This window comes from Paracoccus aminovorans (genome assembly GCF_900005615.1).
Taxonomy (GTDB): domain Bacteria; phylum Pseudomonadota; class Alphaproteobacteria; order Rhodobacterales; family Rhodobacteraceae; genus Paracoccus; species Paracoccus aminovorans.
This window is the reverse complement of sequence record NZ_LN832559.1, coordinates 1,706,450-2,147,506: the sequence shown is the minus strand read 5'-3', so window position 1 is coordinate 2,147,506 and position 441,057 is coordinate 1,706,450. Positions and strand designations below refer to the sequence as shown.

Annotated in this window: 411 protein-coding genes, 8 tRNA genes, 1 other RNA gene, 12 pseudogenes and 1 riboswitch (2 of these 433 only partly in view); of the genes and pseudogenes, 217 read left to right on the top strand and 215 right to left on the bottom strand. The window is 68.1% G+C overall.

Translation table 11 applies throughout. The features are described 5' to 3' along the window. The 3 genes in view from JCM7685_RS10680 to lpxB are tightly spaced (each overlapping or abutting the next) and all read left to right on the top strand, a layout consistent with a single transcriptional unit that may run on beyond the window. Positions 1-179 carry the final stretch of an LpxI family protein gene (locus tag JCM7685_RS10680; RefSeq protein WP_074966349.1) on the top strand. The gene continues 619 nt to the left of window position 1, outside the view, so 179 of the gene's 798 nt are visible here — the last part of the coding sequence; its start codon lies off the left edge, out of view; its stop codon occupies positions 177-179. Next, positions 180-347, top strand: coding sequence for a hypothetical protein (locus JCM7685_RS19885; RefSeq protein ID WP_170848893.1), 168 nt, complete (start codon positions 180-182; stop codon positions 345-347). Further along, positions 344-1,507 (top strand): lipid-A-disaccharide synthase, encoded by a 1,164-nt coding sequence (lpxB, locus tag JCM7685_RS10675; RefSeq protein ID WP_074966348.1) that lies wholly within the window; start codon positions 344-346, stop codon positions 1,505-1,507. Before JCM7685_RS19885 ends, lpxB begins: the two co-directional genes overlap by 4 nt. Here the strand turns inward: lpxB and JCM7685_RS10670 are convergent. The 4 genes from JCM7685_RS10670 to JCM7685_RS10660 all read right to left on the bottom strand — a co-directional run bounded on the left by JCM7685_RS10670 (position 1,482) and on the right by JCM7685_RS10660 (position 4,904). After that, positions 1,482-1,832, bottom strand: a complete 351-nt coding sequence (locus tag JCM7685_RS10670) for a RidA family protein (RefSeq protein WP_074966347.1) — start codon at positions 1,830-1,832, stop codon at positions 1,482-1,484. The genes lpxB and JCM7685_RS10670 overlap by 26 nt on opposite strands. Positions 1,833-2,158: 326 nt before the next feature. Continuing rightward, positions 2,159-2,329: a hypothetical protein gene (locus JCM7685_RS19880; RefSeq protein ID WP_170848891.1), complete on the bottom strand. Its 171-nt coding sequence runs from the start codon at positions 2,327-2,329 to the stop codon at positions 2,159-2,161. Between the two features lie 134 nt (positions 2,330-2,463). Beyond that, positions 2,464-3,540, bottom strand: coding sequence for an ABC transporter substrate-binding protein (locus JCM7685_RS10665; RefSeq protein ID WP_074966346.1), 1,077 nt, complete (start codon positions 3,538-3,540; stop codon positions 2,464-2,466). A 131-nt stretch (positions 3,541-3,671) separates the two neighbouring features. Beyond that, entirely contained in the window at positions 3,672-4,904 is a 1,233-nt protein-coding gene (locus JCM7685_RS10660) for an aminopeptidase P family protein (protein ID WP_074966345.1), read from the bottom strand. A 104-nt stretch (positions 4,905-5,008) separates the two neighbouring features. Here JCM7685_RS10660 and JCM7685_RS10655 point away from each other — a divergent pair, with 104 nt between their 5' ends. Then, positions 5,009-5,914: a LysR substrate-binding domain-containing protein gene (locus tag JCM7685_RS10655; protein WP_074966344.1), complete on the top strand. Its 906-nt coding sequence runs from the start codon at positions 5,009-5,011 to the stop codon at positions 5,912-5,914. 80 nt (positions 5,915-5,994) lie between these two features. On the opposite strand, the pseudogene JCM7685_RS10650 reads toward JCM7685_RS10655, so the two are convergent. From JCM7685_RS10650 to JCM7685_RS10640, 4 genes and pseudogenes are all read right to left on the bottom strand, one after another. Continuing rightward, positions 5,995-6,159: pseudogene (locus JCM7685_RS10650) on the bottom strand (transposase); the annotation flags it as partial. An 85-nt stretch (positions 6,160-6,244) separates the two neighbouring features. After that, a complete protein-coding gene (locus tag JCM7685_RS19585) occupies positions 6,245-6,448 on the bottom strand; it encodes a hypothetical protein (RefSeq protein ID WP_139218063.1) in 204 nt (67 codons plus the stop codon). Then, a complete protein-coding gene (locus tag JCM7685_RS10645) occupies positions 6,445-6,936 on the bottom strand; it encodes a hypothetical protein (protein ID WP_074966342.1) in 492 nt (163 codons plus the stop codon). The genes JCM7685_RS19585 and JCM7685_RS10645 overlap by 4 nt, the downstream gene beginning before the upstream one ends. A gap of 167 nt (positions 6,937-7,103) precedes the next feature. Beyond that, positions 7,104-7,178, bottom strand: a tRNA-Thr gene (locus tag JCM7685_RS10640). 146 nt (positions 7,179-7,324) lie between these two features. Between JCM7685_RS10640 and JCM7685_RS10635 the strand changes: the two genes are divergently transcribed. From JCM7685_RS10635 to JCM7685_RS10605, 7 genes are all read left to right on the top strand, one after another. Further along, positions 7,325-7,504 (top strand): hypothetical protein, encoded by a 180-nt coding sequence (locus tag JCM7685_RS10635; protein WP_074966341.1) that lies wholly within the window; start codon positions 7,325-7,327, stop codon positions 7,502-7,504. Continuing rightward, entirely contained in the window at positions 7,505-8,788 is a 1,284-nt protein-coding gene (gene murA, locus JCM7685_RS10630; RefSeq protein ID WP_074966340.1) for a UDP-N-acetylglucosamine 1-carboxyvinyltransferase, read from the top strand. After that, complete coding sequence (locus tag JCM7685_RS10625; protein WP_074966339.1) at positions 8,781-9,260, top strand: DUF2948 family protein; 480 nt, start codon at positions 8,781-8,783, stop codon at positions 9,258-9,260. The genes murA and JCM7685_RS10625 overlap by 8 nt, the downstream gene beginning before the upstream one ends. Positions 9,261-9,485: 225 nt before the next feature. Continuing rightward, positions 9,486-10,796, top strand: coding sequence for a histidinol dehydrogenase (hisD, locus tag JCM7685_RS10620; RefSeq protein ID WP_074966338.1), 1,311 nt, complete (start codon positions 9,486-9,488; stop codon positions 10,794-10,796). Beyond that, positions 10,793-11,284, top strand: coding sequence for a UPF0262 family protein (locus tag JCM7685_RS10615; protein ID WP_074966337.1), 492 nt, complete (start codon positions 10,793-10,795; stop codon positions 11,282-11,284). Before hisD ends, JCM7685_RS10615 begins: the two co-directional genes overlap by 4 nt. Before the next feature lie 3 nt (positions 11,285-11,287). Next, positions 11,288-11,746: an arsenate-mycothiol transferase ArsC gene (locus tag JCM7685_RS10610; protein WP_074966336.1), complete on the top strand. Its 459-nt coding sequence runs from the start codon at positions 11,288-11,290 to the stop codon at positions 11,744-11,746. Positions 11,747-11,823: 77 nt separating this feature from the next. After that, positions 11,824-12,363 (top strand): PAS domain-containing protein, encoded by a 540-nt coding sequence (locus tag JCM7685_RS10605; protein ID WP_074966393.1) that lies wholly within the window; start codon positions 11,824-11,826, stop codon positions 12,361-12,363. A gap of 35 nt (positions 12,364-12,398) precedes the next feature. Here the strand turns inward: JCM7685_RS10605 and edd are convergent, their stop codons facing one another. Further along, positions 12,399-14,201: a phosphogluconate dehydratase gene (gene edd / locus JCM7685_RS10600; protein ID WP_074966335.1), complete on the bottom strand. Its 1,803-nt coding sequence runs from the start codon at positions 14,199-14,201 to the stop codon at positions 12,399-12,401. A gap of 116 nt (positions 14,202-14,317) precedes the next feature. Here edd and JCM7685_RS10595 point away from each other — a divergent pair, with 116 nt between their 5' ends. The 5 genes from JCM7685_RS10595 to pgi all read left to right on the top strand — a co-directional run bounded on the left by JCM7685_RS10595 (position 14,318) and on the right by pgi (position 19,899). Then, entirely contained in the window at positions 14,318-15,514 is a 1,197-nt protein-coding gene (locus tag JCM7685_RS10595; RefSeq protein WP_074966334.1) for an RSP_2647 family RNA methyltransferase, read from the top strand. Continuing rightward, positions 15,511-16,095 carry an RSP_2648 family PIN domain-containing protein gene (locus JCM7685_RS10590; RefSeq protein WP_074966333.1) on the top strand — a complete coding sequence of 195 codons (585 nt, stop codon included), beginning with the start codon at positions 15,511-15,513 and terminating at the stop codon, positions 16,093-16,095. The genes JCM7685_RS10595 and JCM7685_RS10590 overlap by 4 nt, the downstream gene beginning before the upstream one ends. A gap of 75 nt (positions 16,096-16,170) precedes the next feature. After that, the gene (zwf, locus tag JCM7685_RS10585) at positions 16,171-17,622 is read left to right on the top strand and encodes a glucose-6-phosphate dehydrogenase (protein ID WP_074966332.1); all 1,452 of its coding nucleotides are present in this window, start codon (positions 16,171-16,173) and stop codon (positions 17,620-17,622) included. Further along, complete coding sequence (gene pgl / locus JCM7685_RS10580) at positions 17,619-18,293, top strand: 6-phosphogluconolactonase (RefSeq protein ID WP_074966331.1); 675 nt, start codon at positions 17,619-17,621, stop codon at positions 18,291-18,293. Before zwf ends, pgl begins: the two co-directional genes overlap by 4 nt. Position 18,294: 1 nt before the next feature. After that, positions 18,295-19,899 carry a glucose-6-phosphate isomerase gene (gene pgi / locus JCM7685_RS10575; RefSeq protein WP_074966330.1) on the top strand — a complete coding sequence of 535 codons (1,605 nt, stop codon included), beginning with the start codon at positions 18,295-18,297 and terminating at the stop codon, positions 19,897-19,899. A gap of 59 nt (positions 19,900-19,958) precedes the next feature. Here the strand turns inward: pgi and JCM7685_RS10570 are convergent, their stop codons facing one another. Beyond that, positions 19,959-21,008 carry an alkane 1-monooxygenase gene (locus JCM7685_RS10570; protein WP_074966329.1) on the bottom strand — a complete coding sequence of 350 codons (1,050 nt, stop codon included), beginning with the start codon at positions 21,006-21,008 and terminating at the stop codon, positions 19,959-19,961. 124 nt (positions 21,009-21,132) lie between these two features. Between JCM7685_RS10570 and JCM7685_RS10565 the strand changes: the two genes are divergently transcribed. Beyond that, the gene (locus JCM7685_RS10565; protein WP_074966328.1) at positions 21,133-22,422 is read left to right on the top strand and encodes a PQQ-dependent sugar dehydrogenase; all 1,290 of its coding nucleotides are present in this window, start codon (positions 21,133-21,135) and stop codon (positions 22,420-22,422) included. Here the strand turns inward: JCM7685_RS10565 and JCM7685_RS10560 are convergent. The 3 genes from JCM7685_RS10560 to JCM7685_RS10550 are packed head-to-tail and all read right to left on the bottom strand — an operon-like array spanning position 22,419 to position 25,218. Next, positions 22,419-23,726 (bottom strand): anti-phage deoxyguanosine triphosphatase, encoded by a 1,308-nt coding sequence (locus JCM7685_RS10560; protein ID WP_074966327.1) that lies wholly within the window; start codon positions 23,724-23,726, stop codon positions 22,419-22,421. The two genes, JCM7685_RS10565 and JCM7685_RS10560, sit on opposite strands and share 4 nt — an antisense overlap. Beyond that, entirely contained in the window at positions 23,717-24,592 is an 876-nt protein-coding gene (locus tag JCM7685_RS10555; RefSeq protein WP_074966326.1) for a glycosyltransferase family 2 protein, read from the bottom strand. The genes JCM7685_RS10560 and JCM7685_RS10555 overlap by 10 nt, the downstream gene beginning before the upstream one ends. Continuing rightward, on the bottom strand, positions 24,589-25,218 hold the full coding sequence (locus tag JCM7685_RS10550; RefSeq protein ID WP_074966325.1) for a hypothetical protein: 630 nt from the start codon (positions 25,216-25,218) through the stop codon (positions 24,589-24,591). Before JCM7685_RS10550 ends, JCM7685_RS10555 begins: the two co-directional genes overlap by 4 nt. Before the next feature lie 36 nt (positions 25,219-25,254). On the opposite strand from JCM7685_RS10550, the gene infC reads away from it, so the two are divergent. From infC to JCM7685_RS10520, 6 genes are all read left to right on the top strand, one after another. Further along, complete coding sequence (infC, locus tag JCM7685_RS10545; RefSeq protein WP_425287317.1) at positions 25,255-25,986, top strand: translation initiation factor IF-3; 732 nt, start codon at positions 25,255-25,257, stop codon at positions 25,984-25,986. 10 nt (positions 25,987-25,996) lie between these two features. Next, positions 25,997-26,458, top strand: a complete 462-nt coding sequence (gene dut, locus JCM7685_RS10540; RefSeq protein ID WP_074966323.1) for a dUTP diphosphatase — start codon at positions 25,997-25,999, stop codon at positions 26,456-26,458. A gap of 13 nt (positions 26,459-26,471) precedes the next feature. Beyond that, positions 26,472-27,614, top strand: a complete 1,143-nt coding sequence (locus JCM7685_RS10535; RefSeq protein WP_074966322.1) for a HesA/MoeB/ThiF family protein — start codon at positions 26,472-26,474, stop codon at positions 27,612-27,614. Between the two features lie 30 nt (positions 27,615-27,644). After that, positions 27,645-29,681: a M3 family metallopeptidase gene (locus JCM7685_RS10530; RefSeq protein ID WP_074966321.1), complete on the top strand. Its 2,037-nt coding sequence runs from the start codon at positions 27,645-27,647 to the stop codon at positions 29,679-29,681. Between the two features lie 17 nt (positions 29,682-29,698). Then, positions 29,699-30,133, top strand: a complete 435-nt coding sequence (locus JCM7685_RS10525; RefSeq protein ID WP_231964619.1) for a hypothetical protein — start codon at positions 29,699-29,701, stop codon at positions 30,131-30,133. 205 nt (positions 30,134-30,338) lie between these two features. Next, positions 30,339-31,133, top strand: coding sequence for a class I SAM-dependent methyltransferase (locus JCM7685_RS10520; RefSeq protein WP_074966319.1), 795 nt, complete (start codon positions 30,339-30,341; stop codon positions 31,131-31,133). On the opposite strand, the gene JCM7685_RS10515 is transcribed toward JCM7685_RS10520, so the two are convergent. Further along, a complete protein-coding gene (locus JCM7685_RS10515) occupies positions 31,130-31,732 on the bottom strand; it encodes an SH3 domain-containing protein (RefSeq protein ID WP_074966392.1) in 603 nt (200 codons plus the stop codon). The two genes, JCM7685_RS10520 and JCM7685_RS10515, sit on opposite strands and share 4 nt — an antisense overlap. 91 nt (positions 31,733-31,823) lie before the next feature. Here JCM7685_RS10515 and JCM7685_RS10510 point away from each other — a divergent pair, with 91 nt between their 5' ends. Together JCM7685_RS10510 and JCM7685_RS10505 are read left to right on the top strand one after the other, a co-directional pair. Next, complete coding sequence (locus tag JCM7685_RS10510; RefSeq protein ID WP_074966318.1) at positions 31,824-32,834, top strand: 2-hydroxyacid dehydrogenase; 1,011 nt, start codon at positions 31,824-31,826, stop codon at positions 32,832-32,834. A gap of 572 nt (positions 32,835-33,406) precedes the next feature. Next, on the top strand, positions 33,407-33,940 hold the full coding sequence (locus tag JCM7685_RS10505) for a hypothetical protein (RefSeq protein ID WP_074966317.1): 534 nt from the start codon (positions 33,407-33,409) through the stop codon (positions 33,938-33,940). Between the two features lie 303 nt (positions 33,941-34,243). Here JCM7685_RS10505 and JCM7685_RS10500 read toward each other — a convergent pair whose 3' ends face one another. The 4 genes from JCM7685_RS10500 to lipB form a co-directional block, all read right to left on the bottom strand. Further along, positions 34,244-34,738 (bottom strand): DUF2244 domain-containing protein, encoded by a 495-nt coding sequence (locus JCM7685_RS10500; protein ID WP_074966316.1) that lies wholly within the window; start codon positions 34,736-34,738, stop codon positions 34,244-34,246. A gap of 3 nt (positions 34,739-34,741) precedes the next feature. Next, positions 34,742-36,418 (bottom strand): cytochrome c oxidase subunit I, encoded by a 1,677-nt coding sequence (gene ctaD, locus JCM7685_RS10495; RefSeq protein ID WP_074966315.1) that lies wholly within the window; start codon positions 36,416-36,418, stop codon positions 34,742-34,744. A gap of 169 nt (positions 36,419-36,587) precedes the next feature. After that, complete coding sequence (locus JCM7685_RS10490) at positions 36,588-37,076, bottom strand: c-type cytochrome (RefSeq protein ID WP_074966314.1); 489 nt, start codon at positions 37,074-37,076, stop codon at positions 36,588-36,590. A gap of 142 nt (positions 37,077-37,218) precedes the next feature. Continuing rightward, complete coding sequence (gene lipB / locus JCM7685_RS10485; RefSeq protein ID WP_408634309.1) at positions 37,219-37,971, bottom strand: lipoyl(octanoyl) transferase LipB; 753 nt, start codon at positions 37,969-37,971, stop codon at positions 37,219-37,221. A gap of 129 nt (positions 37,972-38,100) precedes the next feature. On the opposite strand from lipB, the gene metH reads away from it, so the two are divergent. The 3 genes from metH to JCM7685_RS10470 all read left to right on the top strand — a co-directional run bounded on the left by metH (position 38,101) and on the right by JCM7685_RS10470 (position 43,611). Beyond that, a complete protein-coding gene (gene metH, locus JCM7685_RS10480) occupies positions 38,101-41,862 on the top strand; it encodes a methionine synthase (protein WP_074966312.1) in 3,762 nt (1,253 codons plus the stop codon). A gap of 77 nt (positions 41,863-41,939) precedes the next feature. Then, positions 41,940-42,026: transfer RNA gene (locus tag JCM7685_RS10475), tRNA-Leu, on the top strand. A gap of 298 nt (positions 42,027-42,324) precedes the next feature. Further along, a complete protein-coding gene (locus JCM7685_RS10470; protein WP_074966311.1) occupies positions 42,325-43,611 on the top strand; it encodes an O-acetylhomoserine aminocarboxypropyltransferase/cysteine synthase family protein in 1,287 nt (428 codons plus the stop codon). Positions 43,612-43,652: 41 nt separating this feature from the next. Here the strand turns inward: JCM7685_RS10470 and JCM7685_RS10465 are convergent, their stop codons facing one another. Then, positions 43,653-44,519, bottom strand: a complete 867-nt coding sequence (locus JCM7685_RS10465) for an SIMPL domain-containing protein (protein WP_074966310.1) — start codon at positions 44,517-44,519, stop codon at positions 43,653-43,655. A 288-nt stretch (positions 44,520-44,807) separates the two neighbouring features. Here JCM7685_RS10465 and JCM7685_RS19875 point away from each other — a divergent pair, with 288 nt between their 5' ends. The 3 genes from JCM7685_RS19875 (at position 44,808) to gatB (ending at position 51,633) form a co-directional block, all read left to right on the top strand. Then, positions 44,808-47,951, top strand: a complete 3,144-nt coding sequence (locus JCM7685_RS19875) for a hypothetical protein (protein ID WP_172413069.1) — start codon at positions 44,808-44,810, stop codon at positions 47,949-47,951. Continuing rightward, a complete protein-coding gene (locus JCM7685_RS10455) occupies positions 47,951-49,861 on the top strand; it encodes a monovalent cation:proton antiporter-2 (CPA2) family protein (protein WP_074966308.1) in 1,911 nt (636 codons plus the stop codon). The genes JCM7685_RS19875 and JCM7685_RS10455 overlap by 1 nt, the downstream gene beginning before the upstream one ends. A gap of 257 nt (positions 49,862-50,118) precedes the next feature. Further along, positions 50,119-51,633 carry an Asp-tRNA(Asn)/Glu-tRNA(Gln) amidotransferase subunit GatB gene (gene gatB / locus JCM7685_RS10450; protein WP_074966307.1) on the top strand — a complete coding sequence of 505 codons (1,515 nt, stop codon included), beginning with the start codon at positions 50,119-50,121 and terminating at the stop codon, positions 51,631-51,633. A gap of 655 nt (positions 51,634-52,288) precedes the next feature. Here gatB and JCM7685_RS10445 read toward each other — a convergent pair. Further along, positions 52,289-52,711 (bottom strand): DUF1489 family protein, encoded by a 423-nt coding sequence (locus JCM7685_RS10445; protein WP_074966306.1) that lies wholly within the window; start codon positions 52,709-52,711, stop codon positions 52,289-52,291. 97 nt (positions 52,712-52,808) lie between these two features. On the opposite strand from JCM7685_RS10445, the gene JCM7685_RS10440 reads away from it, so the two are divergent. Beyond that, the gene (locus tag JCM7685_RS10440) at positions 52,809-54,023 is read left to right on the top strand and encodes a multidrug effflux MFS transporter (RefSeq protein ID WP_074966305.1); all 1,215 of its coding nucleotides are present in this window, start codon (positions 52,809-52,811) and stop codon (positions 54,021-54,023) included. Positions 54,024-54,283: 260 nt separating this feature from the next. Here JCM7685_RS10440 and JCM7685_RS10435 read toward each other — a convergent pair. The 4 genes from JCM7685_RS10435 to JCM7685_RS10420 form a co-directional block, all read right to left on the bottom strand. Beyond that, a tRNA-Glu gene (locus JCM7685_RS10435) sits at positions 54,284-54,358 on the bottom strand. A gap of 113 nt (positions 54,359-54,471) precedes the next feature. After that, entirely contained in the window at positions 54,472-56,241 is a 1,770-nt protein-coding gene (gene recJ / locus JCM7685_RS10430; protein ID WP_074966304.1) for a single-stranded-DNA-specific exonuclease RecJ, read from the bottom strand. 47 nt (positions 56,242-56,288) lie between these two features. After that, complete coding sequence (glpX, locus tag JCM7685_RS10425; RefSeq protein WP_074966303.1) at positions 56,289-57,254, bottom strand: class II fructose-bisphosphatase; 966 nt, start codon at positions 57,252-57,254, stop codon at positions 56,289-56,291. 80 nt (positions 57,255-57,334) lie between these two features. Beyond that, positions 57,335-57,586 carry a BolA family protein gene (locus JCM7685_RS10420; protein ID WP_074966302.1) on the bottom strand — a complete coding sequence of 84 codons (252 nt, stop codon included), beginning with the start codon at positions 57,584-57,586 and terminating at the stop codon, positions 57,335-57,337. A gap of 69 nt (positions 57,587-57,655) precedes the next feature. On the opposite strand from JCM7685_RS10420, the gene JCM7685_RS10415 reads away from it, so the two are divergent. Beyond that, positions 57,656-58,282 carry a J domain-containing protein gene (locus JCM7685_RS10415; RefSeq protein ID WP_074966301.1) on the top strand — a complete coding sequence of 209 codons (627 nt, stop codon included), beginning with the start codon at positions 57,656-57,658 and terminating at the stop codon, positions 58,280-58,282. 172 nt (positions 58,283-58,454) lie between these two features. Here the strand turns inward: JCM7685_RS10415 and metK are convergent, their stop codons facing one another. The 3 genes from metK to JCM7685_RS10400 form a co-directional block, all read right to left on the bottom strand. Next, complete coding sequence (gene metK, locus JCM7685_RS10410; protein ID WP_074966300.1) at positions 58,455-59,621, bottom strand: methionine adenosyltransferase; 1,167 nt, start codon at positions 59,619-59,621, stop codon at positions 58,455-58,457. Positions 59,622-59,626: 5 nt separating this feature from the next. Then, a riboswitch (SAM-SAH riboswitch) is annotated at positions 59,627-59,674 on the bottom strand. Between the two features lie 32 nt (positions 59,675-59,706). Further along, on the bottom strand, positions 59,707-61,248 hold the full coding sequence (gene lnt, locus JCM7685_RS10405) for an apolipoprotein N-acyltransferase (RefSeq protein ID WP_231964618.1): 1,542 nt from the start codon (positions 61,246-61,248) through the stop codon (positions 59,707-59,709). A gap of 8 nt (positions 61,249-61,256) precedes the next feature. Continuing rightward, positions 61,257-63,347: a DEAD/DEAH box helicase gene (locus JCM7685_RS10400; RefSeq protein ID WP_074966299.1), complete on the bottom strand. Its 2,091-nt coding sequence runs from the start codon at positions 63,345-63,347 to the stop codon at positions 61,257-61,259. 284 nt (positions 63,348-63,631) lie between these two features. Between JCM7685_RS10400 and argS the strand changes: the two genes are divergently transcribed. The 6 genes from argS to JCM7685_RS10370 all read left to right on the top strand — a co-directional run bounded on the left by argS (position 63,632) and on the right by JCM7685_RS10370 (position 69,297). Next, positions 63,632-65,377, top strand: a complete 1,746-nt coding sequence (gene argS / locus JCM7685_RS10395; RefSeq protein ID WP_074966390.1) for an arginine--tRNA ligase — start codon at positions 63,632-63,634, stop codon at positions 65,375-65,377. Positions 65,378-65,445: 68 nt separating this feature from the next. Next, positions 65,446-66,576, top strand: coding sequence for an SPOR domain-containing protein (locus JCM7685_RS10390; protein WP_083412566.1), 1,131 nt, complete (start codon positions 65,446-65,448; stop codon positions 66,574-66,576). Continuing rightward, entirely contained in the window at positions 66,576-67,562 is a 987-nt protein-coding gene (gene nagZ, locus JCM7685_RS10385) for a beta-N-acetylhexosaminidase (protein ID WP_074966298.1), read from the top strand. The genes JCM7685_RS10390 and nagZ overlap by 1 nt, the downstream gene beginning before the upstream one ends. Positions 67,563-67,601: 39 nt before the next feature. Beyond that, the gene (locus tag JCM7685_RS10380) at positions 67,602-68,429 is read left to right on the top strand and encodes a segregation and condensation protein A (RefSeq protein ID WP_083412565.1); all 828 of its coding nucleotides are present in this window, start codon (positions 67,602-67,604) and stop codon (positions 68,427-68,429) included. Then, the gene (scpB, locus tag JCM7685_RS10375) at positions 68,426-69,085 is read left to right on the top strand and encodes an SMC-Scp complex subunit ScpB (RefSeq protein WP_074966297.1); all 660 of its coding nucleotides are present in this window, start codon (positions 68,426-68,428) and stop codon (positions 69,083-69,085) included. The genes JCM7685_RS10380 and scpB overlap by 4 nt, the downstream gene beginning before the upstream one ends. A 17-nt stretch (positions 69,086-69,102) precedes the next feature. After that, complete coding sequence (locus tag JCM7685_RS10370; protein ID WP_074966296.1) at positions 69,103-69,297, top strand: hypothetical protein; 195 nt, start codon at positions 69,103-69,105, stop codon at positions 69,295-69,297. A 139-nt stretch (positions 69,298-69,436) separates the two neighbouring features. Here JCM7685_RS10370 and JCM7685_RS10365 read toward each other — a convergent pair whose 3' ends face one another. The 6 genes from JCM7685_RS10365 to JCM7685_RS10340 all read right to left on the bottom strand — a co-directional run bounded on the left by JCM7685_RS10365 (position 69,437) and on the right by JCM7685_RS10340 (position 73,022). Then, a complete protein-coding gene (locus JCM7685_RS10365) occupies positions 69,437-69,907 on the bottom strand; it encodes a phage virion morphogenesis protein (protein WP_100526026.1) in 471 nt (156 codons plus the stop codon). Between the two features lie 3 nt (positions 69,908-69,910). Continuing rightward, the gene (locus JCM7685_RS10360; RefSeq protein WP_197701050.1) at positions 69,911-70,309 is read right to left on the bottom strand and encodes a helix-turn-helix domain-containing protein; all 399 of its coding nucleotides are present in this window, start codon (positions 70,307-70,309) and stop codon (positions 69,911-69,913) included. After that, positions 70,306-70,551 (bottom strand): hypothetical protein, encoded by a 246-nt coding sequence (locus tag JCM7685_RS10355; protein WP_074971291.1) that lies wholly within the window; start codon positions 70,549-70,551, stop codon positions 70,306-70,308. Before JCM7685_RS10355 ends, JCM7685_RS10360 begins: the two co-directional genes overlap by 4 nt. 126 nt (positions 70,552-70,677) lie before the next feature. Then, a complete protein-coding gene (locus tag JCM7685_RS10350) occupies positions 70,678-71,715 on the bottom strand; it encodes a phage protease (protein WP_074971289.1) in 1,038 nt (345 codons plus the stop codon). Then, positions 71,712-72,146, bottom strand: coding sequence for a hypothetical protein (locus tag JCM7685_RS10345; RefSeq protein ID WP_074971287.1), 435 nt, complete (start codon positions 72,144-72,146; stop codon positions 71,712-71,714). Before JCM7685_RS10345 ends, JCM7685_RS10350 begins: the two co-directional genes overlap by 4 nt. An 18-nt stretch (positions 72,147-72,164) precedes the next feature. Continuing rightward, positions 72,165-73,022, bottom strand: coding sequence for a Mu-like prophage major head subunit gpT family protein (locus JCM7685_RS10340; RefSeq protein ID WP_231964617.1), 858 nt, complete (start codon positions 73,020-73,022; stop codon positions 72,165-72,167). A gap of 58 nt (positions 73,023-73,080) precedes the next feature. Between JCM7685_RS10340 and JCM7685_RS10335 the strand changes: the two genes are divergently transcribed. Beyond that, positions 73,081-74,013: an IS5 family transposase gene (locus tag JCM7685_RS10335; protein WP_100526042.1), complete on the top strand. Its 933-nt coding sequence runs from the start codon at positions 73,081-73,083 to the stop codon at positions 74,011-74,013. On the opposite strand, the gene JCM7685_RS10330 is transcribed toward JCM7685_RS10335, so the two are convergent. Further along, entirely contained in the window at positions 73,994-75,298 is a 1,305-nt protein-coding gene (locus JCM7685_RS10330; protein WP_083412717.1) for a DNA-binding domain-containing protein, read from the bottom strand. The genes JCM7685_RS10335 and JCM7685_RS10330 overlap by 20 nt on opposite strands. A gap of 172 nt (positions 75,299-75,470) precedes the next feature. Between JCM7685_RS10330 and JCM7685_RS19870 the strand changes: the two genes are divergently transcribed. Then, positions 75,471-75,986, top strand: coding sequence for a helix-turn-helix domain-containing protein (locus JCM7685_RS19870; RefSeq protein WP_074967685.1), 516 nt, complete (start codon positions 75,471-75,473; stop codon positions 75,984-75,986). Positions 75,987-76,234: 248 nt separating this feature from the next. On the opposite strand, the gene JCM7685_RS10320 is transcribed toward JCM7685_RS19870, so the two are convergent. The 4 genes from JCM7685_RS10320 to ihfA all read right to left on the bottom strand — a co-directional run bounded on the left by JCM7685_RS10320 (position 76,235) and on the right by ihfA (position 78,443). Beyond that, the gene (locus JCM7685_RS10320) at positions 76,235-77,299 is read right to left on the bottom strand and encodes a 2'-deoxycytidine 5'-triphosphate deaminase (protein WP_074967687.1); all 1,065 of its coding nucleotides are present in this window, start codon (positions 77,297-77,299) and stop codon (positions 76,235-76,237) included. 60 nt (positions 77,300-77,359) lie between these two features. Next, positions 77,360-77,437 (bottom strand) — tRNA-Pro (locus tag JCM7685_RS10315). Positions 77,438-77,559: 122 nt separating this feature from the next. Then, complete coding sequence (locus JCM7685_RS10310) at positions 77,560-78,135, bottom strand: MerR family transcriptional regulator (RefSeq protein ID WP_074967689.1); 576 nt, start codon at positions 78,133-78,135, stop codon at positions 77,560-77,562. Next, entirely contained in the window at positions 78,132-78,443 is a 312-nt protein-coding gene (gene ihfA / locus JCM7685_RS10305) for an integration host factor subunit alpha (protein WP_074967691.1), read from the bottom strand. Before ihfA ends, JCM7685_RS10310 begins: the two co-directional genes overlap by 4 nt. A 211-nt stretch (positions 78,444-78,654) precedes the next feature. Between ihfA and JCM7685_RS10300 the strand changes: the two genes are divergently transcribed. Then, entirely contained in the window at positions 78,655-78,930 is a 276-nt protein-coding gene (locus JCM7685_RS10300; RefSeq protein ID WP_074967693.1) for a DksA/TraR family C4-type zinc finger protein, read from the top strand. 353 nt (positions 78,931-79,283) lie between these two features. Here the strand turns inward: JCM7685_RS10300 and JCM7685_RS10295 are convergent, their stop codons facing one another. The 4 genes from JCM7685_RS10295 to JCM7685_RS10280 form a co-directional block, all read right to left on the bottom strand. Next, positions 79,284-80,255 carry a beta-ketoacyl-ACP synthase III gene (locus tag JCM7685_RS10295; protein WP_074967695.1) on the bottom strand — a complete coding sequence of 324 codons (972 nt, stop codon included), beginning with the start codon at positions 80,253-80,255 and terminating at the stop codon, positions 79,284-79,286. Beyond that, entirely contained in the window at positions 80,255-81,364 is a 1,110-nt protein-coding gene (plsX, locus tag JCM7685_RS10290) for a phosphate acyltransferase PlsX (RefSeq protein WP_074967697.1), read from the bottom strand. Before plsX ends, JCM7685_RS10295 begins: the two co-directional genes overlap by 1 nt. A 17-nt stretch (positions 81,365-81,381) precedes the next feature. Further along, positions 81,382-81,588 (bottom strand): 50S ribosomal protein L32, encoded by a 207-nt coding sequence (gene rpmF, locus JCM7685_RS10285; RefSeq protein ID WP_074967699.1) that lies wholly within the window; start codon positions 81,586-81,588, stop codon positions 81,382-81,384. A gap of 315 nt (positions 81,589-81,903) precedes the next feature. Beyond that, positions 81,904-82,722 (bottom strand): sulfotransferase family protein, encoded by an 819-nt coding sequence (locus tag JCM7685_RS10280; RefSeq protein WP_074967701.1) that lies wholly within the window; start codon positions 82,720-82,722, stop codon positions 81,904-81,906. Between the two features lie 161 nt (positions 82,723-82,883). On the opposite strand from JCM7685_RS10280, the gene JCM7685_RS10275 reads away from it, so the two are divergent. Both JCM7685_RS10275 and JCM7685_RS10270 read left to right on the top strand, forming a co-directional pair. Then, a complete protein-coding gene (locus JCM7685_RS10275) occupies positions 82,884-84,461 on the top strand; it encodes a DUF5928 domain-containing protein (protein ID WP_074967703.1) in 1,578 nt (525 codons plus the stop codon). 12 nt (positions 84,462-84,473) lie between these two features. Further along, positions 84,474-84,848: a histidine triad nucleotide-binding protein gene (locus tag JCM7685_RS10270; RefSeq protein ID WP_074967705.1), complete on the top strand. Its 375-nt coding sequence runs from the start codon at positions 84,474-84,476 to the stop codon at positions 84,846-84,848. On the opposite strand, the gene JCM7685_RS10265 is transcribed toward JCM7685_RS10270, so the two are convergent. Beyond that, on the bottom strand, positions 84,836-85,795 hold the full coding sequence (locus JCM7685_RS10265; RefSeq protein ID WP_074967707.1) for an ABC transporter ATP-binding protein: 960 nt from the start codon (positions 85,793-85,795) through the stop codon (positions 84,836-84,838). The genes JCM7685_RS10270 and JCM7685_RS10265 overlap by 13 nt on opposite strands. 69 nt (positions 85,796-85,864) lie before the next feature. Here JCM7685_RS10265 and JCM7685_RS10260 point away from each other — a divergent pair, with 69 nt between their 5' ends. After that, a complete protein-coding gene (locus JCM7685_RS10260; protein ID WP_074967709.1) occupies positions 85,865-86,053 on the top strand; it encodes a zinc-finger domain-containing protein in 189 nt (62 codons plus the stop codon). Positions 86,054-86,195: 142 nt separating this feature from the next. Then, a complete protein-coding gene (polA, locus tag JCM7685_RS10255; protein ID WP_074967710.1) occupies positions 86,196-89,000 on the top strand; it encodes a DNA polymerase I in 2,805 nt (934 codons plus the stop codon). Between the two features lie 61 nt (positions 89,001-89,061). On the opposite strand, the gene hemN is transcribed toward polA, so the two are convergent. Further along, positions 89,062-90,417: an oxygen-independent coproporphyrinogen III oxidase gene (hemN, locus tag JCM7685_RS10250; RefSeq protein WP_074967817.1), complete on the bottom strand. Its 1,356-nt coding sequence runs from the start codon at positions 90,415-90,417 to the stop codon at positions 89,062-89,064. Between the two features lie 48 nt (positions 90,418-90,465). Between hemN and fnrL the strand changes: the two genes are divergently transcribed. Continuing rightward, positions 90,466-91,215 (top strand): transcriptional regulator FnrL, encoded by a 750-nt coding sequence (gene fnrL, locus JCM7685_RS10245; RefSeq protein ID WP_074967712.1) that lies wholly within the window; start codon positions 90,466-90,468, stop codon positions 91,213-91,215. A 124-nt stretch (positions 91,216-91,339) separates the two neighbouring features. Here fnrL and JCM7685_RS10240 read toward each other — a convergent pair whose 3' ends face one another. Beyond that, on the bottom strand, positions 91,340-92,173 hold the full coding sequence (locus tag JCM7685_RS10240; protein WP_074967714.1) for a universal stress protein: 834 nt from the start codon (positions 92,171-92,173) through the stop codon (positions 91,340-91,342). Positions 92,174-92,425: 252 nt separating this feature from the next. Here JCM7685_RS10240 and ccoN point away from each other — a divergent pair, with 252 nt between their 5' ends. The 8 genes from ccoN (at position 92,426) to ccoS (ending at position 100,601) form a co-directional block, all read left to right on the top strand. Further along, positions 92,426-94,045, top strand: a complete 1,620-nt coding sequence (gene ccoN, locus JCM7685_RS10235) for a cytochrome-c oxidase, cbb3-type subunit I (protein ID WP_074967716.1) — start codon at positions 92,426-92,428, stop codon at positions 94,043-94,045. 9 nt (positions 94,046-94,054) lie between these two features. Next, on the top strand, positions 94,055-94,780 hold the full coding sequence (gene ccoO / locus JCM7685_RS10230; RefSeq protein WP_074967718.1) for a cytochrome-c oxidase, cbb3-type subunit II: 726 nt from the start codon (positions 94,055-94,057) through the stop codon (positions 94,778-94,780). Positions 94,781-94,788: 8 nt separating this feature from the next. Further along, positions 94,789-94,977: a CcoQ/FixQ family Cbb3-type cytochrome c oxidase assembly chaperone gene (locus tag JCM7685_RS10225; protein ID WP_074967719.1), complete on the top strand. Its 189-nt coding sequence runs from the start codon at positions 94,789-94,791 to the stop codon at positions 94,975-94,977. Further along, a complete protein-coding gene (gene ccoP / locus JCM7685_RS10220) occupies positions 94,977-96,014 on the top strand; it encodes a cytochrome-c oxidase, cbb3-type subunit III (protein WP_231964616.1) in 1,038 nt (345 codons plus the stop codon). Before JCM7685_RS10225 ends, ccoP begins: the two co-directional genes overlap by 1 nt. 291 nt (positions 96,015-96,305) lie before the next feature. Continuing rightward, entirely contained in the window at positions 96,306-97,763 is a 1,458-nt protein-coding gene (ccoG, locus tag JCM7685_RS10215; RefSeq protein WP_074967721.1) for a cytochrome c oxidase accessory protein CcoG, read from the top strand. Continuing rightward, on the top strand, positions 97,763-98,227 hold the full coding sequence (locus tag JCM7685_RS10210; protein ID WP_074967723.1) for a FixH family protein: 465 nt from the start codon (positions 97,763-97,765) through the stop codon (positions 98,225-98,227). The genes ccoG and JCM7685_RS10210 overlap by 1 nt, the downstream gene beginning before the upstream one ends. Position 98,228: 1 nt before the next feature. Further along, complete coding sequence (locus JCM7685_RS10205) at positions 98,229-100,430, top strand: heavy metal translocating P-type ATPase (protein ID WP_074967725.1); 2,202 nt, start codon at positions 98,229-98,231, stop codon at positions 100,428-100,430. Between the two features lie 12 nt (positions 100,431-100,442). Then, on the top strand, positions 100,443-100,601 hold the full coding sequence (gene ccoS / locus JCM7685_RS10200) for a cbb3-type cytochrome oxidase assembly protein CcoS (protein ID WP_074967727.1): 159 nt from the start codon (positions 100,443-100,445) through the stop codon (positions 100,599-100,601). Between the two features lie 390 nt (positions 100,602-100,991). Here ccoS and JCM7685_RS10195 read toward each other — a convergent pair whose 3' ends face one another. Beyond that, on the bottom strand, positions 100,992-102,617 hold the full coding sequence (locus JCM7685_RS10195; protein ID WP_074967821.1) for a D-alanyl-D-alanine carboxypeptidase family protein: 1,626 nt from the start codon (positions 102,615-102,617) through the stop codon (positions 100,992-100,994). A gap of 304 nt (positions 102,618-102,921) precedes the next feature. Between JCM7685_RS10195 and clpS the strand changes: the two genes are divergently transcribed. From clpS to JCM7685_RS10180, 3 genes are read left to right on the top strand one after another with little or no spacing between them, the layout of a single operon-like run. Then, on the top strand, positions 102,922-103,239 hold the full coding sequence (clpS, locus tag JCM7685_RS10190; protein WP_074967823.1) for an ATP-dependent Clp protease adapter ClpS: 318 nt from the start codon (positions 102,922-102,924) through the stop codon (positions 103,237-103,239). 3 nt (positions 103,240-103,242) lie between these two features. Continuing rightward, a complete protein-coding gene (locus JCM7685_RS10185; RefSeq protein ID WP_074967729.1) occupies positions 103,243-104,265 on the top strand; it encodes a class I SAM-dependent methyltransferase in 1,023 nt (340 codons plus the stop codon). Beyond that, positions 104,262-105,071 (top strand): SDR family NAD(P)-dependent oxidoreductase, encoded by an 810-nt coding sequence (locus tag JCM7685_RS10180; protein WP_074967731.1) that lies wholly within the window; start codon positions 104,262-104,264, stop codon positions 105,069-105,071. The genes JCM7685_RS10185 and JCM7685_RS10180 overlap by 4 nt, the downstream gene beginning before the upstream one ends. Here JCM7685_RS10180 and JCM7685_RS10175 read toward each other — a convergent pair. Next, positions 105,068-105,484: a hypothetical protein gene (locus JCM7685_RS10175; RefSeq protein ID WP_074967825.1), complete on the bottom strand. Its 417-nt coding sequence runs from the start codon at positions 105,482-105,484 to the stop codon at positions 105,068-105,070. The genes JCM7685_RS10180 and JCM7685_RS10175 overlap by 4 nt on opposite strands. A gap of 80 nt (positions 105,485-105,564) precedes the next feature. Between JCM7685_RS10175 and hemF the strand changes: the two genes are divergently transcribed. Next, positions 105,565-106,425 carry an oxygen-dependent coproporphyrinogen oxidase gene (hemF, locus tag JCM7685_RS10170; protein ID WP_074967733.1) on the top strand — a complete coding sequence of 287 codons (861 nt, stop codon included), beginning with the start codon at positions 105,565-105,567 and terminating at the stop codon, positions 106,423-106,425. Continuing rightward, positions 106,416-106,991 (top strand): histidine phosphatase family protein, encoded by a 576-nt coding sequence (locus tag JCM7685_RS10165; protein ID WP_074967735.1) that lies wholly within the window; start codon positions 106,416-106,418, stop codon positions 106,989-106,991. Before hemF ends, JCM7685_RS10165 begins: the two co-directional genes overlap by 10 nt. Before the next feature lie 10 nt (positions 106,992-107,001). On the opposite strand, the gene JCM7685_RS10160 is transcribed toward JCM7685_RS10165, so the two are convergent. From JCM7685_RS10160 to JCM7685_RS10145, 4 genes are all read right to left on the bottom strand, one after another. Then, on the bottom strand, positions 107,002-107,550 hold the full coding sequence (locus JCM7685_RS10160) for a sugar O-acetyltransferase (protein ID WP_231964615.1): 549 nt from the start codon (positions 107,548-107,550) through the stop codon (positions 107,002-107,004). Then, positions 107,547-107,906 carry an SUF system Fe-S cluster assembly protein gene (locus JCM7685_RS10155; protein ID WP_074967739.1) on the bottom strand — a complete coding sequence of 120 codons (360 nt, stop codon included), beginning with the start codon at positions 107,904-107,906 and terminating at the stop codon, positions 107,547-107,549. Before JCM7685_RS10155 ends, JCM7685_RS10160 begins: the two co-directional genes overlap by 4 nt. A 67-nt stretch (positions 107,907-107,973) precedes the next feature. Next, positions 107,974-108,708 carry a MipA/OmpV family protein gene (locus JCM7685_RS10150; protein ID WP_074967741.1) on the bottom strand — a complete coding sequence of 245 codons (735 nt, stop codon included), beginning with the start codon at positions 108,706-108,708 and terminating at the stop codon, positions 107,974-107,976. A 102-nt stretch (positions 108,709-108,810) separates the two neighbouring features. After that, positions 108,811-110,658, bottom strand: coding sequence for an ABC-F family ATP-binding cassette domain-containing protein (locus JCM7685_RS10145; RefSeq protein WP_074967742.1), 1,848 nt, complete (start codon positions 110,656-110,658; stop codon positions 108,811-108,813). 162 nt (positions 110,659-110,820) lie between these two features. Here JCM7685_RS10145 and ndk point away from each other — a divergent pair, with 162 nt between their 5' ends. Then, entirely contained in the window at positions 110,821-111,243 is a 423-nt protein-coding gene (gene ndk, locus JCM7685_RS10140; protein WP_074967744.1) for a nucleoside-diphosphate kinase, read from the top strand. A gap of 65 nt (positions 111,244-111,308) precedes the next feature. Here ndk and JCM7685_RS10135 read toward each other — a convergent pair whose 3' ends face one another. The 5 genes from JCM7685_RS10135 to JCM7685_RS10115 all read right to left on the bottom strand — a co-directional run bounded on the left by JCM7685_RS10135 (position 111,309) and on the right by JCM7685_RS10115 (position 115,506). Then, positions 111,309-112,505 carry a cytochrome b/b6 domain-containing protein gene (locus JCM7685_RS10135; RefSeq protein ID WP_074967746.1) on the bottom strand — a complete coding sequence of 399 codons (1,197 nt, stop codon included), beginning with the start codon at positions 112,503-112,505 and terminating at the stop codon, positions 111,309-111,311. Beyond that, positions 112,505-113,080, bottom strand: a complete 576-nt coding sequence (locus JCM7685_RS10130; RefSeq protein WP_074967748.1) for a thymidine kinase — start codon at positions 113,078-113,080, stop codon at positions 112,505-112,507. Before JCM7685_RS10130 ends, JCM7685_RS10135 begins: the two co-directional genes overlap by 1 nt. A gap of 73 nt (positions 113,081-113,153) precedes the next feature. Further along, positions 113,154-114,647: a DEAD/DEAH box helicase gene (locus tag JCM7685_RS10125; RefSeq protein ID WP_074967750.1), complete on the bottom strand. Its 1,494-nt coding sequence runs from the start codon at positions 114,645-114,647 to the stop codon at positions 113,154-113,156. Between the two features lie 180 nt (positions 114,648-114,827). After that, on the bottom strand, positions 114,828-115,277 hold the full coding sequence (gene dtd, locus JCM7685_RS10120; protein WP_074967752.1) for a D-aminoacyl-tRNA deacylase: 450 nt from the start codon (positions 115,275-115,277) through the stop codon (positions 114,828-114,830). 1 nt (position 115,278) lies between these two features. Next, on the bottom strand, positions 115,279-115,506 hold the full coding sequence (locus tag JCM7685_RS10115; protein WP_083412720.1) for a hypothetical protein: 228 nt from the start codon (positions 115,504-115,506) through the stop codon (positions 115,279-115,281). Positions 115,507-115,598: 92 nt separating this feature from the next. Between JCM7685_RS10115 and JCM7685_RS10110 the strand changes: the two genes are divergently transcribed. Next, positions 115,599-115,850, top strand: coding sequence for a DUF2312 domain-containing protein (locus JCM7685_RS10110; RefSeq protein WP_074967754.1), 252 nt, complete (start codon positions 115,599-115,601; stop codon positions 115,848-115,850). Between the two features lie 64 nt (positions 115,851-115,914). Here the strand turns inward: JCM7685_RS10110 and JCM7685_RS10105 are convergent, their stop codons facing one another. Further along, positions 115,915-116,790: a hypothetical protein gene (locus tag JCM7685_RS10105; protein ID WP_074967756.1), complete on the bottom strand. Its 876-nt coding sequence runs from the start codon at positions 116,788-116,790 to the stop codon at positions 115,915-115,917. Between the two features lie 277 nt (positions 116,791-117,067). Between JCM7685_RS10105 and JCM7685_RS10100 the strand changes: the two genes are divergently transcribed. After that, positions 117,068-117,958, top strand: coding sequence for a helix-turn-helix transcriptional regulator (locus tag JCM7685_RS10100; RefSeq protein WP_231964613.1), 891 nt, complete (start codon positions 117,068-117,070; stop codon positions 117,956-117,958). Between the two features lie 83 nt (positions 117,959-118,041). Here the strand turns inward: JCM7685_RS10100 and tsf are convergent, their stop codons facing one another. Both tsf and rpsB read right to left on the bottom strand, forming a co-directional pair. Further along, entirely contained in the window at positions 118,042-118,953 is a 912-nt protein-coding gene (tsf, locus tag JCM7685_RS10095) for a translation elongation factor Ts (protein ID WP_074967760.1), read from the bottom strand. Positions 118,954-119,055: 102 nt separating this feature from the next. Further along, complete coding sequence (gene rpsB / locus JCM7685_RS10090) at positions 119,056-119,835, bottom strand: 30S ribosomal protein S2 (protein WP_074967762.1); 780 nt, start codon at positions 119,833-119,835, stop codon at positions 119,056-119,058. Positions 119,836-120,168: 333 nt separating this feature from the next. Between rpsB and JCM7685_RS10085 the strand changes: the two genes are divergently transcribed. From JCM7685_RS10085 to JCM7685_RS10035, 11 genes are all read left to right on the top strand, one after another. Then, positions 120,169-120,534 (top strand): response regulator, encoded by a 366-nt coding sequence (locus JCM7685_RS10085; RefSeq protein WP_074967764.1) that lies wholly within the window; start codon positions 120,169-120,171, stop codon positions 120,532-120,534. A gap of 152 nt (positions 120,535-120,686) precedes the next feature. After that, positions 120,687-120,762, top strand: a tRNA-Thr gene (locus tag JCM7685_RS10080). A 109-nt stretch (positions 120,763-120,871) separates the two neighbouring features. Then, positions 120,872-121,456: a (d)CMP kinase gene (locus JCM7685_RS10075; RefSeq protein WP_074967766.1), complete on the top strand. Its 585-nt coding sequence runs from the start codon at positions 120,872-120,874 to the stop codon at positions 121,454-121,456. Then, positions 121,453-122,496 (top strand): NAD(P)H-dependent flavin oxidoreductase, encoded by a 1,044-nt coding sequence (locus JCM7685_RS10070; RefSeq protein ID WP_074967768.1) that lies wholly within the window; start codon positions 121,453-121,455, stop codon positions 122,494-122,496. The genes JCM7685_RS10075 and JCM7685_RS10070 overlap by 4 nt, the downstream gene beginning before the upstream one ends. Positions 122,497-122,684: 188 nt before the next feature. Further along, a complete protein-coding gene (gene rpsA / locus JCM7685_RS10065; protein WP_074967770.1) occupies positions 122,685-124,364 on the top strand; it encodes a 30S ribosomal protein S1 in 1,680 nt (559 codons plus the stop codon). A gap of 201 nt (positions 124,365-124,565) precedes the next feature. Continuing rightward, positions 124,566-124,853 (top strand): integration host factor subunit beta, encoded by a 288-nt coding sequence (gene ihfB / locus JCM7685_RS10060; protein WP_074967772.1) that lies wholly within the window; start codon positions 124,566-124,568, stop codon positions 124,851-124,853. A 36-nt stretch (positions 124,854-124,889) separates the two neighbouring features. Next, on the top strand, positions 124,890-125,300 hold the full coding sequence (locus JCM7685_RS10055) for a LapA family protein (protein ID WP_074967774.1): 411 nt from the start codon (positions 124,890-124,892) through the stop codon (positions 125,298-125,300). Positions 125,301-125,304: 4 nt separating this feature from the next. Next, the gene (locus tag JCM7685_RS10050; protein ID WP_074967776.1) at positions 125,305-125,952 is read left to right on the top strand and encodes a phosphoribosylanthranilate isomerase; all 648 of its coding nucleotides are present in this window, start codon (positions 125,305-125,307) and stop codon (positions 125,950-125,952) included. Then, on the top strand, positions 125,949-126,401 hold the full coding sequence (locus JCM7685_RS10045; RefSeq protein ID WP_074967778.1) for a GNAT family N-acetyltransferase: 453 nt from the start codon (positions 125,949-125,951) through the stop codon (positions 126,399-126,401). The genes JCM7685_RS10050 and JCM7685_RS10045 overlap by 4 nt, the downstream gene beginning before the upstream one ends. A gap of 51 nt (positions 126,402-126,452) precedes the next feature. Then, positions 126,453-127,685 carry a tryptophan synthase subunit beta gene (gene trpB / locus JCM7685_RS10040; RefSeq protein ID WP_074967780.1) on the top strand — a complete coding sequence of 411 codons (1,233 nt, stop codon included), beginning with the start codon at positions 126,453-126,455 and terminating at the stop codon, positions 127,683-127,685. Positions 127,686-127,786: 101 nt separating this feature from the next. Beyond that, a complete protein-coding gene (locus JCM7685_RS10035) occupies positions 127,787-128,128 on the top strand; it encodes a hypothetical protein (protein WP_074967782.1) in 342 nt (113 codons plus the stop codon). A 49-nt stretch (positions 128,129-128,177) separates the two neighbouring features. On the opposite strand, the gene JCM7685_RS10030 is transcribed toward JCM7685_RS10035, so the two are convergent. Then, on the bottom strand, positions 128,178-128,795 hold the full coding sequence (locus JCM7685_RS10030; protein WP_074967784.1) for a DsbA family protein: 618 nt from the start codon (positions 128,793-128,795) through the stop codon (positions 128,178-128,180). An 88-nt stretch (positions 128,796-128,883) separates the two neighbouring features. Between JCM7685_RS10030 and alkB the strand changes: the two genes are divergently transcribed. Further along, on the top strand, positions 128,884-129,513 hold the full coding sequence (alkB, locus tag JCM7685_RS10025) for a DNA oxidative demethylase AlkB (protein WP_074967786.1): 630 nt from the start codon (positions 128,884-128,886) through the stop codon (positions 129,511-129,513). 51 nt (positions 129,514-129,564) lie between these two features. Here the strand turns inward: alkB and JCM7685_RS10020 are convergent, their stop codons facing one another. Together JCM7685_RS10020 and puuE are read right to left on the bottom strand one after the other, a co-directional pair. Beyond that, entirely contained in the window at positions 129,565-130,392 is an 828-nt protein-coding gene (locus JCM7685_RS10020; RefSeq protein WP_074967788.1) for a bifunctional allantoicase/(S)-ureidoglycine aminohydrolase, read from the bottom strand. Between the two features lie 102 nt (positions 130,393-130,494). Next, positions 130,495-131,901 (bottom strand): allantoinase PuuE, encoded by a 1,407-nt coding sequence (gene puuE / locus JCM7685_RS10015; RefSeq protein WP_074967790.1) that lies wholly within the window; start codon positions 131,899-131,901, stop codon positions 130,495-130,497. A 219-nt stretch (positions 131,902-132,120) separates the two neighbouring features. Between puuE and JCM7685_RS10010 the strand changes: the two genes are divergently transcribed. Next, a complete protein-coding gene (locus JCM7685_RS10010) occupies positions 132,121-133,422 on the top strand; it encodes an NCS2 family permease (protein WP_074967792.1) in 1,302 nt (433 codons plus the stop codon). Positions 133,423-133,701: 279 nt separating this feature from the next. Here the strand turns inward: JCM7685_RS10010 and JCM7685_RS10005 are convergent, their stop codons facing one another. Together JCM7685_RS10005 and JCM7685_RS10000 are read right to left on the bottom strand one after the other, a co-directional pair. Further along, positions 133,702-134,895, bottom strand: coding sequence for a Hint domain-containing protein (locus JCM7685_RS10005; RefSeq protein WP_083412722.1), 1,194 nt, complete (start codon positions 134,893-134,895; stop codon positions 133,702-133,704). A 410-nt stretch (positions 134,896-135,305) separates the two neighbouring features. Continuing rightward, on the bottom strand, positions 135,306-135,953 hold the full coding sequence (locus tag JCM7685_RS10000) for an adenosylcobinamide amidohydrolase (RefSeq protein ID WP_074967794.1): 648 nt from the start codon (positions 135,951-135,953) through the stop codon (positions 135,306-135,308). 317 nt (positions 135,954-136,270) lie between these two features. On the opposite strand from JCM7685_RS10000, the gene JCM7685_RS09995 reads away from it, so the two are divergent. The 8 genes from JCM7685_RS09995 (at position 136,271) to rpmG (ending at position 144,553) form a co-directional block, all read left to right on the top strand. Further along, positions 136,271-137,386, top strand: coding sequence for a DUF1223 domain-containing protein (locus JCM7685_RS09995; protein WP_231964612.1), 1,116 nt, complete (start codon positions 136,271-136,273; stop codon positions 137,384-137,386). A 51-nt stretch (positions 137,387-137,437) separates the two neighbouring features. Next, positions 137,438-138,040 (top strand): inner membrane-spanning protein YciB, encoded by a 603-nt coding sequence (locus JCM7685_RS09990; RefSeq protein WP_074967796.1) that lies wholly within the window; start codon positions 137,438-137,440, stop codon positions 138,038-138,040. A 58-nt stretch (positions 138,041-138,098) separates the two neighbouring features. Further along, positions 138,099-139,271 (top strand): O-succinylhomoserine sulfhydrylase, encoded by a 1,173-nt coding sequence (metZ, locus tag JCM7685_RS09985; RefSeq protein ID WP_074967798.1) that lies wholly within the window; start codon positions 138,099-138,101, stop codon positions 139,269-139,271. Beyond that, entirely contained in the window at positions 139,228-140,346 is a 1,119-nt protein-coding gene (folE2, locus tag JCM7685_RS09980; protein ID WP_408634307.1) for a GTP cyclohydrolase FolE2, read from the top strand. The genes metZ and folE2 overlap by 44 nt, the downstream gene beginning before the upstream one ends. Continuing rightward, positions 140,347-140,649: a hypothetical protein gene (locus JCM7685_RS19580; protein WP_139218086.1), complete on the top strand. Its 303-nt coding sequence runs from the start codon at positions 140,347-140,349 to the stop codon at positions 140,647-140,649. Between the two features lie 55 nt (positions 140,650-140,704). Then, on the top strand, positions 140,705-143,089 hold the full coding sequence (locus tag JCM7685_RS09975) for an ATP-dependent helicase (RefSeq protein ID WP_074967801.1): 2,385 nt from the start codon (positions 140,705-140,707) through the stop codon (positions 143,087-143,089). A gap of 786 nt (positions 143,090-143,875) precedes the next feature. Next, positions 143,876-144,245, top strand: an RNA gene (gene rnpB, locus JCM7685_RS09970) — RNase P RNA component class A. A gap of 140 nt (positions 144,246-144,385) precedes the next feature. Continuing rightward, complete coding sequence (rpmG, locus tag JCM7685_RS09965) at positions 144,386-144,553, top strand: 50S ribosomal protein L33 (RefSeq protein ID WP_017999830.1); 168 nt, start codon at positions 144,386-144,388, stop codon at positions 144,551-144,553. 478 nt (positions 144,554-145,031) lie between these two features. Here the strand turns inward: rpmG and JCM7685_RS09960 are convergent, their stop codons facing one another. After that, positions 145,032-145,922 carry a LysR family transcriptional regulator gene (locus JCM7685_RS09960; protein WP_074967803.1) on the bottom strand — a complete coding sequence of 297 codons (891 nt, stop codon included), beginning with the start codon at positions 145,920-145,922 and terminating at the stop codon, positions 145,032-145,034. Between the two features lie 87 nt (positions 145,923-146,009). Here JCM7685_RS09960 and JCM7685_RS09955 point away from each other — a divergent pair, with 87 nt between their 5' ends. From JCM7685_RS09955 to tnpC, 9 genes and pseudogenes are all read left to right on the top strand, one after another. Next, the gene (locus tag JCM7685_RS09955; RefSeq protein ID WP_074967805.1) at positions 146,010-147,089 is read left to right on the top strand and encodes a 4-oxalomesaconate tautomerase; all 1,080 of its coding nucleotides are present in this window, start codon (positions 146,010-146,012) and stop codon (positions 147,087-147,089) included. Positions 147,090-147,113: 24 nt separating this feature from the next. Continuing rightward, entirely contained in the window at positions 147,114-148,112 is a 999-nt protein-coding gene (locus JCM7685_RS09950; protein ID WP_074967806.1) for an ABC transporter substrate-binding protein, read from the top strand. Next, positions 148,109-148,939: an ABC transporter ATP-binding protein gene (locus JCM7685_RS09945; RefSeq protein WP_074967809.1), complete on the top strand. Its 831-nt coding sequence runs from the start codon at positions 148,109-148,111 to the stop codon at positions 148,937-148,939. The genes JCM7685_RS09950 and JCM7685_RS09945 overlap by 4 nt, the downstream gene beginning before the upstream one ends. Continuing rightward, entirely contained in the window at positions 148,923-149,696 is a 774-nt protein-coding gene (locus JCM7685_RS09940; protein ID WP_074967811.1) for an ABC transporter permease, read from the top strand. The genes JCM7685_RS09945 and JCM7685_RS09940 overlap by 17 nt, the downstream gene beginning before the upstream one ends. A gap of 328 nt (positions 149,697-150,024) precedes the next feature. Next, a complete protein-coding gene (locus JCM7685_RS09935; RefSeq protein ID WP_074967813.1) occupies positions 150,025-150,942 on the top strand; it encodes a LysR family transcriptional regulator in 918 nt (305 codons plus the stop codon). A 283-nt stretch (positions 150,943-151,225) separates the two neighbouring features. Continuing rightward, positions 151,226-152,428 (top strand): NAD-dependent formate dehydrogenase, encoded by a 1,203-nt coding sequence (locus JCM7685_RS09930; protein ID WP_074967815.1) that lies wholly within the window; start codon positions 151,226-151,228, stop codon positions 152,426-152,428. Between the two features lie 60 nt (positions 152,429-152,488). After that, positions 152,489-153,004 carry an HPP family protein gene (locus tag JCM7685_RS09925; RefSeq protein ID WP_231964611.1) on the top strand — a complete coding sequence of 172 codons (516 nt, stop codon included), beginning with the start codon at positions 152,489-152,491 and terminating at the stop codon, positions 153,002-153,004. Between the two features lie 37 nt (positions 153,005-153,041). After that, positions 153,042-153,455: pseudogene (locus JCM7685_RS09920) on the top strand (IS3 family transposase); the annotation flags it as partial. Between the two features lie 40 nt (positions 153,456-153,495). After that, positions 153,496-154,473: pseudogene (gene tnpC / locus JCM7685_RS09915) on the top strand (IS66 family transposase); the annotation flags it as partial. Here tnpC and JCM7685_RS09910 read toward each other — a convergent pair. Then, a complete protein-coding gene (locus JCM7685_RS09910; protein ID WP_100526118.1) occupies positions 154,422-154,682 on the bottom strand; it encodes an Arm DNA-binding domain-containing protein in 261 nt (86 codons plus the stop codon). The pseudogene tnpC and the gene JCM7685_RS09910 overlap by 52 nt on opposite strands. 132 nt (positions 154,683-154,814) lie before the next feature. Between JCM7685_RS09910 and istA (JCM7685_RS09905) the strand changes: the two genes are divergently transcribed. Together istA (JCM7685_RS09905) and istB (JCM7685_RS09900) are read left to right on the top strand one after the other, a co-directional pair. Beyond that, entirely contained in the window at positions 154,815-156,314 is a 1,500-nt protein-coding gene (istA, locus tag JCM7685_RS09905; protein ID WP_090271472.1) for an IS21 family transposase, read from the top strand. Next, positions 156,314-157,042 (top strand): IS21-like element helper ATPase IstB, encoded by a 729-nt coding sequence (gene istB, locus JCM7685_RS09900; protein ID WP_028030902.1) that lies wholly within the window; start codon positions 156,314-156,316, stop codon positions 157,040-157,042. The genes istA (JCM7685_RS09905) and istB (JCM7685_RS09900) overlap by 1 nt, the downstream gene beginning before the upstream one ends. A gap of 702 nt (positions 157,043-157,744) precedes the next feature. Here istB (JCM7685_RS09900) and JCM7685_RS09895 read toward each other — a convergent pair. From JCM7685_RS09895 to JCM7685_RS09885, 3 genes are all read right to left on the bottom strand, one after another. Continuing rightward, positions 157,745-158,275, bottom strand: a complete 531-nt coding sequence (locus JCM7685_RS09895) for a GNAT family N-acetyltransferase (RefSeq protein ID WP_074971306.1) — start codon at positions 158,273-158,275, stop codon at positions 157,745-157,747. Then, a complete protein-coding gene (locus JCM7685_RS09890) occupies positions 158,263-158,505 on the bottom strand; it encodes a type II toxin-antitoxin system TacA family antitoxin (RefSeq protein WP_197701048.1) in 243 nt (80 codons plus the stop codon). The genes JCM7685_RS09895 and JCM7685_RS09890 overlap by 13 nt, the downstream gene beginning before the upstream one ends. 613 nt (positions 158,506-159,118) lie before the next feature. Next, entirely contained in the window at positions 159,119-160,051 is a 933-nt protein-coding gene (locus JCM7685_RS09885) for an IS5 family transposase (RefSeq protein ID WP_100526019.1), read from the bottom strand. Positions 160,052-160,121: 70 nt separating this feature from the next. Here JCM7685_RS09885 and JCM7685_RS20045 point away from each other — a divergent pair. Then, positions 160,122-160,247 (top strand): annotated as a pseudogene (locus JCM7685_RS20045) (IS3 family transposase); the annotation flags it as partial. 680 nt (positions 160,248-160,927) lie between these two features. On the opposite strand, the gene JCM7685_RS09880 reads toward JCM7685_RS20045, so the two are convergent. From JCM7685_RS09880 to thyX, 5 genes and pseudogenes are all read right to left on the bottom strand, one after another. After that, positions 160,928-164,170, bottom strand: a complete 3,243-nt coding sequence (locus tag JCM7685_RS09880) for an error-prone DNA polymerase (protein WP_074967975.1) — start codon at positions 164,168-164,170, stop codon at positions 160,928-160,930. Next, on the bottom strand, positions 164,170-165,690 hold the full coding sequence (locus JCM7685_RS09875; protein WP_074967977.1) for a Y-family DNA polymerase: 1,521 nt from the start codon (positions 165,688-165,690) through the stop codon (positions 164,170-164,172). The genes JCM7685_RS09880 and JCM7685_RS09875 overlap by 1 nt, the downstream gene beginning before the upstream one ends. Next, entirely contained in the window at positions 165,596-166,273 is a 678-nt protein-coding gene (locus tag JCM7685_RS09870; protein ID WP_074967979.1) for a hypothetical protein, read from the bottom strand. Before JCM7685_RS09870 ends, JCM7685_RS09875 begins: the two co-directional genes overlap by 95 nt. Before the next feature lie 352 nt (positions 166,274-166,625). Further along, positions 166,626-166,800, bottom strand: a pseudogene (locus JCM7685_RS20270) (transcription termination/antitermination NusG family protein); the annotation flags it as partial. Between the two features lie 306 nt (positions 166,801-167,106). Beyond that, positions 167,107-168,012 (bottom strand): FAD-dependent thymidylate synthase, encoded by a 906-nt coding sequence (thyX, locus tag JCM7685_RS09860; protein ID WP_074967981.1) that lies wholly within the window; start codon positions 168,010-168,012, stop codon positions 167,107-167,109. 154 nt (positions 168,013-168,166) lie between these two features. Here thyX and JCM7685_RS09855 point away from each other — a divergent pair, with 154 nt between their 5' ends. Continuing rightward, positions 168,167-168,595, top strand: coding sequence for a VOC family protein (locus JCM7685_RS09855; RefSeq protein WP_074967983.1), 429 nt, complete (start codon positions 168,167-168,169; stop codon positions 168,593-168,595). A 636-nt stretch (positions 168,596-169,231) separates the two neighbouring features. Here JCM7685_RS09855 and JCM7685_RS09850 read toward each other — a convergent pair. Continuing rightward, on the bottom strand, positions 169,232-169,747 hold the full coding sequence (locus JCM7685_RS09850) for a MarR family winged helix-turn-helix transcriptional regulator (RefSeq protein WP_170848927.1): 516 nt from the start codon (positions 169,745-169,747) through the stop codon (positions 169,232-169,234). 91 nt (positions 169,748-169,838) lie between these two features. After that, positions 169,839-170,120, bottom strand: coding sequence for an FAD assembly factor SdhE (locus JCM7685_RS09845; RefSeq protein WP_074967984.1), 282 nt, complete (start codon positions 170,118-170,120; stop codon positions 169,839-169,841). A gap of 85 nt (positions 170,121-170,205) precedes the next feature. On the opposite strand from JCM7685_RS09845, the gene JCM7685_RS09840 reads away from it, so the two are divergent. Continuing rightward, on the top strand, positions 170,206-171,408 hold the full coding sequence (locus JCM7685_RS09840; protein WP_074968074.1) for a pyridoxal phosphate-dependent aminotransferase: 1,203 nt from the start codon (positions 170,206-170,208) through the stop codon (positions 171,406-171,408). 178 nt (positions 171,409-171,586) lie between these two features. Here the strand turns inward: JCM7685_RS09840 and JCM7685_RS09835 are convergent, their stop codons facing one another. The 29 genes from JCM7685_RS09835 to ssb all read right to left on the bottom strand — a co-directional run bounded on the left by JCM7685_RS09835 (position 171,587) and on the right by ssb (position 208,309). Then, positions 171,587-174,445, bottom strand: coding sequence for a DUF6519 domain-containing protein (locus JCM7685_RS09835; protein WP_074967986.1), 2,859 nt, complete (start codon positions 174,443-174,445; stop codon positions 171,587-171,589). 24 nt (positions 174,446-174,469) lie between these two features. Further along, positions 174,470-176,539, bottom strand: coding sequence for a hypothetical protein (locus JCM7685_RS09830; RefSeq protein ID WP_074967988.1), 2,070 nt, complete (start codon positions 176,537-176,539; stop codon positions 174,470-174,472). Continuing rightward, complete coding sequence (locus JCM7685_RS09825; protein ID WP_074967990.1) at positions 176,536-179,193, bottom strand: putative baseplate assembly protein; 2,658 nt, start codon at positions 179,191-179,193, stop codon at positions 176,536-176,538. The genes JCM7685_RS09830 and JCM7685_RS09825 overlap by 4 nt, the downstream gene beginning before the upstream one ends. Then, on the bottom strand, positions 179,190-181,691 hold the full coding sequence (locus JCM7685_RS09820) for a putative baseplate assembly protein (RefSeq protein WP_074967992.1): 2,502 nt from the start codon (positions 181,689-181,691) through the stop codon (positions 179,190-179,192). The genes JCM7685_RS09825 and JCM7685_RS09820 overlap by 4 nt, the downstream gene beginning before the upstream one ends. 3 nt (positions 181,692-181,694) lie before the next feature. Further along, on the bottom strand, positions 181,695-182,057 hold the full coding sequence (locus JCM7685_RS09815; protein WP_074967994.1) for a GPW/gp25 family protein: 363 nt from the start codon (positions 182,055-182,057) through the stop codon (positions 181,695-181,697). After that, positions 182,054-182,377 (bottom strand): hypothetical protein, encoded by a 324-nt coding sequence (locus JCM7685_RS09810; protein WP_074967996.1) that lies wholly within the window; start codon positions 182,375-182,377, stop codon positions 182,054-182,056. Before JCM7685_RS09810 ends, JCM7685_RS09815 begins: the two co-directional genes overlap by 4 nt. Next, entirely contained in the window at positions 182,377-182,874 is a 498-nt protein-coding gene (locus tag JCM7685_RS09805) for a phage baseplate assembly protein V (RefSeq protein WP_074967998.1), read from the bottom strand. Before JCM7685_RS09805 ends, JCM7685_RS09810 begins: the two co-directional genes overlap by 1 nt. Beyond that, positions 182,871-184,013: a hypothetical protein gene (locus tag JCM7685_RS09800; RefSeq protein WP_074968000.1), complete on the bottom strand. Its 1,143-nt coding sequence runs from the start codon at positions 184,011-184,013 to the stop codon at positions 182,871-182,873. The genes JCM7685_RS09805 and JCM7685_RS09800 overlap by 4 nt, the downstream gene beginning before the upstream one ends. 1 nt (position 184,014) lies before the next feature. Beyond that, the gene (locus JCM7685_RS09795; RefSeq protein ID WP_074968002.1) at positions 184,015-184,302 is read right to left on the bottom strand and encodes a tail protein X; all 288 of its coding nucleotides are present in this window, start codon (positions 184,300-184,302) and stop codon (positions 184,015-184,017) included. A gap of 7 nt (positions 184,303-184,309) precedes the next feature. After that, positions 184,310-184,954: a hypothetical protein gene (locus JCM7685_RS09790; RefSeq protein ID WP_074968004.1), complete on the bottom strand. Its 645-nt coding sequence runs from the start codon at positions 184,952-184,954 to the stop codon at positions 184,310-184,312. Further along, the gene (locus JCM7685_RS09785; RefSeq protein WP_074968007.1) at positions 184,955-190,060 is read right to left on the bottom strand and encodes an eCIS core domain-containing protein; all 5,106 of its coding nucleotides are present in this window, start codon (positions 190,058-190,060) and stop codon (positions 184,955-184,957) included. After that, complete coding sequence (locus JCM7685_RS09780) at positions 190,057-190,305, bottom strand: hypothetical protein (RefSeq protein WP_074968009.1); 249 nt, start codon at positions 190,303-190,305, stop codon at positions 190,057-190,059. The genes JCM7685_RS09785 and JCM7685_RS09780 overlap by 4 nt, the downstream gene beginning before the upstream one ends. Beyond that, positions 190,302-192,107 (bottom strand): ATP-binding protein, encoded by a 1,806-nt coding sequence (locus JCM7685_RS09775; RefSeq protein ID WP_074968011.1) that lies wholly within the window; start codon positions 192,105-192,107, stop codon positions 190,302-190,304. The genes JCM7685_RS09780 and JCM7685_RS09775 overlap by 4 nt, the downstream gene beginning before the upstream one ends. Then, positions 192,104-193,411, bottom strand: a complete 1,308-nt coding sequence (locus tag JCM7685_RS09770; RefSeq protein WP_074968013.1) for a DUF4255 domain-containing protein — start codon at positions 193,409-193,411, stop codon at positions 192,104-192,106. Before JCM7685_RS09770 ends, JCM7685_RS09775 begins: the two co-directional genes overlap by 4 nt. 3 nt (positions 193,412-193,414) lie before the next feature. Further along, positions 193,415-194,158: a hypothetical protein gene (locus JCM7685_RS09765; protein WP_074968015.1), complete on the bottom strand. Its 744-nt coding sequence runs from the start codon at positions 194,156-194,158 to the stop codon at positions 193,415-193,417. Beyond that, entirely contained in the window at positions 194,155-194,802 is a 648-nt protein-coding gene (locus JCM7685_RS09760; RefSeq protein WP_074968017.1) for a hypothetical protein, read from the bottom strand. The genes JCM7685_RS09765 and JCM7685_RS09760 overlap by 4 nt, the downstream gene beginning before the upstream one ends. A 33-nt stretch (positions 194,803-194,835) precedes the next feature. Next, positions 194,836-195,363: a phage tail protein gene (locus tag JCM7685_RS09755; protein WP_074968019.1), complete on the bottom strand. Its 528-nt coding sequence runs from the start codon at positions 195,361-195,363 to the stop codon at positions 194,836-194,838. 9 nt (positions 195,364-195,372) lie between these two features. Further along, on the bottom strand, positions 195,373-196,941 hold the full coding sequence (locus JCM7685_RS09750) for a phage tail sheath family protein (protein WP_074968021.1): 1,569 nt from the start codon (positions 196,939-196,941) through the stop codon (positions 195,373-195,375). 341 nt (positions 196,942-197,282) lie between these two features. Beyond that, positions 197,283-198,689: an aspartate ammonia-lyase gene (gene aspA / locus JCM7685_RS09745; protein ID WP_074968023.1), complete on the bottom strand. Its 1,407-nt coding sequence runs from the start codon at positions 198,687-198,689 to the stop codon at positions 197,283-197,285. A 250-nt stretch (positions 198,690-198,939) separates the two neighbouring features. Continuing rightward, positions 198,940-200,754: an FG-GAP-like repeat-containing protein gene (locus JCM7685_RS09740; RefSeq protein WP_074968025.1), complete on the bottom strand. Its 1,815-nt coding sequence runs from the start codon at positions 200,752-200,754 to the stop codon at positions 198,940-198,942. A 340-nt stretch (positions 200,755-201,094) separates the two neighbouring features. Beyond that, complete coding sequence (locus tag JCM7685_RS09735) at positions 201,095-201,919, bottom strand: alpha/beta fold hydrolase (RefSeq protein WP_074968027.1); 825 nt, start codon at positions 201,917-201,919, stop codon at positions 201,095-201,097. After that, entirely contained in the window at positions 201,919-202,707 is a 789-nt protein-coding gene (locus JCM7685_RS09730; RefSeq protein ID WP_074968029.1) for an enoyl-ACP reductase FabI, read from the bottom strand. The genes JCM7685_RS09735 and JCM7685_RS09730 overlap by 1 nt, the downstream gene beginning before the upstream one ends. 19 nt (positions 202,708-202,726) lie before the next feature. After that, positions 202,727-203,956, bottom strand: a complete 1,230-nt coding sequence (fabB, locus tag JCM7685_RS09725) for a beta-ketoacyl-ACP synthase I (protein ID WP_074968076.1) — start codon at positions 203,954-203,956, stop codon at positions 202,727-202,729. Positions 203,957-203,977: 21 nt separating this feature from the next. Further along, on the bottom strand, positions 203,978-204,487 hold the full coding sequence (gene fabA, locus JCM7685_RS09720; protein WP_074968031.1) for a bifunctional 3-hydroxydecanoyl-ACP dehydratase/trans-2-decenoyl-ACP isomerase: 510 nt from the start codon (positions 204,485-204,487) through the stop codon (positions 203,978-203,980). A gap of 232 nt (positions 204,488-204,719) precedes the next feature. After that, positions 204,720-205,178, bottom strand: a complete 459-nt coding sequence (locus JCM7685_RS20040) for a hypothetical protein (protein ID WP_197701047.1) — start codon at positions 205,176-205,178, stop codon at positions 204,720-204,722. 95 nt (positions 205,179-205,273) lie between these two features. Then, the gene (locus JCM7685_RS20035; protein ID WP_197701046.1) at positions 205,274-205,414 is read right to left on the bottom strand and encodes a hypothetical protein; all 141 of its coding nucleotides are present in this window, start codon (positions 205,412-205,414) and stop codon (positions 205,274-205,276) included. A 352-nt stretch (positions 205,415-205,766) separates the two neighbouring features. Further along, the gene (locus JCM7685_RS20030; RefSeq protein ID WP_197701045.1) at positions 205,767-206,039 is read right to left on the bottom strand and encodes a hypothetical protein; all 273 of its coding nucleotides are present in this window, start codon (positions 206,037-206,039) and stop codon (positions 205,767-205,769) included. Positions 206,040-206,246: 207 nt separating this feature from the next. Further along, on the bottom strand, positions 206,247-207,626 hold the full coding sequence (gene tpa / locus JCM7685_RS09710; RefSeq protein WP_074968033.1) for a hypotaurine--pyruvate aminotransferase Tpa: 1,380 nt from the start codon (positions 207,624-207,626) through the stop codon (positions 206,247-206,249). 170 nt (positions 207,627-207,796) lie between these two features. After that, on the bottom strand, positions 207,797-208,309 hold the full coding sequence (gene ssb / locus JCM7685_RS09705; RefSeq protein WP_074968035.1) for a single-stranded DNA-binding protein: 513 nt from the start codon (positions 208,307-208,309) through the stop codon (positions 207,797-207,799). A 210-nt stretch (positions 208,310-208,519) separates the two neighbouring features. On the opposite strand from ssb, the gene JCM7685_RS09700 reads away from it, so the two are divergent. Beyond that, positions 208,520-209,167 (top strand): lytic transglycosylase domain-containing protein, encoded by a 648-nt coding sequence (locus JCM7685_RS09700; RefSeq protein ID WP_074968037.1) that lies wholly within the window; start codon positions 208,520-208,522, stop codon positions 209,165-209,167. 72 nt (positions 209,168-209,239) lie between these two features. Here the strand turns inward: JCM7685_RS09700 and JCM7685_RS09695 are convergent, their stop codons facing one another. Together JCM7685_RS09695 and hemB are read right to left on the bottom strand one after the other, a co-directional pair. After that, positions 209,240-209,812, bottom strand: a complete 573-nt coding sequence (locus JCM7685_RS09695; protein WP_074968039.1) for a lipid-binding SYLF domain-containing protein — start codon at positions 209,810-209,812, stop codon at positions 209,240-209,242. Positions 209,813-209,882: 70 nt separating this feature from the next. Continuing rightward, positions 209,883-210,881 (bottom strand): porphobilinogen synthase, encoded by a 999-nt coding sequence (gene hemB, locus JCM7685_RS09690; RefSeq protein WP_074968041.1) that lies wholly within the window; start codon positions 210,879-210,881, stop codon positions 209,883-209,885. A 211-nt stretch (positions 210,882-211,092) separates the two neighbouring features. Here hemB and JCM7685_RS09685 point away from each other — a divergent pair, with 211 nt between their 5' ends. After that, the gene (locus JCM7685_RS09685) at positions 211,093-211,659 is read left to right on the top strand and encodes a hypothetical protein (RefSeq protein ID WP_074968078.1); all 567 of its coding nucleotides are present in this window, start codon (positions 211,093-211,095) and stop codon (positions 211,657-211,659) included. A 41-nt stretch (positions 211,660-211,700) separates the two neighbouring features. After that, positions 211,701-215,165: a transcription-repair coupling factor gene (gene mfd, locus JCM7685_RS09680; protein WP_074968043.1), complete on the top strand. Its 3,465-nt coding sequence runs from the start codon at positions 211,701-211,703 to the stop codon at positions 215,163-215,165. Between the two features lie 109 nt (positions 215,166-215,274). Here the strand turns inward: mfd and clpA are convergent, their stop codons facing one another. Next, a complete protein-coding gene (clpA, locus tag JCM7685_RS09675; protein ID WP_074968045.1) occupies positions 215,275-217,593 on the bottom strand; it encodes an ATP-dependent Clp protease ATP-binding subunit ClpA in 2,319 nt (772 codons plus the stop codon). 253 nt (positions 217,594-217,846) lie between these two features. Further along, a complete protein-coding gene (gene gloB / locus JCM7685_RS09670; RefSeq protein WP_074968047.1) occupies positions 217,847-218,593 on the bottom strand; it encodes a hydroxyacylglutathione hydrolase in 747 nt (248 codons plus the stop codon). Between the two features lie 51 nt (positions 218,594-218,644). On the opposite strand from gloB, the gene JCM7685_RS09665 reads away from it, so the two are divergent. The 7 genes from JCM7685_RS09665 (at position 218,645) to JCM7685_RS09635 (ending at position 225,085) form a co-directional block, all read left to right on the top strand. Next, complete coding sequence (locus JCM7685_RS09665; protein WP_074968049.1) at positions 218,645-219,427, top strand: methyltransferase domain-containing protein; 783 nt, start codon at positions 218,645-218,647, stop codon at positions 219,425-219,427. A 309-nt stretch (positions 219,428-219,736) separates the two neighbouring features. Then, positions 219,737-220,303 (top strand): F0F1 ATP synthase subunit delta, encoded by a 567-nt coding sequence (locus JCM7685_RS09660; protein WP_074968051.1) that lies wholly within the window; start codon positions 219,737-219,739, stop codon positions 220,301-220,303. After that, complete coding sequence (gene atpA, locus JCM7685_RS09655; RefSeq protein ID WP_074968053.1) at positions 220,303-221,838, top strand: F0F1 ATP synthase subunit alpha; 1,536 nt, start codon at positions 220,303-220,305, stop codon at positions 221,836-221,838. Before JCM7685_RS09660 ends, atpA begins: the two co-directional genes overlap by 1 nt. Positions 221,839-221,850: 12 nt before the next feature. Next, positions 221,851-222,726 (top strand): F0F1 ATP synthase subunit gamma, encoded by an 876-nt coding sequence (locus JCM7685_RS09650; protein WP_074968055.1) that lies wholly within the window; start codon positions 221,851-221,853, stop codon positions 222,724-222,726. Positions 222,727-222,744: 18 nt separating this feature from the next. Next, on the top strand, positions 222,745-224,169 hold the full coding sequence (atpD, locus tag JCM7685_RS09645; protein WP_074968057.1) for a F0F1 ATP synthase subunit beta: 1,425 nt from the start codon (positions 222,745-222,747) through the stop codon (positions 224,167-224,169). A 9-nt stretch (positions 224,170-224,178) separates the two neighbouring features. Beyond that, entirely contained in the window at positions 224,179-224,625 is a 447-nt protein-coding gene (locus JCM7685_RS09640; protein ID WP_074968059.1) for a F0F1 ATP synthase subunit epsilon, read from the top strand. A 109-nt stretch (positions 224,626-224,734) separates the two neighbouring features. Next, complete coding sequence (locus tag JCM7685_RS09635; RefSeq protein WP_074968061.1) at positions 224,735-225,085, top strand: H-type lectin domain-containing protein; 351 nt, start codon at positions 224,735-224,737, stop codon at positions 225,083-225,085. A 142-nt stretch (positions 225,086-225,227) separates the two neighbouring features. Here JCM7685_RS09635 and JCM7685_RS09630 read toward each other — a convergent pair whose 3' ends face one another. Continuing rightward, positions 225,228-225,998 carry an alpha/beta fold hydrolase gene (locus JCM7685_RS09630; protein WP_074968063.1) on the bottom strand — a complete coding sequence of 257 codons (771 nt, stop codon included), beginning with the start codon at positions 225,996-225,998 and terminating at the stop codon, positions 225,228-225,230. Next, complete coding sequence (locus JCM7685_RS09625) at positions 225,995-226,594, bottom strand: 2-hydroxychromene-2-carboxylate isomerase (protein ID WP_074968065.1); 600 nt, start codon at positions 226,592-226,594, stop codon at positions 225,995-225,997. The genes JCM7685_RS09630 and JCM7685_RS09625 overlap by 4 nt, the downstream gene beginning before the upstream one ends. Before the next feature lie 84 nt (positions 226,595-226,678). Between JCM7685_RS09625 and JCM7685_RS09620 the strand changes: the two genes are divergently transcribed. After that, positions 226,679-227,698 (top strand): ribose-phosphate pyrophosphokinase, encoded by a 1,020-nt coding sequence (locus JCM7685_RS09620; protein WP_074968067.1) that lies wholly within the window; start codon positions 226,679-226,681, stop codon positions 227,696-227,698. Positions 227,699-227,760: 62 nt separating this feature from the next. On the opposite strand, the gene JCM7685_RS09615 is transcribed toward JCM7685_RS09620, so the two are convergent. The 3 genes from JCM7685_RS09615 to rlmB all read right to left on the bottom strand — a co-directional run bounded on the left by JCM7685_RS09615 (position 227,761) and on the right by rlmB (position 229,711). Then, positions 227,761-228,213: a CoA-binding protein gene (locus JCM7685_RS09615; protein WP_074968069.1), complete on the bottom strand. Its 453-nt coding sequence runs from the start codon at positions 228,211-228,213 to the stop codon at positions 227,761-227,763. Positions 228,214-228,397: 184 nt separating this feature from the next. Next, positions 228,398-228,811, bottom strand: a complete 414-nt coding sequence (locus JCM7685_RS09610; RefSeq protein WP_074968080.1) for a YHS domain-containing (seleno)protein — start codon at positions 228,809-228,811, stop codon at positions 228,398-228,400. 102 nt (positions 228,812-228,913) lie between these two features. Continuing rightward, the gene (gene rlmB, locus JCM7685_RS09605) at positions 228,914-229,711 is read right to left on the bottom strand and encodes a 23S rRNA (guanosine(2251)-2'-O)-methyltransferase RlmB (RefSeq protein WP_074968071.1); all 798 of its coding nucleotides are present in this window, start codon (positions 229,709-229,711) and stop codon (positions 228,914-228,916) included. Between the two features lie 162 nt (positions 229,712-229,873). On the opposite strand from rlmB, the gene JCM7685_RS09600 reads away from it, so the two are divergent. From JCM7685_RS09600 to istB (JCM7685_RS09580), 5 genes are all read left to right on the top strand, one after another. Then, positions 229,874-229,957, top strand: a tRNA-Tyr gene (locus JCM7685_RS09600). 230 nt (positions 229,958-230,187) lie between these two features. Then, complete coding sequence (locus JCM7685_RS09595) at positions 230,188-231,045, top strand: hypothetical protein (RefSeq protein WP_074968072.1); 858 nt, start codon at positions 230,188-230,190, stop codon at positions 231,043-231,045. Continuing rightward, positions 231,038-231,562, top strand: a complete 525-nt coding sequence (locus tag JCM7685_RS09590) for a plasmid recombination protein (RefSeq protein ID WP_231964609.1) — start codon at positions 231,038-231,040, stop codon at positions 231,560-231,562. The genes JCM7685_RS09595 and JCM7685_RS09590 overlap by 8 nt, the downstream gene beginning before the upstream one ends. Before the next feature lie 112 nt (positions 231,563-231,674). Then, entirely contained in the window at positions 231,675-233,174 is a 1,500-nt protein-coding gene (gene istA / locus JCM7685_RS09585; protein WP_090271472.1) for an IS21 family transposase, read from the top strand. Continuing rightward, on the top strand, positions 233,174-233,902 hold the full coding sequence (gene istB, locus JCM7685_RS09580) for an IS21-like element helper ATPase IstB (RefSeq protein WP_028030902.1): 729 nt from the start codon (positions 233,174-233,176) through the stop codon (positions 233,900-233,902). The genes istA (JCM7685_RS09585) and istB (JCM7685_RS09580) overlap by 1 nt, the downstream gene beginning before the upstream one ends. Positions 233,903-234,041: 139 nt before the next feature. Here the strand turns inward: istB (JCM7685_RS09580) and istA (JCM7685_RS09575) are convergent. From istA (JCM7685_RS09575) to JCM7685_RS09545, 7 genes and pseudogenes are all read right to left on the bottom strand, one after another. Continuing rightward, positions 234,042-235,466: pseudogene (gene istA, locus JCM7685_RS09575) on the bottom strand (IS21 family transposase); the annotation flags it as partial. A 322-nt stretch (positions 235,467-235,788) separates the two neighbouring features. Further along, positions 235,789-236,082, bottom strand: a complete 294-nt coding sequence (locus JCM7685_RS09570; protein ID WP_074966514.1) for a transposase — start codon at positions 236,080-236,082, stop codon at positions 235,789-235,791. 410 nt (positions 236,083-236,492) lie between these two features. After that, a complete protein-coding gene (locus tag JCM7685_RS09565) occupies positions 236,493-236,792 on the bottom strand; it encodes an HU family DNA-binding protein (RefSeq protein ID WP_074971217.1) in 300 nt (99 codons plus the stop codon). Between the two features lie 66 nt (positions 236,793-236,858). Further along, a complete protein-coding gene (gene lon / locus JCM7685_RS09560; protein ID WP_074971215.1) occupies positions 236,859-239,270 on the bottom strand; it encodes an endopeptidase La in 2,412 nt (803 codons plus the stop codon). Positions 239,271-239,461: 191 nt separating this feature from the next. Beyond that, on the bottom strand, positions 239,462-239,662 hold the full coding sequence (locus JCM7685_RS09555; RefSeq protein WP_074971213.1) for a CsbD family protein: 201 nt from the start codon (positions 239,660-239,662) through the stop codon (positions 239,462-239,464). A gap of 111 nt (positions 239,663-239,773) precedes the next feature. Beyond that, on the bottom strand, positions 239,774-240,610 hold the full coding sequence (locus JCM7685_RS09550) for a glycosyltransferase (RefSeq protein ID WP_074971211.1): 837 nt from the start codon (positions 240,608-240,610) through the stop codon (positions 239,774-239,776). Positions 240,611-240,743: 133 nt separating this feature from the next. After that, positions 240,744-240,827 (bottom strand) — tRNA-Leu (locus tag JCM7685_RS09545). A gap of 196 nt (positions 240,828-241,023) precedes the next feature. On the opposite strand from JCM7685_RS09545, the pseudogene JCM7685_RS09540 reads away from it, so the two are divergent. Then, positions 241,024-241,611 (top strand): annotated as a pseudogene (locus JCM7685_RS09540) (transposase); the annotation flags it as partial. Positions 241,612-241,644: 33 nt separating this feature from the next. Here JCM7685_RS09540 and JCM7685_RS09535 read toward each other — a convergent pair. Together JCM7685_RS09535 and JCM7685_RS20915 are read right to left on the bottom strand one after the other, a co-directional pair. Beyond that, positions 241,645-242,569, bottom strand: a pseudogene (locus JCM7685_RS09535) (IS5 family transposase). A gap of 85 nt (positions 242,570-242,654) precedes the next feature. Further along, positions 242,655-243,794, bottom strand: a complete 1,140-nt coding sequence (locus JCM7685_RS20915; protein WP_074969168.1) for an HK97 family phage prohead protease — start codon at positions 243,792-243,794, stop codon at positions 242,655-242,657. A gap of 513 nt (positions 243,795-244,307) precedes the next feature. On the opposite strand from JCM7685_RS20915, the pseudogene rplU reads away from it, so the two are divergent. The 3 genes and pseudogenes from rplU to JCM7685_RS09515 all read left to right on the top strand — a co-directional run. Further along, positions 244,308-244,649, top strand: a pseudogene (gene rplU, locus JCM7685_RS09525) (50S ribosomal protein L21); the annotation flags it as partial. Between the two features lie 39 nt (positions 244,650-244,688). Further along, positions 244,689-244,961, top strand: a complete 273-nt coding sequence (gene rpmA / locus JCM7685_RS09520) for a 50S ribosomal protein L27 (RefSeq protein ID WP_074969164.1) — start codon at positions 244,689-244,691, stop codon at positions 244,959-244,961. A gap of 113 nt (positions 244,962-245,074) precedes the next feature. Next, a complete protein-coding gene (locus tag JCM7685_RS09515) occupies positions 245,075-245,620 on the top strand; it encodes a GNAT family N-acetyltransferase (RefSeq protein ID WP_074969162.1) in 546 nt (181 codons plus the stop codon). A gap of 254 nt (positions 245,621-245,874) precedes the next feature. On the opposite strand, the gene JCM7685_RS09510 is transcribed toward JCM7685_RS09515, so the two are convergent. Continuing rightward, a complete protein-coding gene (locus JCM7685_RS09510) occupies positions 245,875-246,381 on the bottom strand; it encodes a hypothetical protein (RefSeq protein WP_074969160.1) in 507 nt (168 codons plus the stop codon). Positions 246,382-246,522: 141 nt separating this feature from the next. Between JCM7685_RS09510 and JCM7685_RS09505 the strand changes: the two genes are divergently transcribed. Further along, on the top strand, positions 246,523-246,930 hold the full coding sequence (locus JCM7685_RS09505) for a SufE family protein (RefSeq protein WP_074969158.1): 408 nt from the start codon (positions 246,523-246,525) through the stop codon (positions 246,928-246,930). On the opposite strand, the gene mnmA is transcribed toward JCM7685_RS09505, so the two are convergent. Continuing rightward, on the bottom strand, positions 246,927-248,096 hold the full coding sequence (gene mnmA, locus JCM7685_RS09500) for a tRNA 2-thiouridine(34) synthase MnmA (protein ID WP_074969156.1): 1,170 nt from the start codon (positions 248,094-248,096) through the stop codon (positions 246,927-246,929). The two genes, JCM7685_RS09505 and mnmA, sit on opposite strands and share 4 nt — an antisense overlap. A 168-nt stretch (positions 248,097-248,264) precedes the next feature. Between mnmA and sciP the strand changes: the two genes are divergently transcribed. The 4 genes from sciP (at position 248,265) to recG (ending at position 253,960) form a co-directional block, all read left to right on the top strand. Continuing rightward, a complete protein-coding gene (gene sciP, locus JCM7685_RS09495; protein WP_074969154.1) occupies positions 248,265-248,549 on the top strand; it encodes a CtrA inhibitor SciP in 285 nt (94 codons plus the stop codon). 83 nt (positions 248,550-248,632) lie between these two features. Continuing rightward, on the top strand, positions 248,633-249,349 hold the full coding sequence (ctrA, locus tag JCM7685_RS09490; protein WP_074969152.1) for a response regulator transcription factor CtrA: 717 nt from the start codon (positions 248,633-248,635) through the stop codon (positions 249,347-249,349). Between the two features lie 100 nt (positions 249,350-249,449). Continuing rightward, entirely contained in the window at positions 249,450-251,870 is a 2,421-nt protein-coding gene (ligA, locus tag JCM7685_RS09485) for an NAD-dependent DNA ligase LigA (protein WP_074969150.1), read from the top strand. Then, a complete protein-coding gene (gene recG, locus JCM7685_RS09480) occupies positions 251,846-253,960 on the top strand; it encodes an ATP-dependent DNA helicase RecG (protein WP_074969148.1) in 2,115 nt (704 codons plus the stop codon). Before ligA ends, recG begins: the two co-directional genes overlap by 25 nt. Before the next feature lie 350 nt (positions 253,961-254,310). Here recG and JCM7685_RS09475 read toward each other — a convergent pair whose 3' ends face one another. Then, positions 254,311-254,748, bottom strand: a complete 438-nt coding sequence (locus JCM7685_RS09475; protein ID WP_074969146.1) for an iron-sulfur cluster assembly scaffold protein — start codon at positions 254,746-254,748, stop codon at positions 254,311-254,313. A gap of 60 nt (positions 254,749-254,808) precedes the next feature. Between JCM7685_RS09475 and hisI the strand changes: the two genes are divergently transcribed. Further along, positions 254,809-255,168, top strand: a complete 360-nt coding sequence (gene hisI, locus JCM7685_RS09470) for a phosphoribosyl-AMP cyclohydrolase (protein WP_074969144.1) — start codon at positions 254,809-254,811, stop codon at positions 255,166-255,168. On the opposite strand, the gene gluQRS is transcribed toward hisI, so the two are convergent. The 3 genes from gluQRS to JCM7685_RS09455 all read right to left on the bottom strand — a co-directional run bounded on the left by gluQRS (position 255,157) and on the right by JCM7685_RS09455 (position 258,073). Beyond that, entirely contained in the window at positions 255,157-256,017 is an 861-nt protein-coding gene (gene gluQRS / locus JCM7685_RS09465) for a tRNA glutamyl-Q(34) synthetase GluQRS (RefSeq protein WP_074969142.1), read from the bottom strand. The two genes, hisI and gluQRS, sit on opposite strands and share 12 nt — an antisense overlap. Then, positions 255,996-257,336 carry a methylenetetrahydrofolate--tRNA-(uracil(54)-C(5))-methyltransferase (FADH(2)-oxidizing) TrmFO gene (gene trmFO, locus JCM7685_RS09460; RefSeq protein ID WP_074969140.1) on the bottom strand — a complete coding sequence of 447 codons (1,341 nt, stop codon included), beginning with the start codon at positions 257,334-257,336 and terminating at the stop codon, positions 255,996-255,998. The genes gluQRS and trmFO overlap by 22 nt, the downstream gene beginning before the upstream one ends. 113 nt (positions 257,337-257,449) lie before the next feature. Continuing rightward, a complete protein-coding gene (locus tag JCM7685_RS09455) occupies positions 257,450-258,073 on the bottom strand; it encodes a 50S ribosomal protein L25/general stress protein Ctc (protein WP_074969138.1) in 624 nt (207 codons plus the stop codon). Positions 258,074-258,255: 182 nt separating this feature from the next. On the opposite strand from JCM7685_RS09455, the gene JCM7685_RS09450 reads away from it, so the two are divergent. Then, positions 258,256-259,254: an acyltransferase family protein gene (locus JCM7685_RS09450; RefSeq protein ID WP_074969136.1), complete on the top strand. Its 999-nt coding sequence runs from the start codon at positions 258,256-258,258 to the stop codon at positions 259,252-259,254. A 12-nt stretch (positions 259,255-259,266) separates the two neighbouring features. On the opposite strand, the gene JCM7685_RS09445 is transcribed toward JCM7685_RS09450, so the two are convergent. Continuing rightward, complete coding sequence (locus JCM7685_RS09445; RefSeq protein WP_074969134.1) at positions 259,267-260,430, bottom strand: alpha-hydroxy acid oxidase; 1,164 nt, start codon at positions 260,428-260,430, stop codon at positions 259,267-259,269. A gap of 9 nt (positions 260,431-260,439) precedes the next feature. Beyond that, the gene (locus tag JCM7685_RS09440) at positions 260,440-260,784 is read right to left on the bottom strand and encodes a hypothetical protein (RefSeq protein WP_074969132.1); all 345 of its coding nucleotides are present in this window, start codon (positions 260,782-260,784) and stop codon (positions 260,440-260,442) included. Between the two features lie 98 nt (positions 260,785-260,882). Here JCM7685_RS09440 and JCM7685_RS09435 point away from each other — a divergent pair, with 98 nt between their 5' ends. The 4 genes from JCM7685_RS09435 (at position 260,883) to JCM7685_RS09420 (ending at position 266,101) form a co-directional block, all read left to right on the top strand. Beyond that, the gene (locus JCM7685_RS09435) at positions 260,883-261,467 is read left to right on the top strand and encodes a TetR/AcrR family transcriptional regulator (RefSeq protein WP_074969130.1); all 585 of its coding nucleotides are present in this window, start codon (positions 260,883-260,885) and stop codon (positions 261,465-261,467) included. A gap of 154 nt (positions 261,468-261,621) precedes the next feature. Beyond that, positions 261,622-263,556: a DNA primase gene (dnaG, locus tag JCM7685_RS09430; RefSeq protein WP_074969128.1), complete on the top strand. Its 1,935-nt coding sequence runs from the start codon at positions 261,622-261,624 to the stop codon at positions 263,554-263,556. Between the two features lie 141 nt (positions 263,557-263,697). Then, complete coding sequence (gene rpoD / locus JCM7685_RS09425; protein ID WP_074969126.1) at positions 263,698-265,689, top strand: RNA polymerase sigma factor RpoD; 1,992 nt, start codon at positions 263,698-263,700, stop codon at positions 265,687-265,689. A gap of 1 nt (position 265,690) precedes the next feature. Beyond that, entirely contained in the window at positions 265,691-266,101 is a 411-nt protein-coding gene (locus JCM7685_RS09420) for a BLUF domain-containing protein (RefSeq protein WP_074969124.1), read from the top strand. Between the two features lie 47 nt (positions 266,102-266,148). Here the strand turns inward: JCM7685_RS09420 and JCM7685_RS09415 are convergent, their stop codons facing one another. Beyond that, positions 266,149-266,697: an NADPH-dependent FMN reductase gene (locus JCM7685_RS09415; RefSeq protein WP_074969121.1), complete on the bottom strand. Its 549-nt coding sequence runs from the start codon at positions 266,695-266,697 to the stop codon at positions 266,149-266,151. A gap of 141 nt (positions 266,698-266,838) precedes the next feature. Between JCM7685_RS09415 and rmuC the strand changes: the two genes are divergently transcribed. The 7 genes from rmuC (at position 266,839) to JCM7685_RS09380 (ending at position 272,668) form a co-directional block, all read left to right on the top strand. Next, on the top strand, positions 266,839-268,299 hold the full coding sequence (gene rmuC, locus JCM7685_RS09410; protein WP_074969120.1) for a DNA recombination protein RmuC: 1,461 nt from the start codon (positions 266,839-266,841) through the stop codon (positions 268,297-268,299). A gap of 74 nt (positions 268,300-268,373) precedes the next feature. Next, positions 268,374-268,766, top strand: coding sequence for a hypothetical protein (locus JCM7685_RS09405; protein ID WP_139218106.1), 393 nt, complete (start codon positions 268,374-268,376; stop codon positions 268,764-268,766). A 4-nt stretch (positions 268,767-268,770) separates the two neighbouring features. After that, positions 268,771-269,193 (top strand): secondary thiamine-phosphate synthase enzyme YjbQ, encoded by a 423-nt coding sequence (locus JCM7685_RS09400; protein WP_074969116.1) that lies wholly within the window; start codon positions 268,771-268,773, stop codon positions 269,191-269,193. Positions 269,194-269,285: 92 nt separating this feature from the next. Continuing rightward, on the top strand, positions 269,286-270,155 hold the full coding sequence (locus tag JCM7685_RS09395) for an ABC transporter permease (protein WP_074969114.1): 870 nt from the start codon (positions 269,286-269,288) through the stop codon (positions 270,153-270,155). Continuing rightward, on the top strand, positions 270,152-270,958 hold the full coding sequence (locus JCM7685_RS09390) for an ABC transporter permease (RefSeq protein WP_074969112.1): 807 nt from the start codon (positions 270,152-270,154) through the stop codon (positions 270,956-270,958). The genes JCM7685_RS09395 and JCM7685_RS09390 overlap by 4 nt, the downstream gene beginning before the upstream one ends. Before the next feature lie 38 nt (positions 270,959-270,996). Further along, entirely contained in the window at positions 270,997-272,094 is a 1,098-nt protein-coding gene (locus JCM7685_RS09385) for an ABC transporter ATP-binding protein (protein ID WP_074969178.1), read from the top strand. A 97-nt stretch (positions 272,095-272,191) separates the two neighbouring features. Further along, entirely contained in the window at positions 272,192-272,668 is a 477-nt protein-coding gene (locus tag JCM7685_RS09380; protein ID WP_083412826.1) for a pore-forming ESAT-6 family protein, read from the top strand. Between the two features lie 82 nt (positions 272,669-272,750). On the opposite strand, the gene JCM7685_RS09375 is transcribed toward JCM7685_RS09380, so the two are convergent. Beyond that, entirely contained in the window at positions 272,751-273,092 is a 342-nt protein-coding gene (locus JCM7685_RS09375) for an MmcQ/YjbR family DNA-binding protein (protein WP_074969110.1), read from the bottom strand. 155 nt (positions 273,093-273,247) lie between these two features. Between JCM7685_RS09375 and cysS the strand changes: the two genes are divergently transcribed. From cysS to JCM7685_RS09360, 3 genes are all read left to right on the top strand, one after another. After that, positions 273,248-274,678: a cysteine--tRNA ligase gene (cysS, locus tag JCM7685_RS09370; protein ID WP_074969108.1), complete on the top strand. Its 1,431-nt coding sequence runs from the start codon at positions 273,248-273,250 to the stop codon at positions 274,676-274,678. 65 nt (positions 274,679-274,743) lie between these two features. Further along, positions 274,744-276,357, top strand: coding sequence for a citramalate synthase (cimA, locus tag JCM7685_RS09365; protein WP_074969174.1), 1,614 nt, complete (start codon positions 274,744-274,746; stop codon positions 276,355-276,357). Further along, complete coding sequence (locus tag JCM7685_RS09360) at positions 276,354-277,235, top strand: squalene/phytoene synthase family protein (RefSeq protein ID WP_074969106.1); 882 nt, start codon at positions 276,354-276,356, stop codon at positions 277,233-277,235. The genes cimA and JCM7685_RS09360 overlap by 4 nt, the downstream gene beginning before the upstream one ends. Positions 277,236-277,281: 46 nt before the next feature. Here JCM7685_RS09360 and eno read toward each other — a convergent pair whose 3' ends face one another. The 4 genes from eno to JCM7685_RS09340 form a co-directional block, all read right to left on the bottom strand. Continuing rightward, positions 277,282-278,559, bottom strand: a complete 1,278-nt coding sequence (gene eno / locus JCM7685_RS09355) for a phosphopyruvate hydratase (protein ID WP_074969104.1) — start codon at positions 278,557-278,559, stop codon at positions 277,282-277,284. Positions 278,560-278,623: 64 nt separating this feature from the next. Beyond that, on the bottom strand, positions 278,624-279,406 hold the full coding sequence (locus JCM7685_RS09350) for an endonuclease/exonuclease/phosphatase family protein (protein WP_074969102.1): 783 nt from the start codon (positions 279,404-279,406) through the stop codon (positions 278,624-278,626). 18 nt (positions 279,407-279,424) lie between these two features. Next, on the bottom strand, positions 279,425-280,840 hold the full coding sequence (locus JCM7685_RS09345; RefSeq protein WP_074969100.1) for a protein adenylyltransferase SelO: 1,416 nt from the start codon (positions 280,838-280,840) through the stop codon (positions 279,425-279,427). Positions 280,841-280,898: 58 nt separating this feature from the next. Beyond that, positions 280,899-281,237 (bottom strand): DMT family transporter, encoded by a 339-nt coding sequence (locus JCM7685_RS09340; protein ID WP_074969098.1) that lies wholly within the window; start codon positions 281,235-281,237, stop codon positions 280,899-280,901. Positions 281,238-281,357: 120 nt separating this feature from the next. Here JCM7685_RS09340 and obgE point away from each other — a divergent pair, with 120 nt between their 5' ends. Together obgE and proB are read left to right on the top strand one after the other, a co-directional pair. Further along, entirely contained in the window at positions 281,358-282,389 is a 1,032-nt protein-coding gene (obgE, locus tag JCM7685_RS09335) for a GTPase ObgE (RefSeq protein WP_074969172.1), read from the top strand. Continuing rightward, positions 282,377-283,489 (top strand): glutamate 5-kinase, encoded by a 1,113-nt coding sequence (gene proB / locus JCM7685_RS09330; RefSeq protein ID WP_074969096.1) that lies wholly within the window; start codon positions 282,377-282,379, stop codon positions 283,487-283,489. Before obgE ends, proB begins: the two co-directional genes overlap by 13 nt. A gap of 304 nt (positions 283,490-283,793) precedes the next feature. Here the strand turns inward: proB and JCM7685_RS09325 are convergent, their stop codons facing one another. Continuing rightward, positions 283,794-284,699 carry a 1-acyl-sn-glycerol-3-phosphate acyltransferase gene (locus JCM7685_RS09325; protein ID WP_074969170.1) on the bottom strand — a complete coding sequence of 302 codons (906 nt, stop codon included), beginning with the start codon at positions 284,697-284,699 and terminating at the stop codon, positions 283,794-283,796. Between the two features lie 53 nt (positions 284,700-284,752). Then, entirely contained in the window at positions 284,753-287,302 is a 2,550-nt protein-coding gene (gene pepN / locus JCM7685_RS09320; RefSeq protein WP_074969094.1) for an aminopeptidase N, read from the bottom strand. 167 nt (positions 287,303-287,469) lie between these two features. Here pepN and JCM7685_RS09315 point away from each other — a divergent pair, with 167 nt between their 5' ends. The 5 genes from JCM7685_RS09315 (at position 287,470) to JCM7685_RS09295 (ending at position 294,319) form a co-directional block, all read left to right on the top strand. Continuing rightward, positions 287,470-288,111, top strand: coding sequence for a hypothetical protein (locus JCM7685_RS09315; protein ID WP_074969092.1), 642 nt, complete (start codon positions 287,470-287,472; stop codon positions 288,109-288,111). Positions 288,112-288,282: 171 nt separating this feature from the next. Next, complete coding sequence (locus JCM7685_RS09310) at positions 288,283-290,412, top strand: malate synthase G (RefSeq protein ID WP_074969091.1); 2,130 nt, start codon at positions 288,283-288,285, stop codon at positions 290,410-290,412. Positions 290,413-290,505: 93 nt separating this feature from the next. Next, positions 290,506-291,171: a D-lyxose/D-mannose family sugar isomerase gene (locus tag JCM7685_RS09305; RefSeq protein WP_074969089.1), complete on the top strand. Its 666-nt coding sequence runs from the start codon at positions 290,506-290,508 to the stop codon at positions 291,169-291,171. 126 nt (positions 291,172-291,297) lie between these two features. Then, positions 291,298-292,872: a Re/Si-specific NAD(P)(+) transhydrogenase subunit alpha gene (locus JCM7685_RS09300; protein ID WP_074969087.1), complete on the top strand. Its 1,575-nt coding sequence runs from the start codon at positions 291,298-291,300 to the stop codon at positions 292,870-292,872. Positions 292,873-292,885: 13 nt separating this feature from the next. Then, positions 292,886-294,319 (top strand): NAD(P)(+) transhydrogenase (Re/Si-specific) subunit beta, encoded by a 1,434-nt coding sequence (locus JCM7685_RS09295; RefSeq protein WP_100526063.1) that lies wholly within the window; start codon positions 292,886-292,888, stop codon positions 294,317-294,319. Between the two features lie 62 nt (positions 294,320-294,381). Here the strand turns inward: JCM7685_RS09295 and JCM7685_RS09290 are convergent, their stop codons facing one another. Further along, the gene (locus JCM7685_RS09290; protein WP_074966815.1) at positions 294,382-294,651 is read right to left on the bottom strand and encodes a hypothetical protein; all 270 of its coding nucleotides are present in this window, start codon (positions 294,649-294,651) and stop codon (positions 294,382-294,384) included. 150 nt (positions 294,652-294,801) lie between these two features. Next, entirely contained in the window at positions 294,802-295,311 is a 510-nt protein-coding gene (locus JCM7685_RS09285) for a L,D-transpeptidase family protein (RefSeq protein WP_074966814.1), read from the bottom strand. A gap of 181 nt (positions 295,312-295,492) precedes the next feature. Between JCM7685_RS09285 and JCM7685_RS09280 the strand changes: the two genes are divergently transcribed. Together JCM7685_RS09280 and JCM7685_RS09275 are read left to right on the top strand one after the other, a co-directional pair. Continuing rightward, positions 295,493-296,788: a DUF3422 family protein gene (locus tag JCM7685_RS09280; RefSeq protein WP_074966813.1), complete on the top strand. Its 1,296-nt coding sequence runs from the start codon at positions 295,493-295,495 to the stop codon at positions 296,786-296,788. Positions 296,789-296,883: 95 nt separating this feature from the next. Continuing rightward, positions 296,884-297,228 (top strand): arsenate reductase family protein, encoded by a 345-nt coding sequence (locus tag JCM7685_RS09275; protein WP_083412628.1) that lies wholly within the window; start codon positions 296,884-296,886, stop codon positions 297,226-297,228. A 111-nt stretch (positions 297,229-297,339) separates the two neighbouring features. On the opposite strand, the gene JCM7685_RS09270 is transcribed toward JCM7685_RS09275, so the two are convergent. From JCM7685_RS09270 to JCM7685_RS09235, 8 genes are all read right to left on the bottom strand, one after another. Next, the gene (locus JCM7685_RS09270; protein WP_074966811.1) at positions 297,340-298,338 is read right to left on the bottom strand and encodes an ABC transporter substrate-binding protein; all 999 of its coding nucleotides are present in this window, start codon (positions 298,336-298,338) and stop codon (positions 297,340-297,342) included. A 76-nt stretch (positions 298,339-298,414) separates the two neighbouring features. After that, positions 298,415-299,836, bottom strand: a complete 1,422-nt coding sequence (locus JCM7685_RS09265; protein ID WP_074966822.1) for a mannose-1-phosphate guanylyltransferase/mannose-6-phosphate isomerase — start codon at positions 299,834-299,836, stop codon at positions 298,415-298,417. 73 nt (positions 299,837-299,909) lie between these two features. Continuing rightward, the gene (locus tag JCM7685_RS09260; RefSeq protein WP_074966810.1) at positions 299,910-300,830 is read right to left on the bottom strand and encodes a 2-hydroxyacid dehydrogenase; all 921 of its coding nucleotides are present in this window, start codon (positions 300,828-300,830) and stop codon (positions 299,910-299,912) included. A 12-nt stretch (positions 300,831-300,842) separates the two neighbouring features. Then, positions 300,843-301,985, bottom strand: coding sequence for a rod shape-determining protein RodA (gene rodA, locus JCM7685_RS09255; protein WP_074966809.1), 1,143 nt, complete (start codon positions 301,983-301,985; stop codon positions 300,843-300,845). A gap of 3 nt (positions 301,986-301,988) precedes the next feature. Then, positions 301,989-303,935, bottom strand: a complete 1,947-nt coding sequence (gene mrdA / locus JCM7685_RS09250) for a penicillin-binding protein 2 (protein ID WP_074966808.1) — start codon at positions 303,933-303,935, stop codon at positions 301,989-301,991. A 3-nt stretch (positions 303,936-303,938) separates the two neighbouring features. Continuing rightward, positions 303,939-304,469 (bottom strand): rod shape-determining protein MreD, encoded by a 531-nt coding sequence (locus tag JCM7685_RS09245; protein ID WP_074966807.1) that lies wholly within the window; start codon positions 304,467-304,469, stop codon positions 303,939-303,941. Further along, on the bottom strand, positions 304,462-305,445 hold the full coding sequence (mreC, locus tag JCM7685_RS09240) for a rod shape-determining protein MreC (protein ID WP_074966806.1): 984 nt from the start codon (positions 305,443-305,445) through the stop codon (positions 304,462-304,464). The genes JCM7685_RS09245 and mreC overlap by 8 nt, the downstream gene beginning before the upstream one ends. Before the next feature lie 10 nt (positions 305,446-305,455). Then, positions 305,456-306,490 (bottom strand): rod shape-determining protein, encoded by a 1,035-nt coding sequence (locus JCM7685_RS09235; protein WP_074966805.1) that lies wholly within the window; start codon positions 306,488-306,490, stop codon positions 305,456-305,458. A 257-nt stretch (positions 306,491-306,747) separates the two neighbouring features. On the opposite strand from JCM7685_RS09235, the gene JCM7685_RS09230 reads away from it, so the two are divergent. Further along, entirely contained in the window at positions 306,748-307,587 is an 840-nt protein-coding gene (locus tag JCM7685_RS09230; protein WP_074966804.1) for a putative rhamnosyl transferase, read from the top strand. 34 nt (positions 307,588-307,621) lie between these two features. On the opposite strand, the gene JCM7685_RS09225 is transcribed toward JCM7685_RS09230, so the two are convergent. Continuing rightward, complete coding sequence (locus tag JCM7685_RS09225; protein WP_074966803.1) at positions 307,622-309,184, bottom strand: 2-isopropylmalate synthase; 1,563 nt, start codon at positions 309,182-309,184, stop codon at positions 307,622-307,624. A gap of 362 nt (positions 309,185-309,546) precedes the next feature. Further along, positions 309,547-310,809, bottom strand: coding sequence for a phosphoribosylamine--glycine ligase (gene purD / locus JCM7685_RS09220; protein WP_074966802.1), 1,263 nt, complete (start codon positions 310,807-310,809; stop codon positions 309,547-309,549). Positions 310,810-310,902: 93 nt separating this feature from the next. On the opposite strand from purD, the gene xseA reads away from it, so the two are divergent. After that, complete coding sequence (gene xseA / locus JCM7685_RS09215) at positions 310,903-312,450, top strand: exodeoxyribonuclease VII large subunit (RefSeq protein WP_074966801.1); 1,548 nt, start codon at positions 310,903-310,905, stop codon at positions 312,448-312,450. Positions 312,451-312,535: 85 nt separating this feature from the next. On the opposite strand, the gene JCM7685_RS09210 is transcribed toward xseA, so the two are convergent. The 4 genes from JCM7685_RS09210 to JCM7685_RS09195 all read right to left on the bottom strand — a co-directional run bounded on the left by JCM7685_RS09210 (position 312,536) and on the right by JCM7685_RS09195 (position 316,467). Further along, on the bottom strand, positions 312,536-313,765 hold the full coding sequence (locus JCM7685_RS09210) for an MFS transporter (protein WP_074966800.1): 1,230 nt from the start codon (positions 313,763-313,765) through the stop codon (positions 312,536-312,538). Between the two features lie 7 nt (positions 313,766-313,772). Then, the gene (locus tag JCM7685_RS09205; protein ID WP_074966799.1) at positions 313,773-314,411 is read right to left on the bottom strand and encodes a bifunctional 4-hydroxy-2-oxoglutarate aldolase/2-dehydro-3-deoxy-phosphogluconate aldolase; all 639 of its coding nucleotides are present in this window, start codon (positions 314,409-314,411) and stop codon (positions 313,773-313,775) included. Positions 314,412-314,595: 184 nt separating this feature from the next. Then, positions 314,596-315,240, bottom strand: coding sequence for a DUF1190 domain-containing protein (locus tag JCM7685_RS09200; protein WP_074966798.1), 645 nt, complete (start codon positions 315,238-315,240; stop codon positions 314,596-314,598). Positions 315,241-315,243: 3 nt separating this feature from the next. Next, a complete protein-coding gene (locus JCM7685_RS09195; RefSeq protein WP_074966797.1) occupies positions 315,244-316,467 on the bottom strand; it encodes a glutathionylspermidine synthase family protein in 1,224 nt (407 codons plus the stop codon). Between the two features lie 206 nt (positions 316,468-316,673). Here JCM7685_RS09195 and JCM7685_RS09190 point away from each other — a divergent pair, with 206 nt between their 5' ends. The 5 genes from JCM7685_RS09190 (at position 316,674) to JCM7685_RS09170 (ending at position 321,946) form a co-directional block, all read left to right on the top strand. Next, positions 316,674-318,275 (top strand): ABC transporter substrate-binding protein, encoded by a 1,602-nt coding sequence (locus JCM7685_RS09190; protein WP_074966796.1) that lies wholly within the window; start codon positions 316,674-316,676, stop codon positions 318,273-318,275. Between the two features lie 96 nt (positions 318,276-318,371). Then, positions 318,372-319,385, top strand: coding sequence for an ABC transporter permease (locus tag JCM7685_RS09185; RefSeq protein ID WP_074966821.1), 1,014 nt, complete (start codon positions 318,372-318,374; stop codon positions 319,383-319,385). Next, positions 319,382-320,287 (top strand): nickel transporter permease, encoded by a 906-nt coding sequence (gene nikC, locus JCM7685_RS09180; RefSeq protein ID WP_074966795.1) that lies wholly within the window; start codon positions 319,382-319,384, stop codon positions 320,285-320,287. Before JCM7685_RS09185 ends, nikC begins: the two co-directional genes overlap by 4 nt. Further along, the gene (locus JCM7685_RS09175) at positions 320,284-321,150 is read left to right on the top strand and encodes an ABC transporter ATP-binding protein (protein WP_074966794.1); all 867 of its coding nucleotides are present in this window, start codon (positions 320,284-320,286) and stop codon (positions 321,148-321,150) included. The genes nikC and JCM7685_RS09175 overlap by 4 nt, the downstream gene beginning before the upstream one ends. A 43-nt stretch (positions 321,151-321,193) precedes the next feature. Continuing rightward, entirely contained in the window at positions 321,194-321,946 is a 753-nt protein-coding gene (locus JCM7685_RS09170; RefSeq protein WP_074966793.1) for an ABC transporter ATP-binding protein, read from the top strand. On the opposite strand, the gene JCM7685_RS09165 is transcribed toward JCM7685_RS09170, so the two are convergent. Further along, entirely contained in the window at positions 321,943-322,653 is a 711-nt protein-coding gene (locus tag JCM7685_RS09165; protein ID WP_074966820.1) for a VIT1/CCC1 transporter family protein, read from the bottom strand. The two genes, JCM7685_RS09170 and JCM7685_RS09165, sit on opposite strands and share 4 nt — an antisense overlap. A gap of 227 nt (positions 322,654-322,880) precedes the next feature. On the opposite strand from JCM7685_RS09165, the gene JCM7685_RS09160 reads away from it, so the two are divergent. Both JCM7685_RS09160 and JCM7685_RS09155 read left to right on the top strand, forming a co-directional pair. Beyond that, a complete protein-coding gene (locus tag JCM7685_RS09160) occupies positions 322,881-323,303 on the top strand; it encodes a Fur family transcriptional regulator (protein ID WP_074966819.1) in 423 nt (140 codons plus the stop codon). Then, positions 323,300-323,659, top strand: coding sequence for a YigZ family protein (locus tag JCM7685_RS09155; RefSeq protein WP_074966792.1), 360 nt, complete (start codon positions 323,300-323,302; stop codon positions 323,657-323,659). The genes JCM7685_RS09160 and JCM7685_RS09155 overlap by 4 nt, the downstream gene beginning before the upstream one ends. Here JCM7685_RS09155 and JCM7685_RS09150 read toward each other — a convergent pair. Genes JCM7685_RS09150 through pth form a run of 3 tightly spaced genes read right to left on the bottom strand, consistent with a single transcriptional unit; the run spans position 323,656 to position 325,785 of the window. Next, on the bottom strand, positions 323,656-324,024 hold the full coding sequence (locus JCM7685_RS09150) for a DUF2237 family protein (protein WP_074966791.1): 369 nt from the start codon (positions 324,022-324,024) through the stop codon (positions 323,656-323,658). The two genes, JCM7685_RS09155 and JCM7685_RS09150, sit on opposite strands and share 4 nt — an antisense overlap. A gap of 1 nt (position 324,025) precedes the next feature. Next, positions 324,026-325,075 (bottom strand): DUF2332 domain-containing protein, encoded by a 1,050-nt coding sequence (locus JCM7685_RS09145; RefSeq protein WP_074966790.1) that lies wholly within the window; start codon positions 325,073-325,075, stop codon positions 324,026-324,028. Then, positions 325,075-325,785, bottom strand: a complete 711-nt coding sequence (pth, locus tag JCM7685_RS09140; protein ID WP_074966789.1) for an aminoacyl-tRNA hydrolase — start codon at positions 325,783-325,785, stop codon at positions 325,075-325,077. The genes JCM7685_RS09145 and pth overlap by 1 nt, the downstream gene beginning before the upstream one ends. Before the next feature lie 195 nt (positions 325,786-325,980). On the opposite strand from pth, the gene JCM7685_RS09135 reads away from it, so the two are divergent. The 5 genes from JCM7685_RS09135 to JCM7685_RS09115 all read left to right on the top strand — a co-directional run bounded on the left by JCM7685_RS09135 (position 325,981) and on the right by JCM7685_RS09115 (position 329,575). After that, positions 325,981-326,610: an ATP-dependent Clp protease proteolytic subunit gene (locus JCM7685_RS09135; protein ID WP_074966788.1), complete on the top strand. Its 630-nt coding sequence runs from the start codon at positions 325,981-325,983 to the stop codon at positions 326,608-326,610. A gap of 163 nt (positions 326,611-326,773) precedes the next feature. After that, a complete protein-coding gene (gene clpX, locus JCM7685_RS09130; protein WP_074966787.1) occupies positions 326,774-328,039 on the top strand; it encodes an ATP-dependent Clp protease ATP-binding subunit ClpX in 1,266 nt (421 codons plus the stop codon). Between the two features lie 195 nt (positions 328,040-328,234). After that, entirely contained in the window at positions 328,235-328,609 is a 375-nt protein-coding gene (locus JCM7685_RS09125) for an NADH:ubiquinone oxidoreductase subunit NDUFA12 (RefSeq protein ID WP_074966786.1), read from the top strand. 4 nt (positions 328,610-328,613) lie between these two features. Then, positions 328,614-329,081, top strand: coding sequence for an outer membrane lipid asymmetry maintenance protein MlaD (gene mlaD / locus JCM7685_RS09120; RefSeq protein WP_074966785.1), 468 nt, complete (start codon positions 328,614-328,616; stop codon positions 329,079-329,081). After that, positions 329,078-329,575 carry a DUF2155 domain-containing protein gene (locus JCM7685_RS09115; protein ID WP_083412626.1) on the top strand — a complete coding sequence of 166 codons (498 nt, stop codon included), beginning with the start codon at positions 329,078-329,080 and terminating at the stop codon, positions 329,573-329,575. Before mlaD ends, JCM7685_RS09115 begins: the two co-directional genes overlap by 4 nt. Here JCM7685_RS09115 and aat read toward each other — a convergent pair. The 6 genes from aat to tkt all read right to left on the bottom strand — a co-directional run bounded on the left by aat (position 329,539) and on the right by tkt (position 336,223). Then, positions 329,539-330,177 (bottom strand): leucyl/phenylalanyl-tRNA--protein transferase, encoded by a 639-nt coding sequence (gene aat / locus JCM7685_RS09110; RefSeq protein WP_074966784.1) that lies wholly within the window; start codon positions 330,175-330,177, stop codon positions 329,539-329,541. The genes JCM7685_RS09115 and aat overlap by 37 nt on opposite strands. A gap of 34 nt (positions 330,178-330,211) precedes the next feature. After that, positions 330,212-331,561: an acetyl-CoA carboxylase biotin carboxylase subunit gene (gene accC / locus JCM7685_RS09105; protein WP_074966783.1), complete on the bottom strand. Its 1,350-nt coding sequence runs from the start codon at positions 331,559-331,561 to the stop codon at positions 330,212-330,214. Positions 331,562-331,568: 7 nt separating this feature from the next. Next, a complete protein-coding gene (gene accB, locus JCM7685_RS09100) occupies positions 331,569-332,084 on the bottom strand; it encodes an acetyl-CoA carboxylase biotin carboxyl carrier protein (RefSeq protein WP_074966782.1) in 516 nt (171 codons plus the stop codon). A gap of 97 nt (positions 332,085-332,181) precedes the next feature. Further along, the gene (locus tag JCM7685_RS09095) at positions 332,182-333,072 is read right to left on the bottom strand and encodes a lysophospholipid acyltransferase family protein (RefSeq protein ID WP_074966781.1); all 891 of its coding nucleotides are present in this window, start codon (positions 333,070-333,072) and stop codon (positions 332,182-332,184) included. An 11-nt stretch (positions 333,073-333,083) separates the two neighbouring features. Continuing rightward, complete coding sequence (locus JCM7685_RS09090; protein ID WP_074966780.1) at positions 333,084-334,010, bottom strand: DMT family transporter; 927 nt, start codon at positions 334,008-334,010, stop codon at positions 333,084-333,086. Between the two features lie 191 nt (positions 334,011-334,201). Further along, the gene (gene tkt, locus JCM7685_RS09085; protein WP_074966779.1) at positions 334,202-336,223 is read right to left on the bottom strand and encodes a transketolase; all 2,022 of its coding nucleotides are present in this window, start codon (positions 336,221-336,223) and stop codon (positions 334,202-334,204) included. A gap of 94 nt (positions 336,224-336,317) precedes the next feature. Here tkt and JCM7685_RS09080 point away from each other — a divergent pair, with 94 nt between their 5' ends. After that, entirely contained in the window at positions 336,318-338,234 is a 1,917-nt protein-coding gene (locus tag JCM7685_RS09080) for a hypothetical protein (protein ID WP_074966778.1), read from the top strand. Positions 338,235-338,257: 23 nt separating this feature from the next. On the opposite strand, the gene JCM7685_RS09075 is transcribed toward JCM7685_RS09080, so the two are convergent. Then, positions 338,258-338,812 (bottom strand): LabA-like NYN domain-containing protein, encoded by a 555-nt coding sequence (locus tag JCM7685_RS09075; RefSeq protein ID WP_074966777.1) that lies wholly within the window; start codon positions 338,810-338,812, stop codon positions 338,258-338,260. Positions 338,813-338,824: 12 nt separating this feature from the next. On the opposite strand from JCM7685_RS09075, the gene folK reads away from it, so the two are divergent. The 4 genes from folK to JCM7685_RS09055 all read left to right on the top strand — a co-directional run bounded on the left by folK (position 338,825) and on the right by JCM7685_RS09055 (position 342,727). After that, the gene (gene folK / locus JCM7685_RS09070; protein ID WP_074966776.1) at positions 338,825-339,418 is read left to right on the top strand and encodes a 2-amino-4-hydroxy-6-hydroxymethyldihydropteridine diphosphokinase; all 594 of its coding nucleotides are present in this window, start codon (positions 338,825-338,827) and stop codon (positions 339,416-339,418) included. A 69-nt stretch (positions 339,419-339,487) separates the two neighbouring features. Further along, a complete protein-coding gene (gene rpoZ / locus JCM7685_RS09065) occupies positions 339,488-339,844 on the top strand; it encodes a DNA-directed RNA polymerase subunit omega (protein WP_074966775.1) in 357 nt (118 codons plus the stop codon). Positions 339,845-339,865: 21 nt separating this feature from the next. After that, positions 339,866-341,983: a RelA/SpoT family protein gene (locus JCM7685_RS09060; RefSeq protein ID WP_074966774.1), complete on the top strand. Its 2,118-nt coding sequence runs from the start codon at positions 339,866-339,868 to the stop codon at positions 341,981-341,983. A 6-nt stretch (positions 341,984-341,989) separates the two neighbouring features. Then, on the top strand, positions 341,990-342,727 hold the full coding sequence (locus tag JCM7685_RS09055) for a DUF2062 domain-containing protein (protein ID WP_231964608.1): 738 nt from the start codon (positions 341,990-341,992) through the stop codon (positions 342,725-342,727). On the opposite strand, the gene JCM7685_RS09050 is transcribed toward JCM7685_RS09055, so the two are convergent. The 3 genes from JCM7685_RS09050 to JCM7685_RS09040 all read right to left on the bottom strand — a co-directional run bounded on the left by JCM7685_RS09050 (position 342,635) and on the right by JCM7685_RS09040 (position 346,071). Further along, entirely contained in the window at positions 342,635-343,942 is a 1,308-nt protein-coding gene (locus JCM7685_RS09050) for an NAD(P)/FAD-dependent oxidoreductase (protein ID WP_074966773.1), read from the bottom strand. The genes JCM7685_RS09055 and JCM7685_RS09050 overlap by 93 nt on opposite strands. Before the next feature lie 69 nt (positions 343,943-344,011). Further along, complete coding sequence (locus JCM7685_RS09045; protein WP_074966772.1) at positions 344,012-345,370, bottom strand: glutamine synthetase family protein; 1,359 nt, start codon at positions 345,368-345,370, stop codon at positions 344,012-344,014. Next, positions 345,367-346,071 (bottom strand): type 1 glutamine amidotransferase, encoded by a 705-nt coding sequence (locus tag JCM7685_RS09040; protein WP_074966771.1) that lies wholly within the window; start codon positions 346,069-346,071, stop codon positions 345,367-345,369. The genes JCM7685_RS09045 and JCM7685_RS09040 overlap by 4 nt, the downstream gene beginning before the upstream one ends. Before the next feature lie 138 nt (positions 346,072-346,209). Between JCM7685_RS09040 and JCM7685_RS09035 the strand changes: the two genes are divergently transcribed. The 3 genes from JCM7685_RS09035 (at position 346,210) to JCM7685_RS09025 (ending at position 348,546) form a co-directional block, all read left to right on the top strand. Then, on the top strand, positions 346,210-347,337 hold the full coding sequence (locus tag JCM7685_RS09035; RefSeq protein ID WP_074966770.1) for an aminotransferase class V-fold PLP-dependent enzyme: 1,128 nt from the start codon (positions 346,210-346,212) through the stop codon (positions 347,335-347,337). Between the two features lie 97 nt (positions 347,338-347,434). Beyond that, positions 347,435-347,863 (top strand): DUF883 family protein, encoded by a 429-nt coding sequence (locus tag JCM7685_RS09030; protein ID WP_074966769.1) that lies wholly within the window; start codon positions 347,435-347,437, stop codon positions 347,861-347,863. A gap of 8 nt (positions 347,864-347,871) precedes the next feature. Then, entirely contained in the window at positions 347,872-348,546 is a 675-nt protein-coding gene (locus JCM7685_RS09025; RefSeq protein WP_074966768.1) for a phage holin family protein, read from the top strand. 51 nt (positions 348,547-348,597) lie between these two features. Here the strand turns inward: JCM7685_RS09025 and grxD are convergent, their stop codons facing one another. The 3 genes from grxD to JCM7685_RS09010 form a co-directional block, all read right to left on the bottom strand. Further along, positions 348,598-348,960, bottom strand: coding sequence for a Grx4 family monothiol glutaredoxin (gene grxD / locus JCM7685_RS09020; protein WP_074966767.1), 363 nt, complete (start codon positions 348,958-348,960; stop codon positions 348,598-348,600). Positions 348,961-348,999: 39 nt separating this feature from the next. Further along, positions 349,000-349,242, bottom strand: a complete 243-nt coding sequence (locus JCM7685_RS09015; protein WP_074966766.1) for a BolA/IbaG family iron-sulfur metabolism protein — start codon at positions 349,240-349,242, stop codon at positions 349,000-349,002. A 656-nt stretch (positions 349,243-349,898) separates the two neighbouring features. Next, on the bottom strand, positions 349,899-350,735 hold the full coding sequence (locus JCM7685_RS09010) for a glycosyltransferase (RefSeq protein WP_074966765.1): 837 nt from the start codon (positions 350,733-350,735) through the stop codon (positions 349,899-349,901). Positions 350,736-351,163: 428 nt separating this feature from the next. Between JCM7685_RS09010 and dusA the strand changes: the two genes are divergently transcribed. After that, positions 351,164-352,171 (top strand): tRNA dihydrouridine(20/20a) synthase DusA, encoded by a 1,008-nt coding sequence (gene dusA / locus JCM7685_RS09005; protein WP_074966764.1) that lies wholly within the window; start codon positions 351,164-351,166, stop codon positions 352,169-352,171. A gap of 2 nt (positions 352,172-352,173) precedes the next feature. Here the strand turns inward: dusA and mazG are convergent, their stop codons facing one another. Beyond that, positions 352,174-353,016: a nucleoside triphosphate pyrophosphohydrolase gene (mazG, locus tag JCM7685_RS09000; RefSeq protein WP_074966763.1), complete on the bottom strand. Its 843-nt coding sequence runs from the start codon at positions 353,014-353,016 to the stop codon at positions 352,174-352,176. Between the two features lie 352 nt (positions 353,017-353,368). Here mazG and yajC point away from each other — a divergent pair, with 352 nt between their 5' ends. From yajC to JCM7685_RS08945, 11 genes are all read left to right on the top strand, one after another. Further along, positions 353,369-353,701, top strand: coding sequence for a preprotein translocase subunit YajC (gene yajC, locus JCM7685_RS08995; protein ID WP_074966762.1), 333 nt, complete (start codon positions 353,369-353,371; stop codon positions 353,699-353,701). A gap of 17 nt (positions 353,702-353,718) precedes the next feature. Next, a complete protein-coding gene (gene secD, locus JCM7685_RS08990) occupies positions 353,719-355,383 on the top strand; it encodes a protein translocase subunit SecD (protein ID WP_074966761.1) in 1,665 nt (554 codons plus the stop codon). 12 nt (positions 355,384-355,395) lie between these two features. Then, on the top strand, positions 355,396-356,391 hold the full coding sequence (gene secF / locus JCM7685_RS08985; RefSeq protein WP_074966760.1) for a protein translocase subunit SecF: 996 nt from the start codon (positions 355,396-355,398) through the stop codon (positions 356,389-356,391). Further along, positions 356,391-356,747: an Mth938-like domain-containing protein gene (locus JCM7685_RS08980; RefSeq protein WP_074966759.1), complete on the top strand. Its 357-nt coding sequence runs from the start codon at positions 356,391-356,393 to the stop codon at positions 356,745-356,747. The genes secF and JCM7685_RS08980 overlap by 1 nt, the downstream gene beginning before the upstream one ends. Further along, positions 356,744-357,376, top strand: coding sequence for a heme ABC exporter ATP-binding protein CcmA (ccmA, locus tag JCM7685_RS08975; RefSeq protein WP_074966758.1), 633 nt, complete (start codon positions 356,744-356,746; stop codon positions 357,374-357,376). Before JCM7685_RS08980 ends, ccmA begins: the two co-directional genes overlap by 4 nt. Beyond that, the gene (gene ccmB, locus JCM7685_RS08970; protein WP_074966757.1) at positions 357,373-358,029 is read left to right on the top strand and encodes a heme exporter protein CcmB; all 657 of its coding nucleotides are present in this window, start codon (positions 357,373-357,375) and stop codon (positions 358,027-358,029) included. Before ccmA ends, ccmB begins: the two co-directional genes overlap by 4 nt. Before the next feature lie 52 nt (positions 358,030-358,081). Then, the gene (locus JCM7685_RS08965; RefSeq protein ID WP_074966756.1) at positions 358,082-358,807 is read left to right on the top strand and encodes a heme ABC transporter permease; all 726 of its coding nucleotides are present in this window, start codon (positions 358,082-358,084) and stop codon (positions 358,805-358,807) included. Beyond that, positions 358,804-358,947: a heme exporter protein CcmD gene (ccmD, locus tag JCM7685_RS08960; protein WP_074966755.1), complete on the top strand. Its 144-nt coding sequence runs from the start codon at positions 358,804-358,806 to the stop codon at positions 358,945-358,947. The genes JCM7685_RS08965 and ccmD overlap by 4 nt, the downstream gene beginning before the upstream one ends. A 13-nt stretch (positions 358,948-358,960) precedes the next feature. Further along, complete coding sequence (locus JCM7685_RS08955; protein ID WP_074966754.1) at positions 358,961-359,479, top strand: DsbE family thiol:disulfide interchange protein; 519 nt, start codon at positions 358,961-358,963, stop codon at positions 359,477-359,479. Between the two features lie 104 nt (positions 359,480-359,583). Beyond that, on the top strand, positions 359,584-360,687 hold the full coding sequence (gene hisC, locus JCM7685_RS08950) for a histidinol-phosphate transaminase (RefSeq protein WP_074966753.1): 1,104 nt from the start codon (positions 359,584-359,586) through the stop codon (positions 360,685-360,687). Beyond that, on the top strand, positions 360,687-361,616 hold the full coding sequence (locus tag JCM7685_RS08945; RefSeq protein WP_074966752.1) for a prephenate/arogenate dehydrogenase family protein: 930 nt from the start codon (positions 360,687-360,689) through the stop codon (positions 361,614-361,616). The genes hisC and JCM7685_RS08945 overlap by 1 nt, the downstream gene beginning before the upstream one ends. On the opposite strand, the gene JCM7685_RS08940 is transcribed toward JCM7685_RS08945, so the two are convergent. Beyond that, the gene (locus JCM7685_RS08940; RefSeq protein ID WP_231964607.1) at positions 361,613-362,593 is read right to left on the bottom strand and encodes a DUF2125 domain-containing protein; all 981 of its coding nucleotides are present in this window, start codon (positions 362,591-362,593) and stop codon (positions 361,613-361,615) included. The genes JCM7685_RS08945 and JCM7685_RS08940 overlap by 4 nt on opposite strands. Positions 362,594-362,685: 92 nt before the next feature. Between JCM7685_RS08940 and JCM7685_RS08935 the strand changes: the two genes are divergently transcribed. The 3 genes from JCM7685_RS08935 to JCM7685_RS08925 all read left to right on the top strand — a co-directional run bounded on the left by JCM7685_RS08935 (position 362,686) and on the right by JCM7685_RS08925 (position 366,315). After that, entirely contained in the window at positions 362,686-363,240 is a 555-nt protein-coding gene (locus JCM7685_RS08935) for a gamma-glutamylcyclotransferase (protein WP_074966750.1), read from the top strand. Between the two features lie 80 nt (positions 363,241-363,320). After that, positions 363,321-364,955: a hypothetical protein gene (locus tag JCM7685_RS20750; protein WP_074966749.1), complete on the top strand. Its 1,635-nt coding sequence runs from the start codon at positions 363,321-363,323 to the stop codon at positions 364,953-364,955. Next, the gene (locus JCM7685_RS08925) at positions 364,945-366,315 is read left to right on the top strand and encodes a peptidoglycan -binding protein (RefSeq protein ID WP_074966748.1); all 1,371 of its coding nucleotides are present in this window, start codon (positions 364,945-364,947) and stop codon (positions 366,313-366,315) included. The genes JCM7685_RS20750 and JCM7685_RS08925 overlap by 11 nt, the downstream gene beginning before the upstream one ends. A 317-nt stretch (positions 366,316-366,632) precedes the next feature. On the opposite strand, the gene JCM7685_RS08920 is transcribed toward JCM7685_RS08925, so the two are convergent. Genes JCM7685_RS08920 through JCM7685_RS08905 form a run of 4 tightly spaced genes read right to left on the bottom strand, consistent with a single transcriptional unit; the run spans position 366,633 to position 370,791 of the window. Continuing rightward, entirely contained in the window at positions 366,633-367,964 is a 1,332-nt protein-coding gene (locus tag JCM7685_RS08920) for an HlyC/CorC family transporter (RefSeq protein WP_074966747.1), read from the bottom strand. Continuing rightward, positions 367,961-368,938, bottom strand: a complete 978-nt coding sequence (locus JCM7685_RS08915) for a tyrosine recombinase (RefSeq protein WP_074966746.1) — start codon at positions 368,936-368,938, stop codon at positions 367,961-367,963. Before JCM7685_RS08915 ends, JCM7685_RS08920 begins: the two co-directional genes overlap by 4 nt. A gap of 4 nt (positions 368,939-368,942) precedes the next feature. After that, positions 368,943-370,565, bottom strand: a complete 1,623-nt coding sequence (locus JCM7685_RS08910; protein ID WP_074966745.1) for a hypothetical protein — start codon at positions 370,563-370,565, stop codon at positions 368,943-368,945. After that, positions 370,552-370,791, bottom strand: a complete 240-nt coding sequence (locus JCM7685_RS08905; RefSeq protein WP_074966744.1) for a hypothetical protein — start codon at positions 370,789-370,791, stop codon at positions 370,552-370,554. Before JCM7685_RS08905 ends, JCM7685_RS08910 begins: the two co-directional genes overlap by 14 nt. Positions 370,792-370,918: 127 nt before the next feature. Between JCM7685_RS08905 and JCM7685_RS08900 the strand changes: the two genes are divergently transcribed. Further along, entirely contained in the window at positions 370,919-371,455 is a 537-nt protein-coding gene (locus JCM7685_RS08900) for a shikimate kinase (RefSeq protein ID WP_074966743.1), read from the top strand. Next, the gene (aroB, locus tag JCM7685_RS08895; RefSeq protein ID WP_074966742.1) at positions 371,452-372,558 is read left to right on the top strand and encodes a 3-dehydroquinate synthase; all 1,107 of its coding nucleotides are present in this window, start codon (positions 371,452-371,454) and stop codon (positions 372,556-372,558) included. Before JCM7685_RS08900 ends, aroB begins: the two co-directional genes overlap by 4 nt. On the opposite strand, the gene mnhG is transcribed toward aroB, so the two are convergent. The 16 genes from mnhG to proS form a co-directional block, all read right to left on the bottom strand. Further along, a complete protein-coding gene (mnhG, locus tag JCM7685_RS08890; protein WP_074966741.1) occupies positions 372,555-373,025 on the bottom strand; it encodes a monovalent cation/H(+) antiporter subunit G in 471 nt (156 codons plus the stop codon). The two genes, aroB and mnhG, sit on opposite strands and share 4 nt — an antisense overlap. Next, on the bottom strand, positions 373,022-373,303 hold the full coding sequence (locus JCM7685_RS08885; RefSeq protein WP_074966740.1) for a K+/H+ antiporter subunit F: 282 nt from the start codon (positions 373,301-373,303) through the stop codon (positions 373,022-373,024). Before JCM7685_RS08885 ends, mnhG begins: the two co-directional genes overlap by 4 nt. Then, positions 373,300-373,788 carry a Na+/H+ antiporter subunit E gene (locus tag JCM7685_RS08880; RefSeq protein WP_074966739.1) on the bottom strand — a complete coding sequence of 163 codons (489 nt, stop codon included), beginning with the start codon at positions 373,786-373,788 and terminating at the stop codon, positions 373,300-373,302. Before JCM7685_RS08880 ends, JCM7685_RS08885 begins: the two co-directional genes overlap by 4 nt. Continuing rightward, on the bottom strand, positions 373,785-375,545 hold the full coding sequence (locus JCM7685_RS08875; protein ID WP_231964606.1) for a monovalent cation/H+ antiporter subunit D: 1,761 nt from the start codon (positions 375,543-375,545) through the stop codon (positions 373,785-373,787). Before JCM7685_RS08875 ends, JCM7685_RS08880 begins: the two co-directional genes overlap by 4 nt. Then, complete coding sequence (locus JCM7685_RS08870; RefSeq protein WP_074966738.1) at positions 375,542-375,886, bottom strand: Na+/H+ antiporter subunit C; 345 nt, start codon at positions 375,884-375,886, stop codon at positions 375,542-375,544. The genes JCM7685_RS08875 and JCM7685_RS08870 overlap by 4 nt, the downstream gene beginning before the upstream one ends. Continuing rightward, entirely contained in the window at positions 375,886-378,777 is a 2,892-nt protein-coding gene (locus JCM7685_RS08865; RefSeq protein ID WP_074966737.1) for a monovalent cation/H+ antiporter subunit A, read from the bottom strand. The genes JCM7685_RS08870 and JCM7685_RS08865 overlap by 1 nt, the downstream gene beginning before the upstream one ends. A 159-nt stretch (positions 378,778-378,936) precedes the next feature. Next, positions 378,937-380,175 (bottom strand): type III PLP-dependent enzyme, encoded by a 1,239-nt coding sequence (locus tag JCM7685_RS08860; RefSeq protein ID WP_231964605.1) that lies wholly within the window; start codon positions 380,173-380,175, stop codon positions 378,937-378,939. Continuing rightward, positions 380,168-380,404: an acyl carrier protein gene (locus JCM7685_RS08855; protein WP_074966735.1), complete on the bottom strand. Its 237-nt coding sequence runs from the start codon at positions 380,402-380,404 to the stop codon at positions 380,168-380,170. The genes JCM7685_RS08860 and JCM7685_RS08855 overlap by 8 nt, the downstream gene beginning before the upstream one ends. Before the next feature lie 4 nt (positions 380,405-380,408). Then, positions 380,409-381,992 (bottom strand): AMP-binding protein, encoded by a 1,584-nt coding sequence (locus tag JCM7685_RS08850; protein ID WP_074966734.1) that lies wholly within the window; start codon positions 381,990-381,992, stop codon positions 380,409-380,411. Beyond that, entirely contained in the window at positions 381,982-382,560 is a 579-nt protein-coding gene (locus JCM7685_RS08845) for a serine O-acetyltransferase (RefSeq protein ID WP_231964604.1), read from the bottom strand. Before JCM7685_RS08845 ends, JCM7685_RS08850 begins: the two co-directional genes overlap by 11 nt. A gap of 97 nt (positions 382,561-382,657) precedes the next feature. Further along, positions 382,658-383,716 (bottom strand): glycosyltransferase family 61 protein, encoded by a 1,059-nt coding sequence (locus JCM7685_RS08840; RefSeq protein WP_074966732.1) that lies wholly within the window; start codon positions 383,714-383,716, stop codon positions 382,658-382,660. A 62-nt stretch (positions 383,717-383,778) separates the two neighbouring features. Next, the gene (locus tag JCM7685_RS08835; RefSeq protein ID WP_074966731.1) at positions 383,779-384,954 is read right to left on the bottom strand and encodes an SGNH/GDSL hydrolase family protein; all 1,176 of its coding nucleotides are present in this window, start codon (positions 384,952-384,954) and stop codon (positions 383,779-383,781) included. A gap of 60 nt (positions 384,955-385,014) precedes the next feature. Beyond that, on the bottom strand, positions 385,015-386,178 hold the full coding sequence (locus JCM7685_RS08830) for a DegT/DnrJ/EryC1/StrS family aminotransferase (protein ID WP_074966730.1): 1,164 nt from the start codon (positions 386,176-386,178) through the stop codon (positions 385,015-385,017). Continuing rightward, complete coding sequence (locus JCM7685_RS08825; RefSeq protein WP_074966729.1) at positions 386,175-387,098, bottom strand: GDP-L-fucose synthase family protein; 924 nt, start codon at positions 387,096-387,098, stop codon at positions 386,175-386,177. Before JCM7685_RS08825 ends, JCM7685_RS08830 begins: the two co-directional genes overlap by 4 nt. Continuing rightward, on the bottom strand, positions 387,098-388,219 hold the full coding sequence (gmd, locus tag JCM7685_RS08820; protein WP_074966728.1) for a GDP-mannose 4,6-dehydratase: 1,122 nt from the start codon (positions 388,217-388,219) through the stop codon (positions 387,098-387,100). The genes JCM7685_RS08825 and gmd overlap by 1 nt, the downstream gene beginning before the upstream one ends. A gap of 195 nt (positions 388,220-388,414) precedes the next feature. After that, positions 388,415-389,767: a proline--tRNA ligase gene (gene proS / locus JCM7685_RS08815; RefSeq protein WP_074966816.1), complete on the bottom strand. Its 1,353-nt coding sequence runs from the start codon at positions 389,765-389,767 to the stop codon at positions 388,415-388,417. Positions 389,768-389,888: 121 nt separating this feature from the next. Between proS and JCM7685_RS08810 the strand changes: the two genes are divergently transcribed. From JCM7685_RS08810 to JCM7685_RS08795, 4 genes are all read left to right on the top strand, one after another. Continuing rightward, positions 389,889-391,217 carry an AI-2E family transporter gene (locus JCM7685_RS08810; protein WP_074966727.1) on the top strand — a complete coding sequence of 443 codons (1,329 nt, stop codon included), beginning with the start codon at positions 389,889-389,891 and terminating at the stop codon, positions 391,215-391,217. A 3-nt stretch (positions 391,218-391,220) separates the two neighbouring features. Beyond that, entirely contained in the window at positions 391,221-391,910 is a 690-nt protein-coding gene (locus tag JCM7685_RS08805; RefSeq protein ID WP_074966726.1) for a P-loop NTPase family protein, read from the top strand. A gap of 46 nt (positions 391,911-391,956) precedes the next feature. Next, complete coding sequence (locus JCM7685_RS08800; RefSeq protein ID WP_074966725.1) at positions 391,957-394,122, top strand: RNA degradosome polyphosphate kinase; 2,166 nt, start codon at positions 391,957-391,959, stop codon at positions 394,120-394,122. A gap of 67 nt (positions 394,123-394,189) precedes the next feature. Continuing rightward, a complete protein-coding gene (locus JCM7685_RS08795; protein WP_074966724.1) occupies positions 394,190-395,734 on the top strand; it encodes a Ppx/GppA family phosphatase in 1,545 nt (514 codons plus the stop codon). A gap of 184 nt (positions 395,735-395,918) precedes the next feature. On the opposite strand, the gene JCM7685_RS08790 is transcribed toward JCM7685_RS08795, so the two are convergent. Continuing rightward, the gene (locus tag JCM7685_RS08790) at positions 395,919-396,968 is read right to left on the bottom strand and encodes a dipeptidase (protein WP_074966723.1); all 1,050 of its coding nucleotides are present in this window, start codon (positions 396,966-396,968) and stop codon (positions 395,919-395,921) included. A 236-nt stretch (positions 396,969-397,204) separates the two neighbouring features. On the opposite strand from JCM7685_RS08790, the gene JCM7685_RS08785 reads away from it, so the two are divergent. The 3 genes from JCM7685_RS08785 (at position 397,205) to JCM7685_RS08775 (ending at position 398,689) form a co-directional block, all read left to right on the top strand. Further along, a complete protein-coding gene (locus JCM7685_RS08785) occupies positions 397,205-397,528 on the top strand; it encodes an antibiotic biosynthesis monooxygenase family protein (RefSeq protein WP_074966722.1) in 324 nt (107 codons plus the stop codon). Positions 397,529-397,646: 118 nt separating this feature from the next. Further along, positions 397,647-398,282 (top strand): ParA family partition ATPase, encoded by a 636-nt coding sequence (gene parA, locus JCM7685_RS08780; protein ID WP_074966721.1) that lies wholly within the window; start codon positions 397,647-397,649, stop codon positions 398,280-398,282. A gap of 131 nt (positions 398,283-398,413) precedes the next feature. Beyond that, complete coding sequence (locus JCM7685_RS08775) at positions 398,414-398,689, top strand: I78 family peptidase inhibitor (protein WP_074966720.1); 276 nt, start codon at positions 398,414-398,416, stop codon at positions 398,687-398,689. An 81-nt stretch (positions 398,690-398,770) separates the two neighbouring features. Here the strand turns inward: JCM7685_RS08775 and uvrB are convergent, their stop codons facing one another. Beyond that, entirely contained in the window at positions 398,771-400,957 is a 2,187-nt protein-coding gene (uvrB, locus tag JCM7685_RS08770) for an excinuclease ABC subunit UvrB (RefSeq protein ID WP_074966719.1), read from the bottom strand. A 148-nt stretch (positions 400,958-401,105) separates the two neighbouring features. Here uvrB and JCM7685_RS08765 point away from each other — a divergent pair, with 148 nt between their 5' ends. Next, positions 401,106-401,417 (top strand): ETC complex I subunit, encoded by a 312-nt coding sequence (locus JCM7685_RS08765; protein WP_074966718.1) that lies wholly within the window; start codon positions 401,106-401,108, stop codon positions 401,415-401,417. Between the two features lie 169 nt (positions 401,418-401,586). Continuing rightward, a pseudogene (locus tag JCM7685_RS08760) lies at positions 401,587-402,013 on the top strand (IS5 family transposase); the annotation flags it as partial. 141 nt (positions 402,014-402,154) lie between these two features. Here JCM7685_RS08760 and JCM7685_RS08755 read toward each other — a convergent pair. Next, positions 402,155-402,553, bottom strand: coding sequence for an ATP-binding protein (locus tag JCM7685_RS08755; protein ID WP_139218101.1), 399 nt, complete (start codon positions 402,551-402,553; stop codon positions 402,155-402,157). Continuing rightward, positions 402,550-403,407, bottom strand: a complete 858-nt coding sequence (locus tag JCM7685_RS08750; protein ID WP_139218102.1) for a hypothetical protein — start codon at positions 403,405-403,407, stop codon at positions 402,550-402,552. The genes JCM7685_RS08755 and JCM7685_RS08750 overlap by 4 nt, the downstream gene beginning before the upstream one ends. 152 nt (positions 403,408-403,559) lie before the next feature. On the opposite strand from JCM7685_RS08750, the pseudogene JCM7685_RS20745 reads away from it, so the two are divergent. Further along, positions 403,560-403,984: pseudogene (locus tag JCM7685_RS20745) on the top strand (hypothetical protein); the annotation flags it as partial. Positions 403,985-404,343: 359 nt separating this feature from the next. Here JCM7685_RS20745 and purF read toward each other — a convergent pair. The 6 genes from purF to JCM7685_RS08715 all read right to left on the bottom strand — a co-directional run bounded on the left by purF (position 404,344) and on the right by JCM7685_RS08715 (position 410,298). After that, complete coding sequence (gene purF / locus JCM7685_RS08740) at positions 404,344-405,846, bottom strand: amidophosphoribosyltransferase (protein WP_100526116.1); 1,503 nt, start codon at positions 405,844-405,846, stop codon at positions 404,344-404,346. A gap of 136 nt (positions 405,847-405,982) precedes the next feature. Continuing rightward, on the bottom strand, positions 405,983-406,600 hold the full coding sequence (locus JCM7685_RS08735) for a CvpA family protein (RefSeq protein WP_074968903.1): 618 nt from the start codon (positions 406,598-406,600) through the stop codon (positions 405,983-405,985). A gap of 55 nt (positions 406,601-406,655) precedes the next feature. Then, positions 406,656-408,020, bottom strand: a complete 1,365-nt coding sequence (radA, locus tag JCM7685_RS08730; RefSeq protein WP_074968989.1) for a DNA repair protein RadA — start codon at positions 408,018-408,020, stop codon at positions 406,656-406,658. Positions 408,021-408,161: 141 nt separating this feature from the next. Beyond that, the gene (locus JCM7685_RS08725) at positions 408,162-409,352 is read right to left on the bottom strand and encodes a UbiH/UbiF family hydroxylase (RefSeq protein ID WP_074968904.1); all 1,191 of its coding nucleotides are present in this window, start codon (positions 409,350-409,352) and stop codon (positions 408,162-408,164) included. Positions 409,353-409,379: 27 nt separating this feature from the next. Next, a complete protein-coding gene (locus tag JCM7685_RS08720) occupies positions 409,380-409,571 on the bottom strand; it encodes a hypothetical protein (RefSeq protein WP_074968906.1) in 192 nt (63 codons plus the stop codon). A 40-nt stretch (positions 409,572-409,611) separates the two neighbouring features. After that, complete coding sequence (locus JCM7685_RS08715; RefSeq protein ID WP_074968909.1) at positions 409,612-410,298, bottom strand: pyrimidine 5'-nucleotidase; 687 nt, start codon at positions 410,296-410,298, stop codon at positions 409,612-409,614. Between the two features lie 64 nt (positions 410,299-410,362). On the opposite strand from JCM7685_RS08715, the gene JCM7685_RS08710 reads away from it, so the two are divergent. Genes JCM7685_RS08710 through JCM7685_RS08700 form a run of 3 tightly spaced genes read left to right on the top strand, consistent with a single transcriptional unit; the run spans position 410,363 to position 412,291 of the window. Further along, positions 410,363-410,998 (top strand): GntR family transcriptional regulator, encoded by a 636-nt coding sequence (locus JCM7685_RS08710; RefSeq protein ID WP_074968911.1) that lies wholly within the window; start codon positions 410,363-410,365, stop codon positions 410,996-410,998. Then, positions 410,998-411,621, top strand: coding sequence for a DNA-3-methyladenine glycosylase family protein (locus JCM7685_RS08705; RefSeq protein WP_074968913.1), 624 nt, complete (start codon positions 410,998-411,000; stop codon positions 411,619-411,621). The genes JCM7685_RS08710 and JCM7685_RS08705 overlap by 1 nt, the downstream gene beginning before the upstream one ends. Before the next feature lie 10 nt (positions 411,622-411,631). After that, positions 411,632-412,291: an alpha/beta hydrolase gene (locus JCM7685_RS08700; RefSeq protein ID WP_074968915.1), complete on the top strand. Its 660-nt coding sequence runs from the start codon at positions 411,632-411,634 to the stop codon at positions 412,289-412,291. A gap of 199 nt (positions 412,292-412,490) precedes the next feature. Here JCM7685_RS08700 and JCM7685_RS08695 read toward each other — a convergent pair whose 3' ends face one another. After that, positions 412,491-412,910 carry a VOC family protein gene (locus JCM7685_RS08695; RefSeq protein WP_074968917.1) on the bottom strand — a complete coding sequence of 140 codons (420 nt, stop codon included), beginning with the start codon at positions 412,908-412,910 and terminating at the stop codon, positions 412,491-412,493. Between the two features lie 64 nt (positions 412,911-412,974). On the opposite strand from JCM7685_RS08695, the gene JCM7685_RS08690 reads away from it, so the two are divergent. Both JCM7685_RS08690 and JCM7685_RS08685 read left to right on the top strand, forming a co-directional pair. Beyond that, on the top strand, positions 412,975-413,295 hold the full coding sequence (locus JCM7685_RS08690; RefSeq protein WP_074968919.1) for a DMT family transporter: 321 nt from the start codon (positions 412,975-412,977) through the stop codon (positions 413,293-413,295). Positions 413,296-413,457: 162 nt separating this feature from the next. Further along, a complete protein-coding gene (locus JCM7685_RS08685; RefSeq protein ID WP_074968921.1) occupies positions 413,458-414,054 on the top strand; it encodes an HNH endonuclease in 597 nt (198 codons plus the stop codon). A 552-nt stretch (positions 414,055-414,606) separates the two neighbouring features. Here JCM7685_RS08685 and JCM7685_RS19865 read toward each other — a convergent pair. Further along, positions 414,607-414,774, bottom strand: coding sequence for a hypothetical protein (locus JCM7685_RS19865; protein WP_170848943.1), 168 nt, complete (start codon positions 414,772-414,774; stop codon positions 414,607-414,609). Between the two features lie 163 nt (positions 414,775-414,937). On the opposite strand from JCM7685_RS19865, the gene JCM7685_RS08680 reads away from it, so the two are divergent. Next, on the top strand, positions 414,938-416,020 hold the full coding sequence (locus JCM7685_RS08680; RefSeq protein ID WP_074968923.1) for a PA0069 family radical SAM protein: 1,083 nt from the start codon (positions 414,938-414,940) through the stop codon (positions 416,018-416,020). 9 nt (positions 416,021-416,029) lie between these two features. Here the strand turns inward: JCM7685_RS08680 and bmt are convergent, their stop codons facing one another. Both bmt and trpS read right to left on the bottom strand, forming a co-directional pair. Beyond that, positions 416,030-416,989: a betaine--homocysteine S-methyltransferase gene (bmt, locus tag JCM7685_RS08675; protein WP_074968926.1), complete on the bottom strand. Its 960-nt coding sequence runs from the start codon at positions 416,987-416,989 to the stop codon at positions 416,030-416,032. Between the two features lie 75 nt (positions 416,990-417,064). Beyond that, positions 417,065-418,084 (bottom strand): tryptophan--tRNA ligase, encoded by a 1,020-nt coding sequence (gene trpS, locus JCM7685_RS08670; RefSeq protein ID WP_074968928.1) that lies wholly within the window; start codon positions 418,082-418,084, stop codon positions 417,065-417,067. A 109-nt stretch (positions 418,085-418,193) separates the two neighbouring features. On the opposite strand from trpS, the gene JCM7685_RS08665 reads away from it, so the two are divergent. Further along, complete coding sequence (locus JCM7685_RS08665) at positions 418,194-418,904, top strand: rhomboid family intramembrane serine protease (RefSeq protein WP_074968930.1); 711 nt, start codon at positions 418,194-418,196, stop codon at positions 418,902-418,904. Here the strand turns inward: JCM7685_RS08665 and murJ are convergent. From murJ to JCM7685_RS08650, 3 genes are read right to left on the bottom strand one after another with little or no spacing between them, the layout of a single operon-like run. After that, positions 418,895-420,439 carry a murein biosynthesis integral membrane protein MurJ gene (gene murJ / locus JCM7685_RS08660; protein WP_074968932.1) on the bottom strand — a complete coding sequence of 515 codons (1,545 nt, stop codon included), beginning with the start codon at positions 420,437-420,439 and terminating at the stop codon, positions 418,895-418,897. The genes JCM7685_RS08665 and murJ overlap by 10 nt on opposite strands. Positions 420,440-420,448: 9 nt before the next feature. After that, complete coding sequence (locus JCM7685_RS08655) at positions 420,449-423,259, bottom strand: [protein-PII] uridylyltransferase (RefSeq protein WP_074968934.1); 2,811 nt, start codon at positions 423,257-423,259, stop codon at positions 420,449-420,451. Positions 423,260-423,261: 2 nt separating this feature from the next. Then, positions 423,262-424,458, bottom strand: coding sequence for a penicillin-binding protein activator (locus JCM7685_RS08650; protein ID WP_074968936.1), 1,197 nt, complete (start codon positions 424,456-424,458; stop codon positions 423,262-423,264). A gap of 104 nt (positions 424,459-424,562) precedes the next feature. Here JCM7685_RS08650 and rsmI point away from each other — a divergent pair, with 104 nt between their 5' ends. The 3 genes from rsmI to gshB all read left to right on the top strand — a co-directional run bounded on the left by rsmI (position 424,563) and on the right by gshB (position 426,895). Next, on the top strand, positions 424,563-425,471 hold the full coding sequence (gene rsmI, locus JCM7685_RS08645; protein WP_074968938.1) for a 16S rRNA (cytidine(1402)-2'-O)-methyltransferase: 909 nt from the start codon (positions 424,563-424,565) through the stop codon (positions 425,469-425,471). Next, positions 425,468-425,878: a YraN family protein gene (locus tag JCM7685_RS08640; RefSeq protein ID WP_170848944.1), complete on the top strand. Its 411-nt coding sequence runs from the start codon at positions 425,468-425,470 to the stop codon at positions 425,876-425,878. The genes rsmI and JCM7685_RS08640 overlap by 4 nt, the downstream gene beginning before the upstream one ends. Before the next feature lie 66 nt (positions 425,879-425,944). Further along, positions 425,945-426,895, top strand: a complete 951-nt coding sequence (gene gshB, locus JCM7685_RS08635; protein WP_074968940.1) for a glutathione synthase — start codon at positions 425,945-425,947, stop codon at positions 426,893-426,895. Here the strand turns inward: gshB and JCM7685_RS08630 are convergent. Continuing rightward, positions 426,891-427,037: pseudogene (locus JCM7685_RS08630) on the bottom strand (hypothetical protein); the annotation flags it as partial. The gene gshB and the pseudogene JCM7685_RS08630 sit on opposite strands and share 5 nt — an antisense overlap. A gap of 3 nt (positions 427,038-427,040) precedes the next feature. Further along, positions 427,041-428,555 carry a YifB family Mg chelatase-like AAA ATPase gene (locus JCM7685_RS08625; RefSeq protein ID WP_074968942.1) on the bottom strand — a complete coding sequence of 505 codons (1,515 nt, stop codon included), beginning with the start codon at positions 428,553-428,555 and terminating at the stop codon, positions 427,041-427,043. 132 nt (positions 428,556-428,687) lie between these two features. Between JCM7685_RS08625 and coaBC the strand changes: the two genes are divergently transcribed. The 10 genes from coaBC (at position 428,688) to JCM7685_RS08575 (ending at position 437,373) form a co-directional block, all read left to right on the top strand. Then, the gene (coaBC, locus tag JCM7685_RS08620) at positions 428,688-429,959 is read left to right on the top strand and encodes a bifunctional phosphopantothenoylcysteine decarboxylase/phosphopantothenate--cysteine ligase CoaBC (RefSeq protein ID WP_074968944.1); all 1,272 of its coding nucleotides are present in this window, start codon (positions 428,688-428,690) and stop codon (positions 429,957-429,959) included. Further along, the gene (locus tag JCM7685_RS08615) at positions 429,956-431,023 is read left to right on the top strand and encodes a cysteine desulfurase family protein (RefSeq protein ID WP_074968946.1); all 1,068 of its coding nucleotides are present in this window, start codon (positions 429,956-429,958) and stop codon (positions 431,021-431,023) included. The genes coaBC and JCM7685_RS08615 overlap by 4 nt, the downstream gene beginning before the upstream one ends. Position 431,024: 1 nt before the next feature. Beyond that, positions 431,025-432,551: a Fe-S cluster assembly protein SufB gene (gene sufB, locus JCM7685_RS08610; RefSeq protein WP_074968948.1), complete on the top strand. Its 1,527-nt coding sequence runs from the start codon at positions 431,025-431,027 to the stop codon at positions 432,549-432,551. Next, positions 432,548-432,859 (top strand): heavy metal-binding domain-containing protein, encoded by a 312-nt coding sequence (locus JCM7685_RS08605; protein WP_074968950.1) that lies wholly within the window; start codon positions 432,548-432,550, stop codon positions 432,857-432,859. Before sufB ends, JCM7685_RS08605 begins: the two co-directional genes overlap by 4 nt. Positions 432,860-432,868: 9 nt before the next feature. Continuing rightward, entirely contained in the window at positions 432,869-433,624 is a 756-nt protein-coding gene (sufC, locus tag JCM7685_RS08600) for a Fe-S cluster assembly ATPase SufC (RefSeq protein WP_074968952.1), read from the top strand. Between the two features lies 1 nt (position 433,625). Next, positions 433,626-434,972, top strand: a complete 1,347-nt coding sequence (locus JCM7685_RS08595) for a SufB/SufD family protein (RefSeq protein ID WP_083412813.1) — start codon at positions 433,626-433,628, stop codon at positions 434,970-434,972. Next, positions 434,969-435,457, top strand: coding sequence for a hypothetical protein (locus JCM7685_RS08590; RefSeq protein ID WP_074968954.1), 489 nt, complete (start codon positions 434,969-434,971; stop codon positions 435,455-435,457). The genes JCM7685_RS08595 and JCM7685_RS08590 overlap by 4 nt, the downstream gene beginning before the upstream one ends. Beyond that, positions 435,454-436,041, top strand: a complete 588-nt coding sequence (locus JCM7685_RS08585; RefSeq protein WP_074968956.1) for a Yip1 family protein — start codon at positions 435,454-435,456, stop codon at positions 436,039-436,041. The genes JCM7685_RS08590 and JCM7685_RS08585 overlap by 4 nt, the downstream gene beginning before the upstream one ends. Beyond that, on the top strand, positions 436,038-437,249 hold the full coding sequence (locus JCM7685_RS08580) for a cysteine desulfurase (protein ID WP_074968958.1): 1,212 nt from the start codon (positions 436,038-436,040) through the stop codon (positions 437,247-437,249). The genes JCM7685_RS08585 and JCM7685_RS08580 overlap by 4 nt, the downstream gene beginning before the upstream one ends. Positions 437,250-437,296: 47 nt before the next feature. Beyond that, positions 437,297-437,373: transfer RNA gene (locus JCM7685_RS08575), tRNA-Arg, on the top strand. Positions 437,374-437,714: 341 nt separating this feature from the next. Here JCM7685_RS08575 and purL read toward each other — a convergent pair. Beyond that, positions 437,715-439,886 carry a phosphoribosylformylglycinamidine synthase subunit PurL gene (purL, locus tag JCM7685_RS08570; RefSeq protein WP_074968960.1) on the bottom strand — a complete coding sequence of 724 codons (2,172 nt, stop codon included), beginning with the start codon at positions 439,884-439,886 and terminating at the stop codon, positions 437,715-437,717. A 333-nt stretch (positions 439,887-440,219) separates the two neighbouring features. After that, positions 440,220-441,057: the 3' portion of a LysR family transcriptional regulator gene (locus tag JCM7685_RS08565; RefSeq protein WP_074968962.1), read on the bottom strand. The gene runs 86 nt beyond the window's last position; only the last 838 of its 924 coding nucleotides appear in the window; the start codon falls outside the window, past its right edge — the gene reads right to left on this strand; it ends in the stop codon at positions 440,220-440,222.

Sequence of the window (441,057 nt, the reverse complement as noted above, 5' to 3'; positions counted from 1 at the left end):
AGCCCGGCCAGGACAGGCGCATCGATCTGCCGACCATCGGCCCCGACACCGTCTCGCAGGCGGCCGAGGCCGGGCTGGCCGGGATCGCCTGGGAGGCGGGCAGCGTTATCCTGCTGGAACGTGCCGAAGCGGTGCGCCGCGCCCAGGCGGCGGGGATGTTTCTGTGGGCGCGGGGGTGAATGGGTATTTTGGAAAACGGAAAGAGCCTTGCTTCGCCGTTTTTCACAGATCCCGATGACGGTGCCGCGGAAGCGGCGGTTGGGTATTGGGGCGACGAAGAAGACCGCGTGGTTTCTTTGCTCTTCAAATACCCGTCCTGGAACATGGCAAGCGGAGCGGCGCGATGAAGTTCTTCCTGATCGCCGGCGAGCCCTCGGGCGACAATCTGGGCGGCGCCTTGATGGCCGGGCTGAAAACGCTCGATCCGGGTGCCGAATTCCTGGGCGTGGGCGGGCCGGCCATGGCGGCTCGGGGGCTGGACAGCCGCTTTCCCATGGAAGAGCTGAGCCTGATGGGCATCTGGGAGGTGCTGCCGAAATACCGCGCGCTGAAGGCGCGCATCGCCGAGACCGCCCGCGCCGTGGCCGAGGCCAAGCCGGATGCGCTGATCACCATCGACAGCCCGGATTTCTGCCTGCGTGTGGCGCGGGCGGCGCGGGCGCTGGATCCGGACCTGCGCACCGTCCATTACGTCGCTCCCTCGGTCTGGGCCTGGCGTCCCGGGCGGGCGAGGAAGATGGCCGAGGTGATCGATCATGTGCTGGCGATCCTGCCCTTCGAGCCGCCCCTGATGCAGGCGGCCGGCATGAGCTGCGATTTCGTCGGCCACCCCATCGTCGCCGAGCCGGTGGCGGGTGCGGCCGAGGCCGCCGCCTTTCGGGTGACGAACGACATTGCGGCCGATGCGCCGCTGGTGCTGTGCCTGCCGGGGTCGCGGCGGACCGAGGTGGGGCGGCTGGGTCCGCGCTTCGACGAGGCGCTGATGCGGCTGCGCGACCGCGTGCCCGAGATCCGGGTGGTGATTCCCACGGTCCGCGGCGTCTCGGGCCTGGTGCGCGAGATGGCGCGCCGTTGGCCGACGGCGCCGGTGGTGGTCGAAAGCCCCGAGGAAAGGCGCGCGGCCTTTGCCGCCGCGGATCTGGCGCTGGCGGCCTCGGGGACGGTCAGCCTGGATCTGGCGGCGAACGGCGTGCCGATGGTGGTCGGCTATGACGTGGCGCCGCTGAGCCGCCTGATCATCGGCCTGCTGCTGCGGACCGATACGGTGACGCTGGTGAACCTGGTCAGCGAGACCCGCGCGGTGCCCGAGTTCCTGGGCCGCGCCTGCCAGCCGGGGCCGATGTCGCAGGCGCTCTATCGGCTGATCGAGATGCCCGAGGAGCGGGCCGAGCAGGTCGCGGCGATGGAGCTGACCATGCAGCGGCTGGGGCGCGGCGGCGAGGCTCCGGGCCTGCGCGCCGCGCGGTCCGTGCTGAGCGCGATCAGTTCTGCGCCGCGACCACGATGACCTCGACCTTGTAGTCGGGGGTCGCCAGCTTGGATTCGCCGGTGGCGCGGGCGGGTGTGTGCCCGGCCGGCACCCAGGCGTCCCAGACGGCATTCATCTCGGCGAAATCGGCCATGTCGGCGATCCAGACCTGGGCCGTCAGGATGCGGGTCTTGTCCGAGCCGCATTCGGCCAGCAGCCGGTCGACTTGGGCCAGCACCTCGCGGGTCTGTTCGGTCACCGATTCGCCGGGCTTGCCGACCTGGCCGGCCAGGTAGACGATGCCGTTGTGGACGACCGCCTGGCTCATGCGGGGGCCGGTCTCGACGCGTTTGATCTCGGACATGTTCGATCCTTTTGGGTTGGCGGCGCCGCAGCAGGCGCCGGAAGAACAGCGCCGTCATGCCAAAGCCCGCGGCCACGATCAATGCCCGCCGCGCCGGGTCGCGCCGGGCGACGGTATGAAACCGGCCAAGCGTTGAAGCCGTCCCAGGCGGGCGGCCATAATGTTATGCAGTAAAAGGGGTGATGACGGTGGCGCGATGCGCTGCGGGTTCCGGATGCCGCCGGAAACCAGGTTCTTCGGGGGGTGGGCGATCGCCCAGTTGCGCTCCCAGGGACTGGTCAGGGAAACGCCCGGAGGTGGGCTCCGGGCGCTTGCGGATCTTCGGATCAGAAGATGCCGGTCACATACAGCAGAATGATCACGATGATCGGGACCCCCAGAAGCCAGGCGATGATGCCCTTCATGCTTTCTCCTCCATTTGTGCAGGCCGCGCAGGCGGTTGCAATCGGAACGCCGCCGCGCGGGCAAGGTTCCGCCGCGCAGTATTCCGCCGGCACGCCGGCCGCCGGAAAGGAGGTTCGAGCGGACGCCCGAGAGGTCCTGCGGCAGGCCGTGCCTGGCATTTGGGAGGGGAAATGCCAGGCTCGGCCTGCCGGCGCCGACCGCGGAAAACCTGCCGTCGGCGGTGGGGTTAGCCCTGGCTCAGCCAGGCACCGAAACGCTCGGCCAGTTCCGATTCGTGATCGATCCAGAACTCGTAGGACGAGCCCAGTGCGTTGGTCATATTGGCGGGGTTGGTCGGCATATGCGGGGCCATTTCGGTCTTGCCGTCCTGGTAGAGGCCGACGAGCCCGGCCGAGGACTTGCGCGCGGGGCCGTAGCTGATCCATTTCGCCTGGTCCGCAAGCCGCTGGGTGTCGGTGGCGAACTTGATGAACTCCAGCGCCTGTTCCTGCTTCTTCGCTCCCTTCGGGATCACGAACAGGTTGTATTCATAGACCTGCCCGTCCCAGACGATGTTGAAGGGCTTGCCCTCGGCGACGGCGGCGCCGAAGATCCGGCCGTTATAGGCCATGGTCATCGCCACCTCGCCGTCGGCCAGCAGCTGCGGCGCCTGCGCCCCGGATTCCCACCAGACGATGTCCTTCTTGATGCTGTCCAGCTTGGCAAAGGCGCGGTCGACCCCTTCGGGCGTGCCCAGCACCGCATAGACCTGGTCCGCCGGCACGCCGTCGCCCATCAGCGCCATCTCCAGCACGGCCTTGGGCACCTTCTTGATGCCGCGCTTGCCGGGGAATTTTCCGGTGTCGAAGAAATCGGCGATGGTCTGCGGCTTGGCGTCGGCGAACTTGCTGCGGTCATAGGCCACGATGGTCGAGAACACGATCGAGCCGACGGCGCAGTCGGACAGGCCCTGGGGCAGGAAGTCCTCGGTGGCCGGGGTGCCGTCGGGGGCGGGCGGCAGGGCCGACGGGTCGATCGGTTCGAGCAGTCCCTCGTCGCACAGGCGGACCGCATCGGCATATTCGACATCGGCGACGTTGATCGAGACGTTCCCGGCCTCGACCTGCGCCTTGAGCGGGATGGCGGGGTTGTCGCTGTCCAAAGAGACGACCTTGATGCCGGTCTGGGCCGTAAAGGGCTTGTGATAGGCCTCGACCTGGCTTTGGCCATAGGTGCCGCCCCAGGACATGACGGTGATTTCGGCGGCCGATGCGGTGGTGGCGAGCAGCGTCACGGCCGTGGTCAGGATGATGGTCTTGTTCATTTCGGGCTCTCCTGTTGGGGGTGCTGTCTTTCGGACCGCGTTGGCCGCAGCTTTGGCCCGTCGCGGTCTGGCCGCGGCAGGCAGGTGTTGCGGGGGTGCGCCGCCGCCGGCGGGCGGCAGCGCCCAGGGGGTCAGGCGGCCTTGGCCTTGCCCTTCACGATCAGATGCTCGGGGCCGTAGGGGAAACCGGTGATGTTGCGGTTGCCGGCCTCTTCGATCACCAGGATATCGTGTTCGCGATAGCCGCCGGCGCCCGGCAGGCCCTCGGGGATGGTGATCATCGGCTCCATGCTGACGACCATGCCGGGTTCCAGCACGGTGTCGCAATCCTCGCGCAGTTCCAGCCCGGCCTCGCGGCCGTAATAGTGGCAGAGCACGCCGAAGCTGTGGCCATAGCCGAAGCTGCGGTATTGCAGCAGGTTCTCGGCGGCATACATCTCGTTCAGCTCGGCCGCGATCTCGGAGCATTTCGCGCCCGGCACCAGCAGTTCCTTGCCGCGGTCGTGGACCTGGCAGTTGAAGTCCCACAGGCGGAGATGCTCGTCGCTGGCATGTTCGGCGAAAAGCGTGCGTTCCAGCGCGACGTAATAGCCGGCGACCATCGGGAAGCAGTTCAGGGACAGGATGTCGCCGGCCTCGATGCGGCGCGAGGTGACGGGGTTGTGCGCGCCGTCGGTGTTGATGCCGGACTGGAACCAGGTCCAGGTGTCCAGAAGCTCGGCCTCGGGCCAGGATTTCGCGATCTCGCGCACCATGGTGGCGGTCGAATGCAGCGCGACCTCGTGTTCGGGCGCACCCACGGCGGTCGCCTCGACGCAAGCCGCGCCGCCCAGGTCGGCGATGCGGGCCATCTCGGTGATATGGGCGATTTCCTCGCCGGATTTGATCATCCGAAGGCGCATGGCGGGGGCGGCGATGTCGACGAATTCCACGCCCGGGAACTCGGCCTTCAGCAGGGTCAGCAGGTCGATGTTGACGTGGTCGAACTCGATCCCGATGCGCTTGGCGCCGCCGACCACCTGGCGCAGGGCGTGGAAGTAATTGTCCTTTTGCCAGTCGGTATAGGTCAGGTTCTTGCCGCCGAAGGTCCGGCGCCAGGGCTGGCCGCCGTCGATGCCGGCGCTGATCGAGGTCGCATGGTCCTGGTCGACGAAGAACCCGTAGCGCCGCCCGAACTGGCAATACAGGAAATCGGCGTAATAGTTGATGTTATGGTAGGACGTGAACAGCGCCGCGTCGATGCCGTTGTCGGCCATGTGCTTGCGGATCGCGTCCAGCCGGCGCTGCATCTCGCCGGCCGAGAAGGTGCCCTTGGCCTTCTCGCCGTTGCCGACGAAGTCCTGAAGTCTTTCGCGCTTGGTCATCGGACCCTCCTTGCGTTAGATTTCCTTCAGGGTGCGGTTTGCGAGGCCGTGCGTCAAAGGAGGTTTTGTAATCAGATGATAAGTTTTCCTCATGTAATGGACCGATGGCGCAGCCGCCGCTGAATGCCTTGCGCGCCTTCGAAGCCGTGGCCCGGATCGGCAGTTTCCGCGCCGCCGCCGACAGCCTGTTCGTGACCCAGCCCGCCGTCAGCCATCAGATCAGGCATCTGGAGGAATGGGTGGGGGCGCCGCTGTTCGACCGCAGCGGCCGGGTTCCGGTGCTGTTGCCGCGTGGGGCATCGCTGGCCCGCGATCTGACGATGGCCTTCGATGCGATCGACGCCGCCTGCCGGCGGGCGCGCCCGGCGGTCTCGGACGGGGCGCTGGTGGTGGCGGCCATTCCGTCGGTGGCGATCTGCTGGCTGATCCCGCGGCTGCCGCGTTTCCGGGTGCAGCATCCGGAGATCCAGCTGCGCGTGGTCTATGCCCATCATGGCCATGACATCGACTTCGCCACGACCGATCTGGCCTTCACCTTCGGCGATTCCTGTCCCGCGGGCGAGGGCATCTCGTCCCGGCCCTTCCTGTCGGGGCGCAGCGTGCCGGTCGCCAGCCCTGCGCTGGTCGGTTCGGCGCCGGCGGAACCGACATCGCGCTGGCTGCTCAAGGTCGGGCTTTTGCATGACAGCGACCCGACGGGCTGGCGGACCTGGCTGAGCCGGGCCGGGCAGGCGGTGCCGGATCGGCTGCCCGGCGCGATCTTCGAGGATTTCAACCTTTTGCGTGCCGCCGCTCTGGCGGGGCAGGGCGTGGCGTTATGCTCGCTGGCGATGATCAAGCCCGACTTGGCCGAGGGTCGGCTGGTGCCGCTTTCCGACATTTTCGTGCTCGAGGACTTCGACTATTATCTGACGCAGTCCGGCATGGTCCCCATGGATGCGGCCCGGCGCCGGGCGCGGCAGGCCTTCCTGTCCTGGATCGAGGCCGAGCAGGCTGCGGATGCCGGCTGATCGCGCCGCAGGGCGATCGGGAGCGACTTTCCCGGCTGGCCGGTGAAGAAGCCGGATTTGCCCCAGTCTGCCCGTTCCGGGGGGAATGCTGTGGTCGGGGTTGTGGTCAGTTCCCGAATCCGGCGGCGCAGTACGCTCTCCGCAACGTAAAGATCCAGGGCCGCCTGCGCTACCGCAACGCCACGGTCCGTCATCAGCCTCACGGCCTCGACTTTGAACTCACGGCTGAACTTCCGTCTCGTCATACCTGCACTCCAGCTCCTTGATCACGATCTTATCTTCGTGTCCACGAAACCGGCAGCAGCTCACTCTGCCAGGGCAGCTACGATGTCATAGCGATCCGGCGGCTGCTTGATCTTGGCGATGTCCTGCAGATCTTGCAGAGTCACCTGCCGAGGTGTCGCGCGCAGCTTCGGATGCGACATCGACGCGCCCCAGCCACATGGCGTCTGCGGCGCGCTCGTTATAGCCGGTCCAGAGGTCGATTTTTGTCCCATCCTTCGGCGCGGTGCTTATCGGTTGCCAGTCGCTCATGTCCTCTCCTTGGTGATCTGGTCGCGGGGGTGGGCGGGTTCCGTCCAAAGCCGCTCGTCGGCCTCGGCTTCGGACCACAGAGTCAGCCCGGCGGCCTCAAGCGCCGCGCGGTGTTCCGGCGTGTCCTCTACCTTTGTGATCTGCCAGCTATCGCCAATACCGCCGGTCCAATGCTTGCTCTCAAGCTGCTGGCGCAGATCGTCATGGCCTTTGAAGCGCAGGCAGTATCCCTCATGGCTCCATGCGCCGCAGCTATCGCGGAAATAGTAGCGGTCGCTTTCGACAAGCTGCTGGCGATGGACGGCGCGCGGATCGACCTTGGTGATGTGCCCATTCTTCCGGTTGCGCCAGACCATTGTGCCGTTGGCGTTCACCACGTCCAGCACCTGCTTGTGCGTCATGCCGGCATACTTGGCGATTTCGCTGATCGTCGCCGTGTCCTTGAATTTCAGGACGGCGCGGATCGCGTCGAGGACGGGCCGGCTCATGCTGTCGTTCCTTCGTGGGTGGGGCGCGAATCGTGACCGAAACAGGAACAGGCTTTGCCAATTTCCTGCCGCGACCGTACGCTTGGTCCCGCTTCGTTCTGCGCAATGCAAAAGCCGGAATGCAGGGCCGGATTGCGCAAAACGCCTAGCAATTGCTGGTTGGAGAATGGTGCTGTGAGAGAGGATTGAACTCTCGACCTCCCCCTTACCAAGGGGGTGCTCTACCACTGAGCTACCACAGCATCGTGGGCGGGGCTTTAGACCGAACCGGTCGGGGGGCGCAAGGGGGGATCTCCAAAAAATCGCGCTTTGCCATCCGCCGCCGATCAGCCCCGCGCAGCCCTGCCGCCGCTGGACGCAAGCGGGCAAGGGCGCTAACAGGGTGAGCATGACGAAATCACCCCGCAACCCCCAGGGCGATCCACGCGAAGCGCGGCTCAAGGCCGCCCTGCGGGCCAATCTCGCGCGGCGCAAGGCGCAGGGGCGGGCGCGCGCGGCGGAAGAGTCGCAGGACGAGCAGCAAGGGCAACAGACGCCGGATCAGGGCGCGCCCGGGAACGAGGATTAGATGGACCAGATCATTGTAAGGGGCAACGGGCCGCTCAAGGGCGAAATTCCCATCGCCGGCGCCAAGAATGCCTGCCTGACGCTGATGCCCGCGACGCTGCTGACCGACCAGCCGCTGACGCTGACCAACGCACCGCGGCTGTCGGACATCCGCACCATGACCGCGCTGCTGCAATCGCTGGGGGCCGAGGTGGCCAGCCTGCAGGACGGCCAGGTGCTGGCGCTGTCCAGCCACGACCTGACCAGCCATACCGCCGACTACGACATCGTGCGCAAGATGCGGGCTTCGATCCTGGTGCTGGGGCCGATGCTGGCGCGGGACGGCCATGCGGTGGTCTCGCTGCCCGGCGGCTGCGCCATCGGCGCGCGGCCGGTGGATCTGCATCTGAAGGCGCTCGAGGCGATGGGGGCGGAGCTGGACCTGCGCGAGGGCTATGTCCATGCCAAGGCGCCCGCCGGCGGGCTGAAGGGGGCGGTGATCGACTTTCCGCTGGTCTCGGTCGGCGCGACCGAGAACGCGCTGATGGCGGCGACGCTGGCGCGCGGCACCACCGTCATCAACAACGCCGCGCGCGAGCCCGAGATCGTCGACCTTGCCGAATGCCTGCGCCGCATGGGCGCGCAGATCGAGGGCGAGGGCAGTTCGACCATCACCGTCGAGGGCGTGCGCAGCCTGGGCGGCGCCACCCATCCCGTGGTCACCGACCGGATCGAGCTGGGCACCTATATGCTGGCTCCGGCAATCTGCGGCGGCGAGGTCGAATGCCTCGGCGGTCGCATCGATCTGGTCGCCGCCTTCTGCGAAAAGCTGGACGCGGCCGGCATCGACGTGGTCGAGACCGACCGCGGCCTCAAGGTCTCGCGCAAGAACGGCCGGGTGCGCGCCGTCGACGTGGTGACCGAACCCTTCCCCGGCTTCCCGACCGACCTGCAGGCGCAGATGATGGCGCTGCTCTGCACGGCCGAGGGCAGCTCGGTTCTGGAAGAGAGGATTTTCGAGAACCGCTTCATGCACGCCCCCGAACTGACCCGCATGGGCGCCCGGATCGAGGTCCACGGCGGCCATGCCACCGTCCACGGCGTCGAGAAGCTGCGCGGGGCGCCGGTGATGGCGACCGACCTGCGCGCCTCGGTCAGCCTGATCCTGGCCGGGCTCGCGGCCGAGGGTGAGACCATCGTCAGCCGCGTCTATCACCTCGACCGCGGCTATGAGAAGGTCGTGCGCAAGCTGCGCGGCGTCGGCGCGGACATCGAACGTGTCAAGGAGGAGCCCGCGGATGGCTGATGCCCGGTTCCAGGATGCCGATCCCGCGCCGCTGGCGCTGTTCGCCGGCGACGCCGACGATCTGACGGTCATCGCGACCCTGACCCAGGACGCGATCCTGCCGGTCACCGAGATCGCCTACGATGCCCGCCATCGCCAGCTGGCCCTGCTGCTGAACCGCTTCCGCTGGGAGGACGCCGAGGCCGCCCGGCGCGAGGGCCGCCCCTATGAGCGGGTGCGGGCGGTGTTGCTGGTTCAGGACGTGCAGCGGGTGCGCAGCGACGGCATCGACCGCAAGGACAAGGACCTGATCCTGGAACTGCTGACCCTGCAATGGCAGCCGGGCGAGGACGGCACCGGCCAGTTGCTGCTGGAATTCGCCGGCGACGGCACGCTTGCGGTCGAGGCGGAATGCCTGAACGTCGAACTGCGCGATGTGACGCGCCCCTATGTCGCCCCCTCGCGCCGCGCGCCGCAGCATCCCGGGACCTGACAGGGCGGCTTCCGCGGCCCGGTCGTCACGGGATGGGCGGTCGCAGGGGATTGGACAAACGGTGTACGGCGTCTCTCCGGCCCCTGCGGAGCGCGCTTTCCCCATGTCGCAAATATCAAAGCCGGCGCGCAACCCGCGCCAGGGCCAGCGGATCGGCCGCACCATAGCCGCTTGAGCCGTCGCGCCGCAGCCGCTAACAAGGGCAAGTCATTGAAGGCCCGAGCCATGCCCATCCATCTTTCGACCGCCCAGCCCGATTTCGCCGAACGCTTCGAGGCGCTTCTTTCCATGAAGCGCGAGGATGCGGCGGATGTGAACGAGGCCGTCGCCGCCATCATCGCCGAGGTGCGGGCGCGGGGCGATGCGGCGCTGGTCGAACTGACCGCGCGTTTCGACCGGCTGGAACTGACGCCCGAAACCCTGGCCTTCTCGAAACAGGAGATCGCGGCCGAAACCGCGAAGGTCTCGGCCGAGGACCGCGCCGCCCTGACCATGGCCGCGAACCGCATCCGCGCCTATCATGCCCGGCAGATGCCCGACGACCTCAGCTGGACCGATCCCGAGGGCGCGACCCTGGGCTGGCGCTGGACGCCGGTTTCGGCCGCCGGTCTTTATGTGCCCGGGGGGCAGGCCAGCTATCCGTCCTCGGTGCTGATGAATGCCATCCCTGCGCGGGTGGCGGGGGTCGAGCGGCTGGTGATCTGCGTGCCGACTCCCGACGGCGTGGTCAATCCGCTGGTGCTGCTGGCGGCCGAACTGGCCGGTGTGGACGAGATCTATCGCGTCGGCGGTGCCCAGGCCATCGCCGCGCTGGCCTATGGCACCGGGACCATCCGCCCCGTGGACAAGATCACCGGCCCGGGCAATGCCTATGTCGCCGCCGCCAAGCGCCATGTCTTCGGCCGGGTCGGCATCGACATGATCGCCGGACCTTCCGAGGTGCTGATCATCGCCGAGGGCGCCCAGAACCCGGAATGGCTGGCGCTGGACCTGCTGGCCCAGGCCGAACATGACGCCGATGCGCAGTCGATTCTGATCACGCCCGACGCCGCTCTGGCGCAGGCGGTCGTGGCCGAGGTCGAGCGGTTGCTGCCCGGCCTGCCGCGCGCCCAGGTGGCCGGAGCCAGTTGGCGCGACTATGGCACCGTGATCGTGACGCGCGACCTCGACGAGGCGGCGGCTCTCTCCGACCGGCTGGCGCCCGAACATCTGGAGCTGTGCGTCGACGACCCCGAGGCGTTGGTGCAGAAGACCCGCCATGCCGGGGCCATCTTCCTGGGCGGCTGGACGCCCGAGGCGGTCGGCGACTATGTCAGCGGTCCGAATCACGTGCTGCCGACGGCGCGCTCGGCGCGGTTCTCGTCGGGTCTGTCGGTGCTGGACTTCCTCAAGCGCAGCACCATCGCCCGGCTGACGCCCGAGGCGCTGGCCGCGATCGGCCCGGCGGCGGTGCGGCTGGCGGAATCGGAAGGACTGGGCGCGCACGGCCGGTCGGTCTCGGCCCGGCTGGCCGCAGTGAACGGAGAGCGGGGATGAGCGAGGCAACCACCGGCCGGCTGTGCCGGATCGAGATCGACGACAGTGCCCTGCCGCCGCCCACGCCCGAGATGGAGCAGGAGCGCCGCGTCGCCGTCTTCGACCTGCTCGAGGACAACAGCTTCGTCCTGCCCGGCCGCGAGGATGCCGCCCCGCCGCCCGGTCCCTATGCGCTGGCGCTGGCGGTGCGCGAAAAACGGCTGGTCTTCGACATCGAGACCGAGACCGGCGACAAGGTCGCCGAGTTCCATCTGGCGCTGGGTCCGTTCCGGCAGACGGTCAAGGACTATTTCCAGATCTGCGCCAGCTATTTCGACGCGGTGAAGCGCCTGCCGCCGGCGCAGATCGAGGCCATCGACATGGCCCGGCGCGGCATCCACAACGAGGGCGCCCGCACCTTGCAGGAACGGCTGGAGGGCAAGGCCCAGATCGACATCGATACCGCCCGGCGCCTGTTCACCCTGATCTGCGCCTTGATCCCGGGGTGATTCGTGGCCGGAGCGATTCCCCATTCGGTGCTCTTCTGCTGTGATCACAACGCGATCCGTTCGCCCATGGCCGAGGGGATGATGAAGAAGTTCTACGGCCGTTCGGCCTATGTGCAGTCGGCCGGGGTCAAGAACGACATGGAGATCGACGGTTTCGCCATCGCCGTCTGCGACGAGATCGGGGTCGAACTGGCCCGCCACCGCTCGCGTTCCTTCGAGGAAATGCAGGCCTGGGGCGACGACCTGGGCAGTTTCGACCTGGTCGTGGCCCTGTCGCCCGCCAGTCAGAGACAGGCGCTGGAACTGACCCGGGTGGCGCATCTGGACGTCGAATACTGGCCGATCATGGACCCCAGCGGCCTGGCCGAGGGGCGCGAGGCCAAGCTGGCGCTGTACCGCGGCGTGCGCGACCAGATCCGCAACCGGATGATCGAGCGTTTCGGTCCGCCGACCGAGAGCTGAGAAAACTCGCCGCCGCTAACGGAATCTTAGGGTCTTGGCCCAATGATGCGGATAAACTCTTGCAGAAGGCTTTCCGCATGTCCGATGTCCAGCGGCTGCAACATGATCTCGAATTCGCCATGCGCGCCATCCGCACGCATCGCGCGGTGCTGATCCTCGACCTGGCCGGGCGGATCGTCGCCGCGAACCAGCCATGCCTGCGCATGTGCGGCTATCGGCGCCACGAACTGATCGGCCGACCGGTCGTCATCCTGCTCGATCCCGGGGAAAAGGCCCCGGCGCGGCTGCGCCAGATGCTTGAGGTTCCAGGCACGAGCGAGGTGCGGATTCACGGACTGGGCCAAGTGGCGAAATCGGGCCGCCGGTTCCGGGTCGATGCCCGCATCTGCCCGATCCGCGACGAAGAGGGGCAGGTCTGCCTGAACGTGCTGTTCCTGCGCGAATCGGCCGAGGAGGAGGGGCCGCTGCGCCCAACGCCGCCGGAGATGCTGTGCGAAGCCGGGCAAGTGATCCGCCTGCCGGGCCGAACTCCCGAACGGTCCTGGGCGCAGTCCCGGGACTGGACGCTCGGCAACGCGCCTGGCGCTGCCGTCGCACTGCTGCGCGGCGACCGCTAGCCCGTCCTTGCCCCGCGCCTTTGTCGCGGCGGCGGTCAGACCACCACGGCGGCGCCTTCGGTCGCCGGCCCGACATGGGCGCGGAAGGCCGCGAAAAGCTCTCGGCCCAGGCCCTCGGCGCTGTAGGACGGGTCGTGCTGCGCGGCGGGGCGGCTTTCAAAGCCCTCGCTCAGGCAAGCCAGCGTTCCCTGCACGGCATCCAGCCGCAGGATGTCGCCGTCCCGCAGCCGGGCCAGCGGCCCGCCCTTGGCGGCCTCGGGCGAAATATGGATCGCCGCCGGCACCTTGCCCGAGGCGCCCGACATGCGCCCGTCGGTGACCAGCGCCACCCGCAACCCGCGATCCTGCAGCACGGCGAGCGTCGGGGTCAGCGAATGCAATTCGGGCATGCCGTTGGCGCTGGGACCCTGGAAGCGCACGACGACGATCACGTCCTCGGTGAACTCGCCGCGCTTGAAGGCGGCCTTGACTTCTTCCTGGTCCGCGAACACCCGGGCAGGGGCCTCGATCACATGCCGTTCCGGCGCCACGGCCGAGACCTTGATGACGCCGCGCCCCAGGTTGCCCGACAGCTGCTTCAGCCCGCCGGTCGCGGCGAAGGGATTGGCCGCCGGGCGCAGGATCTTGTCGTTCAGGGTTTCATGCGCGCCCTCGACCCATTCGACGCGGCCGTCCTTCAGCTTCGGCTCGCTGGCATATTGGTCCAGCCCGCCGCCGGCGATGGTCTTGACGTCGGGATGCAGCAGCCCGGCCTCCAGCAACTGCCCGATCATGAAGCCGAGGCCCCCCGCGGCATGGAAATGGTTCACGTCGGCCAGGCCGTTGGGATAGACGCGCGCCATCAGCGGCACGGTTTCCGACAGGTCGTGGAAGTCCTCGAGGTCCAGGATCACCCCGGCCGCGCGCGCCATGGCGGGCAGATGCAGCACCAGGTTGGTCGAGCCGCCGGTCGCCATCAGCCCGACGATGCCATTGACGAAGGCACGCTCGTCCAGCACCTCGCCGGCCGGCAGATAATCGTTTCCGAGCCGGGTGATCGCGGCCGCGCGCTGGACCGCCGCGACGGTCAGCGCCTCGCGCAGCGGCGTGTTGGGGTTGACGAAACTGGACCCGGGCAGGTGCAGGCCCATGAACTCCATCAGCATCTGGTTGGTGTTCGCGGTGCCGTAGAAGGTGCAGGTGCCGGGCGCATGATAGCTGGCCATCTCGGCGGCCATCAGCGCCTCGCGCCCGATCTCGCCGGTGGCGAATTGCTGGCGGACCTTGGATTTCTCGTCGTTCGGCAGGCCCGAGGGCATGGGACCGGCGGGGACAAAGACCGCCGGGATATGACCGAAAGTGCCGGCGGCGATGATCAGCCCCGGCACGATCTTGTCGCAGACGCCCAGATACAGCGCCGCGTCGAAGACGTCATGGGTCAGCGCCACCGCCGAGGCCAGCGCGATCACGTCGCGCGAAAACAGCGAAAGCTCCATTCCCGGCCGGCCCTGGGTCACGCCGTCGCACATCGCCGGCACGCCGCCCGCGACCTGCGCCGTCGCCCCCGCCGCATGGGCCGCCTGCCGGATCAGGTCCGGGAAGCGCTCATAGGGCTGGTGCGCGGACAGCATGTCGTTATAGGCGGTGACGATGCCGATGTTCGGCTTGCGCGTGGTGGCCAGATCTTCCTTATCCGGCATCGCCGCATAGGCATGGGCCTGGTTTCCGCAGGACAGATGCGCGCGCCGCGGGCCTTCCTCGGCGGCGCGGGCGATCTTGGCCAGATAGGAACCGCGGCTTTCAAGCGAACGTTCGCGGATGCGGTCGGTCACCCGGTCGATGATGGCGTGCAAGGTCATGGCTGGCTTCTCCTTTGCCGCCAATGTAGTCCGTTAGCGGTAACATTGCAACCGGCCGGCTCTTGCCCGCGGGCGCGCGGCATGGCAATCCTGCCGCGTTTTGCACGAGGGCCGCCATGACCGCCGATCTGCCCACCATCCGCTTGCGTCCCAAGTCGAAGCCGCAGGCGATCCGCCACGGCTTTCCCTGGGTCTTTGCCGACGAACTGGTTACCGACCGACGCACGCGGTCCATTGCGCCGGGCAGTTTCGCGCTGCTCGAGGATGCCGAGCGCCGGCCGCTGGGCCTGGTCACGGTCAACCCCGAATCGAAGATCATCGCCCGGATCATGGACCCCGACCCGCAGGCCCAGGTCGACCGCGACTGGATCGCCGCGCGGCTGCGCCGGGCGCTGGCGCTGCGCGAACGGCTGTTCGACGCGCCCTTCTATCGCCTGGTCCATGCCGAGGCCGACGGCCTGCCGGGCACCATCATCGACCGCTTCGGCGATGCCGCGGTGATCCAGCCCAACGCCGCCTGGGCCGAGCGCATGGCCGGCGACATCGCCGACGCGCTGCAGGCGGTCACCGGCGTATCCGCCGTGATCCTGAACGGGCAGGGTCGGGCGCGCGGGCTGGAAGGGCTGCCCGAGCGGATGGAACTGCTCGCGGGCGGCCTGTCCGGGCCGGTGGAGGTGCCGATGAACGGCGCCGTCTATCTGGCCGACCTGATGGGCGGGCAAAAGACCGGCCTGTTCTATGACCAGCGCCCGAATCATGCCTTTGCGCAACGTCTGGCCAAGGGCGCGCGGGTGCTGGACGTGTTCTCGCATGTCGGCGGCTTCGGTCTGGCCGCGCTGGCCGCAGGGGCGGTCCATGCCACCTGCGTCGACGGCTCGGCCGCGGCGCTGGAGCTGGCGCAGGGCGGCGCGCGCGCCATGGGCGCCGAATCGCGGCTGGCGATTCGCCAGGGCGATGCCTTCGCGCAGATGGAGGCGCTGGCCGCCGAGGGCGCACGCTTCGACCTGGTGATCTGCGACCCGCCGGCTTTCGCGCCCTCGAAACCGGCGCTGGAGGCGGGCCTGCGCGCCTATGAACGGGTGGCCAAGCTCGCCGCGCCGCTGGTGGCGCCGGGCGGCTATCTGGCGCTGTGCTCCTGCAGCCATGCCGCCGATCTGGCCGCCTTCCGCAACGCCTCGGCGCGGGGTATCGGGCGGGGCGGACGGCGGATGCAGCTGTTGCATACCGGCCAGGCCGGGCCCGATCACCCGACGCTGCCGCAGCTGGCCGAGACCGGTTATCTCAAGGCGCTGTTCTTCCGGCTGGACGGATGAAGGCGGTCCTGGACGCCTGCGTCCTGTTCCCGACCGTGCTGCGCGAAATCCTGATCGGCGCCGCGGCGGCCGGGCTTTACCGGCCGGTCTGGTCGCAACGCATCCTCGACGAATGGCGCCATGCCGCCGCCCGCCAGGGGCTGGAGGCGGGGGCCGAGATCGCGCTGCTGGAATCGCGCCTGCCGCAGGCACGGGTCGCGCCCTCTGGCGGCGCCGAGGGTCTGGACTTGCCCGACCCCGCCGACCGCCATGTGGTCGAGGCGGCGCTGGCTGCCGGCGCCGGCACTATCGTCACCGCGAATCTGCGCGACTTCCCGCGCGGGGCGCTGGCCGCGCTGGGATTGCAGGCCGTCCATCCCGACGAATTCCTGCGCGATCTCTACCTGCGCGCCCCCGAGCCTTTGCTCGCGGCCGTCGAGGCGACTGAGGCCCGCGCCCGCGCCGCCGGTGCGGCGCTGACCCGCAAGGAGCTGATGCGCCGCGCCCGGCTGCCGCGCCTGGCCAAGGCGATCGCGCGGCTGGAACCCGACGCGCCGCCGCCCCCTTTCGCCGCCGGTGGGATGGCGCGGAAACAGGACTGAACGCCAATGACTTTGCAGCACTTGATGTTACCGCTAACATCCGCTAATCGACAGATAAGCGATGAGGAGGCAGCGATGGTTTCACGCGTCATTCCGGTCGAGGCGTTCGACCTGGTGATCTTTGGCGCCACTGGCGACCTGGCCCGGCGCAAGATCGTGCCGGGTCTCTACCGACGGTTCAAGGCCGGCCAGTTGCCCGCAAGCGCCCGCATCATCGGCGCCGCCCGCACCGCCCAGGACGACGACGGATTCCGTGCCGAGATGCGCGCCGCGATCCGCGAATTCCTGGGCGACGGGCAGGATGAAAGCAGCGTTGCGGCCTTTCTCGACCTGCTGGGCTATGTCGCCATCGACGCCCGCGGCAGCGAAGGCTGGGCCGAGCTCAAGGCGCGGATGCGGCCGGGGGTGGTGCATGCCTTCTATTTCTCGGTGGCGCCGGCGCTTTTCGGCGACATCGCAGACCGGCTGGCCGATCACGGCATCGCCGACCAGGACAGCCGCATCGTGGTCGAAAAGCCCTTCGGCCGCGATCTGCAGACCGCGCGGGCGCTGAACGCCACCCTGGCCCGGCATTTCGCCGAGAACCAGATCTATCGCATCGACCATTACCTGGGCAAGGAAACCGTCCAGAACCTGATGGCGGTGCGTTTCGCCAATATCCTGTTCGAGCCGTTGTGGAACGCGCAATATGTCGACCACGTCCAGATCACCGTCGCCGAAACGGTGGGCGTCGGCGGCCGCGGCGAATATTACGACCATTCCGGCGCCATGCGGGACATGGTGCAGAATCACATGATGCAGCTGCTGTGCCTGATCGCCATGGAGCCGCCCTATCACATCGATTCCGACGCCGTGCGCGACGAGAAGCTGAAGGTGATCCGGGCGCTGGAACCGGTCTCGGCCGACGAGGTCGTGCGCGGCCAGTATCTGGCCGGCCGCGACGGCCCCGGCTATCTCGATGATGCCGAAAACCCCGAGTCGCGCACCGAAAGCTTCGTCGCGCTGAAGGTGCATGTCGCGAACTGGCGCTGGACCGGGACGCCCTTCTACCTGCGCACCGGCAAGCGCCTGCGCGCCCGCACCAGCGAGATCGTCATCACCTTCAAGGAACCGCCGCATTCGCTTTTCGACGACGGCGGCAGCCACAAGGCGAACCAGCTGGTCATCAGGCTGCAGCCGGACGAGGGCATGGTGCTGACCATGATGATCAAGGAACCCGGTCCTGGCGGCATGCGCCTGGTGCAGGTGCCGCTGGACATGAGCTTCGCCGATGCGCTGGGTCCCGAGGGCAGCGACATGCCCGACGCCTATGAGCGGCTGATCATGGACGTGATCCGCGGCAACCAGACGCTGTTCATGCGCGGCGACGAGGTCGAGGCCGCCTGGGCCTGGACTGACCCGATCATCGCCGCCTGGGAGCATGGCACGAAACGCCCCGAGCCCTACGACCCGGGATCCAGCGGTCCCGAGGAGGCGTTGCGCCTGCTGCACCGCGACAACCGCCGGTGGAGGGAGATACGCTCATGAGCCTGGATTTCGTCGACTATCCCGACCGCGAGATGCTGTTCCTGTCGCTGGCCGACCGCATCGGCGGCCAGTTGGCGCAGCATCTGCGGGTGAACGACGCCGCCAGCCTCTGCGTGCCCGGCGGCACCACCCCGGCGCCGCTCTACGACTATCTCTCGGGCAGCGAGATCGACTGGCCGCGCATCACGGTCATGCTCAACGACGAGCGCTGGGTCGATGGCGAGCATCTGCGCTCGAACGGCCGGCTGCTGCGCCGCCACCTGCTCAAGGACAAGGCCGCGGCGGCGCCCTATGTCGATCTCTATACCGGCGATCCCGCCCCGGGGGATGCGGTTCCCGCGCTGTGCGAAGCGATCGCGCCGCACCTGCCGCTGACCGTGCTGCTTCTGGGCATGGGCACCGACATGCATACGGCCAGCCTGTTCCCCGCGGCTTCCGAGACGGTGCTGGCGCTGGCCCCCGATGCGCCGCCGGTGATGGCGGTGACCAGTCTCAAGGACGACCCGCGCATCACCCTGACCGCATCGGCGCTGAAGGGTGCGATCAACACCCATCTCTTGATCACTGGCGCCGACAAGCGCGAGGCGCTGGAACGCGCCCGCAACCTCGATCCCACCGAGGCGCCGATCAAGGCCTTCCTGGGCGACATCACCGTGCATTGGGCGGAATGACATGACCGATATCTGGACCCGACTGACCGAACACCGCAAGGCGCAGGGCGCGCTGCGCATCGAGGCGCTGTTCCAGGCCGACCCCGACCGCGCCGCCGGCTTCTCGACCAGCGCCGAGGGGCTGGTCTTCGACTGGTCCAAGACCGGCATCGACGCAAAGGCGCGGGACCTGCTCCTGGAACTCGCTGCCCCGGTCACCGCCCGGCGCGAGGCCATGTTCACCGGCGAACGCATCAACGAAACCGAGGACCGCGCCGTGCTGCATACCGCGCTGCGCAACCTGGAAGGCAGCGTGATCCTGGACGGCGAGGACGTGATGCCCGAGGTGCGCCGCACGCACGAACGTATGCGCGCCTTCGCGACACAGGTGCGCGACGGCAGCTTCGCCGGGCAGGGCGGGCGCATCACCGACGTGGTCAATATCGGCATCGGCGGCTCGGACCTGGGCCCGGCCATGGCCGCGCGCGCGCTCGCGCCCTTCCACGACGGGCCGCGGGTGCATTTCGTCTCGAACGTGGACGGGGCCGACATCGCCGACACGCTCAAGGGGCTGGACCCGGCGACCACGCTGGTCGTCGTCGCCTCCAAGACCTTCACCACCATCGAGACCATGACCAACGCCAGGACCGCGCTGGACTGGATGGCGGCCGGGGTCGCCGACCCGGCGGCGCAATTCGCGGCGCTGTCCTCGGCGGCCGAGCGCACCGCGGAATGGGGCATCGAGCCCAACCGCGTCTTCGGTTTCGAGGATTGGGTCGGCGGCCGCTATTCCATGTGGGGGCCGATCGGCCTGTCGCTGATGATCGCCATCGGCCCCGACGATTTCGACCGCTTCCTCGCCGGCGGCGCGGCGATGGACCGGCATTTCCGCAGCGCCAAGCCGGCCGAAAACCTGCCGGTGATCCTGGCGCTGGTCGGCATCTGGCACCATCAGGTCTGCGGCTACGCCACCCGCGCCGTGCTGCCCTACGACAACCGTCTGGCGCGGCTGCCGGCCTATCTGCAGCAGCTGGAAATGGAATCGAACGGCAAGCGCGTGGCCATGGACGGCAGCGACCTGTCGCTGCCCTCGGGCCCGGTGGTCTGGGGCGAGCCGGGCACCAACGGCCAGCATGCCTTCTACCAGCTGATCCACCAGGGCACGGCGGTGGTGCCCTGCGAATTCATCATCGCCGCCCGCGGCCACGAGCCCGAGCTTGCGCATCACCACCTGCTGCTGATTGCCAACTGCCTCGCCCAATCCGAGGCGCTGATGCGCGGCCGATCGCTGGACGAGGCCCGGGCGCTGATGCAGGCCAAGGGCCTGACCGGCGCCGAGCTGGACCGCCAGGCCCGCCACCGCGTCTTCCCGGGCAACCGGCCCTCGACCACGCTGCTGATCCCGCAGCTGACGCCCTACACCCTGGGCCAGATCGTCGCCCTCTACGAACATCGCGTCTTCGTCGAGGGCGTCATCCTCGGCATCAACAGCTTCGACCAATGGGGGGTCGAACTGGGCAAGGAACTGGCGCTGAAGGTGGCGCCGCTGCTGGAAGGCAAGCCCGCCCCCGGCCACGACCCTTCGACTCGGCATCTCGCGGCGCTGATCCGCGACGCGCGGGCCTAAGACTTCTTCGTTCCCCAAATACTCCCGGGACGGCGCCACCCGCGCCGTCCGTCGCCGCTTCAGCCCTCCCGCATCCGCCGGACGCGCGGGTCCATCACCCGGCGCCAAAGCCGGGGCAGCATGGCCAGCGCCGCCATCACCGGCAGCGAATAGGGCAGCATCGGCCGCGGTGCCGCGGCCCGCTGCAGCCGCAGCCCCGGATAGGCGCGGCCGGGATGGGCGTGGTGGTCGGAATGGCGCGGCGCATTGACCATCATCAGCGAGGACAGGAAATGCGGCGCGTCCCAGCTGTGGCGCGGCCCCACCGGCTCATAGCGCCCATCCGCGCGCCGGGCCCGCTGCAACCCGTAATGCTGGACGTAGTCGGCCAGCATCATCTGCACCTGTGCGTAAAGGCAAAGCCCCAGGTACCAGCCCAGTCCCGCCCAGCCGAAGACCAGCCACGCCGCCAGGCAGCAGGCCAGACCGCCGCCGACCCAGACGGCGTAAGGGTTCGGCCGCCCCGGCTTCGCCGCCGACAGCGCCCGCTCCGCCGCCAGCCCGGCGCGGAACGACCCCGCCAGCGCGCGCGGCAGGAAATGCCAGAAGCTTTCGCCGAAGCGCGCCGAGTTCGGATCCTGCGCCGTCGCGACATAACGGTGATGCACCAACCGATGCGCCGAGGCGTGATGGCCGAAAAGCAGCGTCACATAGACCGCCGCCCCCAGCCGGAACAGCCCGCGCGAGCCGCGATGGATCAGCTCATGCGCGTTCGAGTTCGAGACCTGGCCGAAGAACATCCCCAGCCCCAGGAACAGCGCCACGCGCGACACAGCGCCCATGCCTTCCCCGGTCAGCGCCGCCAGCCCGGCGCCCAGCAGCAGGAAATGCAGCAGCGCCAGCACCACCGACAACAGATCGGTCGCCGCCGGTGCCGCATCATGGACTGGATCGGCAAAGCCGCGGGCGAGGACCGTATCGACGATCTGGCTGGCGCCACCGATCCAGACCAGCGCGGCCCAGGTCCAGCCGCCGCCCCAAAGGCAGGCGGCGCCCAGCAGAAGCCCCGGCAGCAGCGCGAAAAGCGCGAAGGCCGGGATCGAGGCAGGCCGGTCGAACGGATCGGGCATCACCACACCAGTTTTCCCGCGCCTATAGCCGGTTTTTTGCCGGCGGACCACCATGGCGTGCATGCGGGGGATTGACCGCTGCCGTGCCGGGACTAGCCTGCTCGGGCAAACAGGAAGGCGATCCATGGATTTTCTGGCCCGGGCGACGGCGGCGGTGGGCGGCGCGATGGTGCTGATGCGGCGCATGGGCGCGCCCCGAACGGCGGCGCTGGGCACCGCGCCGCAGATTCCTCCGGCAAAACCCCAGGGCATCATGACGCTGAAGATGCCGACCGCCCGCGGCTGGCGCGGGACCGAGGCGCCGGTCCCAGCCCCCGGCCTGCGCGTCAACGCCTTCGCCCGCGAGTTGCAGCATCCGCGCTGGATCGAGGTGCTGCCCAACGGCGACGTGCTGGTGGCCGAGGCGCTGCAAGAGGCAACCCCGCCCCGATCGCTGCTCGACCGCGCCACCCAGGCAACCATGCGCCGCGCCCGCGCGCTGGGGGTCAGTGCGAACCGCATCACGCTGTGGCGCGATGCCGACGGCGACGGCGTGGCCGAGACGCGCGAAGTCTTCCTGGACGGCCAGCGCCAGCCCTTCGGCATGGCCCTGGTCGGTGAGACCTTCTTCGTTGCCAATACCGACGGCATCCTGGCCTTTCCCTACGCCCCCGGCGCCACCCGGATCGCCGGCCCCGGCCGCCGGCTGGTCGCGTTCCAGCCGGGCGGACACTGGACGCGCAGCCTGATCGCCTCGCCCGACCGCAAGCGGCTTTATTGCGGGGTCGGATCGCTGACCAATATCGCCGACGAGGGCATGGCGGTCGAGGAGGGCCGCGCCGCGATCTGGGAACTGGACCTGGAAACCGGCCGTGCCGGCGTCTTCGCCTCGGGCTTGCGCAACCCGGTCGGCCTGGCCTGGGAGCCCACGACCGGCGCGCTCTGGACCGTGGTCAACGAACGCGACGGGCTGGGGGACGAGACCCCGCCCGACTATCTGACCTCGGTGCGCGAAGGCGGCTTCTACGGCTGGCCCTACAGCTATTGGGGCGGGACGGTGGACGACCGCGTGCCGCAGGACGCCGCCATGGTCGCCCGCGCCATCACCCCCGATTACGCGCTGGGCGGCCATACCGCCTCGCTGGGCCTGTGCTGGATGCCGGCGGGCACGCTGCCCGGCTTTCCCGAGGGCATGGCGATCGGCCAGCATGGGTCCTGGAACCGCTCGACGCTGTCGGGCTATCGGCTGATCTTCGTGCCCTTCGCGGATGGCCGCCCCTCGGGACCGCCGCGCGACATCCTGACGGGTTTCCTGTCGCCGGACGAGAAGTTTTCCTATGGCCGCCCGGTGGGCGTCGCCATCGGCCCGGACGGCCGGTCGCTGCTGCTGGCCGACGACGTGGGCGACGTGATCTGGCGCGTCTGCGCCGCCTAGAGCCGGTCGAAGACCGAGCCCATGCGCGGCGAGAACAGCCGCTCATAGGTCCGCAGCAGGGCGGTGTCGGTCATGGCCGCGACATGGTCGCACAGGATGCGGATATCGCCCTCGGCCGCGTATCGCGCGCGCCATTCGCCCGGCAGCAGCCGCATCGGGTCCGAGCGGAGCGCCTCGAACACCTCGACCACCATGGCCTGGCCCTTGAACTCCAGCTGCTGCACACCGGCGCTGCGGATCACCCGGTCGAGGATGAAGCCCTTGAGCGCCTTCAGCAACTGCCGCGGCGGCTCGGCCAGTTCGACCCGGTGGCGCAGCAGCGGGTCGCGGAACCCCGGCTCCTCGCGGAAACGGACGGCGCCGATGAAATGATGCACCAGCGCGCCGATGCTGGCCTTGCGCGCAGCGGGGGGGCCGAACAGCCGCGCCGCCAGCGCGCCCCGGCCGCCGAACGGGGCAGCGTATCCCGGCGCCACCGCGCCGCGGAATTCCTCGGCCGAGACCAGCCCCAGCGCGATGGCATCCTCGAGGTCGTGAACGCCATAGGCGATGTCGTCGGCCACATCCATGATGCTGCAGTCCAGGGCTTTATGCAGCGTGACCCCATGCTTGCCGGAGAACTCTCGAACCTGCGCGAAAAGATCGCGGTCCTCGGCCGAAAGCGGCGACAGGATCCAATCCACCAGCCCGGCCTCGCAGTCGAGATGGCATTTCGGCGGCGCCGAGGCCGCCAGGTCGATGCTCTGCCGCGGCAAAGGCCCCTGGTGCAGGCGCGGGCGCAGCGCCGGATTGGCCAGCCGCGACCAGCTTGCGGGATATTTCAGCACGCCCAGCAGGCTGCGCCGGGTCAGGTTCACCCCCGGCTCGGGCGCGGCATCCACGGGCTGCGCCAGCAGCCGCAGGGTCTGGCCGTTGCCCTCGAAGCCGCCATGGTCGCGCATGCACCAGTTCAGCGCCACCTCGCCGCCATGGCCGAAGGGCGGGTGGCCCAGGTCGTGGGCGCAGGCGATGGCCTGGATCAGGCTGCGGCCGGGCAGGGCGGCGCTGGCGGCATGGTCGGGGAACAGGCCGCGCAGCTGCTGCACCAGCCCGCCGGCGATCTGCGCCACCTCCAGCGAGTGGGTCAGCCGGGTGCGGTAGAAATCGCTGTCGCCCAGGTTCAGGATCTGGGTCTTGCCCTGAAGCCGGCGGAAGGCGGCGGAATGGATCACCCGGGCGTAGTCCACGTCGCCCTCGTCGCGGAAATCGTCCGCGGGGCGGGTCCGGGGCGCGCGCCGGGCCAGCCAGGCCGGGTCTAGAACCACTGGCCGGGCTCCATCAGGCCGAAGTCCATCAGCTGCTGCGAGCTCCATTGGAAGGGATGCGAATTGCGCCAGCGGAACGTGCCGATCTGCCCGCGCGATCCGGGGTTCTTGGCCAGCGCCTTCGCGACCCGGAACGAGGCCACGGCGGCGGTCAGGTTGTGGTGCCAGGGGCAGGAATAGGTGTTGTATTCCTCGACGTTGAAGCGGTGATCGGGCAGCAGCTTCAGCCCCGGCTGGGTGCGGAACAGCGCGATGCGGTCGATGCGGCGGCGGTCCTGGGGAATGTGCTCCTCGAAGCGCCAGCGCAGCCCGCCGTGGAAGTCCAGCTGCCGTTCCCGGTGCCGCCCGTCGCGGTCGGGCCGGCCGAGCGCGAAATAGCCGGTGCGGTCGAACATCGCCTGGTCCAGGCTGACCGCATCGGGAAAGCGCTCCAGGTCCGGGGCGTAGAGGTCCACGACATAGGTCAGCATCGCCCGGCGCCGTTCCTCGGCGTGGAAGGCCAGCATCTCGCCGACGGTGCGGTGCTCCGAGAAGGGATAGAACAGGAATTCCGCGTTATAGCCGTAATACAGCCAGCTGTCGTTCGGCACCGCCTCGATGGCGGTGTTCACCGCCTCGACATGGGCGCGGCCGCGGCGGGAATCGTGGCGCAGGTTCACGATCTTGCCGGCGCCGGCCTCGGGGATCAGCTGCGCCGGCAGCGGCTCGGACGACAGCGCCAGGATCAGCTTGAAACCGGCGCGCAGGTGATGCTCCAGCGTCTGGGTGACGGCGGTATCGTCCTCGATCAGGATCAGCGCGATCGGGCCGCGGGCCAGCCTTTCGGGTGCGGCGGCAAGGAACTGGGCAAGGCTGGGAAAGCTCATGGCAGCGCGGCCCGGACCTGTTCCAGCAGCGCCGGGCGGGCGCCGGCATCGGCTTCGGCGCGGTCGACCAGCGCGACCAGCTCGGCCCTGCGCGCCGGCGGCAGGTCGGCGGCAGCGATGAGCTGGCGCAGGCGCGCCGCGTCGAAGCCCTGCGGGGTCAGGGCCGAGTCGATCTCGACCGCCTCTCCGGCGGCGCTGCCGGCGGTGCGGGTGGCGCTGGCGGCATCGCGGGCCGCGCTGCCGGCGGCAATGGCGGCGGCTTCGGCCTGCGTGGGCGAGGCGCTGGCCGCGGCGGCCGCATCGGCCGCGCGGTCGGCCGCGGCGATGGCGGCCTCGGCTGCGGCTTCGGCCTGGTCGGCGGCGGAACTGGCGGGGCTGACGGCGGCGGACGTGGCCGAGGCCGCGGCATCCGCCGCAGCATCCGCCGCGATGGCTGCCGCGTCGGCTGCCGCATCGGCGGCGGCATTGGCCTTGTCCTGCGCCTCGGCCGTATCGGGCGCGGATGCGGGGGCCGTAACCTCGTTGCGCGGTGGCTCGGGCTGCGGCGGTTGGCCGGATTGCGACCAATACCAGGCGCCGCCGGCGGCTGCGGCAAGCAGGACGATCAGGACGAGCGGTCTTTTCATGCAGGTCTCCCTCTGGCGGCGCAGGGTCTCTATGCCATGCCGGGACGCGGGGGAAAAGCGGGGCGGCCGCCGGGGCGCCGCCGGGCGGGTCACGGCTGCGTCAACCCCCGGGCGAGAACGGCGGTTCTGCGTCAAAACCGACGCAAACCCCACCGAATCCGGTTGAAAATGCGGCTCTGCGGGACTAATTACACGCGCAAAACCTCTGGCCATACAAGGAAGACAGCCATAGCCCGCAGACCGCATAACGCTCCGCCCACCCGTGACACCGGCCCCCGCGTCAACGACCGCATCCGGGTCGCAGAAATCCGCCTGATCGGGGCGGATGGCGAAAACGTCGGCGTCGTCACGCCAGCCAAGGGCATGGAGCTTGCGCAGGAGGCCGGGCTGGACCTGGTCGAGATCTCGCCCAATGCCGTGCCGCCGGTCTGCAAGATCATGGACCTCGGCAAGTTCAAGTATGAACAGCAAAAGCGCGAGGCCGAGGCCCGCAAGAAGCAGAAGATCATCGAGATCAAGGAAATCAAGTTCCGTCCCGGGACCGATACCCACGATTACGATGTCAAGATGCGCTCGGTGATGAAGTTCCTGGACGAGGGCGACAAGGTCAAGGTCACCCTGCGCTTCCGCGGCCGCGAGATGGCGCACCAGTCGCTGGGCCTCGAACTGCTGAACCGGGTCGCCGCCGATGTGGGCGAGGCCGGCAAGGTCGAATCGATGCCCAAGCTGGAAGGGCGCCAGATGGTCATGATGATCGCGCCGAAGTAAGGACAGGGTGATGGCGGCCGAGGTGACGATTCTGGTTCTGCGCGAACCGGGCGCCGATCCGGCGCTGCCGCTGCCCGAATATCAGACCGCGGGATCGGCCGGCGCCGACTTGCGTGCCGACCTGGGCGGGTCCGAGTTGCGGCTCGACCCCGGCCAGATAGCATTGGTCCCGACCGGGCTGCGCGTGCAGATCCCGCCGGGCTACGAAATGCAGATCCGCCCCCGTTCCAGCCTGGCGCTGAAGCATGGCGTGACGCTGCCGAACACGCCGGGCACCATCGACAGCGATTATCGCGGCCCGCTGGGGGTGATCATGATCAACCTCGGTGCCGCGCCCTATGCGATCCAGCATGGCGAGCGCATCGCCCAGGCGGTGATCGCGCCGGTGACCCGCGCGGCCTTCGTCATGGCCGAGGCGCTGGACCAGACCGCGCGCGGCGAAGGCGGCTTCGGCTCGACCGGCCGCGGCTGATGGCCCGGGGCTGATGCCGGTCCTCATCCTGCTGCTGGTGTTCGTCTGGGCGACCGGCGGCTGGTGGCTTCTGGGATATGGCGCGGTGCTGGGCTGGCTTTACTGGCTGCGCCTGCGCGGCTGGAAGCTTGGTCTTGCCGCGCTGCTGCTGTGGCTCGCGGTGACCGCCGCCGTCCATCGCTGGCCCGAGGGCGCCTTTGCGCGGGCGGTGCAATGGCCGTCCCCGGTGCTGCTCTGGCTGCTGGCCGTCACCCTGATCGGCCTTGCGGCATGGTCGCTTCTGCGGCTGGCGCATCGCCACAGCGTCGCGCTGCCGCAGCAGGGGCCGGGGCTGGTGCCGGTGAAGCAGGCTGTGTCCGAAGCCCCCCCGGTCCCGGTCAATGGGACCGGCTCGCCTGCGGATGCGGAATTGGACCGCTATGCCCGCCATATCGTGCTGCGCGAATTGGGCGGGCCGGGGCAGGCGGCGCTGCGGCGCGCGCGGGTGCTGGTCGTGGGCGCGGGCGGGCTGGGGGCTCCGGTCTGCCTTTACCTCGCCGCCGCCGGGGTGGGACGGATCACCGTCGCCGACGACGACCGGGTCGGCCTCTCGAACCTGCAACGGCAGGTGATCTTCCGCACCGCCGACGCGGACCGCCTCAAGGCCGAGGCCGCCCGCGACGCCATGCTGGCACTGAATCCGCATGTCGCGGTGACCGCGCTGGACCGCCGCATCACCGCCGAGGACGCCGCTTTGCTCGCCGGCCACGACCTGGTGATCGACGGCACCGACAGTTTCGCCGCCCGCCAGGCGGTGAACGCGGCTTGCGTCGCGGTCGGCGTGCCGCTGGTCGCCGGCTCGATCGCGCAATGGGAAGGGCAGCTGACCGTCTGGGACCCCGCCCGCGGCGCGCCCTGCATGGCCTGCATCTTCCCCGAGGCTCCGGCCGCCGGGCTGGCCCCGGCTTGCGCCGAGGCCGGCGTGGTCGGCCCGCTGCCCGGCGTCATCGGCTCGATGATGGCGCTGGAGGCGATCAAGCTGATCGCCGGCGCGGGCGAGCCCCTGCGCGGGCGCATGCTGATCTTCGACGGGCTCTATTCCGAAAACCGGCTGATGAAAATTTCGCGACGCGCCGATTGCCCGGTCTGCGGCTCTGGACATTTGCCGCCGGGGTGAAAACATGCAGGGCAACCGAAAGGATGCCGCATGAACCCTGAGTTGACCGAATGGACCGGGCCGCTGGGCCTGCCGCGCTTCGACCTGATCCGCGACGCGGATTTCGCCCCCGCCTTCGACGCCTGCCTGAAGCTGGCCGAGGAGGCCGTCGAGGCCATCGCCGCCAATCCCGAACCGCCGACATTCCAGAACACCGTCGCCGCGCTGGAAACCGCCGAGGAGCCGCTGAACCGGCTCTGCGCGGTGTTCTATACCCTGGCGGGCGTCGATTCGAACCCCGCGCGCGAGGATTTGCAGCGCCAGTTCGCGCCGCGCCTGGCCGCGCATGGCGCCAGGACCAGCATGGACCCGCGGCTGTTCGACCGGGTCGAGGCGATCCATCAGGACCGCGACGAGCTGGCGCCGCAGGACCAGCGCCTGACCGAGCTGACCCTGCGCGGGCTGCGCCGCTCGGGTGCCGGGCTGACCGGCGCGGCGCGCGCGCGCATGGCGCAGGTCCGCGAAAGGCTGGCGGTGCTCAGCACGGATTTCGCCCAGAACGTGCTGGCGGATGAGCGCGACTTTACCATGGCCGTGCCCGACGACCGGCTTTCGGGCCTGCCGGACTGGCTGTTGCGCGCCATGCGGGCGGCGGCGCGCGAACGCGGGCTGTCGGGCCGGATCGTGACGCTGAACCGCTCGCTGATCGTGCCTTTCCTGGAATATGCCGAGGACCGCGCCTTGCGCGAGACCGCCTGGCGGGCCTGGACCGCGCGCGGCGACGGCTCGGGGGCAGGCGGCGCCAAGACCGACAACCGCCCCATCGCCGCCGAGATCCTGGCGCTGCGCCACGAACGCGCCACGCTGCTGGGCTACGCCGATTTCGCCAGCTACAAGCTGGAGCCCGAGATGGCCGGCAATGCCGGCAATGTCGAGGCGCTGCTGAAACAGGTCTGGACCCCGGCCAAGGCCCGGGCCGAGGCCGATGCCGCGCGTTTCACCCAGATGCTGCACGCGGACGGCGTGAACGGCGCGCTGGAGCCCTGGGACTGGCGCTTCTACGCCGAGCGCCGCCGCAAGGCCGAGCACGAGTTCGACGAGGCGGCCGTGAAGCCCTACCTGACCTTGGAGGCGATGATCGGTGCGGTCTTCGACACCGCGAGCCGGCTGTTCCGGCTGGAGTTCCGCGAGTTCCAGGCGCCGCTCTGGTCGCCCGAGGTCCGGGCGTGGGAGATCACCCGCGACGGCCGGCAGATGGCGGTGTTTCTGGGCGACTACTTCGCCCGGCCCAGCAAGCGCTCGGGCGCCTGGTGCTCGTCCTTGCAGCAGCAGCACCGGATCGGCGCCGGCCAGCGCCCCATCGTGGTCAATGTCTGCAACTTCACCCCGCCCGAGGCGCCCGGCGCGCCGGCCTACCTGTCCTGGGACGACGCGCATACGCTGTTCCACGAATTCGGCCATGCGCTGCACCATATCCTGTCGCAGGTGGACTGGCCCTCGATCTCGGGCACCTCGGTCGCGCGCGACTTCGTCGAACTGCCGAGCCAGCTGTTCGAGCATTGGCTGGAACAGCCCGAGGTGCTGGACCGCCACGCCCGCCATGCCGAGACCGGCGCGCCGATGCCGGCCGAGTTGCGCGACCGCATCCTGGCGGCGGGCAATGCCGATCAGGGCTTCGCCACCACCGAATATCTGGAAAGCGCGCTGGTCGACCTGGCCTTTCACACCGGCACGCCGCCCGCCGACCCGATGGCGCGGCAGGCCGAAGTGCTGGCGGAACTCGGCGCCCCCGCCGCGATCCCGATGCGCCACGCCACGCCGCATTTCGCGCATGTGTTTTCCGGCGACGGCTACAGCGCCGGCTATTACAGCTACATGTGGTCCGAGGTCATGGATGCCGACGCCTTCGAGGCCTTCCTGGAAAACGGCGGCGCCTTCGACCCGGCCACCGCCGCCCGGCTGGAGGAATGGATCCTCTCCAAGGGCGATTCCTTGCCGGCCGACGAACTTTGGTTGAAATTCAGGGAACGAAAACCGGGGGTTCACGCTTTGTTGAAAGGACGCGGCCTGTTGACCGACGTTTCCTGACACAACGGGAGATTGAAATGACTGTGATGAAACCCCTGCTTGCCTTCGCCGCCCTCGCGACTTTGGGAATCGCCGCCTGCGACCAGGTCGCTCCGGCCACGCCCGAGCCCACCCCCGGTCCCATGGCGCAGTCGAGCGCGCTGAACGGCACTTACAACCTGCTGGAATCGAACTGCGGCGATCCGACCAGCGACAAGTCGCTGGTCATCGACGGCAACAAGTTCATGTTCCCGGCGGCGACCTGCACCGTGGCCAATTCCGAACAGCAGGTGAACCGCACCCGCGTCACCCTGGCCTGCGAAGGTTCGCCCGCCGCCGGCAACCGGGTGGTCGACCTGCAGTCCCGTCCCGACGGCACGCTGCGCATGACCGAGAACTCGATCACGCTGACCTATCACCAATGCATGAAGGCCAGCGCCAGCACCGATTCCCTGGTCGGACAGACCATGTAATCGCGCGAATCGGGCCGCCGAAAACCGCAGGGCCGCCCCGCAGGGGCGGCCCTTGCAACTTCGGGGCGCGTCGCCGGCGGGCGTGTCGCCCATGACTGGCATATCGCGGGCCCGCGGCCCGTCGTGCTTGCCGCGGCCCGGCAAGCTGCCTTACCCTCGAAGGGCAAGCGGCGCGTTTGAAGGTTCACTGGTGCGGGGACGATCCATGACGGCGACGACGATACCGGTCAAGACCATCGGCGACATTCCGATCGACAAGATGGGACTGGCGCATTACTTCCGGAACTACACCGAATTCCTGGGACCGCGCCGACACGAGGCGTTGGACATGCTGGAACTGGGCGTGGCCCGCGGCGATTCGCTGAAGCACTGGGAATCCTGGCTGCCCAACGCCCGCATCACCGGCCTGGACATCAACCCCTGCGCCGCGTCCTTCGGCGAGCGGGTGCGCTGCTACGTCGGCGAACAGCAGGACAAGGCGCTTCTGGACCGCATCGCCGCCGAACGGGCCCCGCGCGGTTTCGATGTCATCATCGACGACGCCGCCCATGTCGGCCAGCTGGCCCGGATCTCGTTCTGGCACCTGCTCGAACACCATCTGAAGCCGGGCGGCCTGTATTTCATCGAGGATTGGGGCACCGGCTATTGGCCGCAATATCCGGACGGCAAGCATTACCGCCCCGAGTCGCCGGACCTGTCCTGGCACGAGCGTATGCTGGACCGCGCCCACAAGACAGGCGCCGTGCGCGGCCTTTACCCGCTGCGCAAGCTGACCGGGTGGCTGCGCTGGAACCTGGTGCGGCGGCGCTTTCACGGCCACGACCGCGGCATGGTGGGCTTCGTCAAGGAACTGGTCGACGAATGCGGCGCCGAGGACATGACCCATCCGACCCTGGGCACCGGCGCGCAGCGCAGCTCGCGCATCGCCTGGATGCGGGTTTCGCTGGGCCATGTGGTGGTCTGCAAGGCCGGCGGCGAGGATGCCGCCACGCTGCACTAGTCGCGGATCTCGCCCGCATCCACGCCCCAGATCGCGGTCTTGGGCACCCAGCCCTTTTCCCCCGCGCCCGATACCCGGCACCAGTCGGGATTGCATTCGTGCAGCCGCACGATGGCGCCGGCCTCGGCGCGGGCGACGACATTGGCCCGGGGCTCGGGCCGGGCCAGCAGGTCCAGCATGTCCTTGGTGACGATGGCGGTCCGCACCCCCGACAACAGCGAATAATGCACCCAGCCGCCGGCGCCGTCCTGGTCCTCGACCCGGCGCCACTGGCCGAATTCGGCCACCACGCGCAGCGGCATGCCGGCGTGGCGAAACACCCAGTCGATGCGATGCGACAGGCTGGGGCCGCGCCTGGCGTTGCCCTCGCCGCCTTTCAGGCTGACATAGCGCGGCAGCGGCAGGTTGGTGACCGGCCCCCGGTTCGGATCGGCGCGGCCGTCCGGGTTGCGGCTGATCTCGGCATCGGCGGAGACCCCCGGCACCGGCTTGGCGTCCAGGGCCTCGCCCGGATCGGTCGCCTGCGCCAGCGCGGCGCCCCCGAAACACAGCCCCAGCGCCACCATCGCGGCGCGCGGCCAAGCCAGTCCATGCGTCATATGCTCGTCCTGCATCTTCGGGGTCTTGTGCGCGCCCCGCATCGCGGGCACTTTGCCAAAAGCCGTCCGGCTTTGGAAGAGAGGAGCGACCATGCCCGCCGTTCAAGCGACCGATCCGACCCGCTCGCGCCTGAAGGTCACCGTCACCCGCCGCCTGCCCGAGGCGGTCGAAGCGCGGATGTCCGAGCTGTTCGACGTATCGCTGAGCACCGACGACCGCCGGATGACCCGCGACGAGCTCGTCGCCGCCATGCGCGTTTCGGACGTGCTGGTGCCGACGGTCACCGACGCCATCGACGCGAACATGCTGGCCCAGGCCGGCGAGAAGCTGAAGCTGATCGCGAATTACGGCGCCGGCGTCGACCATATCGACGTGCATTCCGCCCGCCAGCGCGGCATCCTGGTCACCAATACCCCCGGCGTGGTGACCGAGGACACCGCCGACATGGTGATGGCGCTGATCCTGGGCGTGACCCGCCGCATCCCCGAGGGCATGGCCGAGATGCAGGCCGGGCGCTGGCAGGGCTGGGCGCCGACTTCGCATCTGGGCGGCCGGCTGGGCGGGCGCCGGCTGGGCATCCTGGGCATGGGCCGCATCGGCCAGGCCGTGGCCCGCCGCGCCAATGTCTTCGGCATGCAGGTGCATTACCACAACCGCCGCCGCCTGCGCCCCGAGATCGAGGCCGAGCTGCAGGCGACCTGGTGGGACAGTCTGGACCAGATGCTGGCGCGCATGGACATCGTCTCGGTGAACGCGCCGCATACGCCCTCGACCTTCCACCTGCTGAACGCGCGGCGGCTGAAGCTGTTGAAGCCCTCGGCCGTGGTCATCAACACCTCGCGCGGCGAGGTGATCGACGAGAACGCCCTGACCCGGATGCTGCGCGCGGGCGAAATCGCCGGCGCCGGGCTGGACGTGTTCGAGCATGGGCATGAGATTAATCCGCGGTTGCGCGAGCTTCCGAACGTCATGCTGCTGCCGCATATGGGCTCGGCCACCATCGAGGGCCGCGTCGAGATGGGCGAGAAGGTTCTCATCAACATCAAGACCTTCGCCGACGGCCATCGGCCCCCGGACTTGGTGGTGCCCTCGATGCTCTAGCAGGCTGCCGGCAAGGTCGGCGCGGACAGCCGGGGACGGGGAGATTCGTTTCGGATCGGCCGGAAATGCCGGCTGCCAGAGCGATGCTGACGAGGTCCGGAGCGGTTCCCCCGGTGCGCGCTCGGAACCGGTTTCCAGCGGCCTGTCAGCCCGGCAGGGACCGCGGGCACGTCGCCACTTCGGCCTGATGCGGCTATCTGCCGCCGCGGCTGCGGAATGGGCGTGCATGCCGCTTTTTTCCGCGAAAGCGTCGCAGACGCCGCCGGTGTGGTGCCCGGCTTCGGCTGTAATTGCCCGAACCCGCCTGCAACCCGGGAATCGCCCGCCGCCAGTCTCGGGGACGGCCGGCCCCTGACCTGAGCAGGCAAGACGTTCCGCACCGAAGGCTGCTCTCCTCCCAGGCCTGCGATGCGAAGAAAGGCCCGCGCTCCGCGCGGGCCTTTTTCTATGCGGCCCGGCGGCCACTGCTGCGGAAGCATATGCCGAAAATTTTCGCAACTATCTGTTTCGGAATGTGAATTCAGCCTGCTATCCGATGCGCCTATTGCTGAGCCAGTATCGAGAAAGCCACGATGAAGATTTCCAGGATTTTGTGTTTCTGCCTTCCGCTCGCCCTGGCGGCCGGCCATGTCCAGGCGCAGGACGACCTGCTGCGGAACACCTTTTATATTGGGGCCGGACGGGCCGAGTCCGGCGACCCGCTTGAGAACGACGATACCCCGTGGTCCATCGGCTTCCTGCATCAGCGGGCCGACAGCCGGCTGGTGCTGGGCTTCGATATCGGCCGCGAGGGCACCATGATCGATTCGACCTGGGGCCTGGACGAACGCCCGAAACAGGCGACGTCCTACAATCTGCTGATCGGCGGCAGCCTGGTCGACAACGGCCGGTTCCGTACCGATGCGGCGCTGCTGGTGGGGCTGCGGGAATCCTTCGCCGATTGCCCGGATTCCTATCTCGGCTTCCAATGCTACGCCGACCGGGCGCCGGACACCGAATACAAGGGCAATTTCGGCGCCGTGCTGACCCTTTCCGTCGACCGCCTCGCCCTGGGTCTGCGCGCCACGGGCGAAAGCACGCAACTGGTCGCCGGTCTCCGCTTCTGATCCTTTCGGCGCAGCCGGCCCGCCCGGGCATGAAATCTGGGTGGGCCGAGGCGCTCGCACGGTGGCGAAGCGAGGCCGGTCCTGCGGCTCCGCGGCAGCGCGTTGCTGCCGCAACTGTCCTTGGGCCAGTTTGGCGGCGCCGCAAAGGCTGCGTTCCCCTCGGGATCAGGTTGGCGGGCAGGGCAAAAGCATCCCCTGCGCGATGATCCTGCAGACCCGGCAGGTCATGCGTGCCTGTCCTTGCCTGCTGGAACTCCGCGCTGCGATTCCGCGCCGGTAGCGCAGGCTGCCCTGGTGCCTCTGCTACCGGCGCAGCGCCGCCAGCCGTCTTTCCAATTCGTCGCGCAAAGCCACCCGCTCTTCCGGGGCGAGGAAGGCGCCCAGTTCGACCTCGCGCCGGCCGTCGGTCAGCACCAGGTAATCCTCGACCGGCCCGCCCGAACGCAGGCCGACCCGGACCCAATAGGGATTCGTCCGCCAGATCCGGTCCTGCCGGCCCGGGTCGCTGCGGCGCAGCTCCAGCCGGTCGCGCGACAGCCACATCACCTCATGCGGCCGGCCATAACTGCGCCGAATCGCCTGCCACAGCGCCCAGATCACCAGCATCGCAAAGGGCAGCAATCCCCACAGCACCGTCGAGCCGACCACCGCCAGCAGCGGCAGCGCCAGCCCCAGCGCGGTCAATCCGATCACCCAGGCGAAGCCGCGCGCGCTGAGCGAGCGGTGCGGCCACAGTTCCAGCCGATATGAAAAGGCCCCGGATTCCTCCGGGGCCATATCCTGCCATGCATAGGGCATGGGTCAATGCGCGTGGACGCGATCCCAGTCCTCGCGCTTCGGCAGCTGCTCGAAGGTGTGCTCGGGCGGAGGCGAGGGCAGGGTCCATTCCAGCGTGTCGGCGTGCTCGTTCCAGTAGTTCGGGACGTTGACGCGCTTGCCGGCGAAGAGCGTGTAGAACACGATGCCGATGAACAGCAGGAAGGACGCGAAGCTGATATAGGCGCCGATGGACGAGATATTGTTCCAATAGGCGAACTCGACCGGATAGTCGATGTAGCGGCGCGGCATGCCCTGGCGGCCCAGGAAGTGCTGCGGGAAGAAGATCAGGTTCGAGCCCAGGAACATCATCCAGAAATGCAGCTTGCCGGCCCATTCCGGATATTGCCGGCCCGACATCTTGCCGATCCAGTAATAGACCCCGGCGAAGATGCCGAAGACGGCGCCCAGGCTCATCACGTAGTGGAAGTGCGCCACGACGTAATAGGTGTCGTGATAGACCCGGTCCAGCGGCGCCTGGCTCAGCACCACGCCGGTCACGCCGCCGACGGTGAACAGGAACAGGAAGCCGAAGGCCCAGAGCATCGGCGTCTTGAACTCGATCGAGCCGCCCCACATGGTCGCGATCCACGAGAACACCTTGATGCCGGTCGGCACGGCGATGGTCATGGTCGCCAGCATGAAATAGGCCTGCTGGGTCAGCGACATGCCGGCCGTGTACATGTGGTGCGCCCAGACCACGAAGCCCAGGATGCCGATCGCGGCCATGGCCAGCACCATCGGCAGGTAGCCGAAGATCGGCTTGCGGGCAAAGGTCGAGATGACGTGGCTGATGATGCCGAAGCCGGGCAGGATGATGATATAGACCTCGGGGTGGCCAAAGAACCACAGGATGTGCTGATACAGCACCGGGTCGCCGCCGCCGGCCGGGTCGAAGAAGTGGGTGCCGAAGTTGCGGTCCATCAGCAGCATGGTGATCGCGCCCGCCAGAACCGGCAGCGACAGCAGGATCAGCCAGGCGGTGATGAAGACCGACCAGGCGAAGAGCGGCACCTTGAACAGCGTCATGCCGGGGGCGCGCATGTTCAGGAAGGTGGTGATGATGTTGATCGCGCCCAGGATCGACGAGGCGCCCGAGACGTGGACGGCGAAGATCGCCAGGTCCATCGAATAGCCGGCCTCGGTGGTCGAGAGCGGCGGGTAGAGCACCCAGCCCACGCCCGAACCCGGCTGGTCCGAGCCGCCCGGCGACAGCAGCGAGGCGATGCCCAGGGCCACGCCGCAGACATACATCCAGTAGGAGAGGTTGTTCAGCCGCGGGAAGGCCATGTCCGGGGCGCCGATGTGCAGCGGCATGAAATAGTTGCCGAAGCCGCCGAACAGCGCCGGGATCACGACGAAGAACATCATCAGCACGCCGTGATAGGTGATCATGACGTTCCAGAGATGGCCGTTCGGCGTGCATTCCCGGCTGGCGTCGGCGATGAAGCGCGCGCCTTCCAGGCACATGAACTGCACGCCCGGGTGCTGCAGTTCCATCCGCATGTAGACGGTGAAGCAGACCGAGATCAGGCCGACGACGCCGGCCGTGAACAGGTACAGGATACCGATATCCTTGTGGTTGGTTGACATGAACCAGCGGGTGAAGAACCCGCGGGTGTCATGATGGTCACCGTGGCCGTGAACGGCTGCGTCTGCCATGCGTGGACTCCCTCAGATGCGGCTGGCCGGCCTCGGGGGCCAGCGGACTCGCTTTCGGTTCTAGAACAGGATGATGGCCTGGGCAATCCGCCAGAGGGACCAATCGCCCGCCTCCGGCCGCTTTTGCGGTTGCCGGGGGCGGGAATGTTGCCGCTTGGCGACAGCGGCGTCAGTTCGCGGCCGGGGCCTCGGCGGCGGCAGGGGCCTCGGCGGGCGCCTCGGCCGGGGCGGCGCCGGCATCGGGCGAGTTCTGGGCCAGGAAGGCCACGACATCGGCCTGATTCTTGGCCAGCTTGAAGGTCATCTTGGTCTTGAGGGACGCGTCGCCGACCTTGTCCTCGACATATTTGTTCGGGTCGGTGATGTAATGCCCAAGATCCTCGGTGGTCCAGATCTCGCCGGCCTCGCCCAGCTTGACGAGCGCGTCCGAGTATTTGAACCCTTCCTCGGTGCCGGCCTTGCGCCCCACCACGCCATAGAGGTTGGGGCCGGTCTTGCCGCCCTTGACCACGTCGGTCCCGTCCGGGGCCTGGATCATGTGGCAGGCCTTGCATTTCTTGAATTCCTTCTCGCCCTTGGCGGGGTCGCCCGCGTCCTGGGCCATGGCGGGCAGGGCGAGCGTGACGGCGGCGAGCGTAGCGTAGATGCTGGTCTTCATCGCATTTCCTCGGGAGCTGGCTGATGCTGGCGGGTGAGGATCGCTGTCCTCCTCCGACGCAAGGGCTAACATGCGTCAACCCGCCGGAACACCGGCAAAAGGTCGCATATCCCGCAAGGGTGATTGCGCCGATGCGCGAAAATCAGCCGGCGAGCGGCGGGAAGTTCCGCGCGAAGCCGGCGCGCAAGGCCGCGTCCAGATCGGCCATGCCTACGGGCAGGCCCAGGTCCACCAGGCTGGTGACGCCGTGGCCCTGGATGCCGCAGGGCACGATGCCGGCGTAATGGCCGAGGTCGGGCTCGACATTGACGGAAATGCCGTGGAAGCTGATCCAGCGCCGCAGCTTGACGCCGATGGCGGCGATCTTGTCCTCGTGCATGCTGCCGTCGGGCAGCGGCGCCTTGTCGGGCCGGGCGATCCAGACGCCGACACGGCCCTCGCGGATCTCGCCCTTCAGGTTGAACTCGGCCAGCGCGTCGATGACCCAGTTCTCCAGCGACTGGACGAAGGCGCGCACGTCGCGGCCGCGGCGGTTCAGGTCCAGCATGACATAGACCACGCGCTGGCCCGGACCGTGATAGGTGTATTGCCCGCCACGCCCGGTTTCGTGCACCGGGAAGCGGGCCGAGAGCAGGTCCTGCGCCCGGGCCGAGGTGCCGGCGGTATAAAGCGGCGGATGCTCGACCAGCCAGATCAGCTCATCCGCCTGGCCGGCGTGAATCGCGGCGGCGCGGGCCTCCATGAAGGCGACGGCCTCGGCATAGCCGGTCAGTCCGGGGGCGGTGATCCATTCGGTCATGGTCCGGCAGATATTCCGGCGCGAAGATTGCCGCAAGGGGCGCGCGGCCGGGCCTCGGCCGATCCGTTGCCGGTGGGGGTCCTCGGACCCCCACACCCCCGAGGATATTTCCGCACAAAAGAAGCCGGAACATGAATTCGCTGCAAGATCATTGTGCGGATGTTGAATTTCACTAAATGGGGAAGCCGGGCTATAACGCCCTCTCGTGCTAGCCCGGATGATGTCATGACCCTGCCCAGATCGCCTGTCTTCGATGCCCTGAATGCCGCCGCGCGCGAGCGGATCCTGATCCTGGACGGGGCCATGGGGACGCAGATCCAGCAGCTTGGCCTGAAGGAGGACGATTTCCGCGGCCATGGCGGCGGCTGCAGCTGCGGCTGCCATCCGCCGGCGCCGGGCGAGCATCCGCAGCAGGGCAACAACGACCTGCTGATCCTGACCCAGCCGGCGGCGATCGAGGAGATCCATTACCGCTATGCCAAGGCGGGCGCCGATATCGTCGAGACCAACACCTTTTCCTCGACCACCATCGCCCAGGCCGATTACGGCATGGAGGCGGCGGTCTATGACCTGAACTTCCACGGTGCCCGCATCGCGCGCCGGGCGCTGGACCGCGCCACGGCCGAGGATGGCCGGGTGCGCTGGGTGGCGGGCGCGGTGGGACCGACCAACCGGACGGCCTCGATCAGCCCGGACGTGAACAACCCCGGCTATCGTGCTGTAACCTTTGACGATCTGCGCACCGCCTATGCCCAGCAGATCCGCGGGCTGGTCGATGGCGGCGCCGACCTGATCCTGATCGAGACCATCTTCGACACGCTGAACGCCAAGGCGGCGATCTTTGCCTGCGAGGAGGTGTTTGCCGAGAACGGGCTGCGGCTGCCGGTGATGATCTCGGGCACGATCACCGACCTGTCGGGGCGGACGCTGTCGGGGCAGACGCCGACCGCCTTCTGGTATTCGGTCAGCCATGCGCGGCCCGCCACCATCGGGCTGAACTGCGCGCTGGGAGCCGCCGCCATGCGCCCGCATCTGGCCGAGCTTGCCTCGGTCGCGGATACGCTGATCTGCGCCTATCCCAATGCCGGCCTGCCGAACGAGATGGGCCAATACGACGAATCGCCCGAGGACATGGCGGCGCAAGTGGCGGAGTTCGCCCGCGAGGGGCTGGTGAACGTGGTCGGCGGCTGCTGCGGCTCGACGCCTGCGCATATCGCCGCCATCGCCCGCGCCGTGGCCGATCTGCCGCCCCGCCAGATCCCCGAGACCCCTCCGCGCCTGCGCTTGTCGGGGCTGGAGCCCTTCGTCAAGACCGACGACATTCCCTTCGTCAACGTGGGCGAGCGCACGAACGTCACGGGTTCCGCGAAGTTCCGCAAGCTGATCACCAACGGCGATTACGCCGCCGCGCTGGACGTAGCCCGCGACCAGGTGGAAAACGGCGCCCAGATCATTGACGTCAACATGGACGAGGGGCTGATCGATTCCAAACAGGCGATGATCGACTACCTGAACCTGATCGCGGCCGAGCCCGACATCGCCCGCGTCCCGGTGATGATCGACAGCTCGAAATGGGAGGTGATCGAGGCCGGGCTGAAATGCGTGCAGGGCAAGGCGGTGGTGAACTCGATCTCTCTGAAAGAGGGCGAGGAGGCCTTCCTGCATCATGCCGACCTGTGTCGCCGCTACGGCGCCGCGGTGGTGGTCATGGCCTTCGACGAGAAGGGCCAGGCCGATACCGAGAACCGCAAGGTCGAGATCTGCGCCCGCGCCTATGACATCCTGGTCAACCGCGTCGGCTTCCCGGCCGAGGACATCATCTTCGACCCGAACATCTTTGCCATCGCCACCGGGATCGAGGAGCACGACAACTATGGCCTCGATTTCATCGGTGCGACGCGGCGAATCATGCAGCAGCTGCCGCATGTGCATGTCTCGGGCGGGGTGTCGAACCTGAGCTTCAGCTTCCGCGGCAACGAGCCGGTGCGCGAGGCGATGCATGCGGTGTTCCTGTATCACGCGATCCAGGCCGGCATGGACATGGGCATCGTCAACGCCGGCCAGCTGGCGGTCTATGACCAGATCGAGCCCGCCTTGCGCGAGGCCTGCGAGGACGTGGTGCTGAACCGCAAGCCCGCGAACGGCGGCACGGCGACCGAGAACATGCTGGAGATCGCCGAGCGTTTCCGCGGCGAGGGTGGCGCGAAAGCCCGCGAAAAGGACCTGACCTGGCGCAGCTGGCCGGTGGACAAGCGGCTGGAACATGCCCTCGTCAACGGCATCACCGAATATATCGACGAGGACACCGAGGAGGCCCGTCTTGCCGCCGCGCGGCCGCTGCATGTGATCGAGGGCCCGCTGATGGCGGGGATGAACGTGGTCGGCGACCTTTTCGGCTCGGGCAAGATGTTCCTGCCGCAGGTGGTGAAATCGGCCCGGGTGATGAAACAGGCGGTGGCGCATCTTCTGCCCTATATGGAGGCCGAGAAGGCTGCGGCGGGCGGCGGCGGCGGTGCCTCCAGCGCCGGCAAGATCCTGATGGCGACGGTCAAGGGCGACGTCCATGACATCGGCAAGAACATCGTCGGCGTCGTGCTGGCCTGCAACAATTACGAGATCATCGACCTGGGCGTTATGGTGCCGGCGACCAAGATCCTGGAAACCGCGAAGGCCGAGAAGGTGGACATCATCGGCCTGTCCGGCCTCATCACCCCCTCGCTGGACGAGATGGCGCATGTGGCCGCGGAAATGGAGCGCGAGGGTTTCGACATCCCCCTGCTGATCGGCGGCGCGACGACCAGCCGGGTGCATACGGCGGTCAAGATCCATCCGCGCTATGCCAAGGGCCAGGCGGTCTATGTCACCGATGCCAGCCGCGCCGTGGGCGTGGTGGGCAGCCTGCTCTCGGGCCAGAAATCGGCCTATGTCGAGAATGTCCGCGCCGAATACATGGACGTCGCCAACAAGCACGCCCGCGCCGAGGCCGAGAAGAAGCGGCTGCCGCTGGCCTCGGCCCGCGACAATGCGTTGCGCATCGACTGGACCGGATTCGAGGCGAAGCAGCCGCAATTCCTGGGCGCGCGGGTGATCGAGGATTTCGACCTGGCCGAGATCGCCCGCTATATCGACTGGACGCCCTTCTTCCAGACATGGGAACTGAAAGGCGTCTATCCCCGCATCCTGGACGATGAGAAGCAGGGCGAGGTCGCGCGCCAGCTTTTCGCCGATGCGCAGGCGATGCTGGCCCGCATCATCGACGAGCAATGGTTCAAGCCGCGCGCCGTGATCGGCTTCTGGCCGGCGAATCGCAGCGGCGACGACATCCGCCTGTTCACCGGTGAGGATCGGGCCCATGAGTTGGCAACGCTGCACACGCTGCGCCAGCAGGTCAGCAAGCGCGACGGCCGCCCGAACGTCGCCATGGCCGATTTCGTCGCGCCCGAAGGGCATCGCGACTATGTCGGCGGTTTCGTGGTGACGGCTGGCGGCGAAGAGCAGCAGATCGCCGACCGCTTCAAGGCGGCGCATGACGATTTCTCGGCGATCCTGGTGCAGGCGCTGGCCGACCGCTTCGCCGAGGCGCTGGCCGAGATGATGCACGAGCGGGTGCGCAAGCAATACTGGGGCTATTCGGACGAGGATTTCCGGCCCGAGGAGCTGATCGCCGAGCCCTATGCCGGCATCCGCCCCGCGCCCGGCTATCCGGCCCAGCCCGACCACACGGAAAAGGTGACGCTGTTCCGCCTGCTGGACGCCACCGCCGCCACCGGCGTCGAACTGACCGAGTCGATGGCGATGTGGCCCGGCGCCTCGGTTTCGGGCCTTTATATCGGTCACCCCGAGGCCTATTACTTCGGCGTCGCCAAAGTCGAGCACGACCAGGTGCTGGACTATGCCCACCGCAAGGGCATGTCGCTGCGCGAGGCCGAGCGCTGGCTGGCGCCGATCCTGAACTATACTCCGCAAGGCGCCGTCGCGGCGGAATGAGAAAACGCGGGCGGCGGGTGAAAATCTCTCTTTTCATCCGCCGCGCAAGCGTCTAGAAGGCGCGAGCCTACGGACGTGCGGTCGTGGCGGAATTGGTAGACGCGCAGCGTTGAGGTCGCTGTTCCTTAACCGGAGTGGAAGTTCGAGTCTTCTCGACCGCACCATTTTCAAGCAAAATCAATGGTTTAAGACGGGTTTGGTGCTATTATGCCTCGGGCCCGTTCTGCTGTGCCGGCATGGACTTTGCCGCCGAGATGTCCCGTCCTGGCGCTCTCTCCTGCCGAGGCTGGCTCCCGCGACGAGAACGCTTCCAGGGCGATCCGGTCCTGTCGTTAAAACGCCGTTCCGAAAGGGCTTCGGCGGCGACTGCGTCATTCTTTCCTGCGCCCTGCGTCCCGATTTCCGTGGATTTGCACGCCACCTTGCGCCAGTCTCGCCCGCGAGCAAGCGAAAGGGGTTTCCATGTCCGAGAACTGGGGTTTCGACACCACCGCCATCCATGCCGGCAGCGCGCCCGATCCGGCGACCGGCGCCCGGCAGGTGCCGATCTATCAGACCACCGCCTATGTCTTCCAGGATGCCGGCCACGCCGCGCGGCTGTTCGGCCTGCAGGAGGTCGGCTACATCTATTCCCGGCTGACCAACCCGACGGTCGCGGCGCTGCAAAGCCGCGTCGCCGCGCTGGAAGGCGGGGCGGGGGCGGTCTGCTGCTCATCCGGCCATGCCGCGCAGATCATGGCGCTGTTCCCGCTGATGGGGCCGGGCAGGAACATCATCGCCTCGACCCGGCTTTACGGCGGCACCATTACCCAGTTCAGCCAGACCATCAAACGCTTCGGCTGGTCGTGCAAATTCGTCGATCTGGACGATCTCGACGCGCTGCGGGCGGCGGCGGACGAGGATACCCGCGCCATCTTCTGCGAATCGATCAGCAATCCCGGCGGCTATGTCACAGACATCCCGGCGGTGGCCAAGGTCGCGGACGAACTGGGCCTGCCGCTGATCGTGGACAACACCCTGGCCACGCCCTGGCTCTGCAAGCCCATCGAGATGGGGGCGACGCTGGTCGTGCACAGCCTGACCAAGTTCCTGACCGGGAACGGCACGGTGATGGGCGGCGCCATCGTCGATTCCGGCCGTTTCGACTGGTCGGCCTCGGACAAGTTCCCCAGCCTGTCGCAGCCCGAGCCGGCCTATCACGGGCTGACCTTTCATCAGGCCTTCGGCGCGCTCGCCTTCACCTTCCACAGCATCGCCATCGGGCTGCGCGACCTCGGCATGACCATGAACCCGCAGGCCGCGCATTACACGCTGATGGGGATCGAGACCCTGGGCCTGCGCATGCAGCGCCATGTCGACAATGCCCGTCAGGTCGCGGAATGGCTGGAACAGGACCCGCGCGTCACCTCGGTCACCTATGCCGGGCTGGCCTCTTCGCCGTGGAACGCCACGGCGCAGCGGGTCTATCCCAGGGGGGCGGGGTCGCTCTTCACCTTCAGCATCCGGGGCGGATACGACGCCGCGGTCAAGCTGGTCGACAGTCTCAAACTGTTCAGCCACGTCGCGAACCTGGGCGATGCGCGCTCGCTGGTGATCCATTCCGCCTCGACTACGCACAGCCAGCTGACCGACGAACAGAAGATCGCGGCAGGCGCCGGCCCGGACGTGGTGCGGCTTTCGATCGGCATCGAGGATCCCGCGGATATCATCGCCGATCTCGACCAGGCGCTGGCGGCGGCGACCGCGTAAAGGAAATAGGGCGGCGAGGATGACCCCGCCGCCCCGTTTGCTCAGTTCGCCGGCGCCTCGGGCGCGGGCGGGGCGGGGGGTGCCTCCGGCGCACCCTCTGCCGGGGCGTCGTCACCCTGCCCCGGGGCGGGGCGGTCGCCGCCCGGCGCCTTCGGGTCGTGCATGGCAAAGACCGCGGTCACCTGCGCCGTCACCGCCAGTTCGCCGGCCTCGACCGGGGTGTCGGCGCGCTTGGCATCGGCCGCTGCCATCATCATCGGGCGCGGTCCGCCGCCCGGCTGCGCCTCGGACAGCGACAGCAGCGGACCCAGCCGCATCCCCGCCGCCTCGGCCATGACCTCGGCGCGGTGGCGGGCATCGGCGATGGCCTTGCCCCGGGCCTGGTCCAGCGCCTCGGTCATGTCCTCGCGCGAGAAGGCGATGCCGCTGATCTCGTTCGCGCCCGAGGCGACCAGCTTGTCCAGCACCGGCCCCAGGCCGCCGATATCGCGCACCCGCACCGTCACCATGTTCTGCGCGGCATAGCCGGTCAGTTTCGGCGCCTGGCCGTCCTGGTAGTCGATCACCGGCGACAGGTTCAGCCCCGAGGTCTGGATGTCGCGGGCCTCGACGCCTTCGGCCTTCAGCGCCTCGATCACCTTCGCCTGCTGCTCGGCATTGACCCGCATCGCCTCGGCGGCGGTGTCGGCCCGGCTGCTGACCCCCAGCGAGATCGTCGCGAGATCAGGCGCCGCGGTGCTTTCGCCCTCGCCGGTGACGGTCAGCTTGGCAAGCGGGCCGGGATGCTTCATGGCGTGATGTCCCATAGGCGGTTGCGGCGCGGGCGGGGGGGCGTCCTGCGCCATCAGCGGGCCGGCGCCCAGCAGGGTCAGCGTCGCGACGGCCAGCAGCGGTCGGATTTGGGGCATGGGGTCTGTCTCCTCTGCGCGCGGACGGTTCGCTTTCGCCGCGCTATGGTGCTTCCAGTCGCGGAAACGCCGGAAATCGCGGTTTGGATGCCTCACAATCCGGTGTTCGGCTTTTCACGGAACACGTTCTGGGTTAGTCCCTTGGATCAGATCACAAGAACGCGCGCAGGCGCCGGGACCACAGAGCAGAACCGATAGATGTCGCTTGATTCCGTTACCGAATACGCCCTTTCCTTCAGCGAGGATGCCGTACATCTTCAGCGGCGCGAACCGGCGTCGGATGCGGAGGTGCGGCCGTCCTGGCGTCATCTGGGCTCGGTCGAGTTCGACTCGCCCGACTTCCGCGAGGAATTCGTCCGCCTGCGGCTGATGGCGGGGGGCGATGAGGCGCTGCCGGTGACGCTGCTCATTCCCGACGACCAGATCCTTTACACCACCCTGACGGTCGCCCCCGGTGCGGACCGCGATCGGGCGGTCGGCAAGGCGCTGGACGGGCTGACGCCCTATGCGATCGAGGACCTGGCTTTCGACTGGGAAGGCGACGGCGACAGCGTGCGCGTGGCCGCGGTGGCGCGCCAGACCCTGCGTGAGGCCCGCGACTTTGCCGCGCAATACGGGTTCGAGGGGCAGGGGTTCCGCGCCGCCCCGGCCGAGGACAGCTTTGCCGGCGAGCCGATCTTCGTGCTGGAGGCGCCGCCGCGCGCCCGGCCGGCGGTCGATCCGGCCCAGGCCGGGGTGACCTCGGCCGACCTGCAATTCGCCCAGGAGGACGAGGCGGCCGGGCCGGCGGCGGATCTGCTGGATCTGGGCGGCGATGCGACCGATGTATCGGCCGCGGAAGTCGCCCCGGACGCGGAGGAAACCCGGACCGCGGAAGCAGCCGCGACCGAGGCAGGGACCGGCGCGGCGGCAGCTTTGGCGGAAGCCGGGCCCGCGCCGCCGCCTGAGGCGACGCAACCCGCCGAACCCGCCCCGTCCGCGGCAGCCGAGACCGAGAGCGAAACCCCGGCAGTCGAAGCCGAGCCGGAAGGCAAGGCCGAGCCTGTCGCTGTGCCCGAGCCGGCCGTCGAACCCAACTCGGCCCCCGAACCTGACCAAGCCGCCGAGCCCCAGCCAGAACCTGTTCCCGAGCCTGAACATCCGCATACCCCCGAGGCGGAGCCCGCGGCGGCGGAAGCCGAGTCCGATCCTCCAGCCGCGGCCCCCGAACCCGAACCGTCGCAGGACCCGCCCGCTGCTGAAAGCGCCGCCGAAGCGCCGGCGGCCCGGGCCGCAGAGGAACGCCCGTCGACCGCAGCTTCGGATGCCGAGGGTCCCGAACCCGTCGCGCCGGTGCCGCCGGTCGTGCGTCACGGTCCGTCGGCCGGGCAGGGCGGGCCCGAGTTGAACCCGCGCGCCCGCGCCGTCCATGAACGTGCCGCCGATGCCCGCCAGGCGCGCAGCATCGGCGCCGCTCCGGCCCCGATGCGCCGGCCGGGCCAGCGCGGCGGGCTGGTCGGCCTGGTCGGCATGCTGGCGCTGCTGGTCGCGGGGCTGATCCTGATCTGGGCCTTCCTGGTTCCGGGCGACCGCGGTCAAGCGCTGACCGAGACCGCGCCTGTCGCGGCCCCCGCCGCTTCTGCACCGCAAGACCCGGCCGCCGGTCCGACCGAGCAGGCCGCCGCCGAAACCCCGGCCGCGGAAACGCCCGCGCCGCAAACTGTCGCCGAGGCGGAACCGGAAGCCATGCCCGTGCCGGTGCAGCAGGCAGCCCCCGCCGCCGCACCCGCCCGCGTCTCGGCCCTGACCGAGGAAGAGCGGCGCCGCGTGATCGTCGCCGCCGCCGCGGTGGCCGCCGCCGTGGTGCCGCCTTCGGCCCACAGCCCGGCGGCGCAGGCCCCCGCATCCGCCGCCAGCGAACCGGCCCGCGCCGTCGCCGCAACCCGGCCGGTCGCGGCACCGTCGCAGCCGGCGCGAGCCGCCGCGCCGGCCAGCGCCGATGCCCCTGCCCGCAGCACCGCCGCGTCCCGCCCGGCGCAGGCCGCGGCCACGACGGTGCGGCTCAACAGTTCCGCCCGCCCGCAGCTGGCGCCTCGGCGCAGCACGCCGCAGACCAGCGCGCCGCGGGCCGATACCGCGCCGCGCGTGCCGACCGATCCGCTGCCCTACGCCGCCAGCCAGGGATCCGCCCAGCCGATCCGGGCCGCCCGCCCGCCGGAACGCGCCCGCCGCGCCGCGCCGGCCCCGGCGGCTGCCGCGCCCGCCGAGGCCCGTCCCGCCGCGACCGCCAGCACCACCCCGGCGCTGCGGGGCTCGTCCCGGCCGCCGCTGCGGCCGGAAGGCTCGGCCCCCGAGCTGGCTCCCGAACCGAACTCAGCCGGACCCGAGGCGGCGCTGAATCCGGCCGAGGCCGCCCAGCTGCGCGGGCTGATCCGCGACCTGGGCCGGCACGGTCTGGTCAGCGCACAGGCGCCGCGGCCCGATGGCATGACGCGGCTGGCGCAGGCTCGGCCCGTGCGCAAGCCAGGGGGCGCGGCCACCGCCAGCGACGCCCCCAGCGCCTCGGCCATCGACGCGGCCCTGCGCTCGGCGGCGGCGGCGCCGCCAGACAAGCCCGGCCGCAACACGACCGCCGCCGCGTCGCCCGCCCGGGATTCGGGCGGGCTTTTGCGTGGCTCCTCGCGCCCGCAGCCGCGGCCCGGCAAGGCCGGCGCCACGGCCACGCCTTCGCCCCGCGCCGTCGATGCCGCGCTGTCCGAAGCGGCCGCGGCACCGCCGCCGACCCCGGGCGCGGTGCAGCTTTCGGCGCTGGCCTCGTCGCCGTTGCCGCCCCGGCGCGGCGATGCGGCGCCGGCTGCGGCGGAGGACCCGCCCGCGGCCGCCGATCCGGGTGCAGCCGGCTCCCCGGCCGTCGCCGCTCCTGCTGCCGCAGCGGCGGCCGCAACCCCCGGACCCAGCGAGGCCGAACTGAACGCCCGCCGCGCGCTGGACGAGCAACTCCAGGCCCAGGCCGAGGCCCGTATCCGGGCCCGCGCCCAGGCCGACGCCGCCGCCGAGGCCAAGGCCCGCGCCCAGGCCGAGGCCCGCGCCCGCGCCCAGGCCGAGGCCGAGGAACGCGCCGCGCGCGCCCGCCAGCAGGACTACAAGCCCCCCGAGATCGACAACGAGCCCGAACTCGCCGCCACGGCCCTGTCCAAGGGCGTGTCCTCGGCCAGCGTCGCCAAGGCCGCGACCACGGCGCGCGGCATGGATACCGGCCGCACCACCATCATCGGCATCATCGGCGCCGGCCAGGCCAGCCGGGCGCTGATCCGGCTGCGCAGCGGCAAGGTGGTGACGGTGCGCCTGGGCGACCGCATCGACGGCGGCACCATCAACTCGATCGGCAACGGCCGGCTGACCTATGTCAAGGCCGGTCGCACGCATGAACTGCGCATGCTGGACGGACGCTGATGGAGACATTCCTGCTGATCGCCACCGTCTACCTGCTGACGATGGTGATCGCCGTGCCGCTGTCGGCGCGGTTGGGGCTGGGCTCGGTACTGGGCTATCTGGTGGCGGGGATCGTGATCGGTCCGGTGCTGGGCGTCGCCGGCTCGGCCGGCGAGATGGCCGACCTGCAGCATTTCGCCGAATTCGGCGTGGTGATGATGCTGTTCCTGATCGGGCTGGAGCTGGAGCCCGAGGCGCTGTGGCAGATGCGTAAGAAGCTTCTGGGCCTGGCCGGGATGCAGATCCTGGGCACGGTGGCGCTGCTGGCGCTGATGGCGATGGCCTTCAACCAGGACTGGCATGTCGCGGTCACGCTGGGCATGATCCTGTCGCTCAGCTCGACCGCCATCGTGCTGCAGACCCTGTCCGAAAAGTCGCTGATGCAGACCCCGGGCGGGCGCAGCGCCTTCGCCGTGCTGCTGACCCAGGACATCGCGGTGATCCCGATGCTGGCGCTGATGCCGCTGCTGGCGACCCGCGCGCCGCTTGCCGAGGCGCAGGAGCATATCGGCGAGGCCTTCATGCATTCACTGCCCGGCTGGGCGGCGGCGCTGGTGACGCTGGGCGCGGTCGCGGCGGTGATCCTGATGGGGCAATACCTGATCCGGCCGCTGTTCCGCTATGTCTATTCGGCGCGGCTGAACGAACTCGACACCGCGCTGGCGCTGCTGATCGTGGTGGGCATCGCCTCGCTGATGGAATTCGTCGGCCTCTCGCCCGCGCTGGGCACCTTCCTGGCCGGGGTGATGCTGGCCGGGTCCGAGTTCCGCCACGAGCTCGAGGGCCAGATCGCGCCCTTCAAGGGGCTGCTGCTGGGCATCTTCTTCATCACCGTCGGCGCCGGGATGAATTTCCAGATCCTGTTCGAGCGTCCCGCGACCGTGCTGGGCGTGACCGTGGTGCTGATCGCCGTCAAGGCGATGGTCCTGCACATGATCGCGCGGCTGACCGGGCTGCGCGGGCGCGACCGCACGCTCTTTACCCTGTCGCTGGCCCAGGCGGGCGAATTCGGCTTCGTGCTGATCTCCTACGCGGTGTCGCTGGCCATCCTGCCCCGGCCACTGGCACAGGGCTTCCTGCTGGTCATTGCGCTCTCCATGCTGGCGACGCCGCTCTTGTTCATCCTGTCGGACTTCATCTCGCGCCGCATCGCCGAGGAACGCGCCAGCGACATCGCCGACGAGATCGCCGAGCAGCAGCCGATCATCATCGCCGGCGTCGGCCGTTTCGGCCAGGTGCTGAACCGTCTGGTCACCATGTCGGGCTTCAAGACCACGGTGCTGGACCACGACCTGGAGGTGATCCAGCTGATGCGCCGCTTCGGCTTCAAGGGCTATTTCGGCGACCCGACCCGGCCCGAGATCCTGATGGCCGCCGGGCTCGACAAGGCCAAGGTGCTGGTCGCGGCGCTGGACGACCCCGAGGCGAACCTGCGGCTGATCCGCTATGCCAAGGAAAAGCGCCCGGACATCGTGGTCATCGCCCGCGCCCGCGACCGGGTGAACGTGTTCCAGCTTTATGCCGCCAAGGCCGACCATATCGTGCGCGAGACCTTCGACAGCTCGCTGCGCGCCGGCCGCTACGCGCTCGAACATGTCGGGCTGTCGCCCTACGAGGCCGCCGAGCTCGAGCGCATCTTCTATCGCATGGACCGTGCCCATCTGCGCGAACTGGCCGAGGTGTGGAAGCCGGATGTCCCGATGGAGGAAAATCGCGATTACATGGGTCTGAGCCGCGACCTGAACCGGCAGCTGGAAAGCGCGTTGATGGAGCGCTTCGCCCATGGTCCGAGCGCCGCCCCGATCGCTGCCGGCGACGACGAGGCGCCCGAGCACGGGCTGACCCGACCCGGCCGGCCGGGTGGCCGCTGAAACGCGCGCTGTCCGCCCCTTCGCCTTTGCTGCCCTTTCGGCTGCGGATGTCCTGAAAGCGATGAGTGCAGGATTCGCGAGAGCCTGCTGCGGTCCTTGCCGGGCACCGTGGCGGTTGGGTATTTGAAGAGCAAATAAGCAGGCGCGGCCTGTGGCTTTCCGTTTTCGAAATACCCCTGCTGCGGCGCCACGGCCCGGGCCTTGCCGGGCGGGCGTCGAGCCCCTAAAAGGCGGGCAGCCTTGCCAAGGGAAATGCCATGCTGGACCATCTGACCTATACCGCGCCGGAACCGAAAGTCATCCAGGGCGCGAAGCAGGATTGGGAACTGGTCATCGGGCTGGAGGTCCATGCCCAGGTCGCCTCGAACGCCAAGCTGTTTTCCGGTGCCTCGACCGGCTTCGGGGCCGAGCCGAACAGCCATGTCGCCTTTGTCGACGCCGCCATGCCCGGGATGCTGCCGGTCATCAACGAATTCTGCGTGGCGCAGGCGGTCAAGACCGGGCTGGGGCTGAAGGCGGCGATCAACCTGCGCTCGGCTTTCGACCGCAAGAATTATTTCTATCCCGACCTGCCGCAGGGCTACCAGATCAGCCAGCTCTACCACCCGATCGTGGGCGAGGGCGAGGTGATCGTGGACATGGCCCCGGGCGTCGCCCGCCGCGTCCGGATCGAGCGCATCCATCTGGAGCAGGACGCCGGCAAGTCGATCCACGACATGGACCCGAACATGAGCTTCGTGGACCTGAACCGCACCGGCGTCGCGCTGATGGAGATCGTCAGCCGCCCCGACATCCGCGGCCCCGAAGAAGCCGCCGCCTATGTCGCCAAGCTGCGCCAGATCATGCGCTATCTGGGCACCTGCGACGGCAACATGCAGAACGGCAACCTGCGCGCCGATGTGAACGTCTCGGTCTGCCCGCCCGGCGCCTACGAGCGTTACCAGGAGACCCAGGATTTCAGCCACTTGGGTACCCGCTGCGAGATCAAGAACATGAACTCATTGCGTTTCATCCAGGCCGCCATCGACTATGAGGCCCGCCGCCAGATCGCCATTCTGGAAGACGGCGGCAAGGTGGTGCAGGAAACCCGGCTCTACGATCCGGACAAGGGCGAGACCCGCTCGATGCGGTCCAAGGAAGAGGCCCACGACTATCGCTATTTCCCCGATCCCGACCTGCTGCCGCTGGAGATCGAGCAGGCTTGGGTGGACGGCATCGCCGCCTCGATGCCCGAACTGCCCGACCAGAAGAAGGCCCGTTTCGTGGCCGATCTGGGGCTTTCCGAATATGATGCGGGCGTGCTGACCGCCGAGGTCGAGAATGCCGATTACTTCGAGGCCGTGGCCCGGGGGCGCGACGGCAAGATGGCCGCGAACTGGGTCATCAACGAACTGTTCGGCCGGCTGAACAAGGAGGGGCTGACGGTGGAAACCTCGCCGGTCTCGGCCGCCCAGCTTGGCGGGGTGATCGACCTGATCGGCTCGGGCGCGATCTCGGGCAAGATCGCCAAGGACCTGTTCGAGATCCTCTGGTCCGAGGGCGGCGACCCGGCCGAGATCGTCGAAGCCCGCGGCATGAAGCAGGTCACCGACCTTGGCGCCATCGAGGCGGCCGTGGACGAGATCATCGCCGCCAACCCAGCCCAGGTGGAGAAGGCCAAGGCCAATCCGAAGCTCGCGGGCTGGTTCGTGGGCCAGGTGTTGAAAGCGACCGGCGGCAAGGCCAACCCGGCGGCGGTCCAGGAACTGGTCGGGAAAAAGCTGGGTGGGTAGGGGCGGTTTGGCGCTCCTACTGCCTGGCACGTTGTCGACATCCGGCGCCCGGCGCCAAGGGCTGGGGCTGTGTCGAAACTCAGTATCTTCGGGTCTGGCGAGAAGTATTTTCGCCGAGTGACACTCCGGGGAGAGTTGAGCAGGACTTTCTCACGCCAATTCGACCCTTGGAGAACAATGTTCCGAGTCTCTGGCCGCCTGACCGAGTTTTGACACACGTTCGGCCGATTGAAGACCGGCATGCAGCGGCCACAAGTCTCTCAAGCCTCCGTACAGGTCTTGGAGCAATAACTGCCGGGCCAAGCCGCCGATTTGAGCGGCGGCTCGCGCGAGGCTGGCCGGGGGACCCCGAGGCGAGGGCGATAGAGGCGGATGCCCTCGAGGGCGTGGCGCCGATTGGCTTTGCCGCGTCGACCTGCACGAGCGTAAAGCGATTTCGGTCGGACGGTCTCCAGTTCGGTCCCTGTGGGGACCTCAGGCAGGCGTCGTCGGCGAGGTAAGACCAACGGCATGGCAGGGCCGGGCCGAGCAACCTAAGGTTCGGCGCCTGCTTGGATAGAATTCTGCCTCGGAACCAGTTCGGCGGGCCGACAAGGATGCTGCAGCAAGAGCCTCGCCCGGTGCCGGAATTATCTCCGGATGGCGAAAGGACGGCTTAGCGCAGACCCATCTCGGCCAGGGCGCGGGCGATTTCGGCCGGCAGGCCCGGTTCCTGCTCGCGCCCCGCGGGCAGGTCGGCCGGGGCGTCGCCGGCAGCGAGGTAGCGCCAGCCCTGGAACGGCCGCCGCGGCACCGCCGCGACCCGCACCAGGTCCCGGTCCAGGATCAGCGCGCAACGGCGGATGCCGTCCTCGCCCTCGACCTCATCAAGGTGCAGGATGCGCTGGCGGGCCTGCATCACCCCCTTGAACACCCAGTAGATCGAACCGCCGTCCAGCAGCTCGGTCTGGCGCTTGGGCCACATGCGGGTAACATGGCGCGCCGGGCTGCCCTGGAAGCGGTGCTGTTGCCAGGTCGCAAGCTCGGTCGGATCGTCGCAGCCGACGCAGAGCTTCATGAGGTGGAGCGTTGCGGTCATGCGCCAGATATAGCCCGACCGCGCGCGTGTGCAACCGCCCGGCCCTTGAACCGATGGCCGGGCGGGGTTAGGCCGCGGGGGCGTTCAAGGAGTTGTCATGCCCGAACCGATCATTCGCCCCGACCGCCGCCAGCCTCTGCCCGAATTCATCGCCATGCTGGCGCTGATCTTTGCCGTCATCGCCTTTTCCATCGATTCGATGCTGCCGGCGCTGCCCGAGATCGCCGCCGCGCTGACGCCCGAGAGCGTGAACCGCGCCCAGCTGGTGCTGACCTCCTTCGTCGGCGGGCTTGGGCTGGGGCTGCTGGTCGGCGGGCCGCTGTCCGATGCCCTGGGCCGCAAGCCGGTGATCCTGGCCGGGTTCCTGATCTATGCCCTGGCCGCGGTGGCGGCGATCTTTGCCGATTCGCTGGAATGGCTGCTGGCCGCGCGCTTCGTGCAGGGTCTAGGTGCCGCCGCGCCCCGGATCGTGGCGCTGGCCATGGTGCGCGACCTCTACCAGGGCCGCGAGATGGCGCGCATCACCAGCTTCGTGATGATGATCTTCATCCTGGTGCCGGCGGTGGCGCCCTCGATCGGGGCGGTGATCATCCATTTCGTCGGCTGGCGCGGCGTCTTCGGCTCGTTCGTGGTGCTGGCACTGGTCGGCGGGTCGTGGCTGCAGCTGCGCCGCCCCGAGACCCTGCCGGTCGCCGCGCGCCGGCCGCTGAGCCTGGGCAGCCTGGCAGCCGCCGCGCGCGAGGTGCTGGCCGACCGTCAGGTGCAGCTGGTGACGCTGGTGATGACGCTGGGCTTCGGCCAGATGTTCGCGCTGCTGAGCTCCGCCCAGCAGCTGTTCGTCGAGACCTATGGCAAGGGCGCCGAGTTCCCGCTGTGGTTCGCGGGCATGGCGCTGCTTTCGGGCAGCGGCACGGTGCTGAATGCGCGCTATGTGCTGCGGCTGGGGATGCGCCGGATCGTGGTCATGGCCTATTGGATGCAGGTCGTGGTCTCGGGCGTGATGGTGGTGCTGGTGTTCGGCGACCTGCTGCCCGAGCCCCTGCGCTTTCCGGCTTTCTTCCTCTGGGCGGTCAGCGTGTTCTTCATGGCCGGGGTGACCTTCGGCAATCTCAACGCCATGGCGCTGCAGCGCATGGGTCATGTCGCGGGCATGGCGGCCTCGGTGGTGGGGGCGTTGTCCACGCTGGGCGCGGTGGTGATCGCGGCGCCGGTCGGGCTGCTCTACGACGGCTCGGCCCGGCCGATCCTGCTGGCGACGCTGATCTGTTCGGGCCTTGCCGCCGTGCTGATGCGCCGGGTGCATGAAGGCTAGGCCGGCGCGGGCCTGCTGGCCCCGGAGGCAAAGTAAAAGCCCCGCTCCGAGTGGGAGCGGGGCGTTCTGAAACGCCGCAGGTGATGGGTTGTGCACGCTGCGGACGAGTACTCAAGGGCTTCGTATTGAAAGCCTCTGCAAACTACAGCCAACGGCGCCGCTTGCCTATTCGTAGATTTACCTACGGTCATTGCAGCCGGAAGATGCACAAAATCGCACGGGCCCGAGAGCGTACAAAAATGACTGTGGAAAGGGAGAAGTGGCAGCCCGTAGGGGAGTCGAACCCCTCTTTTCAGGTTGAAAACCTGACGTCCTAACCGATAGACGAACGGGCCACTTTCTGTTTCCGCCGGGCGCTGTGCCCTGCGGCGTGGAGCGGTATTTAGGCCCTGCGCCGGAGGGCTGCAAGCGGAAAAGTCACCGTTGCCGCAAGTTTTTTCGGCATCCTTCAGCCGGCTGGCGCGGCATCGTCCAGGCGCAGCCGCACCCGCTCGCGCCCGCCCCATTGCGACAGTTCCAGCCGGCCGGCCAGGTGGAAGCGGCGGCCTTTGGCACCCAGCAGGGCGGGGCCCAGCGGGCTGGTCATCGCGCCCCAGGCGACGGCCTCGATCACCGGGCTGCCGGGGCTGCGAAAGCGCAGACGCAGGTGGCTGTCGCCCATGGTTCCGGCGCTGTCGATCACCTGCCCGGCGAAGGCGAAGCGCGGCGCCGGTGCGGCCTGACCGAACGGGCCGGCGCGCTCCAGCATCTGCATCAGCTCGACCGTGGCGCCGGCGGGATCCAGAAGGCCCGAGATGCGCAATTCTCCGGCGCCGGTGCGCTCGGCCATCTCGCGGGCAAGAAGCTGCGACAGGCGGGCCATGGCGTCGGGGATGCGGGCCTCTTCGACGGTCAGCCCCGCCGCCATGGCATGCCCGCCACCCTTCAGCAGCAGCCCCTCGGCGGCAAGGCGCTGGATGGCGCGGCCCAGATCGACGCCGGGCACCGAGCGTGCCGAGCCCTTGCCGATGCCGCCTTCGACCCCGATCACCACCGAGGGCATGCCGGTCGCTTCCTTGATGCGCGCGGCGACGATGCCGACAACGCCCGGATGCCAACCCTCGCCCGCGGCCCAGGCGACCAGGCCGTCGCCGGTCCCGGCCTGCGCCCGCGCCTCGACCTGGGCCAGCGCCTCGTCGCGCACGGCGGCCTCGATGGCGCGGCGGTCGCGGTTCAGAGCGTCCAGTTCCGTTGCCAGCCGCTCGGCTTCGCGGCCGTCGCCGCAGGACAGGCACAGCGCCCCCAGATCGGCGCGGCCGACCCGGCCGCCGGCATTGATGCGCGGGCCCAGAACGAATCCCAGGTGAAAGGCGCTCGGCGCCGAATCGAGCCGCGCCACATCCGCGAGCGCCACCAGGCCGGGACGCGCGCGCCGGGCCATGACCAGAAGCCCCTGGCGCACGAAGGCGCGGTTCACGCCGACCAGCGGCGCCACGTCGGCCACCGTCGCCAGCGCCACCAGGTCCAGCAGCGGGATCAGGTCGGGCTGCGGATGCCCGTCCCGGCGCAGCAGGCTGTTGCAGCGCACCAGGGTCAGAAAGACCACGCCGGCGGCGCAGAGATGGCCCAGGCTGCCGTCCTCGTCGGCGCGATTCGGATTCACCACCGCCAGCACCGGGGGCAGGGTCTCGGCCCCCTGGTGGTGGTCCAGCACGATCACGTCGCAGGTGGCGGCGGCCAGCGCGTCATGGCTCAGCGTGCCGCAGTCGACGCAGACGATCAGGTCGTGGTCGCGCGACAGCGCCGAGATGGCCGGGGCATTGGGACCATAGCCCTCGTCGATGCGGTCGGGGATATAGAGCGTGGCGTCGCGGCCCTGCCGGCGCAGCCAGTCCAGCAGGATCGCGGCCGAGGCGCCGCCGTCCACGTCGTAATCGGCAAATACGGCGATGCGCTGGCCGGCCAGCACCGCAGCGACCAGCCGCTCGGCGGCCTTGTCCATGTCCCGCAGCCCCGAGGGATCGGGCAGCAGATCGCGCAGCTTGGGGTCGAGATAGAGCGGCGCCTCATGCGCGGGAACGCCGCGTGCCGCCAGCACCCGGCTGACGGGCAGCGGCAGGCGGCTGTCCTGCGCCAGCGCCTCGGCGGCGCGTTCCAGGGCGGCGTCGGGACCGCGCCACAGGCGGCCGGTCAGCGAAGCGGTGACGGAAAGGAAGGCGGAAGATGAAAAAGCGGTCATGCGGGTTTCATCCCCCATGACCGCCCGCGGATCAAGATGCCGCCCGCTTACTTGATCGGGTTGCGATAGATCATGCGCCGCACCGAACCGGTCTTCGAGCGCATCAGGATGGTTTCCGTGGTCAGGTAGCCCGGCTCGCGCTTGACCCCGGCCACGATCGAGCCGTTGGTGACGCCGGTGGCGGCAAAGATCACGTCGCCGGTCACCAGCTCGTCGCGCGAATAGATGCGGTCCAGGTCGGTGATCCCGGCCTTCTTGGCGCGGCCCTTCTCGTCCTCGTTGCGGAACAGCAGCTTGCCCCACATCTGCCCGCCCATGCATTTCAGCGCGCTGGCCGCCAGCACGCCCTCGGGGGCGCCGCCCGAGCCCATGTACATGTCGATGCCGGTCAGTTCGGCCTCGGCGCAGTGGATCACCCCGGCCACGTCGCCGTCGGTGATCAGCCGGATCGCGGCGCCGGTCGAACGGACCTCGGCGATCAGGTCCTCATGGCGCGGACGTTCCAGGATGCAGACGGTGATGTCGCCGTCCTCGACGCCGCGCGCCTTGGCCAGCGCCCGCACCCGCTCGGCCGGCGCCATGTCCAGGCTGACCACGTCCTTGGCATAGCCGGGGCCGATGGCGAGCTTTTCCATATAGACGTCAGGCGCATGCAGCAGGGTGCCGCGCGGCGCCATGGCGATGACGGTCAGCGCGTTCGGCATGTCCTTGGCGGTCAGCGTGGTGCCTTCCAGCGGGTCCAAGGCGATGTCCACCTCGGGGCCCTGGCCGGTGCCGACCTCCTCGCCGATATAGAGCATCGGCGCCTCGTCGCGCTCGCCCTCGCCGATGACGACGACGCCCTTGATGTCCAGCATGTTCAGCTGCTCGCGCATGGCGTTGACGGCTGCCTGGTCGGCCGCCTTCTCGTCGCCGCGGCCGATCAGCCGGGCCGAGGCATGGGCGGCCGCCTCGCTGACGCGGGCGAGACCCAGGGACAACATGCGGTCATTGAAATCCTTGGGCGAGGTCATGCGCAAAATCCTTGTGTTTCCGATCTCGTGGGCTTCTACGCGCGCCGCCGCCACCGGGCAAGCCTGCGCGCGCTAACGGTTCAGCTTTCCGCCAGTTCCAGCGCCAGGGCATGGATGCGCGGCACGATGTCGCCCAGGGTGCGATGCACCAGGCGGTGACGGGCGACATGGCCCAGGCCAACGAATTGCGGGCTGGTCATGCGGATGCGGAAATGCGTCTCGCCGCCCTCGCGCCAGCCGCCGTGGCCGCGATGGTTTTCGCTTTCGTCGAGGATTTCCAGTCGTGTCGGGGAAAGCCCCGCCAGCTTCTCGCGCATCTCGTCGGCAATCATCCGCTTCACCCCTTTCATGTCCCGCGAAATAGCCTAAACTGCCTGTCCCGTTGAGGACAAGGCAGTCAGATGAGCAACAGCGACCCGTTCGGCTTCGACATTTCCGCCGCTTCCGACAAGAAGAAGCGCTCAAAGGGCCGGCGCGGCATGTCCGGTGCCTTCGAGACCTCGCGCCGAATCTGCGACAAGGAGGGCTGCAACGAGCCGGGCCAGTACCGGGCGCCGAAATCGCCGCGGGCACTGGACGACTACTATTGGTTCTGCAAGGAGCACGTCCGCGAATACAACCTGAACTGGAACTATTTCCAGGGCCAGTCCGAGGCCGAGTTCCAGGAGTTCCTCAACAATGCCACGGTCTGGGAACGGCCGACCAAGCCCTTCGGCAAAGCGGCCCAGGAACAGAAATGGGCGCGCCACGGCATCGACGATCCGCTGGAGATCCTGGGCGCGAACGGCACCAACCCCGAGGCGCGCAAGACCGCCAGCCGCAAGCTGCCGCCGACGGAACGCAAGGCGCTGGAGATCCTCGAGGCCCGCGATACATGGACGCGGAGCGAAATTCGCAAGCAATACAAGTCCCTGGTTAAGGATCTTCACCCCGACATGAATGGCGGCGACCGCTCGGACGAGGATCGCCTGCAGGAGGTGGTCTGGGCCTGGGATCAGATCAAGGACAGCCGCAGCTTCAAGGACTAAGCCCTTCCGCATCTGCCGCGCCGGGGGCTTTGCGCCCCCGGACCCCCGCAGGATATTTAAGCACAAAAGAAACATGCGAAGCCTTGGCGCCGGACGGGCATCGCGTTCTTTTGTGTCCAAATATCCTGGGGGAGCGCGGAACGCGCGGGGGCAAAGCCCCCTTCTGCCAACCTTAGACCTCGCGTTTCAGCGCCTCGGCCAAGTCGGTGCGTTCCCAGGAGAACCCGCCATCGGCTTCGGGCGCGCGGCCGAAATGACCATAGGCCGCGGTGCGACGATAGATCGGCCGGCATAGCTCCAGATGCTCGCGGATGCCGCGCGGGGTCAGATCCATGGCGCGGGCGATGGCGCGTTCGATCTCGGCCTCGGGGACTTCCGAGGTGCCGAAGGTGTCGGCATAGATCGACAGCGGTTTCGCCACGCCGATGGCATAGGAGAGCTGGATCACGCAGCGTTTCGCCAGACCGGCCGCCACCACGTTCTTGGCCAGGTAGCGCGCGGCATAGGCGGCCGAGCGGTCGACCTTGGTCGGATCCTTGCCCGAGAACGCGCCGCCGCCATGCGGGGCCGCGCCGCCGTAGGTGTCGACGATGATCTTGCGCCCGGTCAGGCCGGCGTCGCCATCGGGGCCGCCGATGACGAAGGTGCCGGTCGGGTTCACCCACCATTCGGTGCGCTCGGTCAGCCAGTCGGCGGGCAGCACCTCGCGGATATAGGGCTCGACGATGGCGCGGATGTCGTCCGAGCTCTGCGCCTCGTCCTTGTGCTGGTGCGAGAGCACCAGGCTGGTCACCTCGACCGGCTTGCCGTTTTCGTAGCGCAGCGACAGCTGCGATTTCGCGTCCGGGCCCAGCATCGGCTCGGCGCCGGATTTGCGGGCCTCGGCCAGCCGGCGCAGGATGGCATGGGCGTATTGGATCGGCGCCGGCATCAGCTCGGGCGTCTCGTCCACGGCATAGCCGAACATGATACCCTGGTCGCCGGCGCCGTCGCGGTCGACGCCCTGGCTGATATGGGCCGATTGCTCGTGCAGGTAGTTGTGGACGTGGCAGGTGTTCCAGTGGAACTTTTCCTGCTCGTAGCCGATGTCGTGGATGGTGTCGCGGGCGATCTGCGTCACCCGGCCCATGTATTCGCCCAGCTTCTTCTGGTCGGTCAGGCCGATCTCGCCGCCGATGACCACGGTGCCGGTGGTGGCGAAGGTCTCGCAGGCGACGCGGGCGGCCGGATCCTCGGCCAGGAGCGCGTCCAGCACCGCGTCGGAGATCTGGTCGCACAATTTGTCGGGATGCCCCTCGGATACGGATTCCGAGGTGAACACATAATTCTGTCTGGCCATGGAGGTGCTCCGTTGAATGACGCCGCCACGCCAGGAAGCCGTTGTGACGGTCAACGCACAGCGATAGTTTACCCGCCGGTTGCCGTCAACCGTGCTGATAACGCCGCCGCGCGGCCAAGGCCAGGGCTGCCAGCACCAGGGCCAGCGCCGGGCCGTCGCCCCAGCGCGTCCAGGGCGTCGGCGGTAGCGCGCCGGGCAGCGCCGCGTCGATGCGGCCGGCGAGGTTCAGCCCCAGCGTGGCGCGCAAGCCGCCTCGGGCGTCGATCACCGCCGAGACGCCGGTATTCGCCGCGCGCATCAGCGGCAGCCCGGATTCGATGGCGCGCAGCCGCGCCTGCGCCAGGTGCTGCCAGGGCCCGGAAAGCGCGCCGAACCAGGCGTCGTTCGTGACCTGCAACAGCCAGGCCGGCCGCGTCTCGCCCGCGATCAAGTGGCGCGAGAAGATCGCCTCGTAGCAGATCAGCGGCTGCATCCGGGGCAGGCCGGGCAGGTCGAGAAGCCGCGGGCCGGGACCGGCGGAATAGCCGAAACCGTGCTGCGCGGCAAAGGCGCGAACGCCGAAGCGCGCCATCAAGTCGCCCCAAGGCGTGTATTCGCCGAAAGGCACCAGGTGGAACTTGTCGTAGACCGGGCCGATGCCGCGTACCGAGAACTCGGTCAGGCTGTTGAAATAGCGGCTGCCCTCGCTGCGCTGGATGCCCAGGATCACCGGCGCGCCGGCGAAACCGGCGATCTCCTGCGGGGCGGTGCCGGACTGGTCGAGTAGGAAGTTCACCGCCGTTTCCGGCCAGATCACCGCGTCGGGCGCCGGGCGGCCGGGGTCGCGGACGGCGGAAAGGTCCAGCAGGCGGCGGAAGAACACCTCGGACCAATAGGGATCCCATTTCAGCGCCTGGGTGGCATTGGGCTGGATCAGGCGCAGCTGAATGGCGGTGTCGGGAGGCAGCGGGCGCACAAGCCGCGCCATGCCGGCGCTGAAGGCGGTTGCGATGACGAGTGCCGACAGTATGGTGCCCGGCACGGCTCTGCGCAGCTGCCGCGCGGGGCCGTGCCAGAAGGCGAGCGGCAGCGCTGCCGCCAGCATGGTCAGGCCGGAAAGGCCGATGGCGCCGAATGTCGCCGCCAGTTGCGCGGCCGGGGTGCCGATCCAGATATGGCCGGTCAGCGTCCAGGGCAGGCCGGTGAAGATCCAGCCGCGCAGCCAGTCCGAAAGCACGATCAGCGCCGCAAAGACCAGCCCCTGTCGGGGAAAGCCCGGGGTGAATCGGGTCGCGGCCCAGGCGGGCAGGGTCCAGAACAGCGCCGCGCCGGCCGCCATCAGCGCCAGGGCGAAGGGGGCCATCCAGCCATAGATCTCGGGTTCGACCAGGAAGGGTTCGACGATCCAGGACATGGCCAGCGCGAAATGGCCAAGACCGGCCGCGAAGGCGTGCCAGGCGGCGGGCCGCGGGCCGGCGGCGCGGGCGATGCGCCAGCAGAGCGCGGCCAAGGCCAGCACGGTCAGCGGCCAGAGGCCCCAGGGCGCCTGTCCCAGCGCCGCGGCGGCGCCCAGGATCAGGTCGAGCGCGAGCGCCGCCCAGGAGGGACGCCCCGGTCTTGCGGGGGTCGGCATGGCTGCCGCCGCCATGGTGCGCCTCAGGCGTCGGCCGCCGTGTCGTCCGGGCTGGGGACGGTTTCGGCTTGCGGGGCCTCGGTTTCAGGCGCGGTCTCGGCCGGCGCATCGGGCTGGGCCTTGGCGCGGGACTTGCGCGGTGCGCGCGGCTTCGCGGGCTTCCTGGCCGGCTTCTCGGCGGCTGCGGCAGGCTCTTCGGCCGCGGGTGAGGCGTCGGCGCTGTCCGAAGCTTCGGCGGCAGTTTCCGGCTCGACCGTGGCGGCCTTGGCCTTGGTGGCGCGCGGCTTGCGCTTGCGGACCGGTTTTTCCGGCGTCGCCGCTTCGGTCGGGGCCTCGGCTGCGGCCTGGGGCAAGGCCTCAGGTGTCGCCTCGGTCACGGGCTCGGGCGCTTCCTCGGCAGGGGCCGGTTCGGCGGCGGCTTCGGGGGCCGCTTCCGGCGCGGGCTTGGCCTTGCGGCTGCGGCTGCGCTTGGGTTTTTCGGCCGGCGCAGGAGCCTCGGTTGCCGGAGTCGGCGCGGCCTCGGTTACGGCGGCGGTTTCGGGCAGCGCCGGAGCCAGATCCTCGGCCTCGACGACCGGGGTTTCCTCGGCCGGCTCAAGGAAGCCGGGGCGGAAGGTGCGGGTCATGAACTCGGGCATGTGCTCGCCCATGCCCATGACCGGATGGCGGTCGGTGCGGCGGTCATCGCGACGCTCGTGGCGGTCGTGGCCGCCGCGCTCGCCCCGGCGGTCGTCGCGCCGGTCTTCGCGGCGCTCCTCGCGCGCGGGCCGATCTTGGCGGCGCTCGGCCTGGGCGGGCGCCTCGGCGCGGGGCTCCGGCGCGGCGGCGCGCTGTTCGCTGTCGTCGCGGCGGCCGCGGCGTTCGCCGCGATCCCGATCACGGTCCCGATCCCGGCCGCGCTCGCGCCGGGTGTTGCTTTCGCGGCCCGGCCGCGGGGCGTCCTGGGCGGCGGCCGACAGGGTGAAGCCCTCGGGCAGGGGCGCGCGGGGCAGGCTCTGCTTGACCAGCGATTCGATGGCGGTCAGGTATTTCTCGTCCGCGGGGGTGCCGATCGAGATCGCGGTGCCCTCGCGCCCGGCGCGGCCGGTGCGGCCGATGCGGTGGACGTAATCCTCGGCATGGCTCGGCAGGTCGAAGTTGATGACATGGCTGACCGCCGGAATGTCGAGCCCCCGCGCCGCCACGTCCGAGGCGACGAGGAAGCGCAGCGTGCCGTCGCGGAAGCCGTCCAGCGTCGCCATGCGGTGGCGCTGGTCCAGGTCGCCGTGGATCGGCGAGGCGTCGAAGCCATGCGCCTTCAGCGACTTGGCGACGATATCCACGTCGGTCTTGCGGTTGCAGAAGATGATGGCGTTCTTCAGGCCCTCGCCCTCGGCCAGGATCAGGGCGCGAAGAAGCTCGCGCTTCTGCTTGGCGGCCTGGTCGCGGCGGGTCGGGGTGATCTCGACCAGCTTCTGGGTGATCGTTTCGCTGGTTGTGGCCTGGCGCGCGACCTCGATGCGTTCGGGCGAATGCAGGAAGGTGTCGGTGATGCGCTCGATCTCGGGCGCCATGGTGGCCGAGAAGAACAGTGTCTGCCGGGTGAAGGGCGTCAACTGGAAGATGCGCTCGATGTCGGGGATGAAGCCCATGTCGAGCATGCGGTCGGCCTCGTCCACGACCATGATCTGGACGCCGGTCAGAAGCAGCTTGCCGCGCTCGAAATGGTCCAGAAGCCGGCCCGGGGTCGCGATCAGCACGTCGACGCCGCGGTCGATCAGCTTGTCCTGTTCGCCGAAGGACACGCCGCCGATCAGCAGCGCCTTGGTCAGCCGGGTGTGCTTGGCATAGATGTCGAAGTTCTCGGCCACCTGGGCGGCCAGTTCGCGCGTGGGGCACAGCACCAGCGAACGCGGCATCCGGGCGCGGGCGCGGCCGCGGCCCAGAAGGGTGATCATCGGCAGGGTGAAGCTGGCGGTCTTGCCGGTGCCGGTCTGGGCGATGCCCAGCACGTCGCGGCCTTCCAGCGCCGGGGGAATCGCCCCCGCCTGGATCGGGGTCGGGGTTTCGTACCCGGCCTCGGAGACGGCTTTCAGAACCTTGGGGTCCAGCTTCAGATCAGAGAATTTGGTCATTCAGGGCTTTCGTAAATCCATGCGCGGAATCAATCCGCGCCGTGCTTGCGTCCTTCGCCGGACCCGAGCGGTTGCAGGGGTCGCGCGGCGGTTCAGGACGCAATTTCCGCACGCCCCTCGCCTTGCCTGCCGGATGCAGACAGCGCGGGCCTAGCGGAAAACCCGGGCTGCGTCAATCTGATGCCGGCTTTTCGTGCGACATCGCCGGTTTGCGGGCCCCTGAGCCCCGGTTGACGGCCCCATGGGGCAGGGGCTATCCCGCAGCGATCACACGGATGGAAGCCATGAACCTTTTCTCGGATATTCGCGCGCTGGTGCTGGATGCGCTGGCGCAGATGGAACGGGCGGGCGAGCTGCCCGCGGGACTCGACACCGCCAATGTGACGGTCGAGCCGCCGCGGGACGCCGCACATGGCGACATGGCGACCAATGCGGCGATGGTGCTGTCCAAGCCCGCCGGCAAGAAACCCCGCGACATCGCCGAGACCCTGGCCGCCCGTCTGGCGGCCGATCCGCGCATTCTCTCGGCCGAGGTGGCGGGGCCGGGCTTTCTGAACCTGCGGCTGGCCCCCGGCGAGTGGCAGGGCGTGGTCCGGGCCGCCCTGACCGAGGGCGCGGATTACGGCCGGTCCGGCATCGGCCGGGGCCGCAAGGTCAACGTGGAGTTCGTCAGCGCCAACCCGACCGGGCCGATGCATGTCGGCCATGCCCGCGGCGCGGTCTTCGGCGACGCGCTGGCGGCGCTGCTGGCCTTTTCCGGCCACGAGGTCACCCGCGAATACTATATCAACGACGGCGGCGCCCAGGTCGATGTGCTGGCGCGTTCCGCCTATGAACGCTACCGCGAGGCCAACGGGCTGGAGCCCGAGATCCGCGAGGGGCTTTATCCCGGCGACTACCTGATCCCGGTGGGCGAGGCCTTGAAGGCGAAATACGGCGACAGCCTGCTCGACCGCCCCGAGGACGACTGGCTGGCCGAGGTGCGCGAATTCGCCACCGAGGCGATGATGGGCATGATCCGCCAGGACCTCGCGCTGCTCAACGTGCATATGGACGTCTTTTCCAGCGAGAAGGCGCTTTATGGCACCGGCCGGATCGAGGCCGCCATCGACCGGCTGCGCCGGGCCGGGCTGATCTACGAGGGCGTGCTGGAGCCGCCCAAGGGCAAGACCCCGGACGATTGGGAGCCGCGCGAACAGACGCTGTTCCGCTCGACCGCGCATGGCGACGACGTGGACCGGCCGGTAAAGAAATCGGACGGCAGCTGGACCTATTTCGCCCCCGACATCGCCTATCACTGGGACAAGATCGACCGCGGCTTCGACGAGCTGATCGACGTCTTCGGCGCCGACCACGGCGGCTATGTCAAGCGTATGACGGCGGCCGTCTCGGCGTTGTCCAACGGCCGCGTGCCGCTGGACGTCAAGCTGATTCAGCTGGTCAAGCTGTTCAAGAACGGCGAGCCCTTCAAGATGTCCAAGCGCGCCGGCACCTTCGTCACCCTGCGCGACGTGGTCGAGCAGGCTGGCCCGGACGTGACCCGCTTTCACATGCTGACGCGCAAGAACGACGCGGCGCTGGATTTCGACTTTGCGCGGGTGCTGGAACAGTCCAAGGACAACCCGGTCTGGTACGTGCAATATGCCAGCGCGCGGGTGAATTCGGTGCTGAATCGGGCGGCCTCCATGGGCGTCGACACCTCGGACGCGGCGCTGGCGGCGGCCGATCTGTCGCTGCTGTCGCATCCGGCCGAGCTGGATCTGGCGCGGAAAGTTGCAGAATGGCCACGCATGCTGGAGATCGCCGCCCGCGCGCACGAACCGCATCGGGTGGCCTTCTTCCTTTACGATATCGCCTCGGAGCTGCATTCGCTCTGGAACCGCGGCAATGACGAACCCGCCCTGCGCTTCGTGCAGGAGGGCGATTCCGGGGCCACGGCGGCGAAAATCGCGCTGGCCCGTGCCGTCGGCGTTGTCATTTCGGCCGGTCTTGGTATCTTGGGGGTGACTCCGGCCAAGGAAATGCGCTGACAAAGGCGCCCCGCCGGGGATCGAGCAGATAAACGAGCAGCGTCGGAGCAACCGGCAGGCAGGCAGGAATGACGGTGGTAGATTTCCGCTCCTCGGGCGGGTTTGACGGGTCGCAGCCGCAGCGGCTGGCGCATGAATATCCCTATGGCCAGGACCAGGACTGGACCGAAGAGGCCTGGGACGACCAGCAATATGACGACGCCCATGCCGCGCCGCTGGCCGAATCGCCCTCGTTCGTGGGCCGGCTCTCGCGGCTGACGCATTACCTGGGCGCGCTGGTCTCGGTCGGGCTGATCGTGATCCTGGCGGTCTGGGGCTTCAAGCTGGTGGTGCGCGACGTTTCCGGCGTGCCGGTGATCCGCGCGGTCGAGGGCGAGGCCCGCACCGCGCCCGACGATCCCGGCGGCGAGTTGACCGACCGTACCGGCCTGGCCGTGAACTCGGTCGCCGCCGGCGCCGAGCCCGGCCGCGTCGATCGCGTGGCCATCGCCCCCGGCGCCACGCCGCTGGATGCCCAGGACGTGGCCATGGGCGCGCTTGGCGCCGTGGCGCAGACGCCCTCGCATGAGGTCGAACTGCCGCTGATCGACGACACGCCCCGCGTCATCGCTCGGCCCGACGGCGAATCCAGCGAGGAACCGGATGCGGTCGCGAATGCCGTGATCTCGGACGCGCCCGCCACTGAGGCGCCGGTGAACGAGGCGGTGACCGACTTGGCCGGGAACGAAACCCGCGACGTCGCGATCAGCAATGCCCTGGCCGAGGCCGCGGCCGACCCGGGCGCCATCGCGCAATCGCCGCGCCCCGCGCCGCGTCCGCGCCGCGTCGCCGCGGCCCAGACCGTCGCCAGCGACGCCGCCCCGGCGCCTGCGGCATCTGCGGCCGTCGAGGCGCGTCCCGAGGCGACGCCGGCGCCTGCGCCCGCGCCGGAACCCGCCAAGGTCGCCTCGGGCGCCTCGCTGGTGCAGATCGGCGCCTTCGACAGCGACAAGCTGGCGCGCGGCGAATGGAATCGCGTCTCGGGCAAGTTCGGCGCGCTTTTCGCCGGCAAGGGCATGGTCGTGCAGGAGCACAAGGCGAATGGCCGCAGCTTCTGGCGGCTGCGCGCCAGCGGCTTCGCCTCGAAGGACGAGGCCCGTCGCTTCTGCGCCGCGCTGATCGCCGAAGGGGTGGATTGCATCCCGGCCACGGCGAAGTAATGCCCTCGGCCACCATTCTCGGCGGCATCGCCGGCCCGGACCTGAGCCGGGCCGAGCGCGATTTCTTCCGCGACGCCGACCCTTGGGGCTTCATCCTGTTCGGGCGCAATGTCGAGACGCCGGACCGCCTGCGTCGGCTGACCGCCGATCTGCGCGAGGCGGTCGGTCGCGACGCGCCGGTGCTGATCGACCAGGAGGGCGGCCGCGTCCAGCGCATGCGCGCGCCGCATTGGACCGACTGGCCGGCGCCGCTGGACCAGGCCGGACGCGGCGAGCGCGCGGTCTGGCTGCACCATCACCTGCTGGCGCAAGAGCTGCGCGCGGTCGGCATCGACGCCGATTGCGCCCCGGTGCTGGACATCGCCCGTCCCGAGACCCACCCGTTTCTGCGCAACCGCTGCCTGGGCACGGATGCCGCCACGGTCACCCGGCTGGGCCGGGCGGCGGCCGATGCCATGCTGGCGGCGGGGGTGCTGCCGGTGATCAAGCACATGCCGGGCCATGGCCGGGCGCAGGTGGACAGCCACAAGGACCTGCCGGTGGTGGAGGCGTCGCTGGCGGACTTGGAGGCCGGCGATTTCGCCCCCTTCCGGGCGCTCTCGGACCTGCCGATGGCGATGACCGCGCATATCCGCTTTACCGCCATCGACCAGGCGCCGGCCACCGCCTCGGCCCCGGTCATCGCGCTGATCCGCGAGCGCATCGGCTTCGACGGGCTGCTGATGTCCGACGACATCGGCATGCAGGCGCTCTCGGGCAGCCTGGCCGAGCGTGCCGCGGCCAGCATCGCCGCCGGCTGCGACCTGGTGCTGTCCTGCAACGAGACCCTGCCGCAGATGGAAGCCATCGTCGCCGCCGCCGGCCCGATGACGCCCCGGGCCGAGGACCGCGGCCGGGCGGCGCTGGCGCTGCGCCGGGCGCCGGCCGACCGCGACATCGCCGGGCTGCGCGCCGAACTGGCGGCGCTTGGCGGGCTTGCGGCCTGATCGGTTGACTAGCCCCGCGCCATCGCCGATTCTGCCCGCATGACCAGGGTTCCCTATCTGACGCCGGTGCCTGATCCGGCCCCGCCGCTGCCGCTGCCGGGGCTGGAGCCGCAGCCCGTGGCCGAGCGCCGGGCCGAGGAGGTGCTGGTCGTCGATGTCTCGGGCTTCGAGGGGCCGCTGGACCTGCTGCTGACGCTGTCGCGCACGCAGAAGGTGGACCTGATGCGGATTTCGGTGCTGGAGCTGGCCGACCAGTATCTGGCCTTCGTCGATCAGGCCCGGGCGCTGCGCATCGAGCTGGCGGCGGATTACCTGGTCATGGCGGCCTGGCTCGCCTTCCTGAAATCGCGCCTGCTGCTGCCGCCCGATCCCGAGGCCGAGGGGCCGAGCGCCGAGGACATGGCCGCGCATCTGGCCTTCCAGCTTGAACGGTTGCAGGCGATGCGCGAGGCCGCGGCCAGCCTGATGGCCCGCCACCGGCTGGGGCAGGACCGCTTTGCCCGCGGCGCGCCCGAGGTGGTGACGCGGCAGCGCCAGGTCGCCTGGCAGGCCGGGCTGATCGACCTGATGCGCGCCTATGCCCGGTTGCGCACCCGCGACGAGTTCCGACCCTATGCCTTCGACCGCCGCGACATCTTCACCATGGAGCAGGCGCTAGACCGGCTGCGCGGGCTGATCGGCTTTGCCGGCGACTGGACCGCGCTTGCCACCTTCCTGCCCGAGGGCTGGGACGCGGAGCCTGGCCGCCGCCGGTCGGCCACTGCCGCCACCTTTGCCGCCACGCTGGAACTGGCGCGGCAGGGGCGGCTGGAGATCAGCCAGGCCGGAAGCTTCGCGCCCATCACCATCCGCAGGCGTCCGGAATGACCGACGAGATCCCCGACCCGCAGCGCTTTCCGCCGCCGCCGCTGCCGGAACAGGAGCGCATGGTCGAGGCGGTGCTGTTCGCCTCGGCCGAGCCCATGAGTCTGCGGGAGATCGCCGCCCGACTGCCGACGGGCTGCGACCCGGCCGAGGCTCTGCAGGGCCTGCGCGCACGCTATCGGGGGCGGGGGGTCGAACTGGTGCGGGTGGGCGAGGCCTGGGCCTTTCGCACCGCCGCCGACCTGGGTTTCCTGATGCAGGACAGCATGGTCGAGAGCCGGCGCCTGTCGCGCGCCGCGACCGAGACCCTGGCGATCATCGCCTATCACCAGCCCGTCACCCGCGCCGAGATCGAGGAGATTCGCGGCGTTGCCGTCAGCAAGGGCACGCTGGACCAGTTGATCGAGCTGGAATGGGTCCGCATCGGCCGCCGCCGGCAGACCCCGGGCCGGCCGGTGACCTTCGTGGTGACCGAGACGTTTCTGGACCATTTCGGGCTGGAAAGCGCCCGCGACCTGCCGGGGCTGGCCGAGCTGCGCGCGGCCGGGCTGCTGGAATCGCGGCCTGTGGGCCCACTTGCGCCAACGCTGTTCCGGGACGAGGATGCCGATGCGGACGAGCCCGAGGCCCTGCCCGGCGACCTGTTCGAAGATGAATGAAAGCAAGGCATAGCGCCATGAACATGAACCAGCTTGTCACCATGCTGACGCGGATGGTTTCGAATCGCCTGCTGAACTGGGGCATTCGCCGGATGAACGCGCCGAAACCCGGCGAGCGGCAGACCCCGCAGCAGAGAAGCCGCGAGAAGGCGGCGCGGGAGGCGGTGAAGCGGGCGCGTCAGGCGGCGCGGATCACGCGGCGGATGCGGTAGCGGGGGCGCTGCCCCCTGTCATGTGTCAAAACCTCTGATCTACGGTGTCAAAAGGTTTGAGCCTGTTTTTCGTGGGAATAGCTGACAATAACCGATTACAAACAATAGTCCGGGAGATGTTGCGAATGTGGCTGCGGCACTACCCGGGCGAGCCCGCAGCGCGCTGCAAACACTCGTCGATGATTTCCAACACGTCGCTGCGATCTTCGTCTGACAGGCCGATGAAGGGCCGGGCGGGAATGTCACCCCAGAGGTTCGGATGCTCGGCCTTGCGGCCGCCGAATTGCATCATCGCCGCCTGAATGGCGTTTGACCCAATCGTCGCGGCGTCCATTTCGGCCTGCATGTGGATCTTGCCGTAAAGGTCACCATGACGCCACAGCGGCTTCTTACCGTAGTGCTCGCCTGCCTTGTCGTAGTGCCCAAGCGTCACGGGCGACCGCAGCGCGAAAGCGGTTCCTCCGGCGTCACGCCAGCCTTGAATCGCTTTGTCGTTGAGGCAAGCAGCGAATCGCCAAGGTCGTTCATCAGGCCTGAAGTGTCGGTAAACGCCCTCTATCTCCTTAAACGCACGACGGATAACCGCATCGTTGAACTCGACTTCAATCATGCTTCACGTCCTCTTTCTGGCGCGGCGCTCCGCATCAGCGCGCAGTCGCTCGCGGTTCTCGGCCTCGCGGCGCAGATAGGTGCGGACCGAGATATCGGAGATGTGCAGCTTGCAGGCGATCTGGGCGATGGACAGACCCTGCGCATGGAAATGGGCGGCAAGCCATGGCTTCGCCAGGGGAATACGACGGGGCAGCGTGGCGAGGCTCGCCAGCGCCTCGACAGACTCGCGCCCGAACATCTGCACCAGCTCGTTGGTGTCGCGAGGGTTCTTGCCGATGTAAAGCTCGGCGCCACCGAAGGCGAGGATGAAGCGAATCGCATCTTCAAGCCCAAGAACCTGGACGAAAGGCGCGACCTGCGCCGTGGGGTGCGGCGGCGGCGGGCGGTTGTCCGGGTTCACGTCTTGTCCCGCTGCATTCGCTGCCACCAGCGATGGATTGCGCTGAGGCTGGTGCGGCGGTCGGGCGGGAACTGCGCCGCCACCGCAGCCTCGATCTCGGCAAAGGTCATGTGCGAAAGTCGCGCTTCGATGAAGGCGCGCAATTCCGGGTCCAGGGCGATCTTTCCGGGCCGGCCCGGACGATGCGCCGCCACATGCTGCAACAGGGCTTCATCAGGCGTTGAACTGGCGTTTTGCGTCATGTCGGTTCTTTCGCGGTGGATCTGCGCTCCGGCCACCCAGGAGGGGGCGCGACCGGAGCGCAGGGTTTCGGCGGCGCATCAGGCACACCGCCGAAGGCACGGGCCGCCCGTCACGGCCCGATCCGGTCAATCCAGAAGCGATCCGGGCTTGAGGCCGAGTTGCTCACAAATGGCGATTTCCTCGGCCGAACGGATCGCCGCGCCGCCATGTTGCGCGAAGCCGGGCGGCATGGCCGATGTGATAACGGGTTTGAACAGATAAACGAACGGCGGGATCGACTTCTCGATGAACAGATCGAAGCTCGGCTGATCCGACATGCAGAGGGCCATCGCCCAGTCGCGCATGGCGGGCGAGAGATAGCCCCGCGCGAAAGCGTCATCGACCCGCGTTTTTGCGTTCTGTTCGCGTAACACGGCCTGTGCCTCATTGCGCTCGGTCAGGACCGCTTGCAGCGTCTCGGCCGGCACGAAGCGGGCCGGGTCGGGTTCACCCTCCGCATAGCGCGGCATCCGGTTCTCCTGCCCGAGGCCGCGCGCGATCACGTCCAGCTCGGCCAGCTGCGCGACGGCGCCTTTGGCCCCCGTCACTCGGCCGAGCATGTCGCGCAAGCGTTGCAGCAGGTCCAGAATGTCGGCTTCGCTGGCATCGGGCGCGAGCCCCAGAGCTTCGGCCACGACCTGGGCGGCGATGCTCGGCCGGTTATCGTCCTGGCTTTCCTCGGCAAGCGCAGTCAGGTGCAACGCAGGCGAATGCACCAGCCCCGCGCCCTTGATCATCGTGACCTTCCCGCCGGCCTTGAGGTATTTGATCGCCGGGCTGAGATAGCGATATTCCCGGTTGGCGATCATCTCGCGGGCGCGCGCGGTCCATTCGACGCGGCCCCAGATGCCATCCGCGCGGCGCATCAGTTCCTTGACCCAGCCGGCGGCGGGCACCGGGCCGTTCAGGCGGGCCTCGGGCCGGTCGTTCTGGTGCTCATAGTCGATCGGCAGATCGACCGCCCGTGCGCCGAAGGTGGCAATCAGTGCCTCGGGGTCCGAGTTGTCGAACACCCGCCCGTCGCGGGCCGCGAAACGCCCGAGCGGCAAGAGGTGCACCCATTCGGGGGCTTGGCCTTCGGCGGTCAGCGCCAGGTCAACGGCGAATTCGATGGGATCGTTCATGCCAGCGCCCGCGTCAGAGCTTCATCCAGGCGGACCCAGACGCCAATGGCATCGACGTCCTCGACCACCCCGGGGGGCGAGCGGGTGGCGCTGCCATTGGTCCGTGCCACGGTGTTGTCATCGACGATGAAACAAGGCCTGCCGATATCGGCCAGGGTAATCAGATCGGCGGCGGCCGGGTTGTTGAAGCGGAAGATGCCCTTGCGCCAGTCCACAGAGATGGCGCCCGCCGCGCCGCCGGTATTGTCGGCGGCAATGTCAGCGCGGCCGGCACCGACCGCTCCGGTCGCGGTGGCGCCCGGCGCCAGATGCCCATCGGCTGTCCGCATGATGAGCGCGCCGGCAAAGATGCGGACGTTGGCGGCCGCAAGGCCGGCGCGCAGATCGCCGACGCGCTCCGGGGTGTTTCGGTCAGAAGTCAAGGCAACCATGATCTTTCCTTTCCCGGATCAGTCGGCGACATAGGGCGTGACGATCAGTTCGGCGGTGTCCTTCCAGGGATTGGAACCGCCGCCGACCATGATTTCGGTGTTCAGCAGATGGAGCGCGGCGCTTTCCAACTGCGGCGGCACCACCAGCACCGTGGGGGTAATCCCCAGAATTCGGCCGCCGTCGCTCTTGAAGTTCATCATTGCCGCCCGTGCTGCGGCATAGTTCCCAGAGTTCAGCTCGGCCTTCGAGCCGAAGCCCAGCTGCCACAGGCCGAACCCGGCATTCACGCGCGCCCGAACACCATAGAGATATTCGTCGTTCATGAAGACGTGTTTCGAGTTCGAGTCGTCAAGCGACTGAAACTCGTAATCCTCGCGCTTCTGAAAAATGATCGGACGAATGGCGCGGCTGGTATCAAGCAGGAACCATGCCGGTGCGGTGCCGGTCTGGATGTTGCTGAAGTTGGTCACCTTGCCGTCGATCTCGACAGGGTGATTGGCGGCAAAGAAGTTCTTGCCGTCGAAACCGGCCGAATTGAACCCGGATTTCAGCAATTCAAAAATCAGTTCGTCGGGATGCTGCTTCGCCGTCCTACCCATTTCCGACACGAAGGGCTTGAAGACGCCAAGGCGATCATCCGCGACGTCGACGCGCTTGACGGAAACCGTGCTCTCGAAGCTGCGGTTGGTGATGGTGAACCCATGCGCCTTGAGGCTGTTCACCTGCCGCTGGCCGATCCATTCCCGCAGTTTCGGGAACATGCCGAGCCAGCCATAGGTTTCGTCGCGGCTGGCGCTGGGAACCGTCATGGCGATTTTATCGCTATGCGACGGCGCCTCAAGATAGGCTTCGGAATAGACGGTCTTGACCGGCACTGTTGCACAAATCCTGTCATGGATTCATCTGATGAAACCCGTACGGTAGCTGGTCTGCATGAGCCGACCCGCATCCCCGACATACAGAACCCGGAACTGGCCAGCCTACAATGAAGCGCTCAAGCGCCGGGGTTCGCTGACGATCTGGTTCGACCCCGAGATGAGCTGGGATGCCGCGCCGACAGGCAGGCGTGGCCGCCAGCAGACCTACAGCGATGCCGCCATTCAGACGTGTCTTTCGATGAAGGTGCTCTTCGGCATGGCGCTCAGGCAGACGACTGGTTTCGTCGAGAGCCTGCTGCAGTTGGTTGGTCTCGACTGGACGGTGCCTGACTTCAGCACCCTGTCCCGTCGCCAGAAGACCCTGGCTGTGAACATACCGTATCGCGGGTCCAAGGGGCCGCTGCACCTGCTGATCGACAGCACTGGCATCAAGGTCGAGGGCGAAGGCGAGTGGCACGCCCGCAAGCATGGCGGCCCGAAACGGCGCGTCTGGCGCAAGATCCATCTGGGGATTGATGAGGAAACGCTGGAGGTTCGGGCGGTGGAGATCACAGGGAGCCACATCGGCGATGCGCCGGTGTTACCCGACCTGCTCAAACAGATCCCGGCGCACGAGCAGATCGGCCGCGTCACAGCAGACGGCGCCTACGACACCCGCAAATGCCACGATGCCATCGCTGACCGCGGCGCCGACGCTGTCATTCCGCCCCGCAAGAACGCCAAACCCTGGAAGACAGTCGCCGCCGGCGCGGGCGCACGAAACGAGGCTCTGCGGGCATCGAAATACCTCGGTCGTGCCCTCTGGCGACGATGGAGTGGATACCACCCCCGAAGCCGCGTCGAGACGAAGATGCACTGTGTGAAACTGCTGGGTCAGCGCCTCATGGCACGGGACTTTGACCGACAGGTCGCCGAGCTTCAGGTCCGTATCGCTATTCTGAACCGTTACACCGCGCTTGGCATCCCCGTCACAGAGGCCGTGGGATAGATCTGTCCGGGGAAGGGGGAAATCCGGCCATCAACTCTTTGGTGCAACAGAGTCGGCCGGGGACGGCACCAGGCGCATGGCCGGCGTGGGCGCCCTTGAATTCCGGCCGGTCGTCGATCACGCGCGACAGGGCGGCAAAGGTCCGTTTCGCTATCTTCGCCCGCGTGTTCTTCGGAATCGCAAATGTCAGATCGATCCCGAGGTGGAAGCAAACGCCCAGTGGCTTCACGCCGGGTTGGCCTCGGCCCTTGCCCCGCCATTTGAACTTGGCACCACCGGCCACCAGATGCCCGGCAAAGGCCGAGCCGTTGTCCGTATAGAGCCGGTCGAAGATACCATGCTCCTGGCAGACCTTGCGGATCAGCCGTGCCGTCGCCACCGCGTTTTCCGACTGCGCAATCTCGTATCCCAGGACGAAGTTCGAGGCGGTATCGACCAGCGCCAGCATCACCGGCCGCACCGGCTTGCCGTCGCCGAAATCCACCCAGAAATCCTGTGTCCGCCCATCCAGCGACACGACTTCCAAGGATTTGAGCGTGGTCTTGTCCCGCTTGATCGGCATGGTCAGGCGGCTTGTCGCTGCGTCGCGGCCGAAGCGCGCGACCAGCTTCTGCGCCTCGGGCAGATCATCCCAGCGCCGAAGAACGGTCCTGTAGGCCGGCCATTGCCAGCCCCGCTTGCGCGCCACGTCCCGGACGTCGCGCCACGCCTGCTTGAGCGGGAATTGCGGCCCGGCATCGCGGATCGTGGTCATGAAGAAGGACCATGCCTCGGTCGAAACCTTGTCTTGCGGTCGTCCGCCGCGCGAAAAGTCGGGCATCAGGGCCGGCGCGAAATTGACAGGGTCGACACCCTCGACAGTGCGAAGGATGCGCCGCAGGGTCATGCGGTCGGTGCCTTCTGCCCCGAACTGTTGCCGCACCGCCTGCGCCAGACTGGCCGAAAGGCCGAACGCGGTGCCCGCTCCGGCCTTCACCAGGAACCGGGCAATTTCCGCCTTGCGCAGGGCAATGGCTTGCATGGCGGGCGTAGCCCCAGCAAAGCGCTCATGCGCCGCATCATCGTATACGCCAGCGGGAAGGCCTGCCGCCTCGATCTCGCGAAGCTCGTAGGTACGGCGAACATCGGCGGGAAGGTCGGAGAGAGCGACGACCTCGGTATCACCACCATTTCCCCTTATGATCTGCGTGGGTATTTCGCGAACATCGAACCAACGGGAAGCCGAGCTTCTGTGCGTGGGAACTCCCGCAACTCCGAGCAACTTCCTAACGGGTATGCTGGTCATTTCACCAACCCGGCAGCAATCTGGATTTTCCGTCGCAACTGCTCGGCTTTGGCACCCTGCCACTTTCCGATCAACGCCTTCCGAGCGTTGTCTGCTATCTTGGTCATGCTATTTGCGCCCAATTTGGGTAACGATATGCGCAAATTATGCGCAACGCCAAGAGGAGCAACGCATGGAGTTGGATATCAGCACTCGGCTACGCCATTTGCGGGACTCCAAGGGCTGGACTGTGAGTGAGATGGCTTACCGGACGGGCATACCCAAGCGAACTCTTGACAAGTACATGGCTCGCGAAGGGGCGAGTTTGCCCGGTTTAGAGGCGCTTTCCTCCCTGTCAAAGGGGCTGGGTGTGTCTCTGGATTGGCTGGTGTTTGGTGTAGGCGGCCCTTCAGGTGCACCCACAGAACTCCTCGTCAACAGGTCTGCCACCGCCGCTAGCCTCACGATTTTTGAGGCGGTGATGGGGCGGCTCTCGAAACAATACCCTGGGATCTATGAGAATGAGGAGCTGTTGGGTCTTTCCGTCGATGTATGGGCTGCCGAAATCGGCGAGCGAGCGATGGAAGAGGCCCGACGCTTACTTGAGCGCGGTGTGACCAGAGAAGACCTGGAGCTTTGGAAGCAAAGTCGCACGGAACGGCTGGTCGAAATTACGCAGGATAAAGCCTCAAGAATCCTTTCGTCTTAAGGTGTGCGGTGTGCGCAAAAATGCGCACACCTTATCCGCTAACCCATTGATTTTTCGCCGCCAGAATTTTCGCGCTTCCGCGAAAATGGCAAATTTCGTGCCGAAAAGCTCAAACCTTTTGACACTCGCCCCTGTAACCCATTGATTTCACACGCCCGAAAAATCGCCGAGTCTCAAACCTTTTGACACCCGTCACCCCCGTCCCTGCGGGACTCCCCCGGGATATTTCGGCACAAAAGAAAGCCGGGTCAGGCGAATTGCTTGGCGAGCTTCAGCCCCTGGCCCTGGTAGTTCGACGCGATGCCGCTGCCGTAGAGCCGGTCGGGGCGGGCAGCCATGCGTTCATAGACCAGGCGACCGACGGTCTGGCCGTGCTCCAGGGCGAAGGGGGCCTCGTGGCAGCGGACCTCGAGCACGCCGCGCGCGCCATGGCCGGCGCCGTGGCCGAAGCCGGGGTCGAAGAAGCCGGCGTAATGGACCCGGAATTCGCCGACCATGGCGAGATAGGGCGCCATTTCGGCGGCGTAATCGGGCGGGATCGCCACCGCCTCGCGGCTGACCAGGATGTAGAAGGCGCCGGGGTCGAGAATCAGCTGGCCATCGCTGGTGTGAAGCTCGTCCCAGAAATCGCGGGCGCGATAGGCGCCGATGCGGTCGAGGTCGATGACGCCGCTGTGCGGGCGGGCGCGGTAGCCGACCAGGTCACCGGTCTTGGGGCGGAGGTCGACCGAGAAGCCCAAGCCATCGTCGATCAGCGCCCGGCCGCTGACCAGCGGCTCGCGGGTGTGGAGGTCTTGCAGCTCGGCGTCCGAAAGCACCGCTTGGCCTTGGCGCAAGCGCAGTTGGTTCAGGCGCATGCCGGGCCGGACCAGGACCGAGAAGCTGCGCGGGCAGATCTCGGCGTAGATCGGGCCGTCGTAGCCGGGCGGCAGGCGGTCGAATTCGGTGCCCTCGTCGGTGACGAGGCGGGTCAGCAGGTCGAGCCGGCCGGTCGAGCTTTTCGCATTGGCGACGGCGTCGAGGCCGTGGGGCAGCGTCAGCCGCTCCATCAGCGGCACCAGGTAGACGCAGCCCTTTTCCAGCACGGCGCCGTCGGTCAGGTCCATGCGGTGCATCTCGAAATCCGCCAGCCGGTCGCTGACCTTGCGGCCCTGACCGGCCAGGAACGAGGCGCGCAGCCGCCAAGCCGTCGCGCCCAGCCGCAGGTCGAGGCTGGCGGGCTGGATCTGTTCGGGCAGGATCGGGCTTTCGGCGCGGATGGCACCGGCCTCGATCAGCTGGCGCAGGCGGGAATCGGGCAGGACACCGTTCACGGAAAACCCTTTCGGCAAAAGGAAACGCCCACCCCCGCGAAGGGATGGGCGTTTTCGGAATGGTCGGGCCGGAGAGATTCGAACTCTCGGCCTTCCGCCCCCCAGACGGACGCGCTAACCAGGCTGCGCCACGGCCCGACGAGGGGCATATAGAGCGAAGCGCGCTGCCGGCACAAGAGGCCAAGCGCAGAAATCTGGCCGGGAAATTCGATTGTTGTGGATAGCCTGCCGCCTGGGCCGATGAACCGGACGGCCATGCTTCAGCGCGATGCGCGCAGGGTCGCGCAAAGCTCTTGGGTCTCGACGGGCAGGGCGCCCCCCTGCAATTCGCGGCGGCGCAGGGCGGCGGCGGCGGCGACCAGCCGGGCGAGCCAGCCCGGCGCCGCTGCGGGGCCGATACCGTCGAAAAGCGGCAGCGCGCCGGGCGGCTTGGGGGCTCGGCGCGGGGGTTTTGCGTTCGCGGGCGCTGGGGGATGTCCGGCGGGGTGGGCGGTCACGGCGGGCACCGCCAAGCGCACGGCCGGCGCGGGCTGGACTGCGCTGCCGCCCAAGGTTTCGCCCAGCCGCGCAGCCCCGATCTCGCGCAGGCCGGCGCCGCGGTCGTCGGCGATCAGCCGGCGGGCACCGCGGATGCTGAGCCCTTCCTCGCGCATGACCTGGCACAGCCCGGCCACCAGCCGCACGTCATCGGGGCGATAGTAGCGCCGCCCGTCTGCGCGCTTGACCGGAGCAAGCTGCGGGAATTGCGATTCCCAGTAGCGGAGCACATGCGGCGCGACGCCCACGAGGCGCGAGACCTCTCCGATCGAGCGGAAGGCGTCGGGCGATTTGCTCATCTTCCCTTGCGCCTGTTCCCGGCGGCCACGCGATCCTTCATCAGATGCGAGGGGCGGAAGGACAGCACCCGGCGCGGGGTGATCGGCACTTCCTCGCCGGTCTTGGGGTTGCGGCCGACGCGCTCGTTCTTGTCGCGCACCGAGAAGGTGCCGAAGGACGAGATCTTGACCTGCTCGCCGCGCACCAGCGCGTCCGAGATATGGCCGAGCACGCTTTCGACGAGTTGGGCCGATTCGTGACGGGAGAGGCCCACCTCACGGAACACGGCTTCGGCCAGGTCCATGCGGGTCAGGGTAGAGTCGCTCATCTCGGAAACCTCATGAATGCTGCGCAGGATGATTTCTTTAGGGCGCCGAGTCAACAACCGCGGCCCGATTCCGTTCCGTAAATCCGCGATTTTGTTTCGCGTTATTCGCGTGTTACCAGCGAAATGCCGCGCATTGCACCCGCAGGCGGTCTTGGATCGCGACGGATTGCACCCTATCTTGGCAGTGAAGGCACAAGCGGAGCGAAAGGTCATGGCGGGCGGCTGGGCGCGCGACGAAGCGGTGAACGAGCAGATCGACATCTCGACGCAGGAAGCGATCGAGCGCATGCGGTTGCGCAACGCCAACCGTGCCGTGGGCGAAAGCGCCGCCTTTTGCGACGAATGCGACGAGCCCATTCCCGAAGCGCGCCGGCAGGCGATTCCCGGGGTTCGGCTGTGCGTCGACTGCCAGTCCGGCCGAGACAAGACCCGGCGCCCCACCGGTGGGATAAATCGGCGCGGCTCCAAGGATTCCCAATTGAAATAACAGGTTGAGGCGCTTTTCCGAGGTGCCGCAGGCTGGACGATTCGCTGCTTTTCGCGTGACGATAAAATCTACCTGTTTTGTCGTGAAAAATGACGCGCCTTGTGTTAGGGTGGGGTCGTGGCGCAGCGGATTTGCTGCCGGCATCATGGGAGGCATGAGATGACCAGCAAGTGGAAGCGCAAGTTGAAGCGGGCCCTGATCGAGGAGCGGCAGAAGCTGAAGGGAGCGGCGGGCGTGCTGGACGACAGGGCGGCGGCCAGCAGGGCCGGCTGACCGGAACGGCCGGATGAACAGCGAAGCGGCGGGCCTAGACCCGCCGTTTCCACTTTCTCGACCCTCTGTCGCTTGGTGCTTTACCAGCGCAGCACGGCCGCGCCCCAGGCCAGGCCGCCGCCGATCGCCTCGGCCACCAGCACGTCGCCGGGCTTGAAGCGGCCTTGGGAATCCGCGACCGACAGGGCCAGCGGGATCGAGGCGGCGGAGGTGTTGCCGTGATCGGCGACGGTCAGCACCACCTTTTCCATCGGCAAATGCATGCGCTTGGCGGTGGCCTCGATAATGCGCAGGTTGGCCTGGTGGGGCACCAGCCAATCGACCTGATCGGCGGCGATGCCGGCCTTGGCGAGCGCGTGATGCGCGGTCTCGGCCAGTTTTTCGACCGCGTGGCGGAAGACCAGGTTGCCCTGCATGCGCAGATGCCCGGCGGTGCCGGTCGAAGCGACGCCGCCATCGACATAGAGCAGCTCGCGATATTGTCCGTCGCTGTTCAGGTCGGTGGCGAGGATGCCGCGGTCCTGCGCGGTGCCGGCGCCTTCGGCCGCTTCCAGCACCACGGCGCCGGCGCCGTCGCCGAACAGCACGCAGGTGCCGCGGTCGGTCCAGTCCATGATGCGGCTGAAGGTCTCGGCGCCGATCACCAGCACGCGCTCGGCGAGGCCGGCGCGGATCATCGCATCGGCATTGGCGAGCGCAAAGACGAAGCCGGCGCAGACCGCCTGGATGTCGTAGGCGAAACCGCGCGTCATGCCCAGCCCGGCCTGCACCATGGTCGCGACCGAGGGAAAGGTCAGGTCGGGGGTCGAGGTGGCGACGATCACCGCGTCGACGTCGGCCGGGGTCAGCCCGGCCTTCGCCAGCGCCGCCTGGGCGGCGCGGGTGCCGAGGTCGCTGGTGCGCTGGCCCTCGGCCGCGAAATGGCGCCGCTCGATTCCCGTGCGGGCGCGGATCCATTCGTCGGTGGTGTCCAGCTTGTCCTCGAACCAGCTGTTCTCGACCACCCGCTCGGGCAGGTAGTGGCCGGTTCCCCGGACGATCGCTCGCCGCATCAGGACGCTCCCTCGGTTGGCGTGGCGCCATCGGTCTCGGCGCCGGCATGGATCTGGGCGAGGCGGGCCGCCAGCCGGTCCTGGAAGCCGGATTGCGCCAGTTGGAAGGCCAGCTTGATCGCCGCCGACACCCCGGTCGCATCGGCCGAGCCGTGCGATTTCACCACGGTTCCGTTCAGGCCCAGGAAGACGCCGCCGTTGACGCGGCGCGGGTCGATGCGCTTTTGCAGCCGCTTCAGCGAGCCCATCGCCAGCAGCGCCGCGAATTTCGACAGGATCGACTTGCTGAAAGCGTCGCGCATGAAATCGCCGACCAGCTTGGCCGTGCCCTCGCCGGTCTTCAGCGCCACATTGCCGGTGAAGCCGTCGGTGACGATCACGTCCACATGATCCGAGGGCAGGTCCCCGCCCTCGACGAAGCCGACATAGTCGAAATTCGCCGCCTGGGCCGAGGCCGGCATCAGCTCATGCGCTTGCTTCAGTTCGGGGCGGCCCTTGTGTTCCTCGGTGCCGACGTTCAGCAGCCCGACACGCGGCCGGGCCAGGCCCAGGCCGTTGCGGGCATAGGCGGCGCCCATCAGCGCATAGGCCAGCAGGTCCTGCGCATCGGCGCGGATGTCGGCGCCCACGTCCAGCATGACGTTGAAGCCCTGCGGGTTGCGCGAGGGCCAGAGGCAGGCGATGGCCGGCCGGTTGACCCCGGGCAGCTTGCGCAGCCGGATCATCGACATCGCCATCAGCGCGCCGGTATTGCCGCAGGAGACGGCGGCCATGGCCTCGCCCTGGCGCACCGATTCCAGCGTGGACCACATCGAGGTGCCTTCGGCCTTGCGCAGCACCTGGCTGGGCTTGTCGCCCATGGTGACCACATTGGCGGCATCGCGGATGTCGCAACGCGCAGCCAGGCCGGGACGACGGCCGATCAGCCGCTCCAGCTCGGCGCCGGGGCCGTGGACGATGAAGCGGATGTCTGGATTCTTCTCGGCGCTTTCTGCGATGCCGGCGACCACCACGGCAGGGCCGCGGTCGCCGCCCATCGCGTCAACCGAGATCACCACGCCCCCGCTGTGCGGGTTGCGCGGCGGGGCCGTGGGATCCGCCGAGACCATATCTGCGGTCAGTCCGCTCAGGCCGCGTCTTCGTCCAGATCGACGTCATTGGCCTGCGCCACGACCTCGCGGTCGGCGTAATGGCCGCAGGAGGGGCAGACGTGGTGCGGGCGCTTCAGCTCGCCGCAGTTGGTGCATTCGTTCGGGTTACCGGCGACGAGCGCATCATGCGAACGGCGCATGTTGCGGCGGGACCGGGTAACTCGGTTCTGAGGGACGGCCATGTCTCAACCTCAAGTGGTTCGGGGGGCAACCCGCCTGGGCGGCCCCGGATTCTGATTTCGGTTCTGGGGGCGGGCATAGGCCAAGAGCGCGTCAACCGCAAGGCGCGAAACAAGTCCTGCGCTTTCGGGGGCAACGGCCCGGGTCATCCCCGCCGGTCGAATGAGGCCGGGAAAATAGCCGGTTCGCCGCGTTTCGCAAGGGGGAAACTGCGTCGCGGCGGCGGAAAAGCGTCGCGTCGCGACGCCGTCTGCGGCGGGTCTTGGGAAAACGGAAGGAAGGAAGCGCCGGCCCTGCGTCGGGCCGGCGCCAAGGGTTCAGCGGCCCAGCTTGGCGTGGACCTCGTCGAGATCGACCTCGCCGCGGGGGTATTTGTTGTCGGGGTCGTGGAAGTCGTATTTGAAGAGCTGGAAGTCCTTCTTGTAGATTTCCCAGACCAGGTGCCGCGACAGGTCATCGAAATATTCGCTGACCTTATGGGCGCGCTTGGGGCCGTGGCCCTCCGATTCGTTGAATTTCGGCACGTCGTTCACGTCCAGCTTCACCGGGGTCGGCGCGGCATCCAGCACCTTCTGCATGCCCTCGTTGAACTTCTCGGTGAAGAAGATCTGGTCGTAGCGGCCGCCGTTCACGATGAAGGTCGAGATATGGCCCGACATCGCCGACCAGTGGATGTCCGGCTCCATCGGCCGGCGCCAGCGGATGGTGTCGCGCGCGAACAGCAGGAAGCGGCGGAAGCTGGCGATCTGGTCGAACTGGAAGTCGTTTTCCGGGCTGCCGACGTCGACGCCGTAACGCTGGATCAACTGCGGTACCAGATTGCCGCGATAGCGCTTGCCGTTCCGCTGGATGCCGGCGATCTTGTCGAAAAAGGACGACAGGATGCGGGCATAGGGGTTGCGCACGCAGGTGAAGGTCAGCGCCTTGTGGGACTTGACGTTCTCCTCGATCAGCGGCTGGCTGGGCTCCTGGTTCCATTTGTGCAGCCCGCCGGTGGAATCATGGATGTCGCCATCGAAATAGCGGCCATGGTCCGAATAGAACATGATCTGCCCGATCGACGAGCAGGCGCATTTCGGGACCACGCGATAGACCATGCTTTCGCTTTCGGTCATCCAAGTTCCTGGAAAACCCATTCCTGTTCATCCCCTTCAAATTTCTGCGCCCGGCTCTGCCGGACGGTGTGCCCGGGTTGCCCACCCGGCCAAAATCGGTAAGGACACAAAGCAAATCGGCGGCAGAGATTCAACCTGCTGTAGAGCGTTCGAGGCACGAACCGAAGGGGACGGGACAACGGATGGCGCGAATTGCCTTCATTCTGCTCTGCCACAAGGACCCCAAAGGGGTCATCGCGCAGGCGAAGCGGCTGACCGCCTCGGGCGATTACGTTTCGATTCATTTCGACGGCCGCGCCAACCCCAGGGACTTCGACCTGATCCGCACCGCCCTGGCCGGAAATCCTTCGGTGGTCTTCGTGCGGCGGCGCTGGAAATGCGGCTGGGGCGAGTGGTCGCTGGTCGGCGCCACGCTGGAGGCGGTGCGCTCGGCCGTCGAGGCCTTTCCGCAGGCGACGCATTTCTACATGTTGTCCGGCGATTGCATGCCGATCAAGTCCGCCGAATACGCCCATGCCTTCCTGGACGCCGAGGACTGCGACTATATCGAAAGCTTCGACTTCTTCGAATCCGACTGGATCAAGACCGGGTTCAAGGAAGAGCGGCTGATCTATCGGCACTGGTTCAACGAGCGCACGCGGAAGTGGCTGTTCTACACCAGCTACGACCTTCAGAAGCGATTCGGCCTGACGCGGCGGATTCCCGCCGACATCCAGGTCATGATCGGTTCGCAATGGTGGTGCCTGCGGCGCCAGACCGTCGAGAAGGTGCTGGAGTTCTGCGCCACCCGGCCCGACGTGCTGCGCTTTTTCGCCACCACCTGGATCCCGGACGAGACCTTCTTCCAGACCATCGTCCCCCATGTCGTGCCCCGCAAGGAGATCCGCACCCGGACGCTGACCTATCTGGTCTTCACCGACTACGGCATGCCCGTCACCTTCTATAACGATCACTACGACCTGTTGATGGGGCAGAACTACCTGTTCGCGCGCAAGATCAGCCCCGAGGCGATCCGGCTGCGCGAGCGGCTGGGCGCGCTCTGGGCCGCCTCGGGGGTGCATTTCCCGATCTCGAACGAGGCGACCGGCCTCTTCCGCTTCCTGACCGGGCAGGGCCGGGTCGGGCGCCGCTTCGGCCAGCGCTTCTGGGAGACCGAGGGCAGCCTCGGCCGGGCCAATTCGCTGCTGCTGGTGGTGTCGAAGAAATGGCATGTGGCCAAGCGGCTGACCGCCGCCATCCGCCGGCACAGCACGATTCCGGCCGTCGATTTCCTGTTCAACGAGCAGCAGGCGCATCTGCCCGACCTGGGCGGCGTCGAGACCACGCTGGAAAAGCGCGACCGCCATCGCCGCGCCCTGATCCGGCTGCTGTTCGAGCATTTCCAGTCGAACCAGCTGGTGATCTGCCTGGACCCCTCGGCGCTGCACCTGATCCAGGACCTGATGTCCGACAAGGCCGACACCCGGCTGCTGCTGGTCGATTCGCAATTCGACGACGACTATCTGCGCGGGCATATCGCCCGGGTCGGCCTGGCCGGGGCGCAGACCGCGCCCGAGGTGGTCGAGCGGCTGCTGCCCACCGTGCGCGCCGACCTGGAACACGAGGCCGAGCGGCTGCGCGACATGGACTTTCCCGGATTCCAGGCCATCGCCCCCTGGCGCGCGACCGAGGAGAATGCCGCGCAGCTGGCGCGTTTCCTTGACGTGCTGCCCGATACCGCGCTGAAACTGGCCGCGACCGAACATCTGTTCAGCGATTGAGGAGACCCGCCGATGCCCGCCTATGACCCGCAGAACATCTTCGCCCGCATCCTGCGCGGCGAGATCCCGAACGACACCGTGCTGGAGACCGAGCATACGCTGGTCTTTCGCGACATCCGCCCGCAGGCGCCGGTGCATGTGCTGGCGATCCCCAAGGGCGCCTATGTCAGCTACGACGATTTCGCGGCGAATGCCTCGGAGGCCGAGATCGTGGATTTCCACCGCGCCGTCGCCCGGGTGACGCGTGACCTGGGCGTGGCGCTGGAGGGCGGGGACGGGTTCCGCGCCATCACCAATGCCGGCGCGCATGGCGTGCAGGAAGTGCCGCATTTCCACATGCACATCCTGGGCGGCCGGCCGATGGGCCGGATGGTTCAGCCGGGCTGAGACGGCGGGCGCGAGGTCAGCTGGACGAAGACGTCTTCGAGGTCCGGCGCCTCGACCGCCACGTCGCGGATGGGCAGGCCGGCGGCGCGCAGGGCGTCGATCAGCCGGTCCGCCGGCAGGCGCGAGGGCGCATAGCTGAGCGCAAGCCGGCCGTCCTGGCGCCGCTCGGCGCGCACGCCCTCGGGCAGGTCGGGCAGGGCGCGGCCCTCGCCGGTATCGACCACCAGCGTCTTGGAATCGGCCCGGCCGAGCAGGGTCGCGGTTTCCTCGCACAGGATCAGCTCGCCACGGTCGATGATGGCGATGCGGTCGCACATCTCTTCGGCCTCTTGCAGGTAATGCGTGGTCAGGATGATGGTCATGCCCTGGTCGTTGAGTCGCCGCACGTTGCGCCACAGCATCTCGCGCAGCTGGATGTCGACGCCCGCCGTCGGTTCGTCCAGCACCAGGATCTGCGGCCGGTGCACCAGCGCCTTGGCCAGCAGCAGCCGCCGCTTCATGCCGCCCGACAGGTGGCGCGAATAGCTTTCCGCCTGGTCGGTCAGCCCGACCAGCGCCAGCAGCTCGTCGGTCCAGCGCTGGCGCTTCGGCACGCCATAGAGCCCGGCCTGCACTTCCAGGCTGGCGCGCGGGGTCAGGAAGGGGTCGATGTTCAACTCCTGCGGCATGACGCCGATGGCGGCGCGCGACTGGCGCGGGTTCACGTCCTGGTCGAATCCCCAGATCGTCACCCGGCCCGCGGTCTTGCGCACCAGCCCGGCCAGGATGTTGATTGTGGTCGACTTGCCGGCGCCGTTGGGGCCCAGCAGGCCGAAGATCGATCCGGCGGGAATCGCCAGGTCCAGCCCCTTGAGCGCCTGTTTCGCCGGCGCCTTGCCGGCGGCGGCATAGGTCTTGGTCAGGCCGCTGATTTCGATGGCGTTCGGGCTGCTTGCAGGGGCTGGCATCGGCTCTTCGCGTTCATTATGATCGCCGCCGGTTTAACCCCGTTTGTCGTCAGAGCTCAAGGAACCGCCATGACCCTTCCGGCCCCCGAGATCCAGACCGTCACCCGCTGGAAGGTCGCCTGCGACGGCGACGAGGCGCGGGGCCTGGGCCATCCGCGCGTCTGGCTGGCGATTCCGCAGGATACCGGCTGGGTCGAATGCGGCTATTGCGACAAGCGCTTCGTCATCGACCGCGCCCACGCCCACGACGATCACTGATCCGCGCCTTGCGGAAGGCGGCACGGTCGCTGGCCTCCGGCGGGAGTATTTCCGAAACGGAGAAAGCCGGGGGCGCCCTTGGCCCGGTCGGCGCTTCGTGGCATCAAGGGCTTTCGAAGGGCGGCAGAAGGATGGGGCGCAGATGACGGACGTATTCGGCAAGGGCCATCACCTGCATCTGATCGACGGCTCGGCCTTCATCTTTCGCGCTTATCACGCGCTGCCGCCGCTGACGCGGCGCTCGGACGGGTTGCCCATCGGGGCGGTCGCCGGTTTCTGCAACATGCTGTGGAAATACATCCAGGACGGCTCGGGTTCGGACCAGCCGACCCATGCGGCGGTGATCTTCGACCACAGTTCCAAGACATTCCGCAACGACATCTATCCGCTCTACAAGGCGAACCGGCCCGAGCCGCCCGAGGATCTGCGGCCGCAGTTTCCCCTGACCCGCGAGGCGACGCGGGCGTTCAACATCGCCTGCATCGAGACCGAGGGCTACGAGGCCGACGACATCATCGCGGCGCTGTCCTGCCGGGCGCGCGATGCCGGCGGGCGCGTCACCATCATCAGCAGCGACAAGGACCTGATGCAGCTGGTCGGCGGCGGCGTCGAGATGCTGGACCCGATCAAGGGCAAGCCCATCGGTCCCGACGAGGTGCGCGAGAAGTTCGGCGTCGGCCCCGAACGGGTGGTGGACGTGCAGGCCCTGGCCGGCGATTCCATCGACAACGTGCCGGGCGCCCCTGGAATCGGCATCAAGACCGCCGCGCAACTGATTGGCGAATATGGCGATCTTGAAACCCTGCTGGCGCGCGCGGGCGAGATCAGGCAGCCCAAGCGGCGCCAGGTCCTGCTGGACCATGCCGAGCAGATCCGCATCTCGAAGCGGCTGGTCGAGCTGGATTGCGACACGCCGCTGGATCGCACGCTGGAGAGCCTGTCGATCCGCGAGCCCGAGCCGCAGCCGCTGCTGGAGTTCCTGACGCGGATGGAGTTCCGCACCCTGACCAACCGCGTGGCCGAGCGTTTCGGCGCCGAGCCGCCCGCCGCGCCGGTGCCGGCGGCGGCCGAGCGGATCGCGGCCGCCAAGGCGGAATTGCCGGCCATCGACCGCAGCCTTTACGTCACCATCCGCGACGAGGCGGTGCTGGCCGAATGGCTGGCCGAGATCGTCGAGAAGGGTCAGGTCGCCATCGATACCGAGACCACAGGGCTCGACGAGATGCAGGCACGGCTGGTCGGGGTCTCGCTCTGCACCGGGCCGGGGCGGGCGGCCTATCTGCCGCTGGGCCATGTGGACGGCGCCGCGGACCTGTTCGGTTCGGGCGCCGCGGTCGAGGGACAGCTGCCGCTGGACCGGGCGCTGGCGCTGCTCAAGCCGGTGCTCGAGGATCCGGCGGTGCTGAAGATCGGCCAGAACATCAAATACGACTGGAAGATGCTGGCCCGGCACGACATCCGCATGGCGCCGGTCGAGGACACGATGCTGCTGTCCTATGCGCTGAACGCCGGCACCCACAACCACGGCATGGACGAGCTGGCGCAGACCTATCTGGGCCACCGCTGCCTGCCGATCAAGGACCTGATCGGCTCGGGCAAGGCGCAGATCGGCTTCCAGCAGGTCGCCATCGACAAGGCCGCCGAATATGCGGCCGAGGATGCCGAGGTGACCTGGCGGCTGTGGCATCACTTCCGCCCGCAGCTGGGGCAGGAACGGGTGACCACCGCCTATGAGCGGCTGGAGCGGCCGATGGTGCCGGTGCTGGCCGATATGGAGATGGCCGGCATCCGCATCGACGCCGACCACCTGCGCCGCATGTCGAGCAGCTTCGCCCAGAAGATGGCGGCGCTGGAGGCCGAAATCCACGCGCTGGCGGGTGGGCCCTTCAACGTCGGCAGCCCCAAGCAGCTGGGCGAGATCCTGTTCGAGCGCATGGGGCTGTCCGGCGGCAAGCAGGGCAAGACCGGCGCCTTTTCCACCGGGGCCGAGGTGCTGGAGGACCTGGCCGCCGAGGGCCACGACCTGCCGGCGCGGGTGCTGGACTGGCGGGCGCTCTCGAAGCTGAAATCGACCTATACCGATGCGCTGCCCCTGCATGTGAACGCCGAGACCAGGCGGGTGCACACCTGCTATTCCATCGCCGGGGCGCAGACCGGGCGGCTGGCCTCGACCGATCCGAACCTGCAGAACATTCCGGTCAGGACCGAGGAAGGGCGGCGCATCCGCGAGGCCTTCATCGCCGCCGAGGGCCATCGGCTGGTCAGCCTCGACTACAGCCAGATCGAGCTGCGGATCCTCGCCCATGTCGCGGCGATCCCGGCGCTGAAGCAGGCCTTCCGCGACGGCATCGACATCCACGCCATGACCGCGAGCCAGATGTTCGGCGTGCCGGTCGAGGGCATGGACCCGATGATCCGCCGCCGCGCCAAGGCGATCAATTTCGGGGTGATCTACGGTATCTCGGGCTTCGGCCTGTCGCGCAACCTGCGCATTCCGCGCGCCGAGGCGCAGGCCTTCATCGACACCTATTTCGAGCGCTTTCCCGAAATCCGCGCCTATATGGATCGCACCGTCGCCGAGGCGAAGCAGAACGGCCATGTGCGCACGCTGTTCGGGCGCCGTATCAATACGCCGGGGATCAACCTCAGCGGGCCCTCGGCCGGCGGCGCGCGGCGCGCGGCGATCAACGCGCCGATCCAGGGGGCGGCGGCGGACATCATCCGCCGCGCCATGATCCGCATGCCCGAGGCCATCGCGCATCTGCCGGCGAAGATGCTGCTGCAGGTGCATGACGAACTGGTCTTCGAGGTCGAGGAGGCGGCGGTCCCAGCGCTGATCGAGGTCGCGCGCGGCGTCATGCAGGGCGCGGCCGATCCCGCCGTGCGTCTGGACGTGCCGCTGATCGTCGATGCCGGGCAGGGGACCAGCTGGGCCGAGGCGCATTGACGGCCGCGGCCGCGCTTGCGGTGCGGCCGGGCGAGTATTTGGAGAACGAAGAAACCGGGGCTCAGATCGCGGCGGAATGGCCCGAGGCGGCCATGTCGTAGCCGTCGAACATGCGCGCGATCATCCGCGTCAGCGGCCGGCCTTCGGGGGTGATGCGCAGGCCGGCGGCGTCGGTTTCCACCATGGCGCCGAAATGCGCGGCCACCGGGGCGAAGACCCGGGCGAGGCCGGCGGCGTCGAAGCCGTGGTCCCGGATGAATTCTTGGGCGCTGATCCGGAAGTCGCACATCAGCGCCTCGATCATGCGGGCGCGCCAGCGGTCCTCGGCGCTGAAGGCATGGCCGCGCGTGGCCGAGAACCGGCCCTGGCGGATATGGCCGAGATAGGCGCCGGTCGCGGGGGCGTTCTGCGCGTAGCCCTGCGGGAAGCGCGAGATCGACGAGGCGCCCAGGCCCACCAGCACCTCGGCCCGGTCGTCGGTATAGCCCTGGAAGTTGCGCCGCAGCAGCCCGGCCCTTTGCGCGCGGGCCAGCCCGTCGCCGGGGCGGGCGAAATGGTCGATGCCGATCTCGTCATAGCCGTCGGTCAGGAACAGCTGCCGCGCGGTCTCGAACAGCCGCAGCCGGCCATGCGGGTCGGGCAGCGCCTCGGAGGGGATCATCACCTGGCGCTTGGCCATCCAGGGCACATGCGCATAGCCGTAGAGCGCCACCCGGTCCGGCGCCAGCGCCAGCAGCTTCTGCACCGATTCCGCGATCCGGCGCGGGTCCTGATTCGGCAGGCCGTAAAGGATGTCGGCATTCAGGCTGGCGATGCCGCGGTCGCGGATCATGTCCACGGCGCGCTTGGTCACCTCGAAGCTTTGTTCGCGGCCGATGATGCGCTGGATCTCGGGGTCGAAGTCCTGCACCCCGATCGAGGCGCGGGTCAGCCCGGCCTCGGCCAGCGCGTCCATGCGGGCGTCGTCGATCTCGTTCGGGTCGATCTCGACCGAGAATTCGGCGCCCTCGGCCAGCGGGAAGGTGCCGAGCACCGCGCCGGCGACGCGGCGCATCATCTCGGCCGGCATCAGCGTCGGCGTGCCGCCGCCCCAGTGCAGCCGCGACAGTTTCACCCCGGGCGCCAGCGCCGCCTTCAGCAGCTCCAGCTCGGCCAGCAGCGCCTCGGCATAGGCGCGCACGGGTTCGTCCGACTGCGTGCCCTGGGTCCGGCAGGCGCAGAACCAGCACAGCCGGCGGCAGAACGGCACATGCATATACAAGGAAATCGAGGCGCCCGCCGGGATTGCCGCGACCCAGTCCCGGAAGACGGGCTCGGCCACGGCGGCGGTGAAATGCGGCGCGGTGGGATAGCTGGTATAGCGCGGCACGCGCGCGTCAAACAGTCCCAGCCGCTTAAGTTGCGATTGCTGTTCCATATTGCTATATTGGCCGGGAACACGCGCCAGGACCTTGACCCAAATCAAATGCCACATGACGCCGCCCTCTGCGCGACGCAGCAGCCCTGCGAAATCTGCCCGATCCGCTATCGAGCCGTCTGCGCGCATTGCGAAGGCGAGGAACTGGACGAGCTGGAAGAGATGAAATTCTACCGGCGCTACGAGGCCGGGCAGGTCGTCGTCTGGGCCGGCGACCGCATGGATTTCGTCGGCTCGGTGGTCGCGGGCATGGCCGGGCTGACCCAGCAGCTGGAGGACGGGCGCACGCAGATGGTGGGGCTGCTGCTGCCCAGCGATTTCCTGGGCCGGCCGGGGCGCGAGATCGCGGCCTATACCGTCACCGCCACCAGCGACCTGCTGCTGTGCTGTTTCCGCCGCAAGCCCTTCGAGAAGCTGCTGGGCGACAACCCGCGCATCGCCACCCGCCTGCTGGAGATGACGCTGGACGAGCTGGACGCCGCGCGCGACTGGCTGCTGCTGCTGGGGCGGAAATCCGCGCGCGAGAAGATCGCCTCGCTGCTGGTGATCCTGGCCCGGCGCGAGGCCGCGCTGATCAAGCGCCGGCCCGAGGGGCGGATCATCGTCGAACTGCCGCTGACGCGCGAGGCGATGTCGGATTACCTCGGGCTGACGCTGGAGACCGTCAGCCGGCAGGTAAGCGCCCTGAAGCGCGACGGGGTGATCGAACTGGACGGCAAGCGCCGGGTGATCGTGCCTTCGTTCCAGCGGCTGGTCATCGAAAGCGGCGACGATTCCGACGGCGGGCCGCTGAGCTGATCGCCGCCTGAGCCGATCCGCCTCATCTGATCCGAGCCTGATGATCCAAGCCTGAGCCTGTTTCGGCCTCGCCCCGGGCACCCCGCGCGAGGCGGGGTTGCCCGGGGGCGCGGCGCCGCCGGCGTCAGCGCGCCATCAGCACCGGCACCTCGGCCTTTTCCAGCATGTTGCGCGTGGCGCCGCCCAGGATCGCCTGGCGGAAGCGGGAATGGCCATAGGCGCCCATCACCAGCATGTCGGCGCCGATCTCGGTCACGCGGCGGTTCAGGATGTCGCTGATCTGCGGCAGGGTCCGCGCCAGCACCGAAATCTCGGCCGTAACGCCGTGGCGGGTCAGCATCTGGCACAGCGCGCCGCCGGGGTCCGAACGCTCGGGGCCGTTGGGCGAGGGGTCGATCACCGTGATCTCGACGCTTTCGGCGGCGATCAGCAGCGGCAGGGCGCGGCGCACGGCGGCCAGCGCCTCGTTCGACTGGTTCCAGGCGATCATGATCTTCTTGCCGAAGGGCTCGGTCAGTTCGTGCGGCACGATCAGCACCGGGGCCGAGCCCTCGAACAACGCCGCCTCGGTCACCGCCTCGGCGTCGGGGGTGGCGCCGGGGCCGTAGGGGCGGTTCAGCAGCACCAGGTCGGAATAGCGCGCCCGCATCCCCACCAGCGTGGACAGGCCGCCGACCTGGGCCACCGCGGAATCGACCGACCAGCGGACATCCTCGGGGTTCAGCCGCTCGCGCACCTTCTCTTCCAGCTCGCCGGCGGCGGCCATGGCCTTGTCGATGGATTCCTGGAACACATAGGCCGAGGCGCCGGCGTAGTAATAGCCGCTTTGCGTATGGTCGACGCCCATGCAGAACACGTCGAGATGCGCGTCCTCGCGCCGGGTCATGGCGACCGCGGCGTCCAGCTGCTGCTGCTGGCCGGCATCGGTCAGGACGGTCAGGATGGTCTTGTAGCCCATGGGCCTCTCCTCATTTCGCGTTGGGTCCGACTTGCGTCGGAGTGCGGGGGAATCGCAACGGCTGGCGGCAGCGCGCTGCGACATCCTGTCCGGGTATTTTGCGATTTTACACCTATCGATGCGAGACCGATTGACGCAGATCAATGTGTCACGAAACCGTGTGACTGTAGAACACCGAAGTCGAGCCGCATTTCCACCGCAGCCGCATGCGATTCGGGCGTCTTCGGCACAGGATGAAGGACAGGAATTTCAATGTTGGATACCATCAAGCTGATCGCGCTTGGGGTGATCGCGGTCCTGGCCGCCATCGCCGCCAACTATGCGCGACCCGATGATCCCGCCTATCTGGTGAACGCGCTGATCGTGATGCTGGTCGCGGGATTCATGTTCGTGCGGGTGCTGCGCCAGATGGGCAATGAGCAACCCTCGCTCGATCCCCACCCCGAGAACGAATACATGGACGGCGTGGTTCGCGCCGGGGTCATCGCCACCTCGTTCTGGGGCGTGGTCGGTTTCCTGGTCGGCGTGGTCATCGCCTTCCAGCTGGCCTTTCCGGCGCTGAACCTCAGCGACATCACCATGGGCTATACCAACTTCGGCAAGCTCAGGCCGCTGCACACCTCGGCGGTGATCTTCGCCTTTGGCGGCAACGCGCTGATCGCGACCTCGTTCTACGTGGTGCAGCGCACCTCGGCGGCGCGGCTCTGGGGCGGCAACGCGGCCTGGTTCGTGTTCTGGGGCTATCAGCTGTTCATCGTGCTGGCGGCGACCGGCTATATCCTGGGCGCCACCCAGTCCAAGGAATATGCCGAGCCCGAGTGGTACGTGGACTGGTGGCTGACGCTGGTCTGGGTCGTTTATCTGGCGGTGTTCCTGGGCACGATCCTGAAGCGCAAGGAGCCGCATATCTATGTGGCGAACTGGTTCTACCTGTCCTTCATCGTCACCATCGCCATGCTGCACATCGTCAACAACCTGTCGATTCCGGTCAGCTTCCTGGGTTCGAAATCGGTGCAGCTGTTCTCGGGCGTGCAGGATGCGATGACGCAGTGGTGGTATGGCCACAACGCCGTCGGCTTCTTCCTGACCGCGGGCTTCCTGGGCATGATGTATTACTTCATCCCCAAGCAGGCCGAGCGTCCGGTCTATAGCTACAAGCTGTCGATCATCCACTTTTGGGCGCTGATCTTCCTGTATATCTGGGCCGGCCCGCACCACCTGCACTATACCGCGCTGCCCGACTGGGCCTCGACGCTGGGCATGGTGTTCTCGATCATCCTGTGGATGCCCAGCTGGGGCGGCATGATCAACGGGCTGATGACGCTGTCGGGCGCCTGGGACAAGCTGCGCACCGACCCGATCATCCGCATGATGGTGGTGGCCGTCGGCTTCTACGGCATGGCGACCTTCGAGGGGCCGATGATGTCGATCAAGGCGGTGAACTCGCTGTCGCATTACACCGACTGGACCATCGGCCACGTCCATTCCGGCGCGCTGGGCTGGAACGGCATGATCACCTTCGGCGCGCTCTACTACCTGACGCCGCGCCTCTGGGGCCGCGAGCGGCTGTATTCGACGGGTCTGGTCAGCTGGCACTTCTGGCTCGCCACCATCGGGCTGGTGCTCTACGCGGCCTCGATGTGGGTCTCGGGCATCATGGAGGGGCTGATGTGGCGCGAAGTGGACAACCAGGGCTTCCTGGTCAACGCCTTCGCCGACACCGTGGCCGCGAAATTCCCGATGAACGTGGTGCGTGCGCTGGGCGGGGTGCTGTATCTGACCGGCGGTCTGATCATGTGCTACAACCTGTGGGCCACCGTCGCCAAGCAACCCAAGACCCAGGCGACCGTCGTCGCGGTCCCGGCAGAGTGAGGACGGATCATGGCAATCCTTGACAAGCATAAAGTCCTCGAAAAGAACGCGACGCTGCTGCTGGTCTTTTCCTTCCTGGTCGTCACCATCGGCGGCATCGTCGAGATCGCGCCGCTGTTCTATCTGCAGAACACCATCGAGAAGGTGACGGGCATGCGGCCCTACACGCCCTTGGAGCTGAAGGGCCGCGACATCTATGTCCGCGAGGGCTGCTATGTCTGCCACAGCCAGATGATCCGCCCGATGCGCGACGAGGTGGAACGCTACGGCCATTACAGCCTGGCGGCCGAGTCGATGTACGACCATCCGTTCCAATGGGGGTCGAAACGCACCGGGCCGGACCTGGCCCGGGTGGGCGGGCGCTATTCGGACGAATGGCACATCGACCACCTGACCAACCCGCAGGCGGTGGTGCCGGAATCGATCATGCCGAAATACGGCTTCCTGCACGACCGCATCATCGACCCCTCGAACATGGGACAGCGGCTCAAGACCGACGCGCTGGTGGGCGTGCCCTATGACGAGGCCATGGTGACGAACGCGGTCGCCGACTTCCGCGCCCAGGCCGATCCCGATGCCGATGCCTCGGGGCTGGAAGAGCGCTATCCCGGCGCGCAGCAGCGCAATTTCGACCGCCGCCCCGGCGTGTCGGAAATGGACGCCCTGGTCGCCTATCTGCAGGTGCTGGGCACGATGGTCGATTTCTCGACCTTCGAGCCCGATCCGAACCGCTGAGGCCCGCGATGGAAAAATATTCCTTCCTGCGCGAACTGGCCGACAGCTGGGTGCTGCTGTCGCTGGTGCTGTTCTTCCTGGGGGCGATCGTCTTCGCCCTCCGGCCGGGCTCGCGCCCGCTGCACCGCGACGCGGCGGAAAGCATCTTCCGTAACGAGACGAGCCCGCGCGCGGCGGGTCAGAAGGAGGTCGAGTGATGGCCGATACCGACGACGAGCACACCAGCCCGCAGAACCCGGACAACCGGATCGAGCTGGAACGCCAGGCCGCGGACAAGGCCCACGAGGCGCAGATCGCGGCCCATCCGCCCGAGGGGCCGGACGGCAAGCCGCTGCATCGCCCGGTCGGCAGCACCCGCGTGGTCCGCGACCGCAAGGGCGTGCGCAAGGTGATCGAGGTGCCCTCGACCGGCCACAGCTGGGACGGGATCGAGGAATACGACAACCCGCTGCCGCGCTGGTGGCTGTGGTCCTTCTATGCCACCATCGTCTGGGGGCTGTTCTATCTGGTGGCCTATCCGGCGATCCCGCTGATCTCGGGGGCGACCAAGGGGCTGCTGGGCCAGAACTACCGTTCGGACGTGGCGGCCGAGATCCAGCGCTTCGCCGACGCCAATGCGCCGATCCAGGCCAAGCTGGTCGAGACGCCGCTGGACCAGATCGCCGCCGATCCGGAGCTGGCGAACTATACCGCCAATGCCGGCGCCGCGATCTTCCGCACCTGGTGCGCGCAGTGCCACGGCTCGGGCGCGGGCGGGGCCTCGGGCTATCCGACGCTTCTGGACAACGACTGGCTGTGGGGCGGCACGCTGGACGACATCCACACCACGATCCAGCACGGCATCCGCGATCCCAAGGACGAGGACACCCGCTATTCGGAAATGCCGAAGTTCGGCGCCGACCAACTGCTGGACAACACCCAGATCCGGCAGGTGGTGAACTATGTGCTGGAACTGGGCGGCAAGCCGCATGACGCGGCGCTGGCCGCCGAAGGCGCGACGGTCTTTGCCGACAACTGCACCTCGTGCCATGGCGAGGACGGCACCGGCGACCGCAGCCAGGGCGCGCCCAACCTGACCGATGCGGTCTGGCTCTATGGCTCGGATCCGGCGACGATCACCCGGATCGTGCATGACGGACCCTTCGGCGTCATGCCGGCCTGGAACGGCCGGCTGTCCGAGGCCGACATCCGCGCGGTCGCATCCTATGTGCACGGTCTGGGCGGCGGCGAATAGCCGCCCCGCGACCTGCATCCCAGATCCGCGGCCGGGCGACCGGCCCCGGAGGCACCGGCCCCCCGTCCTGTTCGCGCGTTTCCAGGGGGGCCGGTGTTCCAATGAAATGCGCAGGAGACCAGGCAACGCAAGCCGGCGCGTGCTTTCCCGTCCCATCAATGCGACAATACGGCCCATGCCGCCCGGGTTCCGTCGCCGGTATAAGCGCGAACGCCACGCGCTTGACGCAGATCAATGCGTCCGCCGCCGCCAGGGCCTAGACCCGAGCCACGCGCGCAACAGGAGCCAATCATGTCGCAATCCGACATCGACCCGCCACGCCTATACGCCGCCCGAGAGCCGATCTTTCCGCGCCGGGTGAAGGGGACGTTCCGCAACCTCAAATGGGTCATCATGGCGGTGACCCTGGCGATCTATTACATCACCCCCTGGCTGCGCTGGGACCGCGGTCCCGGCATGCCCGACCAGGCGGTGCTGGTCGACCTGGCGAACCGCCGCTTCTATTTCTTCTGGATCGAGATCTGGCCGCACGAATTCTATTTCGTCGCCGGCCTGCTGGTCATGGCGGGGCTGGGGCTGTTCCTGTTCACCTCGGCCCTGGGCCGGGTCTGGTGCGGCTATGCCTGTCCGCAGACGGTCTGGACCGACCTCTTCATCCTGACCGAGCGCTGGGTCGAGGGCGACCGCAACGCCCGCGTCCGGCTGTGGAACGAGCCGTGGAGCGCGCGCAAGCTGCGGCTGCGGCTGACGAAATGGACGATCTGGCTGGCGATCGCGGTGCTGACCGGCGGCGCCTGGATCTTCTATTTCACCGATGCGCCGACGTTGCTCGGCAATCTTTTCACCGGTCAGGCCCATCCGGTCGCCTATATGACCATGGCCATCCTGACCGCGACCACCTTCCTGTTCGGCGGCTTTGCCCGCGAACAGATCTGCATCTATGCCTGTCCCTGGCCGCGCATCCAGGCCGCGATGATGGACGAGGACACGCTGACCGTCGCCTATCGCGACTGGCGGGGCGAGCCGCGCGGCAAGATCCACAAGGGCGAGGCCACTCGCTCGGACGGCGGCGCAAAGGGCGATTGCATCGACTGCATGGCCTGCGTCAACGTCTGTCCCATGGGCATCGACATCCGCGACGGCCAGCAGCTGGAATGCATCACCTGCGCGCTGTGCATCGACGCCTGCAACGACGTGATGGACAAGATCGGCAAGCCGCGCGGGCTGATCGACTACATGGCGCTGCGCGACGAGGCGGCCGAGCGTGCCGGCGGCAAGCCGAAACCGCTGCTCAAGCACATCCTGCGCCCGCGGACGCTGCTTTACTTCACGCTCTGGGGCGGGATCGGGGTGGGGCTGATGGTGGCGCTGTTCCTGCGCTCGCCCTTCGACCTGAACGTGACGCCGGTCAGGAACCCGCTCTATGTCACCATGGCCGACGGCGCGATCCGCAACACCTACGCGCTGCGGCTGCGCAACAAGCAGGGCAGCGGGCATGAATTCAGCGTCTCGGTCACCGGCCCGGACGGCACCGCGCCGCAGGGCACGCAGGTGACGCTGGAAGGGCTGCCGGGCGGCCAGGTCGAGGTGGCTGCCAACAGCACCCATACCCAGCGGGTCTATATCACCGCCGAAAAGGGCTCGGCGCTTGCCGAAGGCGCCCAGAACGAGTTGACGCTCTGGGTCGAGGATGCCACCGATGGCGTCAGGACCCATGTCGGCACCGTCTTCCACGGAAGGAGCGAATGATGCCCCGCGAACTGACCGGCCGTCATGTGCTGCTGATCACCCTGGCCGCCTTCGGCATCATCATCGGCGTCAACGTCTTCATGGCGGTCAAGGCGGTCGGCACCTTCCCGGGGCTCGAGGTCAAGAACAGCTATGTCGCCTCGCAGGACTTCGACCGCGAGCGCGCGGCCCAGCAGGCGCTGGACTGGACGGTGACTCCGGATTTCGACGGCCATGAACTCACGCTGGCGATCCGCGATGCCCAGGGCAATCCGGCCCCGGTCGAGACGCTTCAGGTCATCGTCGGCCGCCCGACCCATGTGCGCGAGGATCAGAGCCCGGAGTTCGCCTATGCCGACGGCCTATTCCGGGCGCCGTTGACGCTGGCGCCGGGGCTGTGGAACATCCACCTGACCGCCATCGCGCCCGACGGCACCGTCTTTCGCCAGCGCATCGACCATTACCACGGCAACCGGGTGAACTGACATGTCCGACGCCTCGCTGCAGGACCATGCCGTCCGGCTCTCCGCCTGTCCGGCCTGCGACGCGGCGCCCCTGGCGCGGCGCATCGCCGATGCCCGCGGCGGCGCGGTCGAGGACGTGATCCTGTCCCTGCCGACGATCCATTGCGCCACCTGCATCACCGACGTCGAGCGCGTGCTGACCCGCCACCCCGGCGTCCGCGCGGCGCGGGTGAACCTGACTCTGCGCCGGGTCACCGTGGATGCGCCGGGCCTGGAAGCGCAGGACCTGATCCCGGTGGTCGAATCGATCGGCTACGAGGCGCATGAGCTCGACCCGGCGGCGCTGTCGGCCTCGGCCGCCGACCGGCAGGGGCGCGACATCCTGATGCGGATCGGCGTCTCGGGCTTTGCCATGATGAACATCATGATCCTGTCGGTCGCGGTCTGGTCCGGGGCCGAGGCGGCGACCCGCGACCTGTTCCACTGGATTTCCGGCGCCATCGCCCTGCCGACCGTGGCCTTCGCTGGACAGCCCTTCTTTGCCAGCGCCTGGCGGGCATTGCGGCACGGGCGTCTGGGCATGGACGTGCCGATCTCGCTGGCGCTGGTGCTGGCCTCGGCGATCTCGGTCTACGAGACGGTCCATTCCGGCCATCACGCCTATTTCGACGCGGCGGTGATGCTGTGCTTCTTCCTGCTGATCGGCCGCTACCTGGACTATCGCACCCGTGCCGTGGCGCGCTCGGCCGCCGAGGAACTGACCGCGCTCGAGGTGCCGCGCGCCTTCCGCGTGACCGAGGCGGGCGACGAGGCAGTGCCGGTGGCGGACCTTCGTCCCGGCGATCTGGTCCGCATCCGCCCCGGCGCCCGGGTACCGGCCGATGGCGAGATCGCCGAGGGCAGCAGCGAGATCGACCGCTCGCTTCTGACCGGCGAAAGCATCCCTGTGCCGGCGGCGCCCGGGCTTGCGCTGTCGGCGGGCGAAGTGAACCTGACCGGCCCGCTGCTGATGCGGGTCACGGCAGCCGGGCGCGACAGCTCGCTGGCGCGGCTGACAGCCCTGGTCGCGGCGGCGGAATCGGCGCGCGGCCATTACACCGGCCTCGCCGACCGCGCCTCGCGGCTGTATTCGCCGCTGGTGCATCTGCTGGCCTTTTGCAGCTTCCTGGGCTGGTATCTGGCCACGCGCGACCCGCGGCTGGCGGTGAACGTGGCGGCGGCGGTGCTGATCATCACCTGCCCCTGCGCGCTGGGGCTGGCGGTGCCGGCGGTGGTCACCGCGGCTTCGGGGCGGCTGTTCCGGCGCGGCATGCTGATCAAGGACGGTACCGCGCTGGAACGGCTGGCCGAGGTGGACACCGTGGTCTTCGACAAGACCGGCACCCTGACCATGGGCGTGCCGCAGCTTGTGTCGCTGGCGGCGGTGCCGGCCGAGGCGCGGCCGGTGGCGCTGGCGTTGGCGCAGGGGTCGGGCCATCCGCTGTCGCAGGCCCTGGCCCAGGCGCTGGTCGAGGCCGGGGCCCGGCCCGCGCCGCTGGAGGATCTGCGCGAGGTGCCGGGCTACGGCATCGCCGGACGCTGGCAGGGGCGCGAGGTCCGTCTGGGCCGCGCCGACTGGCTGGGGGCCGAGCATGGTGACGCCCGGCTTTCGGCCAGTTGGCTGTCTCTGGGGCAGGGCGGGCCGATCCGGCTGGAATTCTCGGACCGGCTGCGGCCGGGGGCCGAGGCTTGCGTGGCGCGGCTGCTGTCGCGCCGCCGGCGGGTGCTGCTGCTGTCGGGCGATGCCGCGCCGGTGGTCGAGGACCTGGCGACACGGCTGGGGATCGCCGAATGGCATGCCGGCGTCGCACCGCTGGGCAAGGCCGAGGCGATCCGGGCTCTGCGGGCCGAGGGCCGGCATGTGCTGATGGTCGGCGACGGGCTCAACGACACCGCGGCGCTGGCCGAGGCGCATGTCTCGATCTCGCCGGCCTCGGCGCTGGATGCGGCGCGCACCGCTTCGGATATCGTGCTGATGGGCAGCGACCTGGCGCCGGTGGCCGAGGCGCTGGAGGTCGCGCGCCGGTCCCGGTCCCGCATCAAGGAGAATTTCGCGATCTCGCTGGGCTACAACGTCGTCGCCGTGCCCTTTGCCATCGCCGGGCTGGCGACGCCGCTGATGGCAGCTCTGGCGATGTCGCTGAGCTCGATCAGCGTCACGCTGAACGCCTTGCGGCTGCGCTAGAGAGGGGGCGACATGGAAATTCTAAGCATCCTCATTCCGGTATCCCTGGGCCTGGGCGGGCTGGGCCTGCTGGCCTTCATCTGGGCGCTGCGTGGTCGGCAATACGAGGACCCCAAGGGCGACGCCGAGCGCATCCTGAGCTCGGAGTGGGACGACCATCCCAAGCCGTAAGATGGGGGCGCGCCTTCGGCTCCTGCGAGGCAAGCCCCGGATGTCTCACATCAGGATCGCGCGATGTCCATCTCGCCCCGATGTGGAGATCGTGAGCAGCGGTCAGGACGATCACGCCGAGCGACGCCGCACGGCAAAGCCGAAGGCGCGGGTGCTTGGTTTCTTTCGCCTTGCTCAGACCTGCCGCGCTCGCGGCAGGCTCGCCGTCGGGGGAAGTGCCGAGAAGGGATCGGACCGGCCCCGATGGCGGAATCGTCAGGCACCGGCGCAAATTTTTGGACGGGAGACAGACCAAACAGAAACCCCGGTCCTTGCGGCCGGGGTTCCGATTCTGTCCTGGCGAGGGCGCAAGCCATCTTCAGGCGCCGAAAGGCTTTGGGATCGAGGCTTTCAGGGACCGAGGACCTTGCAGTCCTGTTGGCGCGCAGCCATGCGGCCGCAGGCCAGCTCGGCGGTCTCTTTCGACATGCCGACGAAATTCGCCTCGAACCCGCGCTTGGTATTGGCGACGCGGCTGACGGCGCTGCCCAGCGAGGCGCTTTCCTGCAGCGCCGTCTTCAGCAGCAATTGCTCGGCCTCCTGCTGCGAGCGGTAGAGGCCCAGCGAAACCCCCCAGCCCTTGCCCGAACCGGACCCGCGCGAGACGATCTCGGTCGCCTCGGGCGCGCCGTGGTCGGGTTCCAGCGCGGCCAAGATGATCGTTTCCGAGCGCGGAGCGGGCGCAGGCGTGCCCAGCAGGGCCATCCGTTCAGGCTGCGCCGCTGCCGCCTGGACGAAAAGCGAAGCCGAGCCGGTGGCAGCCGGTTCGACCAGGCTTGCCGACTGGTCGTTGCGCGGAGCGGGCGTCGGGCGCACCGCCTGGATCTCGTCCCCGGCCGCGGGGGCGAGCGCTTCCGAGGCGTCGCCCTCTTCCGGACGCGCGGCGGGGCGCGCGGCGCGGGCCAGGACATTGGGATCGACGGCGGCATTCGCAACCGGGCCTGCGCCGGGCTTGCGGTTCGGGCGCGCGCTGGCGGCCAGCGTATCACCGGCGGCCCTGGGGGCTGGCGCGGCCGCGGCCTGGGCGCGCGATACCGCGGCCGAGATGGCTGCCGGCGTCACCACCGCTGCGGTCGAAGCCCGCGCCACCGGCCGATCCGAAGCCGAGAGCTGCACCTGGGACGAGGCCGAACCGGGGCTGGACGGCGCCACGCTTGCAACCTGCACCGTACGGCGCACCTTCTTCTCGGCCACGAGTTGCGGCGGGGCGGGCTTTACCTCACGCACACGGGTGGGGGCCTTTCCGAAACCGGCGTCCAGAAGCTGGGCCATGACCGTGTTGCGATGCGCGGTCGAGGTGCCGCCCAGGACGGTGGCCACGATCCGCTTCGAGCCGCGCTTGGCCGAGGCGGTCAGGTTGAAGCCCGCGGCGCGGGTATAGCCGGTCTTGATCCCGTCCGCGCCCTCGTAGCTGTCGAGGAAGCGGCGGTTGGTGCTGGACACCGTGGCGATGCCCGCATCCGCCGAACGGCGCGAGAAGATCGAGTAATATTGCGGAAAATCGTAGAACAGCCGCCGCCCCAGGATCGTCATGTCGCGGGCGGTGGAATAATGCCCCTCGGTCGTCAAGCCGTTGGCGTTGCGGAAATTGGTGTTGCGCATGCCAAGCGCGCGCGCCATCTGCGTCATCTGCGCGCCGAATTGCGCCTCGGACCCTGCCAGGCCCTCTCCGATCACGGTGGCCGCGTCATTGGCGGATTTGACCGCCGCGGCGCGGATCAGGTAACGCAGCTCGATCCGCTGGCCGGGCTTCAGCCCCAGCCGCGACGGCGGTTGCGAGGCCGCATGGCTGCTGACCAGGAACTTGCTGTCCAGCCGGACCTGGCCGCGCTCGATGGCGTTGAAGGCCAGATAAAGCGTCATCATCTTGGTCAGCGACGCGGGGTGCAGCCGCGTGTCGGCGTTCTGCGCATAGATTTCCTGCCCGGTTCGGGCATCCATGACGAAGGCCGCGAAGGGCGCTGCCGTTGCCGCCATGGGCATGGCCCAGGCCAATAGGATCATCAGTCCCAAGCGGACATTCTTGCTGATTCTGCTCACGGTCCCGGTCTTTCTGCCTCTGAGGGCCCGTTCATTATGCGGACCCTTCATTAATAAAGGGACAATAACACGCATTCTCCTGCTCGGAAACCGTAAGTTTGCCGGCCGCGCCCGCAATCTGCCGCCGGTTGCAAGGATCGGCCGGCCATCCAGCGCGGGGCTTATCAAGCCCGGGGAAAGCCCCTATATTCGGCGACAGAACCGTCCCTATCCCGTTGCAAGCGTCGTGACCAATCCGCAGATGACCAACCGACCCGGAGACCGCGAAGAGGTCGAGCTGGGAGTCAAGACCAAGCCCCGCACGAAGCGACCGCCGATGTACAAGGTGTTGCTTCTGAACGATGATTTCACGCCCATGGAATTCGTCGTGCATGTGCTCGAGCGGCTGTTCTCGATGACCCACGCCCAGGCGATCGAGATCATGCTGACGGTGCATCGCAAGGGGGTGGCGGTCGTCGGCGTGTTCTCGCACGAGATCGCGGAAACCAAGGTGGCGCAGGTCATGGAACTTGCCCGCCGCCAGCAGCATCCGCTGCAATGCACCATGGAAAAAGAGTAGAAATTGGCTGGATCACGGCTGGAACTTGTCTTTGGCGGCACGCCGCCCGAAGGTCGCCTGTTGCTGGTCGGGGCCGGCGCCGGGACCGACCTGGACCCTTTCGATCCCGCGCACACCCAAGTCGTGCAGGGGTTCTTTCCCGACCACCAGGCGCTGACGGCGCGCGGGTTCGCGGTGGCGACCTCGGCGGCCGGCGGGTTCGAGACCGCGGTGGTCTTCCTGCCCCGGGCGCGCGCCGCGGCACGGGCGCGCATCGCCGAGGCCGCCGCGCATCTGCCGCCCGGCGCCGCGCTGTGGGTGGACGGGCAAAAGACCGACGGCGTCGACGCGGTGCTGAAGGAGCTGCGCGGGCTGGCGCCGGTCGATGCGGTGCAGTCGCGCGCGCATGGCAAGATCTTCCGCGTGACGCTGCCCCAGCCGGGCTGGCTGCCCGGCGACTGGGCGGCGCGCGACCACGAGGCGGCGCCCGGCATGGTGACGCGGCCCGGGGTGTTTTCGGCCGACGGGCCCGATCCCGCCTCGCAGGCGCTGGCGGCAGCGCTGCCCGAAAAGCTGCCGACGCGGATCGTCGACCTGGGGGCGGGTTGGGGCTGGCTCTCGGCGCAGATCCTGACCCATCCCGGCGTCGAGACCCTGCACCTGGTCGAGGCCGATGCCTCGGCCCTGGACTGCGCGCGGCGCAACGTCACCGATCCGCGGGCGCAATTCCATTGGGCCGATGCGCTGGATTTCCACCTGTCCGAGCCGGTGAACGGCGTCATCATGAACCCGCCCTTCCACGAGGGCCGCGCGGCCGATCCGCGCCTTGGCGCCGGTTTCATCCGTGCCGCGGCCGGACTTCTGACCGGGGCGGGGCGGCTGTGGATGGTGGCGAACCGGCACCTGCCCTATGAGCAGGCGCTGCGCGAATGCTTCGCCGAGGTCTCGGAACTGGGGGGCGACACTCGTTTCAAGATCCTGACCGCCACCGGTGCGCGCCGCGCCGGCGCGGGCGGTCGCGGCCAGCCGAAAGGAAGACGCCGATGAGCCTGTCGATCCAGGGCAAGACCGCCATCGTGACCGGGGCCGCGCGCGGCATCGGCCTGGCCATCGCCCGGCAGTTCGCCGAGGCCGGGGCCCATGTCATGTTCGCCGACAGCGACGAGGCGGCGCTGGATGCCGAACTGGGACCCGAGGCCGCCGGCGACGGCCCGATCCGCGGCTTTGCCGGCGACCTGGGGCAGAAGCTGACGCTGGCCAATCTGGTCTCGGCCACCATCGACGCCTTCGACCGCGTGGATATACTGGTCAATGCGCATCGCATGGTGCAGGGCTGCGATCCCCTGGCGGTGGGCGAGGACCAACTGGCCGAGATGCTGCGCCAGAACATGATCTCGGGCCTGCGGCTGTCGCAGCTGGTGGCCCGGCGGATGATGGCGCAGGCCGACGAATCCGAGCCGAACCCGGTCCAGAACGGCGCCATCGTCAACGTGACTTCGCTGGCCGCAGACTGGCCGCAGCCGCAGATGCTGGCCTATTCCATCGCCAGCGCCGCGCAGGCGCAGGCCACGCGGTCGCTGGCCTCGGCCCTGGCGCCGCAGCGCATTCGGGTAAACGGCGTCGCCTTCGCCAGCATCATGTCGAACAACATGCAGCTGAAACTGCGCGAGGACCCGGGCCTGCGCGAGCGCATGATCGCGGCGACGCCCCTGGGCCGCATCGCCGGCGCCGACGAGCTGGCCGGCACCGTGCAGTTCCTGGCCAGCGAGGCCTCGGGATTCGTCACCGGGCAGATCCTGCGCGTCGACGGCGGCCGCAGCCTGGGCGACCCGCTGGCGCCGGGGGTCTATTAGGACTTCTTCTTTTCGGGATAGGCCGCCTTGCAGGCCTGAACCGCCGCCGCGGCCGAGGGCGTCAGCGCCTTCTTGCGGGCGGTCAGGTTGTCGCGCTTGCGCGTCTCGGCCGCCGGGTCGATGGGCACGCGGTAACGCTCGGTATCGGCGACCTCGCGCATGCAGCTGCGATAAAGCACGCGTGCCTTGCCCTCCTTGTCGCGGACGACATAGGGGCAGTCCTCCCATTCGGTGCGGGTCACCGCGCGTTCTTCCCAGGCATAGCCGCGGGCCAGATTGGCTTCGACCTCGGCCAGCAGGCTGGCGACCGTGCGGTATTCCTGCGTGTTGCGGCTGATGCATTGTTCTTGCGGCGTGCCGCAGCCTGCGACGAACAGGACAGGCATCAGGACAAACAGGATGTTGCGGGTCATGGCGCGGATCTCTAGTTGTGCTGTCGAAAGCATAGGCCCGCGCCTTCGGCAGGGCAATTCACGAATGCAGGGGCAAGCCCATGGAGATGCAGCAAGAGCGCCAGGAGGCCGCGGCCTGGTTCCGCAGCCTGCGCGACCGGATCGTCGCCGCCTTCGAGGGACTCGAGGATCGCGGCCCGGGCCCGGCCGCGGCCGGCCGCTTCGAGGTCCGCGAGACCCGGCGCGGCGCCGATGGCGGCGGCGGGCTGATGTCGGTCATGCGCGGCGGCCGCGTCTTCGAGAAGGTCGGCGTCAACTGGTCCGCCGTGCATGGCGAATTGCTGCCCGCCGCCCGCCAGGCCATGGCCGCGCGCGGGGTGCCGGGGATCGAGGCCGACCCGCGCTTCTGGGCGTCGGGCATCAGCCTGGTCGCGCATATGCAGAACCCGCATGCGCCGGCCGTGCACATGAACACGCGCATGTTCTGGACCCCCGGCGCCTGGTGGTTCGGGGGTGGAAGCGACCTGAACCCTTGCCTGGAATATGCTGAAGACACGGCATATTTCCACGACACCCTGCGCGCGGCCTGCGCCCCCCACGGCGCTGATTACTACGACCGCTTCAAGGCCTGGGCGGACGAATACTTCTTTGTCCCGCATCGCGGCCGGGCGCGCGGCGTCGGCGGTATCTTCTACGACGATCTGAACAACGGCGACTGGCAGGCGGATTTCGCCTTCACCCGCGCCGTGGGCGAGGCCTTCCTGCCGGCCTTCCTGCCGCTGGCCGAAAAACGCATGGCCCAGCCCTGGGGCGAGGCCGAGAAGGACGCGCAGCTGGTCCATCGCGGCCTCTATGCCGAATACAACCTGGTCTATGACCGCGGCACCAAGTTCGGCCTGGCCACCGGCCATGACCCCGAGGCGGTGCTGATGAGCCTGCCGCCGCTGGCGAAATGGGTGTGACGCCGGACCTGCCCGACCTCTATCTGATGCGACACGGCCAGACGCGGTGGAACGCCGAGGGCCGGTTGCAGGGTCGGCTGGATTCGCCGCTGACTCCGCTGGGTCTGGCGCAGGCGCGGCGACAGGCCTGGCTTCTGCGCGATCTGCCGGACGGTCTGGCCCGCTATGCCAGCCCCGCCGGCCGGGCGCAGCAGACGGCGCGGATCGCTTTCGGCGGCGCCGGCTTCGCCTGCGACGACCGCCTGCACGAGATCGACATCGGCAGCTTCGCCGGCCGCCTGGGCGCCGCCCTGCAGGCCGAACATCCGGCGCTGTTCGGGCAGGGCGGTGCGCTGGACTGGTATGACCACGCACCGGGGGGCGAGCATTTCGCCGGCCTGCGGGCGCGGGTGCGGGCCTTTCTGCGCGACCTGTCGGGGCCGGCCGTGATCGTCACCCATGGCATCACGCTGCGCATGCTGCGGGCCGAGGCGATGGGCCTGCCGCCAGAACGGCTGGCCGAGATGCCGGTGCTGCAGGGCGCCGTGCATCTGGTCAGTCGCGGCCGGCACCGGATGTTTTTCTAGCTGCGCGAGTCTAGCTGCGCGAGGGCAGGGGCCGGGCGGGATTGCCGACGACGGTCGCCCCCGCGGGCACGTCGCGGGTGACGATCGAGCCGGCGCCGACGATGGCGCCGTCGCCAATGGTGATGCCGGGCAGCACGATGGCGCCGCCGCCGACCCAGACATCGTCGCCGATGGTGATGGGCTTGCCCCATTCCTCGCCTTCGGCGCGGCGGGCGGGATCGCGGGGCCGGTCCTCGGTCAGCAGCTGGACCGCGGTTCCGAACTGGCAGCGCGCGCCGATGCGGATTTCGCAGATGTCCATGAAAAAGCAGCCGTAATTCACGAAGCAGCCCGGGCCGAAATGGATGTGCTTGCCATAATCGACGTGAAAGGGCGTGCGGATCACCGTGCCGTTCCAGGTGCCCAGAAGCTGGGTCAGGGCGCGGGCGCGGGTCTTGTCGCCGATGATGGTGCCGTTGTAGTCGCGCATCAGCCCCTGAGCGGCCTTGCGCATGGCGACCAATTCGCCGTCGCCGGGATCATAGGCCCGGCCGGCCAGCATATCTTCGCGCGCGGTCAAATGAAGCCCAGTTCCAGCCGGGCCTCGTCGGACATCATGTCCATGCCCCATTGCGGCTGGAAGGTCATCTCGACATCGACCTGTTTCACGCCGGGGATGGCGCTGACGGCATCGGCGACCCAGCCCGGCATCTCGCCGGCGACGGGGCAGCCGGGGGCGGTCAGGGTCATCACGATGCGGGCGGTGCCGTCGTCGTCGATGGCGATGGTGTAGATCAGGCCGAGGTCGAAGATGTTCACCGGGATTTCGGGGTCGTACACCGTCTTGCAGGCCTCGACCACGCTGTCATAGAGCGGATGATCCGTCGTCGAAGGCGCGATCAGCGGATCACCTTCCTTGAGGGTTTCGTCGGTCATGCAACACGTCCTGTCAAATCCTGGCGACTATATAGGGTGTCGATGCGGTAGGGTCCAGCCTGCCTCCTCAGAAGCGGAAGTTCATCCGCCGCGCCACGCCAAGGCTGATCGAGGGCTGGTTGCGGTCCTGGACCAGCGGCGAATCCCCCGCGTCGCCCAGCAGCCGGCCATAGGTGACGCGGCCCATCAGCGCGGTGTCGGGCATGAATTCGTAGCGCGCCTCGACGCTGAGCCGGGCGATATAGGCGCCGCCGTCGGGGTCATAGGCGCGATGGCCGCTGGACAGCGATTCGGCGGCGGTGACGCCGAAATAGGTGCCGGTGAAATCGTCGCTGCCCATGCCGAGTTCGGCCCCGGTCCACAGCGTCAGCCGGTCGTTGTATTCGATGCGATACTTGGCCCCCAGCTCGCCCACGACGCCGTGGTGGCCGCCGAAACCCTTGCGGATGGTGCCGTAGCTGGTCAGCTCGCCCATCCGATAAAACATCTTCACGCCGACCTCGCCGGCATAGCCGATGTCCGACATGCCGCGCAGGTCCTGCGAGTCGTCGGCATCGCGCCTGCCGACGTAGTTCAGCGAGGGCAGGAAGGACAGCCCGTCCGGCTTGTCGCGGTCGGCGTCGGCGTTCTTCAGGATGAACCAGGGCGAGGCGTCCAGATTGTCCGAGCCGATGAATTCGGGGCTGTATTTCACGCCCAGGCCGGCATCGAAGGAAAAGCTGCGCCCGGTCAGCGTTTGCGCCATGGCCGGCGTGCTCAGCGCGGTGGCAGAGACCAGGGCGAGGGCGATGATGCGGGTCATGGGCGAATCCTTGTCAGCTTGACGAAACCCATTGGGCGAAACCGGCCGCCGGAGCAAGCCCGCGATGCGGAGGCAACCGGAAAAAGCCGGCCGCTGTGGCATTCACGCGCGCAACGCCTCTTCGAGCCGTTCCAGCGCCTCCATCCACAGCCCCTCGGCGCGGGTCATCGCCTCGCTGGCCTCGGCATGCTTGCGGCCAAAGGCCTCGGCCTTTTGCGCATCGTCATAGGTGGCCGGGTCGGCCATGATCGCGTCCAGCTTTTCCAGCATGGCGGTCAGCTTCTCGACCCGCTCCTCGGCGCGGCGGGCCTCGGCGCGCAGGTCCAGCACCTGGTCGCGCGAGGGGCGTTTCGCTGCCGGCTTCGGCTCGGGTTTGGCGGAGGGCTTGTCCTCGCCCGAGAGCAGCATCCGGCGATAGTCGTCCAGGTCGCCCTGCCAGGGCGCGACCCCGCCCTGATCGACCAGCCACAGCCGCTCGGCCACCAGGTTCAGCAGGTGCATGTCGTGGCTGACCAGCACCACAGCGCCGGTATAGTCGTTCAGCGCCTCGGTCAGCGCCTCGCGGCTTTCGATGTCCAGGTGGTTCGTCGGCTCGTCCAGGATCAGCAGATGCGGCGCGTCGATGGTCGCGAGCAGCAGCGACAGCCGCGCCTTCTGTCCGCCCGAAAGTTGCCTGACCTTGGTCTCGGCCTGCGCCTCCATCAGCCCGAAGCCGGCCAGTCGCGCCCGCAGCCGGGGCGGCGACTCGTCCGGGCGCAGCCGGCGGACATGGGCCAGGGGCGTCTCGTCCAGTTCCAGCTCATCGACCTGGTGCTGGGCGAAATAGCCGATGCGCAGCTTGCCCGAGCGGTTGATCCGCCCCTCCATCGGCTCCAGCCGGCCGGCCAGCAGCTTCGACAAGGTGGACTTGCCCTGACCGTTGCGACCCAGCAGCGCGATGCGGTCGTCCTGATCGATGCGCAGGTTCAGCCGATGCAGCACCACCCGGTCGCCATAGCCGACCGAGACCCCGTCCAGCGACACGATGGGCGGCGACAGCTGGTCGGGCTGCGGAAAGCCGAAGCGGTGAAACTTGGCCTCTTCGGGCGCGGTGATCGGCTCCATCTTTGCCAACATCTTGATGCGGGCCTGGGCCTGCACGGCCTTGCTGGCCTTGGCGCGGAAACGATCGACGAAGCTTTGCAGATGCGCGCGCCGCGCCTCCTGCTTCTTGGCCTCGGCGGCCTGCAGGGCGCGCTTTTCGGCGCGGGTGCGGGCAAAGGTGTCGTAACCGCCCGAATAGAGCACCAGCTTGCGATCCTCGAGATGCAGGATATGGCCCACGGCGCGATTGAGCAGGTCGCGGTCGTGGCTGATGACGATGACGGTATGCGGATAGCGCTGCAGATAGCTTTCCAGCCACAGCGCGCCTTCCAGGTCCAGATAGTTGGTCGGCTCGTCCAGCAACAGCAGGTCGGGCTGCGAGAACAGCACCCCCGCCAGCGCGACGCGCATGCGCCAGCCGCCGGAATAGTCGCTGGTTGGCCGCGCCTGGTCCTCGGTCGAAAAGCCCAGGCCGCGCAGGATGGTCGCGGCGCGAGCCTCGGCCGACCAGGCGTCGATGTCGGCCAGGCGGGTCTGGATCTCGGCGATGCGATGCGGGTCGGCCGCAGTCGCGGATTCCGCCAGCAGGGCGGCGCGTTCCTCGTCGGCGGCCAATACCGTCTCCAGCACGCTCAGCGCGGTGCCAGGCGCCTCTTGCGCGACGCCGCCGATGCGGGCGCGGGCGGGCAGGGTGATCGCGCCGCCGTCGAGGCCCAGCTCGCCCCGGATCAGCTTGAAGAGCGTGGTCTTGCCGGCGCCGTTCGGCCCCACGAGGCCGACCTTGTGGCCGTCGGGAATGGTGGCGCTGGCCTGCTCGAACAGCGGCCGGCCGGCGATGGAATAGGATATGTCGTCGATGCGCAGCATGGCCCCCGCATGGACGAAGCGCGCGCGGCCGTCAATCCTGTGTCATGGCCCGCGCCCAGGCGTGCGCCGGGCGCCGCCGCCGCTTTTCAAGCGCCGCGCCGCATGTTAACGGGGCGCGCAATTCCGGGCCATCCCGCCCGGATCAGGAAAAGGACGACCCCCATGGCGACCGAACGCACGCTTTCGATCATCAAACCCGACGCCACCAAGCGCAACCTGACCGGCAAGATCAATGCCAAGTTCGAGGGCGCCGGCCTGCGCATCGTCGCGCAGAAACGCATCCAGCTGACCCTGGCGCAAGCCGGCCAGTTCTATGCCGAGCACAAGGAACGCCCCTTCTACGGCGAACTGACCGAATTCATGACCTCCGAGCCGGTGGTGGTGCAGGTGCTGGAGGGCGAAGGCGCCATCCTGAAGAACCGCGAAGTCATGGGCGCGACGAACCCGGCCAATGCCGACGAGGGCACCATCCGCAAGGAATTCGCCCTCTCGGTCGGCGAGAATTCGGTGCACGGCTCGGACAGCCCCGAGGCCGCCGCGCGCGAGATCGCCTTCTTTTTCTCGGGCCTCGAACTGGTCGGCTGATCCGGCTTCTTCGTTCCCCAAATACTCGAAGGGAAAGGGCCGCCCATCGAGGCGGCCCTTTCTTCTTACTGCCGCTTCGCCGTCAGATCGACGCTGATGCCGACAGCGAAACCCACCGTGCTTTCGTCGGCATAGCCGGCGCCGATGCCGAAATCGCGGCGGTCCACCTGCATCCGGCCCTTGGCCGTCGCGGTATCGCCGTCGAGCACCAGGTCGAAGGGCAGCGCGGCCTCCACGGACTTGCCGGCGATGGTCAGCTGGCCGCGGGCGACGTGGCCCTCGCCCTCGGGCCGGATGTCGGCGTCGAATGTCGCGGTCGGATGGGCAGCGGCGTTCAGGAAGTCCGGCCCCTTGGCCGAATCGCTGACAGAACCCAATGCCAGCGAGGTGATGTCCACGGTCGCGGCGACATGGCCGGTCCGGCTGTCCGGATCATAGTCGATCCTCGCCTCCCATGTGCCGAACTGCCCGGCGACGGTGCTGCCCGCCTGCTTGACCTCGATGCCCAGCGAGCCCTGCTGCACCGCCCAGCCCGAGGCGGCGGCTTGCCCGATCTGCGCGGCGGGGGCGGGCTCCTCCTCGGCCCCGAGCGTGGCCGAGACGGCGGCGGTCGCGCCCCAGATCGCCAGCCCCGCCAGCGCTGCCAGCACATGCGGCAGCATCGAGGCGGGCGCGGCCGGCGGCTCGGGCGCGCGGCCGGGATCGCCGGCCATGCGCGCCATGGTGCCGTCGCGGTCGATCAGCGCATGTTTCAACGCCCCGGCGACATGCAGCGCGATCAGCCCGGCCAGCACCCACCAGCCAAGTTCGTGGAAGGCGGCGAAGCGCTCGGCCAGGGCGGCATCCTCGGGAACGCCCGGCAGCCGTTGCGCAAGCGGCCAGAGGATGCGCGAGAATTCCCCCGGCGCCGCCGAATGCAGCAGCCAGCCGGTCAGCGGCATGATCACCATGCCGATCCACAAGGCCCAATGCACGACGTCGGCCAGCAGGGTCTCCAGCCGCCGCCCGGGATGCAGCGGGCGCGGCTTCTTCTGGGTCAGGGTCCACAGGATGCGCAACGCCGCCAGCAGCAGCACGGCGATGCCGACGGTCTTGTGGGTGGAAAAAGCGGAAAAGACCGCCTGCATCTGCTCTTGCGTGCCATGCGGCAGGCTGCCGGCATAGAGCCCCAGCACGATGGCGGCCAGGATCAGGACGGCGATGCTCCAATGGAACAGGCGGGCGACCCAGCCATAGGCGCGGGTTGAGTTGCTGGCTTGCATCAGTTTTCCTCCATCGCTGCGCGCCAGTGCCGGCGGCAAAGCGAGACATAGGTTTCGTTGCCGCCGATCTGCACCTGCGCGCCCTGGCGCAGCGCCCGGCCATGCGCGTCCTGGCGCACGACCATCGTGGCCTTGCGGCCGCAATGGCAGATGGTGCGGATCTCGCGCAGGTCGTCGGCCAGCGCCAGCAGCGCCGCCGAGCCGGGAAACAGCTCGCCCCGGAAATCGACGCGGAGGCCATAGCACATGACCGGCCGGCCCAGGTCGTCGGCGGCGCGGGCCAGTTGCCAGACCTGCGCGGGGGTCAGGAACTGCGCCTCGTCCACGAAGATGCAGGCGGCGCCGGCGGCTTCGTCGCGGATCAGCGCGAAAAGATCGGTGTCGGGGGCAAAGCCCAGGGCCGGCTCGGAAATGCCGATGCGGCTGGCGATCACGCCCGGGCCGGTGCGGTCGTCCAGCGCCGCGGTCAGCAGCAGCGTGTGCATGCCGCGCTCGCGGTAATTGTATGATGCCTGCAGCAGGAGCGTGCTCTTGCCGGCATTCATGGTCGAGTAATGGAAATAGAGCTTTGCCATACCGGCAATTAGCCCCGGCGATGCCGGGGCCGCAAGCCGCCGCACCGGGCGGCGGCTCACGTTTGCGCGGGAATCAGGCCCGCTGCGCCGCTTTCGGTGCGCGCGACGGCCGCCGGGCCGGGCGCTTGCGGGCGCCCTGACCCTCGGGACGGGCGCCGGCGGGGCCGCCGCGTTCGCGGATCTTCGCCGCCTCGAAGGGCACCTCGCCGCCGACCACCGGGATCGAGGCCTTCATGGCCTTCTCGATGGCGCGCAATTCGCCGATCTCGGCCGGGGCGCAGAAGGCGATGGCGCGGCCGTCGCGGCCGGCGCGTGCGGTGCGGCCGATGCGGTGGACGTAGTTTTCTGGCACGTTGGGCAGATCGTAGTTATAGATATGCGCCACTTCCGGGATGTCGATGCCGCGCGCGGCCACGTCGGTCGCGACCAGCACCTTGGTATCGCCGGCGCGGAAGCCCGAAAGCGCGCGCTCGCGCTGGCCCTGCGACTTGTTGCCGTGGATCGAGGCGACCTTGTAGCCCCATTTCTCCAGCAGCTTCGACAGCTTCTCGGAGCCGTGCTTGGTGCGGCCGAAGACGATGGCCAGCTCGTCGCGATGCTTGGCCAGATATTCGGCCAGCAGCGTCGCCTTGTCGCCCTGGTTCACGAAATGCACGCCTTGTTCGATCTTGGCGGCGGCCTGGCCCGGAGGGTTCACGGCGACCTTCAGCGGATCGGTCAGATAGCTGTCGGCCAGCTCTTCCATCAGCTTCGGCATGGTGGCCGAAAACAGCAGCGTCTGGCGGTCCTTGGGCAGCATCTTGGCGATGCGGCGCAACGCGTGGATGAAGCCGATGTCCAGCATCTGGTCGGCCTCGTCCAGCACCAGGTATTTGGTCTGCGACAGGTCCACGGCGCCGCGCTCGATCAGGTCGATCAGCCGGCCGGGGGTGGCGATCAGCACGTCCACGCCGCGCTCCAGCCGCATGATCTGCACGTTGATCGAGGCGCCGCCGACGACGCGGAACTGCCGGATCGGGGTGCCGGCGGCATAGGCGTCGATATTGTCGGCGATCTGGGTGGCCAGTTCGCGCGTCGGGGCCAGGATCAGCGCGCGGCAGGTCCGGGGCTCGGGCTTGCGGCCGATGTTCAGCAGCCGGGTCAGCATCGGCAGGCCGAAGGCCGCCGTCTTGCCGGTGCCGGTCTGCGCGAGGCCCAGCAGGTCGCGGCCCTCGACGATGCCGGGAATGGATTTCTCCTGGATCGGCGAGGGGGTGTCGATGCCCATCGGCGGCAGGTTCACCGCCACGCGGGCGTCGATGCCCATGCGGGTGAAGGGCGTGTCGATATCGGGAATGGCCCGGCGGATGAATTTTTCCTCGGGCTCGTCGCGGTGGCGGCGGTGGTTGGTCGTGGGCTTGGCGTTGCCGCCGCGAAAGCCGGGCTTGCCGCCGCGTTCGCCGCGGGGCTGGTTGTCGCCGCGGGGCTGGCCCGAGGCATTGCTGCGCGGCTTGCCCGAACGGTTCGGGCGGGTGGTTTCTTGCGTCATGTCATCTTTCGGCCATGCGACCCGCGTATCGGCGCGCATGACAAGGGGCCGCATCGCATGCGGCTGGTTGCGAGGGGCGGGCGCGATACGCTATGCCCGCAAGCCTCCCCGCGTGAATGGGAAACCGGAAAAACGTGGCCGACCTGACGCGCGATGGCGTCGCTGCTCACGCGGCAGCGGGCGGCAACCTGGCGCAGATGAGGGTTTTCGCGCGAAAAGTCAAGCGCGATCGGTCGAATCCATCCAGATCGTCACCGGACCGTCGTTGACCAGCGACACCTGCATGTCGGCGCCGAACGCGCCCGTCTCGACCGGCAGCCCCAACCCGCGCAGCGCCTCGGCAAAGCGCAGATACAGCGCCTCGCCCCGCGCCGGCGCCTCGGCGCTGGAGAATCCGGGGCGGTTGCCAGTGCGGGTGTCGGCGGCCAGCGTGAACTGGCTGACCACCAGCACCGCACCGCCGATGTCCACGACCGAGCGGTTCATCTTGCCGGCCTCGTCGCGGAAGATGCGCAGCTTGGCGATGCGGGCGGCCAGCTTTTCCGGCGCGTCCTCGGGATCGCCCTGCATGGCGCAGACCAGGACCATCAGCCCGGGGCCGATGCGGCCGATGCTGCGGTCCTCGACGGTGACTTCGGCGCGAGTGACGCGCTGGACCAGGGCGCGCATGTCAGCGGCCCAGCATGATGCCGAGGACGACGAACATCAGGCCAAAGACCGATGCCGCCAGCGCTGCCATGTTCACCACCACGACCTTGCGCATCACGGCCCGCATCTGCGCATCGTCGGTGATCCGCGCCTTGGCCCGCGCGGCGGTCAGGATGCACCATGCCAGCGCGACCAACCCGACCGCGGTCAGCGCGGTCCCGCCCCAGATCAGCCCGTCCCAGATCGTCATGTTTTCGCCTCCGTCTGCCGGGGACGGCCTAGCGGCGATTGCACCCGCCCGCAAGACCGCCTAGACCGCGCCAAAACCCGAAGGAGCGGAACATGCAGGACGACAACGCCTATGGCATCGCCGCCGGCGAACTGCGCCAGTTCATCGAGCAATACGAGCAGCTCGAGGCGGAAAAGAAGGACGTGGCCGAGCAGCAGAAGGAGCTGATGGCCGAGGCCAAGGCGCGCGGCTACGACACCAAGGTCATGCGCAAGGTCATCGCGCTGCGCAAGCGCGACAAGGATGACATCGCCGAGGAAGAGGCGATCCTGGAAATGTACAAGGCCGCGCTGGGGATGGCCTGACCGCCCCGGCAAGGGCGAAGGCAGGGCCGGGCGACCGGCCCTTTTTCATGGCTTCGGCGCCGGTTCAGGGGGTGATGAACTCGACCCCCGGCAGGGCCGCGATCTCGGCGATGTCCGCGTCATAGGCGGCGGTGATGCGGTCCACCGTGTCCTGGGTCCAGCCGGGCAGGGCCAGTTCGACCTCGATCTGTTCGGGCAGGGCATGTTTTTGCAGCGCGGCCGAAAAGATGCGGCGCCGGCTTTCGATGGTCAACCGGGTTTCCTGCGCCATGGCGTCGCGGATCATCCGGATCCCGTCCGGGTGCAGGATGTCGCCCAGGATCTGCAGTCCCGCCTTCAGCGGCACGTCGCTGGGCATGGTGGCGATGCGGCGCACCACCTCGGGCCAGATCAGCGAGGTGTCCTCGTGGCACCAGATCACCAGGCGGCGGCCGGGCAGGGCGGCCAGGATGCGGCGGACGGCCGGCGCCCAGCGCAGGCTCTCGGGATCGATGCCGCCCATGACCTCGGCATAGGTGCCGCTGCCTTCCTGCGACAGCACGAACGGGATCAGAGTCGCCGGGTTCTTCAGCGCCATGAAGAATTCGACCTCGGCCCCGGGGAACAGGTTCGCCAGCGCCGCCATCTTCTCGCCCGCGGTGGAATAGAGCCCGTCCAGCGACAGCGCCCGCTCGGCCTTGCCCAGAAAGGTCGGCGTGCTGCAGATGATGCGGTGCGGATCGTCGGATTCCAGGATCGCGTCCAGCATCACCTGTTCCATCTCGGCCGTCGCCGGGCCGCCGTCCAGCGCCGCCAGCGCCTCGTTGAACACGTCGCGGTGCCGGTTCGGCGTCACCGGCTCGATCCCGTTGCGCAAGAGCCAGTCCCGGTTCTGCAACAGGGTCTTGACCATGCGGTAAAGATCGGTGCCGTGGACCCCGCAATGAAAGACGACCTGCATGGTGCTGGGAACTCCTGACTCGTTTCCGGCGCACAGTAACCAGCAATGCCGGCCGGGAAAACCCGCTGGTTGAATCCCGCGGACGCATGGCAGCTTGCCGCCGCACCGCTCCGCTGCGGGCGGATTTGTCCATTTGCCCGGTTGTCTTTGCCCCGACGGCCGGGATAGTTACCCTAAGGTCAACAGGGGAAATCGCCCCCGAGGGATTGAAAACACGCCCGTCACTTGAAAGACTGTCGCCAGCCCGCCGATATTACGCCAGTAGTCATTTTTCTGTATGTCTTTGAAAGACCTGGACCCGATGGAGATGCTGAAGGACATCGAGACCATATTGGCGATGCGGACGGTCGAGGGCCTGTGGCAGCATTATGTCGACCGTCTTGCCGGGCTCGGTTTTCTTCATGTCGCTTATCACAGGCTGCGGATCCTCGATGTCGGAGGCGCCCCGCTGGCGGACGGCCACCTGTTCCTCTCCAGCTATACGCCGCGGCTGGTGCAGGAGATTCTGGCGCAGGACGGCCTGTCCGACCTGCCGATGCACCGCTGGATCTGCACCCATCGCGGCAGCGAAAGCTGGGACTGGATGCACAGCCAGCGCCGCGCCGGCCGGCTCAGCCCCGCCGAGGAGCGGATGCTGGACCTGTTCGCGCGCTACGGCCATGTCTCGGGCCATGCGATCAGCCTGGGCGACAGCGTGCCGCAGATGCGGGCGGGCGTGACCCTGTCGGGTGCGATCGGGATGCGGCAGGATCGGCTGGACGCGCTGTGGCGGCAGCATCGCGCGCTCGTCATGACGCTGACCGGGCTGGTCCATCTGCGGCTGTCGGTGCTGCCCTATGCGCCGCCGGAGAATGCGCTGACGCTGCGCCAGCGCGAAGTGCTGGAACATATCGCCATCGGTCGCACCACGCAGGAGATCGCGGGGCTGCTGGACCTCACGCCGGCCACGGTGGAAAAGCACCTGCGGCTGGCGCGCCGGGCGCTGGGGGCGCGAACCACGGCGCAGGCGGTGCTGCTGGCGGCAAGCCGGCGGCAGATCCTGCTCGATTCCGGCGATGGGGCGGCAGAGCGCGGCCCGTCCGCGCCGACGCAGGACGAAGCCTCCGCCCTCTCGGTGTCGGTGTCGGGGAAGGTCCCGGATGCGTGTCTTCCGACGCGCGAGTTGTGAGCGGCCGCCGGCGCCATCCCGATCACCTGCAATGAAAAACGCCGGCCACAAGGGCCGGCGTTCCTGTCTGCACGGGCCGGGGATCAGGCGCCGGCGCGGGTCTTGGCGACCTCGGCGGCGAAATCCTCTTCCTTCTTCTCGATGCCTTCGCCGACCATGACGCGGGCGAAGCCGGTGATCTCGACGCCGGCCTCTTTCGCGGCCTGTTCGACGGTCACGTCGGGGTTGATGACGAAAGCCTGGCCCAGCAGCGTGTTCTCGGCCACGAATTTCTTCATCCGGCCCGGGATGATGTTGTTCTGGATCACGGCCTCGGGCTTCGGCTTGGCCGAAGAGGCGTTCTCTTCCAGGGCTTTCGCGGTCTGCACTTCCAGCTCGCGCGCCAGCAGCGTCGGGTCGAGGGTCGCTTCCGACAGCGAGACCGGGTTGGTCGCAGCAATGTGCATGGCGAATTGCTTGCCGATGGCCTGGGCCTTGTCGGCATCGCCCTTCAGCGCGACCAGCACGCCGATCTTGCCCATGCCCTCGGTCGCGGCGTTGTGGACATAAGAGACCACGGTGTCGCCTTCCAGGACGTGCATGCGGCGCAGGGTCAGGTTCTCGCCGATGCGGGCGATGGCGTCGGTCACGACGTCCGCAACCGGCTTGCCGTTCAGATGCGTGGCGCGCAGCACCTCGACATCCTCGGCGGTTTCCAGAGCCACGTCGGTGATCTCGCGCACCAGCTGCTGGAAGTCGGCGTTCTTGGCGACGAAGTCGGTTTCCGAGTTCAGCTCGACGGCGACACCGCGGCCGGCCTTGACCGAGACACCCACCAGACCCTCGGCGGCGACGCGATCGGCCTTCTTGGCGGCTTTCGCCAGACCCTTGGTGCGCAGCCAGTCCACGGCGGCTTCCATGTCGCCGTCGGTTTCGGTCAGCGCCTTCTTGGCGTCCATCATGCCCGCGCCGGTCGTTTCGCGCAGCTCTTTCACCATCGCAGCGGTGATAGCCATCGGGGGATCTCCTTGCTTTTCAATGCGTCAGGCGGGGCTTATCCCCGCCTGATGAATATTGCGTAAACCCTTGCAGGGGCGTGGGCCCCCGCCGGTTTCCGATCAGGCTTCGGCTTCTTCGGTCGCGCCTTCCAGCGTTTCCTCGACCGAGGCTTCCAGCGCGCCCAGGTCCACGCCGGCGGCGCCCATCTGCGCGGTCATGCCGTCCAGAGCGGCGCGCGAGGCCAGGTCGCAATACAGCGCGATGGCGCGGGCGGCGTCGTCATTGCCCGGGATGATGTAATCGACGCCCTTGGGCGAGCAGTTGGTATCGACCACGGCGACGACCGGGATGCCCAGCTTCTTGGCTTCGGCGATGGCCAGGTCTTCCTTGTTCACGTCGACGACGAACAGCAGGTCGGGCAGGCCGCCCATTTCGCGGATGCCGCCCAGCGAGGCCTGCAGCTTGGCCTGTTCGCGTTCCATCTGCAGACGCTCTTTCTTGGTCAGGCCTTCGGCGCCCGAGCCCAGCGTCTCGTCCAGGGCCTTCAGGCGCTGGATCGATTGCGAAACGGTTTTCCAGTTAGTCAGCGTGCCGCCCAGCCAGCGGTGGTTCATATAGAACTGCGCCGAACGCTCGGCGGCGTCGGAGATGGCCTTCTGCGCCTGGCGCTTGGTGCCGACGAACAGCACGCGGCCGCCCTTGGCCACGGTGTCGCGCACGGCCTGCAGGGCGGCGTCCAGCATCGGGACGGTCTGCGTCAGGTCGAAGATGTGGATGCCGTTGCGTTCACCATAGATGAACTCGGCCATCCGGGGGTTCCAACGCTGGGTCTGGTGGCCGTAGTGAACGCCAGCTTCAAGCAGCTGACGCATGGAGAATTCGGGAAGCGCCATGTCCATGTCCTTTCCGGTTTGCGCCTTGGCGGGGCTTTCAGGGCGATTGCCCCAACCGGTGGACCGTCGGGGGATGTCTCCCCCCGGGGCCCGACCCCGCCTGTGAAGTGCGCGCCAGATAGTCCTGTTCCGGCCGGAATGCAAGCCCGAAGAAGGCCAAGGCGGGGCAGAACGCCGGACGGACCGGAAAAAAGACGAACCGTATCGTTCGGATATCAACCTTGCCTTAAACTATTTGCGCGATCCTGGCGCAAGGCAAGACAGATCCAGCCATGGGAAGGCGCAGATGCGGAACCGCAAACCGACCAGACAGCCGCGATATCCGTCGGGGGAATCGCGATGTCGCTGACGATTCTGGTGCAGCATGCCGATGCGGAGCTGCGCGAAAGGGCGGCGGCGGCGCTTCGCGGCGCCGGCATGGCCGTGGTGCTGGCCGGCGACGGGACCGAGGGCCTGGCGCTGCTGGCGCGGCAAGAGGTGGACGCGATCCTGACCGGGATCAACATGCCGGGCCTGGACGGATTCGGCTTCATCGAGGCGGTGCGCCAGCAGGACCGGCTGCGGGCAGTGCCGATCCTGGTGCTTTCGCTCTGCTCCATGCCCGAGCTGAAGACGCGCGCCCGCAATGCCGGCGCGGCCGGCTGGCTGCCGCAGCCCTTCGATCCCCAGCGCCTGGTCGAGACGGTGTTGGCCGTCACCGGATAGGCCGCGTCGCGCCTGGCGACAATCTGCGGGCCGACCCGGCGGCTGCCCTGTCGGCGGCGCATCGTTCGTCGGTTCGGGGCGGTGCCTGCCGTCCCGACACAGGCAGCCCGCGCTTGCACTGGCCCGCGGCAGGGGCTATCCGGTCGGAAAAGGCCGGTTTAGCTCAGTTGGTAGAGCAACTCACTTGTAATGAGAAGGTCGCGGGTTCGATTCCTGCAACCGGCACCACGATCCAATCGCGGACGGGCATCCCGGTGACCTGCGCGACCAAGGGCGCTGCCGTGCCGGCGCGTCCTTTGCCAGCCGGCCGGCCCGCCCCTTGCACAGCCGAGGACGAATGCCCTTTACCATCGCCATCGACGGGCCCGCCGCCTCGGGCAAGGGGACCATCGCCCGCGCCTTGGCCCAGCATTTCGGCTTTGCGCATCTGGACACCGGGCTGCTTTATCGCGCCGTCGGCGCCAAGGGTGGCGATCCGGTCGCGGCGGCACGCGGCCTGGCGCCCGGGGACCTCGCCCGCGACGATCTGCGCAGCGCTGCGGCCGGGCAGGCCGCCAGCCGCGTCGCCGCCATTCCCGAGGTGCGCGCGGCCCTGGTCGATTTCCAGCGCCGCTTTGCCGGCGGCGAGCCGGGCGCGGTGCTGGACGGGCGCGACATCGGCACGGTGATCTGCCCCGAGGCCCGGCTGAAGCTTTATGTCACCGCCAGCGACCAGATCCGCGCCCGCCGCCGCGCGCTGGAACTGGGCGCCGACGAGGCCGAGATGCTGCGCGAATTGCGCGAACGGGACGCGCGCGACGCCGCCCGCGACGTGGCGCCGATGCGACCGGCCGAGGACGCGCTGCTTCTGGACACCAGCGAGATGACCATCGACGAGGCGGTGGCGCGCGCCATCGACGCCGCAAGGAGGGCAGGGGCATGAGCATATTGACCGATCTGGAGATCCCGGTGCTTCAGGCGCCCATGGCCGGCACCGCGACACCGGCCCTGGCGGCCGAGACCAGCCGCGCGGGTGCGCTGGGCGGGCTGGGCCTGGCCACCGCCGGCGCCGAACAGGCGGCCGCCATGATGGCCGAGGTGCAGGCGCGGCTGGGCTCGAACCGCTATCACGTCAACCTGTTCTGCCACCGTCCCGCCCATGCCGACCCGGCGCGCGAGGCCGCATGGCTGGACTATCTCGCGCCCGAGTTCCGCCGCGCGGGGGCCGAGCCGCCGGCCGCTCTGCGCGAGATCTTCGCCAGCTTCTTGGTCAGCGAGGGCGTGCTGGAGGCGGTGCTGGCCGCGCGTCCGGCCATGGCCAGCTTCCACTTCGGCCTGCCGCGTCCCGACCAGCTGGCGGCCCTGCGAGGGACGGGGGCGCTGCTCGCCGGGTCGGCCACCTCGTTGGCCGAGGGGCGGGCCATCCGCGACGCCGGGCTGGATGCGATCATCGCCCAGGGCTACGAGGCCGGCGGCCATCGCGGCATCTTCCGGCCCGAGGGCGAGGATGCGCAGCTGCCGACGATGGACCTGCTCAGGGCGCTGGAACCGCTGGGCCTGCCCCTGGTCGCGGCGGGCGGCATCATGGACGGGCGCGACGCCGTGCGTTTCCTGGATGCCGGGGCGGTCGCGGTGCAGATGGGCACGGCCTTCGTCGCCTGCCCGGAATCCGCCGCCAGCGCCGCCCATCGCGCCCGGCTGGGGCAGCCGGGGCAGGACACGGTGATGACCAGCGCGATCTCGGGCCGGCCGGCGCGGGGCTTTCGCAACCGGCTGACCGATCTCGGTGCCGCGCCCGAGGCGCCGCCGCTGCCCGACTATCCGATCACCTATGATGCGGGCAAGGCGCTGGCCGCCGCGGCCGGCACCGATTACGCCGCGCAATGGGCCGGCACCGGCTCGGCCCGCGCCCGTGCCATGCCGGCGGCGGAACTGGCCGCCGCCCTGGGTCGCGAGATCGCCGAGGCCCGCAAAACCGCCTGAAGCCTTGCCTCGGCGGGCGATCACGGCTATATCGCGCGCGTCAGGACAAGCGATGGGGCCAGAACAGGCCGCTTCCAACAGGGTCGGGCCGATGCCGCGACCCTTTGGCGTTTTTCCCTGGCGGCTACAAAAAGACCGGCGGAGCCAACCGCAAGGCCAGAAAACCGTGCAAAGGAAACTGATTATATATGTGCGCTAAAGCGACCATGGAGGAATTCGAGGCCCTCCTGAACGAAAGCCTCGAAATCGACACCCCGGACGAAGGTTCGGTCGTCAAGGGCAAGGTCATCGCCATCGAGGCGGGCCAGGCCATCATCGACGTCGGCTACAAGATGGAAGGCCGCGTCGATCTGAAAGAATTCGCGAATCCCGGCGAAGCCCCGAACATCCAGGTCGGCGACGAGGTCGAGGTTTATCTGGACCGCGTCGAGAACGCCCGCGGCGAAGCCTCGATCTCGCGCGAGAAAGCCCGCCGCGAGGAAGCCTGGGACCGTCTGGAAAAAGCCTATGCCGCCGAGGAGCGCGTCGAAGGCGCCATCTTCGGTCGCGTCAAGGGCGGCTTCACGGTCGACCTGGGCGGTGCCGTGGCCTTCCTGCCCGGCTCGCAAGTCGATGTGCGCCCCGTGCGCGATGCCGGCCCGCTGATGGGTCTGAAACAGCCGTTCCAGATCCTGAAGATGGACCGCCGCCGTGGCAACATCGTCGTGTCGCGCCGCGCCATCCTGGAAGAAAGCCGCGCCGAACAGCGCGCCGAAGTCATCGCCAACCTGACCGAAGGTCAGACGGTCGAGGGCGTGGTCAAGAACATCACCGAATACGGTGCCTTCGTTGACCTGGGCGGCGTCGACGGCCTGCTGCACGTCACCGACATGGCCTGGCGCCGCGTCAACCACCCGTCCGAGATCCTGTCGATCGGCGAGACCGTCAAGGTCCAGGTCGTCAAGATCAACAAGGACACCCACCGCATCAGCCTGGGCATGAAGCAGCTGCAGGCCGACCCGTGGGATACCGTGGGCTCGAAGTTCCCGATCGGCTCGGTCCACGCCGGCCGCGTGACCAACATCACCGACTACGGCGCCTTCGTCGAGCTGGAAGCCGGTGTCGAGGGTCTGGTCCACGTTTCGGAAATGAGCTGGACCAAGAAGAACGTGCACCCCGGCAAGATCGTCTCGACCTCGCAAGAGGTTGACGTGATGGTGCTGGAGATCGACGAGGCGAAGCGCCGGGTCAGCTTGGGTCTGAAACAGACCATGCGCAACCCGTGGGAAGTCTTCGCCGAGACCCACCCGGTCGGCACCGTCATCGAGGGCGAAGTCAAGAACATCACCGAATTCGGTCTGTTCGTCGGCCTGGAAGGCGATATCGACGGCATGGTCCACCTGTCGGACATCTCGTGGGATGCCCGTGGCGAAGACGCGATCCAGGACTTCCGCAAGGGCGACGTCGTCAAGGCGGTCGTGCAGGAAGTCGACATCGACAAGGAACGCATTTCGCTGTCGATCAAGGCGCTGGAAAATGACGCCATGGCCGAAGCGGTCGAGGGCGTGAAGCGCGGCTCGGTCATCACCGTCACCGTGACGGCGATCGAGGACGGCGGCATCGAGGTCGAATACAACGGCATGAAATCCTTCATCCGTCGTTCGGACCTGGCCCGCGACCGTCAGGACCAGCGCCCCGAGCGCTTCCAGGTCGGCGACCATGTCGACGTCCGCGTCACCAACATCGACACCAAGACCCGCCGTCTGGGCCTGTCGATCAAGGCGCGCGAGATCGCGGAAGAGAAGGAAGCCGTCGAACAGTATGGCAGCTCGGATTCGGGTGCCTCGCTGGGCGACATCCTGGGCGCCGCGCTGAAGAGCAAAGGCTGATCGGCCCCATCGGCTGAAAATGGCGCCCCCGGGGTTTCCGGGGGCGCTTTTCGTTGCGGCAGACCATGTTCTGAACCATAAAGTCTTGAAAATACCGCAACCAAAGCGGCCCCGGCCGCGTTCACGGATTGATTGCCGCGATGCCCGGCCTATGATCGGGCGGCAGGAACTCGTTGGACCATCCCAGATTCAGGAACCGCAATGATCCGATCCGAACTGATTCAGAAAATCTCCGAGGAGAACCCGCACCTGTTCCAGCGCGATGTCGAGCGGATCGTGAACACCGTGTTCGAGGAGATCATCGACGCCATGGCCCGCGGCGACCGGGTCGAGCTGCGCGGCTTCGGCGCCTTCTCGGTCAAGAAGCGCGACGCCCGCCAGGGCCGCAACCCCCGCACCGGCGAATCGGTCAGCGTGGACGAAAAGCACGTGCCCTTCTTCAAGACCGGCAAGCTCTTGCGCGAGCGGTTGAACGGCGACGCCGAATAGGCCAGATTGTCCGCGAATAGTCCTGCGGGGTAAGGCATGCGCGCGATCCGGGTTTTCTTCTTTGTGGTGCTGGCCGTGGTGCTGGTGCTGGTGGCGGCGGCGAATCGCGAATTCGTCACCATCAGCCTGCTGCCCGAGGCGCTCGCGCCCTTCGCCGGCGGGCAATGGTCGCTGACCATGCCGGCCTTTGTCGCGCTGTTCCTGGCCATGGTCTTCGGCGTGCTGGTCGGGCTGGTGTGGGAATGGCTGCGCGAATCGGGCCTGCGCGCCGAATCCGGCCGCCGCGCGCAGCATCTCGCCGATCTGGAGCGCGAGGTCGGCCACCTGCGCCAGACCCATGCCGCGCCGCGGGACGAGGTGCTGGCGATCCTCGACGACGCCGCGCGCAAGCCCGCCAACCCGGCCGCCCTTCCCGCGCAGGGCACGACGCTGCCCGCGCCGCGCTAGGCCGATGGCGGTCTCCGTCAAGATCTGCGGCCTGACCGAGGTCGCTGGCCTCGCTGCGGCCATCGATGCCGGTGCCCGCTATCTCGGCTTCGTCTTCTTCCCGAAATCGCCGCGCCATGTCGCCGCCGCGCAAGCGGCGGGACTGGCGGCCCAGGTGCCGCTGGGTCTGGCCAAGGTCGGACTGTTCGTGGACCCGGACGACGCGCAGCTCGACCAGGTGCTGGCCGAGGTGCCGCTGGACCTGATCCAGCTGCATGGCGCCGAGACGCCGGCCCGGGTGGCGCAGGTCAAGGCCCTGACCGGCCTGCCGGTGATGAAGGCGGTCGGGGTGGCCGGGCCCGCGGATCTGGACCGGCTCTGGGATTACGGCCTTGCCGCCGACATGCTGCTGATCGACGCGAAGCCGCCCGCAGGCGCGGCGCTGCCCGGCGGCAACGGGCTCGCCTTCGACTGGCGGCTGCTGGCCGGCCGGCAGATCCTCAAGCCTTGGCTGCTGGCGGGCGGCCTCACCCCCGAGAACGTGCACGAGGCGATCCGCCTGACCCGCGCGCCGGGCGTCGACGTCTCTTCGGGCGTCGAAAGCGCGCCGGGCATCAAGGACCCCGACCGCATCCGCCGCTTCATTGCCCGCGCCACCGCGCCCATCCTGTGACCCCAACTCTCATCTTCCGCGAGGCCCGGCGCGACGAGGTGCCGGCCGTGCTCGCGCTTCTGCGCGACGACATGCTGGGCCAGGCGCGCGAAGGCGACGACACCGCCCGCTATCTCGCCGCCTTCGACGCCATGCGCGCCGAGGCCGCGAACCACCTGATCGTCGGGCTGTCGGACGCTCGGGTCGTCGCCTGCTACCAGATCGTCGTCATCTCGGGCCTGTCGCTTTCCGCCGCCCGCCGCGCCCAGATCGAGGGCGTCCGCGTCCGCCCCGACCTGCGCGGCCAGGGCATCGGTACCGCCCTGATTCGCGACGCCGAAACCCGTGCCCGGGCCGCCGGCTGCACGTTGCTGCAACTCACCACGAACCGAAGCCGCCGCGACGCACATCGCTTCTACGACCGGCTCGGCTTTACCGCTTCGCATATCGGATATAAGAAATCCTTCTGAGGGACTTCTTTCCTCCCAAAATACCCACCCCGACCGCGCGCGAGGACAGCCATGGCCGAAGACCTGATCAACAGTTTCCTGAACGGGCCGGACGAACAGGGCCGTTTCGGCATCTTCGGCGGCCGCTTCGTCAGCGAGACGCTGATGCCGCTGATCCTGGACCTTCAGGCCGAATACGACCGCGCCAAGGACGACCCCAGCTTCTGGGCCGAGATGGACGACCTGTGGAAACATTACGTCGGCCGTCCCAGCCCGCTCTATTTCGCCCCGCGCCTGACCGAGGCGCTCGGCGGCGCCAGGATCTATCTCAAGCGCGAAGAGCTGAACCACACCGGCAGCCACAAGATCAACAACGTGCTGGGCCAGATCCTGCTGGCGCGCCGCATGGGCAAGACCCGCATCATCGCCGAGACCGGCGCCGGCCAGCACGGCGTCGCGACCGCGACGGTCTGCGCCCGCTTCGGGCTGAAATGCATCGTCTACATGGGTGCGCATGACGTGGAACGCCAGGCGCCGAACGTGTTCCGCATGCGCCTGCTGGGCGCCGAGGTGGTGCCGGTGACCTCGGGTCGCGGCACGTTGAAGGATGCGATGAACGACGCGCTGCGCGACTGGGTGACCAATGTCCGCGACACCTTCTATTGCATCGGCACCGTCGCCGGCCCGCATCCCTATCCGGCCATGGTCCGCGATTTCCAGCGCATCATCGGGCGCGAGACCCGCTGGCAGCTCGAAGAGCAGGAAGGCAAGGGCCGGCTGCCCGACAGCGTGGTCGCGGCCATCGGCGGCGGCTCGAACGCCATGGGCCTGTTCCACCCCTTCCTCGACGATCCCTCGGTCCGCATCATCGGCGTCGAGGCCGGCGGCAAGGGCGTCGACGAGCGCATGCTGCATTGCGCCAGCCTGACCGGCGGCCGCCCCGGCGTGCTGCATGGCAACCGCACCTATCTGCTGATGGACGACGAGGGCCAGATCCTGGAAGGCCATTCGATCAGCGCCGGGCTCGACTATCCCGGCATCGGCCCCGAGCACGCCTGGCTCAAGGAGCAGGGCCGCGCCGAATATGTCAGCGTGACCGACGACGAGGCGCTGGCCGCCTTCCAGAAGCTCTGCGAGCTGGAAGGCATCATCCCGGCGCTGGAGCCCTGCCACGCGCTGGCCCATGTCATCAAGCTGGCGCCGACCCTGCCCAGGGATCACATCATGGTGGTGAACCTTTCGGGCCGGGGCGACAAGGACATCTTCACCGTGGCCAATCATCTGGGCTTCGACATGAAGGTCTGATCACGGTCCGACACCGACAATGACAAGGACGCGACCGCGGCAACCGCCCGGTCGCGTCCGGCGTTTCTGGAACATGATCCGCTCTGGCACAGGAGGCCAAGATGTTCATGAAACCCCTCAAGATCGCCGCGCTCATCGCACTCCCCATCCTGGGCGCTGGCAGCGCCATGGCCGCATCCGTGACCGTGGTCCAGCAATATCCGCTGAAGGAATCGCAGCAGCAGGTCGATCACGCCCTGACCGAACAGCTGACGAAGCAGGGCTTCGCCGATGTCAGCCTGCACCGCGGCGACGGCCAGATCACCGTCTCGGGCGTGCGGCAGGACGAGCAGTTGACGCTGATCTATGATGCCGCCCACGGCCAGCTGACGCAGGTGAATGGCGAGCCGGCGCTGCTGCAAACCACCATCGACGACGCGATGAAGGGGCATGATGCCTCCTGACCCCCGTCGCGCGCCAAGCAAATCCGGGCCGGCCGCGCGCCGGCCCGTTTCATTTGCGGCCGCGCGCCTCGGCCACCAGTTCGGCCAGTTCGCCATTGGGCAGATAGCCGAAGACCGCACGGTCGCCGGCGATGAAGCTGGGGGTGCCGACCAGCCCGATCTGGTCGGCCAGCTGCAACGAGCTTTCGATGCGCGCCGCGATGTCCGGCGCCTCCATGTCGCGCTGCAGCCGCGCGACATCCAGCCCGACCTCACGGGCGACACGCAGCACCGAGGCCTGTTCGGCCTTGCCGCGCATCGCCATCAAGGCGCGGTGGAACTGCGGATATTTCCCCTGCGCCCGCGCGGCCAGCGCGGCCCGGGCGGCATAGCGCGACCCCTCGCCGAAGATCGGAATCTCATGCACCACCAGCCTGACGCCGGGGTCCGACTTCAGAAAGGCCGCTACCTCGGGCGCGGATTTGCGGCAGAAACCGCAGTTGTAGTCGGAAAACTCGACCAGAACCGCGTCGCCGGAGGGATTCCCCATCACCGGCAGATCGGGCGCGTCGAAGACGGCGCGCTTGATCGCCGCGATCTCGGCTGCGTCCTGGGCCTGCACCGCGGCGCCACCCGGCGAAAGTGCCGCGATCATCACGGCGGCGATTGCGGCAAGGGGGCGGCGCATGGAATATCCTTTCCCGTAACCCCTTCTGAAAGCCATCGCCGGCCGGCCGGGTCAAGCGATGCGACATGACAATTCCGTGCGAGATCCCATGCAGCCCGACCTTTTCGGCCCCCGCGACGACATCCTAGCCCCCGGCGCGATGATCCTGCGCGGCTTCGCGGCGCAGCCCGAGATCCTGGCCGAGGTGACGCGCATTGCCGCCGTCTCGCCCTTTCGGCACATGCAGACGCCCGGGGGGCGGCCGATCGGGGTCGAGATGACCAATTGCGGTGCGCTCGGCTGGGTCTCGGACCGCGGCGGCTATCGCTACCAGGCGCAGGACCCGCTGACCGGCCGGCCCTGGCCGCCGATGCCGGCAGGCTTTGTCGCGCTGGCCGGCGCTGCGGCGGCCCGGGCAGGCTTTCCCGGCTTCCGTCCCGACGCCTGCCTGATCAACCGCTATGTGCCGGGGGTGAAGATGGGCCTGCACCAGGACCGGGACGAGGCCGACCTGGGCGCGCCCATCGTCTCGGTGTCGCTGGGCCTGCCCGCGACCTTCCAGTTCGGCGGCCCGGAGCGCCGCGATCCGGTGGCAAAGCACGGGCTGGCCCATGGCGACGTGGTGGTCTGGGGCGGTCCCGCGCGGTTGAACTGGCACGGCATCCTGACGCTGAAGCCGGGCGAGCATCCGGCCACCGGCGCCGCCCGCATCAACCTGACCTTCCGCCGCGCCCGCTGACGGCCTGCGCCGTTTCCGGGAAGGCCGCGCCGACCAGAGGCAGAAGCCCCCTTATTTCCAGATCGGCGCGTGCCGGTTCACGTCCTTGTAAAGCAGGTAGCGGAAATTGCTGGGGCCGCCGGCATAGCAGGCCTGCGGGCAGAAGGCGCGCAGCCACATGAAATCGCCCGGCCCGACCTCGACCCAGTCGCGGTTCAGGCGATAGACGGCCTTGCCCTCGATCACGAACAGCCCGTGTTCCATGACGTGGGTTTCGGCAAAGGGGATCGAGCCGCCCGGCTTCAGCGTCACGATGGTGATATGCATGTCGTGCCGCAGGTCGGTCGGATCGACGAAGCGGGTGGTGGCCCAGGATTCCTGCGTGTCCGGCATCGGGATCGGGGCGATGTCGCGTTCGTTGGCGATGACCACATCGGGCTTGTCGAGCCCCTCGACGGCCTGCCAGCGCTTGCGCCACCAGTGGAAGCGCGAGGTCTCGTCGCCGTTCCGGACCGACCAGGCCGTGCCCGCGGGGATATAGGCGAAGCCGCCCGGGGTCAGCTCATGCGCCTTGCCGCCGATGGTCACGGTGATCGCGCCGTCGGTGACGAAGATCGCCGATTGCACGCCCGCGTCGTCCTCGGGCCGGTCCGATCCGCCCTGCGGTGCCAGCTCAACGACATATTGGCTGAAGGTCTCGGCGAATCCCGACAGCGGCCGGGCGATGATCCACATGCGCATGCCCTTCCAGCCGGGCAGGAAGCTGGTGACGATGTCGCGCATCGTGCTGGCGGGGATCACCGCATAGGCCTCGGTGAAGGTCGCGGTGTCGGTGGTCAGGTCGCTCTGCGGCGGCAGGCCGGCGAAGGGACCGGCATAGGTCGAGGTCTTGGCAGTCATGGCATCTCTCCATTGAGCCGGGGCGTCTCGGGCCCCCGTCCGATCGGGTGCCCGGCCCGTCTGTCCATGGACGCAGGCCGGGCGACGAGGTCGCGCGATGCCCTAGCCCAGCATCTGTTGCAGGCGCAACGCGCCGATGCGGCTGACCTGCCGTTCGGCCTCGGCCCGCTCGGTCGCGGTGTCGTTGTCGATGCGGTTGCGCATGGCGGCCATGATCCCCGGCTTGTCGTGGTCGCGCACGGCGATGATGAAGGGGAAGCCGTGCTTTTCCACATAGGCGGTGTTCAGCTGCTGGAACTCGGCACGCTCGGCATCGGTCAGGCTGTCCAGCCCGGCGCTGGCCTGTTCGGCGGTGCTGTCGGCGGTCAGCCGCTTGGCCGCGGCCAGCTTGCCGGCAAGGTCGGGGTGCGCGTTCAGCACGCCCAGCCGCTCTTCGTCGCTGGCCGCGCGGAACACCTGCGCCATGCGTGCCGCCAGACCGGCGGGGGTATCGTGGATGGCGCCCATCTCGCCTTCCCAGACCCGCTCGGCGATCCAGGGGGAATGCTCGTAGACGCTGCCGAATTTCGCCACGAAATCCTCGCGCGACATTTCCGACGGGCGCTGGCGCGGCTGATAGGGGTGGGTCTGCGCCCAGTGCCGGGCGATGTCGAGCCGGCTGGCGAACCAGACGCCCTCGTGCTGGCGGCAATGCTCGATGAATTTCTGCACCGCGATGGCCCGGCCCGGGCGGCCGGCCAGGCGGCAATGCAGCCCGATCGACATCATCTTGGGCGCGCCGGCCTCGCCCTCGGCATAGAGCACGTCGAAGCTGTCGCGCAGATAGTCGAAGAACTCGACCCCGGTGCCGAAGCCCTGGCCCGAGGAGAAGCGCATGTCGTTGGCGTCCATGGTATAGGGCACCATCAGCTGCGGCTTGCCGTTGTGGACATGCCAATAGGGCAGGTCGTCGGCGATGGTGTCGGCCAGATATTCGAAGCCGCCTTCCTCGCAGCCCAGTCCCACCGTGTTCATCGAGGTGCGGCCCTGGTAGAAGCCGCGCGGCCGTTCGCCGGTGACGCGGGTGTGCAGCTCGACGGCCTTGGCGATATGCTCGGCCTCGACCTCGCGCGGGATGTCGCGATAGTCGATCCACTTGTAGCCGTGGGTCGCGATCTCCCAGCCGGCGGATTGCATGGCGGCGACCTGCTCGGGGGCGCGTTCCAGCGCGGTGGCGACGCCGTAGATGGTGACGGGAATGTCCTTCAGCAGCCGGTGCAGGCGCCAGAAGCCGGCGCGGGCGCCGTAGTCATAGATCGATTCCATGTTCCAGTGCCGCTTGCCCGGCCAGGGCTGGCAGCCGATGATCTCGGACAGGAAGGCTTCGGAGGCGGCGTCGCCGTGCTCGATGCTGTTCTCGCCGCCTTCTTCGTAGTTGATGACGATCTGCACGGCGATCTTGGCGTCGCCCGGCCAGCGCGGGTTCGGGGTGTGCTCGCCATATCCGATCATGTCGCGGCTGTAGCGCATCGCTTGCTTCCTTCGCTGTTTTCTGCCTTCTTAAGTCATCATCTTGTGACCGGAACGTGGCAAGCACCGAATTTCTTGATGCAGAACCAAAAAAACGTTGAAAATCGGTATTTTTCCAGATTGCATTGAAACTCTGTCGCCAGAGCCGGCATTCCCGCGGGGTGCCTCCGGCTCTAGTGTCGCTGTCACGGCGGGCTGAACCCGCCAGTGGGAGGTTAAATGCTAGACAAGCAATTCGGGCTTACGGCCCATGGCACCAGCGCCAGGACAGAGGTGATCGCGGGGATCACCACCTTCCTGACCATGGCCTACATCATTTTCGTGAACCCGGACATCCTGTCCTCGACCGGCATGGACCGCAACGCGGTCTTCGTGGCGACCTGCCTTGCCGCCGCCATCGGCTCGGCGGTGATGGCGCTTTGGGCGAACTGGCCCATCGGCATGGCGCCGGGCATGGGCCTGAACGCCTTCTTCGCCTTCACCGTGGTCGGCGCGCTGGGCTTTACCTGGCAGCAGGCGCTGGGGGCGGTGTTCATCTCGGGCCTGATCTTCCTGTTCCTGTCGATCACCGGCATCCGGCGCTGGCTGATCGCCGGCATTCCCACCTCCATGCGCAGCGCCATCGCCGCCGGGATCGGCATGTTCCTGGGCCTGATCGCGCTGAAGAACGCGGGCATCGTCGTCGACAATCCGGCGACGCTGGTCGGCCTGGGCGACCTGACCGCCACCGGCACGCTGCTGGCCGTGGCCGGCTTCTTCGTCATCGCGGCGCTGGACGCGCTGAAGGTGCGCGGCTCGATCCTGATCGGCATCCTGCTGATCACCGTGGCCTCGATTCTGCTGGGCGCCAGCCAGTTCCAGGGCATCCTGTCGATGCCGCCCTCGATCATGCCGACCTTCCTGCAACTGGATGTCGCGGGCGCGCTGACCGTCGGCATCTTCCACGTCATCCTGGTGATGGTGCTGGTCGAGGTCTTCGACGCCACCGGCACGCTGATCGGCGTCGCCAAGCGCGCCGGGCTGCTGACCGAGGGTCCGGCCCATGCCAACAAGGGGCTCAGCCGGGCGCTGATGGCGGATTCGACCGCGATCCTGGCCGGCTCGATGCTGGGCACCAGCTCGACCACCGCCTATGTCGAAAGCGCCTCGGGCGTGCAGGCGGGCGGGCGCACCGGGCTGACGGCGCTGGTGGTGGCGGGGCTGTTCCTGCTGGCGATGTTCTTTGCGCCGCTGGCCGGGTCGGTGCCGGCCTATGCCACCGCGCCGGCGCTGCTTTACGTCGCCTGCCTGATGGTGCGCGAGTTCGAGGAGATCAGCTGGAGCGACGTGACCGAAAGCGCCCCTGCGGTGCTGACGGCACTGATGATGCCCTTCACCTATTCCATCGCCAACGGCCTGGCCTTCGGCTTTGTCAGCTATGCGGTGATCAAGCTGCTGACCGGGCGGGCGCGCGAAGTGCATCTGGCGACCTGGGTGGTTGCGGCGCTGTTCGTGATCCGCTTCGCCTTCTTCGTCGAGTAAGGGCGCCGGGGCTGTCCGCCCCCGGCCTGCAAGGTTCTCCGCAACGCTGACATGGCCGAGGTCGTTGTTCGACGGCACGGCCGAAGGGGCGCTACGCCGGAGTGGGGCTTTCGTGCGCAGCGGACTGCCGAGCAGCGCCCGCACATCGAATGGTCCGATCGGCCCGGCGGCGACAAACAGGTTGAGCGGCGGCCGGCCATGGCGGTCGCAGATGGCATCGCGATGCAAAAAGGGGCCGGCAATGCCGGCCCCTGTTCCGTCCCTCGTGCGGTTTCCGCCTTATTGCAGCAGCGGCTTGTGGTGCTGGGCGTGGCGCACCGCCAGCTTGCGGCCGGTGCGGCCCGAGGCCAGCAGGCGCGCGCCTTCGGGGGAGGCGTCCTCGGTCCGGTCGCGCAGCTCCGGGAACAGCGCGAAGATCTCCTCCCGCGCCGCCTGGCCCACCGATTTCAGCGCCTCGGCCCCGGTATAGAGCGATTCGGTCTCGGCGCCCTCGGACAGCACGATCTCGTGCCGGTCGAAGAGCAGGTGGAAATATTCCACCGTGTCGAGATCCTGCGCGATGTCGATGCCCTCGATCTGCAGCAGCTGCTTGGCGGCGACCAGAACCTCGGCGCAGCCGAACATCTTCTGCGCGATCTTCGAGCGCACCAGGATGCGGTGCTGCGGCGACACGATCAGGTCGCGCAGCGGCAGGCCCTGGCCAAGCGCGCCGGCCGAGATGCGGATCGGGCGCAGGTTCGGGCTGACGTCCAGCGCCTTGCTGCCCAGCACGCGCGAGCCGGCCCAGCGCAGGGCCTGCAGGCCGTGGTCGCGGGTCAGCACCTTGACGCCCGGCTCAAGCGCCTCGACGGGCATGGCGCCGTGCTCGGTCTCGATCAGGGTGCCGCGAGCGAAGCAGGGGAAGCAGTGGCGGTCGGTGAAGATGCCGTCGTGGCACAGGTCGTAGCAATGCGAATTGCTGGGGAAGTTCACCGAGACGATCGGGCGGGTGGTCAGCGCCTGGATCTCGGCCTCGGACGCGCCCTTGGGCGGCGGCATCAGGAAGGTGTTGCCGCCGGTGTCCTGCATGATGCGGACCGGCACGCACAGGGTCTCGGTGCTGCCGTCGGGGTTCAGGAAGGTCACCGAGGTGTTGTTGACGATGAAGGTCGAGTCGACCTTGTAGGTCGATTCGCAGCCGTCGCCGTCGGCGTCGTGCTGGATGGTCTCGGAGAAGAAGCCGAACAGGCCGTCGTTGGTCCGGATCACGCCGTCATGGTTCACGTCGTTGGCGCTGACCTCGACCAGGTGCTTGGACAGCGGATCGCTGGCCGAGCCATGGGAAGTGCCGCCCAGGATCTTGCCGGCCTTTTCCGCCCCGGGGAGAAACTCGTTCGGATCCATGTCGGGCAGCTTGCCCAGGTAGATCATATTCTCGCAACCCGGCCCCGAGGGGCCGCAATGGCCACCATGGCCGCCATGATCAAAAGTCATCTTTAACACTTCCCACTCAGATACGCGTCCTGGTCGCGGACCGCGTAATCGGTTGCCTTGCGCATCCGCCGAGGTGCCAAGCGCGTCCGTCCGTCAAAGCGGCGTTCCGGCAAAGACCCGCCGGCGGAGACTCGTCACAAGCTGCGATCCGCAACATCGGGCCACGTGGCGCCGACATGTTTCGTCTAAAATGATCGCGATATTTGGCAAGCGCCAAAACTGAACCGATAGTTCGGAAAATCCTGTATATTCATAATGGTTAACAGAAATAAGCAGACTTATCCATGTTTTGCCCGCCAGGCGGGGTTGCGGCCGGTTTTAGCCGATATGACTGCAGCGAAATATTTTCGCAGATTCCGGTTGCCTGTGGCGAAATTGTCGCAACTGCCGGTTGCGACCGGGACCTTCGGTCAAGGCGCTGCCGGCGGGCGGTTGCCATGGGCGGCGACCCAGTCGCGCGCTCCGGCCAGCACGGCGCCATGCACGGCGCGGCCGATGGCCTCGCCCAGCTCGGTGTGCAGGCCGGCGAAGGCGGTCGGGCCCGGGTCGCAGGCCAGGGCGATGCAATCGGTGCCGGTGCCGGTGGCCAGCCCGCCGGGCAGTTCGATCCCGGCCTCCAGCACCGCCAGGGTGCGGGCCTGGACGGCGATGGTCAGCGCCTCGATCATCGCCGGCTCGGTCAGACCGGCCTCCAGCAGCAGGATCAGGTTGATGGTGCCATAGCCTGCCGCCGGGACGGCGCGGCGGCGGCCCACCCGCTCGGCATTGCCGAGGCCCACCGTGGCCAGGCAGGTCGCCGGCCCGGTCCGGACCAGCTGGTGATGGCGCAGCGCGCGCGAGGTCATCATCCCCGGATCGCCGCCATGGCCACGGCCGGCCATTTCCGCGCCCAGCCAGGCCAGGGCATCCAGCCCCGGCGTCAGGTCGGCATCGCGGACCTGCCGCATCAGCACATGCCGGGCGGACTGGAAGCCCGGCCGATGCGGGGCGAAGGACAGCACGCGCCGCGTGCGCCCCAGATCGGCGACGAGCCAGGGCGCGGTCAGGGTGATGCTCATGCCTTGCGGTTCCGCGGTCATCCGCGCGATGTGCGCGATTTCGCCCCGCGGGACAATGGGGCGCGGCAGGGGCAGGGCCGTCCGGCGCCGGGCTTTGTCGGCGAAAGCCTTGAAACCCGGGCATTTTGTCCAAATCGTCGCCCTTTCGCCGGGGCCCGATCCGCAGCGCGGCGGGGTGAAGCAAACCCTTGAATTGGCAGTCAAAACCTGTGGCGCGCAGGACACAGCCGGCAAGGGTTAACGAAGCATTGATTTGTCCTTGCCCGGGCAGGGGGGTTAGCTGACACCGCATCGGAAAGCCGGGAATGCAGGGGAAAATGCCGAGGACGCGGGACGAGACGACATATCCGGGACGGCCGGGCCGCGGCATCCGGCGCCTGGGCATGATCTGCGCGGCCCTGGCCTTGACGATGGGGCTGGCGCTGCCGCTCCAGGCCCAGGACATGGGGACCGAGGGCGGGCCGGGCCCGGGCGAGGTCGGGGTCTCGACCCTGGCCGACCCGCCCGCCGACACCGGTCTTTCGGCGCCGGACCCCGCCCGCGACGCCGCGCCGGCCAGCAACGGTTTTGGCCCTGTCGATTCCGATGCCGATCCCGAAGACGACGGCGTCATCGGCCTGATCCCGGCCCCCGAGGGCGAGCCGGGCCTGCCTGCCGATCTGCTGCCGCCCGCCATGCATCCCGCCGACATGGCCGCGCCCGCCATCGCATCCTTCGCCGAGGTGCAGGCGCGGCGAATGCTGGGGCCCATCGGCCATCCGCCGGTCGTGGTCGAGCTCTTCACCTCGCAGGGCTGCTCGTCCTGCCCGCCGGCGGACGAGATGCTGGGCGATCTCGCCGACCGCGAGGACGTGCTGGCGCTGTCCTGGCATGTCGATTACTGGGACTATCTGGGCTGGGCCGACGATTTCGCCCGGCCCGAATTCACCCGCCGCCAGCAGGCCTATGCCCACGAGACCGGAGAGCGCGCGATGTACACGCCGCAGATGATCGTCGGCGGCACCGATACGCTGATCGCGCTGCGCCCGGCCGAGCTGATGGGGCTGGTGCAGGCGCAGATGGCGCGACCGCCCATGGTCATGGTCTCGTCCCAGCAGCAGCAAGAGGGCTATCGCATCGACCTGACGCCGCGGGGGGCGATCCGCGACCGGGTGGCGATCATCCTGGTGCGCTATGCGCCCGACCGCAGGGTGGCGATCAAGGCCGGCGAAAACCGCGGCGTGGTGCTGAACTATCGCAATGTCGTGCTGGCGGCCGAGCGCGTCGCCGAATGGGACGGCCGCGCGCCGCTGCGGCTGACGGTCAAGCCCGACCGGCGCAGCGGCGACGCCTTTCCCGCCGACACCCGCCACGCCATCCTGGCCCAGGAACTGGGCAGCGGCGACCCCCGCGCCGCCAGCGGCCCGATCCTGGCCGCGATCCGGCTGGACTGATCCGCCGCGCCGGTGCAAGAACCGGCATCACGCCGACGAAAGGAACCCGCCTTGACCGCAGCCCGCAAGATCAACCCCTGGCTCAAGGCCGCGCTGGAATTCGGGCCGCTGGTCCTGTTCTTCCTGGTCTTCTCGCGCTTTCGCGACCATGCGGTCACCCTGGGCGGTCGGGAATATTCCGGCTTCATCCTGGCGACGCTGATCTTCATTCCGGTGCTGGCGGCCTCGACCCTGGCGCTGTGGCGGCTGACGGGCCGGCTGGCGCCGATGCAGATCGCGACGCTGGTGCTGGTGGTGGTCTTCGGCGGGCTGTCGGTCTGGCTGAACGACCCGAAGTTCTTCAAGATGAAACCGACGATCATCTATCTGATCTTCGCCGGCCTCCTGGGGCTCAGCCTAGCCTTGCGCCGCAACTGGCTGGAACTGGTGATGTCCGAGGCCCTGCCGATGCGCGCCGAGGGCTGGCGCATCCTGACCCTGCGCATGGCGCTGCTGTTCCTGGGGCTCGCCGTCGCCAACGAGCTGGTCTGGCGGCTGATGTCGGAAACCGCCTGGGTCAATTTCAAGACCTTCGGCCTGCCGGCGGTGATGGTGGCGTTTTTCGTCCTGAACGCCCGGCTTTTCGAGCGTTACGCCCAGCCCAAGGATCCGTGACGCCTTGAACGGCCGGCGCCGGGGGCGTATCGGGACCGGACCACAAGGAGTCCGTGCCATGTCCCAGAAGCCTCTGCACCCGCGCACCCGCGCCGTCCATCACGGCATCCGCCGCAGCCAATACGGCGAGATGGCCGAGGCTCTGTTCCTGACCCAGGGCTTTTCCTACGACAGCGCCGAACAGGCCGAGGCGCGGTTCATCAAGACCGGCCCCGACGAATTCATCTATGCCCGCTACGGCAACCCGACCTCGCGCATGTTCGAGGACCGGATCGCCGATCTGGAGGGCACCGAGGACGCCTTCGCCACCGCCTCGGGCATGGCCGCGGTCAACGGCGCGTTGATGTGCTTTGCCAAGCCGGGCGACCATATCGTCTCGTCCAAGGCGCTGTTCGGCTCGTGCCTTTATGTGCTGGACGTTCTGGCGCGTTTCGGCGTCGAGGTGAGCTATGTCGACGGCACCGACCTTGAGCAATGGCGCGCGGCGATCCGACCCGACACGCGGGCGGTGTTCTTCGAGTCGGTGTCGAACCCGACGCTGGAGGTGATCGACGTCGCCGCCGTCGCCGACCTAGCCCATGCCGTCGGCGCGCTGGTCGTCGTCGACAACGTCTTCGTCACCCCGGTCTATTCCCGCGCGGTCGAACAGGGCGCCGATGTCGTGGTCTATTCCTCGACCAAGCATATCGACGGCGCCGGGCGCTGCCTGGGCGGGGTGATCTGCGGCACCCGTCAGTTCGTGCGCGAAACGGCCGAGCCCTATCTGAAGCATACCGGCGCCGCGATCAGCCCCTTCAACGCCTGGATCATGCTGAACGGGCTGACCACGCTGGAGCTGCGCGTGCGTGCCCAGTCCGACACCGCGATGACGGTGGCCCGGGGGCTGCAGGACCATCCGGGGGTGGAAAAGGTGATCTATCCCGGCCTGCCGGACCACCCGCAATACGACCTGGTGCAGCGCCAGATCGGCTCCGGCGGCACCATGATCGCGGTGGACGTGGGCAGCAAGGACGCCGCCTTCGCCGCCATGAACCGCATGAAGATCTTCCAGATCTCCAACAACCTGGGCGATGCGAAATCCATCGTCACCCATCCCGCGACGACCACCCACCAGCGGCTATCGCCCGAGGTTCGGGCCGAACTGGGCATCACGCCGGGCCTGCTGCGGCTGTCGATCGGGTTGGAGGATGCCGACGATTTGCTGGACGACCTGCGTCAGGCGCTGGCATAATCCGCTTCGAGGGGGCGCGCAGGCCCGCGCGCCTCTTTTGTTTACGGTTCGCAATCCCCACATAGCAAGCCGACCGCCCAGCCGGAGGACGACCATGACCGAGGCCCGCCCCGTCGCCACAGACCGCGCCTATCCGGCGCTGAAACGCGAATATCCCGCGGACTTCCGCGTGGACGACAGCTACAAGGCCAGCCTGCCGGACCTGCAGAACGGCCCGGCCAGCCTGATCGTGGGTGCCCGCACGGCGATCCAGCATGTCGGCATCTCGAACTTCCGGCTGCCGATGCGCTATCAGACCCGGGCCGATTCCAGCCATCCGACCGGCGAGATCACGCTTGAAACCAGCGTCACCGGCACCGTCAGCCTGGAGGCCGACCGCAAGGGCATCAACATGAGCCGCATCATGCGCAGCTTCTATGCCCATGCCGAGAAGCAGTTCTCGATGCGGGTGCTGCAGGCGGCGCTGGACGATTACAAATCCGATCTCGACAGCCTGGACGCCCGCATCCAGATGCGGCTTTCCTATCCGATGCGGGTCGATTCCCTGCGTTCCGGCCTGGCGGGCTGGCAGTATTACGACGTGGCGCTGGAATTGGTCGAACGCGGCGGCGACCGGCTGCGGATCATGCATTTCGACTATGTCTATTCCTCGACGTGTCCCTGCTCGCTGGAGCTTTCCGAACACGCGCGCCAGATCCGCGGCCAGCTGGCGACGCCGCATTCGCAGCGCTCGGTGGCGCGCATTTCCGCGGTGATGCATGGCGACACGCTGTGGTTCGAGGACATGGTCGAACTCTGCCGCCGCGCCGTCGCGACCGAGACCCAGGTCATGGTCAAGCGCGAGGACGAGCAGGCCTTTGCGGAGCTGAACGCCGCGAATCCGATCTTCGTCGAGGACGCGGTGCGGGCCTTTGCCGCCGAATTACTGGCCGAGCCGCGCATCGGCGATTTCCGCGTCGTCGCCAGCCACCAGGAATCGCTGCATTCGCATGACGCGGTTTCCGTGCTGACCGAGGGCGCGACCTTCGCCCATGCCAGCCTGGACCCGGCCCTGTTCGCCGGCCTCAGGGCATGAATGCTCTGGTTGCTCAGCGGTCTGGTGTGTCTTCTGGCGGCCCGGCTGGCGGCAGTCTGGCTGTGTCTGAGCCATCGCTATCCTGAATGGCGCACAAGACGCTCGGCCGAAAGGCGGGCGTCTGGCCCTTTGGCCTTCGCGATGCTGCACGCCAATCCGCTGTTCGACGGGCAGGGCTTTCTGGACTGGCATCACCCGCGCAACCGCCGCACCCGCATCCGTTTTTCCTTGATGGGCGTGGCTTTGCTTGCGCTGGCTTTTGTTGCCCACACGAGCCTTTTCTCGCTGCTGGGCAACTTGTGAACGAAATGAGAACGATAGGCTTTCCCCGTGCACCCAGTCGGACTATGCTGCCGGCATGAGCGATTTCGACGATTCCGACGCCTTCGAGGCTGCCGCCGCCCCGGTGCCGCTGTCGCAGCGCGCCATGGCGGCGCGACCGGCGCCCTATCTGGACGGGCTGAACGACGCGCAGCGCGCGGCGGTCGAGGCTCTGGACGGCCCCGTGCTGCTGCTGGCCGGGGCAGGGACCGGCAAGACCCGGGCCCTGACCACCCGCATCGCGCATCTGCTGACCCTGGGCAAGGTGCGGCCGGGCCAGATCCTGGCCGTGACCTTCACCAACAAGGCCGCGCGCGAGATGAAGGACCGCATCGGCCGCCTGCTGGGCGAAATGGTCGAGGGCATGCCCTGGCTCGGCACCTTCCACAGCGTCAGCGTCAAGATCCTGCGCCGCCATGCCGAACTGGTCGGCGACGCCACGCTGCATCTGAAACCCAGCTTCACCATCCTCGACACCGACGACCAGATCCGGCTGATGAAGCAGCTGATCGCGGCCGAGAACATCGACGAGAAGCGCTGGCCCGCCCGGCAGCTGGCCGGGCTGATCGACGGCTGGAAGAACCGCTGCCTGACGCCCGCGAACCTGCCCCGGGGCGAGGAACGCGCCTTCGACGGCTGGGGCGGCAAGCTCTATGCCGATTATCAGCGCCGGCTGCTGGAACTGAACGCCGTCGATTTCGGCGATCTGCTGATGCATTGCGTCACCATCTTCCAGGCGCATCCCGACGTGCTGCAGCAATGGCAGGACCGTTTCCGCTATATCCTGGTGGACGAATATCAGGACACCAACGTCGCGCAATACATGTGGCTGCGGCTGCTGGCGAAAGCGCATCGCAACATCTGCTGCGTCGGCGACGACGACCAGTCGATCTATGGCTGGCGCGGCGCCGAGGTCGGCAACATCCTGCGGTTCGAGACCGACTTCCCCGGCGCCCAGGTGATCCGGCTGGAGCAGAACTATCGCTCGACCCCGCATATCCTGGCCGCCGCCTCCGGCCTGATCGCGGCGAACAAGGGGCGCCTGGGCAAGACGCTGTGGACCGATGCCACGGGGGGCGAGCCGGTGCGCCTGATCGGCCATTGGGACAGCGAGGCCGAGGCGCGCTGGATCGGCGAAGAGATCGAGGCCTTCCAGGGCGGCCACCGCCATTCCATCGGCCGCCGCAGCCTGAACGACATCGCCATCCTCGTCCGCGCCAGCCATCAGATGCGCGCCTTCGAGGACCGCTTCATGACCATCGGCCTGCCTTACCGGGTGATCGGCGGCCCGCGCTTCTATGAACGCCAGGAAATCCGCGACGCCATGGCCTATTTCCGCCTTGCCGTCAGCCCCAGCGACGACCTGGCCTTCGAGCGCATCGTGAACGTGCCGAAACGCGGCCTGGGCGACAAGGCGGTGCGGACCATCCAGCGCGAGGCCCGCGATCGCGGCCTTTCGCTCTTGGAGGGCGCGGCCTCGGTGGTCGCCACCCAGGGCATCGGCGGAAAGGGCGGCGCGGCGCTGCGCCAGTTCACCGAAAGCATGGGCCGCTGGCACGCCGACGTGCTGGACAGCCGCGTGAACCATGTCGAACTGGCCGAGCGTATCCTGGACGAATCCGGCTATACCGCCATGTGGCAGAACGACAAGAACCCCGACGCGCCGGGCCGGCTGGACAACCTCAAGGAGTTGATCAAGGCGCTGGAGGAATTCGAGAACCTGCAAGGTTTCCTCGAACATGTCGCGCTGGTCATGGACAACGACTCGGGCGAGCAGGCCGAGCAGGTCTCGATCATGACGCTGCATGCCGCCAAGGGCCTGGAATATCCCATCGTCTTCCTGCCGGGGTGGGAGGACGGCCTGTTCCCCAGCCAGCGCAGCATGGACGAATCCGGGATGAAGGGGCTCGAGGAAGAGCGGCGCCTCGCCTATGTCGGCATCACCCGTGCCGAGGAACTGGCGACAATCACCTTCGCCGGCAACCGCCGCATGTATGGGCAATGGCAGTCGTCCTTGCCCTCGCGCTTCATCGACGAACTGCCCGAGGGTCACGTCGAGGTGCTGACGCCGCCCGGCCTCTATGGCGGCGGTTACGGGGCGGCGGCGGCTTTCGCGACCTCCTCGATGCACGACCGTGCCGCCAAGGTCGATGTCTACAATTCTCCGGGCTGGAAGCGGATGCAGGAACGCAGCGCGGCCCGGGCGCAGCCGGTGCACAGAACCCCGGTGATCATCGACGCCGAGCCGGCCGCGCGCTTTGCCGTCGGCGACCGGGTCTTTCACCGGAAATTCGGCAACGGCACGGTGATGGGCATCGCCGAGGACACGCTGACCGTCGAATTCCCGACCGGCTTCAAGACCATCAAGGCAGGCTATGTGCAGCCGGCCTCGGGTGCGTCCACCGACGACGTGCCATTCTAGCAGGCTGCTGGAAAAGAGTCCCGAGAGGGCGTGGGGACAGAATATGTTTCCGGGTCCGTCCGGGATCGGCTGGGAAACAGGGCATTTCCGAGCGATTCGAGGCGAATCTTCCACTTATTGTCCGGTGTGTCGCGGGGATTTTTTCAGCAGCCTGCTAGGGCGCAGCCCGAACCGTATCCGCCGGGGCGTGGTTTGGCGTCTGCATCGACAGCCGCCGGCCGAACAGCACTCCCTGCCTTGCGCCCCGATCCAGAGATCGCCGCTTTCAGCCCCGCGATTGGACTGCCCCTGATCAAAGCGGCCGCATGATCAACGGCTGTCAGGTTCACACAGGGAATGTCGCCGCCCTCTGGCTCGAGACTTTGGCGACATATCCGCCAGCGTCCAGGCGCTGTCGCCACACAGTTCCAGGGGCCTTGCCGGCATGGCCCCGGCCAACCAGCACCACGGCGGCCGCCTTCGCTTGACACCGGGGTTGCGTGCACGATCCGGCTCTTGCCCGCAGCCCCAAGCGGCGCGCCAGGCGGCAGGCAGCATGACCGCCATGGCGCAGGATCACATGCGGAATGTCAAGGCATCCCCAGGCTCCCCCATGCTCGTCGACCAGCGACAGCGGCGCGCGGCGGGTTGGTATGGACGATCCGCCCGCGTCGATGCGCTGCCCGTCGGGATCGAGCGCCGCCCGCCCCTGATCGCCGCAGGGTGGCGCAAGGGTTGATCTTTCCGTTTTCCCAATACCCCTGCGGCGCTTGACCTCGGTGCCGGCCGGGCCTATCTGGGCCTCGCGCGGATGGCCGGATGACCGCGGCGGCGACGTCGAGGAAAGTCCGGACTCCATGAAGATACGGTGCCGGGTAACGCCCGGCGGGGGCAACCCCAGGGAAAGCGCCACAGAGATGAGACCGCCGGCGGTTCGCCGCAGGCAAGGGTGAAACGGTGGGGTAAGAGCCCACCGCGGGACTGGCGACAGGACCGGCACGGCAAGCCCCACCGGGAGCAATGCCGAATAGGGACCGCGCGTCGCAAGACAGGGCCATCTTCGCCCCAGCAGGTCCGGGTTGGCAGCTCGATCCCGTCGGCAACGGCGGGGCCAGAGGAATGGTCATCGAAGGGGGCGACCCCGGAACAGAATCCGGCTTACAGGCCATCCGCGCGTTCTTTCCCGATGCCTCTCCATGGTCCGGTTTTTCCCGGTGATTCCGGGTTGACTTCGACCTCGTGGCAGGTAAAAGGCGGCTTCCAAGAGATTTCACGGGGTCGCGCCAGGCGTTTTGCCCCGCAGCAGGAGCGAAACAGATGGCGAAGCCGACGACGATCAAGATCCGTCTGAACTCGAGCGCCGGGACCGGGCACTTCTATGTCACCAAGAAGAACGCCCGCACCATGACCGAAAAGATGACGGTCAACAAATACGACCCGGTTGCCCGCAAGCATGTCGAATACAAGGAAGGCAAGATCAAGTAACGATCTTGTGCCCTTGGGCCGATTTTCTCTTTGACTTCATCTGGTTGAGAGGCGGTCCGGAAGGGCGGAAAAGTATCCGGGCGGTTGCGCGGGCAATCCCCGCAAGGGCGGGGTGGTGCAGACATGCAGCGCCCTTTTCCTTTTTGACCCGGATCAATCGTCAGGCAAGATCGCCGGGGCCACATCACCGGCCAGCGGATTGCGCGACAAGAACACCTGTTTGAAGCCAATGGCATCGCCCCCGGTGCGGGTCATGGCAAGCGATACCTCGGGCGTTGGATCACCGGGTTATGCCGAGCAGTGCCGGACCATGAACGTGTCAGCGCAAAGGAGCGTTGCCTTGGGCTTGCGATCGCCGGGAAGCAGCAAGTGGCGCCGCACCATGAACGTGCCGGCGAGCGCAGGGCCCGCGGGTTCCCCGCCCGAGGCTTTGAGCGCCGCGGCGGATAGCTCCCGGGGGTACGGCAAGCTCCATGGCTCACGACCACATATCCAGCAGCAGAGACAGGAAGCGGTCCGCGGGCGGCGACAGATGGGCGCCCTGGCGGCGCACCACGCCGATGGTGCGGTTGATGCGGGGGTTCTCCAGCGGCCGCGTCACCAGGATGGGGTGATCCTCGGACGGCGTCGCCAGCCGCGGCAGGACTGAAACGCCCAGGCCCGCCTCGACCAGCCCCAGCGAGGTGGACAGATGCGTCACCTCGTAGAACCACCGCAGCTTGATGTTTTCCTGCGCCAGGCCCGCGTCCAGCAAGGTGCGGTTCCCGCTGCCCCGGTGGACGGTGATCAGGCGGTGCGGCTCCAGATCGCTCCAGCGCACCTGGTCCAGCTTGGCCAGCGGATGATCGCGGCGCGCGGCCAGCACGAAGGGGTCGTCGGCGAGCTTGTCGAAAATCAGCCCGTTCTCGGTGCCTCCCAGGAAATTGATGCCGAATTCGGCCTCGCCCCGGGCGACCGCCTGCAAGCCGTCCGTGGCCGTCAGGTCCAGGATGCTGACGCGGATGTTGGGATAGCGTTCGCTGTATTTCTGGATCACGCCGGGCAGGAAATAGAAGGCCGCCGTCGGCACGCAGGCCATGGTGAAATGCCCGCCCGCCTGTCCCGCATCCCGAATCGAGAACAGCGTCGAATCGAACTCCTCCAGCAGCCGCCGGACCAGCGGCAGCAGTTCGGCCCCGGTCGCGGTCGGGGCAACGTGGCGCGTCGTGCGTTCCAGCAGGGGGGCGCCGACGATCTGCTCCAGCTTCTGGATGCGCCGGGTCAGCGCAGGCTGGGAAATGTTCAGCTTTTCCGCCGCGCGATGGAAACCGCCGGTTTCCACCACCAGCAGAAAGGCGCGAAGGTCGAGGATATCGCAATTAATGTTCAAAACGCATCGTCCCATGTGATCTTTGCATTTCCCGTATTGGTGCGGAAATTGCATTAGTGGCGCCACTTGATGCAAGGATTGTGGAAGATGAACGACCTGATTCCAATCCCCTGCGTGATGATGCGCGGCGGAACCTCGAAAGGACCCTTCTTCCTGGCCTCGGATCTGCCCGCGAATCCCGCCGCCCGCGACGCGGTGCTGCTGTCGGTGATGGGGTCCGGCCATCCGCTGCAGATCGACGGCATCGGCGGCGGCAACCCGGTGACCAGCAAGGTTGCCATCGTCGGCCCCGGCTCGGTTCCGGGCGCGGATGTCGATTACCTGTTCGCGCAGGTGCGCGTGGACCAGAACATCGTCGACACCTCGCCCAACTGCGGTAACATGCTGGCGGCGGTCGCGCCTTTCGCCATCGAGGCCGGCCTCGTCGAGCCGCGCGGAGAGCGGACGCGGGTGCGGATCCACAACGTCAACACCCACAAGATGATCGAGGCGACCCTGGCGACGCCGGGCGGCAAGGTCTGCTACCTGGGCGAGGCGCGCATCGACGGCGTTCCGGGGCAGGCGGCGCCCATCGCGCTGTCCTTCCTGGATGCGGCCGGGGCCCGGACCGGCAGGCTGCTGCCCACGGGCCGGGCGACGGATGTGATCGACGGCATCGCTCTGACGGCGATCGACTGCGCCATGCCCATGATCATCCTGGCCGCGGCCGAGCTGGGCCTGACCGGATATGAAACCGCGGCGCAACTGAATGCCGACCGCGACCTGCTGTCCCGGCTCGAGGCGCTGCGCTGCAAGGCGGGACAGGCCATGGGCATGGGCGATGTCTCGGACCTGGTTATCCCGAAGCCGGTCCTGTTCAGCCCCCCCACCCAGGGCGGCCGCTTCTCGGTGCGCTATTTCATGCCCCATGAATGCCACCCCTCGCTGGCGACCACGGGGGCGGTGGGGATTGCCACCGCCGCCATTACGCCCGACACGGTGCTGGCGCGCGCTTTCGGTGTGCCCGAACTGCCGGCCACCATCGCCATCGAGCACCCGAGCGGCCGGCTGGAGGTCCAGCTGGAACGCCGCGACGGCCAGGTCGTCGCCGGGATCATCCGCACCGCTCGCCGATTGTTCGAAGGCCATGTCTTCGCAAAGCCGAACACCGGCCGTCACGCGGCCTGAAACCTGAAAACGGAGGAACAAACCATGCGCAACATCATCCTGGCCCTGGCCGCGTCGACCGCCATCGCCTTTCCCGCGATGGCCGAGGACGTCCGCATCGCGGTCGGCTCGTTCAATCTCAACAACCTGCCGTTCCCGGTGGCGCAGGGGCTGGGCCTTTACGAAAAGCACGGGCTGGAGGTCCAGGTCGACAATTTCGCCTCGGGCGGCTCCAAGACCCTGCAGGCGCTGGTTGCGGGTTCGACCGACATCGCCGTCGGCTTCTACGACCACACCATCCAGATGCAGGCCCAGAACAAGGATGTGGTGGCCTTCGTCCAGCTGGCGCGGAATTCCGGGCTGGTTCTGGCCGGGCGTCCCGACAGCACCTTCGACCCGGCCAAGCCCGAGACCATCAAGGGCGCCAAGATCGGCATCACTGCGCCGGGCTCGTCCTCGGATTTCTTCGTGCGCTATTACCTCGAACGTCACGGGCTGAGCGACGACGACGTGTCGCTGATCGGCGTGGGCTCTGGCGGCACCGCCGTCGCCGCGCTGCAAGAGGGCAAGATCGACCTGCTGGTGAACTACGACCCCGCCGCGACCATCATCACCGAGCGCGGCATCGGCAAGATCCTGATCGACGGCCGCTCGGACGCGGGCGCGGCCTCGATCTATGGCGGCGTCTACCCGACCTCGGTGCTCTATGCAACCCAGGGCTTCATCGACAAGAACCCCGAGACGGTGCAGAAGGTCGCCGACGCGACGGTCGAGGCGCTGAAATGGATGCATGAGCATTCGCCCGAGGAAATCGTCGACGTCCTGCCCAAGGATTTCGTCACCGGCGACCGCGAGACCTATATCAAGGCCGTCTCGAACGCGATGCCGATCTTCTCGGCCGACGGCATCATTGATCCCGAGGCGATCAAGACCCCGCTGGCGGTGCTGAGCACGTTCAACGACAAGGTCGCCAAGGCCGACATCGACCTGAGCGCCACCTATACCGACCGTTTCGTCGAGAAAAGCGCGGAGGCCGCGCAATGACGGCGGCGCCCGTCATCGGCTCTGCGGGGGCGCCCGCGTCCGCCCCCGCGGATTCCATGGTCGAGATCCGGGACGTCACCATGGCGTTCGGCGATTTCGTTGCGGTCGAAAACGTGAACCTGACGGTGGGCGATGGCGAATTCCTGGCCGTCGTCGGTCCCACCGGCTGCGGCAAGAGCACCATCCTGAACGCCATCGCCGGCCTGTTGAAACCGGCCCGCGGCTCGGTCGCCATCGACGGCAGGACCGTCTCGGGCACCGGCGGCGACATCGGCTATCTGTTCCAGCAGGACGCCCTGCTGCCCTGGAAGACCGCCATCGAGAACGTGGAGCTGGGGCTGATGTTCCGCGGCGTGTCGGCCGCAGAGCGTCGAGAAAAGGCCCTGGGCTGGCTGGCGAAGGTCGGGCTGAAGGGCTTCGAGGACCGCTATCCGCAGCAGCTTTCCGGCGGCCAGCGCAAGCGCGTGCAGATGGCGCAGGCCCTGATCACCCGGCCCAAGGTGATCCTGATGGACGAACCCTTCTCGGCCTTGGACATCCACACCCGCCACCTGATGCAGAACGAGCTTCTGAGCATCTGGCAGGAGGATCGGCGGGCAGTGGTGATGATCACCCACGACCTCGAGGAAGCCATCGCGCTGGGCGACCGCGTGGTGGTGTTGGCGGCCGGACCGCGCAGCCGCGTGATCGACAGTTTCCATGTCGATCTGGAGCGGCCGCGCAACGTGGCGGAAATCAAGCTGGACGACCGCTTCATGCAACTTTACCGCGACATCTGGGCGTCGCTCCGTGGCGAAGTGGAGAAGAGCTATGCACGCAATAAATGACCGCCTGATCCAGCTGGCGCTCGTGGTCGTCATCTTCGGCGGCTGGCAGCTGGGCGTGAACGCCGGCCTGATCGACCCCTTCTTCTTTCCGGCGCCGCTGGACATCCTGCATCAGATCGTCGCCTGGGTGACGGACAGCGGTTTCTACAAGCATGTCTACATCACGCTGACGGAAACCGTGCTGGGCTATGTGATCGGCACCGGGCTTGGCGTCGGTGCCGGCGTCTGGCTGGGACTCAGCCGCCGCACGGCCCGCATCCTGGACCCGTTCATCAAGACGCTGAATGCGATTCCGCGGGTGGTGCTGGCGCCGATCTTCGTGCTTTGGCTGGGGCTGGGGCTGTGGTCCAAGGTCGCGCTGGCGGTGACGCTGGTGTTCTTCGTCACCTTCTTCAACGCCATGCAGGGCGTGCGCGAGGTGAACCCGGTGGTGCTTTCCAACGCCCGGGTGCTGGGCGCGAACCGCTCGGCGCTGCTGCGCCACGTCTATTTCCCGGCGGCGGCAAGCTGGATCCTGTCCTCGCTGCGCACCTCGGTCGGTTTCGCCGTGGTCGGCGCCATCATCGGCGAATATCTCGGCTCGTCGGCCGGGCTGGGCTATCTGATCTCGCAGGCCGAGGGCAATTTCGACGCGGCAGGCGTCTTTGCCGGCATCACCGTGCTGGCGGTCTTCGTGCTGATCATCGACAGCATCCTGGACGTGGTCGAGAACAAGCTGATCACCTGGCGCCCGAAAGAGGGCGAGCGGCCCGCCTGACCCGTCGGACTGCCGACAGCGCGTCGCCTTGGCCCCCAGGCCAAGGCGGCCCTTGCCAACGGATCAGCCCGGCGGATGACGGGTCCGGCTTCGGGACCGGCCTGCCGGGCATATCGATCCCGAACGATATGACGAGCGGGCATGTTTCTTGCCGTCGGGACTAGGCCGTGATGCCGCGCGTGACCCAGGTCCCGTCCACCAAGGTACGGCCCGGACTTTCCGGCGCTTGCATTCCCGCCGGCTTTCGACTTTCCTTCGCGATACATCCGCAGCTTGCCGATATGCTAGCTTCGCTATAACGAAGCCCCGATAGCATCGGATTGCGGACATGCTGATACGTCATCTCAAATTCTTCGTGACCCTGGCCGAGGAGCAGCATTTCGGCCGCGCCGCCGCGCGCTGCAACGTCACCCAGCCGACGCTGTCCCACGCCATCCGCAAGCTCGAGGACGAGCTGAACCTGGGCCTGATCGTCCGCGGCCACCGCTTCCTGGCGCTGACCCCCGAAGGCGAAAGGGTGCTGCATTGGGGCCGGCAGATCCTTTCCGATTACGACAGCCTGCACGACGACCTGCAGGGCCGGGACCGCGGCGGGCTGACCGGGCGGCTGCGGCTGGGCGTCATCCCGGCCGCCATGCCCGCCGCCTCGCTGCTGACCGAGGCCTTCGTCGCCCGCCACCCCGGGGCCGAGATCGAGGTGCGCTCGATGACCTCGCGCGCGATCCAGAGGGGGCTCGACAATTTCGAGATCGACGGCGGCATGACCTATCTCGACAACGAGCCGCTGCAGCATGTGCGCTGCTTTCCGCTCTATTCGGAAACCTATGTCTTTGCCTGCCGCTGCGGCGACGCCTTTGCCGGCCGCGCGGCGATAAGCTGGGCCGAGGCGGTGACGCGGCCGCTGTGCCTGCTGTCGGGCGACATGCAGAACCGTCGCATCCTCGACGCCATCGCCGACCGGGCGGGCGTGCGGCTGGCGCCCAAGATCGCCACCAATTCCTTTCTGGGGGTGCTGTCGCATCTGCGCCGCGGCCCCTGGTGCGCCATCGTGCCCCATACCTTCGGCATGGTCTTCGCCGGGGTGCCGGAGCTCAGCCTGATGCCGCTGACCGACCCCGCCCACGCGCAGGAGATCGGCCTGGTGCTGGCGGACCGGATGCCGCAATCGCCCATGGTGCGCGCCTTGCAGGATTGCGCCCTGCGGGCCGCCCGGACGCGCGCTTTCGGGGCCATGGGGTCCGGCTAGGGTTTCGGGCCTCGGCGCGCCGCCGGGGCGAGGTGCCATCGAAACCGTCTATGGATCGTTGAAAAACTCCGATTTGCGGATGCGGGCCCGGGCAGGCAGGGTTGCCCTGTCCACGAGACACCTCGCACAACCCGAGGCATCCAGGGAGGAAAGCCCCGACATCGCCCGGCATCGCCGGTCCGCCTGCCCGATGACGCCATCGGGACAGGCCTGCGGTTCCGCATGCCCGACGACGGCGGGCGGAGGGGGCTTCTGGCTGCCGCATGAACCGAAAGGAAGACTTATGGCCAAGGTAGTTTGCGTTCTCTACGACGATCCGGTCGACGGCTATCCGACCTCTTACGCTCGCGATTCTCTGCCGGTGATCGAGCGCTATCCCGACGGGCAGACCCTGCCCACGCCCAAGGCCATCGACTTCGTGCCGGGCAGCCTGCTCGGTTCGGTCTCGGGCGAGCTGGGCCTGCGCAACTACCTGGAAGCGCAGGGCCACGAACTGGTGGTGACCTCGTCCAAGGACGGCCCCGACAGCGAGTTGGAAAAGCACCTGCACGATGCCGAGGTCGTCATCTCGCAGCCGTTCTGGCCGGCCTACCTGACCGCCGAGCGCATCGCCAAGGCGCCCAAGCTGAAACTGGCGCTGACCGCCGGCATCGGCTCGGACCATGTCGACCTGCAAGCCGCCATCGACCGCGGCATCACCGTGGCCGAGGTGACCTTCTGCAACTCGATCAGCGTGTCCGAGCATGTGGTGATGACGGCGCTGAACCTGGTGCGGAACTATACCCCCTCGCATGACTGGGCGGTGAAGGGCGGCTGGAACATCGCCGATTGCGTCACCCGCTCCTATGACATCGAGGGGATGCATGTCGGCACCGTCGCCGCCGGCCGCATCGGCCTTGCCGTGCTGCGCCGCTTCAAGCCCTTCGGCATGCACCTGCACTATACCGACCGCCATCGCCTGCCGCGCGAACTCGAGCTAGAGCTGGACCTGACCTGGCACGACAGCCCCAAGGACATGTATCCGGCCTGCGACATCGTCACGCTGAACTGCCCGCTGCACCCCGAGACCGAGCATATGGTCAACGACGAGACGCTGAAGCTGTTCAAGCGCGGCGCCTATCTGGTCAACACGGCGCGCGGCAAGCTGTGCGACCGCGACGCGGTGGCCCGCGCGCTGGAAAGCGGCCAGCTGGCCGGCTATGGCGGCGATGTCTGGTTCCCGCAGCCGGCGCCGCAGGACCATCCCTGGCGCACCATGCCGCATAACGCGATGACGCCGCATATCTCGGGCACCTCGCTCTCGGCGCAGGCGCGCTATGCGGCCGGCACGCGCGAGATCCTGGAATGCTATTTCGAGGGCCGACCGATCCGCGACGAATACCTGATCGTGCAGGGCGGCAGCCTGGCCGGCGTCGGCGCGCATTCCTATTCCAAGGGCAATGCGACCGGCGGCTCGGAAGAGGCGGCGAAGTTCGAGAAGGTCTGACCCGAAAAGCCGGCCCGCGCGGATGCTCTCGCGCGGGCCTTCCCCCATTCGGAGCACGCCATGTCCCTGGAAACCGAAAACGGCCCGAGCCTTTCCCTGGCTGAAACCGCCGCCTCCTACCTGCGCCGCAACGGCCCGCTTGCGCTGGTCTCGGGCCTGGGCGGGGCATTGGCCGTCGGGCTGCTGGCCGCACTGAGCGCGTCGCTGGAGCATCTGCTGCTGATCGCCTCGTTCGGCGCAAGCTGCGTGTTGCTGTTCGCCCTGCCGCAAAGCCCGCTGGCGCGGCCGCGCAACGTGATCTGCGGCCATGTCCTGTCGGCGCTGGTCGGACTGCTGGTGCTGAGCGTTCTGGGCGACGGCGTTCTGGCCATGGCGGTCGGTGTCGGGGTCGCCATCGCGGTGATGCAATTCACCGGCACCCTGCACCCCCCGGCCGGAGGCAACCCGCTGATCGTCATCATGACGGGCGCCGGCTGGTCCTTCCTGATCCTGCCGGTGTTGGCCGGAACGGTCCTGCTGGTGGCGGTTGCGCTCGTCTATCACCGCCTGTTCTCGAAGCGGGCTTATCCGGCCTGAGTGGCGGCATTCCCGAACCCGGGTCGACGATGGGGGCATCCTGGACCTGCATTCCCGCCGCGTGATCGGCTGGGCCGTCAGCAACCGCATGAAGCGCGATCTGGCGATCCGGGCCTTGAAGATGGCGATTGCCTTCAGGTCGCCACCCAAAGGCTGCATCTTCCACAGCGACAGGGGCAGCCAATACTGTTCGCATGACTATCAGAAGATCCTGCGCCAGCATGGCTTCAAAGTCTCGATGAGCGGCAAAGGTAATTGTTATGATAATGCGGCCGTCGAGACGTTCTTCAAAACCATCAAGGCCGAGTTGATCTGGCGGTGGTCATGGGTAACCCGGCGGCACGATGAGATGGCGATCTTCGAATACATCAACGGCTTTTACAATCCGCGTCGACGGCACTCAGCATTGGGCTGGAAAGGCCCGGTCGCTTTTGAACGTAAGGTGGCTTAAACGAGCAATCGGAGCGGCACAAATACGTGACAGGTCCACTCATGTGCTGGTCAGCAAATATGCCGACCATCTGCCCCTCTATCGCCAGAGCCAGATCTTCGACCGTGAGGGGCTCGACCTCGACCGCTCGACCCTGGCCGACTGGGTTGGCAAGAGCACCGCCCTGCTGGAACCGCTGGCCGATGCCATCGGCCGCCATGTCCTGTCGGCCGAGGCGATCTTCACCGATGACACGTCCGTCAGCATGCTCGCTCCCGGCACCGGCAAGACACAGACCGCCCGGCTCTGGACCTATGCCCGCGACGAACGACCATGGGGTGGCACCGCCCCGCCCGCCGCCTGGTATCGGTTCTCCGGCGACCGCAAGGGCCAGCACCCGAAGGACCATCTCGCACGCTTCCGCGGCTGGATGCACGCCGATGGCTATGCCGGGTTCGAAGATCTCTACCGCTCCGGCGCGATCCGCGAGGTCGCCTGCATGGCCCATGTCCGGCGCAAGTTCGTCGACATCCATCGGTCGCAAGGCTCCCCGATCGCAGAAGAGGCCATCGGCCGGATCGCCCAACTCTACGCCGTCGAGAAGGAGGCCCGAGGATCGCCACCTGATCGTCGCGCCGATCTACGTCGCACGCATGCCGCCCCGGTCTTCGACGGCCTCGAAGCCTGGCTGGCCATGCAACTCACGACCATCTCTGGAAAATCCCCACTGGCAGTCGCCATCCGCTATGCCCTGACCCGCATGGAGCGCCTGCGCCCCTACCTCGACCACGGCATCCTGGAACTGGACAACAACACCGCCGAACGCGGCATGCGTGCCATCGCCCTCGGCCGGAAGAACTACCTCTTCGTCGGCTCCGAAGCAGGCGGCAAGGCCGCCGCCATCACCTACACCCTGATCGAAACCGCCAAACTCAACGCCGTCAATCCCCACGCCTGGCTCGCCGACACCCTAGCCCGCATCCCGGACTACAAGATCACCAAGGTCGACGACCTGCTGCCCTGGCGCTGGAACGGGTAGCGGTCAGCCCAAACGCTTACCGCCAGAGATAGGCCGGCTGCACCGTATCGACCCAGCGTCAACGTCTCCCGCCGCCCATTGAGGCGGTAGTCATACCGGAACACGACCGCCCCCGAGGGATTGACCGCGACATACATACCGTCACGGTCAGCGACCTTATACAATTTGTCCTTTGGTTTCATAGCTTTGATGCCCGCGTCAGTCAGCATTTTGACCATCCAAGTGTTGAACGGCTTGCAATAAGGACCCCGCTTCTGGGGTGATCGGCGTCCAAAATGGACCCCACCGACCGGGGGTTGGGTCCATTGTGCCTTCGATGATTATCGGAGGCCGAGCACGGGATGCTGATCGTGGAGACAATCGCAAAAATCAGGCGGCTACATTTCACCGAGGGCAAGGGGATCAAGACGATCTGCCGTGACCTGAAGCTGTCGAAGAAGGTGGTGCGGAAGGTGATCCGCACCGGGATTACCGAGTTCACCTATACCCGGACGGTGCAGCCGCGCCCGAAGCTGGGTGCCTGGCTGGGGGAACTCAACCGGCTGCTGGAGGTCAACGCCGCGCGGTCCAGCCGGGAACGTCAGTCTCTGATACAGATCTACGAAGAACTGAGCGGTCTCGGTTATGAAGGTGGGTATGACGCGGTGCGCCGCTACGCCTCGAACTGGGCACGCACTCAGAGTTCAGGCGCTTCTGCCGCCTTCGTGCCCCTGAGCTTTGCGCCCGGTGAAGCCTATCAGTTCGACTGGAGCCACGAGGTTGTGGTGATCGATGGGGCGACCACCACCATCAAAGTGGCCCATGTTCGCCTGTGCCACAGCCGGATGTTCTTTGTGCGGGCCTATCCGCGCGAGACGCAGGAGATGGTGTTCGATGCCCACGACAGGGCTTTCGCCTTCTTCAAGGGCACCTGCACCCGCGGGATCTACGACAACATGAAGACGGCGGTGGAGACCATCTTCACCGGCAAGGAACGCCTCTACAATCGTCGGTTCCTGCAGATGGCCAGCCATTATCTGGTCGAACCCGTTGCCTGCACCCCTGCTGCGGGTTGGGAGAAAGGCCAGGTGGAGAGCCAGGTCGGCACTGTCCGTCAGCGGTTTTTCGCGCCCCGCGTCAGGGTCAAGAGCTACGAGGAACTGAATGCCTGGCTGCTGGACAAGTGCATCGCCTCGGCCAGAACCAGCAAGCATCCGGAGCTGACGGACAAAACCGTCTGGCAGGTCTTCCAGGAAGAGCGCCCGCACCTTGTCCCCTATGCCGGGCGCTTCGACGGATTCCATTCACTGCCTGCGGCGGTGTCAAAGACCTGTCTCGTGCGCTTCGACAACAACAAATACTCCGTCGCGGCAACGGCTGTCGGGCGGCAGGTCGAGATCAGGGCCTATGCTGAGCGGATCGAGATCCGGCAGGAGGGCCGACTGGTCGGAGACCACCCGCGTCACTTCGGCCGGGACCGAACGGTTTACAATCCCTGGCATTATGTGCCTGTTCTGCTTCGCAAACCCGGGGCGCTGCGTAACGGCGCACCGTTCAAGGACTGGGTTCTTCCCGGAGCTCTTGAACAGATCCGCCGCAAGCTGCAGGGCTCCTCAGATGGCGACCGCCAGATGGTGAAGGTCCTCGGCGCTGTGCTGACGGAAGGGATGCCTGTGGTTCAAAAGGCATGTGCCGAAGCTCTCTCGCAAGGCGTCCATTCTGCCGATGTAATCCTCAATATTCTATCCCGCAGGCGAGATCCGGAACCACCACCGCTTCTGCTGACCTCTCCGGCCTTGCAGTTGACCCATGAGCCTGTGGCGGACTGCGCCCGTTATGATCTGCTGCGGAGGGCCTGCTGATGGATCGTGCTGACATCATGGCTGCAATGGGCGAGTTGAAGCTCTACGGGATGCGCGCCGCTTATGACGAACTCATGGCGGTGGCTGTGCGCCGCCAGCACGAACCCCGCCAGATCGTTGGAGATCTTCTGGCCGCCGAGATCAACGAGAAGAAAGCGCGGTCGGTCAAATACCAGATCACCACCGCCAAGCTGCCCTATGCCCGGGAGATCGAGGAGTTCACCTTCGATGACACCCCAATCAACGAGACCCTGGTGCGAGATCTGGCCAGCGGGGAGTTCCTCAGCCAACAGCGCAATGTCGTGCTGGTTGGCGGCACCGGGACCGGCAAGACCCATATCTCTGTGGCCATAGCGCGCGCGGTCATCCGCAATGGTGCCCGGGGCAGGTTCTTCAATGTCGTCGATCTGGTGAACAGGCTGGAGGCCGAGGCCCGTGCCGGACGGGCAGGCCGGCTTGCAGAACATCTGATGCGGCTCGACTTCGTCATCCTCGATGAACTCGGATACCTGCCATTCGCGCAGTCCGGCGGCCAGCTGCTGTTCCATCTGATCAGCAAGCTCTATGAGCAGACTTCCGTCATCGTCACCACCAACCTCGCATTCGGGGAGTGGCCGACCGTCTTCGGAGACGCAAAGATGACCACCGCGCTGCTCGACCGGCTCACCCACCACTGCGACATCGTCGAGACCGGCAACGACAGCTGGCGCATCAAAACCCGAGCCTGAACACCCTCCAAAACGCAGGCCCGCGTCGGCTGCGCCAGCTGGAAAGCTACGCCGCCACGGGCCTGCTCACCCGCGCGCCAAAGGGGTCACTTTTGGACGCCGATCAGGGGGCCCGTTTGAATGCCGATTGACAATCCAAGACCGTCCAAAAGCGTCAGAGAGCAGCCAATTATACCGTCAGGCCAAAATCAGCCTCCCTGATCGGTAAATTTCCCTTTATTCTCCATGGAATAAGATCAAAAAATATACCGTCAGAAGCCCTCTTACCCCTGACGGTATATGTAACTTCCGAATGTGACAAGTTTCGCCATACCGTCATTTGCGAGGCTCGCAGGACGATAGACCGCGATAGATGGTGATAAAATTATATAATGATTTCAGTTAGTTATGTGCGGTAATCGGCGGCGTTCGGATAGGCCCGAATTATTCCCACTCGATTATTTTGAGATAATCTAGTGCATTGAAAAATAATGCGAAAATATTTTTTTGCATGTCGAGATACCGTCAAGCCTACCGTCAGAAAAGTTCGATCTTGAAATTGTTGAGCTTTTCGGGCTGGCGAGGAAGCTCGACATTTCGCCATCTATCGCTGGAGACGGCAACTGCCGGCAGTTTGGCATCGACTCGGTGAATGTGCTGGATGAAACAGGATTATACCGTCACGGCGCTTCGTTGGCTATCCTCAAGGTCGGCCGCATCAACCTAATCAAAACCCGCGACAACGGTTTCGATGGGCAGGAATAGCGTCCGGCTGTCCTCGGGATACTCTATGAACTCCGCGCAGCGCAGATAGAAGCGTTTGGCCGCTTCATCCTTCGCTTGGACAAGCACGGCCCCTATGCCGATGCTTTGCGACGCGACTGCAATCCGCCGCAGCGCGTCCGACAAAAGGTCCGCACCGAGGCCCTTGCCCGCATGGTCGAGGCTAACGGCGAGCCGCCCGATAATCGAAACCGGAATCAGGTCGGGCGCGTTACGCCGCACCTTGCCGGGAGCCGCGTTGCGTTCAACCGATCCGGCCGAGATACAGAAATAGCCGACGACACGATTGCCAGCGCACACGACATAGGTGCGCGAGAACCGGCTTTCGTTCTTCAAAGCCCGGTGCCGCAGCCAGTCATTAAGTGCAGGCTCGCCGCAGTCGAACGCCGAAAGATCATGCTCGGCAGTTAGGGGAACAGGGGCAGACAGCGGCAATTCGGGGTGGTCCGGCGTATCGACTATTTCTGCCATGCCGGGGTCCGGCGCAGCAACGCCTTGAGCTTCGGTCCCGGCGCAGGCGGGTTGTCGAGCGCCTGCATGAAGGCGTCGTAGCGTTCGGAGTCTAGCGTGAACAAACGCTGGTCAAGCAGCACATCCACCGCTTGCCGCCGTGCGCTTTCCACCATGAACTCGGTGCGCGTCTTGCCGAGGACTGCCGCCGCATCGTCGATGAGCTGGCGGGTGTCGGTTTCGATACGCAAGTTGATGCTGCCCTTGGCGTCAGCCGCAGAGGCGCGCGCCGCGACGGCAGCGGCCGCAGAGCGGGAAGATTCGGAGGGAGCGAGACGTGTTTTTGCCATGACCGGAATATGGGCGTTTGTATCCACACTGTCAATACGAATGACGATGGGAAAGGTTTGTGCGTTGCCCTTCGGGCCGGGCTTTCGGCTGCGCCGGAACCACGCCTATGGCGCGTTTCCGCCATTCGGCTTCAATCCCATAACGCATGGCTGTCGCCTATTAGAAATCGCGGTCCCGACGCTAAAGCGCCGGGGCATTGTCACTGGCGGCCCTCCGGCTCTCTACAGCGCAATGTGGAAGCGCGTTCGCCTCCGGGCCGGCGCGGCTGCCGCCGCGTCTCATCTTAGGAAGAAGGTTGCTAAGGGCGTTGCCCTCGCGCGGCGCAAGAAAACTCTCCGGCCTTTCGCGGCATAAAACGGCCCGCTCCCCGCAAGCGGGTCCCCTCCATTTATTCCACGGTGCCAAAGACTTCTCCTGCGACTTGCTACCCGTGGCTCGCCCCTGTTTTGACCGGGATAGGACTCTGTTGCACCAAAGAGTTGATGGCCGGATTTCCCCTTTCCCCGGACAGATCTATCCCACGGCCTCTGTGACGGGGGTGCCAAGCGCGGTGTAACGGTTCAGAATAGCGATACGGACCTGAAGCTCGGCGACCTGTCGGTCAAAGTCCCGTGCCATGAGGCGCTGACCCAGCAGTTTCACACAGTGCATCTTCGTCTCGACGCGGCTTCGGGGGTGGTATCCACTCCATCGTCGCCAGAGGGCACGACCGAGGTATTTCGATGCCCGCAGAGCCTCGTTTCGTGCGCCCGCGCCGGCGGCGACTGTCTTCCAGGGTTTGGCGTTCTTGCGGGGCGGAATGACAGCGTCGGCGCCGCGGTCAGCGATGGCATCGTGGCATTTGCGGGTGTCGTAGGCGCCGTCTGCTGTGACGCGGCCGATCTGCTCGTGCGCCGGGATCTGTTTGAGCAGGTCGGGTAACACCGGCGCATCGCCGATGTGGCTCCCTGTGATCTCCACCGCCCGAACCTCCAGCGTTTCCTCATCAATCCCCAGATGGATCTTGCGCCAGACGCGCCGTTTCGGGCCGCCATGCTTGCGGGCGTGCCACTCGCCTTCGCCCTCGACCTTGATGCCAGTGCTGTCGATCAGCAGGTGCAGCGGCCCCTTGGACCCGCGATACGGTATGTTCACAGCCAGGGTCTTCTGGCGACGGGACAGGGTGCTGAAGTCAGGCACCGTCCAGTCGAGACCAACCAACTGCAGCAGGCTCTCGACGAAACCAGTCGTCTGCCTGAGCGCCATGCCGAAGAGCACCTTCATCGAAAGACACGTCTGAATGGCGGCATCGCTGTAGGTCTGCTGGCGGCCACGCCTGCCTGTCGGCGCGGCATCCCAGCTCATCTCGGGGTCGAACCAGATCGTCAGCGAACCCCGGCGCTTGAGCGCTTCATTGTAGGCTGGCCAGTTCCGGGTTCTGTATGTCGGGGATGCGGGTCGGCTCATGCAGACCAGCTACCGTACGGGTTTCATCAGATGAATCCATGACAGGATTTGTGCAACAGTGCCGTGGTCATGGGTAACCCGGCGGCACGATGAGATGGCGATCTTCGAATACATCAACGGCTTTTACAATCCGCGTCGACGGCACTCAGCATTGGGCTGGAAAAGCCCGGTCGCTTTTGAACGTAAGGTGGCTTAAACGAGCAATCGAAGCGGCACAAATACGTGACAGGTCCACCCCGCCAGCCGCTACATGATGGTCGAGGCCTTCGCCCAGATCGACAAGGAGGAGATCGACCCCATTCTCAGCATCACAACGAAAGCCGCCTGATCATGCCCTCAGGCCATCCGGGAAATTACACCACCTTAACGGACCTGGCCTCTGGAAATGGGCAGAGGCATGCTGATCGCACCTGCGGATGCAGCGGCATCCAAGCGTTCTGCGCGCTGCGGCCGGGTCCCGGCATAGCTGCCCTGGCGCGGCAGGCAGCAGTGCAAGGCCGCGCGTGTCGAACGCGGAAGAGACGGCTGCAGGGCATAGAGGGCAGGGCGTAGAGGCAAGCGAAGCGCCGCCCAGCGGCAGCAGCCTATGGCGCCTGAACGCTGCGGCCACGGCGTCCTCCTTCCCGCCTGGCGCGGCTGAGTGAGGTTTTTCGGCCCCGTCTTCATGGTCTCGGCTGCCTGACGCTTTCGCCCCTTCGCCGCGGTCCGGGGCCATCCTCAATTCGCGGCGCAGCGCCGCCGGCGAAGCGCCGATCGCCGTATCGCTTGCTTGGATGGCCTGCGTGGTCGCGGCGTTTCCATGACGAACTGGGCCCATAGGGCATCCGTCCAGCCCTTCGCGAAAGAGGCAAAGCAGCAAGCCGGCGGATCAAACAGCTAGTGGAAGTCGCGCGATCCGGGCAGCAGCCTGACCCGGCGCGGATGGCCGGCGCGCGGGGCGGGCAGGTCCGGCGTCGCTTCGCCTGCCAGGCGCAGCAGCGCCTCCGAACGGTCGCCCAGCCAATGCGCCACCATATGGGTCACGCCCTCGGCGCGCTGGACCTGGCCCCGCACCTCCAGCAGCCGCGCGGTCATCGCCACCTTGCGGAAGGCGGCGAAAGTGTCCCGCCACAGCACCAGGTTCGCCACCCCGGTCTCGTCCTCCAGGGTGATGAAGCAGACGCCGTTGGCGCTGCCGGGACGCTGGCGCACCAGCACGATGCCGGCCATGCGCAGCTGGGCCCGGTTCGGCAGCTGCGCCAGGCCGGCGGCGCTGACATAGCCCTGGGCCTGCATCGAGCGGCGCAGGAAGGCCATGGGATGGGCCTTCAGCGACAGGCGCAGCGTCTGGTAATCGGCGGTGACATGCTCGGCCAGCGGCATGGCCGGCAGGGCGACGGCGGGCTCGGCGCCCTCGTCCCGGCGCCCGAACAGCGGCAGTTCCGGCGCGTCGCGCAGCGCCCGCGCCTGCCACAGCCCCGCCCGCCGGTCCAGCCCCATCGAGCGCAGGGCGTCCGCCGCCGCGATCAGCCGGACGGCCCGGGCGTCGAGCCGGGCCCGGGTCTTGAGATCGGCCAGATCGGCATAGGGCCCGGCATCGGGGTCGTCCCGCGCCTGCTTGATGCGCCGCGCCAGCGGCTCGGACAGCCCGTCGATCTGGCGCAGGCCCAGGCGCATGGCGAAACCGCCGTCGCAGGCTTCCAGCCTATTGTCCCAGTCGCTGATGTTCACATCCGCCGGCCGCACGGTCACGCCATGGTCGCGGGCGTCGCGCACGATCTGGGCGGGCGCGTAGAAGCCCATCGGCTGGCTGTTCAGCAGCGCCGCCGCGAAGGCGGCCGGATAGTGGCATTTCAGCCAGGCCGAGACATAGGCCAGATGCGCAAAGGCCGCCGCATGGCTTTCGGGAAAGCCGTAATCGCCGAAACCCTTGATCTGGTTGAAGCAGCGCTCGGCGAAATCGCGGTCGTAGCCGCGTTCTACCATGCGGCCTACCATCTTGTCCTCAAGCGCCCCGATGGTCCCGCGCGAGCGGAAGGTGGCCATGGCCTTGCGCAGCTCGTCCACCTCATGCGGGGTGAATTGCGCCGCGACCATGGCGATCTTCATCGCCTGTTCCTGAAAGATCGGCACGCCTTCGGTGCGGAACAGGATGTTCTTCAGCTCGTCCGGGTTGCCGTCCCGGGGGCCGGGATAGTCGGGCTTTTCCAGCCCGGCCCGGCGGCGCAGATAGGGGTGGACCATGTTGCCCTGGATCGGGCCGGGACGGACGATGGCGACCTGGATCACCAGGTCGTAGAACTCCTTGGGCTTCAGCCGCGGCAGCATCGCCATCTGCGCCCGGCTTTCCACCTGGAAGGTGCCGATGCTGTCGCCCCGTTGCAGCATCGCATAGGTCTTGTCGCAATGCGGGATATTGGCCAGCGTCCATGTCTTATGGTAATGCGCCTCGATCAGCGCAAAGCATTTGCGGATGCAGGTCAGCATCCCCAGCGCCAGCACGTCGACCTTGAGGATGCGCAATTCGTCGATGTCGTCCTTGTCCCATTCGATGAAGCTGCGATCCGGCATGGCGGCATTGCCGATGGGCACGGTTTCCGACAGCGGCCCCTCGGTCAGGATGAAGCCGCCGACATGCTGGGACAGGTGGCGCGGCATGCCGATCATTTCCTCGGCCAGCTTCACCGTGCGCCGCATCAGCGGATCGGCCAGGTCCAAGCCCGCCTGGTCGGTCGAGGCAGCCTTCATGCTGTCGCCCCAGCTGCCCCAGACCGTATCGGCCAGCGCCGAGGTCACGTCCTCGGACAGGCCCATGACCTTGCCGACCTCGCGGATGGCGCTGCGCGGGCGATAGTGGATCACCGTGGCGCAAAGCCCGGCATGGTCGCGACCGTAGGTGTCGTAGATGTGCTGAATGACCTCCTCGCGCCGCTCATGCTCGAAATCGACGTCGATGTCGGGCGGTTCCTGGCGGTTCTGGCTGATGAAGCGCTCGAACAGCAATTCGTGGACGTTGGGATCGACCGGGGTGATGCCCAGCACATAGCAGACCGCGGAATTCGCCGCCGAGCCGCGGCCCTGGTGCAGGATCGCCCGGCTTTCGGCAAAACGCACGATGTCGTGGATGGTCAGGAAATATTGCGCGATCTTCTTGTCGCCGATCAGCGCCAGTTCCTTTTCCAGCGTGGCGCGGACCTTTTCCGGCACGCCCGCAGGATAGCGCCAGGCCGCACCCTGCCAGGTCAGGTTTTCCAGATGCTGCTGCGGCGTCAGCCCCGCCGGCACGCTTTCGCACGGGTATTCGTATTGCAGCTGGTCCAGCGAGAAACGGCAGCTGTCGGCGATCTCGCGGGTGGCGCGGATGGCATGGGGCCAGTCGGAGAACAGGCGGACCATCTCGGCCGGCGGCTTCAGGTGGCGCTCGGCGTTCTGCGCCAGCAGCAGGCCGGCGCGGGCGATGGTGGTGCCTTCGCGGATGCAGGTCATCACGTCCTGAAGCGGCCGGCGGTCGGGCGCGTGGTAATGCACGTCGTTCACCGCGACGATCGACAGCCCCGCCGCCCGCGCCGCCCGGTCCAGACGGTTGATCCGCGCCCGGTCGTCGCCGCGATAGAGCCAGCTTGCCGCGACATGGGACAGCTGCGGCAGGCGCGCGGCCAGGCCGGGCAGGGGCGCCAGATCCTCGCCCGGCAGCCAGATCAGCCGCAGCCCCTCGGCATGGGCGGCCAGGTCGTCGAGGCTCAGGTCGCAGCGCCCCTTTTTTTGCCATTTCCCGTCCAGATCCGCGCGCCGCCCCTTGGTGATCAGCGCGGCCAGCCGGCCATAGGCGGCGCGGTCGGTCGGATAGGCCAGGAAGGCGGTGCCGCAGGCCAGCACGATCCGGGCGCCGATCACCGGGCGCAGGTGCAGCTTCCTGGCCGTCGCATGCAGCCGCACCACCCCGGCGAGACTGTTCAGATCGGCGATTCCCACCGCGTCATAGCCCAAGAGATGCGCCGCCAGCGCCAGTTCGCGCGGATGCGAGGCGCCGTGCTGGAAGCTGAAGGCGCTGGTCACCGCCAACTCGACGTAATCGGCGGGCGGGTTCGGCGCCTGCACCTCGGGCAGAAGATCGGGGTTGCGGGGGTGATGGTCGGGCATCAGGCAAAGATCCCGTGCAGGAACCAGCGCGGCGGGCCGCCGCGCCCGTCATGGGCCAGCCCCTCGCGATAGATCCACAGCCGCAGGCCCGAGTCGTCCTCGACCCGGAAATAGTCGCGCAGCCGGGTCCCGGGCCGGTCCTGCCACCATTCGGGGGCGATGCGCTCGGGCCCGGCGTGGCGGGCGACCCGCAGGGTCTGGCGGCGCCAGACGAAGCGCGCCGGCGGGCCTTCGGGGATGGCGTAGAGCACGCGAATCTCCTCGGGCGGGGTCAGCAGCCGGATCGGGCGGTCGGCACGCGCGGGCGGGGGCGGGGCCGCGACCAGCGGGTCGCCGGGGGTCTCGGCGCGTTCGGGGACATGGCTGTCGCGCGGCAAGGGGCGGCTGATCGCGCCGTTGCCGAAACGCGCCGCCAGCCGGTCCACCAGCCGCGCCAGCGCCAGACCCGGCGGCGCGGTGCCGTCGAGGCCGGGCTGGGCAGGCTCCAGCGGCTCGACCGCCTCGGCGGCGAGGCGGATCAGGTCGAAGCCATAGCCGGGGTCCAGCCGCTCCAGCCGGCCGTCGAAGAGCCGCAGCAGGTGGCGCGGGTCGCGGGCGGGCGCGGCCATGGCGACATGGATGTCGCGGCGCTCGCCATCGGTGCGGAACACCGACAGGCACAGCCGCCGGCAGCCGCGATCCGCCGCCGCCAGCCGGGCGCAGAGCGTTTCCAGCAGGCCCGGCAGCCAGTCCGCGGCGGCCATCGCCGGCTCGGCCGGCCGGGCCTCGGCGAAAAACTCCGCGGCGGGCTCGGGCGGCTGCACCGGTTCGGCCAGCCGTCCCAGCGCCTGGTCGAGCCGGATCAGCGGATTGTCCGAGGGCGCGGCCCGGGCGAAGCGGCGCATCAGCGGCAGGCGCGGAATCGCGGCCAGATCGCCGATGGTCTTCAGCCCCAGCCGGCGCAGAAGCAACAGGGTTTCCCCCGAAAGCCGCAGCCCGGCGACCGGCAGCGGCGCCAGCTCCGGCAGCGGATCGGTGCAGATCGGACGCCCGGGGGCGAAGCGGGCCAGCGCCCAGGCCGCGCCGCGCGTCGGCGCCAGGGCCAGCCCGGCGGTCAGGCCGGCGCGGGCGAAACCGGCCTGGATCCCTGCCAGCAGCGCCGCCTCGCCGCCGAACAGATGCGCGGTGCCGGTGATGTCGAGAACGATGCCCTCGTCGCCGTCCGGGGTGCTCCATGGCCCCCAGCGCCGCGCCCAGAAGGCCAGCCGCGCCAGCCGTGCCGCATCGCGGTCGGGCTCGGCCGGCTCGATGCGCAGGGCGGGGCAGATGGCGCGGCTGTCCACGGCGCGGGCGCCGATCCGGGCGCCGGCCAGTTCGGCGGCGCGGTTCGCGGCATGGATCACCGGACCATGCGGACCGGGGGCGGCCAGCGCCAGCGGCACATCGTCAGGCCAGGCCTCGCCTTGCCGGGCGCGCCGGCACTGCCAGCTCTCGATCGCGAGGCGGGGCAGAAAAATCGAGACGATCCGCCGCCCGGTCATGGTGCGCCACCCAGGTCGAGCCCGGCCGGCCCCGGGCCCGGAACAGTTCGGCCAGCCATCGCGGATCGCCCGGCGCCTGCGGGTCGTCGGGATCGGGCACCGAGGGCAGGGCGGACAGGCGCCAGCGCATCCGCGCCGCGCTGGCATCCGGGCGGGCGGCGTGACGGATCAGCCAGCAGGGCAGGCCGGCGGCCTCGGCGCGCAGGGCCAGGCGGCGGCTGGCGGTAAAGCTCAGCGCCGCGGGGCTGCCATGGATTTCGCCCACCACCGCGGCCAGGGCGCGGCCCTGCAGCCCGTCCTCCAGCGCCGCCAGCACATCGGCGGGCCGGGTCAGGTCCAGCCGCAGCAGCGCCCGGCCGGTGCCGGGCAGGAAGGGCGCGCCGGTTTCGGCCCGGCTGAGCCGGTCCTGCGCCCAGAGCACCAGCCCGGGCGGCAAGGCGGCCAGCACGAAGCCCGCCGCCGCCGCATCCAGGGGTCGGGTGTCGAAGGCTTCGGACAGGATCGGCGCCGTCGGTTCCGGTGCCGCGGGGGCCGGCGCCCGCCCGAAAGGCGCCACCCCGGGAAGGAAAGGGTGGACGGACATGGTTCAGCCATTTTGTTCTATATTTGTTCTAGTTCTGGCCGAGGGATTCGTCAACCGGCCGGTGCTCCCTGGGCTCTGGACCCCAGCCGCGCGTGAACTTTCCTGCAGGGAACAAGACCGGCTTTCACGGTGGAAAATCACTCCGATCGCAGGAAAAAAGTTGCGGCAGAATGCTCTGCAGCGCCGTGAGATCAAAAGCACCATATGCGTCGTATGCCGCTTGGGGGCCAAGAATCTACGAATTGCGCGAATCGGCCTCGGCCCGCTGCCGAAGAGTGCCGCATGACCGGCACGGGCGGCAGAATCGGCGCTGTCCGCGGAATATCGCTCTGATGTCAAAGCGGCGGAAATATATCCGCCGCCGGATCGCGTTCACCGCGTCGTCGCGCATCGGCATCGGCTTGCCCTGGGCGCTCAGGAAGCCGGTGACGCGGTTGATCGCGTTCACCAGGTGAGAGGTCCTGTCCGACAGCTCCATCCGCACCCAGCGCATAGCCGGGCATGAAGCGGCGCTCGGAGGTGACCCGGGCGTGAGCTGTTTCAGCGGTTCCTGTCTGCAAGGACAGCGTTCCCGGCGCGGAAGACACAGCCGCACGCCGGTATTGCCAAGCGCGCGTCTCTGCGCCTTCGGGTCTGAACGGACGCGGACCTTGGAGTCGATGCCAGCCGGGACCGGAGCGGTTAACCAAAGACAGCGGGACTCGTCTGGGCGGGTGGTGCAGAGTCTGCAGAGTCTGTGGTCATCCCGCGCTTCCACAGGCTGGAACTCGCCGCCTGCGATTTCGGCATGAGTCCCGGAGCGGGCCGCACAGGCCAGCGCCGGGAAAGGTCCCTCATCCCCAGTCCGCCTCGAACTCGCGCCACTCGCCCTTGCTCATGCCGCTGTTTTCCTGTGTGACCGCCTCACCCGCCAGGCGGCGCTTCAGCGCCGCAACGCCCTTTGCCGAAAGCTGCACCGCGCCCAGGCGGTAATCCTCGAAGGCGGCATAGGCGTGCGGCACCCAGTCGCGGGTGATGCCGCACATGGTCTCGGCATAAGCGCGGATCTCGTATTGCGCATGGGCGTCGGCGCGCAGCCGCAGGAAGTGGAACAGGTTGTGCAGGTCCACCTTCCAATACCATTGCGTATAGACGTTCGCCGGCAGGTTCATCCGCGCCAGTTCGCGGGCCAGGCCCTGCTGGCCCTCCTGCGACAGCATCGCCTCGTAATGGTCGTAGCTGCGCATCGCGTCCTCGCGCAGCAGGTCCAAGACGCGCGCGGCCTCGTCGCCTTGCAGGACCTCGCCCCGGCCCTGGTTGTTCACCGTCGATTGCGCCGCCAGATGCTCGGGGGCGGGGATGTAGAACTCGCGGTCGAGGATCGAGTAGCGCGCCGAATATTCGTTCACATTGGCGGTGCGGTGGCGGATCCATTGCCGGGCGACGAAGACCGGCAGCTTGACGTGGAACTTGACCTCGCACATCTCGAAGGGGGTCGAATGCCAGTGCCGCATCAGGTAGCGGATCAGCCCCTCGTCGTTCTGCACCGACTTGGTGCCGCGGCCATAGCTGACCCGTGCGGCCTGGGTGATCGCGGCATCGTCGCCCATGTAATCCACGACCCGGACCAGCCCGTGGTCCAGCACCGGATGCGCCTGGTAGAGATGCCCCTCCATCCCCTGCGAAACGGCGCGAAGGGTGGGGCGCGGCGCGGCGCGCAGCTCGTCGATCTCGGCCTGTTGTTCGGCGGTAAGGGGCATGGCGGAATCCTTGCGTTCTGATCGCATATCTTGTGGCACCGCCCGGCGATTCAATCAACCGGCTGTATCGTGGTCGCGGATGCAACCAATCGGCCCGGCTTGCGGTTGAGCCGGCGCAATGCCAGTCTCGGGCCAAGAAGCGAAGGGAAAGACGATGAAAATCCGCTACCTGCATACCATGGTGCGCGTGCTTGATCTTGAAAAGACGATGGAATTCTTCCGCCTGCTGGGGCTCGAGGAGATCCGGCGGATCGAGAACGACAAGGGCCGTTTCACCCTGGTGTTCATGGCGCCGCCCGGCCAGCCGGAATGTCCTGTCGAACTGACCTGGAACTGGGACGGCGACGACGGGCTACCTTCGGACAGCCGGCATTTCGGGCATCTGGCCTATCGGGTCGAGAATATCTACGACCTGTGCCAGGCGCTGATGGATGCGGGCGTGACCATCAACCGGCCACCGCGCGACGGTCATATGGCCTTCGTGCGCAGTCCCGACAATATCTCGATCGAACTGCTGCAGGAAGGCGAGCATCTGCCGCCGCAAGAGCCCTGGGCCAGTATGGAAAACACCGGCCACTGGTAGGCGGCGGAACCGGGGCGGATTGGCGGTGGGCCGAGAGAGGCCTGCCGGCGTCCGGCCGGTCCTTGCCGACCGGCTTGGCATGTTGTTCGCGGCCCTGATCATGGCGAAGCCACGTAGGCCGGGCTTTGTGGGTGCGGATGCTGCGGACTCGCCCTTGAAGCGGGACGAGATCTTCGATCCCACAGTCTTGAAGCAAAGTCCCTTAACAGGGTGCTGATGGCAAGGGCGCTGCAAAAGTCCCGCGGCGCGGCTACGCCGGACAGGAAGGCGAGAAATTCGCCTCGAATCGCCCGAAAATGCCCTGTTCCCGGTCCGATCCTCGTTGGGCCCAGAACGATTTTCCGTCCCGCCACCCTCTTGGAATTCCTTTTCGACAGCCTGTTGGGGGCCAGTGCGCTTGCCGACCCATGCCGCAGGGTCGCGGCGCCCGTCCGAGGCGCGGCGTTCGCCCACGGGTCAAGCGCGGACACAGCGGCCACACGGGGGCATATGCCCGGCCGTCACCCCCAGGCCGGTCGAAGGGGAGAGAGACGGACCCTTCGGCCGATAGCATGACGGGCCGGGCATATCCGTGGCCAGGGAGGCGAGCGAGCGTCCCCGGCCGGTGGTTCGGATCGGTGTGCGGCGCTTCGGCGGTCAGTAGATATAGCGGATCTGCTCTGCCCAGAACCGTTCCACCCGCCGCCATTGCAGGTTCACGCCCTCGATGGGCGGGTCGTCCAATACGCCGGAAAGCTCCAACCCCTCGGCATGGCGCGCAAACAGCGCCGCCACGCAATCGCGCACCTCTTGCCCGTCGGGGGTCAGCCGCACCCGGACCGAGCGGCGGTCCATCTCGCAGCGTTCGTGATGGACATAGCCCAGCTCGACCAGCTTCTTGAGGTTGTAGGACACGTTCGAGCCCTGATACATCCCGCGCGAGCGCAGCTCGCCCGCCGTCACCTCGGCCGTGCCGAGATTGTAGATCAGCAGCGCCTGCACCGGCGTCAGGTCGGTGCGCGCCAGCCGCTCGAATTCGTCCTTGACCAGGTCGAGCAGAAGGCGGTGCAGGCGCTCCAGGATCTGGAGGCTTTCAAGGTAAGCCTCGGTCCGGTTGCTGCGCGGCAGGGGCCGCAGGGCGGGCACCGTCTGGGCAGGGCTGCGCTGTTGCATGTGCGGTTTCCGTTCATGGCTTCGTTTCGGCCATGATGCAGCAGATTCCCCAATCTTCGGTTAATCGCGGCGCAGTTGGCTAAAATTGCGCCTATTTCGGCCCCAGCCGGTCGCGGGCATGCGCCGCGATGCGATCCAGCAGCGGCGACAGCGCCGCCGGTCCAGGACGGGCTTTGCCCAGCCGCGCGGTGATCCAGGGATAGAGATCCTGGTCGTTTTCTTCGAGCAATACCTCGTAAAGGTTCAGATCGGCGGGCGAAAGCCCGGCCAGGTCGCTGTCCGAGAACGGGCCCAGGATCAGGTCCATCTCCTTGGTGCCGCGCCGCCAGCTGCGCATCCGCAGCCGCTTCAGCCTTGCCTCATGCTCGTCCATGCCCGTTCCCGTCCCAGCCGTCTCCGGCTTGCCTGTCCGCGGGGGGATGCCTATGACAAGGCGACCCAGCCGCAGGATGTATTCGATGCGCTTTCTGTCCCAGACGCTCGCCCGCGTCAAACCCTCGCCGACCATCGCCATCACCGGCCGCGCCCGCGACCTGGCTGCCGAGGGTCGCGACATCATCAGCCTGTCAGCCGGCGAGCCCGATTTCGACACCCCCACCCATATCCGCGAGGCCGCCAAGGCCGCCATCGACCAGGGCCACACCCGCTATACCGCCGTCGACGGCATCCCCGAGCTGAAACGCGCCATCTGCGACAAGTTCGCGCGGGAAAACGGGCTCGACTATACCCCGGCCGAGGTCAGCGTCGGCACCGGCGGCAAGCAGATCCTCTACAATGCGCTGGTCGCGACGCTGAACCCCGGCGACGAGGTGATCATCCCGGCGCCCTATTGGGTCAGCTATCCCGACATGGTGCTGCTGGCGGGCGGCACCCCGGTCATCGTCCCGGCCGACATGGACAGCGGCTATCGCATCACGCCCGAGCAGCTGGAGGCCGCGATCACGCCGAACACGAAATGGCTGATCCTGAACTCGCCCTCGAACCCGACCGGCGCCGGCTACAGCGAGGACCACATGCGTGGCCTGACCCAGGTGCTGCTGCGCCATCCGCAGGTCTGGGTGCTGGCCGACGACATCTATGAGCACCTGGTCTTCGACGATTTCCGCTTCGTCACCCCGGCCCAGGTCGAGCCGGCGCTGAAACCGCGCACGCTGACCATGAACGGCGTCAGCAAGGCCTATGCCATGACCGGCTGGCGCATCGGCTATGGCGCCGGCCCGAAGGAGCTGATCGGCGCCATGGCCAAGCTGCAATCGCAATCGACGTCGAATCCCTGCTCGATCAGCCAATATGCGGCGCTGGCGGCGCTGCAGGGGCCGCAGGACTACATCGCGGAAAGCCGCGGCGTGTTCCAGCGCCGCCGCGATCTGGTGGTCGCCGGGCTGAACGACTGCCCGGGGATCGAATGTCCGGTGCCGGAAGGGGCGTTCTACGTCTATCCCTCGATCAAGGCACTGATCGGCAAGACCTCGGCCGGCGGCAAGCTGATCGCCGACGACGAGGCCTTCGCGACCGCGCTGCTGGACGAAACCGGGGTGGCGGTGGTGTTCGGCGCGGCCTTCGGCCTGTCGCCGCATTTCCGCATCAGCTATGCGACCTCGGACGCGGTGCTGGAAGATGCCTGCGCGCGGATCAAGCGGTTCTGCGAAGGGCTGCGCTGACATGGATAGAGGCGGGTTTCACCCCGCCTCGGCCATGTCTCGGATGGATTCGAACCCGGCCTTCTGTTTGTGTTGCGACTTGCGACGCATCACGCCCGATCGGCTGCCGTCAAAGATCCACGATCATTCCTCGACCTTCCCAGCCTAGCACGGGCATGCGAGTCGGCCCAAGCGGAAATCAACTGACCTCGACCCCCGGCGCGGTGACATAGGCGCGCCGGGTGCGGAACACGGCGTTGTCGCGCAGCCGCCAGATGCCCTGCGCCGCATCGACCAGGCCCGGGATCACGGCGATGCCGTTGTCCATGCCCGCGACATTGTTCTCGCACAGGGTCAGCAGCGGGCCGCGCCAGCCGAACTGGCAGATGCCGAAATGCGGCGCCACCGACTCGGTGCGGAAGCTGTCGGGGGCGGTCACGCTGTTCTGGCCGATGCTGGCGCGGGCGACATGGCCTAGGAACAGCCCATGCGCCGGCGTGGCCGAGGACAGCGGGTTCAGCGTGATGGTATTGCCGCTGACGACGGCATGACCGATGCGGTTTTCGGGTGGGCGGTCGCGCCATTGCGGCGGGTTCGGATCGCCCATGCCGGATGCGGCCAGGCGGATGCCGTCGTTGGCATCCTCGATCCGGTTGCCGGTGATGCGCAGCTCGTCGATGCTGTCGCCGCCGATGACGATGCCTTGCGCCAGGAAGGGCGTCTCGGCCAGGCGGAAATACTTGCCGGGCAGCAGGTTCACGGTATTGCCGGCGATCAGCGCGCGGCCGCGGTTGCCGGCGGCCTCGCTCAGCAGGTTGCGGATATGGCGGCGCATCTCGCGCGGGGTGGTGATGCGGCTCTTGCGGTTCCCGGCCAGCGCCCGCAGCAGGTTAGAGGCGAAAAGCGGCAGCATGCGGACGGTGATGGCGCCCTGATACATCGGCACCTCCAGGCTTTCGCCGTCGAAGTTCAGCCGGCTTTCCGAAATGTCGCCGAACTGGTCCACCGGATCGTCCGAGAAGGGCCGGCGGGCGGCGCGGATCATCAGCCCGGGCCGGCCATCCAGCGGCGCGTCGCTGAAGCGCAGCAGGCCGCGCGCGATCAGGGCGCGCTGGCGGGCGTCGGCGCCGATGCGCAGCGCGGTCAAGCCGGCCGCCGCGGGGGCCGGCAGGATCAGGTTGTCCTCGATGATGGCGCGGCTCGCGCCCACGATCTGGATGCCGATCTGCGCCTGGCCCGGTTTCAGCACGCAGTCGCGGATGCGCACCTCTTGCCGGCGGCCCAGCCGCCCCACGCTGGCGATGCAGGCCGAGGCGCGGTCCAGCCCCGCCCGGCAGCGCGCCCGCACTCGCTCGACGGCGACATCGCCGCAACCCAGCATGGTCAGCGCGCCGCGCCTGCCCTTGTGGCTGTCGCCATGGCCGTTCGGGCCGCCGTTCACCGACAGGTCCACGACCCGGACCGAGGCGCAGCCCTGAAACAGCAGCGCCGCCTCGCCCTCGGCGACCGAGACCACGGTCTGCGGCCCGGTGCCCTGCAGCGTGACATGGCCGAGCCGGGTCAGGGCCAGCGTCTCTTGCAGCTGGAAATTGGCGCCGGACAGGCAGATGCGGATGTTCTGGCCCGGCACCAGCGCCTCGACCGCGGCGCGAAGCTCGTCGCGATTGTGGACCAGCACGGTGCAAAGGCCGGCGGTCGAGCGGCCGGCCAGGGCCTCGATCGCCTCCTGCACGGTCTCGGCGCCCAGGCCGGTGGTGCTGTCGTCATAGCCGACATCCTCGGCTTGCAGGCAGCTGAGCGCCGGGAAGGTGGCGCGCAGGTCGGTGACCCCGCCGATTCCCGCGCCCGTGCGCCGGGCCAGCGCCAAGGGCACCCGGCGCACGCCCCAGCTCATCGGCGGCACCGCCTCGTCCGCCGCGCCGGGGTAGGGCGGCCAGATCACCGCGCCGGTGGCGGCGCGGGCCTCGAACATCCAGGCATCGCCCGCGACGTAGCTGCCGTCGGTGAAGGCGACCTGCACGCCGCGTTCCAGCAGCGTCGGCGTCCCGCTGAGCGGCAAGCCCAGCGCCGAGGTGCCGCCATGGTCCCAGCGCCGCAGCCGCGGGTTCACCAGCTGGTCGAAATTGCCGATCCCCGGCGCGAAGCTGGCGATGCCGTCGGTCAGCGTCATCCGCACCATCGTGCCGGGCCGCCCCAGCGCCGCGTCGCGGTCGTCGATCACCTCGACCCAAGCGCCCGAGGGGAAACCCAGCGCCTCGTCCTCGCGCGCGCCTTGCAGGATGAACTGGCCGGCGGCATTGCGCGCCAGCCGCGCCTGGACAGCGCCATTCTCGCGCGACCAGACGAAGCGCGCCTGCGCGCGGCTGCCGCCTTGCAGGATCTGCACGCGGTAGAGCTGGTTTTCCTGCGACAGATAGCCGGCGTCGGGCGGGATCAGGCAGTCGCTGTCCTCGGGCAGGTCGGCCGCCGGGGCGGTGCCGGCGCTCATTCGGCCGGTGCCGGGCTGCCAGTCGGCGAATTCGGGTGCATGGCCGCAGCCGGCGCGGCGGATCAGCTCGGCCCGCTCGGCGTCGGTCAGGGTCACCGGGCGGATGCCCACGCGCCAATGCGCCCGCTCGCGCACCGCCGTGTCGACACCCGACAGCGCCGGATCGGCCAGCAGCCCGTCCTGCAGCGCCGAAACCTGGTCCTTGCGCAGCTCCAGATGGATCAGCAGTTCGGCGCCGTCCTGCACCGTGTCGGCCAGCGCGGGCGCGCCGGGCTGGTCGGCATAGGCCAGAGGAGCGGGGTTTTCCACCCGCACGCCCGCGACCCAATAGCTGCCGGCGCCGATCTGGAAGCCGCCTGCGCCGGCGCTGACGGCAAAGCCCGGTGCGGTCTTGGGCGTGGCGCCGGGACCGATGACGCGGGACAGCGCATCCTCGGCGCGCTCGGTCAGGATGGCCTGGGCCTCGTTCCAGTCGCTGTCGGTGTAAAGCCGGCCCTGCTGCATCAGCACGCCGGTATAGCCTTGCCGCCGGGCGTTCGGGCCGCGCCAGCGCGAGAAATCTCCGGTCATGTCCTGTCCTCCTTACGCTGCGCGTCACGTCTCATGGAAAATCCCCGCCGCATGGCCGAAGCGCAGGAAGTCCTGGATGCTGCGGGCGATATTGTCGTCGCGGAAGGTCAGGCCGGCGCGATTGCCGGCGCCGATCTCGCCGCCGTCCTCGGCGCCGCGGCGCAGCGCGTCATCGGTGCCGGCGGCCGGCAGGAAATAGCCCGGATCGGCCAGGCGCAGGCAGGCAAAGACCGGCATCGGCCCCTGGATGCAGCGATAGAGCCGCGGCACCTGCGAGCCTGCCGGCACCAGCGAAAACCGGATGCAGCCGATCTGGCGCCGCGCCGCGTCGACGGCGGGCGCGCTGCCCAGAAACAGCGTGTCGGTGGTGGCGGGCAGGCCCTCGGCGGTCTCGTCCTCGGCGGTCAGCCCGCCGGTGAAGGCGTCGGTCTCGACCCGGCCGCGGACGGTGCAGCGCGTCAGGCTGATCGCGTGGCGGGCGGCGTTCGGCGGCGCGAAGATCGCCCGCGCCTCCGCGCTGCCCGCGTCGATGATGCAGTCGCTGAACCCCGCCTCGACGTCCGAGACCAGCCGCACCGGCCCGGTCACCACGCGCTCGCACAGGATCGCCGCGCCATTCGCCTCGACCAGCAGCGAGACCGCGCCGGGCGAGACCGGATCGCCGTCGCGGTCCAGCGCATGACCGGGGACCAGCGTGCAGTCGCGCAGGACCAGCGTGCCGGGGGCGGCGGCATTGCCGCGCAGCCGGATCTGGCCGCCGTGCATGCGCAACCCGTTCAACTCGACCCGGGCATTGCGGCCCAGCGTGATGGTCAGCGTCGCGGGCAGGCGCAGCGTCGGCCAACGGCCGTCGCTGGCGAGGATGCGCAACAGCCCGTCGTCGGGCACGTCGATGCTGCTGCCGCTGCGGTAATGCGTGCTCTGGTCCAGCAGGAACGTGCCCGTGCCGCCCGCGTCCGTTACCCGTGTCGCCACCAGCGCCGAGGGCGGCAGGATCGCCGGATTCTCGATCGAGCCCAGCGAGGCGCTGCGGTCCTGCTCGCCGCCGCCGATGTCGAAGGCGCGGGCGAAGCGGCAGCTGACGCGGATCGGGCCGGCGCGGTTCTGGCCGACGACCAGCCGGCCCAGTTCCGGGTCGATCAGCGTCAGCGCGGGCAGGGGGGCGCGATTCCAGGGCTCGGTCCCGCCTGTGGCGCGGTCGCCCAGATGCGCGGCGCGGATCTCGGTCAGCGGGATCGGGTTGGCGCCCGCCCAGACCTGGATCGCCCGATCCTCGCCATAGAAGCGGCCGGGATCCTCGGCCATCAGCGCGCGGGTGATGGCGATGGGCAGGGCGGTCTCGCGCATCGGCTGCTCGATCGGCGGCCGGGCCGGGGCGCGGTCATAGAGCGCCGCATCGCAGCCCAGCGGGTGGAAACGAAAGATGCGCCGCCCGCTGGCGGCTGGGTTCAGCTGGTGGCGGCTGATCGGCGCGATGCGCAGCCGCCAGACGTGCAGCCCGACATTGCCGAGGTTCCAGCGCCCGCCCATGCTGTCGATGCGCCGCACCTCGACCCCGCGCGAGGCGCGTTCGTAAGCCGCGCCGATCCGTGCCAGCCCCGGCTTGTCGCGCAGGTCCACCGCCGCGCCCATGGCGGGATGCGTCAGCCGCATCGACTGGGCATGGACCAGCTTTCGGTCGTATTCCACCGCCATCACCGGCAGGTCGGAGCTTTCCCAGGCGGCGTGCTCCAGCGCCCGCAGCGTGCCCTTGCGCGCCCGCAGCGCCAGCGCATCGGCGACGCGCGCCCGCAGGTCGGGCCCGCCCGGAATCTGCGACAGCCCGCGCACGCCCAGAAGATCGCCCAGATAGGCCACGACCCAGGGCGCGCAGGTTTCGATGAAGGCGTCGTCGTAAAGCTGGTCGATCTGTTCGCCGACCACCTGCGCCTCGCGCGCGATCAGCGAGGCGAGCGTGTGCAGCGGCCCGAACTCGACCGCTTCGCGGTCGTCGCCGGGCGCAAGGCGGCTCTTGCCGGCCGCGCCCTGGTCGGCGTCGCGCAGCCGCATATAGGCGGGCAGCAGGGCAAAGATGTCCTCGACCGTCAGTCTCATGCCGCCACCTCCAGATGCAGGCGTGCCGGGTCCAGCACCAGAAGCTCGGCCGCGACCGGCGGTGCCCCGGCCAGGTCGGGCCGGCCGACGGCGGCGGCCAGGCGGGGCTGCAGGGCCTCGGTCGTGCCGGTATGGAGCGCGTCCAGGTCCACCCCCAGCACCCCCGGCGCCGATTGCAGTGCCGCGATGACCTGCGCCTGGCTGACGCCCTGGCCCAGTTCGCGCGCGTCGAAGGAGAAGGCCGCCAGCACCGCCGCCTGGGCGCCGGCGATCACGTCCTCGGGCATGAAGGCCGGGTCGGCAAAGAGCCGCGCCCGCAGCCCGAAGCCCACCGGCTGGTAATTCCGGACCGAGACCCGCAGGTCGGATTCCCCCGCCGCCGCCAGCGCCGCGCGCAGGTTCTGCATGTCGTCGCCGGTCTCGGGCAGCAGGCCGCCTTCCTGTCCCGCCACGGTGATGGTGATCGGCCGGGCGAAGCCGTCGAAGGTCCAATCGGCGCGGGCCTTGGCGACCGAGGCGAAGCCGCGGGCGAAATCCTCGTAATCGCGCAGCGACACCGCGCGGCCCAGCGTCAGCACGCCCATGGGGGCATTACGCCGCGCCTGTTCCAGCCGCTCGGCATCCGCCCCGCCCGAGGGCGGCAGCGGGTTCGTAACCCCCTTCAACCCGGCGGGTTTCGTCGCCAGCAGCGACAGCTGCCCGGCTTCCAGATGGCCGGCCAGCCCGGCCCCGCGGCGATAGAGCGCCTCGACATTGCCCTGTCCGGTCGGCAGGCGCGCGCCGCGGATGCCGTCGCCAAAGACCACGCGGGTGCTGCCGTCCTCGTCGATGCGCAGGATGAAGACCCGGTCATGCGGGCCCGAGGCGCGGAAATCCTCGACCAGGTCCCAGCGCACCCGGTTCACCCGCAGCTCGATCGCCGGCGCCATGCCGCGCGCATTGCGGGCCGAGACATGGGTCAGCGGCCCGGATTTCAGCGTGAAGCTCTGGAAGGTCCTGGTGGCGTCGCCGTCGCCCAGAACCTCGGCCACCGTCTCGCCATGGGTCGCCAGCGCCACGTTGCCCAGAACCCGCACAGTGTCGCGGCGATAGCGATGCGCCAGAGGCTGGTTCAGCGTCAGCAGCGAATGGTCCTGCAGGATGACGTTCTGCACCAGCTGCCGGATCTCGGTCGTGGCGACACCGGCCAGATCGGCGCGCTCGCCGGTGATGGCCAGGGTCTTGCCGGGCTTGAGCAGCAGCTCGGGCGTGCCCAGTTCGATCTGGTCGGCCCCCAGCGCGCCCGAGGCCTGGCCGACGGGATCGGTGATCGGCAGGTCCGACAGCGCCAGCGGCTCGGGCAGGGCCAGCGCCGTGGTGCCGCGCGTCGAGAAATCCGAGATCGCCACCGGCGCGCCGCCTTGCGGCGACAGTCCCTTGTCGTCGGTCTCCAGCCGGGTGACGCGGGCGGTCAGGCCGTAGGCCTCGACCCCCTGCGCCTCGGCGGCATGGACGCGGACCCAGAGCTCATGCGTGGCGTCGCGCAGCAGCAGGCCTCTGCCGGGGGTGATTTCGGGATATTCCCGGTCGAGATAAAGCCAGGCGCGGTTTCCGGGCGGCGTGCCGCCCACCGCCGTCGCGGTATCGGTGATATAGCCGGGCGAACTGACGCTCAGATGCTGCGCGGTCAGCAAGCCGCTGGGGGCGTTGTTGCCGAAGAAGCCGGCGCGGATCTTCAGCAGATGCGGGCGCACCTCGCCCTCGGGGCGGAAGTCCGAGGCCTGCACCGCCTGCCGCACCTGGCCGGGCGACAGGCCCTGTGCATTGCTGGCCCCGGCCAGCGTTGCCACCGACCAGGCATGGCCGGCCAGCGTGGCGACCAGGCTCAGCGTGCTGACGGCGGTACCGGGCAACCACAGCGCCAGCATCAGGGGCTGAAACACATAAGGGGCGGGGCTGGCCGGATTGGCCTTCAGCGCCACCACGCGCCGGCCGTCCAACCCGTCCGCGACCCCCGACACCCGGCGCAGGAAGGTGGCGTCGCTGCCGGTCCCGGTCGGCACCGGCACGTCGCCCTGCATCAGCAGCAAGGGATCGCCCCGGTTCAGGCGCGGCGCGGCGGCGGTCAGCTGGATTTCCTCGGCGTCGCGGGTCAGCACCTGCGGCCAGGCCATCAGCGGGCGCATGGCGTTCCACTCGGCCCGCGCGGACAGCGGCTCGACCGTCTCGAAAAGCTGCGGCAGCTGCCCGTCGCGCGGGATCGAGCGCACCTGCAACCCCGACGGGTATTCCAGCGTCGCCTCGGGCGCGTCATGCGGCTGCGCCTCGAAGGCCAGATGCACCGAGGCCGCCTTGGCCGGCGCCAGCTCATAGCCGATCAGCCGGGCATGGGCGCGGATGCTGTCGCGGCGGGTGGCGGTGCGCAGGTAAGCCTCGTTCGCCTGCCGCTCGGCATAGAAGGTCAGCGTGTCGAGCACCGCCGCCCAGGCATCGAACAGCCCCAGCGTGAAATCGTCGCCGTCGCGGCTTTGCAGCTCCGACAGGCCGGGGCGGTTGGCGTCGGCCAGCCCGCGGCGCAGCGATTCCAGGAAATCGGCATGGGTGCCGGCGCGGGCGCGCAGGCTGGGCAGGCCGGCGCGGTTCAGGATCGCTTGCGGCGTCGGTTTCGCGGTCATCGGCCACCCCCTGTCTCGATGGTCAGCCGGCCCTCGCCGGGGCGGTTCGGGTCGTTCGACAGCACCGGGATCTCGCGCGGGCCGAAGTCCAGCACGCCCTCGGCGCTGGCGTCGGGCTGGCCGGCGCGGCCGAAGGCGGTGACGCGCAGGTCCGCGACCCCCGGCACCTCCAGCGCGGCGCGGTAGATATGGCTCAGATAGATGCGGCTGCCGAAGCTGACGTTGTCGGGATGGAAGAAGCCGCGCCGCCCGTCCTCGGTCAGCCCGGCCGAGAAGCGGGCGGCCAGCGCCTGCGCCACCTTGTCGGCGAAAGCGTCGGGCGCGGCGCAGGCGCGGATCGCGATCTGCAGCGGCACCAGGATCGGCGCATCCACCGCCAGGTCGTGGCCCATCATCCGATAGGGTTCCAGATAGTCGAGCAGCATCTGGCGAAAGCCGTCGTCCACCGGCAGTCCGGCGACCCGGTCCACGGTCAGGAAGATCGCCGCCCAGCCGCCCAGCCAGCGCTTGCGGGCGGTGGCGCGCTGGACCTGGGGATGCGCGTTCAGCAGCGCCTCGTAATCGGCCAGCGTCACCGCCCGGCGCTGCTGGTGAAAGCTGACCGGAGCGCGCTGGCGGGTCTCGGCCACGGTCTCGCGTGCGGTGCCGCCCTGCGCCGGCAGCGGGTTCCAGACGCCCACGACATGGCCCGCCGCCGCGCCAGAGACGGCGATGCGCGCCAGGGCGCCGGCGCCGATATTGCCGGCCCGGCCCTGGCCGATGCGATAGCTGGCGGTAAAGGCGTCGCCAGGCAGCGGCACCTTGCCGTTGCCGATGCCGGGGCTGGCAAAGCGCAACCGGGTGGTGCCGTCGGCCTCGACCTCCGGTACGAAGCGCAGGGCGTCGGCGGGCTGGCCCAGCAGGTCCGGCTCGGGCCGCCAGGGGTCCGCCTCGCGCGTCGAGCGCAGGCTGATCTGCGCCACCGCCCGGGCCGGATCGACCTGCATCAGCGCCGCGGCGGGGCCGGTGGCGCCGATCTCGGGCGGCATGGCGAAGCTGAGGTCGCGGCGCGACAGCCGGGGCCGGAACGGGCGCGGCCGGTCCAGGTCGGAAAGCCGCGCCTTCGGCTCGTCCGGGGCGCCGGGGGCGGGCGGCGCCTCGGGGTCGGTCACGTCGGGCGCGACGCCCAGCGGTTCGGCCAAGGGCTGGTCGGTCGCCGGGTCGGTCAGGGTAAAGCCGTGGTCCGCCGGCACCATATTGCCCAGCGCCAGCGCCATCGGCCCCCCAGCCGCCGCGCCGATGTGCAGATCGAAGCGCAGCGCATCGGCGGCGTCCCAGCGGATGCGCCAGACCCGCAATGGCACCGCCGCGCCGCCGCCGGGGGGCGGCACCGGCTCCAGCGGGTCCTCGATCATCTCGGGCGGCCCGGCCAGCCGCACGGCCTGGCGCTGCGCGGGATCGGCGTCGTCGACCCGGCCCGTCACCGGGTCGCGGGCCTGCATCAGCACCAGCAGGTCGCCCACTGCCAGCTTCAGCGCGCGATCCGGGTCGCGCAGGTCGCAGAAGGTCGTGCCCGCCGCCAGCATCGCCTGCGGATCGCCCCAATGGTGCAGCGCGATGCGGTCATGGGCGGCATGCAGGACGGCGGGCGCCAGCGGCTCGAAGGCCACGGCGCCGGATTCGACCGCCGCCTGGGCCTGCGCCAGCTGGATCACCGCCTGGTCCCCGGCGTCGGGCCGGGTCAGGAAGGCCAGGCCCGCGCGCGGCAGGTCCAGCCGGTCCACCCCCGGCGCCAGCCTGACCTGCGCCAGCGCCCGGGCGCTGGCGCCGTTGTGCATGCGGTAGCCGACCAGCCGCGCGTGCCGCGCCGCCGAGACCCGCAGCCGCGCCGTTTCCAGCGCGTATTCGGTGCCGGCATGGTCCAGCAGATAGCTGAGCCCGTCGCCCAGATAGGCCAGCCATTCGACCAGCGCCACGCCGGTATCGGCCGGGTTGCGTTCGGTCCAGTCGGGGACGCCGACCGCCATGCGGTCCAGCATCATCCGGCGATAGCTGTCATAGTCGCGTGCCAGATAATCGATCTGCGGCGCAGGCGCCGGATCGGGCGGGGGCGCCGCGGGGGACGCGCAATCGCCGCTGTCGCAATGCAGGCGGAAGGCGAAGCGGATCTCGCGCAGGATCGGGTCCCATCCCGCCAGCCCGTCGCGGATGCGCAGCGTATAGGCCGAGAAATCGCCGGCCCGGTTCACCCGCAGCGCCAGGTCGCGCCCGCTGGCCACGGCGTCGACGACGCCGATGCCCCGGATGCGGTCGCCGCCCTCGATCAACAGGTCGAAGGGTTTCAGCGCCGGCCCCGCCGGGCGGCCGTTCGGCTGGCCGGGCAGCGGGTGGACGAAGCGCAGCGTGAGGCGGGTCATGTCGGCCGGATCGACCTCGATCCCGGCGATGCCGTTCACCCGCGCGGGCGATGCCGCCAGTCTTTCGCGCCGCTCGTCGAGGAAGCTTTCGCTGCGTGCCATGGCCTAGACCTCGCGCCGGAAGCTGTCGCTGACCGGCTCGCCGGTCTCGCGCAGGACATAGGACAGGGTGATTTCCAGCATGCCCTCGTCGCGGCGCAGCGACAGCTGCGAGACGGTCAGGATCTCGGACAGGTGCTTCTGGATCGCCGACTGGATCAGGAAATCCGCCGCCGTCTCCAGCGCCTCGTTGTTGGTGTCGAAGACCATGTCGAGGATGCCCGAGCCGAAATCGGGCCGGTTCACCCGCTCGCCCGGGGCGGTGAACAGCACCGCCTCGATCAGGTCGCGGGCGTGGCGGCGCGGGTCGTCCGTCATGGCGCTGCGGCCGGTGCCGTCGATGCGGTAGGGTGCGGAAAGCCAGCTCATTGTCCCGTCACCCTGACCTGGCTGGCCGCCACCTGCGGCGGCCCGGTAGGGCCGGCCGCGCCGATGCAGATGCCGCCCGAGGACGACAGCAGCGCCGGGCTGCCCTCGATGGTGACGCGGGTGGCGGGCGTGGTCCATTGCACCTGCGTGCAGGGCTGGGGCGTGCTGGTGGTGAAGGGACAGCCGGCGACGGTCATGCTGTGCGCCACCGTCACCGCCGGCTGGCCGCCCAGCTTCACCCGGGCCGAGCTGCTGCCCGGCTGCGCCTGGCCGCCATGCGGGCACATCACCGTCCCGCCCATATGCAGAAGGTTCGTCATCACATCACCTCCAATGCGCCGGAGTTGACGCTGACCTTGGGGCCCGAGAGTTCCACCTTGGCGCCCGAGGCGCTTTCCACCGTGACCCCCTGGGCGGTGATGGTGATGCGGTCGCCGGCTTGGGTCTCGATCACCACCGGCGCCGAGGCGTTCACCTCGTCTAGGGTGATGGTCGCGGCCTGGGTCTTGATGATCTTGACCATGGGGGTCTGGCCGGGGCATTCGCCCTCGCCCCAGAAGCAGCCGGACCAGATCGGGGCGTCGATATTGCCGCCCTCGAACTCGACCCAGATATTCGCGCCCACCGGCGGGATCAGGTAGAAGCCCACGCTCGGCCCGGCGAAGGGCACCGAGGGCAGGGCCCAGTTCAGCGTATTGGTGCCATAGACAGCGGGCACCTGCACCTGCACCCGGCCGCGCTGCATCGGATCGGTATTGTTCGACACCGTGCCGCGATACTTGCCGAAATAGCCTTGCCGCGTCGTCTGGTCGGTCATGGCAGCACCATCGGCACGGTGGTGCCCGTGCCCTCCCGGTTCAGGGTGAAGGATTGGGTCCACGCGCCGCGTGAAATCTTGTGGACCACGCTTTGCACGTAATAGAGCCCGTCGTGGTCCAGCCCGGCGCCGCGCAACCCGACCAGCCCGCGCGGGGCCAGGATGGCGCCGTAGCGCGCGGTGTCCAGATCGCCCGTGACCTTGACCGTGTCGGTCGTGGCATCCGATTGCGCCTGCGCCTGACCCATGGCCTGCGCGGCCGAGGGCGCGCCCTCGGTCTGGAACAGGTTCGTCCTGACCGTCGTCCGATTGGCGATCGAGGGCTGCGCCGCCAGAGGCGGGCGCAGCGCCATGGTCGAGCGCACCGGCATGGTCTGCCCGGTCGCGGGGTCCTGCACCTGGCCTTGGACCTCGGCCGCGCCGCCCGCCGCGTTCTCGAAGCTGAGCCCCGAGACGTTGCTGTCCGGCCCCATGTCGGTGGTGATCGCCCGCTGCGGCAGGCCGATGCGCGGCGGGGGTCCCCAATAGCCGGTCGAGGTCAGCGGGATCGGCCCCGGGATGATGGTGAAGATGCGGTCATGCGCCGCCGCCAGGTCCTTGAGATAGGCGAAATCGGTGCCGCGCTGCATCGGCACCCGCTCGGTCGGGCTGGGCCGGTCGGCGCTCATCGGCGGGATGACCAGGGGCGCGATGCCATATTGCATGTAGCGCATCAGGATCATGGTCGCGATCTCGCCCGGGCCCTGGGCGGGATGGGTCTGTTCATGCTCCTCGCGGTCCATGACGAAGCTCAGGTCCTTGCCGCGCAGATGCAACTTCGCCGGGCCCTGGCCCTGCGAGGGCTTGAATTCGGCCGTCTCGACGATGCCGTCCATCAGCACCGCCGGGAACAGGCCCATGACGGCCGTCAGCACGATGCGCGATCCGGCCTTCAGCCCCGGTTCCGCCATGATCGGAAACAGCCCGGCCAGCATGGGCGAGCGGATGGCGTCGAAGACCACCTCGAACCCCGAGACCTCGCGGTCCGAGATCGCCACCTCGGCCGAGACGAAACGCTCCATCAACTCGGCCGGCAGCGGGCGGGGAATGCCCTGGCCGGCGAGCAATGTCAGGCGGACGCCGATGAGTTCCTGCAGCATGTCAGGCCTCGCCCGGTTGGGTCAGGCCCAGGCGCCGGCCGGGGGTGTCGGCCAGGGTCAGCGGCTCGGGGTCGGGATTGGCGTCCATCACCCGCCAGGACTGCCGCGCGTCGCCATAGGCGCGATGCGCGATCAGGTCCAGGCGGTCGCCGTCCTCGACCGCGATGCGGGCGGCGATGCGCGGGCTGTCGGGGATGATGCGGCGGTCCAGATAGGCGATCTCCCGCCCCTCGGCATCGGTCAGATGCAGGACGGCGGACTTGGCATAGCGGGAATTGCGGTCGATCATGGTGCCCTCACATGATTTTCACGTCCGAGCCCAGCACCGAGCCCAGCGAGTTGACGCGCCCGACCTGCGCCATGGTTTCCTTGACCAGCTGGTGGCTCAGGAACATGGCATAGCCGGGATGGCTGCTTTCCAGATCCGAATAGCTGAGCACGTTCAGGTCCATCGAGACCTTGGCCCGGATCGGGTTCAGCTTCGGGTCATAGGCCTCTTCGGTGATCGAGAGCGATTTCAGCCGCACCGGCAGGATGCGGGTCTTGCCCCAGATGAAGACGGTGAAGGGGCCGGTCGCGGGCAGGATCTCGACCGTGCCCAGCCGCAGCAGCACCGCATTGGCGATCACGGTCGAGGCGGCGGGGTAGAGCAGCGTTTCCAGCTGCGCGAGCCGCGGGTGCAGGCCCAGATCCTCGGCCCGGCCCTGTTCCAGGTCGTCGGCGGCGTCCAGCACCGCCTCGACCTTGATCACCTCTTTCGGCGCGCCGGCCAGGCGGAAGCCGTCGGCGCCGCCCTCGCCCTCGGCGGCATTGGCCTCGATGGTGCGTTGCAGGCTTTCGGGGTTGATCTGAAACGGGATCACCTCGGGGATCGGCACCGGCGGGCGGAAGGCGACGATGGCGCCTTTCAGCAGGCGGGGGGTGCGGGAATAGCCGGACATCTATGCGCTCCTGACCCGGGCGACCTGCTCCCTGAGGGTCGCCTCGAAATTGGGGAAATAGGCGCGATAGCTTTCGGCAAGCGCCACGATGTTTTCCTGCCTGTCGCCTGAATCGAAATACTCGTTGTATCCCGTGCTGCCGCTGGGCAGGCTTTCCCCCGTCCAGACCGTCAGATTGAAGAAATCGACGATCTTGTCGGCAAGCTCGTGCATTTCGGCGAAATAGACGGTGCCGTCCGACAGGTCGCGGGCGACGATATCCCCCAGTGCCCTGTCCCATGTGCCATGGCCGGCAGCCTGCTGGGTGATGTCGGGACTGGGTGCGTCGCCCCTGACTCGGGCGCTGATGGCACCGGGATGGCCCTGAAGGATCGCGATGCGGGTGCCCTGATGCGGCGTGCCCGCGGGATACCATTCCGCACGGCGCTGGGCAGGCAGGGCCGCCTCGGGCGTGTCCTTCCATTCCTGGTCCATGCGGTGGCCGAAGGCCTGATAGCTGATGACCACCTTCTGCGCCGGATAGGGCCCTTCGGGGGAAAAGATCAGCTGCTTGGTCGGCGTGCGCACCTGGTTCTGGAACTGGATCAGTTCGCACAGCCCGCGCAGCCTGTCGGTCTGGCCATGCTCGACGTCGTCGGCGGCATTGCGGATGATCTGCGCCGCAAAGCGCGAGGCGATCCATTCGTGCTGGCGCAACTGGGCGCCTCTGACCGCATCGGCCAGCCGCTCGCCGTTCTTGCCGGCGCGTTTCGAGCCCGCATTGCCGGTCGGGTCGGGGCGCACGAAAAAGCCGATGCCGCGATCGACCCCGCCCGTTTCGTCGCTGGCCGCGTTCTGGGCGTCGTCCTGATAGTATTTGCTCCAGGCCGCATTCCGCATCAACGCGTCGAATCCGGGCACGATCGTGTCGCGGAAATAAGTGCCGGTCACGATATTGAAGGCGCGGTCGTGGGTGGGATCGCTGCTGCACATCGCCGTCACCGCCTCCAGCAGCGGCGTGGCGATGGCGTCCATCAGCGCGGGATAGGCCGGCCCGCCGCCGGCCAGCAACTGGCCAAGGATGGCGGTATTGGCGCCTGAACTGTTCAGCCGTCGCGCCAGATGATCGCCGAACAGGGTTCCGATCTTGGTCGGATCCAGCTTGTTGTCCGTCCGCAGGAATGTTTCGGCATTGGGCAGGGTCCCGGCCTTCGCAAGCTCCTCGGCCTTGGCTGCGATGGCCGCATCGAAAGCGCCGCCGGTAAAGCGCCGCGCCGCGCCGGTGGCATTCGCCGGGCTGCGCCAGGGCTCGGTCGCGGCGCCGTCGCCGGCCAGCATGGTGCCGAAGCCGCGCCAGTCCAGCGGCGTATAGCGCGCCACGTCCAGGTTCGGCAGCACATAGCGGCGCAGGTTTTCCGACAGCGCCGAACTCATCGCCTCGAGCTCGGGGGCGAATTTCTGGTCCAGGGGCACGATGCTGATGCCGAAGAATTCCAGCACCCGCGCCACGGCGCTTTTCGTCTGCTCGCCCTTGGCCTGCGTCTCCTGCGCCTTGGCGGTGGCGGCGGCCTTGACCGCCTCGCCGGCATTGGGATCGGCGGCGGCGTTGATCGCGTCCTCGGTCAGTTCGGCCTGCGCGTCCAACTGCGCCTCCTCGGCCTTGGCGCTGGCGACCAGGGCCGCCAGTTCGGCGCGCTTGTTCGCCAGCACCGCGCCGCGCCAGTTCTTCTGCGCCGCGTAATCGGTGAAGGGCTGGCCCAGCCGTTCGTCCAGCCATTGCACCAGCGGCGTGGGGTCCGAGCGGATGACCGGACGCACCGTCTCGCCCTCGTCCTCGATCAGCAGGGTGTGGGATTCGCTGCCCGCGCGGAACGGGATCGGCGCCATGATCTGGCCGGCGGCTGGACCCTCGGGCTCACTGGTCTTGATGCCGAAGGCCGCGAGTACCCGGCGCATCAGGTTTTCCAGCGCGGTCTCGATCCGCAGCCGCACGGCCTTCAGGATGTCCTGCACCTTCTGCGGGATGCCGTCGACGCCGATCAGCCGCGCCAGCAGGTCCAGCACTATGGGCACCAGCCGGCCCAGCACCTGCTCGACCCCGCGGATCGGCGGCTCCAGCGCGCCGGTCGCGATCTCCCACATGGTGTTGATGACGGTCTGCGCCACGGCGAAGATGCGCGACAGCTGCGCGCGCAGGAACTTGATGAAGTTCCAGATCGTCATCACCAGTTTCACCAGCGCGCCGACCGGGTTGAACATGCTGGCCAGCCACATGATCGAGGCGATCACCACCTTTTCCAGCAGGAAGGTCCTGATCTGGTCCAGCACCATGTCGCGCAGCATGCCGAGGTCGCTGGCGATCTGTTCCCACAGCCCCTGCCAGCCGCCGGTGATCAGCGCCCGGACATAGCTGAGGACATATTCGATCTTGCGCACCGCGCCTTCGCCGATGACGCGGACGGCGACGCGGCGCACCGTCTCCAGCGTCAGGCCGAGCGCCTGCCGGGTCACGTCCAGAAGCCCCCAGAGGTCGAACTCTGCCGGCATGGTGATGCCGCGGCCCAGGGGGCCGGTCAGCCACAGGATGATGCCGGCGATCAGGTGGCGGCGGAAGTTGTCGGCAAAGCGGCGGATGCCGCCCTTGACCGCCTCCAGCAGGTTCTGCACGAAGCCGCCGGGATTGGCGACAATCAGGTCGATGGCCTGCGCCGCGCGGTCGAAAAGCTGGAAAAAGGCGTCGGGCTGGATGCCCAAGGCCATCAGGATCGGCGACAGGATCAGCCGCGCCAGGGCCCGCCAGTCGCCCTGCAAGGCGGCATTGGCCAGCGCCAGCGCCGCATTGGTCGCCGCCTGCCAGGCCGCCAGCACCGCATCCAGCGCGGCGGCAAGCGCGTCCATCAGGAAGGCAATGCCGGTCTTCAGCGCAGTGGCGATGCTGTCGATGGCGGCGGTCGCGGCGTGGACGGCGGCGTCGATGGCCGCGTTCAGCGCCGCCGCGATGGCCGGGAAATGCTCGGCCAGCAGCCGCGTGACCAGGGTTTTCAGCAGCGCGCTGAAGGTTTCGATGATGCCCTTGATGAGCCCCGCCGCCGCGTCGATCAGCGCCAGCGCGGCGGATTTCACCGCCTCGATGATGTCGCGGACGGCGGCGCGCACCGCGTCGAAGATGGCGTTGATCGCCTCGGTCAGCTTGGCCAGCTGCGATTTCACCCAGTCGAGCGCGCGGTCCCACCAGCTTTGATCCTCGGCCTCGCGCTCGGCCGCGTCGCGTTCCGAGGCGGCGCGGGCCTCGCCCTGCGCCACTTCGGCCTGGGCCTGAGCCTCGGCTGCGGCGAAATCGCCGTCGATCCGGGTCTCGGTGCGGCTGACCTCGGCATCGACCTCGGCCCGGGCGCTGCCGCGCGCCTCGGCCGCCTCGCCCTGCAGGTCCGAGACCCTTGCGGCCTGCTGGTCCAGCGCCTCCTGGCGGGCGGTCTGGATCTGGCCGCGCCGGGCGATCACCTCGTCGCGCTGGGCGGTATCGGCCTCGGCGTTCAGCCGCGCGGTTTCGGATTGGGCCGTGTCGATCGCCGCATCGCGGCCGGCCTCTCGCGTCTCGGCGGCGCGGTCCAGATCGGCCTGAGCGCCGGCCAGCGACTGCTGCATCGCCGGCCCATGCGCGCGGTCGAACAGCGCCACCGTCTCGGCATCCAGCGGCTGGGCGGCAAAGGCCGCGGCGCCCGCGACCGGCGGCTGGGCGGGGGCCGGTTCGACCGGGGCTGGCGGCTGCGGGGCCAGGGTTTCGGACATCGCGCGCAGCTGCGCGCGTTCCGGGCCGGGACCGTCGATCACGGCCCGCGCGGCCTCGGCCTGGCCGGTCGCGGCCTGGGCGGAGGCGGCGCCCTCTTGCTCGGCGACGCGAGCCGGGTCGGTGGCACCGGCCAGCGGCACATCGGGTGCGGGGCCGGCCGACGGGATGGCCGCCGCATCGCTGGTCTGCACCTGATCCAGGGTATGCTGCAACGCGGCCGGCTCGCCCACGGTGAAGTCGCGTTCCAGCGTCGGGGCGAGGTTCGCGTTCGCCGCCGCGCGGCCCGGCTCGGGCGTCGGCGCCAGTTCCGGCAACGGCGGCGGTGCCGGCGGAGCGGCTTCCAGCGGCTGCGCTGTGGCGGCAGGAGCGGCAACGGCGGCGGCTTCGGGCAGGGGCTCGCCCGGCGACATTTCGGCGCGGAATTCGGGCAGGGCGGCATCCTCAGCGGCGCGCGTCCGGGCCGAGGCGCTGGCGATGCGGGCGTCGAGCCCGGGCGCCTCGCGCGCCTTGACCGAGGGCGGCGCGGCATGGAAGGCAGCCATCACCCCCTGCGCATCCTCGGCCGCGTCCAGCGCGGCCACCGCCGCCTGGGCCCCGGCGGCGGCGGTCTCGGTCTGGGCCGAAAGGTCGGGCGCGGCGGCGGGACCGAGCGTCTCGGGGCTCGCCTCGGGGGCCGCAACCGGCTGGGCTTGCGGAGCAGGCGGGGCGGGTTGCGGCGTCTCCGTGCCCGTGCCCGTGCCCGTGCCCGTGCCCGCCGAGCCGGTGCCGGTGGCGGGGAAGGGCGCGACCGCCGGCGGCTCGGGCTCGGCGGGCGCGGGCTGCGGCGGTTCAGCCAGCGCGCCCTGCATCCGAAAGGCGAGGGCGCCGGGCGGCATCGGCGTCACGGGCTGCGGCAGCGACGCCGCGCGGGTGGCGCGCCATTCCAGCGCCCCGGCCTCGGCCTCGGCGGCCGCAGGGTCGGCCGCGGCGCGGCGGGGTTGCAGCGCATGCGCCAGCTCATGCGCGACCACCGGCAGGGCGGCGTCGCGGCGCAGGAACAACAGGCCGTCGCGGGCCGCGGCTTCGGCGTCCTCGCGGTCCAGCGCCGCCTCGACCCCGGGGCCGGTCAGCACCTCGACCTGGGGCAGGTCGCGGCCGAACATCGCCTCCAGCGCCGGACGGAACGGCAGCGGCGCCTGCACCACGCCCGGCTCCGCGGCGGCGCGGAGCCGATCCAGCGGAATATGGTCGGCGGCGGGTTCCGGCGCGGGCGCCCTTGCGACCACTTTCCAGCGCGGCCTCTTCGCCTCGGGCTTCGGTTCGGGCTTCAAGGGCACATGTTTGCGGGCGGCGCTCATGCCAGCCTCCGCATCAGCGCGCGGGCAAGTTCGCGGCCCATCGCCTCGGGCGAGCCGTGGCCTGCGGGCAACTGCCCCAGGTCGATACGCTCAAGGTCCTGGGGCCGGATGCCGGGCGGCAGCCCGTCGCGTTCCAGCAACGCGGTCAGCTCGGCCTCGAAGGCGCGGGCGGCGCGGGCCGCCTCGGCTTCGGTCAGGCCGGGCAGGGCCAGCGTGTCGATGTGAAGGGTGACCGCGCCGCTCATCGGAAACCCCGCAGCTCGGCCTCGGAAAGCGGCTTGCCCAGCTTCATGTATTCCTGCCGCGCCGCGCGTTCCAGATGCGCCATGGTCAGCGGCCCGCCGCTTTCGGCGGCCAGCCAGGCGGCGGTCAGCGCGATGGCGCGGATGAAGCCGCCGGCGACGGCCAGCCGCGCCAGCGCGTCGTAGTCGATGCCCGCGCGCGGTAGGGCCTGGGGCAACACCGCGCGCCAGATCAGCGCCCGCTGCGCGGCGTCCGGGAAGGGAAAGTCGATCACGGCGCGAAAGCGGCGCAGGAAGGCGTCGTCAACCGCCGCGCGCAGGTTCGTGGTGACGATGGCGATGCCGGAATAGCTTTCCAACCGCTGCAGCAGATAGGAGGTTTCCGCATTGGCGTGGCGGTCGTGGCTGTCCTTCACCTCGGGCGAGCGGCGGGCAAACAGCGCCTCGCCCTCGTCGAACAGCAGCACCGCGCCGGCATTCTCGGCGGCGTCGAAGATGCGGCCGACGTTCTTCTGGGTCTCGCCGATGTATTTCGAGGTCAGCGCCGCCAGGTCGACGCGGTACAGCGCCAGCGCGCCGCCACCGCTGCCGAGGTCGTCGTCGCAAAGCGCCCGGGCCAGGATCTCGGCCGCCATGGTCTTGCCGGTGCCCGAGGCGCCGCTGAAGAGCGCGGTCAGCGCCAGCCCGCGCGCGGATTTGGCGCGGAAGCCCCAACCGTCCAGCACCAGCGGGCCATGGCGGCGGCTGGCGGCCAGTTGGCGCAATTGCTGCATCTGCGCCGGCGGCAGCACCAGGTCGTCCCAACGCGCCTGCGGCTCGATCCGCTGGGCCAGGCCCTCCAGCCCCTGGGCGGCGCGGGTGCGGATCAGGGCCGGCAGGTCGGCGGTCAGGCCGACGGCGTGGCTGGCCTCGGCATCGGCCAGGGCGGAACGCGGCAGCGGCGCGGCGCGGACCGGCGCGATGCTCGCGCGGGGCCGCTGCGTGCGATGGGGCTCGATGCCCCAGAGCAGGCAGGGCGCTTGCAGGCGGTCGGCGATCTGGCAGCCCTCGGGCGAGGCGGGCAGCAGAAAGGCGGTCTCGGTCAGCACGGCGTCGCGGTTCAGCAACTGCGCGGCACGGGCGGGCTCGATGCTCAGCGCCGAAGGGTCCAGCGCCGCCGCGCGCAGGCCCAGCCGGGCACCGGCGGCGGCGACAAGGGCCGCGGCCTCGGCCGGGTCGGACGCCGCCAGATGCAGGATCGGTGCCGGATCCAGCCCGCGCGCCGCCAGCAGCGCATCGGCCAGCATCCCGGCCTGCGGATGTGGCGCGGGCGGGCAGGGCGTCAGCGCCCCAAGCACCGCCGGATCGGGCGCGGGCGCGCCCAGCAGCGCCGAAGCCACCGCCTCGGGCAGCACCAGCAGGCGCTGCGCCAGGCCCGTGCCGGGCAGCGCCTCGACCAGCGCCCCCTGGCGCAGCAGAGCGGTCGCCGACAGCGCCGGGCCGGCCTCGGCACCCAGCACCAGTGCGCAAAGCGCCGGCGTGGCGCGGCCCTGCAGCGCCAGCGGATGCGCAGCCAGGGCGGCGGCTGGCTCGGGTCCCAGCTCGGGCGCGGCGATCAGGCAAAGCAGGTCCAGCTCCAACGCCGTCAGACCGAAGCGTTCGGCGATGCGCAGCAACGCCACCGGCCCCAGCGCTGCGAGGTCCGACAGCGCAGCGCGCAGATCGCTGCCCGGTCCCCGCGCCAGCAGCGCCATGGCGTGCTGTCCGGCCAGGTCCAGCGCGCGGGCCTGCAAGGCGGCGGGGGATATGATCTCGCGCCGGGTCATGGATCCAGATCCGCGACCGGCCCGTCGAAGCCCTGCGCGCCCAGCGTGGGCAGGCTGGCGGCGCCGTCGATCTCGGCCCGGACGACATAGGCGCCGGCCGGTACCGCCGCCAGATCGGCGCGGATGCGGTTCGCCGCGACCGTCCGGGCCGGGACCGAGAACGCCGGCTGCGCCCCGCCGGGCAGCGGGTTGAAGAGCATCGCCGCCGCCTGTCGCTCGCCCAAAGCGTTGGCCAGGGTCAGCGTGACCGTGCCGGTGAAGCGCTCTGCCGCGACCGTGCCGGCCCGCGCCACCGCGGTCACCACCGGCGCGATGGCAAAGGGCAGCGCGTTCGAGCTTTCCCACAGCCGCTCGGCCTGGCCGGGCGCGGGGATGAACAGGTGATCGACCATGATCCGGGCGATGCCGGCAGGCTGGTCGGCGGGCAGGCGCAGATCGATGCGGCGGTCGCCCAGATCGGCCGCCGTGACCGCCAGAGCCCGCGTGCCCAGCATGACGCGCATCCGCTCGGCGGCAAGCGCCGTGCCTTCGACCGCGATCCAGCCGCCGGACAGCACCGCGGCCATCGGATCGGGCAGGCCGCCCGCGCCCCCAGGCAAAGCGGCGACGCGGGCGATGCGCGGTCCGCGCAGCGGCGCGGTGCGCCCGCCGATGGTCAGCACCGGCAGGGCCGAGCGCGCCGGGCGCCGGCTTTCGATCAGCACGCAGCCGACCTGATACAGGGCCGAGGCCCGCATGGGGGCCGAAAACGCCGACCAGATATTGCTCAGCGCCTCGATCTGGCCCAGGTCGCGGCTTTCCGGCACCGCCGGGCTGATCCGGATCTGTTCGAACTGGTCGGCCAGGTCCGCCGCGACCAGCAGCCGCAGCGGCGCGGGCAAAAGGCTGGCATCCACCGCCGGATCGGCGCCGCCCAGCGAGGCGCGGATGTCGGCGCGGGTCAGCACCGGGGTTTCGTGCAGCACCTGCATGCCATAGCCCAGCAGGATCTCGGCATTCAGGTCCTCGGCGCCGGTGGCGGTCAGGATGTAGTGCAGGTCCAGCGCCAGCAAGGGATTGTCGATCCGCTCGCCCGCCGCGCTGCGGGCGGGCAGGCGCGGCGTCGACCAAGCGGCGTTGCGGGTGACGTTCCACAGGTAGATGTTCAGCCGGTTGGCGGGATCGGCGTCACCCTCCAGCCGGTCGGGGGGCGAGGAGGTGACCGAGAACTGCCCCAGGCTGTCCAGATTCGCGTTCAGCAGCCCGTCATTCAGCCGGTCGCGCAGGATGGCGGTCACTCCGGCGATGGCGAGCGCGTTCGACATGGCTCAGCGCCTCCAGCCCAGGTAGTCGGTCAGCGGCGGCCGCGGCGGGCCGGCGGGGCGGCTGGCGACAGGGCGCGCGGGGGCCTGTTGCGGTGCCGGGCTGGCGGGCTTGGGGGCCGCGACCTCGACCCGGCCGATGCGGATGTCGATCTTGGGCGCCACCGGTTCCGGTGCGGGCTGGAAGGGCGAGGGCGGCGGCGCGGCCAGTTCGGGCATGGCCGGACCGGGTCGGGCGGGGGCAGGCGGTGGCGCCGGGACCGCGGCGGCCTGCGGAGCGTGTATCGGCATCTCGGCACGTGCCGGCCGTTCGGGGTCGGGCAGGGGCCGCGACGCCTCGGGCTGCGCCGGGCCGGGGCGGGCGGCGGCCGTTTCGACCGCAAGCGGCACGGCCGGGGCGGGCGGTTGCGGCGCGGGAGCGGGCGCTGTGGCCAAAGAGGGCTGCGGCACGGGCAGCGGCACCGGCTGCGGCGTTGCGGAGGCCGGGTCCGGAGCGCGGCGGGGCGCCTGTTCCGGGGCGCGGGCAGCGGGGTCGTGGCGCGGCGCGGGCTGCTGTCGTTGCGGCGCGGCTTCGGCCGGAACGGGCCGGGCGGTGCGGTTCGCGCGCGGGACGGGCGGCGTGGCGCGCGTTTCGCCCATCTCCTCGACCGGCGCGGCATCGGCCTCGGTCTCGAAGCGCTGCCGGGCGCGGGGCAGGATCGCGGGCGGGGCGGCAAAGCGGCGCGACAGTGCGGCGAAAAGGTCGCTCATGGCGCCACCTCGGACAGATACAGCGCCCGGCGGGCGGGGGGCATGGCCAGGATCTCGGCCTCGGACCAGCCGAAGGCGCGGGCGAGCAAGGCGACCTCGTGCAGGAGCCTGCGGGCCAGATCCTCGATTTCGGCCCAGAAATAGCCGGCGGGGTCGAAAAGCTGTTCCAGCGCCGCGCCGCAATCGGGGCAGGTCATGGCGAAGCCGAGGCCAAGCGCCGGGTCGGCGGCTTGCAGCGCCCGGGCGGCGGCCTCGGCAAAGCCGGGATCGTCCCACGGGCCCTCGCCCAGCCGGCGCGGGTCCAGCCCCGCGGGACCGATGTCCGACAACCGCGGCTGGCGCAGCGCATGGTCGCGGCCGCGCCAGGCGACGCTGACCGTCTGGGCCGCAGCGGGGGGCAGGGCGAAACCGGCGGGCAGGGTGAATTCCAGCATGCCGCCGCAGGCCGGGCAGGTGCAGACCGCATCGCCCGCCGCCGCGCCCAGCCAGTCCGCGCGCAATGCCCAGATGCGGCGGTCGAGCTCGGCCAGCGGCAGCGTGGCCGCGTCGGCGCCGGCCGCCCGCGCCAGCACCGCCAGCCGCGCCGGGCCGTCCGCCGCGCGTCCGTTCTGATAGAGGTCCAGAAGTGCTCCGCCGTCCAGCATGATGCCTCTCCCTGCCCGGCTTGCGGCGGGGCGTCACACCGCCGGTTCGAGGAACGAGATCTCGCTGGGCTCGATCACGTCGTAGTCGCGCTCCCAGCCCTCGTTTTCCAGCTTGATCGACTGGATGGCGACGGCATTGGCATTGGCGTCCAGTTCCGGCAGCGCCTGGTATTCCGAGACCCAGGCCCGGAACACGCGATAGGACAGCGCCAGCTGCCCGGCCTCGTTGTAGAGGTCGATGACCAGGTCCTTGCGGAAATCGCGCAGGCTGACCTCGGCGCCCAGGCCGGCGCCATAGTTCCAGACCTTGTTCGCCCATTGCTCGAAGTCGAGGTCGTGGGTGACGCCGCGCTCCAGCGTGATCGCCTCGAAGCTGGTGCGGCCGGGGCTGCGGCGCGAGACCGAGGGGTCGCCGCCCTCGCGGTGCTCGACCACCTCGGTGGTGCGTTTCAAAGCCGAGACCTTCGAGATGCCGGCGACATAGCGGCCGTCCCATTTCACCCGGAACTTGAAGTTCTTGTAGGGGTCGAAGCGGGTCGCGTTGATGCTGAACTGTGCCATGGTGACCCCCTAGTTCGTGGTTTGCAGGCGCTGCTGGATGCGCAGCATGACGAATTCGGCCGGACGGACCGGGGCGAAGCCGACATAGATGTTCAGGATCCCCAGGTTGATGTCGGCCTGAGTCGTGGTCTCGCCGTCGCATTTCACCAGGAAGGCGTCGCGGGCCGAGGCGCCCTGGAAGGCCCCCTGCCGGTGCAGCTGCGACATGAAGCCGGTGACGTTCAGCCGCACCGAGGCCCAGAGCGGCTCGTCGTTCGGCTCGAACACCACCCATTGCAGGCCGCGCTGCAGGCTGTTCTCGATATGCAGCGCCAGGCGACGGACCGGGATGTATTTCCATTCCGAGGCCAGCGCATCGGCGCCCTCCATGGTGCGGGCGCCCCAGACCACGGTGTTGTAGACCGGGAAGGTGCGGATCACGTTGATGCCCAACACGTTCAGCGGCCCCTGCTGCAGGTCGGTCATCACATCGACCGGCCGCCCGCCCGAGACGGTGGCGGCGGTGCCCGCCGGCGCCTTCCACACGCCGCGGGCGGCGTCGGTGCGGGCGAAGATGCCGGCGACCGCGCCCGAGGGGGCGAAGGTGCGGTTCTGCGCCGGGTTCAGCGGGTCCGGCGCGACCAGCCGCGGGAAATAGATCGCCGCGTTGCGTCGCAGCCCGCTCAGCGCGCCGGCCCAGGCGCCGACATTGGCGCGGGTGGTATCGGCCAGCGGATCGACGATCAGGAAGGCGAAATTCCGTTCGCAATAGGTGTTGGCGCGCTGATAGACCTGCGCCGCGACGGCGGCCCGGGCCTGGCCCATGACCGAGACATCGGGCAGGCACATCAGGTTGAACACGTCGGGTACGATGGCGTCCATGGCGTCGATGCCGGCGCCGAGCGCGTTCAGCGCCAGGTTCTGCCAGGCGTCGGTGTCGCCCGGCAGCGTGCCGTCGCCGCCGCCGGTCATCGCCGCCAGTCCTGCCGCGCCCAGCTGGCGCAGCGCCTCCATGGTCAGGACCGGGTTGCCGCCCGATTGCGTGGCGTCGGGCATGTTGCCGCCGTTATGGGCGGTGACGGTGACCATCTGGCTTTCCGCCGCCAGCACCCGCGTCACGTAGCGCGGATGGGTCGCGACCGGAGACAGGCCGACGAAGCTTTCCTCGCGCAGCACGTCGTTGCCGCGATATTCGCGGATCAGCAGGTCGAAGCTGGTCGCCCCGTTGCCGGTGGCGCGCGCGACGCCGATGCGCAGGCTGTTGCCCCAGAGCCCGGCCGAGGACGCCGCCAGCGCCACGCCGCCCCCCGCCGGCGGCACCGCCAGCGCGGCCGGGGTGGCGCCGTTGTTCACCCGCACCACGAAGGCGACGCTGCCGCCGTTCAGGAAATAGTTGCGGATCGCGTAGCTGGTCTCGCATCCGGCATGCAGCCCGCCGAAGACGCGCTCGAATTCGCCCCATGAGGTGACGCGGGTGGCGCGGCCGACCGGGCCGCGGCCGAAGACGCCGATGAAGGCGGTGTTCGAGGTGGCCACGCCCGCGATGGGCGCGCTGCCGCTGGGAATTTCCTGCACATAGACGCCGGGAGTATCAAGCATGGAAGCCCTCGCTGGATGACCCGCGCCGCGCGGGGCGCGCGGCCGGGATTGCGCATGATCCGTGACAGACCCGCCGCGACCGCCGCCGGAGAAAATCCCGGAAGGCGCACCGGCAGGTCGACCTGGCTGGAGGGGAGGGCAGCCCCTGGTTCGGCTTGTCAGAAGAAAAGGTCTATGCTGCGAACGCTAACAAAACCGCGGCGGTATGGCAACGACGCAGAATCCGCGATTTCCCCAGAAACCGTCCTGTCGCAACAAGAAAATGGAAGCGCGCCGGTCCGGATTTCCCGGATTCGGCGCGCGGGTGAGTCGGCCTGGGGTTGTGCGCCCCGCGCCGGGCCTCAGGCGACGAAGAGCTGCGGCCGGGTCAGGCTTTCCGGGCGCAGGATCTCGTCCAGCCGCTCCTTGGGCAGCAGGCCCTTTTCCAGCACCAGCTCATAGACGCCGCGGCCGGTCAGATGCGCCTCGGTCGCGACCTCGGTCGCCGCGGCATAGCCGATATAGGGGTTCAGCGCGGTGACGATGCCGATCGAGCGGCGCACGCTTTCCTTCAGCACCTTGCGGTTGGCGGTGATGCCCTCGACGCAATTCGCCTGCAAGGTGGCGCAGCCGGCGACCAGGTGATCGACCGAGCGGAACAGGCTGTAGGCGATCACCGGCTCGAAGGCGTTCAGCTGCAGCTGCCCGCCCTCGGCCGCCATGGTGATGGTCATGTCGTTGCCGATCACCTCGAAACAGACCTGGTTCATCACCTCGGGGATCACCGGGTTGACCTTGCCGGGCATGATCGAGGAACCGGCCTGCTTGGCCGGCAGGTTGATCTCGTTGAGGCCGGCGCGCGGCCCCGAGGACAGCAGGCGCAAATCGTTGCAGGTCTTGGACAGCTTGACCGCCACGCGTTTCAGCACGCCCGACACCTGCACGAAGCAGCCGCAATCCTGCGTCGCCTCGACCAGGTCGGCGGCGGTGACGACGGGAATGACGGTGATCTCGGCCAGCCGCGCCCGCACCCGTTCGGCATAGTCGGGATGGGCGGTGATGCCGGTGCCGATGGCGGTGGCGCCCAGGTTGATCTCGCAGACCAGGTGCGAGACCTCGGCCAGCCGCGCTTCGTCCTCGCCGATCATCACCGCATAGGTGTTGAACTCTTGCCCCAGGGTCATCGGCACGGCTTCCTGCAACTGGGTCCGGCCCATTTTCAGGATGTCCTGAAACTCGACCGCCTTGGCAGCAAAGGCGCCGCGCAGGCTGGCCAGCGCGCCGATCAGCTTTTGCAGACCCTTCCACGACGCCAGCCGCAGCGCCGTCGGATAGACGTCGTTGGTGGACTGGCTCATGTTCACATGTTCGTTCGGGTGCAGGTATTGGTATTCGCCCTTCTCATGGCCCATGAGCTCCAGCGCGCGATTGGCGATCACCTCGTTGGCGTTCATGTTGGTCGAGGTGCCGGCGCCGCCCTGGATCTGATCGACGACGAACTGATCGTGCAGCTTGCCGGCGCGGATCTCTTCGCAGGCGGCGGTGATGGCATCGCGGCGCTCGGGCGACAGCAGGCCCAGGTCGGCATTGGCCAGCGCGGCGGCCTGCTTGATCGCGGCCAGCGCGCGGATCAGTTCGGGAATGGCGCCGATGGGCTGGCCCGAGATCGGAAAGTTCTCGACCGCGCGCAGGGTGTGGACCCCCCAATAGGCATCCGCCGGCACCTCGCGGTCGCCGAGCAGATCGTGTTCGATTCGGGTCTTGGTCATGGTCACCTCGAAGGCATGAAACAGCGGCGCGCTTTCCCGCGAGGGTTCCGGGCGGTCATGCAGGTCGACTGGTTCTGTTCGCGTCTGGGCGGGTCCGGTCCCGCCGGTGCCCGCGAGTTAGGCACCGTTGCGCGGAATTTCCAAGGCTCGAAGCAACCGAATCATGCGGATTTCGCATAAACTTCGCGCCATCGCGGTGCCTTGCCCTTCGGCGATGCCTTCGGCAGGCCCGAGGCCCTTCGGCTGCCGGTCAGACCGCGAAGTCGTCCGAAAGTGCGGGTGTCGCGAAGCCGGTGCCGGTCGAGAGCGCCACCTCGACGAAATCCTCGCCGAAGCCGACGATGTCGGCACGCCCGTCGCCGTTCACGTCGGCCAGGAACCTGTCGTGCCGGTCGCTGCGCCAGCCGTCGTCGAAGGCGAAGTCGTCGCACCACAGCTCGGCCGCCGCAAAGCCGGTGCCGGTCGAAAGCGCCACCCGGACCCCGTCCTCGCCGAAGCCGACGATATCGGCGCGCCCGTCGCCGTTCGCGTCGGCCAGCATGCGCTCGTGTCGCATCACGCTCCAGCCGGCGGCGCCCGAGAACTCGGCGGACCAGACGGCGCTGGCCGCGAAACGGCCGCCGCTCGACAGCGCCACCTGCACGCCATTGTCGCCGAAGGCGACGATGTCGGCGCGGCCGTCGCCATCGACGTCGGCCAGGGTGCGGACATGCAACTCGTTGCGCCAGCCCGCCGCATAGGAGAACTCGCGGCTCCAGACCTGAGCGGCCGTCAGCCCGGTCCCGGTCGACAGCGCCACCAGCACGCCGTTGCCGCCGAAGCCGATCACATCGTCGCGGCCGTCGCCGTCGACGTCGGCCACCGCGCGCTCATGCCGGTCGACGCGCCAGTTTCCGGCCAGCCGGCCGAAATTCGCCAGCCAAAGGCCGGCATCGACGAAAGCGGTGCCGTTCGACAGCGCCACCTGCACGCCGTTGTCGCCGAAAGCGACGATGTCGGCGCGGCCGTCGCCGTCTAGGTCGCCCATCTCGCGCTCATGCAGGTTGACGCGCCAGCCGGCGCGATGGCTGAAGGCGTCCGACCAGCCCACGGTGGCGCCGAAGTGGCGCTGCTCCGCCAGCGCGGTCAGCACCCGGCCCGCGCCGAAGCCGACGATATCGGCGCGGCCGTCGCCATCGATATCGGCCAGGGTGCGGACATGGTTTCCGACCCGCCAGTTGCCGCGGCCCTGGGTGAAGTCCAGCGCCCAGATGCCCAGCACGTCCTGGACCCGATAGTCGCGCCCCAGCCAGTCGTCGAAATGCGCGCCGTAGATCACGTTGCCGTCGGCGTCGCGGCCGACCTGGACCGCCGGGTCGTGTTCGGCATAGGCGCGGAACACCGCCTGGAAATGCTCCAGCAGGGCTGGCGGGACATTGGCGGGCAGGTGGTGCGAGCCGTAATCGACATGGCCGGCGAGAACGCGATCGGGCCCCGAGCCCTCGAAGGCCAGCGTGGCCAGGAAGGCGGTGGCGCGGTGGTCGCTGTGGTCCTCGCGCGCGAAGACGCTCAGATGGTCCTGGATCTGGACATGGGTGGCCTGGTGTTCGTCCATCAGCAGGCGCATCAGCCCGACCAGGTCCTGGCGGCCGTAGCTGGCGGCGCCGTCGACGCTGTGGACCCGGTCGATCTCGCCTTCCACCAGCTTTTCCAGGCTTTCGCGGCCATAGCGGGCCGAGCCGCCGCCGCGGAACATGCCGTCGGGCAGGCGCAGGAAATACAGCCGGATTTCGGGGTGATCGGCCAGATGGCTGGTGACGAGCTGATGGCTGCCGGCGCCTTCGCCCAGGGTGACGGTCTCGGTAACCCAGGCGGTCGAGCCCACCATCTGCGACATCGCCGCGCGGGCGCCTTCCTCGCGGCCCAGCCAATAATCGGCGTTGCCGCCGGCGTCGCCGGCGGTCACGAAAACGGTCGTGACCGCTTCGCCGGCCGAGATGGCCGCGTGCAGTCCCTGTTCCATGAAAAGGATGTTGTCGTCTTGATGGGCGACGAACACGACGTTCGATACCGCAGGATCGGGCATATCGGATACTCGTTAACATACATAAACAACACCACCAGCCTAGGCCGCGGCGCCGAGTCGCGCAACGACGCGAACCAGTTGTAAACAAAAGGTTATTTACCGCAAAAATTGTATTTCCGAGGAAAATGAAACCGTGGCGTGTATACGGCGCCCGGGCAGGCCCGGCCGGGCAGCACGTCTAGCAGGCTGCTGAAAAAGAGCATTCCAAGAGGGCGTCGGGACGAAAGATCGTGCTGGGTCTGACCAGGATCGGCTGGAAAACAGGCCAATTTGCGAGCGGTACGAGGTGATCCTCCCGCTTTCTGTCCATGGTGTCGCGTCGCTTTTTTTCAGCAGGCTGCTAGCGCATCCGTGCCAGCCAGGCGTGGATCGCGCGCAGCGATTCCGGCTCGTCCAGATAGGGGACGTGCCCCCGGTCCGGGACCTCGGCAAAGATCATGTCGGGGCGGCGGCGGCACATCTCGGCTGCCGTCTCGGCCGAAAGCAGCTCCGAGTTGGCGCCGCGGATCAGGGCCAGCGGCAGGTCTTGCGCCGCATCGAACAGCGGCCACAGATCCGGCGGGGTCCCATCGAAGGCGGCCAGGAAGGAGTCGCGCAACGCGGGGTCGTAGTTGATGCGCAGGCCTTCGGGCGTTTCGACATAATGTCGCTGGACCTCTTCCAGCCAACGACTGGCGGGGACATGGGCAAAGCCGGGCATGGCCAGCGGCAGCCGCTGCGCCAGGTCGGCAAGGCTGCGGCCGGCGGGATTGCGGCCGATATAGTCGAAGATCTTTTCAAGGCCCTCGCGTTGCAGCACGGGCCCGACGTCGTTCAGGCACAGGCCCAGCAGCCGGTCATGCGCGGTCGCCGCCAGCAGCATGCCGATGATGGCGCCGCGCGAGGTGCCCAGCACCGCAGCCTTTTCGATGCCCAGATGATCCAGCAGCGCCAGCGCGTCCCTTGCCTCTTGCGGCACGCTATAGCTTTCCGCCCCGGTCCATTCCGAACCGCCGCGGCCGCGATAATCCGGCCGGATCAGCCGCACCCCGTCCAGATGCGGCGCGACATAATCGAAATCCCGCCCGGTCCGGGTCAGCCCGGACAGCGCCAGCACCGGCAGCCCCTGGCCTTCGTCGCGATAGGCCAGGCTGGCGCCGTCCTCGGCCTGGAACCGGGCCGGCATCACAGGTTTTCCGACTGCGGCATCCCGAGGACGTGATAGCCGCCGTCGACCAGAACGATCTCGCCGGTGGTGCAGGCCCCCCATTCCGAGCACAGCCAGACCGCCGTGCCGCCGATGGCCTCCAGCGTGGCATTGGCGCGCAGGGGCGCATTCGCCTCGGTATGGCGATAGGTCTTGCGGGCGCCGCCGATGGCCGCGCCGGCCAGGGTCTTCATCGGTCCCGGGCTGATCGCGTTGACGCGGATCCCGTCGGGGCCGAGGTCGTTGGCAAGATAGCGGACGGACGATTCCAATGCGGCCTTGGCCACCCCCATGACATTGTAAAACGGCGTGACCCGGTTCGAGCCGGCATAGGTCAGCGTGATGATCGAGCCGCCATTCGTCATCAGGGGCTGGGCCCGCCGGGCCAGGTCGATCAGCGAATAGCAGGAAATCGTCAAGGAATTCTTAAAGTTGTCGCGTGTGGTGTTGATGAACCGCCCGGTCAGCTCGTTCTTGTCGGAAAAGGCCACGGCATGGACCAGGAAATCCAGCCCGCCCCAGCGCTCTCCGATCTGGGCAAAGGCCGCGTCCAGCGATTCGTCGTTCAGCACGTCGACATCCATCAGGAAATCCGAGCCCAGCGACTGCGCCAGCGGCTCGACCCGCTTGCAGAAGGCCTCGCCCTGGTAGGAAAAGGCCAGCTCGGCACCCTGGTCGGCCAGCGCCTTGGCGATGCCCCAGGCGATCGAGCGGTCATTCGCGACCCCCATCACCAGGCCGCGCTTTCCCTTCATCAAATCGCCCATGGCTTAACCTTTTCTTGGCTTATTCGCGGTATTTCGACAGGACCAGGGTCGCATTGGTGCCGCCGAAGCCGAAACTGTTGGAAAGGACCGTATCGAAATCCACATCGTCAACGCGCGTCCGGGCCACTTCCTCGGGCCGGATCTCGGGGTCCAGCTCGGTGATGTTGGCCGAGGCGGCGATGAAGCCGTTCTGCATCATCAAGAGCGAATAGATCGCCTCATGCACGCCGGTCGCGCCCAGCGAATGGCCGGTCAGCGACTTGGTCGAGGACACCGGCGGCACCGCGCCCTCGCCGAAGACCCGGCGCAGCGCCTTGATCTCGCCCACGTCGCCGACCGGGGTCGAGGTGCCATGAGCGTTCACATAGCTGACGCGGCGATCCTCGGGCAGGGTGGACAGCGCCAGCCGCATCGCGCGTTCGCCGCCCTCGCCGGAAGGGGCGACCATGTCATAGCCGTCGCTGGTCGCGCCGTAACCGGTGACCTCGGCATAGATCTTGGCCCCGCGGGCCAGCGCGTGGCCCAGCTCCTCCAGCACCACGACCCCGGCACCGCCGGCGATGACGAAGCCGTCGCGGGTGGCGTCGAAGGGGCGCGAGGCGGTCTGCGGCGTGTCGTTGTATTTCGACGACATCGCGCCCATGGCGTCGAAGAGGCAGCTGAGCGTCCAGTCCAGTTCCTCGCCGCCGCCGGCGAAGACGATGTCCTGCTTGCCCATCTGGATCATCTCGGTGCCGTTGCCGACGCAATGAGCCGAGGTCGAGCAGGCCGAGGTGATGGAATAGTTCACGCCCTTGATCTTGAAGGGCGTGGCCAGGCAGGCCGAATTGGTCGAGGACATGCAGCGCGTGACCATGAACGGGCCCATGCGCTTGGGTGCCCCCTTCTCGATGACGATGCGATGCGCGTCGAACAGGTTCGAGGTCGAGGGACCGCCCGAGCCCATGACCAGGCCGGTGCGCTCGTTCGAGACATCCTCGGCGGCAAGGCCGGCATCGGCGATGGCCTGTTCCATGGCGATGAAGTTATAGGCCGCGCCGGGTCCCATGAAGCGCAGGTTGCGCTTGTCGACATGGTCCTCGAGCACGATCTGCGGCATGCCGTGGACCTGGCTGCGGAACCCGTATTCGGCGTATTCGGGGGCGAAGACGATCCCCGAGCGGCCCGCGCGCAGGCTGTCGGTGACTTCGGCGGCATTGTTGCCGATGGGAGAGACGATGCCCAGCCCGGTGATGACGACACGGCGCATGGCGTGCTCCTTGTTCATGGGTCAGGCGGCCGACAGGGCCACCTTCATGTCCTTGACCTCGTAGATGGTTTCGCCGTCGGCCTCGACCCGGCCGTCGGCGACGCCCATGGTCAGCCGGCGGGTCTGGACCGCCTTGGTGAAATCGACGTGATAGCGCAGCAGCTTGCGGTCGGGGCGGACCATGCCGGTCAGCTTGACCTCGCCCACGCCGAGCGCGTAGCCGCGCCCCTGCCAGCCCCGCCAGCCCAGGTTGAAGCCGGTCAGCTGCCACAGCCCGTCGAGGCCGAGGCAGCCGGGCATGATCGGGTTGCCGGGGAAGTGGCAGGCGAAGAACCAGAGGTCGGGGGTGATGTCGAATTCGGCGGTGACATGGCCCTTGCCATGCGATCCGCCGTCGGCCGAGATGTCGGTGATGCGGTCCATCATCAGCATGGGCGGCTCGGGCAATTGGGCATTGCCGGGGCCGAACAACTCGCCACGGGCGCAGGCCAGCAGATCGTTCTTGTCAAAGCTGGTCTTCGTCATCGTCATCCCTGTTTCGTCCCCTTGGCCGGCGGTTGTGTCATGGTCGCCGCTCACGGCGGGCGGCGCCCTTCGTCGAACTTTTTCCCGGTCTATCATTCCGCCCCCGCAAGGCGCAAGGGCGCAGGTTTTGCCAAATTTTGCCGGGATTTGGCGGCGATGCCGCACCAACGGCCGTCCTCGCGGCGCGGATGTGCAGGGGTTGTCCTGCGGCATCTGGAAAGAAATTCGTTTCAGAATGTTACGATCCGCTCACGCAGGGCGGCCGCGCGGCCGGCTGTGACCATGGGTCGCGGCCGCAGCACCAGCGGCCGTCGGATTCGGCTACGGCGGCGGCGATGCGGCGCCGGTCCTTGGGATACGCTCGGCCGAGATCGAGGAAAAGGCCAGCCGGACGAACCGCTCGTCCTGGATTGGATGGCCAGAGAAGAGTGTGCCCGGCTGGATCAGCAAGTCGCGGGTTTTCAGGATTTTCGCCAGCGCCTACGATCCGCTGCCTTCGGGCGTCGCCAGCCAGAAGCTGGAGCCGCCCGCGTGGAGAGACCAGCCACAGCCCGCGATGCGCGATGGCCGCGAACATCGCCTCGCGCAGGCGGGCAAAGGCACGGCGCATGCGGTTGCCCTGCGTATCGTAGTGACCCAGCGACAGGAAATGCGCGAGCGTCCGTTGCATATCGCCGGGCGGGTGGCGCAGCACCATGCTGCGCGTGCCTCGGTGATAAAATGCAGGTCGGCCGCCAGATTAGCCAAGCAGCGCCCCCGGAAACACTGATTTCGAGAAGGAGCCGATATAGATTACCGCCCGACCCGATCGATGGCCTTGAGCGCGGGCGAAGGCGCGGGCGAAAATTCGTAATCGCCCTCGACCACCGCAAAGCCTTGTGCCCCGGCCCGCGCCAGCAGTTCCTTGCGGCGGGCCAGCGGCATGCGGGACATTGGTGGCTGGCGCTGGTAAAGACCGCAGCCACGCCGGGCGAGGCGGCATCGGGCGGCAGGCCGCTGGCATCGACCGGCACCGGCAGGATGCGGGCATCTCTGGCCAGCAGGATCTCACCCCGGCCGAGATAGGGGCATCGACAGCACGGGCGGCGTTAGGGGCCCGTAGCTCTTGCGCCACCAGCCGCAGCGCGTTCTGCGTCCCCATGGTCAGCAGGGTCTCGGCGTGTCCGGCATTTATGCCGCGCCGGGGCAGGATATGGCAATGTGTTCGACCACCGCCGGGTCGTCGGTGTCGCGGAAATTGCCGGTGGCGACATCGAAATTCGTGTCGGCCCAGTGCGCGCATGCCTCAGTCGCGCCAGGCGGCGTGATCCGCCAGCGCCCGGTTGGCCTTGGCCATAGACGAAGGGATAGGCGAAGCGGCGCCAGGCGCGCGGTCCTGGTGCCGGGCGTGTCCGAAACGCCCCTCGAGCCGGCGGTCGCGGTCGAATCGCGACCTGACCGGGGACGGCTCGGGTTCCAGATGCCGCTCGATGGCGTCCGAGATGAAATCTTCGGCGCGGTCGCGGTTAGCGAGATCGTCGGTCGATACCCGTTCCGCAAAGGCCGGCGTCACCGTCACCGTGCGCCACGTTCAGGTGCCGGGCCGGTGTGCGGGTCGAGGGCAGTTTCCGCCGGACGAAGGCGGCAACCGTCACCGCGTCGATGATCTGACGTCGCAGCTGCACCTGCGGCGGTATGGTCCAGGGAGAAGGCGTGGGGGATCGATATGGTGATCCGCGGCGATGGCGGGCCGAGGCAGCCCGCGATGCCGCCGCGGATCAAGGGCTCAGCCGAAGACCTTGGTCAGCGCCCGGTCGATGCTGTCGGTGATGCCGTCGATGTCGTCCGCGGTGGCGATCAGCGCCGGCGACAGGCAGAGCGTGTTGTTGAAACCGGGCAGCGAGCGGTTGGTGGCGCCGATGATGACGCCCTGCGCCAGGCATTCGGCGACCACGGCCTGCACCTTCTTCTCGTCCATCGGCTCCTTGCCGGCGCGGTCCGAGACCAGCTCGGCGCCGCAGAACAGCCCCTTGCCGCGCACGTCGCCGATGACGGCATGCTTGTCCATCAGCGTGGTCAGGTTGTCCAGCATCCGGTTGCCCATGGCAACGGTGTTTTCCAGAAGCTTCTCGTCCTCGATGATGCGCATGTTCTCGATCGCCGCCACCGGCCCCGAGGTGCAGCCGCCGAAGGTCGAGATGTCGCGGAAGAAGCTCATGCCGTCCTCGGGCGCGTCCTTGAACATCTCGAAGACGCGCTCGGTGGTTACGGTGCAGGAAATCGCCGCATAGCCCGAGGCGACGCCCTTGGCCATGGTGACGAAATCCGGCTCGACGCCGTAATGCTGATAGCCGAACCAGGCGCCGGTGCGGCCGAGCCCGCAGACCACCTCGTCGATATGCAAGAGGATGTCGTATTTGCGGCAGATCTCCTGCACGCGCTGCCAATAGCCCTCGGGCGGGGTGATGACGCCGCCGCCGGCGGTCACCGGCTCCAGCACCAGGCAGCCGACGGTGTCGGGGCCCTCGCGCAGGATCACCTCCTCGATGGCGTCGGCGGCGCGCTCGCCGTAATTCTCGACGTCCCACTGCTTGCGGTATTCCAGACAATGTGGCACCCGCACGAAACCGTCGGGGAAGGGGCCGTAGGCGATGGCGCGCTGGTCCTGGCCCGAGGTCGCCAGCGTGGCGATGGTGGTGCCGTGATAGTCGCGGTCGCGATACAGGATCTTCCACTTCTTGCCGCCGTGATGGCGGGCCGCGATCTGGCGCACCATCTTGTAGACCTTCTCGTTCGCCTCGGAGCCCGAGTTCGAGTAATAGACCCGGCTCATGCCCGGCATCTTCTCGATCAGCTTCTGGGCGAAGATCGCGCCCGGCACGGTGCCGGCCGCACCGGCGTAATAGTTCAGCTTGACCAACTGGTCGCGGATCGCATCGGCGATGCTTTCGCGGCCATAGCCCACGTTCACCGTCCAGACCCCGCCCGAGACCGCGTCTAGGAACTCGCGCCCGGTGGCGTCCCAAAGCCGCATTCCCTTGCCCTCGACGAAGACGCGCGGGTCGATGCTTTCGTATTGCTTGTGCTGGCTGAGGTGGTGCCAGACATGGTTGCGGTCGGCGGCGACCACCTGCGACATGTCGTTGGGGTTCAGATCGAGCGTCATGGCCGGGACTCCTGCAGATAGGACTTTATCCCCCTGACTGCGCCCGAACGGAGCGGAGCGATAGAGCCAGATTGCGCGAATAGATGAATCCAGATCGAAGCGGCGCAATCGCGCCAGGCGCGCAGGGGGAACGGAATATCCCGGCCTTGCGGGCCGGGATCGGGATCGGATCAGAAGGGGATGTCGTCGTCGAAATCGGGCCGGCCCTGCGAGGATTGCCCGCCGCCGCCCGCGTTTCCGCCGGAGCCGCCGCCATAGCCGCCGCCCGACGAGCCGCCGCCGTAACCGCCGCCGCCATAGCTGTCATCGCTGCGCCCGCCGCCCCCGCCGCCGCGGCCGTCGAGCATGTGCAATTCGCTGCGGAAGGGACGCAGGGCGACCTCGGTCGCATAACGGTCGTTGCCGCTCTGGTCCTGCCATTTGCGGGTTTCCAGCTGGCCCTCGACATAGACCTTGGAGCCCTTGCGCAGGAATTGCTCGGCGACGCGGACCAGCGGCTCGGAATAGATGGCGACGGTGTGCCACTCGGTCCGTTCCTTGCGCTCGCCGGTGTTGCGGTCCTTCCACGTCTCGGACGTGGCGATGCGCAGGTTGGCGACCTTGCCGCCGCTGGGGAAGGTGCGGACCTCCGGGTCTTGGCCCAGATTGCCGACCAGGATGACCTTGTTCACGCTGCCTGCCATGCTGCCGGCCCCTTTCGTTGCATTCGTGCTGCGCGCGGGTTTAGCGTGTCACGGCCCGGCGGGGCAAGCGGAATGCAAGGCCGGCCGCTGCCCGCCGTCTTCGGCGGAAATCCGCCGATGGTGAAAAGGTTAAAATCCTGTTGCGGTGCCCGCCGGCCTTTGCGGTATAGTGCCTGCAAAAAAGAACACGGCATGCATGAGGGACCAGAGATGCTTTCACGCGAACGGGCGATGTTGCGCGGGCTGGGCCGGGCGGTTCTGGCGCTGACGATTTCGGCCGGGCTGGCGGCGCCTGCCTCGGCCGACGGGCTGCGGCTGCAGGTGAAAAGCGGCAAGTCGCGGCTTGCCCAGTTCGAGCGGCAGACCCGGCTGATGGATTCGCGCCTGTCGGGCCAATACCAGCAATCGGCGCGGCTGCGTCCCGGCGGCACCTCGACGAAAAGCGTGGTCGAGCTGGACATCCCCACCGCGATTCCCGCTTATCGCGGCAACCGCCGCAGCCAGTATCTGCCCCATGCCAAGGCCATGGCGCGCAAGCATGGCGTGCCCGAGGACCTTTTCCTGCGCCTCGTGCAGCAGGAATCGGGCTGGAATCCCTCGGCGCGCTCGCACAAGGGGGCTCGCGGGCTGGCGCAGCTGATGCCCGGGACGGCGGCCAAGCTGGGCGTCGATCCGGGCGATCCGATCCAGAATCTGGAAGGCGGGGCGCGCTACCTGCGCATGATGTACAACACCTTCGGCAGCTGGCGGCTGGCGCTGGCGGCCTATAACGCCGGTCCTGCGGCGGTGGCGAAATACGGCGGCGTGCCGCCCTATCGCGAGACCAGGAACTACGTCCGTGTCATCCACGGCAGTTGATCGCCGTCGCAGGCGGCATGAGGCAAAGGGCCGGGCAGGGCGCCCGGCTTTTTCATGGGCCTCGAAGGTGGCTCAGAAGGTCGAGGGGATGATCCGGGTGTATTTCGTCCCGGCGATCGAGGCGCCCGCCATCAGCCCGGACTGGCCGAAGACCATGGCCACGACCGGCTGCTGGGAGGTGATGGTGTCGGTCCCCATCGAGACGCCGCCGGCGGGCAGGGCGTAATAGGCCCCCGCCTCGGCCACCCAGCCGGAGGCCTTGCGGAAATCGGCCAGCGCCGCGTCGGTCTGGAAGATCAGCACATGGGCATATTGCTGGGCGCCGATCTGGAAGCCGACGCTGGCCTGGGTGGCGGAATAATAATCCACCGTCACGTTGTTGATGCGCAGCGCACCCTGGCCATAGGCGCCGCCGACGCCGAAACCGGCCTCGGTCATCAGCGGCATGTAGAGCACGCCCTTGGCGTTCTGCACCATCGGCGCGGTGGCGGGATAGGTCTGCAGCAGGAAGTTGCGCGTCGCGTCCACCCGCGCGTCCAGCCGCGAAGGCGCATCCTGCCCGACCGCGTTAGAGCAGCCGGCCAAAGCCAGCGCCGCCCCGCCCAGAAGCACAAGGCGCCTGCTAACCATATTGAAATCGATCATTCTTTGCCTCGTCCCTTGACCGGCGGCTGTCCCGCCCTTTGAGGCCGGGATGATAAGCGGCTTTCGCCCCCTAGGCCAGCCTTTCGGCCACCTGCGGCGCGTAATAGGTCAGGATGCCGTCGCAGCCGGCGCGGCGGAAGGCCAGCAGGCTTTCGATGACCACGTCGCGCGACAGCCAGCCGTTGCGGATCGCGCCCTCCAGCATCGCGTATTCGCCGCTGACCTGATAGGCAAAGGTCGGCGCCGCGAACTGGTCGCGGACCATGCGGCAGATGTCCAGATAGGGCATGCCGGGCTTGACCATGACCATGTCGGCGCCCTCGGCCAGGTCGCGGGCGACGCAGCGCATCGCCTCGTCGCGGTTGGCCGGGTTGATCTGATAGGTTTTCTTGTCGCCGACCAGCCGCCCCGAGGCGCCGACCGCGTCCCGGAACGGGCCATAGAAGCCGCTGGCGTATTTCGCCGCGTAGGACAGGATCGCCACGTCCTTGTGGCCGTGATCCTCCAGCAGCCCGCGCAGCGCGCCGATGCGCCCGTCCATCATGTCCGAGGGACCCAGAATATCCGCCCCGGCCTCGGCCTGGATCAGCGCCATGCGGCCGAGCGCCTCGATGGTTTCGTCGTTCAGGATCACGCCGTCCCGGACCAGCCCGTCGTGGCCGTTGGCGTTGTAGGGATCCAGCGCGATGTCGGTCATCACCGCCAGTTCCGGCGCGACCTGCTTGATGGCGCGGATGGCGCGGTTGCCGATATTGTCGGGGTCCCAGGCGCGCTCGCAAGTTTCCGTCTTAAGTCCCGGGTCGGAATGCGGAAAGATGCAGACGGCCGGGATGCCCAGCCGCATCGCGGTTTCCGCCGCGCGCTTGGCGCCGTCCAGCGTCAGTCGCTCGACCCCGGGCATCGAGGCGATCTCGCCGGCGCCGCCCTCGATCTCGGTGACGAAGATCGGCCAGATCAGGTTGGCGGCGGTCAGGTTCACCTCGGTCGTCAGCGCGCGTAGCGCCGGGGTGCGGCGCAAGCGGCGCAGGCGGGTCATCGGGAAGGGGGCGACGATCGGGGTCGGGGACATGGCGGCCTCTTGCATGCTGGCTCGGGCGGGAAACTGCACCCGGGGCGTTCGCTGCGCAACCCCCGTGCCGGCGGCGCAGTCGGGATTTCGGGTATTTGGAAAACGGAAACACCGCGCCGCCGGGGACGCGAGGTGCCGAAAAATCCCGGTTTCCCTTTCGGTTGCGCGCGGTTAGTTTGCCCCTCGCGCAGTTTGCACGAGGGAGATGTGCGTGCCCGGAGCCGAGGCCATCCTCGCCCTGCTGGACAGCCGGTCCTTCGGCTCGATCTGGTTCTGGGTGATCCTGACGCTGGCCTGGACCATGGCCGGCCGCCGCAGCCTGGGCGTGCCCTCGGACGTGATCGCAGCCGCCGGCCGGGGCGGGGCGGGTGCCGAGGACGATCCGGCGGCACTGACACTGCTGGACTGGCTGTCCCTGACGCTGCCGCGCTGGCAACTTGGCCCGCGCGAGGGGGCGGTGCTGCTGGGCATCGGCGCCTTTCTGGTCAGCACGCTGGCGGTGCTGGGTTTCGGCTATGGGCTGGAAATGGCGCAGGCGCTGGTGCTGCTGATCCTGCCCTTCGCCGGGCTTTTCGCGCTGGACCTGCGGCTGGCGCGCCGGCTGGGCGCGGTGCTGGCCCGGGCCGAGATCGGCCAGCCGGTGAACGAGGCCGGGGCCGAGGCGGCGCGGCTTCTGCGCCACCACCGCCGGGTCGGGCTGGCGATCTCGGTCCTGTCGGTGGCCGTGACGGCGTTCTACGGCGCGGCCTGGATGCTTGCGCATCCCTATGGCTTCTAGCCGGGGTTGACTCTGCCCGCGCCGGCTTTACCTGACGGGCCATGTCAGCGCATCCCGAACACCTGATCCTTTCCGGCGCGCCCGAGGGCATGGACGCCGCCCTGATCGCGCGCGAACTGTCGCGCGGCCAGCCCGTCATCCACATCGCCCGCGACGACCGCCGCATGGCGGCGATGCGCGCCGCGCTGGGGTTTTTCGCTCCGCAAGCCGTGGTGCTGGAATTCCCGGCCTGGGACACTACGCCTTACGACCGCGTGTCGCCCGCCGGCGGGGTGATGGCCGCGCGCGTGGCGGTGCTGACGGCCTTGGCGCATGGTGCGCTGAAGGGGCCTTTCATCCTGCTGACCACGCTTTCGGCCGCGATGCAGCGGGTGCCGCCGCGCGCGGCGCTGCGCGGGGCCAGCTTCTCGGCCACCGTGGGCAACCGCATGGACGAGAGTGCCTTGCGCGCCTATCTGGCCCGCATGGGCTTTTCGCAATCGCCCACCGTGACCGAGCCCGGCGATTTCGCCGTGCGCGGCGGCATCATCGACATCTATCCGCCGGGCGATTCGGGACCGATCCGGCTGGACATGTTCGGCGACGTGCTGGAAGGCGCGCGGCGTTTCGACGTGGAATCACAGCGTTCCACAGAAAAGCTCGATCATGTCGAGCTGGCGCCGATGTCCGAGGTGATCCTGGACGAAGCCGCGATCACCCGGTTCCGCCAGAACTACCGCGCTGAATATGGCGCCGCGTCGAACGACCCGCTTTATGAAGGCATCAGCGCCGGGCGCAAGATGGCCGGGATGGAGCATTGGCTGCCCTGGTTCCACGCCGGGCTGGAGAGCCTCTTCGATTATCTGCCCGGGGCCGCGGTGGTGGCGGACGACCACCTGGACCAAGTCCGCGACGCGCGCGCACATACCATCGCCGAGCAATTCGAGGCCCGGCGCGAGGCGCTGGCCCGCAAGGGGGGCACCGATACAGTCTATCGTCCGGTGCCGCCCTCGGAAATGTTCCCCGACGAGGCCGAGTGGAAGCGCTGGCTTGCCGCGCATCGCCTGCTGCGGCTCTCGGTGCTGCCGCAGCCGCCCGGGCCGGGCGTGCTGGATGCGGGCGGCCGGGTCGGGCGCAATTTCGCACCCGAGCGGCAGGCCGAAAAGGGAAACCTGTTCAAAGCTCTGTCGGAGCATATTCGAAAACTTCAAGCCACGCATCGCGTCGTGGTCGCGAGCTTCTCCGAAGGTGCCCGCGAACGCCTGGCCGGGCTGATCGCCGACGAGGGGGTTGAGGGCGCAAAGCCCATCGCCGATCTGCGCGACCTGCCCGGCACGCCCGGCGCGCTGGGGCTGGCGGTCTGGCCGCTGGAGGAAGGGTTCACCTCGGAGGGTGCGGCGACCGGGCCGCTGGCGGTGATCTCGGAACAGGACGTGCTGGGCGACCGGCTGATCCGCGGCGCGAAGCGCAAGCGCAAGGCCGAGAATTTCCTGCGCGACACCACAACGCTGACCCCCGGCGACCTGGTGGTGCATGTCGAGCATGGCATCGGCCGCTATACCGGGCTCGAGACCGTGATGGCGCTGAAGGTGCCGCATGACTGCGTCGCCATCGAATATGCCGGCGGCGACCGGCTGTATCTGCCGGTCGAGAACATCGAGCTGCTCAGCCGCTATGGCCATGAGGAAGGCCTCTTGGACAAGCTGGGCGGCGGGGCCTGGCAGGCGCGGAAAGCGCGGCTGAAAGAGCGCATCAAGCTGATTGCCGACAAGCTGATGCGCGTCGCGGCCGAACGCCTGTTGCGTCCCGCCCCGGTGCTGGAGCCCGAGCATCACGAGGTCGAAAGCTTCGCCGCCCGCTTCCCCTATACCGAGACCGAGGACCAGGCGGCGGCGATCTCGGATGTGGCCGAGGACCTGGCCGCCGGCCGGCCGATGGACCGGCTGGTGGTGGGCGACGTCGGCTTCGGCAAGACCGAGGTTGCCATGCGCGCGGCCTTCATCGCCGCCAGCCAGGGTCGGCAGGTCGCCGTGGTGGCGCCGACCACGCTGCTGGCGCGCCAGCATTTCCGCACCTTTGCCGAGCGCTTCCGCGGCACCGCGATCAACGTCCGGCCGCTGTCGCGCTTCGTCTCGGCCAAGGACGCGGCCGAGACCCGCAAGGGCTTGGCCGAGGGCACCGTGGACATCGTCGTCGGCACCCATGCCGTGCTGGCGAAGCAGGTGCGCTTCAAGAACCTCGGCCTGCTGATCGTCGACGAAGAGCAGCATTTCGGCGTCGGCCACAAGGAGCGGCTGAAGGAGCTGCGCAGCGACATCCATGTCCTGACCCTGACCGCGACGCCGATCCCGCGTACGCTGCAACTGTCGCTGACCGGGGTGCGGGACCTGTCGATCATCGGCACGCCGCCGGTGGACCGGCTGTCGATCCGCACCTATGTCAGCGAGTTCGACAGCGTCACCATCCGCGAGGCTCTGCTGCGCGAGAAATATCGCGGCGGGCAGAGCTTCTTTGTCGTGCCGCGCCTGTCGGACCTGCCCGAGATCGAGGAATGGCTGCGGGAACACGTCCCCGAGGTCAGCACGATTGTCGCGCATGGCCAGCTGGCGGCCGGCGATCTGGATAGCCGCATGAACGCCTTCTACGACCGCGGCGCCGATGTCCTGCTGGCGACGACCATCGTCGAATCGGGCCTGGATATTCCGACCGCGAACACCATGGTGGTCTGGCGCGCCGACATGTTCGGCCTGGCGCAGCTTTACCAGATCCGCGGCCGGGTCGGGCGGTCGAAAACGCGGGCCTATTGCTACCTGACCACCAAGCCCCGCGTGCCGCTGACCCCGCAGGCGATGCGGCGGCTGAAGTTCCTGGGCGCCATCGACAGCCTGGGTGCGGGCTTCAATCTGGCCTCGCAGGACCTGGACCTGCGCGGCGCCGGGAACCTTCTGGGCGAGGAGCAGTCCGGCCATATCAAGGAGGTCGGCTTCGAGCTTTACCAGCAGATGCTGGAGGAGACCATCGCCAAGCTGAAATCCGGCGAGATCGAGGGCACGCCCGAGGATGAATGGGCGCCGCAGCTGAACCTGGGCGTGCCGGTGACGATTCCCGAAAGCTATGTGCCCGACCTGGACGTGCGGCTGGGGCTCTATCGCCGGCTGGCCGAGCTGACCACCAAGGTCGAGCTGGAGGGCTTCGCCGCCGAGCTGATCGACCGCTTCGGCCCGCTGCCGCGCGAGGTGAATACGCTTCTGCTGGTCATCCGCATCAAGGCGATGGCGAAGCGGGCGAATATCTCGAAACTGGACGCCGGGCCCAAGGGGGCGACGATCCAGTTCCACGGCGACAAGTTCCCGAACCCGGCCGGGCTGGTCGAGTTCATCCACGACCAGCGCGGCCAGGCCAAGGTCTCCGACAACAAGATCGTGGTGCTACGCGACTGGCCGGGGGACGCCGACCGCATCAAGGGCGCCTTTGCCATCGCCAAGGAACTGGCGGCGAAGATCAGGGAAGGCAGAGCGAAGGGGTGAAGCCTGCGCCGAAAGCGCCTCCGACGCCTTGGCTATTCGGGGACGGCAGGCGGGGCGACAGTGAAAAGCGGCGCCCGTAGGCGCCGCTTTTCAATCATGCATCGGCGGATCAGTCGGCCGTCAGCAAAGGCGGCTTGGAACTGCTGATCTTGGGCGTTTCAGGGCCGGTGATGTCGAAGACCGGTTTGTCGTTCTCGATGCGGACCCGGACCACGCCGCCCTTGGTCAGGCGGCCGAACAGCAGCTCTTCGGCCAAGGGCTTCTTGATCGTTTCCTGAATCACGCGGCCCAGCGGGCGGGCGCCCATGTTTTCGTCATAGCCCTTTTCGGCCAACCAGTTCGCAGCCTCCGGGGTCAGTTCGATATGGACGCCGCGGTCGATGAGCTGGGCTTCCAGTTGCAGCACGAACTTCTCGACCACATGGACCACCACCTCGCGCGACAGGGCGGCGAAGCTGATGATCGCGTCCAGCCGGTTGCGGAACTCGGGCGTGAAGGTGCGCTCGATGGCGGCGGTATCCTCGCCCACGCGTTTTTCGCGGCCGAAGCCGATGGCGGCCTTTTGCATGTCCGAGGCGCCCGCGTTCGAGGTCATGATCAGGATCACGTTGCGGAAGTCCACCTGCCGGCCGTTGTGGTCGGTCAGCTTGCCGTGGTCCATGACCTGCAACAGGATGTTGTAGACATCCGGATGCGCCTTTTCGATCTCGTCGAGCAGCAGCACGCAATGCGGATGCTGGTCGACGCCATCGGTCAGCAGACCGCCCTGGTCGAAGCCGACATAGCCCGGAGGCGCGCCGATCAGCCGGCTGACCGCGTGTTTCTCCATGTATTCGGACATGTCGAAGCGCAGCAGTTCGACGCCCAGCGACGATGCGAGTTGCTTGGCCACCTCGGTCTTGCCGACGCCGGTGGGGCCGGCGAAGAGATAGTTGCCGATCGGCTTTTCCGGCTCGCGCAGGCCGGCGCGCGCCAGCTTGATCGCCGAAGCCAGCGCCTCGATCGCCGCGTCCTGGCCAAAGACCAGGCGCTTCAGCGTCGCGTCCAGATCCTTCAGCACCGCCGCATCGTCCTTGGAGACGCTTTTCGGCGGGATGCGGGCGATCTTGGCGACCACGGCCTCGATCTCTTTCGGGCCGATGGTCTTGCGGCGCTTGCTTTCGCTGACCAGGTGCTGGGCGGCGCCGGCCTCGTCGATCACGTCGATGGCGCTGTCGGGCAGCTTGCGGTCGTTGATGTAGCGGCTGGCCAGTTCCACCGCCGACTTGATCGCGTCATTGGTATAGCGCAGGTCGTGGTGCTTTTCGAAACTGGGCTTCAGCCCCATCAGGATCTTGATCGCGTCGGGCACGGTCGGCTCGTTCACGTCGATCTTCTGGAAGCGCCGCGACAGGGCGCGGTCCTTTTCGAAATGCTGGCGGAACTCCTTGTAGGTGGTCGAGCCCATGCAGCGCAGCTTGCCGCCGGCCAGCGCCGGCTTCAGCAGGTTCGAGGCGTCCATCGCCCCGCCCGAAGTGGCGCCGGCACCGATCACGGTATGGATCTCGTCGATGAAGAGGATGGCGTCGGGATGCTCTTCCAGCTCCTTGACCACGGCCTTCAGCCGCTCCTCGAAATCGCCGCGATAGCGGGTGCCGGCCAGCAGCGCGCCCATGTCGAGCGAGAAGATGGTCGAGCCGGCCAGCACGTCGGGGGTCTCGCCGCGGGTGATCTTCAGCGCCAGTCCCTCGGCGATGGCGGTCTTGCCGACGCCCGGATCACCCACCAGCAGCGGGTTGTTCTTGCGCCGGCGGCAAAGCACCTGGATGCAGCGCTCGACCTCGTCGGCGCGGCCGATCAGCGGATCGACGTCGCCCTTGGTGGCCTTGCGGTTCAGGTCCACGCAATATTTGGCCAGCGCGGTCTCGTCCTTGGCGGGCGCGGCTTCGGCCTGGGCCTGCTCCTGACCCTCGGCGCCCTGCACCGGCCGGTTCTCTGAGAAGGAGGGGTTCTTGGCCACGCCATGGGCGATGAAATTCACCGCGTCATAGCGGGTCATGTCCAGTTCCTGCAGGAAGAAGGCGGCGTTCGATTCCCGCTCGGCGAAGATGGCGACCAGTACGTTCGCGCCCGTCACCTCGGTCCGGCCCGAGCTTTGCACATGGATCGCCGCGCGCTGGATCACGCGCTGGAAGGCGGCGGTGGGAACGGCCTCGGACCCCTCGACATCGGTGATGAGGGTCGACAGGTCGTCTTCGATGAACTCGACCAGCATCCGGCGCAATTCGTCCAGATCGACGTTGCAGGCCCGCATCACCTTGACGGCATCGGGCTCTTCCGTCAGCGCAAGCAACAGGTGCTCGAGCGTGGCAAGCTCATGGTGATGGTCGTTGGCCAGCGCGAGCGCGCCGTGGATGGCCTGTTCCAGCGAGGTCGAAAAGGAAGGCACTTCAAGCTCCTGTCAGTCGGCTGGCGGTTTGGAGCCGCCAAGATGTAGCGGTCCACCTGACCAGACTGTCACGATACAGTTAAGAATCGGTGGATTTTCGCGCAATTCAAGCGGTATTTGCTTCCGCCCGTGCCGAATTTTCCGTGGCTGAGGCAGATGTGATCACGCACCGGCGAAATTTCAAGCATCCGCCGCGGTCGGCCAGGGACGGGACCCCGGCGGCGGAATTTTCTTGTGCTCTTGCGGGGGAGGTTCAGAACCTGTCCTTCCTGAGTCGAAGCTCGGCGAAGACCCGGGCGTCCGTTTCGCCGGCGAATCCCAGGGAATCGCGCAGGGCCTCTACCCGCAGGAAGGGGTTGGTGGCGCGCTCTTCGGCCAGGGTCGCGGGCGCGCAGGGGCGCTGGCCGGCGGCGGTCTCGGCGAGCCTTCGGCGCAGATCGGCATTCTCGGGATCGACCGACAGCGCGAAGGCGCCGTTGCCGCGGCAATAGTCGTGGCCCGAGCAGACCAGCGTCTCGGCCGGCAGCGCGTTCAGCCGCGACAGCGAGGCCCACATCGTCTCGGCGTCGCCCTCGAACAGCCGGCCGCAGCCGAGCGCCATCAGGCTGTCGGCGGTGAAGACCATGGCCGAATCCGGCAGGTGGAAGGCGATGTGGCCGATGGTATGGCCCGATACCTCGATCACATGGGCGGGCTCGTCGCAGATCCGCGCCGTCTCGCCGGGGCGGACGGGCAGGTCCAGCGGCGGCAGGCGGGCGGCGTCGGCGGCATTCCCCATCACGCGGGCGCCGGTCATGCCGACCAGTTCGGGCACGGCCTGGATGTGGTCGGCGTGGTGATGGGTCAGTGCGATCAGGTCCAGCGTCCAGCCGCGCGCGGCGAGCTCCTCGAGGATCGGCGCGGCTTCGGGGGCGTCGATCAGCGCGGTCCGGCCGTTGCCGTGCAGCAGCCAGGCATAGTTGTCGGTCAGGCAGCGGACGGGCACCAGTTCCAGCGGCATTGGCAAAATCCTCTCTTTGCCGCAGTCTGGCCGGGCGAAGCGGGGGACGCAATGCATCACGACGTCTACGAGCTACGGAAGTTCTATTATACCCGCGCATTGGGCCGGGTGGTGCAGCGGGTGCTGCGCGACCGGCTGACCGGGATGTGGCCGCCCGAGCAGACCCAGGGCATGACCGTCGCCGGCTACGGTTTCGCCGCGCCCCTGCTGCGGCCCTGGCTGGGGCGGGCGCGGCGGGTGACCGCGCTGATGCCGGGGCCGCAAGGGGTGATGGCCTGGCCGGCGGGCCTGCCCAACTGCTCGGTCCTGTGCGAGGAGACCGCCTGGCCGGTCGACACCGGCAGCGTGGACCGGCTGGTGCTGCTGCATGCGCTGGAGACGGCCGACCACCCTGCCGCGCTGATGGACGAGGCCTGGCGCGCGCTGGGGCCGGGCGGGCGGATGCTGGTGATGGTGCCCAACCGCGCCGGGCTGTGGGCCAGGTCCGAGACCACGCCTTTCGGCTTCGGCCGCAGCTATACCGCCGGCCAGCTCGAGGCGCAGGCGCGGGCGGCGGGCTTCGTGCCCGAGGGGACGGGGGCCGCGCTCTACATCCCGCCCTCGGACCGGCGCTTCTGGCTGAAGAGCGCGCAGATGTGGGAACGCGCCGGGCTGCGCATCAGCCAGGTGCTGGTCGCCGGCGTGGTGCTGTCCGAGTTCAGCAAGCAGGTCCAGGCCCCGGTCGGCCGCGGCAGGCGCGTAAGCGTGCCGAGCCCGCTGGACGTGCTGGAGGGCATCGCCCGGCCCAGGCCGGTGGGCCAGGGCGCGCGCCGCATCGCCCGCAACCGGGGCTAAGGGATCGGCCGCGAATCTAAGACGAAGGTCTGGGATGGGGAAAACTTCCCGCGCGCGACAGCACGCGGGCGCGCGAGACGCCCCCCTGACGGCTGTTTGCGCAATCGGCGCCTAAGCCGGTGGATGATTGGCCGCACAGGCTCGCATTTCCGTGTGCAAGGCGGTTGCGGCAGCGAAAATCACCTGCTAGAGACGCCGCAGATTTTCGGGAAGGCCCAGCCTTGGCGCCACGGCCGACCCTTGACCCGCGCTCCGCGACAGACCGGCCTGCCAGCCGGCCCGCCTGCGGAGCTTGCGCTAACCGGAAGGATGACCGTGGCCAATTCCGCTTCGATTTCCGCTGATATCGCCGGGCGTTATGCGCAGGCCCTGTTCGATCTGGTCCGGGATGCGGGGGGGGTCGACGCCCTTTCAGCCCAGATCGACGAACTGGCCTCGGCCTATGACGCCAGCGAGGATCTGCGCGAGCTGACCGTTTCGCCCCTCTACGACCGCCAGCAGCAGGAAGCGGCGCTGGGTGCGCTGGCCACGAAAATGGGCCTGTCGCCCGAACTGGCCAATACGTTGCGGCTGATGGCCAAGAACCGGCGGCTGTTCGCGCTGCCGCAGTTCGTCGCCAAGCTGCGCGGTCTGATCGCCGACGCGCGCGGCGAGGTCACCGCCGACGTGGTGAGTGCCCAGGCGCTGAGCGACGACCAGAAGTCCCGCCTGACCGACGCGCTGGCCGCGAAATCGGGCAAGAAGGTGAAACTGAACGCGCGCGTCGATGAAAGCCTCATCGGCGGCATGATCGTCAAACTGGGCTCGCAGATGATCGACAGCTCGATCCGCTCCAAGCTCGCCTCCCTCCAGAATGCTATGAAAGAGGTCGGATAATGGGAATCCAGGCTGCCGAAATCTCGGCCATCCTTAAGGATCAGATCAAGAATTTCGGTCAGGACGCCGAGGTGGCCGAGGTCGGGCAGGTGCTGTCCGTCGGTGACGGCATCGCCCGCGTCTATGGTCTGGACAAGGTTCAGGCCGGCGAGATGGTCGAATTCCCGGGCGGCATCCGCGGCATGGTGCTGAACCTCGAAACCGACAACGTCGGCGTCGTGATCTTCGGCGACGACCGTTCGATCAAGGAAGGCGACACCGTCAAGCGCACCGGCGCCATCGTGGAAGTCCCGACCGGCAAGGGCCTGCTCGGCCGCGTCGTCGACGCGCTCGGCAACCCGATCGACGGCAAGGGCCCGATCGTCGACCCGATCATGGCTGTGGCCGACGTCAAAGCCCCCGGCATCATGCCGCGCAAATCGGTGCACGAGCCGATGGCGACCGGCCTGAAATCGGTCGACGCCATGATCCCCGTCGGCCGCGGCCAGCGCGAGCTGATCATCGGCGACCGCCAGACCGGCAAGACCGCCATCGCCCTAGACACCATTCTGAACCAGGCGAACTACAACGGCCGCGAGGCCGATGGCATGAAGACCCTGCACTGCATCTATGTCGCCGTCGGCCAGAAGCGCTCGACCGTCGCCCAGCTGGTGAAGAAGCTGGAAGAGACCGGCGCCATGGCCTACACCACCGTCGTGGCCGCGACCGCCTCGGACCCGGCGCCGATGCAATACCTGGCGCCCTATTCGGCGACCGCCATGGGCGAATATTTCCGCGACAACGGCATGGATGCGCTGATCATCTATGACGACCTGTCCAAACAGGCCGTGGCTTACCGCCAGATGTCGCTCTTGCTGCGCCGTCCGCCGGGGCGCGAAGCCTATCCGGGCGACGTGTTCTATCTGCACTCGCGCCTGCTCGAGCGTTCGGCCAAGCTGAACGAGAACAACGGCGCCGGCTCGCTGACCGCGCTGCCGATCATCGAAACGCAAGCGGGCGACGTGTCGGCCTATATCCCGACCAACGTGATCTCGATCACCGACGGCCAGATCTTCCTGGAAACGGAACTGTTCTTCCAGGGCATCCGCCCGGCCGTGAACACCGGCCTGTCGGTGTCGCGCGTCGGTTCGGCCGCCCAGACCAAGGCGATGAAATCCGTCGCCGGCCCGGTCAAGCTGGAACTGGCCCAGTATCGCGAGATGGCGGCATTCGCGCAGTTCGGCTCGGACCTCGACGCCGCGACGCAGAAGCTGCTGAACCGCGGCGCGCGCCTGACCGAGCTGATGAAGCAGCCGCAATACGCGCCGCTGACCAATGCCGAGATCGTTATCGTGATCTATGCCGGCACCAAGGGCTATCTGGACAGCGTCCCGGTCGCGGACGTGACCAAATGGGAACACGGCCTGCTTCAGTATCTGCGCAACCAGAAAGCCAGCCTGCTTGAGGACATGACCAAGAACGACCGCAAGGTGTCGGGCGAGCTTGAGGATGCGATCAAGGCGGCTCTGGACGGTTACGCCAAGACCTACGCCTGAGGAGGGTGACAGATGCCCAGCCTCAAGGATCTCAAGAACCGGATCGGCAGCGTCAAGAACACGCGCAAGATCACCAAGGCGATGCAGATGGTCGCCGCCGCGAAACTGCGCCGCGCGCAGGAGGCGGCCGAGGCTGCGCGTCCCTATGCCGACCGCATGGCCAGCGTCATGGCCGGGCTGACCGCCTCGGCGGCCGGTTCGGACAACGCGCCGCGCCTGTTGGCCGGCACCGGCGAGGATCGCCGCCACCTCTTGGTGGTGATGACCTCGGAGCGCGGGCTTGCGGGCGGGTTCAACTCGTCCATCGTCAAGCTGGCCCGGCAGCGCCTGAACGACCTGCAGGCCCAGGGCAAGCAGGTCGAAATCCTGACCGTCGGCAAGAAGGGCCGCGAGCAGCTCAAGCGCGAATACGGCAACCTGTTCGTGCATCACGTCGACATGAGCGAGGTCAAGCGCATCGGCTACGAGAACGCGCGCGGCATCGCCGATGAAATCCTGGACCGCTTCGATGCGGGCGGGTTCGACGTGGCGACGCTGTTCTACAACCGTTTCGAATCCGTCATCAGCCAGGTTCCGACCGCCCGGCAGATCATCCCCGCCGTGATCGAGGATGCGGGCGAGGCCGGCGCCTCGTCGCTCTACGACTACGAACCGGACGAGCACGCGATCCTGAACGACCTGCTGCCGCGTTCCGTGGCGACCCAGGTCTTCGCGGCGCTGCTGGAAAACGCGGCCTCGGAACAGGGTGCCCGGATGAGCGCGATGGACAACGCGACCCGCAACGCCGGCGACATGATCAACAAGCTGACCACCGAATACAACCGGACGCGTCAGGCTGCGATCACCAAGGAACTGATTGAAATCATCTCGGGCGCAGAGGCGCTCTGACACGTAGGGGTTAAACACATGGCAGAGGCCAAAGGAAAAATCACGCAGGTGATCGGCGCCGTGGTGGACGTGCAGTTCGAGGGCCAGCTGCCCGCGATTCTGAACGCTCTGGAAACCGAGAACAACGGCAAGCGTCTGGTGCTGGAAGTGGCTCAGCACCTGGGCGAGAACACCGTCCGCACCATCGCCATGGACGCGACCGAAGGTCTGGTTCGCGGCCTACCCGTCTCCGATACCGGTTCGCCGATCACCGTTCCGGTGGGTGACGTGACGCTGGGCCGCATCCTGAACGTCGTCGGCGAGCCGGTGGACGAGGGTGCGCCGCTGAACGTCACCGAGCGCCGTGCGATCCACCAGCCGGCGCCGGACTTCGCGTCGCAGGCGACCGCGTCCGAGATCCTGGTCACCGGCATCAAGGTCATCGACCTGCTGGCGCCCTATTCCAAGGGCGGCAAGATCGGCCTGTTCGGCGGCGCCGGCGTGGGCAAGACCGTTCTGATCATGGAACTGATCAACAACATCGCCAAGGTGCACTCGGGTTACTCGGTGTTCGCGGGCGTCGGCGAACGGACCCGTGAAGGCAACGACCTCTATCACGAGATGGTGGAATCGGGCGTCATCAAGCCGGACGACCTGTCGAAGTCGCAGGTGGCGCTGGTCTATGGCCAGATGAACGAGCCTCCGGGCGCGCGGATGCGCGTCGCGCTGACCGGCCTGACCGTGGCCGAGCAGTTCCGCGACGCCACCGGCACCGACGTTCTGTTCTTCGTCGACAACATCTTCCGCTTCACGCAGGCCGGTTCGGAAGTGTCGGCGCTGCTGGGCCGCATCCCGTCCGCCGTGGGCTATCAGCCGACGCTGGCCACCGACATGGGCGCGATGCAGGAACGCATCACCTCGACCAAGAACGGCTCGATCACCTCGATCCAGGCCGTCTACGTTCCGGCCGACGACCTGACCGACCCGGCGCCGGCCACGACCTTTGCCCACCTCGACGCCACGACCGTTCTGTCGCGCGCGATCTCGGAACTGGGCATCTACCCGGCCGTGGACCCGCTGGACTCGAACAGCCGGATCCTCGACCCGGCCGTCGTGGGCGAAGACCACTACAACACCGCCCGCGCGGTGCAGGGCATCCTGCAGAAATACAAGTCGCTGCAGGATATCATCGCCATCCTCGGCATGGACGAACTGTCGGAAGAAGACAAACTGACCGTGGCCCGCGCCCGCAAGATCCAGCGCTTCCTGTCGCAGCCTTTCGACGTGGCGAAGGTCTTCACCGGCTCGGACGGCGTTCAGGTTCCGCTGGAAGACACGATCAAGTCGTTCAAGGCCGTGGTGAACGGCGAATACGACCACTTGCCGGAGGCGGCCTTCTACATGGTCGGCGGCATCGAGGACGTGAAAGCCAAGGCGCAGCGCCTCGCCGCTGACGCGGCGTAAGGGGGCGACATGGCCGACACGATGCAGTTCGACCTCGTCTCGCCGGAGCGGAACCTGGTGTCCGTCCCGGTGCGCGAGGTGCGCCTGCCCGGCGCCGAGGGCGACCTGACGGCGATGCCCGGCCATGCGCCGGCCATCGTCAACCTGCGCCCCGGTCTGGTGACCGTGGTGGCGGCGGACGGCTCGGAAACGGAATTCGCGGTGACCGGCGGCTTTGCCGAGATCAACAACGAATCCGTCACCCTGCTGGCCGAGCGCGGCCACCCGCGGGCCGAGATGACGCAACAGGTCTTCAGCGAGATGATGGCGCAAGCCCATCGTCGCGTTCAGGCCGCCAAGGAGCGTGAATCGGCCGGCGAGGAAATCGTCGCCGCCGCCGTCAAGCTGCTGGCCGACATGGAGGCGCTCGGCACCCATATCGGGCTGGACCCGAACCACTCGAATTTCCCGCACTAAGGCGGGAAACTGACGAAAAAGACAGAAAGCCCCGGAGCTTCCGGGGCTTTCTTAATTGTTTCCCAACGTTCTATCATCAGAATGCGGGGGCACAGGGAGAGAGGCGGATTTGCGGCGTTTCGGACATTTTGCGGTCGGGGTCGAGCAGGGCTCGGTCGAGATGTTCTCGGCCTTTGAAAGCGGCGGTCCGATGTGGACCGGCCAGGGGCCGCGGCTCGAGGTGCAGCGCGTGCATTTCGACGAAAGCTTCGCCGAGCCGCCGGTGGTGCATGTGGCCCTGAGCATGTGGGATATCGACCGCAACGCCAACCAGCGCGCCGACATCCAGGCGGCAAATGTCACCCGGCAGGGGTTCGAGTTGCAATTCCGGACCTGGGGCGATACCCGGGTTGCGCGGGTACGCGCCAATTGGCTGGCCATCGGCCCGACCCGCTACGAAGACGACTTCGACGCCCATTGAGCCGCCCGGCGGCGACCCCGCGCGGTGGCGGTGACGGGTGACGGCAAACTCCGGCGGGCAGGTCCGTTTTCGGGCTCAAGCGCAGCCTCGATCAGGCGCGGCCGACCAGCGCCGCGCCGTCCGCCGGGGCCGCATTCCAAATTCAGGCCCGCTGCAGGTTCAGGCCGATCAGTTCCGCCACCTGATGCGGATGGGTGATCGGCAGCATATGCCCCGCGCCCGGCACCCGGGCGCGACCCACGTCGGGCAGGCGCGCCGCCAGCGCATCGGCGATGGCCGGGATCACCGGTGGCGACTCCGCGCCCATGACGATCAGGACCGGGGCGTCGATGGCCTCCAGCCCGCCGTCGCGCAGGATATGCGCGGAATCGCGGCGCAGGGCTTCGTTGCTGGCCTGCACCAGCCGGATCTGCCGCGTCAGCCGCGCCTTGCCGGCCTCGGTCTGCGATTCCCAGTCGACGCCGCCCCAGATGGCCAGGAAATCGCGCGCCGCCTCGGCCGCTTCGCCGGCCGCGAACCGGGCGCCGATCCGGTCCAGCAGCCGGTCGTTCGCGGCATCGGGTGCCGCGGCGAATAGCACCGGTTCGATCAGGGTCAGGCTGCGCACGGCCTCGGGCGCGGCGACGGCGATGCGCAGGGCCACGGTGGCGCCCATGCTGTGGCCGATCAGATCCAGCGGTCGTGTGATCAGCTCCGCCACCGCCCGGGTCACGACGGTATGGTAATCGGGCGGACCGCCGTCCCAATCCGGGCTCTGGCCGTGTCCGGGCAGGTCGGGCGCCTCGATCTGCACGCTTGTGCGCAGGTCGCGCGCGATCGGCCCCCAATACGAGGCATTGCCCATCATGCAATGCAGCGCCAGCGCCGGGCGATCCTCGTTGCCCGGCCAGCGGCGCAGGTGCAGCCCGCTCACAGCCCTGCCAGGTGCCGGTCCAGGAAATCCAGCCGGTCCTGGCCCCAGAACCGCTCGCCGGTTTCGCGCACGACATAGAAGGGCGCGCCGAAGACGCCGGCCTCGACCGCCTGTTCCAGATTGCGTCCGAAGGTCTCGGCGCCGATGAACAGCCCCTTGTCCGCCAGCGCCGGGTCGAAGCCCGAGGCCGACAGCTTGGCGCGGATCACCGCATCCTCGGCGATGTTCTCCTCATCCGCCCAGACCGCGCGCAGGAAGCGCTGGACCAGGCCGGGCAGGTCGCCGCCGCCCGCCGCTTGCGCGGCGATGATGGCATAGGACGAGGGCGCCGGGTTCACCGGCCAGAAGGCGGGCTTGAGATTCAGGCGCATGTCCAGGGTCTCGGACCAGCGGCGCAGCTCTTGCGCGCGATATTCCAGGCGCGAGGGGTGTCGGTTCGCCGGGCGCACGCCGCCGGTGCGGTCGAAAAGCTGCAGCAAATCGACGGGCTTGTAGGTGACGGTGGCGCCGTGCTTTTCCGCGATCCGCTCCAGCCGGTCGCCGGCCAGATAGCTCCACGGGCTGGGGGTGCCGAAGTAATAGTCGATATGCGCCATGGCGGGGTCTCCGGGGTTTGCGGGCAAGCTAGCCCGGTGCTAAGCGGGGTGCAATCACACGAATCCACCCTTACGGAGCCAGCCATGCCGGCCATGACCGAACCGAAGCTGATCGCGGGGAATGCGAACCGACCGCTGGCCAATGCCATCGCCCGGCGCATGTCGATGCATCGCGGGATGAACGTCGCGCCCATCGAAGCCCGCGTCGAGCGGTTCAACGACCAGGAGATCTTCGTCGAGGTCTATGAGAACGTCCGCGGCGAGGACATGTTCATCATCCAGCCGACCTCGAACCCGGCGAACGACAACCTGATGGAGCTGCTGATCATGACCGACGCGCTGAAGCGTTCGTCGGCCGACCGGATCACCGCCGTCATTCCCTATTTCGGCTATGCCCGCCAGGACCGCCGCGCCAAGGCCCGCACGCCGATCAGCGCCAAGCTGGTGGCGAACCTGCTGACCGAGGCCGGCGTGGACCGGGTGCTGACGCTGGACCTGCATGCGGCGCAGATCCAGGGTTTCTTCGACATTCCGGTGGACAACCTCTATGCCGCGCCGGTCTTTGCGCTGGATGTGCTGCACCATTTCCGCGACCGGATCTCGGACCTGATGGTGATCTCGCCCGACGTGGGCGGCGTGGCGCGGGCGCGGGAACTGGCGCAGCGCATCGGTGCGCCGCTCGCCATCGTCGACAAGCGGCGCGAGAAGGCCGGCGAAGTGGCCGAGATGACCGTGATCGGCGAGGTTGCCGGCAAGACCTGCATCATCGTCGACGACATCTGCGACACCGCCGGCACGCTGTGCAAGGCGGCGCAGGTGTTGACCGAGCATGGCGCGGTCGAGGTCCATGCCTATATCACCCATGGCGTCCTGTCCGGCCCGGCGGTCGAGCGGGTGCAGAACTCGGTGATGAAATCGCTGGTGATCACCGATTCCATCGAGCCCTCCGAAAAGGTCAAGGCCGCCTCGAACATCCGCATCGTGCCGACCGCGCCGATGTTCGCGCAGGCGATTCTGAACATCTGGAACGGCACCTCTGTCAGCTCGCTGTTCGAGGTGGACACGCTGGGCCCGATCTATGAAGGGCTCTATTCCGGCACCTGAGCCAAGGGTCGCGGCCGTATCTTCAGGGCCCCGACACCGCTGCCGGGGCCTTTTTCGTCCGCCTAGAGGAACCGCGGGAATTCGATCTTGGGACAGCGGTTCTCGATCACCGTCAGCCCGCGGCCGCGGGCCCGATTCGCCGCCGCGGGATGGCTGACGCCCAGCTGCATCCAGATCGTGCGCAGGCGCGGCAGGCTGGCCAGGGCCTGATCGATGATGGTCGGCACCGCGTCCGAGCGGCGGAAGATGTCGATCATATCCACACCAGCCTCGGCCGGAATGGCATGCAGGTCGGCATAGACCTGTTCATCCAGGATCGCGCTGCCGGCATGGGCCGGATTGACCGGGATCACGCGGAAACCCTGCGACTTCAGATAGCGCGCAACGCCCCAGGACGGCCGGGCTTCGTTCGGCGACAATCCGATCATGGCGATGCAGCGGGTCGAGCGGGCGATGCGCGCGATGTCGTCATCGACCGGCGACGGGCCGATATCGCGAAGAATAGCCAGGTTCATCTGATCCTCCCCCAGATCACAACTCAAAGTGGCATGGAAAAAGCGCCCGGTCCAGAGGTCTGGCCGGGCGCAAGTCGCGGAACGAGGGACAGTGATCTGAACATGACCGTTCCGTGGCCATGTTCCCTAAATAAATGGAAACTGTGGCCCAAAAGTTCCACCCTCATCGCAAAAAAGTGAGAATTCAGGGATTCATTCTGGCCCAATAGGCCTTTGCGCGCATCAGGACATGCTTCGGATCGGCCAGAAGGCGCTGACGCGCGCTTTCCGAGCGCAGGAAATAGGTCCGCTGGCCGATGACGACGAAATAACGCGGGTTCCCCGGCTCGGAGCGGCCCTCGGACAGGGCAACGACGCAAAGCCCGCCCAGGCCGGGCGCGTAAGCCATGGGATTGGCTTCGAAAAGGTTGCGGTTCTGCTCGGTGGCGAAATGCCAGGACTTGCCCCGCCACAGCGTCACAAGGTCGCTGCGACCAGGGACCGCGGCATTCTCGGCACCATACGAGACCGGGTCCATGCCGTCCAATGCCCAATCCTGCGCCACTGCCTGCGAAAAGGGCAGGGCAAGCACCAGGCTGGCGAGAAGCGGGCGAATCATCTTGGCACGATCGTTGGAGGACATCTGACCTTCGATCTGGCAAATCGCCCCGCGATTCTCAACCGAGCGGGCGATTTTCTAGCGGCGATGTGATCCTGGCGCTCAGCCGCGTGAGACGGCGTAAAGCCCCACCGCCGCCGCGTTCGAGACGTTGAGCGAGCCGAAATCCGCAGCGAAGGGAATACGGGCGATGCGGTCGCAGGTCTCGCGCGTGCGCTCGCGCAGGCCGGGGCCCTCGGCGCCCAGAACCAGGCAGATCGGCCGGCCGGCCAGCTGCGCCACGGCCTCGGGCAGCGTCTCTTGCCCGGTGCCGTCGAGGCCCAGGACGACATAGCCCATGCCCTGCAATTCGATCAGGGCGTCGGCCAGATTGGTGACCCGCAGATAGGGTTGCCGCTCCAGCGCGCCCGAGGCGGTCTTGGCCAGGGCGCCGGTCTCGGGGGCGCTGTGGCGCGCCGGCGCGATCACGGCCCGGGCGCCGAAGACCTCGGCCGAGCGCAGGATGGCGCCGACGTTGTGGGGGTCCGTCACACGGTCCAGCGCCACCAGCAGCGGTCGACCGGGACCGGAGAGCGCCAGGTCGGTCAGGCTGCCCCATTTCAGCGGCTTGACCTCCAGCGCTGCGCCCTGATGCACGCTTTCGGGCGGCAGCGGGACGCTGCGGTCGAAGACGCGCGGATCGGCCAGTTCGGGCGCGATGCCGTCGGTCAGGAGGCCCAGCCGGTCCAGCGCGTTCCGCGTCACCACCAGCCGCAGCTTCTCGCGCGCGGGATTGGCCAGCGCGTCGCGCACGGCATGCAAGCCGAACAGCCACACGGTCTCGGCCGCTGCGGCGCGACGCGCGCGTTCCTTGTCGATGACCCAGGCGGGTTTCTTGGATTTCTGAGCTTTCTCGGCCATGTCGCGATCCCGGTTTCCTGTCCGACTGCGCAGAATTCGCCGGGGAATGCAAGGTTTCCGCGTCGGGCGGAGCGATTGGGGAAAACCGCAAAAACTGCCTCCGCACCGCTTGACGCCCTGTGCGGGCCGGGCTAATCACCCCCTCACGCCGAAGCGTTCGGCGGGCGACGTGCTGCAAGGTGCGGCAGCGGACTGTAACTCCGCCGGGGAGACCCATGCCTGGTTCGATTCCAGGGTCGCCCACCACTTCTTCTGAAAATCGAACGATATCAACGAAGTGGTGTCCCGCATTCGCGCAATGCGGCAGCATGCAAATCAATGGGTTATGACGCAGGTGTCCCGCAGTTCCGGGCCTTGCCTGCGCAAAAGAAAACCGTCGGTGGAGCTGGCACTCCATCCGACGGCACTGTCAAAGGTCTTCTGGCAAAAGAATATGTCACAGCTGCCCGCCGCGCAATCCCGTGGGGAGGTACGGCATGAGCTGGAAGGTCGCGAATCTTTGCGCCGGGCGGCGCTTCGGCAGTCCGGTGCGAAAGCAGATCATCATGTTTCTGGCCGACAAGGCCAGCGATGACGGGTCGGGCATCTGGTGCTCCAAGGGGACGATCCAGCGGCACACCGAGCTTGGCGAAACCACCGTCAAGCGCACGATCAATGAGTTCCTGAACGAAGGCATCCTGATCGAGACCGGCCGCCGTGCCTGCAAGAACGGTTTTACCGTCGTCTATCGCATTTCCCTTGCCGCCGTCCGCACCCTGGAGGGCATTGCCGAACCCGATGATGAGACGGGGTCCACAGAGGACGGGGTCTGCCGTGAACCCGGAACGGGGTCCGCTGCGGACCCGGTACCCCGTCCACAGCGGACCCCAAACCATCCTGAAACCATCCATAAACCACCTTCGCATGCGCGTGCACGCGAGGCGGCGGCGGAATCTCTGGAGATATTGAAGGCCTATCCGACCGACCGACGTCGCAACGAAGCGGCCTGCCTGCACCACGTCGAGGCTGCTGTGCAGGAGGTCGGGTATGAAAAGCTTCTCTCGGCTGTAAAGCGCTATGCGCTGGAGACCGCAGGCTATACGCGCTCAAAGGTCTGCTTTTCGGATAACTGGTTTAAGACGGGCCGCTGGCGCGATTACATCGAGGACGAGCCGGAACCGCCTCAGAAACCGACCCCAGCGCATGCGGCAAAAACTGCCGACTGGATCAAATCCCGTCATCCCCTGTGCCGGACCCTGAGCGTCGGGCAGGTCCGCATGGCGCTGGACCTGGAGCTGGTTTCCCGCAGCCAAGTGCGCGCCGCGGGCTTCAGCGAGGGATTGCGTTATGTCTGAGCGTAGCGGCAAATCGATCTTTGCGCACAAGCAGACCTATTCGCGCAAGGGCAGCAGCAAGAGCCGGTCGGTCAGCGATATCGCCGATGAGGCCGAACGGCTGGACGGGGCCTGCCCGCATGCCGGGAATCCGCAGCCGCCCACTATCCTCGAAGGCATCCGGCCCTCGGAGGTGGTCGCGCTGATTGAGCAGCGCATTGCCGAACAGAACAAGCTGCTGCGTCGGTTGCGCAAGGAGCAGCCGGATCGAAAGGACGCCTTGCGGGGCATCCGCAGCGACACCCACGTGATGATCGCCAGCGTGTTCAGCTTTCCCGATCCGGTCGGAGACATGGACCAGGCTGAGTATCTGCGCTGGCGCAGTGACGTGATCGTCTTCGCCAGGGACGATGCCGCGCGTAACGCGGCCGAGGTGCTGAGCATCGTCGAGCATCTCGATGAATCCCACCCGCATGTGCATGTGCTGGCCGTGCCCATATGTGCAGAGCGCAATATGCGCATGGACGCCAAGTGTTGAACGGCTTGCAATAAGGACCCCGCTTCTGGGGTGATCGGCGTCCAAAATGGACCCCACCGACCGGGGGTTGGGTCCATTGTGCCTTCGATGATTATCGGAGGCCGAGCACGGGATGCTGATCGTGGAGACAATCGCAAAAATCAGGCGGCTACATTTCACCGAGGGCAAGGGGATCAAGACGATCTGCCGTGACCTGAAGCTGTCGAAGAAGGTGGTGCGGAAGGTGATCCGCACCGGGATTACCGAGTTCACCTATACCCGGACGGTGCAGCCGCGCCCGAAGCTGGGTGCCTGGCTGGGGGAACTCAACCGGCTGCTGGAGGTCAACGCCGCGCGGTCCAGCCGGGAACGTCAGTCTCTGATACAGATCTACGAAGAACTGAGCGGTCTCGGTTATGAAGGTGGGTATGACGCGGTGCGCCGCTACGCCTCGAACTGGGCACGCACTCAGAGTTCAGGCGCTTCTGCCGCCTTCGTGCCCCTGAGCTTTGCGCCCGGTGAAGCCTATCAGTTCGACTGGAGCCACGAGGTTGTGGTGATCGATGGGGCGACCACCACCATCAAAGTGGCCCATGTTCGCCTGTGCCACAGCCGGATGTTCTTTGTGCGGGCCTATCCGCGCGAGACGCAGGAGATGGTGTTCGATGCCCACGACAGGGCTTTCGCCTTCTTCAAGGGCACCTGCACCCGCGGGATCTACGACAACATGAAGACGGCGGTGGAGACCATCTTCACCGGCAAGGAACGCCTCTACAATCGTCGGTTCCTGCAGATGGCCAGCCATTATCTGGTCGAACCCGTTGCCTGCACCCCTGCTGCGGGTTGGGAGAAAGGCCAGGTGGAGAGCCAGGTCGGCACTGTCCGTCAGCGGTTTTTCGCGCCCCGCGTCAGGGTCAAGAGCTACGAGGAACTGAATGCCTGGCTGCTGGACAAGTGCATCGCCTCGGCCAGAACCAGCAAGCATCCGGAGCTGACGGACAAAACCGTCTGGCAGGTCTTCCAGGAAGAGCGCCCGCACCTTGTCCCCTATGCCGGGCGCTTCGACGGATTCCATTCACTGCCTGCGGCGGTGTCAAAGACCTGTCTCGTGCGCTTCGACAACAACAAATACTCCGTCGCGGCAACGGCTGTCGGGCGGCAGGTCGAGATCAGGGCCTATGCTGAGCGGATCGAGATCCGGCAGGAGGGCCGACTGGTCGGAGACCACCCGCGTCACTTCGGCCGGGACCGAACGGTTTACAATCCCTGGCATTATGTGCCTGTTCTGCTTCGCAAACCCGGGGCGCTGCGTAACGGCGCACCGTTCAAGGACTGGGTTCTTCCCGGAGCTCTTGAACAGATCCGCCGCAAGCTGCAGGGCTCCTCAGATGGCGACCGCCAGATGGTGAAGGTCCTCGGCGCTGTGCTGACGGAAGGGATGCCTGTGGTTCAAAAGGCATGTGCCGAAGCTCTCTCGCAAGGCGTCCATTCTGCCGATGTAATCCTCAATATTCTATCCCGCAGGCGAGATCCGGAACCACCACCGCTTCTGCTGACCTCTCCGGCCTTGCAGTTGACCCATGAGCCTGTGGCGGACTGCGCCCGTTATGATCTGCTGCGGAGGGCCTGCTGATGGATCGTGCTGACATCATGGCTGCAATGGGCGAGTTGAAGCTCTACGGGATGCGCGCCGCTTATGACGAACTCATGGCGGTGGCTGTGCGCCGCCAGCACGAACCCCGCCAGATCGTTGGAGATCTTCTGGCCGCCGAGATCAACGAGAAGAAAGCGCGGTCGGTCAAATACCAGATCACCACCGCCAAGCTGCCCTATGCCCGGGAGATCGAGGAGTTCACCTTCGATGACACCCCAATCAACGAGACCCTGGTGCGAGATCTGGCCAGCGGGGAGTTCCTCAGCCAACAGCGCAATGTCGTGCTGGTTGGCGGCACCGGGACCGGCAAGACCCATATCTCTGTGGCCATAGCGCGCGCGGTCATCCGCAATGGTGCCCGGGGCAGGTTCTTCAATGTCGTCGATCTGGTGAACAGGCTGGAGGCCGAGGCCCGTGCCGGACGGGCAGGCCGGCTTGCAGAACATCTGATGCGGCTCGACTTCGTCATCCTCGATGAACTCGGATACCTGCCATTCGCGCAGTCCGGCGGCCAGCTGCTGTTCCATCTGATCAGCAAGCTCTATGAGCAGACTTCCGTCATCGTCACCACCAACCTCGCATTCGGGGAGTGGCCGACCGTCTTCGGAGACGCAAAGATGACCACCGCGCTGCTCGACCGGCTCACCCACCACTGCGACATCGTCGAGACCGGCAACGACAGCTGGCGCATCAAAACCCGAGCCTGAACACCCTCCAAAACGCAGGCCCGCGTCGGCTGCGCCAGCTGGAAAGCTACGCCGCCACGGGCCTGCTCACCCGCGCGCCAAAGGGGTCACTTTTGGACGCCGATCAGGGGGCCCGTTTGAATGCCGATTGACACGGAGAGGTCAGCAGAAGCGGTGGTGGTTCCGGATCTCGCCTGCGGGATAGAATATTGAGGATTACATCGGCAGAATGGACGCCTTGCGAGAGAGCTTCGGCACATGCCTTTTGAACCACAGGCATCCCTTCCGTCAGCACAGCGCCGAGGACCTTCACCATCTGGCGGTCGCCATCTGAGGAGCCCTGCAGCTTGCGGCGGATCTGTTCAAGAGCTCCGGGAAGAACCCAGTCCTTGAACGGTGCGCCGTTACGCAGCGCCCCGGGTTTGCGAAGCAGAACAGGCACATAATGCCAGGGATTGTAAACCGTTCGGTCCCGGCCGAAGTGACGCGGGTGGTCTCCGACCAGTCGGCCCTCCTGCCGGATCTCGATCCGCTCAGCATAGGCCCTGATCTCGACCTGCCGCCCGACAGCCGTTGCCGCGACGGAGTATTTGTTGTTGTCGAAGCGCACGAGACAGGTCTTTGACACCGCCGCAGGCAGTGAATGGAATCCGTCGAAGCGCCCGGCATAGGGGACAAGGTGCGGGCGCTCTTCCTGGAAGACCTGCCAGACGGTTTTGTCCGTCAGCTCCGGATGCTTGCTGGTTCTGGCCGAGGCGATGCACTTGTCCAGCAGCCAGGCATTCAGTTCCTCGTAGCTCTTGACCCTGACGCGGGGCGCGAAAAACCGCTGACGGACAGTGCCGACCTGGCTCTCCACCTGGCCTTTCTCCCAACCCGCAGCAGGGGTGCAGGCAACGGGTTCGACCAGATAATGGCTGGCCATCTGCAGGAACCGACGATTGTAGAGGCGTTCCTTGCCGGTGAAGATGGTCTCCACCGCCGTCTTCATGTTGTCGTAGATCCCGCGGGTGCAGGTGCCCTTGAAGAAGGCGAAAGCCCTGTCGTGGGCATCGAACACCATCTCCTGCGTCTCGCGCGGATAGGCCCGCACAAAGAACATCCGGCTGTGGCACAGGCGAACATGGGCCACTTTGATGGTGGTGGTCGCCCCATCGATCACCACAACCTCGTGGCTCCAGTCGAACTGATAGGCTTCACCGGGCGCAAAGCTCAGGGGCACGAAGGCGGCAGAAGCGCCTGAACTCTGAGTGCGTGCCCAGTTCGAGGCGTAGCGGCGCACCGCGTCATACCCACCTTCATAACCGAGACCGCTCAGTTCTTCGTAGATCTGTATCAGAGACTGACGTTCCCGGCTGGACCGCGCGGCGTTGACCTCCAGCAGCCGGTTGAGTTCCCCCAGCCAGGCACCCAGCTTCGGGCGCGGCTGCACCGTCCGGGTATAGGTGAACTCGGTAATCCCGGTGCGGATCACCTTCCGCACCACCTTCTTCGACAGCTTCAGGTCACGGCAGATCGTCTTGATCCCCTTGCCCTCGGTGAAATGTAGCCGCCTGATTTTTGCGATTGTCTCCACGATCAGCATCCCGTGCTCGGCCTCCGATAATCATCGAAGGCACAATGGACCCAACCCCCGGTCGGTGGGGTCCATTTTGGACGCCGATCACCCCAGAAGCGGGGTCCTTATTGCAAGCCGTTCAACACTGAACCGTTACACCGCGCTTGGCACCCCCGTCACAGAGGCCGTGGGATAGATCTGTCCGGGGAAGGGGGAAAACCGGCCATCAACTCTTTGGTGCAACAGAGTCCCGTCGGTTCATGATAGAACGACGAGCGCGAGATCGACAGCAAGCGGCACTGCACGCCGTCCGACAGCGCAGGATGGTCCCGCTCGATCATCCGCCGCCTCACTTTCCGGTCCACGGCTTGAGCTTGCGTGACAAAAAATCGTTGACGACAGCCAGTTCTCCGATCTTGGCATGCAGCGATCGGACCGTCTCCTCGTCCACCTCCACCGGCTTCCGACTGCCCCGCTCGAAGATATCCGCAGCGCCTTCCAACAGCGCTTTCTTCCATTGATGGATCATCGTCGGATGCACGCCGTATTCGGCCGCCAGCTCCGATACCGTGCGCTCGCCCTTCACGGCTTCCAATGCCACCCGCGCCTTGAAGCCCGCGTCATGGTTCCTGTGCTTCCTCATGTTCTGATCCCCTCGTCCTTGGAGACCAGCAGACGTCAGATCGTAGCTTCCGTCACTGTCCGATTTCCGGGGAGTAGTTCAGTCGAGAATCCTGCATCCGCCGCTCTGTAGCTCACCGCATAGTCGACAAGGCCATCGGCGATTCAACTTCATCGACGACACGCGCGCCCTGGTCATCGAGCGTGACGATGGCGAAGGCGATGTAGCCGCCGCCTGCGTCGAGCAGATCAGAATACTTGCTATCCCCAACCAGCCAAGGTCCAGAACACAGTCCTAGTCGATACCCCTTCGGAGGATGCGGAAGAATTCATGCGCGTGATCGGGCACATCGATCTGCTGGATATCCAAGACCCCGACGACAAGGCGCTGACCGGTATGAAACCCGATTCGGGACCATTCACCTTCCCGTTCTACGAAGCATGCGTTCCAGACGTCGCGCGGCGCAGGCGCAGGGTGATGACCTCTCCGCCCGAGCGATCGTTGCGGCGGCTGATCCGGGCGCGCCCCAGCGGCGGCAGCGCCAGCGTCATGCCCGAGGCGATGGCCTCGCCGAGTTCGGCCAGCGTCGCCTCGACCACCGTCTTGATCTCGCTGTTGCGCAAGCCGGTGCGACGGGCAACCAAGGCCAACAATTCGCGCTTCTGCAAGACCTTTGCGGCTTCGGGTTCGATGACCTCGCGCGGCTGCGGCTTTCCCTCTGACCGTGCCATGAAACACCTCCCTTTGGCCTTTCGGTCAAGAAAAAGGCCGCGCGGGGTTTCCGCGCGGCCTGTTTGTCAGTGGGCGACCGCCGTGCCGCCGTCCGGGTCGCGGGCGGCAAGCCTGGTGGCCGCAGCCGCCTCCTCGGCGGCTTCGTCCCATTCGACGGGGTCAGGCTGACGCACCAGCGCCAGCTTCAACACCTCGCGCACATGGCTGACGGGAATGATCTTCAGCCCTTCCTTGACGTTGGCCGGGATGTCGGCCAGGTCCTTCTCGTTGTCGGCCGGGATCAGCACCGTCTTGATGCCGCCCCGCAAGGCCGCCAGCAGCTTTTCCTTGAGCCCGCCGATAGCCATGGCATTGCCCCGTAGGCTGACCTCGCCGGTCATGGCGATGTCCTTGCGCACCGGGATCTGCGTCAGCACCGAGACGATGGAAGTCACCATCGCCAGACCGGCCGAGGGGCCGTCCTTGGGCGTCGCGCCGTCCGGGACGTGGACGTGGATGTCGATGGCGTCGAACTTCGGCGGTTTCACCCCGATCTGGGGCGCGATCGAGCGCACATAGCTCGCCGCCGCATCGATCGACTCCTTCATCACCTCGCCCAGTTTCCCGGTCGTTTTCATACGACCCTTGCCCGGCAGTTTCAGCGCCTCGATCTGCAGCAGATCGCCGCCGACCTGGGTCCAGGCAAGGCCCGTCACCACGCCGACCTGGTCGTCCTTTTCGGCCAGACCATAGCGATAGCGGCGCACGCCCAGGTACTCCTCGGCCTTCTCGGGCGTCACGGCGACGGATTTCACCTGGCCCTTCAGGATCTCGGTCACGGCCTTGCGGGCCAGTTTCGCGATCTCCCGCTCCAGCGACCGCACTCCCGCCTCGCGGGTGTAATAGCGGATCACATGGGTCAGCGCCTCGTCCGAAACCGAGAATTCGCCCTTGCGCAAGCCGTTCGCCGCGATCTGCTTGGGCAGCAGGTGCTGGCGCGCGATCTCGCGCTTCTCGTCCTCGGTATAGCCGGCCAGAGAGATGATCTCCATCCGGTCCAGAAGCGGTCCGGGCATGTTGTAGCTGTTGGCCGTGGTCACGAACATCACGTTCGACAGGTCGTATTCCACCTCAAGATAGTGGTCCACGAAACTCGCGTTCTGTTCGGGATCCAGAACCTCCAGCATGGCCGAGGCCGGGTCGCCGCGGAAATCCTGGCCCATCTTGTCGATTTCGTCGAGCAGGATCAGCGGGTTGGTGGTCTTTGCCTTTTTCAGCGCCTGGATGATCTTGCCGGGCATCGAGCCGATATAGGTGCGACGGTGGCCGCGGATCTCGGATTCGTCGCGCACGCCGCCGAGGCTGATGCGGATGAATTCGCGCCCGGTGGCCTTGGCGACCGACCGGCCCAGCGAGGTCTTGCCCACGCCCGGAGGACCGACGAGGCACAAGATCGGACCCTTCAGCTTGGCCGAACGGTTCTGCACCGCCAGATATTCGACGATGCGCTCCTTGACCTTCTCCAACCCGTAGTGGTCGGCATCCAGCACCGCCTCGGCCTTGCCGAGGTCCTTGCGGGTGCGCGACTTCACGCCCCACGGCAGCGCCAGCAGCCAGTCGAGGTAATTGCGCGAGACCGTGGCCTCGGCCGACATCGGCGACATCGACTTCAGCTTTTTCAGCTCGGCCTCGGCCTTTTCGCGGGCCTCCTTGCTGAACTTGGTGGCGTTGATGCGCTCTTCCAGCTCGGTCAGTTCGTTGCCACCATCCTCGCCATCGCCCAGCTCCTTCTGAATGGCCTTCATCTGCTCATTCAGATAGTATTCGCGCTGGGTCTTCTCCATCTGGGTCTTGACGCGCGACTTGATCTTCTTCTCGACCTGAAGGACCGACATCTCGCCCTGCATCAGGCCATAGACCTTTTCCAGCCGCTCGGCGGTGACCAGCGTCTCCAGCAGATCCTGCTTGCGGTCCAACGCGATGCCCAGATGGCCGCTGACCAGATCGGCCAGCCGCGCGGGATCGCGGGCCTCGGCCACGGCCGAGACGACCTCTTCGGGGATATTCTTGCGGACCTTCACATAACGTTCAAATTCTTCCGCTACGGCTCGGGTCAGGGCGGTCAGCGTGTCGGCATCGCCGGGCTCTTCCGCCAGGCTGTCGCAGCGGGCCTCGAAATAATTCTCGTTCGGCACGAAATCCGTGATGCGGACACGTTCGCGCCCCTCGACGAGCACCTTGACGGTCCCGTCGGGCAGTTTCAGCAATTGCAGCACACTGGCCAGCACGCCGGTGCGATAGATGCCTTCGGGCGCCGGCTCGTCGACGGCGGCATCCATCTGCGCCGCCAGAAGGATCGGGCGGTCCTGCTCCATCACGGCCTCGAGCGCGCGCACCGACTTCTCGCGCCCGACGAACAGCGGCACGATCATGTGCGGAAACACCACGATGTCCCGCAAGGGCAGGACCGGATGGGTGGTTTGGGCGAATTCGTTCATGGAATCAGTCCTTTCTCGCCAAGTGGCGCAACCCCTAAGGCAGGCAGTCTGCGCCCCCTGCTGGCTGACAAGATAAGAAGCCGGACGATCAGGTTCAATGGCAGATTGGTTCGCATTTTGTTCGTTTCAGCGGCATGAAAAAGGCCCCCGGCAAACCGCCGGGAGCCGATGGTCGGACCGCTGGGGCCGCGTCAGAGCTTGTCGCGGAAGAAGCTGTTCAACTGGTCGTCGGCCTCTTCCTTGGTCCAGCCGTATTTCTCTTGCAGCTTGCCGGCCAGCTTGTCCTTCTTGCCGCCGATCTGGGTCAGCTCGTCATCGGTCAGATCGCCCCATTTCTCCTTGACGCTGCCCTTGAGCTGGTTCCACTTGCCTTCGATGATATCCCAGTTCATTTCGCACTCCTTCCAGGGTGGTTCATGCCGGACCAACCCGCCGCCGCCGGTCGCGGTTCCGGGTTTTTTCACCACCCGCCGAAGGAACCGGATGCCGGCCGGCGTAACCCGCTAGGCGTGCAGCAATTCCTCCAGCAGCGCCATGTCGACGAAGGGAAAGGCGCGGGCCAGATGCTCGGCGAAGATGGCCCGCTGCAGCACCGTCAGCCCGCTGCGGGGCCCGGGTTGGACCGGCCGGGAGTCGTGACCTTCCAGCTTCAGCTGCAGCGAGCCGTGGAAGCGCGGGTCCAGGACGCTGGGAAAGCGCCGCATCAGCGCGTAATGCCCGAAGGAATAAACGCATTGCGCCGGGCTGCGCGGCCGCAGCGCCGCCCCGGCGGAATGGAAGGGCTTGTCCAGTTCGTACCAGGCCGGGCCGGCACCCGTGTAATGGCTGACCAGCAGCCCCCGCGGCATGCTGAAGGCCAAGGCCTCATAATCGCGCGTCGCCGCCGTCGCGCGATGCAGCGCGGTCATGTAGTCGACGCCCAGGCAGTCGTCATCGTCCAGGCGGAACTGCATCAGCCGGTGCCGGCCGCCTTCGGACAGTTGCGCCAGCAGCGGCTCGATGGCCGCCCCGACATCCGGCGCCTCGGAAACCAGCAGATGGAGGCGACCGTCGCCCGCGCAAAGCCGCTCCAACCGGCTGCGGTATTCTGGCGGCATGGCGGGCGAGGTCAGCACGATGAACTGGAAATCCGGCTGCCGCTGCGCCTTGATCGACGGCAGCGTCAGCGTCTCGAAGCTGCGGAAGCGCATTTCCAGCCGGGCCGGGTCGTAAAGCGTCCTTGCCGCACGCTCGCGCGCCTGCATCTCGGCCGCGGAGCCGCGCTCGAGCCCGGCATAGACGGCCCAGTCCCCCCGTCCGAGATAGGAAAACCGACAAATTCCGACGATGAGATCCGCCATCTTTCCCTGATCCGATCCGTCCTTCGGCCAATGGGCCGGAGAGGCAGCCGGGATCCGGGCAGGACCCGATCCGCGCCTTAACCGCTGTCAGATGCCTGGCGGCGCATCGCAACAGATACGTTCCGCTGCAGGCTGGTACCCGAGGTCGGACTCGAACCGACATGCCTTGCGGCGGCGGATTTTGAATCCGCTGCGTCTACCATTCCGCCACTCGGGCAAATTATTGCCAATGCCGGCTGTAACCACAACCGCAGGACCGCGCAAGGGGCCCTCTCAACATGGCTCTCAACATTCCTGCTTCGTGCTTTGTTCGTTTCTATCCTAACTGTGGAGGCGTTGCGCTACTACATTGGACCTGTCGCGGTTTGGTGCCGCTCCTTTGATAGCATAATGTGCAGCAAGGGAGACGAACTATGGGCACGGGAAGAACGGATGAATTTCGCAAGGATGCAGTGCGAATTGCGCTGACCAGCGGGCTGACACGCCGGCAGGTTGCGGATGATTTGGGCGTTGGGCTTTCGACGCTGAACAAGTGGGTGACAGCGCACCGCGACACGGATGTGGTCTCGCCCGAGGATCGCGAGCTTGCGCGGGAGAACGAACAGCTTCGGCGCGAGAACCGCATCCTCAAGGAGGAGAGGGACATTCTAAAAAAGCCACCAGTTCTTCGCCAGCCAAAAGCCATGAGGCTCAGGTTCGTCGAAGAGCAACTTGGGGCCTTTCCCATCGAGCGACTGTGTCGGATCATGAATGTCAGCCCGCGTGGGTTGCGGGCCTTCCGCAGCCGACCTGCCAGCCGCAGGCAGCGCATGGACACGGTCATTCTGGCGCATATCAAGGAACAATCGCGCCTGAGCCTGGGCAGCTATGGCCGCCCACGAATGACCGAGGAACTGAAAGAGGCCGGTGTCGATGTGGGGCACCGGCGCGTCGGTCGCCTGATGCGCGAAAACGGGATCGCCGTTGAAAGAACGCGCAAGGACTCTGTTGCACCAAAGAGTTGATGGCCGGATTTCCCCTTTCCCCGGACAGATCTATCCCACGGCCTCTGTGACGGGGGTGCCAAGCGCGGTGTAACGGTTCAGAATAGCGATACGGACCTGAAGCTCGGCGACCTGTCGGTCAAAGTCCCGTGCCATGAGGCGCTGACCCAGCAGTTTCACACAGTGCATCTTCGTCTCGACGCGGCTTCGGGGGTGGTATCCACTCCATCGTCGCCAGAGGGCACGACCGAGGTATTTCGATGCCCGCAGAGCCTCGTTTCGTGCGCCCGCGCCGGCGGCGACTGTCTTCCAGGGTTTGGCGTTCTTGCGGGGCGGAATGACAGCGTCGGCGCCGCGGTCAGCGATGGCATCGTGGCATTTGCGGGTGTCGTAGGCGCCGTCTGCTGTGACGCGGCCGATCTGCTCGTGCGCCGGGATCTGTTTGAGCAGGTCGGGTAACACCGGCGCATCGCCGATGTGGCTCCCTGTGATCTCCACCGCCCGAACCTCCAGCGTTTCCTCATCAATCCCCAGATGGATCTTGCGCCAGACGCGCCGTTTCGGGCCGCCATGCTTGCGGGCGTGCCACTCGCCTTCGCCCTCGACCTTGATGCCAGTGCTGTCGATCAGCAGGTGCAGCGGCCCCGCGATACGGTATGTTCACAGCCAGGGTCTTCTGGCGACGGGACAGGGTGCTGAAGTCAGGCACCGTCCAGTCGAGACCAACCAACTGCAGCAGGCTCTCGACGAAACCAGTCGTCTGCCTGAGCGCCATGCCGAAGAGCACCTTCATCGAAAGACACGTCTGAATGGCGGCATCGCTGTAGGTCTGCTGGCGGCCACGCCTGCCTGTCGGCGCGGCATCCCAGCTCATCTCGGGGTCGAACCAGATCGTCAGCGAACCCCGGCGCTTGAGCGCTTCATTGTAGGCTGGCCAGTTCCGGGTTCTGTATGTCGGGGATGCGGGTCGGCTCATGCAGACCAGCTACCGTACGGGTTTCATCAGATGAATCCATGACAGGATTTGTGCAACAGAGCCTTGCGGCGGGAAAACGGCCACATCACCAGCGCGCCTCCCCTGCTAAGAGGATGCCAGCGCCCGAGGCCCGGAACAGCCCGTCCAGAGCTTCCCGGGTCAGGCTGGACTCGCCGGTGCCCATGGTGCGGAACTCCCGCCGCGCGGCGCTGTGGATCAACTGGTAGAGCGCCAGCGCGCGCACCGATTCAAGCACATGCTCGGGCGGGTCTTCCGGCGCTACCGGCACCGTCTGCCGGATGCGGTAGCGGCCCGGCGCCAGCCCTACGAGCAATCCGAACTCCGGGACATAGCCCCCATCCACCTCCCCCCAGCCCTCGGCCTCCCAGCGTTCCACGATCAGCGCCGAGGAGAAGGGCTCGCGCGGCCATGCCACGTCCCCGGCAACGTCCACCTGCGCCCGGGCGGTCGCCCCCAGCACCGGCCAATAGTTGTGGCCCGTCCAGCGTTCCGCCAGAATCCAAGAGGCCCTGATCATGGCAACGGCGCGGTCGTTCTTCACGGCCGCCTCAAGCGCCACCGATACCGGATCGGGGCCGGCCGGCATGTCGCCGCGAGCCTGTGAGATAGCTGTAAGCATGGAAGGTATCCTCCCCCTTGCGTGCGCACCGGGTGCGCGGATTGCATCGCTCGCAACTCCGCTTGGCTCGCCTCGTAGGCAGGTCTCGAAACCAAAGAGACCTCGTAAAGCAGCAGTTGCAGAAGCGTGCGGATGAACACGCCCGGATTGCCGGGCTCCGGGTCCAGCCGCTCGTTGTCGGGCACCACCTCCTTGGGCGGCCACGCGGAAGCCGGGACTGATACCCTTGATCAACCCGGCCGCCAGCATCGCCAGCGCGTCCCGCACATGCGACACGTCCAGCAGGTCGGGTTCAATCGTCACCTCGCAGGTGAGCGCATCCTCCGTGTCGCGCAGCACGAGGCTGCCGTTCCGGCGCGAGGCAAGCGGCCGGTCGAAGGAATGGCCCAGCAGGAAGGACACCTCCCGGTCGGGATCGTCCAGCGTATAGCTGAACGCGCCCGGCATGATGCGTTCCTTTCGGACCTTGCCCCGGTCGGCCATCGTGGCAAGCGCCCCATAGGGGAACAGGCCCCGGATAACCGGAGCCTTCCCTTGCTGGCGCACCTCAAGGCCCGATGCGGGCCAGATTGCGCGCTGTTCCATCAGGGAGTCCCCGCCTCATGCAGCGCGTAGAAGTGCGTTTGCAGCCGGCGCACCAGCACGTCCACGAAGTTGAACACGGTCAGCGCGATCTTGCCCGTCTTCGACTCGCTGTTCCTGCAGTCGCTCCTTTGCGGCTGGGGCAGAGAAGCGTGTTCCCAGACCTCCGGGTTCTTCCTGTCGAAATCGGCCGCCTTCGCGGAGCGTTGCGGGCGCGTTAGGGAACCATGTCAAATCCGGCATGATATTCGTGCTTCATCTGGACCGAAGATGTCGGGAACCCGAGCCTTCCGCCAATATTTCCCCGGGGACGCGATGCGCCATAGGCGGCATTCCTGTTGACTTGCCGGGCCGAATCCGCGATACACCCGCGACCGGCCGGACGCATGTCCGTTGCCGGTGCGTTATTTTTGAACCTCACCCCACAAACGGGTGCGCTGTCCGAAGGCGGGGGCCGACCCCGAAAACACCTGCGCCGCAGGGGCCGAAGGACGCGGCAAAACAAGGAAGAAGCGAATGTTCGCAGTTCTCAAGACGGGCGGCAAGCAATACCGGGTCCAGGCCGGTGATGTGCTGCGCGTCGAAAAGCTGAACGCCGAAGCCGGCGACAAAATCCAGTTCAATGACGTGCTGATGATCGGCTCGACCGTCGGTGCGCCGCTGGTCGCTGGTGCCGCCGTGCAGGCCGAGGTCATCGACACGATCAAGGCCGACAAGGTCATCACCTATGTCAAGCGCCGCCGCAAGCACAGCTCGCAGCGCACGCGCGGCCATCGCCAGCAGCTGACCCTGGTCCGCATCACCGACCTGCTTGAAAACGGCGGCGACAAGACCGATGTCAAAGCCGCTGTCGGTGCCCGCACCCGCGTCGAAACCGCCAACTGAGGAGACTGACCCATGGCACATAAGAAAGCAGGCGGTTCGTCCCGCAACGGTCGCGATTCGGCGGGTCGTCGTCTTGGCGTGAAACTGTATGGCGGCCAGCAGGCCGTCGCCGGCAACATCATCGTGCGCCAGCGCGGCACCACCTGGTGGGCCGGCGCCAATGTCGGCATGGGCCGCGACCATACCCTGTTCGCGCTGACCGATGGCCAGGTGACCTTCCGCAAGGGCCTCAAGGGCCGCACCTATATCTCCGTGCTGCCCGCCAATCTCGAGGCTGCCGAGTAAGCCGATTTTTAACACTTCCGGTGCTAAAAAGGGGGATCGGCGCAAGCCGGTCCCCTTCGCGTTTCGGCGCGCAGCACCCATATGTTTTCGAGGAATTGGGGGAGTGAAGTGATATGAACGAGTTGATCGCCTCGGACACGCGGCAGATCGAGATCGCGACAGAGCGTTTCGTGCTGCGCCCGCTGCGGGCCTCGGACGCCGGGCTGATCGCGCATTATACCGCCGACCGCCGCGTGGCCGAGGGAACCCGCTCGATCCCGCATCCCTTGCCGCCGGGCGCGGCCGAAGCCTATGTGCGCCGCGCCATGGCTGCCGACCGCGAAGAGGATGTCTGGGCCATTGACGGCTCGATGAACAAGCTGGCGGAACTGCTGGGCGTTGTCTCGCTGACCCGCATCGACAAGGAACAGTCCGAACTGGGCTTCTGGGTTGGTGCCGGCTTCTGGAACACCGGCTTCGCGACCGAAGCGGTTTCGGCTTTGGTCGAGGCCAATCCCCATGGCTCGCGCACGCTCTTTGCCGAGGCCTTCCAGGACAATCCTGGCTCGGCGAGGGTGCTGACCAATGGCGGCTTCGAATATTTGGGCGACGCGGAAAGCTGGTCGGTGGCCCGTGCCGCCCGGGTGCCGACCTGGACCTATCTGCGCAAGATGGGCTGAACGGCTGGGCGCGGAGGCGCGGTTGCGGCCGGCGGCGCCCTTGACGGGGTATTTGGAAAACGGCGACAGGCCGCTGCTGCGGCCTGGCATCTGTGCCCGGACTTCGGCGGTTCGGCACCTTTCCGATCAGCTTGCCGCGGCGCCATGGGTGACGGCTCTTCTCCCGCCCTGTATGGGTCGCGGGCTATGACGAGCGAAATACGAAGGAAGGGTCGCCTTGGCCTGCCGCGCAGCGGATTTTGCCCGGCCCGTATTCAGGGCCGCAGCGTGACGGCATTGCCGGCGCCGGTGATCACCACCTCGCGCAGGCTGGGCAGCACGGCGTTCGGGATGGTCAGTGCGGCGGTGATGGTGTCGCTGGCCGGATTGGCCGGGTTCGCTGCGGCGAAAGTGTCGGGCAAGGGCGGCTTGCCGACCAGCCGCAGACGCAGCACGCCGTTTTCGTCCGGGCGGATGCGGCCGCTGGGCATCGGCACCTCGGTCACCAGCGCCACGTCCCACCAGCCCTTGCTGGCCCCGAGGCCGGTGACGACCAGCAGCCGGCCTTCGTACATCGGGTCCCATTTCGCGCCGGTGACATGAGCCAGCGGCACGCGTCCGTCATTCACGGCGGTGGGATAGCCGCCTTCGGGCGCCAGAGTCTGCGGCTGGGACGAGCCGCCGAACCAGCGCATCGGGTTCCAGTTGCTGTCCCCCAGGCGACCGCATCCGGTCAGCACCAGCATCGCACAGGCAAGCGTGCCGAATGTCCTTGTCCGCATGAGCGCCGTCCCCGTCTGTCTGCTTTCGTTGCCGCAGTGATAGGACAAGTCGTGCGGGGGCGAAAGCCTCTTTGACCTCGTCGCTCGCGCGCGCTATGCCGATGCCGCCCGTCTGCCCGAGGGTCCATGAAAGGAAATGCCATGGCCACGCCGGCCTTTGAAGAAATCGCCGAGACCTTCGATTTTCTCGAGGATTGGGAAGAGCGCTATCGCCATGTCATCGAGTTGGGCAAGGCGATGCCGGCGATGGAGCCCTCGCTGCAGGTGCCGGCCACCAAGGTCGACGGCTGCGCCAGCCAGGTCTGGATCATGCCGCGCATCGAGGCCGGCCGCTTCGACTTTCAGGGCGACAGCGACGCGCTGATCGTGCGCGGGCTGATCGCCATCCTGCATGCGCTCTATTCCGGCGTGCCGGTGGGCGAGGTCGGCGCCATCGATGCCAGTGCCGAACTGGGCAGGCTGGGTCTGGACGAGCATCTTTCGGCGCAGCGCTCGAACGGGTTGCGGGCCATGGTCGAGCGCATTCGGCTGCTGGCGGCGGCGGCCTAACCCCCGCGGCGGTGCGAGATCCAGCCGCCGCCCAGAACCCGGGTGCCCTCGGTCGCATAAAAGACGCAGGCCTGGCCGGGGCTGACGCCCTCTTCCGGAGCCAGAAGCTCGATCTCGGCACGGCTCGCGCCGGTCACGCGCAGGATCGCCGGCCGCGGCGGTCGGGTCGAGCGGATGCGGGCGGTGATGGCGATCTCGCCTGCGAAGGGTTCGTCGCCCAGCCAGTTCACCTCGGTCACCGGTACGATCCTGGTCGCCAGCGCCTGCTTGGGGCCGACGACCACGCGCCGGGTCTCGGGCTCCAGCCGCACCACGTACAGCGGATCGCCCAGGCCGCCGATGCCGAGGCCGCGGCGCTGGCCGATGGTGTAATGGATCACGCCGCGATGCGTCCCCAGCACATTGCCGTCCATGTCCACGATCTCGCCCGGATCGGCGGCGCCGGGACGCAGTTTCTCGATCACCCCGGCATAATCGCCGTTCGGCACGAAGCAGATGTCCTGGCTGTCCGGCTTGTCGGCGACCGCCAGCCCGTATTCGGCCGCTAAGGCTCGGGTTTCGGCCTTGCTGGCGAGGCCGCCCAGCGGAAAGCGCAGAAAGTCCAGCTGTTCCTGCGTGGTCGAGAACAGGAAATAGCTCTGGTCGCGGTTCGGATCGGCCGCCATGTGCAATTCGGCCCCGGTCGGCCCATCGAAGCGGCGGATATAATGCCCCGTCGCCATGCAATCGGCGTCGAGTTCGCGCGCGGTCTGCAGCAGGTCGCGGAACTTGACCCGCTCGTTGCAGCGGATGCAGGGCACCGGAGTCGCGCCGGCCAGATAGGCGTCGGCGAATTCCTCGATCACCGATTCGCGGAACTTGTTTTCGTAATCCAGCACATAATGCGGAAAACCGATACGCTCGGCCACGCGGCGGGCGTCGTGGATGTCCTGTCCGGCGCAGCAGGCGCCTTTCTTGGCCAGGGCGGCGCCGTGATCGTAAAGCTGCAAGGTGACCCCGATCACGTCATAGCCCTGCGCCGCCAGCATCGCCGCCACCACCGAGCTGTCGACGCCGCCCGACATGGCGACGACCACGCGCGTCTGGGCCGGAGGCTTGGCGAAGCCCAGCGAATTCACGGTCATGTCCGGCGCCTCGGGGCGCAGAGTCGAGCTTGGCGCTGTCATGGATCGTCCTTGTCGCGGCCGGGCTGATCGGCAGGCGGCCGCCGTTTCCCTACATTTATAGGAAAAACGGGCGGTTTCTCAAGGGTGGGCGGCGGTAAAGACGCCGCGACTTCACCTCGATTTAAGAAGTTTGCGCCAGAACGGAGGCAGGAAGACAGGAACTTGCCGATGTTTTTGAGAAAAAGCCCCGGACCGCGGACCGCGATCCTGCCCGACGGCAGCATCCTGACGCTGGCCGACCTGCCGCCGCCGCAGACCCGCTGGGTGGCGTCCCGCAAGGCCGCGGTGGTCGGGGCCGTGCAGCACGGGTTGCTGACCCGCGAGGAGGCGATTCGCCGCTATGGTCTGACCGGCGAGGAGTTCGACGGCTGGGTCTCGGCCTTTCGGCGCCACGGGCGCAATGCGCTGAAGGTCACGCAGCTGCAAAAATTCAGGCAACCGCAAGTTGAATAAGATTTGCGAGCTTCTCTGGTAACGTGATATTAACCTTTTGCGCGGAAATTTTACCAGTCAGCTGGTTAGCAAGGGGACATATTATGCGAATCCTTTTGGTCGAGGATGATCCGACCACGGCGCGCAGCATCGAACTGATGCTGACCCACGCGAGCTACAACGTCTATCGCACCGACATGGGAGAGGAGGGGATCGACCTCGCCAAGCTCTACGACTACGACCTCATCCTGCTGGACCTGGACCTGCCCGACATGCACGGGATGGAGGTGCTGCGGCAGATCCGCATGTCGCGGATCGACACGCCGATCCTGATCCTGACCGGCTCGGACGACACCGAAAGCAAGCTGCGCGGCTTCGGATTCGGTGCCGACGACTACATGACCAAGCCCTTCAACCGGGACGAGCTGGTGGCCCGCATCCAGGCCATCATCCGCCGCAGCAAGGGGCACAGCCAGTCGGTGATCCGCACCGGCGATATGGTGGTGAACCTGGACGCGCGCTCGGTCGAGGCGGGGGGGCGGCCGGTGAACCTGACCGGCAAGGAATACCAGATCCTGGAGCTGCTCAGCCTGCGCAAGGGCACCACGCTGACCAAGGAGATGTTCCTGAACCATCTCTATGGCGGCATGGATGAGCCCGAGCTGAAGATCATCGACGTCTTCGTCTGCAAGCTGCGCAAGAAGCTTGCCGCGGCCCTGGGCGGCGAAAGCCATATCGAAACGGTGTGGGGCAGGGGCTATGTCCTGCGCGACCCGGTGGCCGAGGCCCAGAACCCCGAACGGCTGGCACTGCGCGCCTGACCTCTGCCGGCTCGGCCGGGTGCTGGACAATCCGGCCCCGGCCCCGGTATCACCGTCTTTCGGACAGGGCCCGGCGGGGCTGGCAGGCGGCGGAGGCGGGATGACCGGACAGGACGAGGATCGGGTTGCCGGCATGGCCGGAACGGATGCCCCGACGCCGGTGGGCGCACTCGACGTCGCGACCGCCGCGGCAGAACTGGCCCGGTTGACCGAAAAGCTGGACCGCGCGAACCGGGCCTATTACCGCGACGACGCCCCCTTCATCAGCGACGCGGAATATGATGCCGGCAAGCGCCGCCTCGAGGCGATCGAGGCACGTTTCCCGGAACTGGCCGTACAGGACAGCCCGACGGCCCAAGTCGGCGCCGCCCCGGACGGCCGCTTCGCCAAGGTGCCGCATCGGCTGCCGATGCTGTCGCTCGAGAACGGCTTTTCCGAAGCCGAGGTGCAGGCCTTCGTGCAGCGGGTGCGGTCCTTTCTGAACCTGGCGCCGGATGCGGTGCTGGAATGCACGGCCGAGCCCAAGATCGACGGCCTGTCGCTGTCGCTGCGCTACGAGGGCGGGCGGCTGGTCCAGGCCGCGACCCGAGGCGATGGCACGGTGGGCGAAAACGTCACCGCCAATGCCCGCACCATCGGCGACATCCCCGACCGACTGCTTGGCGACGATTTCCCCGATGTGCTGGAGGTTCGCGGCGAGGTCTATATGTCCCACCAGGATTTCGAGAAGCTGAACCAGTCGGACGGCGGCCGCATCTTTGCCAACCCCCGCAATGCCGCCGCCGGTTCGCTGCGCCAACTCGACCCGGCGGTCACGGCGGCGCGGCCCCTGCGCTTTTTCGCCTATGCCTGGGGCGAGATCAGCGTGCCGCTGGCCGCTACCCAGTTCGAGGCGGTGCGCCGGCTCGGCGCGCTGGGTTTCCAGACCAATCCGCTGACTCGCATCTGCCGCTCGGTCCCCGAGATGATGGCCACCTGGTCCGAGATCGAGCAGATGCGCGCCACGCTGGGCTATGACATCGACGGCGTGGTCTACAAGGTCAACGACCTCGGGTACCAGGCGCGGTTGGGCATGCGCTCGACCACGCCGCGATGGGCGCTGGCGCACAAGTTTCCGGCCGAGCGGGCCTGGACGCGGCTGGAAGCCATCGACATCCAGGTCGGCCGGACCGGGGCGCTGAGCCCGGTGGCGCGGCTGCACCCGGTGACGGTGGGCGGCGTCGTCGTCTCGAACGCCACGCTGCACAACGAGGATTACATCGCCGGCCGCGGCGCCGACGGCAGCGAGATCCGTGGCGGCAAGGACATCCGCATCGGCGACTGGGTCGAGGTCTATCGCGCCGGCGACGTGATTCCCAAGGTCGCCGACGTGGACCTGACCCAGCGTCCCGCCGATGCGACGCCCTATGCCTTTCCCGAGGTCTGCCCGGAATGCGGCTCTCCGGCGATCCGGGAAGAGGGCGATTCGGTCCGGCGCTGCACCGGGGGGCTGATCTGCCCGGCCCAGGCGGTCGAGAAGCTGCGCCATTTCGTCTCGCGCGCCGCCTTCGACATCGAGGGCCTGGGCGCCAAGCAGGTCGAGCTGTTCCACCGCCTAGGCTGGATCGCCGAGCCGGCCGATATCTTCACCCTGGCCCGGCGGGATGCCGAGGGAAACAAGTTGCTCGCACATGCCGCGCTTGCGACCGGCGAAGCGGCGCAGGCCGAATATCGCGCGCTTCTGCTGTCGCTGGGCGTCGATGCCTTGCAGCTTTCGGCGCAGTCGATACCGGATGTGCTGGCGCGGTTGTCGGCGACGCCTCTGGCCGAGATCAAGGGCTGGGGCGAAAAAAGCGCCGCCAGCCTGTTCCAGGCCATCGAAAGGCGCCGCAAGATCCCGCTGGCGCGGCTGCTGTTCGCGCTTGGCATCCGCCATCTGGGCGAGGTTGCGGCCCAGGACCTCGCCCGCCATTACGGCAGCTGGCCCGCCCTGGTCGCCGCGCTGGACACGGCCCGGCCCGCCGCGCTGGCTCATCGTCTGGCCGAGGACGCCGCCCAGGCCGAACGCGCCGCGGCGCTGGCCGAAGGCCGCCGCGCCCGACCGTCCGAGGCACGGGTCGCGGCGCTGGCCGAAGCCGCGCCGTCGCCCGAGTCCATGGCGGCCTGGACCGGCCTGATCGCCGGCGACGGCATCGGCCCGGTCCTGGCGATGTCGCTCTCGGACAGTTTCGCCAACCCGGCCGAACGGGCCGCCATCGACCGGCTGGTCGGCTTCCTGACCCCGCTGCCTCCCGAGGCCCGGGCCAGCGACAGCGAGATCACGGGCAAGACGCTGGTCTTTACCGGCACTTTGGAAAAGATGACCCGGGCTGAGGCCAAGGCCCGGGCCGAGGCGCTTGGCGCCCATGTCGCGGGCTCGGTCTCGGCAAAGACCGACCTGCTGATCGCCGGGCCCGGCGCGGGCTCCAAGGCAAAGAAGGCGGCCGATCTGGGCATCAGGGTCATCGACGAGGACGAATGGCTGGCGATCGCGCAGCGGTGACGCCCGGCCGGCCCGAGGTGCTTTTTCCCCTGTTCGCGGGCGTCGAGACGCTGGCCGGCGTCGGCCCGCGCGCGGCCGAGAGTTTCGCGCAGATGGGCGTGACCCGGCTGCGCGACGTGATCCTGACCCTGCCGCATTCCGGCATCCGCCGCCGCCGCATCGCCCGGCTGGCCGAGGCCTGCGCGCCCGAGATCGTCACCTTGACGGTCGCCGTGCAGCGCCACAGCCCGCCCACCGCCAAGGGAAGGCCGTGGCGGGTGCATTGCTCGGACGGGCAGAGCGATCTGCAGCTGGTGTTCTTCCACCCGCGCAAGGACTGGATCGAAAGCCAGTTGCCGGCGGGCGGACGGCGGCTTGTCTCGGGCAAGCTCGAACTGTTCGACGGCATGGCGCAGATGGTCCATCCCGACCATATCGGGCCCGAGGACTCCGAGCCGCCGCCGGATTTCGAGCCGGTCTATCCGCTGTCGGGCCGGCTGACGCAGGGCGTGGCGCAAAAGGCGGTACGGGGCGCGATGGCCCGGCTGCCCGGGTTGGGCGAATGGATCGATCCGGCGCTGCTGGCGCGCGAGGGCTGGCCGGACTGGCCGGCGGCGCTGACCCGCGCCCATGCGCCCGAGGGGCCGGCGGCGCTGTCCCCGACCGATCCGGCGCGGGCGCGGCTGGCCTATGACGAGCTTTTCGCCCATCAGATGACGCTGGCGCTGATGCGCCGCGACCGGCGTCGGCGGCCGGGGCTGGTCACGCGGGGCGACGGCCGGCTGCGGGACCGTGTCCTGGCCGGACTGCCCTGGCCGCCCACGGCTGCGCAGCGTCGCGCGGTCGAGGAGATTGCCGGCGACATGGCGGCGCCGCGGCGGATGAACCGGCTTTTGCAGGGCGATGTCGGCTCGGGCAAGACTCTGGTCGCCTTCCTAGCGCTGCTGGTCGCGGTCGAGGCGGGCGGGCAGGGCGTGCTGATGGCCCCGACCGAGATCCTGGCCCGCCAGCATCTGGCCGCGCTGGAGCCGCTGGCCCGGCTGGTCGGCATCCGGCTGGAGGCGCTGACGGGGCGCGACAAGGGCGATGCCCGCGCCAATATCCTGGCCGACCTGGCCGAGGGGCGCATCGACATCCTGGTCGGCACTCATGCGGTGATCCAGAAGACGGTCGAATTCCACGACCTGCGCCTGGCCATCGTCGACGAGCAGCATCGTTTCGGCGTCAACCAGCGGCTGGAGCTGGGGGCCAAGGGCGGGCATCGGCCGCCGGACCTGCTGGTGATGACGGCGACGCCGATCCCGCGCTCGCTGGCGCTGGCGCAATTCGGCGACATGGACCTGTCGGTGCTGGACGAAAAGCCGGCCGGGCGGCAGCCGATCCGCACCACGGCGATGCCCGACGGCCGTATGGCCGAGGTGGTTGAGCACCTGGCCCGCGCGCTGGACGGCGGCGCCCGGGCCTATTGGGTCTGCCCCTTGGTCGAGGAAAGCGAGGCCGTGGACCTGACCGCCGCCCAGGCCCGCTTCCAGGAATTGCGGGCCCGCTTCGGCGATCAGGTCCGGCTGATCCACGGCCAGATGCCGGCCGAGGAACGCGATGCCGCCATGGCCGATTTCGCTGCCGGCCGCGCCCGCATCCTGGTCGCGACCACGGTGATCGAGGTCGGGGTGAACGTGCCCGAGGCCACGATCATGGTCATCGAACGCGCCGAGAGCTTCGGCCTGGCGCAGCTGCACCAGTTGCGCGGCCGGGTCGGGCGCGGCGGCGGCGCCTCCAGCTGCCTGCTACTCTATCACGAGCCGCTGTCGGAGACCGGGCGGCGGCGGCTATCGATCCTGCGCGAGACCGAGGACGGGTTCCGCATCGCCGAAGAGGACCTGGCCATGCGCGGCGCCGGCGACGTCATCGGCACCGCGCAATCCGGCCTGCCGCGCTTTCGCATCGCCGACCTGGAACGGCAATCGGCGTTGATGGCGCTGGCGCGCAAGGATGCCCAGGCCTTCCTGGAGCGCGACCCGGGCATGCAGAGCCCGCGCGGCCGCGCCGTGCGCCAGCTTCTGTGGTTGATGGAGCAGGATCGCGCCATCAGGCTGATCGACGCCGGCTAGACGTTCCCACGATGTTCCTAAAAAGTTCTTTACTTTGTTCTCTCCCCATGAGAACAAAGTATAAACAAACCGTGGAGAAACCTCATGACCCGCGAATCCCTTTCCGACCTGCTGGGCACCGTCGCGATTTCCGTGACCGCCATCATCCTGTTCTCGCTGCCCTCGATCCTGGCGGCCTGACCCCTCCTGCCCCGCGCAATCGACGGCCCTTCGCCTGGGGCCGAACCCTTTCCCCGGACGATCATGCGCGCAACTGCCGGCCCCGTGGGGCCGGTTTTTTCTTTTTGCGGCCTCCATCAGGTTATGCGTGAGGTGCGCCTTCGGCGGGGGTATTGAAACGGTGAAAGCGCTCAGGCGGGCGAGGCGTCGATGGCGCCGAGCAGCGCCTCCCAAGCCAGCAGGATCGAGGCGTGGCGGTTGGGAAATTCGCGCGCCGGCAGCAACGCTTCAAGCGCCTCGAAAGGGGCATCCGGAACCGGGCCGTCCTGCTTCAGCATGGCTTGCAACTGGTCGCGGGCGCGGGCGATCTCGTCCCGCGAGCGGCCGAGGGCGGTCTGGCCCAGCACGCCGGCCGAGGCCTGGCCCAGGGCGCAGGCCCGCACCTCTTGCCCGAAATCGGCGATGCGGCCGTCCCGCATCGCGACATGCGCCGTCACCGAGGATCCGCATTGCGGCGAGCGCTTGTGCGCGCTGCCGGTCGGCGCCTCGATCTTGCCCAGATGCGGGATGTCCGAGGCCAGCGCGAGGATGCGCCGGGAATAGAGCTGCATCAGGTCGCTGTCGGACATGGTCTTTTCCCTTGCTGCCGTCGCGTCTAGATAGGAAGCGCAAAGCCGAAAGGAAAGCCGATGTTCGATTGCGACAGCCTGAAATATGACGCCAATGGGCTGGTTCCCGCCATCGCGCAGGATCACCGGACCGGCGAGGTGCTGATGCTGGCCTGGATGAGCGCGGCTTCCTTGCGGAAAACGCTTGAGGAGGGGCGCGTCACCTATTGGTCCCGCTCGCGCGCCTCGTTCTGGACCAAGGGCGAGAGTTCGGGCCATGTGCAGCGGTTGGTCGAGGTTCGGGTCGATTGCGACCGCGACTGCCTGCTGCTGCTGGTCGAGCAGACCGGACCGGCCTGCCACACCAACCGGCGCAGTTGTTTCTATACCGCGATCCGCGATGGCGCCGAGGTCGAGATCATGGCGCCGTCAGAAGCCTAGTTCGCGCCGGATCTGCGCGGCGGGGACGCCCTCGTCGCGGAACAGTTTCAGCGCGCGGGCGTCGTCGCGCTTGGCCAGCCGCTTGCCCTGGGCGTCGCGGATCAGCCGATGGTGATGATAGCGCGGCGTCGGCAGGTGCAGCAGTTTCTGAAGAATAACATGGATCCACGTTGAATCTATGAGGTCTTTTCCGCGCGTGACCAGCGTGATGCCCTGCGCCGCATCGTCCAGCACCACCGAGAGGTGATAGCTGGTGCCCATGCCGCGCCGCGCCAGCACCACATCGCCGACACCGGCGATGAAATCCTGCGCCGACAGCCGATGCGGCAGGCCGGGGGCGATATTCTCGTCCAGAAAGGCGATTTCGTCGAGGCCGAGATGCTCCAGCGCGCGGGCGGCGTTCAGGCGGATGGCGTCATCGAGCCCGGCCTCGACCATCCGCCGCGGGCGGCAGGTGCCGGGATAGACCGGGCCGTCGGGGCCGATCGGCGCAGCACCCTCTTGCGGGGCGGAAAGCGCGGCGCGGATGTCGGCGCGGCGGCAGCGGCAGGGGTAGATCAGGCCCAGGGCGGCCAGCCGGTCCAGCGCCGCCTGATAGGCGGGCAGGCGTTCGGACTGGCGCATGACCGGCAGCGGCCAGTCGAGCCCCAGCCAATGCAGGTCCTCGGCGATCAGCGCCTCGTATTCCGGGCGGCAGCGGGTTCGGTCGATGTCCTCGATACGCAGCAGGAACTGGCCGGGATCCGCCAGCCGCGCGGCGGTCAGCGCCGCGAAGGCATGGCCCAGATGCAGCGGGCCGGTCGGCGAGGGGGCGAACCGGGTCCGGTTCAACTTTGTTCCGCAAGCCATTGCTGGAAATCGGCTTTCGCGCGGTCGGTATAGGCCGGGTAACGGTCCTTGCGTCCCTTGCGGCCGCCGCGCATCGCGTCCAAGGGCGGGTAGAGGCCGAAGTTCACGTTCATCGGCTGGAAGGTCTTGGCATCGGCGCCGCCGGTAATGTGATTGACCAAGGCCCCCATCGAGGTGGTGGGCGGCGGCGGCGCCAAGTCGCGCCCCAGCGCCTCGGCCGCGGCCATGCGGCCGGCGAGCAGGCCCATGGCGGCGGATTCGACATAGCCCTCGACACCGGTCACCTGACCGGCGAAACGCAGATTCGGCCGCGCGCGCAGCCGCAACCGGTCGTCGATCAGCCGTGGCGAATTCAGGAAGGTGTTGCGATGGATGCCGCCCAGGCGGGCGAAGCTGGCGTTCTGCAGACCGGGAATGCGATGAAAAACATCGGTTTGCGCGCCATATTTCATCTTTGTCTGGAAACCGACGATATTGTAAAGCGTCCCCAGCGCATTGTCGCGGCGAAGCTGCACCACTGCATAGGGCTTTTCGGCCGGGTTGTGGGCATTGGTCAGGCCGACCGGCTTCATCGGGCCGTGGCGCAGGGTCTCGCGGCCACGCTCGGCCATGACCTCGATCGGCAGGCAGCCGTCGAAATAGCCGGCGGTCTCGCCCTCGTGGAACTCGGTCTTGTCGGCGGCCAGCAGCGCGTCGATGAAGCCCTCGTAATCGGCGCGCGTCATCGGACAGTTGATATAGGCGGTGCGCTCGGCCTCGGTCTCGCCCTTGTCGTAGCGGCTCTGGCGCCAGCAGACGGACATGTCGATGGTCTCGGCATGGACGATGGGGGCGATGGCGTCGAAGAAGGCCAGTGCGCCTTCGCCGGTGGCCGCCAGGATCGAACGGCCGAGCGCCTCGGAGGTCAAGGGCCCGGTGGCGACGATCCAGCGGCCTTCGGCAGGCAGGTCGCGGATCTCGCCGGGGGCGAAGCTGACCAGCGGCTCGTCCAGCAGGGCTTGGGTCACGGCGGCGGAAAAGGCGTCGCGGTCCACGGCCAGCGCGCCGCCTGCGGGCAGGCGGTGGCGCGCGGCCATGGCCATGATCAGCCCGCCGGCCGCGCGCATCTCCCAATGCAACTGCCCGACTGCATTCATCCGGTCGTCGTCCGAGCGGAAGCTGTTCGAGCAGACCATCTCGGCGCAGTCGCCGGTGCGATGGGCGAATGTCGCGACCTGGGGCCGCATCTCGTGCAGCACCACCGGGACGCCGGCGCGGGCGATCTGCCAGGCGGCCTCGGACCCGGCGAGGCCGGCGCCGATGATGTGGATGGGTTCCATGGCTCTCCCCCTTGGAGTCAGGCGCGCCTGTTAGCAAGCCGCCGGCGTCTGGACAAGGGAAAGGGCGGCACCCGCTGGGGATGCCGCCCGATGATTCGGCCGCGAGGCGGCGATCAGGCTTCGGCCGCTTCGCCTTCGGCGGCTTCCTCGTTATCGGCCGAGCGCAGGCCCGAGGGCGCGGCGATATTGGCGATGACGAAGTTGCGGTCGATGGTCGGCTTCACGCCGGCCGGCAGCGCCACGTCCTCGATGTGGATGGTGTCGCCGATCTGCTTGCCGGTCAGGTCCACGGTGATGTGATCGGGGATGTCCGAGGCGGTCACCACCAGTTCGACCTCGGGGCGCACCACGACCAGCGTGCCGCCGCGCTTGAGGCCGGGGGCGGCGTCGTGATTCTCGAAGTTCACGTGGATGAACAGGTTCACGCGGGTGTTGCGGTGCAGGCGCATGAAGTCGATATGCGTCGGCAGGTCCTTGACCACGTCGCGCTGCACGCCGCGGCAGACGACGCGCACGTCGTCCTGGCCCTCGACCTTCAGGTTCCACAGCGTGGACATGAAGCGGCCGGCGCGCAGTTTGGTCAGCAGCGAGTTGAACTCGATTTGGATCGGCGCCGGCTCCTTGCCGTCGCCATAGACGATACCGGGCACCTTGCCTTCGCGGCGAGCTTGGCGGGCGGCCCCCTTGCCTGTCCCCGCGCGTGCCTCGGCCACCAGATCCGGGATCTCTTTGGCCATTTTGCTATTCCTTTGCTAAGCGTTCGCGGCCATCCTCCAAGGGTGCATGGCCGAAGCCGGGCCTATATCCCGAACGGGGCCCGATGTGAAGCGCGAAAAGTGATCGCCGTAAGCGGGAATTCGCTTGCCATGGCGTATCCGAAGCCCCATGCATCGCGAGAGGTGCCCGGGGCGTTTCAAAATTGCATCGCATTCATTCTCTCGACTATCTCAAGCTGGGTCTGGCCGTGCTGGTGGCCTTTGCCCATACCTACTGGCTGCAGACCAACATGACGCCGCGGCTGTTCATGATCGGCAACGGGCTGATGCGGGTCATGGTGCCGACCTTCTGCATCGCCGCGGGCTATTTCCTTTACTCGGCGGTGGCGCGCGGCAAGGGCGTGAAATGGTTGTGGCGGGTGCTGGCGCTCTACCTGTTCTGGATGGCGGTCTATTTCCCGTTCTGGCTGGACCAGATCCACGGCGTTGCCTCGCTGATCAAGGAACTGGTCTGGGGTTATTTCCATCTGTGGTTCATGGCCGGGATCCTGGTCGCCGGGGCGCTGGTGCTGATCCTGCGCGCCCTGGGCCGGGCGCTGGCGCCGGCCTATGAATACCGCATCCTGCTGGGCACGGCGGCGGTCTGCGCGCTGATCGGCGTCACGCTGCAATACATGGCGCTGTCGGGCGTGGCGCAGATCGGGGTGAAGAAGTTCCTGAACGGGGTCTTCATGTGCTTCCCCTTCGTCACCATCGGCTATCTCTGCGGCCGACGGGTGGCGCGGCTGGGGATCGAGGGGCTGCCGCCGCGCTGGCTGGTGCTGTCGCTGACCATCGGCGGCTTCGGGCTGCTGATGATCGAGGCCTGGCTGGTGCAGGCGCGCTGGACCGATGCCGTGATGCTGGACATCCCGGCTAGTTCCTATGTCGCGGCGCCGGCGCTGTTCATCGTCACCCTGGGCACGCGGCTGCCGGCACCGCCGATCCGGCTGGATCCGATTTCGGCCGGGATCTATTTCATGCATGTGCTGGCGCTGCACCTGGCCCATGCGCTGGGATTCACGCATCTGCTGGACCTGATGCTGTTCGCGGTCGGGCTGCCGACGCTGGTGGCGCTGCTGTTGCAGCGCCTGCCGATCCCGGGCTTCGGCAAGCCCGAGCATCGCCATCACGAGCACCGCCACGATACCGCCCAGCCCTGAGGCCCGGGCGCGTCACGCCCACGGTGTCAGGAAATCCGGTGGCAGCAGCAGGTTGTGGCGGCCGAGGTTCTTCACGTCCCGTTCGCCGCAGAGCGCCATGGTGATGTCCAGCTCGCTGCGGATCACCTCCAGCGCCCGGGTCACGCCCGCCTGGCCCATGGCGCCCAGCCCATAGATGAAGGCGCGGCCGATATAGGTGGCATGCGCGCCCAGGGCCAGCGCCTTCAGCACGTCCTGGCCCGAGCGGATGCCGCTGTCGAGATGGATCTCGACCTGGTCGCCCACCGCCGCCACGATCTCGGGCAGCATGCGGATCGAGCTGACGGCGCCGTCCAGCTGCCGGCCGCCGTGGTTGCTGACCACGATCGCATCGGCGCCGAAACCGGCGGCCATGCGCGCGTCCTCGGGGTCGTTGATGCCCTTGAGGATCAGCTTGCCGCCCCAGAGGTCGCGGATGCGGGCGATCTTGTCCCAGTCCAGCTGCGGGTCGAACTGCTCGGCGGTCCAGCTCGACAGCGACGAGGTATCGCCGACGCCCTTGGCGTGACCCACGATATTGCCGAAGAAGCGCCGCTTGGTCTGCAGCATCTGGATGCCCCAGCGCCATTTCGTCGCCAGGTCCAGCATGACCGGCAGCGTCAGCTTGGGCGGCGCGGACAGGCCGTTCTTCAGGTCCTTGTGGCGCTGGCCCAGGATCTGCAGGTCCAGCGTCAGCACCAGGGCTGAGCAGTTGGCGCGCTTGGCCCGCTCGATGATCGCCTCCAGGAACTCCTGGTCGCGCATGACGTAAAGCTGGAACCAGAACGGGGCCTGGGTTGCCGCGGCGACGTCTTCGAGCGAGCAGATCGACATGGTCGACAGCGTGAAGGGCACGCCGAAGTCGCGGGCGGCGCGGGCGGCCTTGATCTCGCCGTCGGCGCATTGCATGCCGGTCAGCCCGACCGGCGCCAGGCCCACCGGCATGGCGACGTCCTGGCCGATCATGGTGCTGCGGGTGCTGCGGTTCGTCATGTCCACGGCGACACGCTGGCGCAGCTTGATGCGCTGGAAATCGGTGCAGTTCTCGCGGAAGGTGCTTTCGGTATAGCTGCCGCTTTCGGCATAGTCGTAGAACATGCGCGGTACGCGCCGGCGATAGATCGCCTTGAGGTCGTCGATGCAGGTGATCGTGGCCATGGTCCGTTCCTATTCCGTTGCCGCGGGGGTGCAGTCGGGCTGGTCCTCGGGGCAGGCATCCAGCCTGCGCTGCGACAGGGCCTTGGCGCGGGCGCGCAGCGCCTGGGCCCGTCGGTCGAGCGCGGCGGCATCCGCCACCCCAGCCCCGCCGCCCCGGCCCGACAGCGCCCGGCTGCGCGCGTCCAGCGCCTCGGTCGCGGCGGTGGGGTCGCGGGCAGCATCGGCGGCATGGCCGGGCAGGGCCGGCTGCGCCAGAAGCTGATCGGTCGGCATCAGGGCCGGATAGTCGCGCCCGTCGTCGCAGCCCGCCAGCGCCGCCAGTGCCGCGATGCCGATCATCCTGGCCAGATCCATGCCGTCCCCCGTGCCGTTCCGGGCAGACCATAGGCCCGCGGGCGCGGCGGGGGCAAGATGCGCTCTTTCCCTGGCGGCCCGGGCTGCTAGAAGGCGGCATGGCACGCACCCAGGGCTCCAGGGCAGAGATCACCGGACCGCTGGTCCGCGACGCGGCGCGCAGGCTGTTCGCGCGCCACGGCTATGCCGCCGTCTCGATGCGCCAGATCGCGGCCGAGGTCGGCCTGCAGGTCGGGGCGCTCTACGCCTATACGCCCGACAAGCAGGCGTTGCTGGCCGATCTCTTGCGCAGCCATATGGAGGAACTGCTGGCGGCCTGGCAGGACGATCCGGCGCGCCCGGCGCTCGACCGGCTGCAGGCCTTCCTGCGCTTCCACATCCAGACCAGCCTCGAACGGCCCGAGGCGGTGTTTCTGTCCTATATGGAGCTGCGCAACCTCGAAGCCGACAACCGCGCCGAGATCGCCGCGCTGCGCCGCCGCTACGAGGATGCGCTGGAGGCGATCCTGATCGCCGGCATGACCCAGGGCAGCATGCGCGTCCCCGACTCGCGCCTGGCCGCCATGGCGCTGATCGCCATGCTGACCGGCATCACCAACTGGTATCGCGAAGGCGGCCGCCTGGACCAGGACCGCGTCGCGGCGGTCTATTGGGAAATGGTCCGGGGCGCGGTGGGCGCCTGACCCGCGCCCAGCCCTTTTCCGTTTTCCATATACCCCCGGGGGACGCCTCTGCGGCCCCATCGAGGGGCAGCAGAGGCGCGGGGGGCGGCGCCCCCCGGAGGCATCGCCGCGCACAAGCCTGTTCAACCCCCGGTCAAGCCGGATATAAGACGGCATGAGCCTTCCGCCCCAGTTCCTCGACGAAATCCGCGCCCGCGTGCCTTTGTCGCGCGTGATCGGGCGCAAGGTGGTCTGGGACCTGCGCCGCTCGAATCAGGCCAAGGGCGACTGGTGGGCGCCCTGTCCCTTCCACGGCGAAAAGACCGCCTCGTTCCACGTCGACGACCAGAAGGGCTTTTACTACTGCTTCGGCTGCCACGCGAAAGGCGACGCGCTGACCTTCCTGCGCGAGGCCGAGGGCCTGGGCTTCATCGAGGCGGTCGAGCTTCTGGCCTCGGAGGCCGGTCTGCAGATGCCCGAGCGCGACCCGCGCCAGGTGCAGCGCGCTGACCGCCGCAGCGCACTGGTCGAGGTCATGGAACAGGCGGTGCGCTGGTTCCGCATGCAGCTGGGCATGGCCGCGGCCGAACAGGCGCGCGACTATCTTGCCCGGCGCGGTCTCGACGCAGCCGCCTGCGAGCAGTTCGGCATCGGCTTCGCCCCCGACCAGCGCCAGGGCCTGTTCAACGCCCTGCGCAGCAAGGGCATCGCCGAGGCGCTGATCGTCGAGGCCGGGCTGGTGGCTAGGCCGGACGACGGCGGCGCCCCCTTCGACCGCTTCCGCGGCCGCATCACCTTTCCGATCCGCGACGGGCGCGGGCGCTGCATCGCCTTCGGCGGCCGGGCCATGGACCCGAATGCGCGGGCGAAATATCTCAACAGCCCGGAAACGCCGCTCTTCGACAAGGGCCGCAATCTCTACAACGTCGGACCGGCCCGGGCGGCGGTGGCCAAGGGCAAGCCGCTGGTGGTGGCCGAGGGCTATATGGACGTGATCGCCCTGGTCCGCGCCGGGTTCGAGGGCGCGGTGGCGCCCTTGGGCACGGCGATCACCGAGGACCAGTTGCGGCTGATGTGGCGCATCTCGCCCGAGCCGGTGATCGCGCTCGACGGCGACAGCGCCGGGCTGCGCGCGGCGATGCGGCTGATCGACCTGGCGCTGCCGATGACCGGGCCGGGTCAGGCGCTACGCTTCGCCTTCCTGCCGCAGGGCCAGGATCCCGACGACCTGATCCGCGCCCGCGGCGCCGGCGCCATGGCCGCCGTGCTGGACGAGGCGCGGCCGCTGGTCGACCTGCTGTGGCGCCGCGAGACCGAGGGCCGGGTCTTCGACAGTCCCGAACGCCGCGCCGCCCTGGACAAGGCGCTGGCCGAGGCGGTGGCGCGGATCCCCGACAAGGACACCCGCGACCATTACCACGCCGTGCTGCGCAACCTGAAATGGGAACTGTTCGGCAACCGCCGCCGCGACCCGGGACCGGCCCGTACGCCGCGCGAAGCCTGGCAGGGACCAGGGCAGGGCCGAAACGCCCGCTTCCAGCCGGTCGCGCCGGCGGCACCGACCCGAGCCTCGCGCCTGTCCTTGCCCGGCGCCGGCGAGGAAGAGGCGGAGTTCCTGATCGAGGCCATGGTGCTGGCGATCTGCGCGACCCATCCCGACCTGATCGCCGCGGTCGAATCGCGGCTGGAGCGGCTGGAGCCGCAGGACCCGGACCGCGCCGCGCTGATCCACGACCTGCTGTCGGGCGCCCAGTCCCAGGCCGGCCAGCGCGCCCTTGAATCGATCCTCGCCGAACCCCATGTGAGGGCGGCTCCGGCGATCCTGCGCCCGCATGACGGCGACGCCGCCGCGGAAATCCTGGCCAATGCCCTGGACCGGATCGAGGCGCGACGCGCCGCGCGCGAGGAAATCGCCCGCGCCGAGGCCGAGATCCAGGGCCTGGCCGACGAGGGCCTGACCTGGCGCATGGCCCAGTCCGCCCGCGCCCGTCAGCAGGCCGACCACCCCTCGCTGGCCGACCTGTCGGACCTGGGCGAGAACAGCGACGCCTTCCGGGCCATCCTGGAATCGGCGTTGAAGAACGAGATCTGGCGCAAGCCGCGCCGCTGAGCCGGGGGCGAATCGTCGCCCCCGAATCACCTAGCCGGGGCAGCGGCCGCAGGCTTTGATTCGCCCGCGACACGCGCTAGAACCGACCGATAGCCGATCCCGATTCGCCGATTCGCGAATCATCGTTTCAAGGGAGCCAGCATGGCAGCCAACGACGACGACCAGAAGCCAGACACCAAGGACGACGATCATTCGCTGGACATGTCGCAGGCTGCGGTCAAGCGCATGATCGCCGAAGGGCGCGAGCGCGGTTTCATCACCTATGACCAGCTGAACGCCGTCCTGCCCCCCGAACAAGTCAGTTCCGACCAGATCGAGGATGTCATGTCCATGCTCTCCGAGATGGACATCCGCGTGGTCGAAAGCGACGAGGAAGCCGAAGAGGGCGAGACCGGGGGCGAGGTCGCCACCACCGGTTCGAGCTCGCGCGAGATCGCCGTCGCGACCGCCGAGACCGAAAAGCTGGACCGCACCGACGATCCGGTGCGGATGTATCTGCGCGAGATGGGCTCGGTCGAACTGCTGTCGCGCGAGGGCGAGATCGCCATCGCCAAGCGCATCGAGGCCGGCCGCAACACCATGATCGCGGGCCTGTGCGAAAGCCCGCTGACCTTTCGCGCGATCACGCTCTGGCGCCAGGAGCTGCTGGACGAGGACATCCTGCTGCGCGACGTGATCGACCTTGAAACCACCTTCGGCCGCGCCATGGACGAGGACGAGGCCGAGGCCGAGGAAGAGGAGGTGCTGGACAGCGCCGCCTCGCCCGCCGCCGGCAATGCCGCCGGCTCGGAAGAGCAGGAGCTGGATGCCGACGGCAATCCCATCGGCCGCGAAGACGAGGAAGAGGACGACGACGGCCAGAACCTGTCGCTGGCCGCGATGGAAGCCTCGCTGAAGCCCAAGGTGCTCGAGACGCTCGAGGCCATCGCCCAGGGCTATGAAGAGCTGGCGCATATGCAGGACAACCGCATGTCCGCCACGCTGAACGAGGACGACACCTTCTCGGCCGCGCAGGAATCGGACTATCAGGTGCTGCGCTCGCGCATCGTCGGACTGGTGAACGAGCTGCATCTGAACAACGCCCGGATCGAGGCGCTGGTCGACCAGATCTATGGCATCAACCGCCGCATCGTCACCATCGACTCGGGCATGGTGAAACTGGCCGACGGCGCCCGCATCAACCGTCGCGAATTCATCGAGGCCTATCGCGGCAGCGAGCTGGACCCGACCTGGGTCGACCGGATGATGACCCACAAGGGCCGCGGCTGGCAGGCGCTGTTCGAGCGTTCGCGCGACCAGGTCGAAAGCCTGCGCGCCGAGATGGCCATGGTCGGCCAGCGCGTCGGCGTCGACATCGAGGAATTCCGCCGCATCGTCAGCCAGGTCCAGCGCGGCGAAAAGGAATCGCGCCAGGCCAAGAAGGAAATGGTCGAGGCGAACCTGCGCCTGGTGATCTCCATCGCCAAGAAATACACGAACAGGGGCCTGCAATTCCTTGATCTCATTCAGGAAGGCAATATCGGCCTGATGAAGGCCGTGGACAAGTTCGAGTATCGGCGCGGCTACAAGTTCTCGACCTATGCGACCTGGTGGATCCGGCAGGCGATCACCCGCTCCATCGCCGACCAGGCGCGCACCATCCGCATCCCGGTGCATATGATCGAGACGATCAACAAGCTGGTCCGCACCGGCCGCCAGATGCTGCATGAGATCGGCCGCGAGCCGACGCCCGAAGAACTGGCCGAAAAGCTGCAGATGCCGCTGGAAAAGGTCCGCAAGGTGATGAAGATCGCCAAGGAGCCGATCAGCCTCGAAACCCCGATCGGGGACGAAGAGGACAGCCAGCTTGGCGATTTCATCGAGGACAAGAATGCCGTGCTGCCGCTCGACAGCGCCATTCAGGAAAACCTCAAGGAGACCACCACGCGGGTCCTGGCCAGCCTGACCCCGCGCGAGGAACGGGTGCTGCGGATGCGCTTCGGCATCGGCATGAACACCGACCACACGCTGGAAGAGGTCGGTCAGCAGTTCAGCGTCACCCGCGAGCGCATCCGCCAGATCGAGGCCAAGGCGCTGCGCAAGCTGAAGCACCCCTCGCGCTCGCGCAAGCTGCGGTCATTCCTGGACCAATAGGGTGACGGCATTCTTTCTGTATCGCAGCCGGACCACGCTCGACGCGCGGTCCGGCCAATGCCGCGCCATCCTGCAGGCGGCGCGGGCCCGCAATGCCGAATATGGGCTGACCGGTTATCTGCACCATGAGGACGGCCGCTTCTATCAATGGCTGGAAGGCCCGGCCGAGGCCCTGCAGCAGGTCGGCGCGCTGATCGAGGCCGACCCGCGCCACGAGGGCGTCGAATACCTGTGGCGGGGCGAACTGCCCGATCGGCAATTCGCCGGCTGGCGCATGGGGTTCGGCAGTTCCGAACCGGGCACGCTCTTCGACTGGATCGCCGAAAACGGCGTGCAGGTCGGCGACGCCGGCCGCTTCGCCCGCGGCCTGCTGGATTTCATGCGCGAGACGGCGGGACCGGCCCCGGTCTGACGGCTGGACCCGGGACCGCGCCTTCGCGGCCCGGGCCTGGTCCATTCTCAGCCGTGCTTTTCGATCCAGGCGACGAAGGCGTCGACGAATCCGCCCAGGAATTTCGCCGTCGATTCGTCGGTGACGGTGCCGTCGGCGGCATAGGCCTCGGGCTTCCATTGCAGATAGGCCTCGGGGGCACTCATCATCACCATGCCCACGGCCAGCATGTCGGCCTTAAGCCGCAACTGGCCCGCGGCCGCGCCGATGGCGCCGGGCGAGGTGCCGGTGACGGCGGCGGGCTTGCCGGACCAGGAATTCTCGCCATAGGGGCGGGTCGCCCAGTCCAGCGCGTTCTTGATGACGCCCGGATAGCTGCGGTTGTATTCCGGCGTAATTGCCAGCACCGCGTCGGAATGCTCGATCCGGTCCTTGAGCCGCAGCACCGAGACCGGCGGATCGGCCCAAAGCTCCTCGTTGTAATGCGGCAGGTCGCCGATATGCAGCGGATGGAACTCCAGCCGGTCGCCGGCCAGTTTCTGCAGGACCTGCATCAGCTTGTGGTTCAGCGAATCCTTGCGCAGCGAGCCGGTGATGACGGCGACGGTCTTGGCCATGCCTGTTCTCCTTTTGCGGTTTTTCGCAAGGAAGCTAGGCGTCCGCGGCCCGGGATGGAAGGGGCGCCGTCTTGCATTCTTGGGGGAAAAGGTGAACAGTCGCCGCGCGGCGCCGGCGAGCGCGAAACGAAAGAGGCGGCGATGCCCGGACCCGAGGCGGCAGGAATTCAGGACTGGCTGGCGGATTCGGACAATCTGCGCCTGCTGCTGGCCCTGGCGCTGGCCACGCTGGCGGCCCTGCTTGTTGCGCTGTGGCGAACGCGGCGTTCGGCCCAGGCGTCCGCCGCTGCTGCGGCCGGGCGCGAGGCGGACCTGCAGGCGCGTCTTGCCGCCGAGGCCGAGCGGCTGCGCGACCAACAGCTGGCCGCCAGCCGGCTGGAAAGCCGCGCCGAGACGCTGGGCCAGCGGGCGCAGGAGCTGGTCGAGGAACGCGACGGGCTCAGCGATGCGCTGCACCGCGAGCGCCAGCAGGTCTCGCGGCTGGACCTCGAACTGGCCGAGGCCAGGCTGGCGGCGCTGAAGGACCGCGAGGCGGCCGAACGCGACATCGCCACCCTGCGCGAATTGCGCGAGGAAATGACCGGGCAGTTCCGCCTGATGGCGCATGAGACGCTGAAATCCCAGGGCAGCGAGATGCAGAAGGCGCATGGCGAGCAGCTGTCCGCGCTGCTGACGCCCTTCCGCGACCAGGTGCACCGCTTCCAGACCGAATTGCAGGCCCGCAACAAGGCCACGGACGAGGAACGTGCCCGGCTGAAGGAACAGATCGAATATCTGCACAAGCGTTCCGAGGACATCTCGCGCGAGGCAGTGGCGCTGACCCGGGCGCTGAAGGGCGACAGCCAGAAACGCGGCGCCTGGGGCGAGATGATCCTGGAGCGCATCCTCGAGGATTCGGGCCTGATCGCCGGCACCCATTACGACAGTCAGACCAGCCATCGCGACGGCGACGGCAAGCTGTGGCGCCCCGACGTGATCGTGAAGATGCCGCAGAAGAAGCTGCTGGTGATCGACAGCAAGGTGTCGTTGAACGCCTATGAAGAGGCGGTGAATGCCGAGGAGATGCCGCTTCGCGACGCCGCCCTGCGCCGGCATGTCGCCGCGGTCCGCGCCCATGTCGCCGGGCTGGCCGCCAAGGGCTATCAGGCGCTGGACGACGGCTCGGTCGATTATGTGTTGATGTTCATTCCGGTCGAGGGCGCCTTTTCCGAGGCGTTGCGCGTGGACCCGGACCTTGCGCGCTTTGCCATGGAGAACCGCGTCGGTCTGGCGACGCCGACCACGCTGATGCTGACCCTGCGCACCGTCGATCACATCTGGACCGTCGAGCGGCGCGAGAGCAACGCCATGCAGATCGCCGCCCGCGCCGGTCAGCTCTACGACAAGCTGCACGGTTTCGTCGGCGCGGTCGAAGAGGTGGGCGTGGCGCTGGAGCGGGCGCAGAAAAGCCATGCCACGGCGCTGGACCGGCTGACGCGGGGCCCGGGCAATGTCATCCGCCAGGCCGAGATGCTGCGCGAACTGGGCGCCCGCACCCAAAAGCGGCTGGCGCTGGATCACGACGGCGGCGGGTTGGAAGCGCCGGACGAGGCGGCGGAGTGAGCGGTGCGGGTATGCTAGAAACGTTGACATGCAGGGCGGAACGGGATTGGGCCCCCTGGCGGAACTCTGCGGTGATGGACAGGCGATCTCTTGAGATATCAAGGAGTGATATCCGTGCGTGGCGGCCAGTGGTCATTTCGGTATTTTCCGCCTGCGGCGCGCTTCTTGAGTTGCTGGTAGCTGCGCCCGAAGGCTCGTCCCCCTCCATCCTGATCCGCAAGTTGTTGCTTTTTTCCTTTCTGGGAATATTTTCCGCAGGCTTCACCTTCTGGTTGTTCTCGACCTCAAGGGTGTTCGGGGGCGACTGGCGCTCGTTTCGGCATTGGAAGGGGTGGCTGCTGCTGGTCCTGCTGCTGCTGCCTGTCGTCCTCTGGGCCTCTGTCCTAATGATCACGGTTCATTTTTTGCAAGATGCGATCATGACCGCCATTCAAGTGCTTAATGCCGTGCCAATACCGGAATCTTAGGACGATGCAGCACATTCTAACCCTCCAGACCCGGGGCCCGGCCTGCCACGAGTTCACCCGCGACGTCGCGGCCTGGCTGCGCGCGGCCGGGGCCGTCGAGGGCGTGCTGACGCTGTTCGTCCGCCACACCTCGTGTTCGCTGCTGATCCAGGAGAATGCCGATCCCGACGTGCAGCGCGATCTGCTGAACTGGCTCGACCGCATCGCGCCGCCGGCCGACGATCCGGCGATGCATTACCTGACCCATCGCGCTGAGGGCCCCGACGACATGCCGGCGCATCTCAAGGCCGCGATCCTGCCGGTCAGCCTGTCTATTCCCGTCTCGGGCGGCCGGATGGTCCTCGGCACCTGGCAGGGCATCTATCTGGTCGAGCACCGCCGCCAGCCGCACCGCCGCGAGGTGGCGGCCAGGTTCCGGCCCGACTGAGGAAAGCTGTGGACAGCGGGCCGAAAACGGCTTCCCCTCGCGCCGGTGTTGTGAAACCCTGCCAAGCAAACGACACGCGATCAGGGCAGGGCATGGCTTCAGCAAACCGATCACAGGCGGCGCAGGGATTGACGCTGATCGCACCGCCGCTCGTCTATGCCGTGCTGGTGCTGGCGGCGCCGCTGCTGACGATCCTGGCCTATTCCTTCTTCAAGGACGGCTATCTGACGGTGATCCGCGAATTCACGCTGGAGAACTACCGTGCCGTCTGGTCCGATCCGATCTTTCACAAGATCATGCTGCGCTCGCTGGCCGTCGCCGCGCTGGTGACGCTGACGACGGTGGTGCTGGCCTTTCCGGTCGCCTATTTCCTGTCCTTCGCCGTCGACCCGCGCAAGAAGTCGATGTGGCTGTTCCTGATCACCATTCCTTTCTGGACCAGCTACCTGATCCGCGTGTTCCTGTGGAAGGTGATCCTGGGCTATAACGGCGTCATCAACTCGGGGCTGAAATCGCTGGGCATCATCGAACAGCCGCTGACCTTCATCCTCTACAACGTCAACGCGATGGTCATCACTCTGGCCCATGCCTATGCGCCCTTCGCGATCCTGCCCATCTTCATCGCGCTGGAAAAGATCGACCGCTCGCTCTTGGAGGCCGGGCGCGACCTGGGCGAAAGCCGGGCCATGACCTTCTGGCGGGTGACGCTGCCCCTGGCCATGCCCGGCGTGGTGGCGGCGGCGCTGATCGTCTTCATCCCGACCATCGGCGATTACGTCACCCCGGCGCTGATCGGCGGCGGCAAGATCCCGATGATCGCCAACATGATCCAGGCGCAGATGCTGGACCTGGACAACCGGCCGATGGGCTCGGCGCTGGCAGTGACTGCGATGCTGATCGTCGCCGTGCTGTCGCTGATCTTCGTGGCGCTGAACCGCCGCTTTCTGAAGGTGCGGCAATGAAGGGCGGCGGGCTGCGCGCCTATGCCATCGTCTATCTGCTGTTTCTCTATGCGCCGATCCTGCTGCTGCCGGTCTTCGCCTTCAACTCGGGCACGATCATCGCCTTTCCGCTGAAGGGCGTCACCACCGAATGGTTCGGCCAGATGTGGGGCAATGCCTCGCTGCGCCGGGCGCTGTTCAATTCGCTGACCATCGCGGTCTGTTCCTCGGTCTTTGCCACCTGCCTCGGCATCTTCGCCGCCCGCGCCTCGACCCGGTTCGCGTTTCCGGCCAAGGGGCCGATCATGGGGCTGATCATGCTGCCGCTGGTCCTGCCCGAGATCATCGTCTCGATCTCGCTTCTGGTGGTGCTGCTCTCCATCGGGGTCAAGCTCAGCATCCTGACGGTGATGCTGGGCCATACGCTGATCTGCATGCCCTATGCCACGGTGATCCTGTCCACCGCCTTCAACTCGCTCGACCGCTCGCTGGAGGAGGCCGCCTACGACCTGGGCGAGACGCGGTGGAGCGCCTTCCGGCTGGTGATCCTGCCCCTGGTCATGCCGGGGATCATCTCGTCGCTGCTGATGAGCTTCACCATCAGCCTGGACGAGTTCATCATCGCCTTCTTCCTGGCCGGGAACGAGCCGACGCTGCCGACCTATATCTTCAGCCAGCTGCGGTTCCCCAAGCAGATTCCCATGATCATGGCGCTGGGGACGGTGCTGGTGGCGATGTCGATCCTGCTCTTGACCGTCGCAGAATATTTCCGCCGCCGCGGCATCGCCAGGACCGGCGCCAAGGATACCGGAGGCTTCCTGTGAACGACACCCGCCACGACCGTCTGGCGACCGCCCGGCCGATGATCGAATGCCGTCAGGTGCAGAAATATTACGGCGACTATCACGCGCTGCGCGGCATCGACCTGACCATCCGCGCGGGCGAGTTCTTTTCGCTTCTGGGCCCCTCGGGCTGCGGCAAGACCACGCTCTTGCGCACCATCGCCGGGTTCGAGGACATCTCTTCGGGCGTGGTGCTGATCGACGGCCAGGATGTCGAGAACGTCCCGGCGAACCGGCGTCCGACCAATATGGTGTTCCAGTCCTATGCCATCTTTCCGCATCTGACGGTCGCCCAGAACGTGGGTTTCGGCCTGCGCCGCGACCCGCGCTCCAAGGCCGAGAAGGCCGCTGCGGTCGAGGAGGCGCTGGCCATGGTCGGGCTGAAGGGCTACGGCGCCCGCGCCAGCCATGCGCTGTCGGGCGGGCAGCGGCAGCGGGTGGCGCTGGCCCGGGCCCTGATCCTGAAACCCAAGGTGCTGCTGCTGGACGAGCCCTTGTCGGCGCTCGACCGCAAGATGCGCGAGCAGATGCAGGTCGAGCTGATCAAGCTGCAGCGTCAGGTCGGGATCACCTTCGTCCTGGTCACCCACGACCAGGAAGAGGCGCTGGTCATGTCCGACCGCATCGCGGTGATGTTCGAGGGCCAGATCGCCCAGCTGGACGGGCCCGAGGCGCTTTACGCCCGCCCGACCAGCCGCCGGGTGGCGAATTTCATCGGCGTGATGAACTTCCTGCCGGCGCAGGTTCTGGGCGAGACGCCCACGGGGGTCGAGGTCGAGGTGCCGGGGCTGGGCCGGGTCGAGATCCCGGCCGCGAACGTCAGCCATGCCGACCCGGGCGACGACGGCCCCTCGGTCGGCTTCCGGCCCGAGGCGGTCTCGCTGGTCGCCGCCGGAGCACCGGGTCAGGCGCGGGTTGCCGAAGGCGTGATCGACGAGGTCGTCTATTACGGCGACATGACCTATTACGACGTGCGGCTGGACGGCTCGACCGGCCTGGATGGCCAGGCGCGGCCGGTCCGCATCGCCATGCGCAACGTCTTCGGCCGCGAGGTGCAGGACGTGGGCACGCGCGCGAATGTGAGCTGGTCCCCCGGCTCGCTGGTGCTTTTCCGCTGAAACGCCGTCCCCCGGTCGCGGCATTTCGCCGACCCCGTTTGCGGCCCGGAGCGGCGCATGCCACAGTCCCGGCTCACTGCAACAGACGGAGATCGAGATGATCGCACGTTCCGCGAAATTCCGCACCGCCATCCTGTCCGCCCTGACCGTCGCCGGCCTTTCCGCCGGGGCCATCGCGCAGGAAACCGCCGCCCCCGAGGCCGCCCCTGCCGCGCCCACCGCCCAGGCGCCCGCCGCCACGGCCGAGGCCCCCGCGGCGCCGGCCGTGCAGGACAGCGGCGCGGCCTATGAAAGCGCGCGCAACCAGCTGGGCGTGCTGAACTATTGCCAGGACAAGGGCTTCATCGACGGCAAGGCGGTCGAAACCCAGACCAAGCTTCTGGCGATGATCCCGGCCGGCGACACCGCCAAGGGCGACGCCGCCGAGGCCAAGGGCAAGGAAGGCACCGTCGCCGCCATGGGCGTCGAGCGCACCCTGGCCGATGCCGCCAAGGAAAAGAACACCACCGAGGACGCGCTCTGCAAGCAGATGGACGCGCTGCTGCAACAGCTGGCCTCGCAAGTTCCGGCCTGAGCCGGCGGAAAACCGGGGCCCAGTCGCTCGGGCCCCGCCTTCCGGCCGGCTTCCTTCGGAGGTCGGCCGGCTTTTGCGCCGCCTACAGCGGCGGCAGCGCCGCCTGCAGCTTCTTCGGCAGCGCCTTGCGCACGATGCGATAGGAATGGCGGATGCGATGCGCCAGTTCGTCCGGCGCCGAATCGAGCGGCAGCGCCACCCAGCTGGCATGCAGATAGGGCGCACGCTCGGCCACGCCGGTCTCGATCAGGAAACGCGCCATCTCGGCGCTGTCGGTCTTGACCGAGACATGGGTGCCCGCCACGCCGGTCACCGCGAAGCTTTTGCCGCCGACCTTCCAGCAGTCGTGCCCGCCGCCCCAGGGGTCCGACCATTCGGCCCCGGGCTGTGCGGCACAGATTTCATTGACGAGTTCGCGGCTCATGGCGCGAGTGTTGCAGCCTCTCTTGGCAGAGGCAAGACAATGCGTTAAGGCGAATGCATGAAGGCAGGAACCGCCACCATCCGCTGCATCATTACCGGCTGAAAATTCAGGCGGGCGGTTCATGGTGACCTGACGACGCCCGCAAAGGGGAAGTCATGGTCGAGATCAGACTGACGAATACCAGGACCCGCGCGAAAGAGCTTTTTCGCCCGCTCGACCCGGCGAATGTCCGGCTGTATCTGTGTGGACCCACGGTCTATGACCGCGCGCATCTGGGCAATGCCCGGCCGGTGGTGGTGATCGACGTGCTGGTGCGGCTCTTGCGCCATATCCATGGCGCGGATCGTGTCACCTATGTGCGCAACTTCACCGACGTGGACGACAAGATCAACGCGGCGGCGCTGGCCCGGCAGCAGGCGGGCAACCCCGGCACGCTGGAAGAGCTGATCCGCGAGCGCACCGAAGAGACCATCGGCTGGTATCACGCCGACATGGACGCGCTGGGGGCCGCGCGTCCCGACCACGAACCGCGCGCCACCGATTACATCGCCCAGATGATCGCCATGATCGAGGCGCTGATCGTCGGCGGCCATGCCTATGCCCGCGACGGCCACGTGCTGTTCCGTGTGCGCAGCTATGCCGATTACGGCAAGCTGTCGGGCCGTTCGGTCGACGACATGATCGCCGGCGCCCGGGTCGAGGTCGCGCCCTTCAAGGAGGATCCGATGGATTTCGTCCTCTGGAAGCCTTCGGACGACGATCTGCCCGGCTGGGATTCGCCCTGGGGCCGGGGCCGGCCGGGCTGGCATATCGAATGCTCGGCCATGTCCTACGAACTCTTGGGCGAGAGTTTCGACATCCATGCCGGCGGCATCGACCTGCAATTCCCGCATCACGAGAACGAGATCGCGCAAAGCTGCTGCGCCCATCCTTACGGGCGTTTCGCGAATGTCTGGCTGCATAACGAGATGTTGCAGGTCGAGGGCAAGAAGATGTCCAAGTCGCTCGGCAACTTCTTCACCGTCCGCGACCTGCTGGACCAGGGCATCCCGGGCGAGGTGATCCGCTTCGTGCTGCTGTCCACGCATTATCGCAAGCCGATGGACTGGACCGCCGAGAAGGCGCGCGAGGCCGAGGCGGTCTTGCGCAAATGGCGCGGCCTGACTGCCGGGATCGACCCGGCAGCCAGCCCGGCCCCCGCCGTCACCGCCGCGCTTGCCGACGATCTCAATACCGCGGGGGCGATCGCGGCGCTGCACGAGTTGGCGGGGCAGGGCGATGCGGCGGGGCTGCTGGCCTCGGCGCGACTGCTGGGGCTGCTGACGGATGAATTGGGTGGTTGGGAAAGCAAGCGCTATGCCTACAGCCTGGGAGTGAGGGTGGGTGTGAATGCCCAGACCGCAAACCGAATTGATGCGCTGGTCGAGGCTCGGGCCTTGGCGAAGTCAAATAGGGACTTCGCTCGCGCGGATGCCATCCGTGACGTCCTTGGCAGGGCAGGCATTCGCATAATGGACAGTCGAGAGGGATCTTCGTGGGAGTTCGGCCCCGAGGTCAATCTCTCCATTCTGGATGAGATTCACTAAATTTCGTCCCTCACCAAGTTCTACTCCTCCGCAAGTAGCCAGATAGTTCAGCGATGTCGGGTGCCATGAAAGACCGCCTTTACCTTTACGACACCACGCTGCGCGACGGGCAGCAGACCCAGGGCGTGCAGTTCTCGGCCGCCGAGAAGACCGAGATCGCGCATATGCTGGACCGGCTGGGCGTCGATTACATCGAGGGTGGCTGGCCCGGCGCCAATCCGACCGACAGCGATTTCTTCGCCCAGGCGCCGGCGACGCGGGCCACCATGACCGCCTTCGGCATGACCAAGCGCGCGGGCCGCTCGGCCGGGAACGACGAGGTGCTGGCCGGGGTGCTGAACGCCGGCACGCCCGCCGTCTGCCTGGTCGGCAAGACCCATCCCTTCCACGTCCGCGAGGCGCTGGGGATCACGCTGGAGGAGAATCTCGAAAACATCCGCGCCTCGGTCGCGCATCTGGTGGCGCAGGGGCGCGAGGCGCTGTTCGACGCCGAGCATTTCTTCGACGGTTTCGCCGAGGATCCGGATTATGCGACGGCCTGCCTGCGGGCGCCGCTGGAGGCCGGCGCGCGCTGGGTGGTGCTTTGCGATACCAATGGCGGTACCCTGCCGGCCGAGGTCGGGCGGATCACGGCGGCGGTGATCGCGGGGGGCATTCCGGGCGACCGGCTGGGCATCCATACCCATGACGACACCGGCAATGCGGTCGCCTGCACCCTGGCCGCGGTCGATGCCGGCGCGCGCCAGATCCAGGGCACGCTGAACGGGCTGGGCGAGCGCTGCGGTAACGCCAGCCTGACCAGCCTGATCCCGACGCTGCTGCTCAAGGAAGCCTATCGCTCGACCTTGGACATCGGCGTCGCGGGGTTGGGGGAGCTGACCCGCATCTCGCGCCGGCTGGACGAGATCCTCAATCGCGCGCCGCTGCGGGCGGCGCCCTATGTCGGCGCCTCGGCCTTTGCCCACAAGGCCGGGCTGCATGCCAGCGCCATCCTGAAGAACCCGGCGACCTATGAGCATGTCGATCCGGCCACGGTCGGCAACGAGCGCGTGATCCCGATGTCGAACCAGGCCGGGCAGTCGAACCTGCGCGCCCGTCTGGCCGAGGCCGGGATCGCGGTCGGCCGCGACGATCCGGCGCTGGCCCGCATCCTCGACCTGGTCAAGGCGCGCGAGGATGCCGGCTATGCCTATGACGGCGCCCAGGCCAGCTTCGAGCTGTTGGCGCGGGAGGAACTGGGGCGGATGCGGCATTTCTTCGATGTCGAACGCTACCGGGTCATCGTCGAGCGCCGCACCAACGCGCTCGGCCAGCGGATCTCGGTTTCCGAGGCGGTGGTGGTGGTGGGAATCGGCGGCGCGCGCATGCTGTCGGTCAGCGAAAGCATGGATGGCGAGGGGCATGACCGCGGGCCGGTCAACGCCCTGTGGCGCGCGCTGGCCAAGGACCTGGGACCCTATCAGGCGGCGATCGACGACATGCATCTGGTCGATTTCCGCGTCCGCATCACCGGCAGGGGCACCGAGGCGGCGACCCGCGTCATCATCGACAGCGCCGACGGCCAGGGCAACCGCTGGTCCACGGTCGGGGTTTCCCCCAATATCGTCGATGCCAGCTTCGAGGCGCTGGTCGATGCCATCCGCTGGAAGCTGATCCGCGACGGGGTGGTCCCGGCATGAGTCTGCAGGCCTGTGCCGAAAGCCTGCGGGCCCACGATCCCGACCGTTTCGGCATCTGCCTGCTGGTCCCGCAGGCGGCGCGGCCGAAGCTGCTGACGCTCTATGCGCTGAACCTGGAACTGGCGCGGGCGCCGTTGGCATCCAACGAGCCGCTGATCGCCGAGATGCGGCTGCAATGGTGGATCGAGCGACTGGAGGCCATCGGCAGCGGCGACCTGTCCGCGCATGAGTTGCTGGTGCCGCTGGCCGAGGCATGGGGCGCGCGGGCGGTGGATTTTGCCGTGCTGGCCGAGGCCCGCCGCCGCGACGCCGCGCGCGAAGCGCATGACGGTCCCGCCGCAGTCGCGGCCTATGTGCGGGACACGGCGGTACCGCTGGCGCTTTTCGCCGCCGAGGCCCTCGATGGGCCGAAGGCGGCGACCCTTGCCTGTGCGGCGCAGGCCGAGGCGGGAGGGGGGCTTGAAGACGTCGGCGCCGGGGGCTTCGCGCCCCCGGACCCCCGCGGGATATTTGTACACAGAAGAAGCCGGGAGCCGGTGGCGCACGTGATCGCCGCGCAGGCCGAGGGGGCGGGGCTTGCCGCCTGGCTGGCCGCGCTGCCAGTCTTGCAGGGGCTCGGCCTCGGGCTTTGGGACCCGTCCGCCTCGGCGCTGGCCGAGATCGCCGCCCATGCGCGCGGAAAGCTGGCCGAGGCAAGGGCGCAGCGCCACCATATCCCGCGCCGTCTTGCGCCGGTGCTGTTTTCCGGCGTCGGTGCAAGGGCCGCGCTGGAGGCTGCGCCCCGGGGCATCGAGGCTTTGGCCGGGGCGCAGCCTTCCGAGTTCCGCAAGCGGCTGGCGCTGACGCGCTTCGCCGTCAGCCATCGCTGGTGGATATGAAAAGGGCGGCCTTGCGGGCCGCCCCCTTGCGCCATTGCGCTGCCGCTCAGCCGCGCAGGATCGAGGTTCCGGCATAGACCGCCGAGGCGCCGAGCATTTCCTCGATGCGGATCAGCTGGTTGTATTTCGCCAGCCGGTCCGAGCGCGCGAGGCTGCCGGTCTTGATCTGGCCGCAATTCGTCGCCACGGCGAGGTCGGCGATGGTGGCGTCCTCGGTCTCGCCCGAACGGTGCGACATCACCGAGGTGTAGCGGGCGCGGTCGGCCATGCGCATGGCGTCCAGCGTCTCGGTCAGTGTGCCGATCTGGTTCACCTTCACCAGCAGCGAGTTGGCGCAGCCCTTGGCGATGCCCTCGGCCAGCCGCTCGGGGTTGGTGACGAAGAGGTCGTCGCCGACCAGCTGCACGCGGTCCCCCAGCGTGTCGGTCAGCAGCTTCCAGCCGTCCCAGTCATCCTCGGAGCAGCCGTCCTCGATCGACAGGATCGGGTAGTCGTTGCAGAGCGCCTCCAAATAGGCGACGTTTTCGGCCGGGGTCAGGGACTTGCCCTCGCCCTTCATCTCGTATTTGCCGCCCTTGAAATATTCGGTCGAGGCGCAGTCCAGCGCCAGCATGATGTCGTCGCCGGGCGCATAGCCGGCCTTCTCGATGGCCTTCAGGATGAAGTCCAGCGCGTCGCGGGCGCTCGACAGGTTCGGCGCGAAGCCGCCCTCGTCGCCGATCCCGGTCGAGAGCCCGGCCGCCGAGAGTTCCTTCTTCAGCGTGTGGAAGACTTCCGAGCCCATGCGCACGGCCTCGCGGATGTTTTCCGCGCTGACCGGCATGATCATGAATTCCTGGATGTCGATCGGGTTGTCGGCATGTTCGCCGCCGTTGATGATGTTCATCATCGGCACCGGCAGCACATGCGCGCCCGTGCCGCCGACATAGCGGTAGAGCGGCTGCGCGGTGGCCTCGGCCGCGGCCTTGGCGGCGGCCAGCGACACGCCCAGGATGGCGTTGGCGCCCAGGCGGCCCTTGTTCGGGGTGCCGTCGAGCTCGATCATCAGCCGGTCGATGCCGATCTGGTCGGTCACGTCCTCGCCCAGCAGGTTCTCGGCGATCTCGCCGTTGACCGCGTTCACCGCTTCCAGGACGCCCTTGCCCATGTAGCGCGCCTTGTCGCCGTCGCGCTTTTCCACCGCCTCATGCGCGCCGGTCGAGGCGCCCGAGGGCACCGCCGCGCGGCCCATGGTGCCGTCCTCCAGCGTCACGTCGACCTCGACCGTCGGGTTGCCGCGGCTGTCCAGAATCTCGCGCGCGAAAATATCGATGATGGCCGTCATGTTTCCGTCCCTATCGTGATATGATTGGCGGTTGTTTAGCCGAGCGGGCCGCGCCGGGAAAGCATCATTCTTTTCCGGCCGGATCGCCGCCGTCCGGGATGCGCGAGGTGATGCGGGCGGGCTGGTAGCCGCGCGGCACCTCTTCCTGCGCGTCCACCGCCAGGTCGGCCCAGACCGGCAGGTGATCCGAGGCCTGCCGCGCCATCTCGCTGTCCAGTACACCGCAATCCAGCACGTCGATGCTGCGCGACAGCGCGAAACGGTCGTAGCGCAATCGCGGGAACGGCGCGGGCCAGCTGGGGCCGGGGGCGATGACGCGCAGCGGCTCCAGCGCCTCGAGGCCGCGGGAATCGTGCCACTCGTTGAAATCCCCGGTCAGCACCAGCCGGTCGTGGCCGATGCGCCGGGCCTGGGCGATGATCCGCGACAGCTGCGCCCGGCGCGACGAGCGGATCAGCCCCAGGTGCAGCGCCACCACGGTCAGGCCGGGCAGGCGCAGCACCAGCGCGCCGCGCGGCTCGATCCCGGGCAGCGGCAGGCGGCGGATCTGCGCCTTGTCGCGCAGTTCCGGCCGCAGCAGGATGGTCTGGCCGTGCCAGCCGAGCGAGTTTTCCCCGGTGCCCAGGAACGGCGCCGGCACCATGCCGGTGGTCTTTTCGATCAGCGCGCGGGGCAGGGCCTCGGGCCGGGCACCGAAGCGGAAGTCCACTTCTTGCAGGGCGACCACGTCGGCGCCCAGTTCGGCGATGACGGCGAGATTGCGCTCGGGGGCATGCGGGCCGGTCATGCCGCGGCACTTGTGCAGGTTGTAGCTGGCCAGTCTCAACGGGTCGGGGCTGTTCTGCATGGGGCCTTTCGTTGCTGCTCAGGTGCCGCAGAAGGTGCGGCGGACGATCTCCTGGGGTTCGGGGGCCAGCGCAAAGGGCTCCCATTCCGGCTGGTCCTCGAAGGGCGCGCGCAGCGCCGCGTCCAGCGCGTGGAAGGGCGCGTAATCGCCTTCGCGCCCGGCGGCGATGACCGCCTCGATCCGGTGATTGCGGGGGATGCGGCGGGGATTGGCCCGCGCCATGACCTGCGCGCTGTCGGGCAGGCCGGCGATGCGCGCCTGCCATTCGCCGGCCCAGGCGTCGAAGGTCTCGGGCGCCGCGAATTCGTCGCGGGCGCGGCCGTCCGCCAGCCCGGCGAAGACCCGGGTGAAATCGGCTTCCTCGGCGGCCATCAGCGTCAGCAGCCGCTCGATCAGCGCCCGGTCCTCGGGTCGGGGTTCGGCGATGCCCAGCTTGGCGGCGAAGCGCTTCAGCCATTCGGCCTGATAGAGGCCGGGGAAGCTGTGGACGATCTGCGTCGCCCGTTCGATGGCGGCATCGTCGTTGCCCATCAGCGGCACCAGGCAGCTGGCAAGCTGCGCCAGGTTCCAGACCGCGATGTTCGGCTGTTCCTGCCAGGCATAGCGGCCATGGGCATCGATCGAGGAGAACACCTTGTCCGGCCGGTATCCGTCCATGAAGGCGCAGGGGCCGTAATCGATGGTCTCACCCGAGACCGACATGTTGTCGGTGTTCATCACCCCATGGATGAAGCCCAGGCCCATCCAGCCGGCGATGGTCGCCGCCTGCCGCTCGACCACGCCTTGCAGCAGGTCCGCCGCCCCGGATGCGCCGGGATAATGCCGGGCGATGACGTGGTCGGCCAGCAACTGCAACCGGTCGCGGTCGCCGCGGGCGGCATAGAACTCGAAGGTGCCGACGCGTATATGGCTGGCGGCGACGCGGGTCAGCACCGCGCCGGGCAGCAGGGTTTCGCGGATCACCGTTTCGCCGGTGGCGACGGCGGCCAACGCCCGGGTGGTCGGGATGCCGAAGGCGGCCATGAATTCGCTGACCAGGTATTCGCGCAGCACCGGCCCCAGCCAGGCCCGGCCGTCGCCCCGGCGCGAGAAGGGGGTCGGCCCGGCGCCCTTCAGCTGGATGTCGAAGCGCGCGCCGTCCGGGGCGACGATCTCGCCCAGCAGCACCGCGCGGCCGTCGCCCAGCTGCGGCACGAAACCGCCGAACTGGTGGCCGGCATAGGCCTGGGCGATGGGCTCGGCCCCCTCGGGCAGGGCGTTGCCGGCCAGCATGGCGACGCCCTCGGGCCCGGCGAGCCAGTCGGGGTCGAGGCCGAGCAGCCCGGCCAGCGGCCGGTTCAGCGCCACCAGCTGGGGATCGCGCACCGGCGTCGGCCGGGTGCGGGTGAAGAAACCTTCGGGCAGTCGGGCATAGCTGTTGTCGAAGCGGATCATCGCGGCCCTCCCTTCGGATATTATCTAGCCGCGTTTGCCGAAATGTTAAGGGCGGCGTTCAATGCGAGACGCTGTTCGAGAACAGGTTGACCACGACGACGCCCCCCACGATCATGCCGAGCCCGATCACCGCGGGCAGGTCCAGCCTCTGGCCGAAGGCCAGAAGCCCGATCAGCGACACCAGTACGATGCCGAGCCCGCTCCAGATCGCATAGGCGATGCCCAGCGGCATGGCGCGCAGCGCCAGCGACAGGAAATAGAAGGATGCCGCGTAGCACAGCCCCATCAGCAGCGTCGGCAGGAACCGGGTGAACTGCTCGCTGCGCTGCAGGAAGGTGGTGCCGATCACTTCCAGGGTGATGGCGGTGAAAAGCGTCGCATAGGTCAGGGTCGGCATGGCGGCTCCGTCGAATCTGGCCCAATCTACGCCGGCCGGAGCCCGAAAGTCACGCGGGGAACTTGAACCGGGTCGGTCAAGGGCGTATCCCACGGCTCTGCCAATGCAAGGATGCCGCCCGTGAAATTCCTCGATCTCGCCAAGGTCTATGTCCGCTCGGGCGGCGGGGGCGCCGGCTGCGTGTCCTTCCGCCGCGAGAAATTCATCGAATACGGCGGCCCCGACGGCGGCGACGGCGGCCGCGGCGGCGATGTCTGGGCCGAGGCGGTGGGCGGGCTGAACACCCTGATCGACTTCCGCTTCCAGCAGCATTTCTTCGCGAAATCCGGCCAGCACGGCATGGGCGCGCAGCGCACCGGCGCCTCGGGCGAGGACATCGTGCTGCGCGTCCCCGTCGGCACAGAGATCCTGGACGAGGATCAGGAAACCGTGATCGCCGACCTGACCGAACCCGGCCAGCGGGTGCTGCTGGCCAAGGGCGGCAACGGCGGCTTCGGCAACCTGCATTTCAAAAGCTCGACCAACCGCGCGCCGCGCCACGCCAACCCTGGCCAGCCGGGGATCGAGCGCACGCTGTGGCTGCGCCTGAAGCTGATCGCCGATGCCGGTCTGCTGGGCCTGCCGAACGCTGGGAAGTCGACCTTTCTTGCCGCGGTCTCGAACGCCCGACCCAAGATCGCCGACTATCCCTTCACCACGCTGCATCCGAACCTGGGCGTGGTGCTGGTCGACGGGCATGAATTCGTCATGGCCGACATCCCCGGCCTGATCGAGGGCGCGAGCGAGGGCAGGGGCTTGGGCGACCAGTTCCTGGGCCATGTCGAACGCTCCCGGGTGCTTCTGCACCTGGTCGACGGCACCTCCGAGGACGTGGCGGGCGATGCGCAGACCATCCTGGCCGAACTCGCGGCCTATTCGCCGGCCCTGGCCGAAAAGCCGCGGGTGACGGCGCTGAACAAGATCGACGCCATCGACCCCGAGGAGCTGGACGAGAAGCGCGCCGCGCTGGAGGCCGGAATCGGCGGGCCGGTGCTGCTGATGTCCGGCGTCTCGGGCATGGGGGTGACCGAGGTGCTGCGCGCGCTCTGGGCGCAGATCGCGCCCTCGCGCCAGATCGGCGGCGAAGCGGACGATGCGCCGTGGCGGCCGTGATCCCGGATCTGGCGCGGGCGCAGCGGCTGGTGGTCAAGATCGGCTCGGCGCTGCTGGTGGATGCCCAGGGGCTGCGGGTCGAATGGCTGCGCGCGCTTTGCGACGACGTGGCCGAGGCCCGGGCGCGGGGCACCGACGTGGTGCTGGTGTCCTCGGGCGCCATCGCGCTGGGTCGACTGGTGCTGGAACTGCCGCCGGGACCCCTGCGCGTCGAACAGTCGCAGGCGGCGGCGGCGGTCGGCCAGATCCGGCTGGCCCGCGCCTATGAAGAGGCCCTGGCGCCGCATGGGGTCAAGACCGCGCAGCTGCTCTTGACCCTGGACGACAGCACCGACCGGCGCCGCTACCTGAACAGCCGGGCGACGATGCAGACGCTGTTGTCGCTGGGCGCGGTGCCGATCGTGAACGAAAACGACACCGTCGCCACCGACGAGATCCGCTTCGGCGACAACGACCGGCTGGCGGCGCAGATCGCGGTCACCTGCGGCGCGGACCAATTGCTGCTGCTGTCCGACGTGGACGGGCTTTATTCCGCCAATCCCAAGACCGACGCCTCGGCCCGCCACCTGCCGGTGGTCGACCAGATCACCCCCGAGATCGAGGCCATGGGCGGCGACCCGATTTCGGGCCTGTCGAAAGGCGGCATGAAGACCAAGCTGATGGCGGCGCGCACCGCGGTCGCGGGCGGCTGCGCCATGGCCATCGCCGAGGGCTCGGTGGCAAACCCGCTTTCGGCCGTGGCCAAGGGTGCGCGGGTGACCTGGTTCCTGCCCGACACCGATCCGCAGGCGGCGCGCAAGCGCTGGATCGCGGCGATGAAGCCCAAGGGCGAGATCACCGTTGACGCCGGCGCCGCCCGGGCGCTGGGGCAGGGCAAGTCGCTGCTGCCGGCCGGCGTGACCGCGGTCGCGGGCCGCTTCGGCCGCGGCGATCCGGTGGTGGTGCTGGATCAGGGCGGCGCGCGGCTGGCCTCGGGGCTGGTGCGCTATGCCTCGACCGAGGCCCGCGCCATCGCCGGTCACCGCAGCGACGAGATCGAGGCGATCCTGGGCTATCCCGGCCGGGCCGCGCTGATCCACCGCGACGACATGGTGGTCTGAAAGGCCCCGGCTTCGGCTTACCCGCAGGCGTCGCGTCGCGCCCGGCACAAGACATCCATGCTGGACAAGGCTGCCGACGCCGACGCGCTCGTCCTGGACCTTGGGCGGCGTTCCCCTTGCCGAGAAAGCAGCTGCCCGAGTCCGAGTGGCAGGCGAGAGCCCGGCACGGGGATCGAGCAGGGTCAGCGCATCTGGATCCACATTAACCGCATGGCACGACGTGGGTATTCGGAAATGGCTGGCGTGCGGGCTCCGTACCGCCTTCATCGAGTATGAACCGCCGCTGCAGCGCTGAGCGGGCGGTTCACTCGATCGGCCAGGGACAGGCCAGGCCGCGGCGGTGCTGCGACAGGCCGCGGATATGGGACATGCGCACGGCACCGGGGCCGGGCGGCGGCAGCGTCAGGACCGCGTCGCGCAAAAGGGCGATGCCGTCTTCGCTGCGGCTGGGCAGCGAAGGCGCCGGGATCGGGGCGCCGATGGTGACGCCGAAGGGCTGGCCGGCCTTGTTCAGCACCTCGTTGAACAGGGTCACGTCGCGCAGGCTGGGGTGGATCGCGTCGAGCAGGTAGAACAGCGCCGAATTCCGCGCCCGAATCCGCAGCGGGATGATCGGGGCGTCGAATTTCTTCGCGATCATCGCCGCGCTGGCCATCCAGGGCCTTTCCTGCAGCGTCAGCCCCTGGCGCTTGGCCAGCCGGCCCGAGGGAAAGATCAGCCCGATGCGGCCGCGTTCCAGCGCGGCGCGGGTATAGTCCATGGTCGCGCGGGTCTTGGCATGGCTGCGCTTTTCCACCCGCCATTCCACCGGCGCGATCAGGCTGTCGAATTGCGGCAGGATGCGCAGGATGTCGTGGTTGGCATAGACGAACAGGTCGTCGCGCACCGCCGCGATCACCGCGTTCAGCACGATGCCGTCGGCGATGCCGGTCGGGTGGTTCGAGACGATCAGCGCCGGGCCGGTGGCCGGGATATGTTCAAGCCCCTCGACCCGCAGGTCGCGCAGGATCAGCGCGGCGATGCGGCGCATGATCTCGTCCGTCGGCAGGTCGCGGTATTCGGCGGCAAGCTCCAGCGTGCGCGGATAGCGCAGCAGCCACATCAGCGCCTGGCGCGCCAGCGTGTGATGCCGCCGTCCCGAAAAAAGCCAGGGCGCCCGCTCGGCGATCAGCGGATCCAGACGGCGTCTCATGTCCTCGCGGGCATCCATGGCGGCAGTATTGCCGTGCGCCTCGGACGCCCGCAAGCCCGCTTCGCTGCCGCTCATGCCAGACCGGCAAGGATGCGCGTAACCATCTCTCGGGTGTTGCGCGACAGCCCCTGCAGCGCCGCGATCCGCTGCAGCGCGGCGCGGGCATGGGCCCGGCGGCCGGCGTCGTAGCGCGGCATGGTCTCGAAGGCGGTGGTCATGCGCGCCGTGGTCTGCGGGTTGACCGGGTCGAGCCGCATCAGCCATTCCGCGACGAAATCGTAGCCCGAGCCGTCGGCGGCGTGGAAGGCGGCATGGTTCGCGGCCAGGCCGCCGATCAGGGCACGGAAGCGGTTGGGGTTCTTCCAGTCGAAATCCGGCCGGGCGGCCAGGTCCCGGGCCCGCGCGACGGCGCGGTCGGGCGCGGCGCGCAGCGGCTGGACCATGAACCATTTGTCCATCACCAGCCGGTTCTCGCCGAAGCGTTGCGCGAAATCGGCCAGGGCCCGCGTGTCGCGGCCGGCGGCGATCAGACATTCCAGCGCGCCCTGGCGCTCGGTCATGTTGCCGGCGGCATCGAACAGCGCCTCGGCCCGCGCGCCGGCGTCGAGGCGGTTCAGCAGTGCCAGGCAGGCCAGCCGCAGGCTGCGCCGTCCCGAGCCCTCGGCATCGGGGCGATAGGGGCCGGGGTCCGCCATGGCGTCGCAGAGCCGGGCCAGCGCCGGCTCATGCGCCGCGGCGATGTCGCGGGCCAGCGCCTCGCGCCCGGCGTGGATCGCGTCCGGATCGGGGATCTCGCCCTGCGCAGCGAGGGTGGTGGCGATCTCTTCCTCGCCCGGCAGCGACAGGCAGAGCGCGGCGAAGGCCGGGTCGGTCTCGGCGTCGTCCAGCACCCCGGCGATGGCGCGGCCGAATTCGGCGCCGGCCTCGGTGCCCCGGGCGCGGCCGACCAGCGCATCCAGCGCCAGGTCGTGGCCGGCCTGCCAGCGCGCGCAGGCGTCGGTGTCATGCGCCAGCAGCAGCGCCTGCTGGTCCACGCCGATCTCGCGCGCAACCGTCACCGGCGCCGAGAAGCCGCGCAGCAGCGAGACCACCGGTCGTGCGCCCAGGCCCTGGAAGCGGAAGCTCTGCTCGGCTTCGGTCATCTCCAGCACCGTGGTCGGCAGCACCTCGTCGCCGTTGGGGCCGATCAGTCCCAGCGCGATGGGGATCACCCGCGGCGGCTTCTCGGGCTGGCCGGGGGTGGGCGCCGTCTCTTGCCGGAAGGTCAGGGTCAGCGTGCCGTCGCGCCAGTCCTCGGCCATGGTCAGCCGCGGGGTGCCGGCGTCGGTATACCAGCGCTTGAACTGGGTCAGGTCGCGGCCGGAGGTATCCTCGAAGACCTTGATCCAGTCCTCGATGGTGCAGGCCTGGCCGTCGTGGCGGTCGAAATAGAGGTCGAGCGTCTTGCGATAGAGATCGTCGCCGACCAGCCGCTTGAGCATGCCGATGACCTCGGCGCCCTTTTCATAGACCGTGGCGGTGTAGAAGTTGTTGATCTCCTGATAGCTGTCGGGGCGCGGCGGATGCGCCAGCGGTCCCGCATCCTCGCGGAACTGGCGCGCGCGCAGGGTCTGCACGTCCTGGATGCGTTTCACCGCCGCCGAGCGCATGGCGCCGGTGAACTGCTGGTCGCGGAACACCGTCAGCCCCTCTTTCAGGCTCAGCTGGAACCAGTCGCGGCAGGTGATGCGGTTGCCGGTCCAGTTGTGGAAATATTCGTGGCCGATCACGCCCTCGATGCGTTCATAGTCGCCGTCGGTCGCGGTTTCCGCGGTGGCGAGGACCAGCTTGGAGTTGAAGATGTTCAGCCCCTTGTTCTCCATTGCGCCCATGTTGAAATCGTCCACGGCGACGATGTTGAACACGTCGAGATCGTATTCGCGCCCATAGGCCTGTTCGTCCCAGCGCATGGCGCGGACCAGCGATTCCAACGCATAGCCCGCGCGCGGCTCGTCCCCCGGCCGGACCCAGACGTTCAGCGCCACGCTGCGGCCCGAAAGGGTGGTGAACCGGTCCGAGATCGCGCGCAGGTCGCCCGCGACCAGTGCGAACAGATAGGCGGGCTTCGGCCAGGGATCGTGCCAGACCGCCTCGCCCGGGCCCGCCGCGACCGGGTTGCCGTTCGACAACAGCACCGGCTGGTCCGAGCGGATGGCGACCTCGAACGGCGCCATCACGTCCGGACGGTCGGGATACCAGGTGATGTGGCGAAAGCCCTCGGCCTCGCATTGGGTGCAGAACATGCCGCCGGAGAGATACAGCCCTTCGAGCGCGGTATTCGCCTCGGGGTCGATCTCGACCTCGGCGGCGAAGGTGAAGCGTTCGGGCAGGTCGGCGGCGGGGATCACCAGCTGGCCGCCCTCGGCCGGCAGCAGGCCCAGGTCCAGCGGCTGGTCGTCTATGGCCAGGGACAGCGTCTTCAGCCCGGCGCCGTCCAGTGCCAGATCGCCCGGCCCGATGCGCTGGAATTCGATCCGCGACCGCACCCGGGTGGCGCGCGGGGCAAGGTCGAATTCCAGCCGCGTCCGTGCGATCCGGAAGGGATAGGGACGCCAGTCGGCGAGATATTGCGTGACGGTCATGCCGGGCGCCTTTCCGCAGGTGAAAAATCGCATGCGCGGGGGAACTTGTGCGAAACCCAAGTGTTAGTCCCGGAATCGCCGGGTCGCAAGCCGGGGCCTGCCCGCCCTGCGGCTTCGGCGCAAAGACCGGAAAGACATAACCCGGAACCTGAAACGAGGAACTCCCGATGGCCAATTACGACCCGAACGATCCCCAGCGCCCGGCAGGCCGGCCGGAAACCCATGTCGACCCGGTCGAGCGGCGGGCATCGCCGCTGCCGCTGATCATCGGCATCCTGCTGGCCTTGGCGATCGCCTATTTCGTGCTGCAGTATTTCATGGGCCGCAACGAGGTGGGCACCACCGGCGAGGATGCCGCCGTGACCACCACCGCACCCGCCGACACCACCGCGACCGTGCCGGAGGGGACCACCACCGCACCGGCCGCCTCCGAGGCTGAAGCCGCCGCCGACAATGCCGCAACCGCCGCCGAGAATGCCGCCGACGCGGCCGGCGAGGCCGCGAGCGAGGCTGCGACCGCCGCCGAGAATGCCGGCGAGGCCGCCGGTGCCGCCATCGGCGGCGCGGCCGAGGATGCCGCGGCCGCCGCCAAGGACATGGCCGACGACGCCGCCAAGGCCGCGGGCGAAGCTGCGGACGCCGCGACCAATGCCGCCGACAACGCCGCCAGGGCCGCCGGCGAGGCCGCTCGGGATACGGGCGAGGCGCTGGACGATGCGATTTCGGTCGAGCCCACCACCCCCGCCCCCGCCCCGGCGCCGACCGGGACCGATGCGGGCGCGCCGACCACGGCACCTGCCACGAACTGATCGCAGGCCAACGATCTTGCTCCGCCGTCCGGGTCCGGGCGGCGGATTTTCAATTTTTCTAAGATTGTGCATGTCGGGTTTGTATAAACCCGCCGGAATTGAAAGCCGATGGGGCTTGGTATACCACGGTGCACGAAACCGAGCCGATGTATGGAACAAGGGGAAATAGCGATGGCGCGCGTCGAAAAGGCAGGATTGCGGGTCGATGAGGTCCTGGCCCGTTTCATCAACGAACAAGCGCTGCCGGGCAGCGGCGTCGAGCCGCAACGCTTCTGGGAAGGGCTGTCGACCCTGATCCATGAATTCGGCCCCCGCAACCGGGTGCTGCTGGAGCGGCGCGAGGAATTGCAGGCCGCGATCGACGCCTGGCACATCGCCCATCGCGGCCGGCCGGTCGAGGCCGGGGCCTATCGCGATTTCCTGGCCGAGATCGGCTACCTGGTCCCGGAGGGCGAGGACTTCCAGATCGAGACCTCGGACACCGATCCCGAATTCGCCCGCATCGCCGGGCCGCAGCTGGTGGTCCCGGTGACCAATGCGCGTTACGTCCTCAATGCCGCGAACGCGCGCTGGGGCAGCCTCTACGACGCGCTTTACGGCACCGATGCCATGGGCGACCTGCCGGAGGGTAAGGGCTACGACCCCGCCCGCGGCGCCCGGGTGATCGAATGGGGCCGCGCCTTCCTGGACGCCGCCGCGCCGCTGGCCGGGGGCTCTTGGTCCGAGGTCGAGGCGCTGTCGGTCCGGGACGGCGCTCTGGTCCCGGCGCTGGAGGAAGCCGAGAAATTCGCCGGCTTCACCGGCGATGCCGCGCGACCGGACAGCGTGTTCCTGCGCAACCACGGCCTCTTGATCCGCATCGTCATCGACCCGGCGACGCCCGCGGGCGGCCAGGACCGTGCCGGCATCTCGGACATCGTGATCGAGGCCGCGCTTTCGGCGATCGTCGATTGCGAGGATTCGGTCGCCTGCGTCGACGGTGCCGACAAGGCGCTGGCCTATGCCAACTGGTTGGGCCTGATGGAGGGCACCCTGTCCGAGCAGGTCCGCAAGGACGGCCGCAGCTTCGCCCGCACCCTGGCCCCCGACGTGGAATTCACCGCCCCCGACGGCAGCACCGTCACCGCACGGGGCCGGGCGCTGCTGCTGGTGCGCAACGTCGGCCATCTGATGACCACGCCCGCCGTGCTGGACCGCACCGGCGACGAGGCCTTCGAGGGGCTGCTGGACGCCATGGTCACCACGCTTTGCGCCATGCGCGACCTGGCGAAGGACGGGCCGAGGAATTCGGCCACCGGCTCGATCTATGTGGTGAAGCCCAAGATGCACGGCCCCGAGGAGGTCGCCTTCGCCTGCGAGACCTTCGATTTCGTCGAGGACGTGCTGGGCCTGCCGCGCCATACCGTGAAGCTGGGGGTGATGGACGAGGAACGCCGCACCTCGGCCAATCTCAAGGAATGCATCCGCGCGGCGAAGCACCGGCTGGCCTTCATCAACACCGGCTTCCTGGACCGCACCGGCGACGAATACCACACCTCGATGGAGGCGGGCGCGATGCTGGCCAAGCAGGAGATGGCCGGCCAGCCCTGGATCACCGCCTATGAGGACCGCAACGTCGACATCGGCCTGCGCTGCGGCCTGGCCGGCAAGGCGCAGATCGGCAAGGGCATGTGGGCGATTCCCGACCACATGGCCGAGATGCTGCGGCGCAAGATCGCCCATCCGATGGCCGGGGCCAACACCGCCTGGGTGCCCAGCCCGACCGCCGCGACCCTGCATGCCACGCATTACCACCGCGTCGATGTCCAGGCTCGGCAGGCGCAGATCCGGGCGCAGGACCGCCCGGCGCGGCTCGACGACCTGCTGACCATCCCGCTGGCCGGCGGCCGCAACTACAGCGACGCCGAGATCGAGCACGAGCTGGACAACAACTGCCAGAGCATCCTGGGCTATGTCGTGCGCTGGATCGACCAGGGCGTCGGTTGCTCGAAAGTGCCCGACATCCACGACGTCGGGCTGATGGAGGACCGTGCGACGCTGCGCATCTCGGCCCAGGCGCTGGCGAACTGGCTGCATCACGGCATCGTGACGCAGGGCCAGGTGATGGACGCCTTCCGCAAGATGGCGCCGGTGGTGGACCGCCAGAACGCGGGCGATCCGCTCTACAGCCCGATGGCGCCGGGCTATGATGGCGTGGCCTTCCAAGCCGCCTGCGACCTGGTGTTCCTGGGCCGCGTGCAGCCCTCGGGCTATACCGAGCCGGTGCTGCACGCCCGCCGCCTGCAGGCCAAGGCCGCCTGACGCGGCCCGACCCGCCGACGGGTTCGCGGCCTGCCCCTTGCCTTGCGGCGGGGCAGGCCGTTTCATGTCGCCACCGCAAGCAGGGGGAATGACATGCAGCGTTCGCGCATCAACCGCATCATGGCCGAGGCGGCCGAGATGATCGCCGGGGCCGGCTTCCATCTGCCGCCCTTCGCGCAATGGTCGCCCGAGGAATTCCGCGCCCGTGCCACCCCCGCGATCCGCGACGGACGGCTGGGCTGGGACATCACCGATTACGGCCAGGGCGATTTCGACCGGCTGGGCCTGTTCCTGTTCACGCTGCGGAACGGCCGGCTGGCCGATCTGCAGTCTGGCCGCGGCATGGTCTATGCCGAGAAGCTGCTGATCTCTCAGGAAAACCAGATCAGCCCCATGCACACCCATGTCGTCAAGACCGAGGACATCATCAACCGCTCGGGCGCGACGCTGGCGATCCGGCTTTGCGGTTCGGACGGGAAGGGGCGCATGGACCGCAACGCGCCTTGTCGCGTCGATTGCGACGGCCTCCCGCGCGAGGTTCCGCCGGGCGGGGTGTTGCGGCTGTCACCGGGCGAGTCGGTGACGCTGCGCCCCGGCGACTGGCACGAATTCTGGGCCGAGGGCGGGCCGGTGCTGATCGGCGAGGTCTCGACGGTCAACGACGACCTGACCGACAATATTTTCGCCGCGCCCATCGGCAGATTCGCCACCGTCCAGGAGGACGAGCCTGCGGCCCATCTGCTGGTCAGCGACTACTGACGGAAGACTTCGTCCGTCTGACGCGGCGTCATCCTTCGGCGATACCCTTGGCGTCACGCTCTTGTGAAAGATTGTTGCGCTCTGCTATGGGAGACATTGAAACTCGCTAACATGGGAGGGGGCCTGGTGAAGATCGGCGGATTGAGAGAGCATTTCGAGGGGGAGGCGCGTGTATCCGTGACGCCGTCCACCGCGGCGCATCTGCGGAAGCTGGGCCATGAGGTCTTCGTCGAGTCGGGCGCAGGGGCACGGGCCGGGTTTTCGGACGCGGCCTATCAGGCGGCCGGGGTCACCGTGCTGCCCAATGCCGCGGCCGTGATCGCCGACGTGGATGTCGTGGTCAAGGTCCGGCCGCCCGAGGATTCGGAACTGAAGGCGATGCGGCGCGGCCAGACGCTGATCTCGTATTTCTATCCGGCGCAGAACGCCGAGCTCTTGGAACTGGCGCGCGAGCAGGGCGTGACCGCCATCGCCATGGACATGGTGCCGCGCATCTCGCGCGCGCAGAAGATGGATGCGCTGTCGTCCATGGCCAATATCGCCGGCTACCGCGCGGTGATCGAGGCGGCGAACAACTTCGGCCGCTTCTTCACCGGCCAGGTGACCGCCGCCGGCAAGGTGCCGCCGGCCAAGGTGCTGATCGTCGGCGCCGGCGTCGCCGGCCTTGCGGCCATCGGCGCCGCGACCAGCCTCGGCGCGCAGGTCTATGCCTTCGACGTCCGCCCCGAGGTGGCCGAGCAGATCGAATCGATGGGCGCGGAATTCGTCTACCTGGACTTCACCGAGCAGGCCCAGGACGGCGCCGCGACCGGCGGCTATGCCGCGCCGTCGTCGCCCGAGTTCCGCGAGGCGCAGCTCAAGAAGTTCCGCGAGCTTGCGCCCGAGATGGACATCGTCATCACCACGGCGCTGATCCCCGGCCGGCCGGCGCCGAAGCTGTGGACCGAGGACATGGTCCAGGCGATGAAAACCGGCTCGGTCATCGTCGATCTGGCGGCCGAGCGCGGCGGCAACTGCGACCTGACCGTGCCGGACGAGCGCATCGTCACCGACAATGGCGTGGTCATCATCGGCTATACCGATTTCCCGTCGAGGATGGGGGCGCAAGCCTCTGAACTTTATGGAAACAACATCCGCCATATGCTGGCCGACCTGACCCCGGGCAAGGACGGGGTGATCGTGCAGAACATGGAGGACGACGTCATCCGCGGCTCGACCGTGGCCTTCGACGGCGACGTGACCTGGCCGCCGCCGCCGCCCAAGGTCGCGGCCATCGCCGCCGCCAAGCCCAAGGAAAAGCCGAAGGAGCCCACCCCCGAGGAACGCCGCGCGGCCGAGGCCGCCGCCTTCAGGGCCCAGACCCGCAACCAGGTCGGGCTGCTGGCCGTCGGCGGCGTGCTGATGCTGGCGCTGGGGCTGGTGGCGCCGGCCAGCTTCATGCAGCATTTCATCGTCTTCGTGCTGTCGGTCTTCATCGGCTTCCAGGTGATCTGGAACGTCTCGCACAGCCTGCACACGCCGCTGATGGCGGTGACGAACGCGATCTCCTCGATCATCATCCTGGGCGCCTTGATGCAGATCGGCTCGGGCTCGGGGCTGGTGATCGTGCTGGCGGCGCTGTCGGTGTTCATGGCCGGGATCAACATCTTCGGCGGCTTCCTCGTCACCCGGCGCATGCTCGCCATGTTCCAGAAATCCTAAGGAGGCCGGCGCAATGGAATTCGGTTTCACCACCGCCGCCTATGTCGTCGCGGCCATCCTGTTCATCCTGTCCCTGGGCGGGCTTTCCGGCCAGGAAAGCGCCAAGCGCGCGGTCTGGTACGGCATCGTGGGCATGGCGCTGGCCGTCGCCGCCACGCTGATCGGCCCGGGCTCGGGCCTGTGGCTGTTGTCGCTGATCCTGGTCGCGGTCGGCGGTGTCATCGGCTGGATCGTCGCCACCCGCGTGCAGATGACCGAGATGCCGCAGCTGGTCGCCGCCATGCACAGCCTCGTGGGCCTGGCTGCGGTCTTCATCGGCTTCAACACCCATATCGAGCTCGGCCATGTGCTGGGCCTCGATCCGGCGGGGCGCGAGGCGCTGACCGGCTTCGCCGCCGTTCTGGCGCACAAATCCCCTGTCGAGCAGTCGATCCTTCGGGTGGAGACCTTCCTCGGGGTCTTCATCGGCGCCGTGACCTTCACCGGCTCGGTCATCGCCTTCGGCAAGCTCGCGGGCAAGGTCGACGGCAAGGCCAGGAAGCTGCCCGGCGGCCATGTGCTGAACGCCGGTGCCGCGGCGCTGTCGCTGGTGCTCCTGCTGGTCTATCTCGCCAATGGCTCGACCCTGGCGCTGATCGTGATGACGCTGGCGGCGCTCTTCATCGGCTATCACCTGATCATGGGCATCGGCGGCGCCGACATGCCGGTGGTGGTGTCGATGCTGAACAGCTATTCCGGCTGGGCGGCGGCGGCGATCGGCTTCTCGCTGTCGAACGACCTGTTGATCGTGGTCGGCGCGCTGGTCGGCTCGTCCGGTGCGATCCTGAGCTACATCATGTGCAAGGCGATGAACCGCAGCTTCGTTTCGGTGATCCTGGGCGGCTTCGGCGGCGAGGCGGGCCCGGCGATGGAGATCGTGGGCGAGCAGGTCGCCATCGACGCGGAAAGCGTCGCGGCGGCGCTGAACGACGCCGACGAGATCATCATCGTGCCGGGCTACGGCATGGCGGTGGCGCAGGCGCAGCAATCGGTGTCGGAGCTGACCCGCAAGCTGCGCGCGCGCGGCAAGAACGTGCGCTTCGCCATCCACCCGGTGGCGGGCCGGCTGCCAGGGCACATGAACGTGCTGCTGGCCGAGGCCAAGGTGCCCTATGACATCGTGCTGGAGATGGACGAGATCAACGAGGACTTCCCCTCGACCGACGTGGTGATCGTGATCGGCTCGAACGACATCGTGAACCCGGCGGCGCAGGAGGACCCGAACTCGCCGATCGCCGGGATGCCGGTGCTGGAGGTCTGGAAAGCGAAGCAGGTGTTCGTGTCGAAGCGCGGCCAGGGCACCGGCTATTCCGGCATCGAGAACCCGCTGTTCTACAAGGACAACACCCGCATGTTCTACGGCGACGCCAAGAAGTCGCTCGATCAGCTGCTGCCAATGGTCGAGTGAAGGGCGGAGCCACGTGACAAACGGGGGGCGGGCCATGGGCCCGCCCTTTGCGTTCCCGCGCCCTAATAGGCGTCCAGCATCGACTTGATGACGTCGACCGGCAGCGCCGGGTGCACCGCCAGCTTGCGCGTGCGCTTGCCCCGGCGCGGGATCAGCAGCGCGCAGCGGGTGGCGATGGCATGGGAATGCTTGGCCGAACCGGTGACGATGGCCCCCGCCCGCCAGCGCGAATGCGGACCGAAGCGCAGCACGCTCTCGATGGCGCCGGGCACATAGCCCTCGGTCTCGGCCGAATCGATCAGCGACTCAGTGATGACGGGGGGCAGGTACATGGGCGCGTCTACTCGGAAACTTAAAATTGGATACATCCAATTTGTTAGACTCGCGCGGCCCGGATTTGTATCTGCCCTTTTGAACAGGTCTGCCATACAAGCTTTGCGCGTATGGCGGGCGCCTCTTTCGACCCCCGGTCGTTCTGCCGGTCAGGGGGTGATCAGGATCGGGGTGCCGTCCGGGACCATGGCATAGATGTCCTCGACCTGTTCGTCGGTCACGGCGATGCAGCCCGCGGTCCAGTCCGGCAACCGCTTCGACAGCGCGCGGCCTTCGGGGCCCTGGCCGTGGATGAAGATGTCGCCGCCCGGCGCCTTGCCCTGCGACAGCGCGAAGGCGGTGTCGTTGGGATTGGGATAGGAGACCCCGACCGACAGGTGATAGCGGCTGTCGGGGTTGCGGCGGTCGATGTAGTAGATCCCCTCGGGGGTCTTGCCGTCGCCCTCGAACTGCTTGTGGCCGATGGGTTCGTTGCCAAGCCCGATGCGATAGGCCTTGAGCACGGTATTGCCGTTCAGCAGCAGCATCTGCCGCGCGCCCTTGTTCACCACCACCTGGGTCACCGGCGGGCCGGAATAGGTCTTGAACTTGCTGGGGGCGCAGGCGGCAAGCCCCAGCAAAAGCGCCACGGCGACGATACGGCCCAGCCAGCCCGACATGCGAAGTCCCCCGATCGGTGTTTCCCGGCATCTTGCCCGTCCCGGCGGTGGCGGGCAATCCGGCAGCGGTTCACGAAATCCTGATGCGGGTGGCGCGACAGGTGGCAGAATTGCCAGAGCGCGGTCCGCGCCATGGGCTTTCGGCTTGCGGGGACAACGGCACCGGCTAAACATGCCGGCCATGAACGACGAAGACGAACATCCGCTGCGCTATCCCCTGGTGAACGAGCTGCACGCCCGGCCCTCGCCGCGGCTGAAGGCGCCCTGCACCGCCGTCTTCCTGGCGGTCAAGGAGCCGCGCGAGGCGGCCAACCGCGACCGCGCCCGCGACGTGGCGCATCTGGCCGCGCTTTGCGCCCGCCACGGCGCGCCGCGCCCCGACACCAGCGCCGGCCATTACGCCGCGCAGCTGGGCCGGCACCAGCTGCGCTGGGAAAGCCATACCGAATTCGTGACCTATGCCGCCTTCTCCCCCGGCCTGCCGCCGCGGCCCTTCGATCCTTCGGCGGGGGCGATCTTTCCCGAGGACTGGCAGCATCAGGCGCCCGGCAAGCGCATCGCCGCGGTGATGATCCAGGTCGATGTCCTGCCCGACGACCCGGCAGAAATCATGCCGCGCCTGCGCGAATGGTTCGCGGCCGACAGCATCGCCACGGTCTGGGTGCTGGAAGAGGCGGCGGTGGTCGCGGGCGACTTCCGCATCGATCCCGACGGCTGGATGCGGTTCGCGCTGTTCGTCAAGCCCGGCACGCAGCCGGGCCGCATCGGCCGCATCGTCCAGCGCCTGCTGGACCTGGAGACCTATCGCGCCATGTCCATGCTGGGCTTGGGCGGCGCGCGCCGGCTGACCGAGGACCTGAATGCGCTCGACCCGCAGCTGAACGATCTCTTGCAGGGCATGAGCGACGACACCCGCCCGGCCGAGACGGTGCTGCACGAGTTGCTGACGATCTCGGCCCGGCTTGAGAGCACGGCGACGCAGCAGGCGTTCCGCTTTGGCGCCACCGCGGCCTATGAGGCGATCGTGATGGACCGCGTGACCTCGCTGCGCGAATCGCGCTTCATGGGCGGCCAGATGCTGACCGAGTTCATGGCGCGGCGCTATCACCCCGCCATGCGGACGGTGAAATCGGCCGAGAAGCGGCTGGCCGCGATGCTGGACCGCAGCGAGCGCGCGGGCGAACTGCTGCGCACCCGTGTCGATGTGCAGCGCAGCGCCCAGAACCAGGAGCTGATGGTCCGCATGGACCGCCGCGCCGACCTGCAGCTGCGGCTGCAGCACACGGTCGAGGGGCTGTCGGTGGTGGCGATCAGCTATTACGCCGTGGGTCTGCTTGGCTATGCGCTCTATCCGGTGGCCCATGCGCTGGATATCGACAAGGCGGTGCTGGTCGCCGCGCTGACCCCCGTCGCCGTCGCCGCCGTCTGGCTGGGCATGCGCCGGATCAAGGCCCGGCTGCATTCCGACGAGCATTAGAACCCATCAAAGGAGCCGATCTTGAAACCCATTCTTTTCCTCGGCAGTCTGCTGGCGCTTTCGGTCTGCGACGTGCCCCTGATGCCGCTGGTCTGATGGCGGGGGCATTGCAGATCTACGGGCTGGCCCATTGTTCGACCTGCCAGAAGGCGCAGGCCGAGCTTGAGGCCGCGGGCTGGCAGGTCAGCTTCCGCGACGTCGCCAAGGCGCCGCTGGACGAGGCCGACTGGCAGCGGATGATCGCGGAATTTGGCGACAAGCTGGTCAATCGGGCCAGCCTGACCTGGCGCGGCATGTCCGAGGCGGAACGCGCCGGCACCCCCTTGCAGATGCTGTCGGCCAAACCCTCGCTGATGAAGCGTCCCGCGATCATCGAGGGCGACAAGCGTCTGCTGGGCTGGGCCGCGAACGTCAAGCGCGCCTTGGGAGTCGCCGCCTGAAGGCGAGATTCGCTGGCACGTCGCTGTAGGTTGAGTATTTGAGGAACGAAGAAGATCAGGGCCGCGCCCGGCCTTCCTTGTTCCTTAGATACCCGAATGTCGAGGGTGCGCTCAGGGCGCGGCGTCCGCCGTGCTGGTCGCCGCCGCTTCCGGCAAAGCCATCCGGGTGGTGACGGCCGCGATAAAGGCGTCCCCCGGATCCCGCCGCAGGATGGCTTGCCCGCTGCCTGCGCGCAGGATGTCGACGGTGCGGCGGTAGTCGTCCTCGTCCAGCGCGCCTGAGGAAGAGAGCAGCGGCCCGATGGCCTCGATCATCGCGGCTTGGCGGCGCAGCGCGCCTGCGTCCGGGTCCGGGCCCAGGATCAGCCCGGCGGCGGCTTCGGGATCGGCCACGGCCTCGTGCCAGCCCTTCATGCTGGCGCGCAGGAAGCGAGCGAGCCGGTCCTGCGCCTGCGTGTCGGCCAGGGTGGCGGGCAGGGCATAGAGCCCGTCCTCCAGCGTCGCGGTGCCCTCTGTCGCCGGGTCCAGCACCACCAGCCCGTCGCCCGGCAGCGGGTCATAGGCCAGCGTGGTGGCGCAGGCGGCCTGGTGGTGGCGCAGCATCTCGGCGCCGCCGGCCGCACCGGGCCATTGCGCCAGCAGCGCCACGCCCGAGAGGCTGTCGTCGGGCTTCAGTCCCAACCGGGTCAGCCAGGCCAGCAGCGGATAGTCCTCGCCGCGGAAGGTATTGGCCAGGGTCTTGCCGCGCAGGTCGGCGGCGGTTTCCACCCCGGCCTCGCGCCGGCAGGTCAGCCGCAGCGCCGGCCGGGCGAGGATCTGCGCGACATTCACCACCGGCAGGCCGTTTTCGTGCGCGACCAACGCCATGGGCATCCATTCGACCGTCACGTCGGCCGCACCGCGCGCCAGCGACTCGAAGGGCGGCGCGTCATCGGCCGGCAGCAGTGTCACATCCAGCCCCTCGGCCGCGTAGAGCCCGCGCGCTTGCGCCCAAAGGAAGCCCGCCGATTCCGCCAGCGCCGGGCCGCGCAGTTGCACGGTCAGGGTTTCGGCCCGGACGCCGAGCGGCGCGAGCAGGGCGATCAGCAGGACAAGGACGCTCGGTTTCATCGCCGGCCATGGTTAGACGGCCGGCCCACGCCGCGCAAGCGAAGCCCGCCGCACGAAACCGCGATCTTGGCCGCGATCAGCTGCGGGAATAGACGTCCTCGTAGCGGACGATGTCGTCCTCGCCCAGATAGACGCCGGTCTGCACCTCGATCAGCACCATCGGCACCTTGCCGGGGTTCTCCATCCGGTGCACGGCACCCAAAGGCACATAGATCGACTGGTTTTCCGTCACCAGCGTCACCGTCTCGTCCACCGTCACCCGGGCGGTGCCGGAAACGACGATCCAGTGTTCCGAGCGGTGGAAATGCGATTGCAGCGACAGGGCCGCGCCGGGGTTCACGACGATGCGCTTGACCTGGAAGCGGTCGGCCAGGGCCAGGGTCTCGAACCAGCCCCAGGGGCGATGGTCGCGCAGAAAGCTTTCCGCCTGGCGCGCGCCCTTGGATTTCAGCGCCGAGACCGCCTTGCGCACCTCTTGCGCGCGATCCATGCCGGCGACCAGCACCGCGTCATTGGTGGCGACCACCATCACGTCCTGAAGGCCGATGCCCACGACCTCGATACCATCGTCCTGCGAGCGCAGCAGCACATTGTCGCAGTCGATGGCGGTCGAGCGGTCGTCGGTGACGGCGCCGCGTTCGGCCGGGGCGGCGTCCTGCGTCTCGCGCCAGACCGCGTCCCAGCCGCCGAGGTCGGACCAATGGCCCGAGAAGCGCACCACCGACAGATTTGCGGCCTTTTCCAGCACGGCATAGTCGATGGACAGGTCGGGCAGCCGGTCCCAGGGCTCGGGCGCGAGGCGCAGGAAGCCCAGGTCCAGCCGGGCCTCGGTCAGCGCCGCCTGCACCGGGGCCAGGTATTCGGGGGCATGGGCCTTGAAAGCCTCGATCATGGTCCGGGCCGAGAACAGGAAGATGCCGGCATTCCAAAGGAAATTACCCTGCGCGATCATCCGGGCCGCATTCCCGGCATCGGGCTTTTCGACGAAGCGCTTCAGCGTAACGGGGCCTTCGCCCGAGCCCTCGGCCTCCATATAGCCATAGCCGGTCTCGGGGCGGGTGGGGGTGATGCCGAAGGTCACGATGCGGCCCGCCTGCGCGGCCGGCAGGCCCATGTCCACGGCGCGGCCGAAGGCCTCGGCATCCGGCACTACATGGTCCGAGGGCGCGACCAGCAGCACGGCTTCCGGGTCGGTCTCGGCCGCCGTCAGCGCCGCGGCCAGGATCGCCGGCGCGGTGTTGCGGCCCGCGGGCTCGATCAGGATGGCCGCGGGGATGATGCCGATCTGGTCCAGCTGCTCGGCCACGATGAAGCGGAAATCGGCATTGGTCATCACCAGCGGCGCGGCGTAGCGGGCGCCCGACAGCCGGCGGGCCGAGGCCTGGAACAGGCTCTCCTCGCCGATCAGCGGGGCGAATTGCTTGGGAAAGCTCTTGCGCGACACCGGCCACAGCCGCGTGCCCGAGCCTCCGGCCAGAAGAACGGGGGTAATCGTCATCGAAATCAACTCCAAGGCGCAAGGCGGTCAGCGCGGAATAGCATGGCCGCGGCCCGCCGGTAAACCTGACCTTTCAATAGCCCCGCGCCCGGTCCACGCGGTAGAGCAGCGGCTCGCCCCGCATGGCACGGCGCAGGTTCTCGGCCGCGACGGCGGCGGCGCTTTCGGGCCGGGTCTCGGCCGAGACATGCGGCGTGACGGTGACGCCGGGATGGCGCCAGAACGGGTGATCCGGGGGCAGGGGTTCTTGCCGGAACACGTCGAGCACCGCATGGGCGATATGCCCCGAGTCCAGCGCCGCCAGCAGCGCCGTTTCGTCGATCAGCGTGCCGCGGCCGGCGTTGATGATCGTGGCGCCTGCGGGCAGCAGCGCCAGCAGTTCGGCGTCGAGCAGGTCGCGGGTCTCGGCCGTGTCGGGCAGCAGGCAGACCAGGATCTCGGCCCGGGCCAGCGCCTGGGGCAGGTCGGGTCCGGCCAGAACCTCGATCCCCGGCACGGCGCGGCCGGAATGCGACCAGCCGGTGACGCGGAAGCCAAGCCCGGCCAGCGCCGCCGCCACCGCGCGGCCCAGCTCGCCCATGCCCAGCACCGTCACCCGCCGCGCGCTGGCCAGCGGCGGCGTCACGGCGTTGCGCCAGACGCCGTCCTGGGCATAGCGGTCCATGCCCAGATGCGCCCGCAGCGCCCAGCCGGTGCAGTATTCCGCCATGCCCTGCGCCAGCCCCGGATCGACCATGCGGCACAGGGGCTGGGTCAGGGTCGGGTTGGTGACGATGCGCTCGACCCCGGCCCACAGGCTTTGCACCACGCGGGCGCGGGTGAAGGGCGAGAAGTCCAGCGCCGCGCCGCCCTCGGGGTAGCCCGGGGCATAGATCAGCGCGTCGAAACCGGCCGGGTCGCCGTCGCGGCAGAGCGCCATCTCGGGGCAGGCGGCGCGCAGGGCGGGGGCCCAGGCGTCCCACAGCCGGGCGGGGGCGGCGAACAGCACCTTCATCCGCGGGGGCCCCTATCCACGAGGTCGGTGGACATGCGCCGATTGCAGGATGCCGAAACCCATCAGCAGGATCATCAGCGAGGTCCCCCCATAGCTGACCAGCGGCAGGGGCGAGCCCTTGGCGGGCAGCATCCCCATGACCGTGGCCATGTTGATCGAGAAATACAGAAAGAACGTCCCGGCGATGCCGATGGTCAACAGGCTCGCGAAACGGTCGCGGTTGGTCAGCGCCGAATGCAGGCAGAAGCCCAGGATCAGCACGTAAAGCGCCAGAAGCGAGCCGGCGCCGACAAAACCGAACTCCTCGGCCAGCGAGGTGAAGATGAAGTCGGTGTGCTTTTCGGGCAGGAAGTTCAACCGCGACTGCGTGCCCTGCATGAAGCCGCGCCCCGACCAGCCGCCCGAACCCAGCGCGATCTGCGCCTGGGCGATGTTGTAGCCCGCGCCCAATGGGTCCGAGCCGGGGTCGAGGAAGGTGTCGATGCGCTTGAACTGGTAGTCGTGCAGCAGTTGCCAGTCGGTGCCCCGGCTCTCCATCACCGCCGTCACGCTGGCGACGACGATGGCGATGACGGCGCCGAAATACCATAGGCTGACCCCGGCCGCGAACATGACGATGCCGCCCCCGGCGATCAGCATGATCGAGGTGCCGAGGTCGGGCTGCATCAGCACCAGCCCGGTCGGCAGCAGGATCAGCAGCACCGGGATCAGCACCCAGAACGGGCGCGAGACCTTCTCGACCGGCAGCCAGTCGTAATAGGCGGCCAGCGTCATCACGAAGGCGACCTTGGTCAGCTCCGAGGGCTGGATGCGGATCGGCCCCAGCACCAGCCAGCGCTGCGCGCCCATGCCGATGTCGCCCATGAGTTCGACCAGCACCAGCAGCAGCACGCAGATCACATAGGAGATCACCGAGATCGAGCGCCAGAACCAGATCGGCACGAAGGCCAGGGCGAACATCAGGACCATGCCGGCGGCGAAACGCTCCATCTGCGGCATGGCCCAGCGGTCGATGTCGCCGCCCGAGACCGAATAGAGCATGAGAAAGCCGATGCAACTGACGGCCGTGACAAGGAAAACCAGCGGCCAGTTCAGGTGCAGGATCTTGCGCCAGCCGGTCGGCACCTGGGCGACGTGATAGTTCAGATAGCTCATCGCTCAGGCTTTCGCGCGCGTCTCGGCCGGGCGGGTCGAGGGGGCCAGGTTCATCTTCGACCACATTTCCTGCACTTTGGCGCGGGTGCCGTCGTCGGGATAGGCGCTGATCGGCGGCAGGCCGCCGGCCAGCGCGTAAAGCAGGATGTCGCGGGCGATGGGCGCCGCCACGGCCGAACCGCCGCCGCCGTGCTCGACCACCACCGACACCGCATAGCGCGGCATGTCGAAGGGCGCGAAGCAGACGAAAAGCGCGTGGTCGCGGCGGTTCCAAGGCAGCTGGTCGTTCGAGATCACCCCGCGCGCGCGTTCGGCGGCGGTGATGTTCCTGACCTGCGAGGTGCCGGTCTTGCCCGCCATTTGCCATTCCGGCGCGATGATGCGGGCGCGGCGCGCGGTGCCGTGGCTGCTGTTCATCACCGCATCCATGCCGGCGCGGGCGGTGCGCAGGTTGAGCGGGTTGATGCCCAGTTCGGGCCAGTCCGGCACCGTCTCGGCGACGCCGTCGATGGCCTTGACCAGCCGCGGCGAGACCGCGCGCCCCGTCGCCACCCGCGCCGTCATCACCGCCAGTTGCAGGGGCGAGGCCAGCACATAGCCCTGGCCGATCGAGGCGTTGATCGAATCGCCGACCTGCCATTCCTGGCCGTAGCGTTCCCGCTTCCAGGCGCGGTCGGGGGCGATGCCCTCGGCGATGGCGGACATCGGCAGGTCGTGCTTGACGCCGATGCCCAGCTTGCGGGCCATGGCGCCGATGCGGTCGATGCCGACGCGCTGCGCCAGTTCGTAGTAATAGACGTCGCAGGACTGTTCCAGGCTGCGGACCGCGTCGATGGTGCCGTGACCGCCGCGGCTCCAGCAGTGGAACCTGCGGCCGGCCACCTGCAGCGAGCCCGGGCAGAAGAAGCGCGAGCCGGGGTTGATGACCCCCGATTCCAGCCCGGCCAGCAGCGTGACCATCTTGAAGGTCGAGCCGGGCGGATAGGCGCCCTGCACGGTCTTGTCGGCCAGCGGCCGGTGGTCGTGGTTCATCAGCGCCCGGTAATCCGGTCCCGAGATGCCGCGCACGAACTTGTTCGGATCGAAGACCGGGGACGAGCAGATCGCCAGCACGTCGCCGTTGGTCACGTCCATGACCACGGCGGCGGCGCTTTCCTGGCCCAGGCGCTGGGTGGCGAAGTTCTGTAGGCCCGCGTCCAGCGTCGTCTGCACGGTGGCGCCCTGCTGGCCTTCCTGCCGCGACAGCTCGCGCATCTCGCGGCCGGCGCTGTTCACCTCGATCCGGCGGGCGCCGGCCTTGCCGCGCAGCGCCTCTTCCAGCTTGGCCTCCATGCCGACCTTGCCCAGCTGGAACTCGGGCAGGCGCAGCACCGGGTCCGGGTTCTCGATCTTCGAGAGGTCGTAATCGGAAACCGGCCCGACATAGCCCAGCACATGCGAGAAATCGCCGGCGCGCGGATAGCTGCGCGACAGGCCCGATTCCGGGGTCACGCCGGGCAGGGCGGGGGCGTTGAGCGCGATCGAGGAAAACTCGGGCCAGCTCAGCCGGTCGGCGACCATGACCGGGGTGACGGCGCTGCGCTTGCGGATTTCCTCTAGGATCTCGGCCGCCTGGCGGTCGGTCATCGGGATGATGCGGCGCAGCCTGGCGATCACGGCCGAGACGTCGCCCGCCTCTTCGCGGGTCAGGGTGACGCGATAGTTCTGTTCGTTGCCGGCGATGATGGTGCCGTGGCGATCAAGGATCAGCCCGCGCGCCGGCGGCAACAGCCGGATCTTGATCGAGTTGCCGTCCGACAGCATGCGGTATTCGTCGGCGTGCTCGATCTGCATCGAACGCAGCTTCAGCCCCAGGACCGAGACGACGGCGGCCTGGATCACCCCCAGCATCAGCACGCGCCGGGTGATCAGGCGGCTGCTTTCGACGATTTCGCGGTCGGATTTGCGCATCGGTCAGCGGGTCCTCGCGTCTCGTTCGGCGGTGCTGCGCGGCAGGCCCAGCGCCCAGGCGGCCAACCCCGCCACCAGCGGATAGGCGGCGATGGTGGCGATGAATTGCAGCATGGCCTGGCCCAGCGGCGGCGGGGTCAGGAAGAAGATCGTCAGCAGGAAGCGGTCGGCCAGCATCATCAGCGCCAGAAGCGTCGTCACCCGCAGCCATTCAACCATGAATGGCAGTTCGCGCCAACGGTGCTCGCGCTTTCTTGCGGCCTCGGTGCCCAGCACGACGATGGCGGCGGAAAGGCCGATGGGCCGCAGCAGCAGGATGTCCTCGATCAGGTAGAGCGCGGCGATTGTCAGCACCGGCGCCTGCTCGGGCCGGCGCAACACCCAGATCAGCGTCAGGCACAGCCCCAGGTCGGGACCGGGCCAGATCACCCGCCCCGGCGCCAGCGGCAGCAGCCGCCAGAACAGGATCGCCAGGAACAGCGCGATGTAGAGCGCCTGTCCCAGGACGCGCCGGCGGCGGGCAGGCTCAATCATTCTGGGCCTCGGGCTCGGCCGGGGGCGCGGGCAGGGGCTCGGGCTCGGCGACCGCCCCGGTCTCGGCCGGCTCGGCCGAGTCCAGCTCCATCACCGGCGGCATCGGCGGGCCGATGAAATCGCTGGGCGGCGGCGGGATCAGCAGACCGGTGTCGGCCAGTTGCTCGGCCGGATGGCTGCGCAGCACGCGCAGAAACTCCAGCCGCCCATAGTCGGCCGCCAGCCGCACCCGCAGCCGGCCGTCGCTGGCCAGCGCCACCTGGCCGACCAGCAGCCCGGCCGGGAACACGCCGCCGTCGCCCGAACTGACCACGCGGTCGCCGGGGCGGATGTTTTCCGGGCTTTCGATGAAGTCCAGCGCCGGCAGGGCGGTATTGTCCCCGGTCAGCAAGGCATTCTGCCCCGAGGGCAGGATCGACACCGGGATCCGGCTGGTCGGATCGGTCAGCAGCATGACCCGGCTGGTGGTCTGCCCCAAGCCCGAGATGCGCCCGACCAGCCCCAGCCCGTCCATGGTCGCCCAGCCGTCCAGGATGCCGTCGCGGGCGCCGACGTTCAGCAGCACCGACTGGCGAAAGGCCGTGCCGCTGTCGGTCATCACCACGCCGGAAACCGAGGTCAGCGCCGGGTCGATGCGCACGTTGTTCTGCGCCAGCAGCTTGGCATTTTCCTGTTCCAGCTGCACCGCGGCCTCTTTCCAGGCCGACATCTTCTGCAGCTCGCGCCGCAGCTCCTGGTTCTGCTCGTAGAGCCGGGAATAGGACTGGAAGCCCGCGACCATGCGCGACAGCTTGGTCACCGGCACCATGGCCCAGTCGAAGCCGGGCACGAAACGGTCGATGAAGGCCGCCCGCATCCGCTCGGCCCGCGGGCTGTCGATCTGCCAGAACAGGAAGATCGCCAGCAGCACCAGCACCAGCAGCGACACCAGGATGCGGCGGACCGGAGCCGCGTAGTCGGGGCCCTTGCGCGCCATGGCCCGGGCGTCAGCTGTCGTAGTCGATGACGTGGCGCAGCTGCTTCTCGAACTCCAGCGCCTTGCCGGTGCCCAGGGCGACGCAGCTCATCGGCTGGTCGGCCAGGCTGATCGACAGGCCGGTCTGCTCGCGCAGCGCCAGGTCCAGCTCGCCCAGCATGGCGCCGCCGCCGGTCAGCATCACGCCGCGGTCGACGATGTCGGCGGCGAGGTCCGGGGGCGTCGCCTCCAGCGCCACCATCACCGCTTCGCAGATCTGCTGCACCGGCTCGGCCAGGGCCTCGGCGACCATGGCCTGGGTGATCTCCATTTCCTTGGGGATGCCGTTCAGCAGGTCGCGGCCGCGCACCATGATCGCGGCGCCGCGCCCGTCGTCGGGCATCCGCGCGGTGCCGATCTGGGTCTTGACCCGCTCGGCGGTGGATTCGCCGATCAACAGGTTGTGGTTGCGGCGCAGGTAGTTGATCAGCGCGTCGTCCATGCGGTCGCCGCCGATGCGGACCGAGCGGGCATAGACCACGTCGCCGAGCGACAGCACCGCGACCTCGGTGGTGCCGCCGCCGATGTCCACGACCATGCTGCCGGTCGGTTCGGTGATGGGCATGCCGGCGCCGATGGCGGCGGCGATGGGTTCCGCGATCAGCCCGGCGCGGCGGGCGCCGGCGGACAGCACCGACTGGCGGATGGCGCGTTTCTCGACCGGGGTCGCGCCATGCGGCACGCAGACGATGACCTTCGGCTTCGAGAAGCTGGTGCGCTTGAACACCTTCTTGATGAAATGCTTGATCATCTCTTCGGCGCTGTCGAAATCGGCGATCACGCCCTCGCGCATGGGGCGAATGGCCTCGATGCTGCCGGGGGTGCGGCCCAGCATCAGCTTGGCGTCCTCGCCCACGGCCAGGACCTGCTTCTTGCCGTCCTTGACGTGATAGGCCACGACCGAAGGCTCGTTCAGGATGACACCCTTGCCCTTGACGTAGATCAGCGTGTTCGCGGTCCCGAGGTCGATCGCGATATCGGTGGAAAACAACCCGCCAAAGGCCATGATGACTACCCCTTCTGCCGTCCCTGCCACGACGGCCGTTCCGCCGTCGTTGCCCGACGGCCATTACCTGATTGCCCCGATGAGTCGCCCCCGCCGAAGGTGCTGGACATATAGGCCGTGCCTCGACCGGGGAAAACCATAAAATTTTCATCTTCCGGGAGAGTGGCCGCCATCGGAGGGCGGCGCGCGCGCTTGACCCGGACCGGTGCGCTGCCTAGCCTGCCGGGCGTGGATCGGCAGCGGGCAGAGGGCGGGAATTGCGGGACGACATCGTGGGAATCTGCCGCTTCTCGTTTCTCGGGAAATGCGACTGGGCCGAGACGACGGGCAAGGACGGCGAGGCCCCCGCGCTGATGGCGCGCCGCCGCGCCATGCTTTACGCGCCCGAGCGGCTGGCGCGCCGCTTCGCCGCCTTCGAGACGCTGTGCCTGCCCTCGGTCAAGGCGCAGACCGACGCCGATTTCAGCTTCTGGCTGCTGACCTCGCCCGAGATGCCGCGCGAATGGCTTGATCGGCTGCGCGACCTTTGCGCGGGGGTGCCGCAGATCCGGCTGATCGTCTCGGACAGCCGCAACACGCTCGACGCGCTGCGCCAGCCGCTGCACCGCGCGGCCGAGGCGGCGGGCCGGACGGCGATCCAGTTCCGGGTCGACGACGACGACGCCTTCTCGCGCCACCATGTTGCGCGACTGCGCCGCCACGCCCGGCGCTTCGAGGACCTGCCCGCCTTCGCGATCAGCTATCCGCAGGGCCTGGTCTTCGGCAGCTACGAGGGCGAGCCGGTCAGCTTCTGGCGCGCGCACCAGCCTTTCATCGGCGCCGGCGCGGCGGTCAGGATGCGCGTGCCCGGGCGCTGCATCTATGCGCTGAACCATTTCCAGCTGCCCAAGCATTTCCCGGGCCTGACCGACATCCAAGGCCTGGGCTATGTGCAGACCCGCTGGGACGAGGGCGACTCGGTCGCCACGATCTGGGCGAAATTCCCGAAATGGTTCCAGCCGCTGACGGCCGAGGACTTCCAGCGCGACCTCGCCGAGGATTTCCCCTTTCTGCAAGGCGTGGACCTGGGCTTCGTCGAACGCAAAGGGGCGGCCTGAACGACCGCCCCTCGCTCCGGTTTTCGTGCCGGGATCAGTGGGAATACATGCTGACCTGCTTGGCGTCGGCGCCTTCGCCGACCATCTCGCGCCGCACCTTCAGCCGGTTCAGCGCCCCGACATAGGCCTTGACGCTGGCCAGGATGGTGTCGGTGTCGGCGGCCTGGCCGGTGACCACGCGGCCGTCCTCCTCCAGCCGCACGGTGACGGTGGCCTGCGCGTCGGTGCCCTCGGTCACGGCATGGACCTGATACAGCTGCAGCCGCGCGCCATGCGGCCAGATCGCCTTGACCGCGTTGAAGCAGGCGTCGACCGGACCGTCGCCCTCGGCATGGACGGACCGGTCCTCGCCGCCGACGCTCAGCGTCAGCTCGGCCGATTGGCCGTCGGTGCCGCAGACCACGCGCAGGTGCCGGACCTGCAGATAGTCGTTTTCGGTATTGGCGGCGCTGTCCTGCATCAGCGCGACCAGATCCTCGTCGTAGATCTCCTTCTTGCGGTCGGCCAGGGCCTTGAAGCGCACGAAGATGTCCTTCAGCTGGTTGTCGCCCATCTCATAGCCCAGGTCGCGCAGCTTCGAGCGCAGCGCGGCGCGGCCCGAATGCTTGCCCATGGCGATATTGGCCTCGTTCAAGCCGATGTCGGCGGGGCGCATGATCTCGAAGGTCTCGACGTTCTTTAGCACGCCGTCCTGATGGATGCCCGATTCGTGCAGGAAGGCGTTCTTGCCGACCACCGCCTTGTTCGGCTGCACCACGAAGCCCGAGGCCTGCGCCACCCGCCGCGACAGGCCCATGATCTTGGTGGTGTCGATGCCGGTCGAATAGGGCATGATGTCGTGACGCACCTTCAGCGCCATGACGACCTCTTCCAGCGCGGTATTGCCGGCGCGCTCGCCCAGACCGTTGATGGTGCATTCGACCTGGCGCGCGCCCGCCTCGACGGCAGCCAGGCTGTTCGCCGTCGCCATGCCCAAGTCGTTGTGGCAATGGGTGGCGAAGACCACCTCGTCGGCGCCCGGCACCCGCTCCAGCAGCATGCGGATCAGCTCGGCCGATTCGCGCGGCGCGGTATAGCCGACGGTGTCGGGAATGTTGATGGTGGTGGCGCCGGCCTTGATCGCGATCTCGACCACGCGGCACAGGTAGTCGTGCTCGGTCCGGGTCGAGTCCATCGCCGACCATTGCACATTGTCGCACAGGTTGCGGGCATGGGTCACGGTCTCATGGATCCGCTCGGCCATCTGGTCCATGTCCAGGTTCGGGATCGCCCGGTGCAGCGGCGAGGTGCCGATGAAGGTATGGATGCGCGGCCGCTTGGCGTGCTTCACCGCCTCCCAGCAGCGGTCGATGTCGGGAAACTGCGCCCGGGCCAGGCCGCAGATCACGCTGTGCCGGGCGCGCTTGGCGATTTCGGTCACGGCGGCGAAATCGCCCTCCGAGGCGATGGGAAAGCCCGCCTCGATGATGTCCACGCCCATCTCGTCCAGCATCTGGGCGATTTCCAGCTTTTCGTCATGGGTCATGGTGGCGCCGGGCGATTGCTCGCCGTCGCGCAGGGTGGTGTCAAAGATCAGGACATGGTTCTTGTCGGTCATGGCTTTCGGACTTTCTTACGCATGAATCGTTGCTTGTTCGTGAAACCGGGCACGAACCAGACTGAGCGGCGGCCCGGAAGACCCGCTCAGCGCAGCGTAAGAAGAAGCAGACCGCGGAGGCTCATGCCAAAGCGCGCGCTGTCCTGCGCGTTCCGGGCGGGGCTGATATGGCGCATCCGAGTCATGGCGCGGACTATAGGACCGCCGCCACCGGCTTGAAAAGACAAAAAACGCGCGGCCCCGCACCCGGCCCGGATTTCTCCGTTCCCAAAATACTCATGCGGCCGTGCCAAGGCCCGCCTCCCTCGCGCTTTCACGGTTTCCCGAATACCCCGGCAAGGCCGACGCCGGGCGGCCCCGCCTCAAAGCGCCCGCCAGCCGATGTCGCGGCGATAGAAGCCGCCCGGCCAATCGATGGCATCGGCCAGGGCATAGGCGCGGGCACGGGCCTCGGCCAGGCTCGCGCCGCGACCGGTCGCCGCCAGCACCCGCCCGCCCGTGGCCAGCCAGACCCCGTCCCGCCGCACCGTGCCGGCGTGAAACAGCATATGCGCGGAATCCTCGGGCAGGCCGTCCAGCCCGCCGATCTCGCTGCCCTTCTCATAGGCGCCGGGATAGCCTTTGGCCGCCAGCACCACGGTCAGCGCATGATCCTCGGCCCAGGTGACGCGGGCCTCGGCCAGCCGCCCCTCGGCGCAGGCCAGGATCAGGTCCAGCGCCTGCGCGCCCAGCCGCATCATCAGCACCTGGCATTCCGGGTCGCCGAAACGCACATTGTATTCCACCAGACGCGCGCGGCCGTCCGCGATCATCAGCCCGGCATAGAGCACGCCCTGGAACGGCGTGCCGCGCCGCGCCATCTCGGCCACGGTCGGGCGCACGATCTCGGCCATGACCGCGTCCTGAATGGCCTGGGTCAGCACAGGCGCCGGGGAATAGGCGCCCATGCCGCCGGTATTCGGCCCGCTGTCGCCTTCGCCGACGCGCTTGTGGTCCTGCGCGGTGCCGATGGGCAGGCAGTCCGTGCCGTCGCAGAGGACGAAGAAACTCGCCTCCTCGCCGGCCATGAACTCCTCGATCACCACCTCCGCCCCGGCCGCGCCGAAGGCACCGCCAAAGGCATCGTCCACGGCGGCGATGGCCTCGGCCTCGGTCATGGCGACGGTGACGCCCTTGCCGGCCGCGAGCCCGTCGGCCTTGATCACGATCGGCGCGCCCTGCGCCCGCACATAATCCCGTGCCGGCCCGGCCGCGTCGAAGCGCGCCCAGGCGGCGGTCGGCGCGCCGCAGGCGTCGCAGACCGCCTTGGTGAAGCTTTTCGAGGCCTCGAGCATCGCCGCCGCCTTCGAGGGACCAAAGACCAGCAGCCCCGCCGCGCGCAGATCGTCCGCGACCCCGGCGGCCAGCGGCGCCTCGGGACCGACGATCACCAGGTCGATGGCATTCTCCTCGCAAAAGCCGATCACGGCGGGACCGTTCAGGATATCCAGCTCCGCCAGCCGGGCCAGGCTCTCCATCCCGGCATTGCCCGGGGCGACGAACAGCCGGTCGCATTTCGGATTTTGCCGCACCGCCCAGGCCAGCGCATGTTCGCGCCCGCCGCTGCCAAGGATCAGGATGTTCATGCGCGCCCCTTCCGCTGCCTGCCGCCTTCTAGGAAGCGCGGCCCCCCGGATCAAGCCTTGATCCCGCGGCCCGCCCGCGCCAGAACCAGAGCCATGGACCTGATCGACGACGCCGCCGCCAGCAATGCCCACGAGTTCACCGTTTCCGAGATTTCGGGGGCGATCAAGCGTACGCTCGAGGACCAGTTCGGTCGCGTCCGCGTGCGCGGCGAGATCGGCCGCGTTTCGCGCCCGTCCTCGGGTCACCTCTATTTCGATCTGAAGGACGAGCGCGCCTGCATTGCCGCCGTCACCTGGAAGGGGCAGGCCGCGCGCCTGTCCACCCGCCCCGAGGAAGGCATCGAAGTCATCGCCACCGGCCGGCTGACCACCTTTCCCGGCCAGTCGAAATATCAGCTGATCGTCGACGAGATCGAGCCCGCGGGCGCCGGTGCGCTGATGATGATGCTGGAAAAGCGCCGCAAGGCACTGGCGGCCGAGGGGCTCTTCGACGAATCGCGCAAGCGCCCGCTGCCCTTCCTGCCGCGGGTGATCGGCGTCGTCACCTCGCCCTCGGGCGCGGTGATCCGCGACATCCTGCACCGGCTGCGCGACCGCTTCCCGACCCGGGTGCTGATCTGGCCGGTGGCGGTGCAGGGTCAGGACTGCGCGCCGCAGGTGACGGCCGCCATTCGCGGCTTCAACGCCCTGCCCGAGACCGGCGCCATCCCGCGCCCCGACCTGATCATCGTCGCCCGCGGCGGCGGCAGCCTCGAGGATCTGTGGGGCTTCAACGAGGAATCGGTGGTGCGCGCCGCCGCCGAAAGCGCCATCCCGCTGATCTCGGCCGTGGGGCATGAAACCGACACCACGCTGATCGACTTCGCCTCGGACCGCCGGGCGCCGACACCCACGGCAGCCGCCGAAATGGCGGTGCCGGTGCGCGCCGAATTGGCCGCGCGGCTGGGCGAATGCGGCACGCGCATGATCCGCGCCAGCCAACAGGCCCGCCAGCGCCGCCAGCAGCGGCTCGCGGACCTCGGCCGTGCGCTCGGCCGGCCGCAGGCGCTGACCGATCCGGCCCGGCAGCGCTTTGACCTCTTCGCCGAGCGGCTCGAACCGGCGCTGCGGGCCTTCACCCGCAGGTGCCGTGACCGGCTGGGCGCGCTGCCGCTGTCGCTGGCGGCGCTGCGAGCCCATCTGCGCAACCGGCGCGAGGCGCTGCAGGGACAAGAGCGGCGGTTGCCGCTGGGCCTGGCGCGGCTGGCCCGGCGCAAGGCCGAGCGCCTCGCCGATCTCGCCCCGCGGCTGGAACGCGCAGGCGCCCGGATGCGCGCCCGCTCGACCAGCGACCGCGACCAGCTCGACCGGCTCGACACCCGGCTGACGGCGGCTGGCGCGCGCATCCTGCCGCCGCGCCGCGACGGGCTGGACCGGCTCGACCGCCTGCGCCAAACCCTGGGCTATACCGAGACGCTGAAGCGCGGCTTTGCCGTGGTGCACGGCCCTTCGGGCCTGATCACAGCCGCCGCCGAGGCCGCCCAGGCCCCGCGCTTCGAGATCGAATTCCACGATGGCCGCATCCCCGCGCGCCCCGAGACGCCCCCGGCCAGACCTCCGCGCAAGACCCGCGAAGCCAAGGGCCAGAAATCCCTGTTCTAGCCTTCTTTTGTGTCCAAATATCCCGGGGGGAGCGCCTGCCGCACCCCATCGAGGGGTGCGGCAGGCGCGGGGGGCAGAGCTCCCCTTACCGCGCCAGTTCCTTCGGTCGCAACATCAGCCACAGCAGCGCGCCGCCGGCCAGCACCAGGAAGGGCAGCATGGCCAGGTTGACCGCGCTCCAGCCTGCCTGCGGCGAGCCGCCCATGCAGTTCATCAATCCGCCCGAGGACAGCGAGGCCAGGAATACGCCGGCAAAGACCACGGCGTCGTTCAGCCCCTGCACCCGCTCGCGCTCCTCGGGGCGATAGGCGCGGGTCAGCATGGCGGTGGCGCCGATATAGCCGAAGTTCCAGCCGAGGCCGAGCAGGATCATCGCCAGGAAGAAATGCGGCAGCTCCACCCCCGACAGCGCCACCGCGCCGGCGCCGGCGAGAATGGCGAGACCCAGCATGACGATGCGGGTGGCGCCGAAGCGCGCGATCAGGTGGCCGGTGAAGAAGGAGGGCGCGAACATGGCCAGCACATGGCCCGAGACGATATTCGCCGCATCTGCGGTGGCGAAGCCGCAGCCGACCACCGCCAGCGGTGCCGAGGTCATCACCAGGTTCATCAGCGCATAGGAGACTATGCCGCAGATCATCGCCACCGCGATCTGCGGCACCCGCAAGAGCGCGCCCAGCGGGCGGCCCTCGGTCTGGCCGGCGACGGGCGCCGGCGGCCGGGGAATGTCGAGGAAGGCGAAGAGCACCGGGCCGAGCAGGTTCAGGCCGATGATCGCCGCATAGGTGGCGAGGAAGGGGATGGCGGTCAGGTCGGCGGTCAGACGCACCAGCGCCGGCCCGGTGAAGGCGGCGGCGAGCCCCCCGGCCAAGACCCAGGAGATGGCGCGGGCCTGGAATTCCGGCGGGGCGCAATCGGTGGCGGCGAAGCGGAAGAAACCCTGCGCCGCCATATAGACCCCGGTCAGCAGCGCGCTGGCGGTGAAGAGCCAGAAATTGCCGGCCGACAGCGCATAGGCGGCGATGCCCGCCCCCAGGGCGGCCGAGCCGCAGGAAAGCAGGAATCCGGCCCGCCGGCCATGCCGGCGCATGAACGCCGACAGCGGCCGCGCCGACAGCGCCGAGCCCAGGATCATCATCGACAGCGGCAGGGTGGCGATGCAGGGATTGGGGCTGAGCATCTGGCCCGCCAGCCCGCCGACGATGAAGATCATCGACATCTGCGCCCCCAGCAGCGCCTGGGCCAGCAGCAGCACGATCACGTTGCGCCAGGCACGGCGCATCGGGTCGGGGGCGGCGATCTCGGCGACGGTCATCGCGGGCTCATTTCAGGGCGGCGGATTCTCGGGCGCGGGCCTCGACGGCCTGCCAGTCGCCGGCGGCGACATCGGCGTCGGGCGCGATCCAGCTGCCGCCGACGCAGACCACGTTCGGCAGCGCCAGATAGTCCGGGGCGTTCTGCGGCGTCACGCCGCCGGTCGGGCAGAAGCTGACCTGCGGCAATGGCCCGGCCAGGGATTTCAGCGATTTCGCGCCGCCCGCCGCCTCGGCCGGGAAGAATTTCAGCATGGAATAGCCCAGTTCCATCGCCCGCATCACTTCGGAGGCGGTGACGGCGCCGGGCAGGAGCGGCAGGCCGATGTCTTCGCAGGCGCGGGCCAGCGTCTCGGTCAGGCCGGGCGAGACGGCGAAGCCGGCGCCGGCATCCTTTGCGCGCTTGGCGTCGTCGGGGGTCAGCACGGTGCCGGCGCCGACATGGCCGCCCGGGACCTTGGCCATTTCGCGGATCACGTCGAGCGCGGCGGGGGTGCGCAGCGTCACCTCGAGCACGGGCAGACCGCCGGCGACCAGCGCGGTCGCGAGCCCCTCGGCGCGGGCGGCGTCGCCGACGACCAGCACCGGGATCACCGGGGCGAGTTCGCAAAGCGAGCGGGAGTTCCGGGACTGCATCTCGGGGGTCATGGCGGGCCTCGTTCCTGCGGAATTCGGCGGCAGGGTGCGCTTTTCCGCGCGGAGTTTCAAGAGCGGATGTTAGCGTTAACTGCCGGCGTTGGCTTCGGCGTCGGACGGGGGAGGGGCTTTCCGCCCCTCTTGCGGCTGGCGCCGCAATTCACCCCGAGGATATTTCCGCACAAAAGAAGATGCGCTATCCGCCCAGGCTGCGGCTGCCGCCCGAACTGCGGGTGGTGGCGCTGGCGCCGAAGCCGCCCCTCTGGCCGACCTGGGCCGCGCTCATCGGCGGCTTGCCGAGGGTCGAGGGCGCGCGCTGGAAGGTCGAGCTGGGCACCTTGCCCGCGCCCTTGTTGGTGGCGAATGCCTGGTCGCCCTTGGGCGTCGAATAGCGGCCGTCCGCCGTCGGCACCATCGGTTGCGAGAAGAGCCCGCCGCCGCGCGACAGCATCGAGCCCATCATGTAGCCGACCAGCAGCGGCATGAAGGAGAAGCCGCCGCCGGAGTTCTGCGCCTGGGCCTCGCCCGCGGCGGGTTGCTGGGCGGCCGGGTCGCTGCCGCAATTGCCGGCGCCGTGCTGCTGTTCGCAGAGTTCCTTCGATTCGTAGCGCGGCGCGGTTTCCAGGAATTCCTGCTGGGCGGCGGCGAAATTGGTGCGGCAGTCCTGTTCGGTGAACCACAGGCTGTTGTCCTTGGCCGCCGCGATGCAGCTTTCCAGGTCGGGGAAGCTTTGCGCGTCGACGCGGTCGTCCTTGCAGGCGGCAAGCGCCAGCGTGGCGGTGCCGGCCAGCACCAGCGCGACATGGCGCGAGCGCTTGCGGCGGGAAACGGGTGCGGTCATGGGTCAGCCCTCGATGAAATGCGGCTTGAAGCGGGACAGGTTGTGGGTGATGCGCGAGCGGTCCTCGCGCAGGCCGAGGCCGCAGCACATCTCGCCCACGATCCAGGCGCCGAGCACCGGGTGGAAGCCGCCGAACTCGGGCAGCGGCGCCAGGCCCTGGACGATCATCGGGTGGTGCGAATAGCTGTCGTCCTCGGTCCGCGCCACCTCGCGGCCGGATTCGTGGATCGTGACCCCGGCGCCTTCGCGCGAGAAGATCGGCTTAAGGACATGGCCGCGCGCCAGTTCGTCCCGGGCGGCGGTGAAGGCATCGGCGACGGCCGGGGCGGGGGCGCCGCCTTTCAGCGCATCCGCCACGTCGTCGAGAAAGAAGGCCGGCAACAGGTTCGGGTGACCGGGGAACATCTGCCACAGAAGCGGCAGGATGCCCTTGTTCGACAGGATCGCCTTCCACGGCGGCTCGATGAACCGGGCGCCGGCGCTTTGCAGATGCGTCGCGAACTCGTCGCGCAGCATGTCTTCCCAGGGGTAGAGCTTGAAGAGCGTGCCGATGACGCGGGACTGTTCGTCGGCGAACTGGCCTTCCTCGGTCAGGCCGATCTGGGCCAGCGCGGTGAAATGCGCGCCCAGGCCCGCCTCGCGCGCGGCCCAGGCCAGGGTTTCGACGGTGGCGTAATCCTCGGGGTTCTCGGGGTCGGCGGCGAAATGCACGTCCTCGCCATCGGCGCAGATCTGGGTCCAGCGCGCCACGATCGCCTCGTGGATGCTGTTGAACTGGTCGCAATCCTCGTCCAGCACGCCCGCCGCCCGCTGCTGTTCGAACCAGAGCCATTGGAAGCTGGCGGATTCGTAGAGCGCGGTCGGGGTGTCGGCGTTGTATTCCAGGAGCTTCGCCGGGCCGGTGCCGTCATAGGCCAGGTCCATGCGGCCGTAGAGCTCGGGCTCGCCATTGGCCCAGCTGCCGGCAACCAGGTCCCAGTGCCGTTCGGGAATGCCCAGCCGCGTCAGCCATGCCTCGTCCCGCGCCGCCAGGGCCACCGCCTCGCGGCACATGGCATGCAGCTCGGTCGCGGGGGCCTCGATGTCCTCCTCGATCTCGCGCAGGGTGAAGCGATAGGCGCTGGTTTCGTCCCAATAGGGCTCGCCGCCCATGTCGGCGAAGGTGAAGCCGAGCCTGGTGGCCTCGTCGCGCCAGCCGGGGCGTTCGGGAAGGGTGCGTTTGTCCATGGTCTCTCCTTGGCACCCGAAATAGGCGCGGGGCCACGCCGGGCGCAACCCTGCACGCCCAGATTCGCCGCATGTGCCGGCCGCGCCATGGTCGCCATGCCCGGAGGAAAGGCCAGAGGAAAGGCTTGCGGCATGGGTCGCTTCGGGCCAAGCTGCTACCATTCCAGCCCCGCGGACGACGGGGGGCGACAACAGGGATGATCCTCATGCAGAACCGTTTGCCGCTTCGCGCGCTGCTTCTGGCTTCGGCCCTTTCGCTGGCCGGCGCCATCCCCGGCGCCTGGGCCGAGACGCCGGCCGACACGCTGGTCATCGCCCATCAGATCGACGACATCATCAGCCTGGACCCCGGGCAGAGCTTCGAGTTCTCGGGCCAGGACGTGATCAAGAACATCTACGACCGGCTGGTCGATTTCGACCCGCTGGACCTTGCCGCCGGCATCAAGCCCGCGCTGGCCGAATCCTGGGAGGTCAGCGAGGACGGCAAGACCATCACCCTGACCATGCGCGACGGGGTGACGTTCCATTCCGGCAACCCGGTCCGGGCCGAGGACGCCGCCTGGTCGCTGCAGCGCGTGGTCAAGCTGAACAAATCGCCGGCCTTCATCCTGAACCAGTTCGGCTTCACCCCCGAGAACGTGGACCAGCAGATCACCTTCGAGGACAACAGGCTGATCCTGAAGCTGGACCAGCCCTATGCGCAATCCTATGTGCTGAACTGCCTGGCGGCCGAGGTCGGCTCGGTCGTGGACAAGGAAACCGCCATGAGCCATGCCGAGGGCGAGGATTTCGGCAATGCCTGGCTGTCCACCAACGACGCAGGCTCGGGTGCCTACAGCCTGGCCGCCTGGCGGCCGAACGAGGCGGTGCAGTTGGCCGCCAATGCCGATTACTGGCAGGGCGCGCCGGCGATGAAGCGGGTGATCGTGCGCCATGTCCAGGAAAGCAGCGCCCAGCGGCTGCTGCTGGAACAGGGCGACATCGACGTCGCCCGCAACCTGACGCCGACCGACGTGGACGGCATCGCCGGCAACGACAAGCTGAAGGTCACGGACGAGCTGCGCGGCCGCATCCTCTACATGGGGCTGAACCAGAAGGACCCGCTGCTGCAGCGCCCCGAGGTGATCGAGGCGATGAAATATCTGGTCGATTACAAGGGCATCGAGGCGAGCTTCCTGAAGGGCCAGTGGAAGGTGCACCAGAACTTCCTGCCCGAGGGCTATCTGGGCGGCTCGGACGAGAATCCCTGGAGCTACGACGTCGAGAAGGCGAAGCAGATCCTGACCGATGCCGGCATCACCTCGGGCAAGGTCAGGACCGTGATCCGCGACATCCGCGAATACACCGACACCGCCCAGACCCTGCAGGCGGCCATGGCCCAGGCCGGGCTGACGCTGGAGATCCAGCAGATGACCGGGGCGCAGGTGCTGGACGCCTATCGCGCGCGCCAGGTGCCGATCTTCATCGGCGAATGGGGCCCGGATTATGCCGACCCGAACACCAATGCCTCGACCTTCGCCTACAACCCGAACAATGCCGACGATGCCGGCCTGTCGCAGCTGGCCTGGCGCAACGCCTGGGCGGTGCCGGACGAGATGAACAAGGCCACGGTCGCGGCGACCCTGGAAGGCGACACCGACAAGCGGGTGCAGATGTATCTGGATATCCAGAAGGACTATCGCGAGATCGCCCCGATCATCCCGATGTTTCAGAAGATCGAGCAGGTGGCGTCGCAGCGTAACGTCCAGCACTGGACCTCGGGCGGCTCGGTCAGTTCGGCCATGTATCGGCAGGTGACGAAGGAATAGCGGGTGGTCCATCCCGACACCGCGGCGGGCGCGGGGCAGGGCGGCCTGTCCCCGGCAGGCGGTGCGCCGCCGTCGCCGTCGCATCGGGGCGCGCGTCTGCGCCGGCGGGCGCGCGCCGTGGCCGGGCTGGTCCTGTCGCTGCTGCTGACCTTGCTGGGGCTGTTGCTGGTGACCTTCGTCATCGGCCGGGTCATGCCCATCGACCCGGTGCTGAAGGTGGTGGGCGAACGCGCGACCCAGGCGCAATACGAGGCGGCGCGCATCGCCATGGGCCTGGACAAGCCGCTGTGGCAGCAGTTCCTGCTCTACATGGCCGAGGTGCTGCGCGGCGATTTCGGCCGCTCGATCTCGACCGGGCATCCGGTGGCGCAGGACCTGCGGCGGGTGTTCCCGGCGACGCTGGAACTGGCGACGCTGGGCACGCTGATCGGGGTCTGCGTGGGCGTGCCGCTGGGCGTGGTCGCGGCCGCGCGGCGCGGCGGCTGGATCGACCAGATCGCCCGCGTCGTGGCGCTGGTGGGCTATTCGATGCCGATCTTCTGGCTGGGGCTGATGGGGCTCTTGCTGTTCTACGGCATCCTCGGCTGGGTCGGGGGCCCGGGCCGGCAGGGCATCATCTACGACGGCATGGTGCCCGAGGTGACGGGCATGATCCTGCTCGACAGCCTGCTGGCCGGCGACTGGGCGGCCTTTCGCGATGCCTTCGGCCATATCGTGCTGCCGGCCAGCCTGCTGGGCTATTTCAGCCTGGCCTATGTCAGCCGCATGACCCGCAGCTTCATGCTGGAGCAGCTTTCGGCCGAATATGTCACCACCGCCCGGGTCAAGGGCCTCAGCGAGCGCCGGGTGATCTGGGGCCACGCCTTCCGCAACATCCTGGTGCCGCTGGTCACGGTGATCGCGCTCAGCTTCGCCTCGCTACTGGAGGGCTCGGTGCTGACCGAGATCGTGTTCAGCTGGCCCGGCATCGGCCAGTACATCACCAAGGCGCTGCTGGCCGGCGACATGAATGCGGTGCTGGGCGGCACGGTGGTGATCGGCACCTGCTTCGTGGTGCTGAACCTGCTGTCCGACATCCTCTACCGGCTGCTGGACCCGAGGGCGAAATGACCGAGACGACGCGCGCATGGCTGCTTTCCGACGCGCCGCAGACCCGGCGGCAGGCGCGGCTGGGCGCGCTCTATCACGGCTGGCTGACCTTCCGGGCCAACAGGCTGGCCATGCTGGGGCTGGCGATCCTGGTCCTGCTGGTGCTGACGGCCGCCTTCGCGCCCTGGCTCGCGCCGCAGGATCCCTATGCCCAGAACCTGGCCGAGCGGCTGAAGCCGCCCTCGGCCGCGCACTGGTTGGGCACCGACGCGCTGGGGCGGGACATCCTGTCGCGGCTGATCTTCGGGTCGCGGGTGACGCTGTTCATCGTCGGCACCGTGGCGCTGATCGCGCCGGTGATCGGGCTCTTCGTCGGCACGGTGGCGGGCTTTGCCGGCGGCTGGCTGGACCAGGTGCTGATGCGGATCACCGACATCTTCCTGGCCTTCCCGAAGCTGATCCTGGCGCTGGCCTTCGTCGCCGCGCTGGGCCCCGGCATCGGCAATGCGGTGCTGGCGCTGGCGATCACCTCCTGGCCGCCCTATGCCCGGCTGGCGCGGGCCGAGACCCTGACCATCCGCAACGCCGATTACATCGCCGCCGCCCGGCTGCAGGGCGCGGGGCCGCTGCGGCTGCTGATCGGCCATGTCTGGCCGCTCTGCGTCAGTTCGCTGATCGTGCGGGTGGCGCTGGACATGGCGGGGATCATCCTCTCGGCCGCAGGCCTCGGCTTCCTCGGGCTCGGCGCGCAGCCGCCGATGCCGGAATGGGGGGCGATGATCTCGGACGGGCGCACCTATATCCTGGATTTCTGGTGGGTCGCGGCCATGCCCGGCATGGCGATCTTCATCGTCTCGCTGGCCTTCAACCTGCTCGGCGACGGGTTGCGCGACGTGCTGGATCCCAAGGGAGGCCGGGAATGACCCCGCTGCTGTCCATCCGCAACCTGCGCGTGGGCTTCCCGACCCGCTCGGGCCTGTTCGAGGCCGTGCGTGGCGTCAGCTTCGACCTCGGCCGGGAACGGCTGGGCGTGGTCGGCGAATCCGGCTCGGGCAAGTCGATGACCGGCCGCGCCATCCTCGGCCTGGTGCGCCCGCCGGGCCGGGTGACGGCCGACCGGATGGAACTCGACGGCGAAAGCATCCTGAACCTGCCCGAGGCGCGGATGCGCCGGCTGCGCGGCGCCCGCATCAGCATGGTCATGCAGGATCCGAAGTTCAGCCTGAACCCGGTAATGACCATTGGCCGGCAGATCATGGAAAGCTACCGCCTGCATTCCGGCCGAGGCGGGCAGGCGGCGCGCGACAAGGCGCTGGACATGCTGCGCGCCGTGCAAATCCGCGACCCCGAGCGGGTGTTTCACGCCTATCCGCACGAGGTCTCGGGCGGCATGGGCCAGCGCGTCATGATCGCCATGATGCTCGCCCCGGACCCGCAGATCCTGATCGCGGACGAACCCACCTCGGCGCTGGACGTCTCGGTCAGGAACGAGGTCCTGCACATCCTGGACAGGCTGGTCGGGGAACGCGGCATGGGCCTGATCTTCATCAGCCACGACCTGAACCTGGTGGCGCAGTTCTGCGACCGGGTGCTGATCATGTATGCCGGCCGCGTGGTCGAGGAACTGCCCGCGCGCGACCTGCACGCCGCCCGCCACCCCTATACCCAAGGGCTGTTGAACAGCCTGCCGCGCCTCGACCGGCCGGTCGAACGCCTCTCGACCCTGCAACGCCAGGACAGCTGGCGCGACGAGGAAATCGCCACGCCGCTGCCCGGAGGCCTGTGATGCTTCTTTGCTCCGAAAATACCCAACCGCAACGGGGCAAGCCATGCTGACGGTCGAGGATCTGGACGTCTGGTTCGGTCACCCGCCCGAGCGTGTCGATGCCGTACGCGGCGCCGGCTTCTCGGTCCCGCGCGGCGAAAGCTTCGGCCTGGTCGGCGAATCCGGCTCGGGCAAGTCGACGATCCTGCGCGCGATCGCCGGGCTGATCGGCACTTGGTCGGGCCGGATCGAGGTGGCGGGCGAAACCGTCGCCGGCCGCCACCGCTCCAAGGCGTTCCACAAGACGGTGCAGATGGTGTTCCAGGACCCCTATGCCAGCCTGCACCCGCGCCATTCGGTGGATCGCGTCCTGTCCGAGACCCTGCGCCTGCAGGGCATGGACCGGATCGACGCCCGCATCGCCGGCCTGCTCGACCAGGTCGGCCTGGGGCGCGGCTTCCGCTTCCGCTATCCGCACCAGCTGTCGGGCGGCCAGCGCCAGCGCGTGGCCATCGCCCGCGCCCTGGCCGCCGAGCCGCGGCTGCTGCTGCTGGACGAGCCGACCTCGGCGCTGGATGTCAGCGTCCAGGCCGAGATCCTGAACCTGCTCTCGGACCTGCGGCGCGAACGCGGCCTGACCTATGTCATGGTCAGCCACGACCTGGCGGTGGTGGCGCATATGTGCGACCGGCTGGCGGTGATGCGCGCCGGCCGCATCGTCGAGCAGATGACCGCCGCAGAGCTGCGCGCCGGTGCCGCCCGCACGGATTACGCCCGCGCGCTGATGGCCGCCAGCGCCGGTTACGTCCCCCGCTAGACCGCGATGCCGAAGAGCTTGCCGATCCCCGCCGTCACCGCCAGCGCGACGATGCCGCCCAGCACCACCCGCAGCACCGCCCGGCCGGGAGGGGCGCCGCCGGCCCAGGCCCCCAGCACCCCCAGCAGCGCCAGCGCCAGCACCACCGACACCAGGACGGCCGCAATCACCGCGCCGCCCGGCGCCAGCACCGCCGCCAGCAGCGGCACCGCCGCCGCCGTGCTGAAGGTCGCGGCCGAGGCCGCGGCGGCCTGCAGCGGATTGGCGCTCGACGCCTCGCTCAGCCCCAGCTCGTCGCGGACATGGGCGGCCAGCGCGTCGTGTTCGGTCACCTCGCGCGCGGCCTGCAGCGCGGTGCCGGGCGCCATGCCGCGCGATTCATAGATCGCCGCCAGCTCGTGTAGTTCTTCCTCGGGCATGTCGCGCAGCGCGGCGGTCTCGCGCGCGATGTCGGCGCGCTCGGTATCGGATTGCGAACTGACAGAGACATATTCGCCCATCGCCATGGACATCGCCCCGCCGACCAGCCCCGCCAGCCCAGCGATCAGGATCGCCTCGCGCCCGGGGTCGGCAGCGGCCACCCCGACGATCAGCGCCCCCACCGAGACGATGCCGTCGTTCGCCCCCAGCACCGAGGCCCGCAGCCAGCCCATGCGGGCGACGTAATGCGGATCGTCGGGATGGGCGCTGGGAATCGTCCTGTGCATCTTGTCCTCGTCTGACATCGGTCGCAGCTTAGCGGCCCGATCCGCTTTTGCCAGCCTTGCCGCCCCCGGCCCGGGCGCGCCGCCGCCTTGTCCGGACGAATCCCGCTCAAACCGCCCGTGGATGCGGCAATCCGCCGCCGGAAGACGCCGTGCGCCGGCAGCGGGGCACTGCCGCCGCGCAGGCGCAAGCGGGTTGCGCCCGCCGCGGCTCTGGGTGATGAATGGCCATGGAGACCGACGCCCGAGCCCAAGCCTTCGAGGACGCCCTGCGCCGCGCCGGCGTGCGCATCACCCGCCAGCGGGCGGCGCTGCTGCGGGTGCTGGCCGCGGCGGCGGATCACCCCGATGCGACCCAGCTGCACCGGCGCGCCGCCGAGGCCGGGGCCGGGGTGTCGCTGGCCACGGTCTATCGCACGCTTTCGGCGCTGGAAGCCCAGGGCATGATCCAGAAGCTGGAATTCGAGGGCGAGCCCGCGCGGTTCGAGACCGCCGACGGCCGCCACCACGACCACATGATCGACGTCGAGACCGGCGAGGTGATGGAGTTCCTGAACGAGCGCATCGAGCGCCTGCAGGCCGAAATCGCCGCCGAGATGGGCTACGAGATCGTCCGCCACCGGCTGGAGCTCTATGTCCGGCGCAAGCGATGAGCCTGGTCACCTTCGACAAGATCATCTCGGACCGCGGGTCGCGCTACGCGGTCTCGGGCGGGCCGGCGACCAGCCGGGCCGAGGTCGCGGCGGCTCTGGCCGCGCTGACGGCCAACAAGCGCTTCGCCAAGGCGACGCATCACAGCTGGGCGGCGATCCTGTCCGGCGAAGGCGTCAAGGAGGACGACGGCGAATCCGGCGCCGGCCAGATCATCCTGCAGATGCTGGAACGCGCCGGGCTGGCGGATCATGTCGTGATCGTCACCCGCTGGTATGGCGGCAAGCATCTGGGCGGCGACCGCTTTCGCCATGTCGTGGACGCGGTGCGCCACTATCTGGCGCAGACCGGGCGCTAGTCCTCGGCCCTGTGCGCCTGCAACAGCTCCATCGGCACGATTTCCAGCGCCAGCGCATGCGTCGCCTCCAGCACCACCTTGGGCGCGGCGAATTCCTGCGCCGCCTGCAGGAAGCGCGCGGCGCAGAGGCACCAGCGGTCCCCGGGCTTCAGGCCCGGAAAGCGGAACTCGGGGCGCGGCGTCGACAGGTCGTTGCCGAGATATTTGGACAGCGCCAGGAACTCGGCGGTGACGACGACGCAGACGGTATGGCTGCCGTGATCCTCGGGGCCGGTGTTGCAGCAGCCGTCGCGATAGAAGCCGGTCATCGGCGCGGTCGAGCAGGGCTGCAGCACCCCGCCAAGCACGTTCATCGACGGGTCCATGTCAGTTCTCCCTTGGCCGCCAGTCGATCCAGCGGGCGTGAAAATCAGCGCGGCCCAGGTCCCAGGCCCGCGGCCGGGTCCCGTCCCAAAGCCGCAGGCGCAGCCCGGCCCCGTCGCCGCCGTCGTTCTCCATCGCCAGATGCGCCAGCGGGCGGGCGGCATCGACCTGGGCGCCGGCCCGGTTTAGGGCGGTTTCGATGCGGGCGCGGGTCGCGGACGGAAAATATTGCGCCGCGACCGTATGATAGACCAGCCGGCCATGCGGCGCCGGCTCGGCCAATCGCGCTTCGAGCCAGTCGGCGGCATCGGCGCGATCGACCTGCGGCGGATGCGCAGCGGCGATCGCCAGCGCCGCCCGCAGACGGGCCAACCGGTCCTGCTGGTCCGCCCAGACATAGGCCATCAGCCGGAACCCGTCCCGTGCCGGGTCGAGCGGATGCAGGTCCACGCCCCGCGCCGCGCCGACGGGCAGGGCGGCGGGCGGCGGCGGGCTGCCGCGCCAGATCGGCCGCAGCCGCAGATCGGAACCGGGGTCCCCGGCCAGCGTCGGCTGGAATCCGTCTTCATCCGCAAGGCTGTAGCGCGGAAAGTTCAGGTTCAGCCCGGCGCTGGCGCCCAGTTCCAGAAGGTCGAAGCGCACCCCCGGCAGCAGCCCCGCCACGAACCAGGCCCCGGCGATCAGCACCGCCGAGCGGCCCACCTCGTTCGTCTGCGGCGCATGCTCGATCCAGTCGAGGATATGGCTGCCATGCATCTGAACTGCCTGACAAACTTCCCGATCCAGATCGGCGGCGCCGCCGGTTGCATAGGCGCGCGCCAGTTCGGGCGCGGCCTCCGACAGCACCAGCGCATGCAGCGCGCCGCAAAGCCGCAGCGGCAGGGAATCGGCGGCTGGCCGGGGATCGCCGGGCCAAGCCTTCACCCGCCGCCCGACCGGGCCCTGGTCGGCGGCGATGACGCGGGTCAGGGCTTCGCAGACCCGCGCCGTCAGGCCCGATCCGAGGGCGCGGCAGGCCCGGGCCTGCTGGGCCAGCGCCTCCTGCCAGCCCATCAGCGAAACCGGTCGCCGAGGGCGCGCAACCGGTCGGCGAAACTGGACGGCTCGGGCGTTTCGGCCGGCTCGGATGCCGGCGGAGCGGCGGCCTTGTCGCCGCCCGGCGCCGGTTTCCCGGGCCGAGTGCCGCTGTTGCGGGGCGGCGAGACGCGCGCCGCCACCGCGTTCAGGAAGGCCGTATCGTCGCCCGCCGCCAGCGCCGCGGCGCCGTCCGAGATGCCGCGCAGCAGGTTGTCCAGCCCGGCCTCTTCCGCCTTGGCGAAATCCGACAGCACATGGCCGGTCACCCGGTCCTTGTGGCCGGGATGGCCGATGCCGATGCGCAGCCGCCGACAGGCCTCGCCGATATGCTGATGGATCGAGCGCAGCCCGTTGTGCCCGGCATGGCCGCCGCCGGTCTTCACCCGCACCTTGCCGGGCGCCAGGTCCAGCTCGTCATGCAGCACGATCACGTCTTCGGGCGCCAGCTTCAGATAGCGCATGGCCTCGCCCACCGCCTGGCCCGAGAGGTTCATGAAGGTGCCGGGCTTGAGCAGGGTGATCCGTTCCTCGCCCAGCCGACCCTCGGACGCCTCGCCCTGGAAGCGGCTGCGCCAAGGGGCGAAGCCGTGGTCCGCGGCGATGCGCTCGACCGCCATGAAGCCCACATTGTGCCGGTTCGCGGCGTATTTCGGGCCCGGATTGCCCAGGCCGACGATCAGTTTCATGCGTTTCTCCGTCGCTGGCCGCCAGACTACCGGGGCAGCGAAGGCGGGGCAAATTTTATCGCTCTCTTGTCCTCGGGGGCCGGCGTTACTAAGACTCTGTCAACCTTTCGCGTCTAAGAGACGACAAGCGCGGCCGCGCTGTCGGGTCGAATCGCGGAACGGACGGCACAGGCAGGGACAAAAGCAGGGAAAGACATGCACGATCCGGCAGAATTCTATATGAACACGCTCGTCCCGATGGTCGTCGAACAGACCAGCCGCGGCGAACGTGCCTATGACATCTTCTCGCGCCTGCTGAAGGAACGGATCATCTTCATGTCCGGCCCGGTGCATGACGGCGTGGCGACGCTGATCTCGGCGCAGTTGCTGTTTCTCGAGGCCGAGAATCCGACCAAGGACATCAGCATGTATATCAACAGCCCCGGCGGCGTGGTGACCGCGGGCCTGTCGATCTATGACACTATGCAATACATCAAGCCGCGCGTCTCGACGCTGGTGGTGGGGCAGGCGGCCTCGATGGGGTCGCTGCTGCTCTGCGCCGGCCAGCCCGGCCACCGCTTCTCGCTGCCGAATTCGCGCATCATGGTGCACCAGCCCTCGGGCGGCTTCCAGGGCCAGGCGACCGACATCCTGATCCACGCGCGCGAGACGGAAAAGCTGAAGCGGCGCCTGAACGAGATCTATGTCCAGCACACCGGCCGCACCCTGGAAGAGGTCGAGGAAGCGCTGGAGCGCGACCGCTTCATGTCGCCCGAAGAGGCGAAGGAATGGGGTCTCATCGACGAGATCCTCGTGGCGCGCGGCAAGGCCGAGCCCGGGGCGTGACGACCCCGGCACGAAGGCTGCGGCGCAGACCTTTTGGGGATTGTGACGGGCCACCGCGGCCCGTAACATATGCGCCGACGCTTGGCGTGGCCCGGCCACGCCAGGGACAGGCGGCCGTCCGGCGCTCTTGCCGGGCTTCCGATGCAATACGAGGATCGAACTGATGGCCAACCCGACCGGCGGCGACAGCAAGAACACGCTCTACTGCAGCTTCTGCGGCAAGAGCCAGCACGAGGTGCGCAAGCTGATCGCGGGACCGACCGTGTTCATCTGCGACGAATGCGTCGAACTTTGCATGGACATCATCCGCGAGGAAACCAAGACCTCGGCGCTGAAGTCCGGCGACGGCGTGCCCAGCCCGCGCGAGATCTGCAACGTGCTCGACGATTACGTCATCGGCCAGGAACATGCCAAGCGGGTGCTCTCGGTCGCGGTGCACAACCATTACAAGCGGCTGAACCACAGCGCGAAAAGCGATATCGAACTGGCCAAGTCGAACATCCTGCTGATCGGCCCGACCGGCTGCGGCAAGACGCTGCTGGCGCAGACTCTGGCCCGCATCCTGGACGTGCCCTTTACCATGGCCGATGCGACCACGCTGACCGAGGCCGGCTATGTCGGCGAGGACGTGGAAAACATCATCCTGAAGCTGCTGCAGGCGTCGGAATACAATGTCGAGCGCGCGCAACGCGGCATCGTCTATATTGACGAGGTCGACAAGATCACCCGCAAGTCCGACAACCCCTCGATCACCCGCGACGTGTCTGGCGAAGGCGTGCAGCAGGCGCTCTTGAAGATCATGGAGGGCACCGTCGCCAGCGTGCCGCCGCAGGGCGGGCGCAAGCATCCGCAGCAGGAATTCTTGCAGGTGGACACGACGAACATCCTGTTCATCTGCGGCGGGGCCTTCGCCGGCCTCGACCGCATCATCGCGCAGCGCAACAAGGGCACGGCGATGGGCTTCGGTGCCTCGGTCAAGGAAAACGACGACAAGGGCGTTGGCGAGCTCTTCAAGCAGCTCGAACCCGAGGACCTGCTGAAATTCGGCCTGATCCCGGAATTCGTCGGCCGTCTGCCGGTCATCGCCACGCTGGGCGACCTAGACGAGGCCGCGCTGATCACCATCCTGACCGAGCCCAAGAACGCGCTGGTCAAGCAGTATCAACGCTTGTTCGACCTGGAAAACGTCAAGCTGACCTTCACCGAGGACGCGTTGACCGCCATCGCCAAGCGCGCGATCAAGCGCAAGACCGGCGCGCGGGGCCTGCGCTCGATCATGGAGGACATCCTGCTGGACACGATGTTCGACCTGCCGGGCATGGACAGCGTCGCCGAGGTGGTGGTGAACGAGGAAGCGGTCGAGAACCCGACCGCCAAGCCGTTGCTGATCCATACCGAAAGCAAGAAGGAAACCGCGACCGCCAGCTGAGCGGCGGCGCGGGCCACGCCTGCGATCTTTGCGCCGGCCCTGGCCGGATGGTCGGCCCGGTTTTGGCCGCCCCCGTGCGAGCACTGGTGCGGCGTCGCGCCGCCGCTGGGGTCGGGCAGTATCGCGCAACTTCTCTGGACCTTCCGGGCCGGTTGGGCCATATCTCGGCAAGACACATCGAAGAGGTTCGCACCCATGTCGCTTCTGCTCCGCATCCTGACCTGGTGGAACAGCCAGACCTTGAACACCCAGGTCTGGACCCGGCTCTATGGCGAGAAGATCGGCGAGGACGATCAGGGCAATGTCTATTACCAGTCGGGCGGCGGCAAACGGCGCTGGGTCATCTACAATGGCGAGGCCGAGGCCAGCCGGATCTCGCCCGAATGGCACGGCTGGTTGCACCACACCTACAAGCAGCCGCCGACGCAGGAACCGCTGGGCCACAAGCCCTGGGAAAAGCCGCATGAGCCGAACATGACCGGCACGCCCGCGGCCTATCACCCGGCCGGTTCGCTGTATCGCGCCGCGCCGGCCCAGCGTCGCGACTACGACGCCTGGCAACCCGAATAGGCCGATGAACAGCGCCGCCGAACGGGCCGAGCTTTGGGTGGGGGCCGGGGTGCTGGTCGTCGCCGTCGGGTTCCTGGCCTGGTCCACCGCCGGCGGCGGTCTCGGCAGCCGGCTGGGCCCGGGCTATGAATTGCGCGCGGCCTTTCCGAACGTCGACGGCATCGAGGTCGGCACCGATGTGCGGGTGGCCGGCGTCAAGGTCGGCCGGGTCTCGGCGGTCGAGCTGAACCCGCAGACCTATTTCGCCGAGGCGCGGCTGCGCCTGCCGCAGCGCATCGTCCTGCCCGCCGACAGCGCCGCGCTGATCCAGTCCGACGGCCTGCTGGGCGGCGCCTATATCGAGCTGCAGCCCGGCGGCGCGGCCGAGAACCTGGAGCCTGGCGACGAGATCGAGGATGTGCAGGGCGCCGTCAGCCTGCTCTCGCTGATGATGAAATTCGTGGATTCGCAAAGCTCGGACGATGGCAAATGACTGACCTTCTGACCCGCGCCTGCCTCTGCCTGCTGCTGGCCGCCAGCCCGGTGCTGGCGCAGGAGGAGGAGCAACCGCCAGAGGAGCGGCAGCTGATGGTCGATCCGGCCTTCAGCGACGACCCCGATGCCGTGGTCCCGGCCGAACCCTCGGCGGCCGAGCGGCAGCGCGCGGCCGAGGCCGCCCGCGGCCCGGAAACCGCCGCCGGCAAGGGTGCACAGTTGCGCGGACTGGACAAGATCACCGGCCAGACCCAGGATTTCGACCTGGCCATAGGCCAGTCCCTGGAATTCGGCCGTCTTCAGGTCAGCCTGGGGGAGTGCCGCTTTCCTGCCGCCGATCCCAGCTCGGATGCCTATGCCGAGCTGACGATCATCGACAGCCGCGCCAACAAGCGGGTGTTTTCCGGCTGGATGATCGCCTCGGCGCCCGCGCTCTCGGCGCTGGACGATTCGCGCTACGATGTCTGGGTGATTTCCTGCGACAAGGCCTGAGCGTCCGGCAGCGGATGCGCGAGGAATTCGGCCGGCTGCCGCAGCGCCGCGGCCAGCCGCCGGCGATATTCCATGCGCGGGATGGTCTGCCCCCCCATCGAGACCAGGTGCGGGTTCGGGTATTGCGTGTCCCACAGCGTGAAGCCGCAGCGCGCCAGATGCCCCGAGACCCAGATCATCGCCGCCTTTGAGGCATTGGTCCGGCGCGAGAACATGCTTTCGGCGAAAAAGGTCCCGCCCAGCACCAGCCCGAACATGCCGCCGATCAGCGTCTCGCCGTCCCAGACCTCGACCGAATGGGCATGGCCGCGTCGGAACAGGTCCTGATACAGCGAAAGCAGCGGCGGGTTGATCCAGGTTTCCGGGCGATCGGCGCAGCCCGCGACCACGCCGGAAAAGTCGCGGTCGATGCTGGCCCGCCAGCCGCAATGCCGCAGAAAGCGCCGCATCGAGCGCGAAACATGCACCCCACCCACCGGCAGGATGCCGCGCAGGCCGGGCTCGAACCAATAGAGTTGCGGGTCCGAAGCGGATTGCGCCATCGGGAACACGCCCTGGGCATAGGCGGCCAGCATGCCTTCGGCGGTCAGCCCGCCGCTCATGCCGGGGCCGCCTGTCGCCGCCCGCCCGTCACCGTCAGGCGCTGGCCATCTCGGCCAGCCAGCGTTCCAGCCAGTGGATCGAATAGTCGCCCTGCCGGATGTCGGGGTTCTGAAGCAGCGCGCGGAACAGCGGGATGGTGGTGTCGACCCCGTCCACGATCAGCTCGTCCAGCGCCCGGTTCAGCCGCGCCAGCGCCTCGGGCCGGTCGCGGCCGTGCACGATCAGCTTGCCGATCAGGCTGTCGTAATAGGGCGGGATGCGGTAGCCGTCATAGATGGCGCTGTCCATCCGCACGCCCAGGCCCCCGGGGGCATGGTATTGCGAGATGGTGCCGGGCGAGGGGGTGAAGTTCGGCAGCTTCTCGGCGTTGATCCGCACCTCGATGGCATGGCCCTGGATGGTCAGATCCTCCTGGCGGAACTCCATCTCTTCGCCCGAGGCGACCAGGATCTGCTGGCGCACCAGGTCGACGCCGAAGATCGCCTCGGTCACCGGATGTTCGACCTGCAGGCGCGTGTTCATCTCGATGAAGTAGAACTCGCCGTCCTCGAACAGGAACTCGATGGTGCCGGCGCCGCGATAGCCCAGCTTGGCCATGGCATTGGCGCAGATGCCGCCGATGCGGGCGCGCTGTTCGGGGGTGATGACGGGGCCGGGGGCCTCTTCCAGCACCTTCTGGTGGCGGCGCTGCAGCGAACAGTCGCGCTCGCCCAGGTGGACCGCGCGGCCGCGACCGTCGCCGAAGACCTGGATCTCGATATGGCGCGGGCGTTGCAGGTATTTCTCGATATAGACCTCGTCGTTGCCGAAGGCGGCCTTGGCCTCGGCGCGGGCGGTGCGGAAGGCGGTCTCCAGCGCCGCCTCGTCCAGCGCCACCTTCATGCCGCGGCCGCCGCCGCCGGCGGTGGCCTTGATGATCACCGGGTAGCCGATCTCGGCCGCGACGCGCCTGGCCGCGGTCACGTCCGCCACGCCGCCCTCCGAGCCGGGGACCACCGGGATGCCCAGCGATTTCGCGGTCTCCTTGGCGGTGATCTTGTCGCCCATGATGCGGATGTGTTCGGCCGAGGGGCCGATGAAGGTGATGCCGTGATCCTCGACCATCTGCACGAAGCCGGCGTTTTCGGACAGGAAGCCATAGCCCGGATGGATGGCCTGGGCGCCGGTGATCTCGCAGGCCGAGATGATGGCCGGCTGCGACAGGTAGCTGTCGGTCGAGGGCGGCGGACCGATGCAGACGGATTCGTCGGCCATGCGCACATGCATCGCGTCGGCGTCGGCGGTGGAATGCACCGCGACGGTGGCGATGCCCATCTCGCGGCAGGCGCGGATCACGCGCAGCGCGATCTCGCCGCGATTGGCGATCAGGATCTTGTCGAACATCCGCGCCTCACTCGACGACCATCAGGGGGGCGCCGAACTCGACCGGGCTGCCGTCGTCGACGAGGATGCGCTTGACCGTGCCCGAGCGGGGCGAGGGGATGTGGTTCATGGTCTTCATCGCCTCGACGATCATCAGCGTCTCGCCTTCCTTGACCTGCTGGCCGATGCTGACAAAGGCGGGCGCGCCGGGTTCGGCGGCCAGATAGGCGGTGCCGACCATGGGCGAGGTCACGACGCCGGGCAGGCTGGCCGGGTCCTCGGCGGCGCCGACGGCAGGGCCGGCGCTGGGAAGGGCCGCCGGCGCGACCGGGGCGGCGGCGGGAGAGACCATGGCCTGCACGACCTGCTGCTTCACCTGTTTCGACAGGCTGACGGTCAGGCGGTCGTTTTCGTCGTATTCGCGCTTGACGGACAGTTCGGTCAGCTCGTTGCGATTGAGCAGCTCGGCAAGGGCCTGGATGAAGGCGACGTCGCCTTCGTGATGGCGCTTTTCGTGACCAGCTTCTTTGGAATCGTCGCTCATGCCGTCCTCTGGATTTTGTTGCGGGGCCGCGTTCTGTGCGCGGCGGTTTGCGGGGCTTATAAACCGGACTACAACCCGAGGGAAAGGGTTTCGCCGCCTAGCGCCGGCGTTTCCAGCGCCGATGCACCCAGAACCACTGCGCCATATGCGCGCGGACCAGCCGTTCCAGGTCGTCGTTCAGTGCCTGCATCATCGTTGCCGGATCGCTGTGCGGGATCGGCGCGCCGACCTCGACCCGGAAGCTGATCCCGTCGGGCTGGCGCACGCCCGCGACCGGCAGGATCAGCGCGTCGTAGCGGATCGCCAGCTCCGCCGGTGTCAGCACGGTCCTGGTCGGCAGGCCGAAGAAGCGCAGTTCGGCGCCGTGGTCGTCGAACTGGTCGAAGCCCAGCGCCATCCAGCCGCCGCCCTTGAGAAAGCGCAGCATGGCGGCCAGGCCGGCGCGGCCGCGCGGGAACATCGGCTCGGCGATGGCGCGCATGGCGGGGATGTAGTGGCGGTTGAAGGCCTCGTTGTTCATCGGCCGGTAGAGGGCGCCGACCGGCCAGCCGCGGCCGGCCAGCGCGGCGCGCATGGCGTCGTAATTGCCGAAATGCGCCACGGCCAGGATCACCGGCCGGCCGGCCTGGGCGGCCTGCTCCAGCGCCGGCAGGCCGGGCCCGGTCAGCGGATCGGCGGCGTGGATGCGATCGGTGAATTCGGCGCCGGAATAGATTTCCGCCAGCGAGCGGCCGGCGTTTTCCGGGACCGCACGCAGCAGATGGCGCAACTCGGCCGGGGTCAGGTCGGGCCGGGCCATGGCGAGATTGGCGCGGATGCGCTTGCGCCAGCCGGCCAGCGGTCCCAGCACATGGGCAAAGAACCAGCCCATCGCCGGGATGCGGCGGCGATAGGGCAGGGCGCGGGCCAGGGCCATCACGGCCAGGAAGGCGCCGTTGGCGATGCGGTCGCGCAGGGCCACCGGCTCGGTCGTGTCGGTCTCGCTCATCGCGGTCCTGTTCAGACGGCCCGGTTCATCGCGCGGGCCTCGCGCATCCAGACATACAGCCCGGCGCCCACGATGATCAACGCGCCGGCCAGGGTCCAGAGATCCGGCAGGTTGCCCCAGAACAGCCAGCCCCACAACCCCGCCCAGATCAGCCCGGTATAGCCGAAGGGGGCGATGGCGGCGGCCTCGGCCAGGGCGAAGGCGCGGATCAGCAGCGCCTGCGCCACGGTGCCGAACCCGCCGAGCAGCAGGAAGGCCCAGAGGTCCTTCGCCGCGATCGGCTGCCAGAAGAACGGCACCGCCAACGAGGTCAGCACCGAGCCGACCAGCGCCGACCACAGGACCGAGGTGGCGGTGGAATCGCTGCGGGCGGTGCGGGTCAGCAGCGCGCCGGCCGCATAGGTGCCGGCGGCGATCAGCGCCAGGATCGCGGCGGGATGAAAGACGCCGGCACCCGGGCGAATGACGATCATGGCGCCGCAAAGCGCGGCCAGGATGCCGAGGATGCGGCGGATGCCGATGGATTCGCCCAGAAAAAGCGCGGCGCCCAGCGTGATCAGCACCGGGTTGATGTCCATGATCGCGGTCGCCTCGGCCAGGCCGATGAACTGCAGCGAACTGAAGAACAGCAGGCCCGAGGCGAGCTGCGTCACGCCGCGAAAGACCTGCACCACCGGGCGCCGGGTGGTCAGGGTGCTGCGCAGCCGCGGCGCAAGGATCGCCGCGACGATGGTCAGGTTGATGACGAAACGCACCCAGATCACCTGCACCGGATGGTAGAGCGACGAGAGATGCTTGCCGGTCGCATCCATCAGCGTGAACATGAAGATCGCCAGCAGCAACAGCAGGATGCCGTGCAATTGCGTGGGCCGCGCCGGATCGCCCGCAGGGGCGAGGATCGGCGGCAAGGCGCCGGGCGTGGGGTCGGGCGAGGTCATGGCGGCATCCGCTTCTGGCTCGGATCGGGCTATGGCGCGACGCATCGCCGGGTGGTGCCGTCGCAGGGGGATCGGGGAAACGGCGGCAGGCGCGGCGGTTGCTGCCGGGGCGGCGTTGCGGCAAGGAAACGACGGAAAATGGTGCCCTGGTTGGGGCCTGGGCCGCGCCTTGCGGGGCGCGGCCCGGATGGTCAGCCGAGCAGGCGGCGGGCTTCGTCGACGGCGGCCTCGGCGGTGATGCCGAACGCCTTGTAGAGGGCCGGGGCCGGGGCCGAGGCGCCGAAACCGGTCATGCCGATGAAGCCCGCCTTCTTTTCCTTGCCGCCTTCGCCCAGCAGCAGCCAGTCCCAGGGCTGGCGCACCGCCGCCTCGATGGCGACGCGGACCGGGCCCTTGGGCAGCACCTGCCGGCGGTAGCTTTCCGGCTGGTCGCGGAAAAGCTCCATCGAGGGCACCGAGACGACGCGGGTCGGAATGCCCTTGGCTTCCAGCGCCTCGCGGGCGGCGACGGCGATCTCGACCTCCGAGCCGGTGGCCATCAGGATGACCTCGGGCGCCTTCTTCGAGGCCTCGCGCAGGACATAGGCGCCCTTCGCGGTCAGGTTCTCGCCCGCGGTCTCGCGCAGGGTCGGCAGGTTCTGGCGCGACAGCGCCAGGACCGAGGGGGTGGTTTCGCTCGACAGCGCGATTTCCCAGGCCTCGGCGGTCTCGATCAGGTCGCAGGGGCGGAAGGTCAGCGTGTTCGGCGTCGCGCGTAGCATGGCCAGATGCTCGACCGGCTGGTGGGTCGGGCCGTCCTCGCCCAGGCCGATGCTGTCATGGGTCATGACATAGACCACCGGCAGGCCCATCAGCGCCGACAGCCGCATGGCGCCGCGGGCGTAGTCGGTGAAGCACATGAAGGTGCCGCCATAGGGGCGCAGGCCGCCGTGCAGCCAGATGCCGTTCATCGCCGCCGCCATGCCGTGTTCGCGGATGCCGTAGTTGATGTAGCGGCCCTTGCGGTTCTGCGGGTCGAACACGCCCAGGTCCTTGGTCCTGGTGTTGTTCGAGCCGGTCAGGTCCGCCGAGCCGCCGATGGTTTCGGGCAGTTCGGGGTTGACCACCTCCAGCACCATTTCGCTGGCCTTGCGGGTCGCGACCTTGGGCTTGGAGGCCAGCGCCTGTTCCTTGAGCGCGGCGATGGTGGGGCCGAGCCGGTCGCTGGGCACGCCCGAGATGCGACGGGCGAATTCGTCGCGGTTCGGGGCGGCGTCGACCCGGGCGGCCCAGGCTTCGCGTTCCGCGCGGCCGCGGGCGCCGATGGCGCGCCATTCGGCCAGGATGTCCTCGGGGACGACGAAGGGGCCGTGTTCCCAGCCATAGGCGGCGCGGACGGCGGCGATCTCTTCGGCGCCCAGGGGCGAGCCATGCGCGCCCGAGGTGTCCTGCTTCTTCGGTGCGCCATAGCCGATCACCGTCTTGCAGGCAACCAGCACCGGGCGGCCGTCGGCGCCCGAGGCGGCATCGGCCAGCGCGCGGGCGATGTCGGCCGGGTCATGGCCGTCGCAGGCGAGCGTGCGCCAGCCCGAGGCCTGGAAGCGCTTGGCCTGGTCGGTCGAATCCGACAGCGACACCCGTCCGTCGATGGTGATGTCGTTGTCGTCCCAGAGCACGATCAGGTTGCCGAGCTTCTGGTGGCCGGCAAGCGCGATGGCCTCCTGGCTGATGCCCTCCATCAGGCAGCCGTCGCCGGCGATGACCCAGGTCTTGTGGCTGCACAGATCGGCGCCGAACTGGGCGCGCATCGCTTCTTCGGCGATGGCCATGCCGACGGCGGTGGCGATGCCCTGGCCCAGGGGACCGGTCGTGGTCTCGACCCCCTCGACATGGCCGTATTCCGGGTGGCCGGCGGTGATCGCGCCCCATTGGCGGAAGTTCCGGATCTGGTCGAGGCTCATCTGCTCGTAGCCGGTCAGGTGCAGCAGGGCATAGATCAGCATCGAGCCATGGCCGGCCGACAGCACGAAACGGTCGCGGTTGAACCAGTTCGGGGCGGCGGCGTCGAATTTCAGGTGGTCGCGGAACAGGACCGTGGCCACGTCGGCCATGCCCATCGGCATGCCGGGATGGCCCGAGTTCGCGGCCTCGACCGCGTCCATGGCGAGGGCGCGGATGGCGGTGGCGAGGCCCCAGTGAGCGGGATCGGCCTTGCGGCGTGCGGCGATGTCCATGTGGGAAATCCGTGCTGTTGGATGGCGGCACGTCCTGATAGGCAGGAGCCGGCGCGGTTGCAACCCGCCTCGGGGATCGGCTGGACGGTTTGGTATGGCAAAGGACGTCGCACTTATCGGATTCCGGCAGGACCGGATCGGCGCCCGGCTGATCTGCCTGCTGAACGTCATGCGGCTGGCGCGCAAGTTCGGGGTCCGGGGCCGCTATCTCTGGCTGTCCCAGCCCGATGGGCCCTATCCCGAACTGGTCGATCCGCGGCATTTCCTGACGCCGGAATTCGTGGCCGCGCATATCGAGATCGTGGACGAGGCGCCCTCGCGCGCGGGTTGGCAGAATGTCCGCGCCGCCGCGCCGGGCATGAATGCCGCCGGCTTCGCCCGCGCCCTGGCCGACGGGCGGCGCTACGAATGCGACGCCATGTCCGAGACCGTGCGCTTCCTGGACGAGGATCCAGCCGATGTCGCCGCCGAGATGCGTGCCGTGGCGCAGGACCTGCAGCTGTCGCCGCGGCTGGCGCGGGCGCTGGACGAGGCGCGGCGCGTCATCGCGCGGGCCGGCGGCGGCCAGCCGATCGCCATCCACGTCCGGCGCGGCGACATCCTGGACGGCGATCCCTGGTCCTATTCCTCCTGGTCGGCGAAATACGTGCCCGACGAGTTCTTCCGCATCTTCATCGCCCGGCATCGGGGTCCGGTCATCGCCTTTTCCGACACGCCCGCCGCCGTCGCCCATCTGCGCCAGAGCGACGCGCGGGTGCTGGCGGCGGACGCGCTTCTGGATACCGCCGCCCTGACCCCCGCCGAGCGCGACCTGCTGGAGTTGCTGCTGATGGCCGGCTGCGCCGAGGTCGGCGCGCCCGCCCAGAGCGCCTTTTCCCGCGCCGCCGCGGTGATCGGCGGTTGCCGCATCCTGCCCTTGCCCAACGGGCTGACGGATGCCGAGCGCCGCGCCGGATACGACGCGCTGCTGGAGCGGGTGATCGCGCGCCCCGACAGCTTCTTCGCGTCGGGCGATCTGGCGCAGACCGCAAGCTATGCCGCCCGCCATGCCGCGCTGGCCGGGCGCGGCAGCGCGCTGGTCGATGCGCTGGGGGACCGGCAGGACCTGCTGGAGCGGTTTCCGTTCCTCTATCGCGAACTCGCGGCGGCGGCCTGGGCGGCGGGTCGGACCCAGAAGGCGCGGCGGCTGGCGCGGCAGGGGCTGGGCTCTGCGCTGATGCGCAACCGCGACAAGCCGCTGTGCCGGCAGGTGCTGCTGGTGACCGAGGCCCAGGACGAGGCGGCGTTGCAGGCGGCCTTTCTGAACATGGTCTTTACCGGCCGTTCCGCAGACGGGCCGATCATGCCGCAACTGGGGCTGCGGCTGCTGGCGGGCGGCGGCCGGGCGGCGCGAGAGCTGGGCTTTCCGCCCGCGCTGCTGCCGCTCTACGCCCAGGCCGACCCGCAGCAAGGCGCGGCGGAAAAGGCACTGCCGCTTTGGGCGGTGCGGATCGACTGGGCGGAATTCGTCCGCGATCCCGGCCTGACCAGCGAGATGCTGCTCTGGCCCGACATGTGGCGCAAGATGCGCCCCTCGGCCGGGGACCTGGCCGAGGTCGAAGCCGCGCTGGCCCAGGGCGGCAAGCCGGATCTGCCGGGGCAGGACGGTGCGGCGCGCCTTGGGTTCTGCGCGTCGGTCCTGCGGCTGCACGGGCGGCTGCGCCGGGCCATGCTGCTGCTGGAATGGCTGGACGACCTCCGGCCGGGCGATTTCCTGACCAGCAAGCGGCTGGCGGATGCCTGTTTCGCGGCCGGCAACCGCAAGGCGGGCTGGCGCTGGCTGGAAAAGGCGCAGGCGCTGGCGCCGGACAATGCCATGCTGCGCCTCTCCCAGGCGATCCGCGCCGCCGAAGCGGGCGACGCCGCCCGCGCCGAGGGGCATCGGCGGGCAGCCGAGGCCGCTTGGCCGGAATTGCAGCTGGAGCGCAGCGTCCGCCGCGCATTGCACGAACAGACGCCGGGCCAGGGCTGATCCCGGGCGACCCCGGGAGGGGCTCAGCCGTCCTGGGCCGGCGCCGTCTCGCGCGGCGGGCGGCCGATGATGTCGCGCAGCGCGTCCAGCTCGATGAAATTGTCGGCCTGGCGGCGCAATTCGTCGGCGATCATCGGCGGCTGCGAGCGCATGGTCGAGACCACCGAGACCCGCACGCCCTGGCGCTGCAACGCCTCGACCAGCGGCCGGAAGTCGCCGTCGCCGGAAAACAGCACCGCATGGTCCAGCCGTGGCGCCAGTTCCATGGCGTTGATGACCAGTTCCACGTCCATGTTGCCCTTGACCTTGCGGCGGCCAAGCGCGTCGGTATATTCCCGGGCAGGCTTCGTCACCATGGAATAGCCGTTGTAATGCAGCCAGTCGACCAGCGGGCGGATCGGTGAATAATCCTCGTTTTCCAGCAGAGCCGTATAGTAGTAGGCGCGAATCAGCTTGCCGCGCCGCTCGAATTCCTGTCGCAGCAGCTTGTAGTCGATGTCGAAGCCCAGCGACTTTGCCGCAGCGTATAGGTTCGACCCGTCGATGAACAACGCCAGCCGATCGTCCTTGTAAAACACGATTCCCCCGAGATGTCTCGTAACCCAAGTAAGAATGCGAACTTAGCCCTGGTCGCGCTGGGTGCAAACCTGCCTAGTTCGGCAGGTGCACCGGCGGATACTATCCGATTTGCGCTGAACAAACTGCTGGAATTACCTAAGGTTGTAACGACCGGCGTGAGCCGGTTCTGGATCACTCCGGCCCATCCTGCCGGTTCCGGTCCCGATTATGTGAACGCGGCGGTTTCGCTTTTTTGCGATCTGTCGCCGCAGCGGCTTCTGGACGCGCTCCACGCCATCGAGGCCGAATGCGGCCGCCGCCGCGAAGGGGCCCGCTGGCAGGCGCGCGGGCTGGACCTGGACCTGCTGGCCTATGGCGATCTGGTGCTGCCCGACGTGGCGGTGCAGGACCGCTGGCGCGGGCTGCCGCCCGCCGAGCAGGCGCTGCATGCGCCCCCCGAACTGATCCTGCCGCATCCGCGGATGCAGGACCGCGGCTTCGTGCTGGCGCCCCTGGCCGAGGTCGCGCCGAACTGGCGCCATCCGCGGCTGGGGCTCAGCGTCGCGCAGATGCTCGCGGCCTTGCCAGAGGCGGCGCTGGCGGGTATGAGACCGGTAACCGCTTGACATTTCCGGGTGACGAGGTCAAATATCCGGCTTCGCCCTGCACCCCGATTCCAGCTGATAAGGTGACCGATGGCCCGCGTTACAGTCGAAGATTGCGTCGACAAGGTTCCGAACCGTTTTGACCTGGTGATGCTGGCCGCCCATCGTGCGCGTGAAATCGCCGCGGGCAGCCCGCTGACCGTCGACCGCGACAACGACAAGAATCCGGTGGTCTCGCTGCGCGAGATCGCCGACGAGACCCAGCCCGTGGACGATCTGCGCGAACGCATGATCGAATCCAGCCAGACCCAGATCGAGGTCGACGAGCCGGAAGAAGATGCGATGGCGCTGCTTCTGGGCGCCGAGATCGACCGTCCGAAACCCGCCGACGAGGAATCGGAAGAACGCATGCTGCGCATGATGCTGGAAGCCCAGGGCAGGAACTGAGCATAAGGTCTTCGGCTGAACATGATCGACGTCGAAGACCTGATCGCGCTGATCCGCAATTACAATCCGCGCACCAATGCCGAGCTGATCCGCGACGCCTATGAATACGGGCGTCGCATGCACGAGGGCCAGTTCCGCCACTCGGGCGAGCCTTATTTCACCCATCCCGTCGCCGTCGCCGCCATCCTGACCGAGATGCGGCTGGACGATGCCACCATCATCACCGCGCTTCTGCACGACACGATCGAGGACACCCGCTCGACCTGGACCGAGGTGTCGCAGATGTTCGGACGCGAGGTCGCCGATCTGGTCGATGGCGTCACCAAGCTGACCAACCTGCAGCTCTCGGGCGCCCACAGCAAGCAGGCCGAGAACTTTCGCAAGCTTTTCATGGCGATGTCGCGCGATCTTCGCGTGATCCTGGTCAAGCTGGCCGACCGGCTGCACAACATGCGCACCATCAAGTCCATGCGCCCTGACAAGCAGCAGCAGAAGGCGCGCGAGACCATGGACATCTTCGCGCCGCTGGCCGGCCGGATGGGCATGCAATGGATGCGCGAAGAGCTTGAGGACCTCGCCTTCAAGGTCATCAACCCCGAGGCGCGCAACTCGATCATCCGCCGCTTCGTGTCGCTGCAACGCGAATCCGGCGACGTGATCCCCAAGATCACCGCCGACATCCGCGCCGAACTGGAACGCGAGGGCATCGAGGCCGATGTCTATGGCCGTGCCAAGCGCCCGTTCAGCATCTGGCGCAAGATGCAGGAAAAGCAGCTGTCCTTCTCGCGCCTGTCGGACATCTACGGCTTTCGCATCATCACCCGCACGGAACCCGACTGCTATCGCACGCTGGGGGTGATCCATCATCGCTGGCGCGCGGTGCCGGGGCGGTTCAAGGACTATATCAGCCAGCCCAAGGCCAACGGCTATCGCTCGATCCATACCACGGTCTCGGGCCGCGACGGCAAGCGGGTCGAGGTGCAGATCCGCACCCGCCAGATGCACGAGGTCGCGGAATCGGGCGTGGCGGCGCATTGGGCCTATCGCGACGGCGCCCGCACCGAGAACCCCTTTGCGGTCGATCCGGGCGAATGGATCGCCAGCCTGACCGAGCGTTTCGGCGAAGAGGATCACGACGAATTCCTCGAGCATGTGAAGCTCGAGATGTATTCGGACCAGGTGTTCTGCTTCTCGCCCAAGGGCGACGTGATCCCGCTGCCAAAGGGCGCGACGCCGCTGGATTTCGCCTATGCGATTCACACGCGGCTGGGCAATTCCTGCGTCGGCGCCAAGGTGGACGGCATCCGCGTGCCGCTGTGGACGCGGCTGAAGAACGGCCAGTCGGTCGAGATCATCGCCGCCTCGGGCCAGCGCCCGCAGGCGACCTGGCTCGACATCGTGGTCACCGGCCGCGCCAAGGCCGCCATCCGCCGCAGCTTGCGGCAAGAGGATCGGACGCGCTTCATCCGCCTCGGCTCGGAACTGGTGCGGGTGGCCTTTGAACATGTCGGCCGCAAGGTCAGCGACAAGGCGCTGCGCACCGCCGCCAAGACCATGGCGCTGCCCGATACCGACGAACTCTTGGCCCGCATCGGCAGCGCCGAGATTTCGGCCCATGACGTGCTGAGCACGCTCTATCCCGAACTCGCCACCGCCCGCAGCGAGATCGACGCCCGCCGCGCCGTGGCCGGGCTGGAGGCGGACCAGGAGTTCACCCGCGCGCCCTGCTGCAACCCGCTGCCGGGCGAGCGCATCGTCGGCATCACCTATCGCGGCAAGGGCGTGGTGATCCACGCCATCGACTGCCCGGTGCTGGCCGAATTCGAGGACAGCCCGGAGCGCTGGGTCGACCTGCACTGGCGCGAGGGCCAGCATCCCGCGGCCTATTCCACCATGCTGTCCCTGACCATCCGCCACGACGCCGGCGTGCTGGGCCGGATCTGCACCATGATCGGGGCGCAGGGGGCCAATATCTCGGACCTGGAATTCGTCGACCGCAAGCCGGATTTCTATCGGCTGCGGATCGAGGTCGAGCTGCGCGACCGCGAGCATCTGCATGCGCTGCTGACGGCGCTGGATGCGGAAAGCGACGTGGCCCAGGTCTCGCGCATCCGCGATCCTTCGGCCCATGTGACCTGAGACGGCATGTTCAAGCGCCGCAAGCCGCTGAGCTATGCTCAGATGTGGACCGAGATGTTCTATCCGCGCTCGGGCTGGAAACGCGCGTCGAAATACGTGCTGCACCGGCTGCGGCGGCTGCCCGACCGGCCGCATCGCGTGGCGCGGGGCTGGGCGGCGGGGATCTTCATCTCGTTCACGCCCTTCTTCGGCTTCCACCTGATGGGGGCGGCGCTGATCGCCTGGATCATCCGCGGCAATATCCTGGCAGCGCTTCTGGGCACCTTCGTCGGCAATCCGCTGACCACGCCTTTCGTGGCACTGACCGCGACCGGGCTGGGCCGCTGGATCCTGGGGGTCGAGGGCAAGTTCACCCCGCATCTGATCTTCGAGGAATTCACCCGCGCCGGCAGCGAACTGTGGAACAACCTGCTGGCGCCGGTGACCGACCGGGTGGCGCATTGGGACCAGCTCTTGCAATTCAACGAGCAGATCTTCACGCCCTATATGGTCGGCGGCGTGATCGAGGGCCTGCCGATCTGCATCGCCATCCATTACCTGACGGTGCCGGTCATCAAGGCCTATCACCGTCACCGCGAAAGGCAGATGGCCGAGCGCATCGCCCGCGCCAAGGCCCGCCGCGCCACGGAATTGGCTTCAAAAGCCCCGTCCTCAAAAACCGAGCCGGTCGCGCAGGGAATACCAGCCCATGCCGGCGACCAGCAGCGGCCAGCGCAGGGCGGCCCCGCCGGGAAAGGGGCGTGAGGGCAGGGCGGCCATGGTGTCGAAACCCTGCGCCTGACCCGCCACCGCCTGCGCCATCAGCTTGCCGGCCAGCGTCGCCAGCGCCAGCCCGTGCCCCGAATAGCCGCTGGCCGACAGGCAGTTCGGCGCCGGCCGGGCGAAACAGGGCATCCGGTTCATGGTGATCGCCAGCGTGCCGCCCCAGGCATGGGTCAGCCTCACATCGGCAAGCCCGGGATAGATCTCCAGCAGCGGCTTTCGGACCTTGGCGGCGATGTCCTTCGGGAAGCGATAGCTGACATTCTCGCCGCCGCCAAAGATCAGCCGGCCCTCGGGGTCCAGCCGCCAGTAATTCACCACGAATTTCGTGTCATGCACGCCGATGGGCCGGGTCAGCACCTCGGCCGCGCGCGCGCGCAAGGGTTCGGTCGCAACGATGAAATTGTTGATCGGCATGACGCGGGCAGCGACTTGGTTGTCCAGCTGGCCCAGATAGCCGTTCCCGGCCAGGAGGACATGATCGCAGACGACCCGGCCCTTGCTCGTCTGGACGATGCTTTTCTCGCCCGCCCGGCCATGGCGAATGCGATGGACATGGCTCACCTCTCGAATCTGCGCCCCGGCCGCATCGGCCAGCCGCGCCATGCCGAGCGCCAGGTTCAGCGGATGCAGATGCCCCGCGCCATGATCCAACTCGCCAGCAATATAGGCGTTCGAGGGCACCAGCGCCCGGAACGCCTCCCGGTCCAGCGCCTCGATCCGGTCATAACCGTAGTCGCGACCCAGCATCTCGATCATGCCGCGGGCATGCTCGAACTCGGCCGGCTTGCGAAAGGCATGGGCGATGCCGTCCGCGACCGGCACGCCCGCACGCGCGGCCAGATCGCGGGTCAGCGCCTTGGCTTCCTCGGCCATGTCCCACAGCCGATGCGCGGCCGGAACGCCGGCCAGCCGCTCCAGCTCATCGACCTCCAGCCGCTGCCCCGAGCCCAGCTGCCCGCCATTGCGCCCCGAGGCGCCGAATCCGACGCGATGCGCCTCCAGCACCATGACCGAGAACCCCGCTTCGGCCAGATGCAGCGCCGCCGACAACCCGGTATAGCCCGCGCCGACCACGACCACATCGGCGCGCTCCTCGCCCCGCTGCTGCGGGAATGCGGGCAGCGTGTCCCGGGTCGCCGCATAGAGGCTCGGCGGATATTCCCCCGGCCGGTCGTTGGAAAACAACAGGTTCATGCCTCGATCTTCTTCGTTCTCCAAATGCTCATGGCTCAAGGGCGCGCCTGTCCCCCGCCCGCGCCGATCTCACACGTTCAGCAGCAGATGCTCGCGTTCCCACGGGCTGATCACTTGCAGGAATTCCTTGTATTCGTTGCGCTTCACCGCCTGGTAGACATCGACGAACTCCGATCCCAGCGTCTCGCGCATCGCCGCGCTCTCGTCCATCAGGTCCAGCGCATCGCCCAGGTTATAGGGCAACTCGTCCTCGGACATATAGGCGTCGCCCAGGCATTCGGCGCGGGGATTTTCCTGTTCGCACAGTCCCAGATAGCCGCAGGCCAGGCTGGCGGCCAGGCCCAGATAGGGGTTGCAGTCCATCCCCGCCAGCCGGTTTTCCAGCCGCCGCGCCTCGGGTCCCGAAACCGGCACGCGCAGCCCGGTGGTGCGGTTGTCGCGGCCCCATTCCAGGTTGATCGGCGCCGCGAAGTCGGGGACATAGCGGCGATAGCTGTTGACATAGGGGGCGAGCAGCGCCACCGCCGCCGGCAGGTGCTTCTGCATCCCGGCGATGAAATGCAGGAAACGCGGCGTCTCGCGCCCCTGAGCGTCGGAAAAGATGTTGCGGCCGTCCTCCAGCCCGACCACCGAATGGTGGATGTGCATGGCGCTGCCCGGCTCGCCCTCGATGGGCTTGGCCATGAAGGTGGCGAAACAGTCGTGGCGCAGCGCCGCCTCGCGGATCAGCCGCTTGAAGTAGAAGATCTGGTCGGCCAGATGCACCGGATCGCCGTGGTTCAGGTTGATCTCGACCTGGCCGGCGCCGCCCTCTTGCAGGATGCCGTCGATCTCGAAGCCCTGCGCCTCGGCGAAATCGTAGATGTCGTCGATGACCTTGCCGTATTCGTCCACCGCCGACATGGAATAGGCCTGTTTCGCCGCTGCCCGCCGGCCCGAGCGGCCCATGGGCGGCATGATCGGCTGGTTCGGGTCGATGTTGCGGGCGGTCAGGAAGAATTCCATCTCGGGTGCGACGATGGGCTTCCAGCCCTTGGCGCGGTAGAGCTCGACCACGCGCTTCAGCAGGTTGCGGGGTGCGATGGACACCGGATTGCCGGACTGGTCCGAGACGTCGTGGATCACCTGCAAGGTCACATCGGCCGTCCAGGGCGCGGCGGTCGCGGTGGAAAAATCCGGGGTCAGGATCATGTCCGGCTCGGTGAAGGCGCCCGAGGGGTTGTCGGCCCAATCGCCGGTGATCGTCTGCAGAAAGATCGAGTTCGGCAGGTAGAACCGCTCCTGATGCGCGAATTTTGAGGCCGGCATGGCCTTGCCGCGCGCGACGCCGGCGATGTCGGCGACGATGCACTCGACCTCGTCCAGCCGGCGGCCGGCGACGTAATCCTGCGCGGCGGCGGGGGTTTCGTCGATCCAGTGCGGCTTCATGCGACACCCCTCTGCGCCATGGCGCTGCGCGGCTGCTTGAAGAATTGCTCGATGCGGTCGGCGATGCCGGCCGAATGCAGCGGCCCGCCCATGCGGGCCCGGGCCTGCGCCTGCAATTCCTCGGGCACCACGCCCTTGGCGCGATGGGCGATCAGCCCCTCAATGAAGGCATCGCCGAATTCGGGATGGGCCTGCACGGTCAGGGCGCGGTCGTCATAGACCAGCGCCGCGTTTTCGCAGAACGCGCTGCTGGCCGCGACCTCGGCCCCCTCGGGGCGGATCACGACCTGGTCCTGATGCCAGGCGTTCATCGTCACCGTCTCGCCGCCGAAATCGTAGTCCTGCCGCCCGATGGCCCAGCCGCCCGGATGCTTGACCACCCGGCCGCCAAGCGCCTGGGCGATGATCTGGTGGCCGAAGCAGATGCCGACCATCGGCACATGTTCGGCATAGGCGGCGCGGATGAAGTCCTGCAGCGGCGGGATGAAGGCATGGTCCTCATAGGCGCCGTGGCGCGAGCCGGTCAGCAGCCAGCCCTGGGCGTCGTGGACGCTGGCGGGGAACTGCATGGTCTCGACGTGATAGCTGGCGAAATCGAAGCCGCGCCCCGCGAGAAGCCGCTCGAACATGGTGTCATAATCGCCCAGCTCGCCGCGAAGAACCTCGGGCGATTGGCCGCATTTGAGAATGCCGATACGCATGATTGGCCTGTTGCTTGTCCGCCTTCAAGCTAGTCGCGGGACCGCCTGCGGGCAAGGGGGGCAAGCGCCCTGCCGGGGCTGGCCGTGGCGTCCGGCGCGCGCTAGGCTGCCGCCAGAAACAGCAGTAAAGGATCGGCCATGCCCGGACTCCGCCCAGACGTGGACCCCGAGGGGTTGCAGGAATTTTCGGTCGTCTTCACCGACCGCTCGCTCAATCACATGTCGCAGAGGTTCCAGTCGGCCATGCGCGAGATCTCGGCCACGCTCTGCGAGGTCTATGGCGCGCAGGCGGTGGCGCTGGTCCCGGGCGGCGGCACCTGCGCGATGGAATCGGTGGCGCGCCAGTTCGGCCGCGACGCCCATGCGCTGATCGTCAGGAACGGCTTCTTCAGCTTCCGCTGGAGCCAGATCTTCGAGACCGGCGGCTTCGCGCGCGAGACCACGGTGATGATGGCCCGCCCGGCCGGGAACGAACCGCGCCCGCCCTTCGCCCCCGCGCCCATCGACGAGGTGGTGGCCAAGATCCGCGAGACCCGCCCCGATGCCGTCTTCGCCCCCCATGTCGAGACGGCCTCGGGCATGATCCTGCCCGACGACTATATCAAGGCGCTGGCCGCGGCCGCGCATGAGGTCGGCGCGCTGATGGTGCTGGACTGCATCGCCTCGGGCGCGGTCTGGGTGGACATGGCGGCGACCGGTGTGGACGTGCTGATTTCGGCCCCGCAAAAGGGCTGGTCGGCCTCGCCCTCGGCCGGGATGGTGATGTTCTCGGCCCGCGGGCTGGAGCGGCTGCAGCAGACCAGCAGCGACAGCTTCTCGCTGGACCTGAAAAAATGGCGCGCAATCATGCAGGCCTATGAGGACGGCGGCCATGCCTATCACGCCACCATGCCGACCGACGCGCTGATCGGGCTGCGCGACGCCATGGCCGAGACCCGCGAGATGGGCTTCGCCGCCGCGCGCGAGGCGCAATGGCGGCTGGGCGACGCGGTCAGGGCGGAACTGGCGAAACGCGGGCTGCGCTCGGTCGCGGCGGAGGGGTTCGCGGCGCCGGGGGTGGTGGTGTGCTATACCGACGACCCCGAGATCTCGACCGGCCGCAAATTCCTTGCCGAGGGCTATCAGATCGCGGCCGGCGTGCCCCTGCAGATCGGCGAGGGCGAGGGCTTCCGCAGCTTCCGCATCGGGCTGTTCGGGCTCGACAAGCTGAAGGATGTCGAGGGCACGCTGGCGCGGCTGTTCCCGGCCTTCGACGCGGTGCTGTGACGCTCTGACGCGACGGAACCGGCGCGGGCGGGAACAAACTCCGGGCCCGCGTCGTTGGCTTGGCGAAAACGGAACAGCCTTTGGAGAGGATGCTGCCATGGCCAAGAACGAAGCCACCGCCGAGGAACTGAAAGCCGAAGCACGCCGCGCCGCGGAAGACGTGGGCAAGCACGCCCGCCGCGCTGCGGACGAGGCCGGCGAGGCGCTGGATACCGCGCGGGACCGCGCGTCGGACCTTTACGAAAGCGCCCGCGACAAGGGTTCCGAATTCGTCGAGGGCGCCCGCCGCAAGGGCGAGGAATACCTGGGCGCCGCCCGTGATCGCGGCCACGAATATGCCGAACGCGCCCGCGACGAGGCCCGTCGCATCTATCGCGAGGGCGAGCGTCGCGCCGGCGAAGTCGCCGCCCATGCCGAGGATTACTACGACGAGGTCTCGGGCATGGTGCGCCGCAACCCGGCCCAGGCGCTTGGCATCGCCGCCGGCGTGGGCTTCCTGCTGGGCCTGATCATCGCGCGCCGCTGAGCCCTGCGATGTTCGATTACACCAGGAAGCTGCAGCTTGCCCTGACGGACAGGCTGCGCCGCGCCGGGCTGATGGCCGGGGCAGGGGTCGTGCTGCTGGTCGCGGCCGGCTTCCTGCTGGCGGCGCTCTGGACCTGGCTGGCTTGGTACCTGCATTGGGGCCCGCTCTGGGCCTCGCTGGCGATCGGCCTCGGCTTCCTGCTGATCGGGCTGGTGCTGGCGGGGATGGCCAAGGCCGAGCGGCACAAGGCGCCCACGACCGACGAGCTGAAGGCCGAGGTCGAGGAACGGCTGAACCTCGCCGCCGACGCCGCGGTCGCGAAGGCCAGCGCCGTGGCCGACAGGACGCTGGAACGGGCATCCGAAAAAGCGGGCCTGCTGATGGAAACCGCCCAGCAACGGGCGCATTCCGTGGTCGACGACCTGTCCTATCGGGCCGACCGTTTCGCCGACCGGGCCGAGGCCAAGGTCTGCGGCGCCGCGCGGGGCTTGGGCGAAAGCGCCTCGCGCCGGCTGGGCTTGGCGCCCGACGCGATGGAGCGGGCGGTCGGCGGCGCGGCAAGGTCGCGCGCCGCGCCCTTCGTGCCCTTGATCGGCGCCTTTGCGGTCGGGATCACGCTGGCCTCGCGGCTGGGCCGGCGGGACCGCGACGAGGACGAGGATTGGCGCGACGACCGCTTCTGAGCAAAGAAAAAGCCCGCCTGACGGCGGGCTTTTTACCGGCGAAGGCTCGGTTCAGGCGTTCGCTTCGCGGATCTTGTTGGCGGCATCCTTGTCATAGGTCACGCCGGCCTTGTCGAAGAGCTGGTCCAGCTCGCCCGAGAGCGTCATCTCGGTCACGATGTCGCAGCCGCCCACGAACTCTCCCTTGACATAAAGCTGCGGGATGGTGGGCCAGTCCGAGAAGTCCTTGATGCCCTGGCGGATGTCGGCGTCGGACAACACGTTCACATCGCGATATTCGACGTTCATGTAGTTCAGCACCCCGGCGATGCGGCTGGAGAACCCGCATTGCGGCATCTCCTTGGTGCCCTTCATGAACAGGACGACATCATTGCCGTCGATGGTTTCCTGGATCTGCTGGCGCGCATCTGTCATGTCTGCGGTTCCTTGCTGAGGCACGGCTGTGCCTGCGGTTTATTCGGGGGCCTTGGTCGTCAGCGCCAGAGCATGCAGCGCGCCGCTGGGGCCGTCCATCTTGCCTTGCAGCGCGGCATAGACCGCGCGCTGCTGCTGGACCCGGTTCAGTCCACGGAAGCTTTCGTCGATCACCTCGGCGGCATAATGGTTGCCGTCGCCGGCAAGGTCCGTGATCGTGATCCGGGCATGCGGGAAAGCGGCGCGGATCAGGGCTTCGATGTCATGGGCTTCCATCGCCATGGCAATTCCTTTCCTTGTTCTGCATGATGTAGGCCAAGCCTCGGCGAGCCGCAAGATCGCCGCCGTCCGTCGATGCGGATCGTGGGGCCGGATCGCGGATCGTCGGTCCGCCGAGGACCTGCGATGCGTTGGCAGCAGCGTGAACATGCTGGTGCGCGGATGGCTTGACCTGCGCTGACGGCACCGTCGCCGAATGGTCGTTTCCTCGAAAGCCTCAACGGCGCTATTCGGGGGGCAAGCGGGCGCGGGCCGGCAGGTCATTCCCGGGGTGCGATTTCTGGAGTGAAGCGTGAGCCGCCATTGGTTCGCCGACTGAATGAATCGGTCGGCCGAAGGGCTTGGCGATCCCCGGACACCCGCCGTGCCATCCCAGTATCATCGAATTAAAGCCGCGAATCCCTGACTGGGGCGTGAGGAACACGGCAACGGTTGACGGGGCCAGTTCATAAGCCGGAACCAAGACAAGGGCATGGGTTCCGGCATCCCCGGGAGAACCGTCCGCTACGCCAAACGGCGCTGCAAGAACCGCAGCCGCATCGAGATCATGCTCGGCCGTCCGAAGGACCGGCGCCGCCTCGCAACATGCTACGATGGCTGCGCAAAGGGCCTTCCTCTCGGCCGCCGTCCTCGTTGCAACCGTTTGTCTGGCGTGACTATCAATGAGTCTTGGGACCGGCAACGGGCAATCCGGCAATGGACTTGCCGGTCTCCGTCAGAAACGGAAACTGCGAGGCACAGTTGGCCGCCACGGCGGCATCATCCATGCGCACCATATTCTGGCGTTTGATGCGTCGCGCATCGAACAGCGTGTCGTTCAGGCCGCTATGGGTTACCAGCGCCATGCCGCCCGGGATGATGATGCTGGTAAATCGCTTGGCCAAGGCGAAATGGCCGAATGCGAAGATGCTTTTGTCGGGATGCCACAGCGCGACGCCGACACCCAGGAAGGGCGCCTCCCAAAGATAGACGCCAGCATTCTTGCCGCCTTGCGAACTGAACATGACCTGGCGAAAGCTGACCGAGAACGGAAAGCTGCTCGGCACCAGCTTTTCGACGGTCAGGCGTTTGCGCCGAATGAAATCGACACAAATCGCATCGTCGTCATCCAGTCGGAATTGCAGGGCGTCCTTATAGGTCATGCCGAGCTCGGCAAAGACCGCGGCCTGGGCGGCGCCGATATGCGTCAGCGGAAAGAAGCGCAGCACGACCTGTGGAACGGCGGCACAGATTTCAATCAGCCGCTCTTGATATTCTTTCGGCATCAATTGGGATGCGGCGACGATGAAGACGAAATCCTGATCCGTCTGCGCGCGCAGCGAGGCCAAGGTTATATGCTCGAACGTTGCAAGCCGGCGTTCCATGCGATCGGCAGAAAACAGCTTCTTCGCCTGCTCGGCAGCGATGGCTTCGACGTCGGATTCCGGCTTGTCCCGGTAAGGCCGCCAGTCGCCTCTGCCAAGCAACGAGAAACGGCAAATACCCACGATTTGCATTATAAATTCCTTATCGGCAAAAACTCCGCTCGGGACAGTCAATAACCTGCCGAAAGAGCAATATCAAATGGAGAGATGGAGCACCCGCGCAGATGCGCCTTATTATTGTTATGTGCGATCTTCGCGGCAGATGTTATCCGATCCGCGTCTTTTATATTATATGTCTGCCATTATTCAGGGTGAAACATCGTCTGGACGATCCTGCGACAGCCTCCGGGCCGTCACAGACTACCGCGTGCTCGGGATTGGTTGGGTGCGAAGGCTGTCTAACATCTCGCATCGCGCGGGCCTTTGCGGTATGGACGCCGCATCGTCCTTTGAAAGACGCACGGCAATGGTTTCCGGCGGATTTGCCTGGCCTCTGCGATTCTTGCTGATAGCAAGCCAAGCAAGAACGGGAATCGACGAAAATGGATTGTAGGCCGCGAATGGTGCTGAAGAGTTTCATCAATGAAAACAATAGCGCACGGCTTTCCGTCGCCCCGATGATGGACTGGACCGACAGCCTGTGCCGGCGCATCCACCGCATGCTGTCGCGCAGGGCGCTGCTCTATACCGAAATGGTGACCGCGCCCGCCCTCGTCTTCGGCGACCGCGCGAAACTGCTGGCCCACGATGCGACCGAACATCCGGTGGCGCTGCAACTCGGCGGTTCGGACCCCGCGCAGCTGGCCGAGGCGGCGCGGATCGGTGCCGATCACGGCTATGACGAGATCAACCTGAACGTGGGCTGCCCCAGCGACCGGGTGCAATCCGGCTGCTTCGGCGCGGTGCTGATGACCCGCCCCGCGCTGGTCGCCGAATGCGTCGCGGCAATGATCGCGGCCAGCCCCGTCGAGGTCACGGTCAAATGCCGCATCGGCGTCGACGACCAGGACCCCGAGACCGTACTGCCCGAATTCATCCGCCTGATGCGTGAGGCTGGAGTACGCCGGCTGACGGTACACGCCCGCAAGGCCTGGCTCCAGGGCCTGTCCCCGCGCGAGAACCGCGAGATTCCGCCGCTGGATTATCCGCTCGTGCATCGGATGAAATCGCGGTTTCCCGAGCTCCACCTGTCGATCAACGGCGGCATCGCCAGTCTGGACGCGGCGCGCGACCATCTGGGCGCCATGGACGGCGTCATGGTCGGGCGCGCCGCGTATCACCAGCCCTGGGACATCCTGGGGCAGGCGGACCGGCTGTGGGGCGCGGAACCGCCCTTTGCCGACCCGGTGGCCGCGGCAGGTGCGCTGCGCGAACTGGTCGAGCGGCACTTGGCCGCGGGCGGGCGGCTGCACCAGGCGACGCGTCACATGCTGGGTCTTTTCCATGGCCGCCCCGGTGCGCGCGGCTGGCGACGGCAGCTGTCCGAGGGCGCCTCCAGGGCCCGCGACCGCGCCGAGGCGCTGGCGGTCTACGACGCAGCGCTGGCCGAGGTCATGGCTCCGGCCTGACCTCAGCCGCGTTCGGCCGCCTTGGCCCGGTCCCACAGCGCGTCCATCTCGGCCAGGTCGCTGTCCTCGGGGCGGCGTCCTTCGGCGGCGAGCGCGGCCTCGATGGCCTGGAAGCGGCGGGTGAACTTGGCATTGGCCATCCGCAACGCCTCTTCGGGGTCGATGTCCAGATGCCGGGCCAGATTCGCCATCACGAACATCAGGTCGCCGAATTCCTCGGTCAAATGACCGTGATCGCCACTGGCACGCGCCTCGACCAGTTCGCGGGTTTCCTCGGCCAGCTTGTCCAGCACATCCTCTGGTCCCGGCCAGTCGAAGCCGACGCGGGCGGCACGGTTTTGCAGCTTCACCGCGCGGGTCAGCGCCGGCAGGCCAAGCGCCACCCCGTCCAGCACGCCGCGCTCGGCCTTCGCGGCGCGCTCGCGGGCCTTGATCGCCTCCCAGTCGCGGACCTGCTGCTCGGCCGACTTGTCGCGGGATTCGTCGCCGAAGATATGCGGGTGGCGGTCGATCATCTTGTCCGAGATCGCGCGCACCACGTCGGCAAAACCGAATTTTCTGGCCTCCTGCGCCATCTGGGCGTGAAAGATCACTTGCAGCAGCAGGTCGCCCAACTCGCCCGGCAATTCGTCCCAGGCTTCGCGGGCGATGGCATCGGCAACCTCGTGCGCCTCTTCGATCGTATAGGGGGCGATCGAGGCGAAATCCTGTTCGATGTCCCAGGGGCAGCCGGTCTGCGGGTCGCGCAATGCCGCCATGATCGCCAGCAGGCGGCGAATGCCGGTGCGGTCGTTTACCTCATGCGCCAAAGCCGGATGCGCAACCGGCGTCGTGTCATCAGCCATTTTCGCCACCTTTCGGACAGTCCGATCCTGCCCTGCCACAGGCGCGGGCGCATGTCCACGCACGGCTGGGCGGCGGGCGACAAGGGGGGCGCTGCCCCCCCTCGTCGCTGACGCTCCTCACCCCCCGGGATATTTGGGCACAAAAGAAGCTCGATCCGAAGCCCCTGGTTTCTTTTGTGTGGAAATATCCTGGGGGAGCGCGGAACGCGCGGGGGCAAAGCCCCCTTTCCGAGGCGCGACTGGCGGCTTTGCATGTCCCGCCTTTCTTGCCATCCCGGCACGCCGGGGATAGGGTGCGCGCCAATTCCGCCGGGGGACTGCCCGGAGAACCAGAGAACAGGGAAAAGCCTTGATGTTCGTGACCCCCGCATTCGCCCAGGCCGCCGGCGCCCCCACAGGCATGTCCAGCATCGCCTCTTTCGCGCCGCTGATCCTGATCTTTGTCATCATGTATTTCCTGATGATCCGCCCGCAGCAGAAGCGCATGAAGGAACATCGCGCCATGGTTCAGGCCCTGAAGAAGGGCGACGAGGTCGTGACCCAGGGCGGGCTGATCGGCAAGATCGCCGCCCTGCGCGACGAGGAGATCGAGGTCGAGATCGCGTCCGGCGTCAAGGTCCGCGTCGTTCGTAGTTCCGTCACCGGGCTGGTGAACCGCACCCAGCCCGCCGCCGCCAATAGCTGAAGGCCGCACGCACCGCCATGCTCGACATCCCCTTCTGGAAGCGCCTGCTGATCCTGGCCCTGGTCGCCATCGGCCTGCTCTATGCCGCGCCGAACCTGTTCTATAGCCGGGTCGAGCAGCATAACGATGCCATCACCGCCGCCGAGCGCAACGGCTTCGAGACTCCCGAGGAAGCGCAGGCCCGTGCCGGCTGGCCGGGTTGGCTGCCCTCGGGCCTGGTGAACCTGGGGCTCGACCTGCGCGGGGGCGCGCATCTTCTGGGCGAGGTGCATGTCCAGGAAGTCTACAAGGCCCGCATGGACGGCATCTGGCCCGAATTGCGCGACGCATTGGTCGCGCAGCGCGAGACCGTGGGCGCCGTGCGCCGCGTCCAGGCCGAGGACGGGCAGCTGGCGGTCGAGATCGGCAATGCCGACCAAATGGCCAAGGCCGTCGAGATCGCCCGCGGCCTGGCCACGCCCGTCACCTCGCTGACCGGGGCCGGGCAGAGCGACATCACCGTCTCGGCCCAGGGCAACCGGCTGCTGGTGCGCCTTTCGGACGCCGAGAGGGCCGCCACCGACGACCGCACCGTGCAGCAGGCGCTGGAGATCATCCGCCGCCGCATCGACGAGGTCGGCACGCGTGAGCCGACCATCGCCCGCCAGGGCAAGGATCGCATCCTGATCCAGGTGCCCGGCATCGGCTCGGCCGAGGAGTTGAAGCAGCTGATCGGCACCACCGCAAAGCTGACCTTCAACCCGGTCGTCGGCCGCACCGCCGACGCCAACGCCCGGCCTGGTCCCGGCAATGTCCTGCTGCCCTCGATGGACGAGCAGGGCGTCTATTACATCATCGAGGACAGTCCCGTCGTCAGCGGCGAGGACCTGACCAACGCCCAGCCCAGCTTCGACCAGAACGGGCAGCCGGCGGTGGACTTCCGCTTCGGCCCCTCGGGCGCCAAGCGCTTCGGGGCCTATACCTCAGCCAATATCGGCCAGCCCTTCGCCATCGTGCTGGACAGCCAGGTGATCTCGGCCCCGGTGATCCGGCAGGCGATCACCACCGGCTCGGGCCAGATCTCGGGCGCGATGAACGTCGAGGAATCGACCCGGCTTGCGGTGCTGCTGCGCGCGGGCGCGCTGCCGGCCAAGATGACCTTCCTGGAAGAGCGCACCATCGGCCCGGAACTGGGGCAGGATTCGATCGACGCCGGACGGCTTTCCTCGATCATCGCCACGGCCGCCGTCGTGGCTTATATGGTCGCGAGCTATGGGCTGTTCGGCGTCTTCGCCTCGGTCGCGGTCGTCATCAACGTGATCCTGATCCTGTCGGTCATGTCGATGATGGGCGCCACGCTGACGCTGCCCGGCATCGCCGGCATCGTTCTGACCGTGGGCACGGCGGTGGACGCGAACGTCATCATCTACGAGCGCATCCGCGAGGAATTGCGCGCCGGCAAGCGCATCGTGAAGGCCATCGACGACGGCTTCAGCGAGGCGATGTCGGCGATCATCGACGCCAACGTGACCTCGTTCATCGCGGCGGCGGTGATGTTCTTCCTGGGCTCGGGCCCGGTGAAGGGCTTTGCCGTGACGCTGACCATCGGCCTGATCACCTCGGTCTTTACCGCGATCTTCCTGACGCGGTTGCTGATCGTGTTCTGGCTGGAATGGCGCAAGCCGAAGCAACTGATTCTGTAAGGGAGCAGGAAAATGGCATTTCGTCTGAAACTCGTTCCCGACCATACCAGCTTCGACTTCTTCCGCTGGCAGTGGCTGACCTTCGGCCTGTCGGCGGCGGCGATGCTGGGCTCGGTCATCTGCATCATGGTCCTGGGCCTGAACTACGGCATCGACTTCAAGGGCGGCACCACCATCCGCACCGAAAGCCCGACCGCCTTCGAGGTCGGCGACTATCGCCAGGCGCTCGAGGGCATCGACTTGGGCGAGATTGCGATCACCGAGGTCTTCGATCCCAGTTTCGGCGCCACCAAACACGCAGCGTTGATTCGCATCGGCACCACGGATGCGACGGGCTCGGTCACGCCCGAGCAGCTGAACGAGGTCGAGGCGGCGCTGAAGAAGGTCGATCCTCAGGTCAACTTCGCCGCGGTGGAATCGGTCGGGCCCAAGGTTTCGAGCGAGCTGATCAACACGGCCTTCTATGCGGTGGGGGCGGCCTGTCTGGGCATCATGGCCTATATCTGGCTGCGTTTCGAATGGCAGTTCGCCATCGGCGCCATCGTGTCGCTGATCCATGACGCGCTGTTGACGGTCGGGATGTTCTCGCTGTTCCAGATGAAGTTCGACCTGACGACCATCGCGGCGATCCTGACCACTGTCGGGTTTTCCTGCAACGATACCGTCGTGGTCTTCGACCGGCTGCGCGAGAACCTGATTAAGTACAAGACGCGGCCGCTCATCGACCTGATGAACCTGACCTGCAACGAGACGCTGTCGCGCACGGTGATGACGGCGGTCACCACGGCGCTGGCGCTTGGCGCGATGATGATCTTCGGCGGCGACGTGATCCGGGACTTCGTCATCGCCATGCTGGCGGGGGTCTTCATCGGCACCTATTCGACGATCTATGTCGCCAAGAACATCGTGCTGTGGTTGGGCGTGAAGCGCGACTGGGCCAAGCCAGGCGAGAAGAAGGAACAGGCGCCGGGCGAGGACATTCCCGCCGCATTCCGGGACGCGCCCTGATGGCGCTGATGGTGCCGACCGAGTTCGCCGGGGCCGTGCCGATCGACGGCTACGGCCCCGGCTTTTTCCGGGTCGGCGGCGTGGTCCATCACGGCGCGCTGATCGTGACGCCGCAGGGCGTCCGCTCCTGGGGCGGGATCGAGGATGCGGCCGCGCTGCTGGAACTCGGCGGCGCCGTCGACGTGCTGTTCCTGGGTATGGGCGCCGAGATCGCCTTTCCGCCGCGCGCGCTGGTCCAGGCGCTGGAGGCGGCGGGGGTGATGGCCGAGCCGATGAATTCGCCCTCGGCCGCGCGCAGCTACAATGTCACGCTGGCCGAGGGCCGGCGCGTCGCCTGCGCGCTGATCCCGCTATGAGCCTGATCGCCGTCCGCGATCTCGCCGTGGCGCGGGGCGGGCTGCGCGCCGTCGAGAACCTGTCCTTTACGATGGACGCCGGCCAGGTGCTGGTGCTGCGTGGCTCGAATGGCATCGGCAAGACCACGCTTCTGCGCACCCTGGCCGGCTTGCAGCCGGCGGCTTCGGGCGAAATCCAGGCCGCGCCCGAGGCCATGGCCTATGCCGGCCATGCCGACGGGCTGAAGCCGGCGCTGACCGTTTCCGAGAACCTGCGCTTCTGGGCCGAGGTCTTTGGCGGCCATGACATCGCCCCGGCGCTGGCGGCGATGAACCTGCGCGACCTGGCCGCGCGGCCCGCCCATGCGCTGTCCGCCGGGCAGAAGCGGCGGCTGGGGCTGGCGCGGCTGATGGTCACCGGCCGGCCGGTCTGGCTGCTGGACGAGCCGACGGTCTCGCTCGACCGCGATTCGGTCGCGCTGTTCGCGGCCATGCTGCGCGGGCATCTGGGGCAGGGCGGTGCGGCGCTGATCGCGACCCATATCGACCTGGGCCTGCCCGAGGCGCGGCTGCTGGACCTGGGCCCGTTCCGCGCCGGTCCGGTGCGGCGGGACGCGCGCCCGGCCGGCTTCAACGAGGCTTTCGCATGAAGGCGCTGCTGGTTCGCGACCTGCGGCTGGCGGTGCGCGCCGGCGGCGGCTTCGGCCTGGCGCTGGCCTTCTTCCTGATCGTCTGCACGCTGGTCCCCTTCGGGGTCGGCCCCGAGGGCGGCACGCTGGCCCGCATCGCGCCCGGCATCCTGTGGGTGGCGGCGCTGCTTGCCTGCCTCTTGTCGCTCGACCGCATCTTCGCCCTGGATTTCGAGGACGGCAGCCTGGATCTGCTCGCCACCGCGCCGCTGCCGCTGGAGGGTGCGGTGGCGGTCAAGGCCTTGGCGCATTGGCTGGTGACCGGCCTGCCGCTGGCGCTGGCGGCGCCGGTCTTCGGGCTGCTTCTGCACCTGCCGGGCCCGGCCTATCCCTGGCTGGTGGTTTCGCTGCTGCTTGGGACGCCGGCGCTGTCGATGCTGGGGGCTTTCGGCGCCGCGGTGACGGTCGGGTTGCGGCGCGGCGGCCTGCTGATGTCGCTTCTGGTGCTGCCGCTTTACGTGCCGACGCTGATCTTCGGCGCCGAGGCGGTGCGGCGCGGGGCCGCAGGTGGCGATCCCGCCAGCGCCATGATCTTCCTTGCCGCGATCACGCTGGCGGTGCTGGCGCTGGTGCCCTTCGCGGCGGCGGCGGCGCTGCGCGTCAATCTGCGGTGAATGCGACCTTCGCGCACTTGAGCGCAGCCGGGCCTCGGGCTAGGGAGAAGCCATGTCGATCTTGGAATATGCCAACCCCGTCAAGTTCATGCGCACCTCCGGCGCGATCCTGCCCTATGCGGTGGCGGGGGCGGCGCTTTGCACCGTCTCGGGGCTGGTCTGGGGTTTCCTGACGCCGCAGGACTACAAGCAGGGCGCCACGGTCAAGATCATCTTCCTGCATGTGCCGGCGGCGCTGATGGCGATCAACATCTGGCTGATGATGCTGGTCACCTCGCTGATCTGGCTGGTGCGGCGCCACCATGTCAGCGCGCTGGCCGCCAAGGCGGCGGCGCCGGTCGGCGCGGTGATGACGCTGATCGCGCTGATCACCGGCGCGATCTGGGGCCAGCCGATGTGGGGGACATGGTGGGAATGGGACCCGCGGCTGACCTCGTTCCTGATCCTGTTCCTGTTCTACCTGGGTTATATCGCGCTATGGGCCTCGGTCGAGAACCCGGACAGCGCCGCCGATCTGACCGGGGTCTTGTGCCTGGTGGGCTCGGTCTTTGCGCTCTTGTCGCGCTATGCGGTGAATTTCTGGAACCAGGGGCTGCACCAGGGCGCCTCGCTGTCGATGGCGCCGGGCGAGCGGATGGCGGCGGTCTATCGCTATCCGCTGTATCTGACCATGGCCGGGTTCTTTCTGCTGTTCCTGTCGCTGCTGCTGATCCGCACCCGGACCGAGATCCGCCGCCGCCGCCTGGCCGCGCTGCTGGCAAGGGAGAATCGCGCATGACCGAGCTCGGCAAATATGCCGCGACCGTGTTGGCCGCCTATGGCGTCAGCCTGGCGCTGCTGGTGGGAATCGTCGTGCAAAGCGTGCTGGCCAATGCCCGCGCGCGGCGCGACTTGCAGGAGCATGAACGCCGTGGCTAGGATTTCCCCGCTGATGCTGCTGCCGGTGGCGGTGTTCCTGGGCTTTGCCGGCATGGCCGGCTGGGCGCTGATGCGCCCGGATCCCGAGGCGGTGCCCTCGGCCTTCGTCGGGCGCGAGGCGCCTTCGGTCGGGGCGGCGGCGCTGCCGGGCAAGGTGCCGCTGACCGACGAGATGCTGCGCCGGCCGGGGGTGAAGCTGGTCAATTTCTGGGCGAGCTGGTGCCCGCCCTGCCGGGCCGAGCATCCGACGCTGACGGAACTCTCGAAGCGCCTGCCGGTCTATGGCGTGGACCTGAAGGACCCCGAGGCGGCGGCGCTGGGGTTCCTGTCCGATCATGGCGACCCGTTCCACGCGCTGGCCGCCGATCCGCGCGGGCGGGTGGCGATCGACTGGGGCGTGACCGCGCCGCCCGAGACCTTCATCATCGACGGTTCGGGCCGCATCCTTTACCGCCATGCCGGGCCGCTGGTGCGCGAGGATTACGCGAACCGTTTCCTGCCGGAACTGGAGAAGGCGCTGGCCGGGCGGTGATGCTTCGCCGCCGCATGAGTATTTGGGGAACGAAGAAGCCGGGGCGGAGGCTTTCCAAGCCCGGCGCCCGGCGGTAAGAGGGCCGGGCTTGCAAGAGGCCCGTCATGTCGCAGAATCCAACGACCATCGCTCCGCAACCCGGCATCATGGAGATCTCGCTTTACGAGGGCGGGGCCGCCAAGGTGGCGGGGGTCGAGAATGTCGTGAAGCTTTCCTCGAACGAGAATCCCTTCGGGCCTTCGGAAAAGGCGCGTGAGGCGGTAATCCGGGCCGCGCATGCCCTGCATCGCTATCCCAACACCGATCACGCCGGGCTGCGCGCCGCCATCGGCGAGGTGCATGGGCTGGACCCAGACCGCATCATCTGCGGCGTGGGTTCGGACGAGATCATCCATTTCCTGTGCCAGGCCTATGCCGGGCCGGGGACCGAGGTGCTGTTTACCGAACACGGTTTCCTGATGTACCGCATCAGCGCCCATGCCGCCGGGGCGACTCCGGTGTCGGTGCGCGAGCGCGACCGGGTGACCGATATCGACGCGCTGATCGCCGGGGCGAGCGAACGGACGCGGCTGGTGTTCCTGGCCAATCCGAACAATCCGACCGGCACCATGGTCGGCCTGCCCGAGATCGAGCGGCTGGCCCGCGCCGTGCCGCAGGCCATCGTGGTGGTCGACGCGGCCTATGCCGAATATGCCAGCGATTACGACGGCGGCGCCGAGCTGGCGACCCGACTGCCCAACGTGTTCATGACGCGGACGTTTTCCAAAATCTACGGCTTGGGCGGGCTGCGCGTCGGCTGGGGCTACGGGCCGCGCGGGATCGTCGATGTGCTGAACCGCATCCGCGGGCCCTTCAACCTGTCCAATGTCGCGCTGGAAGGGGCCGAGGCCGCCATGCGCGACCGCGAGCATATCGCCCGCTGCCAGGCCGAGAACGCCCGCATGCGCGCCTGGCTGGCCGAGGCGCTGGCCGAGAAGGGCGTGCCCTCGGACACCTCTTGCGCGAATTTCATCCTGGCGCGTTTCGACGACCAGGCGACGGCCGAATCCTGCGACGAGTATCTGAAGGCGCAGGGGCTGATCGTGCGCCGCGTCGGCGGCTACGGGTTGCCGAATTGCCTGCGCATCACCATCGGCGACGAGGCCTCTTGCCGCCGGGTCGCCCATGTCGTCGGCCAGTTCATGGCCGAGCGGGCGGGGCGGCGCTGATGGCCGTGGTCTATGATCGTGTGGCGCTGATCGGGCTGGGGTTGATCGCCGGGTCGATGTCGCTGGCCATGCGCGAGGCCGGGCTGGCGCGCGAGGTGGTGGGCTATGCCCGCAGCGCGGAGACCCGCGACACCGCGCGCGAGATCGGGCTGGTGGACCGCGTGACCGGGACCGCCGCCGAGGCCGCCGAGGGTGCGGACCTGGTGGTGCTGGCGGTGCCGGTGGGCGCCATGGGCGCGGTCGCGGCCGAGATCGCGCCGGTGCTGAAGCGGGGCGCGACGGTGACCGACGTGGGCTCGGTCAAGCGCGCCGTGGTCGAGGCGGTGGCGCCGCATATCCCCGAGGGCGTGCATTTCATTCCTGGCCACCCCTTGGCCGGGACCGAGCATTCCGGCCCGCGATCTGGCTTCGCGAGCCTGTTTCGCAACCGCTGGTGGCTGCTGACCCCGGTCGAGGGCAGCGACCCCGAGGCGGTGGCGCGGCTGGCCGGGCTGATCCGCGCCATGGGCGCCAATGTCGAAGAGATGGATGCGGCGCATCACGACCTGGTGCTGGCCGTGACCAGCCACACGCCGCACCTGATCGCCTATACCATGGTCGGCGTGGCCGATCACCTGAAGCGGGTGACGGAAAGCGAGGTCATCAAATATTCCGCCGCCGGCTTTCGGGACTTCACCCGGATCGCGGCTTCGGACCCGACCATGTGGCGCGACGTGTTCTTGCAGAACAAGGATGCGGTTCTGGACATCCTGGGCCGCTTTACCGAGGAGCTGTTCGTGCTGCAACGCGCCATCCGCATGGGCGACGGACAGCATCTGCACGACTATTTCACCCGCACCCGGGCGATCCGGCGCGGCATCATCGAGGCCGGGCAGGACACCTCGGCCCCGGATTTCGGCCGCAGCCAGGTTTCGGGCAAGGACGCCTAGCGGCGCGGAAACGTCGGTGCCGGGCCCAGGGTCAGCGGCCCGAGGCTGATCTTGCCCTCGGCCATCCGCAGCGGCAGGCGCAATTCGCCCGCGGCGGGGGCGGGGAAGTCCATCCCGGCCGCCGGCATCGGCAGCTCCGAGATATTGCGCAGCATGGTCCCGGCCAGCACCACGATCTTGCGCGGGATCAGACCGGCCTCGGCCGCCGCATCCAGAAACGGGCGCGCGTCGGGGGTATAGACCGCCAGAACCCCCTCGGCGCGGCCCTGCGCATCGGCGCGGATCTCCCCCCGGATGCGGGCGCTGAGCCGGCCCAGCGTCAGTTCCGCGCCGTCGAGGCGCAGTCCGACCGGCAACGGCATGGTCTCGGGCGTCAAGGTCAGGGGCGAGGGCGTGCGGTCGAGCCATAGCCGGCCGCGGGCCGCCAGGTTCAGCTTGCCGGGCAGCGGCAAAGGGTCCGCCAGCGCCTCGGGGGCAAGTTCGCGCAGCGTCAGGGTCACGTCATAGATGCCGGGCTCGGCCAGGTCCGCCCGGGCGTCGAACCCCTGCGCCAGCGGCGCGCCGTCCAGCGTCAACGGCCCCGAACGGGTGTCGAAAGCGCCGACCTCGGCCCCGGCGAGCGGGCGCAGCCGCAGGCCGGCATGGGTGTCGGTCAGGCCCAGCATCCTCGGGCCGCAGCCGGTGTCGAAGGCGGCGCTGGCCGGCAGGTCCAGTCGCAGCGTGGTCGGGTGCAGCGGGCTGAGCCACAGCTCGGTCTCGGGCAGCGCCAACCTGCCGGTGGGCAGCATCAGTTCGACCCCTGCCGCGCTGACGCCGATGCGGCCGGGCCGGCGCATCTCGTGCAGCGCGCCCACCTGAATCGCGGGGTCTTGCGCGGCGTAGCGGCGCAGCTCGCGCGCCAGCAGGCTTTCGCCCCCCAGCCACAGCCCGCCCAGCAGCAGGGCAAGGACGGTCAGCCACAGAAGCAATCGGCGCATGGTTCCCCCGTCATGGTCGAGCCGTCTTGGATCGGCCGCCATGCTGTCCTAAGTTTTCCCGCAGCGGAAGTATGCGGCGATCGGGGTAAAGAATGGGTGAACAGCCGGAGCATTGGGTCTTTGCCTATGGCTCGCTGATGTGGAACCCCGGTTTTCCGGTGGCCGAGATGGTGCAGGCGCGGCTGGAGGGCTTTGCCCGGCGCTTCTGCCTGCGCTCGATCTCGTTTCGCGGCACGGCCGAATCGCCGGGGCTGGTCCTGGGGCTCGACATCGACCCACAGGCGCATTGCGTGGGCCTGGCGCTGCGGGTCGCCGCGGCGGACTGGCCCGCCACGCTGTCGGGGCTGCGCGAACGCGAACTGAGCACCTCGGCCTATGCCGAACTGCTGTTGCCGCTGGCGCTGGCGGACGGGCGCCGGGTCGAGGCCATCGCCTATGTCATGCGCCGCGACCATCACGAATACTGGGCGCATCTGGGCCTGCCCGAACAGGCCGAGATCATCGCCCGCGCCCGCGGCGAGCGCGGAGCGAATGCCGAATACCTGTTCAACACCGCCATGCACCTGGCCGAGATGGGTGTCGAGGACCTGGAGATGGACGAGCTGTCGCGCCGGGTCCGGGCGCTTTTGCAGCCGGGCCGGGATTGAGCGCCTCGCCGCGCGCGCTTGCTTGGCAGCCGGCGATCCGGCCTCTACAGTCGGCCGCGAAGCAGGGAAGGGAGTGGAACTTGTCCCCGTCTGATGCCGAACCGCCCGAAACCCCGCCGGCCGCGCCCGACGGCCGCCGCACCCGCGCCGCCCGCCTTGCCGCCACCCGCGGGGCGGAACCGGGCGTGACCGGCCCGACCCAGCCACAATTCTCGCAGCCTGTGCGCCAGATCGTGCTGATGCTGATCGCGCTGGCGTTGGTCGTGGCCGGGGCCTGGTTCGCCTACGGCCGCATCCTGCGCATCTTTTCCTCGAACGAGGCGCTGAACGGGCTGATCCTCGCCGTCTTCGTGATGGGTGTGCTGGGCTGCTTCTGGCAGGTGGCCGAGCTGGTGAAGTCGGTCAGCTGGATCGAGCGATTCGCCGCCCGGCGCCGCAACGCCGCCGGTCGCGGCGTCGGCACGGCCGAGCCCGCCGATGCCGATCAGGCGCCGCGCCTGCTGGCGCCGCTTTCGGCGCTCTTGGGCCAGCGCGGGCCGGTCGGGGGCGTGATCTCGACCGAATCGTCGCGCTCGATCCTGGAATCGGTGGCGACGCGGATCGACGAGGCGCGCGACATCACCCGCTACCTTGCGAACCTTTTGATTTTCCTGGGTCTTCTGGGCACCTTCTATGGCCTTGCGACCACGGTGCCGGCGGTGGTGGACACCATCCGGGCGCTGGCGCCCAAGGAGGGCGAGACCGGGCTCGAGGTGTTCAACAAGCTGATGACCGGGCTCGAATCGCAGCTGGGCGGCATGGCCACGGCCTTTTCCAGCTCGCTCTTGGGCTTGGCCGGCTCGCTGGTCGTGGGCCTGCTGGAACTGTTCGTGACCCATGGCCAGAACCGCTTCTATCGCGAGCTGGAAGAATGGATGTCGGGCTTTACCCGCGTCGGCCTTGCCGGCGGCGAGGGTCACGGCCTGGGCGAGGCGGCGCTGGTCGATTTCGCCGAACGGGTCGAGGCGCAGCTGGCCGGCTTGCAGGACTTCTATGCGCAGCGCGACGAATTGCGCGACCAGGAGGCCGCGGCCGCCGACCAGCGCGCGCTGGCCCTGGCGCAGGGCGTTGAACAATTGGCGGGGCTTTTGGGCGATGATCGCGACCGCCTGGGCGCGACGCTCGCCGCCGAGCACGAGGCGACGGCGCGGGCGCTGTTCGGGGTCGAGCAGGGGCTGGCGGGGCTTGCCGCCGCGCCGCGCCAGGATCCGGGGCTGCTGGCTGCGCTGGACCGGCTGGCGGCAGGGCAGGAGCGTCTACTGGCGCTGGCCGGGCAGCCCGCTTTCGACGCGCCCGCGCTGACGCAGGCGCTGGAGCGGCTGGCGGCGGGCCAGGACCGGCTGGCGGCACTGGCCGAGACGCCGGCACGCGATCCGGAACTGGCCGAGACGCTGACGCGCCTGTCCGAGCGCCCGGCGCCCGACAACGGCCTGCTGATCCGGGCGCTGGAACGGCTGGCCGAGGGGCAGGACCGCATCCTGGAGCAGGCGCCGGGGCGCGCGTCCTCGGGCGACGATCCCGAGGCGCGGATGCGGCTGCGCTCGATCGATGTGCAGCTGGGCCGGCTGGTCGAGGAAGCCGCCAGCGGCCGCGACGGGCTGATCTCGGAACTGCGCGAGGACATGGCGGCGCTGACCCGCGCCATCCGTAATCTGGAGCGCGGCGATGGGGCTTAGCCGGGGCGGCGGCAACCGGTTCTCGGCCACGATCTGGCCGGGATTCGTCGATGCCATGACCGCGCTTCTGATGGTCATGATGTTCGTGCTGACCATCTTCCTCTTGGTGCAATCGGTGCTGCGCGACCAGATCACCACCCAAGACAGCGAGCTGGATCAGCTGGGCGCGCAGCTGGCGCAGCTGACGGCGGCGCTCTCGACCTCGCAAAGCCGGGCCGAGGGGCTAGACCGCGACCTGGGCGCCGCGCGCGGCCAGTTGGCCGAGGCGCAGGGCAAGATCGACGAACAGACCGAGGTGGCGCGATTGGCCGCCGCCCGGCGCCAGGCGCTGGAGGCGCTGGTCGCCGACCTGCGCCGCCGCAATGCCGATGCGGCGCAGGAACTGACCCGGACCCAGGCCGCCCGCACCGCCGATGCCGAGGCGGCCAAGGCCTTGCAGGACAAGCTCGCGCAATCCGATGCCGAACTGACCGCGATGACGATGGAACTGGAAGCCGCCCGCAAGCAGGCCGAAGAGACGCTGACCCTGCTCGCCGCCGCCGAGGCTGCCAAGAAGGATCTGGGCGACCAGGCGCAGGCCCAGGCGACCGAAGCCGAGAAGCAGGCCGCGCTGCTGGCCGTGGCGCAGCAGAAGCTCTCGGAGCAGGAGGCGCTTTCGACCGAGGACCAGCGCCGGCTGGCGCTGCTGAACCAACAGGTGCTGCAGCTGAACGACCAGCTTGGCAGCCTGCGCGCGGTGCTGGATGCGGCCGGCGAGGAGCGCAAGGCCGCCGACCTGAAGGTCGAGGACCTGGGCCAGCAGCTGAACCTGGCGCTGCTGCGCGCCGCCGAAGAAGAGAAGAAGCGCCGCGCGTTGGAGGCGGACGCCCGCAGCAAGGCCGAGGCCGAGGCCAAGGATCTGGCGCGCTATCGCTCGGAATTCTTCGGCCGGCTGTCGCAGATCCTGGAGGGCCGCGAGGGCGTGCGCGTCGTCGGCGACCGCTTCGCCTTTTCCTCGGAGGTGCTGTTCCCGGCCGGCGAGGCGACGCTGTCGCCCGAAGGTCGGGCGCAGATTGCCCGGGTCAGCGATCTTCTGAAGCAGATCTCGGCCGAGATCCCGCCCGAGATCGACTGGATCATCCGCGTCGACGGCCATACCGACAGCCAGCCGCTGTCGGGGCAGGGGCGCTATCGCGACAATTGGGAACTCAGCCAGGCGCGGGCGCTGGCTGTGGTGCGCTACATGGTCGAGGACCTGGGCTTCCCGGCCGACCGGCTGTTGCCGGCGGGTTTTGCCGATACGCGGCCGGTGGCCCAGGGCGACACGCCCGAGGCCCGGGCCCAGAACCGCCGCATCGAACTGAAGCTGACCGAGCGCTGACAGGCTGCTGAAAAATTCCCCGCGACGCGGCGCATTGGACGGAAAGCGGAAAATCGGCCTCTCAATCGTCTGCAAATGTCTGTTTCCCAAACAGATCTCGGTCGGTCGCTTAACGATTTTGCCGCCCCGACGCTGTCTCGGAACTCTTTTTCAGCAGCTTGCAAGCGAAACCGGATGCGGCCCGCAAGGCGCAGCCTTGGCCCTGTGCCTAGCGAATGCGCCGGCCGCGGGTGCCGCGGGCCGTTGCTAGGATCGGCCGTCAAGGGCGCCCAGGCGCGACTGGCCGGTCACGACCGAAGGGGGCTGCGGGACGGCGGTCAGGGCAGGGCCGGCGACGGGTCGGCCAGCGGGCGGATGCGCAGTCTGGTGATGCGGTTCTCGCGCCGGGCCACGACCTCGAAGCGATAGCCCTGGAAGGAAAACACCTGACCCGGCGCCGGGATGGATTGCGCCATGTGGATGACGAGGCCGGCGACGGTATTGGCCTCGTCGTCGGGCAGCGTCCAGTCCAGCGCCCGGTTCAGGTCGCGAATGGTCGTGGCCCCCTCGACCAGATAGTCGCCCTGGGCGTTCGGCCGCAGCAGGGGCGCGGCCGCGGCATCGTGCTCGTCGGTGATCTCGCCCACGATCTCCTCGAGGATGTCCTCCAGCGTGATCAGCCCGCGCAGGCTGCCGTATTCGTCCACCACCAGCGCGAAATGGGTGTGACGCCTGAGGAATTCTCGCATCTGCTCGTCCAGCGGCGTGGTCTCGGGCACGAAATAGGGCGGCATGGCGATGGTCATCAGGTCGAAGCCGCGCAGCGCATCCGGCCCGCCTTCCTGCAGCGCCCGGTGCATGCCGCGCAACAGATCCTTGGCATGGATGACGCCGACGACGTTCTCGCGCTCGTCCCGATAGACCGGCAGGCGGGTGTGCGGGCTTTTCAGCACCAGGTCCAGCACCGCATCGGCCGACAGCCCGGCGTCGATCATCCGGATGTTCGAGCGGTGCAGCATGATTTCCTCGACCGAGCGCTGCCCCAGGTCCAGCGCCCCCATCAGTAGGTCGCGATCCGCCTTTTCGACGGTGCCGCTGGACTGGGCGATGGCCAGCGCGCCGGCGATCTCCTCCTGGACCGAGAAGACATGGTCGGTCCGCGCGGCCCGCCGGCCGAAGGGCGCCAGCATCGCGCGCACCAGCCACCGCGCCAGCGCGACCAGCGGCGCCGCCAGCCGGGCGAAGGCACCAAGCGGCCGGGCGACACGGCAGGCCATGTCCTCGGGCGCCCGCAGGCCGAGGGCACGCGGCAGGGCCTCGGCAAAGACCAGCACCAGCGCCAGGATCGCCGGCACGGCCAGGGCCACCGCCAGCGCGCCCGGGCTGAGCCGCCATGCGAACAGCGCCGTTGCCAGGCTGGCGGCCAGGATCACCGCCGCGTTCCGGCCCAGCAGCACCGCGCCGATCAGGTTTTCGCCCTCGGCCGCGATCTCCAGCGCCCGCCGGGCACCGGCATCGCCCTTGTCGGCGCGGGCGCGCAGCTTGGCGCGGCTGGCGGCGGCCAGGGCCGCCTCGGTGCCCGAAAGCCAGGCCGCGACGGCCAGCAGCAGCAGGATCGCGGCTGCGGTCAGCCAGAAGCCGCGGTCGAGCCCAGCGGCAAGCGCGGTCACGATTCGTCGGCCTTCGGATGCGGCTTGGCCAGCGGATGGTGGTTCAGCACCAGCTCGCGCATGCGGGCGTCCAGCACATGGGTATAGATCTCGGTCGTGCCCAGATCGGCATGGCCGAGCAGGGTCTGGATCGCGCGCAGGTCGGCGCCGCCCTCGAGCAGATGGGTGGCGAAGGCATGGCGCAGCACATGGGGCGAGACCCGGGCCGGGTCGATGCCGGCGGCCAGTGCCAGCTGGTGCAAGAGGCCGTTCATCGCTTGGCGGGTCATGTGCCCCTCGCGCGAGGCGGCGGGGAACAGCCAGCGCGCGCCCTTGCCGGCGACCAGCCGGCCCAGCGGGCTGGCCTCGGGCGCGTTGTCGCGCAGCGCCAGCCAGGCCGACAGCGCGCGCCGGGCCGGGCTGCTTAGCGGCACCATGCGCTCCTTGCCGCCCTTGCCGCGGATCAGCAGCAGCGCCGGGTCGCCGCGGCAGGCGCCGACCGGCAGGGCGACCAGCTCGCTGACCCGCATGCCGGTGGCATAGATCAGCTCGATCAGCGCCAGGTTGCGGGCGCGTTCGCTGTCGCTGCGGCCCAGCCGGGGCAGAGCGTCGAACATGGCCTGCACCTCGGCCCGGTCCAGCACCTTGGGCAGGCGCTGCATCCGGCCCGGACCACTGATGCGCCCGGCGGGATCGTCCTCGCGCCAGCCTTCGTCCAGGGCGAAGCGCATGATCTGGCGGATCGCGGACAGCCGCCGCGCCCGGGTCGCGCGCGACAGGCCCTGGGCGTCGCAGAACCCGAGATAGTCCTCGATCCCTTCGCGCGGGACGGTCAGCAGCGTCAGCCCGCGCCCCGCCAGCCAGCCGGCAAAGTCCTTGAGATCGCGGCCATAGGCCAGGAGCGTATTGCGCGCCGCCCCCGCCTCGGCCGCCTGCGCGTCGAGGAAGGCCGAGATGCGGCCCTGGTCGCCGAACCTGTCGCCCGATCCGGCCATGGGGTCAGGGCGTTCCGCCGCCGGCGGGCGGCAGCATCACCGGCGCCAGCACCAGCTCGACCATGGCCTGGCGAGCGATTTCCTGCTGGCCGAGCACGCGCAGCACCCGCAGCCCTCGCGCGGCCCGCGGCAGGTCGCCGTCGAGCCCGGCATCGACGTCGGCGATGGCCCCCAGCAGCGCCTCGCCGCGCTTGTCGGCCAGGATCAGCCGCGCCGCCTCTTCCGGCACGTCCCGTTCCGAGGGGCCCAGGAAGGCCGGGAACAGCAGCGCCGCGCGATCCTCGCCCTCTCCGGTCGGAGGCGCGGCTTCGGGTTCGCCCTCGGCGAAATGCAGCAGCCAGAGGTCGAAGGCCGCGGCATCGGCGGGCGGGTCGGCCACGACCTGCGGCTGCGCCGCCTGCAAGGCCAGCCACAGCGCGATGCGGCCGGGCTGGCCGTCCAGACCCATGGCGCCGACCTCGGCCCCGGCCATCTCGGCCAGCGCCGGCCCCAGCCCGGCCGCGACCATGGCCTGAAAGGCCGGCGGCAGCGCTGCGGCGGTGGCGTCGGGATCGCGCTCGGCAAGCGCCGCCGCCAAGGCCTGGACGGCCGCCGCCCGGTCCCAGACCCCGCCCGAGGCGGCAGGCTTCTGTTCCAGGTAGATCGCGCGCAGCTGCGAGGCGGGAATCGCACCCGCCCGCGCCAGCCGCTCGGCCGCGTCCAGCCGCGCCTTCCAGCCGCCGTTCTGGTCCAGGTCGGCCAGCGCGAAGGCCAGAGGCAGCGCCGAGGAGGGCAGCGGCTGCCCGATCGCCTCGTAAAGCCGCAGGTCCAGCGGCGTCGCCACCAGCGGCGGCGGCAATTCGTCGCTGCTGTCGGCATAGCCGTCGTCCAGATAGCGCGCCAGCAGCGCCGCCATCTGCGGGTCGATTTGTCCCAGCCCCTCGGCGCCGTGAAAGACCAGCGCCGCCGCGGTCCAGTCGCCCCCCAGCGCCAGACAGAAGATGCGCGCCGGGAAGCTGGGCGCGACGCCGGGCGTGCGGTCCATGGTCTCGCAGGCCTGCGCCTCGTCGCCGGAAAGCAGCGCGATGTCGAAGAGCCGCCGGAACCGCTCGGGGTCGCCGGGACCGGCGGCCTTCAGCAGTTCCTTGGCGGCGCCGGTCGCGCCCATGTCCAGAAGCTTGTCCACGCGGGCGAGAAACAGCGCGCCGTCCTGGCCCGGCGCCGCCTGCGGCGGGCGCAGCTGCGCGGCCAGCAGGCGCCGTTCGAGCCGGCGCAGGGCGGGCAGGCGGGGGCTGGACTGGCGGATCAGCCGGATCAGCACCTCCGAATCGCTTTCGCCCCACAGGCCCGGCGGCAGCCCCGCCGCGCGGGGCGAGACGGTACCCTTGCCGTCCGGATTGCCCTCGCCCAGCCGGGTGACGCCGACGGGTTCGACCGCGCCCGAAGGGGCGATCTCGCGCTTGGTCTTGCGCTTCAGCTCGGGCGGGCGCGGATCGCCGGGCCGCCAGGACGAGATGTTGTCGGGCTGCTGCACGCTGCCCGACAGCCAGTCGCTGGCCGAAAGCGGCGGCTTCGCCAGCGCCTGCGGGGCGCCGCCCAAGCCGGCCGCCAGCGCCAGCGCCAGGGCCAGACGCTCAGTCGAGATCATCTTGCGCCGCGCCGGTCGCGCCGGCCGCAGGGGCGGGCTGGGTGGTCGGGGAAGGCGCCTCGGGCGCGGTGGCGGCGGGTTGGGCCGGCACCGGCGCGCCCAGGTCCAGCTGGACCGGCGTCCGCATCTCGCGCGGGTCGGAGGTCATGTCGCCGAAATAGGCATAGCCTGCCAGCCCCGCCAGAATCAGGATGACCAGAACAACCACAATTTTCAAAAGCCGCATGAAAATGCCCTTTCCGCCTCGAACGACTGCCGGTCTCTCGCCGGTTCGCGCGAAATATATATGGCATTTCCCGAAAGATCACGCCATCAGTCACAACCGTTGCAAATGATGGGAATCCGGTGGGGTGATGCGGCGGAATATCGTGCTGATCGGGATGATGGGGGCGGGAAAGACCGCCATCGGCAGTGAACTGGCGCGCCGCCTGCGCCGGCCGTTCGCCGATACCGATACCGAGATCGAGCGCGCCGCCGCCATGACCATCCCCGAGATCTTTGCCCGCGACGGCGAGGAATTCTTCCGCGCCCGCGAATCGGAGGTGCTGTCGCGGGTGCTGGCCCTGGGCGACAGGATCGTCTCGACCGGCGGCGGCGCCTGGATGCGGCCCGAGAACCGCAGCCATATCGCCGAGAACGGCGTCTCGGTCTGGCTGGACTGCGACCTGGACACGCTCTGGCACCGGGTCCGGCACCGGCCGACGCGGCCGCTCTTGCAGACCGCCGATCCGCGCGGCACCCTGCAGCGCCTGATCGCCGAGCGCGGGCCGGTCTATGCGCTGGCCGACATTCGCGTCCCCGCGCAGCGCGGCGACAGCATCGAGGAAACCGCGAGCCGGGCCATGGACGCCATCAGGGCGCATGATCCGAAGATCCTGGAGGTCAAATGAGCATCGACACCGTCCGCGTGGACCTGGGCGCGCGCTCCTACGACGTGCGCATCGGCCAGGGCCTGCTGGGCCGCGCCGGCGACGAGATCCTGGCGCTGGCGGGCAAGCGCCGCGTCGCCATCCTGACCGACGAGACCGTCGCCGCGCTGCATCTGCCGGCGCTGCAGGCGGCGCTGGCCCGCGTCGGCATCGAGGCCCCGGCGCTGGCCCTGCCCGCGGGCGAGGCGACGAAATGCTGGTCCCGGCTGGGCGAGGCGGTGGAATGGCTGCTGGCCCAGCGGATCGAGCGCAAGGATCTGGTGATCGCCCTGGGTGGCGGAGTCATCGGCGACCTGGCCGGCTTCGCCGCCGCCATTCTGCGCCGGGGGGTGCGATTCGTGCAGATTCCGACCACGCTTCTGGCGCAGGTGGACAGCTCGGTCGGCGGCAAGACCGGCATCAACAGCCCGCATGGCAAGAACCTGATCGGCGCCTTTCACCAGCCGGCGCTGGTGCTGGCCGACATCGACGTGCTGGGCACGCTGGCGCCGCGCGATTTTTGCGCCGGCTATGGCGAGGTCGCCAAATACGGGCTTCTGGGCGACGAGACCTTTTTCGACTGGCTGGAGGCCAATGCCACCGCGCTGGCCACGGACCCGGGCCTGCGCCAGCGCGCCGTGCGCCATTCGGTGCAGATGAAAGCCGGCATCGTCCAGCGCGACGAGACCGAGCAGGGCGAGCGCGCGCTTCTGAACCTGGGCCATACCTTCGGCCATGCGCTGGAATCGGCGACCGGCTATTCGGACCGGCTGCTGCATGGCGAGGGGGTGGCGATCGGCTGCGTTCTGGCCTTCGACCTTTCGGCGCGGATGGGCCTGTGCAGCCAGGAGGCGCCTTCGCGCGTCGCCGCGCATTTCGCCGCCATGGGCCTGCCCGCCCGCATCGCCGACATCCCGGGCGACCTGCCCGACGACGAGGCGCTGATCGGGCTGATGGGGCAGGACAAGAAGGTGCAGGACGGTCGGCTGCGCTTCGTTCTGGCCCGCGGCATCGGCCGGGCCTTCGTCACCGACGAAGTCGCCCCCGACCAGCTGCGCGCCGTCCTGGCCGAATCGCGGCGCTAGTCGTCCTTGCGTTCCCGTTCCTCGGCCTGGAGATCGGGCAGCAGCCCGGAATCGACCAGCCCCTCGCCATGACCGGACAGGTCGCGGGGCGAGGTCGGGCGGTCGGCGTCGCGCGCGATGCGCGGCGGCACCTCCTCGTCATGGCCGAGCTTGGCGTCGCGGTCGCGGCGCAGCGCCGCCCGTCCCAGCATCAACAGCGTGATCGGCGTCGTCGCCATGATGAAGATGCCGATCATCAGCTCGTGCACGACGATGCGGCCCTCCAGCAGCGTGAACATCAGCATCGAGGCCAGGATGATCAGCAGCGTGCCGTAGCTGTAGCCCAGGGTCGGCGCGTGCAGCCGCTGGTAGAAGCTCTTCAGCCGCACCAGCCCGACGCCACCCAGCACGGTCAGCGTGGCGCCGGACACCACCAGCACCGCGACGATCAGCGCCGCCCAGGGCGGCAGCAGTTCGAGATGTCTCATTCGATCACCTCGCCGCGCATCAGGAACTTGGCCGCGCAGACCGTGGTGACGAAGCCCAGCACGGCGATGACCAGCGCGCCCTCGAAGAAGAAGACATTGCCGTTCACCATGCCGATGACCAGGAACAGCAGCATGGCGTTCATGTACATCGTGTCCAGCGCCAGCACCCGGTCCTGGGCGCGCGGCCCGCGCAGCATCCGCCAGCAGGACAGCGCCAGCGCCAGGATCAGGGCGATCTGGGCATAGCCAAGGGCGAAGCGGAGAATCTCGGCCGTCATTCAAAAATCTCCATCAGCAGCGCTTCGTAGCGGTCGCGGATCAGGCTTTGCCAGTCGTCCTCGCTGCGCAGGTCGAGGACATGCAGCAACAGCCTGCCGTCCTCCTGCTCGAACTCGATCCAGGCGGTGCCCGGGGTGGCGGTCAGGATGATCGCCATGACTGCAATGGCGTTCGGATCGCGCAGTTGCAGGTGCAGCTCGACGAAGCCCGAGTGATAGGCCGGATGGTCGGGTCCCAGCACCAGCACCCGCGCCACCGCCAGGTTCGAGCGCAGGATGTCGCGGGCGACGATCAGCATCAGCACCGGGATCGCCAGCCAGCGGCGGAACTTGGGCCGCGGCGGATGCAGGTGTTCTACCGCCCAGCCGGCGACCAGCGCGATCATCGTGCCCAGCAGCAGGTTGCCCAGCGAAAAGCTGGTCAGCACCAGCCACATCAGCACCAGCGCCGCCGAAAGCACGGGATGGGGGACGGCGCGGCTCATGGCTGCGCCTCGGCCGGCGCCGGGGCCCCGTCGTCAGTACCATTGTCGCCGGCATCCTTGTCGCCGGCGGCGGGATCGGGTGCGCTGTTCTGCGCCGGCGCGGCGCGCACGTCCTTGGCCCCGGCCAGCACCGCCTTGCGATAGACCCCGGGCTCCAGCAGGGCCAGCGCGGTGTCGCGGGTATAGGTCATCACCACGTCCGAACGTACCGTCTGCAACCCGATCATCGCCAGCAGCATGACCACCGGCACCACCTCCAGCGCCAGGATGCGCGGGGTCGGGCCCTCTTCGGCCCAGAAGCGGCGGATGCCGAAGCGCATCAGCGCGATCAGCGCTCCCAGGCCCGACAGGATCAGCATGGCCGCATAGCTCCACAGGATCACCGGCACGGCGCCCGAGGCGTTCAGGTTGTCGCGGATCGCCCCCTGCAGGATGGCGAACTTGCCGACGAAGCCCGGCAGCGGCGGCAGGCCGGCGATCATGGCCGCGACCAGCGCAAAGCAGATCGCCATGGTCAGCCAGCTGACGGTGCGGGTGCTGGCCGGGGCGGTGGTGTCCTCGACGCTGTCGAGGCCCATCGGCTGCCAGCGCTCGCTGAGCGGATCGGCGTCGTCCTCGAAGCTGGTCTCGTCGTCGCCCTCGTCGCCGCGGCTGACCGGCTCGGCGATCAGGAAGAAGGCCGAGATCGCGGCGGTCGAGCCGACCAGGTAGTAAAGCGCGCCGCCCAGCATCAGCGCCCCGCCGCCGGCCTGGGCGAAGCCGATGGCCGACAGCACCGTCCCCGACGAGATGATCGCCAGGTATCCGCCCTTGCGCACCAGCTCGGGCGTGCCCAGGATGCCGATCATGCCGAAGCCCATGGTCAGCAAGCCGCCGATCATCAGCGCCGGCGCGCCGAACCCGGCCGAGGGCCCGGAATCCGGTCCCAGCACCAGAAGCGACAGCCGCAGGATGACATAGATCCCGACCTTGGTCATGATCGCCATGATCGCGGCGGCCGGCGGCGAGGCCGCGCCATAGGTCGGCGGCAGCCAGAAGCCCAGGGGCCAGGCCGCGGCCTTGATCAGGAAGGCCAGGCCCAGGAAGGCGGCGGCGGTGTGGAACAGCATCCGCTCGGCATCGTCGAGCCAATAGAGCGCGCGGCCGATGTCGGCCATGTTCAGCGTGCCGGTGGTGCCATAGACCAGCGCCACCCCGATCAGGAAGAACAGCGAGGCGGCCAGGTTCACCGCGATGTAATGCAGCCCGGCCTTGATCCGCTCGGGGCCCGAGCCGTGCAGCATCAGCCCATAGCTGGCCGCCAGCATGACCTCGAAGAAGACGAAGAGGTTGAACAGGTCCCCGGTCAGGAAGGCGCCGTTCACCCCGGCCAGCAGGAACTGGAACATGCTGTGATAGTGCTGGCCCTTGCCGTGCCAGCCGGCGGCGGCATAGATCAGCGACGGCCCGGCCAGCAGCGCGGTCAGCATGACCATCATCGCCGACAGCCGGTCCAGCACCAGGACGATGCCGATAGGCACCGGCCAGTCGCCCAGGCGATACAGGCCGACCACGGTGCCGCCCTGCTCGCTGGCGGATTTCACGTCCGACATCAGCTCGACCGAGGCGAGGAAGGTCAGCCCGACCGCCACCAGCCCCAGCACCAGCTTGGTCTGGCGGTTGCGGTCGTTGTAGAACAGCATCACCGCCCCCGCCAGCAGCGGGATCAGGATCGGTGCGATCATCAGGTGGTCGGGACCGGCGCCGGGATCGATCATGGCTTGCGCTCCCGCCCGTCGACATGGTCGGTGCCGGTCACCCCGCGCGAGGCGATCATCACCACCAGGAACAGCGCCGTGGTGGCGAAGCTGATGACGATGGCGGTCAGCACCAGCGATTGCGGCAGCGGATCGGCATAGGCGGTCGGATCGACGAAGCCGCCCTTGGGCATGATCGGCGCCGCACCGACGTAAAGCCGGCCCATCGAGAAGATGAACAGGTTCACGCCATAGGCCAGCAGGCACAGCCCGACGATCACCTGGTACGAGCGGGGACGCAGCAGCAGCCAGACCCCCGATCCGACCAGGATGCCGATGGCAAGGGCAAGGATCAGTTCCATCAGACGGTCTCCTCGGGCGTGTCGGCTGGCGTCTCGGCCGGGCGCTGGCGCGGGGCGACGCGCAGCGACTGGTGGGCGATGGCGATCAGCATCAGCACGATGGCGCCCACCACCAGCGAGAACACCCCCAGGTCGAACAGCATCGCGGTCGAGAAGGGCACCTTCCCGATCACCGGCACGTCGATGTATTGCGCATGGGCGCTGAGGAAGGGATAGCCGAAGATCCAGGCGCCCGATCCCACCGCCATGGCGATCATCAGCCCCGTGCCCATCCAGCGCACCGGCAGCACGGTCAGCCGCGCCTCGACCCAGCGCACGTTGGCGGCGACATATTGCAGCAGCAGGCCCACGGCCAGCGTGACACCGGCCGCGAAGCCGCCGCCGGGCAGGTCGTGGCCGCGCATGAACAGATAGGACGACAGCGCGATGATCGGCGCGAACATCCATTGCATCAGCACCGAGGGCACGAAGAGATAGGCCTCCAGCGCCTGTTCCTCGGCATCGAGCTGCGGGCGCGGGCGCTCGACGCTTTCGGGCGCCGGGCGGAAACGGCGCAGCAGCGCATAGACGGTCAGCCCGACGATGGCCAGGACGGTGATCTCGCCGAAAGTGTCGAAGGCGCGGAAATCGACCAGGATGACGTTGACGACATTGGTGCCGCCGCCCTCGACATAGGCGTTGCGCAGGAACCAGTCGCCGACCGAGGCGCCGGGCCGGGTCAGCAGCACCGCCAGCGCCAGCGCGGTCATGCCGGTGCCGCAGGCCAGCGCGATCAGGAAGTCGCGGAAGCGGCGCGAACGCGCGGCGAAATTCTTGTCGCCGGCGATTTCCTCGTCGCGCTTGGGCAACCAGCGCAGGCCCAGGAGCAGCAGCACCGTGGTCGCGATCTCGACCAGAAGCTGGGTCACGGCAAGGTCGGGGGCCGACAGCCAGACGAAGGTCGCGCAGGTCACCAGCCCGGCGCCACCCATCAGCACCAGCGCTGCGAAACGGTGGTATTTCGCCTGCCAGGCCGCCCCCAGCGCACAGGCGCCGCCCACCAGCCACAACAGCGCAAACACCAGTTCGCTGGCGCCGATGCGCGGCATGGGCACGTTCCAGTCCAGCCTTCCCACCGCGAACCAGCTTGCCGCCAGCCCCAGCAGGACCATGGCGCGCAGCTGCGTCTGCAGCCCGCTGGCGGACAGCACCCGCAGCGCCAGCCGCGGAACGCGCAGGGTGAAGAGCTGCAGCAGCCAGTCGAAGCCGCGCCCGAAGTCGAGCCGCCGCATCAGCCGGGTGCCGTCCTCGCCCGAATCGATCAGGCGGCGGGGCAGCAGATAGAGCAGCGCGCCCAGCCCCATGGCGATCAGGCTCATCAGCAGGGCCGGGGTGACGCCATGCCAGACCTTCAGGCTGAAATGCGGCATGTCGGGGCCGACGACGGCCAGGCTGGCGGTTTGCAGCCAGGGCCCCAGCACCTGCTGCGGCAGGATGCCCACCGCCAGGCAGATCGCCACCAGCACCGCGACCGGCAGGCGCATCAGCAGCGGCGGCTCATGCGGCTCGTGCGGCAGGTCGGTGGCGGGCGGGCCGAAAAAGACGGTGACGATGAAGCGCAGCGAATAGGCGGCGCTGAAGGCCGCGGCCACCACCGCGACATAGGGCGCGAGATTGTCGAGCGGGCTGCCGTTGTTCCAGACGTAGAGCGCCTCGAAGAACATTTCCTTGGACAGGAATCCGTTCAGCAGCGGCACCCCCGCCATCGCTGCCGAGGCGATGATCGCCAGCGTGGCCGTCACCGGCATGGCGCGCGCCAGCCCCGACAGCCGGCGCATGTCTCGGGTGCCGGTCTCGTGGTCGATGATGCCGGCGGCCATGAACAGCGAGGCCTTGAACACGGCGTGGTTGACGATGTGGAACACCGCCGCGACCAGCGCGAAGGGACTGCCGATCCCGGCGAGCGTGGTGATCAGCCCCAGGTGGCTGATGGTCGAATAGGCCAGAAGCCCCTTGAGATCGTGGCGGAACAGCGCCACCACCGCCGCCAGCAGCAGCGTCGTCAGCCCGACGCCGGTGACCAGCTGGAACCACTCCTGCGTGCCCCCCAGCGCCGGATGGAAGCGCAGCAGCACGAAGACCCCCGCCTTCACCATGGTCGCGGAATGCAGGTAGGATGAGACCGGCGTCGGCGCCGCCATGGCGTTCGGCAGCCAGAAATGGAACGGGAACTGCGCCGATTTGGTGAAGGCGCCGAACAGGAAAAGCAGCAGGATCACCGGATAAAGCCGGTGGCTGGTGATCAGCGGCCCCGCCGCCAGCACCCGGTCCAGGTCGTAGCTGCCTGCGATCTGGCCGATCAGGATCATCGCCACCATCAGCCCCAGCCCGCCCGAGGCGGTGACGATCAGCGCCATCCGCGCGCCGTCGCGCGCGTCCTGACGCTGGAACCAGTAGCCGATCAGCAGGAACGAGACGAGGCTGGTCAGTTCCCAGAACACCACCAGCATGATGATGTTGCCCGACAGCAGCAGGCCCGACATGGCGCCGGAAAAGGCCAGCAGGCAGGAATAGAGCCGCGGCACCGGGTCCTCGGGCGCCATGTAATAGCGCGCGTAGAGGATCACCAGGAACCCGATCCCGGCGACCAGCACCATGAACAGCCAGGAAAACCCGTCGATGCGGAAGGTCAGGTCCAGCCCGATCGAACTGACCCAGCGGAAGGTGCCGGTGATGATGCCGCCATCGGTCACCGCCGGATAGAGCACGGCCAGGATCACCAGCGCGACGATCATCGTCAGCCCGGCGATCCAGGCTTCGGCATTGCGCGCCCCGATGGGCATGGTGGCCGCCAGGGCGGCTGACACGAATGGAGTCAGAACAAGCAAGAGCAACAGGTTCTGTTCGACCATTGGCGTCCTTTTCCGGTTCGGGGGCTGCACGCAATCATAGCCGCCGGCAGGCCGAAAACACAACCGACACGGTCGAGAAAAAAGACGCAAATCGGCGGTTCAACGATTTTTTTATCGCCCGCCGCGGCCGCCGTCCTGCGGCCCGCCGCGGCGGCGGGGTCAGGCCCGTCCGATCCGGGTCACGTCCTGGACCTGTCCGCCGGTCAGCATCAGTTCGACCGGCAGCGGATGGCTGATGAAATACAGCGGGCTCGCCGTCGGGCCGTAGGCGCCGCAGGCATGGATCGCCAGCAGGTCGCCGGCCTCCAGCCGGGGCAGGGCGACGCCGCCGCCGAGCTTGTCGATCGAGGTGCAGAGCGGGCCCGAGATGTCCTGCTTTTCCTCGGGGCGGGTGCCGTCCTCTTCGCCGCCGATGCGGTGCATGACGTAATTGCGCCGCAGCACCATGCCGAAATTGCCCGAGGCGGCGAGGTTGGCGTTCAGCCCGCCGTCGCAGATGGCGATTCGGCTGCCGCGCGACTGCTTGACCGCAACCACGCGGGTCACGAACCAACCGGCCGGCCCGACCAGATAGCGGCCCAGTTCCAGCACCAGCCGAGTCGCCGGGAAGCGTGCGGCAAAGGCGTCCAGCTCCGGCCCGATCTCGGCGGCGATGGCGGCCAGGTCCAGTTCGCTGTCGCCGGGATGGTAGGGAATGCCCAGGCCCGAGCCGAAGATCAGCTTTTCCGGTGTCAGGTCCAGCGCGGCGCAGGTCTCGGAAAAGACCTGCATGAAGATGCGCCAGTTCTCGCAGATCGCCTCGGGCTTCAGGCATTGCGTGCCGGAATAGATGTGCAGCCCGATCAGCCGCAGGTTCGGCAGCGCGGCGATGCGGGGCAGGGTCTCGGCCGCCTCCTCGACGTCGACGCCGAAGGGGCTGGGCCGGCCGGCCATCTGGTCGCCGAACCCCTTGGGCACGCGCGCTGGGGCCAGGCGCACCAGCACCGGCTGCACCACGCCCAGTTCGGCGGCGATGGCATCGGCAAGCTCGGCCTCGCGCAGGCTTTCCAGCACCAGCTCGCCCAACCCGCCGGCAATGGCGGGGCGCAGCTCGGCCTCGCGCTTGGCGGGGCCGGTGAAGCTGATCCGCTCCGCCTCCCAGCCGGCTTGCAGGCCCAGGTCGAACTCGCCGCCCGAGGAAATGTCGAGATAGTCCAGCCGATCCCGCATCCAGCCCAGCAAGGCCGGATTCGGATTGCTTTTCACCGCGAAGCTGACCGCGAACCAGCGGCCCAGATGGGCGCGCAGATGCGCCAGCCGCGCCTCGGCCACATCGGTGGAATAGACATAGGCCGGCGTGCCGAAGCGGTCCGCCGCCTCGGCCAGCTGCCGGTCCAGCGTAGGGCGGTCGTCAACCAAGGCTGTCGGCATAGGCCATGATCGCGTCGATGGTGTCGAAATTGTCCAGCGTCACGTCCGCTGGCTGGATATGCGACCCGGTCTTGTCCTCGACGAAGGCGATCAGCCCGACCATCGAGACCGAATCCAGCATCCCGGTCGAAAACAGCTCGGTCTCTCCGTCGATGGGCTGGTCGATGTTCAGCTCGCGCTGGATATAGGAAATCAGGGCGTCCTTGCTCAGGCTCATGGTGTCATGCCTCTGTCAGTCTTGCGGTGGCGGCTTTGGCTGCCGAGATGATGGCGGGGCGATCCAGCTTGCCGCTGGCGGTGCGCGGCATGGCGCCGTCCCAGGCATGGAATCGCTGGGGACGCATGTAATGCGGCATGGCGCGGGCACAATGCGCCGCAAGCGCGGCCTGGTCGGCCTGCGGCAGATAGGTCACGGCGACATGGACCGCCTGGCCCAGGTCCGGGTCCTCGCCCCCCCAGGCGACGACATCGGTGACAAGCCCGCTTTGCGACAGCGCGTCCTCGACCTCGGTCGGCGACAGCCGGAAGCCCAGCGTCTTGATCATCTCGTCCATGCGGCTGACGAACCACAGATCGCCGTCCTCGTCCACCCGGACCAGGTCGCCCGACCAGACCACCGGCGCGTCGCCGATCAGATGCGCAAGCTCGGGGCAGGGGCGGATCTTTTCCGCCGTCACCTCGGGCTTTTCCCAATAGCCCATGCTGACCAGCGGGCCGGCATGGACCAGTTCGCCCTGTTCGCCGGGGCCGGCGATCCCCTCGCCGCGCTTGATGGCAAAGACCTGCGCGTTCGGGATCTGCCGGCCGATCGAGCCCATTTTGGCGGCGAATTTCTGCGGCGGCAGGTAGGTCGAGCGGAAGGCCTCGGTCAAGCCGTACATCAGATAGATGTCCACGCCCGGAAACACCTTGGGCAGCAGTTCCAGGATGTTCGGGGGGATCTTGCCGCCGGTGTTGGTGATGCGCTTCAGCGCCGGCAGCGCGGTCGGGTTTTCGTCCAGCAGCCGCACGATCTGGTTCCACAGGGGCGGCACCCCGGCGATGCCGGTCACCGCCTCGGCCTTGGCCATGCGGATGATCTCGGCCGGCATGGTCAGCGGCTGGTGGACCACGGTGCCGCCGGTCAGCAGCATGGTGGTGAGCTGGTTCAGCCCGGCATCGAAACTGTAGGGCAGCACGGACAGCAGCCGGTCGCTGTCGTCCAGCCCCAGATAGTCCGCGACCGAGATGGCGCCGACGCGGATATTGCGATGCGACAGCATCACCCCCTTGGGCGCGCCGGTCGAGCCCGAGGTATAGATGATCATCGCCAGCCCCGCGGGGTCGGATTCGTCGGGCGCGGAGCCGCTGTCGGCGGGAAGCGCCGTCCAGGGGTCCGCGCCCTGGACAAGGCCCTCGGCCTTGCCCTGAACCAGGTAAGCCGTGCCCGAGGGCAAGGCGTGATCGCCGGCCAGCCCGGCCAGCGCATTGCGCGGCAGGATGACCGCGCGCGCCCGACAGTCGCGGGCGACATAGGCCAGCTGCGCCGGCGTCCAGCGGATGTTCACGTTCACGACCACCGCGCCCAGCTTCCAGGCGCCGAACATGGCCGCGACCTCGTCGATGCCCTTGCGCAAATGCACGATCACCCGGTCGCCTGGCCGGATGCCGCGGCGCGCCAGCCAGTCCGCCACGCGCCCGGCCTCGGCCGCGAGTTCGGCATAGGAGGCCGTGCGGCCCTGATCCACCGCCGCCGGCTTTTCGGGCCGCACGGGCAGGTTGTCGGCCAGCATGCGCCACATGTTGCGGTCGAAATCATCCTTCATTCGCAAGAGCCTTCTGTTCGGCGGGTTTCGCCCCGGCCGCGGCGCCGGCGGGCTTCTTCGCGGCAAAGATCGGCAGGCTGGGATAGATCTTGGCGGGCGACCCGATCACCACCGAATCCGACGGCACGTTGGTCGTCACCGCGGTATTCGCCCCGATCCGCACCCGGTCGCCGATCCTGATCGGCCCCAGCACGCAGGAATTCACCCCGATGAAGACGTCATCCCCGATCACCGGGGCGCCGGAGCGCATGTTGGTGCCGATGGTGACGTTGTGCATGACGCCGCAGCGGTCGCCGATGACCACGTCGGGATGGATCGACAGCGAGCCCTCGGCGTGGATGATGTGGAAATCGGCGCCGATCCGGACCTGCGGCGGGATCCAGACCTTGGTGACGTTCAGAATCAGCAGCTTCATCAACGCATAGGGCTTGTTCGCCAGCCAGCGCAGCGCCGGGCTTTTCAGCCCGATCGCCCAACGCCCGTAACGATAGATCGCCAGCGAGACGAAGGCGGGTTCCGTCAGCGAGCTGCCATGCCGTCGATAATCCGCCCTGAGAGTCTTGAACATCACCATGCACTTACGAATGAAATCGGTAGGAAATCGGTCCAGTCGCCCCATATTCCGATGTCTTGCCGGAAACTCAACCTGACTGTTAGGACGGGTTTTACGGATTTTCGGCCGCGATCAGGTCCAGCGTGCGGCGCAACTGGTCCCATTCCACCCGGTAGCCGCGCGCCGTTCCCTTGCCCACGACCATGGCATAGCGCTGCCGCCAGCAATCCGTCAGCAGCTTCAGCGAGGTGGTGACCCGGTCCGCGGGCTGAAGGGTCAGCAGCGTGCCGCCGGCCGGCATCGCGATGACGCCATGCGCCAGCTGGCTGCCCTCGACGCCGACGATCATCCGCGCGGCGCCGGCCGCCTCGATCATCCGGTCGGCATCGTCGCGGTCGACGTAAAGCGTACGGAAGCCGTATTCGACCTCCAACCGCTCGGCGATCTCGGCCTCGTTTTCCAGAATGCGGGCGTCGCCGCTGCCGCCGCGGAAGATGAAGACGCCGGGCAGCGGCTTCAGCGCCCGTTCCGCGACCAGCCGGGCGCGGTTCTGCTGCGCCCGGTCGCGGCGGCTGCGGTTGTTGTGCAGGTCGTCGAAGAGCACCAGTTCGTCGAAATGCACATCGTCGATCCGGCGGGGGACCAGGCCCAGCAATTCCTCGTAGCGTGCGATGTGTCCGCCGCGCACCGGCGCCGAGGTCACCGGATCGCCCGCGGCCTCGGCCTCGGCCAGCCGATAGGCGAGGCAATCGTTCAACAGCCAGTTGCCGAACCAGCGGTTGCCGATCCAGCTTTCGTAGAGCGCGCCCGAGATGGCCTCGCGCGGGCGGGGATAGGTCAGGCCCGAACGCTTGCGCTGCCGCAAGTGGTGCTCGCCGCCGCGCGCGTGCAGGACGCCGTCGACGAAATCCACGTCGCGGAAGCGATAGCCCATGGTCGGCGGCGTCGGCTCGGCCGGGTGGCCCTGCATCTGCGCCAGGATGTCCGGCAACCCGCCGAATTCGGTCTGCGCGATCTGCTCGACCTGGTCGGGCAGCCAGATTCCGGGGGCGATCTCGACCTCTTCCGTCGGGCAGATCTCCCAGCGTTCGACGGCGGCGTCGAAGAATTCTCCCCGTTCCGATCCTAAAAAACGGCGCAGGCGGTTATGGATCGGTCTGAGGGAATGCATGGCGGCTCGGATGGCTGGATCGAATCGTATTTAGGGGCTGGGGCGTCGGGTGCAAGCCGGATCTAATCGCCTCCGGCGGCCGAAGGGGTGTGCAGCGCCTGGATCAGGCTTTCGGCGATCATGGCATGATCGGCGGCAGAGGGGTGCCACAGGCAGGCGTCGCGCCGCGGATTGGCCAGGATCACCAGCCGGTTGCCGATGCCCTTGCCCGTCAGCAGTTCCGAGGCGGCGCGATGCGCCTCGACCAGTTCCGGACCGTATTCGCCGAAGGCCAGCAAGACCATCAGCGCGCCGGGATTTTCCCGCGCGCGTGCGGCGGCGAAATCGGCCAGCGCCGGGCCGAAGTCGTGGCGCAGCTGGCTCTTGTCGGTCCAGCGCTCGCCCGGTGCCAGGGCCGAGCCGAAGACGTTCGAGCCGAGCCCGATCACGACGATCCCTGCCGGCCGCTGGGGCAGGGCGGGCGCGGCGGGATCGCCGGGCAGGGCCAGCGGATAGAGTCGATCCATGGTCTTGTCGGGATCGGCGCCGCCGTAGTTGCGCAAAAGCCCGATGCCCGAGCGGGCGATGATCCGGTAATCCGCACCCAGCGCCGCCGCCACTTGCGGGCCGAAGCTGCGGCTGGTGTCGGTCGCGGCATAGATTTCCGCGTCGTTGCAATCGCGGCGCTTGGCGGTATTGGCAAAGCCCACCGTGTCGGAATCGCCGATGAACTCGATCAGCCGCGCCGCCGGCGCGGGCGGGGGCAGGGCGTTCGCCGGATCGTCCAGGAAGAAGCCGCCGAACAGCGCCGGCCCCGGCGATTCGCTGATCTTTTCGGCGCGGATGTCATGGGGACCCGGCGCCAGCCCTTCGATCCGCAGGTCCTGGGTGCCGGGCCGCGAAACCTCGACCGACCGGCCGTCCAGCACCACCCGCCAGCGATTGATCGCATCGTCGAATCGCAGGCTGATCCCGGTCCCCTCGAAGCGCGCCATGGCGTGAAAGCCCGGCCATTCGTGGCGGTAGCCCTGGCCCGAGGCACCGGCCGCCGCGCGCCCCGTCGCCACGGAGGGCAGTGCGGTCAGCCCGGGCTGGGGGGGAAGCAATCGGGCCTGAAATGCCGTGCCCTGGGCCAGGCCCAGTTGCGGCACGGGCGTGACCGGACGCGACGGCTCGGGCCAGGCAAGAAAGCCGCCCAGCGTGGCAAGCGCCAGGCCCAGCAGCACGGTGCCGATCCATTTCATCCGTGCAGAACCCATTGCCACCTTCCGTCCCTGGCCATTCCGACCCCGACCACGCCATCGAAAATCCGGCGCCGGTCAGCCCCGGAATCCGGCCAGGATCCCGATCGCCTCGCCCATGTCATAATGATGATTGCCGATGAAGAAACCATTAAGGTCGATCTCCTCGGCATGGCTCATCGGCCCGTGCAGGCTGTGGTCCATCAGCCGCAACACGGGATTCTTGGTAAAATTGCCGCTGACGATGGGCCGGGTCTCGAATCCCAGCGCGTCGAGCCGGCCCAGCACCGCGCGGCGGGTCAGGCCGGTGTCCGGCCGCAGGACCAGCGAAAAGCCGAACCAGCTGCTTTCGCCGGTCTCGCGCTGGATGCGGAACAGCGGATGGTCCGCCATCGCCTGCTGCCACAACGCGCCGTTCGCCCGCCGACCCGTGACCAGCGCGGGCAGCTTTTCCAGCTGCGCCCGCCCCAGCGCGCCCGACATTTCCAGCGGCCGCAGGTTGTAGCCGGGCAGGACGAAGCGAAAGCTTTCCTCGAAGGGATCGTCGCTTTTCTCGCCGGTCACCCGGTTGAATCTCGGCAGGTTGCGGGTCCAGCCATGCGCCCGCAGCGCCAGCAGGATATGGTAAAGCTCCTCGTCGTCGGTGACGACCAGCCCGCCCTCCATCGTCGAGATGTGATGCGAGAAGAAGGTCGAGAACGTCCCCATCACCCCGAAGGTGCCGCATTGCCGGGTGCCGAAAGTGGCGCCCATCGATTCGCAATTGTCCTCGATCAGCACGCGGTCGCCGACGATGGCGCGGAGCGCGTCGAAATCGTTCGGATTGCCCAGCAGGTTCACCGCCATGATCGCGCGCGTCCGCTCCGTCACCGCGCTTTCCAGCGCCGCGAGGTCGTAGTTCAGCGTCTCGCGGTCGATGTCGACGAATTTCAGGTGCAGCCCGTATTGGTGCAGCGGAAAGAAGGTCGTGGACCAGGAGACGGCGGGCACGATCACCTCGTCGCCCGGCATCAGCCGCAGCGCGGGGTTCGCCGTATGGCGCAGCGCCGCCACCATGGCGAGATTGGCCGAGGAGCCCGAATTCACCATCACCGCGAAGCGGCTGCCGGCGAAGCGGGCGAACTCGGCCTCGAAGGCCGCGACCTCGGGGCCCATGGAAAAGCGATCCGAATCGATGACGCGTTGCAGGGCCTCGCGCTCGGCCCGGTCCCAGCTCGAGGTCGCCAAAGGAAAGCGGCTCATGCGTGATGCTCCAGGTAATGCTGGTAGGTCGCGGCAATGCCCGCGCGCAAGGGCGTCGCAGGCGCCCAGCCCCAGGCGGCCTGCCGCGCCACCGAGAGCAGCTTTTGCCGCATGCCGACGGGCCGGGTCGGGTCGTGGCGAAAACGGCCCCGCCAGCCGATCACCTCGGCGGCGATGCGGTAATAGTCGTCGATGGAATGATCCTCGCCCGGGCCGACATTCATCACCGGCGGCACCGCGCCCGGATCGGCCAGCGCCCGCAGGATCGCATCGGCGAGGTCGGGCGCATACATGAACTCGCGCCGCGCCGTGCCGTCGCCCCAGATCACGACCTCGTCCGCGCCCGCGACCTTCGCGCGATGCAGTTTGTCGATGATCGCCGGCAGCAGATGCGAGCGCGCGGGATCGAAGCTGTCGTGCGGCCCGTAGAGGTTGCAGGGGATCAGCGTGCGCCACGACAGGCCCGGGTCCTCGCGGCCGGCATATTCGACCAGCCGCATCACCATGATCTTGGCCAGCGCATAGCCTTCGTTCGTGGGTTCCAGCGTGCCGGTCAGGACCTGTTCCTCGGCAAGGTCGCGACCGAGGTCCCGGGGATAGACGCAGCTGGAACTGAGATTCAGCAGCACCGGCACCCGCGCCGCCCGGCAGGCGGCGATCAGGTTCAGGCCGATGCGGGCGTTTTCCTCCAGGAACCGCACCGGCTCGGCGATATTGGCCTGGATGCCGCCCACCCGGCCGGCGGCATGGACCACGGCCTGGGGCCGATGGCGCAGCAGCCAGTCTCGGGTTGCCGCCGCATCGCAAAGGTCCAGTTCCGCGCGGGACGGCGCCATGACCTGCCACGCGGCGATGCCCGGATGCGCCAGCAGGTTGCGACCCACCATGCCGGTGCCGCCGGTCAGCAGCAGCCGCGTCATCATTGCCCCTCGCCGGCGACGGGCCGAGCCATACCGTGCCGCGCCAGCAGCGCATGGCCTCGCGCCAGGGTCAGATCGGTCGCTACCATCTCGGCGATCATCTCGCGGAGCCCGGTCTCGGGGCGCCAGCCCAGGCGCTGATGTGCCTTCGAGGCGTCGCCCAGCAGGGTCGCGACCTCGGCCGGGCGGAAATATTTCGGATCGACCCGCATCACCACGTCGCCCGGCCGCACGGCCGGCGCCCGGTCGCCGGTGACCGAGACGACCGCCGCGACCTCGTCGACGCCCGTGCCGCGGAACTCCAGTTCCAATCCAAGTTCGGCCGCCGCCCAGATCAGGAACTGGCGCACCGAATGCTGCTCGCCGGTGGCGACGACATAGTCGTCGGGCGCATCGCATTGCAGCATCAGCCATTGCATCCGCACGTAATCCCGCGCATGGCCCCAGTCGCGCAGCGCGTCCAGGTTGCCCATGTAAAGGCAGCGCTCCAGCCCCTGTGCGATATTGGCCAGCCCGCGGGTGATCTTGCGGGTGACGAAGGTCTCGCCCCGGCGCGGGCTCTCGTGGTTGAAGAGGATGCCGTTGCAGGCGAACATCCCGTAGGCCTCGCGATAGTTCACCGCGATCCAATAGGCATAGAGCTTGGCCACGGCATAGGGGCTGCGCGGATGGAAGGGGGTGCGTTCGGTCTGCGGGCTCTCGCGCACCAGCCCGTAAAGCTCGGAGGTCGAGGCCTGGTAATAGCGCGTCGCTTTCTCGAGCCCCAGGAAGCGGATCGCTTCCAAGAGCCGAAGCGCGCCGAGCGCATCGACATCGGCGGTATATTCCGGCGCCTCGAAACTGACGGCGACATGGGATTGCGCGCCGAGGTTATAGACCTCGTCCGGGCGCACCTCGGCCATGATCCGCGTCAGGTTCGACGTGTCGGTCAAATCGCCGTAATGCAGGAAGAAACGCGCTCCGGCCTCATGCGGGTCCTGAAAGATATGATCGACCCGCTGGGTGTTGAAGGACGAGGCGCGGCGCTTGATGCCATGCACCTCGTAACCCTTTTCCAGCAGGAACTCGGCCAGATAGGACCCGTCCTGTCCCGTCACCCCGGTGATCAGCGCCTTCTTCACGACCGGCCTCCTTGCCCAACTCGCGCCACAGGGGAGGCCGCGCCACCGGCCTTGTCAACAGCGCGGGGCAGGCGCTTCTTCGTTCCCCAAATACTCATGCGACCGCGCCGCATGCCCGGCGGCGCCGGCAAGGCGCGCCACCCGCCATTTTCACCGCTTCGCAAATATCCATGGCGCAAGGCCGCGCCCGGGCCTTCACTTCGCCGCGTCGAACACCGGCCGATAGATCTCCTTCAGCCGCGCCACCGCGTCCTGCGGCGACATCTCGACCGATGTGCCCGTGCGGCGCGAGGTCAACTCGACCTTGTTCGCCGCCAACCCGCGCGGCCCGACGGTGATGCGCCAGGGCAGGCCGATCAGGTCCATGGTGGCGAATTTCGCCCCCGCGCGCTCGTCCCGGTCGTCGTAGAGCGGGTCGAAGCCCTGCGTTTTCAGTTCGGCGTAAAGCGCTTCGCAGGCGCTGTCGGTCGAGGCGTCGCCCTGTTTCAGGTTGACGATGCCGACATGAAAGGGGGTCACGCCCTCGGGCCAGATGATGCCCTTGTCGTCGTGGCTCGCCTCGATGATGGCCCCCAGAAGGCGCGAGACGCCGATGCCGTGCGAACCCATGTGCACCGGCACGCGGGCGCCGTCGGGACCGACGACGGTGGCGCCCATCGGCTCGGAATATTTGGTGCCGAAATAGAAGATCTGCCCGACCTCGATGCCGCGCGCGGAACGGCGGCGTTCCTCGGGGACCTGGGCGAACAGCGCCTCGTCATGGGTCTCGTCGGTGCGGGCGTAGCGGCTGGTGAATTCCTCCAGCACCGCCTGGCATTCCTCGACGCTGTCATAGTCGATGGCGCGGGTGCCGAACTTCAGGTCGGTGATCTCGCTGTCGTAGAAGACCTCGGATTCGCCGGTCTCGGCCAGCACCAGGAATTCATGCGTATAGTCGCCGCCGATCGGGCCGCCGTCGGCGCGCATCGGGATCGCCTGCAGGCCCATGCGTTCATAGGTGCGCAGATAGCTGACCAGGTGCCGGTTGTAGGCGTGCAGCGCGTCTTCCTTGGTCAGGTCGAAATTGTAGCCGTCCTTCATCAGGAATTCGCGGCCGCGCATGACGCCGAAGCGGGGGCGGATCTCGTCGCGGAACTTCCACTGGATGTGATACAGCGTCAGCGGCAGGTCCTTGTAGCTGTTCACGTGCGACCGGAAGATGTCGGTGATCATCTCTTCGTTGGTGGGCCCGTAGAGCAGGTCGCGCTTGTGGCGGTCGTTGATGCGCAGCATCTCTTCGCCGTAGTCGTCGTAGCGGCCGCTTTCGCGCCACAGGTCGGCCGGTTGCAGGGTCGGCATCAGCATGGCGATATGGCCGGCGCGGGCCTGTTCCTCGTGCACGATGCGCTGGATGTTGCCCAGCACCTTGAAGCCCATCGGCAGCCAGGAATAGATGCCCGCCGCCTGCTGCTTGATCATGCCGGCACGCAGCATCAGCCGGTGGCTGACGATCTGGGCCTCTTTGGGGTCTTCCTTCAGAACGGGCATGAAATAGCGCGTAAGACGCATGGCGAAATCCTCGATATGGGCCGGCACGGGTTAGCGCAGAGCGCCGCAGGGGGCAACGGCCTTCCTTGCATGCGGCGCCGCGACGTTCCACATAGGGCAGAGTCGCGACAGGAGAGAGCCGATGCAGCTGCCGGTGCAGAAACAGGTCTGGTACTGGGGCGGGGCGGGGCTGCTTGTGCTGCTGGCGCTCTGGGGCCTGGGCAATGCGATGATGCCCTTCATCCTGGGCGCCGCCGTCGCCTATCTGCTGGACCCGCTGGCCGACCGGCTGGAGCGGCTGGGCCTATCGCGGACGCTGGCGGTGGTGGTCATCACCCTGGCCGCGATCCTGATCCTGGTCGCGGTGGTGCTGATGCTGGTGCCGCTGCTGATCGAACAGACCACCGCCCTGATCAACACCGCGCCGCAGATGGCCGAGCAGCTGCAGCAGTTCCTGATGAACCGCTTCCCCGAGATCTTTACCGAGGGCAGCACCGTCAACACCGCGCTGACCGATCTCGGCAAGACCATCAGCGCCAAGGGCGGCCAGCTGGTCTCGACCGTGCTCGGCTCGGTCATGGGGGTCTTCGGCGTGCTGATGCTCTTGGTGGTGGCGCCGGTGGTGGCCTTCTACCTGCTGCTCGACTGGGACGCCATGGTGGCACGGCTGGACGAGCTGCTGCCGCGCGACCATGCCGACACCATCCGCGCGCTGGCCCGCGACATCGACAAGGCGCTGTCGGGATTCGTGCGCGGGCAGGGGCTGGTGATCCTGATCCTCGGCACCTTCTATTCCATCGGGCTGGGCGCGGTCGGGCTGCCCTTCGGCGTCGCCATCGGGGTCATGGCGGCCTCGCTGTCCTTCATCCCCTATGTGGGGGTGCTGATCGGCGGCGCCACCGCCATCGGGGTGGCGCTGTTCAGCTTCTGGGGCGATCCGGTCTGGATCGCCGCCGTGGTCGCGATCTTTGCCGCCGGCCAGTTCGTCGAGGGCAATTTCCTGCAACCCAAGATCGTCGGCACCTCGGTGGGGCTGCATCCGGTCTGGCTGATGCTGGCCCTGACCGTGTTCGGCACGCTCTTCGGCTTCGTCGGGCTTCTGGTCGCGGTGCCGCTGGCCGCCGCCCTGGGCGTGCTGGTGCGCTTCGCCGCCGGCCGCTACAAGGAAAGCGCCCTCTATACCGGGCGCGAGGTGCCGGCGCCGCCCGCGCCGCCGACGCTGATCGAACTGGTGCCGCGGGGCACCACCGCCCATATCCGCCGCCTGGCGCAGCTGTCGCATGACGTGCGCGTGGCCGAGATCCAGCGCCAGGAAGAGCTGGCCGATCTGGTCGAGGAACGCCAGGACCGGGCCGAGAAGCGCAAGCTGCCCGACATCGATCCCGAAGGCCCGCCCTCGCCGGTCGAGCTGCATGCCGCGGCCCGCGAGGCCGAAAGGCAGGACCGTGAACAGAAGCGCAAGGACGACTGATTCTTGGCCCGCCAGCTTGCCCTGGATCTGACGATCCCGCCCGCGCTGTCGCGCGAGGATTTCCTGACCACCGGCGCCAACCGCGACGCCCGGGCGATGCTGGATGCTCCGGCGCGCTGGCCGCAGGGCCGGCTGTTGCTGATCGGCGGGCCGGGGGCGGGCAAGACGCATCTCTGCGGGGTCTGGGCGTCCGAACAGGACGCCCATGTCACGCAAGCCTGGACCCTGACCCCCGCCAATGCCGACGAGCTGGTGCCCGAAGGCGGCGCGCTGGTGATCGAGGACGCCGAGGAAATCGGCGGCAAGCCCGAGGCCGAGCAGGGGCTCTTCCACCTGTGGAACCTGGCAGGCGCCCGGCATTCGCTGCTGCTGATCTCGGCCCGCGCCGCGCCGCGCGACTGGGGGCTGCGCCTGCCGGACCTGCGCTCGCGGCTGGAGACGGCGGCGCAGGCGCTCTTGGGTCCGCCCGACGACGCGCTGCTGCCGGCGGTGCTGGTCAAGCTTTTCGCCGACCGCCAGTTGCAGGCGCCGCCCGAGGTGATCGACTGGCTGGCGTTGCGCATGGAGCGCGACCTGGACCTGGCGCGGCGGCTGGTCGCCGCCATCGACCGGGAATCGCTGGCCGGCCGCCGCGCCATCACCCGCCGCTTGGCGGCCGAGCTTCTGGACAAGCTCGCCCCCGCCGACACATGATCCGACATTCCGTTCCCAAGTTCCTCCTTATTGCCGAATCCCAGACATGACCCAGGCCGATTTCCTGAAATCCTCGTTTCCCGCCCCGCGCGACCTGCCCGACGGCCCGCCCGAAGGTCCGGCGCGCTTCTTCAACCGCGAGATCAGCTGGCTCGCCTTCAACTGGCGCGTGCTGGACGAGGCCCGCAACCCGCGCGTGCCGCTGTTGGAGCGGCTGCGCTTCCTGTCGATCAGCGCCACCAACCTGGACGAATTCTATACCGTCCGCGTCGCCGGGCTGCGCGAGCTGGTGCGCGAGGGCAATGCCACGCTGTCGGACGACGGGCTGACGCCGGCCGAGCAGCTGGTGCTGGTCAATGCCGACGCCCGCCGGCTGATGGGCGCGCAGCAATCGGTCTGGAACGGGCTGCGGCGCGAGATGGAAGAGGCCGAGATCACCATCCTGTCGCGTTCGCGCATCACCCGCGGCGAAGAGGAGTTCCTGCGCCGGCATTTCATGGAACAGGTGTTCCCGGTGCTGTCGCCGCTGGCCATCGACCCGGCGCACCCGTTCCCCTTCATCCCCAATGCTGGGTTTTCGCTGGCGCTGGAACTGGCGCGGGAAAGCGACGGCCAGCGGATGCAGGCGCTGCTGCCGATCCCGCAGCAGATCGCCCGTTTCGTGCCGCTGCCCGGCGGCAAGCGCTTCCTGCGGCTGGAAGACCTGCTGCTGATGCACCTGCCGAGCCTGTTCCCGGGCTATCGCGACATCGGCCATTGCGCCTTTCGGGTCTTGCGCGACAGCGATCTTGAGGTCGAGGAAGAAGCCGAGGACCTTGTGCGCGAATTCGAGACCGCGCTGAAGCGCCGCCGCCGCGGCAGCGTCATCCGGTTGAAGATCACCGCCGGCGCCCCCGACCGCATGCGGCAGCTGATCATGGAAAAGCTCGCCGTCGACCCCGAGGAGGTGATCGAGGTCGAAGGGCTTCTGGGCGTCGCCGACCTGCGCGAGCTGGTGCTGGACGGCCGCCGCGACCTGCAATGGCCCGCCTTCACCCCGCGCGTGCCCGAGCGTGTGCAGGACCACGACGGCGACATGTTCGACGCCATCCGGCAAAAGGACATGCTGCTGCACCACCCCTACGAGACCTTCGACATGGTGGTCCGCTTTCTGGCCCAGGCGGCGCGCGATCCGAATGTGCTGGCGATCAAGCAGACGCTCTATCGCACCTCGCGCGACAGTCCCATCGTGGACGCGCTGTGCGAGGCGGCGGAATCGGGCAAGTCCGTCACCGCGCTGATCGAGCTGAAGGCCCGCTTCGACGAGGCCGCGAACATCCGCCAGAGCCGCCGGCTGGAACGCGCGGGCGCCCATGTCGTCTATGGCTTCATGCAATACAAGACCCACGCCAAGATCAGCACCGTGGTCCGGCGCGAAGGCGAGCAGCTGGTGACCTACAGCCATTTCGGCACCGGCAACTATCACCCGATCACCGCGCGCATCTATACCGACCTGTCGCTGTTCACCTGCGATCCGGCGCTGGGACGCGACGCCTCCAAGGTGTTCAACTTCCTGTCCGGCTACGTCCAGCCCGACGGGCTGGAGAACATGGCGATCTCGCCCATCGACCTCAAGGAGCGGCTGCTGGCGCTGATCGCGCGCGAATCCGACTTCGCCCGCCGCGGCCGCCCGGCCGAGATCTGGGCCAAGATGAACAGCGTGATCGAAAAGGACGTGATCGACGCGCTTTACGCCGCAAGCCAGGCCGGGGTCCGCATCAACCTGGTGATCCGCGGCATCTGCGGGCTGCGGCCGGGCATCGCCGGCCTGTCCGAGAACATCCGCGTCAAGTCCATCGTCGGCCGGTTCCTGGAACATTCCCGCATCGTCTGTTTCGGGAACGGCCATGCCTTGCCCTCGAAACGGGCGCGCGTCTTCATCAGCTCGGCCGACTGGATGGGCCGCAACCTGTCGCGCCGGGTCGAGACCCTGATCGAATGCATGAACGAGACGGTGAAGGCCCAGATCACCAGCCAGATCATGGCGGCGAACATGGCAGACGAGGCGCAAAGCTGGCTGCTGCAGCCCGACGGGCGCTATCTGCGCTATCTGCCGGCCGGGCGGGACGACCTGTTTTCCTGTCACAAGTTCTTCATGGAAAACCCTTCATTGTCCGGCCGGGGCAGCGCCGGCGCCCGTGACGTTCCGGCCCTGACGCACTCGACGGATTGACGCAAAGGGTTAATTGCCCCATCCAAAGCGCGCGCCCCGGCGTGGTCACGGAATCGAGAGGAACCCGATGAACGGTATCGTCACCGCAAGCGGAGAAACCATCGAGCCCTTCGGGCGGTCGCTGTTCGAGCGGGCCTCGGAACGCTCGCTCAGCCGGGTCGGGGTGGTCGACGTGGGCTCGAACTCGATCCGCATGGTGGTGTTCGACGGCGCCGCGCGCTCGCCGGCGTATTTCTATAACGAGAAGGTCATGGCCGGGCTGGGGCAGGGGCTGGCCAGCACCGGCCGGCTGAACCCCGAGGGCGTGCAGCGCGGCATGGTGGCGCTGCGGCGCTTCGCCGCCCTGGCCGAGGGCATGGGCATCCGCCCCCTGACTTGCGTCGCCACCGCCGCCGTGCGCGAGGCCGAGGACGGCCCCGCCTTCCGCAAGGCGGTCGAGAAGGAAACCGGGCTGAAGCTGCATGTCATCGAGGGCGAAGAAGAGGCGCGGCTCTCGGCCCAGGGGGTGCTGCTGGGCTGGCCGGACGCCAAGGGCCTGGTCTGCGACATCGGCGGCAACTCGATGGAACTGGCCGAGGTGGCCGACGGCAGGGTCGGGCGCCGCATCACCACGCCGCTGGGCCCGTTCCGGCTGCAGCAGGTCAAGGGCGGCGCCTCGGGCCTGCGCGACCATATCCGCAGCGCCATCGAGGCGGCCGCCGCGCGGCTGGGCCGGGGCCACGAGCAGATCTATCTGGTCGGCGGATCGTGGCGGGCCATCGCCCGGCTGGACATGGAGCGGGTCGGCTATCCGATGACGGTGCTGCACGAATACCGCATGTCGCCGCAGGCCGTCGAGGACACGGTGAAGTGGATCTCGGGCAAGTCGGTCCAGGACATGCGCGCGATCACCGGCATCTCGCAAAGCCGGATGGAGCTGGTGCCGCTGGCCAGCCTGGTCCTGCGCCAGCTGGTCCAGAGCCTGGCGCCGAAATCGCTGGCCGTCTCCTCCTACGGCATCCGCGAGGGGCTGCTCTACGAGCAGATGCCCTCGGGCCTGCGCTCGCGCGATCCGCTGATCGAGGCGGCGCGCTTTGCCGAGCGGCAGATGGCGCGGATGCCGGGATTCGGCAAGAAGCTGTATCATTTCCTCGAACCGCTGTTCGCCGATGTCCCGCCCGAACGCGACCGGCTGATCCGCGCCGCCTGCCTCTTGCACGACACCACCTGGCGCACTCATCCCGACTATCGCGCCGACGCCTGTTTCGACAATGTGACCCGGGCGAACATGGCGGCGCTGTCGCATCCCGAGCGGGTGTTCCTGGGCCTGTCGCTCTTGCACCGCTACAAGAACAGCCGGGCCAACTCGCCGATGGCGCCGCTGTTCGCGCTGCTGTCCGAGAAGGAGATCCGCGATGCCGAGGTGCTGGGCAAGGCCATGCGCTTCGGCGCCATGTTCTCGGTCAAGGACCCGGCCGAGGCTGGCACGCTGAAGCTGATGACCAAGAAGAAGAAGCTGGAGTTGAAGCTGTCGCGCATCGGCCGGGCGCTGTTGGGCGAGGTGGCCGAGGCGCGGTTCCGGGCGCTGGCCGCCGCGCTGGATCTGGAACCCGTGGTGACGCCGGCCGATTGACCGCCGCGCGGCCGTTCGGGGCGGAATCCTGTCCGAAGGGACAGCTTTCCGCCAAGCCGGTTTCGTGGCAATTCTGGGATCACGGGGGCGGGCCGCCCTGGTGTTGTTTACCTGGTGTCCGGTTTGGTGCGGGTCGGCAGCCCCCGACGATCATCCCATTGATTATTATCGGAAGTAAGGGCGTTCAGGCGCCCCAGGTCCGTTGCAGCACCCCCAGCCAGTTCTTCCAGGCGATCTTCTCGACCAGCTCGCGGCCGTAGCCATGCGCCAGCATCGCCTGGACCAGCGCCTGCAGCGCCCCGGCATCGGCCAGGTCCACCGGCATGTCGGCGCCGTCGAAATCCGAGCCCAGCGCCACGCCGTCTTCGCCCAGATGCGCCAGCAGGTGGTCGAGATGGCGCAGCATGATCTCGAAACCGTGCATAGGCTCGCGCCGGCCCTCGGGGTGCAGGAAGCCCACCGCGTAGTTCAGCCCGACCAGACCGCCGCTTTCCGCGATCACCGCCAGCTGCCGGTCGGTCAGGTTGCGCGAACTTGGCGCCACCGCATGGGCGCAGCTGTGGCTGGCGACCAGCGGCGCGTCCGACAGTCGGGCCACGTCGTCGAAGCCCTTTTCGTTCAGATGCGACAGATCCAGCATGATGCGCAGCCGGTTGCATTCCCCGACCAACTCCTTGCCCGCCTCGGTCAGCCCGGGACCGGTGTCGGGCGAGGCGGGAAAGGCGAAGGGCACGCCATGGCCGTAGCGCGTCGGTCGCGACCAGACCGGCCCCAGCGAGCGCAGGCCCATCGCATGCCAGACATGCAGCGCGTCCAGGTCGGGGATCGGCTCGGCGCCTTCGATGTGCAGAATGGCGGCGATGCGGCCGGCCTCGATGCTGGCGCGAAGCTCGGCCGCCGTGCGGCAGATGTCCAGCGTGCCGGTCCGCGCCATGGCCATCAGCTGGCCGGCCTGGGCGATGGCATGGGGCAGGGCCTGGGCGGCGGGAATCTCCGGCGGCAGGTCCAGCGCGAAGGGTGGGTCCTTCTTGAGCATCGCCGCCAGCGCATCGTCCGGGCCGGGCGGCGAGGGCGTCCAGATCGCGAAGAAGCCGCCGGCAAAGCCGCCCGCCTTCATCCGCGGCAGGTCCAGGTGCCCGGTGCCGTCGCCCTGCAGCCAGAGCCGGTCACGGTCCGGCCCGGCGGCCACCATGCGCTGAAGAAAGTCATTGTGCCCGTCGAAGACCGGAATCATGCTGCTGTCCTTTCGCGTTGCGCGGCGCAACATGCGCCCGTCGCACGCGCGCCGCAAGCCGGCCGGCGGACCTGGCGTCCGAAGACCGGCGAGACACCCGGGCCGGGCGGGACCGACCGGAAAATGGCGACGGGCAGCGCCGTCGCTTGTTCGGCGCGCAGACCGCGGCGGCGAGGCGAAATTCCCTCTTTCCCCGCGCCCGGCCTGGGTTAAGCTGCACCCAGGAGGACCCAGCCATGACCAGCATCAGCAAGGATTTTCAGGGCCAGACCGTGATCTGCACCTTCGATGTCACGCCCGGCAGCGCGCATGACGTGCTGGACGCGCTGACCGCCGCCTATGCCGAGGTGATCAGCAAGCAGCCCGGCTATGTCTCGGGGGCGATCCATCTGAACGACGCCCAGACCCGCCTTGCCACCTATTCGCAATGGCGCGACCGCCGCGACTATCAGGCCATGCTGCGCAGCCCCGAGATGCGCGAGCGCAACCGCGCCATCAACGCCATGTGCCGCCATTTCGAGCCGGTGATGTACGAGGTGATGGACTGCTGGCCGGCCTGACCGCGAAGCCCATGCTGCGCTTGCGAAAATGGCTCTCGCCACCGGGGAATTTCCTGCCTAGTCTGATCGGAAATCCCCCGGCCGCGATCCGGTGCGGGGGCCGGACCGGAGGGGATTCATGGCAGGACGTATCATCACCGTCGCGCAGCAGAAGGGCGGCTCGGGCAAGACCACCATCGCTGTGAACCTGGCGGTCAGCCTGCTGCGGCGCGGACATTCGGTGGCGCTGCTCGATACCGATCCGCAGGGCAGCATGGGGCGCTGGTTCCTGGAGCGGCTGGAGCGGCTGGGCGAGGAGGAGGCGCTGGAGTTCGGCACCTCCTCGGCCTGGGGCGCCAGCTACGAATCCGACAAGCTGAAGAAGCGTTTCGATTACGTCATCATCGACACGCCGCCCAAGATCGACAGCGACCTGCGCCCGGCGCTGCGGGTCGCCGACCTTGTGCTGGTGCCGGTGGCGACCAGCCATGTCGATCTGTGGGCGACCGAGGGTGTGCTGGACCTGGCCCGGCGCGAAAGATGCGACACCCTGATCGTGCTGAACCGGACGCGGCCGCATACGCGGCTGGCGCTGGAGGTGGCCGAGAAGGCCGAGGCCCTGGGGGCCGAGGTCGCCGGCGCGCAGATCGCGAACCGCGTCAGTTATGCCGAAACCCTGGGCCAGGGCCTGGGCGCCGGCGACAGCGCCCGCAATCCGGTGGCCCGAAACGAGGTCGAGGCGCTGGTCGAAGAAGTGCTGAACCGGCTGCCCTGAGCCGCCTTGACCGGGCCGCATGTCCGGGATCGGCGGGCTTCCGCCAAGATGCCGCCGCGCCGGCCCCGATGCGGAAACTTTCCGGCGCCTCGCGGGTTATGGCTGATTGTCCGCATCGAGGAGGCCTTCCGATGAAGCCGATCCTTCCTGTCCTGATGCTCGTCCCGCTGCTGGCGGCGGGCTGTGTGCCCGAGCCCGAAACCCCGCCCGTCATGGGCGAGGACAGTTGCGGTGCCAGCCGCTATCTGCCGCTGATCGGGCAAAGCGGCGTCACTATCTCGGTGCCGGCGAACGTGCCTTATCGCAGCTACAAGACCGGCGATCCGGTGACGATGGACTTTAGCCCCAGTCGGCTGAACTTCGAGCATGACAAGGCCGGCAAGCTGGTCCGGGTGAGTTGCGGTTGACTCCTCGCCCGGCCGTTGCAGGGATATTGGGAAAAACGGTGAACGGCCCGGCGGCAGCCCGTCCTTGGCGTTTGCGGCTTTTCAGGATCGGCGGCGCGAGCGCTTGTTGCCGCCGCGCTGACCGGCGCGGCCGGCCGTCGAGCGCCCCGAGGCCTTGACGGCCTCGTCGGCGGCTTCCTCGATGGCGGATTGGCGGGCCAGCGGATCGTCGGCCACGGCCAGCTCGACCGCCTCCAGCCGCTTGACCTCGTCGCGCAACCGCGCGGCTTCCTCGAATTCCAGGTTCTCAGCCGCCTTGCGCATCTGGGCGCGCAGCGCGTCAAGATGGGCGGCCAGGTTGGCGCCGACCATCGGCTTGTGGATCCGGGTGGTGATGCGCGACTGATCGGTGTCGCCCTGCCAGAGCCCGGCCAGCACGTCCTCGACGTTCTTGCGCACGGTCTGCGGCGTGATGCCGTGTTCCAGGTTATAGGCCATCTGCTTCTGCCGGCGCCGCTCTGTTTCCGCCATGGCGCGCTCCATGCTGCCGGTGATGCGGTCGGCATACATGATGACGCGGCCGTCGGCATTGCGGGCGGCGCGGCCGATGGTCTGGATCAGCGAGGTTTCGGAACGCAGGAAGCCCTCTTTATCCGCGTCCAGGATGGCGACCAGGCCGCATTCAGGAATATCAAGGCCTTCGCGCAACAAGTTGATGCCGACCAGCACGTCGAAAGCGCCCAGCCGCAGGTCGCGCAGGATCTCGATGCGCTCGATCGTGTCGATGTCGCTGTGCATGTAGCGCACGCGGATGCCCTGTTCGTGCAGGTATTCGGTCAGGTCCTCGGCCATGCGCTTGGTCAGCGTGGTGACCAGCGTGCGCATGCCGGCGGCCGAGACCTTGCGCACCTCGTCCAGAAGGTCGTCGACCTGCATCTCGACCGGGCGGATCTCGATCTGCGGGTCGATCAGGCCGGTGGGGCGGATGACCTGTTCGGTAAAGACGCCGCCGGTCTGGTCCAACTCCCAATCCGCGGGGGTGGCGCTGACGAAGACCGATTGCGGGCGCATGGCGTCCCATTCCTCGAATTTCAGCGGGCGGTTGTCCATGCAGCTGGGCAGGCGGAAGCCGTGCTCGGCCAGGGTGAACTTGCGCCGGAAGTCGCCGCGATACATGCCGCCGATCTGCGGCACCGAGACGTGGGATTCGTCAGCGAAGACGATGGCGTTGTCGGGGATGAACTCGAACAGCGTCGGCGGCGGCTCGCCGGGCGCGCGGCCGGTCAGATAGCGGGAATAGTTCTCGATGCCGTTGCAAACGCCTGTCGCTTCAAGCATTTCCAGGTCGAAGTTCGTGCGCTGCTCCAGCCGCTGGGCCTCCAGCAGCTTGCCCTCGTCGGTCAGTTGCTTCAACCGTCCCTGAAGTTCGGCCTTTATCCCCTTGATCGCCTGTTGCAATGTCGGGCGCGGGGTGACGTAGTGGCTGTTGGCATAGATGCGGATCTGCTTGAAGCTGTCGGTTTTCGCCCCGGTCAGCGGGTCGAATTCGGTGATCGCCTCCAATTCGTTGCCGAAGAAGTCGAAGCGCCAGGCGCGGTCTTCCAAGTGGGCGGGCCAGACCTCGACCACGTCGCCCCGCACGCGGAAGCCGCCGCGCTGGAAGGCGGCGTCCAGGCGGCGGTATTGCTGGGCGACCAGCTCGTTGATGAAGCCGCGCTGCTCGTACATCTGGCCGACGACCATGTCCTGGGTCATGGCCGAATAGGTCTCGACCGAGCCGATGCCATAGATGCAGCTGACCGAGGCGACGATGATGACGTCGTCGCGTTCCAGCAGTGCCCGCGTCGCCGAGTGGCGCATGCGGTCGATGGCCTCGTTGATCTGCGATTCCTTCTCGATATAGGTGTCGGAGCGCGGGACATAGGCCTCGGGCTGGTAATAGTCGTAGTAGCTGACGAAATATTCGACGGCATTGTCGGGAAAGAAGCCCTTGAATTCTCCGTATAATTGCGCGGCAAGGGTCTTGTTCGGGGCCAGGATGATGGCGGGGCGCTGAGTCTCCTCGATCACCTTGGCCATGGTGAAGGTCTTGCCGGTGCCGGTGGCGCCCAGCAGCACCTGATCGCGTTCGCCGGCGCGCACGCCCTGGGCCAGTTCGGCAATGGCGGTCGGCTGGTCGCCGGCCGGCTGGAACTCGGACTGCATGACGAAGCGGCGCCCCCCCTCGAGCTTCGGACGGGTGACCTCGGCGAAGCGCGTGACGGGAGCATTGGTGTTGTTGTGACCCATGGTTTTCCCTTTGTTCCGGGTTTGAATCTGGCATCTCGGCGCGCGGATGCAAGGGGCCAGCGCGGATAGGCCGCATTGTCGCAGCCATCTTGAACAGCGGCGCGGCTTGGGGGATAAGGCCATAAGCAAGAACAGAGGGTTCCCGCCAATGCGAGTCCGCATCTACAAGCCTGCCCGCAACGCCATGCAATCGGGCGTCGCCCGCACCCGCGACTGGGTGCTGGTCTTTCCGGCGGCGGATGCGCGCGAGATCGACCCACTGATGGGCTGGACCAGCAGCGACGACACGCAAAGCCAGGTGAAGCTGCGCTTTGCGACCCGCAAGCAGGCCGAGGATTACGCCCGCGAGAAGGGGCTGGATTTCGAGGTAATCGAGCCGCATGCCCGCTCTGCCAATGTCCGGCCCCGCGGCTATGGCGAGAATTTCGCTACCGACCGGCGCGCACCCTGGACGCATTGAGCCTGTGTAAATCGGGCGAAAGTTAGTCCCCAATCGGGGTCGTTTTGTCCGGATTCGGGGCATAGTTTTGTCAACCTGTTGATTTCTCTGGGGTCCGTTTTGGGCAGGCTCTGTTGCACAAATCCTGTCGGGGATTCATCTCATGAAACCCGTACGGTAGCTGGTCTGCATGAGCCGACCCGCATCCCCGACATACAGAACCCGGAACTGGCCAGCCTACAATGAAGCGCTCAAGCGCCGGGGTTCGCTGACGATCTGGTTCGACCCCGAGATGAGCTGGGATGCCGCGCCGACAGGCAGGCGTGGCCGCCAGCAGACCTACAGCGATGCCGCCATTCAGACGTGTCTTTCGATGAAGGTGCTCTTCGGCATGGCGCTCAGGCAGACGACTGGTTTCGTCGAGAGCCTGCTGCAGTTGGTTGGTCTCGACTGGACGGTGCCTGACTTCAGCACCCTGTCCCGTCGCCAGAAGACCCTGGCTGTGAACATACCGTATCGCGGGGCCGCTGCACCTGCTGATCGACAGCACTGGCATCAAGGTCGAGGGCGAAGGCGAGTGGCACGCCCGCAAGCATGGCGGCCCGAAACGGCGCGTCATCCCCGTCACAAAGGCCGTGGGATAGATCTGTCCGGGGAAGGGGAAATCCGGCCATCAACTCTTTTGTGCAACAGAGTCCTCCTCATACCTCGTCGATCCGTGCCAGAAGTCTTTCTCCGCCCAAGGGGGCAAAGGCGCGTTAGCGGCAGGTCAGGATGATGATCTGCTGGTCCTGGGCGACGCGATGCAGGGCGGTGAACATTGCCTCGATCCGGTCGTCGTCGCTGTGGACGAGGGCATCGTCGAGGATCACCGGCACTGGTCGGCCCGAGCCGGCGAAGAGGCGTGCGAAGGCGATTCGGGTGAGGATCGCCAGCTGTTCGCGCGTGCCGCCGGACAGAATATCCAGCCCCTCGTCCTGGCCGTCCCGGGTCAGGGCGATCGGCAGCAGGCTGGTATCATCAATACGCAGCGCGGCGCCGGGGTGAAGGATCGACAAAAGCGGGTCGATCTCGCGCAGGACGGGGCCAAAGTAGGCCTCGCGCGCGTCGCGACGGGCATCCTCCAGCGCGGCGCGCAGACGGGCCAGCGCCTTCACCTCACGCTCATAGCGGGCGGCGCGGGCGGTGACGGTGGCCTCGCGGCCGCGCAATTCCTCAAGGGCCTCTTCGGTACCCTCATCGGCCAGCGCGCTGATGGAGCCGTTGACCCGGCCAGATCGCTGTGCAGGCGTGCGAGATCGCGGCGGCGGCCTTCCACCACCGAACGCAGCCGCGACACCGTCGCCTGCGCCGTGGCCAGGTCGGGCGCGTTTTCGGTCAGGCGAGCAAGGGCAGCGGCTGCGTCCGTTTCCGCCTGTACCAGTGCGGGTTGCGCAGCGGTCAGGTTCTGGACACGGGCGGCGAGATCGACGAGATCTCCCGCCTCGACCTGCACGGCGGCCAGTATCTGATCGGCAGATTGCACCGATGCCTGACGGGCGGCGCGAGTTTCGCGCAGGGTGGCATGGCGGGCTGCGGCTTCGTGGCGCTGCGCAAGGGCCGTGGCTTCGGCCTCAAGCGCAGCCTGAAGCTGGTCTTGCAGCATGGCGGGCTCTTCGGCGGGTTCGGTCTCGGCCGCGCCTGCGGCGGCACGAGCTTCGGCCAGGCGGGCCTGCAGGGCGCCGATACCCTTGGGCGCCAGTTCCGCCAGTAGATTATCCGCCTGACGGATGGCGCTGTCCAGCCGCTCGGCCTCTGCCAACGCCTTGCGGGCGGCGGAGATATCCGGCGCGCCGCAGGCGGACAGGGTCTTGGCCAGTGTCTCTTCGGCCCGGCTCAGTTGCGCCGCCAGATCGCTGGCGGCTACCAGACCCGGATCAATGGTCATGTGTCCGATGCCGGGCAGATCCAGACCAGCCGCCGCGCGCAGCTGGTCGATGGCGGCTATGATTTTTTGCTGATCTTTCACCATCTCAGTATCCCGCTGCCACTGGATCCGGCACAGTTCCCTTGCATCACCGTGGGTCGGGCCCCATTGATCTTGCGCATTCGGCATGATTCAGGCACCGCAAGGAGACCTGATGACGAGCAACCTTTTCTGGCTGACGGACGCGCAGATGACGCGGCTTGAACACCAAGCTGCGTGCCATGACCGATGCGGAAGGTCGCCCGATCCGCGTTCTCGGGGGACATGATCCCCCGGATCATGGCCTTATCCCGCGAACTCATGACCGCAGGTCAGCTATACGGGTGCCGCCGCTCTGCTGGGCAGCCTGCCGAAGGCGGACTGGCTGCTGGCCCATCGGAGCCATGATGCCGACCGGTCCAAGCGACGCTGCAAACGCCGAAACCGCATCGAGATCATCTTCGGCAGGCTCAAGGACTGGCGCCGGGTCGCCACCCGCTCCGACAGAGGCCCGAAGGTCTTCCTGTCTGCCGTCGCTCTCGCCGCCACCGTCATGGTCTGGCTGTCACACGTGAACGAATCTTGGACCTGGGGCAGCGGCTGGCATCGTCAGCGGGCCGGACGTGTCGATCCGTCATTCTGATGGGCTTGATCGCGCTGTCAGTCGCGACCTCCTCCTGGACAGGCCTCGCGCTTGCAGGGATGCAACAGCCGGTGCCAACAACTTCATGGTCGTCCTACCAAGGAGCGCGCGTAGCTCGATCTTACCGAGAGGGCGCATAGGTCTTTCGGCACCATCAGCCGGCGAAGAACCTGTCGTTTCGATTCAAAGAGGTCGTCGTGCACCAGCCATCATGCGACCCATTTTGTAACAGGATTTGTGACAGAAAAGCGGGTTAAGACCCGATTTGAAAGCGATTTCAGCGACTGCAGGGGCACAAAGCAATTATTGGCGGGGGCATCGAACCCCCGGCTTTTTTCGCGGCCCGGGTTGTGCGGTCTCTATTCCGCCGCGTGGCCGGTGACGACGGTCGAAGTTTCCGAATCCGGCTTCATGCGGAAGCCGCGCTCGAGCTGGTCGAAGGGCGCCACCGGATAGTCGCCCGAGAAGCAGGCATCGCAATATTGCGGGCAGGACTTGTCGCGGCCCTTGGCCTCGCCCGCCGCGCGATAAAGCCCGTTCAGCGACACGAAGGCCAGGCTGTCGACGCCGATCCATTCGCGCATCTCCTCCTCGGACATCTGTGCCGCCAGCAGCTTGTCGCGGTCGGGGGTGTCCACGCCGTAGAAGCAGGGCCAGGCGGTGGGTGGCGAGGCGATGCGGAAATGCACCTCGGCCGCGCCGGCGTCCAGGATCATGTCCTTGATCTTGCGCGAGGTGGTGCCGCGCACCACCGAATCGTCGACCAGTACCACGCGCTTGCCCCGGACCAGCGCCCGGTTGACGTTCAGCTTCAACCGCACGCCCATGTTGCGGATCTGCTCGGTCGGCTCGATGAAGGTCCGGCCCATGTACTGGTTGCGAATGATGCCCATGCCGAAGGGGATGCCGCTTTCATGGGCATAGCCGATGGCGGCCGGCGTGCCCGAGTCGGGCACCGGGCAGACCAGGTCGGCCTCGACCGGGGCCTCGCGCGCCAGTTCCACGCCGATCTGGCGCCGGGTCTCATAGACCGAGCGGCCGCCGATGATCGAATCGGGACGCGAGAAATAGACATGCTCGAAGATGCAGAAGCGGCCCTTCGAGGGGCCGAAGGGGCGCGAGCTTTCGATCTCGCCCTTCGAGATCACCACCATCTCGCCCGGCTCGATCTCACGGATGAACTCGGCGCCGATGATGTCCAGCGCGCAGGTTTCCGAGGACAGCACGAAACCGCCGTCGTCGCCGACCTTGCCCAGAACCAGCGGCCGCACGCCCAGCGGGTCGCGCACGCCGATCAGCTTGGTGCGGGTCATGGCGATGACGCTGAACGCGCCCTCGACCCGGCGCAGCGCGTCCTTCATCCGCTCGGGGATGTTGCGCTGGATCGAGCGCGCCATCAGGTGGATGATGCATTCGCTGTCGCTGCTGGACTGGAAGATCGAGCCGCGCTCGATCAGCTCGCGCCGCAGCGCCATGGCGTTGGTGATGTTGCCGTTGTGGGCGATGGCGCAGCCGCCCATGGCGAATTCGCCGAAGAAGGGCTGCACGTCGCGAATCGCCGTCGCCGCCTTGGTGCCGGCGGTGGAATAGCGCACATGGCCGATGGCGAGCGAGCCGGGCAGCGTCTCCATCAGGCTTTGCTTGGTGAAATTGTCGCGGACATAGCCGAAGCGATGGGCGCTGTTAAAGCCCTGCTCAGCGTCGTGGGCGACAATCCCGCCGGCCTCCTGCCCGCGATGTTGCAGGGCGTGCAGCCCCAGGGCGACGAAATTGGCGGCATCCGTCACTCCGATCACGCCGAACACGCCGCACTCTTCGTGCAGGCGGTCGGAATCGAAGGGATGGGCAAGGAATGGCTGCATCATCACCGAGACTCTTGGGGCTATTCCGGGGGCTGGACAGGGAGCGTTCGTGGCCAATCTAGGGTGTCGGGCCGTCGGAGTCACGCCCCAGCGGCAGGAGGGGGCGCATTTTATGTCACGAAAGGGGCATATTCCCTTAATTCGCCGGGGTCGTGGCGGCCGGGGCGGGGGCCGGGGTGGCGGCATCGACGGGCTGGGCGCCGGGCGCGCAGCTGCGCACCAGCTGCTCGTAGCGGCTGACGACCCAGCCCGGCGCGTCCTGCGGGATCTGCTGGTCCATCTGGCCGCGCATGCGCTCGAAGACCTGGGCCGAGCGCGAATTCTCGACCATGGCGACCGGCTGGCTGGCCATGACGCGGTCGTAGACGATGAAGGCGATGGCGACCAGCAGGATGCCGCGCGCCACCCCGAACAGGAAGCCCATGCCCTGGTCCACGCCGCCCAGGGCCGAACGCTGCACGACCGAGGAGAACAGCGGCGTGATGATGGAAAACAGCACCAGCGCCAGCGCGAAGACAGCGGCGAAGCCGGCGATGGTGGCCAGCTCGCAACTGTCGGCCAGGAACTTGTTCAGCCCGGGGATCTGCGCCACCATCGGCCGCACCGTCGGCGCGAAGAGGAAGGCCAGCACCGCCGCGCCGATCCAGCCGAGGATCGCCAGCGATTCGCGCACGAAGCCGCGCGCATAGGCGAGGATCGCCGACAGGATGATCACGGCGGCGACAATGCCGTCGATGATGGTGAAACCGTCCATTTCCACGCCCCTTTCGCGGGTCTGCCCGCGTTTGGAGGCAAGTTCGCCCGCGCCGTCAACCGGCGCCGAACGTCTCGCCCACGAAACTTGTCAGATCCGAGGTGCGGTCGATCCGCATCCCGGCCACGCCCTCGACCTTGGTGGCCGACGGCAGGATCGCCCGTGAAAAACCAAGTTTCTGCGCCTCTTTCAACCTGTTTTCGGCCTGCGAGACGGGACGCAACGCGCCCGACAGGCTGATCTCGCCGAAAAGCACGCAGTCCGAGGGCAGGGCGCTGTCCTCGCGCGCGCCGAGCAGCGCCGCGGCGATGGCAAGGTCGGCGGCCGGTTCGCTGACCCGCATCCCCCCGGCAACATTCAGGAAAACGTCGAGCCCGGCGAAGGGAATGCCGCAGCGCGCCTCAAGCACGGCCAGGATGGTCGAGACCCGCCCCCCGTCGAGCCCGACCACGGTTCGGCGGGGACTTGCCAATGTCGAGGGCGCGACCAAGGCCTGGACTTCGGTCAGCACCGGGCGGGTGCCCTCGATGCCGGCAAAGACCGCCGAGCCGGGCGTCGGCTCGCCACGCTCGGACAGGAACAGCGCCGAAGGGTTCGCGACCTCGGACAGTCCGCCGCCGGTCATCTCGAAGACGCCGATCTCGTCGGCGGGACCGAAACGGTTCTTGTGGGCGCGCAGGATGCGGAACTGGTGGCCGCGCTCGCCCTCGAAATACAGCACGGTATCGACCATATGCTCGACCACGCGCGGGCCAGCGATCTGGCCCTCCTTGGTGACATGGCCGACGAGGATCACGGCGGTGCCGCGCCGCTTGGCGAAGGCCACCAGTTCATGCGCGGCGGTGCGCACCTGCGCCACCGAGCCTGGCGCGGCCTCGATCTGATCCGACCAGAGCGTCTGGATCGAATCGATCACCGCGACGTCCGGACGCTCGGCATCGAGCGTGGTCAGGATGTCGCGCAGCGCGGTCTCGGCCCCCAGCCGCACCGGCGCGTCGCCAAGCCCCAGGCGCTGCGCCCGCATCCTGACCTGCGCCGAGGCTTCCTCGCCCGAGACGTAGATCGCGCTGCGGCCCGAGCGGGCGAAGGCGCTGGCGGCCTGGAGCAGCAGGGTGGACTTGCCGATGCCCGGATCGCCGCCGACCAGGATGGCCGAGCCGGGCACCAGCCCGCCGCCCAGCACCCGGTCGAGTTCGGCGATGCCCGAGGTGGCGCGCGGCGGCGGTGCCTCCTGCGTGGCAAGATCCGAAAGCGGGATGGTCTTGCCCTTGCGCGTGCCGAGGCCGCGCCCCGGCCCCTGGCTGAGCGGCGCCTCCTCGACGATGGTGTTCCAGGCGCCGCAGGCGTCGCACTTGCCGGACCATTTCCGGTGGCTCGCGCCGCAGGCGGTGCAGGTAAAGGCGGTGATCGGTTTGGCCATGCGGGATATGTGGCAGATCGCGGCGACGGATGCCATGGGGCGCCGGATGGGCTTTCCGTTTTTCAAATACCCCTGTGACCGTGCCATCAACGCGGTCGCCGGGCCGGTTGCAAGACGGGTATTTGGAAAACGGAAAGCCGCTCAGTTCACGCCCAGACCGGCCCGCATCATGATGCGGCGCACCGGCGCGACGGCGTAGAGCCCGCCCAGGGCCACGGCACGCAGGTCGCGCAAGGGGCGGGCCGAGATCATGCTGGCGCGGTTCAGCGCGTCGATGCCGATCAGCCGGGCCAGCGCCTCGGGGCGGCGGCGGGTTTCGTAGGCGGCAAGGGACGACGCGCTACCCGGATCGCCGGCCGAGAGTTCGACCAGCGCGGCGAGGTCGGCCAGGCTCATGTTCAGCCCCTGCGCGCCGATCGGCGGCACGACGTGGGCGGCCTCGGCGATCAGGGCCGTGCGCGGGCCGGTGAAGCGGTCGGCGATCTGGCTGATGATCGGCCATTCCGTCAGCCGCGTGGCCTGGGTCAAATGACCGAGCACGCCGGCCGAGCGGCGGTTCAGTTCGGCCTCGAAATCCTCGCGCGGCAGGGCGCACAGCCGGGCGGTTTCGGGGCCGCGCTCCATCCAGACCACGGCCGAGGAGGGCTTGCCGTCGCGGTCCGGCAGCGGCACCAGCGTGAAGGGGCCGCCCGAGCGGTGGATCTCGGTCGAGACGTTCTCATGCGGCCGGGCGTGGGTGACGGCGAAGGCGAGCGCCTTTTGACCATAGCGCAGCGTGCGGGTGCCGATGCCCAACGCCTCGCGGACCGGGGAATGGCGGCCGTCGGCGCCGATCACCAGGCGGGCGCGGATGCGGCTGCCGTCGGTGAGCGTGGCCAGGGCCTCGCTGTCGCGCACCAGCAGGTCTGCGGTGCCGGTGCCGGGCAGGAAACGGACGTTCTGCAGGTTGGCGAGCCGGGCCGAGATTTCCCGTTTCAACAGCCAGTTCGGCAGGTTCCAGCCGAAGGGCTGGTCCGAGATCTCGGCGGCATCGAAATCGCGGGTCAGCCGCGCCTGCGGCAGCGTCCCGCCGGCGTCGATGATCCGCATCACCTGCAGCGCGGTGGCATGGGGCGCGAGCCGGTCCCACAGACCCGCCGCCGACAGCACCGCGACCGAGGGATGCAGGAAGGCGGTGCTGCGCAGGTCGGCACCCGCCGCCGCCTCGTCCGTCACTGGCAGCGCCGGATCGACGCAGGTCACGGCATGGCCGGCGCTGCCGAAGGCGGCCGCGGCGATCAGCCCGGCGATGCCGCCGCCGGAGACCAGGATCTCGGTATCTTCGATCCGCATCGGGCGTCTCTTTCGGGATGGAACGGGTCAGAATCCCGCCGCATAGGCGGCGAGCATGCCATAGACCAGCACCGTCGCGGCCAGGCCCAGCATCGCCAGCGCCGGCAGGCCCCACAGCAGGAAGCCGACGACGGCCGCGGCCACGACCAGAAGCGCGAAGACGAAGAGGAAGCGGGCGGTGCGCGTTTCGGCGCGTTCGTCGGCGGGGGTATCGGACATGGCGCGTTCCTTAGGCTGGCTGCTTGGTCCTGTCGGCAGTTCAGATCATATCGCGCCGGCCGTCCGGGGCAAGTCCGCCCAGGAAGGCGCAGAGGTCCAGGGTATGATGCTGAACATGGGGATCGTGCGGGCGGTCCTGGGCCAGTTCGTCCGGCCCGTGGCGGCCGCAACCCACCAGAATCGTTCGCATTCCCAGCCGATGCGGCACGGCGAGGTTCCTGGGGTCGTCCTCGAACATGGCGGCGCGGGTCGGATCGAAGCCCTCGGCCGCCAGCACTGCGGCATAAGCGCGCGCATCGGGCTTGGGGTGGAAATCGACCTCTTCCACGCCATGGATCGCGTCGAAGACCATCAGCCCGCGATGTTCCAGCACCCGCGCCGCATAGGCGCTGTCGGCATTGGTGTGCACGATCTTGCGGCCGGGCAGGGCGCGGATCCGCGCCGCCAGGTCGGGATCGGGGGTCAGCACCGAGAAGTCGATGTCGTGGACGTCGCGCAGATAGGGCAGGGGCTCGACGCCATGCTCGGCCATCAGCCCGGCCAGGGTGGTGCCGTGCTCGCGCCAGTAGTGCTTGCGCAGCCGATGGGCCTCGGGCTCGGTCACGCCGAGCGCGCGCATGACATAGGCGGTCATCCGCCGCTCGATCTGCGCGAAGAGCTGCACCTCGGGCGCGTAAAGGGTGTTGTCCAGATCGAAGATCCAGGTGGTGACATGCCGAAAATCCATGGCCCCTGCCTAGACCGGCGGCATCGCGCTTGCAATCGCCGCGGCAAGCGGGAATCGTGCGGCCATGAAAGACGCCTATTCGCTGATCCTCTCCGCCATCGACAGCGGCAGTTACCGCCCTGGCGACCGTCTGGTCGAATCCGAACTGGCCGAGCGTTTCGGCGTCAGCCGCACCCCGGTGCGCGAGGCGCTGCAGCGGCTGGAAACGCAGTCGATGCTCAAGCGCGACGGCCGCAGCCTGATCGTCGCCACGCTGGACCACAACCAGCTGGCCGAGCTTTACACCGTGCGCGCCGAGCTGGAGGCGCTGGCCGCGCGGCTGGCCGCCCGCCACGCCACGCCCGAGGAAATCCGCGTGCTGGCCGACATGGTCGAGGACGACCGCAGGATCCTGGGCGATCCGCAGCTGCTGGCGCGGACCAACCGCCGCTTCCACCATCAGCTGCATCTGGCCTCGCACAACCGCTACCTGGTGCAGCAGCTGGACCTGGTGCATCGCAGCATGGCGCTGATGGCGCGCACCACGCTGGCCGCCAAGGGCCGCGACGCGATCTCGCTTGAGGAGCATCAGGCGATCGTCGACGCCATCTCGCGGCGCGACGAGGCGGCGGCCGAACAGGCGCTGCGCCATCACATCTCGATGGCCTTCGAGACCCGGCTCAAGGAAGAGGCGCATCTGGGGGGCGAGGACCAGATCTGATGCGCGAGATCCGCGACCCCGCCGACCTGGAGGAGGGCGCGGCGCATCTGATTCGGGTCTGCCCGGTCTGGGCGCGGGAGCTGCCGGCGCTGCTGCCTCTGCCGCTGCGGCGCTGGCCCGAGGGATTCGCGGCGATTCGCGACGCGGTGGTGGCGCAGCAGATTTCGACGGCGGCGGCCTCGGCCATCGGGGGGCGCATGGCTTCGGCGGGGCTTGCCGAAGAGGCCGGGATCGCGGCGGCGAACGACGAGGCGCTGCGGGCCGTGGGCCTGTCGCGGCCCAAGGCCCGCACGCTGCGCGGCATCGCGGCGGCACGGGTGGACTGGCCGGGCCTGCGCGCGCTGCCCGACGATCAGGCGGTGGCGGTGCTGACCGCGCTGCCGGGAATCGGGCGCTGGACGGCCGAGATCTATCTGAAATTCGCGCTGGGACGGCCGGATGTCTTTGCCGCCGGCGACCTGGCGCTGGCCGAGGCGGCGCGGCTGCTTTATGCCCTGCCCGGGCGGCCGGGACCGGCGGCGCTGACCGCGCTGGCCGAGCCGTGGCGGCCCTGGCGCGCGGTTGCGGCCCGGGCGCTCTGGGCCTATTACCGGGTCGCGAAAGGGCGCGAGGGCGTCCGCTAGGGGGGACGAGATGCCGCGCGAGTTGAAATCCGAACGCAGGGGTCCGCAAAAGGCCGATTCCGTCGTGGTGTTCCTGCATGGTTACGGCGCGGACGGCGCCGACCTGCTGGGGCTGGCCGATCCGCTGGCGCCGCATCTGCCCGGCACCGCCTTCTATGCCCCGAATGCGCCCGAGCCCTGCGTCAACAATCCCATGGGCTACCAGTGGTTTCCGATCCCCTGGATGGACGGGTCCAGCGAAGAGCAGGCGCGCGCCTCGGCTGCGCAGTCCTTCGACGACGTCAACGCCTTTCTCGACACGGTGCTGGCGGATGAGGGCGTGACGCCCGACCGGCTGGCGCTGGTCGGGTTTTCGCAGGGCACGATGATGGCGCTGGCGGTGGCGCCGCAGCGCGCGCCCGAGCTGGCGGGCGTGGTCGGCTTCTCCGGCCGGCTATTGGAACCCGAAAAGGCCGCCGAGGTAAGGACCAAGCCGCCGGTGCTGCTGATCCATGGCGATCAGGATCCGGTGGTGCCCTTCGAGAGCATGGGCATCGCCGGCGAGGCGCTGCAGGACGCGGGGTTCACCGTCTATGGCCATGTGATGAAGGGCACCGGCCACGGCATTTCGCCCGACGGTCTGTCGGTGGCGCTGGCCTTCCTGAAGGAGCGGCTTGCCGCCGGGTCCTGAGCCTTTGAACGATTTCGCCCTTGCGAAAGCGGCGCCGGACCCTACCTTCAATAGGGAAAAGACGAGGAGAATCCCATGACCCTGTTCTGGATGACCGCTTTCGCCTTGATCCCGGCCGGCATGGCGATCTCGCATCTGCTGGCACCACGGCCGCAGCGCGTGGCCGTTCGCGCCCGGCGCTGAACCGCAGCCCCCGCCGTCAGTCCCAGATCGCCGGATCGGCGATCTCGATGGAATTACCGGCCGGGTCGCGGAAATACAGCGACCGGCCACCTTGGGGCCAGGTGAAATCGGCCTCGATCTCCACCTCCGACGCTTCCAGATGCGCGCGCCAGGCGTCTAGGCTGTCGGGCCGGGCGGCGATGCAGAAATGCCCCGGACCCTCGCTGCCATGGGGCGGCACCGGCAGGCGTGCATCGGGCTTGGGCGGGATGCGCGTGGCGCTGGCGCGAAACACCAGCAGCACCTGCGTCCCGCAGCGGAAGAACACGTGCCGGCCGGGCACGCGCGCGATCTCTGACAGGCCGATCACACCGGTCCAGAAACGGGCGGCCCCGTCCAGGTCCTCAGCATAAAGTGCTGATTCCAGGGTGCCGATCAAGGAAGGCGGTTGCGTCATGCCTGCCATCTTGCCAGTAATTCCCGGACCCGGCCAGAGCCGGCAAGAAAAAGGGAGGAACGGCATGGCGTGGATCTATTTGATGATAGCGGGAGTTCTGGAGGTGGTCTGGGCCTTCGCGATGAAACAATCCGGAGGGTTCAACCGGCCGGGCTATGCCGTGGTGACCCTGGTCGCCATGCTGGCCAGCGTCTGGTTCCTGTCGATGTCGATGAAGGTCCTGCCGCTGGGCACCGCCTATGTGATCTGGACCGGCATCGGCGCGGTCGGCGCCTTTGTGGTCGGCATCGTCGTGCTGGGCGAATCCGCCGATCCGCTGCGGCTGATCGCGGCGGCGCTGATCCTGTCGGGCCTGCTCTTGCTGAAGTTCGCCTCGCCGCATTGACGGCCCGGCGCGCGCCCGCGGCCCGGCCTGTCATATCCCCGTCACCCCGCGCGGCTATTTGATCGGCGGGCATATATTCGGGGACTTGTCAGTCCGCAGCCGCGATATATAGTCGGGCGCAAGGATCAGGACGAGTTCCGGGCAGGGCAAGACGAGGTGCCGATGCTGGACGACCAAGGCGATTTCAGAACGCAATTCGTGCGCGAGCCCTCGGGGCTGCGCCACCATCCGGCGCTGGTTCTGAACGCCGATTTCCGACCGCTCAGCTATTACCCCCTGTCGCTCTGGCCCTGGCAGGAGGCGATCAAGGCGGTGTTTCTGGAGCGGGTCCAGATCATCGCCGAATATGAGGAGGTGGTGCGCAGCCAGAGGCAAAGCATACGCATCCCCTCGGTCGTGGTGCTGAAGGATTTCGTCAAACCCCAGAAGCGCGTGGCATTCACGCGCTTCAATCTTTTCCTGCGGGACGAATTCTGCTGCCAGTATTGCGGCGCCCGCGGCGAGCTGACCTTCGACCACGTCATCCCCCGGTCCCGCGGGGGCGTCACCAGTTGGGAGAATGTCGTCGCGGCCTGTTCGCCCTGCAACCTGAAAAAAGCCAACAAGTCGCTGCGCAACTCGGGGCTGAAGCTGCGCCGTCCCCCGCGGCGCCCCAGCCCCGAAGAGATGCATGCCGTCGGCCGCCGGTTCCCGCCGAACCACTTGCACAAGAGTTGGATGGACTTTCTTTACTGGGATACCGAACTGCTTGCGGAGTGATGTCGGGACCCGTTTCCGGCTGCGGCATCGACAATACGGCGCCCAACATCGCCGAGGCTACGCGGTGCCTTGGACGGTGGGGTGACCGTCATGAAGTGCCCGGGCGGTTTCCCGGCGGTCCGGTGTGCCGGCGCAAGGCTCTGAAGGCGCTATTGTCCGATTGCAAATTTATCGGACAATAGCGGGGGCGATCTAGCGAATGACTGACGGGGACGGAGACTAGGCTGCGCATTGCCCCGTGCGCCGCTGCGGTTTTTGATGATCGAAGACCAGCGTCTCTGCTGGTTGCGGGGGAGCTTGCTGTAAAATGGGTCGTCGGGTGATCGCGCCGGTCGGTTCCGATCGACATTCCTATGAGCCGGGACGTCTGGCCCGGCTGCTGTGCGTGACTTCAAGCACCGCTGCCGGCGCAGCAACCTGATGGGAATCGTGTTGCTGTATGAAGAACTACAGCCTCTGCGGAATGGCGGATGTTGCTTGCCGCGACAGAGGGCACCAGGGTCACCTTCTGCCTGCAGGACTTCTGCTTTGACGCCTCAAGGAGGCGGCAGCCTAGCGGGAATGATGGTCGCGCGTCGTCAGATGCGCGATCCCCGCCGCCGCCAGCGCCAGAAGACCCAGCGCGAAAAGCGGCACGCCCGCGGCGCTTGCCGCCCAGAGCGTCAGCCCGGCGGCCAGGATCACGGCAAGGATCAGGATCAGGAAATGCGGCAGCGGCATGTCGTCCTCCGTTGCTCTCAATATGAGGCGCCGTCGCCGCGGGGAAAAGAGCCGGCGCGGAAAAACCGGCGTGATCCGCCGATAATTCCTCCGGTCGCTGCGACATCCCGCCGGCGGCACGCGGGGCGCTGGAAAATGTTCCTGTAATGTTCTAGGATGCGGCATGACCCTGCCGCCCCGCAATCCGGATGAAATCGCCCGCGCCCGCGGCGCCGACTCGCGCCCCGCCGCCCGGTTCGAGCCCTATCGCACCGAGCGCGAGCATGACGGTTGGGACATTCCCGAAGAACAATCGCTGCTGCGCACCGAGGTGGCGCAAGAGCAGGCGCGTTCGATCATCACCCGCAATGCCTCGCCCGACATTCCCTTCGACCGCTCGGTCAATCCCTATCGCGGCTGCGAACATGGCTGCATCTATTGCTTCGCCCGGCCCAGCCACGCCTATCTGGGCCTGTCTCCGGGCCTGGATTTCGAGACCCGGATCGTGGCCAAGCCCAACGCGTCGGAGCTGCTGGAGGCACAGATCGGCCGCCGCGGCTATGCGGTCGCGCCCATCGCCTTCGGCACCAATACCGACCCCTATCAGCCCATCGAGGCGAAGTTCGGCATCATGCGCGGCTGCCTGCAGGTGCTGCACGACTGGAACCATCCGCTGAGCCTGGTCACCCGCGGCGCCACGGTGATGCGCGATGCGGACCTGCTGGGCGCGATGGCGGCGAAGGCGCAGGTCATGGTCTGCATCTCGATCACCACGCTGGACGCCGAACTGGCCCGGGCGATGGAGCCGCGCGCGCCGGCCCCCGCGACGCGGCTGCGGATGATCCGGGTTCTGGCCGAGGCCGGGGTGCCGGTGCGGGTGATGGTGGCGCCGATGATCCCGGTGCTGACCGCGCATGAGTTGGAAGCCATCATGCAGGCGGCACGCGACGCAGGTGCCACCGCCGCCAGCATGATCCCGGTCCGCCTGCCGCTGGAGGTGGCGCCGCTGTTCCGCGACTGGCTGCAGCGTCACCACCCCGGCAAGGCCGCCCATGTCATGGCCCGCATCCAGGCGATGCGCGGCGGGCGCGACAACGACCCGCGCTTCGGCACGCGCATGCGCGGCGAGGGGGTCGAGGCCGATCTGCTGCACCAGCGTTTCCGCCTGGCCCGCAAGCGGCTGGGGCTGACGCGCGAAGCCGAGGTGCTGGATTGCAGCCGTTTCGGGCCTCCGCCCCGGGCCGGGGACCAGCTGTCGCTGTTCTGACGGCGGGGGCTACTCTCCGGGCCCCATGACCTGGGCGATCCGGGCCGAGATCGCGTCGGGCGTCGGCCGCGGCCCGCGCGGGGCGCCGACCAGCGCGTCGCGCATGGCGGCCAGATGCGCGGGCGTGGTGCCGCAGCAGCCGCCGACGATGCGGATGCCCATGTCCCGGGCCAGCACGGCGAATTCGGCCATCACCTCGGGCGTGGCGTCATAGACCAGCCCGCCGTACTGATAGCGCGGAACGCCCGCGTTCGGCTTGGCGATCAGCGGCCGCTCGTTGCCCGAGGCGGCGAAGCCCGCCACCGCCAGCAGCAGCTCCGCCGGGCCGGTGCCGCAATTCGCGCCATAGGCCAGGGGCGGATGCGGCAGCCGCTCGATCAGCGCGGCAAGCTGCGGCGGCGCCACGCCCATGATGCTGCGCCCGCCCGGCTCGAAGCTCATCATGCCGCACCAAGGCATGCCGACGGCCTGGGCGGCGCGGGCGGCGGCGCGCATTTCCTCGGCGGCGCTGACGGTCTCGATCCACAGCACGTCGACGCCGCCCTCTTTCAGCGCCTGCGCCTGTTCGGTGAACATGGCGGTGGCCTCGGTCTCGGTCAGCCGGCCCATCGGCGCCATGATCTCGCCGATCGGGCCCATCGAGCCCGCAACCACCACGGGACGGCCGGATTCGGCCGCGGCCTCGCGCGCCAGGCGGGCGGCGGCGGCGTTCAGCGCGGCCACGCGGTCCTGGGCCTGCGCCAGCCGCAGCCGGCTGGCATTGGCGCCGAAGCTGTTGGTCAGGATGATGTCGGCGCCGGCGGCGATCATCTGGCGGTGCAGATCGCGCACCTTGTCGGGCTGGCTTTCGCACCACAGGTCTGGCGCCTGTCCCGGCGCCAGCCCCATGTTGTAGAGATTCGTCCCGGTCGCGCCGTCGGCCAGAAGCCATGGACGTTCGCCGAGCATCCGCGAAAGCTGGTCAGGCATGGTCTTTTCCGTTCTGCGGCAGGACGGGGCAAGCATAGCCCATCCCGCCGCGAAGTCATTGGAACATTTGCCCACTCAGCGCGAGCGGATCATGCCCATGATGTCCTTGGCGCGCTCGACGATGGGCCGGGCGATGGCCTCGGCCTGGCCGGCGCCGCGGCCCAGGATGCGGTCGATCTCGGCCGGGTCGGCCATGAACTGGGTCATGCGCTTGGTGATCGGCGCCAAGGCTTCGACCGCGACCTCGGCCAGCGCTGGCTTGAAGGCGCCGAAGCCCTGGCCCTCGAACCGCGCCAGCACCTGGTCGCCGGTCTCGCCCGAAAGCGCGGCGTAGATATTGACGAGGTTCTTCGCCTCGGGCCGGTCCTTGAGGCCCTCCATCGTGCCGGGCAGCGGCTCGGCATCGGTGCGCGCCTTGCGGATCTTCTGCGCGATGGCATCGGCATCGTCGGTCAGGTTGATGCGGCTGGCATCCGAGGGGTCGGATTTCGACATCTTCTTGCTGCCGTCGCGCAGGGACATGACGCGGGTGGCCGTGCCCTCGATCAGCGGTTCGGTGGTCGGGAAGAACTCCACGCCGTAATCGTGGTTGAACTTGGCGGCGATGTCGCGGGTCAGCTCCAGGTGCTGCTTCTGGTCCTCACCCACCGGCACGGCGGTGGCGTGATAGGCCAGGATGTCGGCGGCCATCAGCGAGGGATAGGCCAGCAGGCCGAGCGACGAATTCTCGCTGTTCTTGCCGGCCTTGTCCTTGAACTGGGTCATCCGGTACATCCAGCCGACCCGTGCCACGGTATTGAAAAGCCAGGCCAATTCGGCGTGCTGCGGCACCTGGCTCTGGTTGAACAGGATCGAGACCTCGGGGTCCACGCCCGAGGCCAGGAAGGCCGCCGCGACCTCGCGGGTGTTGTGGCGCAGCTTTTCCGGCTCTTGCCAGACGGTGATCGCGTGCAGGTCCACGACGCAATAGATCGTCTCGGCCCCTTGTCCCTGATAGTCCGCAAAGCGTTTCAGCGCGCCCAGATAGTTCCCCAGCGTCAACCCGCCCGAGGGCTGGATGCCGGAAAAGATGCGCTTGGCGAAGCTCGTGGTCATGGCACTACCTGCTTGGAAAATCCCGGGGGCTGGCTTACCTCTTGGCCCGGCCGGGCGCAACAGCCCGCAAGGAAAGGGGCGCGACCGCCTCGCAAGCGAAGGATCGAAGATGCGCCCCGGTTACGATGAATCGCCGCTGAACCCCGTGCCCGCCGTGGTCTGGATGATCGCCCTGCCGATGATCGCCTGCGAGGCGGTGTTCGGGCTCGGGCAACTGGGCTTCGTCGGCGGCGGGCAGGGCGGCGGCATGGCCATGCGCCAGATCGCGGTCGAGCGCACCGCCTATGTCCCCGATTTCGTGCTGCGGCTGTGGCAGATGAAGGTGTTCCTGCTGGACCAGAGTTGGCGGGTGCTGACCTATCCCTTCGTGCACCTGTCGCTGACCCATGCGCTGTTCGTGATCGTCTTCACCCTGGCCCTGGGGAACCTGATCGCGCATCAGTTCCGACCTTGGGCGGTGCTTGCGCTGTTCTTCGGCTCGGCCATCGGCGGCGCGCTGGTCTATACGCTGTGCGCGGGGCTGCTGCCGCAGTTCCGGTTCCAGCCGCTGATCGGCGGCTATCCGGCGGTCTATGGCTTCGTCGGCGCCTTCACCTTCCTGCTCTGGACCCGGCTCGGGCAGCAGAACGCCAACCGGATGCGGGCCTTTACCCTGATCGGCATGCTGCTGGCCTTTCAGCTGGTCTTCGGCATCCTGTTCCAGGACGGCAGCCTGACCTGGATCGCCGAGGTCTCGGGCTTCGCCGCCGGCTTCGCGCTGTCCTTCGTGCTGGTCCCCGGCGGGATCGCCCGGGTGGTGCGCCAGATCCGTCAGCGCTGACGCCGCAAGCCAGCGCGCAGGTCCGAGGGCCGGAAGGCGCCGAGCGCCACCGCCGTTAGGCCGTAGCTGACCATGCCGCCCAGGACCAGCGCGGCCAGCGCCAGATAGCGGGTGCCCTGGGTCAGCAGCGCCTGCTCCAGCAGCTGCATCAGCCCCCACAGCACCACACCCATCACCGCCGAGGCCGCGACGATGCGGGGCAGGCGGTGGCGCAGGCGGGCGTCCAGCTCGGCCGCCTCGCCGAAGGCGCGGGTGCCGAGCCACAGCTGCGCGGCCATGGTCCAGCCGGCGATGGTCGTGCCCCAGGCCGCGGCGGCAAAGCCGATGAAGGGTGCCAGCCCCAGCGCCGCCACCGCATTGACCACCATCGACCAGACCGCGAAGCGGAAGGGTTTGCGGGTGTCCTCGCGGGCGAAATACAGCGGTTGCAGCACCTTTTGCAGCACGAAGGCCGGCAGGCCGACGCCATAGATCGCCAGCGCCAGCGCCGTCGGCCCGACGTCGCTTTCAAGGAAGGCGCCGCGCTTGAACAGCACCGAGATCAGCGGATAGGCCGCCACCACCAGCGCCACCGCCGCCGGCACGGTCAGGAACAGGGCGAATTCGGCGGCGCGGTTATAGGCATGGCGGCCGCCGGCGGTGTCCTCGGCCTTGAGCCGGCGCGAGATGTCGGGCAGCAGCACGATGCCGATGGCGATGCCGACGACGCCCAGCGGCAGCTGATACAGCCGGTCGGCATTGGTCAGCCATGAGATCGCCCCGTCGAAGAACGAACCGATCTGCCGGCCGACCAGCAGGTTGACCTGCACCACGCCGCCCGCCAGCACCGCCGGCGCCGCGATGCGCAGCAGTTGCTTCATGTCGGGCGAGAGCCGGGGCCGGCGCAGCCGCAGCGGGAATCCCATGCGTTTCGCCGCCCACCAGCAGGTGAAGAACTGGGCGATGCCCGAGACCGGCGTCGACCAGGACATCGCCATCCCCATGTCCCAGCCGTTGCGGTCCGCCAGCAGCATGGCGGCGATCAGGATCAGGTTCATCAGCACAGGCGCCGCAGCAGCGGCCAGGAAGCGGCCGCCGGCGTTCAGCAGTCCCGACAGCATCGCCGTCAGCGAGATGAATAGCACATAGGGAAAGCAGATCCGGCCATAGGTCACCGCCAGATCGAAGCGCTCGTCACCCTTGAAGCCGGCGGCCTGCATCAGGATCAGCCAGGGCATGGCGACATGCGCGATCAGCGACAGCACCAGCACGACGCTGAACAGGCCGGCGAAGGCCTCTTCGGCAAAGCCGTGGGCGTTTTCCTCGGCCTCCAGCCGCTTGGCGAACATCGGCACGAAGGCGGTGTTGAAGGCGCCCTCGCCGAAGAAGCGGCGGAACATGTTCGGCAGCGAAAAGGCGATGGTATAGGCTTGCGCCACCGGGCCGGTGCCCAGATAGGCCGCGATCATTACGTCGCGGACGAAGCCCACGACGCGGCTGGCCAGCGTCCACGCCCCCACCGAGAGGAATCCCCGGATAAGTCTGATCGGTTGCATGATGGTCCCTCAGAACGTCCCGCCGGGCGGGCGTTCGGCCTTTTCGGCCCGTTCGGCGCCGTCCTTGATGGCCTGGCGCAGTTTCTTTTCCAGCGATTCGCGACGGCCGGGCTGGTGCAGCTTCAGCCCGAACATGTCCTTGACATAGAAGGTGTCCACCACCTGCGCCCCGAAGGTCGCGATCACGGCGCTGGCGATCTGGATGTGGTTCTCTGCCAGGGTACGGGTCAGGTCGTAGAGCAGGCCGGGGCGGTCGCGGGTATCGACCTCGACCACGGTGTAGACGTCCGAGGCCTCGTTGTCGAAGGTGATATGCGTCGGGAAGCGAAAGGCGGATTCGCGCTTTTTCGGCCTGTCGCGGCCGGCCAGCGCCTCGCGCGCGACGATCTCGCCCTTCAGCGTGCGCTGGATCATGGCGCGCAGCCGCGGCAGCCGGTCGGCGGCATAGGGATGGCCGTCGCCGTCCTGCAGCCAGAACACCGCGGTCGCGAAACCGTCCTTGGTGGTATAGGTGCGCGCATCGACGATATTGGCCCCCACCAGCGCCAGCGCGCCGGCCATGCGGGAAAAGATGCCCGGATGGTCGGCCAGGACGAAGGCGGCGCGGGTCGCGTCGCGGTCGGTGTCGGGGTGCAGGTCGGTGCGGATCTCGTTCTCGGCCAGGCCCTTCAGCATCTCGGCAAAGACGTAATGCGTGTCGGTGGGCAGGCCCGGCCAGTAATTGTCGTAATGCCGCGCCAGTTCGGCCTTAATCGCCTTCGGCTCCCAGCCCTTGGCGGTCAGCAGGTGGCGCAGCGAACGCTTGGCCTCGCCGGTGCGCTTGTCGCGGTTCAACTCCTCGAGGCCGTTGTTCAGCGCCAGCCTGCTTTCCTGATACAGCTTGCGCAGCAGCATGGCCTTCCAGTTGTTCCAGGTGCCGGGACCGACGCCGCGGATGTCGCAGACGGTCAGCACCAGCAGCAGATCCAGCCGCTTGGTCGTCTTCACCGCCTTGGCGAAGTCGCGCAGCGTGCGCGGGTCGGCGATGTCGCGCTTTTGCGCCACGTCCGACATCAGCAGGTGGTTGCGGATCAGCCATTCGATGGTCTCGATCTCGTCCACCGGCAGGCCGAACCGGGTGCAGACGCGCCGCGCCAGCCGCGCGCCCAGGATCGAGTGGTCCTCGGTCCGGCCCTTGCCGATGTCGTGCAGGAGCACGGCCAGATAGATCACCCGCCGGTTGATCTTGCCCTTCATGATCTTGCTGACCACCGGCAGATCCTCGACATCCTCGCCGCGCTCGGTGGCGGCCAGGGCGGCGACGCATTGGATCAGGTGTTCGTCGACGGTGTAGTGGTGATAGACGTTGAACTGCATCATCGCCACGACCGGCGCGAATTCCGGGATGAAGGCCGCCAGCACCCCCAATTCGTTCATCCGCCGCAGCGCGCGTTCCGGATTGCCGTGCTTCAGCAGCAGGTCCAGGAAGATGCGCACCGCCTCGGGGTCCTGGCGCATGCGGTCGTCGATCATGTCGAGGTTCGCGGCCACCGTGCGCATGGCGTCGGGGTGGATCAGGATGCCGGTGCGCAGCGCCTCCTCGAACAGGCGCAGGATGTTCAGCGGGTCGGACAGGAACTGGCCTTCGTCGGCATAGGTCAGCCGGCCCTTGTCGACGCGGAAGCCGGCGCGCACCCGGCGGCGGCGGCGGAACAGCACATTCATCACCGGGGCGCGATAGAGGTGCCGCGCCTCCAGCGCCACCAGGAACACCCGGGTCAGCTCGCCCACCTTGGTGGCGTGCAGGAAGTAATCCTGCATGAAGATCTCGACCGCCCGGCGGCCGCCGAGGTCGCGATAGCCCATGCGCCGGGCCACCTCGACCTGCATGTCGAAGGTCAGCTGGTCCTGCGGCCGGCCGGCGATCAGGTGCAGGTGGCAGCGCACGGCCCAGAGGAAATCCTCGGCCTGCCAGAAGGTCAGGTGCTCTTCCTTGGTGAAGAAACCGAGGCCGACCAGCTCCACGGCGCGGTCGACGCGGTGGATGTATTTCGCGATCCAGTAGAGGGTCTGCAGGTCGCGCAAGCCGCCCTTGCCCTCCTTGACGTTCGGTTCCAGCACATAGCGCTGGCCGCCCTGGCGGCGGTGGCGCTCGGACCGCTCGGCCAGCTTCGCCTCGATGAATTCCGGGATCGAGCGGTCGAACAGCTCGGTCCAGAGCCGGTCGCGCAGCATCTCGGCCGTGGTGGCGTGGCCGCAGACCAGGCGGTGCTCCAAGAGGCTGGTGCGGATGGTGATGTCGCCCGCGCCCAGCCGGATGCAGTCGTCGACGGAACGGGTGGACTGTCCGACCTTCAGCTTCAGGTCCCAGAGCATGTAGAGCATGGATTCGATCACGCTCTCGGCCCAGCCCGAGACCTTCCACGGGCTGAGGAACAGCAGGTCCACGTCGGATTGCGGCGCCATCTCGGCCCGGCCGTAGCCGCCGATGGCCAGCACCGCCAGGCGTTCGGCCTCGGTCGGGTTGTTGCGCGGGTGCAGGACGCTGGTGGCGACGTGGTGGACGGCGATGACGGTGGCGTCGGTCAGGCTGGCGATGGCGCGCACGGTCTCACGCGCGGCGCGGGGGTGGGACATGAAACCCGCCGCGATGTCGGCCATGGCGGCGGTGCGGGCCTGGGACAGCAGGGCGACGGTGCGGGCGCGGATCTCGCGCGGGTCGGAGACGCCCTGCAGCGCCGTGGTCAGCGCGGGCAGGAAGGTCTCGGGCACGAACAGCGAATGCGCCCCGGGCAGGGCCGGGGCGCTTTGCGGCAGGGTTTCGGGCGGGCGGGTCGCCAAGATCAGAACCCGAAACCGCCGAAGCTGCGCGGGGCGGGGTCCAGCACCACGAGCTGGTTGCCCCGCACGGTGGCGACGGCCAGCGCGCGTTCGTTGGTGCCGTCGCGCTTCAGGCGGAAGGCGCCCTGGACGCCGGCGAAGCCCGCATTCTGGGTCAGGCCGGCGGTGGTCAGCGCGTTGCGCTTGCCCGCCCGCACCAGCGCGGCGATGGCGGCGACGCCGTCATAGGCCAACGAGCCCAGCTCATGCGGCGTCTCGCCCTGGGCCGAACGGTAGCGCTGGTCGAACTGCGCCTTCATGGTGGTGTCGGGGATGGCGAACCAGCCGCCCTGCACGCCGCGCAGCTGCAGCCGGGCCGAGGGCTGGTCCCAGCGGGTCAGCCCCATCATCTGCACCGCGGCCGAGGTGACGCCGGCATCCGCCAGCTTGTCGGTCAGATAGGGCAGCACCGCGCCCTGGTTCGCGGTCAGGAACACCGCATCGACATTGCCCGACAGCGCCGCCGAGGCGACATTGGGGATGATGCCGTCGATGCCCTGCTTGGACAGCGGGTGGATGGCGCTGCCGGCCAGGGTGGCGCCGTTCCTCTGGATCGCGCGCTGGATGGCCTGGGCGCCGACCTGGCCCGCGGCATCGTCCTCGGCCACCATCAGGATGCGGCGCTTGCCGTTCTTGACGCCGTATTTCACCAGCCGGTCGGCCACGTTGTCGAAGGTGTTGCCCAGCACGAAGACGTTGCCGCCGGCGATGTCGGTGTTGTTCGAGAAGGACAGCACGTTGATGCCCTGCGGCGCCATGGCGTTGCCGACCGCATTGGCACTGTCGGCAAAAAGCGGGCCCAGGATGATCTTGGCGCCCTCGGCCGCCGCCTTGTTGGCCGAGGCGACGGCCGTGCCCGGTTCCGAGCCGGCGTTGTAGACGCGCAGGTCGATCGTTGCGCCGCGGGCGTCGCTGGCCGCCATCTTGGCCGAATTGGTCAGCGACCGCGCCAGCCAGTCCAGATCGGCATTGCCACCGGGCACCAGCAGCGCCACCTGCACCGGTTGCGACGGGTCGATGGCGGGTCCGGTCTGCGGGCCGGAAGCCCCCATCTCGATCGGTTGGCAGGCGGCGAGGGCCAGGGCGGAAAGGACAGCTCCGACGCGCGCAAGGGGGCGGCGCAGGTCGAAGGCGCCGCGGATCGTTTTCAGGACGGTCATAGGCGTGATTCCCTGTTGGATCGAGGCTGGGGGTTTGATCGGGGGCAGGTTATTGGCATATGCCGGTCATGGCAACTTGCCCCGCAGAGAGAAAGGGACCCGCGATGGAAGACGGCGCCAGCACGGCCGGGACAGGCGCCCGGCCGCTTTCGCTTTCGGTCTCGGCCCAGCCGCCGGGGCCGGGGCTCTACCTGGTCGCGACGCCGATCGGCGCGGCGCGCGACATCACCCTGCGCGCGCTGGACGTGCTGAACGCCGCCGATATACTGGCGGCCGAGGACACCCGCAACCTGCGGCACCTGCTGGATATCCACGGCATTCCGCTGCGCGGGCGGCGTCTGATCGCCTATCACGACCATAACGCCGACCGGCAGCGCCCTGCGGTGATGGCGGCGCTGGAGGCGGGAAAATCCGTCGCCTATGCCTCGGACGCGGGCACGCCGCTGGTCGCCGATCCGGGCTATCGGCTGGCGCGGGACGCCGCCGAGGCCGGCCATGCCGTTCGGGCGCTGCCCGGCCCTTCGGCGGCGCTGGCGGCGCTCTCGGTCTCGGGCCTGCCCAGCGACCGCTTCCTGTTCGTGGGCTTTCCGCCCGCAGCGGCAGGGGCACGGCGGAAATGGATCGACGGCTGGCGCGAGGTCGAGGCGACGGTGATCGTCTTCGAAAGCCCCAGGCGCGTTAAGCAATTGTTGGAGAATCTCTGCGAAAGTGAGGCGAATCGCACTACGGTGATCTGCAGGGAACTGACCAAGAAGTTCGAAGAGGTGATGCGCGGCACGGCGGCGGAACTGGCGGAACGGATTCCGGAAGAAGGATTGCGCGGCGAAATCGTCGTGCTTTTCGACCGTCCCGAACCGGTCCAGGCAGACGAGGACAGCTTGCGCGCGGCGCTGAGTGTCCTTCTCGGCAGCATGCCGCTCAAGGCGGCGGCCGCCGAGGTGGCGGGGCGTTTCCGGCGGCCGCGTCGCGAGGTCTATGCCCTGGCGGTGCAGATGAAAGAGGAACGGGAATGAAGCATGAAGGCAATTTCCAGGGAGCGCCCGTTCCCGTCGCCTCGCAGGTCATGCGTGGCGTCGTCGCCTGTTCGGGCGGTCGCATGGCCGAGGATTCGGTGGCACGCGAATACCTCGCGCGTGGCTATGAGCTGATCGCCGAGCGCTGGCGCGGCCGGGGCGGAGAGATCGACCTGATCTTGCTGAAGGCCGGGGAATATGTCTTCGTCGAGGTCAAGAAGGCCGATTTCCACCATTGGGCCGCCGAGCGGATCGGCCGCAGGCAGATTGCCCGCATCTGCAACGCAGCGCTTGAATATTGCGGTCGCCTGTCCAGCGGCCTCATGACCGCGATGCGCTTCGATGCGGCGCTGGTGGATCAGTTCGGACGGGTCGAGATCCGCGAAAACGCCTTCGGCATGAATTGAAGCCTTTGCTTGCAAAGCTCGGCCGGGCGGGCCAGAACTCGCCTGAAACAGGCGGGGGATGAGAGCATGAGTCTTTACGTTGCGCTTCAGATGGACCCGATCGAGCAGGTTTCGATCAGCGGCGACAGCACCTTCCGGCTGGGACTCGAAGCCGAGGCGCGCGGGCATCGGCTGTTCCAATATACCGCCGACCGGCTCAGCTACGCCGAAGGCCGCGTCATCGCGCGCGGTCGGCCGATCACCCTGCGCCGGCAGCAGGGCGACCATGTCACTTTCGGGGATTGGGTCGAAGTGGACCTGTCGGAATTCGACGTGGTCTGGCTGCGCCAGGACCCCCCGTTCGACATGAGCTATATCACCACCACCCACCTGTTGGACCGCATCCATCCGCGGACCTATGTCGTCAACGATCCGTTCTGGGTCCGCAACAGCCCCGAGAAGCTGCTGGTGCTCGATTTCCCCGAACTCACCCCGCCCACGCTGATCACGCGCGATCTGGCCCAGATCCGCGCCTTTCGCGAGCGGCACGGGGATTTCATCCTGAAGCCGCTTTACGGCAACGGCGGTGTCGGCATCTTCCACATGCGGCCCGACGATCCCAACCTGTCCTCGCTGGTCGAGACCTTCCTGGCCAGCAGCCGCGAGCCGATCATCGCGCAGAAATACCTGCCCGCCGTGGTCCGGGGCGACAAGCGCATCATTCTGGTGGACGGCGAGCCGGTCGGTGCGATCAACCGCGTGCCGGCGGCGGGCGAGGTGCGGTCGAACATGCATGTCGGCGGCAGTCCCGAGAAGATCGGCCTGACCGATCGCGAGCGCGAGATCTGCGCCATCATCGGACCGGTGCTGCGCGAGAAGGGGCTGCTCTTCACCGGCATCGACGTGATCGACGGCTGGCTGACCGAGATCAACGTGACCTCGCCCACCGGCATCCAGGAGCTTGAGCGTTTCGACGGCATCAACGCCGCCGAACTGATCTGGCAGGCCGTCGAACGCAAGCTTTCCGAACGCGGCTGAGGCAGACCAGCACGTCGGGCAGCAACCCGATGGAGCGCAGCTTCTTGACCGAATGCTGCGTCGGCTTGGTCTTGAGCTCGTCCGAGGCGGCCGGATAGGGCAGCAAGGTCAGGTGCATGAAGATGCAGCGCCCGCGCGTGCGCGATCAGTCCGCGCGGCCGAAGGGCAACCTGTAGGAGAGCGCCTCTGCCAGGTGCGGTTGCCGGATCGCCGCGGACTCATCGAGGTCGGCGATGGTCCGGGCGCTGCGCAGGATGCGGTGATAGCCGCGCGGCGTCAGGCCCAGCCTTTCGGCCGCCAGCGACAGCAGTGCGCGACATTCGCCGTCGAGCGGCGCGATCTCTTCCAGCAACCGGCCCGAGGCGTCGGCATTGACCCGCGCCGTCGGATGATCGGCGAAGCGGCCGTTCTGGATTGCGCGCGCCGCCGCGACGCGCGCGGCCACGATGGCCGAGCTTTCGCCCGTGGCCGGCAGCGCCAGGTCTTCGATCGCGACCTGCGGCACCTCGAAGCGCAGGTCGAAGCGATCCATCATCGGTCCCGAGATCCGGCCCAGGTAGTCCGACCCGCAACGCGGCGCCTTGGCGCAGGCCTGGCCAGGATCGGCGATCTCGCCGCAGCGGCAGGGATACGCCGCTGCGACCAGCAGGAAGCGGGCGGGATAGCGGATATGGGCATTGGCGCGCGAGACGTGGATCTCGCCGGTTTCCAGCGGTTCGCGAAGGGCGTCGACGACGCGGCGCTCGAATTCGGGCAGTTCGTCGAGGAAGAGCACACCGTTATGGGCGAGGCTGGCCTGGCCCGGCCGGGCGCCACGCCCGCCGCCGACCATCGCCGCCATCGATGCGGTGTGATGCGGCTGCTGGAAAGGCGCGTTGCGCGAAATGCCGCCCTCCGCCAACTGGCCGGCGACGGAATGGATCACCGATGTTTCCAGCGCCTCTTGCGGCGTCAGCGGCGGCAGTATGCCGGGCAGGCGGGTGGCCAGCATCGACTTACTGGCGCCGGGCGCCCCGACCATCAACAGGTGGTGACGGCCGGCGGCGGCGATCTCAACGGCGCGGCGGGCGCGTTCCTGGCCGATGACCTCGGAGAGATCGGCGTGCTGCGGCGCGAGTGCCGGTTCGCCCGGCGCGGCGCGCGCCAGGGGTGCGCGGTCGGTCAGGTGGTCTACCGCCTCGCGCAGGTTGCGCGGCGCCAGCACCGGGACCGCCGCGACCCAGGCGGCCTCGGCCCCGCAGGCCCGCGGCACGATCAGCGCGCGCCCGTCCTCGGCCGCGGCCATGGCGGCGGGCAGGGCGCCGGTGACGGGCGACAACCGCCCGTCCAGCGCAAGCTCGCCCAGCGAAACCACCCGTTCCAGCGCATCGGCCGGCACCACGTCCAGCGCGCCCAGCACGGCCAGCGCGATGGGCAGGTCGAAATGCGAACCCTCCTTGGGCAGGTCGGCGGGCGACAGGTTCACGGTCACACGGCGCGAGGGCATGGCTATGGACAGCGCGCCGAAGGCCGCCTTGACCCGTTCCCGCGCCTCGCTGACCGATTTGTCGGGCAGGCCGACGATGGCGAACCCCGGCAGCCCCGGCGAGACCGAGCATTGCACCTCGACCAGCCGCGCCTCGACCCCGTCGAAGGCCACGGTATAGGCAATCGCCACCATCTGCTTTCCCCACGTCACCCCGCCTTTGTTACCCTGCCGAAGCTTAAAGATTGGTTAACCGGCGCGGCTCGCTTGTTCCGCGCCCCGCTTCGGCCTATGTCCTTGCCAAGCGTCACGGCAGAGGAAGCGACCATGCAGGGCAGCCGCATATTGCTGATCGTCGGCGGGGGAATCGCCGCCTTCAAGATCCCCGAGCTGATCCGCATGATCCGGCGCGAGGGCGGGTCGGTGGTGCCGGTGCTGACCGCTGCCGGGGCCGAGTTCGTCACGCCGTTGACGCTGTCCTCGCTGGCCGAGGCGCCGTGCCATACCGCGCTGTTCGACCTGACCCGCGAATCCGAGATGGGCCATATCCAGCTGTCGCGCGCCGCCGATCTGGTGGTGGTGGCGCCGGCGACGGCCGATCTGCTGGCCCGGATGGCGGCGGGGCTGGCGGGCGACCTGGCCTCGACCCTGCTGCTGGCGACCGACAAGCCGGTGCTGGCGGCGCCGGCGATGAACGTGCGCATGTGGCAGCACCCGGCGACGCAGCGCAACATGGACCTGCTGGAAAGCGACGGCGTCCGCTTCGTCGGCCCGGACGAGGGCGACATGGCCTGTGGCGAGTACGGTCCCGGCCGCATGGCCGAGCCCGAGACGATCCTGGCCGCGATCCGCGCCGCGGTGGCGCGCGACCGGCCGCTGCGGCTGCCGCCCGAGGCGGTGGTGTCGCTGCCGCAGCGGGTGCTGACCGGGCGGCATGTCATCGTGACCTCGGGTCCGACCCACGAGCCGATCGATTCGGTGCGCTATATCGCCAACCGCTCCAGCGGGGCGCAGGGCAGCGCCATCGCCGCTGCGCTGCGCGACCTGGGCGCGCGGGTCAGTTTCGTCACCGGCCCGGCCGAGGTGCCGCCGCCCGAGGGTGTCGAGGTGATCCCGGTCGAGACCGCGCGCGAGATGCGCGAAGCGGTCGAGGATGCGCTGCCCGCCGATGCCGCCGTGATGGCCGCCGCCGTGGCCGACTGGCATGTGGTCAATGCCAGGCAGGGCAAGATCAAGAAGGATGGCTCGGGCGCGCTTCCCGACCTGCAATTCGCCGAGAATCCGGACATCCTGGCCTGGATCAGCCGGTTGCCGCAGGGGCGCCCCGGACTGGTGGTGGGCTTTGCGGCCGAGACCGATCATGTGCTCGAAAACGCGACGGCCAAGCGTGCCCGCAAAGGCTGCGACTGGATCCTGGCCAATGACGTCAGCCCGGCGACGGGGATCATGGGCGGGACCGAGAACGCGGTGACGCTGATTTCGGCCGAGGGGGCGGAAAGCTGGCCGCGGCTCTCCAAGGCGGAAGTTGCGCGCCGCCTGGCCGCACGGCTGGCCGACGCGCTGAACGCCCGCAACAATCCGGCGGAGGATCGGACATGAACCGGATCTATCTGGACTGGAACGCCACCGCGCCGCTGCGCCCCGAGGCGCGCGCGGCGATGCTGGAGGCGATGGAGATCGTCGGCAACCCGTCCTCGGTCCATGCCGAAGGCCGGGCGGCGAAATCGGCGCTGGAACGCGCGCGCGAGGATGTCGCGGCGGCGCTGGGGGCCGAGGGGGCCGACGTGATCTTCACCTCGGGTGCGACGGAAAGCGCGGCGCTGATCCTCGGCGGGCGCGATCTGGCCTGTTCGCCGGTAGAACATGCCGCCGTGACCGCCTGGTGCCGGGCGGAACTGACGAGCGATTCCATGGGCCGCGTTACGGTGCCCGATCCCGCCGGCACGACCTTGCAACTCGCCAATGCCGAGACCGGGGTGATCCAGGATCTGCCCGAGGGGCTGGCCGCCAGCGACCTGACCCAGGCTTTCGGCAAGATTCCGTTTTCCTTCAACTGGCTGGGCATCCAGGCGGGCTTCGTCTCGGCCCACAAGCTGGGCGGTCCGCGCGGCATCGGCGCGCTGGTCGTCCGGCGCGGCACCGAGGTCGAGGCGCGCATCAAGGGCGGCGGGCAGGAACAGGGCCGCCGCGCCGGGACCGAGAACCTGATCGGCATCATGGGCTTTGCCGCCGCGGCGAAAGCGGCGCAGAATGATCTGGATCAAGGAATCGGTGAAAAAGTGTCGCAAATTCGCGATTCCCTGATGGCCGCTCTGGAATCCGGGGCTGAAATGGTTACATTCCCGGGGCGCGAATCCCGCCGCCTGCCGAATACATTGTCAATCCTGACGCCGGGATGGCGCGGAGAGACGCAGGTGATGCAGATGGACCTCGCCGGATTTGCCGTCTCGGCAGGCTCGGCCTGTTCCTCGGGCAAGGTCCGGCCCAGTTCCGTCCTGACGGCCATGGGGATCGCGCCGGAACGGGCGGGCGATGCGATCCGCGTCTCGATCGGGCCGACCACGGACGATCGGGATGTTGCGCGTTTCGCGGATGCCTGGCTGGCGGCGCACGACCGCTGGCGGCAAAGGAATGAGCAGCGGGAGACCGCGGGAAGGGTGTGAGATGTCTGTTGAGACCGACGAGGCAATCGAAGTCCGCGAGGGCGTAGACCGCGAGACCGTCGAGACCGTCCAGAGCATGGGGTCCTACAAATACGGCTGGGACACCGAGATCGAGATGGACTATGCCCCCAAGGGCATCAACGAGGACATCGTCCGGCTGATCTCGAACAAGAACGACGAGCCCGAATGGATGCTGGAATGGCGCCTGGCGGCCTTCCGCCGCTGGCAGACCATGACCGAGCCCCGCTGGGCGATGCTGCACTATCCCGAGATCGACTATCAGGACCAGTATTACTACGCCCGCCCGAAAAGCATGGAGGTCAAGCCCAAGTCCCTGGACGAGGTCGACCCGAAGCTGCTGGCGACCTATGAGAAGCTGGGCATCCCGCTGAAGGAGCAGATGATCCTGGCGGGCGTCGAGGGCGCCGAGGATGCCCCGGCCGAGGGCCGCAAGGTCGCCGTGGACGCGGTCTTCGACTCGGTCTCGGTCGGCACCACCTTCAAGGACGAGCTGGCCAAGGCGGGCGTGATCTTCTGCCCGATCAGCGAGGCGATCCGCGAACATCCCGAGCTGGTGCGGAAATATCTGGGCTCGGTGGTGCCGCAGTCGGACAACTTCTTCGCCACGCTGAACTCGGCGGTCTTTTCGGACGGGTCCTTCGTCTATGTGCCGCCGGGCGTGAAATGCCCGATGGAGCTGTCGACCTATTTCCGCATCAATGCCGAGAACACCGGCCAGTTCGAGCGCACGCTGATCATCTGCGACCGCGGCGCCTATGTCAGCTACCTGGAAGGCTGCACCGCGCCCAAGCGCGACACCGCGCAGCTGCATGCGGCCGTGGTCGAGATCGTCATCCTGGAGGATGCCGAGGTGAAATATTCGACCGTCCAGAACTGGTTCCCCGGCGACGAGGAAGGCAAGGGCGGCATCTACAACTTCGTCACCAAGCGCGCCGACTGCCGCGAGGCCCGCGCCAAGGTGATGTGGACCCAGGTCGAGACCGGCAGCGCGATCACCTGGAAATATCCGTCCTGCATCCTGCGCGGCGAGGAATCCTCGGGCGAGTTCTACTCCATCGCCATCGCCAACAACATGCAGCAGGCCGATACCGGCACCAAGATGATCCATCTTGGCAAGAACACCCGCTCGCGCATTGTTTCCAAAGGGATTTCCGCCGGAAAAGCGCAGAACACCTATCGCGGGCTGGTGTCGATGCACCCGCGCGCGACCAACAGCCGCAACTATACGCAATGCGACAGCCTGCTGATCGGCGGCGAGTGCGGCGCCCATACCGTGCCCTATATCGAGGTCAAGAACAGCTCGTCCCGCGTCGAGCACGAGGCGACGACCAGCAAGGTGGACGAGGATCAGCTGTTCTATTGCCGCCAGCGCGGCATGGACGAGGAAGAGGCGGTGGCGCTGGTCGTCAACGGCTTCTGCCGCGAGGTTCTGCAGGCGCTGCCGATGGAATTCGCCATGGAGGCGCAGTCGCTCGTCGCCATCTCGCTGGAAGGGTCGGTCGGATGATCGTCACCACCACCCCGGGCATCGAGGGCCGCCGCATCACCGCCTATCACGGCGTGGTGGCGGGCGAGACCATCATCGGCGCCAATATCTTCCGCGATATCTTCGCGGGGATCCGCGACATCGTGGGCGGCCGCTCGGGGGCCTATGAATCCGCGATGGCCTCGGCCCGCGAAACCGCCCTGTCCGAGATGCAGGACCGCGCCGCCGCCGTGGGTGGCAATGCCGTGGTCGGCGTCGATCTGGATTATGAAGTCATCAACAACATGCTGATGGTGTCGGCCTCGGGCACCGCCGTCACCGCCGAATGAGGAAGCGAAATGCTGGAAATCAAGAACCTGCACGTGAAGCTTGAGGACGAGGACAAACAGATCCTGAAAGGGGTCGACCTGGTCGTCCCCGCGGGCGAGGTCCATGCGATCATGGGGCCGAACGGCTCGGGCAAATCGACGCTGTCCTATGTGCTGTCCGGCCGCGGCGGCTATGAGGTGACCGAGGGCGAGGCGGCGCTGGACGGCGAGGACCTGCTGGCCATGGAGCCCGAGGAGCGTGCGGCCGCCGGCCTGTTCCTGGCCTTCCAATACCCGGTCGAGATCCCCGGCGTCGGCAACCTGACCTTCCTGCGCACCGCCGTGAACGCGCAGCGCAAGGCGCGCGGCGAGGAGGAGCTGTCCTCGGCCGAGTTCCTGAAGATCGTGCGCGAGAAGGCCAAGACGCTGAAGATCGATTCCGAGATGCTGAAGCGCCCGGTGAACGTCGGCTTCTCGGGCGGCGAGAAGAAGCGCAACGAGATCCTGCAGATGGCCATGCTGGAACCGCGCATGTGCATCCTGGACGAGACCGACTCGGGCCTCGACGTGGACGCGATGCGTCTGGTGTCGGAGGGCGTGAACGCGCTGCGTTCGCCCGAGCGCAGTTTCCTGGTCATCACCCATTACCAGCGGCTGCTGGACCATATCCGCCCGGACGTGGTGCATATCATGGCCAACGGCCGCATCGTGAAGTCCGGCGGGCCGGAGCTTGCGCTCGAGGTCGAGCAGCACGGCTACGGCGACCTGCTGGCGGAGGTCGGCTGACATGGCGGATACGGCTGTTCTTGCCGATCAAGTGCCGGCGGTCGAGGGCAAGACCCGTCCTGGCGGCAATGCGCTGTCGGCGCGGCTGGCGGCGCTGGACCTGCCCCGGGGCGGCTTCACCCGCCCGGCGCGCGAGGATGCGGCGCAGCGGTTGCAGGCCATGGGCCTGCCCGGCCCGCGCGACGAATATTGGCGCTACACCGATCCCGCGCCCTTCAACGCGGCGCAGTCGCCGGCGCTGGAGATCGCGCCCGGCCCGACCACGCTGTTCACCGGGATCGACCGGCTGAACCTGGTCTTTGTCGACGGGCGTTTCGACACGGCTGCCTCGGATCCGCTTGCGGGCGAGGGCCTGAGCATCGAAAGCCTGGCCCAGGCGGATGCGGCGGCCGACCACTGGGCGGCCGGGCTCTATGGCCAGCTCGAAGCCGCGGGCCAGATCCCGGTGCGCCGTCCCTTCGCGGCGCTGAACACGCTGGCCGCCCGCGACGGTTTGCTGATCCGGGTCACCGGCAAGGTCACGCGGCCGGTGCATGTCACCTATCGCCGGACCGCGGCGGATGCGGACGTGCATCTGCACCACGTCCTGCTGCTGGAGGACGGCGCCGAACTGACGCTGCTGGAAACCGGCGAGATCGGCGCGCGCTCCAACGTGGTGATCGAGGCCGATCTGGGCCGGGGCGCCCGGCTGCACCATGTCGCCTCGAAACGGGCCAACGACGCCCGGCTGGGCATCGGCCATGTCTTTGCCCGCGTCGGTGCCGAGGCGCTGTTCAAGTCCTTCACCCTGGCCGTCAACGGCCGGATGATGCGCAACGAGGGCGTGATCCAGATCCTCGGCGACGATGCCGTGGCCCATATCGCCGCCGCGGTGCTGGGCGATGGCGGCACGGGGCGCTTTCACCACGACGACACTGTCTTCATCACCCATGACGCCGAGCGTTGCGAAAGCCGGCAGGTGTTCAAGAAGGTGCTGAAGAACGGCGCCGAGGGCATCTTCCAGGGCAAGATTCTGGTCAAGCCCGGCGCGCAAAAGACCGACGGCTACCAGATCAGCCAGGGCCTTCTGCTGGACGAGGGCAGCCAGTTCCTGGCCAAGCCGGAACTGGAGATCTATGCCGACGACGTGAAATGCTCGCATGGCTCGACCACCGGCGCGCTGGACGAGACGGCGCTGTTCTACCTGCGCTCGCGTGGGGTGCCCAAGGAACGCGCCATCGTGCTTCTGGTGCTGTCCTTCCTGGCCGATGCCCTGGACGAGATCGAGGACCAGCGGTTGCGCGACGACATCCTCGGCCGGCTCGAGGAATGGCTGACCCAGCGGGCGGGCACCCAGGGCCAGGCATGACCCGCGCCAGCATCGTCCCGCGCATCCTGGAAAGCTGGTGGGCACCGGGCAGGGTGGTCGGGTCGCTGCGCGGCCTGCCCGACCGGGCGCTGATCGTGGTGCTGATGACGGCGATGCTGATCTTTCTGGTGGCGCAGGCGCCGGTCCATCAGCGTGCGGCGCAGATCGACCCCTCGGTGCCGTTCCAGGCCCGGATGGGCGGCGCGCTGCTGGCGGTGATGTTCATGCTGCCGCTGCTGGCCTATGCGGTGGCGGCGCTGGTCTCGGCGCTGTCGCGGCTGACGCCCCGACCTGTCGCGCCGCAGGATTCGCGGCTGGCGCTGTTCTGGGCGCTGCTTGCCGTCGCCCCCGCCATGCTGTTGGCCGGGATGACCGCGGGGCTGGTCGGCCCCGGCCCGGCACTGTCCCTGACCCGTGGGCTGGCGGGCCTGGGCTTTCTGGTGATATGGGGCGCGGGACTGCGCGCATTGGCGGGGAAGAGATGACTTCTGGCGATCTTGGCGATCTGGTGGTGCTGACCATACGCGAGCCGGCGGCGGCGCTGCGGGTGCTGCGCGGTCTGGACCTGCCGATGTCCGCGCGCTGGATGGCGCTGCTGCTGGCGGTCACGCTTTCGACGCTGCTGGCGATGCTGTCGCTGGCGCTGTTCCCGATCGAGGTGGAAAGCCCGGTCTCGGCGGTGCTGTCCTCTCCGGCGGTGCTGGCCGGGGTACAATTCGCCGCCATGGCGGTGTCGGCGCTGATGATGGCGCAGGTCGGGCGCTGGTTCGGCGGCCAGGGCGATTTCGCCGACGCGCTGCTGATCGTGGCCTGGGTCGAGCTTCTGCTGGTCGGGCTGCAGGCGGTGCAGGTGCTGATGATGCTGCTGTTCCCGGCCACGGCCGCCATGCTCTCCGTGCTGGCCTTCGGCCTGTTTCTTTATCTTGCCGTGGCCATGACCAAGGCGCTGCACGGGTTTTCCAGCACCGGCAAGGTGGTGCTGGGATTCGTCGGCAGCCTGTTCGTATTGGGCTTCGTGCTGTCGCTGCTGGCGGCGGCACTGGGCATCGTCCCCGAGGTGACACCATGAGCTTCGACATCGACAAGGTCCGGGCCGATTTCCCGATCCTGTCCACCCAGGTCAACGGCCGGCCGCTGGTCTATCTGGACAATGGCGCCAGCGCGCAGAAGCCGCGCCAGGTGATCGACGCGATCACCCGCGCCTATGAGGCGGAATATGCCAATGTCCATCGCGGGCTGCATTATCTCTCGAACCTCGCGACCGAGAATTACGAGCGCGTCCGCGGCATCATCGCCCGCTTCCTGAACGCCCCGCGCGAGGACGAGGTGATCTTCACCTCGGGCGCGACCGAGGGCCTCAACCTGGTCTCCTACGGCTGGGCCGCGCCGCGGCTTCAGGCCGGCGACGAGATCGTGCTGTCGGTGCTGGAACACCATGCCAATATCGTGCCCTGGCACTTCCTGCGCGAACGCCAGGGGGTGCAGTTGAAATGGGTCGAGCCCGAGCCGGACGGCAGCCTGCCGCCCGAGAAGGTGCTGGCGGCGGTCGGGCCGCGCACCCGGCTGATCGCCGTCACCCATATGTCGAACGTGACCGGTACCGTGGTCGATGTCGGCGCCATCGCGCGCGGCACATCGGTGCCGGTGCTGGCCGACGGCAGCCAGGCCGCGGTGCATATGCCGGTGGACCTGTCCGCGCTTGGCGTCGATTTCTACTGCATCACCGGGCACAAGCTCTATGGCCCCTCGGGCTCGGGCGCGATCTGGATCCGTGGCGAGCGCCAGGCCGAGATGCGTCCCTTCATGGGCGGCGGCGACATGATCCGCACAGTGACCCGGGACGCGGTCGACTATGCCGACCCGCCGCTGCGCTTCGAGGCCGGCACCCCCGGCATCGCCAACCAGATCGGTTTGGGCGCGGCGCTGGAATACATGATGGACCTGGGCATGGAGAACATCGCCGCGCATGAGCGGTCGTTGCGCGACTATGCCCGCGACCGGCTGCGCAGCCTGAACTGGCTGTCGGTGCAGGGCGATGCGGCCGAGAAGGGTGCGATCTTTTCCATGACCATGCAGGGCGCGCATGCGCATGACATCTCGACCATCCTCGACAAGCGCGGCATCGCCGTGCGGGCCGGGACGCATTGCGCCATGCCGCTGCTGGATTTCTTCGGCGTCTCGGCGACGGCGCGGGCGAGCTTTGCCATGTACAACACCAAGGCCGAGGTCGATGCCCTGATCGACGGGCTGTCCTTCTGCCGCGAGCTTTTCGCCTGAACCCCATTGCAGAGCCGCGCGTTTGCGGCTAATCAACACGGGCTCGCGGTCCCATAGCTCAGCTGGATAGAGCGCTACCCTCCGAAGGTAGAGGCCACACGTTCGAATCGTGTTGGGACCGCCATTTTTCCTATAAGATACCATAATTGCTGTCTTTGGTTTGGAAACCCGCTGTGCGGTTTCCCGATCTTCGATGCGCGATGCAAGGCAACAAGCCCCGCTCAGGGCAGGAGCGGGGCTTGATCTGGCCGCGGCGTCTTGGGGAGGAATATTCCGCGGCCGCTGGGTGACTGATCCTCGACCCGTCTCCGCTGGTTCATCTGGGAACGGCACCGGCCAAGCGGAATGGGTGGGATTACCTATGACGCAGCGTCATCGGCGCGAATTCTTGTTCCCGGCCGCGATCGACGCATGAAAAATCCGGCCTCCGCGGGGCGGCGGCCGGGTCGATCAGCACTGAAAGGCTCAGGCCAGTTCCAGGTCCAGGGCCTTCTCGAAGGCGCCTCGGTACATCTGCGACAATTCGGCCAGCGGGGCGTTGTCGCTGCCCAGCGACACCAGGGCGCCGCCGAAGCTGCCGACGCGGGTCAGCGGCACGCCGGCTGCCTGAGCGGCCTCGGCCAGCTTTGCGGCATTCTCGGCGCTGCAAGCGACCAGGTAGCGAGCCTGGTCCTCGCCGAACAGCTGATCGATGGCGGCACTGTCCAGGGTCACGCCAAGGCCCGCGGCCTCGGCCAGTTCAAACGCCGCCAGCGCCAGCCCGCCGTCCGACAGGTCGGTCGCGGCGCTAAGCAGCTTGCCGTGGGCGCGGATGAATTCGCCATGCTTGCGCTCGGCCGCCAGATCGACCGGCGGGGCGTCGCCGGCTTCGATGCCGAAGGCTTCGGCCGCCAGCGCCGACTGGCCGAGATGGCCCGCCGTTTCGCCCAGGACCAGCGCCACGTCGCCGTCGACGGGCAGGCCGGCGATCAGGTCGTCCAGATCGGCGATCAGCCCGACCCCGCCGATGGTCGGGGTCGGCAGGATGCCCTTGCCATCGGTCTCGTTGTAAAGCGAGACGTTGCCCGAGACGATGGGGAAGTCCAGCGCCGCGCAAGCCTCGCCGATGCCCTTGATGGCGCCGACCAGCTGGCCCATGATCTCGGGTTTTTCCGGGTTGCCGAAATTCAGGTTGTCGGTCGTGGCCAGGGGCAGGGCGCCGCAGGCCGAGAGGTTGCGATAGGCCTCGGCCACGGCCTGTTTGCCGCCCTCATAGGGGTTCGCCTTGACATAGCGCGGGGTCACGTCGCTGGTGAAGGCCAGCGCCTTGCGGGTGCCGTGCACGCGGACCACGCCGGCGCCCAGGCCGGGGCGGCGCACGGTGTCGGCGCCGACCTGGGTGTCGTATTGTTCCCAGACCCAGGCCTTGTGCGCATGGTTGGGGCTGCCGATCAGCGCCTTGAGCGCCGCGATGGGGGTGATCGCCGGCAGGGCGGGCATCGCGCCCGCCGCGGGCGTTTCCACCCAGGGGCGGTCGTATTCCGGGGCGCTGGAGGACAGTTTCGACAGCGGCAGGTCGGCCTTGACCTCGTTGCCGTGCACGATCAGGAAGCGGTCCTCGGCGATGGTCTCGCCGACGATGGCGAAGTCGAGGTCCCATTTCTCGAAAATCGCCCGGGCCTCGGCCTCTTTTTCGGGCTTCAGCACCATCAGCATGCGTTCCTGCGATTCCGACAGCATCATCTCATAGGCGGTCATGGCGGTTTCGCGCTGGGGCACGTGGTCCAGCATCAGCTTGATGCCGAGCCCGCCCTTGTCGCCCATCTCGACCGCCGAGCAGGTCAGGCCGGCGGCGCCCATGTCCTGGATCGAGATCACGCTGTCGGTCCGCATCAGCTCCAGGCAGGCTTCCAGCAGGCATTTCTCGGTAAAGGGGTCGCCGACCTGCACGGTGGGGCGCTTTTCCTCGATGGTGTCGTCGAACTCGGCCGAGGCCATGGTGGCGCCGCCGACGCCGTCGCGTCCGGTCTTGGCGCCCAGATAGACCACCGGCATGCCGACGCCCGAGGCGGCGGAATAGAAGATCTTGTCGGTATCGGCGAGGCCCGCCGCAAAGGCGTTCACCAGGCAGTTGCCGTCATAAGAGGCATGGAACCGCACCTCGCCGCCCACATTCGGCACGCCGAAGGCATTGCCATAGGCGCCGATGCCCTCGACCACGCCCTTGACCAGATGCGCGGTCTTGGGATGCTCGGGGCGACCGAAGCTCAGCGCGTCCATGGCGGCGATGGGGCGGGCGCCCATGGTGAAGACGTCGCGCAGGATGCCGCCGACGCCGGTGGCAGCACCTTGGTGCGGCTCGATATAGCTGGGGTGGTTGTGGCTTTCCATCTTGAAGACCACGGCCTGGCCGTCGCCGATGTCCACCACGCCCGCGTTCTCGCCCGGACCGCAGATCACTTGCGGACCCGAGGTCGGCAGGGTGCGCAGCCATTTCTTCGAGGATTTGTATGAGCAATGCTCGTTCCACATGGCCGAGAAGATGCCGAGTTCGGTGAATGTCGGCTCGCGCCCGATGATCCCCAGGATGCGCTGGTATTCGTCCGGCTTGAGGCCGTGCGAGGCGATCAGGTCCTCGGTGATCTGCGGTTCGGTCATGCTGGCGCCCTTTCCCCCGGTTTCCCCGGCCTTTTAAGCGTCGCCGGGGCTTTAGGAAAGAGGCCGCAAGCAAGGGTCCATGCTACCCGGCATTTTAGCTGCGGCGCAGCGCAAGCCCGGGTTCAAGGCAAAAAAAAGCCGGGCACGAAGCCCGGCTCAAGTCCAACAGGGAGGTTGAAGGTGATGAGAGTTTCCTCGTATCACCGCCTTCGAGATCGGAAATATGTGCAGTCTGCGAAGCGTTCAAGAGAGCAAATCGCTTTTGCCGGGCATGGCCGATATGCGTTTTGCGAATATCTCGGGCAGCACGATTTTTCTGCGCCTGCAAAATGCTCATTTGTCAGACGGATGCGCGCCCTCTTCATCGCTCTGCTGCTTGCGGATCGCCTGAATTTCCTCCAGCACGAAATCGCGGAAGGCGGTGACCCGGCGCGAGGTGCGCAGCTCTTCCGGGAAGGCCAGGAAGACGGGGACCTCGCCGGATTCGATCGAGGGCAGCACCCGGACCAGGTTCGGGAAGTCCGAGGTCGACAGGTAATCCGGCAGCACGCCGATGCCGACATGGTTCAGCACGCCCTGCAGCACGCCGAAGTAATTGTTCACCATCAGCGTCGAGGTCATGTTCAGCGCCAGCAGCATCTGCGACAGCACCGCGCCCGAGCTGACCTGCGGCGTCTGCGGGTTCTGGCAGATCAGCCGGTGCGGGACCAGATCCTCCATGGTCTGCGGCACGCCGGCCTTGGCCAGATATTCCCGGGTGGCGTAAAGCCGCATGCGGATGTTCAGCAGCCGGCGCCGGATCAGATCCTGCTGGTTCGGCTCTTTCATGCGGATGGCCACGTCGGCCTCGCGCATAGGCAGGTCCAGCACCCGTTCCTCGAGCATCAGGTCGATCTTCAGGTCGGGGTACCGCTCATAGAGCTTGGCCAGGCGCGGCACCAGCCACATGGTGCCGAAGCCGGTGGTGGTGGTCACCTTGAGTTCGCCGAAGACGTTTTCCTCGCTGTCGCGGATGCGGGCGGCGGTGGTGTCGAGCTTGCGCACCATCGAGGAGGTGGCCTCGAACAGCAGTTCGCCCTGCTCGGTCAGGATCAACCCGCGGGCGTGGCGGTGAAACAGCGTGGTCGCCAGGGAATCCTCCAGCGCGCGGATCTGGCGGCTGACGGCCGAT

What these genes read in the sequence shown, in the direction of transcription:
- JCM7685_RS19885 (WP_170848893.1), top strand. Translation starts at nt 180, where the DNA reads ATGGGTATTTTGGAAAACGGAAAGAGCCTTGCTTCGCCGTTTTTCACA.
- lpxB (WP_074966348.1), top strand. Translation starts at nt 344, where the DNA reads ATGAAGTTCTTCCTGATCGCCGGCGAGCCCTCGGGCGACAATCTGGGC.
- JCM7685_RS10670 (WP_074966347.1), bottom strand. Translation starts at nt 1,832, where the DNA reads ATGTCCGAGATCAAACGCGTCGAGACCGGCCCCCGCATGAGCCAGGCG.
- JCM7685_RS10665 (WP_074966346.1), bottom strand. Translation starts at nt 3,540, where the DNA reads ATGAACAAGACCATCATCCTGACCACGGCCGTGACGCTGCTCGCCACC.
- JCM7685_RS10660 (WP_074966345.1), bottom strand. Translation starts at nt 4,904, where the DNA reads ATGACCAAGCGCGAAAGACTTCAGGACTTCGTCGGCAACGGCGAGAAG.
- JCM7685_RS10655 (WP_074966344.1), top strand. Translation starts at nt 5,009, where the DNA reads ATGGCGCAGCCGCCGCTGAATGCCTTGCGCGCCTTCGAAGCCGTGGCC.
- JCM7685_RS19585 (WP_139218063.1), bottom strand. Translation starts at nt 6,448, where the DNA reads ATGAGCGACTGGCAACCGATAAGCACCGCGCCGAAGGATGGGACAAAA.
- JCM7685_RS10645 (WP_074966342.1), bottom strand. Translation starts at nt 6,936, where the DNA reads ATGAGCCGGCCCGTCCTCGACGCGATCCGCGCCGTCCTGAAATTCAAG.
- JCM7685_RS10635 (WP_074966341.1), top strand. Translation starts at nt 7,325, where the DNA reads ATGACGAAATCACCCCGCAACCCCCAGGGCGATCCACGCGAAGCGCGG.
- murA (WP_074966340.1), top strand. Translation starts at nt 7,505, where the DNA reads ATGGACCAGATCATTGTAAGGGGCAACGGGCCGCTCAAGGGCGAAATT.
- JCM7685_RS10625 (WP_074966339.1), top strand. Translation starts at nt 8,781, where the DNA reads ATGGCTGATGCCCGGTTCCAGGATGCCGATCCCGCGCCGCTGGCGCTG.
- hisD (WP_074966338.1), top strand. Translation starts at nt 9,486, where the DNA reads ATGCCCATCCATCTTTCGACCGCCCAGCCCGATTTCGCCGAACGCTTC.
- JCM7685_RS10615 (WP_074966337.1), top strand. Translation starts at nt 10,793, where the DNA reads ATGAGCGAGGCAACCACCGGCCGGCTGTGCCGGATCGAGATCGACGAC.
- JCM7685_RS10605 (WP_074966393.1), top strand. Translation starts at nt 11,824, where the DNA reads ATGTCCGATGTCCAGCGGCTGCAACATGATCTCGAATTCGCCATGCGC.
- edd (WP_074966335.1), bottom strand. Translation starts at nt 14,201, where the DNA reads ATGACCTTGCACGCCATCATCGACCGGGTGACCGACCGCATCCGCGAA.
- JCM7685_RS10595 (WP_074966334.1), top strand. Translation starts at nt 14,318, where the DNA reads ATGACCGCCGATCTGCCCACCATCCGCTTGCGTCCCAAGTCGAAGCCG.
- JCM7685_RS10590 (WP_074966333.1), top strand. Translation starts at nt 15,511, where the DNA reads ATGAAGGCGGTCCTGGACGCCTGCGTCCTGTTCCCGACCGTGCTGCGC.
- zwf (WP_074966332.1), top strand. Translation starts at nt 16,171, where the DNA reads ATGGTTTCACGCGTCATTCCGGTCGAGGCGTTCGACCTGGTGATCTTT.
- pgl (WP_074966331.1), top strand. Translation starts at nt 17,619, where the DNA reads ATGAGCCTGGATTTCGTCGACTATCCCGACCGCGAGATGCTGTTCCTG.
- pgi (WP_074966330.1), top strand. Translation starts at nt 18,295, where the DNA reads ATGACCGATATCTGGACCCGACTGACCGAACACCGCAAGGCGCAGGGC.
- JCM7685_RS10570 (WP_074966329.1), bottom strand. Translation starts at nt 21,008, where the DNA reads ATGCCCGATCCGTTCGACCGGCCTGCCTCGATCCCGGCCTTCGCGCTT.
- JCM7685_RS10565 (WP_074966328.1), top strand. Translation starts at nt 21,133, where the DNA reads ATGGATTTTCTGGCCCGGGCGACGGCGGCGGTGGGCGGCGCGATGGTG.
- JCM7685_RS10555 (WP_074966326.1), bottom strand. Translation starts at nt 24,592, where the DNA reads ATGAGCTTTCCCAGCCTTGCCCAGTTCCTTGCCGCCGCACCCGAAAGG.
- JCM7685_RS10550 (WP_074966325.1), bottom strand. Translation starts at nt 25,218, where the DNA reads ATGAAAAGACCGCTCGTCCTGATCGTCCTGCTTGCCGCAGCCGCCGGC.
- infC (WP_425287317.1), top strand. Translation starts at nt 25,255, where the DNA reads ATGCCGGGACGCGGGGGAAAAGCGGGGCGGCCGCCGGGGCGCCGCCGG.
- dut (WP_074966323.1), top strand. Translation starts at nt 25,997, where the DNA reads ATGGCGGCCGAGGTGACGATTCTGGTTCTGCGCGAACCGGGCGCCGAT.
- JCM7685_RS10535 (WP_074966322.1), top strand. Translation starts at nt 26,472, where the DNA reads ATGCCGGTCCTCATCCTGCTGCTGGTGTTCGTCTGGGCGACCGGCGGC.
- JCM7685_RS10530 (WP_074966321.1), top strand. Translation starts at nt 27,645, where the DNA reads ATGAACCCTGAGTTGACCGAATGGACCGGGCCGCTGGGCCTGCCGCGC.
- JCM7685_RS10525 (WP_231964619.1), top strand. Translation starts at nt 29,699, where the DNA reads ATGACTGTGATGAAACCCCTGCTTGCCTTCGCCGCCCTCGCGACTTTG.
- JCM7685_RS10520 (WP_074966319.1), top strand. Translation starts at nt 30,339, where the DNA reads ATGACGGCGACGACGATACCGGTCAAGACCATCGGCGACATTCCGATC.
- JCM7685_RS10515 (WP_074966392.1), bottom strand. Translation starts at nt 31,732, where the DNA reads ATGACGCATGGACTGGCTTGGCCGCGCGCCGCGATGGTGGCGCTGGGG.
- JCM7685_RS10510 (WP_074966318.1), top strand. Translation starts at nt 31,824, where the DNA reads ATGCCCGCCGTTCAAGCGACCGATCCGACCCGCTCGCGCCTGAAGGTC.
- JCM7685_RS10505 (WP_074966317.1), top strand. Translation starts at nt 33,407, where the DNA reads ATGAAGATTTCCAGGATTTTGTGTTTCTGCCTTCCGCTCGCCCTGGCG.
- JCM7685_RS10500 (WP_074966316.1), bottom strand. Translation starts at nt 34,738, where the DNA reads ATGCCCTATGCATGGCAGGATATGGCCCCGGAGGAATCCGGGGCCTTT.
- ctaD (WP_074966315.1), bottom strand. Translation starts at nt 36,418, where the DNA reads ATGGCAGACGCAGCCGTTCACGGCCACGGTGACCATCATGACACCCGC.
- JCM7685_RS10490 (WP_074966314.1), bottom strand. Translation starts at nt 37,076, where the DNA reads ATGAAGACCAGCATCTACGCTACGCTCGCCGCCGTCACGCTCGCCCTG.
- metH (WP_074966312.1), top strand. Translation starts at nt 38,101, where the DNA reads ATGACCCTGCCCAGATCGCCTGTCTTCGATGCCCTGAATGCCGCCGCG.
- JCM7685_RS10470 (WP_074966311.1), top strand. Translation starts at nt 42,325, where the DNA reads ATGTCCGAGAACTGGGGTTTCGACACCACCGCCATCCATGCCGGCAGC.
- JCM7685_RS10465 (WP_074966310.1), bottom strand. Translation starts at nt 44,519, where the DNA reads ATGCCCCAAATCCGACCGCTGCTGGCCGTCGCGACGCTGACCCTGCTG.
- JCM7685_RS10455 (WP_074966308.1), top strand. Translation starts at nt 47,951, where the DNA reads ATGGAGACATTCCTGCTGATCGCCACCGTCTACCTGCTGACGATGGTG.
- gatB (WP_074966307.1), top strand. Translation starts at nt 50,119, where the DNA reads ATGCTGGACCATCTGACCTATACCGCGCCGGAACCGAAAGTCATCCAG.
- JCM7685_RS10445 (WP_074966306.1), bottom strand. Translation starts at nt 52,711, where the DNA reads ATGACCGCAACGCTCCACCTCATGAAGCTCTGCGTCGGCTGCGACGAT.
- JCM7685_RS10440 (WP_074966305.1), top strand. Translation starts at nt 52,809, where the DNA reads ATGCCCGAACCGATCATTCGCCCCGACCGCCGCCAGCCTCTGCCCGAA.
- recJ (WP_074966304.1), bottom strand. Translation starts at nt 56,241, where the DNA reads ATGACCGCTTTTTCATCTTCCGCCTTCCTTTCCGTCACCGCTTCGCTG.
- glpX (WP_074966303.1), bottom strand. Translation starts at nt 57,254, where the DNA reads ATGACCTCGCCCAAGGATTTCAATGACCGCATGTTGTCCCTGGGTCTC.
- JCM7685_RS10420 (WP_074966302.1), bottom strand. Translation starts at nt 57,586, where the DNA reads ATGATTGCCGACGAGATGCGCGAGAAGCTGGCGGGGCTTTCCCCGACA.
- JCM7685_RS10415 (WP_074966301.1), top strand. Translation starts at nt 57,656, where the DNA reads ATGAGCAACAGCGACCCGTTCGGCTTCGACATTTCCGCCGCTTCCGAC.
- metK (WP_074966300.1), bottom strand. Translation starts at nt 59,621, where the DNA reads ATGGCCAGACAGAATTATGTGTTCACCTCGGAATCCGTATCCGAGGGG.
- lnt (WP_231964618.1), bottom strand. Translation starts at nt 61,248, where the DNA reads ATGGCGGCGGCAGCCATGCCGACCCCCGCAAGACCGGGGCGTCCCTCC.
- JCM7685_RS10400 (WP_074966299.1), bottom strand. Translation starts at nt 63,347, where the DNA reads ATGACCAAATTCTCTGATCTGAAGCTGGACCCCAAGGTTCTGAAAGCC.
- argS (WP_074966390.1), top strand. Translation starts at nt 63,632, where the DNA reads ATGAACCTTTTCTCGGATATTCGCGCGCTGGTGCTGGATGCGCTGGCG.
- JCM7685_RS10390 (WP_083412566.1), top strand. Translation starts at nt 65,446, where the DNA reads ATGACGGTGGTAGATTTCCGCTCCTCGGGCGGGTTTGACGGGTCGCAG.
- nagZ (WP_074966298.1), top strand. Translation starts at nt 66,576, where the DNA reads ATGCCCTCGGCCACCATTCTCGGCGGCATCGCCGGCCCGGACCTGAGC.
- JCM7685_RS10380 (WP_083412565.1), top strand. Translation starts at nt 67,602, where the DNA reads ATGACCAGGGTTCCCTATCTGACGCCGGTGCCTGATCCGGCCCCGCCG.
- scpB (WP_074966297.1), top strand. Translation starts at nt 68,426, where the DNA reads ATGACCGACGAGATCCCCGACCCGCAGCGCTTTCCGCCGCCGCCGCTG.
- JCM7685_RS10370 (WP_074966296.1), top strand. Translation starts at nt 69,103, where the DNA reads ATGAACATGAACCAGCTTGTCACCATGCTGACGCGGATGGTTTCGAAT.
- JCM7685_RS10365 (WP_100526026.1), bottom strand. Translation starts at nt 69,907, where the DNA reads ATGATTGAAGTCGAGTTCAACGATGCGGTTATCCGTCGTGCGTTTAAG.
- JCM7685_RS10355 (WP_074971291.1), bottom strand. Translation starts at nt 70,551, where the DNA reads ATGACGCAAAACGCCAGTTCAACGCCTGATGAAGCCCTGTTGCAGCAT.
- JCM7685_RS10350 (WP_074971289.1), bottom strand. Translation starts at nt 71,715, where the DNA reads ATGAACGATCCCATCGAATTCGCCGTTGACCTGGCGCTGACCGCCGAA.
- JCM7685_RS10345 (WP_074971287.1), bottom strand. Translation starts at nt 72,146, where the DNA reads ATGGTTGCCTTGACTTCTGACCGAAACACCCCGGAGCGCGTCGGCGAT.
- JCM7685_RS10335 (WP_100526042.1), top strand. Translation starts at nt 73,081, where the DNA reads ATGAGCCGACCCGCATCCCCGACATACAGAACCCGGAACTGGCCAGCC.
- JCM7685_RS10330 (WP_083412717.1), bottom strand. Translation starts at nt 75,298, where the DNA reads ATGACCAGCATACCCGTTAGGAAGTTGCTCGGAGTTGCGGGAGTTCCC.
- JCM7685_RS19870 (WP_074967685.1), top strand. Translation starts at nt 75,471, where the DNA reads ATGGAGTTGGATATCAGCACTCGGCTACGCCATTTGCGGGACTCCAAG.
- JCM7685_RS10310 (WP_074967689.1), bottom strand. Translation starts at nt 78,135, where the DNA reads ATGAGCAAATCGCCCGACGCCTTCCGCTCGATCGGAGAGGTCTCGCGC.
- ihfA (WP_074967691.1), bottom strand. Translation starts at nt 78,443, where the DNA reads ATGAGCGACTCTACCCTGACCCGCATGGACCTGGCCGAAGCCGTGTTC.
- JCM7685_RS10300 (WP_074967693.1), top strand. Translation starts at nt 78,655, where the DNA reads ATGGCGGGCGGCTGGGCGCGCGACGAAGCGGTGAACGAGCAGATCGAC.
- JCM7685_RS10295 (WP_074967695.1), bottom strand. Translation starts at nt 80,255, where the DNA reads ATGCGGCGAGCGATCGTCCGGGGAACCGGCCACTACCTGCCCGAGCGG.
- plsX (WP_074967697.1), bottom strand. Translation starts at nt 81,364, where the DNA reads ATGGTCTCGGCGGATCCCACGGCCCCGCCGCGCAACCCGCACAGCGGG.
- rpmF (WP_074967699.1), bottom strand. Translation starts at nt 81,588, where the DNA reads ATGGCCGTCCCTCAGAACCGAGTTACCCGGTCCCGCCGCAACATGCGC.
- JCM7685_RS10280 (WP_074967701.1), bottom strand. Translation starts at nt 82,722, where the DNA reads ATGGGTTTTCCAGGAACTTGGATGACCGAAAGCGAAAGCATGGTCTAT.
- JCM7685_RS10275 (WP_074967703.1), top strand. Translation starts at nt 82,884, where the DNA reads ATGGCGCGAATTGCCTTCATTCTGCTCTGCCACAAGGACCCCAAAGGG.
- JCM7685_RS10270 (WP_074967705.1), top strand. Translation starts at nt 84,474, where the DNA reads ATGCCCGCCTATGACCCGCAGAACATCTTCGCCCGCATCCTGCGCGGC.
- JCM7685_RS10265 (WP_074967707.1), bottom strand. Translation starts at nt 85,795, where the DNA reads ATGCCAGCCCCTGCAAGCAGCCCGAACGCCATCGAAATCAGCGGCCTG.
- JCM7685_RS10260 (WP_074967709.1), top strand. Translation starts at nt 85,865, where the DNA reads ATGACCCTTCCGGCCCCCGAGATCCAGACCGTCACCCGCTGGAAGGTC.
- polA (WP_074967710.1), top strand. Translation starts at nt 86,196, where the DNA reads ATGACGGACGTATTCGGCAAGGGCCATCACCTGCATCTGATCGACGGC.
- hemN (WP_074967817.1), bottom strand. Translation starts at nt 90,417, where the DNA reads ATGGAACAGCAATCGCAACTTAAGCGGCTGGGACTGTTTGACGCGCGC.
- fnrL (WP_074967712.1), top strand. Translation starts at nt 90,466, where the DNA reads ATGCCACATGACGCCGCCCTCTGCGCGACGCAGCAGCCCTGCGAAATC.
- JCM7685_RS10240 (WP_074967714.1), bottom strand. Translation starts at nt 92,173, where the DNA reads ATGGGCTACAAGACCATCCTGACCGTCCTGACCGATGCCGGCCAGCAG.
- ccoN (WP_074967716.1), top strand. Translation starts at nt 92,426, where the DNA reads ATGTTGGATACCATCAAGCTGATCGCGCTTGGGGTGATCGCGGTCCTG.
- ccoO (WP_074967718.1), top strand. Translation starts at nt 94,055, where the DNA reads ATGGCAATCCTTGACAAGCATAAAGTCCTCGAAAAGAACGCGACGCTG.
- JCM7685_RS10225 (WP_074967719.1), top strand. Translation starts at nt 94,789, where the DNA reads ATGGAAAAATATTCCTTCCTGCGCGAACTGGCCGACAGCTGGGTGCTG.
- ccoP (WP_231964616.1), top strand. Translation starts at nt 94,977, where the DNA reads ATGGCCGATACCGACGACGAGCACACCAGCCCGCAGAACCCGGACAAC.
- ccoG (WP_074967721.1), top strand. Translation starts at nt 96,306, where the DNA reads ATGTCGCAATCCGACATCGACCCGCCACGCCTATACGCCGCCCGAGAG.
- JCM7685_RS10210 (WP_074967723.1), top strand. Translation starts at nt 97,763, where the DNA reads ATGCCCCGCGAACTGACCGGCCGTCATGTGCTGCTGATCACCCTGGCC.
- JCM7685_RS10205 (WP_074967725.1), top strand. Translation starts at nt 98,229, where the DNA reads ATGTCCGACGCCTCGCTGCAGGACCATGCCGTCCGGCTCTCCGCCTGT.
- ccoS (WP_074967727.1), top strand. Translation starts at nt 100,443, where the DNA reads ATGGAAATTCTAAGCATCCTCATTCCGGTATCCCTGGGCCTGGGCGGG.
- JCM7685_RS10195 (WP_074967821.1), bottom strand. Translation starts at nt 102,617, where the DNA reads ATGGCGGCAACGGCAGCGCCCTTCGCGGCCTTCGTCATGGATGCCCGA.
- clpS (WP_074967823.1), top strand. Translation starts at nt 102,922, where the DNA reads ATGACCAACCGACCCGGAGACCGCGAAGAGGTCGAGCTGGGAGTCAAG.
- JCM7685_RS10180 (WP_074967731.1), top strand. Translation starts at nt 104,262, where the DNA reads ATGAGCCTGTCGATCCAGGGCAAGACCGCCATCGTGACCGGGGCCGCG.
- JCM7685_RS10175 (WP_074967825.1), bottom strand. Translation starts at nt 105,484, where the DNA reads ATGACCCGCAACATCCTGTTTGTCCTGATGCCTGTCCTGTTCGTCGCA.
- hemF (WP_074967733.1), top strand. Translation starts at nt 105,565, where the DNA reads ATGGAGATGCAGCAAGAGCGCCAGGAGGCCGCGGCCTGGTTCCGCAGC.
- JCM7685_RS10165 (WP_074967735.1), top strand. Translation starts at nt 106,416, where the DNA reads ATGGGTGTGACGCCGGACCTGCCCGACCTCTATCTGATGCGACACGGC.
- JCM7685_RS10155 (WP_074967739.1), bottom strand. Translation starts at nt 107,906, where the DNA reads ATGACCGACGAAACCCTCAAGGAAGGTGATCCGCTGATCGCGCCTTCG.
- JCM7685_RS10150 (WP_074967741.1), bottom strand. Translation starts at nt 108,708, where the DNA reads ATGACCCGCATCATCGCCCTCGCCCTGGTCTCTGCCACCGCGCTGAGC.
- JCM7685_RS10145 (WP_074967742.1), bottom strand. Translation starts at nt 110,658, where the DNA reads ATGCTGCGCATCGACGACATATCCTATTCCATCGCCGGCCGGCCGCTG.
- ndk (WP_074967744.1), top strand. Translation starts at nt 110,821, where the DNA reads ATGGCGACCGAACGCACGCTTTCGATCATCAAACCCGACGCCACCAAG.
- JCM7685_RS10135 (WP_074967746.1), bottom strand. Translation starts at nt 112,505, where the DNA reads ATGCAAGCCAGCAACTCAACCCGCGCCTATGGCTGGGTCGCCCGCCTG.
- JCM7685_RS10130 (WP_074967748.1), bottom strand. Translation starts at nt 113,080, where the DNA reads ATGGCAAAGCTCTATTTCCATTACTCGACCATGAATGCCGGCAAGAGC.
- JCM7685_RS10125 (WP_074967750.1), bottom strand. Translation starts at nt 114,647, where the DNA reads ATGCGCGCCGATACGCGGGTCGCATGGCCGAAAGATGACATGACGCAA.
- dtd (WP_074967752.1), bottom strand. Translation starts at nt 115,277, where the DNA reads ATGCGCGCCCTGGTCCAGCGCGTCACTCGCGCCGAAGTCACCGTCGAG.
- JCM7685_RS10115 (WP_083412720.1), bottom strand. Translation starts at nt 115,506, where the DNA reads ATGACGATCTGGGACGGGCTGATCTGGGGCGGGACCGCGCTGACCGCG.
- JCM7685_RS10110 (WP_074967754.1), top strand. Translation starts at nt 115,599, where the DNA reads ATGCAGGACGACAACGCCTATGGCATCGCCGCCGGCGAACTGCGCCAG.
- JCM7685_RS10105 (WP_074967756.1), bottom strand. Translation starts at nt 116,790, where the DNA reads ATGCAGGTCGTCTTTCATTGCGGGGTCCACGGCACCGATCTTTACCGC.
- JCM7685_RS10100 (WP_231964613.1), top strand. Translation starts at nt 117,068, where the DNA reads ATGTCTTTGAAAGACCTGGACCCGATGGAGATGCTGAAGGACATCGAG.
- tsf (WP_074967760.1), bottom strand. Translation starts at nt 118,953, where the DNA reads ATGGCTATCACCGCTGCGATGGTGAAAGAGCTGCGCGAAACGACCGGC.
- rpsB (WP_074967762.1), bottom strand. Translation starts at nt 119,835, where the DNA reads ATGGACATGGCGCTTCCCGAATTCTCCATGCGTCAGCTGCTTGAAGCT.
- JCM7685_RS10085 (WP_074967764.1), top strand. Translation starts at nt 120,169, where the DNA reads ATGTCGCTGACGATTCTGGTGCAGCATGCCGATGCGGAGCTGCGCGAA.
- JCM7685_RS10075 (WP_074967766.1), top strand. Translation starts at nt 120,872, where the DNA reads ATGCCCTTTACCATCGCCATCGACGGGCCCGCCGCCTCGGGCAAGGGG.
- JCM7685_RS10070 (WP_074967768.1), top strand. Translation starts at nt 121,453, where the DNA reads ATGAGCATATTGACCGATCTGGAGATCCCGGTGCTTCAGGCGCCCATG.
- rpsA (WP_074967770.1), top strand. Translation starts at nt 122,685, where the DNA reads ATGTGCGCTAAAGCGACCATGGAGGAATTCGAGGCCCTCCTGAACGAA.
- ihfB (WP_074967772.1), top strand. Translation starts at nt 124,566, where the DNA reads ATGATCCGATCCGAACTGATTCAGAAAATCTCCGAGGAGAACCCGCAC.
- JCM7685_RS10055 (WP_074967774.1), top strand. Translation starts at nt 124,890, where the DNA reads ATGCGCGCGATCCGGGTTTTCTTCTTTGTGGTGCTGGCCGTGGTGCTG.
- JCM7685_RS10050 (WP_074967776.1), top strand. Translation starts at nt 125,305, where the DNA reads ATGGCGGTCTCCGTCAAGATCTGCGGCCTGACCGAGGTCGCTGGCCTC.
- trpB (WP_074967780.1), top strand. Translation starts at nt 126,453, where the DNA reads ATGGCCGAAGACCTGATCAACAGTTTCCTGAACGGGCCGGACGAACAG.
- JCM7685_RS10035 (WP_074967782.1), top strand. Translation starts at nt 127,787, where the DNA reads ATGTTCATGAAACCCCTCAAGATCGCCGCGCTCATCGCACTCCCCATC.
- JCM7685_RS10030 (WP_074967784.1), bottom strand. Translation starts at nt 128,795, where the DNA reads ATGCGCCGCCCCCTTGCCGCAATCGCCGCCGTGATGATCGCGGCACTT.
- alkB (WP_074967786.1), top strand. Translation starts at nt 128,884, where the DNA reads ATGCAGCCCGACCTTTTCGGCCCCCGCGACGACATCCTAGCCCCCGGC.
- JCM7685_RS10020 (WP_074967788.1), bottom strand. Translation starts at nt 130,392, where the DNA reads ATGACTGCCAAGACCTCGACCTATGCCGGTCCCTTCGCCGGCCTGCCG.
- puuE (WP_074967790.1), bottom strand. Translation starts at nt 131,901, where the DNA reads ATGCGCTACAGCCGCGACATGATCGGATATGGCGAGCACACCCCGAAC.
- JCM7685_RS10010 (WP_074967792.1), top strand. Translation starts at nt 132,121, where the DNA reads ATGCTAGACAAGCAATTCGGGCTTACGGCCCATGGCACCAGCGCCAGG.
- JCM7685_RS10005 (WP_083412722.1), bottom strand. Translation starts at nt 134,895, where the DNA reads ATGACTTTTGATCATGGCGGCCATGGTGGCCATTGCGGCCCCTCGGGG.
- JCM7685_RS10000 (WP_074967794.1), bottom strand. Translation starts at nt 135,953, where the DNA reads ATGAGCATCACCCTGACCGCGCCCTGGCTCGTCGCCGATCTGGGGCGC.
- JCM7685_RS09995 (WP_231964612.1), top strand. Translation starts at nt 136,271, where the DNA reads ATGCCGAGGACGCGGGACGAGACGACATATCCGGGACGGCCGGGCCGC.
- metZ (WP_074967798.1), top strand. Translation starts at nt 138,099, where the DNA reads ATGTCCCAGAAGCCTCTGCACCCGCGCACCCGCGCCGTCCATCACGGC.
- folE2 (WP_408634307.1), top strand. Translation starts at nt 139,228, where the DNA reads ATGCCGACGATTTGCTGGACGACCTGCGTCAGGCGCTGGCATAATCCG.
- JCM7685_RS19580 (WP_139218086.1), top strand. Translation starts at nt 140,347, where the DNA reads ATGCTCTGGTTGCTCAGCGGTCTGGTGTGTCTTCTGGCGGCCCGGCTG.
- JCM7685_RS09975 (WP_074967801.1), top strand. Translation starts at nt 140,705, where the DNA reads ATGAGCGATTTCGACGATTCCGACGCCTTCGAGGCTGCCGCCGCCCCG.
- rpmG (WP_017999830.1), top strand. Translation starts at nt 144,386, where the DNA reads ATGGCGAAGCCGACGACGATCAAGATCCGTCTGAACTCGAGCGCCGGG.
- JCM7685_RS09955 (WP_074967805.1), top strand. Translation starts at nt 146,010, where the DNA reads ATGAACGACCTGATTCCAATCCCCTGCGTGATGATGCGCGGCGGAACC.
- JCM7685_RS09950 (WP_074967806.1), top strand. Translation starts at nt 147,114, where the DNA reads ATGCGCAACATCATCCTGGCCCTGGCCGCGTCGACCGCCATCGCCTTT.
- JCM7685_RS09945 (WP_074967809.1), top strand. Translation starts at nt 148,109, where the DNA reads ATGACGGCGGCGCCCGTCATCGGCTCTGCGGGGGCGCCCGCGTCCGCC.
- JCM7685_RS09940 (WP_074967811.1), top strand. Translation starts at nt 148,923, where the DNA reads ATGCACGCAATAAATGACCGCCTGATCCAGCTGGCGCTCGTGGTCGTC.
- JCM7685_RS09935 (WP_074967813.1), top strand. Translation starts at nt 150,025, where the DNA reads ATGCTGATACGTCATCTCAAATTCTTCGTGACCCTGGCCGAGGAGCAG.
- JCM7685_RS09930 (WP_074967815.1), top strand. Translation starts at nt 151,226, where the DNA reads ATGGCCAAGGTAGTTTGCGTTCTCTACGACGATCCGGTCGACGGCTAT.
- JCM7685_RS09925 (WP_231964611.1), top strand. Translation starts at nt 152,489, where the DNA reads ATGTCCCTGGAAACCGAAAACGGCCCGAGCCTTTCCCTGGCTGAAACC.
- JCM7685_RS09910 (WP_100526118.1), bottom strand. Translation starts at nt 154,682, where the DNA reads ATGCTGACTGACGCGGGCATCAAAGCTATGAAACCAAAGGACAAATTG.
- istA (WP_090271472.1), top strand. Translation starts at nt 154,815, where the DNA reads ATGCTGATCGTGGAGACAATCGCAAAAATCAGGCGGCTACATTTCACC.
- istB (WP_028030902.1), top strand. Translation starts at nt 156,314, where the DNA reads ATGGATCGTGCTGACATCATGGCTGCAATGGGCGAGTTGAAGCTCTAC.
- JCM7685_RS09895 (WP_074971306.1), bottom strand. Translation starts at nt 158,275, where the DNA reads ATGGCAGAAATAGTCGATACGCCGGACCACCCCGAATTGCCGCTGTCT.
- JCM7685_RS09885 (WP_100526019.1), bottom strand. Translation starts at nt 160,051, where the DNA reads ATGAGCCGACCCGCATCCCCGACATACAGAACCCGGAACTGGCCAGCC.
- JCM7685_RS09880 (WP_074967975.1), bottom strand. Translation starts at nt 164,170, where the DNA reads ATGCCCGACCATCACCCCCGCAACCCCGATCTTCTGCCCGAGGTGCAG.
- JCM7685_RS09875 (WP_074967977.1), bottom strand. Translation starts at nt 165,690, where the DNA reads ATGACCGGGCGGCGGATCGTCTCGATTTTTCTGCCCCGCCTCGCGATC.
- JCM7685_RS09870 (WP_074967979.1), bottom strand. Translation starts at nt 166,273, where the DNA reads ATGTCCGTCCACCCTTTCCTTCCCGGGGTGGCGCCTTTCGGGCGGGCG.
- thyX (WP_074967981.1), bottom strand. Translation starts at nt 168,012, where the DNA reads ATGCCCCTTACCGCCGAACAACAGGCCGAGATCGACGAGCTGCGCGCC.
- JCM7685_RS09855 (WP_074967983.1), top strand. Translation starts at nt 168,167, where the DNA reads ATGAAAATCCGCTACCTGCATACCATGGTGCGCGTGCTTGATCTTGAA.
- JCM7685_RS09850 (WP_170848927.1), bottom strand. Translation starts at nt 169,747, where the DNA reads ATGCAACAGCGCAGCCCTGCCCAGACGGTGCCCGCCCTGCGGCCCCTG.
- JCM7685_RS09845 (WP_074967984.1), bottom strand. Translation starts at nt 170,120, where the DNA reads ATGGACGAGCATGAGGCAAGGCTGAAGCGGCTGCGGATGCGCAGCTGG.
- JCM7685_RS09840 (WP_074968074.1), top strand. Translation starts at nt 170,206, where the DNA reads ATGCGCTTTCTGTCCCAGACGCTCGCCCGCGTCAAACCCTCGCCGACC.
- JCM7685_RS09835 (WP_074967986.1), bottom strand. Translation starts at nt 174,445, where the DNA reads ATGACCGGAGATTTCTCGCGCTGGCGCGGCCCGAACGCCCGGCGGCAA.
- JCM7685_RS09830 (WP_074967988.1), bottom strand. Translation starts at nt 176,539, where the DNA reads ATGAGACTGACGGTCGAGGACATCTTTGCCCTGCTGCCCGCCTATATG.
- JCM7685_RS09825 (WP_074967990.1), bottom strand. Translation starts at nt 179,193, where the DNA reads ATGACCGCGAAACCGACGCCGCAAGCGATCCTGAACCGCGCCGGCCTG.
- JCM7685_RS09820 (WP_074967992.1), bottom strand. Translation starts at nt 181,691, where the DNA reads ATGGCACGCAGCGAAAGCTTCCTCGACGAGCGGCGCGAAAGACTGGCG.
- JCM7685_RS09815 (WP_074967994.1), bottom strand. Translation starts at nt 182,057, where the DNA reads ATGAGCTGGCTTTCCGCACCCTACCGCATCGACGGCACCGGCCGCAGC.
- JCM7685_RS09810 (WP_074967996.1), bottom strand. Translation starts at nt 182,377, where the DNA reads ATGACGAACCTTCTGCATATGGGCGGGACGGTGATGTGCCCGCATGGC.
- JCM7685_RS09805 (WP_074967998.1), bottom strand. Translation starts at nt 182,874, where the DNA reads ATGACCGACCAGACGACGCGGCAAGGCTATTTCGGCAAGTATCGCGGC.
- JCM7685_RS09800 (WP_074968000.1), bottom strand. Translation starts at nt 184,013, where the DNA reads ATGCTGCAGGAACTCATCGGCGTCCGCCTGACATTGCTCGCCGGCCAG.
- JCM7685_RS09795 (WP_074968002.1), bottom strand. Translation starts at nt 184,302, where the DNA reads ATGATCGACCGCAATTCCCGCTATGCCAAGTCCGCCGTCCTGCATCTG.
- JCM7685_RS09790 (WP_074968004.1), bottom strand. Translation starts at nt 184,954, where the DNA reads ATGTCCGGCTATTCCCGCACCCCCCGCCTGCTGAAAGGCGCCATCGTC.
- JCM7685_RS09785 (WP_074968007.1), bottom strand. Translation starts at nt 190,060, where the DNA reads ATGAGCGCCGCCCGCAAACATGTGCCCTTGAAGCCCGAACCGAAGCCC.
- JCM7685_RS09780 (WP_074968009.1), bottom strand. Translation starts at nt 190,305, where the DNA reads ATGAGCGGCGCGGTCACCCTTCACATCGACACGCTGGCCCTGCCCGGC.
- JCM7685_RS09775 (WP_074968011.1), bottom strand. Translation starts at nt 192,107, where the DNA reads ATGACCCGGCGCGAGATCATATCCCCCGCCGCCTTGCAGGCCCGCGCG.
- JCM7685_RS09770 (WP_074968013.1), bottom strand. Translation starts at nt 193,411, where the DNA reads ATGTCGAACGCGCTCGCCATCGCCGGAGTGACCGCCATCCTGCGCGAC.
- JCM7685_RS09765 (WP_074968015.1), bottom strand. Translation starts at nt 194,158, where the DNA reads ATGAGCGACCTTTTCGCCGCACTGTCGCGCCGCTTTGCCGCCCCGCCC.
- JCM7685_RS09760 (WP_074968017.1), bottom strand. Translation starts at nt 194,802, where the DNA reads ATGCTGGACGGCGGAGCACTTCTGGACCTCTATCAGAACGGACGCGCG.
- JCM7685_RS09755 (WP_074968019.1), bottom strand. Translation starts at nt 195,363, where the DNA reads ATGGCACAGTTCAGCATCAACGCGACCCGCTTCGACCCCTACAAGAAC.
- JCM7685_RS09750 (WP_074968021.1), bottom strand. Translation starts at nt 196,941, where the DNA reads ATGCTTGATACTCCCGGCGTCTATGTGCAGGAAATTCCCAGCGGCAGC.
- aspA (WP_074968023.1), bottom strand. Translation starts at nt 198,689, where the DNA reads ATGACCAAGACCCGAATCGAACACGATCTGCTCGGCGACCGCGAGGTG.
- JCM7685_RS09740 (WP_074968025.1), bottom strand. Translation starts at nt 200,754, where the DNA reads ATGCCCGATCCTGCGGTATCGAACGTCGTGTTCGTCGCCCATCAAGAC.
- JCM7685_RS09735 (WP_074968027.1), bottom strand. Translation starts at nt 201,919, where the DNA reads ATGCCGGCCCGGTTCCAGGCCGAGGACGGCGCCAGCCTGGCCTATCGC.
- JCM7685_RS09730 (WP_074968029.1), bottom strand. Translation starts at nt 202,707, where the DNA reads ATGGGCGATTTGATGAAGGGAAAGCGCGGCCTGGTGATGGGGGTCGCG.
- fabB (WP_074968076.1), bottom strand. Translation starts at nt 203,956, where the DNA reads ATGCGCCGTGTCGTCATCACCGGGCTGGGCATCGTCTCTCCCATCGGC.
- fabA (WP_074968031.1), bottom strand. Translation starts at nt 204,487, where the DNA reads ATGACGATGACGAAGACCAGCTTTGACAAGAACGATCTGCTGGCCTGC.
- JCM7685_RS20040 (WP_197701047.1), bottom strand. Translation starts at nt 205,178, where the DNA reads ATGGTGCTGCGCCACCCGCCCGGCGATATGCAACGGACGCTCGCGCAT.
- JCM7685_RS20035 (WP_197701046.1), bottom strand. Translation starts at nt 205,414, where the DNA reads ATGTCCCGCATGCCGCTGGCCCGCCGCAAGGAACTGCTGGCGCGGGCC.
- tpa (WP_074968033.1), bottom strand. Translation starts at nt 207,626, where the DNA reads ATGACGCTCGATCTGAACCCCAACGACATGTCGCAGGTGGTCGCCGCC.
- ssb (WP_074968035.1), bottom strand. Translation starts at nt 208,309, where the DNA reads ATGGCAGGCAGCGTGAACAAGGTCATCCTGGTCGGCAATCTGGGCCAA.
- JCM7685_RS09700 (WP_074968037.1), top strand. Translation starts at nt 208,520, where the DNA reads ATGCTTTCACGCGAACGGGCGATGTTGCGCGGGCTGGGCCGGGCGGTT.
- JCM7685_RS09695 (WP_074968039.1), bottom strand. Translation starts at nt 209,812, where the DNA reads ATGATCGATTTCAATATGGTTAGCAGGCGCCTTGTGCTTCTGGGCGGG.
- hemB (WP_074968041.1), bottom strand. Translation starts at nt 210,881, where the DNA reads ATGTCCCCGACCCCGATCGTCGCCCCCTTCCCGATGACCCGCCTGCGC.
- mfd (WP_074968043.1), top strand. Translation starts at nt 211,701, where the DNA reads ATGTCAGCGCATCCCGAACACCTGATCCTTTCCGGCGCGCCCGAGGGC.
- gloB (WP_074968047.1), bottom strand. Translation starts at nt 218,593, where the DNA reads ATGCCGCTGGAACTGGTGCCCGTCCGCTGCCTGACCGACAACTATGCC.
- JCM7685_RS09665 (WP_074968049.1), top strand. Translation starts at nt 218,645, where the DNA reads ATGCATCACGACGTCTACGAGCTACGGAAGTTCTATTATACCCGCGCA.
- JCM7685_RS09660 (WP_074968051.1), top strand. Translation starts at nt 219,737, where the DNA reads ATGACCGTGGCCAATTCCGCTTCGATTTCCGCTGATATCGCCGGGCGT.
- atpA (WP_074968053.1), top strand. Translation starts at nt 220,303, where the DNA reads ATGGGAATCCAGGCTGCCGAAATCTCGGCCATCCTTAAGGATCAGATC.
- JCM7685_RS09650 (WP_074968055.1), top strand. Translation starts at nt 221,851, where the DNA reads ATGCCCAGCCTCAAGGATCTCAAGAACCGGATCGGCAGCGTCAAGAAC.
- atpD (WP_074968057.1), top strand. Translation starts at nt 222,745, where the DNA reads ATGGCAGAGGCCAAAGGAAAAATCACGCAGGTGATCGGCGCCGTGGTG.
- JCM7685_RS09640 (WP_074968059.1), top strand. Translation starts at nt 224,179, where the DNA reads ATGGCCGACACGATGCAGTTCGACCTCGTCTCGCCGGAGCGGAACCTG.
- JCM7685_RS09625 (WP_074968065.1), bottom strand. Translation starts at nt 226,594, where the DNA reads ATGGCGCATATCGACTATTACTTCGGCACCCCCAGCCCGTGGAGCTAT.
- JCM7685_RS09620 (WP_074968067.1), top strand. Translation starts at nt 226,679, where the DNA reads ATGCCGGCCATGACCGAACCGAAGCTGATCGCGGGGAATGCGAACCGA.
- JCM7685_RS09615 (WP_074968069.1), bottom strand. Translation starts at nt 228,213, where the DNA reads ATGAACCTGGCTATTCTTCGCGATATCGGCCCGTCGCCGGTCGATGAC.
- JCM7685_RS09610 (WP_074968080.1), bottom strand. Translation starts at nt 228,811, where the DNA reads ATGATTCGCCCGCTTCTCGCCAGCCTGGTGCTTGCCCTGCCCTTTTCG.
- rlmB (WP_074968071.1), bottom strand. Translation starts at nt 229,711, where the DNA reads ATGGCCGAGAAAGCTCAGAAATCCAAGAAACCCGCCTGGGTCATCGAC.
- JCM7685_RS09595 (WP_074968072.1), top strand. Translation starts at nt 230,188, where the DNA reads ATGAGCTGGAAGGTCGCGAATCTTTGCGCCGGGCGGCGCTTCGGCAGT.
- JCM7685_RS09590 (WP_231964609.1), top strand. Translation starts at nt 231,038, where the DNA reads ATGTCTGAGCGTAGCGGCAAATCGATCTTTGCGCACAAGCAGACCTAT.
- istA (WP_090271472.1), top strand. Translation starts at nt 231,675, where the DNA reads ATGCTGATCGTGGAGACAATCGCAAAAATCAGGCGGCTACATTTCACC.
- istB (WP_028030902.1), top strand. Translation starts at nt 233,174, where the DNA reads ATGGATCGTGCTGACATCATGGCTGCAATGGGCGAGTTGAAGCTCTAC.
- JCM7685_RS09570 (WP_074966514.1), bottom strand. Translation starts at nt 236,082, where the DNA reads ATGAGGAAGCACAGGAACCATGACGCGGGCTTCAAGGCGCGGGTGGCA.
- JCM7685_RS09565 (WP_074971217.1), bottom strand. Translation starts at nt 236,792, where the DNA reads ATGGCACGGTCAGAGGGAAAGCCGCAGCCGCGCGAGGTCATCGAACCC.
- lon (WP_074971215.1), bottom strand. Translation starts at nt 239,270, where the DNA reads ATGAACGAATTCGCCCAAACCACCCATCCGGTCCTGCCCTTGCGGGAC.
- JCM7685_RS09555 (WP_074971213.1), bottom strand. Translation starts at nt 239,662, where the DNA reads ATGAACTGGGATATCATCGAAGGCAAGTGGAACCAGCTCAAGGGCAGC.
- JCM7685_RS09550 (WP_074971211.1), bottom strand. Translation starts at nt 240,610, where the DNA reads ATGGCGGATCTCATCGTCGGAATTTGTCGGTTTTCCTATCTCGGACGG.
- JCM7685_RS20915 (WP_074969168.1), bottom strand. Translation starts at nt 243,794, where the DNA reads ATGGAACAGCGCGCAATCTGGCCCGCATCGGGCCTTGAGGTGCGCCAG.
- rpmA (WP_074969164.1), top strand. Translation starts at nt 244,689, where the DNA reads ATGGCACATAAGAAAGCAGGCGGTTCGTCCCGCAACGGTCGCGATTCG.
- JCM7685_RS09515 (WP_074969162.1), top strand. Translation starts at nt 245,075, where the DNA reads ATGAACGAGTTGATCGCCTCGGACACGCGGCAGATCGAGATCGCGACA.
- JCM7685_RS09510 (WP_074969160.1), bottom strand. Translation starts at nt 246,381, where the DNA reads ATGCGGACAAGGACATTCGGCACGCTTGCCTGTGCGATGCTGGTGCTG.
- JCM7685_RS09505 (WP_074969158.1), top strand. Translation starts at nt 246,523, where the DNA reads ATGGCCACGCCGGCCTTTGAAGAAATCGCCGAGACCTTCGATTTTCTC.
- mnmA (WP_074969156.1), bottom strand. Translation starts at nt 248,096, where the DNA reads ATGACAGCGCCAAGCTCGACTCTGCGCCCCGAGGCGCCGGACATGACC.
- sciP (WP_074969154.1), top strand. Translation starts at nt 248,265, where the DNA reads ATGTTTTTGAGAAAAAGCCCCGGACCGCGGACCGCGATCCTGCCCGAC.
- ctrA (WP_074969152.1), top strand. Translation starts at nt 248,633, where the DNA reads ATGCGAATCCTTTTGGTCGAGGATGATCCGACCACGGCGCGCAGCATC.
- ligA (WP_074969150.1), top strand. Translation starts at nt 249,450, where the DNA reads ATGACCGGACAGGACGAGGATCGGGTTGCCGGCATGGCCGGAACGGAT.
- recG (WP_074969148.1), top strand. Translation starts at nt 251,846, where the DNA reads ATGGCTGGCGATCGCGCAGCGGTGACGCCCGGCCGGCCCGAGGTGCTT.
- JCM7685_RS09475 (WP_074969146.1), bottom strand. Translation starts at nt 254,748, where the DNA reads ATGTCCGACAGCGACCTGATGCAGCTCTATTCCCGGCGCATCCTCGCG.
- hisI (WP_074969144.1), top strand. Translation starts at nt 254,809, where the DNA reads ATGTTCGATTGCGACAGCCTGAAATATGACGCCAATGGGCTGGTTCCC.
- gluQRS (WP_074969142.1), bottom strand. Translation starts at nt 256,017, where the DNA reads ATGGCTTGCGGAACAAAGTTGAACCGGACCCGGTTCGCCCCCTCGCCG.
- trmFO (WP_074969140.1), bottom strand. Translation starts at nt 257,336, where the DNA reads ATGGAACCCATCCACATCATCGGCGCCGGCCTCGCCGGGTCCGAGGCC.
- JCM7685_RS09455 (WP_074969138.1), bottom strand. Translation starts at nt 258,073, where the DNA reads ATGGCCAAAGAGATCCCGGATCTGGTGGCCGAGGCACGCGCGGGGACA.
- JCM7685_RS09445 (WP_074969134.1), bottom strand. Translation starts at nt 260,430, where the DNA reads ATGGCCACGATCACCTGCATCGACGACCTCAAGGCGATCTATCGCCGG.
- JCM7685_RS09440 (WP_074969132.1), bottom strand. Translation starts at nt 260,784, where the DNA reads ATGGATCTGGCCAGGATGATCGGCATCGCGGCACTGGCGGCGCTGGCG.
- JCM7685_RS09435 (WP_074969130.1), top strand. Translation starts at nt 260,883, where the DNA reads ATGGCACGCACCCAGGGCTCCAGGGCAGAGATCACCGGACCGCTGGTC.
- dnaG (WP_074969128.1), top strand. Translation starts at nt 261,622, where the DNA reads ATGAGCCTTCCGCCCCAGTTCCTCGACGAAATCCGCGCCCGCGTGCCT.
- rpoD (WP_074969126.1), top strand. Translation starts at nt 263,698, where the DNA reads ATGGCAGCCAACGACGACGACCAGAAGCCAGACACCAAGGACGACGAT.
- JCM7685_RS09415 (WP_074969121.1), bottom strand. Translation starts at nt 266,697, where the DNA reads ATGGCCAAGACCGTCGCCGTCATCACCGGCTCGCTGCGCAAGGATTCG.
- rmuC (WP_074969120.1), top strand. Translation starts at nt 266,839, where the DNA reads ATGCCCGGACCCGAGGCGGCAGGAATTCAGGACTGGCTGGCGGATTCG.
- JCM7685_RS09405 (WP_139218106.1), top strand. Translation starts at nt 268,374, where the DNA reads ATGGACAGGCGATCTCTTGAGATATCAAGGAGTGATATCCGTGCGTGG.
- JCM7685_RS09400 (WP_074969116.1), top strand. Translation starts at nt 268,771, where the DNA reads ATGCAGCACATTCTAACCCTCCAGACCCGGGGCCCGGCCTGCCACGAG.
- JCM7685_RS09395 (WP_074969114.1), top strand. Translation starts at nt 269,286, where the DNA reads ATGGCTTCAGCAAACCGATCACAGGCGGCGCAGGGATTGACGCTGATC.
- JCM7685_RS09390 (WP_074969112.1), top strand. Translation starts at nt 270,152, where the DNA reads ATGAAGGGCGGCGGGCTGCGCGCCTATGCCATCGTCTATCTGCTGTTT.
- JCM7685_RS09385 (WP_074969178.1), top strand. Translation starts at nt 270,997, where the DNA reads ATGATCGAATGCCGTCAGGTGCAGAAATATTACGGCGACTATCACGCG.
- JCM7685_RS09380 (WP_083412826.1), top strand. Translation starts at nt 272,192, where the DNA reads ATGATCGCACGTTCCGCGAAATTCCGCACCGCCATCCTGTCCGCCCTG.
- JCM7685_RS09375 (WP_074969110.1), bottom strand. Translation starts at nt 273,092, where the DNA reads ATGAGCCGCGAACTCGTCAATGAAATCTGTGCCGCACAGCCCGGGGCC.
- cysS (WP_074969108.1), top strand. Translation starts at nt 273,248, where the DNA reads ATGGTCGAGATCAGACTGACGAATACCAGGACCCGCGCGAAAGAGCTT.
- cimA (WP_074969174.1), top strand. Translation starts at nt 274,744, where the DNA reads ATGAAAGACCGCCTTTACCTTTACGACACCACGCTGCGCGACGGGCAG.
- JCM7685_RS09360 (WP_074969106.1), top strand. Translation starts at nt 276,354, where the DNA reads ATGAGTCTGCAGGCCTGTGCCGAAAGCCTGCGGGCCCACGATCCCGAC.
- eno (WP_074969104.1), bottom strand. Translation starts at nt 278,559, where the DNA reads ATGACGGCCATCATCGATATTTTCGCGCGCGAGATTCTGGACAGCCGC.
- JCM7685_RS09350 (WP_074969102.1), bottom strand. Translation starts at nt 279,406, where the DNA reads ATGCAGAACAGCCCCGACCCGTTGAGACTGGCCAGCTACAACCTGCAC.
- JCM7685_RS09345 (WP_074969100.1), bottom strand. Translation starts at nt 280,840, where the DNA reads ATGATCCGCTTCGACAACAGCTATGCCCGACTGCCCGAAGGTTTCTTC.
- JCM7685_RS09340 (WP_074969098.1), bottom strand. Translation starts at nt 281,237, where the DNA reads ATGCCGACCCTGACCTATGCGACGCTTTTCACCGCCATCACCCTGGAA.
- JCM7685_RS09325 (WP_074969170.1), bottom strand. Translation starts at nt 284,699, where the DNA reads ATGGATGCCCGCGAGGACATGAGACGCCGTCTGGATCCGCTGATCGCC.
- pepN (WP_074969094.1), bottom strand. Translation starts at nt 287,302, where the DNA reads ATGACCGTCACGCAATATCTCGCCGACTGGCGTCCCTATCCCTTCCGG.
- JCM7685_RS09315 (WP_074969092.1), top strand. Translation starts at nt 287,470, where the DNA reads ATGGCCAATTACGACCCGAACGATCCCCAGCGCCCGGCAGGCCGGCCG.
- JCM7685_RS09310 (WP_074969091.1), top strand. Translation starts at nt 288,283, where the DNA reads ATGGCGCGCGTCGAAAAGGCAGGATTGCGGGTCGATGAGGTCCTGGCC.
- JCM7685_RS09305 (WP_074969089.1), top strand. Translation starts at nt 290,506, where the DNA reads ATGCAGCGTTCGCGCATCAACCGCATCATGGCCGAGGCGGCCGAGATG.
- JCM7685_RS09295 (WP_100526063.1), top strand. Translation starts at nt 292,886, where the DNA reads ATGGAATTCGGTTTCACCACCGCCGCCTATGTCGTCGCGGCCATCCTG.
- JCM7685_RS09290 (WP_074966815.1), bottom strand. Translation starts at nt 294,651, where the DNA reads ATGTACCTGCCCCCCGTCATCACTGAGTCGCTGATCGATTCGGCCGAG.
- JCM7685_RS09285 (WP_074966814.1), bottom strand. Translation starts at nt 295,311, where the DNA reads ATGTCGGGCTGGCTGGGCCGTATCGTCGCCGTGGCGCTTTTGCTGGGG.
- JCM7685_RS09280 (WP_074966813.1), top strand. Translation starts at nt 295,493, where the DNA reads ATGAACGACGAAGACGAACATCCGCTGCGCTATCCCCTGGTGAACGAG.
- JCM7685_RS09275 (WP_083412628.1), top strand. Translation starts at nt 296,884, where the DNA reads ATGGCGGGGGCATTGCAGATCTACGGGCTGGCCCATTGTTCGACCTGC.
- JCM7685_RS09270 (WP_074966811.1), bottom strand. Translation starts at nt 298,338, where the DNA reads ATGAAACCGAGCGTCCTTGTCCTGCTGATCGCCCTGCTCGCGCCGCTC.
- JCM7685_RS09265 (WP_074966822.1), bottom strand. Translation starts at nt 299,836, where the DNA reads ATGACGATTACCCCCGTTCTTCTGGCCGGAGGCTCGGGCACGCGGCTG.
- JCM7685_RS09260 (WP_074966810.1), bottom strand. Translation starts at nt 300,830, where the DNA reads ATGAAGGTGCTGTTCGCCGCCCCCGCCCGGCTGTGGGACGCCTGGGCC.
- rodA (WP_074966809.1), bottom strand. Translation starts at nt 301,985, where the DNA reads ATGAGCTATCTGAACTATCACGTCGCCCAGGTGCCGACCGGCTGGCGC.
- mrdA (WP_074966808.1), bottom strand. Translation starts at nt 303,935, where the DNA reads ATGCGCAAATCCGACCGCGAAATCGTCGAAAGCAGCCGCCTGATCACC.
- JCM7685_RS09245 (WP_074966807.1), bottom strand. Translation starts at nt 304,469, where the DNA reads ATGATTGAGCCTGCCCGCCGCCGGCGCGTCCTGGGACAGGCGCTCTAC.
- mreC (WP_074966806.1), bottom strand. Translation starts at nt 305,445, where the DNA reads ATGGCGCGCAAGGGCCCCGACTACGCGGCTCCGGTCCGCCGCATCCTG.
- JCM7685_RS09235 (WP_074966805.1), bottom strand. Translation starts at nt 306,490, where the DNA reads ATGGCCTTTGGCGGGTTGTTTTCCACCGATATCGCGATCGACCTCGGG.
- JCM7685_RS09225 (WP_074966803.1), bottom strand. Translation starts at nt 309,184, where the DNA reads ATGACCGACAAGAACCATGTCCTGATCTTTGACACCACCCTGCGCGAC.
- purD (WP_074966802.1), bottom strand. Translation starts at nt 310,809, where the DNA reads ATGAACATCCTGATCCTTGGCAGCGGCGGGCGCGAACATGCGCTGGCC.
- xseA (WP_074966801.1), top strand. Translation starts at nt 310,903, where the DNA reads ATGGACCTGATCGACGACGCCGCCGCCAGCAATGCCCACGAGTTCACC.
- JCM7685_RS09210 (WP_074966800.1), bottom strand. Translation starts at nt 313,765, where the DNA reads ATGACCGTCGCCGAGATCGCCGCCCCCGACCCGATGCGCCGTGCCTGG.
- JCM7685_RS09205 (WP_074966799.1), bottom strand. Translation starts at nt 314,411, where the DNA reads ATGACCCCCGAGATGCAGTCCCGGAACTCCCGCTCGCTTTGCGAACTC.
- JCM7685_RS09200 (WP_074966798.1), bottom strand. Translation starts at nt 315,240, where the DNA reads ATGACCGCACCCGTTTCCCGCCGCAAGCGCTCGCGCCATGTCGCGCTG.
- JCM7685_RS09195 (WP_074966797.1), bottom strand. Translation starts at nt 316,467, where the DNA reads ATGGACAAACGCACCCTTCCCGAACGCCCCGGCTGGCGCGACGAGGCC.
- JCM7685_RS09190 (WP_074966796.1), top strand. Translation starts at nt 316,674, where the DNA reads ATGCAGAACCGTTTGCCGCTTCGCGCGCTGCTTCTGGCTTCGGCCCTT.
- nikC (WP_074966795.1), top strand. Translation starts at nt 319,382, where the DNA reads ATGACCGAGACGACGCGCGCATGGCTGCTTTCCGACGCGCCGCAGACC.
- JCM7685_RS09175 (WP_074966794.1), top strand. Translation starts at nt 320,284, where the DNA reads ATGACCCCGCTGCTGTCCATCCGCAACCTGCGCGTGGGCTTCCCGACC.
- JCM7685_RS09170 (WP_074966793.1), top strand. Translation starts at nt 321,194, where the DNA reads ATGCTGACGGTCGAGGATCTGGACGTCTGGTTCGGTCACCCGCCCGAG.
- JCM7685_RS09165 (WP_074966820.1), bottom strand. Translation starts at nt 322,653, where the DNA reads ATGCACAGGACGATTCCCAGCGCCCATCCCGACGATCCGCATTACGTC.
- JCM7685_RS09160 (WP_074966819.1), top strand. Translation starts at nt 322,881, where the DNA reads ATGGAGACCGACGCCCGAGCCCAAGCCTTCGAGGACGCCCTGCGCCGC.
- JCM7685_RS09155 (WP_074966792.1), top strand. Translation starts at nt 323,300, where the DNA reads ATGAGCCTGGTCACCTTCGACAAGATCATCTCGGACCGCGGGTCGCGC.
- JCM7685_RS09150 (WP_074966791.1), bottom strand. Translation starts at nt 324,024, where the DNA reads ATGGACCCGTCGATGAACGTGCTTGGCGGGGTGCTGCAGCCCTGCTCG.
- JCM7685_RS09145 (WP_074966790.1), bottom strand. Translation starts at nt 325,075, where the DNA reads ATGGGCTGGCAGGAGGCGCTGGCCCAGCAGGCCCGGGCCTGCCGCGCC.
- pth (WP_074966789.1), bottom strand. Translation starts at nt 325,785, where the DNA reads ATGAAACTGATCGTCGGCCTGGGCAATCCGGGCCCGAAATACGCCGCG.
- JCM7685_RS09135 (WP_074966788.1), top strand. Translation starts at nt 325,981, where the DNA reads ATGCACGATCCGGCAGAATTCTATATGAACACGCTCGTCCCGATGGTC.
- clpX (WP_074966787.1), top strand. Translation starts at nt 326,774, where the DNA reads ATGGCCAACCCGACCGGCGGCGACAGCAAGAACACGCTCTACTGCAGC.
- JCM7685_RS09125 (WP_074966786.1), top strand. Translation starts at nt 328,235, where the DNA reads ATGTCGCTTCTGCTCCGCATCCTGACCTGGTGGAACAGCCAGACCTTG.
- mlaD (WP_074966785.1), top strand. Translation starts at nt 328,614, where the DNA reads ATGAACAGCGCCGCCGAACGGGCCGAGCTTTGGGTGGGGGCCGGGGTG.
- JCM7685_RS09115 (WP_083412626.1), top strand. Translation starts at nt 329,078, where the DNA reads ATGACTGACCTTCTGACCCGCGCCTGCCTCTGCCTGCTGCTGGCCGCC.
- aat (WP_074966784.1), bottom strand. Translation starts at nt 330,177, where the DNA reads ATGAGCGGCGGGCTGACCGCCGAAGGCATGCTGGCCGCCTATGCCCAG.
- accC (WP_074966783.1), bottom strand. Translation starts at nt 331,561, where the DNA reads ATGTTCGACAAGATCCTGATCGCCAATCGCGGCGAGATCGCGCTGCGC.
- accB (WP_074966782.1), bottom strand. Translation starts at nt 332,084, where the DNA reads ATGAGCGACGATTCCAAAGAAGCTGGTCACGAAAAGCGCCATCACGAA.
- JCM7685_RS09095 (WP_074966781.1), bottom strand. Translation starts at nt 333,072, where the DNA reads ATGAGCGAGACCGACACGACCGAGCCGGTGGCCCTGCGCGACCGCATC.
- JCM7685_RS09090 (WP_074966780.1), bottom strand. Translation starts at nt 334,010, where the DNA reads ATGACCTCGCCCGACCCCACGCCCGGCGCCTTGCCGCCGATCCTCGCC.
- tkt (WP_074966779.1), bottom strand. Translation starts at nt 336,223, where the DNA reads ATGGACATCGCCGCACGCCGCAAGGCCGATCCCGCTCACTGGGGCCTC.
- JCM7685_RS09080 (WP_074966778.1), top strand. Translation starts at nt 336,318, where the DNA reads ATGGCAAAGGACGTCGCACTTATCGGATTCCGGCAGGACCGGATCGGC.
- folK (WP_074966776.1), top strand. Translation starts at nt 338,825, where the DNA reads ATGTCTCGTAACCCAAGTAAGAATGCGAACTTAGCCCTGGTCGCGCTG.
- rpoZ (WP_074966775.1), top strand. Translation starts at nt 339,488, where the DNA reads ATGGCCCGCGTTACAGTCGAAGATTGCGTCGACAAGGTTCCGAACCGT.
- JCM7685_RS09060 (WP_074966774.1), top strand. Translation starts at nt 339,866, where the DNA reads ATGATCGACGTCGAAGACCTGATCGCGCTGATCCGCAATTACAATCCG.
- JCM7685_RS09055 (WP_231964608.1), top strand. Translation starts at nt 341,990, where the DNA reads ATGTTCAAGCGCCGCAAGCCGCTGAGCTATGCTCAGATGTGGACCGAG.
- JCM7685_RS09050 (WP_074966773.1), bottom strand. Translation starts at nt 343,942, where the DNA reads ATGAACCTGTTGTTTTCCAACGACCGGCCGGGGGAATATCCGCCGAGC.
- JCM7685_RS09045 (WP_074966772.1), bottom strand. Translation starts at nt 345,370, where the DNA reads ATGAAGCCGCACTGGATCGACGAAACCCCCGCCGCCGCGCAGGATTAC.
- JCM7685_RS09040 (WP_074966771.1), bottom strand. Translation starts at nt 346,071, where the DNA reads ATGCGTATCGGCATTCTCAAATGCGGCCAATCGCCCGAGGTTCTTCGC.
- JCM7685_RS09035 (WP_074966770.1), top strand. Translation starts at nt 346,210, where the DNA reads ATGCCCGGACTCCGCCCAGACGTGGACCCCGAGGGGTTGCAGGAATTT.
- JCM7685_RS09030 (WP_074966769.1), top strand. Translation starts at nt 347,435, where the DNA reads ATGGCCAAGAACGAAGCCACCGCCGAGGAACTGAAAGCCGAAGCACGC.
- JCM7685_RS09025 (WP_074966768.1), top strand. Translation starts at nt 347,872, where the DNA reads ATGTTCGATTACACCAGGAAGCTGCAGCTTGCCCTGACGGACAGGCTG.
- grxD (WP_074966767.1), bottom strand. Translation starts at nt 348,960, where the DNA reads ATGACAGATGCGCGCCAGCAGATCCAGGAAACCATCGACGGCAATGAT.
- JCM7685_RS09015 (WP_074966766.1), bottom strand. Translation starts at nt 349,242, where the DNA reads ATGGCGATGGAAGCCCATGACATCGAAGCCCTGATCCGCGCCGCTTTC.
- JCM7685_RS09010 (WP_074966765.1), bottom strand. Translation starts at nt 350,735, where the DNA reads ATGCAAATCGTGGGTATTTGCCGTTTCTCGTTGCTTGGCAGAGGCGAC.
- dusA (WP_074966764.1), top strand. Translation starts at nt 351,164, where the DNA reads ATGGTGCTGAAGAGTTTCATCAATGAAAACAATAGCGCACGGCTTTCC.
- mazG (WP_074966763.1), bottom strand. Translation starts at nt 353,016, where the DNA reads ATGGCTGATGACACGACGCCGGTTGCGCATCCGGCTTTGGCGCATGAG.
- yajC (WP_074966762.1), top strand. Translation starts at nt 353,369, where the DNA reads ATGTTCGTGACCCCCGCATTCGCCCAGGCCGCCGGCGCCCCCACAGGC.
- secD (WP_074966761.1), top strand. Translation starts at nt 353,719, where the DNA reads ATGCTCGACATCCCCTTCTGGAAGCGCCTGCTGATCCTGGCCCTGGTC.
- secF (WP_074966760.1), top strand. Translation starts at nt 355,396, where the DNA reads ATGGCATTTCGTCTGAAACTCGTTCCCGACCATACCAGCTTCGACTTC.
- JCM7685_RS08980 (WP_074966759.1), top strand. Translation starts at nt 356,391, where the DNA reads ATGGCGCTGATGGTGCCGACCGAGTTCGCCGGGGCCGTGCCGATCGAC.
- ccmA (WP_074966758.1), top strand. Translation starts at nt 356,744, where the DNA reads ATGAGCCTGATCGCCGTCCGCGATCTCGCCGTGGCGCGGGGCGGGCTG.
- ccmB (WP_074966757.1), top strand. Translation starts at nt 357,373, where the DNA reads ATGAAGGCGCTGCTGGTTCGCGACCTGCGGCTGGCGGTGCGCGCCGGC.
- JCM7685_RS08965 (WP_074966756.1), top strand. Translation starts at nt 358,082, where the DNA reads ATGTCGATCTTGGAATATGCCAACCCCGTCAAGTTCATGCGCACCTCC.
- ccmD (WP_074966755.1), top strand. Translation starts at nt 358,804, where the DNA reads ATGACCGAGCTCGGCAAATATGCCGCGACCGTGTTGGCCGCCTATGGC.
- JCM7685_RS08955 (WP_074966754.1), top strand. Translation starts at nt 358,961, where the DNA reads ATGCTGCTGCCGGTGGCGGTGTTCCTGGGCTTTGCCGGCATGGCCGGC.
- hisC (WP_074966753.1), top strand. Translation starts at nt 359,584, where the DNA reads ATGTCGCAGAATCCAACGACCATCGCTCCGCAACCCGGCATCATGGAG.
- JCM7685_RS08945 (WP_074966752.1), top strand. Translation starts at nt 360,687, where the DNA reads ATGGCCGTGGTCTATGATCGTGTGGCGCTGATCGGGCTGGGGTTGATC.
- JCM7685_RS08940 (WP_231964607.1), bottom strand. Translation starts at nt 362,593, where the DNA reads ATGCGCCGATTGCTTCTGTGGCTGACCGTCCTTGCCCTGCTGCTGGGC.
- JCM7685_RS08935 (WP_074966750.1), top strand. Translation starts at nt 362,686, where the DNA reads ATGGGTGAACAGCCGGAGCATTGGGTCTTTGCCTATGGCTCGCTGATG.
- JCM7685_RS08925 (WP_074966748.1), top strand. Translation starts at nt 364,945, where the DNA reads ATGGGGCTTAGCCGGGGCGGCGGCAACCGGTTCTCGGCCACGATCTGG.
- JCM7685_RS08915 (WP_074966746.1), bottom strand. Translation starts at nt 368,938, where the DNA reads ATGGCCGGATCGGGCGACAGGTTCGGCGACCAGGGCCGCATCTCGGCC.
- JCM7685_RS08910 (WP_074966745.1), bottom strand. Translation starts at nt 370,565, where the DNA reads ATGATCTCGACTGAGCGTCTGGCCCTGGCGCTGGCGCTGGCGGCCGGC.
- JCM7685_RS08905 (WP_074966744.1), bottom strand. Translation starts at nt 370,791, where the DNA reads ATGCGGCTTTTGAAAATTGTGGTTGTTCTGGTCATCCTGATTCTGGCG.
- JCM7685_RS08900 (WP_074966743.1), top strand. Translation starts at nt 370,919, where the DNA reads ATGCGGCGGAATATCGTGCTGATCGGGATGATGGGGGCGGGAAAGACC.
- aroB (WP_074966742.1), top strand. Translation starts at nt 371,452, where the DNA reads ATGAGCATCGACACCGTCCGCGTGGACCTGGGCGCGCGCTCCTACGAC.
- mnhG (WP_074966741.1), bottom strand. Translation starts at nt 373,025, where the DNA reads ATGAGACATCTCGAACTGCTGCCGCCCTGGGCGGCGCTGATCGTCGCG.
- JCM7685_RS08885 (WP_074966740.1), bottom strand. Translation starts at nt 373,303, where the DNA reads ATGACGGCCGAGATTCTCCGCTTCGCCCTTGGCTATGCCCAGATCGCC.
- JCM7685_RS08880 (WP_074966739.1), bottom strand. Translation starts at nt 373,788, where the DNA reads ATGAGCCGCGCCGTCCCCCATCCCGTGCTTTCGGCGGCGCTGGTGCTG.
- JCM7685_RS08875 (WP_231964606.1), bottom strand. Translation starts at nt 375,545, where the DNA reads ATGATCGATCCCGGCGCCGGTCCCGACCACCTGATGATCGCACCGATC.
- JCM7685_RS08870 (WP_074966738.1), bottom strand. Translation starts at nt 375,886, where the DNA reads ATGGAACTGATCCTTGCCCTTGCCATCGGCATCCTGGTCGGATCGGGG.
- JCM7685_RS08865 (WP_074966737.1), bottom strand. Translation starts at nt 378,777, where the DNA reads ATGGTCGAACAGAACCTGTTGCTCTTGCTTGTTCTGACTCCATTCGTG.
- JCM7685_RS08855 (WP_074966735.1), bottom strand. Translation starts at nt 380,404, where the DNA reads ATGAGCCTGAGCAAGGACGCCCTGATTTCCTATATCCAGCGCGAGCTG.
- JCM7685_RS08850 (WP_074966734.1), bottom strand. Translation starts at nt 381,992, where the DNA reads ATGAAGGATGATTTCGACCGCAACATGTGGCGCATGCTGGCCGACAAC.
- JCM7685_RS08845 (WP_231964604.1), bottom strand. Translation starts at nt 382,560, where the DNA reads ATGTTCAAGACTCTCAGGGCGGATTATCGACGGCATGGCAGCTCGCTG.
- JCM7685_RS08840 (WP_074966732.1), bottom strand. Translation starts at nt 383,716, where the DNA reads ATGCATTCCCTCAGACCGATCCATAACCGCCTGCGCCGTTTTTTAGGA.
- JCM7685_RS08835 (WP_074966731.1), bottom strand. Translation starts at nt 384,954, where the DNA reads ATGGGTTCTGCACGGATGAAATGGATCGGCACCGTGCTGCTGGGCCTG.
- JCM7685_RS08830 (WP_074966730.1), bottom strand. Translation starts at nt 386,178, where the DNA reads ATGAGCCGCTTTCCTTTGGCGACCTCGAGCTGGGACCGGGCCGAGCGC.
- JCM7685_RS08825 (WP_074966729.1), bottom strand. Translation starts at nt 387,098, where the DNA reads ATGACGCGGCTGCTGCTGACCGGCGGCACCGGCATGGTGGGTCGCAAC.
- proS (WP_074966816.1), bottom strand. Translation starts at nt 389,767, where the DNA reads ATGCGTCTTACGCGCTATTTCATGCCCGTTCTGAAGGAAGACCCCAAA.
- JCM7685_RS08810 (WP_074966727.1), top strand. Translation starts at nt 389,889, where the DNA reads ATGCAGCTGCCGGTGCAGAAACAGGTCTGGTACTGGGGCGGGGCGGGG.
- JCM7685_RS08800 (WP_074966725.1), top strand. Translation starts at nt 391,957, where the DNA reads ATGACCCAGGCCGATTTCCTGAAATCCTCGTTTCCCGCCCCGCGCGAC.
- JCM7685_RS08795 (WP_074966724.1), top strand. Translation starts at nt 394,190, where the DNA reads ATGAACGGTATCGTCACCGCAAGCGGAGAAACCATCGAGCCCTTCGGG.
- JCM7685_RS08790 (WP_074966723.1), bottom strand. Translation starts at nt 396,968, where the DNA reads ATGATTCCGGTCTTCGACGGGCACAATGACTTTCTTCAGCGCATGGTG.
- JCM7685_RS08785 (WP_074966722.1), top strand. Translation starts at nt 397,205, where the DNA reads ATGACCAGCATCAGCAAGGATTTTCAGGGCCAGACCGTGATCTGCACC.
- parA (WP_074966721.1), top strand. Translation starts at nt 397,647, where the DNA reads ATGGCAGGACGTATCATCACCGTCGCGCAGCAGAAGGGCGGCTCGGGC.
- JCM7685_RS08775 (WP_074966720.1), top strand. Translation starts at nt 398,414, where the DNA reads ATGAAGCCGATCCTTCCTGTCCTGATGCTCGTCCCGCTGCTGGCGGCG.
- uvrB (WP_074966719.1), bottom strand. Translation starts at nt 400,957, where the DNA reads ATGGGTCACAACAACACCAATGCTCCCGTCACGCGCTTCGCCGAGGTC.
- JCM7685_RS08765 (WP_074966718.1), top strand. Translation starts at nt 401,106, where the DNA reads ATGCGAGTCCGCATCTACAAGCCTGCCCGCAACGCCATGCAATCGGGC.
- JCM7685_RS08750 (WP_139218102.1), bottom strand. Translation starts at nt 403,407, where the DNA reads ATGGTGAAAGATCAGCAAAAAATCATAGCCGCCATCGACCAGCTGCGC.
- purF (WP_100526116.1), bottom strand. Translation starts at nt 405,846, where the DNA reads ATGCAGCCATTCCTTGCCCATCCCTTCGATTCCGACCGCCTGCACGAA.
- JCM7685_RS08735 (WP_074968903.1), bottom strand. Translation starts at nt 406,600, where the DNA reads ATGGACGGTTTCACCATCATCGACGGCATTGTCGCCGCCGTGATCATC.
- radA (WP_074968989.1), bottom strand. Translation starts at nt 408,020, where the DNA reads ATGGCCAAACCGATCACCGCCTTTACCTGCACCGCCTGCGGCGCGAGC.
- JCM7685_RS08725 (WP_074968904.1), bottom strand. Translation starts at nt 409,352, where the DNA reads ATGCGGATCGAAGATACCGAGATCCTGGTCTCCGGCGGCGGCATCGCC.
- JCM7685_RS08720 (WP_074968906.1), bottom strand. Translation starts at nt 409,571, where the DNA reads ATGTCCGATACCCCCGCCGACGAACGCGCCGAAACGCGCACCGCCCGC.
- JCM7685_RS08715 (WP_074968909.1), bottom strand. Translation starts at nt 410,298, where the DNA reads ATGGATTTTCGGCATGTCACCACCTGGATCTTCGATCTGGACAACACC.
- JCM7685_RS08710 (WP_074968911.1), top strand. Translation starts at nt 410,363, where the DNA reads ATGAAAGACGCCTATTCGCTGATCCTCTCCGCCATCGACAGCGGCAGT.
- JCM7685_RS08705 (WP_074968913.1), top strand. Translation starts at nt 410,998, where the DNA reads ATGCGCGAGATCCGCGACCCCGCCGACCTGGAGGAGGGCGCGGCGCAT.
- JCM7685_RS08700 (WP_074968915.1), top strand. Translation starts at nt 411,632, where the DNA reads ATGCCGCGCGAGTTGAAATCCGAACGCAGGGGTCCGCAAAAGGCCGAT.
- JCM7685_RS08695 (WP_074968917.1), bottom strand. Translation starts at nt 412,910, where the DNA reads ATGACGCAACCGCCTTCCTTGATCGGCACCCTGGAATCAGCACTTTAT.
- JCM7685_RS08690 (WP_074968919.1), top strand. Translation starts at nt 412,975, where the DNA reads ATGGCGTGGATCTATTTGATGATAGCGGGAGTTCTGGAGGTGGTCTGG.
- JCM7685_RS08685 (WP_074968921.1), top strand. Translation starts at nt 413,458, where the DNA reads ATGCTGGACGACCAAGGCGATTTCAGAACGCAATTCGTGCGCGAGCCC.
- JCM7685_RS19865 (WP_170848943.1), bottom strand. Translation starts at nt 414,774, where the DNA reads ATGCCGCTGCCGCATTTCCTGATCCTGATCCTTGCCGTGATCCTGGCC.
- JCM7685_RS08680 (WP_074968923.1), top strand. Translation starts at nt 414,938, where the DNA reads ATGACCCTGCCGCCCCGCAATCCGGATGAAATCGCCCGCGCCCGCGGC.
- bmt (WP_074968926.1), bottom strand. Translation starts at nt 416,989, where the DNA reads ATGCCTGACCAGCTTTCGCGGATGCTCGGCGAACGTCCATGGCTTCTG.
- trpS (WP_074968928.1), bottom strand. Translation starts at nt 418,084, where the DNA reads ATGACCACGAGCTTCGCCAAGCGCATCTTTTCCGGCATCCAGCCCTCG.
- JCM7685_RS08665 (WP_074968930.1), top strand. Translation starts at nt 418,194, where the DNA reads ATGCGCCCCGGTTACGATGAATCGCCGCTGAACCCCGTGCCCGCCGTG.
- murJ (WP_074968932.1), bottom strand. Translation starts at nt 420,439, where the DNA reads ATGCAACCGATCAGACTTATCCGGGGATTCCTCTCGGTGGGGGCGTGG.
- JCM7685_RS08650 (WP_074968936.1), bottom strand. Translation starts at nt 424,458, where the DNA reads ATGACCGTCCTGAAAACGATCCGCGGCGCCTTCGACCTGCGCCGCCCC.
- rsmI (WP_074968938.1), top strand. Translation starts at nt 424,563, where the DNA reads ATGGAAGACGGCGCCAGCACGGCCGGGACAGGCGCCCGGCCGCTTTCG.
- JCM7685_RS08640 (WP_170848944.1), top strand. Translation starts at nt 425,468, where the DNA reads ATGAAGCATGAAGGCAATTTCCAGGGAGCGCCCGTTCCCGTCGCCTCG.
- gshB (WP_074968940.1), top strand. Translation starts at nt 425,945, where the DNA reads ATGAGTCTTTACGTTGCGCTTCAGATGGACCCGATCGAGCAGGTTTCG.
- JCM7685_RS08625 (WP_074968942.1), bottom strand. Translation starts at nt 428,555, where the DNA reads ATGGTGGCGATTGCCTATACCGTGGCCTTCGACGGGGTCGAGGCGCGG.
- coaBC (WP_074968944.1), top strand. Translation starts at nt 428,688, where the DNA reads ATGCAGGGCAGCCGCATATTGCTGATCGTCGGCGGGGGAATCGCCGCC.
- JCM7685_RS08615 (WP_074968946.1), top strand. Translation starts at nt 429,956, where the DNA reads ATGAACCGGATCTATCTGGACTGGAACGCCACCGCGCCGCTGCGCCCC.
- sufB (WP_074968948.1), top strand. Translation starts at nt 431,025, where the DNA reads ATGTCTGTTGAGACCGACGAGGCAATCGAAGTCCGCGAGGGCGTAGAC.
- JCM7685_RS08605 (WP_074968950.1), top strand. Translation starts at nt 432,548, where the DNA reads ATGATCGTCACCACCACCCCGGGCATCGAGGGCCGCCGCATCACCGCC.
- sufC (WP_074968952.1), top strand. Translation starts at nt 432,869, where the DNA reads ATGCTGGAAATCAAGAACCTGCACGTGAAGCTTGAGGACGAGGACAAA.
- JCM7685_RS08595 (WP_083412813.1), top strand. Translation starts at nt 433,626, where the DNA reads ATGGCGGATACGGCTGTTCTTGCCGATCAAGTGCCGGCGGTCGAGGGC.
- JCM7685_RS08590 (WP_074968954.1), top strand. Translation starts at nt 434,969, where the DNA reads ATGACCCGCGCCAGCATCGTCCCGCGCATCCTGGAAAGCTGGTGGGCA.
- JCM7685_RS08585 (WP_074968956.1), top strand. Translation starts at nt 435,454, where the DNA reads ATGACTTCTGGCGATCTTGGCGATCTGGTGGTGCTGACCATACGCGAG.
- JCM7685_RS08580 (WP_074968958.1), top strand. Translation starts at nt 436,038, where the DNA reads ATGAGCTTCGACATCGACAAGGTCCGGGCCGATTTCCCGATCCTGTCC.
- purL (WP_074968960.1), bottom strand. Translation starts at nt 439,886, where the DNA reads ATGACCGAACCGCAGATCACCGAGGACCTGATCGCCTCGCACGGCCTC.